Here is a 456,836-nt window from a genome sequence, read left to right as displayed (position 1 = left end):
GCAGCCCGTGTCCTTAGCATTCAGGCATGAATAACGTCCCGCTCGCGCCAGCTGGCCACATGCACGCGCACGACCATATAGCGCGTCCGGATGATGTGCGTAGCCGGCGGCTGGCGTGGGCGTTCGCGCTTACCAGCGTGACGCTGGTGGTGGAAGTGGTCGGGGGAATCTGGTCGGGTTCGCTAGCCTTGCTGGCCGATGCTGGCCACATGCTCGTCGATGCCATGGCGCTGCTGCTGGCCTCAGTCGGTGCCTGGGTTGCCTTGCGTCCGGCCGATACGCGGCGCAGCTATGGCTATGGGCGCATGGAGGTGCTGGTCGGGTTCGTCAATGCCCTGATCCAGCTGGCGCTGGTCGTGTGGATCATCTACGAGGCGGTGACCCGCCTGTGGCACCCGCACGCCATCCTGTCCGGGATCATGCTGGTGGTAGCCGTCGTCGGGCTGCTGGTGAACTTGTTCGTGTTGTGGATGCTGCACGGACACGCCGGGGATGACCTCAACATGGCTAGTGCCGTGTTGCATGTGGTGGGTGACCTGCTGGGTTCCCTCGCGGCTGTAGTGGCTGCACTGGCCATTGGGCTGTTTGGCTGGTTGTGGGCGGACCCGGCGCTTTCCATCGTCGTGGCGTTGCTGATCGCCAACAGCGCCTGGCGCTTGTTGCGCCGGTCCACCCATATCCTCCTGGAAGGCGTGCCCGACGGCATGGACAGTGCAGAGGTGGAGCGTGCGCTGCGCGGGGCGGACGCCTCCATTTGCGGGGTCCATCACCTGCATGTGTGGCAACTCGCGTCCGGCTCGCGCATGGCGACCTTGCACTTGCAACTGCAGCCCGCGGCTAACCCGGAACGGGCCATGCAGTTCGTACGGGAAATCCTGCGACAACGTTTCGACATACGGCATGTGACGGTGCAAATCGATGCCCGGGATTGTCCAGATGAGGACCATGCCTGTGGTGGGGGTGATGTTCCCTAGGCGCGCGGGGAGCGGGCATGGCGCTTTCGGTGGCCGCTGTTATGATCTGAAGCCATCACCTCAATACGTCAGGGAGTCTCCATGGGCAAGGGCGATCGCAAGACCTTCCGCGGCAAGACCTATCGCGGCAGTTATGGCAAAACGCGGCTCCATGCCGCCAAGCCGGCGACTGCCGGTGGCGGGCCCACGGTGACCAGGCCGGCCGTCCGCAAAAGCGCGGCGGTCAAGCCCGCGACCCCGAAGGTGGCAGCCAAGGCTGCGCCGGTAGCCGCAAGCGCCAAGAGCGCCGCCCCGAAGGTGGCGGCGGCCAAAGCCGCGAAGCCAAAGAGCACCACCGCCAAGGCGGCACCGCGCAGCACGACGAAGAAACCTGCTGCCAAGCCGGATGCGGAGTGAGCTCCGGATCACGCATATAAAGAAAGCCCCGCCATGCGGGGCTTTCTTTTATCGTCCGATGCCTGCGCTGCAGGAGGCAGCGAGTCGGCTTCAGTTGACGTGGTTGAACTCGGGCATGGCCTCGAACAATTGGCCGCTGCGCCAGCTGGCTGCCTGCGGATGCGTGTATTCGACCTTGCCACCGACGACGGTGTAGAGCACGCGGGTGCGCAGGATCTGGTCGTCAGGCATGGTGAGCAGGTTGCCGGAGAACACGGTGAGGTCGGCGAGCTTGCCCGGTGTCAACGATCCCAGCTGGTGGTCTTCGAAGATCGCGTAGGCGTTGTTCCAGGTGTATGAGCGCAGTTCCTGCTCACGCGTCTTGCCCTGGGCCGGGAAGAAGGTCTTGCCGTGGCCGTAGGCGCGGGTCACGCCGCAGTAGAAACTGGGTATCGGGTTGATGTCCTCGACGGGGGTGTCGGTGCCATCAAGGACCATCGCGCCGCTCTTGATCAGCGAGTGCCACATGTAGGCGCCGGTACGCGCGCGCTCCTCGCCCAGGCGCGGGATCACCATGGGCGCATCGGAGCAGGCATGGATCGATTGCATGGAGGCGATCACGCCAAGCTGCGCCAGCCGCGGCAGATCTCCGGGCAGCAGATGCTGGGCGTGCTCGATGCGCCAGCGCAGGGCCGGTGCCGCGGGATCTTCGTCAAAGATTTGCTGGAACAGATCCAGGGTTTCGTGGTCGGCGCGATCGCCGATCGCATGCACCGACACCTGGAAGCCGTCGCGGGCCGCGATTCGCGCCATCTGCGCAATATCGGCCATGGGCACGACGTTCTTGCCGGTGATCTCCGGCGCGTCGCTATAGGGCTTCGTGAACCAGGCACTGCGCGTGCCGAGCGCCCCGTCCGAGGTCACCTCGCCGATCCCGCGCACGGTGAAGTGGTTGTCGGCATAGCCGATGGTACGGTATTGCGCCAGATGTGCATCAAGTGAGGCTACCGATTCGCCATCGACATTGACGTACAGCCGCAACGGTATGCCCTGGCCGGCCTGCTGTTTGAGCCAGGCTATCGTCTGGAAGTTCTCGCCCATGTCGACGAATGTCGTGATGCCCTTGCTCAGCGCATCCTGCATGGCCCGGTCGAGTTGCTTGCGGTGCAGCGCGGCGTATTCGGCCGGTGGCAGCGCCTTGAGATAGTCGCTGTAGGCCTGATAGACAGGGTCGGCGGCGGTGTCGCGCAACATGCCGATCGGGTTGCCGTGCGTGTCATGCACGATGCTGCCACCGACCGGATCGGGCGTCTTTGCGGTGATGCCCGCCAGTTTCAGGGCCGCGGCATTGGCATACACGCCATGGTAGCTGGCGGTGATCAACAGCACGGGGTTGTTCGGCGATGCAGCATCGAGGCTGGTCGGCAGAGGCAGGCCGAGCACATTGGGCTGCGGTGCTCGGTCCCACTTGGTTTCCAGCCAGCCCTTGCCAACGATCCATTCGCCCGGCTTGGCCTTGGCCGCGGCCGCCTTGACCATGGCGACGATGTCGTCCCAGTTGGTGGCGGCGCCGACGTTGAGCTGGGTGAGGGATTCGCCGGTCTGCATCAGGTGCCCATGGCCCTCGATGAAACCTGGCGTGACGAAGGCGCCATGCAGGTCCAGTACCTTGGTGCCACTGCCGATGTAGTGCGCTATCGCCTCGTTGCTGCCCACGGCCTCGATCTTGCCGCCGCGCACGGCAATGGCCTGGGCCTGGGGCTGCAGCGGATCGAGGGTCGCCACCACGGCGTCGCGCAATACCAGGTCAGCCGTGGTGAGCTTGGGTGGGAATCCGGAAACGGATGCGGGGCCGGCCAGCGCTGCGCTTGCAGCAGCCAGCAAGGTGATTGGAAACAGCAGGCTGATGCGGCGCATGCGCCCTCCCGGTCGCGAGGCAATTGCGTACTCTACTACTCGACTGCGGCATTGTGACGTGCCATTCGCAAGGCTTGCATGGCCGCCACGGACGTCTAAAGTAGCCCGCGGTACTCGCTCGTCCAAACGCCGCGCGGCAGCACATCCCGGCCGCGCCGTCGCCACGCATGTGGCCGCCCCGCGTCTGACCAGCCCACTGTCCGTTCCGGCCGGTGTTGTCGAAGTTTCCTTCGATGGCGTGCTGCCGTGGCGGCTTGCGCGTGCCAACCGGAGTTTTCACCTGTCGCCACTTGGAGTCATCCATGCACTTGCACGCAACCGCCAACCGAACCCTGCTCGCCCTCGCCATCTCGCTGGCCTGTGCTGGCGTGTCGGCGCAACAGGCCTCGTCCACCAATCCGGATGGCGATGCCACGCCACCACCGACCAAGCAGAACGCCACCACCTTGTCGGCGGTGGTGGTGAGTACGGGCACGCGCTCGTTCAACCGCACGGAAGTCGATTCGCTGGCGCCGATCGACGTGCTCACCCCCAAGGACCTCAAGGCAACCGGCGCGCCAAACCTGAGCATGGCTTTGCGGACCTTGCTGCCTTCGATCAATTTTGCGCAGCCTTCGAACGTGGACGTGACCGAGGCCGTGCGCCCCGTACAGTTGCGCGGCCTGTCGCCGGATGAAGTCCTGGTGCTGGTCAACGGCAAGCGCATGCACAGCACGTCGGTCCTGGGCGTCGATACCGAGTCATACGCCAGTGGGTCTTCCGGCGTGGACATGAACGCGATACCTGTGAACGCGATCGACCATATCGAAGTCCTGCGCGACGGTGCGGCGGCGCAATACGGCTCGGACGCGATTGCCGGCGTGATCAACATCATCTTGAAGGGCGGCAGCGACCATGGCTCGGTCAGCCTGACCCACGGCATGTACAGCGCCGGCGACGGCAGCACCTGGCAGGGCAGTGCCGACGGGGGCTTCGACCTGGGACAAAAAGGCTGGATGCACGTGAGCGTCAATGCGCAGCACCAGGAGCCGACCAACCGTGCCGGCCCGGATTTCCGTTTTCCCGGCGATCCCACCTACGGCACGGTGACGTTCCACGATGGCCTGCCGTTGTCCCGGTCCAAGGCCGGCACGATCAATTTCCAGTACGACCTGACGCCGCAGGCACGGCTGTATGGGTACTTCATGTTCAGCAAGCGCAACGTCAGTGGCCATGGCTACTTCCGCTCGCTTTCGGCATACAAGGACGACAATCCCGCCGCCGTGGCCGTCTATCCAAAAGGCTACCTGCCGACCGAGAACAGCGCCTTGCGTGATGACTCCGGGGTTCTCGGCCTGCGCGGCACGACCATTGGCGACTGGCATTACGACATCAGCCTCAATAATGGGGGCAACCACTGGAAGCTGCATACCGCGGACACGTTCAACTACTCGCTGGGCGCCGCCTCGCCGACCGGTTTCTACATCGGCACCACGGCGACGCGCGACAAGATCCTGAATGCGGATTTCATCCGTGACTTCCGGCCCGGTTGGCTGCGGAACCCGCTGACCGTGGCCTGGGGCCTGGAATACCGGGACGAAACCTATGCGCTGAAGGAAGGCGATCCAGCCTCCTATTTCGGCGCGGGCGCGCAGGTGTTTCCCGGCTTCCAGCCCAGCGACGCGAGCGAGCATTCCCGGCAGAACAAGGCCGCCTATGTCGACTTGTCGACCGACCTGACCGACAAGCTGAGCGCCGACGTGGCCGCACGCTATGAGCACTACAGCGATTTCGGCAATGCCAAGCCGTTGAAGCTGTCCGGCCGCTACGCCTTCAGCGACACCGTGGCGTTGCGCGGTACCGTGGCCACTGGCTTCCGCGCGCCGTCCCTGGTCCAGTCCTGGTACTCCAGCACGTCACTGAACTCGTTCAACGATCCCATCACCGGTGCCCAGTACCTCGCCGCCGAGCACACCTTTCCGGTGAACAATCCTGCCGCGATTGCGCTTGGGGCCCAGCCACTGAAAGCCGAGAAATCCCGCAACTACAGCCTGGGCCTGGTGCTGACGCCGGTGAGCGGACTGTATGCCACGGTCGATGTCTACCAGATCAGTATTTCCGACCGCATCCGTCCCAGCAGCTTCCTCACCGGACCGGAAGTCCAGGATTATCTGACGTCGGTGGGGATCCCGTTCGTGGCCGGGGGCGCGTTCTTCACCAATGCGGTCAGTACCCGCACCCGTGGCGGCGACCTGGTGCTCAGCTATCCGTTTGACTTCGGCAACGATGGCACGGTCAAGCTCACGGGCGGCGTCAACTACAACAAGACCGAGGTCACGAAGATCAAGCCGAATCCACCGCAGCTCGGCCTGGCCGGCCTGGTCCTGCCCGTGGTGGACAACTCGACCCTGTTGCTGCTCACCGACAGCACGCCGAAGACCAAGGCGTTTCTTGGCGCAAACTGGCAGGTCGGCAATTGGACCGTGAATGGCACGCTCACCCGCTATGGCACCTTCGTCGTCGAGGGGACCACGGCAATCAGCAACCAGTCGTTTCCTGCGCGCTATGTACTGGACGCCAGCGCAAGCTATGCGTGGAACCAGTGGACGTTTACCTTGGGCGCGAACGACCTCAACAATGCGTATCCGGGGAAGAACGACGACAACCACAATTTCGCTGGCATCTTCGTCTACCCGCATCGCTCGCCGATGGGTGACGGCGGCGCCTACGTCTACGCCACTGCGGCATTCAGCTGGTAACCGCAGTATTTGCGCCAGCACGCGAGGCCACGTGCCTCCACGCTGCACAGTGCGAGCGTTACCCGTCCCGCGTCCCGCCCTGATCCTGGCCGCGTGAATTGCGTGGCCTGTCTCGGTTCGCCAAGGCGTTCCGCGGTGCAGCCTCGTCGTGCGGCAGGGAATGTGCCTAGACGTCGATGGCGTCGAAGTCGCGGCGGGCAGGATGGGCGGCTGTCTCCGGCAGCGGCAGCGGGGCGCGGACGATCTGGGCGGTTTGCCAGCCCGCGCTGCGGGCCGCGTCGAGTTCCTGTACGACGTCGGAGAGGAAAAGGATCCGGCCAGGCGCCACGCCGATCGCCTCGCCGATGCGTCGATAGGATTCGGAGTCGCGCTTGGCGCCGGTTTGCGTGTCGAAGTATCCGTCGAACAGCGGTGACAGGTCGCCGGCTTCGCTGTAGTGGAAAAACAGCCGCTGCGCAGCGACCGAACCCGAGGAGTAGACGTACAGCCTTAGCCCGCGCGCGTGCCAGCTGCGCAGCTTGGCTGCCACCTCGGGATAGACGTGGGCCCGATACGCGCCGGAGACATAGCCTGCCTCCCAGATCATCCCCTGCAGTGCCTTGAGCGCGGTGGACTTGCGGTCCTCGTCGATCCAGTGCAGCAGCAACTCGACCACTTGCAGGCGCCCGGGGTCAACCAAGCCGGCCTCGCGCGCTGCTTCGTGCAGCCAGTGCTTCACCTCGGGCTGGTTGCAGCTGGCCTCGATGAAGGCAGGCAGGTGCTTGCGCGCGTAGGGGAACAGCACGTCGTGCACGAAGCTGATCGAGCTGGTCGTGCCCTCGATGTCGGTAACGATGGCGCGCACGTCGTGCATGCTTGGGTCCTGGCTGCCGGGCGGTGATTTCAGTTGCCTTCGCGCCAGCGCACGGATCCCGCTATCCAGCCGTCCTGCGCACCGACGGCGAACTAGGCGGTTGGTGTCGACCGTGCTTGCGGCGTCATGCGCGGAAAACGTGCTGCGATGTCCTCGCCGGTGAACTGGGCCACCCAGCCGTCCTTGTTCGTAAACAGGCGGATCGCGACGAAGTAGGGCGACTCGCTCATGTCGAACCAGTGGCGCGTGCCGGCCGGGACGCCAATCAGGTCGCCCTGCTCGCACAACACGTCGTACACGCCGCTGTCCAGATGCAGGGTGAACTGGCCGGAACCGGCAACGAAGAAGCGCACCTCGTCCTCGCTGTGGCGATGTTCGCTCAGGAACTTCGCCCGCAACGCAGCCCGTTCGGGATGATCGGGGCCCAGGCTGATGACATCCACCGATTGATAACCCTCGGTGGCCATGAGGCGGTCGATGTCGGCACGGTAGGCCGCGATCACCTCGTCCTGGCTCGCTCCCGGCCTGATCGGCTGGCTGGCCGCCCAACGCTCGAAGCGCACGCCAGCCTTGGCCAGGGCGGCGGATATTGCGGCATGGTCGGTCAAGGTCTGGGTCGGGGTATCCGGCCTGGTTTCCTCGAAAATGCGCAATCGACTCATGGTGTCTCCAACCTCCGGAGGTCCATTTCGCAGCCTAGCAGGAACTCCAGGGCATCCAGGTGGCGGCGCGCCTGTTCGGCGTCACGTCCCCAGGTGTAGAGGCCGTGTCCAGCAATCAGGTAGGCCTGCAGTGGTTTGCCACTGTCCAGCCAGGCGTCGACCTGGGCGAGGAGTTCCGGCATGTGCTGCGTGTTCGGGAACACCGGTATTTCGACCACGTCGGCGTGTGTGGTGTGGCCGTCGAGTGCCTTTTGCAGTTCCCAGCCCTGCAGCCGCACCGTGCCACGCTCTAAATACAGGCGCGATGCCACGCTTTGCGTCCGGGAATGCGTATGCAGGACCATGGTGGCGAGCGGAAAGCGCCGGTAGATCTGCAGGTGCAACGCGGTCTCGGCGCTGGGGCGCGATGTTCCCGCCACCGCTTGCCCATCGCCGTCAACCAACATGATGTCGTCCACGCTGGTGTGACGCTTGTCGCGACCGGAAATCGTGATAGCCGCGGACGAAGGTCCTACCCGCATGGAAAAGTTGCCACTCGTCGCCGGCGTCCAGCCCAGCGCGCCGAGCTCGCGTGCGGTGCGCGCCAGCACCGCCGCGCAGGCGGCGAAGTCGTCTGCAGTGCGGCCGGCGGCGGATGCTTGGCTCATGGCTTCTGGACGTCCAAATCAATTGCAACTATAGCATGCGCGGCTCTGGTCAAGTGCGCAAATGAGAGCCATTCGCGAAAGTCAGGAAGCGTTTCATAGGCCGCGTTACGATGCGCATTGCCCAGCGGCTCAGCTGCGGATGGGCCAACCAGATGGAGATTGCAGCATGTCGAATGAAGCAGATACCGAATCTCGCCGGCGCTTCCTCAAGCTGGCCGCTGGTACGACCGTCGCCGCGGCGGTGGTTGGTGGCTTGCCGCGTTTTGCCCGGGCTGCCGATCTGCCGGCGTTGGCGGAAACCGATCCGATGGCGAAGGCCTTGCACTACGTCGAGGATGCGACCAAGTCGAAGGAGTCGAAGTACAAGGCCGGTCAGGACTGCGCCAATTGCCAGTTCTATTCCGGCGGCGCGACCGGCCGTGGTCCGTGCCAGTTGTTCCCGGGCAAGTCGGTCAATGCGAAAGGTTGGTGCGTTTCGCATACGCCAAAGGCTTGATGCCGGGTTTGCAGTGAAACGTGGGAAGGCCGGCATTGCCGGCCTTCTTTATGTGGGCGGGTGCCCGTTGGCGCACGCTCCACGGCGTGCCAGGCCGAAGCGATGGTGAGGGGATGCGTCCCTGGCCTGCAGACTGATCCGTGAGAACCGGTCGCGTCTGGACGATGGCGCCGGGCAACTGCTGCAGCACGAGACGCTCGACGAGGCCGACATCTGCGACGCCGCTGGCGTCGAGCGCGCTGCCGGCTAACTGGGGGACCATTTCCCCAAAGCGGCAGGAAGAGGAAACACCCCAAGGGGGATGAGTCTTCGCATGTCGACATGATCCGCGACGTGGCGCCCATCGCACGCCGTCGTGAGCATGTATGGGGCACGGGTCTTGTGCATGACTTCGATGCCGCGAATGCCCGAATGCCCGAATGCCGTCTTCGATGACTCAGGACAGCCCCATCAATCGAGCGCGTCTTGTGTTGCGCAAGGCGTCGACCGAGGGCCGGATCACGGCGAGGCGAGTTCGATGTCGTCAGCTCCGGGCGCCAGACAAGTTGCTGCCCGGAACACGTCAGGCTGAGGAGCTGATTCGCCTGACGTGCCGGGCAGCGATCCCGGGGTCCACTGCCAAGTGATAATCCCACGGTTCGTTGATAGTACTCCGATAGCTGCAAAATGGGCGCGCATGCGACCGATTTGTTGCGGAAAAATCCCGTTAAATTAATTGGGAACAATGAGTTACGAGATATTTATGTGGCCGCACCTTACTGGCTCGTGCGGGGCGGTCATTGGCCCGACTTCGTGCTAATTCAGCGATGTTTGCCGAGGTTAGACGCGTATCCCCGCGATTAGGCACAATCCGGTGAAATCAGCCGAGCTTGCGCACGGCGCTGTGCCGGTAGCCGTAGAGAAAGTAGATGGCCAGGCCGATGAGCGTCCACACGATCATCAACATCCAGTTGTACCAGGCCATGAACGACAGCAAGGCCACGCAACTCAGGATGCCCAAGGAGCAGATCAGCGGCGCCCACGGTACGCGGAACGTCCGGGGCAGTTCCGGGTGCGTATAACGCAGGATCCAGACGCCAGCGCAGACGGCGATGAACGCGATCAAGGTGCCCATGGAGACCAGCTCGCCAAGGACGTCCAGGGGGAAGATTGCGGCAAGCAACGCAATGCCGGCGCCGGTCACCAAGGTATTGAGGTGTGGCGTGCGGTGGATGGGATGGACGCGCGTGAACAGCTTCGGCAACATGCCGTCGCGGGCCATGATCATGAAGATGCGCGGCTGGGCGATGACCATCACCAGCACCACCGACGCCAGGCCGAGCATGGCCCCGATTTCCACCACCCAACGCAGCCAGGACAGTTGCGGGTGTCCCTGCAATGCGGTCACCACCGGCTCGTTGGTGCCGAGCATGGTATAGGAGTTGAGGCCGGTCATGACCGCGGCCATGGCGACGTAGAGCAGGGTGCAGATCGCGAGTGACCCGAGGATGGCGATTGGCAAATCGCGCTGCGGGTTGCGCGATTCCTGTGCCGCGACCGAGGTGGCCTCGAAACCGATGTAGGCGAAGAACACCATTGCCGCGCCGCGCATCACGCCGCCCCAGCCGTAGCGGTCGTGGCCTTCGGAAGCCGGTACGAACGGCACCCAGTTCGAGGGATCCACGTAGCGCCAGCCGACCACGATCACCAGTAGGACCAGGCCCACCTTGATCGCCACCATGATCGAATTGACGAAGCTCGACTCGCGGATGCCAACGTAGCAGACCCAGGTGAGCAGGGCGATCAGCGCCACCGCTGGCAAGTTGAACAGTGCCCCGGTGGCGATCAGCTGATGGTCTGCAGTAAATGCCAGCGGCGCCTTGGTGAGGGCTGCCGGCAAGCTCAAATCCATGTTGAATACCGTGCCCACGTGGTTGAGCAGGCTAAGGAAATACCCGGTCCAGCTCACCGCAACCGCGGAGGCGGAGACGCCGTACTCAAGCACCAGGTTCCAGCCGATGAACCAGGCCATGAGCTCGCCAAGCGTCGCATAGGCATAGGAATAGGCGCTGCCCGAGAGCGGGATCAGCGTGGCGAATTCCGCGTAGCACAAGGCCGTGAACGAACTGCAAATGGCCGCCAGCAGGAACGACAGGATCACCGCCGGACCGGCATGGTCCGCGGCGGCCACCCCGGTGATGACGAAGATGCCAGCGCCAATCACGGCGCCGATGCCGATCGCCGTCAGGCCCCACGGGCCGAGCGTGCGTCGCAGCGTAGGGCCATCGCCTTCCAGGTCTTCGTGGAAGTCGGTCTTGCGCGCGAGCAATTGCTTGAGCATGGGTTCGGGTCTTCGGGAGTGGGCGAGCGGCGAGGAGTGCAGGCCCAGTCGGCTTGCCGTCTGCTCGGACGATGCGGCCGGCATTGAAGTGCCGGCCGCGGCATGGGGTTATGCCGGATTGCGGCGCAACCGGCTGTGCCGATAGCCGTAGAAGCCATAGATGCAGAAGCCCAGGACGGTCCAGCCGATCAGGAGCGGCCACAGGGTCTTGAACGCCTGCCAGAACAGGAAAAGACAAACGGCGGCGCCGAGTGGACATACCAACCAGTACGCCGGTACCCGGAATGCGCGCGGAATCTCTGGACGCGTGCGGCGCAGCACGGCGACGCCGATGCACACCGTGCTGAAGGCCAGGAGCGTCCCCATGGATACCAGGTCGCCGAGCACGCCCACCGGAAACAGGCCGGCCAGGACCGCCGCTATGAGGCCGACGATGATCGTGCCGATGTACGGCGTGCGGTGTTTCGCATGCAGCTTGCCAAACGACTTGGGCATCAGGCCGTCGTTGGACATGGTGTAGAAGATGCGTGGCTGGCCCATGAGCATCACCAGCACCACCGAGCTCAAGCCGGCCAAGGCCGCGAACACCACGAGGATTTTCATCGTACCCAGCACGTAGCTGGCGGTACTGCCGGCGGCCACCGTGCCGAGCACGTAGTTGAGGGCGGTGGCGACCGGTTCCGGTGTATTCAGTTCGCGGAACGGGGCCAGGCCGGTGAGCGCAGCGGCCATGGCGATGTACAGGATGGTGCAGATCGCCAGCGAGCCGAGGATACCGATCGGCATGTCGCGTTGCGGGTTCTTCGCTTCGCCCGCGGCGGTCGATACCGCATCAAAGCCGATGTAGGCAAAGAACACCAGTGTGGCGCCGCGGACCACACCCGCCCAGCCGAACGCGTCACCCCCCTCGTTGGGTGGGATGTACGGATGCCAGAAATCCGTGTTGATGAACTTGAAGGTGACCACCAGGAACAGCAGGATCACGATCACCTTGATTGCCACGATGACGGCGTTGACCGTTGCCGATTGCGTGATGCCGCAATAGCACAGGTAGCTGATCGCGGCGACGATCGCGATGGCCGGGATGTTGAGGAAGGCACCCGTCGTGACGATGTGGTGGTCCACATAGGTGAATGGGGCGGCAGACAGGGCTGCCGGCAAGCTGAAGTTCCAGCCGGTGGCGGAAGTCAGCATGCTCAGCAGTTCATTGAAGTAGCCCGACCAGCCCACGGCCACCGTCGAGGCCGCGAACAGGTACTCGAGCACCAGGTTCCAGCCGACGAACCACGCCACCACCTCGCCCAGCGTGGCGTAGGAATAGGAATAGGCGCTGCCGGATACGGGCAGCATCGCCGCAAACTCGGCATAGCACAATCCGGCCAGGCCGCAGGCGACGCCAGCGAGGATGAAGCTGATCGTGAGCGCGGGGCCGGCAAACTGGGCGGCGGCGGTCCCGGTCAGCACGAAGATGCCGGCGCCGATGACGGCACCGATCCCGAGCATGATGAGGTGTTTGGCCGTCAGGACCCGCTTCAGTGTGACCTCGCCACCGATGTCGCCCTCGACCGGTTCGCCGGCGTCGACGTGCGGCATGGCCTTGATCGGATGGGTGGCAAACAGGTTTTCGATCATCGGGTTCCAGGCTCCCCTTCAAGTGATCCCGCTCGGGTCTGCGCAGAGGCGCAGAGGCGTTGGCTCAGTGACGCAATAGCACGCGAACATAGCGTAGCGGCAGCATCAGTACAAGTTTCATTCAGCATGGCGGCGGCGTTGTACGCATGCGCGGGTTGGCCTGGAGCGCGTTGGCCGCCGCATCACCTGCGTCCACGTGCCTAGGCAACGTGGCCCGGCACCGGGTCCACGCAGCCGCAGGCGGCGCAGGTGCGCGCCTGCAGTGAGTCGTAGTAGCGCCGGAACACGGGCGGGAAATCGCGTTCGATGCTTTGCAGCGTGAAATATTCTTCGTAGAGCTTGTGGTTGCATTGCTGGCAATACCAGATCAAGCCATCGCGCTCATGCGGCAGGCGCCGCCGCTCCACCACCAGACCGATGGAGCCCGCCGAGCGCACCGGTGAGTGCGGCACGCGTGGCGGCAGGTAGAACATTTCCCCAGCGCGCAGCGGAATCTCGCGGGCGACCTCCGCGTCCTGCACTTTCAGCGTGATGTCGCCCTCGAGCTGGTAGAAAAACTCCGGACCTTCGTCGTAGTGGTAGTCGCTGCGCGCGTTGGGGCCGCCGACGATCATGACGATGAAGTCATCATCGACGATGCACTTGTTGCCGACCGGCGGTCGCAGCAGCTCGCGATGCTCATCGATCCAGCGTTGCAGGTTGAGGGGCGGCATCAGGGCCACGGCGGTCGCTCCATGGAAATTGCCGGTCACCATAGCGCTCTGCCTGCGTGGGCAAAAGGGCCCGCCTGCGTTTGCCGGGATCTTGGGCGCCGGAGGACAGGCAGGGTGCCGGCGGCTCAGACCTCCAGCGTGGCCAGGTCGCCTTTTTCTTCCAGCCAGGTCTTGCGGTCGCCGGCGCGTTTCTTGGACAGCAGCATGTCCATCAACTTTGCCGTGCTGGTGTCGCTGCGGTCGCTCGGCACGGTGAGTTGGACCAGGCGCCGCGTGTCCGGATGGATCGTGGACTCGCGCAACTGCGGCGGGTTCATTTCGCCCAGACCCTTGAAGCGCGTGGTGCTGACCGCACCCTTGAGCTTGTCCTTCTCGATCTTCTGCAGCACCGCCTGCTTTTCACTTTCATCGAGGCAATAGAACACCTGCTTGCCGACGTCCACGCGGAACAGCGGCGGCATGGCGATGAACACGTGGCCCTCGGTCACCAGCCGGGGGAAGTGCTTGAGGAACAGCGCCGAGAGCAGGGTGGCGATATGCAAGCCGTCGGAGTCGGCATCGGCAAGCACGATGATCTTGCCGTAGCGCAGGCCCGAGAGATTGTCGGTGCCGGGGTCGCAGCCGATGGCCACGGCCAGGTTGTGCACTTCCTCGGACGCGAGCACCTGGGTGGATTCCACCTCCCAGGTGTTCAGGATCTTGCCGCGCAGCGGCAGGATTGCCTGGAACTCCCGGTCGCGCGCCTGCTTGGCGCTGCCGCCGGCCGAATCGCCTTCCACCAGGAACAGTTCGGTACGGCTGAGGTCGGTTGCCGTGCAGTCGGCGAGCTTGCCGGGCAGGGCGGGGCCCTGGGCAATCTTCTTGCGCACCACCTGCTTGGAGGCCTTCAGGCGCAACGCGGCGCGCTCGATCGCGAGCTGGGCGATGCGCTCGCCCACTTCCACGTGGTGGTTGAGCCAGATGCTGAAGGCGTCGTGGATGATGTTTTCCACCATGCCCGCGGCGCTCCGCGAGGACAATCGCTCCTTGATCTGGCCGGCAAACTGCGGGTCCTGCAGGCGCGTCGACAGCACAAAGGACAGGCGTTCCCACACGTCCTCTGGCGCCAGCTTGACCCCGCGCGGCAGCAAGTTGTGCAGGTCGCAAAACTCGCGGATCGTGCTGGTGAGGCCACTGCGCAAGCCGTTGACGTGGGTGCCGCCCTGCAGGGTGGGGATCAGGTTGACGTAGCTTTCCTGCACGGGCTCACCCTCGGGCAGCCAGGCCAGGGCGATTTCCAGGCCCTCGCTATCGCGGGCCGTCTGGTGCACGAAGGGCTCGTTCGGCAAGGCCTCGAGGCCGTCGAGTTCGCCGCGCAGGTAGTCGCGCAAGCCATCCTCGTAATACCACCGGCAGGATTCGCCGCTGGCCTCATCGTGCAGGTCGACGGTCAGGCCCGCGCACAACACCGCCTTGGCGCGCAGCAGGTGCTTGAGCTTGCCCAGCGAAATCTTCGGCGAGTCGAAATACTTGGCCTCGGGCCAGAACTTCAGGGTGGTGCCGCTGCGGCTCTTGGGCACGTTGCCCACGGTTTCCAGTTCGCTGGTCTTTTCGCCGTGGGCAAACGTCATGCGGTATTCGCTGCCGTGCCGGCGCACGGTGACCTCGACGCGCTCGGACAAGGCGTTGACCACGGACACGCCAACGCCGTGCAGGCCACCGGAGAAGTTGTAGTTCTTGCCGCTGAATTTCCCGCCGGCGTGCAGCCGGGTCATGATCAGCTCGACGCCGGAGACATGTTCCTCCGGATGGATGTCCACCGGCATGCCGCGCCCGTCGTCGCTCACTTCCACCGCGCCGTCGGCGTGCACGATGACGTCAATGTGCTTGGCGTAGCCGGACAGGGCCTCATCCACGGCGTTGTCGACCACTTCCTGCACCAGGTGGTTTGGGCGGGTAGTGTCGGTGTACATGCCGGGCCGGCGGCGGACCGGATCCAGGCCGGACAGGACTTCAATGTCGACGGCGTCGTAGTGGCTGCTCATGCGGGTATTTCGTGCGGACAAAGACGACGAAGCATGGAGCGCGCGGGCAACCGCGGTCAAGCCGGCGCCGATGCGTCAGCGGTAGCCCTGGGCCTGTAGCGCAAACAGGTGCGCGTAGTGGCCGCTGCGCGCCATCAGCTCGGCGTGGCTGCCGTGTTCGATGATGCGCCCGCCCTGGATCACCACGATCTGGTCGGCCATGCGCACGGTGGAGAAGCGGTGCGAGATCAGGATCACGATGCGCCTGCCGGCCAGTTCGCGGAAGTGCTCGAAGATCGTCGCCTCGGCCTCGGCGTCCATCGCCGCGGTAGGCTCATCGAGCACCAGGATATCCGCATCCGAGCGCATGAAGGCGCGGGCCAGCGCAATCTTCTGCCACTGGCCGCCGGAGAGCTCGCGCCCGGAGTTGAACCACTTGCCGAGGGGCGCGTCGAAGCCGCCGGGCAGGGCGTCGATGAACTCGCTGGCCATGCCCTTGTCGCTGGCCACGCGCCAGCGCTCGACGTCCGCGAAGTGTTTGACGTCGCCCGCGCCGATGTTTTCACCCACGCGCATCTGGTAGCGCGCGAAGTCCTGGAAGATCACCCCGATGCGCCCGCGCAGCACCCGGGGATCCCAGTCGCGCAAGTCCGTGCCGTCCAGCAGGATGCGGCCCTGGTCGGGCCGGTACAGCGCGGTCAGGAGCTTGATCAGCGTGGTCTTGCCCGAGCCGTTCTGCCCGACCAGGGCGAGCGATTCACCGGGCCGGATGTGCAGGTCGATGCCCCGCAGCGCGGGCTCCGTGGCCCCAGGGTAGGTGAAGCTCACGCCTTCGAAGCGCACCCCGTCGCCAGGCTGGGCGCCTTGCGTGGCCGTGCCGCTGTGCGCCGGCGTGGGCGTTTCCAGGTACTCGTACAAGGTGGACAGGTACAGGTTGTCCTCGTACATGCCGCCGATGGCCGAGAGGATCGCCGAGACCGCAGCCTGGCCCTGGCGAAACAACATCAGGTACATGGTCATCTGGCCCAGGGTGATGCGCGCGACCACGGTGCTCGCGGCAATCCATGCATATGCGCCATACAAGGTCAGCGTGCCGAGCAGGCCCAGTCCGAAACCCCAACTGTCGCGACGCAGGGTCAGGTTGCGGTCGTCGCGGTACAGGCGCTGGAAGATATCCCGGTAGCGCTGCAGCAGCAATGGGCCCAGCGCGAACAACTTCACTTCCTTGGCGTGGTCCTCGCGCGCCAGCACGGTTTCCAGGTACAGCTGCATGCGCGTTTCCGGCGAGCGCCAACGGAACAGGCGGAAGGCATCGCCGGAAAACTTCGTCTCGGCGGCGAAGGCCGGCACGCCGGCCAGCAGCAGCATGAGCACGGCCCAAGGCGAAAACTGGAACAGCAGCGTGCCATAGCTGACCAGGGAAATCGCGTTCTGGCCGAGCCCGAACGTGCGGGTCACCAGGGACAAGGGGCGGCTGGACGCCTCGCGGCGCGCCCGCGTCAGCTTGTCGTAGAACTCCGAATCCTCGAACTGGGCCAGGTCCAGGGTCAGGGCCTTTTCCAGGATCATCACGTTGACGCGCTGGCCAAGTTGCGCGCGCAGCAGCGACTGGCACAGCGACAGGCCACGCTGTGCGCCAGCCAAGGTGGCCACCAGCACACCCTCGGCCACCACCCACTCGAAGACGGGCGCCAGCGCGGCATGGCCATCGGCGGCCCACAGCCGGTTGGCTGCCACGACGGCATCTACGATCTGCGCGCCGACATAGGCGATCGCAGCGGGCAACAAGCCGGCAGCCAGCGTCAGCAAGGCCAAGGCGAACGTCAGTCGGCGACTCGTACTCCACACCAAGGCCAGGGCGCGGCCGCTGTAGCGGAATACGCCGAGGAAGCTGCGCTTCAGCTCCATGGTGTCAGCGTCGGGCAGGGAGGATCTCGGCGGCACGGGGTTCCTGCAGGCGATGGGCCGCACATGCGGCGACGATGGCCTGTGGTATGGGGATGGACTTGCATGGAGGCAAGTTGCCGGGACCACGGGCGCAAGCCTGGTGCCGACGGTAGCGAGCCGCGATGGCCGCTTGGAGGGTCGACGCCGCGGGCGGGGCGCTTGCGCTTTCCTGGTGCAGGCGCCTAGTGTTGCCGCGCATGTCCCCATCCATTGACCTGCGGGCCTATTTGCGGCGCATCGGCTATGCCACGCCAGTGGCAGCAGACCTGGCCACCCTGCGCAATCTGGCCGCGGCACACACGGCCACGATCCCATTTGAAAACCTCGACCCGCTGCTTGGCGTGCCGATCGAGCTGAGCGCTGAAGCGGTGCAGCGCAAACTGGTGCAGGCACACCGTGGCGGCTATTGCTTCGAGCAGAACCTGTTGTTTGCCGAGGCGCTGCGCGCCATTGGTTTCGAGGTGTCCGGCTTGCTGGCGCGCGTGCTGTGGGGGCGCCCCGAAGAGATGATCACCCCGCAAACGCACATGTTGTTGCGGGTGGAACTGGACGGCGAGAGCTGGCTGGCGGATGTCGGTTTCAGCGGCCAGGTCCTCACCGGCGCGCTGCGCCTGCGCGCGGGAGTGGAACAACCGACCAGCCACGAGCCGTTCCGGTTGATGATGGTGGATGGTGATTGGCGACTGCAGTCCCTGCTGGGCGGCGAATGGCGTTCGCTGTACCGCTTCGACCTGCGACGTGCTTGGCCGGTCGACTACGTCCAGGCCAATTACTACGTTTCCACCTGGCCGCAGTCGTCCTTCGTGCATGACCTGGTGGTGTCCCGGACTGACGCGGAGCGCCGCCTGGTCCTACGCAACCGGGACTTCACTGTACGCCGCATCGGCTCCGAACCGGAGCGACGGCACCTGGCCGCTACGGCCGACCTCCGCCGCGTGCTGGAAAAGGAGTTCCTGCTGCGCCTGCCGGAGCATCCGCGACTGGACGCCATGCTGGGCGGCTTGCCGGAATGAAACGCCGTGCGGCCCGTGGGGTGGGCGGCCCTGCCGGCGTGTGCCGGCGGGTCAGCCATGCCGCGATGGCATCGCCCCGGCCCGGCCCGGGGCAAGCCCCCGCCGCTGCGGGCCGGTCACTCGGGGGCTTGGCTCGTGGCGGTGCGCACCCGGATTTCCGTCGTGCCAAGCCGCACGACTTGGCCGGCGCGGACCTTGCGGGTCTTGCGTGATTCGATGACTCCGTCGACCTCCACTGCGCCGCTGGCCACCAGGTGCTTGCCGGCGCCACCGCTGTCGCACAGGCCGGCAAGCTTGAGCAGGAGGTTGAGCTCGACGTAGTCGCCGTGCAGTTCGAAAGTCGTGGAGGGCATGGGTCGGCGGTCGCGGGGGGGCGCCCTCATTATCAATCGGTAACGGATTTCCGGCGTGACTTTTGGCGCGTGCGGCATAAAAAACGCTCGTCAGTCTGATAACGTCGGTGCCTGGCTGGCATGCCGTATCGGTTGGAACGATGCCGCATGCCATGATGGCCTGGTGCTGCAGCCGCGCACCGGTCGTGGGGTGAACCTGGAGTACGTCGATGTATTTACGTTCCTGTATTGCCGCCCTGGTGTTTGCGGCGGCCGCTGCGGCCTGCACCTCGCAAGCTCCGACCGCGCATGTCGCCACGCATCAGTTTTTCCAGGTGCACCTCGGTCCGGCTTCCACCAAGCCCGCATCGGGACGGCTGTTGCTGTTCGCGATCAGCGCGAAGGACGCCGAGCCTGACAAGAATGGCGTGGTCGAGTCGGTCGATGCCAATCCCTTCCGCGCCACCGAATCGGCGGTGGCGGCGCAGGAAATCAATTACCTGCCGCCTGGCCGGGACATCGCCGTGGATGCCGACGAGCTCAGCTATCCCAAGCCCTTTGCGCAACTGCCGCCGGGCGACTACTACGTGCAGGCCGTGCTTGATGTCGACCACAGCTACAGTTATTCCGGGCGCGGCGCGGGCGACCTGGTGAGCGACGTGCTGAAGATGCACCTGCCAAGTGACAGCATGCCGGAACTCGCGCTGACCAGGACGCTTCCGGCCAAGGATCCATGGGAGTTGCCTGCCACCGCGTCGGCGCAAGAGCGCGCCGCGGTGCCTGCGGCGCGCCAGCATGCCAGCCTGATTGATTTCACCAGCCCATCGCTGACCGCGTTCTGGGGCCGGCCGATCGCCATGCGCGGCCGCGTACTGACGCCGCCCGATTATGCTGCCGATGTGGCCACGCGCTACCCGACCGTGTATTACACGCAGGGCTTTGGCGGCGACAACGATCGCGTGGTCTCTACGCTCGTCTACGTCTACGCCGCCATGGCGCGCGGGGAGATGCCGCCGATGATCTGGGTGTTCCTGGATGAGTCCAGCCCTACCGGCACGCATGAATTCGCCGACTCGGTGAACAATGGCCCTTGGGGCCAGGCGCTGACCACCGAGCTGATCCCCGAGCTCGAAGCGAAGTACCGCATGGACGGCCGCCCCGCTGGTCGCTTCCTCAACGGCCACTCCTCGGGCGGCTGGGCCACGCTGTGGCTGCAAACACGCTACCCCAAGATGTTTGGTGGCACCTGGTCGACCGCGCCGGATCCCAGCGACTTCCACGATTTCACTGGCGTCGACATCTACGCGCCCGACGCGAATGTGTATCGCAAGCCGGACGGCTCGGCTTATCCCCTGGTGCGCAACCATGGCAAGGTGCTGGCGAGCTTCGAGCAATTCGCCAAGCTCGAGCGCGTGCTCGGCAGCTACGGTGGGCAGATGTCCTCGTTCGACTGGGTGTTCTCACCACGTGGTAAGGACGGACGCCCCGAGCCGATGTTCAACCGCGACACTGGCGCGGTCGATCCAGACGTCGTGGCGTACTGGCGCGACCATTACGATATTGCCTATCGCCTGCAGCGGGACTGGCCGCAGCTCAGGGCTGACCTCGACGGCAAGATTCATCTGATCGTCGGCACGGCCGACACGTTCTACCTGGATGGCGCCGCGCACAAGTTGCAGGCCGTGCTCGACGGGTTGCACGCGAAGTCGGATTTCCGTTTCCTGCCGGATCGGACCCATGGCGACCTGTACACGATAGGCGACGACAAGCGCGGCCTGCTCAAGCAGATCAGTTGGGAAATGTATGCACAGGCGCGGCCGGATTCAAGGTTGAAGGCATCGGTGGGGGTCGCACCGGCCACGTCCACGACGCGGTAAAACCGGCCCCGCCCAGCTTGAACTTGCGCAGGCTGGCGCGCAGCGGGGCTCCAGGGAACGGGCTTGCCGCCATCTGGTCCGACTTTGGTCGCGAGGATTTGCAAGCACCAGCCTGGCTGCGCATCATGCGGGCGGAGCCTTGAGTAGTGTGCGAGGTCATGCAGACCCGATGCCGATACAGGCGAGCAACCAACCCAGGATTCCCCTGGCGCCCGAGGCGCCGCGTGGGCGCGTGGCCGTCCAGACACCCGGAAAAAGCGGGCCTACGCGGATCCTGGTTGCCGAGGATGAGGCCAAGGCCCGCCGCTATCTGGCCGAGGGCCTGCAAGAACACGGCTTTAGCGTCGTGCTTGCCGAAGACGGAGACGTGGCCATGGCCCTGCTGCAGGGCCAGATCTTCGACGCGGTGGTGCTCGACGTGATGCTGCCAGGACGCGATGGCTGGGCGATCGTCCAGGCCATGCGCGCCGATGCCATACGCACGCCCGTGCTATTCCTCACCGCACTCGACCGCGTCGAGGACCGGGTGCGTGGATTCGAATTGGGCGCGAACGATTATCTCGTCAAACCATTTGCCTTTGCGGAGTTGGTTGCCCGTTTGCGCAACCTCCTGCGCCAAGCCGATCTCGCGCAGGAATCGAGCATCCTGAAAGTGGGCGACCTGGTCATCGAACCGCTGCAGCAACGCGTGACGCGTGGTGGACGCTTGCTGCCACTTGCGCCAAAGGAATACGCGCTGTTGCTGTTGCTTGCACGCCACCGTGGGCGCGTCCTGTCGCGCCCGCTCATCGCCGATGGCGTATGGGGGATCCGCTTCGACACCCAGACGAACCTGGTGGACGTGGTGGTGCGCCGGCTGCGCAGCAAGCTCGACGAGCCATTCGCCGCGCCGCCGATGCTGCGCACGGTGCGCGGCGCCGGCTATGTGCTCGATGCCGATGCGGACTGAAATGCCACTCCGGTCGCACTCGATCAGCCGGCGCCTGATCGCCTTGAACGCCATGGTTGCCCTGGCGGCCATGCTCTTGCTCGCCGGCATCGTCTATTGGCGGGTGTCAGCCAACTTCAACGCCGAGCACCAGGATTTCCTGCAGGCCACGGTGGCGAGGTTGCAGACGGAACTGGACCAGGGTCAAGGCGATGCGCATGCCGTGGTCGATGAAATCATCCGCGAAACCGGAACCTCGCCTTTGCGTGGATACCAGGCCCGCGTGCTCACCGCCGCTGGCGACACGCTTGGCGAATCCCCGGGGATGGACCTCGATTTGCCGCGATCGACATTTCCCGCCGCGGCAGACGGGGCGCCGTCGCCGCAGTTGGTCCGGCAAGTGGGGAGCCGCCGTTTTGCCCTGGCCACCGTGGTGCTGCGTCGCGCCGACAGCGGCGGGGTACGCGTGCAGTATGCGCTGGATGTCACGCGCGATGCCTCGTTGCAAGCGGACTTCCGCCGCGTAATCGCGCTCACGCTGATCTTGCTGGTCCCGCTGCTGGTGCTGGCCGGACGCTGGGTGACCTCGCGCGGACTTGCTCCCCTGAAGCGCATCACCAGTGCGGCGCAATCGATTACGCCGGCCGACCTGTCGTCACGCCTGACCTCGACCGCGCCCTGGCCGGCGGAGCTGCGCGAACTGGTCGATGTCTTCAATGCCATGCTGGCGCGGCTCGAGGAGGCGTTTGCGCGGCTGTCGCGCTTCTCCGCCGACATTGCGCACGAACTGCGCACGCCCTTGGGACATCTGCGCGGTGAGCTTGAAGTCTGCTTGATGCGCCAGCGTTCGGTCGAGGATTATCGTGCCGCCATGGAGTCTGCACTGGATGAGTGCGCGCGCCTGACGATGTTGATTGAAAACCTGCTGTTCACGGCACGTGCCGAACGTCCTGGACAAGCCCTGCATCGCGAGCGCTTCGAAGCCGCCCAGGCCTGTGCGTGGATCATCGAACAGCAAACCGCCGCGGCTGCCAGACGCTCGCTTGCCGTCAGGCTGCAGGGCAATGCGGCCGTCGATGCGGACCCGATCCTGTTTCGTCAGGCCCTGATCAACGTGTTGAGCAACGCGATCCGGCATGCGGCAGTTGGCAGCGAGATCGGTATAGGCGTGACGACGGCGTCAGATCACGTCGAGATCCGGGTGCACAACGCCGGCAAAGCGATCCCCGCCCAGCACCTGCCGTATCTGTTCGACCGCTTCTACCAGGCAGATGCGGCGCGCCAGCACGGTGCGGGCCAGGGGACCGGACTCGGCTTGTCCATCGTCGCCGCGATCATGGAGATGCATGGCGGCACGGTGCAAATCGCCAGCACGCCGATCGCCGGCACGACCGTGACGATGCGTTTTCCACGGCTCGCCGGCGTGGATCAGGCGGCAACTTCGGCAGCGGCATTGCCCGCAGCCTGATTTCCAATCGCGCAGCTCGCGTGCTGACGGTGCGGACGCGGGGCGATGCCCATAGCGGGCGGCGCGCAGCCTCCAGCCAAGCTTGCGCAGATGACAGGATTGTCATCTGCGCGGACGGCTGTTGATGCTGGTGCTGGGATAACCTCATGGCATGAAGAAGCGCTACGGTGTATCCAAGCCCTACGATGCGTTGTTGGCACCTGGTGGCGCGGTCCCGCAGTCCAATGAATCGCCGGCCGCCCGAGCTCGAGGCCCGGCCAAGCATCACGACGATATTCAGCATCGCACGGGCATGTATGGGCAGGGGTTGCGCCGTGGCTGGTACAAGAAAGGCGGCCGCATGCCCTCGGCTTTTCATTGCCGCCGTTATGTCGTCACCGACTGGCCCGCGGCGCGCTTGCTCCCGCCGCCGTTTGGCTACCACTGGATACGCAGTGACAACGGCGATTTCCTCCTGGTCTCAGCCAATACCGGCATCATTGCCAAGATCCTGCAGCACTGATTGTTGCCAGTGCCGACCTGCTGCGAAGCAGGGTAACGCGATGCCCCGCGTCTCGCCGTGGCGTGAATGGCGGGCGGGCGTCGCGACATTACCGTTGATCCGCCCTTGCGTGCAGCAAGCTGTTGCGGCGCCGATGCGTCAAGCCGATCGGGCCAGACCGACAACTTCGACCTGGCCACCGCCGAGCGCATCGAGGTGTTGCGCGGCCCGTTTTCCGCGCTGTACGGCAATGCCGCCGGCGGCGTGATCCAGGTTTTCACCAAGGATGGGCCGCCACGGCCGACGTTCGGTGCGACCACGCTCGTGGGCAGCTACGGCAGCGTCACGCATCGGCTGGACGCCGGCGGCACGCTCGGCAACTTCAACTACATCGTGGACGGCACGCATTTCCGCACGGACGGCTACCGCGAGCACAGTGCGGCCGAGCGCAACAATCTGCGCGTGAAGTTCCGCTACGACCTGGACCAGGATTCCTCGCTGACCATGCTGTTCAACGCGGAAAACCAGCCGTATGCCGAGGACCCCTCAGGCCTCACCGCGGAACAGGCGCGGGACAGTCCGCGGTTTGCTGTGCCCGGCGTGTACAAGTTCGGCGCAGGCGAGAGCCATCGTGATCGTCAGCTCGCGCTGGTGTACCCACCAGCAGCTCGGCCAGGCCGATCAGCTGCACATCACCGGCTACGGCGGGACCCGGCGCGTGGTCCAGTTCCTGCCCTTTCCTGGCAGTTCCGCCAATGGCGGCGGGGCGGTCGTGGATCTCACCGACGACTCGCGCGGCGGCGGCGCGCGCTGGATCCACAGCTTCTCGGCCGTGACCCCGCTCGACCTGATCATGGGCATCGAGTACGACCGCCTGCATGAATTGCGCAAGGGTTGGGTCAACGCTGACGGCGCGCTGGGCAACCTGCGCCGCAACGAGGACGACATCTCCAGCCAGGCGGGCGAATACTACGGGCAGGGCTTCGAAACCCCGGCACTGTCCGAGTTTGCATATTGGCCCGACGGCCAGGCGGGCTTCAACGAACCCCTGCGGCCAAGCACCAGCCGCGATTACGAAGCTGGACTGAAGGGAGCCTGGACGCGGACAAAGTTCGACCTGGCCGCCTTTCGCATAACGACTGCCGACGACATCATCGTCGCCGCATCAAACGATGGCCGCGACAGCTACGCCAACGTTGCCAGCACGCGACGCCGCGGCCTCGAGTTGAGCGTCACGCAGACGCTGCGCGGGGACTTTGACGCGTACCTGGCCTATACCTGGTTGCAGGCCCGTTTCGGCGGCGGGCCGTCGGATGGCAAAAGCATGCCCGGCGTGCCGCGGCAAATGTTGTACGGCGCGCTCGATTGGCGCTATCGCCCGCTCGGGTTTTCCACCACGCTGAGCGCGACATGGCGGGATCGGGTCTACACCGACAACCAGAACACCGCCGCGGCGGACGGCGACGCCGTGCTCAACTATCGGCTTGGCTTCGAGCGGAACACCGTCCACTGGCGAGTGCGCGAATTTGCCAGCATCAGCAACCTGCTCGGTCGCCATTACATCGGCGCCGTCGTCGTCAATACCGGCAATGGCCGTGCGTTCCAGCCGGCTCCCGGGCGCAACTTCATGCTCGGCCTGAGCGCAAGCTATGCATTTTAACCGCCAGTTGCCCAAAGGCAGCCTTCGCTGACGTATTGCACAAGTCTTCGCCAGATGGCCAAACCGAATGGTGCCCGGGGCGGGGGTCGAACCCGCATGGCCGCAAGGCCGAGGGATTTTAAGTCCCTTGCGTCTACCGGTTTCGCCACCCGGGCGGATCCGCAGGCGATCCTAGCATGTGCCTCGGGTGCGGCTGCCGGCGGCGTGCGGACGGGGCTACAGGCCTCGGGTGGCTTCCACCGCCCAAGCTCCTAGAACACGCTGCGGAAAATGTGGATGCCGGCGCTGTATTCACCAATGATGGTGCCGGTGCTCACCAGGAAGAAGTTGAGCAGGGTGCGCGCCACGCGGTTTTTCCACCAGCCGCTCCAGTGCCCGACGTCCTCGCGCAGGCTGTCGAAGTCGGCGACCCGCGGATGCCGGACCCAGGCCTCGACCGCGGCGCTGAGGCCGCCGGAGGGGATGCCGGGGCGGAACGGCTTGATGGGCGCGGCGACGAAAGCGGTGGCGATGCTCAGCGGATGCGCACCGGCGAGTATGGCGCCGAGGACGGCAAAGCCGCCGGTGAACAGGATCCAGTCGCGCAACGCCTGCGCCCCGAGCGTCGGGTTCTGGTGGAAGGCATAGGCGATCGCGGCGAAGATCGCCAGCACCACGCCGATCGCCAGCCACTTTGGCCAGCGCGCCTTGGGCGGCGACCTGGAAAGTTCGGCGGTGACGCCGGTCGGGTCTTCGCGTTGCCCGCGCAGGCGCTCGGCCAGGCCCTTGAGGTGACCAGCGCCAATCACCACGAGCACGTGGCGCCCGGCTTCGCCCGGCGTGCCGGCGGCAGCCTGTGTGGATTCCTGGCGCAGGCGCGCGGCCATGAAGCTGTCACGCTCACTGATCAGGCTCGCGAACAGCGGCTTGGACTCGCTGGCGAATTCCTTGAACGCGCTTTCCAGCAGGTCGCCCTGTTTCAGTTTCTCGATCTCGTCCTGCGCGATCTCCTCGCGGGCGAATACGCTGGCCAGCAAGCCGCCGAACAGGGTGAAGCGCTGCCAGGCGCTTACGCTGCGCCAGGCGCGCTTGAGCGTGGTGCCAACCTCGCGGTCGATCAGCCAGAGCGGGACGGCGTGCCGTTCGGCGCCATCCATGGCCGCCTTCATCTCGGCGCCGGGCTGGATGCCGGATTGCTCGGCCAGGCGCTTCTGGAACGTGGACAGGATCAGGCTGGCGGTGACCATGCCGGCCTTGCCTTCGCGGATGACGCGGAACAGGTCCATCTGCTTGAACGCTTCCGGGTCGCGCATGCTTTGCGCACGGCTCGCGCACAGCTCGACCGCGACGGCGTCGAAGTGCTCGCTCTCCAGCAGCGCCTGGACGGCGTCCACGCTGCTGCGCGAGACGTGCGCCGTGCCCAGGATCACGTAGTCCACGCCATCGCGATGGACGCGCTCCACGGGTTGGCCCTGCAAGGCAGGTGGCGGGATGGCAGCGGCCGCTACGGCCGGGGCGCCTTGGTCAGCAAGATTCATGCGGCGGCTTACAGATGGTGGAAGTCCCAAGGTGGGGGCGTCGCGGCACACGCACAAGCCGCGCGCCGGCCGTGGCCCGTTCAGTCGCGGAAGCGCCGCAGCAGGTCGCCATAGGCATCGATGCGCCGGTCGCGCAGGAACGGCCAGATCCGGCGCACCTGCTCGCTGCGTGCCAGGTCGATGTCGGCCAGCAGCAATTCGCGCGCGCCGGAGCCGGCCTGGGCCAGGAATTCGCCTTGCGGGCCGACGACGAAACTGCTGCCCCAGAAGTCGACGCCGGCGCCGACCCCGCTCGGGTCCGCTTCGAAGCCAACCCGATTGCAGGCCAGCACCGGCAAGCCGTTGGCCACGGCATGACCGCGTTGCACGGTGATCCAGGCGTCCCGCTGGCGCGTCTTTTCCGCCTGGTCGTCGTTGGGATCCCAGCCAATGGCGGTGGGGTAGAGCAGCAGCTCGGCACCGGCAAGTGCCATCAGGCGTGCGGCTTCCGGATACCACTGATCCCAGCACACGAGCAGCCCGAGCCGGCCCACCGAGGTATCGATGGGTTCGAAGCCGAGGTCGCCCGGGGTGAAATAGAACTTCTCGTAGAAGCCTGGATCGTCCGGGATATGCATCTTGCGGTAGATACCGGCAATGTCCGAGGAGCGGTCAAACACCACCGCGGTGTTGTGATACAGCCCCGCGGCGCGGCGCTCGAACAACGAGGCGATGACGACCAGTCCGAGCTCGGCGGCCAGCGCGCCGACGCGTTCGGTGCCTGGGCCAGGGATGGACTCGGCCTCGTCGAATACATCCACCGCTTCGCACTGGCAAAAATACGTACCGTTGTGCAGCTCCTGCAACAGCACCAGTTGGGCACCCGCGGCCGCCGCCTCGCGCAGCCCGGCATCGATGGCTTCCAGATTTGCCTCGCGGCTGCCGCGGTGGGTTTCCTGCAGCAGCGCCACTTTCAACATGGGGCGGGCCATGGCGCAACCTCCCGGGCGCCATGAATCGGCGCCGCATCATGCGGCCAGTCTAGTGGATGGGCCGGCCCACCGCTGCGCGCCAGCGGGCTCAGGCGGTGGGTGGCAGCGTGCCGGCCGGCAGCTGCATGGTGATGCAGTGCAGGCTGCCGTTTTGCCAGATCAGGGACCGGCACGGGATCGTGATGACCTCACGCCCGGGATGGGCTTGGCCAATGCAGCGCGCCGCCTCGGCGTCGGCGGCGTCGCCGTAGGCCGGCACCAGCACCGCGCCATTGATGACCAGGTAATTCGCGTAGGAAGCGGCAAGGCGGCGGCCTTCGTCGATGATCGGATGGGGCCACGGCAGGGGCGTGAGCCGGTAGGGCCGGCCCTCTGGCGTGCGCAAGGCAGCCAACTCGGTGGCCATGGCCCGCAATTCGGCGTAGTGCGGGTCGCCGGCGTCGTCACAGGCCTGGTACACGATGCCGCCGTCGGGTGCGAAGCGGGCCAGGGTGTCGATATGTGCGTCGGTGTCGTCGCCCTGCAGGTAACCATGCTCCAACCAGAGCACCCGCGTGGCGTGCAGGCTCTCCATCAGCGTCGCGACGACTGCCTCGCGCGGCTGGTCCGCGTGCCGCTGGCCAAGGCAGCGCCAAGTGCTGAGCACGCTGCCGGCACCATCGCTTTCGATCGCGCCGCCTTCCAGGGCCCAGTCGACGCGCTGGCGCAAAGCGTCGGCGAACGCACCTTCGGCAACCAGGCCGGCAACCAGGGCATCGTCCTGGCGCGCATCGAACTTGCCGCCCCAGCCGGTGAAGCGGAAGTCCAGCAGCAGAGCTTGGCCATCGGGCGCGAGCAAGGTGATCGGACCCGAATCGCGCAGCCAGGTGTCGTCATACGGCAGACGCACGTAGCCGACCCGCGAGGCGTCGACTTGAGCGTCCGCGAGCACGGACTCGACATGTGTTTGCAACGCTTCGTCGGCAACGATGACCAGCAGGCGCTGGTAGCGCGTGATGGCCGCAGCCAAGGTCACATAGGTCGCCTCCACCGCGGGCAGGCGCGCGGCCCAGTCCGTGCCGGCATGCGGCCAGGCAATCAGGATGGCCGCCTGCGGTTCCCATTCCGCCGGCAGGCGCCAGTGGCTTGCAGTCATGGACGACCTCGAAGGCTGTTGGTCAGGCGCGCTCGCCCAGAGCGCGGCACGGCGCGCAGCGACGACCACCGTCGTCGCAGCGTGGCCTGACGTGGGCGGCTCAACCGGCGCTGGTTGGATGCAGGTTGTTGCCGGCCGGGGTGTTGAGCACCGAATGGATCACGTGCTGGTGCTCGAAATACACGATGAAGTTGGAATATTCCCAGCGGTTGATGACCGGGTGCGCCTTGCTGTCGCCGCCGCGCGCGTCCAGCTTGCGTACCGGCGCGCCGTAACGGCGCTCGACCTGGCCCATGCTCATGCCGCGTCCGGGCAGGTTCATGGCCTGCTCCTGCTGTACGCGATGCAGCAGCAGGTTGTCGCCGCTTGTCGCCTGGGCTGCCACCTGCGCGGAAAAGCCGAAAGCGCCGAGCGTGGCGGCGAACGCGGCCACGATCGGCAAAGTGTGCGTGAACTTGCCCATGATGTCCCCCTTGACGATGAGCCGCGGATACGTCCTGACGTTGTAGCAGAACCGCCGTGCGGGCGCCATGTGGCGCCGTCCGCTTCCGTGTGTCCTGTCCGGCGAATGTGACCGCGGGCCGCTTCTCCGGCCTGTACGGTGGGAAGGCCCGTTATCATATGTGGCTGCTTACTTCGTTGCGGGCCTGCGTCGTCCATGATTGCGTTTCGCCACTTTGCCTTGCGCCGCGGCAGCCGGCTGTTGCTCTCGGAGGTCGACCTGGTCATCCAGCGCGGCTGGCGGCTGGGCGTGGTGGGCCGCAATGGTTGCGGCAAATCCAGCTTGTTCGCGGCGCTGCAAGGCCAACTTGAGGGCGACGTGGGCGAGTTGGACATCCCGGGCAAGCTGCGCCTGGCCAGCGTGGCCCAGGAAACGCCGCCCTTGGCCGATTCCGCCATCGATTACGTGCTTGCCGGTGACCCGGAGTTGTACGCTGCGCTGCAGGCCGAAGCGGCGGCTGCCGATGCGGGCGACATGGATGCACTGGCCCGCGCGCACCAGCGTATCGAGGAGCTGCACGGCTACGACGGCCGGGCCCGGGCGGGCAAGCTGCTGCATGGCCTGGGCTTTGCGGCCGACAGCCACGAGCGCCCGGTGCGCGAGTTCTCCGGCGGCTGGCGCGGACGGCTGAACCTGGCCCAGGCCTTGATGTGTCCATCCGACCTGCTGCTGCTCGACGAGCCCACCAACCATCTCGACCTGGATGCCGTGCTGTGGCTGGAGGAATGGCTGCGCCGCTACCAGGGGACCTTGCTGATCATTTCCCACGACCGCGAATTCCTCGACGGCGTCATCTCGCACACCTTGCACCTGCACGAGGGCAAGGCCCGGTTGTACGTCGGCAACTACAGCGCGTTCGAACGCCTGCGCGCCGAGCAACTGCGCCAGCAGCAGCTCTCGCACGAGCGCGAGCAGGCCGAGCGTGCACACCTGCAGTCCTTCATCGACCGCTTCAAGGCCAAGGCCACCAAGGCCCGGCAGGCCCAGTCACGCATGAAGCGGCTGGAAAAGCTTGCCGGCACCGAGGCGGTGCGTGCCGAGCGGCCCTTCAGTTTCCAGTTCGGCGCGCCCGAGCGCCTGCCTGATTCCATGCTGCAACTGGAGGGCGTCACCGCCGGCTACGGCGCCGATTCATCGACCCGGCAGGCGCCTGTGGTGGTGTTGCGCGATGTGCGCTTCAGCATCGAGGCGGGTGAGCGCATTGGCCTGCTCGGCCCCAATGGCGCGGGCAAGTCGACCCTGGTGAAGACCCTGGTTGGCGAGCTGCCGCCCTTTGGCGGCGAGCGCAAGGCGCACAAGGATCTGCGTATCGGCTACTTCGCCCAGCACATGGTGGAAAGCCTGCGCGACGGCACGACGCCGCTCGAGCACCTGCAGGAAAAGGCACCTGGCGTGGCGACCCAGGTCATGCGCGATTTCCTCGGCACCTGGAATTTCGGCGGAGATCGTGCCTTCGACGTGGTCGACGGTTTTTCCGGCGGCGAGCGGGCGCGCCTGGCACTGGCCTTGATTGCCTGGGATCGCCCGAACCTGCTCCTGCTGGATGAGCCCACCAACCATCTCGACCTGGACATGCGCGAGGCGCTGGCCGATGCGCTGGCGGACTATGCCGGCGCGGTGGTGCTGGTCTCCCACGACCGGCACCTGCTGGGCCTGGTGTGCGACAGCTTCTGGCGCGTGGCCGATGCCGAGGTGACGCCCTTTGACGGCGACCTGGATGACTACGCGGCCTGGCTGCGTGCCCGCAGCGGCAAGCTGGCGGGCGTCCCGGCTCCGGAAGCCAAGGCCGCGCCCGGCGCGACTGTGTCGCCACAGGAACGGCGGCGCGCCGCGGCAGCCCAGCGCGAGGACGGGAAACAGTCGCGGCAGCGGCTGCGGCGTATCGAGACGCGCATGACGGTCATCGACAGCGAGCTGCTGGCCCTGGACGCCGTCCTTGCCGACCCGCAAACCTACGCCGGGCCGACCGCGGAAATGCTGCGCCTGAGCCGGCAACAGGCGAGGCTGCGCGATGAAAAGAACGGACTCGAGGCCGAGTGGCTGCAGCTTGCCGAACAGTTGGAGGCATAAGCAGCCATGACCCAGGGATCGGCGGGCACGCTTGAATTGTGGTTGCCGCCACGGGCGCAATTTGCCGCCGATGGTCCGTTGCGGGCGGCCCTGGCGCGTGCCGATCGGTTGCCAGATGGCGAGGGCCCCGGCGTGCCAGGCATCGAGCAGTATTTCCCGGGATTGGGTTCGCCACTGCCGGTTGCCGCACTCACCCGCGAGCTGCTCGCGCACGATGCTGGCGCTGCCTTGTGGCTGGCGGCCGATCCGGCCTGGGCACGCCCGGACATCAACGGTGTGCGCTTGATGGCCTGCGGCCACCTGCAACTGAAGCTGGGCGACGCCGAGGCCCTGGCCGCGCCGCTGCGTGAGGTCTTTGCCGAGGCCGGGATGTCCCTGGAGGTCACCAGTGCCGACCATTGGCACGTACGCCTGCCGGAGGACACCGTCTTGCCGGAGCTGCCGACGCCGCAGCAGGCCATGGGCGAGGATTTGACCGCCCACCTGCCTGCCGGAGCCGAAGGCAAGCCGTGGCGCGTGCTGTTCAACGACCTGCAGGTGATGCTGCACCAGAATCCGCTCAATCAGGCACGCCAGGCGCAGCGCCTGCCGCCGGTCAATACCTTGTGGCTGTGGGGCGGCGGGCGCCTGCCGACCGCGGTCCACAGCACGCTGCGCGGCGTGGTCAGCGACGACCTGACCTTGCGCGCGCTCGCGGCCCGCGCAGGCATCCCCTGCCTGTCGCGTGAGCTGGAGAGCGTGCTTGCCGCCGGCGCCGGCTGGCTGCTCGACGCACAGGATGCGCAGCCGGCCAGGCTCGAAGCGCAATGGTGGCCAGCCTTGGCGCCGCGGCTCGCGCAGACGCCGATTGCGTTCAACTTTGCCGACGGCGAGCGCTGGCTGCACCGTCCCTGGCACCGCTGGCGGCTGTGGCGCCGGCAGCACGGTTGAGGCGCCGTCAGCCAGAACCGGGGCGTGCATCGAACGGGCCGATGCGGCGTGGGACGACTTGCGTGCCATCGTTCTCCATATTGCGGAGGACAATCCGCAGGCGGCGCTAGCGTGACGGAGCATGTGGAGCTGCGTGCTTCGGCTTTGGCATCGTTGAGTACGCATGGCCGATTGGTGTCGGAGTTGCGCCACCTGGATGACGTGCGGTTTCGTGAGTCGATCGAAGGGCCCGTGGCGGACCATCTACCTGCTTGAAGATCGGCTCGTGCATTTCCTGGCTGTGGTGGGTGCCCGGCGCGACCTGGATGAGTGGGTGGGCGAGCAGGGCGTGCGGTCCCGGTTGGCGAAGCCATGAGGAACGATTCCGCCACCGTTGGCCAGATCCTCGCTAGCGCGTTTTTCACGCTGATGGCAGCACACTCCGGTCCATCGCCACCACGGAACAATGGCATGATCGAACTCATCGAGGGGCTGCCGCCGGGAACAGTGGGCTTTCGCGTCCACGGCCAGGTCAGCGCCGAGGACTACAAGCAGGTCATGGTTCCGGACGTCGAGGCGGCGTTCGCGCTGAACCGCAAGTTGCGGCTGCTCTATGTGACGGCTCCGGACTTTACCGGGTTCGACCCCGGCGCCATGTGGAATGACGCCAAGCTCGGGGCACGGCATATGAGCGGCTGGGCCCGTATCGCGCTGGTGACCGATGTGCCGTGGCTGCGCGCCACGGCGACCGCCTTGGGCTTCATGGTGCCAGGCGAGTTTCGCCTGTTCACGCTGGCCGAGCTGGCCGAAGCCACGCAGTGGGTCAGTGCACCCGACACGCCGTGACTTTCCCCTGCACGAAAAATCCTTGCGCCAGCAGACTGGTTCTGGTCTAGTAGCCGCATGTATCCGTCCACCACCGCATCGGTCGACTCCATGGCGCCTCACCCGGCGCGACGCATCGCGGGTGTAGACAACAATAATCGCGTGAATTCGAACGCCAACGTCTGGCGGGCCTTCGCGTAGCTTCAAACCCCAGCAACATACGCAATGAAGGCCCGCCCAGTGCGGGCCTTTTTGTTTTTGGTGTTTTATTTTTTGAGTAGTCAGGCACGGATGCCGGTTTTTGATCCTCGCGTTCATGGACGAACGCATATTTGAGTAGTCAGGCACGGATGCCTGTTCTTGACTTTCGCGTTAAGGGGCGTCTGAACAACAGGCTCTTGATCGTCATTCCCGCTTTCGCGGGGATGACGCCGATAGATCATATTTCCCTTAAGGGATGAACGCATAAATACTGGAGATAACCTCGATGTGCGCGATTTTTGGCATGTTCGACCTGCAGCCGGGCGACCACTTGCCTGCCTTGCGCCGGCTGGCGCTGGAGTTGTCGCAGCGGCAACGCCACCGTGGGCCGGACTGGAGCGGCGTTTACGCCGATGCCCAGGCAATCCTGGTGCATGAGCGCCTGGCCATCGTGGATCCCGCGAGTGGCGCGCAACCCCTGCGCTCGCGCGACGGCGCCCTGACGCTGGCGGTCAATGGCGAGATCTACAACCACGTGGCCTTGCGTGCACAAGCCGGCAATGCCGCCGGCTACGACTACACTACGGCGTCGGACTGCGAAGTCATCAACGCCTTGTACCGCGAACATGCCGGCAGCGGGCGCTTCGATGACATGCTCAACCGCTTGAACGGGATCTTCGCTTTTGCCCTGTGGGACGCCGCCGCGCGGCGTTACCTGGTTGCCCGCGATCCGATTGGCGTGTGCTCGCTGTATTGGGGCCATGACAGCCAAGGCCGCTTGTGCGTGGCTTCGGAGATGAAGGCACTGGTTGGCGTGTGTACCGATATCGCCGAGTTTCCGCCGGGACATTATTACGACAGCGCCACCGGCGAGCTCGCCCGCTACTACCGCAGGCCCTGGCACGATATGCGTCCGGTGCAGGCGCAGCGCATCGCGCTGCAGGAGCTGCGTGGAGCGTTCGAAGCGGCCGTGCACCGTCAGTTGATGACCGATGTGCCGTACGGGGTGCTGCTCTCCGGCGGCCTGGATTCATCCCTGGTCGCGGCCTGCGCCGCACGGTTTGCGCGGCAGCGCATCGAGGACGGCGACCGCGCCGAGGCCTGGTGGCCACGTCTGCATTCGTTTGCCATAGGCCTGGAGGGCTCGCCCGACCTGGCCGCCGCGCAAGTCGCTGCCGACGCCCTGGGCACCGTGCACCACGCCTGCGTGTACAGCTTTGCCGAAGGCCTGGATGCCTTGCCCGAGGTGATCCGGCACATCGAGACCTACGACGTCACCACCATCCGCGCCGCCACGCCGATGTTCCTGCTGGCGCGGCGCATCAAGGCGATGGGGGTCAAGATGGTGCTCTCGGGCGAGGGCTCCGACGAGATTTTCGGCGGTTACCTGTATTTCCATAAGGCACCCTCGCCGGAGGCATTCCACGCGGAGACAGTGCGCAAGCTCGATGCGCTGCACAGCTACGATTGCCTGCGCGCGAACAAGTCGATGCTGGCCTGGGGCGTGGAAGCGCGCGTGCCGTTCCTCGATACGGAATTTATCGACGTGGTCATGGGGCTCGATGCGCGCTACAAGATGGTCGACGAACGCCGCATCGAGAAAGCCGTGCTGCGCGAAGCTTTCGTCGGCGTGTTGCCGGATGCCGTCCTATGGCGGCAGAAGGAGCAGTTCAGTGACGGCGTCGGCTATGGCTGGATCGACGGACTGAAGGCACATGCCGAGAGCGCGGTGAGCGACCGCGAGTTTGCCGCGGCCGTCGCGCGCTATCCGCTGAATACCCCGGAAACCAAGGAGGCATTCCTGTATCGCCGGATCTTCGAGCGGCACTTTCCCGGCGTGGCATGCGCCGCGACCGTGCCGGGAGGGAAGTCCATTGCCTGTTCGAGTCCGGCCGCGCTGGCCTGGGATCCGGATTTCGCAAAGTCCGCCGACCCTTCCGGCCGGGCCGTAAAAGGCGTGCACCAGCGCGCCCTTGGTGCGGCGGAGGCCTGATGCCGGTACGGGGCGACGTTATCAGCTCTGCTAATATGCCGGGCTCGTTTCAACCGATAGCGCCACATGATCGAGACCAACCCGATTTTTGCCCAGATCGCCGACATCCGTGAGCGCGTCGAGTCGCTCCGGGGGTATCTTTGACTACCCTCTGAAGAAGGAGCGTCTGGAGGAAGTCAGCCGCGAGCTGGAAGCCCCCGATGTGTGGAACGATGCGGCCCACGCCCAGGAGCTTGGCCGCGAGCGTGCGCGCTTGCACACCATCGTCTCCGGTATCGACACGCTGACCCGTGGCCTGACCGACGCCGAAGAGCTGCTGCAGCTTGCGGTGGCCGATGCCGATGACGACACCGCCGACGCCGTGGCCAAGGACCTGGACAGGCTGGAGGCGCGCGTTGCCAAGCTCGAATTCCAGCGCATGTTTTCCGGCCCGAACGATGCGAGCAACGCCTTCGTCGACATCCAGGCCGGCGCGGGTGGCACCGAGGCGCAGGACTGGGCGGAAATGCTGTTGCGCATGTACCTGCGCTGGTGCGAGGACCGCGGCTGGAAGACCGAATTGATGGAAGTCTCGGGCGGCGAGGTGGCCGGCATCAAGTCGGCCACGTTCCGCGTCGAGGGCGACTACGCCTATGGTTGGCTGAAGACCGAGATTGGCGTGCACCGCCTGGTGCGCAAGTCGCCGTTCGATTCGGACAACCGCCGCCACACCAGCTTCACCTCGGTGTTCGTGTCTCCGGAAGTGGACAACGACATCCACATCGAGATCAATCCGGCTGACATCAAGATGGACGTCTATCGTTCTTCCGGCGCCGGTGGCCAGCACGTCAACAAGACCGAGTCCGCGGTGCGCCTTACCCACGTGCCGACCGGTACCGTGGTGGCATGCCAGGTGGAGCGCAGCCAGCACGCCAACCGTGATCGCGCCATGAAGATGCTGGCCGCCAAGCTGTACGAGCTCGAAGAGCGCAAGCGCAACGCCGAGCGCGATGCGGTGGAAGCCACCAAGTCCGACATTGGCTGGGGCAGCCAGATTCGCAACTATGTGCTGGACCAGAGCCGGATCAAGGATTTGCGCACCGGGCTCGAACGCACGGATACGCAGAAGGTGCTCGACGGCGACCTCGACGAGTTCATCGAGGCCAGCCTGAAGTCAGGCCTGGAGGCCGGCTCCAAGCGCGCCGATGCTTGAGTTCCGATCACTGACGAGGTGACCCGCATGAACGGCAAGAAGATATGTACGCTCCTCTTCACTGGCGCTGTACTGGCGGCATTTGGCGTGGCCGCGCAGCCGACGCCAGGTGGCGCCGACCAGAGTATCAAGCAGGACGCGAAGGACGTAGGTCATGGCGTCGCCAACGGTGCCCGCGACGTGGGTCATGCCACCAGGCACGTCGCCAAGAAGATCGGCCACGGCGCCAAGGAAGCCGGTACCGGCATCGGCCACGGCGCCAAGAAGGCGGGTATCGCCATCGGCCATGGCGCCAGGGAAGGCTGGGAAGCCACCAGGGATGCCGCCAAGAAAGTGTTCGACAAGGGCAATTGACCGCCTCGACACCCACTCCACCACGATATGTATGCCAGCCGGCGCCCATGCGTCGGCCACCACGGAAGTCCCATGAGCGAAGCCACCGATACCCCGCCTGCCGTCGATGAAAACAAGCTGATTGCCGAGCGGCGCGAAAAGCTCCAGGCGCTTCGGGCCCAGGGCGTCGCCTTCCCGAATGATTTCCAGGTGACCGATTTTGCCGGCGATCTGCAGGCCGCATTTGCCGACGCCACGGCCTATTCCTCCGAGGTGCTGGAATCCAGTGCACAGCGAGTGAAGGTGGCCGGGCGCATGGTGCTCAAGCGCGTGCAGGGCAAGGTCAGTTTCGCGCAGCTGCAGGATTTCACTGGCCGCATCCAGCTTTTCGTGCGCCAGGGCACGGTGGCCGAGGACGTCTATGCGGCGTTCAAGGGCTGGGACGTGGGCGACATTGTCGGCGCCGAGGGCACGCTGATGCGCACGCGCACTGGCGAGCTCACGGTGCGCGTCGACGCGCTGCGCCTGCTGACCAAGAGCCTGCGTCCGTTGCCTGACAAGTTCCACGGCCTGGCCGACGTGGAGCAGCGCTATCGCCAGCGCTACATCGACCTCATCGTGACCGAGACTTCGCGACGCACGTTTGCCTTGCGTTCGCGCATCATCGGCTTCATCCGCCAATGGCTGGAAGCGCCGGCGCGGCGTTTCATGGAAGTCGAGACGCCGATGATGCACGTGATTCCCGGCGGCGCGACGGCGCGGCCCTTCGTCACCCATCACAATGCGCTGGACCTCGATCTGTACCTGCGCGTGGCGCCGGAGCTGTACCTGAAGCGGCTGGTGGTCGGCGGCTTCGACCGCGTGTACGAGATCAACCGCAACTTCCGCAACGAGGGCGTGTCCACCCGGCACAATCCCGAGTTCACCATGCTGGAGCTGTACCAGGCCTACGCTACCTACCACGAGATCATGGACCTCACCGAGGGCATGATCCGCGAGACCGCGAGCACGGTGCTGCAGACCACGGGCTTTGGCACGTCCGAAGCGCCAATCGATCTCGGGCCGCCGTTCCGGCGCTGGCGCATGGAGGACGCGGTGCTCGAGCTCAACCCGGAAATATCCCGGGCCGAGCTGCGTGACCGCGAGGCGATGGCGGCACACGCGCGACGGCTCGGCGTGGCCCAGGTCAAGGCGGGCTACGGCTGGGGCAAGCTGCTGCTGGAAATCTTCGAGAAGACCGTGGAGCCCACCCTGGTGCAACCCACTTTCATCATCGACCACCCTGTTGAGATTTCGCCGCTGGCGCGCGAGAGCGACAGCAACAAGGGCTACACCGATCGTTTCGAGCTGTTCATTGGTGGCCAGGAAATCGCGAACGGCTTCTCCGAGTTGAACGACCCCGAAGACCAGGCAGCACGCTTCCGCGCCCAGGTCGAGGCGATGAACTCGGGTGACGACGAAGCCATGCATTTCGATGCCGACTACATTCGCGCCCTGGAAGTGGGCCTGCCGCCGACCGGCGGACTTGGCGTCGGCATCGACCGCCTGGTGATGCTGCTGACTGGTTCGAGTTCGATCCGCGACGTGCTGCTCTTCCCTTATATGCGGCCGGAGGCGTGAGGGCGATGGACCTTGAACCCGCGTTGGCGCTGCAGGATCTCGCCGCGCCGGATGGGGTGTGTTACGGCTGCGGCAGTGCCCATCCGCGCGGTCTGCACATCAAGAGCCATTGGGACGCCGATGGCATCCACGTCGTCAGCACGCATCTGCCAGGTCCGGATTTCCATGGCTGGCCGGGCCTGGTTTATGGTGGCCTGATTGCCATGTTGGTCGATTGCCACTCCAACTGGACGGCCATGGCCTACCACTACCGGGCCGAAGGCCGTGAGCCGGGCAGCAAGCCGCGCATCGACTGCGTCACCGGCAGCCTCGGCGTGAAGTACCTCAAGCCGACGCCGATGGATGTACCGCTGGAGCTGCGGGCCCGCGTCGAGGGCGAGGTGGGACGCAAGACCCGCGTGCTGTGCGAAGTCCGCGCCGGTGAGGTGCTGACGGCGGTGGGAGATTCGATTTTCGTGCGCGTCGATACCGGACGCCTGGCGGCAGCGGCGCACGCCAGCTGAAGCGGCCGTGCGCCAGCGACTAAACTGCACTTGGATTCATTGCCGGAGTCAGCCTGATGTGGTTTGCCATCCTTGCCACGGATGTTCCCGATTCGCTTGAGCGGCGCCGCCAGGCCCGCCCCGCGCATATGGCACGCCTGCAGGCGCTGCTCGATGCCGGGCGCCTGTTCGTGGCCGGGGCGTTTCCCGCGATCGAATCGCCGGATCCCGGCCCGGCCGGCTTCACCGGCAGCCTGATCCTGGCTGAATTCCACTCCCAGGCCGAGGCGCAGGCGTGGGCCGATACCGATCCCTACGTGGCGGCTGGCGTCTATGCCCAGGTGGCGATCAAGCCGTTCCGCAAGGCCTTGCCGGCATGACCGGGGGCACCCGCGAACTGATCCAGCAGCGCCTGCAGACGGCCTTTGCCCCCACCGAATTGGAGGTCGTCGACGAGGGCCACAAGCACATCGGCCATCCGGGCGAAGGCCAGGGGCACTTTCACGTGCACCTGGTCAGCGCGGCATTTGCCGGCTGCCTGCCAATCAAGCGCCAGCGCATGGTCTACGCCGAGCTGGCGGATTTGATGGGGCACGGCATCCACGCCTTGTCCATGGATGTTGCTGCAGATCATGATCAAGGGAAACAATAGATTGAATCACTTATTTAATGTTGCTTATCGGCACCCGGCGCCTGTCCGTGGTGGTGGCTGGATGGCACAATGTGCGCTTGCCCTCGATGCGGGCCCATGTCGTTGAGCCGATGACACCTCCATGCGCCTGACCACGATCAAACTTGCCGGCTTCAAATCCTTCGTCGACCCGACCACGCTGCAACTGACCAGCAACATGGTCGGGGTGGTGGGGCCGAATGGTTGCGGCAAGTCCAACATCATCGATGCGATCCGCTGGGTCATGGGCGAGAGTGCCGCCAGCCGCTTGCGCGGCGACCTCCTCACCGATGTGATTTTTTCCGGTTCCAGCGCGCGCCGGCCGGTCGGCCAGGCCACGGTGGAGCTGATCTTCGACAATAGCGACGGGGCCATCCAGGGCGAATACGGCCAGTACGGCGAAATCTCGGTCAAGCGCCTGGTCAGCCGCGATGGGCAATCGAGTTACTTCCTGAACGGGGCGCGTTGCCGCCGCCGCGATGTCACCGACCTGTTCCTGGGCACCGGCCTTGGTCCGCGCAGCTATTCGATCATCGAGCAGGGCATGATCAGCCAGATCATCGACGCCCATCCCGATGAGCTGCGCGGCTACCTGGAAGAGGCTGCCGGTATCTCCAAATACAAGGAACGCCGCAAGGAAACCGAGAGCCGGATCAAGGCCACGCGAGAGAACCTCGACCGCGTGCGCGACGTCCGTGACGAGGTGGACAAGCAGCTTGAGCACCTGCATCGCCAGGCCCGGGCAGCGGAGCGCTGGAAGGCCCTGAAGGCCGAGCAATCACATTGCGCGGCGGCTTTGCAGGCGCTGGAATATCGCGCCTTGCAGGCCGAACGCGCCGAGGCGCGGGCCAGCCTGGCGTCGATTGAAGTCGACGTCGAACGGCAGTTGGCCGCCCAACACGATGCCGACGCCCAACTGGAGGCCTTGCGCGAACGGCACGAGCGGGCGAACGGCCATTTCAACGAAAGCCAGGCCCAGGTTTATCGCGTCGGGGCGGACATTGCCCGCATCGAGCAGCAGGTGCAGCACGATCGGGAAATGGGCGAGCGCCTGCGCCATGCACTGAGCGGCGCCGATGCCGAGCATGCGCGACTGGGCGAACAGATCCAGGCCGACCGCGCGCAGCATGCCACGCTGGAGCAGTCCCTGGCGGTCGACCTGCCGCAACTTGCGACCTTGCAGTCAGCCCAGGGTGTGACTGCCGAATCGCAGCAGGCCGCCGAGGCCGCGCTGGCCGACTGGCAGGAACGCTGGAACAGCCATACACGCGAATCGGCGGAATCCAGCCGTGCCGCCGATGTGGAACGCACCCGGCTGGATTATCTCGACCGCCAGCAAGTCGACCTGACGCGTCGGCATGAGGCGCTCAGTGCCGAACAGCAAGCCGCGGATCTCGCTGGCCTGCGTGCGGACGAGGAAAAGCTGGCCAGCGCACGCGAGGCGCAGCGTGTGCTGGTGACGACACTCGCCGCCCGGCTGGAAGAGCAGAAGTCGCAGCTCGAAGCCATCCAGGCCCAGGGGCGCGAGCAGGAATCGGCGCTCAACGATGCGAACCAGCAACTGCAGACGGCACAGGGCCGGCAAGCGTCGCTTGAGGCCTTGCAGCACGCCGCGCTCGGCCTGGACGAAAACACGGCCAGCGACTGGATGGCCGCGCTCGGCCTGGGACAGGCGCACCGCCTGGGCTCGGTGCTGCAGGTCGACGAAGGTTGGGAGCGGGCGGTCGAGACTGTCCTGGCCGGGCTGCTCGACGCGGTCTTGGTCGACGAGGTTGAACGCTGCACCGCGACGCTGGACCAGTTGGGTTCAGCCGACCTTGCGCTGCTGGCTGCGGCGGAGGGCGAGCTCGCTGCTGCGGGAACCGTGGCCGCACACGTGCGCGGGCCGGTGGCGGCGCGGCAATGGCTGTCCAGCGTGCAGACGGCCGGTTCCTTGGCTGAGGCGCGCGCGCGGGTCGGAGCGCTGGGTGCTGGCCTGTCCATCATTACGCGCGATGGCGAATGGCTGGCGCCAGGTTGGGCCCGGGTTCGCCGCGCCCAAGACAACCATGTCGGCGTGCTGGCGCGTGAGCGCGAGCTGCGCGCGTTGGCCACGCAAATTTCCGAATTGCGCGGGCAGATTGACGCCCTCAGCGCCGAACTGACCGAGCTGCGCGCGCGTGCCGCGACTTGTGAAGCCGGCTGCAATGATGTGCAGAACCAGCTCTATGCCGCCCATCGCCTGCAATCGGAGCTGGCCGGGCAACTGGAAGGCCAGCGTGCCAAGCTCGAGACTGCGCAGGCGCGCATGCACAAGGTCGGCAGCGAGCTCGCCGGCCTTGTTGCGCAATTGGACGACCTGCGCGAGCAGGAGCGCCAGGCGCGGACACGCCTGGACGCCGCGGTCGGCGAAATGGGCGACATGGAGGATCGCCGTCGCGCCTTGGAAACCGGACGACGCAGCCTGCTCGAGGCGCGCGAGGAAGCGCGCATGAATGCGCGCGAGGCGGCCGAGCAGGCCCATGCGCTGGCTTTGTCGCTCGAATCCCGGCGTGCTTCGCTGGCCTCGCTCGACCAGGCCCTGCTGCGCACGACCACGCAACTGGAGCAGATTGCCGCCCGCCGCGAGGAATTGCGGCAGCAACTGGCGGCCGGCACCGATCCCTCGGCGGAGCTTGAGGCCGAGCGCCAGACCTATCTTGAGCAGCGCCTGCTGGTCGACAAGCAACTGGTGGAAGCCAGGCGGGCGCTGGAGGAATGTGCGCAGGCGGTGCGCGAACGGGAGCAAGCGCGGCAAGGTGCGGAGCAGACGCTGGCAGCTACCCGCGAAGCGCTGGCCGAACAACGCCTGCAGGCCCAGGCCTTGCAGCTGCGCGCCGAGCAACTGGCCGGGGCGATTGCCGCCACCGGGCTCGAACTGGAGCCGTTACTGGCGGAGCTGTCCGAAGCTGACGACACCGAATTGCGGCGCGCCGAGCTGGCCGAACTCGAGCAGAAGATCACGCGCCTCGAGCCGGTGAATCTCGCGGCGATCCAGGAACACGCCGAACAGGGCGAGCGCAAGGTCTACCTCGACAAGCAGCTCGATGACCTGGTGCATGCCTTGGCGACGCTCGAGGACGCGATCAAGAAGATCGATCGCGAGACCCGGCAGCGCTTCAAGGAAACCTTCGACCAGGTCAACGCCGGAGTGCAGACTTTGTTCCCGAAACTGTTTGGCGGTGGCCACGCCTATCTCGAGCTGACCGGCGACGACCTGCTGAACACCGGGGTATCGATCATGGCGCGCCCGCCCGGCAAGCGGGTTTCCAACATCAGCTTGCTGTCGGGTGGCGAGAAGGCCTTGACCGCGGTGACCCTGGTGTTTTCCATCTTCAACCTGAACCCGTCGCCGTTCTGCCTGCTCGACGAGGTGGATGCCCCACTGGATGAGGCCAACGTCGTGCGTTTCTCCAAGCTGGTCCAGGAACTGAGCGAAAAAGTCCAGTTCATTTTCATCAGCCACAACAAGGCCACGATGGAGGCCGCCGACCAGCTGTGTGGCGTCACCATGCGCGAACCCGGAGTGTCGCGCCTGGTGCAGGTGGACCTGGCCGAAGCCGCTAAACTGACCGAGGCTGCCTGAAGGAACCCATCATGCCGGCAACGTTCACGCTCGCTCTCGTCTGGAACCCCGTGGTGGGGGTGCCGATGCTCATCGTCGGGGTGATCGTGCTCGCCCTGATCTGGCTGTTCGGTCAGCCGAAACAGGAGCAGGGCAGGCGACGCAGCGAGCCAGGCGTGCCCAAGGGCAGCCGGCGGGAGCCGGTACTGGGTGACGGGCAGGTGGCCGAGCAGCACCATCATGTCGATCCGCGCATCGATCCTTCGCCGTTGAGCGATGTCGAGTCGACCCCGCAGCAAGGCCAGTTGGACATTGGCTTGCGCGCCGAGCTCGAGCGCCTTGGTGCCACGTTGTCGGGCGACCACGGCGCAGCTCCCGCGGCGCCGGCACGAGCTCCCGCGGCACCGCCGCCACCCAAGGGGGGGGCCAAGCTTGCCGAGCACGTGAGCTCGATCATCAACGCCCTGCGGGCCCCCCCGGAAGCCGGCGCGGCACCAGTGCCGGCGAGCGCCGCGGCAGTCCCGGCCGCAGCGGCCGAGCCAGCTGTGTCGCCCGTCGCGGCCCCGCCCAAATCCGAGCTTGGGCGGCGGTCCTCGCAGCTGCCGGTGGAGCGCATCGTCACCTTGTTCGTCGTGGCGCGGGAAGGCATGTTGTTCAACGGCGCCGACCTGGTCGTGGCGGCCGACAAGGCTGGCCTGGAATACGGCGACATGGGCATCTATCACCGCCTGGTCGACGGTAAGCGCGACCACGGACCCATCTTCAGTGTCGCCAACATGCTCAAGCCCGGCAGTTTCAACTTGAGCAACCTCGGGTCCCTGCGCACGCCGGGAGTCAGCTTTTTCATGACCCTGCCTGGGCCGTTGCAGGCCTTGGATGCCTGGGATGCCATGCTGCCGACGGCGCAGCGCCTGGCCGAATTGTTGGACGGCCTGGTGCTGGATGAGGAGCGCAATGCCGTCGGTCGGCAGTGCGTCGCGCATATTCGCGATCAATTGCGCGCCTGGGATCGCGAGCATGAAGGCCAGGTGTGACGGTACGCCCCGGCTTTGGGCTGTGCCGCGGGCCGTATGGATGGCTGGGTGCTTGGCCGCGGTGGGGTCGCCCGTAGTGCCGGCCCGGGTTGCCGGTGCGCCGTGGTGATCTGCGCCACGCCGTCGTCCGCAAGCAGTGGGGTGTGGCCATGAACCGTCGCGGCGTGCTCAAGGGCCTTGTGCTGGGCGGATGCGCGCTTGCGCTCCCCGGATCAATGGCGCGTGCCGAAGCGATGCGGGAGAGTGCGTCGCTGGCTGCGCTTGAGCGACGCTACGGCGGCCGGCTCGGCGTCTCCATCCTGGACACCGGGAGCGGGGCGCGCCTGCGCCTGCACGGTGACCAGCGTTTCCTGATGTGCAGCACGTTCAAGCTGGTGGCCGTGGCGGCCGTGCTGGCGCGGGTCGATGCCGGCCAGGAACGCCTGGATCGCCGCATCGTGATCGCCCCCAAGGACCTGCTTGCCTATGCGCCGGTCACCAGCCGCCGGGTGGGCGCGCCAGGGATGAGCGTGGCGGAGTTGTGCGCGGCGGCGATCACGGTCAGCGACAACACGGCAGCCAATCTGCTGCTGGCGAGTATGGGCGGCCCTGCTGCGGTCACCCGTTTCGTGCGCGGTGTAGGCGACTCCGTCACCAGGCTCGATCGTATCGAGCCGGCGCTCAATATCGGCAACCCCGGGGATGAGCGCGACACGACGACTCCGGATGCCATGCTGACGACGATGCAGGCGTTATTGCTCGGCCCGGCCCTGGTGGCATCGTCACGTGAGCACCTGCTGGCCTGGCTGCGCGCGTGCAGCACCGGCTTGGATCAACTGCGTGCCGGTCTGGGCGCCGGCTGGACGGCCGCCGACAAGACCGGAAGCGGCAGCCAGGGCGAGACCAATGACGTGGCCATATTCTTTCCACCGCAACGCCAGCCGATCCTGGTGACGGCGTATTACGCGCAGTCCGCACTGCCGCTGGCGAGGCGCCACGCACTGCTGGCCGACGTCGGACGGCTTGCCGCGGCGATGTAATCAGCCGTCCATACCGCGGTGCCGCCCCGCACATCGCGAAGGGCCGCGCAACGGGGTGCGCCGATTTGACGCATGCGGCAATACGGCACAGGAGCCTGACTTCGGTCATGGAGCACGTTTCGTGCCGTGATTAACATGGCGCCCGATCGACGCCCGGGCGGACGCCGCACCGAATCCGCAGCCAGGGCCAGATCCATGCAGGACGGCATTTCATTGCATCACGCTGCCAGTGATGACAGCGATGATCGCGCACTCGCGTCGATATTCGCCGCATATACGGTCAGCGCCACCTTCTGGTTGTTGTTTGCGACCGCCATTGGCGTGTTGTTGGCGTTCAAGTTCGGCGCGCCGGATTTCGCCGACAGCGCCTGGCTAACCTTCGGTCGCCTGCGGCCCATTCACACCAACGCGACGTTTTACGGCTGGGGAAGCCTGGGCCTGGTCGGCGTGTCCTACTACGTGGTCACGCGCAGCAGCGGCACGCATCTGTACAGCAAGACCTTGGCCTGGTGGGGGCTTGCATTGTTCAATATCGCGGCCGTGGCCGGGACGATCGCCCTGGACCTGGGCTACAACGCAGGCGACCTCGAATACCGCGAATGGCCGTGGCCGATCCGCGTTATCTTCCTCGCCGCCTTGGTGATCACCGGTTGGAACCTGGTTGCCACCGTGGCCCAGCGCAGCACCGAGGAAATCTACCTCTCCAACTGGTACATCCTGGGTGGCGTGCTGTGGACCTGCATCATCGCCATCGTGGCGGTGCTGCCCTGGTACCAGTACGGGCTGGGCCAGGTCGCGGTATCCGGCTACTACATGCACAACGCGGTGGGCCTGTGGTTCACGCCGCTGGCCTTGGGCATCTTCTACTACGCCTTGCCCAAGCTGCTGAACCGGCCGATCTATTCCTATGCGCTGGGCGTGTTCGCGTTCTGGACCAACCTGGTGTTCTACCCGATCATCGGTTCGCACCACTTCCTGTTCAGTCCGCTGCCATGGTGGCTGCAGACCACGGCGATCGTGTTCAGCGTGGCGATGCTGGTGCCGGTGTGGGGTGGGAGCGCCAATTACCTGCTGACCATGCGTGGCCGTGTCCGCGACATGATCCATTCGTACGCCCTGCTCTTCATCTTCGTCGCCGTCGTCAACTATCTGCTGAGTTCCAGCCAGGGCACGCTCGAGGCTTTCCGCTCCCTGCAGGAGGTCTGGCACCTGACCAACTTCACCGTGGGCCACTCGCACTGGACCATGTACGGCTTCATTACGTTTGCCGTCTGGGGTGGGGTATACGCGATGCTGCCGCTGGCCACCGGCAAGTCGGCGGGGCGGCTGGGGTTGGCGCTGCATTTCTGGATGGCTGTGGTCGGCGGCACGATCTACGTCCTGTCATTGTCCATCGGCGGCACGGTGCAGGGGCTGGACTGGGTCCATGGCTTGCCGTTCATCCAGTCGGTGGTGGACATGCAGACCTATTGGGTGTGGCGTGGCGTCGGCGGCACGCTGATGTTCCTCAGCCACATCGTGTTCGGCTGGAACGTGTGGCGCATGACGTATGGCCGGCAGGGCAATGCGGCTTCTCCGGTGCTCGCCCCGGCGACGGAGGAACTGGCATGAACAAGCTGCTCCTTATCGTCGGCGGTTCCACCCTTGTGTATTTCTGCCTGGCCATGCTGATGGGCGTGATCCCGGGTTACGAGCTGTCCAAGACGCCGCCCGGTCCCGGTGTCGCGCCGCTGACCGCGCTTCAGGCCGAAGGGCGCGACGTGTATGTGGCCGAAGGCTGCAGCTACTGTCACACGCAGCAGGTGCGCCCACTGGAGCAGGACAAGATTTTTGGGCGGCCATCGGCGGCTGGCGACTTTGCCTACCAGACCCCGGAGTTGCTAGGTTCCGAGCGCACTGGGCCAGACCTTACCAACATCGGCGTGCGCCAGCCCAGCGACGTCTGGCAGTACATCCACCTGTACAATCCGCGTGCGGTGGTGCCGCAGTCGATCATGCCCGCCTTCTCGTGGATGTTCGAGGTGGTCGATACGCTGCCGCAGGGTGAGGTTGCCGTCCCGCTACCGCCCACGTACGCGCCACCCGCGGGCAAGGTGGTGCCTACCCAGAAGGCCAAGGCACTGGTGGCCTATCTGATGTCGCTGAAGCAGGCGCCGTTGCCGCCAGGCGAGGGTGGCGCCATGGCCACCACTGGCGCGCCGGCCGTGCCGGCCGGTACCGCCGCTGAGGTGTCGTCAGCCACGGTCGCACCGGCTGCCGCCGGGTTCGATCCGGCCAAAGGTGCGGCCCTGTATACCGCCAATTGCGCGGCCTGCCACCAGGCCAACGGCGAGGGTCTGCCGGGCGCCTTTCCGCCGCTCAAGGGCAACAAGGCAGTTAACGACGACGATGCCACACTGCACATGCATACGGTCCTCTTCGGTGCGCACGATGTGGTCATCGATGGCGTCAGCTATAGCAGTCCGATGCCGCCGTGGAGCCAGCTGAGTGACGATGACATCGCCAACATCATCGATCACGAGCGCAGCTCGTGGGGTAACCACGGCAAGCCCGTGACCGCCGCACAGGTTGCAGCCGAGCGGGCCAAGGGCAACTAGGCACAGCCCGGCGACATGGACATACCGGGAACGAGGTAAGCAGCATGCATCATCATTTGGCCGGCCCGTTGTTGGGCAACATCATCATCGTCGGCGTGGCCGGTGCAATCACCGTGGCGTGCTTCGTGGCCATGTTCTGGATGCTTATCCGGCCCGGTGAGAAGGACCACAAGCACCCCAAATACGCGGTTTTGCGCAACGATCGGTAACGGAGCCGTAACCATGGACAAACCACACGTGCGTGTCTATCTGGACGGTAATCCGCAGCCGATCATCGACCGCGAGCTGCCGACACGGATTACCCTCGATACCCGCGAGCTGGCCGACGGCCCGCATCGACTGACCATACGCGCCGAAGGCCAGAACGGCCGGGAAGGCGTGGAGGAGATTCCGTTCCAGGTGCACAACGGTCCCGGCATCCTGGTTGCTGGCCTGCGGCCGAATTCCACCCGCCGCGGCGAAGTGCACTTCAGCGTGGATGCGTTCAGTGCAGACGACCCGTTCGATCCGCGCCGCGCGGAGGCCCGTTCGTCCGTCCCGCAGTGGGTGTGGGTGATGTGCCTGTTCATTGTTGCCTGGGCGGTATGGTATGCCGCCAGCATGTGGAAGGTGCCGGCGCCCTTTGCCAATACGCCAACCTACATGCACGAAGCGGCCCAGCAGGTGCCGGTGCCCGCACCCGCGCCAAAATAGCCGCGCGCCTGGAGTGAAGCTGTCATCACCCGCAAGCTTGCGGGTGATGCGCGCGTGCGTGCATTCGCTCACCGGCGGGAGCTGGCCGGCGCTTGGCGCGCCAGAATACCGACGCCTGTGCTTATTCCGGCGTGAAAGCCGCATTTTCCGGTCCGGAACAAAGCCGTGTTCCAGCCTTATCCTCGGATTGACGTCAATTTATTGACGGAATTTACGCCGCCGCCTGATTTTATGAGTACGATGTGCGGGGGCACCACGCTCATATGCCAATACCTTCGGGTGGCAAAACGGGATTGGAGCGCGACGGAATATGCGGCTTTCAAGAGGGCGGCAAGCCAACCCGCGAACCGGTCAGCGGCTGAATACAGCCACGCCCGATCGTGGATTTCGTGTTTCCAGTCTGCGCATCAGGAGCGTAGGCGGGCGCCGCTGCGTCGTTTCGACCAGGCATTCGGCGAGCGCGTCGATGTCGCTGCTGCGTGCGTGCGGCATTGACCGCAGCACTCGGCAATCCATTCTTTTTCGGCTTCGCCTGCGACGCCGAACATGGTCGGCAGCAGGGATCCCTAGCCTCACTGCCGATTTATCGCGTCTGTAGTCCTTACAGCGTATCTGCATCTCCAAGGAGAATCACCATGAGTACAAGCTTCGAACGTACCGGCCCATTGACCGAGTTGAGCAGTTATCCGCAATGGGCGCAGGACATGGTTGCCGATTGCGAGTCCAGTAGGGAGAAGCTGGCCCATCATGAATTCCGGGAGATGATGGCTGAGGGGACGGTCTCCCAGGCCGGCACCGTGACATTCATGAAGGGCATCTGGCCGGTCATCGAGCGTTTTCCTGGCTACATGGCGCTGAGCCTGCTCAAGACGCGATATGGCCGCAGTGTCGGGGACAACATGGCCCGGCGCTGGCTGGTGCGGAATATCCGGGTCGAACAAAATCACGCCGAGTATTGGCTGGACTGGGCCGAAGGCGAGGGCGTTGCGCGTGACGAGGTGCTGTTTGGCCTGCCGATCCGTGGTACCGAGGCGCTGGCCAACTGGTGCGAGGACGTGTGCACCAATGGCTCCCTGGCGGCCGGCATTGCCGCATCGAATTATGCGGTGGAAGGCGCGACTGGCGAGATCGCGCAATATATATATGCAAGCAATAAATATACCAACAAATTTACAGCCAAGACGCGAGCCCGCACGTTGCGTTGGCTACAGTTGCACGCTGAATATGACGATATCCATCCATGGGAAGCGCTCGAGATCGTGTGCGGCCTGCTGGGCACGGCGCCAGCAAAGGACGAAGTTGAGCACATTGCCGGCTGCATCAAGCGCAGTTACACGACCATGCACTTGTTGCTTGATCGCTGCGCCCAACCCGGCAGTACCGTGGAACTTCGGCGCGAGGTGGCAGCCTGACACGCTGAGGTCCGACCGGTGCTTCCACAGGCAACGCCTTTTGATGCACCGATGTCGAGACGACCAAGATCATGCGTAAGTTACTGTCCCACATGAACCAGCCTTTGTCGCGGCGGTTGTTGCCGCTGGTATATACACTGCTGGCCATGATGGGGCTGATCTTGGCCTTGACCTGGGGGGCGCTGCAGCTGCAGGTCGCTCTCGCTGGTTTCCTCAACAGCGAGAGCGTCTGGTCCAAGGCGCAGAAGCAGGCCGTGGTTGACCTTGACGCTTATGCGTCGGACGGACAAAGCCAGGATCTCGCGCGGTTCCGACGCAATTACGCCGTGCTGAGTGCCGCCCGCTTTGCCCGCGATTCCGCATCCGTCGATAGCTTCAATTACGACGCGGCCGCCAGCGCGCTGCGGCGCACGGACACCATCCCTTCAGCGATACCCGGCGTGATATTTCTGGCTCGCCATTTCTCGGCGGCGCCATACATGCGGGATGCGCTGGCCGATTTTCGATCCGTCGATACATCCATAGCCCAGCTGGACGCGATTTCGCGTGAGCTGGAGCTGGCCTATACAGGCGGCGGCATCTCCAGCCAGGAAATCGTGCGTCAACGGCAGCGTATCCGCGCCATCAACGATTTCATCGAACCCCGGAGCAAGTCTTTCTCGCTGCAGATCGCGGCGGGCTCGGCCTGGCTCGGGCGGGTCTTGTTCATTGGCGTGTTGGGCGCGGCCTTGATTGCGGCGGCATTATGGTTGGCGATGGCACGGCGCACGCTGGCCAGCATTCGCGGCACGGAGGAGCGCTACCGGCTGCTGTTCGACAGCGCGGCGGACGCGATCGTCATGGTCGACGAGGACACGGGCCGCATCCTCGATGCCAATCGATCGGCCCAGGCCTGGACCGGCCGGGGTGTCAACGAGCTGCTGGGCGACCGCTTCCTGCACCTGTTCCAGCATCCGGTGCCGCGCAGTGCCGGCGTGGCGGCGGTCAACGCGTTGCTCGATGCGCATGGATCCACCAGGCCGGTGGAGACGCAAAGCAGCGTCGCCACGTGGGGCAACCGTCCAGTGCGTCAGGCGATCATCCGCGACATTTCCGACCGCGTGGCCAGGGAGAGCGAGCGGCGCATTGCCGCCGAGGCCTTGGCCAGCATTGCCGAAGGCGTGCTCATTGCCGATGCGGACCGGCGCGTGATTTCAGCCAATGCCGCGCAGTTCCATATCACCGGCTTTTCCACTGCGGCGCTGTTGGGCACGCGCATCGACGCCTACCGTACCTTGACGGACGGCAGTACACTGCCGCTGTCGATCTGGGACGCGATTGCCGCCGGCAACAACTGGGCCGGCGAAGTGATCAGCCAGCGCCAGGATGGCAGCCACTATCCCGAACGCCTGAGCATCAGTGCCATCCGCGACGCCGACGGCCAGGTACAGCACTTCGTGGCGGTGTTCACCAATATCTACGCCAGCAAGGCGAACGAGCAATACCTCGAGCACCTGGCCCGGCATGACCCGCTGACCGGCCTGGTCAACCGTGCCGAGTTCGAGCGGCATTGCGCGGAGGCCATTGCCGTGGCCGCCACCAAGCGTTGCGCCACGGTCGTCTTGTTCATCGACTTGGATGCGTTCAAGATCGTCAACGACAGCTATAGCCACGCCGTTGGCGACCGCTTGCTGATCAAGGTGGCCGAACGCATCGGCCGGGAGCTTTCCACCCGCGACCTGGTCGGGCGCATTGGCGGTGACGAGTTCACCGTGCTTATCCGCGAGGTGGATATCCGCGAGGACGTGCGCTCGGTGGCGAACCGGTTGCTGGCCGCCCTGTCCGAACCGCTGCAGGTGGATGAGTGCGAGGTCGCGCTCAGCGCCAGCATTGGCGTCGCCGGCTATCCGCTGGATGGCGCCGATCCGGCGACCCTGATCGCCAATGCGGACGCGGCCATGTACACGGCCAAGACCGAGGAGCGCAACGCGGTGCGCTTCTACACCCCAATGATGCACACCAGCCAGCGCAAGCGTCTGCAATTGGCGGCCGAGTTGCGCCAGGCGCTGGCCAACGACGAATTCCATCTCGTCTACCAGCCGAGCGTGGAGTTGTGCACCGGCCGCATCGTGGCCGTGGAGGCGCTGCTGCGCTGGCAGCATCCGGAACGCGGGGAGATCATGCCCTCCGAGTTCATCCCGGTGGCCGAAAGCCTGGGCCTGATCCGGCGCATTGACGAATGGGTACTGCACACCGCCTGCCGGCAGATCCAGAAATGGAATCGCGCCGGCGTGCCACCGATCCGCGTGGCGGTGAATACCTCGGCCCGCTGGTTTGGCCATCCAGCATTCCTCGAACGCGTGACCCGCTCGCTGCAAAGCACCCACGTGGAGGCGACGCGCTTGGTGCTGGAAATCACCGAAGGCGCGATGCTCAGCCTGGGCGACGATGTGACGCGCACCATGGAGGTGTTGGCGGGGCTCGGTATCGGTGTGGCGATCGACGACTTCGGGACCGGCTACAGCTCCATGTCCTATCTCAAGCTCCCGGCCGTGGCCCATTTGAAAATTGACCGCTCGTTCGTCACCGGGTTGCCGGAAAATCAGAACGACGTGGCCATTGCCATGGCCATGCTGGCCATGGCGCAAAGCCTGGGCCTCAGCACTATTGCCGAGGGCATCGAGAACGAGGCGCAACATGAGTTTCTGGCACGCGCCGGCTGCGCCGAGGGCCAGGGCTACCTCTACGCCTATCCATTGGCGCCCGGGGAGATCGAGCGTATGCTTTGCCGCAGTTACGCCCATGCGCCAGTCAAGCTCAGGCTGGTTCCACCCAAGCGCGGTTGAGTTTGGCCGGGTTTGCGGTTGTTTTACTGGTTTGCGCTGCAGGCGTGCCTACCACGTGTAGAGAGATTGCGGGCAACTGACGTTGCCGGCGACCAGGAGATCGTGCGCAGATGGCAAGTGACGGTAGCAGTGCGAATGGACGGCCAGAACGAGTCGCGGACGGGACCAAGTTTGTCAGCCCGCAGGGTACCCGGGCGATCAAGGGCGGTATCAAGACCAATGCCCTGAGCGCGGTTCCCGATGTCGGCCACAAGCCACCGTGGCTGCGGGTCAAGCTGCCCAGTGGCGCGCAATACGAAGACGTCCGCAGCATCGTGCGCAGTCATCACCTGAGCACGGTATGCGCCGAGTCGAAGTGCCCCAACATCGCCGAATGTTGGGGCCGCGGAACGGCAACGCTGATGCTGATGGGTTCGGTGTGCACCCGAGCCTGCAGGTTCTGCTCGGTCAGCACCGGCAACCCCAATGGCTGGCTGGATCCGCTTGAGCCAATGCAGGTCGCCGACGCCGTGCGCCTGATGAACCTGCAGTATGTGGTGTTGACCTCGGTTGATCGCGACGACCTGGCGGACGGCGGTGCGGCACACTATGCCGCCTGCATCACGGCTATCCACGAGATGGTGCCGAGCGCTGCGGTGGAAGCCTTGACACCGGATTTCGCCGGCAACCTGGAGGCAGTGGCCAAGGTACTGGACGCGGGCTTGGTGACTTATGCGCAGAACCTGGAGACGGTCGAGCGCCTGACCCATCCAGTGCGTGATCCACGGGCCGGCTATGCGCGGACGCTGGGTGTCCTGCGCTTCGCCAAGCGCCATGCACCGAAGACGCTGACCAAGACCAGCCTGATGCTGGGCCTGGGCGAAACCGACGCGGAGATTGAGCGCACGCTGCACGACATCCGCGATGCGGACGTGGACGTGGTGACCATGGGCCAGTACATGCGCCCCAGTCCCAACCACTTGCCGGTGCAGCGCTTCGTCACTCCGCAGCAGTTCGACGCCTATCGGCAGCTGGCTTTGGACATGGGTTTCCTGGAGGCGGTGGCCGGCCCGCTGGTGCGTTCCAGCTATCGCGCAGAACGGGTGCTCGAGCGCAACAATCTCGGATTGTAACCGTGCGTGGCGCTGCGGCGGCGCTGTCCTGCCGGGTACCCGCGGCGGCTTGCGCGCGCGGCGGCTGCAGGAAGCTTCGGCGCCGACCGCTGCTCTGGGTCAACGCCTACCCAGTTGCGAAGTGGGACACTAGACACTCAGCCGGACAGCAGCGCGCGCGGCGCCTGCGGCGATGGCTGGGCAACCAAGGAGAACGTTATGGATGCACCCATGTACCCCCAAGCCACCGTCGACATTGCGCGCAAGCGCCGTGAGCTCGCGCCGGAGCCGCTGAAGGCGTTCAAGGCGTTCAGCGCCGCCGTGTTCGCCGATGGCGCTCTGCCGAATGTCACCAAACAACTCATCGCCGTGGCCGTGGCGCACACGACCCAGTGCCCGTATTGCATCAAGGGCCATACTGCCGAGGCCTTGAAGCACGGCGCAACCGAGCAGCAGATCATGGAAGCGATCTGGGTGGCATCGGAAATGCGCGCTGGCGCCGCCTATGCGCATTCGGCGCTGGCGATCGACGTCATGCAGCATGCGCACCCCGAAGCCGGCACGATCAAGAGCACCGGCTGACCGGAAACCATCCCGGCCAGTGCTGCATCGGTCGCCCCTGGATCGTCCACAGCGTGAACAACCGGGCTGCTCCGCGTAAACTGCCGGGCACCGGCGCGCATTCGCGGCGCCATCCCGCCACCACCCATCCCCGAGGGGAGTAACAGCGCATGGCCACACGCTACACCTCAGTCTCCGCCAACATCCTCGACGCCGTGGGCGATACGCCGCTGCTGCACCTCGAGGGGGTCTACGCGAAGCTCGAATTCCTGAATCCGTCCGGCTCGATCAAGGCGCGCATCGCCAAATACATGATCGAGAAGGCCGAACAGGAAGGGCTGTTGAAGCCTGGCGACACCATCGTCGAAGCGACCAGCGGCAACACCGGCAATGCCTTGTCCATGGTGGCTGCGGTCAAGGGCTATCGCATGCTGGTGGTGATGCCCGAGGGCATGTCGAGCGAGCGTGTCGCAATTTCCCGCGCGTTTGGTGCCGAGGTGCTGTTCTGCGGCAACTTCCACGTCAACGAGGCGCTCAACCGCGCCCGTGAGCTCGGGCAGCAGCCAGGGTATTTCGCACCCAGCCAGTTCGAATCGGAATGGAACGTGGAGGAGAACCGCGAGGTCTTCGGCCCGGAAATCCTCTCCCAGCTGCCGCCCGGCCAGCTGCCCGACGCCCTGGTGCTCGGCGTGGGCACCGGCGGTACCCTGATCGGCACCGGCCAGGCGTTTCGCGCCGTGAACCCGAACGTGCGGCTGTTTGCCATGGAGCCGTCCGAGTCCTGCACCATCCTGTGCGGGGAGATTGCCACCCACAACATCGAAGGTATTTCCGACGGCTTCGTGCCAGGCATCTTCCAGCGTCACGCTTCGCTCATCAACGAGATCCTGAGCGTGTCCAGCACCGACGCGGTCACCGAGATGAAGCGCCTGGCCCGCACCTACGGCCTGTTCTGCGGTCCGAGTTCGGGCGCTCACCTGATTGCGGCCAAGCGCATCCGGGAAAATTTCCCCGAGCTCAAGACCGTGGTCACCGCGTTTTGCGACGAGGGCGAGAAATACCTGCACGAGTATTTCATGCACCCCGAAACTGTCGAGGTGGGTGCCAAGCACTTCCGCTGAAGCCGGACGGGCAACCGCCTGGCGGCTGGTTGCCCGCTGCGGACAAGCGACGATGCAGCGTGTGGCCGGTCGCCTAGAGCGGTGCGCAATGCGCTTCCAGCCAGGCCAGCGGCTCGCCATCCAGCAGCGGTGCGAGGGCGGCGCGCACGCGCATGTGATAGTCGTTCAGCCAGGCGCGTTCCTCCACCCCAAGCAGGGCGGGCTCCAGCGCGCGGCGGTCGAAGGGACACAAGGTCAGGGTCTCAAACGCCAGGAAGACGCCGAACTCGGTGCGCTGGACAGGAACCACGACGGTCAGGTTTTCGTGCCGGATGCCGTGTCGCCCCGGCTTGTACACGCCGGGTTCGATGGACGTGAGCATGCCTGCCTGCAGCGGCACCAGGGCGACGCCAGGACGCGGTGGCCGGATGCCATGCGGGCCTTCGTGCACATTGAGAAAGTAGCCGACGCCGTGACCGGTGCCGTGGCCGTAGTCCAGGCCCCACTCCCATAGCGGGATGCGCGCCAGCGCATCCAGCTGCGGGCCGCTGGCGCCTTCCGGGAATTGCGTGCGCGAGAGCGCGATCATGCCCTTGAGCACCAAGGTGGCGTCGCGCCGCTGCTCCGGGGTGGTTTCGCCGAGGGCGAGGACGCGGGTGATGTCGGTGGTGCCGCCGAGATACTGGCCACCAGAATCGACGAGCAGCAGACCGCGGCACTCCAGCTGGCGATGCTTTTCGGGCGTCGCGCGGTAATGCGGCAAGGCGGCGTTCGCCTGGTAGGCGGCAATGGTGGGGAAACTCTCGCCGACCCAGGCGGGCTGCCGGGCGCGCTCCTCGTGCAACAGGCTGTCCACGTCCAGCTCGCTGGTCGCCGTGCCGGTGGCCAGGCGTTGCTCCAGGCGGCAGAACGCGCGCACCAGGGCGGCGCCGTCGCGGCGCATGACGTGGCGGATGTGGTCGATTTCCGCCGGGCTCTTGATGGCCTTGCGTGCAGTGCTGGGATTGGCCGCCTCGATGCATCGCATTTGTGGCGGAATGCACGCCGCCACCGCGCTGCAGACCCTCGCGGGGTCGAACAGGATGCTGGCGGGCGTGTCAAGTGCCCGCAGCGTCGGGCCGACCGCCGCGTAGTCGGCCAGCGCCACACCGTCGGCCGCCAAGGCCGCCTGCAGGTCGGCTTTGATCTTGCCCGCACCCACGAACAAGGTCGCCTGCGCAGCGTCGTCCACCAACAAGTGGGCGAGGAAGACTGGATTGCATTCCACGTCGCTGCCGCGCAGGTTGAGCAGCCAGGCAATGTCGTCCAGGCTGGACACGAGATGCCAGCGCACGCCTTGCTCGCGCAGCGCCTCGCGTAGTTGGTCCAGCTTGTCGGCGCGCGACTGGTCAACATACTTCGGGTCATGCGCCACGACAGGCGACGTGGGCAGGGGCGGGCGCCCGCTCCAGGCCTCGCCGGCGAGGTCGAGATCACTGCGCAGCGCCAGTCCATGTGTGCACAGGGCGTCCTGCAGGTCGTGCCGCGCGGAAAGCGCGATGCTGTCGCCGGCGACGGCGAGGACTTGCGCGGCGCGAAGCCGCGCCTGCAGCCACGCCACCTGCTCGATGCTGTCGGGTAGACCCTGCTTCACCAGGGCGATACCGCTGCCCGCCAGCTGCTGCTCGGCCTGCGCGAAGTAGCGCGAATCGGTCCAGAGCGCCGCCTCGCCAGCCGTCACCACGAGGCTGCCGGCGGAACCGTCGAAGCCCGAATACCACTGTCGTGCCTGCCAGTGCGCCGGCAGGTATTCGGAGAGGTGCGGATCGGCGGCGGGAATGAGCAGCGCATCGACGCCATGTTGTCGCATGGTGGCGCGCAAGGTGGCAAGCCGCTCGGGAACAGAAGTCTCCATGGAAAAAATGCTAGCAGAGCCGGCGTTTGTCACGCGTTCCGCGCAGGGAAAGGAAACTGCCGCTAAAATGCCAGTTTCGCGCATGGCAGATGTTCATGACTCCCCTGATCTTCGTCACTGGTGGCGTGGTTTCCTCGCTCGGCAAGGGCATTGCTTCGGCTTCACTGGCGGCCATCCTCGAGGCCCGCGGCCTCGCCGTCACCATGATGAAGCTCGACCCGTACATCAACGTTGATCCGGGCACCATGAGCCCGTTCCAGCACGGCGAGGTGTATGTCACCGACGATGGCGCCGAGACCGATCTCGACCTCGGCCACTACGAGCGTTTCGTGCGCACGCGGCTGAGCGGCAAGAACTCGATCACCACCGGCAAGATCTACGAGAACGTCATCCGCAAGGAGCGGCGCGGCGATTACCTGGGCGCCACCGTGCAGGTGATCCCGCACATCACCGACGAGATCAAGCGTTGCATCCATGAGGCCACGCGCGGTTTCGACGTGGCCCTGGTGGAGATTGGCGGCACGGTGGGCGACATTGAATCGCAGCCGTTCCTGGAGGCGATCCGCCAGTTGCGCATCGAGCATGGCGCGCAAAAGGTCCTGTTCATGCATCTGACCCTGGTGCCGTACATCAAGGCGGCGGGAGAGATCAAGACCAAGCCGACCCAGCACTCGGTGAAGGAGCTGCGTTCTATCGGTATCCAGCCCGACATCCTGCTGTGCCGCTGCGAAGAGCCGTTGCCCGAGGGCGAGCGGCGCAAGATCGCGTTGTTCACCAACGTGCCGGAAGAGGCGGTGATCAGCGCTGCCGATGTCGACATCATCTACAAGCAGCCATTGTGGCTGCACCAGCAGGGCCTGGATGACATCGTGGTGAGGCAGCTCGGCCTGGCCGCGCGCCCGGCGGATCTCTCCAGCTGGCAGCGTGCCGTCGACGCCATGGAACACCCGAAGGCCGCGGTCAGCGTCGCCATTGTCGGCAAGTACGTCGAACACAAGGATGCCTACAAGTCGCTGGGCGAGGCCTTGCGCCACGGTGGCATCGCGCGCTCGACCCGGGTCGACGTGCACTGGATCGACGCCGAGCAGATCGAGTCCGAAGGCGCAGCCAAGGTGCTGGCGGGCATCGACGCGATCCTGGTTCCCGGCGGCTTCGGCAAGCGTGGCTTCGAGGGCAAGGTGGCGGCAGCCGGCTACGCGCGCGAGCACGGCGTGCCGTATTTCGGCATCTGCTACGGCATGCATGCCGCGGTGGTGGAGTTCGCGCGCAATGTCGTCGGGCTGCGCGATGCCAATTCCACCGAGAACGACCGCAACGCCAAGGACCCGGTCATTGCCTTGATCACCGAATGGACCACGAGTGACGGGGCGGTCGAGCAGCGCCATGACGGCTCCGACCTGGGCGGAACCATGCGCCTCGGTTCACAGGAGTGCCGCTTGGCGCCAGGAACGCTGGCGCGCGAGCTTTACGGCCAGGATGTGATCCGCGAGCGCCACCGCCACCGCTATGAGTTCAACAACCGCTATCGGCAGCAATTCGAGGACCTGGGACTGGTGATTTCCGGGGTTTCCATGGATGGCTTGCTGGTGGAGATGATCGAGTTGCCACGCGCCAAGCACCCGTGGTTCCTGGCCTGCCAGGCGCATCCGGAATTCACCTCCACGCCGCGCGACGGCCATCCGCTGTTCAGCGGCTTCGTGCAGGCCGCGCGTGAGTACCAGGCGGTGCGCGAGGCGCCGGCGTTGGCAGCCGTCAGGGTGGTTTCGTGATGTCTTCCTGGCGGATGTCCGCAGTCCGCGAGCAGGAGCCGCGGTGCGGATTCCGTCTTGCGGTGCATCCATGAAGCTGTGCGGCTTTGAGGTCGGCCTTGAGCATCCGCTGTTCCTGATTGCTGGCCCGTGCGTGGTCGAGTCCGAGCAGTTGCAGCTCGACGTCGCCGGCCAGCTCAAGGAAATCACCAGCCGGCTCGGCATGCATTTCATCTTCAAGTCCAGCTTCGACAAGGCCAATCGCTCCTCGGGCGAAAGCTTTCGCGGCCTCGGGGTGGAGCAGGGCCTGCGCATCCTGGGCGAAGTGCGCCGGCAGATCGACGTGCCCGTGCTCACCGACGTGCACGAATACACGCCGATGGACGAGGTCGCCGCGGTGGTCGACGTGCTGCAGACACCGGCGTTCCTGTGCCGCCAGACCGACTTCATCCACAAGGTCGCGCGCGCCGGCCGACCGGTGAACATCAAGAAGGGGCAGTTCCTGGCGCCCTGGGACATGCAGCACGTGGTGGCCAAGGCCAAGGCGGTCGGCAACGACGCCATCATGGTGTGCGAGCGCGGCGCGAGCTTCGGCTACAACAACCTGGTCTCGGACATGCGCTCGCTGAGCGTCATGCGCCAGACCGGTTGCCCGGTGGTGTTCGACGCCACCCATTCCGTGCAATTGCCGGGCGGCCAGGGCGCGCGCTCCGGCGGCCAGCGCGAGTTCGTGCCGGTACTGGCGCGGGCGGCGGTGGCGGCCGGTGTGTCCGGCCTGTTTGCCGAGACGCACCCGGACCCCGAACATGCGCTGAGTGACGGACCGAACTCCTGGCCCCTGGGAAGGATGGAGGGCTTGCTGGAAACCTTGCTGGAGCTCGATGCGGTAACCAAGCGCCGCGGCTTCCTCGAGAATAGCCTGTCGACGTGAGGCGTGGGCTCCCACGTGCTCCACGTGCGCACAGACACCACTGAACTGACGGAAGGCCATGACCACCACAATCACCCGCATCCACGCCCGCGAGATCCTTGATTCACGCGGCAATCCCACCCTGGAAGCCGAGGTCGCGCTGGATGGCGGCGGCTTTGGCCGGGCCGCGGTGCCGAGCGGCGCTTCCACCGGTTCGCGCGAGGCCGTGGAACTGCGCGACGGCGATGCCGCGCGTTACGGTGGCAAGGGCGTGCGCAAGGCGGTGGCGAATGTCAACATCACCATTGCCGATGCGTTGCGTGGTTTCGACGCCGCCGACCAGCGGGGGCTCGACGCCAAGCTGATCGCACTGGACGGAACGCCGAACAAGGGCCGGCTGGGCGCCAATGCCTTGCTCGCGGTGTCGCTGGCCGCAGCCCACGCCGTGGCGGCCGCCCGCGACGAACCGTTGTGGTCGTACCTCTCTACCTTGGACGCGGTTGCCATCCCTGGCGCAACCGCGTCGGCTGGGGAAAGCCCTGCCCAGCCTTCCTTGGCTGGGCGCTCGCCGGCACAGCCGTCACCGATCGGGCGACGTCCAAGCGCGCCAACTCTCCCCCTGCCGATGATGAACATCATCAACGGCGGCGTACATGCCGACAACAACATCGACGTGCAGGAATTTCTCATCCTGCCCGTGGGCCTGCCCACCTTTTCCGAGGCATTGCGCGTCGGCGTGGAAGTATTTCATGCCTTGAAGGGCGTACTGCACGGGCGTGGTCTGGGCACTGCGGTCGGTGACGAGGGTGGCTTTGCACCGCACCTGCGCTCGAACGTCGAGGCCATCGACACCATCCTCGAGGCGGTGCATCAGGCCGGCTACAAGGCGGGGAGCGACGTGCTGATCGGTTTGGACGCGGCCAGCTCGGAGTTTCATGTCGACGGCAAGTACTCGCTGGCCGGCGAAGGGCGCAAATACAGCTCGGCCCAGTTTGCCGACCTGCTCGTCGGCTGGACCCAGCAGTATCCGATCGTGAGCATCGAGGATGGCATGGCCGAAGGCGACTGGGAGGGCTGGAAACTGCTCACCGACGCGCTGGGTGAGCGGGTGCAAATCGTCGGTGATGACTTGTTCGTCACGAACCCGGCGATTTTCCGCGAAGGCATCAGCAAGCACATCGCGAACGCCATCCTGGTCAAGCTGAACCAGATCGGCACGCTCTCGGAGACACTTGAGACCATCAGCATGGCCGATGCCGCGAGTTATGCGGCGGTCATCTCGCATCGTTCCGGCGAAACCGGTGACACCACCATCGCCGACCTGGCGGTAGCCACCACGGCCACCCAGATCAAGACCGGGTCGCTGTGCCGCACGGACCGGGTGGCGAAGTACAACCAGTTGTTGCGTATCGAGGAGCAGCTTGGCAGCAAGGCCAGCTTCGCTGGTCGCCAGGCGTTTCCAAACCTGCGGCGCCTGCCCGGTTGAGTGTGGAGAGCACCACGCGATGCTGCGCTGGATTGCCCTCATCTTGCTGGTCATGCTGGTGGCGTTGCAGGTCAAGATCTGGACCGGCAACGGCAGCATGCAGGTGGTCGACGGCCTGCGCGCCAGCGTGAACAAGCAGGCGCTGGAAAACCAGAGGCTGCAACAGCGCAATCAAGCCATGGCCGCCGACGTGTTCGACCTGAAGCATGGTGACCAGGCCATCGAAGCCCGCGCACGCACCGAGCTGGGGCTGATCAAGCCCGGAGAGTTGTTCTACCAGGTAGTCGAACGCCCAGCCGGCGCCGCCAGCGTGTTGCCGCCACCACCGCCCGCCACGCCTTCCAGCCGGCCGTGAACGTGCGGCCTCTTTGGTGCGTGGTACCAGCGGCGGGTCGCGGCAGCCGAGTGGGGAATGCGCGTCCCAAGCAGTATCTGCCGCTGGCCGGCCAGCCCCTGATCTGGCACACCTTGCGACGCCTGGCCAATCATCCCGGGATTACCGGCTTGCTGGTGGTGTTGGGCGAGGGCGACCGGCGCTGGCCCGGCTGGCACGAACTCTCGGGCAAGCCGATATTGACAGCGACCGGCGGCGCCACCCGCGCCGCTTCGGTACGGTCCGGACTGGCCGCCTTGCCGCCCGAGGTGGCCGGGAATGATTTTGTCCTCGTGCATGATGCGGCCCGGCCCTGTGTGCGTGCAGCGGACGTGACGCGCCTGCTGGAGCAGGCCAGCCGCGCCGACGGTGGCCTGCTGGCCACGCCCGTACGCGATACCCTCAAGGTAGCCGATTCGCGGCAGCGCAGCGCTCGCACCGAGCCGCGCGAGCATTACTGGCGGGCATTGACCCCGCAACTGTTCCGGCGCGCCGCGCTGGCCGCCGCGCTGGCTGCGGCAGCCGAAGCCGGAGTCGCGGTCAGTGACGAAGCCATGGCCATGGAACTGGCCGGTTATGCGCCCATGCTGGTCGAAGGTGCGCCGGACAATCTCAAGGTCACCACCCGCGAGGACTTTGCGCTGGCGGAGTTCCTGCTGACGAGGACGGCAGGATGCGCATAGGAACGGGTTTCGACGTCCACCGCTGCGGACCGGGCACGTTTGTGATGCTGGGTGGTGTGCGCATTGCGCATGGCTACGGGCTGGTCGCGCACTCGGATGGCGACGTGGTCATCCACGCCTTGTGTGATGCCATTTTCGGCGCCCTGGCGCTCGGTGACCTGGGCACGCATTTTCCGCCGGATGAGGAGCGCTGGCGACAGGCCGACAGCCGCATCTTCCTGCGCCAGGCTCGGGCCTTGATGCGCGAGCACGGCCACGTCCTTGGCAACGCCGATGTCACGGTCATGGCCCAGGCGCCGCGCATCGCCCCGCATGTGCTGCGCATGCGCGAAGGACTGGCACGCGATCTCGAGGTGACCATCGAGCGCATCAGCGTCAAGGCCACCACCACCGAGGGTCTCGGCTTCCTCGGTCGCGGCGAGGGCATTGCCGCCCAGGCGAGCGTGCTGCTGGAGGTGGCGTGAGCGAGCTGGCCGACGGCGAGTCCGTGAGCGGCGCCGAGGCGCCGTCCGAGTTGCCGCGTGCCTATGGCCCGCCGCCGCTGCAGGCCATCTTGCGCGCCCAGCCCGAGGATTTCATGGTCGAGGAGCTGCCGGGCGCCGTTGCGGACGGTAGCGGCGAGCACGCTTGGCTGTGGGTGGAGAAACGCGATGCCAATACCGAATGGGTCGCCCGGCAATTGGCCGCGTTTTGTGGCATCCCGGTGGCGGACGTTGGTTATGCTGGCTTGAAGGATCGCCACGCGATCACCCGTCAAGCCTTTTCGCTGCACCTGCCGGGCAAGGCCGATCCAGACTGGTCGCACTTTGTCGCCGAGGGCGTGAGCCTGCTTGAGGTCAGGCGGCATGGGCGCAAGCTCAAGCGCGGTGCCCTGCGCGGCAACCGCTTCGCGCTGCGGCTGCGCGAGGTGCAGGGCGACCGCCAGCGCGCGGACGAGGTCCTGGCGCGGATTGGCAGTGGCGGCGTGCCGAACTACTTCGGCGAGCAGCGCTTTGGCCTCACTGGCAGGAACCTCGAGCAGGCCAGGGCGATGTTTGCCGGCCGCCGCGTGAGGCGCGGGATGCGCTCCTTGCTGCTGTCGGCGGCGCGTTCGCAGATCTTCAACGAGGTGCTGGCTGCGCGGGTCGGATTGGGCAACTGGAACCAGGCCATGGACGGGGAGATCTGGGCCCTGGCGGGTTCGCATTCGTGGTTTGGGCCCGAAGCGTTCACCCCGGCCCTGGCGGCGCGCCTGGCCAGCACCGACATCGCACCCTCCGGGCCGCTGTGGGGCGAGGGCGAGCCACCCAGCGCGGATGCGGTTGGTGCGTTGGAGCGCGGCATCGCCGCGACGCATGCGGACCTGGTCGCTGGTCTGGCAGCCGCACGCATGCGTCACGATCGCCGCCCGCTGCGTCTGCTGCCGCGCGACTTGCACTGGCGCTGGCCGGATCCTGGTACGTTGGAGCTGGCCTTCGAACTGCCCGCTGGCAGTTACGCCACGGTGGTGGTGCGCGAGCTGCTGAAATGAAGGGAGTGGCCGGCTAAGGTGGGCTCTGCCGGCGGGTAATTGGGGTGGCCTGCTGGCCGTCTGCCCAGCCGCGGAGTGCTTCTGCGCACCGCGTCGAGTAGACTGCTGCTTGCAGCACACCCGGGTCGATGCAGCTCTTGCCTGGCGTGTGCGTGTTTCCCTCTGGCGGAGCAACATGCGAGTCCTGGTCAGCAATGACGACGGCGTGGACGCACCGGGCATCCACGTGCTCGCCGAGCGCCTGAGTGCGGTCGCGAACGTCACCGTGGTCGCCCCGGATCGCGACCGCTCCGGCGCCAGCAATTCGCTGACGCTGGATGTGCCCTTGCGCGTACTGCCGATGAGCAACGGCTATTTCTGCGTGGCCGGGACGCCGACCGATTGCGTGCACCTGGCATTGGCAGGCCTGCTGGAAAAGGAGCCCGACATGGTCGTGTCCGGCATCAACAACTCGGCCAATCTCGGCGATGACGTGATTTATTCGGGCACGGTGTCGGCGGCCATGGAGGGACGCTTCCTCGGCCTGCCGGCCATCGCCGTTTCACTGGTCACCGCCGACCATGTTGGCGAGCACTACGACTCGGCGGCCGAGGCGGTGCTGCTGCTGATGCAGCGTCTGCTGGTTGACCCGCTGCCTGCCGACACCATTCTCAACGTGAACGTGCCGGATCGGCCATGGAGCGAGATCCATGGCTTCGAGGTGACCCGCCTGGGACGGCGGCGGCGCTCGGAGCCCTCGATCCAGCAGACCGATCCGCGGGGCCGTCCCATCTGGTGGATCGGTCCGGCTGGCGAGGTGGACGATGCCAGTCCGGGTACCGATTTCAATGCCGTGCGCCGTGGTTTCGTTTCGGTCACCCCAATCCACGTCGACCTGACCCGGGTCCAGGCGTTGGAGAAGGTCAGCAGCTGGATGCAGGGTCTGCGCGACGACATGCTGACCAAGCGCACGACAGCTGGATCGAGGCAGCCATGAATGGCGCCTACCCCTTGCCTCCGGCGCAGCTGCGCGGAGCGGGTCTCACCTCGCAGCGGGCCCGCGACCAGTTGGCCGCCGTGCTGCGCGAGTCCGGCATTGCCGACCCGCGGGTCATCGACGTCATGCGCAACCTGCCGCGGCACCATTTCATCGACCAAGCGCTGCACGCGCGGGCTTACGAGAACACTGCCTTGCCGATTGGTCATGGCCAGACCATCTCCCAGCCTTGGGTCGTGGCCCGCATGACCGAAGCCTTGCTGGAATTTGGCGTGCCGCAGCGGGTGCTGGAGATCGGCACCGGGTCGGGCTACCAGGCGGCGGTATTGGCGGCGTTGATCCCGGAGGTGTTCACCGTCGAGCGCATCGAGGAGCTGTTGCGTCAGGCGCGGCGGCGCTTCCGTCAGCTCGGGCTGACCAACCTGCGCAGCCGGCACGATGATGGCAAGCTCGGCTGGCCCGACGAGGCTCCGTTCGATGGCATCATCCTGACCGCTGCCGGCGATACCGTGCCGAGTCGCGTCCTCGACCAGCTGACTCCCACCGGCGTACTGGTCGCGCCAGTCGGTTCGCCGAGCCGGCAGACCCTGATCCGTATGCGCGGTGACGGGCATGGCGATTTCGACCTGGAGGAGCTCGGTGCCGTGAGTTTCGTGCCGTTGCTTGGCGGGATCGGTTAATGCAGGTGTTTGCCAAAGGCTATGCCCGCGCGTTGGCGTGGGCGAGCGATCCCCGGGCGCTGTACTACCTGTGCGGCTTGAGTTTCGTCGAGGCGTTCATCTTTCCGGTCATGCCGGAGGTGATGCTGGCACCGATGATGCTGGCCCGGCGGGCGAAGGCGTTCTTCTACGCCAACATGTCCCTGTTGTTCTCGCTGCTTGGTGCGCTGGTTGGTTACGCGCTTGGGCATTGGGCGTACGAGGCGATCAGACCCCTGTTCAGCGCGCACGTGCAGGCCGTCATTGCCAGTTGGGTGGCCACCCTGCAACAGGACATGCAACAGCACTGGCTGACCATGCTGGTGGCCTTGACCCTGGCGGCGTTGCAACCGGTGATCCCGATGAAGCTGGTGACCTGGGCGGCCGGCATCGTCGGCGTGCCGATCGGTCCCTTCCTGGCTTGCATCGCCGTCGGGCGTGGCAAGCGGGTGTGGCTGCTGGCATTGTTGGTGCGGTGGTTGGGTGACCGCGCCGAACGCGTGCTGCGGCAGAACATTGAATGGATCGGCTGGATTGCCCTGGGCCTGCTGGCCATCCTGGCGCTGTGGCTGCTGTTGCGCTGAATGCGGCAGCGAGGCGTCATGAAATTTGTCCAACGCACCGGTATGCTGTCGACCATGCCCCGGTACGTCCCCCATGTGGTTGCGCTGTGCGCCGCGCTCCTGCTTGCCGCGTGCGGCACCATGCGCAGTTCAGTGCTGATCGAACCGGCTCCGGGGGTGGGTCAGACTGCTGCCGCGGCGCACGCGCCGGTTCGGGGTGGCGTCTACACGGTGCGCACGGGTGACACGCTGTATTCCATCGCTTTCCGCAATGCGGTGGATTTTCGCAGTCTCGCGCAGTGGAACCAGATTGCCGCGCCTTACACCATCTGGCCCGGGCAACGCCTGCGCTTGTCGCCGCCGGCAACATCGACCACGCCCGGGGCGCCCACGGTAGCTTCAGTCCCGGCGGCCGCAGCCGCGCGTCCGACAGCGCCGGCGCCCGCCACTGGCTTGTTCGAGACCGTGCCGGCGCCGTCAGCGCCTTCTACCGCCGGGGTGGCAACGACCGGCCCAGGCGCGGAGCACGCGCCGCCGACGCCACCCCTGGCAGCAGCAGCGGCGACCAGCAACCCGGCCGGGGCCGCCAGCAGCGTGCCGGTGGCTGGCATGGCACCCCCGTCGCCATCACCGGATGACGTCAAGGCTGCCGCCGCGCCGGTTCCCAAGGCCGTCGTACGTACGGCGGGCGGGTTGACGTGGCGCTGGCCGGCCGACGGCAACGTGGTGAAGCGCTTCCAGAGTGACGCAGCGATCCCCGGGATTGAAATTGCCGGCAGCTCCGGCTCGGCGGTACGTGCTGCTGCCGACGGGGTGGTGGTGTACAGCGGCAATGGCCTGGTCGGCTACGGCGAGCTAGTGATCATCAAGCACAGCGACAGCCTGCTCTCGGCCTACGCGCACAATGCCAGGCGCCTCGTGAAGGAAGGACAGCGGGTCAGCGCCGGGCAACAGATTGCCACCATGGGCTCGAGCGGCGCGGCAAATACCGGGCTTGGCTTCCAGATCCGCAAGGATGGCAATCCCGTGGATCCCCTGGATTATCTGCCGGCGCGGTGATACCAGGAGTCAGTGCGGCTCTTACCGTCCAAGCTCCTGGGCCACGGACGCCGACCGGCCGGGCAGGATGAACGCGGCCAACACTTTGCGCCCTTCGCCCGCAATCAGGTTGTAGGTGCGCGCGGCCGCCGAGTTGTCCATCACTTCGATACCGACGCCCTGGCGCAGGAATCCCGCCAGGAACTCCGCCGGCGGGAAGATCTGTCTGGTGCCGGTACCGAGCAAGACCACTTCCGGTTGCAGGTCCAGCAATGGGCCGACCTGGTCCGCATCGAGCTTGTCGGCCACGTCCACCGGCCAGTCCTCGATGGCGCGCTCCGGCACGAGCAGGAAGCTGCATGCCAGCTCGCGGTCGTCGAGCACGATGTGGTCGGCTGCCACATGGCGTACCAGCACAATGCCCTCGGGACGTTCGCGCGAGAGTTCCATCAGCGGGGCAGCGCGATCTTCGCGGCATCGGGATTGCGCCGGAACAGCAACACGGTATGCCCGAGCTGGTGCACCGCCTCGGCACCAGTGCCAGCCGTCAAGGCGGTCACCTGGGTGAGGCGCTCGGTCTTGTCGCCGCCGGAAAGCTTCACTTTCACCAGTTCATGATGTTCCAGCGCCAGGTCCAGCTCCTTGAGCACCGCAGCGGTCGCACCCTTGGCGCCGAGCAGGACCATGGCCTTGGTTTGTTGCGCAAGCCCCCGCAGGTAGCGGTTTTGTGAGGGAGTCAGAGTCATGCGATGATGTGATGCCGACGGTCGCCGGATAGACGCACATCATGCACCACTGCAGCGCAAGATGACACTGCGGCGCCATGCAGGCGGCGCGTTCCTGGCCGGCGATGCTCCCGTATCACTTACCTTGTCCGCCCATCGCACGACTGATCATCATGAGCCGCAGCAAGAGCAGTGCAGGGTGGCTGCGTGAACACTTCAACGACGAATATGTGAAGAAGGCGCAAGCCGAGGGCCTGCGTTCGCGCGCCGCATATAAGCTGGAGGAGGTGCTGACGCGGGATCGGGTATTGCGGCCTGGCGCCGTCGTCGTCGACCTGGGAGCCGCGCCCGGCGGTTGGTCGCAGATGGTGCGGCGCCAGCTCGGAACCACCGGTAGCGTATTTGCGTTGGACCTGTTGCCGATGCAGGACATTCCCGGGGTGGACTTCCTGCAGGGTGATTTCCGTGAACAGGCAGTATTAAGGGCGCTGGAAGAGCGGCTCGCCGGCCGACAGGTGGATCTTGTTCTCTCGGATATGGCCCCCAACATGAGTGGTATGGCGCTGCCAGATCAAATTCGCGCGATGGCCTTGGCGGAGCTGGCCTTGGATTTCAGCCGGCAGTGGCTCAGGCCTGGTGGGTCGTTCCTGGTCAAACTCTTCCAGGGAGTTGGTTTTGACGATTATCTGCGAGGGTTGCGCACTGGGTTCAGTAGCGTGACCATGCGTAAACCCAAGGCCTCGCGCGCGCGTTCGCGCGAGGTGTACGCATTGGCGACGGGTCGCAGGCCCGCTCCGATGTCATCCGGCGAGAACCGTGCATGAACGAGACTGCGAAAAACGTGTTGCTCTGGGTCATCATTGCGGTGGTGCTGTTCACCGTGTTCCAGAGCTTCAGCCCGCATAACGCGGCTTCGACCGAGCTGCCCTACAGCTCGTTCGTGCAGAACGTGGACAACGGCAGCGTGGCCACGGCGACCATCAGCGCCGATCAGCCGGCGACGATCACCGGCAAGTTGAAAGACGGCAGCCCGTTCCGCACCGTGGCGCCGATGCTTGGCTTCTCGACCAATGGCGTGGTCAAGCAGATGCAGGACAAGGGCGTCGAGGTACGGCAGACCCCGTCCGAGGGTTTCTCGCTCATGGGCCTGCTGATCAGCTGGCTCCCCGTGTTGCTCATCGTCGGCGTGTTCATCTGGTTCATGCGACAGATGCAGTCGGGCGGCGGCGGACGTGGGGCCATGAGCTTTGGCCGTTCGCGCGCCAAGCTGCAGGGCGAGGATCAGATCAAGGTCACGTTTGGCGACGTGGCGGGTTGCGAGGAGGCCAAGGAGGAAGTCGGCGAGCTGGTCGAGTTCCTGCGCGACCCGGGCCGGTTCCAGAAGCTTGGCGGCAAAATTCCGCACGGCGTGCTGATGGTGGGCCCGCCAGGGACCGGCAAGACCCTGCTGGCCAAGGCGATCGCCGGTGAAGCCAAAGTACCGTTCTTCTCGATTTCCGGCTCGGATTTCGTCGAGATGTTCGTCGGCGTCGGCGCCAGCCGTGTGCGTGACATGTTCGAGCAGGCCAAGAAGCACGCACCCTGCATCATCTTCATCGACGAAATCGACGCGGTGGGGCGCCATCGTGGTGCCGGCCTGGGTGGTGGGCACGACGAGCGCGAGCAGACCTTGAACGCGCTGCTGGTGGAAATGGACGGCTTTGAAGGCAGCGAGGGTGTCATCGTGATTGCCGCCACCAACCGCCCCGACGTGCTCGATCCCGCCCTGCTGCGGCCGGGTCGTTTCGATCGCCAGGTGGTCGTCGGCTTGCCGGATGTGCGCGGGCGCGACCAGATCCTCAAGGTGCACATGCGCAAGGTGCCGATTGCCAGCGACGTGGATGCAATGGTCATTGCCCGCGGTACCCCGGGTTTTTCCGGCGCGGATCTGGCCAACCTGGTCAACGAGGCAGCCTTGTTTGCCGCGCGCGACAACGCGCGCGAGGTGCGCATGATCCATATGGACAAGGCGCGGGACAAGATCCTGATGGGCGCCGAGCGCCGCTCGATGGCAATGAGCGAGGAAGAGAAGAAGCTCACCGCCTACCATGAGGCCGGGCATGCCATCGTCGGCCGCCTGGTGCCGGAGCACGACCCCGTCTACAAGGTCACGATCATCCCGCGTGGCCGCGCGCTTGGGGTGACCATGTACCTGCCGGAAAGCGACAAATACAGCATCAACCGGGTGGCGATCGAGTCGCAGCTATGCTCGCTCTATGGCGGGCGCGTGTCCGAGGAGCTGATCTTTGGCGCCGACCGGGTCACCACGGGTGCTGCCAACGACATCGAGCGTGCCACGAAGATGGCGCGCAACATGGCGACCAAGTGGGGTCTGTCCGACGAGCTGGGCCCGATCACATATGGCGAGGACGAGGACGAGGTCTTTCTTGGCCGCTCGGTGACCCAGCACAAGAGCATCTCCAACGAGACCGCGAGCAAGATTGACGAGGTGGTGCGTGGCATCCTCGACAACGCTTATGCCCGCGCCCGCGAGTTGCTCACCGCCAACCTCGACAAGCTGCACGTCATGGCCGAAGCGCTCTTGCAATACGAGACCATCGATGCACATCAGATCGACGACATCATGGCCGGGCGCGAGCCGGGCCCTCCGGCGGACTGGACGCGCGAGCAGGCCGGCCGCAGCGTGCCGCCGCCGCCTCCACCTCGCGGCGACTCGGGATCGCCGGTGGGCAAGGTCGGTGATCCAGCCACGCAAAGCCGTGGCCGGCTGGATGGTTGATTGACGAGTGGACGAGAGTTTGCGTTGCCCGACGAGCCGCGGTGCAGGTCGCGTTGGCCCAGTCTGGAGAGACACGAAAAGACGGTTTATGCGCATCAGGTGTTGACGTCGCGACGCGGAGTCTGAATAATTCCGCTTCTCGCCCGGCAAAGGTTGCCCCAACAACCACCCGTCCGGCAGAACATTTCACCAGTGCGCCCGTAGCTCAGTTGGATAGAGTACCTGGCTACGAACTAGGTGGTCGGGAGTTCGAATCTCTCCGGGCGCACCATTTTTTCATCGATGACGCAAGGTGGCTGCCGGCGCCTCGTTGTAGTATGGGTGTCGACGGCAACACGGACATCACGGCAATGGAGGCGTCCGGCGCAGCAGTGGCATTGGAACCGAAGCACAGCGGGGTATAGCTCAGTCTGGTAGAGCGTTGCGTTTGGGACGCAAAAGTCGGGGGTTCGAATCCCTCTACCCCGACCAGCTGCGTTCCGCCGGTAGAGTTGGCGCCTGTAGCTCAACCGGATAGAGCATCGGCCTTCTAAGCCGACGGTTACAGGTTCGAGTCCTGTCTGGCGCACCAGTTCAAAGGTTCGTGGTGGGTGTAGCTCAGTTGGTTAGAGTCCCGGATTGTGATTCCGGTTGTCGTGGGTTCGAATCCCTCCACCCACCCCAGTTTCAAGTGGTCCAGTGGCAAACCCGGTTCATCGGGCCGTTAGCTCAGTTGGTAGAGCAGTTGACTCTTAATCAATTGGTCGAAAGTTCGAATCTTTCACGGCCCACCAATCGAACAGACGTCCACCCACGTGGGCGTCTGTTTTTTTTGCCTTGCGGAACCACATTCCGGTCCATCCCCGCGATACGTCCTGAAGGCCCGCCGGCACTGCGCGGACGGCTTGCCGGCGACTGCGGATCACCGCGCGCCGGTCCGCGGGCCGCGTCGCGCCCGGGTATATTTACCAAAGGTGACGGACGACTCGCTGGCGCACGATGGCTCCGACTAAGCTATGTCAACCGTAGGGAAACAGGCGTCGGTCGAAGTGTTACTTTACGTGGACGCTTGCGTTTGCACCGATCAGTCGAGCGCTGACCGGCTGGACCGCCGGGTGCAGCAGGTGCGGCACCCGGCCTGGGCACCGTGGCGCCGCCACAGTGCGACGAGGTGGCGTGTGCGGTCGAGCCGGGAGGCCGCTTGCCGCTCGCCGCGTTTCAATGGCCGCTTGCGGTCATCGAGGTGACGGCATGGGCACGCTATACCACTCGGCCGGCGAGACCATCACCGGCAAGGTGCGCCAGCACAACGAGGACGCCATTTTGGTGCGCGACGACCTTGGCCTGTGGGTAGTGGCCGACGGCATGGGTGGCTATGCGGCGGGCGACTATGCCAGTCAGCTCATCGTGGAGCGCCTCGGTGCCCTGGCCCGGAGCGGCAGCGTATTCGACTTCATCGAGGCGATCGAGGATGCCTTGGTGCAGGTCAATCAGGAGCTGATCGATGCGGCTATCGAGCGCGGCGTCGACATCATCGGCTCCACCGTGGTACTGCTTGTACACGCACCGGACTACATGCTATGCGGCTGGGTCGGGGATAGCCGCGCCTATTGTTTCGAGGCCGACCGCCTGGAACAGATCACCACCGACCATGTGGTCGGCGTCAGGCGTGGGAACGTTGCCCAGTTCAACGGGAAGGGCTCATCCCGGCCCGAGCCCGGCGCCGGCGCGCTGACCCGCGCGGTGGGTGCCGAGGACCTGCTGTTCGTGGATTGGGCGGTCGCCGGCTGCCGCCGCGGCATGCAATTCGTGCTGTGCTCGGACGGCATCAACAAGGAAATGAGCGACGCTGAGATCGAAGCCGAGTGTCGTCGCCGGCGCTCTGCACAGGAGCTCACCGAGAGCCTCATGGGCATGGCGCAAAATCGCGCCGCGCGCGACAACGTCTCCGCGATCACCGTGCGGATTCAGGACTGATCAAAGCCGTATGGGCATGAAACCCATTGCCGAATTGATCGCCGAACGCCCGGCGGGCACGCTGGGTACGCTGGCGCTGCTGGCCGCGCTGGCTGATCTTGGCGCGATACCTGAAGTGCAACGCCGCACCCAGCTGGCGCTGCTCGACGACCCGCAGGCAAACGCCGACTGGAAGCAGGCGCAGGACGGCAAGTGCATTACGCCCGGGGCCAACGATGACGGCAGTGACGGGACGATCGCCGCACTCGGGCGCCGGGCGAACTCCTGGCGCCTGGTGAACCTGGCCGGCAACGTCCCGCGGTGGGTGGGCAGCGTCGGCAAGGCCATGTTGCACGGTGGCAGTTCCATCAGCTACCACTCGAACGGCACCGTAGTCAGCCATCGCGACGACAACGATACCGCGGAAAAGGACGTCGGCTCCCGTGTGCTGGGGGAACTGAAATGAATCGGCAGGAGAACGCTGTCAACGGGAACCTGTGCGTATTGGACGAGGCCTATCGACTGGGGCGCATCACCCGCGACGAATATCGCGCCCGGCGCCGCTATGTGATTGGCCGCCTGAGCGACAGCAACGCCGCGGCGGCGCGCAACGCGATCACGCAGCAAGGCAGCGTCGCCGATGCGCGCAGCCGCGGCGGCGATCAGCCGGTCACCGCCGCGGCCCCGCAACTAATGCTCCCTTCGCGCGGTCCCATGGTGTGGAAGAGGCTGGCCGGGTTGGTGGTGCTGATCGTCGTGGTGGCGCTGGTCTGGTACCTGTGGTCAACCAGGGGCTGACTGCAGGCCCCAAGCCACGGTTGCGTGGTGGCGGCGACGCGCGCTTCGGGCTATTTCGCAGACCGACTTGCCTGCCCGGCACGATGCGTGCGCCGGGTTCCCTATGGCGTGCGCTGGACACGAGGGCGTACGCTCGCACCGGTGGCGAGCGGCGCGCTTGTGCTATGCCGAGGGGCGATTCTAAAATAGCGGGTTGTTGCGCAGTGCGGTCCTGGCCGCGCACGGCTTGCGGCGGCGGCGATGGTTTCGAGGTGGACGGCGCGCCGAGGATGGCCTGACGGTTTGCCGGCGTGGGACACGGACGAGCGAGAGTGGCGGAATTGGTAGACGCACCAGATTTAGGTTCTGGCAGTTTCGGCTGTGCGGGTTCGAGTCCCGCCTCTCGCACCAAACACATAGTTGTATTCGATGATGCGGTCGTGGTCGCCATGGCGCTGGCCGAAGGCACATAACACCCGGTGGTACCAGGAGACGTCATGCAGGTTTCGGTAGAGAACATGGGCAAACTCGAGCGCCGGCTCACGGTGAAATTCCCAGCCGAGCGCTACGAGTCGCAGGTCAAGACGCGAATCACGGAAATGGGGCGTACGGTGCGCTTGAAGGGCTTTCGCCCCGGCAAGGTACCGGCGGCGATCATCCAGCAGCGGTTTGGGCCGCAGGTGCGCAACGAGGTGCTGTCGAGCCTGATCGACAGCACGTTCCGCGAGGCGGTGGCACAGGAAAACCTGCGGCCTATCGCCAATCCTGCCATCGATACCGACGGCAAGCCGCTGGACGGCGAGATTGCCTATACGGCAACGTTCGAGATCATGCCCGAGCTGCCCGATGTCGACGTCGGCGAACTGGAGATCCATCGCGTCACGGCATCAGTGACGGATGAGGACATCGACAGGATGTTGCAGACGCTGCAACTGCAGCGGCGCAGTTTCGATGAGGTCGCGCGGGCTTCGGTCACCGGCGACTTCGTGACCTTCGAATACTCCGCAAGTGCCGGTAACTACCGCTTCCCGGCACACGGACTCGAGCGTGCCGGCAGCGTGCTCGGCTCTGGCAACCTGTTCAAGGCCCTCGACGACGCGCTGACGAATCGCAGTGCAGGCGATGAGTTCGAGGCCAGCATCGATTTCCCTGCGGATTTTGGCAACCCGGAACTGGCCGGCAAACCGGCCACGACCAGCCTGCACATCATCAAGGTGCAGGAGCCGAAGCTGCCTGAGGTAGATGCCACGTTTGCCAAGGCTTTTGGCATCGAGGACGGCAACCTCGATACTTTTCGCAACGAAGTCCGAGCCAACCTGGAACGTGAGCTCAAGGGCACGCTCATGGCCCGGCTCAAGGGTGAAGTTGCCGAGAAGCTGGCGACCGCTTACGACAGCCTGGAAGTGCCCCGGCTGATGGTGCAATCGGAGGCGCAGAGCCTGGCGGTGGCAAACACACCGAAAGGCCAGCAGCCTTCCCGCGAGCTGATCGATGCGGCCATGCCGATTGCCCGCAAGCGGATCATCGCCGGGCTGCTCATGGGCGAGCTTGCCCGCCGGCATGAGATCAAGACCGACAGCAAGCGCGTGGCCGAGCAGCTGGCGGTGATCGCCTCGACTTATGAGGAACCGGAGAAGGTCGTTGAACTTTACAATGGCGACCCCCAGATGATGTCCGGGTTGCGCACGCGCGTCATGGAAGATCAGGTTGCCGAGTGGGTGGCGGATCATGCCCGCACGACGCAACAGGAGCTGAGCTTCGACGAGGTGATGCATCCCAACGTATCCTAAGCCATTCCATCCCTGCCACTGCGAGACGCAAACACATGGATCCCATCCGTAACCTCAATCTGGTGCCCATGGTCGTCGAGCAGACCGCCCGCGGCGAGCGCTCCTACGACATCTACTCGCGGCTGCTGAAGGAGCGCGTGGTGTTCCTGGTCGGCGAGGTCAACGACAGCGTGGCCAATCTGATCGTGGCCCAGCTGCTGTTCCTGGAATCCGAGAACCCGGACAAGGACATCCAGTTCTACATCAACAGTCCGGGCGGCGCGGTAACCGCGGGGCTGGCAGTTTACGACACCATGCAGTTCGTCAAGCCGGACGTCAGCACCATGTGCATCGGCCAGGCTTGCAGCATGGGCTCGCTGCTGTTGGCCGGCGGCGCCAAAGGCAAGCGCTACTCGCTGCCGAATTCGCGCGTCATGATCCACCAACCGTCCGGCGGCGCGCAGGGCCAGGCCACCGATATCGAGATCCAGGCGCGCGAAATCCTGTACATCCGCAAACGGCTGAACCAGATCTACGTCGACCACACCGGCCAACCGCTGGAGCGCATCGAGGCCGACTTGGAGCGCGACCGCTTCATGAACCCCGTGGAAGCCAAGGCCTATGGCCTGATTGACGAGGTGCTCGAGCGGCGGCCGGTCGATACCGTCAAATCGGCATGAGACGAAAAACGCCGTTGCGTACCGCCACTTGCGTGCACGGGCGGTGGCGCGTAGGGCCTGTGTTATTCTCCGAGCGCGTTCAAACTTACCGGTGGCAGGTTCAAGGCTATGAGTGACAACCGGCAGGGCCGTTCCAGCGACAGCGGCAAGATCCTCTACTGCTCGTTCTGCGGCAAGAGCCAGCACGAGGTTCGCAAGCTGATCGCGGGCCCCTCCGTATTCATCTGCGATGAATGCGTCGAGTTGTGCAACGATATCATCCGCGAGGAACTCGAGGAAAAGGCCGCCTCCGGACACACCCAACTGCCCAAGCCGCGCGAGATCTGCGATTCACTGGACCAATACGTGGTGGGACAGACGCGGGCCAAGAAGGCGCTGTCGGTCGCCGTCTACAACCACTACAAGCGCATCGAATCGCGGCAGAAGAGTGACGAGGTCGAGCTGGCCAAGTCCAACATCCTGTTGATTGGCCCGACCGGCTCGGGCAAGACCCTGCTGGCCGAGACGCTGGCGCGCCTGCTCAACGTCCCGTTCACCATCGCCGATGCGACCACGCTCACCGAGGCGGGCTACGTCGGTGAGGACGTCGAGAACATCATCCAGAAGCTGCTGCAAAAGTGCGACTACGATGTGGAAAAGGCCCAGTCCGGCATCGTCTACATCGACGAAATCGACAAGATTTCACGCAAGAGCGAGAACCCGTCGATCACCCGCGATGTCTCCGGCGAGGGCGTGCAGCAGGCGCTGCTGAAACTGATCGAGGGCACCTTGGCCTCGGTGCCACCGCAAGGTGGGCGCAAGCACCCGCAGCAGGAGTTCCTGCAGGTGGACACCAAGAACATCCTGTTCATCTGTGGCGGGGCGTTTTCCGGACTGGAAAAAATCATCCAGCAGCGCTCCGAGCACACTGGCATCGGCTTTTCCGCGGAGGTGCGCAGCAAGCAACGCACGCAGAACCTCGGCAAGGTTCTGGCTGACGTCGAGCCGGACGACCTGGTCCGTTTCGGTCTGATTCCAGAGTTCGTGGGTCGCCTGCCGGTGGTAGCCACCTTGGATGAGCTGGACGCGCCGGCGCTGGTGAAGATCCTCACCGAGCCGAAGAACGCGGTCACCAAGCAGTTCAAGAAGCTGTTCGAAATGGAAGAGGTGGAACTGGAGTTCCGCCCCGAGGCCTTGCAGGCCATTGCCAAGAAGGCGCTCAAGCGCAAGACCGGCGCACGCGGCCTGCGCACCATCCTGGAGCAGGTGCTGCTCGACACCATGTACGAGCTGCCCTCGCTCGAACATGTGAGCAAGGTGGTGGTGGACGACGCCGTCATCGACGGCAAGGCCGAGCCCTACCTGATCTACCGTGGCAACCTGCAGCAGCGCGTTGCCAACGAGGGCGGCGGCGCTGCCTGACTGCCGCCTGGCGCGGCGCTGACGACTGGACCAGCCAGGCCCAGCCACCTGGAATCCCGTGCGTTCCGCTGCATCCGCGTGCGGGCAATGTTGCCGCTTGAGTGCGTGCAGGTGCGCCTCCATGTGCTAGGCATGGCCGGTGGTACGCCGGCATGGCATCCTGACCCCCATTCCTGCGAGGAAACTTTCCCTCATGGCCAAGAGCCCAGCTTCACCCGCCTTGTCCGACGTGTTGCCGGTATTGCCGTTGCGCGATGTCGTGGTCTATCCACACATGGTCATACCGCTGTTTGTCGGACGGGATAAATCCATGCGTGCGCTGGAGCGGGCGATGGAAAGCGAGCGCCAAATTCTGCTCGTGGCGCAACAGGCGCCGGATACCGACGACCCGAAGGCTGCCGACCTGCATGCGGTGGGTACGCTTGCCAGCGTCCTGCAACTGCTCAAGCTGCCCGATGGCACGGTCAAGGTCCTGGTCGAGGGCCAGTCGCGGGTGACCCTGGAAAAGGTGCATGAAGCCGACGGCATGCTGATGGCCCAGTCGCGCGTCGTCGAGCCGGTTTACGCGGCCGAGGAGCGTGAGCTGGACGTGGTTTCGCGCACCCTGATTTCGCTGTTTGAGCAGTTGGTCAAGCAGAGCCGCAAATTGCCGCCGGAAGTGCTGGCGACCCTGGCCGGTATCGAGGATCCGTCGCGCGTGGCCGATTCGATCGCGGCACACCTGTCGGTGCGCATGGCCGACAAGCAGAAAGTGCTCGAGACTGCCGACGTGGGCAAGCGCCTCGAGCTGCTGATCGGCCTGGTCGACGGTGAGATGGATTTGCAGCAGGTGGAAAAGCGTATCCGCGGTCGGGTCAAGTCGCAGATGGAAAAGAGCCAGCGCGAGTACTACCTCAACGAGCAGCTGAAGGCGATCCAGAAAGAGCTGGGCGACGGCGAGGAAGCGCCGAACGAAGTCGAGGAGCTGCAGCGCAAGATTGATTCGGCAGGCATGCCCAAGGTGGTGCTGGCCAAGGCCCGCCAGGAGTTCACGAAGCTCAAGCAGATGGCGCCGATGTCGGCCGAGGCTACCGTGGTACGCAATTACCTGGATTGGCTGGTTGGCGTGCCGTGGAAGAAGCGCAGCAAGGTGCGCAAGGACCTGCGCGTGGCCCAGCAGGTACTGGACGCCGACCACTATGGCCTGGAAAAGGTCAAGGACCGCATCGTCGAGTACCTGGCCGTGCAGCAGCGGGTCAAGGTGATGAGGGGGCCGATCCTGTGCCTGGTCGGGCCACCTGGCGTCGGCAAGACTTCGCTGGGGCAGTCGATCGCGCGCGCCACCAACCGCAAGTTCGTGCGCATGAGCCTGGGCGGGGTGCGTGACGAGGCCGAGATTCGCGGCCACCGACGCACCTATATCGGCTCGATGCCGGGCCGCATCGTGCAAAACCTCAACCGGGTGGGCAGCCACAATCCGCTGTTCATGTTGGACGAGATCGACAAGATGTCGATGGACTTTCGCGGCGATCCCTCGTCGGCGCTGCTTGAAGTCCTGGATCCGGAGCAGAACCACGCGTTCAACGACCACTACCTGGAAGTGGACCTCGACTTGTCCGAGGTGATGTGGATCGCGACCGCAAACACCTTGAACATCCCCGGTCCCTTGCTCGACCGCATGGAGGTCATCCGCATCCCGGGGTACACCGAGGACGAGAAGCTCAGCATCGCCAAGAAATACCTGCTGCCCAAACAGCTCAAGGCCAACGGCCTGCGGCCGGACGAGGTGGCGATTGGCGAGGGCGCGCTGCGCAACATCGTGCGCTATTACACGCGCGAGTCGGGCGTGCGCAACCTCGAGCGCGAGATTTCCAAGATCTGCCGCAAGGTGGTCAAGGAGCTGACCCTTGGCGAAGTGCGCAAGGCGAAAGTGGGCAAGGGTGCCGCGAAGAAGGTAGCCAAGGTCAAGACCCCTGCCGTGGTCAAGGTCGACGCCGCCAAGCTGGAAAATTATCTCGGCGTGCGGCGTTTCGATTTCGGACGCAAGGAGCAGCAGAACGAGATTGGCCTGGTCACTGGACTGGCCTGGACCCAGGTGGGTGGCGAGCTGCTCAGCATCGAGTGCTCGGTGGTGTCTGGCAAGGGCCGGCTGCTGCACACAGGGCACCTGGGCGACGTCATGAAGGAATCGGTGCAGGCTGCGCTGTCGGTCGTGCGTGCACGGGTCGACCAACTGGGCATCGATCCGGAGTTCCACCAAAAGCTGGACGTGCACTTCCATGTTCCCGAGGGTGCCACGCCGAAGGACGGTCCGAGCGCAGGTGTGGCCATGTGCGTCGCGCTGGTGTCGGTGCTGACCAGGGTGCCGGTGCGCTCAGAGGTCGCCATGACTGGCGAGATCACGTTGCGCGGGCGCGTCCTGCCAATTGGTGGCCTCAAGGAAAAACTGCTTGCCGCGCATCGCGGCGGCATCACCACGGTGATCATTCCAGAAGGCAACAAGAAGGACCTGGCCGAGATGCCCGCCAACATCACTTCATCGATGGATATCCACCCCGTGCGCTGGATCGAGGAAGCCTTGGGTATTGCCCTGGAGCGGGCTTTGCAGCCTAATCCGCCGCACGGGAAGGATGTCGCCCCCGCCGTAGTCAACGAGGACGCAGTCGACCATTCGGTGACCCACTGACGCGGATTTTGCCGGCGCGGTCCGAGACAATCCGGACCGCGCCCGCAGATGCTTCGGCCATGCCGGCCGGAACAAACCGCGTAGTGGTTTCGGGTTCGCATTGCAAGCACTTTTTTCGTTTGCCATGATTGGCGCAAGCCTTGGCACAGCTTGTGTTGCGCATCGTAGTAACGCACTGGTATAAAGGTGCACCGCAGTCCCGGCGCGGATCGAAAGCGCAGCGACGCGGCGTCGCGTCAATCATCTGGCACGAGCCCATACTTCACCTTAGCAACGCCTCGTCGTGCGCGAGGCACTGGGTCGAAAATCAACAATGGAGTCTTTCAATGAATAAAACCGATCTGATCCAAGCCGTGGCCGAGGCAGCAGAGTTGACCAAGGCGGACGCGAGTCGCGCGCTTGAAGCCTTCTTCAACACGGTGCAGAAGTCCCTGAAGAAGGGAGATGATGTTTCGGTGGTGGGCTTTGGCACGTTCACCGTGCGCAAGCGCGCTGCCCGCGTCGGCCGCAATCCGCGCACCAACGAAGCCATCAAGATCAAGGCATCCAAGGTACCCGCGTTCAAGGCTGGCAAGACGCTGAAAGATGCCCTAAACTGAGCGGCTAATCGCCCATGTTTGGGTGCTTAGCTCAGAGGTAGAGCGTCGCCCTTACAAGGCGGTGGTCGTAGGTTCGATCCCTACAGCACCCACCAGTAGGAATATGGAGCGGTAGTTCAGCTGGTTAGAATGCTGGCCTGTCACGCCGGAGGTCGCGGGTTCGAGTCCCGTCCGCTCCGCCACAGTTCGCAAGGGCGCCCGTGTGGCGCCCTTGTTGTTTCCGCTCCGGTGAGCGGCACCGCAAAGCGCGAACGTCACCGGGGACAAGGCAAGAGAGAAGCCCATGCTCCAGGCAATGCGTAACAAGATGCACGGTTGGCCATCGATCATCCTGCTTGGGATCGCCGTGTTTGCGATGTCGTTTTTCGGCATGCAGGGTTACCTGACGACGCAGGACTCGACCTATGTTGCGAAGATCGGCAAGCAGGAGATCAGCCAGACTGATTTCCAGGATCGCATGAACCAACTGCGCCAGCAGGCCGCAGCCGAGCAGGGCGAGCAGTTTGATTCCAGCGTGCTGGAAAAACCCGAATTCAAGGAGCAGGTACTGGACGCGATGATCGACCAGCGCCTGCTGCTGGCTGCCACCAGTGACTGGGGCCTGCGTGTCACCGACAACGCCATTCGCCAATACATTGCCGCAATTCCCGAGTTCCAGTTGAACGGCAAGTTCGATCCCACGGCCTACAGCACGTTCCTGACCAGCCAGCGCAAGACTCCGGAAGCCTTTGAGAACGACGTGCGCAGCTCGCTCGCCGCGCAGCTTCTGCCGGAGGCGATCAAGAGCGGCGCCTTGATCACCAAGGACCAGGTCGACCAGTTCCTGGCCCTGGCCACGCAGCGTCGTGACTTGCGCTATATGGTGCTGCCCAAGCCGAAGTCGATCGACGAGACGGTGAGCGACGCCCAGGCTGAGGCGTACTACAAGGCCCATCTTGATGACTACATGAATCCCGAGCAGGTTTCGGTCAAGTACATCGAAGTCAACGGTGCCGACCTCAAACTGGACGAGACCCCCAGTGAGAGCGACCTGCGCAAGCGCTACGAGGATGAGAAGCAGCGCTTCGTGCAACCCGAGCAGCGGCTCGCCTCCCACATCCTGATCGACGTGCCGGCGAACGCCACGCCGGAGCAGCAAAAGGCTGCCTTGGAGAAGGCGGACAAGATTGCCGCGCAGGCCACGCCGGCGGATTTCGCCGCCTTGGCGCGGAAGGATTCGCAGGATGCCGGTTCGAGCCGCCAGGGCGGCGACCTGGGCTGGCTGGAGAAGGGCGTCACCACGCCGGCGTTCGACAAAACCTTGTTTGCCCTCCAGAAGGGCGAGATTTCAAAACCCGTGCTGTCCTCCGATGGCTACCACATCATCTGGTTGCGCGACGTCCGTGCCGGCGCCTCCAAGCCCTTTGCCGAGGTGCGCGACCAGTTGGCCAAGGAAGCCACCACGGCCGACCGCGACCGGAAGTACAACGAAGTGGCCGGCAAGATGACCGACGAGACCTACCAGAACCCGACCTCGCTGGATGCAGCGGCGGCGGCGCTGGACTTGCCTATCAAGAGTACCGACCTGTTCTCGCGCCAGGGCGGCTCCGGCATCGCCAGCAATCCCAAGCTGGTCGCAGCTGCGTTCAGTGACGACGTGATGGTGCAGGGAAACAATTCGGGCCTCATCAACCTGGGTGACGACCATTCGGCGGTGATCCATGTCGACAAGCACATCCCGGCTGCGGCGCGGCCGTTGACTGAGGTGCGCGTGGACGTGGACAAGCGGATTGTCGAAGAGCGTACGGTGGAGGCGAGCCGGAAGGCTGCCGACACCTTGCTGGCGCGGTTGCGCCAGGGCAACTCCATGCAGGACATCGCCACCGAAACAGGTGCGACCTTGCAGGTCACAACGGAAGCACAGCGCTCAATGCCCTCCGTGCCAGCGGCGTTGCTGACCCAGGCGTTCCTGATGCCACATCCGGTCGACGGCAAGCCGGTGTATACGGTAGTAGACATGCCTGACGGCAGCGCTGCGCTGCTCGCCTTGGACAAGGTGCAGCCCGGCGACGTGGCCGCAATTCCTGCCGAGCAGCACACGGCACTGCGCCAGCAGATGGCACAGGCCTACGCGGCCGAGGCTACCCACGAATTGATCGCGGTGTTGCGCTCCAAGGTCAAGATCAAATACAACAAGTCGCTGATGTAGGGCGGCCACGGCCGCTGGTTTTCGACCCCGTCAATTGCGGGCGCCAGCGGCAAGGGTAGCCTCGTGCGCCGCGTGGGCGCGGGCTGCGACGTAGTGCCCGACGTAGGCCGCCGGCAGGAGCAGGTCAACGTCGGTACTGCCGTCGATCACGCCATCCAGGAAGCCGGCATTGAAGCGCTTGAGCGTCGCGACCGGCATGCCGGCGTAGCGGGCCGCGGTCTCGAGTGCGAGTGTCCTCTCGACTGGGACCGCGGTGAGGTATTGGGCGCCGCGCAGGCCAGGCAGGATGACCCCGAAGCGTGCCGGCTCCCGCACCACGCAGGCGATGGCCAGCAACTGGCTCAGGTGCCTTTGCGTCACCGCGTGCCCTGGCCATGGAGGAATCGCCGTCTGGTTTGCCTGCGAGCCTTGCCGATCGACGAAGCGGGCGGTGGCAGATTCGCCGGCGTTGTACGCGTAGTTCACCATGCGCCAGTCGCCGAAACGCTGGTGATAACGACGCAGCAGCTGCATCACGGCGGTGGACGAAGCCTGCAGGTCCAGGCGCGCGTCGTAGCGCTCATTCATGCGCAAGCCCATGGCCGAGGCGGTTCCCGGCGTGATCTGCCAGGCACCGGTTGAGCCTTTGCGGTCGCCCGCTTCCGGCCGGTACCGGCTTTCCACCCATGGCAGCAGGGCGAACTCACCCGGTATCCCGTATTTGGCCGCGGTCTGCTGGATATAGGCAATCTTCGGCAAGGCCGTGCGCAGCCTGTTTTCGAAGCCACGGCGATTGCGCGTGTAGCGTCGGGCCCAACGCATGATCGACGGGTCGGCATGGCAGCCGTCCATGGCGAAGCTCTCGCGCAGTTCCTCCCACGGTTGGCCTGAGTCCACATGGGTGGACCAGGCATCGTCGATGCGGGCTTGGACCCGGTCAGGTGCGAAAGTTGCCGGCGGTGGCAGCGTGACACGGTGGGCGACGGCAACAGTCTTCGGCCGCGGCGTCGGCACGCTGGCGCAGGCCGCCAGCAACAGCAGCGGCGTGAGCCGCAGCGCGCGATGGAACGGCACCATCAGCCGAAGCCATCCTTGGCGGCGCGCAGGCGTGCAAAACGTTCATTCCGCCCATTGGTGGCAACATCCTGGCGTCGCTCCCACTCACGCACCCCCTCACTGTCCACGCGCAGAAACGGGTTGTTGCGCAATTCGTCGGCCAGCGTGGTGGGCAACGTGGGCAGCTGCCGTGCGCGCAGGCTGGCGACCCGCGCGCAGCGCTCGGCAAGGCTTTGGTTGCTGGGCTCGATCATGCGGGCAAAGCGTCCATTGGCTTGGGTGTATTCGTGGGCCGGGCAAATCCGTGTCGCGACAGGCAGCGCGGCAATGCGATCGAGCGAGTCGAGCATTTGCGCCGGCGTGCCTTCGAACAGGCGACCACAGCCGAGGCTGAACAAGGTGTCCCCGCACAATAACAGGCCTTCGCCAAAAAAAGCCACATGGGAGAGCGTATGGCCAGGCACGGCCATGACCGTGAAGCGCAGGCGGGGCGCCTCGAGCGCAATCACGTCGCCTTCGCCTATGACATGCGTGGTGCCGTGGATACGTGGATCATCGGGTGCAAACACGGTCACTGGCGATGCGGCCAACAGCTGCGCGACGCCGCCGATATGGTCGTGGTGGTGATGGGTCAGCAGGATCGCCTGCAGCTGCAATTGGCGTACTTCGAGTTCGCGCTGCACGACTTCCCCGTCGCCCGGGTCGACCACCACGGCATTGCCCGCTTGGTCATGCAGCAGCCAGATATAGTTGTCTGCCAGCGCGGGCAGGGGAACGATGTTCATGGCGTCTCCTGCAGGTGGTGCCACCAGCCGTACGTGTCGGCGCCTGGCGCCTGCGTATCGACATCAACCGGAGGGAGCCGTTCCTTCTCCGGCTGCTGCCCGTTCATCCTGGGCATTGTGCCTGATGCGGGACATGACACAGGGAGGGGCATGCCGATTGAACGGCACAATGGGTACACTGCGCCGAGCAGCGGATTACGGATTGCCAGGCATGCGCGAGGCTCGTGACAGCGGCATTTACACCGGCACGGCATTGAACGCCCTGCAGGCGGCGCAATCGCGGGCCGTGCTGCCGGCATTGCAGCGCTGTGCCGGGAGCCATGGCCTGCTGGTCTCGGCCGGGAACGGGCAACTGCCGCCGGCGTTGCCCTTGCTCTCGCACTGGACACAACTGCGGGTCAGCGGCCGACGCTATGCCGGGGACATCACGGCTGCAACCGACGAGCCATTGGCCTTCGTCGATGATGCTTTCGACCTGGTCTGGCTGGGCCATGTGCTGGACGTGGTCGGTGACTTCTCGGCCGTGTTGCGCGAAGCCGTGCGTGTGCTCGCCGCCGGCGGCACCTTGGTGATCACTGGCATCCACCCCATCAGTGGCTGGGCACCGTGGTACTACTGGCGGGAGCGAGGTGCGGGGCATGGTTTGCACACCCCATCGCGGCTTGCCCGGGAGCTACATCGCTCGGGGTTGCGGGTGACTGGCGTACAGCGCGTGGGCAGCACCTGGCCCCGGCGTGGCGCGCCGATGCCGATGCCGCCTTATCCGATCGGCGGGGGCTATGTGCTGGTGGCCCAGAAGCAGCGCAGCCTGGTGATGCCGCTGCGCTTGCGCACGGAGTCCCTGCATCTGCCGGCCAGCGGACGCTTGTCGCCCAGCGCCCAACGCAAACTCACCGCATGAAGGCGAGCAGCCCCGCTGGCACGCCGCCGCAAATTCGGCCATGCTTGCGCAATGAGTGAAATCGAAGCATTTACCGACGGTGCCTGCCTCGGCAATCCGGGACCGGGCGGCTGGGCGGCCTTGCTGCGCGCGCGAGGCCGCGAGCGCCTGCTGACCGGCGGCGCCGCCGCCACTACCAACAACCGCATGGAATTGATGGCGGCAATCAGCGCGTTGGAGGCTCTCACCCGCCCGTGCAGCGTGACCCTGACCACCGATTCCCAATACGTCATGCAAGGCATCGAGCAGTGGGTGTCGCGCTGGCAGGCTCGCGGCTGGCGTACCGCGGACAACAAGCCGGTGAAGAATCAGGATCTGTGGGAGCGCCTGGTCGCGGCTGCTGCGGCACACACTGTGCGTTGGCAATGGGTGCGAGGCCATTGTGGCCACGCGGAAAATGAGCGCGTCGATCAAGCCGCGCGCGCCCAGGCCGAGCAATGGCGGGATGCGGCATGAGACAGGTGGTGCTGGACACGGAGACGACGGGCCTCGAGGTAAGCCAGGGCCACCGGTTGATCGAGATAGCCTGCGTCGAGCTCGAGGAGCGCCGGGTCACCGGGCGCGAATACCACACCTATCTCAACCCGGACCGCGCGATCGACGAGGGCGCACGTGCGGTGACTGGCATCGCCGATGAGTTTTTGCTCGACAAGCCGCATTTTGGCGAGGTCGTGGACCAGTTCCTGACCTTCGTTGGGAACGCCGAGCTGATCATCCACAACGCCGCGTTCGACGTCGGCTTTCTCGACGCCGAGCTTGCCTTGTTGCCCGTGTCCCGCGGCCACATCGCTGACCACTGCCGTGTGCTCGATACGCTGGCCATGGCGCGCGAACAGTATCCTGGGCAGCGCAACAGTCTGGACGCGCTATGCCGCCGCTTCGGCATCGACAACTCCGGGCGTGGCCTGCATGGCGGCCTGATCGACGCCCAACTGCTGGCTGAGGTGTACCTGGCGATGACCTCGGGCCAGACCGCCTTCAACCTGGCCTTCGAGCCGCCGCAGGCTGGGCGCAAGGCAGCGTCTGGCGGCACCCGCGTGCTGGCCAGGCGACCCTTGCTCCGGCGTGCCACGGCAGCCGAACTGGATCTGCACGAAGCGCGGCTCGAGGCCATGGACAAGGCGCGAGGGACACCCAGCGTTTGGCGGTTGGCGGATGAGCCTGCGGAAGCGGAGGCTCAGCTCACACGCACCAGCACGGCGGTGACGTTGTCCTGACCGCCCGCGTCCAGCGCGCCCAGCAGCAATTGGTCTACGCATTCCTGGGGCGCGAGGGCGGCGCAGCTGATGACGCGCGCAATGGCTGCATCCAGCACCCCGTCGGTCAGGCCATCGGTACACAACAAGAAACCCATGCCGCGGACCAGCTCGCCTTGGGCAACGCCAATGCGCAGGCGATCGCCGGGCGTGATCCCCAGCGCCTGGGTCAGGACACCGCGCCGCGCATACTTCGCAACCGAGGTAGGGCCCGACGCCCTGCCAATGACGGGCAGCGCCTGCGGCGCCGAGTCGTCGTGACTGATCTGGCGCAGTGAGCCTTGCCAGCCGTAGATGCGGCTGTCGCCCACCCATGCCGCGTGGTAGCTCCCGGCCGACAGCTGCAGGGCGGCGATGGTCGAGCCCATGGGCAGGTCGTCGTCGACACGCCTGGGGTAGCCCAGCAGCCGTTCGGCGGCTGCTTGCACCGCTTCGCCCAAGCTGCGGCCCTGTGTCGCCAGGTCGACCATGGTGTCGCGCACCAGCGCCGCCGCCACCTCGCCGTGGCGATGGCCACCCATGCCATCGGCCACCAGGAACAAACCTAGTGTCGCATCGGCGTAGTAGGTGTCTTCGTTGCGCACGCGGCGCAGGCCGACGTGGGTGCCGTGTCCGAATTCAAGCATGGTGAGAGGGTAGGGCGGAAGGATAGAGCATGGCGGATGTTGGGGGTGGGGGCAAAAGCAGGGCACTGGGTAGTTGCGGTAGGGATGGCTCGCATGCTCCTGATGCTGGCCCCTCGCTGCGCTCGGGGCCAGCCTGCGGCTGTCCGCATGCGTTCCCGGCGCATGCGTCGAACCCGGTGGGTTCGTCCACGTCACTCTCTCCGCCAGAAACGCAAACGCCCCCGGTTGGGGGCGGTTGCGTTTCTGGCGGAGAGGGTGGGATTCGAACCCACGGTAGGCTTGCACCTACGCCTGATTTCGAGTCAGGTACATTCGACCACTCTGCCACCTCTCCGTAACCGTGGCCCTGCCGTGCCGAGCCGGCAAGTCTACGCGGCGCGCCATGACGAGACAAGCCTGAACGGCCTCGTGCCGGCGCGGCGGGTGCCGGTCATGCCGCTTTCTTCCGCGCCAGGCGCAGCCAAGTGTCGACCACGGTATCGGGGTTCAGCGACAGCGATTCAATGCCCTGCTCCATGAGCCATTCGGCCAGATCCGGGTGATCACTTGGACCCTGGCCGCAGATGCCGATGTACTTGTGCTTGGCCCGCGCGGCCTGGATCGCCATGGCGAGGAGCTTCTTGACCGCGGGGTTGCGCTCGTCAAATGCGCCGGCCACGATGCCCGAATCGCGGTCCAGGCCCAAGGTGAGCTGGGTGAGGTCGTTGGAGCCGATCGAGAACCCGTCGAACAGCTCGAGGAATTCATCGGCGAGCAGGGCGTTGGACGGGATCTCGCACATCATGATGACCTGCAGCCCGTGCTCGCCGCGCCTCAGTCCGTTCTTCTCCAGCGTGGCGAGCACCTTGCGTCCTTCCTCCACGGTGCGCACGAACGGAATCATCACCTTGACGTTGTCCAGGCCCATGGTTTCGCGCACGTGCTTGACGGCGCGGCACTCCAGCGCAAAGGCATCGGCAAATGACGGGTCCACATAGCGGCTGGCGCCACGGAAGCCAAGCATGGGGTTCTCCTCGTGCGGCTCATAGCGTGCGCCGCCAAGCAGATTGGCATATTCGTTGGACTTGAAATCGGACAGGCGGACGATGACCGGCTTGGGATAGACCGAGGCGGCAATGGTGGCGATGCCCTCGGCCAGCCGATCCACATAGAAACTTACTGGGTCCTTGTAGCCGGCGATGCGCTCGTCGATCTTCGCCTGCAGCTCGGCGTCCTGGGACTCGTATTGCAGCAGCGCATTGGGATGCACGCCGATGTGGCTGGCAATGATCATTTCCAGCCGCGCCAAGCCGATACCAGCATTGGGCAACATGCCGAAATCGAAGGCGCGATCCGGATTGCCCACGTTCATCATGATCTTCAGCGGCGCCTCGGGCATCGCGCCCAGGTCGGCCGTGATGCGCTCGAACTTCAGGATGCCATCGTAGATGGTCCCGGTATCGCCTTCGGCGCAGGACACGGTGACTTCCGCGCCGTCGGGGATGGTGCTCATGCCGTCGCCGGTGCCAACCACCGCTGGCACGCCCAGCTCGCGGGCAATGATTGCCGCGTGGCAGGTGCGGCCACCGCGGTTGGTCACGATGGCTGAGGCGCGCTTCATGACCGGCTCCCAGTCGGGATCAGTCATGTCGGCCACCAGCACATCGCCTGGCTGCACCTTGTTCATTTCCTTCAGCGAGCGGACGACACGCGCCTTGCCAGCGCCGATCTTCTGCCCGATGGACCGGCCCTGTGCCAACACCTTGCCCTTGGCGCCGAGCTGGAAACGCTCGAGCTGGGCGGCGCGGTCGCGGGACTTCACCGTCTCCGGGCGTGCCTGCACAATGTAGAGCTTGCCGGTGCGCCCATCCTTGGCCCATTCGATGTCCATTGGCCGGCCATAATGTTTTTCGATCACCAGTGCCTGCCGGGCCAGACTTTCCACTTCGGCGTCAGTCAGGCAGAAGCGATGGCGCAGGTCGGGCGGCGTGGGTTCGGTCTGGACCCGCTCGCCAGCCGCGCTCGAATACACCATGCGCAACTCCTTGGTGCCGAGGTTGCGCCGCAGGACCGCTGGTTTGCCGGCCTGAAGGGTAGGCTTGAACACGTAAAACTCATCCGGGTTGACAGCACCTTGCACGACCATCTCGCCCAGGCCATAGCTGCCGGTGACGAAGACCACGTCGCGGAAGCCGGACTCGGTGTCCAGGGTGAACAAGACCCCGGCAGCGCCGAGATCCGAGCGCACCATGAGCTGCACCCCGGCGGAGAGGAACACATCCTCGTGCTTGTAACCCTGGTGCACGCGATAGGCGATGGCGCGGTCGTTGTACAGCGAGGCAAATACTTCCTTGACCTTGAGCAGCACATCATCGATGCCGACCACGTTGAGGAAGGTTTCCTGTTGCCCGGCAAAGGAAGCATCCGGCAAATCCTCTGCCGTCGCCGACGAACGCACGGCAACGGCAATGTCCGTGCTGCCGGCATCGGCGCACAATTTGGCATAGGCCTCGCGTATGGCGGATTCGAGAGCCGGCGCCAAGGGCGTGTCGATGATCCAGTGGCGGATCTCGCTACCTGCAGTCCTCAGCCGGTCGACGTCGTCAACCTCCAGCGTTGCCAGGCGCTGCCGGATGCGCACGGCCAGGCCACTCTGCTCGAGGTATTGCTGGAAGGCGCCGGCCGTTGTGGCAAACCCTCCCGGCACCATGACGCCGAGGTTGGCCAGATTGCCGATCATTTCGCCCAGTGAAGCGTTCTTGCCGCCGACCCGACCCAGGTCGGACATGCGCAACTGATCGAGCCAAAGCACCAGATCGTTCAAGGGGATCTCCTGCAGGACCTTGCCAAAGAGGATGTGGCGCGCGCGCCGGGCAGCGGACCGCCGGATGGCGGGCGTGTTCGACTGTGCCGGCAGGCGCCACGGCCAGCGCCTATTGTCCGCTGTACCCGGCGCAGGGCACAAGGCGCGTCCGATCCGCATCCCGCCCAGCGCATGCGGCAGCACGACAATATTCGGGCATTGCACTATCGTGCACTGCAGCTCCGCAATTCGAGGTGAACGTCCCGCATGCGCCGCACTGTCTTCTATATTTCCGATTCGACCGGCATCACTGCGGAAACGATCGGCAACAGCATCCTCGCGCAGTTTGAGGGCGTGCAATTCGATACGCACCGCCTGCCGTTCACCGACAATCCGGCAAAGGCGGAAGCCGCCGCGCTGCGCATCAAGACCCGCTATGCGCAGACGGGCCAGCGTCCAATTGTGGTCAACACCCTGGCCGATCCCAGCTTGTGCGACGTTGTGGCGCAAAGTGGCGCCTTGATGATCGACGTCTTCGCACCGTTCATGGGTCGGCTGGAGGCCGAGCTGGGCACGCGCCGCTCCGGGGCGGTCAACCGCTCGCATGGCGTGGTCGACTATGCGAAATACGAAGCGCGCATCAACGCCACCAATTACGCGTTGTCGCACGATGACGGCATGGACCTGGACTACAGCGATGCCGATCTCGTCCTGGTCGGCGTCTCGCGCTCGGGGAAAACCCCCACCTGCCTGTATATGGCCTTGCATTACGGGGTCAGCGCCGCCAACTATCCGCTCACCGAGGAGGATCTGGACAAACTCGAACTGCCGGTGGGCTTGCGCCCCTACCGCGATCGCCTGTACGGCTTGATGATCGAACCCGAGCGCCTGGCCCAGATTCGCGAGCAGCGCCGTGCCGGCAGCCGCTATGCGACGCTCGAACAATGCCGCTGGGAACTACAGCAGGCCGATCGACTGTTGCGCAAGGCCGGCATTCCCAGCTTGAATACCACCCATGTCTCGATCGAGGAGATCGCCAGCAAGATCTTCGACCGGTTCGGCATCGAACGCACGATGTTCTAGGTGCGGGTTCGCACGCCGGCACCGCAGCTATACGGAGAATTGAAGTACCGATGAACGTGGTTGTCGCGAGTCCGTTGATGTCATCGCCGGGGCGCTTCGGCTTCCTCATGGGGCTCTACGCGGAAAATCACGAGCGCCTCGCCCGGCTGTTCGATCCGCAACGCCTGCCGGTCGGCGACTATGTGTCTTGCGCGGGCGATGGCCTGGATGTCCATTTGCGCATCCAGGAACGTCATCCGTATACGCTGGAGCTGGAATTGACCTACGGTTTCGTCGACGCCCACACCGGCCGGCGTGCGCCCTCCGCGCAGTTGCGGGTATACACGGACGCACGCCAGGCAGAGGTGCTGCATTGCCATCCTGGCCGCCATCTGTGGCAGGTATTGGGGCCGTTCCCGCCGGCGCGCAGCGTCTTGCAATACCGGCTGCGCATGAACAGTTTCCTGTCGCGCTGGCTCGAATACCTGCGTGAGCAGGGACACGGCACCGATACGCTTGCCGGGGCGGATGGCTTGCGCAGGTTGCGGCGGCGTTGAACGCCCCGGCGCCTGCTGGCGCCGGCTTGGCGTGGCGTCCCCACGGGGATTCGAACCCCGGTCGCCACCGTGAAAGGGTGGTGTCCTAGGCCTCTAGACGATGGGGACGGGTAATTGGTGGAGCCAGGCGGGATCGAACCGCCGACCTCCTGCATGCCATGCAGGCGCTCTCCCAGCTGAGCTATGGCCCCGCCGCCGGGAACGGCGAAGAATAGGGGTCTGGGCACAGGTGCGTCAAGTCTTTTTCTCTGCCGGCCGCCCATCCAGGCACGAGCGGCTCATGGCGTGGAGCGGGCGCGCTGGATCAAGCAAGCTATGCTTCGTTTAAGCTAAAAGGCCGTGTCCAAGCGGGAAAGCCGCCGTCAAGCGCGACGTGACCCTTGCGTATCGGTGCATGCTGCAGCCGACGCCGCGGCACGCCCGGTGCCCGCGGCCATATGGCAAGGACATGCGCCGTAGCCAATCGAACGGTGCCTGGGACTAGGCAAAAGTGGCATGAACGAAATCAGTTTCATCCGCGATCTGGCCATCGTCATGATCGTCGCCGGCGCCACCACGGTCGTGTTCCAGCGGCTGCGGCAACCGGTGTTGCTCGGCTATATCCTGGCCGGCGTACTCATCGGTCCGCACATGCCGACCATGCTGGTGGCCGACCCGCGCACGATCGAGGACATCTCCGACCTGGGTGTGGTGCTGCTGTTGTTCACCCTCGGCCTCGAGTTCAGCGTGCGCAAGTTGCGCGAAGTCGGCGTGGGGATGCTGGTGGTGGCGATGGCCGAAGTCACGGCGATGATGTGGCTGGGCATGAGCGTCGGCCGCATGTTTGGTTGGGACGGCATGGATGCGCTGTTCATCGGCGCGATCGTCTCGCTGTCCTCCACCATGGTTGCTACCCGCATGCTGGCCGAGCGCAACCAGCAACATCAGCGTTTCGCCTACCTCGTGGTCGGCCTGCTGGTGGCCGAGGACATCCTCGCTGTGGTGATCCTGACCTTGCTGACGGCGGTGGCCATCAGCGGAGCGGTGAAGCCGGGCGAGGCGCTGACCTTGGTCGGGCACCTTGGCCTGTTCATCCTGGTCGGGTTGATCCTGGGCTTGCTGCTGCTGCCCCGGCTGGTGGATTACGTGGCCGGATTCGGACGCGACGAGACCCTGCTCATCTGCGTGCTGGGCATTTGCTTCGGCGCGAGCCTGTTTGCCGCATGGATGGGTTTCAGCGTCGCACTGGGCGCCTTCCTGGCCGGTGCCGTGGTCGCCTCGTCGCATTGTGTCGGCCGCGTGCTGCACCTGGTCGAGCCGCTGCGGGACATGTTTGCCGCCTTGTTCTTCGTCGCCATCGGGCTGCAGATCGACCCACACCTGCTGTGGCAGTACGCGCTGCCGGCCGCGCTGGTGGCGCTGGTGGTGATCGTGGGCAAGACCACGATCTGCAGCCTGGGCGTCTATCTGGTGGGGCACGATACGCGCACCGCGCTGCGCTCCGGCCTGAGCATGGCGCAGATTGGCGAGTTTTCCTTTGTGATTGCCGCCCTGGGTGTATCGCTGCACGCCACCAGCGATTTCGTGTATCCGATTGCCGTGGCGGTATCGGTCATTTGCATGTTCGGCTCGCCGTATCTGGTGCGTTCGTCCGGGGCTTTGATCGGAGTCTTGCGCCGGGTGGTGCCGCAACCGGTAAGGATGCTGGCCGCCAATTACACCGGCTGGCTGCAAAATCTGCGGCCCGTCAGTGACAACGCGGCCATTGCCGCCATGTTCCGCCGCCTGTTGTGGCACATCTCGGTCAACGTCTTGCTGGTGGTGACCTTGTTCATGCTCGGCGCCTACGTCAACCGGCACAACTGGACGTGGTTTTCCATGCTTGGCATCAATCGGCAGTGGCGGCACACCCTGATCTGGGCCGGTGCGATGTTCCTGTCCCTGCCCATGCTGATAGCCGTCTACCGCAAGGCCGAGGCGCTCGGCATGCTGCTGGCCGAACTGGGCATCCGCGAACGCTTTGCTGGCGCCTACACGCGCCCGATCCGCCAGGTCCTGGCCCACTTCATCCCCCTGGCAGCCTTGTTGGCACTGGCCATGCTGGTGGGTGCGCTGGGGGCGACCATCCTGCCCCCGCGCGGGGTGGTGCTGTCGCTGCTGGTGGTCGGGGTGGTCTTTGCCATCGTGCTGTGGCGCACCCTGGTCCACGTCCACGCGCGTCTGCAGGCGGCGCTGCGGGAGACTCTGGCGGGCCTTCCCGAGACCAGCGGAACCACCACCGGCAAGCCCGATTGAGATGTGGGTAGGGGCGAGGGAACCTATACCGACCTTGACGGTCACATCCCCGCACCGTTGCTAAGTCGACGCCGGCAACGCACAATGCGTGGCCATGCCCATTACGGGCCGGCCGCAGTGCCGGGAATAATCCACACACGAGGAAGTTTCAGATGAGACATTTTTTGCGTCCCACGTTGCAGGCGGCAGCTCTGGCCGTGGCGTTGGGCATGACCGCAAGCGTTTGCGCCCAGACCACGGCGGCCAGTGGGACGGCCACGGTCGACAAGGCCAAGGTCAGCTACGTCGTCGGCTACCAGATGGCCTCGCAGATCCAGCCGATCATGCGTGAGGAGCTCGATCCCACCATCGTTGCCAATGCGGTCAAGGCGGCGCTGTCCGGGCAGAAGCCGACCATGAGCGACGATGAGGCCAAGCGGGTCATGGAACCGTTCATGGCCAAGATGCAGACCAAGTACAAGGCTGAAGTGGCCAAGCTGGCGGCCAAGAACAAGGCCGAGGGGGACGCATTCCTGGCCAAGAACAAGACCCAGCCGGGCGTGAAGACCACGGCTTCGGGCTTGCAGTACCAAGTCATCAAGGCGGGTACCGGCGCGCGTCCGGGTCCGAACGACACCGTGGAAATCGATTACACGGGCTCCTTCGTCGATGGCCAGGTGTTCGACGCCTCGTCGAAGCACAACCCGCCGGGCCCGGCTTCGATTCCCATTGCCAATGTGATCCCCGGTTTTCGCGAGGGCTTGCAGCTCATGCAGGTAGGTGGCCACTACAAGCTGTTCATCCCGGCGTCGCTGGCGTATGGCGCCGAGCCGCAGCCGCCGATGCCACCAAACGCAACCTTGATCTTCGATGTCCAGCTGATCAAGACCGGGCCGACGCCGGCTGGTGGCGCAGGCAACACCGGCAAGTAAGCGCGAGCAACATCTGCAGTGATGGCGAAGGGCGCGGCGCGAGTCGCGCCCTTCGTGTTTTGCAGCGTGCGTCTTTGGCGACTTGGCGGTGGGTTTGCGTCATGTGTGTCGCATGCGAGACCGTGGCGGGTAACGGATGAGGTCCTTGATCCGAGCTCGCTTGCAGTGGTCCACTAGGATGTATGGGCAGGTCAAGGAAGCGCTGGAGAGATGATGAAGGTCAGTATTTTTGGTGTCGGTTACGTCGGGCTGGTAACCGGCGCATGCCTGGCCGAGATGGGCAACCACGTGCTGTGCGCGGACGTCGACCAGCACAAGCTGGAACGGCTCGCACGGGGTGAAATGCCGATCTACGAGCCCGGACTGGAGTCCATCGTGCTGCGCAACCAGGCGGTCGGCCGGCTCGAGTTCACTGGCGAGGCGCAAGCTGCCGTACACCACGGCGAGGTGATCTTTATCGCCGTCGGTACCCCGCCGGACGAGGACGGCAGCGCCGACCTGGGTTATGTGCTCGCTGTGGCCAAGACCATCGGCCAGCATCTGCAGCAGCCGGCCGTGGTGGTCAACAAGTCCACGGTGCCGGTGGGGACCGCGGACCGGGTGCATGCGGCGATTGCTGCCGAGTTGAGTGCCCGCGGCTTGGCCATGGCGGTCGACGTGGTATCCAATCCCGAGTTCCTCAAGGAAGGCGCCGCCGTGGACGATTGCCTCCGCCCCGACCGCATCATCGTCGGCTCCTCCAGCGAGCGCGCGGTTGCGGTGTTGCGCCGGTTGTACGCGCCGTTCAACCGCAACCATGAACGCCTCGTCGTGATGGATGAACGTTCCGCCGAACTGACCAAGTACGCCGCCAATGCAATGCTGGCGACCAAGATCAGTTTCATGAACGAAATGGCGAACATCGCCGAACACGTCGGTGCCGACGTGGAACTGGTTCGCCGTGGAATTGGTGCCGATCCGCGCATCGGCTACGACTTCATTTACCCGGGCGCGGGCTATGGGGGCTCGTGTTTCCCCAAGGACGTCAAGGCGCTGGAATACACGGCACGCAGCCATGGCTATGCCGCGCAGCTGCTGCAAGCAGTGGAGGCAGTGAACCTGCGGCAGAAGGACCGCCTGTTCGAGCTCATTGCGCAGCACTTCAGGGGCGAGCTGCGCGGACGCACGATTGCCTTGTGGGGCCTGGCATTCAAGCCGAACACGGATGACATGCGCGAGGCACCCAGTCGGCGGTTGATGGAGGCGTTGTGGGCTGCGGGCGCGAAGGTGCGGGCATTTGACCCGCAGGCGTCGGGCGAAGCAAGGCGTATTTATGGCGAGCGAGATGACTTGGTGTTGTGCACGAACGCCGAAGATGCCCTGCACGGCGCCGATGCGCTAGCCGTGATCACCGAGTGGAAAGCGTTTCGCAGTCCGGATTTCGCCCGGGTGAGGGCGCTGTTGCAGGAGCCGGTGGTGTTCGACGGTCGCAACCTGTATGCGCCGGCCCTGGTGGAGCAGGCCGGCCTGGCCTATTACGGGATCGGTCGCGGCCGCAGTCTGCGGAGCCAGGCATGAACGATGTGCTCGAACAACGCCTGACCGAGCTCGAGATCAAGGTGACGTTCATGGACGAGACGGTGCGCGCCCTGGCCGACGCCGATGCCGACCAGTCGCAGCGTATCGTGGCGCTGGAAGGCTTGTTGCGCGCCGCGCGCACCGAATTGGCGGCCTTGCGCCAGTCACAGGCGGACGATCCACATCTCGAACCGCCGCCGCCACATTACTGATTCCAAGTCGTTGCCCATCTTTGCAGTCGGGATCTGGCATGGTTGATTCATTGCGTGACCAGCTATTGAAGAGCGGGCTCGTCAAGCCGGGCTTCCGCGAGCGTGTGTCGAAGCCACCGTCGACGCCCAAGCCGGCGGCCCCTGGCGTCCAGCGGGTACGCAGATCCCCTGCGCCGCAAGCGGCCGCGGGCAAGAACGAAATCGGGTTGGCCAAGGCCTATGCGCTGCGTTCGGCGGAGCAGGCGCGCGAGCGCCAGCAGCGCGAACAGGTCGCGGCTGAGGAGACGAGGCTGCGCCGCGAGCGCAAGGCGCGCATGCAGGCGTTGTTGGCAGGCAGCGCACTCAACAAGCCCGACGCGGAGCATCCTCGGCATTTCGAGTATGCCGGGAAGATCCGGCGCATCTACGTCGACGCCGAGCAATTGCGTGCCCTCAACCAAGGCGAGCTTGGCATCGTCCAGCAGGGCGGCCGCTACCTGTTGGTAACCGGCGCCATCGCACGACAGGTCCAGATCCTCGACGCGCGTCACCTGGCCTTGCTGGTCGACCCCGAGGCACCGACATCGGACGATGGGGTGCCCGATGACCTGACTTGGTGAGGTCGCGTTGATTCACGCGGGCAGGTCGCGGCCAGGCGTGGACAGCGCCGGGTCGTCCCAGCCGGGTTTTGGCTTGAAGCGCTCGCCGTACAGCTGCTCCAGGCGCTCCAACCGTTGCCGGGCCTGTGCCACGCCCATACTGCGCAGGTAGCTGATGGGGCCGCCGCGGAACGGGGCGAAACCAGTACCGAAGATCACCCCGGCATCGAGCAGGTCGGCGTCTGCCACGACCCCTTCGGCCAGGCAAGCCACGGCCTCGTTGAGCAGCGGCAGGATCAGCCGCTCCTGCAGATCCGGGGGCGCCACGTAGTCCTTGGGCACGGCCGGCTTCTGCGCCTTGCCCTCGGTCCAGGTGTACAGACCCTGGCCATCCTTCTTGCCGCGCTTGCCCGCTTCGAATGTCGTGCCCAGCCGGGGCGGCAGCGTCAGGCCAAGGAAGGGCGCCAGTTCACGCCCTACGGAGGCGCACACATCCAGCCCGATGGTGTCGGCCAATTCAATGGGCCCCATCGGCATGCCGAAGGCTTCGGCGGCGCGGTCGATGACGCTGCCTGGCACGCCCTCCATGTGCAATTGCAGCGCCTCGAGCAGATAGGGCATGAGGATGCGGTTGACCAGGAAGCCGGGGCTGCCCTTGACCACCACCGGCAGCTTGCCGAGCGCCACGCACAACCCCAGTGCGCGCGACTGCACTCGGCCATCGAGCCGGTCATGGCGCACCACTTCGACCAGCGGCATGCGCGCCACCGGGTTGAAGAAGTGCAGCCCCAGGAAATTCTGCGGTCGCTGCAAGCCCGTGCGCAGTTCATCCAGCGGTATGCTCGAGGTGTTGCTGGCGAGGATGCCGTCCGCGTGCAATTGTGGTTCGAGCAGTGCGTAGAGTTCGCGTTTCGTACTGTCGTCTTCGTAGATGGCCTCAATGGCCAGGTCGGCGTCCCGCGCGCCGGCGCCATCGGGGTCGGCGTGCAGCCGCTGCATCGCCGCTTCCACCAGGGCCGGGGCCTTCAGCGTCCTCTCATAAGTCTGGCGTGCGCGCTCCAGCGCCGGCTGGATGTACTGCATGTCCCGATCGTTCAAGGTGACTTCGAAGCCCCGTGCCGCGCACCAGGCGGCAATGTCACCACCCATCACGCCCGCGCCGACGACGTGGACGTGGGCAATGCCCGGGTCGGTCCCTTTGCCTTGGGTCTTCAGTCGCTCGCGCAGGAAAAACACCCGGATCAGGTTGTGCGCCGTCGGGGTTTCGGCAAGGCGGGCCACCGAGCGGGCTTCGAGTTCCAGCCGCCGGGTGACCTGGCTGCTACCGTCCTGCCACACATCGATCAGCGCAAACGGTGCCGGATAGTGCTCCTTGCGTACCTTGGCCGCGGTCTTGCGGCGTACCACCGGCCCCAGGACCTGGCGGGCCAGCCACGTGTTGCCAAGCCAGGTCCGGGCGCGGGTCGCAATGGGTCGCCGCCGTGGTTGGGCCAGCAGTTGCCGGGCCGCGTCGGACAAGCGGTCGGCAGGGGCGAGCCGGTCGACCAGGCCGATCGCCAGGGCTTGTTGCGCCGACAGCGTCTTGCCGGTCAGCAGCAGGGTCAGCGCGGCCTGGGCCCCGATCAACCGCGGCAAGCGCGCCGTGCCGCCCCAGCCGGGATGGATGCCAAGATTCACTTCCGGCAGGGCGATCCGCGTGGCCGGGTCGTCTGCCGCCACGCGCTGGTGGCAGGCCAACGCCAACTCCGTGCCGCCGCCCAGGCAGGCGCCGTGGATGGCGGCGACGGTCGGGCAAACAAGGTTGGCCAGGGACTGGTACACCCGCTGGCCGTAGCGCACGTGGTCCAACACGCTGCCGTCCCGCGCGTAACTGGCGAATTCCTTGATGTCCGCACCGACCGCAAAGCCTGAGGCCTTTGCCGAACGGAAGATCACCCCAGCTGGTTCCTCGATTGCCAAGCGCTCGACGATCTGCGCCAGCTCTTCGAGCACGGCGTGCGAGATGGCATTGACGCCGTGGTCGGCGCGATCCATGGCCACGGTGACGATGCGGCCCTCGTCCACCTCACACTTCCAGTGATTGAAACGCAATCCTTCAAACATGGCAGGCGCACGTCTTGAAAGGGGGAGCCCGAACGATACCGTCCCGTTGCGGCGATTGCGAGACGGAGCTTGCGGGCCTGATGGCTAATGCAGTCATTGGTGGTGAGGTGTCACAATCTTCCGCCCGCGGGCTGGTCAAGCGGCTGCCGCCAGGGCCCGTCGGCAAGCCGGCTGCCGGTCCAACTTGCGCTAGCGTGCACGGAGCCCCATGACGGTACTTCGCGATATGGAATGGGTAGATGAAAGCGGCGTTAAGCAACATGCAGCCAGACACCGGTAGCCTGAATCGTGAGTGGCATAGGGAGTCTGGACAATTCGAGCATCAAGCAGGATGGCAGCACTGACGATGGACACGGCCCGCGTGGGTGAAAACGAACTCGACCAGATCCTGGTCGAGCGCGTGCAACACGGTGACAGGCGCGCGTTTGATCTCCTGGTGCGCAAATACCAGCACAAGGTGATCGGGCTGGTTTCGCGCTATGTCAGGAACCGTGCCGAGTGCGAGGACATTGCGCAGGAGTCGTTCATGCGGGCCTGGCGTGCCATTGCCACGTTCCGCGGGGACAGCGCGTTCTATACGTGGCTGTACAAGATCGCGGTAAACACCGCCAAGAACCACCTGGTCGCGATGAAGCGTCGCCCGCCGGCCGACGACGTGGACGTCGACGACGCCAGTTTCATGCTGGGGTCCGAGCGTATGCAGGACAACGCCACGCCCGAGCACGAAATGATGCGCCAGGAAATTGAACAATCCGTTTTTTCCACTGTCCAAGAGCTGCCCGAAGAATTGCGTACCGCCATTACCCTGCGGGAAGTGGACGGACTCAGTTACGAGGAGATCGCCCAGGCAATGGATTGCCCGATTGGTACCGTGCGCTCGCGCATCTTTCGGGCACGCGAGGCAATTGACCAGAAATTGCGGCCCCTGCTGTCGAATCGTGAGGAACAAGCATGAAACCGGTGCATGCGAATCAGGAAGCACGTCAAGCCTTGTCGGCCGGGGTCGACGGCGAGCTTGCAGCGCACGAATGGCGCTTTCTGCTGCGGCGTATCGACCATGATGCGGAATTGCAGGGCGCCTGGTCGCGCTACCACCTGATGCGCGAAGGTCTGCGCGGGCGCATGCCGGCATTGGCCAGCGCCGGGTTTGCGGCGCGGGTGGAGGCGGCGATTGCGCGTGAGGTGGTCCCGGCAGGCGTACGTCGCCGGCACTGGCTGCGCTGGTCGGCAGGCGGCGCCATTGCGGCCAGCGTGGCCGTCGCCACCTTGATGGTTGGCCATCCCTCCAACGATACCGAACCGGTCATTGCCGCGCAGAGTGCGAGCCAGGATACCGGGGCGCCAGCCGACGAGACTTACGCCAGCCGCCGCATGACGACCATGCCGTCGGCGGTGCCGCCGTGGTTGAGCGGCGGCGCGGCAGGTGCGTTGAGCCAACCTGCATCGGCCACATTCGGCGCCCCGTTCACCGAGGTTTCCGCCCGACCGGCGATGTCTTCGTCTGGGTATGTGGTACCGCTGTTCCGCCAGCGCACGCTGGACAATGGCAACGGCTCCTACCTGTTGTTGATCGACACTGCGCGTAGTGCGGGTCCGCACGACGCGTCGGCTGCCCAATAATAAATTTGATCCCCGCTGCTGCCGACCCGTCGGACTTCGGCGGTTGCAGCTTGCTACTGCTCGCAGGTGCACGCTTGCACCGGGCAGTACGCTGAGCAGGCCTGCGCCTGGCCGCGGGCAGCGGACCATGGCTTTGCGTTGAATGGGCAACTGCCGGTGGCTGATTCACGGTATGTCGCCACAAACTGACAACCCAATGGAGGTCTTATGCACTCACTCATCTTGCGCTATGCAGCGTGCACGGCATTACTGGTATCGGCCGCCGCATGTGGCGTGCAGGCACCGCCGGCAAACACGGCCGCGGCTGTGACCACGACATTGCCTGATTTCACCGGCATCGTCGAGCACAATGCGCCAGCCGTGGTCCAGGTGGAGGCCAAATACGCCGGCGGCAAGCAAGCCGTCCAGCGCCCGATGAGTGGCCCAATGGGCCCGCGCCAAGGTATGCCCAGCGGCCCGCAGGCCGATATCCTCCGCCAGCTGTTTGGCTTGCCGATGATGCCTTCGCCTGAGGAGCAGAAGCACACCTCGCTGGGTTCGGGCTTCATCATTTCCAAGGATGGCTACATCCTTACCAACAATCACGTGGTGACCGGCGCGGACAAGGTGACCGTGCGGCTGCAGGATCGCCGTACGCTGACCGCAAGAGTGGTCGGCACCGATCCGACCTACGACATCGCGCTGCTCAAGATCGATGCTGGCAACGGCCTGCCTGCGGTGAGCATCGGTGACTCGGGCACCCTTAAACCCGGGCAGTGGGTACTGGCTATCGGCTCGCCGTTCGGCTTCGACTACACGGTCACGCAAGGCATCGTGAGTGCCGTGGGCCGCAGCCTGGGCGAGCGCAGCCAGGAATACACCTCGTTCATCCAGACCGACGTGCCGATCAACCGCGGCAATTCCGGCGGCCCTCTGTTCAACTTGCAGGGCAAGGTGGTCGGCATCAACTCGCAGATCTACTCGAACACCGGCGACTACCTTGGCGTGTCGTTCTCGATCCCGATCAACGTGGCGATGAACGCCGTCGAGCAGATCAAGACCAAGGGCTACGTGTCACGTGGCATGCTCGGCGTGCTGGTGCAGCCGGTCAGCGATGACATGGTGAAGGCGCTTGGCCTCGACAACGGTACCGGTGCGGCGGTGACCCAGGTCACTCCAAACAGCGGGGCCGCCAAGGCCGGCATCCAGGCCGGCGACATCATCCTGTCCTTTGACGGGCACGTGGTCGAGCAGACGGCCGACCTGCCGCCGATGGTGGGCATGACCAAGCCGGGCAGCAAGGTGCCGGTGGAGATCCTGCGCGCCGGCAAGAAGCAGACGCTGCAGGTCACCGTTGGCGAGTCCCCGCGCGACCAGGGCGCGGTAGCCAACAATGCCGCCAGCAGTACTGCCGGCAGTACCGGTGCGGCAGCGCTGGGCTTGACCGTGCAGGCGCTGGACAACGACACCCGCGAGCAACTTGGGCTGAAATCCGGCGAAGGCGTGGTGATCAGCGACATCACCGGCCCGGTGGCGGCCGAAGGTGGGCTGCAGGCCGGCGACGTCGTGCTGATGGTCAACCAGAAGAAGATTGGCAGCGTCGCCGAGTTCGAAGCGGCAACCAAGGACGTCAAGGCCGGCAGCACGGTATTGCTGCTGGTGCGGCGCGGCGACCAGAGCCGCTTCATCGGGCTGACGGTGCCGGATGTCAAGAAATAGGTGCCTGCAGCGGCGTGCTGGCCGCCCGCAGGCGGCCAGCACGGACCTGGCGTGGCAAGTGCGCGTTCCGTGCGACAATGGGCAGTTGGCGCCGCGTAAGGACGGCGCTTTGCCGGGGTCTGCGCGTCCCGACCGCAAATCCGCGTCCCAGCTTGCACGTGTTCCATGGAATCAATCCGCAACTTCTCCATCATTGCCCACATTGACCATGGCAAGTCCACGCTGGCGGACCGCATCATCCAGATCTGCGGGGGCTTGAGTTCGCGTGAGATGTCGGCCCAGGTGTTGGACGACAATCCGATCGAACGCGAGCGTGGCATCACCATCAAGGCCCGTTCGGTATCGCTGCCGTATCTGGCGCGCGACGGCAAGACCTACCAACTGAATTTCATCGACACGCCGGGGCACGTCGACTTCTCCTACGAGGTGAGCCGCTCGTTGGCCGCCTGCGAGGGCGCGCTGCTGGTGGTGGACGCCGCCCAAGGCGTTGAGGCGCAATCGGTGGCCAATTGCTACACAGCAGTGGAACAGGGGCTCGAAGTCGTGCCGGTCCTGAACAAGATTGACCTGCCCAATGCGGACGTGGACAAGGTCAAGGCCGAGATCGAGGCGGTCATCGGCGTCGATGCCAGTCAAGCGGTCGCGATCAGTGCCAAGACCGGACAGAACGTGGTCGAGGTCCTGGAGGCGATCGTCGCGCGCATCCCGCCACCCCACAAGGGCGACACCGACCGCTTGCAGGCGTTGATCATCGACTCCTGGTTCGACAACTATCTCGGCGTGGTTTCCCTGGTGCGCGTCATGCAGGGCGAAATCCGCCCCGGCGACAAGCTGCTGGTGATGTCCACCGGGCGCACCCACGAGGTCGCCGAGGTCGGCGTCTTCACCCCCCGGCGCAAGAAGCTCGATCGCCTCGGCCCAGGTGAGGTGGGCTGGATCAATGCGGCGATCAAGGACGTGCACGGTGCGCCGGTCGGCGACACTTTGACCCAGGCCGGCATGCCGGCCGAGCAGCCCTTGCCCGGTTTCCGCGAGGTGCAGCCGCGGGTGTTTTCCGGACTCTTCCCCGTCGCCTCGGACGACTTCCCAGCCTTGCGCGAGGCGCTGGACAAGCTGCACTTGAATGATGCGGCGTTGTTCTTCGAGCCGGAATCATCGGAGGCCATGGGCTTTGGTTTCCGCTGCGGCTTCCTTGGCATGCTGCACATGGAAATCGTGCAGGAGCGGCTCGAGCGCGAATACGACCTGGACCTGATCAGCACGGCGCCGACGGTCAGCTACGAACTGCTCAAGGCCGACGGCTCGATCGAACTGCTGGACAATCCGGCCAAGCTGCCCCCAGGCTCGCAGGTCCAGGAAATCCGCGAGCCGATGATCATTGCCAGTATCCTCACGCCGGCCGACTATATTGGCGGGATCATTACCCTGTGCGAGGAGAAGCGGGGCATCCAACGATCGATCCAATACCTGGCCACGCAAGTGCAGATCAGCTACGAGCTGCCGCTGGCCGAGGTGGTGATGGATTTTTTCGATCGCCTGAAGTCCGTCTCGCGCGGCTATGCGTCGATGGATTACCAGTTCGACCGTTTCGTCGCCGGGCCGTTCGTGCGCGTCGATGTACTGATCAACGGCGAGCGGGTGGATGCGCTCAGCCTCATCATGCACCGCAGCTACGCCGATCGCCGCGGTCGCGAGCTGGTGGAGCGGATGAAGGAGCTGATTCCACGCCAGCAGTTCGACGTGGCCATCCAGGCTGCGATCGGGGCGCAAATCATCGCCCGTTCGACGGTCAAGGCCTTGCGCAAGAACGTGCTGGCCAAATGCTATGGCGGTGACGTAAGCCGCAAGAAGAAGCTGTTGGAGAAACAAAAGGCCGGCAAGAAACGGATGAAACAGGTCGGTCGGGTGGAGATCCCGCAGGAGGCGTTCATGGCCGTCCTGCGTATGGATAAATAGCTGGGACAAGAAACGGGCATTGGGTATCGGGAATGGCAAGCCACCTTCCCCGTGCTGGCTCCCGGCCGTGGTTTGACAGGAGTGGTTCATGGAATTTGATTTTTCGGCGATCTTGCTGGCCCTCACCATCCTGTTCGGGGCGGTGTGGGCGTTCGACCGCCTCGTGCTGTACCGGCGGCGCAGGGCGCGGCTGCAGGCTGCCGGGGCGGATTACCGCGACCCGATTCCGGTGGACTGGGCTCGCTCGCTGTTCCCGGTGGTCCTGGTGGTGCTGCTGCTGCGTTCGTTCATAGCCGAGCCATTCCGCATTCCCTCGGGCTCGATGATGCCAACGCTGGACATCGGCGATTTCATCCTGGTCAACAAGTTCGCCTATGGCCTGCGCCTGCCGGCGTTCAACGACAAGTTCCTCAGTGTCGGTGAACCCAAGCGCGGAGATGTGGTGGTGTTCCGTTTCCCGGGCTACCTGTGCGCGGTGGATGGACATCTGGTGCGCAGTGGTGACCTGACCTGCAGCAATCCTGCCACTCCGGTGCCGCGGCAAAACTGGATCAAGCGCGTCATTGGCCTGCCTGGCGATGAGGTCGAAGTGCGTGGCGCGGACCTCGTGATCAACGGCGTACCCGTGCGTGCCCAGGAAGTCGGCCCGTTCACCGGTAACCCGCAGCGTCCGGTCGACCGAACGATGTTGGACATGGGGGCGACGCTGTGGACCGAACACCTGGGCCCCGTCGATCATGCGATTGCGCGCATGCCCGCCTATACCCAGCCGAAATCCATCCCCAACAGGTTTGTGCCATCCAAGGTGCCGCCAAACTGCTACCTGGTCATGGGCGACAATCGCAACGACAGCCTGGACAGCCGCTGGTGGGGCTGCGTGCCCGAGCAGGCGCTGGCAGGCAAGGCCTTCCTGATCTGGATGAGCTGGAAGGGTCTGCACACTGGAGGCGTCGATTTCTCACGCATCGGCAACGTCATCCACTAGACGTCGGGCTGGCTGGAAAGAGGCCCTGATCGGCGCGACGTGCGCGAAGCCGGTAAACAATGCGAGAATCCACAGCCAACAGGGGTTGACTGGCGCCGCGTCGCCGCGCGGGGCATCGATCCACGGCGAGAACGCCATGTTGGTGGCATAGCGAGGGGACTATGAAATCCAGGCAGAACGGCATCACCTTGATCGGCTTCCTCGTGATCCTGGCCGTCGTCGGCTTCTTCGGCTACATGGCCATGAAGCTGGTGCCCGCCTATGCGGAGTACATGGGTGTCGTCAAGAGCATGAAGGAAGTGGCCTCGGCGGGCACGAACGGCAAGACCTTGACCGAAATGCGCCGCGACCTCATGTTCAAAATGAACTTCCAGTACGTGGATGACGCCACGATCAAACCCGGTGACGTGCGCATCGTGCACATCGCTAGTGGCAATGCGCTGGAAGTGGCCTACGACAAGGTCGTCCCGTTCATGTACAACATCGACTTCCTGCTGCACTTCAAGAAGGACGTGGCCTTGGTCGGCAACGTCGCGCAGTAGGCTGAAGGCGGCTGGGCATTGCAATCCATTTATCGCTTTGGTGATTCCAGCCTGGCCGTCCTGGCCTTCACCCACCGCAGCGCCGGGCAGCCGAACAACGAGCGGCTCGAGTTCCTCGGCGATGCCCTGCTTGGTGCGCTGGTGGGGGAAATGCTGTTCGTGGCGCATCCCAAGGCCAACGAAGGCGAGCTTTCGCGCTTGCGCGCCCAACTGGTGAGCGGCAGCGCCTTGGCCACCCTGGCGCGGGAGTTGGAACTGGGCGACCAGTTGCAACTTGGTCCTGGTGAGCTCAAGAGCGGCGGCTTTCGGCGCGATTCGATCTTGGCCGACGCGCTGGAGGCGTTGATTGCCGCGATATACCTGGACGGCGGTTTCGACACCTGCCGCCGTGTCGTGCACAAGCTGTTTGCGCCGCGCGTGGCTGCGTTGCGGCGCTCATCGAAAGATGCGAAGACCCGCCTGCAGGAATGGCTGCAGGCTGCCGGTTTGCCGTTGCCGCGCTATGAGTTGACCGGCAGCCACGGCGAGGCCCATGCCAGGATTTTCGATGTGGCCTGCGCCATTGATGAGCCGATCGCGATCCGCGTCGAGGCCAGCGCCGGCAGCCGCCGGGCCGCGGAACAGGATGCCGCCGAGATCGTGCTGGAGCAACTGGCCACGGTCGGCGGGCCCTGAACCGCAGGCCAAGCCGCCCGTCGCGCGTACAAGCGGGTAAGGCCAGGATGGCTGTCGGCCAGACTGCACTACACTGGGCATCTCTTCCGCCCGCCCCAGACCATGACCCACGACCCAGTCGCCAACCCGCATGTCGAGCCACCTGCCGACACGGCGGGCATTGCCGGATTCCGTTGCGGGCTCGCAGCGCTCGTGGGTCGACCGAACGTAGGCAAATCCACCTTGCTCAATGCCTTGGTCGGGGCGCGTCTGTCGATCGTCAGCCCACGGCCGCAGACCACCCGGCACCGCATCCTCGGCATTGCCACCAGTGCCACCGGGCAGATCCTGTACGTGGACACGCCGGGCCTGCAGCAGGGCGCGCGCCGGGCCATGAACCGCAGTCTCAACCGCGCCGTGCGTGCGGCGGTGAGTGATGTCGACGTGCTGGTGCAGGTGGTCGAAGCGGGCCGTTGGACTACGGAAGACGAGGCGATCTACAACATCATCGCCGAGCGTGACGTGCCGCGCCTGCTGGTCGTCAACAAGATCGACCTGGACCCCGACAAATCCCGGATGTTGCCGTTCGTCGCCGACATTGTGGCCGAACACACCTACGCCGAAGTCATCTACGTCAGTGCGCTCAAGCGGCTTGCCCTGGAGCCTTTGGAGCAGGTCATCCTGCAGCGACTGCCCGTACGGCCGGCGGCGTTCGCCGACGACGAGATCACCGATCGCAGCGAGCGCTTCCTCGCCGCCGAGATGGTGCGTGAGCAGCTCATGCTACGCCTGGACCAGGAACTGCCGTATGCGACGACCGTGCAGATTGAGCAGTTCCAGGATCGCCCCGATGGCTTGGCCGAGATCCACGCGGTGATCTGGGTGGAGCGCGAAGGGCAGAAGGCCATCGTCATCGGCGCCGGCGGCAGGCAGCTCAAAGCCATTGGTACGGCGGCACGCCGGCACATCGAGCGTCTCCTCGGACGCAAGGTGTTTCTCAGGCTGTGGGTGAAAGCACGTGCAGGCTGGGTCGACGACGAGGCCAGCCTGAAGCAGTTTGGCTATACCGATTGAACCCGGGGTGCCAGTCGGGGGCTGGACAAATGCCCGCATCGACCCAGACCGTCCAGTTGCCGGCTCCGGGGCACGGCAATGTCACGCCGGTCAATCGCCCGGTAAGCACGCATGCGCATTGAGCAGCAGCCGGCGTTCGTCCTGCATTCGCGGCCCTACCGCGAAACTTCGTTGCTGCTTGAGTTGTTGACCCGCGATCATGGCCGGATTGGCGTGGTGGCACGCGGCGTGCGCGGCGAGCGGGCGCGCCTGCGCCGGGCGTTGCTGGAGCCGTTCGAAAGTATCGTGGTCGGTCTGTGGCGGCGGGGAGAACTGGCCACGCTGACCGCGATCGAGCGTGCCGCGACGCCTACGCCGCTGTCCGGCCAGGCGGCGCTGGGCGGGCTGTACCTCAATGAACTGGTGGTACGCCTGACCGCGCGCGATGATCCGCTGCCGCCGCTGTATGCCGCCTACGCTGTCACCTTGCGCCGCCTCGCGGCCGGGGAGCCGATGGCCTGGACGCTGCGGCGCTTCGAACGGGACTTGTTGCACACGATTGGTTATGCCTTGCCACTGCAGCACGAGGCGCAAAGCGGCGCAGAGCTCGATTCGGCTGGGTACTACCGTTTTGTGCTGGGCGAAGGCCTGCTGCCGTGCGCACCGTCCGAACCCGAGGCCCTGCGTGGCCGCGACCTGCTGGCGCTGGCCGCCGACCGCATGCCCGACGCCGGGGCAGTCTCCGCATTGCGCAAGCTGATGCGCCGGGTCATCCGTTTCCACCTGGGTGGTGCGGAGCTGCGTTCATGGCACGTGCTTGCCATGGCCGGTTCACGACGAGGCGCGTAGATGCGCTTCCATCGCATGGCGCGTGTCGGCCAGGGCAGCCAGGAATTCATCGATGGCGACCGCGTGGTCGGTACCCGGCTCGCATTCCAGCTTGAGCTTCAGCGTTTGTGCCGCGCCGGCCAGCCGTGTGGTTCCACAAAATCCGCATCCAGCGCGCAGCCGATGCAGCCGCGCGATCAGTGCCAGCGGGTCGTTGGCAAAGGTCTCGAACTGCCGCTGCAACAGCTCGAGTTCCTCGTCCAGCAGTTGACGCAAGGCCGCCAAGGTCACGTAGTCTCCACTGCCACGCAAACCAGCGACATCATCCAGGACGAGGGCGGCATCGCCGATGGTGGAGACCAAGCTCATCGTGTGGCGCAACTCGGCCAAGGTGCACGGCTTGTCGAGGATGCCGTTGCAGCCCGCGCTCAACAGGGCCTGCCGCTCCTCGGCCGCGAACTCGGCGCTCGTGGCCACCAGGGCGGCTGCGTGCGACGCGGCGCATGGATCGGACCGCAACGCACGCACGATGGCCAAAGCGCCAGCCCCCGGCATGCGGCAATCCACCAGCAACAGGTCGAAGCGTTCGGCGCGCGCCCACTGCAACGCACTGGCACCGTCGCCACAGGTGGCCACGTCCAGCGTCACCGCCTGCAGGCCGTCGGACAAAAAGCGGCAGCTCGTGGCATCGTCGTCGGCCACCAGCACGCGGACGGCCGACGCACCGACCCCCGTATCGCGGTGGCTCGCGGACTGGCTGCGCATGATCGAACCCGTCTGGTTCAGGTGGGTTTGGCAAAATGGCGTTGAATGAATAGCACACAACGCCATTATTTGCTGGGTTGCGGCGTCCTGCTGGCACTGCTCGGCGCATCCGTCGGGCACGCCAAGGTGCTGGTCAAGGCGGACGTGTTGCAGGCCCCGGGGGTCAGTCTGCGCAACGTTAGCGCCGAGCTGTCCGACCGGGCCGATGGCGGCATCCAACTGCGCATGCACGTCGCGCGTGGAGATGTGGCGACAGTGGGCTGGCGACGGGTGAGCATCGACCTGGATGGTGTCCTCGAACACAATCCTCGGCAGCAGTGGGTTTATACCGGCAAGGTCAAGCTCGGCTCGACCCCCGGAGGCGAGCTCAGCAATGCGAGTGCAAAGCTGGTTGCGGACCAGCCTGCCAACACGCTGCGGCTGGAGTTGCTCCAGGACCGCGCCCAGGCCAGCGCCTGGTTGCCATTGGACCAGCCATCGCACGCGCAGGTGGTGGTGAAAAACCTCCCTGCCACCTGGTTGCGCGGCCTGCTCGGCACGCTCGGCGCTGCGCAGACCAGCGCTGGCGAAGTGGACGCTGACCTCGCCCTGGACCTGCTCGAGCACGGCCTGCGCTCATCGGGCCAGTTTGTCCTGCGTGGCGTAGGCGTCGACACGCCAACCGGGACCCTGGCCACGCAAAACCTTGGCGCCAGTGGGCGTTTCGACGTGAGCAGCAATGCGACCTCCTCCCGGGTCGACCTGGATGCCAGCCTGAAGGGCGGGGAAATCCTGCTGAGCCCCTTGTACGCGCAATTGCCGGAACATCCCGTACGCCTTAGCCTGCGTGTGGTTACGCAGAGTGGGGCGATGCAAATCAGCAGGTTGCGGGTAAATGATGCCGATGCGCTGCAACTGGGGGGCGCCTTGGCCATCGACGCGAAAGGCAGCTTGACCTCGCTCAGGTTGACCGATTTCCACGCCAGTTTCCCGGCTGCCTATACACGTTACGGTCAAGCCTGGTTGGCCAGCCTGGGATTGCGCGATGCCAGCGTCAGCGGTGACCTGAATGGCAGCTTGGATTTGCGTGCGGACGGCCTGCACGGCTTTGCCTTCAGCACCCCAGGCCTGGATTTCCACGACGCCAGCGGGGCCCTGGGAATCAATGGCCTGCGCGGCGGAGTGGACTGGGCTGCGCAGGGCAATCGACCGGCTACCACGCTCGCCTGGAGCGGCATGCAATTCCGTCGCGTGCCGCTGGGCGGCGCCCAGGCACAATGGCACAGTCGGGGCGGCACGCTGGCACTGGCCCAACCCCTGCTGATCCCGGTACTGAACGGACAATTGCGCCTCGGCAGCCTGGATATCCAGCCGGCAGCGGCGCGGGGTCAGCGGCTGAGTACCTCGATCGCGGTACTCGGCGTGGATTTGAGCGCGCTGTGTCACGCCTTCGGCTGGCCTGCATTCCCGGGCACCCTGGCCGGGGCAATACCGTCGCTGCGCCTGGTGGACGACCACATCGAGCTGGACGGTGGCCTGTCGGCCAATCTGTTTGATGGCTTCGTCGACATCACCCAGCTGTCGCTGCAGGATCCGTTTGGCGCCAATCCGGTGCTGGCGGCGGATGTGGCCATGCGCAAGCTGGATCTGGCCGCAATCACCAGCGTGTTCGACTTTGGCAGCATTACGGGGCGGCTGGATGGCAGCATCGACGGTTTGCGCCTGGTCGATTGGAGCCCGGTGGCGTTCAAGGCGAGCCTGCTGGCCGACGGCGGCGGCCGCATCAGCCAGCGTGCGGTAAACAACCTCACCTCGGTCGGGGGCGGCGGCGTGGCCGGCGGCCTGCAAGGTGCCGTGCTGAAACTGTTCAAGACCTTCGCCTACAAGCGCATTGGGCTCAATTGCACACTGCACGGCAGCGTATGCCAGATGAGCGGCTTGCAGCCGACCGGCGATGGCTACACTATCGTCGAAGGCAGCGGGCTGCCGCACCTGGAGGTCATTGGCCATCAGACCAGGGTCGACTGGCCCACCCTGGTGCGCCGCCTGCGCGATGCCATCAATGGCGCACCACCAGAAGTGCGCTGAGTTGGCGCGTCTATCTCCCTCACCCACACTCGGAGTCCCTGATGCGCAAGCTGATATACGCGACCCTGACCACCTTGGCCGTGGCCTTGGTGGGGTGCGTCACCATCAACGTCTACTTCCCGGCGGCGGCGGCGCAAAAGGCGGCTGATCAGTTCATCGGCAACGTGCTGGGTGAGCCGGCGCCCGCCACGCCACCCAAGCCGAAACAGCCGCAGGGCGGCGAGGTGCAGCCGCAACCTTCGGCGATGTTGCTCGATCTCCTGATCCCCGCCGCCTATGCGGCCGACCAACCGGACCTGCGCTTGACCACGCCGGTGACCGAGGCCCTGCGCGCGCGCATGAGTGCGCGCTTCAAGGATGTACTACAACCCCTGCTGGACAGCGGAGCGATAGGCTTCACCCGCGACGGGCTCGTGGCCATGCATGATGCCGCCAAGGTGCCGCTTAGCCAGCGGGCCCAGGCCAACGCCGCGATTGCCGAGGAAAACCGCGATCGCACGGCGCTGTACCAGGAAATTGCCAAGGCCAACAACCACCCCGAATGGACCGCACAGATCCGTTCGACGTTTGCCGCCACCTGGATCGAGAAAGCCCACCCGGGCTGGTACTACCAGGATGCCAGCGGCGCCTGGAAGCAGCGCTAGGAGCTTGCGTGAAACGTTCGAGGCGTATGCGTGCTGATCACGCGGCCGGGCGGGCTGGCATAATGAGGCGTCTACCCGCCCGTTGATCCAGATGTCCCGAGCCCATGGTCTGCCGCCCGCCGCGATTGAAGCCCTGATCGACGAGCTCGGCACGGATGGGCGTGGCGTGGCGCGCATCGACGGCAAGACCGTGTTCGTCGAAGGTGCCTTGCCGGGGGAAAAGGTTTCCCTGCGCGTGCGCAAGCGCCACCGCAACTACGACGAGGCCGAGCTCGTCGAGGTACTCACCGCTTCGCCGCATCGGGTCGAGCCGCCCTGTGCGCATTACGCGGAGTGCAGCGGCTGTTCCCTGCAGCATCTTTCCACGGACATGCAGGTGGTCGGCAAGCAGCGTTGGCTGGCCGAGAATTTCACTCGTATCGGCAAGGTCGCGCCGGGTACCTGGCTGCCGCCTTTGCGCGGACAGTCCTGGGCTTACCGCCGCCGTGGCCGCCTGTCGGTCCGCCACGTGCAGAAAAAGGGCAGGGTGCTGGCCGGTTTCCGCGAACGCCAGAATCCGCGTTACGTGGCCGAGATCCGCAGCTGCCTGGTCATGCATCCTGCGCTCGGTCCCAAGGTCGGCCTGCTGGCCGACATGCTTGGCACGCTGCACGCGGTGGATTCCATCCCCCAGGTCGAATTTGCCGCTGGGGACGATGTCGTGGCCCTGGTGGTCCGGCATCTGCAGCCGCTGGACGCCCATGACCTCGACGCGCTGACTGCGTTCGGCCAGGAACATGGCTTGGCCATCTACCTGCAGCCAGGCGGCGTCACCAGCGTGTATCCCTTGTGGCCCGAAGCGCCGCGCCTGAGTTATCGCATCCACGTCGACGATGGCGTCGGCGTGGATGTGGATCTGGAATTCCAGCCGCTGGACTTCGTACAGGTCAACGGCGAACTCAATCAACAGATGGTGAGCCTGGCGCTGCGCCTGCTGGAGCTGCAGCCCGGTGACCGCGTACTCGACCTGTTTTGCGGCCTGGGCAACTTCAGCCTGCCGATCGCGCAGCGGGCGGCCTCGGTGACCGGAGTGGAAGGCGAGGCGGCGCTGGTCGGGCGGGCGCGCGCGAACGCGGCGCGCAACGGTCTGGACAATGCCCGCTTCGAGGTGGCCAACCTGTTCGATCCGCAGCAAGCTTCGGAATGGGCGCGCCAGCCCTGGGACAAATTGCTGCTCGACCCGCCACGGGCCGGCGCCGACCAGGTGCTGGCCTATCTTCCCGGCGCGCAGACCCGGCGCATCGTCTACGTCTCCTGCCATCCGGCCTCCCTGGCGCGTGATGCCGGCATCCTGGTGCATCAGCATGGTTTCACCTTGCAGGCGGCCGGGGTCATGGACATGTTTCCGCACACGGCGCACGTGGAGTCAATAGCCGTTTTTGACAGGTAATCATGGGCATCGAGATCGAACGCAAATTCCTGCTGCGCGATGAGGGCTGGCGCGCCGCGGTCGAGCGTAGCGAGCACCTGCGGCAGGGCTACCTGCGGAGCGGCGGGGTGGCCGGGGGTTCGGTTGCGCGTGACCAGAGTGCTGCCACGGTGCGCGTGCGCGTCGCTGACGCCAAGGCCTGGCTCAACATCAAGCAGGCCGTGGCTGGCGTGGCCCGGGCCGAGTTCGAGTACCCGCTACCCTTGGCCGATGCCGAGGTGATGCTGGCCACGTTGTGCGGCGGCATCGTCGAGAAGACGCGGCACCAGGTGCGCATCGGAGCCACGCTGTTCGAAGTGGATGAGTTTGCCGGCGACAACTCGGGACTGGTCGTGGCCGAGGTCGAGCTGCCCGCGGCCGACGCGCCATTCGCGCGGCCGCCCTGGCTCGGTGCCGAGATCAGCTCCTTGCATCGTTATTACAACGCCGCGCTCGCCATCCACCCCTACTCGCGGTGGTCGGCATTGGAGCGGACTGCGGGGGCCACTGCATGTTGATGATCGGCGTCGCCAGCACGGCCTTGACGCCGCGGGAAATCGAGTGGTTGGGCCAGTCCTGTGTGGCTGGCGTGCTGCTGTTTGCGCGCAACTTCGCCTCGCGCGACCAGCTTTCGGAGCTGTGCGCCGCCATTCACGCAGCAGGGGACGAGCAATTGTTGATTGCCGTGGATCAGGAGGGCGGCCCGGTGCAACGCTTCCGCACGGGCTTCACGCGCCTGCCCGCGCTGGCCGCGATTGGCGCGGTCTACGACCGCGATCCGGCCGGAGCGGTACGCCTGGCCGAGGACCACGCCTGGATCATGGCCAGCGAGCTGCGCGCCAGCGGAGTGGATTTCAGTTTTGCGCCAGTGGTGGACCTGGCGCGTGGCAATGCAGCGATCGGCATGCGGGCCTTTCATGCCGATCCCGCGGCAACCAGCGAGCTTGCCCAGGCCTATGTGCGAGGCATGCACCTGGCGGGCATGGGTGCCGTGCTCAAGCACTTTCCTGGCCACGGCTCGACCCCCGCTGACACGCATGCAGCGCAGGCCATCGATTCGCGGCCGCTACAGGCCATCCGCGACGCCGACCTGGTGCCGTTCCAGGACTGCATCACCGCACACGTCGAAGCGGTGATGATGGCGCATGTCATCTACTCCGCAGTCGACGCGTGCCCAGCCGGCTATTCGTCGACCTGGATCAAGCGCATCCTGCGCGATGAACTCGGCTTTGCCGGGGCCGTGGTCAGCGACGACATTGGCATGTCGGCAGCCGCGACGGCAGGCAGCATTGGCCAGCGCGTGCAGGCGCATCTGGCGGCAGGCTGTGACCTGGTCTTGGCTTGCGCGCCGGGCGTGGTGCCCGAGGCGATTGCCGCCATGCCCGCGGTGCCCGCGCGCAGCCCACCCGCCTTGCCGGTCGCCCTGGCTGCACTGCGCGGCGAGTTGGGCGCCACCTGGGGCGAACTCACTGACAACCCGCAACGCGACCGCCTCGTGGCGCGGGTTGGCGCGCTCAACGCGACGCCAGGACAAGCATGAACGCGAAGCCACCACTGCTGGCCGAGGCCCTGGCGCACGCCGAACTGCTGTTTTCACGCCGCGAACTCGAGGCGGTCATTGCCGTCATGGGCGAGCGCATCGACCAGGCGCTGGGCGGTGAGCGCACAGTATTCCTCCCCGTGATGAACGGGGCGCTGGTATTTGCCGGACACCTGGCTCTGGCGATCCGCACCGACCTCGAGTTCGATTACGTCCACGCCACCCGCTATCGCGGTGCGACGGCCGGCGGCGAGCTGCACTGGTTGCGCGAACCCGCGGCGCACCTTGCGGGACGGACGGTGCTGCTGGTCGATGACATCCTCGACGAGGGCGCTACGCTCAAGGCGATCCGCGAGGACTGCCTGCGTCGCGGTGCGCGCCGCGTGCTCACCGCCTGCCTGTGCTGCAAGACGCATGGTCGGGTTGTCGACGGCATCGAGGCTGACTTCAACGGTGTCATTCTGCCGGATCGCTACGTCTTCGGCTTCGGCATGGATTACCACGAGCAGGGTCGCAACCTGCCTGGCATCTATGCGCTGCGCGATGAACCTGCCACCAGTAAGCCTGTTAGCTGAGGTTCGCCCAGCATGCGTGGGAGGGGGCGCTGCGCGATCAGAGCGGCAGCGGTTCGGCGGGGTTGCGCCAGGATGGTTCGCCGAGGCCATAGGCGAGGGCTAGCCGATGCGCTGCGCGACGTTGCGTGTCGTCTGGAAGCGGCGTTGCCAGCAGCGGATAAGCAATGGGTTCGTCGATCCAGGGCTGCAGGGCTGCGCGCATCGCCATCTGTGCCGCCCACGACAGATCGGTCAGTGTATCGGGGTGCCTGCCGGTGCCATTGCCGTGCGCGCCCAGGACGTTCAGCGCATATCCGGACGAGCGCAGGCTGCGTTGTCCGTCCGCGGCGGCAATCACGTGCATGCAAGGCGTTTGGCGCAGCGGATCGGCGGCGTCGGCCACGTCGTTCGCCAGTAACGCAAGCCGTGGCTGGCTGGTGATTGCAGTCAGTTGCGTGTGCCGCAGGCGGCGGCGCACGGGGTGCAGCTGCGCACCGGCAGGCGACATGGCTTTCGCATCGGTGGGAGTCAGGCCGAGGTAGCCTGCGCCGCGCGTCATTGCCAGCGTGGCACTGCCGCGCAGGCATCCCTCAGCCAGCGCGCGCGCCATCGACGCGGCCTGCGCGCGGCCGGCATCGCTGTCATAGGCCAAGTCCAGCAGGGCCAACGCGTCCGCGATGCCGACAATGCCTATGCGCAGGCGCGGTACGACCGCGTCGGCGAGCAGTGCGGCGTTGTCCAGCATGCGCACGGCGAGCGCTGCACAATCAGCAACGGCGGCGAGATCGAGTCCACTACGCTCCGCTGGCACGAAGGACGCCGCATTCAACGCCGCATGCAGGACGTGGCCACGGTATACGCCTCGGCTCGTGCCGGCGTCCGCCAGCAGGCGCTCGTCGGGCAACAGTCGCCAGGATGCCAGGGCGCCCATGAACCGCCGTTGCCACGGGGTGATTTCATCGGCCGGTTCGACCGAAGCCAGCGCGGCGGACACGCGCCGCCAGGTGTCCTCGATGGAAACGTCGCGCAAGTCGGCCTGCTCGCGCCAACGGAACCATGCATCCCAGGCCTCGACTGCCGCAAGTTCGATGAAAGGGGATGGCCGGTGCAAGTCCATCGTTGAAACCGGATTCGGGGGCTGCATGCACTATCGGTGCCGGCCGTCTCGGAGAATTGACCTTTGTCAAACGACTTGCGGGAAACGCATCGTCGTTACAGACCGTTACACGACGTTGCGTGAGGGACATCAGGTTGCGAGGTCCAGGCCGCATGCTGGCAGCGAACGTAATCAAGCCTGGAGCTTCGCCATGGATACGCCTTATGCAGCATGGTCCACACCCGAAATGCCGACGCCACCGGCGCTTGCGAGCGAACCACCGTTCGAACTGGACATGGAAGAACTACAGCGGCACATGGTCGTCACGCGCAGGAAAATCCGAGCTGGCCAGTACCTGTATCGCAACGGCCAGCTGTTCCGCGCACTGCATTTCGTGCATGCGGGGTTCCTGAAGACCTGCGAGTTGGCCGAAGATGGCCGTGAGCAGGTCACCGGCTTCCGCATGCGCGGCGACCTGCTGGGCGTGGAGTCCATTGGCCTGGCGGTTCATACCTGCGATGCGGTCGCACTGGAGGACTCGCAGATATGGGAGCTGCCATATCCTCCGGTACTCGATGCATGCCTGCACATTCCCGCATTGCAAGTCCGCTTGTCTGCGGCTCTTGCGGAGGAAATCCGCCGCGATCGTTCCTGGATGCTGACCATTGGGACGCTGCCGGCGGAACAGCGCGTGGCGGCATTCCTGCTCGACTTCGCCACGCGGATTGGGCGCCTTGGCTTTAGTGCCCGGCATTTCATCTTGCGCATGGGGCGTGCCGACATCGCGAGTTTCCTGGCACTCAAGCACGAGACCGTGAGTCGGGCGCTGTCGCATCTCGAACAGCTCGAATACATCTCGGTGCAGCGGCGCGAAGTGGAGCTGCTGGACATTCCCCGGCTGAGCTCGTGCGCCGGCATGGCCTGCGCGATCCAGTGACTGGAACGGTCAAACGTCGCCGAGAACGCGCCTGATCGCGGCCAAGAGCTGTTCGCGCCGATAAGGCTTGCGCAGCAATTCGAACGTCGCGGCGGCCTCGCCGTGGTGCTGTTCGACGCTTGGCCCCTGGTAGCCGGAACTGAGCAGGATCGGCAGTTCCGGGCGAAGGCGGCGCGCCTCGCGCGCGAGTTCCATGCCGTCCATGCCGCTGCCGAGTACCACGTCGGAAAACAACAAGTCCACGTTCGGGTTGACGAGCAGCAGGTTCAGGGCTTCGCGCGCGCTGGCCGCGGCGACGACGCGATAACCGACGGCGCCCAGGAAGCGCGTGGCGATGATGCGGACATCGGCTTCATCCTCCACCACGAGGATCACTTCTTGCCCTTCTGCCTGTGGGGCAGGGGCGGCAGGCCGGTCGCTGGATGTGTCCTCGGCCCGGCGGCTGGCCGTCGGCAACAGCAGCTCCACGCGTGTGCCGTAGCCGAGGCGGCTGTTGATGGTGACGCTGCCGCTGGACTGGGTGGCGAATCCGTAGACCATGCTGAGACCCAGGCCGCTGCCTTTGCGGGGAGCCTTGGTGGTGAAGAACGGTTCAAAGGCATGCGTCTGCGCGTCAGGCGACATGCCGGTGCCAGTGTCGTCGACGGCAAAAGCGACGTAGCGGCCTGGCGGCAATTTCCATCGGCTGTCGCCGTTGTCCAGTATGGTCTCACGTGCAGCGAGCACCAGGCGCCCACCACGCGGCATGGCGTCGCGTGCGTTCAGCGCGAGGTTGACCAGCGCCGTGTCCAACTCGTTTGGATCGGCGTACACGTCAGGTACGTCGGCGGCACAGTCGACGCGCACCTGGATTGCCTCGCCCAGCGTGCGCCTGAGGATGGTCCCCAGTTCTTCCATCAGCGGCCGCGGCACCACCGCGCGGGGTTGGAGCGGCTGCCTGCGCGCAAAGGTCAACAGCCGGCGCGTGAGGCTTGACCCACGGTCCACCGCACGCAACGCGCTGTCGATGATCTCCTGCAGCTCCGGTTGGCCTGCCAGTTCGATCTCCAGCAGCTGCAAGTTCCCGGAGACCACGGTCAGGAGGTTGTTGAAATCATGCGCGACGCCACCGGTGAGTTGACCGATGGCGTCCAGTCGCTGGGCATGCGCCAATTGTTCCTCCGCCTGGCTGCGCGACATCGCTGACGCCAGGAGGTTGGCAATCGATTGCAGGAATTTCACCTTGTCCTGATCAAGGCTCCTCGGTTCGGCGGCCAGTGCGATCAGGAAGCCAAGCAATTCGCGGCGCCCTGCCAGCGGCGTAATGGCCACATCGTGGAAGCCCGCCAGGGCAAGCTCCGATTGCAGCGCGCCGAGCGGCGCGTCGCCCGGCGTGTCGAAGGTGATGACCTCGAGTTTGTCGGTATCGACCGCGTCACGAATGAAATCGGCGTTGCCGAGCGTGGATGAAAGCATCTGCGCGGATGCGCTCGAGAGTCCCGTAAACGCAGAAATGTGCACGCCGCCGCCACGCCATCCAGTTGACAGGATCGCTGCCGCGGAGAGCTCAAGGGCGGAAGTCGCCAGTTCCAGGATCCGGCGGATTGCGAGTTCGTAGTCGGGCGATTCGAGTGCCAACCGGCTGATCAAGGCCGCACAGTTGTCGCGCCGCTCACGCATCAGTTGCTGCCGTACGCGTCGGGTATCGGAGATGTCGCGTATGGAGGCGATCATGATGATGCCTTGCGGGGTGGCAACCGGGCTGAGGCCCACCTCGACAGGGAACGACTGGCCATCGTGTTTCCTGCCCAGCAATTCATAACCTGTGCCCATGGGGCGTGTGCGCAGCCGGGTAAAGTGATCGCGTCGATGGGCACGGTGCGCGCTGCGCAGGGATTCCGGCAGAAGGGCTTCCAATACCAGGCCGTGCAGCGCCGCCGGTGCGTAGCCGAATATCCGTTCGGCCTGGGTGTTGGCGAGCACGACCGTGCCGTTGTGGTCCACCGCGATCATGGCGTCGGGGGCGATGGCGAACCATTGGCCCAGCATCGTGAAGCTGGCCTCGGGAAGTTTCGCCGGATCCATCAATCGGTCCGCCGGGAGACTCGTGGCGAGAACAGATACCCGGCGCCGCGCACTGATTTGATCAATTCGGGGTTCGCGGGATCGGCTTCGATCTTGCGCCGCAGGCGCGCGATCTGCACGTCGATGGCCCGGTCGTAGGGACCGGCGCCGCGGCCGTGGATCTGGTCCATCAGCTGGTCGCGCGACAGCACCCGGTTGGGATATTCGACGAACACCCGCAGGAGCTCGTACTCTCCTGTGGTGAGTGCGATGGCATCGCCGAGGCGGGTATGGAGCGTTCGCGCCATTGGGTCGAGTCGGAGATCAGCGAAGTGGAACGCCGACTCGTTGGTTTGATTCGTGGCAGCGGCGATGGGCGCCGCACGCCGCAGCACGCTGCGCACGCGTGCCAGCAACTCGCGCAACTCGAAGGGCTTGGTGACGTAATCGTCGGCGCCGAGTTCAAGCCCGACCACGCGATCCACCGCCTCGCCACGACCAGTGATGATGATGAGCGCGCCATCCCAGCTCTTGCGCAACTCGCGCGTCAGCGCGAAACCATCTTCGTCCGGCAGACCCAGGTCGAGCAGCACCAGGTCGATGGCTGCCTGCCCGAATGCACGGCGCATCTCGGCGCCGTTCGCTGCCGTGCCAACTTCGAAACCCTGGGCGGTGAAGTAACGGCGGAGCAGGTTCAGCACCTCGACGTCATCGTCCACGACCAGCAGCTGCAAGGAGGAGGGCATGAGGCCGCGCCTGATAAAAGGCCTGCCGGGGATATTAACCCAATGCCGTGGCCCGCGTCGCGCTGGAGCCACAGGTGATTCAAGTCAATATCGCCATTGTCCACGACGCTACCGTAGATGTTGACTACGGGATGCAGGTATGGAACTGGCCACGCTGCCGGGTCGGCTGGTTCCGTGTCGTTCCAACCCATATGGAGTGAGCTTATGGCCACCTTGACGCAGGAACAGGTCGCGCACCTCGTCGCGCTGATGGACGAGCGCTACGAGCGTGAGAAGGAAGAGATCCTTGCCGTCTCGCAGCGGGCACGGGAACAGCGGAGTGAACGCGCAGCGCCCGATTGGAGTGACGCAGCACTGGCTCAAACTACGCTGGCGGCGGACGACGCCGTGGTCAACCAGGACGTCGAGGACATACGCGACATCGAGGCCGCGCGCATACGCCTCTCGGCGGACGTCTACGGCATCTGCACGGATTGCGACAAGGCGATTGCCTACGAACGCCTACTGGCCTATCCCACGGCCAAGCGTTGCATCCGTTGCCAGCGGCGGTACGAGCAGGAGAGGCGGTAGGCCGCAAGTCGCATTTTTGCCGACGTGGTCATCGGGGATCGTCAGCGGCAGGTGCAGCCATCGCCGATGACCAGCTCGCCGTCGGCCACGAACTTTGCCACGTCCGCCGCCAGGTGCACCACGTTTCATGGGCCAGGATGCAGTCGCATGCCTACAGCGCCCCATCGGTCTTGCTCATCGGGCATACGGCACCCTTGGCGCCATGACGGGGCGGCAAAAGCGATGTGTCTTCCTCAACGCAAGCGGAGACGGTCTTCGACGCGTCGCACACCTGGCGCAGACCAGACCGCGTGCTCCACCGCCTGCATTTCGCTCCAGTTGTCGACATGTCCGTCAATGCGCACCGTGCCGTCATCCAACACGTCCACCTGAACGGCGCCCGCTTCGATTTCGGCGAGCCGTTTCAATGCCTCCTGGATGCGATACCGCACGTCGCCGAGTTGTGCGCCGGCGGCGAGCGTGATGTCGTTGCTGACGCCCCTGACTCCGCCGAGCTTGCGAACCTCCTTCTCGGCGGCCAGTCGCTGATAGTTCCACTGCACCTTGCCGGACAACGTGACCCAGCCGTCGGCGACCCGTACGCGGATGCCGCCTTTTGGCACGACCGCGTTCCAGGCCAGGATGTTGAGCGCGCGCTGCGCGATTTCATCGTCGTTTTGCTGTTTGTCGCCGGGCAGCCGAACCTCGATCTTTTGTGCGATGCCCTTGACGCCCTTCACCCGCCAAGCCGCGCGCTCGGTGGTCATCTTCTGCGCGTAGTCGGTGACGTAGCCACTCAAGGTGACCACGCCGTTTTCGGCCGTGACGCCGATGTCGGCGGCGTCGATGCTGGGCTCGTATTCCAGTTCGTCAATGACGAGCTGGCGCAGTTCTTTGTCGTTCATCGGTGTGCCCTCTTCACAGTGGAAGTCTTGTTTCAGGAGTTGCGCCGGTGGCCCGTTTGATCCGTATCAATCTTGCGCGTAATGAACTGTCGCGGTGGACAGAGCGCCGGATCGGCGCGTGCGCCGCGCTTCCTGATCCGGCGGTGGCCTGGGCGCGGAGACCGCGCAAACAGCACATAGGCCAGCGCGATACCCACCAGGAGCGCGTAGGCGAATATCGGCAAGACGATCAGGATGGCTTGCATGCGCACGAATCTCCAGTTACCGCTTTGGCACGATCACGGTAAGGGACGTGCGAGCCGATGACTTGATCCCGGTCACCATCACGCGTCGTCGAGTGCCGGCATGGAAATGCCGGTATCGCTTCCACATCCTGCGTGGCGGCGCTTGTGGCGTTTCACTGTGCCGGCGAAATGCACCCAAGCGATCATGGGCGGGCGCAGCTTTGGTGACCGCTGGGCGGGGAGTGGGCGTCCTTCCAGTACTCGCCGGTCCGCAGGCAGGGGTGAGTTGATGTGCGTCAACATAGCTCTGTATGCCGGGCGTAGCGTCACCTATGTGCTCGACGCACATCTGCCAACAGAGGAGTACGCCATGACTGCATTGACCCGCTTCAATCCGTTCCGCAACCCCGCGCGATTTGACACGCCGGCGACGTTTGACGACTTGTTCCGCAACTTCGGTTTGGCCCCGGCGTGGAACCAACCCGAGTTTGTCGACATGCGCGTGGACATCACCGAGGATGACGATGCATTCCACGTCAAGGCGGAAATACCCGGCGTGAGCAAGGACGACATCGATGTCTCGGTGGATGGCAATCGTGTTTCGATCACCGCCGAGGCGAAGCGTGAGAAGGAAACGAAGGAGGCCAAGGAACTCGTCGTTGAAAGGTCGTGGGGCAAGGCCTACCGGGCCTTCGCCCTGCCGGCTGACCTCGATGGCAGCCGCACCGAAGCGCGCTATGACAAGGGCGTGCTCTCGCTGACCTTGCCCAAGAAGGCCAACGGCAACGCGCACCGGATCACCGTGAGCTGATCCAGGGACATGCGCCAGGCTACGTCGCATGAGTGCGGCGGCAGCTTGCCGGCCCGTGAGGCACGCGCCTCCCAGGCAGTCGACCGCAAGGGTCGAACGTGGAGGACGTCCACTCGGGCCGGCGTTTCTGCGCTTGTCCGAAGCCGGGTGGCTCCAGATGCAAGGATTGAATACATGCACGCAATGGTTCTCGAGGGGATTGGTGATCCGCTGGTCATGAAGGAATTGGCCAATCCGCCGGTGCTGGCGGACGAGGTGTTCGTGCGCATCGAGGCCTGTGGCGTATGTCGCACCGACTTGCATGTGGTCGACGGCGATCTGCCCTTCGTGAAGCCGCCGGTCGTACCGGGACACGAGATCGTCGGCATCGTCGAACGTGTGGGCCGCGACGTCGAAGAGCTCGTGGCCGGTGCGCGCGTCGGCGTGCCCTGGCTGGGCGGTACATGCGGAATGTGCGCCTATTGCCGAGACGGCCGTGAGAACCTCTGCGATCATCCGGAATTGACGGGCTATACGCGGCCGGGCGGGTTTGCCAGTCACGTGGTTGCCCGGGCTGCCTATTGTGTGCGCCTGCGCGACGACGCCGATGTCGTGGCCACCGCGCCGCTGCTCTGTGCCGGGTTGATTGGCTGGCGGTGCCTGAAGCGGGCCGGCGATGCGCGGCGAGTCGGGTTGTACGGGTTCGGCGCCGCAGCCCATATCATCACCCAGGTGGCAGGCTGGCAGGGCCGCGAGGTGTTTGCTTTCGTTCGTCCCGGGGATGAGGCGGCGTGCTCGTTCGCGTTGTCGCTCGGTGCCGTCTGGGCGGGCGACTCCGATGGTCTGCCCCCTGTGCCCTTGGACGCGGCAATCGTCTTCGCGCCGATAGGCTCACTGGTCCCAGCAGCGTTGCAGGCCGTGCGCAAGGGCGGCAGGGTGGTATGTGGTGGCATCCACATGACGGATATACCCGCCTTCCCGTACCGCCTGCTATGGGAAGAACGCGAACTCGTGTCCGTCGCCAACCTCTCGCGCGAAGACGCGAAGGAGTTCTTCTTGGATCCGACTGCCATGCGGGCAAGGACGATCACCAAACCCTATCCGCTGGAGCGGGCCAACCAGGCGTTGACCGATCTGCGCAAGGGCCGATTCAATGGCGCCGCCGTGCTCGTGCCGTAGACCTCGCCCGACTTGGTTTCATATAAATCATTGTGTATCAATAATATACAATGCACACGTTATCTGAATTCACCTGGTGATTCGAGTCGCGACATCCTGGCGTTTGCCAAAGTGTTTATCGAGTCGCTCGGTGCCCGAGTGTGAAACTGCAGCCGTATCCCCGCATCGCACGGTGCCGACCGGTCGATGGCGCGCTCAACCTGCGGAGGGTGGTGTTTCGTTTCTTCGGGCAACATCGGCAACGCAGGGTGGGTGCCCACATTGGCAAGTCGGCGCATCGCTCGAGGTCGGCGATTCGGCACGTTTGCGACAGTGCTCGCTGCAATAGGCCTGATCGCCCGCAACCGGGCAGCGGCAGCCGCGATGCGCGCAACGTTTGTCGGTGGTGGTGTTCACGCACAAACTCCAGGCAAAGTAAACGTGACGTAGCCTCTGCGGTGTCCGCTGCCGCCGCGTTGTCGCAGGAAGTCGCCATCCGTGGCCACCGTCGGCTGTTGTTGGTTTTGGCCTTGTCGCTGCTGCGCCAGCCGTTCGCGATTCCGGGCGTGCAATGACGAGGTGCCGACGTGGGCTTCCTGCGTGCGCCGGCCCAGGAGTGGACGATGCCCGAGATCACGGCCATCCAAGCCTAGACTATGGGACATCAACGCCCAGTCAATGAGACTCGGAGTCGGTGGAGCAGCCGTTGAGGCGCCGCCGTGCACGTACGTGGCTTGATTCGAGTGATTTCTTTGGACCCCGTACAACGTCTTGGCAAATCTACCGTTTGTATGGAAGGGTATAAACTCAGGATGGACTCCGGCGATGGCAAGGCGCAACGCAAGTCGTGCGATCTGCTGACTACCGCGGTTAGCCTGAATTTCGCATAATGTATATTATGTAAAATAATGATAGGTGCAGCTGGGCTTCGGAATCAGGCTTGCCGGTTCTAGGTCACTCGCAGAAGTGCACGCCACCCCCTGAATTGCTTGATGAAAACTTTGCGTGGGATGCGCTTGGAAGCATGGTGTCCGCGACATCGTGGCAGCGGAGCCACTTGTGGGCTCGGACAGCGTGAAGAGCAAGGCCTGGCTACATTCGACGAATTCGCAACTGGGCGGCCTGCCGGCAACGCTGATTGAGCTCCAGATCGCTGCATCGAACGGCATCCCGTCATGACCCTTCTCGAGGCAAGCCTGGCGCCTCGAGCGGCTCCAGTAGCCTATGAAAATTGTGAGGTACTACGCGAAAAAGCCTCGTCACAAGGACCTCCATTCATATGACCGCGGCAGAGTCGAGCCGGGCGCAGCATTGAAAGCTGTCTTTCTCTACCCCGATAACACAGGCTAATCGCTCTGCCCCGGCGCCCGGTTCGTTCAGTGGCATCAAACTGCCCCCAAAAGGGCGCCATCCCATGCGTGTCAATTTGACTTTGTGGCATCGGCGTGGGGTACTTCAAATGGCATTTGATTCAAGCACCGCAGACCTGCCTCCGCGCCGTGCAGCAGAGCGCGGCGTTCCCGGACACCGACGCCGGAAGGCGGCTTTCAATCCTTAGGCATTGATCTGCCAGCGCTGTCACGCCGGGCCGATGCGACACGACGATCAGGGTGGTTCGTGGCAAGCGACGCTTCAGCGTGACGAGGACAGCCAACTCCGCAGCGGTATCCAGCGCGCTGGTGGCCTCGTCGAGCACGGCCAGACGTGGTTGCCGCAGGATCACCTGGGCCAGCAGCAGCCGCTGCAGTTCACCGCCGGATAGGCTGCTGGATGCATCGTGCAGCGCGGTGTCGAGCCCAAGTGGTGAGTCGGCCAAGCGCCGGTTGAGGCCGACGTCGGCCAGCGCGCTGCGCAGCAGTGCATCGGTGGCGTCGGGCGCCGTCCAACGCAGGCACTCGCGCACCGAACGCTGCCACGGTCGCACGTTCTGGCTGACGTAGGCACCATGGCGCACCAGTTCGCGATAAGCGTCGAAACCGATGGGCTGGCGGTTGAGGCGCGCCAGGAAGACGTCGGGCATTGCCATGCCGGCCAGCACGTCGACCAGGCTGCTCTTGCCGATCCCGGAATCACCGGAAATCAGTATGAGCTCGCCGGGCGCCAGCACCAGTTCGCCGACCTCCAGGCCCGCCGGCGGCGGCGTTAGCCGCATCCGCTCGATGCGAAGGACTCCCTCGCCCGCCGTTGGCTGGGATGACGTCGCAGGCGCAGGTGGCCGGTCCGCATCCAGGCTCATATAACGATGCCATAGCTCGAAGGCTGGGGCAGTCGAGCGCAGTTGCTGGAAGCTTTGCCGCGTCGTCACCAGGTATGGAAGCAGGCGCCCGAGCAATAGGCACACGGCGATGAGCGAGGCCCGGTCCACGCCGTGCCAGCGATCGGCGAGCAGGAACAGCGAGGTGATGCCGAGCGTCGCCAGCAGCTCAAGCACCAGTCTCCCGGAGGCCACCAGCTCCAACTGACGGCGATAGCCGTGGCCGAGCCGGGCCGCAATCGCACCGCAGCTTGCCTTCTCCGCTGCTTCGCGTTCGAACGAGCGTACGTGGCGCAGGCGTCGCGGAAAATCCTCGCTGTGCCAGAACAGCTGTGTCATGTCAGCCACATAGCGGCGCGCGACCAGCGCCTGCTCGCGGCCGTAAGCGCGCGAGGCGGCCAGCCCGATGCCGACCAGCACCGGTACGGCCAGCAGCAGCGGCGGCGAAACCCAGAACGCGAAACCGAGACTGACCACAGCGGTGATACCGACCACCAGCAGCTGCTGCAGGGCGCTGAAGCCCTGCACGAGGATCTCGACGTTGTGGGTGAGCACGTTGGCAATTTCCGCGGACGTCGCATCGGCCAATGCCGCCAGCGGCGCATCGATCAGCCGCGCATGCACCTCACGGCGCAGATTCATGCCGTAGCGGCTGACCAATCGTGCACCCAGCCGCGCCGCCTGCCAACGCAGCAGCGCAAACGCACCGCTGGCGGCCGCAAAGGTCGCCGCCTGCACGCCGATACTGCGGCGTGCATCGAGCAGGCCTGCGCCGAACGGCAAGGTGTGACCTGGCTGCACCAGCGGCACCAGCAACAGCGCCGCCACGCTGCCGGCGATGGCGGCGCCCAGCGACAACACGACGTACACTGCGGTTTCCACTAGATCCTTGTGCGCGAGCGTGTGCATCAACGCGCGCAACAGGTCCAGCGACCGGACCTGCATCATCGAAGGTTCATCGCGCATCGCCGCCGGATCACGCGGTTGGGGGTCATGGTTTCGAAGCCTCTGTCCGACGGTTCGGTGCGACGTTGCTCCCTGGTCAGATTGCGCATGCGGGTGAGTGCGGGCCACCGGACAAGAAGTTGTAGGTGGCCAGTGCGTTCCGAATGACTAGTACGCTCCGACAAGCAGCTCGCCCAGCGCGGCGACCGCATCGCGCGGATGGCGCCCGCGGTGCAATTCGTGGACACCGCGCTGGATCAGCCGCTGCTCGAAGCGATCCCAGCCCGGTTGCGTCGCCGCATATGGCTGGTTGGTGCGCAGGCGGGCTGCCGCCTCACCGGCATGGACCGGGCTCAACAACGCATCCGCATCGCCCGTTGCTTCGGCACACACGAACACTGCCCCGACCAAGTCCAGCGGCGCTGCCGCAAGCCGGCCAGGGCCCTGCCGCAAGTCGGCCTCGAACTTCTCCACACCGCTGCGCCGGTGGATGCGTGGCGAACGGTCGAGCCAGCGCCGGGCGACGGGGTCGTCCATGTGGCGCAGCGTGTCGGCCTGCACATGCAGGTAGTTGGCGACGCCGGTGGCGAGCAGGGTTTCCGGTTGCACGAAGACGGCGTCCTCGGCGAGAAAGTCCAGGCCGTGCAGCAGGCTGTGCAGGGCCAGCGTCGACTTGCCCGAACCGCTCGCACCCAGCAGCAGCACTCCCCGCCCCTGCCGACCCACGCAGGCGCCATGCAGCGGAACCAGGCCCAGACCACGGGTCGCGAGGGTGAACACGGTGAATTCCACGAGTTCGTAGCGCAGGTGGTAGGGCTGGTCGAGCATGTCCTCCGAAGCCACGACCAAAGCCTGCCGCTGTGCGGGTGCCAGCACCACGTAGTTCGACGCGTCCATGACTCCGCACAGCAGGCCGGCACCGGATTGCATCCGCACCGGCAGCGGCTCAGTGCCCGGCGACGTGACGCGGCGCGGCATCAACCGCAGTTCGATCCGGAATTCCGCCGCTGCTGCCGGCAGGCGATGTGGTGGCAGGCCGGCATAGGCAATTTCGACCACCTGCAACAGGGCCGCGCTGGCACTGACGAACCGAAAGTCACCGCCAAGAATTTCCTTGCGCACGGAGAACGTCGGATCGCTGCGCTCACGGAAAGGGTTGGCATTCGCGTCCTGAACGCCGAGGGAAATCGTCGACGCCATCCTCGTCCCGCACGCCTCGTGGGAAGTATCCATTGAGTGCGACCGCAGCAAGAGAAGGTTGCGCGTGCAGCTGTGTCCAATGCGACCAGCGCCACATCCCGGTGCAGCGACCCGCCGTGGCACAGGCAACCGAAGCTCCGTGACGGAGCACTCACTCGGGAAACCAGCAAGGCTCGAACGCACCCATCGTGGCGTCGCCGCAGCCCGTCCCGGCCCGTGGAGGCCATAGTGATGCTGAAGATCCTGGTCGGTCACACCTACTACCTGAAATACGACCGGAAGCAGTGGGAGCGCGGCAAACCTTATCCTCCCCTCGCCACGATCCAGGTGGCCGCCCTGTTGCGGCAGCTGGGGCACGAGGTCGCGCTGTTCGACGCCATGCTCGCCGAAGGGGTCGAGAATTTCGCCGCATCCCTGCACGGCTTACGTCCGGACCTGGTCGTGCTCTACGAGGACAACTTCAACTTCCTGACCAAGATGTGTCTAGGCTGCATGCGCGAGGCGGCCTGCCGCATGATCGGCGAGGCGCGTGCCGCTGGCGCCCGCGTGGTCGTTGCCGGCTCGGACGCTTCCGATCATCCGGAGGCCTTCCTCGCGGCAGGCGCGGAGGTGGTGCTGATTGGCGAAGGCATCGCGGCGCTGACCGAATTGCTCGGCCGCCTGGAGCACGCCCCAGGCACCCCCGCCCCGGCTTGGGTGGGCGGCCTCGCCGGTATTGCCGTGCAGGTGGATGGCCAGGTGCAGCAGATGCGCATCGGCGCGCTGCCGCCCGATCCACATCTGGTTGGCCACCCGGCCTGGGATCTGGTCGACGTCGAACGCTATCGCGCTGTCTGGTACAAGCGGCACGGCTACTTCAGCCTCAACGTGGCCGCATCGCGAGGTTGCCCGTTCCACTGCAACTGGTGTGCCAAGCCGATCTGGGGCAACCATTACCTGCAGCGCACGCCGATGGACGTCGCGGCGGAGGTGAGCTACCTGAAGCACGCTTTTCAGCCCGACCACATCTGGATGGCGGATGACATCTTCGGTTTCCGTGCCGACTGGGTGACGAAGTTCGGTGAACACCTGCGTGCCACCGGAGGCGCGGTACCGTTCACCATCCAGACCCGTGCCGACCTGATCACCGAACGCATGGCCGAGGCGCTGGCGCAAGCCAGCTGCGTCGAGGCGTGGCTTGGCGCCGAGAGTGGCAGCCAGCCCGTACTCGACGCCATGAACAAAGGTACCCGGGTGGCCAAATTGATCATGGCGCGGGAACGGTTGGGCCGGTACGGCATCCGTGCGGGCTTCTTCATCCAGCTCGGCTACCTGGGCGAACAGCTGGCAGACCTGCTGGCAACCCGCGAATTAATCACGCAAGCGGCACCGGATGATATCGGCGTGAGCGTGTCCTATCCATTGCCCGGGACGCGGTTCTACGAACTGGTGAAAGCCCAGCTGGGCCGGAAGACGCATTGGCGGGACAGCGACGACCTGGCGATGATGTTTCGTGGCGCCTACGACTCGGAGTTCTACCGTAGTGTGCGCGATCTGCTGCACGAGCAGGTCGCGCTGCGGCGGACGAAAGCTGGCACGCCGCCGGAACGCTATCGTGCGGCCACTACCAAGCTCGACGCGCGCTGGGACGCGTTGATCGCGAGCGAAGACGCACATCGCAACCACGATGCGACGCCACCCCCCGCGCTGCAGCGCATCGCCATGCAGCAGCGCTGATCGCCGTGCTGCCGCCACTCGCCGTCGTCAGGAACGGCCTGCGCCGCACCACCGAAGCGCTCGCCACCGAGCTGGCGTTGGCACGGCCGGGTGGCGAGACGCCCGCATGGAGCGAACTGGAATGGGAGCTGGCCGCGGCCGCTGCCGTCGCGCACGGTGTGGCGCCGCTGCTCAACCAATACTCGACCTGGAACCACCCGGTGTGGCGACGTTTCCTCGCCGACCAGCGCGCGCACGTCGAACAGCGCCATCAACGCATCATCGAACTGCTCCTGCGCATCGATGCCGGCGCCCATGCCGCGGGCTTTCCCGTCGTCGCGTTGAAAGGTGCTGCGCTGCATGCCGAGGGCATCTACGCGCCGGGCGAACGGCCGATGGCCGACATCGACCTGTTGGTGGGCGAAGCCGATGCCGCAGCCGCGGGCGCGCTGCTGCAGGAACTCGGCTACGTGGACTCGTTCGCGCAATGGAAACACCGGGTGTTCAAACCCGCCCGCAGCCAGCCTTATGCCGGATTGGGCGAGCACCGTGATGCACCGGTGAACATCGAGCTGCACACACGGATCCAGGAGCGGTTGCCCATAGCCGCCGTTGACATCACCGGGCGGATCTACCCGAACGAGCCTATGCCGGGCCTGAATCCGTATCCGTCGACTGGCGCTTTGATGAGCCACCTGTTGCTGCACGCGGCGGGCAACATCTGCAGCCGCAGCCTGCGCCTGATGCACCTTAACGACATCTCGCTACTGGCTACGCGCATGGTCGCGCGCGACTGGAACGAACTATGGGACGCTGGCGGTGAGGATGCCCCCTGGTGGGCACTGCCGCCGCTGCGACTGGTCGCACGCTACTACCGGCATGCCATTCCCAAAGCCGTGCTCGTGCGGCTCGAACACGATTGCCCGCCCCTGCTGCGCACGGTCTCTCGCTGGCAGACCCTGACCCGGGTGTCATGCTCCGAGCTGTGGCTGCACGCGCTCGCCGGTATCGAGTGGTCGCAGTCTTTCGGCGAAGCCGCCCAGCATCTCACACGCCATGTCCTGCCCACAGATGAAGTCCGGAGGGAGCGCGCCGACATGGTGCGCACCCAGCTATGGCTGCAGGGGCAGAACTGGACCACCTTGCCCCGGCGCCGGCGTTTGCTGACCTGGCTCATCCGGCCGGTACCGCGCATGGACACCTTGTATGTGGTGCGCGCGGCGCTGGAGCCCCGCGCCCCTTCGACAAACGGATAGCGGATCTGCCCGCAGGGCACCGACGACATGCACACCGGCAACCAGTACCACGAATTTATGCTGGCCTCGCCGCAGGACCAGGCTGTGCGGGACAGGTTCCAGCGGCTGGCTTTGGACCTGCTGCCTGCCGGTGCGGCCTTGCTCGATTTCGGTGCCGGCACCGGCATCGATGCGAAGGCGTATGCCGCCAAAGGTCATCCAACCTTCGTGTTCGAACCTGCGGAGGCGATGCGCGATTGCCTGGTGCGGAACTGCCGCGTCGAGATCGCCCACGCGGCCGTCATCACAGTCGCTTCGCCGCTCGCCTGCAGGGTGCGGGCGGTCACGGCGAACTTCGCGGTCTTCAACCATTTCGCGGAGCACGCCGCGCTGTTCGAACAATTGTCGTGCGTGGTCCAACACGGCGGTTTCGTACTGGCCAGCCTGCTCAACCCCTATTGCCTTGCCGACGCGCGCTACCGCTGGTGGCGGTCGAACCTGGTGAATCTCGCGCGCCAAGGCCATTACGCCATCGCGAGCGAAAGTGGTATCCACCGGTTCTCGCCGCAGGCCATGGCACGGGCGGCGGCTCCGCATTTCCGACTGGAGCGCGTCGTCCCCCGCGGCTTCAGGCTGGCCTTCGAGCGCTACGTGCTCCTGTTGTTTCGGAGGATATGAGAATGTGGAAGGACCGGATCAGACCGTTCATTCGTCCCCTGCCGCAATGGTCGGTGGTCGCCGTCGCGTCCCCGCAGCAGGGGGTCATTGCCAACCTGCGCTGGGCCAACGCCACGGCAGATGTCACCACCGACCACACCGTGGCTTCGCTCCGGCCGCTCACCATCGCAACCAGCCTGGATGCCGGGCCGCGCGCGGTACTCGAGTACCGCGACCGCGCCAGCGGCCGGCTGCTTGGGATGCTGCGCCTGGCGCGCGCGGCAGCGGTCAGCGTTGAAGGTACGAGGCTCGTCCTCTACCGTGTCGTGGCCGGCGGACATCGCTGCCTGGTGTGGCCATTGCGCCCGTGGAACGCCTGGCTGCAGAACCGCCTCATGCGGCAGAACACCTCGTCGCCGCATTCCCTCATGGCGCCTGCCGCGACCCAGCAGTTGATGGTCGCCTACCTGTGCCCACGGCCGGTCATCCTCGTCTCCGTCGAGGCGCGGGGTCACCGCAACATCTTCCCGATGGATCTGATCGGTCCGCTGGGGCGCAGCGGACTGTTTGCGCTCGCGCTGCGGAGCACCAACATCTCCGTACCGGTCATGCGCGAATCGTGCCGGGTCGCCCTCTCCTGTATGCCGGCGACGATGAAGGACGCCGTTTACGCACTCAGCGTGCACCACAAGCAGCCGCTCCTGGACTGGGCGGCGCTGCCCTTCCTGGTGCGGCGCTCGCGTGCCTTCGGCATACCCGCGGTGGCGACTGCGCTGCGCATCCGCGAGCTGGAGATCGTGCACAGCGAGGAGGTCGGCTCGCATACGCTTTTCCTCGGCCGCATCGTGTCGGAGGAAGTGCTGACGCAGGGCGCCCAATTGCACCACACGGCGGGCTTCCACCAGGCCTACCGCCGCCGACGCGGCGAACCGTTCGCGGAGGTGCGGTCTGCCTGAACGTACGGCCGCAGTCTCAGGCCTTCGTCGCCACCGCCATGGTGAGGCCCTGCAGGAAATGAAAGTCTGGCCGCCGCAGGGCGTAGCGCGCGTCGTGCGGATCGCACAGCCGCGCCAGCGTGTCGAAATCCTCCGGGTGCAGATAGGGTCGCAGGCGCTCACCCCAGGTGTCCCGGAAGATCGCGTCGCGCAGATAGCGTTCGTCCGCTTCGGCGAGCGGCTGGATACGCTCGATCATCCGCGTGCGCACTGCCACCTGGGGCAATCCCGTTGCCTGCAGCCAGCCGACCAGCGCGCGGACTGCGGCGAATTCATGCTCGCTACGGCCATAGCGCTCGCGATAGTACGCACGCACCGCGTCGTTGACGCGTTGTTCGAGGCGGGCATCCCATGCAAAGTACATGTCCGGCACCAGCGAGCTCTGCCCCACTACCAGGCGGCCGCCCCGACGCAGCAGCTTCGCCAGTAGCTGCACTCCGGCGACCGGGTCGTGCAGGTGGTTGACCGCGTTGACGGACCAGATCAGGTCGAAGCTGCCTTCCACCAGCGGTGGCCGCAGCATGTCGGCCTGCAGGATGATCGCTTGCGCCGGCGCAGTGCAGCGGGCGATGCGGACGTGCGCGACCGCCAGGTCCATTCCCACCACCAGTGCGCGGTTCCCCGTCGATTCGCAGAACCAGCCAACCGTCTCCCCCGTGCCGCAGCCGGCGTCGAGCACACGCTCCCCCGTCCGCACCCCCACCCCCAGTGCAGCTATCCCCTCGCGCAGTTCCGGCCGCGCGAAGGCATTGAACAGCTGGAGCTTCTCCGTGTAGTCGCGTTGCGGAGTGTCGCCAAGCAGTCCGGCGGCCGGTGGCGCTGTGGCGCCATTCATGCGCATATGGCATGCAGCCGGCGGTAGAGCGCCTCGAATGCGCGAGCGGTGTGGTCGGCGTCCTCGCGCAGCGCGCGGACCTGGGCGCCGGCGGCCAGGCGCAGCCACAGTCCCTCGTCGCCGAGCACACGGCCGATCGCATTCGCCAGTGCCGGCGCGTCGCCAATCGGCACGGCCAGCGCCGCCGTCGGTGCCCATTCAGCGATGTGCCCGACCGCCGTGCCCACGGTGGGCACGCCCACGGCAGCGGCCTCGAGCACCACCAGCGGGCCGGCCTCGTGCAGCGACGACATCACCAACAGGTCGGCCGACTCCATCAGCGGGCGCAGTTCGTGTTGGGTCTTGAAGCCAAGAAAGCGTGCCCGACGATCCAGCTTGAGTCGGCAGGCGAGCCGCTGCATCTCGCCCTGCAAGGTGTCTACCCCGACAAGGTCCATTTCGAAGTCCAGTCCTGCTTCTGCCAGAAGCGCCAGCGCGTGCAGCAGGGTCGGCTGGTCCTTGACACGGTTGAGGCTGGCGACGTGGATCAGCCGGGCCGGCCCTCCGCCGCGCCCGTGCGGCGCCCGCGGCGGCCAGGCCAGCAGGTCAACACCCAGCGGCACGCGCCAGGCATCGAGCCCGAGCGCACGCAGCGAGTCGATGACCGGTGCGCTGGCGGCGGTGATCGCATCGGCGCCGCGCAGCACCATCGCCTCGCGCAGTCGCGCCTTCCACGTGCGCCGGCCGCCGTAGCCGATCCCGGGCAGCGCGATCAGCTCGCCGCCGGCGACATGCACCAGGCTTGGCCGTCGCAGCAGCTTCGCCGCGACGACGGCGACCAGGCTGCAGGAACCGGAGAAGATCGCGTGGATCGCGTCGAACGGCGCGCGGCGATGCTCGGCGCGGATCGCTGCGATCGCGCGTAGCCGCGTTCGGCCTTCGCCGATGTTGTGGATGTGCGCGCCGGCGAGTTCCCAGCGACCCGGCGCCACCTCCTGATGCAAGGCGAACACGTGCACCTCATGCCTGCGCGCCAGCCGCCCGATCAGTGCCAACAGGGCCGGGATCACGCGGAACTCGCCGCTGCGGTCCACTCCGCCGGGAACTACCAGCGCGAGCTTCATGGCGTGCTCCCGTGGCGATCGTCGAGAACCTGCGCATAGGCATCGGCCCACAGCCGACCCACCGCCTTGAACGAGAGCGTCTCATCAAAATGCGCGCGCACCTGCTGCGGCGAAGCCTGGTGCGCCACCGCACCAACCAGCGCCTCGGCCAGTGCCGACGCATCGCCGCACGGCCACAACCGGCCAATGCGGCCGTTGCCGGTCAGTGCGCGGAAGGCAGGGATGTCCGTGAGTATGGGCGTGAGGCCGCAGGCGATGGCCTCCATTGCCGCGTAGCCGCTGCCCTCGGCGCGGCTGCCGGAGACGAACAGGTCGGCGGCGCGCATCAGCGCTTCGACCTGCGCATGCGCCACCCTGCCCAGCAAGTGCACTCGCCCGGCCAGCCGCCGGTCGGCATCGATATGCGCCCGCACCTCGGCCAGCATCGGCTCCTCGCCAAAGGCGCACCACAGGCGCAAGCCGGGCATGCGCTCTGCCGCCAGCGCAACGCCGTCGAGTACCGTCAGCGGGTCCTTGCCGCGATTCAGGCGCCCTACCCACAGCGCGCAAGGCTCGCCATGCACGCCGGTCGCGGCACGCGCCAGTGCGCGATCGCCCGGCGTGAAGCGGCTGCTGGATTCGGGGATCGAGAGAAGTCGTGTCGCCGGACCGAACATGCCGGCGGCGACGAAGGGCTGTGCGAGATCGAGTGAAGTGAATGCGATGCCTGCCGCTGCCGCGAAACGGCGGCGCTGGCGCGGCCGCCACCAGCATGGCAACCGGTCGGCATGGTCCTGGAAGACCACCGGCAACCCCGGCGCGAGGTTGCCTGCTACGGCGAACGCATCGTCGGCGTAGGCCAGGCTGTGCGCATGCAGCACGTCGACGCCGCTGCCGTCCAGGGCCTCGGCGAAGTGGCGGCCACGACCCTGTGCCGTATGCGTTCCGCGCATGTCGACGAGGCGGTAGTCCACGCCGGCGTGCGTCAGGCGCCCGGCCCGCGCGGCTGCCTGCAGCACGGTGACCCGGACGCCGGCGCTGGCCACCAGTTCCGCGATGTCCGCCAGCGACGGCCAGCGTTCGAGCAGCGCCGCGAGGTCCAGACCGCCGGGTGCGGGCAGGAAATTGATCTGCACCACGTGCATGGTCCGCGCCTACAGGCCCGACACCTGCGGCATGCGCAGGCGTACCAGGCGGTTCGCCAGGGTCAATTCCCACGGCCGGTCGTACTTGCGGGAGCGGTAGCGCCAGCCAGCCATCGCGCTCAGCCTGCGCTTGGCCCATGGCGGCGCACGCAGGTCCTGCACGGTGGGGTAGCGGCAACGCAACACGGTGACGAAGTCGTTGATGCGGTGGCGCAGCCGGTCGCTGAGCCAGGGGGCATCCATGTGGCAGGCGTAAGCGACCCAGCGCGGCTCGGCCCACCCGTCCGGCGTGGTGGGGAATGCCACAGGCTCACCGTCGATGTCCAACAACGGCGGGCCAGGCCGCCTGGCGCGGTCCTTCTCGTGGCGGCTGTGCTCCGGCAGCGGCGTGTAGATGTAGATCACGATCTCGGTCTGCGGATTGATCCGCTTCATCTCGCGGATGAACTCGAACGTGCGCTCGGTCTCCTCTTCGGTGTTTTCCGGCGGTGCAACCATGAACGACAACTCCGGGATCACACCGTGGCGGCGGCACAGCTCGACCACCTCCCGGGTCTGCTCCGGCCGCGTACCCTTGCGGATGTCGTGCAGCATCTGGCCGCTGGGCGATTCCGCACCGATGTAGGCCATGCGCAGTCGGCTCCTGCGCACCAGTTCCCACGAGTGCTCCGAGAGCTTGAGCAACGCATCGGAGCGGGCGAAGCACCACCACGGCAGCTCGAACCTGGCCATCACCTCGAGCAGCGGCACCATGTCCGCCTCGCGATCGAAGAAGTTGTGGTCGAAGTACTGCACCGCATCGGCACCCAGCACGTGCTTGAAATAGCCCAGCTCGCGCTCCAGTCGAGCCGCCGCCGGCAGCCGGGTCGAACCGTTGAACATCGCCGCCACGCCGCAGAACGTGCAGTGGTAGCGGCAGCCGATTGCCGCCTGGTGGGCGACGGTGCGCTGACCGAGATAGGTACGCGCCAGGTAGCGGCGGGGATTACCGAGCTTGTCGTAGGGCAGCAGTCCCGTGGGGTCGTGGCGCGCGATGGGACGGGCCGGGTTGTGCACGACCGTGCCGGCGTGCTTCCAGGACAGGCCGGCGATACGGCCAAACCCGGGTCCGTCGCCGACAAGTGCGGCGACCAGCTCAGGCAGGGTTTCCTCACCTTGCGCGCGGATCGCGTAGTCCACGTATGGTGCAGCCAGCGTGGCGTCCGTGTGCAGGGTCGGGAAATAGCCGCCCCAGATGATTGGTACCAGCGGAAAACGCGCGCGTATCGCCTTGGACACGGCGATTGCCGTGGCTACCTGCGGTCCGCCCATTACGCCGACGCCAACGGCGTCGAAGCGTTCCTGCTCCATGGCACGCAGGCTGTCGTCAACGAAGTCGCGATCCACGTTGCCGTCGATGATGCGGCTGCTGCCGGCACGGTCCAGGGCTGCCGCCAGATGCAGCAGTCCGAGCGGAAACCTCGCGCTCGAGCGCGAGGTGACGGTCGGGTTGATCAGCAAGGTGCGCGGAGCGGTCATGGGCTGGCCTGCGTGCAAGCGTGATCGGCAGTGGCGAAATCGGGCGAGCGCCGCAAGCGGAGGACCAGCGCGACGGGCACCTCCAGCGCCCGGGGATCGAAGCACGCGCCAGCTGGGATGTCTGCCGGGTCGAGCATGGGTTCCAGCACATGCTCGATGTGCAGCGCAAGTGCGGTGCAGGCGGCGTGCCAATGGCTGTACAGGTGTGGGGTGTGGCGCACGGCGTAGCGGCAGCCTCCGGATTTGAAATCGCGCTGCCAGCCCAGGACGTGTCCGATCGGATGCACGTCGCTGCACAGCATGATGCCGCCAGGTCGGGTCACCCGGCGCAACTCGGCCAGCGCCTGCTCGAGGTGCTGCACGTGCCCGACGGTCAAGCCGCAGATCGTCAGCTCCGCCTGGGCATCCGGTATCGGCAACGCCACCAAGTTTCCCTGCAGCAAGGTGACCTGCACGCTGGTGTGCAAGCTGCCCAGCTCCACGCTGGCGCGTTCCAGCATCTGTGGCGACAAGTCCACGCCGATTGCACGCCCGGTGCCGCGCCGCAAAGCATGCAACAGGTAGCGCCCACTGCCGCAGCCGGCATCGACTACCACCTGTCCGCGCAGCGAGGCCGGCATCAGCCCGAGCATCGCGCGCTCCTCGGCACACATCACCGAGTTGTGGGCGTACGCCGGATATTCTGAGGCCCACAGCGCGTAGGCCTCGGCCGGCTCCAGCAGCGGCGCGTGCGCGATCACGGGCACCACGCTTCCGCGGCGCGCTCGCACCCGGACGCGTTGCGTGCGATGGCAAGCTCAAGCCCGGGCTCGAGGGCAAGCAGATCCGGCTCGGCCAGAGGCGCGGCCAGCAGTTTCGGACGACCATCCAGCAACGCAGGCACGGCGTCCACGCCGGCGACCGCGAACCACTCGGAGAAATCGGGATCGGCGATGCACGGTACACCGTCGCGCACGACCGCCCGGATCTCGCTGCGCGTAAGGCTGGTCAGGCTGCGTGCCGCGCCGCCGCGATCCTCGACGATCACCAGATCAGCCGGCGCGCCCGGTGCGATGATGCCACGTCCGGGCAGGCGCAGTATGCGCGCCGCCGCCGTCGTGGCCAGCGTCAGGATCTGCGCTGGTGCGAGCTCGCCGCATGTGGCGATGCCACGCATTTCTTCGAGCAGGTCGCGTGCGCCGCTGAGTCGCGAGTCGCTGCCCAGCGCGAGGCGGCCGGACGCACACAAGCGTCGCGGGTCGAGCGTGCGCCCGAGCAGGTTGCGGTTGCTGGTGGGACACCAGACTACTGAGGCGCCGCAGGCAATCACGTGATCGATGTCCGTCGGCCGCAGGCCTACCCCGTGCACCAGCACACTGTTCGCCGCAAGGCAGCCGAGCCGGTCCAGCTGCGCCAGCTCCGCCTGCGCGATCGCATCCGTACCCTCGGCCAGGTGGATCATCCAGGGACGCCCGACGGACGTGGCGGTAAAACTAGCCCGTACCGGTGGCCCATAACCGGGCCAGCCCAGTGCATAGCTCCAGCCATAGTCGCGCAACAGCGCCACCGGAAAATCCAACGCGTCGAGCGCCGGGTGCCAGGGATCGTGGTGCGCCACGCAGGTGGCGCCGGCGAGCAGGTTCTTCAGCGCGCCGTGACGCAGCCGCAGCGCTTTCGGCAGGCGCAGTGCGGCGGCCACGGCGGGCTCGGCGAAGTGCGCCTGGAACGCCCTGATCCACGCATAGCTGTTGGTGAACGGCACATCCGCATGCAGTGGCGGAACCGCGTTGACGTGCAGGTGTTCGTGCGCATTGATCAAGCCGGGGAAGATCAGATGGTCGCGCAGGTCGATGCGCCAGGCCCGAGCGGACGGTGTGGCACCGATCCGCGCAGTGCGGATCGGCAGTGGCGCGTGCGAGGCGCCGGATGGCGCGACCGTGATTGCACGGCATAGGCTGATGTCCAACGCGTGCAGGTAGCCCATGGGGTCAGCGCCGCCGCATCAGGATCAGGAAGTGGTCGCCCATGTCGCGCAGCAGCGGCAGCGCGCCGAGGCGATCATCGAGCCAGCCCAGGCATCTGCCGTAGCGGCCATGGCGACGGTAGTAGTCCACAAGGTAGGGCGGCGGCAGGAACAGGCCGAGCGCACGGTAGCCCGCCAGCACGAAGTGCCCGGCGAAGGCGCGGTAGAACTCGCGCGGTGTGTAATAACAGGTCCAGACCGTGTGCTGGTTCATGCCCACCGCAGTGGCGCCACGCGCAGCACGCACGCCTGCCCGCCGCAAGCGTCCGCGCAACACGTAGTGCACCAGCTCCCACGGGCAGATCCGGCCGATCACCGAAAACACCAGTTGGCCACCTGGCCGCAGCAGGCGCGCACATTCGGCCGCGACCACATGCAGGTCCGGGGCGCAATTCAGCGGACCAAAGTTCGAGTAGATGCCATCGAAGGCGTCGTCGAGCCGGTCGAGCTGCTGGATGCCTAGGTGTGCGGTGGCGACGTGGGCCTCCATGCCTGCGACGGCGGCACGCACCTGCGTGCGCGCGGTCATCTGCGGTGACCAATCGGTGGCGACGACCTGGTAGCCGCGCCGCGCGAATTCGAGTGCATCCAGGCCGGTGCCGCAACCCAGGTCGAGCAGGTGTCCGCCAACAGGAAGTACGCGGCACACGGTGTCCCAAAGAGTCGAGCGCATGCGCTGGATCAGCTCGTTGTTGCCGCGGGGGCCGTCGTAGTCGACCGCCACGCTGTCAAACGCACGCCGCGTGTCGAGCAGCCGCGCCTCGTCCAGGGAACCGCCTGCGCCCCGCTGGCCCGGTACGCCTGGCGCGGGAGCGGGAAGGATTGTGGTTGCCAGGGTGTGCTGCCCGAGTTCATGTTCCCCGTTCATCTTGATCTTCGCTCCGGTGGAACATCGCCTGAAATGCACCATGACATGCAGCATCGACCTCGCCAGCTTGCGCCGTGACCACACCTTCATGCGCTTGCTCAATAGGTGCCGCCATGCTTCGCTTTGGTTGAATGCCGTTGGCGGACAGGCGTGTCGCGGTGGCTATGCCGGCCGTCGCGCGACACTGCGTGCCAGCATTGCCGACGAGCCCAGGAAGATCCCCAGCAGCAGGCCGATGCCCCAGGTCAGCGCGGGGTTTGGGAATGCCTGGTGCTCGGGGACATAGACTGGCCAGATCATCGAGGTCTCGTAGGTGTAGGTAGGACCGAGTCGTTCGACGAGATCGTTCTTCGCCTGCCGCAGGCCACGGATCTCCTCTTCCTTGTTGGATAGCAACAGGCTCGCGAGCATCGGATTGGCGGGATCCTTGCCCTCCGGGCCGCGCGGGCTGCCCGGCTGGGCCGCTTTCCTGTACCGGGCCAGATCGGCCTGCGCGGTCTGCAGGTCGCCCTCGATCCTGGCGAGGCGTGCTCGCGCCGACGCCAGCTGTACCTCTTCGAGAGGCTGGTGGATTGCGTGCAACCTGGCCACGGTCGCGCTGGCGAGCTCGCCAGCCTGCCGCCGGGAATAAGACCGCACGCTCAATCTGATCAGCGGACCCGCGTAGGGCAGCGGGTCCAGCTTCAGACTCTTGCGGTAGAGGCCGGCCACGGGCGAATTCGACGCGTAGCCTGCACTCTGTAACACCTCATTCTCAAACGGCACCAGCTGCAGGCGCTCCAACACCCGCTGCAGCGGTTCGATCTTCGGATCCTGTCCTGACGGTGCCGCTCCAACCTGTCCGATCTGGATCCAGGCGGTCGCCTCCCACTGGCGATTCACCAGGTGCGCGAACGCATAGGTGCAGGCCAGGGTCAGCACCAGCACAAGCACGAACCACTTCCACTCGCGGGCAAAGATCCGCCACAGATCGACCAGATAGATCTCATCTTGTTCCATGGTTTTGTACTCGCTGGAGAGACAGTGAAGGCGTGGCTTGCGCGGTCACGGCAGTGCTCCCTGCCCTTCGGTTCGGCAGCCATGCCGCGAACAGCTGCAGGAAAAGACAGACGCCGACGAAACCGGCATTCGTCCACGTGAAAGCCTGTGGGGCGAACGGCGACATCACACACACATAGGACATGCGCAGGAAAATCAGCAGGGAAAACAGCGACACCCTCGGGTGTAGCCGCTGCACGCTCCACAGCAGCATGGCGTACAGCGCGAACACCGAAGCCATCGCACCGTAGGGCCCCAGCGCAAGCAGGAACGGAAAAAACTCCGTACCCACGTTGATGTTCGGCGCATCGAGCGGGATGCCCGTTCCAGCCGTCACGACGGAGCCGTGCAGGGGCACGAGCTGGTTGACCAGGAAATCCGCGTTGACGTAATGCTTGGCCAGCATTGCGCTGAAGTTGTAGGGGCCTGCGCTGCCGTACAGCAGCAACCACTTGATGCCCTGCGGCGCGGCGCGGTACATCGCGCTGAACGGCAGCGTGACGTAGTCCAGCGTGCCGGAGCGCACGATGCCGAGGATCGAGAACACGCTGACGCCCGCCAGCGCCAGCGCGCCTACGGCTTTCCACGGCAAGGGCTTCTCTTGGTCCCGCCGCAGCACGATCAGCAGCGCGAACGAGAACACCACGGCAAACAAGCGATTGCGATCGATCACCAGCACCGGAAACACGAAGCCGACGACGATCAGCAAATTGCGCAGCCAGCGCCGACGTGCACAGAGCAGACCGATCGGCGGCAGCACCCAACACATGTTGGAGACATGCCGGATGTGCTCGCGGCCGCCCGCCATCGAGGCATAGGCCGAGGGCTTGTTGAACAATGGAATCGGAAACAGCACAAGGTCGAGCACGCAGAACAGCAGGATCAAACCCGCGAGGCCCAGCGCCACGAAGGACTCGCGGGTGCCGTCGTAGTGGCGTGCACGGAACTGCACTGTTGTCGGGATGCGCAGACCCGCCTGCACGTCGAGGAGCACGATGGCCGACGCGGTCACCACCAACAGGAGCAGGCCCTCGAGGTAGTCGACCGGCAATTCGTAGGTGAACAAGGTCAAGCCGCAAGCCAGCAGGATGGGGAGTCCCAGCCAGGTAGAGGGCAGTCGCAACAGCCGGTTCATGTCCTCTCCGTGCGCGGTCCCGCTGACCGTAGCGTTGCCATGACGACCAGTACGAGATACGCCGTCAGGTGACACAACAGCGGCCAGGGCCTTCGTTCCAGGAACGAGACCTTGGCGTCGATGTAATGCGACTGTGCCCGCAGCAGAGTCCGGTACGGCTCCTCGAACAGGCCTAGCCGGAACATCGCCACCCGCCGCGACTCGGCCAGGTTGGCTATGCGGGCTCCCTTGTTCCGCGTCTTGCTCACGTTCGACTCGTGTATGCGATAGGCACACACGCGGACATCGATGAAACCGATCCCATCGCGGGCCGCCAGGCGCAGGAACAGGTCCCAGTCTTCTATGCGCAGGCCTTCGCTCCAACGATCGGCGATATCCAGCGCGCACTTGCGGAGCAGGACCACTGGACCGCCGATGGCCCACTGCCGGATCACCGCGCGGCGGATGCCATCATCAGTGAGATAAAGACTCTTGTCGGCGCCGTGCAGGTCGCACATGCCGCTGTCGTGCAGCTTGTGCCCGTCGCGGTCCACGACCAGCGAGTCGCCGATCACCGCTATCTTGTGCGGATGCTTGAGCAGGTAGGCGACCTGCGCACCGAGACCGCCGGGCAACAGGTAGTCGTCGCTTGCACCCGGTCGCAGGAACTCGCCGTTCGCCCGCGACGCCAACTCGTTCAGGGTCGCGGCGGTGCCGCGATGCTCCCGCTGCACGTACGCGACGGGGATGTCCGTGCGATGCCTGGCCACCCAGTCGTCGATGCGCGCACCGGTGCGGTCGGTCGAACCATCGTCGATGACGATGAGCTCCTTGGCCGGATAGGGGTCGTCCAGGACGCTGTCCAGGCAACGCCACACATAACGCTCGTGGTTGAACGCGGGAATCAGCACCGAGACCAGCGGTGATGTCACGTCCGGCGCTGCGTCATGGGCCGTCATCACACCCTCTCCAGGTAACGCCGCACGACCAGCACATTGAAGGCGAGGTAGCCGAGATAGTTGGCCACGAAGGCGTACATCGCGCCGACCAGGCCGAAGTGCGCGGTAAACATGTAGACCAGCGCCAGGTAGCTGCCCGCGAACGCGCACTCGGAAACCACGAACAGCCGCGTCATGGCCTTGGCCAGCATCACGTAGGAAAGGATGAAGGACGCGATCTTGACGACGTCGCCGGCCAACTGCGGCCCATACAGCGCATTGGCAGGCACGAAGTCCGCGCTGAACAGCAGGCGCGTGACCCAGTCGCGCAGCAGATACACCGCCGCCGCCAGGCCGACCACCACCGGCAGAATGTAGCGGTATGCGTTGCGCAGTTCGGTCACCAGCGCGTCGCGCCCCTGGATCGACGCCAGCTTGGGCAGGTAGTAGATGTTGATGGCCGCGGTGAGGAACAGCAGGTAGGCGTCCGACACCTTGCTCACCGCCTGCCAGTAGCCGACCTGCTGCCAGCCGAGTTGCAGCGCGAGGTGGTCGCGCACGGCGATGTTCACCAGCGGCGGGACCAGCGCGGCGGTGAGGGTCATCACCGAAAAAGCTGCGAGCCGCAAGGTCATTTCGCGGTCGAAGCGCAGCCGCAGCATGCTGCGCCGGAAGTACGGGCTGCGCCACCACGCCGGCAGGCCGACCACCAGCCACAGCAGCTGGCCCACCACGATTGCCAGCAAGGCACCGTACAGCTGTAGCCAGTGGGCCAGCCAGATCACCAGCACGCTGCTGAGCAGCGAGCCAAGCACCTGGATCAGCGCCAGCCGGCGTACGTCCATGAAGCCGTTGATCACGGCCAGGATGTAGTTGACCAGCGCAATGCCAAGCTGGGCCACGGCGAGCACGCGGATCAGGCTCGCGTAAGCGACATCGTCCAGCAGCCACTGCGCCAGCTGCCGGCTGAACTGCAGCGCCAGAAGGGCCATCAACACGGAGGCACACAGCGCATACCCCAGTGCAGCCGCCAGCAGGCGCGCCAGGCGCTGCGAGTCCTGCCGGTATTCGGCGACGTACTTCACGATGCCGGCGCTGATGCCGCCGCCGGCCAGCACGGCCAGCAGCGACATCAGACTCATGAACTGGCCGAGCTTGCCCACGCCTTCGGGCCCGGCCAGCCACGCCACCAGCTTGATCACCACCAACGCCGCCAGCAGTCGCGCCGCGGTGGCGATCGAGGAATAAAAACCGGCGTGCGCGATGTTCATGGCGGACATTCGAACGCGTTGCAGGCATCGATCACGCGTTCCACCGCGACCGCGCCGAGGCTTGGGCCCAGCGGCAGGCTCAACACCTCCTCGTGCAGACGTTCGGTGACCGGCAGTCGTATCCCGCGCAGCCCGGCGTATGCCGGCTGGCGATGCGGCGGCACCGGGTAATGCACCTGGCTTTGCACGCCCAGCGCCTGCAGGTGCCGCTTCAGCGCGTCGCGGCGGCGGCAACGCACCACGAACAGATGCCAGGCGTGCCGTTCCTTGGCCACCACCTTGGGCAAAATGATGTGCGGATGGTGGATGCCTTCGCAATAGCGCTGCGCCGCGCATCGGCGCCGCGCGAGATCCTCGTCGAGACGGCCCAGCTTCACCCGCAGCAGTGCGGCCTGGATCTCGTCCAGCCGGGAGTTGACGCCCCGGAAAAGGTGGCGGTATTTCACGTCGGAACCGTAGTTGCGAAGCGCCGCGACGCGCTCCGCCAGTCGCGCGTCGCCGGTGACGACCGCGCCGCCGTCGCCCAGGGCGCCGAGGTTCTTGGCTGGGAAGAAGCTGAAGGCCGCTGCATCCCCGAACGCGCCGGCCTTGTGCCCCCAGCCCGTCGCGCCATGCGCCTGCGCGGCATCCTCGATCAGCAGCAAACCATGCCGCCGCGCCAGTCCGGACAGCGCCGGCATGTTGGCCAGCTGGCCATACAGGTGCACGGCCATGATCGCGCGCGTGCGCGGCCCGATCGCCGCCGCTACGCAGGCCGGGTCGAGATTGAAAGTTGTCGGATCGGGTTCCACCGGCACCGGCACCAGCCGGCTCCCGCTGATGGCGAGAAAACTCGCAATGAAGGTGTTGCCGGGCACGATCACCTCATCACCCTCAGCCAGCGCACCCAATCCCATGTACCCGCGCAGAATCAGCGCCAGTGCATCGAGTCCGCTGCCTACGCCCACCGCATGGCGCACGCCGCAATAGGCCGCGAACTCGCGTTCGAAGGCAGCCAGCTCCTCGCCGAGCACATAACGCCCCGAATCGATCACCCGTGCGGCTGCCGCTTTCAGCTCGTCGACATAGTCCGCATGGACGTCCTTGAGGTCGAGGAACGGCACCTCCAACCGCCCGGTGTCCATCACAGCCTCCACTCGTAGAAGTCGTGCACGATGCCGCGCGCGCCGAAGTATTCTTTCTGCGTGATCAGGCCGCCGTTGAGCACCCTGCCCTCGTGCTCGGTGGAGATGCCGAAGCTGAAAAAGCTGCGGCTCGCGTAGATGCCGCCGATCAGTTCCGCCAGCAGCAGGCTGAGCGCGTTCAGGCGTCGTCCCTCCTCCGATGCGGCCAGGTACTGGGTGTGCACGGTGCGACCGAAGTCGTACACGAGGACGCCCGCCAGCAAGCTCTGCTCGCGGCGCGCCTCGTACAGCACGATGTGTTGCGGAAAGCGAGCCTGCAGCAGGCGCAGTTCGGCGAGACTGTGAGTTGGTAGGACGTCGTGCCGGTGCAGCACTTCCGTCAGCAGCGCGTGGAAGTCCGCCGGGTCCGTGCCGGTCTGCAGGCCGATGCCGGCCTTGCGCGCCTTGTTGACCGCATGCCGGCGGCCTTGCGCGAAATGAAATGCCTCGTGCAGCGCGATGACCGAGGAGAGGTCGCGGCGCCGCAGCTGCGCACCCAGACGGTGCAGGGCATACAGGTCTTCCTCGGCCGGATAGGCTTGGAAGATGTGCGGCGCCGCCTTGTAGATCACGCGCTCCACCCCCAGGGCGCGGTAGTGGTCGGCGATCTGCCCGAACACCGTCAGCGTCGATTCGGCACGCAAGGCGTGCGTGGCAATCAACCCGGCGTAGGTAAGGCCACCGTGGCTGGTCACCACCGTGCCGAGGATGTTCGCCGGGAACACCGCGACGGCTTCGCCGTGCCGTTCGACGATCAACGACTGGTCGACGAAGCGGTTGGCGTGGTAATCCATGTAGCTGCGCCGGTGCAGCAGGTTGCCGTTGCGTGACCGCTCCACCAGCGCATCCCAGGCACGCGCGTCGGCCGTGACGTAGGGCCTAACCGCGAACATGCGCGCCACCGTCGAACCACGTCGCGTCGGCTTCGGCTACGCCGAAACCGTCCACTCCCATGTCATTGCCGTTGTAGAACATCAGCAGCTTGCCGCGCTGGCGGATCAGCGCGGGATAGCAGAGCGTGCGCGAATCCCAGCCACTGGCGGACAGTGCAACGCCCAGCATCCCGTCGCGGCGTTCCCACGCGATGCCGTCGTCGCTCACGGCGACGCCGGGGAAGTATTCGCCGTTCACATTGCCGCGCGTGAAGTACATGACATAGCGGCCGCCGAAGCGGTACACGCGCGGCCGGCCGATGCGGTACTCGCTCCCTTGCGGCTGCAGGCAGACATGATCCGTACGCGGAATCGCGGCGAGGTCGGCCGTCTCCGCATAGCGGATGTGATAACGCGGAAACGGCTGGCCGCCGATGCTCTCCCAGTCGTCGCCCACCGCGTACCACAGGCGCCAGCGGCCGCCTTCGTACATGGCCGAATGCACCGCGCCGATGGTGCTGCGACCGGGTGCGCGATCCAGAATGGGGGTTTCCTGGGTGCGCCGGAAGCTGTTGCCGCCATCGCGGGAGACAGCCAGGCCGGTGAAGGCCAGGAACTTGGCCCTGGCCACGCGCTGGAAGCCGACATAGAACAGGTGCAGACCGTCCGTCGCGTCGACGAGGTCGCCCAGGATCGTGCCGTTGTCGTCGAAGCAGCCGGCCCGCCCGATGTCCAGCACCGGCTCGGCGCTGACCCGCACGATCGCCGCGGGATCGTCCGCCCGCACGTCAACGTAACCAATGCGGCTGACGCCGTCGGCATCGCGGAACCCCGCGTAGACGCGGATGAGCCCGCCGTCGATCCGGTACGGCGTCGGCGTGAGCGCCGAGTGCCGCATCCAGCCACCCACGCCCTGCCGCGCGGTATCGAAGACCAGTCCTTTCTTGGTCCATGTGACCATGCGCCCGTCAAAGCCTCACGTCGAGACTCGACCGGTCGGGTACTGCATGCGCCGGTGAGCCGACGTAGACCCGCCCCGGCTCCGTATCGCGGGTAACCAACGCTCCGGCACCAATCACGTTGTCGGGAGCGACTTTGACGTGGTCGTTGAAAGTGCTGTTCACGCCGACGAAGCTGCTCTCGCCGATCTCGCAGTAGCCTGAGATAACCGCATGCGAGGCAACGAACACGTGGTCGTGCACGACCGTGCGATGCCCGACGTGGTTGCCGCTCCACAGCACGCAGTTGTTGCCGATCCGCACGAACGGCTGCACCACGTTGCCCTCGAAGATGAAACTGTTCTCACCTATCTCGGCGTTGCGCCATACGAAGGCGTGCGAACTGACGTATGTGGCGAACCGGTAGCCGCGGCTCTTCGCATCGCGATAGAGGCGCGTGCGCAGGCGGTTGAGCTGGCTGGCCGGTATGGCGACGAAGACGTCAAACTCCGCCGGCGGGTAGCTCGTTTCCAAAGTCTCGTATGCCACCACCGGCCGGCCGGCCAGTCGCGCCTGCGCGATATAGTCGCGCTCGACACTGAAGGCGGCTACGTCATGTCCGCTGTCGTATTCGAAGTATTCACAGGCGATTTTCGCGAACTCGCCCGCACCGACGAGGACTAGAGGCCTTGGCATGCCACCATGCCCTCCCGGTGCACGGGGCTGCAGACTTCGCGCAGGAAAGCGGCGTAGTCGGTAATGTAGTCGGACGGGTCGTACAGATGATCGGCCAGCACCATCAGTACGCAGTCCTCGCTGAAGTCGTATAGCTCACGCCACACCATGCAGCCGAGGTGCAGACCGTACGAGGGATCATCGAGCACGACCTCCACCGGGCCGCTGCCATCGTCCAGCAGGAAGGAGACGGAGCCGCGCACGGCCACGGCCAGTTGATCGAGATGGCGGTGCGCGTGCCGCCCCCGGCGCACACCGTCATGGGTGGCGTATAGGTAATACACGCGCCGGATCACGAACGGCACGTTCCGACCCTGTTCCAAGGCGATGAGCATGCCGCGATCGTCGCCATGTTTCTGCAGCCGGATGCGTTCGATTTCCATATATTGAACCAGCCCCTAAGTTCAGGGATGCGGCCTACGACACCTATGTGTCGTCTGGTTGACGAAAGGTTGTGCCGCGACCACGAGAGGCCAGGCACGAACTTCGTTCCTCATGGCACTTTGGCCCGCGCGTGTGGCAGACGGCCGCAATCGGCAGCGGTGGCCTGGCGCCCTGCTCCGGACATGGCCGAGGCACACCAACGGGTCGTCGAGATTTCCGCCCTCGTCGGCTGCCGGATGCAACCTTTCATCGCTCAACCGGCACTCTGCATCGCAGGACTCCTTGAAGCCTCACGCGCATGAGCCTCGCTTCGGCATGAAGCATTCGTGCGGACATGCGAGAGATCAGCTGGATGACGACAGCGCGCAAAGATATCCGGGGTCTGGAGAGGGAGCAGCGAGCCGTGCGCCTGAAGCGGTTGCTGGCGGCATTGCTGGCCATGATCGCCGGCTTCGGCAACGTGCTGCTGTGGTCATCCAGCGCGCAGGCGCAGCAGCGTGCCGGCACGAACACTGACCAGGCCGCCACGCATCAGCCATCCCGCCGGCTGAGCGAGGCCGATATTGCACGCATGTTGCCGGCCACCGACATGGGGTCGGGCGTGGCGATGCACCAAGGTACGCATGCGCATGCGTTTGATGAAGGCCCGGCCACGCCGTTCGATGCGGCCTCGATCCCGAAGAATCCGTTGGCGCCGGACGCGGACGCGATCGGCGCGAAGAGTTGCGCGGCCTGCCATGCGCTGGAGAGCATGCAGGCTGCACACAGCCTGCACGTCGCCTCGTTCCGCGCCGGCGGCGCCGGCGCCGGACCGCAGGCTGCCTGCGAGGCATGCCACGGCGCGGGTTCGGAGCACGCGAAGAATCCCGCGGCACCCGGCCTGATCATTGCTTTCACGCACGACGCCGGGACGCCGGTCGACACCCAGACACGCACCTGCCTGAGCTGCCACGCCGGCGGCGCGCGCCAGCACTGGACTGGTTCGGTGCACCAGGAGCGCGGACTGTCGTGCACCGACTGCCATGACCCCATGACGCGGCTGTCGGCCGAAGGCGTGCTGGCGAATGATTCCATCAACCAGGTGTGCGCTACCTGCCACCAGGACATCCGCGCCCAATTCAACCGCCGCTCGCACATGCCGCTGCCAGAGGGGCAAATGTCCTGCGTCGACTGCCACAACCCACACGGCACCATCACCCAGCCGCTGCTGAAGACCGGCACCGTCAACGCGACTTGCGAAACCTGCCACGCCGAGAAGCGCGGCCCGTTCCTCTTCGAGCACGCACCAGTGGCGGAGAACTGCCTCAACTGCCACACGCCGCACGGCTCGAACCAGGAGAACCTGCTGGTCCTGCCGGTGCCGATGTTGTGCCAGCAATGCCACACGAACACCGATCACCCCAACGACCTGCTGACGCGCCAGAGCCTGCGCGGCGGGCTGGTCCCGGACGAGCGCGTGATGGGGCGTGGCTGCCTGAGCTGCCACAGCAATATCCACGGCTCGAACAATCCCAATGGTGCCAAGTTCCACCAGTGACCCGCCATCCGGCGAAAGGCGGAGAACGATGCTCAAGCACAGACCCATGGCCACACTGCTTGGATTGGCACTCGGCGTCGCCGGCCCCGCACTGGTGCTGGCGCAGAGCGATTCCAGCGATACCCAACGTGTAGGCAATACCCAGTTCGGCAACAGCCTCGATCCCACTGGCTGGGCGGTGTTTGACACGCCGGATCCGGCCGGCATGTCCTACCTGCATGCCGGCCAGCTGCGCACGCCGACCGGCGTGCTCTACCCCTGGCCCCGTCAGATACCCGACGAGGCCAAGCTCGGCAGCAGCGACTGGACGTATGCATGGCTGGCGGAATTCGGGTACCTCCACGCCAGCGGCGACCGCAACGACGAATTCTTCCGGATGTATTCGGGATGGAAGAACGGCGCCGCGCTGGGCATGCTCGCGTTCTCCGCGCTAAACCGGCGGACCGGCCAGTACGTCGAGTTCCGCGGCAGCCGGATCAGCAGCCAGGATCAATACTACCGCCTGCGCACCGGCCGCTACGGCGACTATCGCATCGAGGCGTTCTACCAGGACATCCCGCATACCCTGAGCACGACGGCCTATCCGCTGTGGAATGGTGTGGGTTCCACCACCCTGACCCTGCCCAACGGCCTCGTCACCGGCAGCACGCCGGCACAGGTGCAGGCCATCGAGGCGAACCGGCCGCGCCGGACCTTGTCGATGACGCGCCAGAACGAAGGCGTCAGCTGGGAGGGCGCACTGGCCCGCGAGTGGATCGGCTACGCCGGCGTGACCAACGAAAACCGTACCGGCACGCGCGACTGGGGCGGCCCGATGTACCTGACTTACTTCTTCGTCGCCCCGGGGCCGGGCGGCCCAGGCACACCGAGCCTGCCAGGCACGTTCGGCGGGCAGTACGAAACGGTGCGGCCGGTCGACTTCACCACCACCAACGTCGACCTGGGCCTGCGCAACAAGGGCGGTGCCTCGGGCTGGCTGATCAACTTCACCATGACCGGTTCGTTCTTCCGCGACCACAAGCGCGCCTTGGACTATGCCGTGCCTTTTGCCGTATCGCCGGGTTTTACCTCGGCGGTCACCGGCGGCTCCTGGTCGCTGGAGCCGGACAACAACTACTACCACGTGCGGCTCGAGGCTTCGCACCCGCTGAAGCTCTGGCACGGCGAGTTTTCCGTCTCGGCGGCCTACAGCAGCATGCGGCAGAACGATGCGCTGCAGGCGCCGCTGAATCCGATGTATTGCCCGAGCGGACAGTACCTCGGCACGACCGGCATTGCCTGCGCGGACTGGAATACCACGGCCGCGCTGTCGCGGCAGGATGGTGATGCGCGCATCGATGCCGGCCTGCTCAACCTGCGCCTGGATTTTCATCCCACCGCGAAGCTCAGCTCGCACCTCGACCTGCGCCAGCGCGATGAAAACAACATGACGCGCTACACCATGTACAACCCGTTGACCGGGCAGTACGGCTACGTTCCCGAGAACGGCGCGCAACCGATCGTCACCGGGCAGACCAGGCTGTTCCAGCCGGGCAGCCCGCTGTACCAGTCGAACTTCGCGCAGATCGCCAGCATCCCCTTCAGCTACAACGACCGCAAGACGGAACTGGGTGGCAGCTACCGGATAAACCAGGACAACACGCTGGGCGCGAATTATCTGCTCGACCAGCAGACACCCCGCCCGCGCGAACGTAGCTATATCAACGACCAGCACGTCAGGCTGAGTTGGGATGCCAAGGCCTTCGGCAATACGACCTTGCGTCTGAGCTACGAATACCAGAAGCGCACCGGCGGCCCCTACACCCCGAATCCGTACCTCGGCGCGTATTCGCCCTCCATGCCCGGGTACCTGCAACCCGCGGTGGGCTATACCGCGTTCACCGTTGCCCAGATGTACAAATACGACATGAGCAACCTCGAGGCGAGCAAGCTCAAGGCGATCCTGACCATACCGCTGGGCACCACGGCGACCTTCAGCGCCACGCTGTATGGCAACCGCAACCACTACGGGGCGGACATCGGGCGGCAATCCTTCGACACGACCGGCGCCGACCTCTCCTGGGACTGGGCGCCGGGCGCGGCGACCTCGGTGAGCGCCTATGCGGGTATCGACTCGAGCCGGCTCAAGCAGGGCAACGTCAACGACAATGAAGCGCTGACCTTTTCCTCGCCAGAACAGGCCAACCCGCAATTCGGCGGCCCGTTCTTCCCGTATGCCAATTTCTGGACGGCGACGCACAACGAGCGCAATGTCGACGCCGGTGCGCATTTCAGGCACAGCTTCTCGCCACGGGTCAGGCTCGAGCTCGACTACGACTACACCTGGTCGCGTGGCCTCGACAGCTACGACTATGCCAGCCTGGCGGCGATCTCCACAGTATATCGATCAATACTGACCGCGGCGGATGTCGGCAACGGTTTCCCTGCCCGGGTCTATCGCATGCAGGCCCTCACGACCCGTCTGAACCTGGCACTGACCCGGAAACTGGGCGTGGCCCTGTACGGGAAATACGAATTCGGCAATTACGCCGACTGGCACTACGCCGGCTTCGACGTGCCTGCCGACCTGATCATCGGCAATCGTGTCTTCACCGAGCTTGGGCCACAACCGCATTGGCACGCCCTGTTGCTGGGCGCCTTCGTGACCGTGAAGCTCTGAGGGGAACGCAGCGATGTCTACCATGCATCGTTTTCTTCACCTGTTGGCGGTCGCCGTGCTGTGCACGCCTGCATTTTCGACGACCGCAGCCGACGGAGCTGCGGCGCGCAAGCCGGCGGCGTGGGTCGATCTGCGCGGGCAGCCGCCGATTACCGGCGACGTCCGGGCCGGCCAGGGCAGATCGGTCGTCTGCGCGGCATGCCACGGGCCGCAAGGCCTGGCCGTGGCACCAAATTTCCCGCATCTGGCCGGACAGTCGGCAACCTATCTTTACGTGCAACTGAAAACCTTCAAGGGCGGCCAACGCAGCGACCCGGTCATGAGTGGCCAGGCCGCCACGCTGAGCGATGCGGACATGCGTAACCTGGCTGTCTACTATGCCTCGCTAGCGGCCAAACCGGATGGCCACGCCGATGCCGCTTCCCGTGGCGGGCAGCTCTTTCTCAACGGCGACCCAGCCCGGGGCATACCTCCCTGCCAGGCCTGCCACGGCCCAGCCGGGCACGGACCAAGGATGTATCCCGGCAATGCGCCACAGCCCCCCTGGTCAACCTTCCCGCGGCTGCACGGCCTGTCCGCCATCTACGTGACCAAGGCGCTGGGCGATTTCAGGGACGGGGCACGCAGCGGCACCAGCAACGCGCTGGTCATGCGCGGCGTGGCACAAACACTCGACGATGTGGACATTCAGGCGCTGTCGAGCTACATCGCAACGCAATGACCCGGCATGTCCCGACCAGCGCCCCACCAGGTGGGCACTTCCTTGCGTCTGACCAGGCTGGTCCTGCTCATGAACTCCACCACTTGGTGCGGACTGCCATCAGCGAAGCCACCGCTCAGGATTCGCGCTAGGCTCCACCAACGTGGAAACCGCCCAGGCGGCTTGGGTCAGAGCAACCAGCCCATGAATCGATTCGAATTCGGCTTGGTATTGCTGGCGTTGGGTACCTGCCTTCCGTGGGGATTGCATGCCCAGTCGATGGGTTTTCGCGGCGCCTTGGCGCTCAGTTCGCAACTTGTCGACCGCGGCCAGGCGATCACCGCCAATACACCGATCCTGCAGGGAACCGCCTCCTGGACCTCGCCGACCGGCTGGTCGCTGGGCCTGTCGGCAGGTACCGGGTTGCGCACGCCGGGCCATCTTGCCGAAGCTGCCGCCCAAGCCTCGCGCTACTGGCCACTGTCCAGTGCCTGGCAGATGCAAACGGACCTGCTCTATTACCGCTACTCCGGTGGGGCCCGCATGCGCAGCTTCGACCGGGCCGAGGTGGGCGTCCACTGGATGTACCGCGACGTGTTGACTTTCGGTTTGTCAGCCGTGCGCGTTCTGGGCACGGGGGATCACCGGTTGCATGGCGTGGCCGACCTTGATTTCCACTGGCCGTTGCCAAGGCATCTCTACCTTTCCGCCGGAGCGGGCATTGTCCAGACCCCCGCCTTGCCCTACCGCACTTACGAGTACGCAAGCCCTGGGTACGAACACGAGGCCGCGAACTCCTACCGCTATGGACATGTGGGCTTGATATGGGCCGTGGGGGACTGGCGTGCAGAACTCGAGCGCATCGCGACCGGTCCCCGTATGCGCCGGCAGCGGGGCGTTCCCGGCGCAGCGCCGTGGGTCGCGACGGTTTCGTGGTCTTTTTGATCCGGAGGCAACCTTTTCGCTCCCGCGGGGTACGCACGAGAGCACAGTCGATAGCCCATGAACGAAGCCGACACCGACGCTGATGTCATCGACCGCATGTTGCTCCAGCGCATGGCGATGGGCGACCGCGCCGCATTGGCGACGCTGTACCGCAGTTACCATGGCCGACTGTGCCGCTTCCTGTCCCGTCTCACCCGACGCAGTGACGTCATCGAAGAGGTCGTCAATGATTGCTTCTGGATCACCTGGCAGAAGGCGCGCGAGTTCCGCGGCGACTCACGCGTTTCCACCTGGATCATGGGCATCGCCTACCGCTGTGGCCTCAAGGCATTGCGGCAACACGGCGACGAGCCAGTCGAATACGAAATGCCAACCGACGAGCGCCTCGCGTCCAACAATCCAGACGAGGACCGCGAATTGCGCGACTGGTTGGGCAAAGGGCTCGAGCACCTGTCGGCAGATCAGCGTGTGGTGATCGAGCTGGTTTATGGCGTGGGGCATTCGCTGGACGACGTCGCGGCCATCATGCAGTGTCCCCTGGGCACGGTGAAAGCGCGACTGTTCTATGCCCGGGTCAAGCTTCGCAACGTGCTGCCCGCCCTGGCCGGCAACCCGGCCACCTACAAAGAAAGTGCGTCATCATGACGACCACCGGGAACTCCGCCACGGATTGTCCGCACGCCTGGGAACTGATGTACTGGGTGCTGCAGGACAGTGCCTCGAAGGAACAGGCTGCTGAGCTGGAGGACCACCTGGCTGGCTGCGCGTCGTGCCGTGCCGAGTTGGCGCAGCAGAGCCGCCTGCGGCTCGCGCTGTCCCTGCCGCCCGACCTGCCGCTCGACGCGGAGGCCGGGTTGCAACGCCTGATGGCCCGCCTCGATGTGTCCGACCCACAGAAAGTCCCCCGGCAGGCACAATCGAGGGCGTGGTTGGTGCGGGCACTGGCCGCTGCCGTGCTCGTCCAGGCGATCGGCCTCGGCGTGCTTGGCGTCAAGCTGGTCTCCGTCGAAAATCCGCCGTACCGCACGCTCAGCGAGGTGCTGCCGGCTACACCGCCCGGCGCGATCCGCGTGGTGCCCGATGCGGGCATGACACTGGCTGAATGGAATACCTTGCTGCAGACACTGCATCTGCAGGTGGTGCACGGCCCCAATAGCATTGGAGCCTACACGGTAGTGCCGACGGACGCCGCGGTGACGGCCGGGCAGGCCCTGTCAAAGCTCCGCGCCGCGCGTGGCATCCGTCTGGCCGAACCCGTCAGCACCACGCCATGAGCGGGCGTACGCTTGTGCTCGTCGCACTGTTCATCGCCATGGGGGTGGCCGTGCATAGAGCAATGGCCAGCGACGGACGCCCTGGCAGCGGAAACACACCGGTCATGACGGTGTCGTCGATGGATGCGCACCGCGACATCGTGCTGGCGATCGACAACCAGTTGGAGCCACCCTCGACGCGCGGTGGCTCCAGCCTGCTGGGGTATACCCCATCCGCACGTTATGGTGCCGGTCAGCGTGCGCTGTCCGTCATGGATGCGCTGAAACAGCGCTATGCCCTGCGCGAGATTGCCAGCTGGCCGATCAAGCCGCTCGGCCTGTACTGCGCCGTGTTCGAACCCCCGCCCGGCCGGACCCGGGACGATCTGCTCAGGGTGCTCACCGCGGACGCGCGGGTGCGGCTCGCGCAGCCGTTGCAGGATTTCGCAGTCTATGCACAGCAGGCCCCGCCTGCGCGCCAGTACAACGATCCTTATGTGGATCTCCAGCGCGGCTTCGTCGATACCGCCGCCGCCCGCGCCCATGCAATCAGCCAAGGCAATGGGGTGGATGTCGCGATCGTCGATACTGGCGTGGACGTACGCCATCCCGAACTGCTGGGGCGCGTTCATGACCAGCACGATCTGGTGGACGATGGCAACCGCGCGTTCGACGCCGACCCGCACGGCACCGAAGTGGCGGGCATTATCGCCGCCGACGGCAACAACCACCAAGGAATCGTAGGCATCGCCCCCGAGGCCACGCTCAGCGTCTACAAGGCCTGCTGGTACCCTCCGGTGCCAGGCGGCGGCGCGCGCTGCAACTCCTTCACCCTGGCCAAGGCGCTGGCGGCGATCGTCGATACCCGCGCCCGCATCGTCAATCTGAGCCTCGGCGGTCCGGTCGATCCACTGCTGCACATGTTGCTGACGCATCTGCTTGAGAATGGACGCATCGTGGTGGCCGCCATGCCTCCGGACGGGACACTCGATGGCTTCCCCAACGACGTGCCAGGCGTCATCGTCGTGCGCGTAGCCGAAGCAGCGGCAGCCCTGCCTGGGGTGTTGAGTGCCCCTGGAGAGGACATCCTCACCATCCAGCCCAGCAACGGGTACGACTTCGCCACCGGCTCGTCCATGGCTGCCGCCCACGTGAGCGGCATCATCGCCCTGCTGCTCGCGCTCGCTCCGAAACTCGACGCGCACAGTGTCCACGATCTGCTGCGGGACAGCAGCAGGGTATCCGACGGCATGCTGCAGGTGAATGCCGCTACAGCGGTGGAGCGATTGCGTGGTGAGCGGCGACGGCGAAACACACCTCAGGGCCAGCAGCCGGGCGGCTAGATGTGACGGTGCAAGCCCGCTGCCCAACGTCGCCGCCTACGCCTATTCTCACCCGGGTAGTGTGCTGGGCAGGATGGATAAGTAGCCCCATCCGAAGCCGAGGAAGGCTGTTGATGGCACCTAGGGTCCTTCGGCGATCGCCTCATCGTGAACGCCGAGACGGCAGCCTCGGGCGCCCTTCAAGCCAACGGGGATTACGCCGCTGGACAGCTACGCCCTGGTCGTCAATGACGCCGACGCGAACCAGAAGGCCGGCGATGCGTTCCGCCATCACTTCGCGGAAGGGCGTGTCGAGAAGATCTTGCCGACGTCAGCCAGCGAGGACTCCGGCTGCTTCGGCGCGGAGTGGAAGGTGCCCTCGGTGTTCTGGCTTGTCGGCGGCACCGACCCGGAAACATATGCGAAGGCGAAGACGGCAGGCGGGCTCAACGACATCCCCATCAACCGCAACCCTCGCTTCGCGCCAGTACTCCAGCCGACCTTGCGCACTCTGGCGTCGAGACGCTGGTGGTCGCGACGCGCGCATGGTTGGCGGGAAAGTAAACCTGCCGACGTCGGTACTGGTCCAGTCGCCGCCAGGCGCTGCCGGTTATGGATTGAAGTTATTCTGGTAGCCGAATGAGCCGCGACGACTCCTGTCGCAACCAGCATCACCGGTGAATCGGCAGGGCACGGCGCTGCTTCTGAAAGGCATGAATGGAGCGTATCGATGATTGAACTCATCATTGCCCAGCGCCGACGCGACCTGGGCGCCTTCGAGGTCGGCCGCGTGCTGCCGTTCGCGAAGCGTCGCATGGTTGGGCCGTACGTCTTCTTTGACCGCATGGGCCCGAAGAACCTTGCGCCCGGACTGCCGCGCGAGGCCGACGTGCGCCCGCATCCACACATTGGCCTGTCGACAATCACCTATTTGTTTGATGGCCAGATCATGCATCGCGACAGCGTCGGCTCCGAGCAGGCGATCCATCCCGGCGAGGTCAACTGGATGACCGCCGGTCGCGGTATCACCCACTCCGAACGCTTCGAACAATTGCGGGCCAAAGGCGGTCCGTTCGACGGTATCCAGGCCTGGGTTGCGTTGCCTGAGGAACGCGAGGAAATGGACCCGGGTTTCTGGCATTACGCCCGCGACGTGCTGCCCGTGTTTGACGGCAAGGGACTCACTGGACGACTGATTGCCGGGCGCCTGGCCGGCATGGAGTCGCCAGTGCGGGTCGATTCGCCGCAGTTCTATGTGCATTGGGAGCTTCGTGCGGGTGCTCGCGCCGCCCTGCCGGCGGAGTACAGCGAGCGCGCGATCTACGTCGTCAGCGGTGAAGTTGAAGTGGATGGCCAACGCGTGGAGGTTGGCAGCATGGCAGTACTGGCGCCTGGCAACGTGGTGACCGTGGCGGCGCTTGGCGACGCCGTCGTCATGGCGCTCGGCGGGGAGCCGGTGGGGCTGCGCTACATCGACTGGAACTTCGTATCGTCCTCGAAGGAGCGGATCGAGCAGGCGCGGGCCGACTGGGCGGCAGGGCGGATGAAGCTGCCCGACCTCGACCATGGCGAGTTCATTCCGCTGCCGCCCAAACTTGGGGCCCTGCCCGAGCCGATGTCCTGAGGCTGCACGCAACCAGCCGCCAGTCACCGATACGCGGTCTCGGTACCGCTGCCACGCCTGGTGACGGGCGATCGCTGCTCATCCAAGTGGCCGTCGGGTCGCCCCTGCCGGCTCAGGAAATCGCGGTGGGCGTATTGAACGGCAGCAAGCTCGCATCCAGCGGCTGCAACGCCGCAGCGGCCTGGGCGAGGGTCGCCTCATCGCCATCAACAATCACCAACACGTGGCCGCTGGCAATCTCGTCCTCGAACTTCTGGCGGACGGTATCGGGCACCGACGCGCCCGCAAGCATCCCAGCCCAACTACCCACCGCCGCGCCGCCGAGCGTCAAGGCGGCGACCCCGGCAAGGGTCAGTCCGAGCGGCGGTATCACCATGGCCGCGAGGCCGACCAGCAAACCACTGCCCGCGCCACCGACCACACCTTTGAGCGCACCTTGCGCAAAGTCGGAGCGATGCTCGATGTGCGCATTGTCGATCTGCGTCAACTCGATGTCCTGCCGTGCAATCAAGGAGATGTCCTCGTCACTCATGCCGATCCGGCGCAAGGTCGCGACGGCGCGCTCCGCCGTCGCGATGTCCGGTGTGCTGTAGACGTGCCGTCTCTTCATCTGTCCTCTCCAGGCGAACCTGGCAAGACGATCTTGGCGGCGTACCGGTGACTTGGGCGTGACGGAGGCTTTATGGCCCGCGGCCCGCGGCCCGCATCACGTCAGCCGCGCCGGCGCGCAGCTGAATCGCAGGAACGCCTCCGCACGTGACGTTCACGACGCCGCAGGAATGATAATTCGGCGAACGCGCATGACGGCGTTCGTCTGCCGATCCCGATCACGCGATCGGTCGCCAATCCTTTGAACACGGAGAAGACCATGCGCACCCATATCCTGCGAAACAGCCTCGTCGCCAGCGCACTGGCATGTGCGTTCACCGCCCTGCCCGCGACGGCGACGTCACCGCTGCCGGTCAGCGTCGCGCAGGCGGACCAGATGCATGAAGCGGACAATCAGACTGTGCCGGGCAAGGTTGATGACGGCTGGATCACCACGAAGGTGAAATCCAAGCTTGCTGTCGCCAAAAACGTGAAAGCCACTGACATCAGCGTGGAAACCAAGGACGGTGTAGTGACCTTGACGGGCACCGTGCCAAGCGCGAGCGTCAAGAGCCACGTCGTCCGGGAGGCGCATTCGGTCAAGGGCGTCAAGAGCGTAGACGCGACCGGACTCGTGGTGGGCGGCTGATCGAGCGGGATCCGATCGCGAGCCGGTCGCGTTCGGACGGATTCGCCAGCAAGACCCGGGGCAGTCACCCTGCCCCGGCTTTGGTGCTTGCGTCCTGATCAAAGCTGCCTCCGGCACGCACTACATTGACATCGCATGCACTGCGCGGCTGCGAGACTCCCCTTACCCCAGCCTCCACGCAGTGTGGATTGGGGAGGCCCGGATCGAACTGGTTGCGGACGCATTTATTGGTTGCATTGCCCACACAAGGAATAGGCCATGTCAATTTCACTGCTCGTGATCATCGTGCTCATCATTTTGCTGATTGGCGCCCTGCCCTCATGGGGCTACAGCCGCTCATGGGGTTACGGGCCAACCGGTGGGATCGGGCTCATCCTGATCATCGTGCTCATCCTGCTGTTGTTGGGCGTCATCTGACCGACACTTCCAGGCCGCTTGCCCACGGGCGGCCTGCGCTGCACGTACGGAACGCGAGGACCGTCATGCATTTGATCATGCGCAGCAGCCGCGCCAGCGCGATTCAAGCCGTGACGGCCGCCCACATCAGTCCACCCAGGCCGCCCGCGCCGCCATCGCCGCCAGGGCGGCCCCAACCGCCCGCACCTGAACACCTCCCGCCCAATGATCCGGCTCCTCCGCCGCGTCCGGATCCGACAGATCCGACACCTGGCCCGCAGCTCCCCGAAATTCCGGTGGTCGATCCACCGCATGGGCCGGTCGTGCCCGAGCCCAGGATGTGTCGCGACCAGCAGCCGATAGCGCGGTTGCCGGAACGCGACGGGTAGCCAAAAAAAACCGACTCCAAGGGCAAGAGTCGGTTTTTTACCCCGCGACTGGCGCGCAACAATCGCTGCAACCATTACCTGCCCGACAGGGACGCCGCTCGTTCCGCTCGCCGCTCAATACCGTTTCTTGGTATCTTCGCGCGCCTGGTCGGCGGCCTTGCCCACTGCTTTTTGCACCTTGCCGGCGTTTTTCTCGATGTTGCCGCTGACTTCCTTGGCCTTGTTGCCCGTCAGTTTGCCTGCGCCTTCCTTGATGGCGCCCTTGACTTCATGCTTCGTCCCTTCGGTTCGATTTTTGTCCACGCATGGTCTCCGCTTTGGGTCGCCGCGGCTGTGCGGCGTATCCATTTGTACCCATGCACCCGTGCGCGCGGCGTGAACCCGAAAGGCGGGACGCCGCGGCGTGGCCAGGCCCCTCAGTTGCGTGGCAACGTCGCGTCGGCCTGAACCGTTGCCAGACGCATGCGCAAACGCCGACGCAGGCCGGGATCGCTGTTGTCGCTGGCCAAGACCAGGGATCGAAAATCGCGGGCGGGCAATGTAAGCCGCAGCTGCACCCAGCCACCCAGCGTTCGAAACGACGCCAAGGTCGCCACGACTTCGTCCGCCATGGCGGTGTGCAACGTCCATTGGCCGTCTGCGCCCCAGCCTATGGTGAGTGTGGACGCGTGCTGCAACCGGTACTGCGTGCGCGCGGTTGCCACGAGCACCACTACCGCCAGCGCTACCCTCCCCCACCACGGCAACGCGCTCAAACCGATCGCGGTCAGCGCCAGTCCGGCGATGCCAAGACCTGCCCAGCGCAAGCACGCGGACGGCCGATACTCAAAGGCGATGGCGGGCGCGGATGTCATCGATGATTGCCCGCCAGTCGGCGCGTGGCACCCGCGCATAGCCCATGACCCAGTCCCACAAGTCGGGATCCTGTTGGTCCAGCAAGGTATCAAAGGCCGCCTGCTGTGCGGTATCGGCAGCGTCGTAGCGCTCAGCGAGCCACGTACCGAAGAGGATGTCCAGTTCCTTGGTGCCGCGTCGCACGCGCCAGTCCAGGCGCTTGCGGCGTGCGGCGCTGCTTGTATCTGGCGTCATGGCCCCAACTCCATCGACGTAGCGTGGGATGACTCCGAACTGGCGCTCGGGGTTCAACCGCGACGCGCGACCATCATCTTCTTGATCTCGGCAATCGCCTTGGCCGGGTTCAAGCCCTTGGGGCAGGTGCGCGTGCAATTGAGGATGGTATGGCAACGATACAGCTTGAACGGATCTTCCAGATCGTCCAGGCGCTCGTTGGTCGCCTCGTCGCGGCTGTCGATCAACCAACGATAGGCCTGCAGCAGCACGGCTGGTCCGAGGTAGCGATCGCCGTTCCACCAATGGCTGGGGCAGCCTGCCGTGCAGCACGCGCAAAGGATGCACTCGTAGAACCCGTTGAGCTTTTCGCGCTCGGCCGGCGACTGCAGGCGTTCAGTCGACGGCGCGGGGCTTTGCGTGCGCATCCATGGTTTGATCGAGGCGAACTGCGCGTAGAAGTGCGTGAGGTCCGGCACCAGGTCTTTGACCACAGGCATGCTCGGCAGGGGGAAGATCTTGATGTCGCCATCGAGATCATCGATCGCCTGGGTGCACGCAAGCCAGTTCACCCCATTGATGTTCATGGCGCAACTTCCACATACACCTTCGCGACACGAACGACGCAGCGTGAGCGTGGCATCGACCTCGTTCTTGATCTTCAGCAAGGCATCCAGGACCATCGGCCCGCATTGCGCGGTATCCACTTCAAACGTGTCGATGCGCGGGTTCTGCCCGTCGTCCGGCGACCAGCGATAGATATGGAACGTGCGCGGCTTGCTTGCGCCAGGTGCCGGGTAGGTCTTGCCGATCCGCCACTTCGAATTCTTCGGCAGGGTGAAATTGGCCATGCGAGATGCTCCTCAAGCCGCGCGTCGCAAAAGATCAGTTCCCGGTCATGGCGCGCGCAGCGCGAGAGCAACCATGACCTTCTAGCCACCTGCCGTCCCCGCGTGCGCAGAATCGACCGTGTGCACTCCGGAGTGGCTCGTCAGTAAACGCGTTTGCCCAACGGCACTGGCGCGACCTCGTCGGTCAACGTGTGCATGTGCACCGGGCGATAGTCGAATCGGGTCTTTCCTTCTGGATCCACCCATACCAGCGTGTGCTTCAACCAATGGACGTCATCGCGTTCCGGATAGTCCTCTCGCGCGTGCGCCCCGCGGGTTTCGGTACGCTGCTCGGCCGAATGCATCGTGGCCACGGCTTGTTCCAGCAGGTTGGCCAGCTCCAGGGTCTCGATCAGATCGGAATTCCAGATCAGCGATCGGTCGCTGACATGGATGTCCTTGAACTCGTTGAACACCTCGCTGATCTTGGCCTTGCCTTCCGCCAGCGTGTCACCAGCGCGGAATACCGCGGCGTATTTCTGCATCGTGCGCTGCATCTTCAAGCGCAATTGCGCTGTGGGCGTACCGCCGTTGGCGTGCCGCAGCGCATCGAAGCGCGCGAGCGCCTTGTCCAGCAGCGTCGCAGGCACGTCGCGGTGCGGGGTGTCCGGCTTGATCAACTCGGCGCAACGTTCCGCGACCGCGCGCCCGAACACCACCAGGTCGAGCAGCGAATTCGAACCGAGACGGTTGCCGCCATGCACCGAAACGCAGGCTGCTTCGCCGACCGCAAACAATCCGGGGACGACGACGTTGGGGTCATCGCCACGTTTTTGCACCACCTGGCCATGGATGTCGGTGGGGATGCCGCCCATGACGTAATGCGCTGTCGGCAAGACCGGGATCGGCTCCTTGGTCACATCGACGCCGGCAAAAATGCGCGCCGATTCGGCAATCCCGGGCAGGCGCAGGTGGATGACGTCGGCGCCGAGATGCATCAGGTTGAGCAGCAAGTGGTCCTTGTGCTCACCGACGCCGCGACCCTCATTAATCTCCACCGTCATCGCACGACTGACCACGTCGCGGGACGCCAGGTCCTTGGCATGCGGGGCATAGCGCTCCATGAAGCGTTCACCCGCTGCATTGGTGAGAAAGCCGCCCTCGCCGCGCACACCCTCGGTGATCAGGCAGCCTGCGCCATAGATCCCGGTGGGGTGGAACTGCACAAACTCCATATCCTGCAGCGCCAGGCCGGCACGCAGCGCCATGCCACCACCATCACCAGTACAGGTGTGCGCGGAGGTGCAGCTGAAGTACGTGCGGCCATAGCCGCCCGTCGCCAGGATGACCGCGTGGCCGCGGAAGAAATGCATGGTCCCTTCGTTCAGGTCCAGCGCCAGCACGCCTTGGCACACGCCTGCGCCGTCGAAGATCAGGTCGATCACGAAATACTCGACGAAGATCGATGCGCCATGCGCCAAAGCCTGCTGGTACAGCGTATGCAGCATCGCGTGACCGGTACGGTCAGCCGCCGCGCAAGTGCGCTGGGCCTGCTCCTTGCCGTAATTCGTCGACATCCCCCCGAACGGCCGCTGGTAGATCTTGCCTTCGTCGGTACGGGAGAACGGCAGACCCTGGTGTTCCAGTTCGTAGATCGCGCGTGGCGCGTCCTTGCACATGTACTCGATCGCGTCCTGGTCGCCCAGCCAGTCGCCGCCCTTGACCGTATCGTAGAAGTGGAAGCGCCAGTCATCCGGGTGCATGTTGCCGAGTGCCGCGGAAATCCCGCCCTGCGCCGCGACCGTATGCGAGCGGGTGGGAAACACCTTGCTGATGCATGCCGCCTTGAGGCCTTTCTCCGCCAGCCCGAACGTGGCGCGAAGACCGGAGCCGCCGGCGCCGACGACGATCACGTCGTACAAATGCTGTTGGATCTTGTAGCTTTCCATGGACCGGTATCCTTGCGTATCAGGGGGTCAGCACGATGCGCAACACGGCCAGCACGGCGGCGAACGCACCAAGGAAGGCGAGGAAGTACACCGCAACCAGCGTCACCACTTCCTTCCACCGCGTGTGCACATAGTCCTCGACGACGACCTGTAGGCCGAGCGCTGCATGCCAGAACATGGCGACCAGGAACGCAATCATCAGAAGTGCGTTCCACGGCTGCGCGACGCGCTCGCGCGCGGTTTCGAAATCGGCGCCCAGCAGGCTCAAAACGAGGATGACGAACCAGATCCCGAGGCCGACCAGCGCCGCGGCGGTCACTCGCTGCACCCACCAGTGGTGCGCTCCCGAGTGCGACGAGCCGAGCCCGCGCGCGATCTTGAGTGGATTGCGGCGATCCCTTACCACCGCGTCCTTTCCGTTCATGCGCCACCCCCAGCCGACAATATGTAAATCCATACGACAACGGTAAGCACCACGCTGCCAATTGCTGACAGCCAGCTCGAACGCACGATTTGCGGAATCTGGTATCCAGCGCCGCCATCCTGGATCAGATGCCGGATGCCATTGCACAAGTGATAGAACAAGGCCCAGCTCCAGCCCAGCATCAACACCATGCCAATGGGGCTGCCAATCAGGTCGCGGAACTCATTGAAGCCCTGCTCACCGCCGGCCAGCTTGACCAGGCCACAGACCACGACCACGGTGCCGACCGCCAATGCCACGCCGGTAGCTCGATGCAGGATCGAGGCCACCATGTTCGCGTACCAGTGATAAACCTGCAGGTTCGGAGAAATGGGTCGTGATGTCGATGCCATGGCGGCTGTCCTTGTATGCAAATCCCGGTACGGCGCGGTGCTTTCCCCGTGACGACGAGCAGGGCCAACTGTTGCGTCCTGCTACTCGAAAATCCGGCGCTCAAAAATCAATGCAGCGCCCGTTCTTCTCCCAGTCGCCATAGCGCGTCGGATCGACGTCCGCTGGCTCGCGCGCCAATGGCACCTTCTTGCGGGCACGGTCGCCGGTTGACTCCCCGACGCGTGCAGCTGGGCTGTCCCCCGGAGTCCGGGTGGCAGGCGTGTCATTGATGAGTGGTCGTTCGGACATGGCGTTTTTCAGCCCCCAAAGGGTAATACTTGCGCCATGAGCGTACAACACCAAGTGGGCGTGCAGATGGTGCAAGATTGCCAGCTTCAGCCACGATCATGCGCACCCTGCTCCGCCCCATGATTGCTCCGCGGCTTGCCCATACGATTGAAATCACCGGCCCCGACGCGGTGGCCTTTGCCCATGCCCAGTTCAGCAGTCCGGTCGCCGCGCTTGCTGTCGGGCAATGGCAACTCAGCGCGTGGCTGGATGCCCGTGGGCGCGTGCAGGCCTTGTTTCACCTGGCGCGACGCGGCGACCAGGACCTGACCATGTTGCTGCGCGGGGGTGATGGCGAGGCGATTGCCGCTGCGCTGCGACGCTTCGTGTTCCGCTCCCGGGTGTCGATCCTTGCTGTCACGCCGTGCCCACTTTACGGCGGTCCGCCGGCGCCGCTGCACACGCTGTGCAACCACGGCGGGATGCTCAGCCTGGGGTGCGGTGGACACCGTATGGACCTGGCCGCGCCGGGCGGCGACGAAGTTCCCGACTGGCGCGTGCAGCAATTGCGTGCAGGATGGCCCTGGCTGGCCGAGGCCGAACTTGGCCAGTGGCTGGCCCCGGCATTGTCGCTGCTGCGCCTGCGCGCGGTAGTGACCGACAAGGGTTGCTATCCCGGCCAAGAGATCGTCGCGCGCCTGCACTTTCGGGGCACGCACAAACAGCGCTTGTGCAGCCTGGCCTCGGCCGGGGCAATGCAAGTCGGCGAAGCACTACGAACCGACGACGGCGAAATTGGCCGCGTGCTTGACGCCGTGCGCGTCGACGCTGGCTCCGAGGCGTTGGCGGTGCTCGATGATCGCGCCATCGCAGGAATTGATGACGGACATCCAGCCGTCTTTGCTGCTGGATTGCCAGTCAGGCTCCGGCAGGCTTGGCCGGCCTGACGGATTGTTGCGGCGGAATTCGGGCCAGATTGGCGGGCCAAAAAAAATGACCGACTTGTGAACAGGTGGCCATTGCCACTTGCCAGCGCCGCTGCATGCCGTTAGCCTTCGATGGCTTTCGCTGTGGGATGTCTTGACGACATTCGATACACGCGACGAATCGGAAGAATCCGAATCGGCGCGACCCGGCCTTCAGCCGGATGGCTTGCCTCCTCCATACACCGGCGCGCGTGCCGGCAGTGTCTTGGCAGGTGCAGCAGACGCTGCACATAGGAGCTCAATCAAAACCTCATACACCGGTGCCGCATCACCGTTTTCGCCACGGCCCGTGGTCGAGCAGTTGTTGCACTGTTTTGCGCGGAATTGACCCATCCAGGCGGAACGGCCCGTTAGCCCGACCGCCGCCTGACACACCGGTACTCATCGCCCGTGCGTTCAGCCAACTGGAGGCAACGCAATGAACCTGTCCATCTTGTTGTGGCTTACGACGCTGATGCCCCAACCCATGGCCGAGCACGCATGCTTGGCTACCACGGTCTACTTGGAGGCCCGTGGCGAGAGCACGAACGGCCAGGCGGCCGTGGCTGAAGTCGCCTTGCGCCGTCGTGACCGCGGCAACTGGGGGCAAACCCTGTGCCAGGTGGTGACAGCACCGCACCAATTCGCCACCACGACCACTCCTGGTTCGTTTCCCATCAGCGACCTGGAGGCGTTCCAGCAGGCCTGGACGGTTTCCGGGCGATCGATCCGCAACTGGACTCTACCCGTTGCGCAGCGCCACATTCTGGTACCGCATGCCGACCACTTTGCCACGCTCGCCGTGGTGCCCGACTGGTCGTACAAACGCCCGAGCGTGACGATTGGTGATCACGCCTTCTACGTCGTGAACTGAGCCGTCATCCCTACGCCATCGCAGTAAATGCAACAGGCCGCCCAAGGGCGGCCTGTTGCATTTCCGGGCTGGGACTTGCGTCAGCCGTCATGGACGGCTGGCCGTCCACCGCAAACACGCACGATCAACGTACGTAGACGTGGTCGTTGCGGATCTCGACGTAGTCACCGCTGCGCACGCCGGGATTCTCGCGCTGCGTGACGGTCACGTATTGGCCGTCGTCACGCCGCACCACGATGCGCCAGGCGGTGCCGCCCGAATTGCGCTTGCCGACCTGGTTGCCAACCACGCCGCCAGCAACGGCACCGCCCACGGTTGCCGCCTTGCGTCCGTCACCCTTGCCGATCGTGTTGCCCAGCAGGCCACCGGCCACGGCGCCAACGATCGCACCCAAGGTGCCGCCGCTGCCACTGTCGCTGTCGAGGTACACCTGCTGGACTTCCTGCACCACGCCGCAGTTGGCGCAGCGTACCGTGCCGTACTGGCTGGACTGCCCGTAGTAGCCCTGGTCGTAGCGGCCACTGTTGCCATAGGGCTGGGTAGCACAACCGGCCAAGGCCAGGGCCCCTGAAAAAGCGGCGGCCATTGCGAATTTGCCTGTCGTCATGTGCATGCGTGATTCTCCTTCAGTGGGATGATCAGCGGAATCCGCTGTTCGCTCAGCGCGATACCGGAACCACGCTGACGTCTTGTTGCACCTGCACCCGATCGCCCGGGTCGTGGTCCATGCGCACGGTACGGGTGACGCCGTTGTAGACGTAGGCGACGTCGTAGCCGACGATCTTGTCCGGCCCGGCCACTTCGATCGTTTCGCAGTGCTGCTGGACGCTGGACGTCGTATTTGCCTGGCGGCGATGTTCCTCGATGCGGTTGCCGGCGTAACCGCCGCCCACCGCACCGGCCACCGTGGCCAGGGTCTTGCCCTTGCCGCCGCCGATCTGGTTGCCAAGCAAACCGCCGGCGACGGCGCCGATGGCCGTGCCGACGACGTTGTGTTGGTCGCGTGACGGTGCCTGTGTCACCGTCTCTTCACGACAGACCTGCTTGGGCACCTTCGTCGCCTGGCGGACCGGCGTCACACTGACCACCTTGGCATACTGGGCCGACGGTGCCGCCCCCGGTGCAGCCCCGGACAGGTCGGCGACCGTGCCCGAAGATGGTGGCGCGATGTTGCCGGAGATACCGGCGTCGGCATCGCGGTTGCAACCCGAGATCCCCACGGTGAGCGCCATGGCAATCCCCATGTTCAATGCACTGACCAGCATTCTGTTCATCAGCATCTCCCTTGTGTGTGCGACCGTGACGGGCTTGGCGGAACCCAAGCTGTCGTCGTGCCCCCATTGAACCCTCATGCGACTGAATCAAAGCTAGATCATCTGCCCGACTTCCGTCCACGCAGGCCGCCACCGTCCATGCACGCCATTGTCGACAGCCACGTCCACCTCGACCATAGGGACTTCAACGCCGACCGGGCGCAAGTGCTGGCGCTGGCGGAGGCGCAGGGCGTCGACACGCTCATCATTCCTGCGGTCGAGCGGAATGGTTGGGCCGGCATCCGCCACTTGTGCGCCGGAGACCGCCGCTTGCATGCGGCCTACGGGCTGCACCCGCTGTTCGTTGACCACCATGCGCCCAGCGATGTGCAGGCCTTGTCTGCATGGCTCGAAGCCGGCGACGCGGTCGCGATTGGCGAAATCGGCCTGGACTTCCACGACGAGGACACCGATCGCGACCGCCAGCGTCGTTTTTTTCAGGCCCAACTGCGACTTGCCCGCGAGCGCGGACTCCCGGTCATCGTGCATGCGCGTGCCGCTTTTGAGGAAGCCATCCTGACTTTGCGCGACATCGGCGGGCTACGGGGCGTGGTGCACAGCTTTTCCGGCAGCCAGCAGCAAGCCTCGCGCCTCTGGGAGCTGGGCTTTTGCCTTGGCATTGGTGGCCCGGTCACCTACCCGCGCGCGCGACGGTTGCGCCAGATCGTGGCCACCATGCCTGGCGAATTCCTGCTGCTGGAAAGCGACGCGCCCGACCAGCCGGACGCCGGGATCCGCGGCCAGCGCAACGAGCCAGCGCGGGTGGCAAGCATCGCCCACTGCATCGCCGAGTTGCGCGGAGAATCGCTGGCCATGCTTGCCACCACCACCACGGCCAACGCCCACCGCGTGTTTGGCCTGGGCGCAAAGCAGGGGTGAATGTGACCCCGCGTGCAGTGTCCGGCGCCGTGGACGCCAGCTCTGCCGGCATGCAGCATGCACGAGGCGCGACGATGCCTGCAAAGGCCGCTGGGTAAGGATTTGCTGCGCAGCAAAGGCCGCACCGCCTCTGGTGCAGCGCAATATGTTCTGCTAATTTAACGCGATGAGCGAACACATGCGCATCATCAAGAAATACCCGAATCGGCGCCTGTATGACACGGAGATTTCCAGCTACATCACCCTCGAGGAAATCCGCCAATTGGTGCTCGATGACGAGCCTTTCGAGGTGCGCGATGCCAAGAGCGGCGATGACCTGACCCGGTCGGTGCTGCTGCAGATCATTTCCGAGCATGAGAGTGAAGCTCAGCCCATGCTCTCGCCTCGGCTGCTGAGCCAGATCATCCGGTTTTACGGCAATTCATTGCAGGGGTTCATGGGACCTTATCTGGAGCGCAGCCTGCAGCTCTTCCTCGACCAGCAGAGCCAATTTCGCAACCAGTTGGAAAGCCTGATGGGCCAGACCCCCTGGACGACCCTGAACGAGCTCACCGCGCGCAACATGGACGCGTGGAACGCCATGCAGCGCAATGCGCTGGAGCAGGCGGCCAAGTTGGCGCCGACGTCGCCCGCCGGCAAAGGCCAGGGCGCCAAGAAGACGCGTTGAGCGGCCCTGCCGGGCCGCCGCGCCGTCGCGGCCGACCCCATCAGCACACTCCCCCATTGAACCGTGATCACATGAGCGATCTTTCGGCGACACCACGTCATGCCGTCGTGACCGGCGGCATCGGCGGACTCGGTACTGAAATCTGCCGCCAACTGGCCGGCGCCGGATGCCACGTCACTGCGGTCGACCTCGCCGCACGCGCCGGGCGCGTCGCCGCGTTCCGCACCGAGGTCGCCGATCTCGGTGGGGCCATTGGCTTCGAAGCCGCGGACGTCAGCGATTTCGACGCTTGTGCGCAACTCAGCCGGCGGCTGGAACAGCGCCACGGCAGCATCGATATCCTGGTCAACGCCGCTGGCATCACCCGTGACGCCAGCCTGCGCAAGATGACCCCGGAGCAATGGCACGAGCTGCTTCAGGTGAACCTGGACGGCGTGTTCAACATGTGCCGCAACGTGATCGAGGGCATGCTCTCGCGCGGCTTCGGGCGCATCGTCAACATCAGCTCGGTCAACGGCCAGACCGGCCAGTTTGGCCAGACCAACTATTCGGCGGCCAAGGCCGGCGTCCACGGTTTCACCATGGCACTGGCGAGGGAAACCGCCCGCAAAGGCGTCACCGTGAACACGGTGTCGCCGGGTTATTGCGACACGCCGATGGTCGCAGCGGTGCCCGCTGATATCCGCGCGCAGATCATCGCCGCCATCCCGGTCGGGCGCCTGGGGCGGCCGGCGGACATCGCCCGCGCCGTGACCTTCCTGGCTGCCGACAGTGCCGGCTACATCACCGGCGCAAACCTGCCCGTCAACGGCGGCTATTTCATGAGCTTTTGACGGATCCTTGCCACCATTTACCGGCTGCATGCGCTGGAACCGTGCATTGGACCCGCGCCGGCGGGCGTCTTACTGAACCAACTGGTTGATCTCCATGATCGGCAGCAGGATGGCAAGGACGATCACCAGCACGACGCCGCCCATGAGCAGGATCATCATGGGTTCGAGCAAGGTCAGCAGGACCGCCAGGCGGCGTTCCAGTGTCTGCGTCTCCAGTTGCGCAGCGCGTTCGAGCATATGCTGCAACTTTCCACTCGCTTCGCCGCTGCCGATCAGGTGCAGCATGAGCGGCGGAAAGATACGCATCGCGCCGAGCGCGCGGGCCAGGCTCTCGCCTTCGCGTACGCGCTCGATGGCAGCCTTGATGCCACCCTGCATGACCCGGTTGGACATCGCCTGCGCGCCGTAATCGAGGGCCGCCAGCAACGGCACGCCACCGCCGACCAGGATCGCCAGCGTGCTGGCGAAGCGCGACGTGTTTACCCCGCGGATGACCGGCCCCAGCCAAGGCAGGCGCAGCAACGCGGCGTGCCAGCGCCGCCTGTAGCGCTCGTGGCGCAGTGCCATACGTGCACCGGTCGCGGCGCAGATGCCGATACCGACCAGCCAGGGCCCGGCACTGCGCAGGGCAGCGGATACCGCAATCAGTCCGCGGGTGAGCAGCGGCAGGCTTTGTCGCGATTGCTGGAAGACCTGCACGATCTGCGGCACGACGTAGACCAGCAGGCCGGTCACCACGCAGACCGCCACGAACGTGACCAGCGCCGGGTACAGCAACGCCAGGCTGGTTTTTTGCCGCAACGCGCGGCGCGTGTCCAGGTAATCGGCGAGGTGTTGCAGCACGCTCGGTAGGGCACCGGATTCCTCGCCGCCGCGCACCAGTGCTCGGTAATAGTCGGGGAAGTCCCGGCCATAGACGCCGAGCGCGGCGGCGAGCGAGAGGCCGCCGGTGATTTCGGCCTTCACGCCGCCGAGCACTTCGCGCGTCTTCGGTGCCGAAACTGCCTCGCCCAACGCGGTCAATGCCTGCTCCATGGTCAGGCCAGAGGCAAGCAAGGTGGCCAGTTGCCGCGTCAGCAGGCTCAGCTCGCCGGCGGGGATGTCGCGCGACCATGGCCGTGCGACGCGTTCGCGGTTGCGCACGGGATCGACGCGTTCCGGATACAAGCCTTGCGTGCGCAGCTGGGCACGCGCATGGCGTGGGGAATCGGCCTGCACCAGTCCAGACCTGACGCGTCCGCCCATGTCGAGAGCCTGATAGCGGAATGCCTCCATAGATGCATTGCCTTCGTCAGTGCGGGCGCGTGACGCGCAGCACTTCTTCGAGGCTCACCGTGCCGGCGGCGGCAAGCCGCATGCCGTCCTCGCGCAGTGAACCCATGCCACACGCGGTGGCGTGCCGGCGCAGCATTTGTTCGTCGACGCGGTCGTGAATGAGCCGCCGCGATTCGTCGTTGACCGTGAGCAATTCGTAGATGCCAGTGCGGCCCTTGTAGCCGGTGCGGTTGCATGCGCCACAGCCGCGCGGTGCGTGGAAGTGGCCCGACACGGACGTCAGGCCGAGGCGGTGGCACTGTGCGGCATCGGGCGCCAATGGCGCCCGACATTCCAGACAGAGTTTGCGTACCAGCCGCTGGGCGCCGATGCCGATCAGGCTGGACGCCAACAGGAACGGTTCCACGCCCATGTCGACCAGGCGTGTAACCGCGCTGACCGCATCGTTGGTATGCAACGTGCTCAATACGAGGTGCCCGGTCAGGCTGGCCTGGATCGCAATCTCCGCACTTTCCAGGTCGCGGATTTCGCCAATCATGATCACGTCCGGGTCCTGGCGCAGGATGGTGCGCAATGCGCGCGCGAAACTCATGTCGAGGCGGTTGTTGGTCTGCGTCTGGTTGATGCCGTCGAGGTCGTACTCGATCGGGTCCTCGACGGTCATGATGTTCAGCGCCTTCGGATCCAGGCGCGACAGCGCAGCGTACAGCGTGGTGGTCTTGCCGGACCCGGTGGGACCTGTCATCAGGATGATGCCGTGCGGCTCGCGGATCAGCGCGTCCATCTGCGCGAGCGTGGCCTGGTCCATGCCCAGGTTCGACAGGTCGAGCCGTCCAGCCTGCTTGTCCAGCAGGCGCAGCACGACCCGCTCGCCGTGGCCGGTCGGAATCGTCGATACACGCACATCGATCGGCTTGCCCGCCGCGCGCAGCGCGATGCGCCCATCCTGTGGCAGGCGCTTCTCGGCAATGTCCAGTTGCGCCATGATTTTTATGCGCGAGACGATTGCCGTGTGCAGCGCCCGGGCCGGTTCGATCAGGTCGCGCAGCGTGCCGTCGATACGCAAGCGCACGACCGAGCGCGATTCGAACGGCTCGATGTGGATGTCCGAAGCGCCTTCACGCAGCGCCTGGGTCAGCAAGGCGTTGATCAGGCGGATCAGGGGCGCGTCGTTCTGGCTGTCCAGCAGATCCTCGACCCGGGGTATTTCCTGCAGCAGGCGGGACAGGTCCAGATCCTGCGCCAAGTCATCGGCCAGCGCCGCCGCACCTTCGCCCGCGCCGTTGTACAAGCCGGCGATGTGCTCATTGAACTCGCCGGCGCTGACGCGCCGCGCACGGATCGGCACGCCCAGCGCGCGCCGAAGTTCCGCCAGTGCGCCTGCCGCCGCGTCGTCGCACACGACGACCTCGGCGACGCCCTCGCCGAGGCCGGTGACGGCCACGCCGTTGGTCTTGGCGAACGCGTACGGCACGGGCGGCTTGCTCAGCACGGCGCCGTCACCGCGGCTGGTTCACGGCGGCCGGAGCGGCCGGCAACTTCGGCAACTGCGGCAGCGGATCGTCGCGGTGCGCCGCACCGCGCACCGGTTCGGCATGGATCTGCTGGCCACGGATGTAATCGTAGCGTTCGCCGGTCAACGTATCGGCGTGCTGCGCATCGCGCAGGATGGTTGGACGCAGGAACACCATCAAGTTGGTCTTCGTGCGCGAATGGCTGTTGTAGCGGAACAACCCTCCCAGCAACGGGATATGGCCCAACACCGGCACCTGGGACACGCCGCCGTTGACCGCATCCTGGATGAGGCCGCCGAGCACGATAATCTGCCCGTCGTCGACCAGGACCGTCGACTCGATCGAGCGCGTGTTGGTGATGACACCCGCCGGATTGTTCGCGTCGGCCACACTCGATACTTCCTGGAAAATCTGCAGGCGCACGGTGCCGCCTTCGGAGACTTGTGGCCGGATTTTCAGGGTCAGGCCGACGTCCTTGCGCTCGATCGTCTGGAACGGCGAGGGCGTGGTTGCCGCACCAGATACCGCGTACTGGCCGGTGATGAACGGGACGTTCTGGCCGACCACGATCTTCGCTTCTTCGTTGTCCAGCGTAAGCAGGGTCGGAGTGGACAGGATGTTGGCGTTGTTGTCGGTTTCCAGTGCGCGTGCGAGCACGCCCAGGTTCAGGATCTGCACGCCGCCAATCGACACGGTGCCGTGGATCGTGCCGATGTTCAGCCCGGATCCTACCCCGGCCGGATTCTGCGCAATGCTCAGGATATTCTGTCCGACGCCGCCGAAGTTCGTGCCGCCAAACACCTGGGTACCCGACTTGTCGAGGCCGCTCAGGTCCTGCCACTGGATGCCGAACTCGCCCGCCTTGGTGGCCGTGAGTTCGACGATCAGCGCTTCGACATAAACCTGCAGGCGCCGCGCATCGAGCTTTTCCACCACAGCACGCAGGTTGTTGTAGACCGCATCCGGCGCAGTGATGATGATCGAGTTGGTGGCAGGATCGGCCTGGATGATCCCTGGTCCGGTTGCGGCCATGGACGGTACGGTCGTGTCGCTGGATGCCTGCAGGCTGTTGTCCGCGCTTGGCACCTGCACACTGCCGGCGGCGCCGGCGTTCGTGGTCAATGCCCCGGCGTCTGCCGTCACGCGCGCGGCGGACGCCTGTGCGGGTGACATCGTGGTGCCCGAGTAGATGCCACGCAGGGTTCGCGCGAGATCGACCGCATCGGCGTTCTTCAGGTAGACGACGTGTACGTTGCCGGCGGCGCTGGTCGGCGAGTCGAGCATGGCCGCAAACTGCCGTATCTGCCCGAGTCGCGCCGGGTCGGCGACACGCACCAGCAGGCTGTTGGAACGTGCATCGGCAATGACCGCAATCTGCCGGGTCGGGTCCACGCCTTGCAACGCCTGCACTCCCGACGACCGGGACGCAAACAAGCTGTTGATGGTGCGCGCCGCGTCCAGCGCAGATGCGTGGTGCAGGACGATCATCGCCACGCCAGCTCCCTCCGGCTGGTCGACCGCGGAGATGATGCCCGCCAGCCGTTCGAGGTTGCTCGCGTAATCGGTGATCACCAGCGTGTTGCTGTCCGGCATCGCAGTGATCGTGTTGTTCGGTGCCACCAGGGGGCGCAGCGTCGGCAGCAGTTGCACCGCCGACTGGTGCGCCAGGGTGAATACCCGGGTCTGCAGGCCGTCACCCGCCGCAGATTGCCCAGACACGACATTGCGATGCAGTTTGGCGTCGGCTTCCGGCAGGATCTTCACCAGGTCGTGGTCCTCGACCGCGGTGAACCCCTGCAGGCGCAGCGCCGACAGGAACACGGGGTACACGGCGGCGCGCGCGACCGGCTGGGCCGAGATGATGTTGACCGTGCCCTTGACGCGTGGATCGATGACGAAGTTCTTGCCGGTGATTTCCGCCATCGCCTTCACCACGCCTTCTACGTCCGCGTTGACGAAATTGAGCGTGACCGTGCCGGCTTGCACCGGACTTTGCGGGGCCGCCGGCACAGTCGCGCGCACCGGCGGCAGGCAGGCGCCGAACAGCGCCATGGCGACGACGACCGCTTGGAGCCAGGGGTATTTCATGCGGATTGGCACGGCGAACACGGTCAATGGGATTTCATCGGGCGGGAACGCCTGGCGACGTGACGGAAGCCTTGGCCGGCTGCGGCCAGGCCAGCGTCTCGCGCACGCCGTGGCGCTGCAGGATCACTTCTTGTGGCAGCACCTGCTCGACCCGGATGCCCGGCGCGAGATTGTCGCCGGCACGCACCAGCCGGGTCTTCCCGGCGTCGAGCCGCAGCAGCGCATAACCGGAATCCGGAGGCCGGGCGGCCATGACCCCGAGCAAGGTGATCGCCAGCGCGCTCGGCGCGGCTGCATGGGCATTGCCCGGTGCCTGGCCAAACAGGTTGCGCGCAGCAGTCAACTGGGCGGTCGGCGTCGCCATGTCTACGATCGGCGGCACGACGGATGGCGCGCACCAGGCCCAGGTCCAATATGCCAGCACGCCGCCAAGCACGGCCAGCGCTGCGGTTTGCGACAAGGAGGCGACCGCCGTATGCGCGAGTTTGGATCGTCTGGACGGCATGTGGCTTCACCCCCTTGTGCACAGGTTGGATGGTCGCGGGAAGCGTTGGGTTCCCATGTCGGGGTTTGACCAAGGCCGTTCACCGCGTGGCGGCGGGCACGCCGCCAAGTGGCGAAGTGAATTGCAGCGCGAACTCGCCGTTGCCACGGTCGATGGCGACCAGGCGCAGCAACGGAGACAGTTGTGCACGGTGCGTGGCGTCGATCCGCGCGGTGGCGGAAAGCACCCAGGGGCCGTTGCCGCGCCGCGTACCGTGGCCGTCGAGTCGCAAGGGACCGCTGCGGCTACCCAAGGTCGCGCTCGCCGATCCATCCGCGGCATCGAGGCGTAGTACGTAGCTGCCGAGCGGTGCGACGGGAGTCAGCGCGGAACCGGCGTCTTGCCAGGTCACCGTGGCCGCGGCGGTCGCCACGCCGGCGGCACGCGCGAACTTCGCGATGTGGAACCTCAATTCGCCGCGCAGGTCGAGTGGCGCGATGCGCGGCACGGCAATGCCCAACGCCCTGGCTGGCAGTGAGAACTCGACGTTGGCGAACTCGACACGTCGCGCCGAAACGTGCAGTGGAAAGCGTGTGGCAGCCTGTCCGAGCGTCAGCATGTAGTCGAGCTGTCCACGCAGCAAGGCGCGTACTTGCAGCGTCCACGCGAGATCCATGCCCACGCCGCCCGGCCCGCGCGGGTCACGCAGCTCGAGCCGCCCGCTGCCGGACCACAGCGTGCCATGTGCCTGCGCCAGCCGGACGTGCCCGGTCGTCGCATGGCGCAGGCCGACATCGATGAACGTGGCCGGTACCAACACGATCAGGCACAACAGCCAGGCACCCAACACCACCCCGCCGTGCGTGAGCATGTTGCGCCACGTCAGTTGGCGCATCATCGGTGTGGCCGCTCGAGGGTGGCGGTCACACCCACCTCGCCGGGCGCGGACCGGGATTCGATCCGCACCGCGACAAAACGCAGGTGCTGCGCGCGCATGACGTCGACCCAGGCGAGCCAGTCGGCAAACGCGACGCTGCCGAAGACCAGTTTCACCTGTTGCGCGCCGACCGGCTCGATGCTGACCAGCGACTGGCCCAGCCCGCTGGCATCGACCAGGCCCTGCACCAACTGGCGCAACTCCGTCGTCGAGGACGACGGCACCGGCAGCGTGCGCAGGCGCAGGATTTCGTCGGCTTGCGCGCCCTGGCGTAGTGCGGTGGCCTGCAGCTCGGCGACTGCCGGCAGCAGCCGCTGGCGCGCGCGCAGCGTCGTCTGCAGCAGCCACCCGGACAGCACGAGCCCAAGACACAGTCCCGCCGCGGCGAGCACCCGGCGCTCCTGCGTGGAGCGCGACGACCACCAGGGGCGCCCTACCTGTCTCATCGTGGTCGCAGCGTAAGCGTGAGCGCGCCGCGCGCGGCGCGACGTGCACCCGACGCGACCTCCACGTCCAACCCGGCCCGGGTCAAACGAGCTTGAATTTGCCGTGCCAGCGCGTCGTCGGGGACGGTGAGTTCCAGCGTCATGCGGCCGTCGGCATAGGACGACGCATGCAGCGCCGCGGTCGGCACCCCAGCCAGTGCCGTACCCACCTGGCCGAGCATGACCGGGAAGTCGCCGGCGTCCGGCCGGTCGACGGCATGCCGGGCCTGCGTGGGGTCGTGCCCGGATACGGGTAAAATTGGGTCATAGCGTGCTGCAACTGTGTGACACTGCAACAAAATCGTGTTCGCGGTTGGTCTTGGTCACCATCGTTCGTTAAGCTCAAAGCCACCCTCTCTCTCGGATGGTGGCCATGGCGAATCTTGAGCGCACCGCGTACCCGCGGTTTCCTCGTGTGATCACGACACGCGACCTGCTCCGGTATTACACCCCCGATGCGGACGAAGTGGAATGGGCTTCGGGCTTTGCTCGTAGCGATGCGGGCCGCTTGGGCTTGATCGTGCTGCTCAAGACGTTTCAGCAGTTGCATTACTTTCTTGCCTTGGAGAGCGTGCCGGCTGAGATCATCGGCCACATTCGGACGGTGTTGAACCTGAAGCCAGCCACGGCGGCTGACTATCGGGGCTCCAAGACCCTCTATCGGCATTTCGCGGCCGTCCGTACCTATCTCGACATCCAACGCTACTACGGCAAGGAAGCACAACGCATTGCCGTGCGTGCAGCGTATGAAGCGTCCGAAGTCATGGACCAGCGTGTTGACGTCATCAATGCAACGATCGAAGAGCTGATCTATCGCCGGTACGAGCTGCCGGCGTTCTCCACGCTGGACAGGATCGCCGAAGCCGCGGCCGTGACTGCGCAAGAGCGCCTGTATGACAGCGTCAGCGCGGGTCTGACGACCGAACGTCGGGATTTTTTGGACAGTCTGTTGGCCACCGACTTCGCCCAGCGGCAGTCGGCTTTCCAGGCGATCAAGGCCATCCCCAAGCGGGCGACCAAAAAGCACCTCGAAGCCGTTCTCGATCAGTTGGCGTGGCTGAAGACACTGGGCGACGTGGATGATTCACTCCGCGATGCCCCCGTGAACAAGATCCGGCACCTCGCCCACCAAGCCGCTTTGCTCGATGCGGATGACCTCAAACGCACAGTACCTAGCCGGCGATACGCCCTGATGCTCGCACTGATTCACCGCATGCGGGTTCGCGCACGCGACGATCTCGCGGAAATGTTCATTCGCCGCGTGAGTACGCTGCACAAACGCGCCAAGGAAGAACTCACCGCGATTCAGATGCACCAACGTGCGATGGCCGAACAGCTCGTCGCGAAACTGGACGATGTCCTGGCGATCCTCGCGGAGGAAAAGGAAGACCCTGCTGCCGGACGTCGCATCCGCGCACTGCTGACGCCGGACGGCAATTTGGAGGGGTTACGCGAAGACTGTGCGGCGATTCGTCTATCGGGCGGTAGCAATCACCTGCCATTGCTCTGGCGTTTCTTCAGCAGTCATCGTGCAGTGTTGATGCGGCTTGCGCGCACGCTTGATTTCGTCTCGTCGACGCAGAACCAATCGCTCATGGAAGCGTTGGCCATCGTGCTGGCCAACGAAGGTCGCAAAGCCGAATGGGTTTCCGACGCGGTGAATCTGCAATTTTGCTCGGAACGGTGGCGCAAGCTCATCATGCGCTCTGACGATGGCCCGTCCGTCAATCGTCGCTACCTCGAAATGTGTGTTTTCTCGCACCTGGCCAGCGAGCTCAAATCCGGTGATACCTGTGTGGTGGGATCGGAGGCCTTCGCCGACGTCCGAGAGCACTTGCTGCCATGGGCGGAGTGCGAAGCGCGCCTCGCCGATTTTTGCGCCAAGGTCGATATTCCACCCTCAGCGGCGGCATGCGTCAGCGAGCTGAAACAACGGTTGACCGACACGGCGGCACGCATCGACGCCGCGTTTCCCGAACTCAAGGGAGATGTGGCGATCGGTGCCGATGGCGAGCCGGTGCTGCGTCGCGTCCAGGCGCGGGATATCCCGGCGTCGGTGATTGCCCTGCAGAGTGCACTCGGCCGTGAACTCCCCACGCGGAACCTCCTGGATATTCTGGCCAACATCGAGCACTGGACGCACTTCACGCGGCATTTTGGCCCGATATCGGGGCACGAGCCGAAGATCAAACAGGCCACCGAGCGTTATCTGCAAACGGTCTTCGCTATGGGGTGCAACCTGGGGCCCAACCAAGCCGCGCGCCATTTCGTCGGCGAGGTCAGCCCGCATATGATTTCGCGGGTCAACCGCCGGCACGTCACCGTCGAAAAGCTCGAAGCCGCCACTCGCGAACTGGCTGAGCTCTATCTGCGCCTCGATCTTCCGCGGCTCTGGGGTGACGGCAAGAGCGTCGCGGCCGATGGCACGCAATATGACTTCTACGATCAGAACTTGTTGGCGGGCTATCACTTTCGGTACCGCAAGATGGGTGCGGTGGCCTATCGTCATGTCGCGAATAACTACATCGCGACCTTTCGGCACTTTATCCCGCCGGGTATCTGGGAGGCCGTCTACGTCATCGAAGGCCTGATGCAAGCCAAGCTGTCGGTCGAACCCGACACCGTGTACTCGGACACGCAGGGCCAGTCGGCCACCGTGTTTGCGTTCACGTACCTGCTCGGTATCAATCTGTTGCCGCGGATACGCAACTGGAAGGATCTCGATTTCTTCCGTGCCGACAAGCAGACCCACTACAAGCACATCGACTCGCTCTTTCATGGCGCAATCGACTGGACGTTGATCGAGACCCACTGGAAGGATCTCCTGCAGATTGCTATCTCGATCCAGGCGGGCAGGATCGCCTCCCCGATGCTTCTGCGCCGGCTCGGTGCGAGCAGCCAACGCAACCGCCTTTTTCTGGCGGCGCAGGAGCTCGGGCGCGCCCACCGCACCGTCTTTTTGTTGAACTGGATCGGTAGTTTGCCCTTGCGCCAAGAGGTCACGGCCGAGACCAATAAGATCGAGTCGTACAACGGCTTCGCGAAGTTCTTTTCGTTCGGCGGCGACGTGATCGCCGAGAACGATCCAGACGAGCAACAGAAGCGTCTTCGGTATAACGATCTGATCGCCTCGGCCGTGATCTTGCAGAACACCGTGGACATGATGCGCGCCCTTCAAAAGCTTGCTGATGAAGGTCTCGCGGTGTCGGGACACGACGTGGCCTTTTTCTCACCCTATCTGACCGGCGGCGTCAAACGGTTTGGTGACTATCGCCTTGACTTGAAGCGACCGCCCGAACCGTGGATTCGTGACCGCCTGTTCAAGGATGCCGCCAAAGCCGCGCGGGCGACGACCCTAGCAACGGAGCAAGCGAATGACCCAGCGATCGAATAGCACGGGGCGGATCGACGCCGCGTCGCCCCGCGGGGGTGTCGACGTCATAGGACTTCAAAAATTGCGCGCGACCTTTGATACGACTCACCTGTTGCGTGCGGTCGATGATCTCGACACCGTTCGCGCGGTCCTGGTCGATCCGGACGAATTACGCGCCGATCTTCTCCGGTTGCATGGGATGGCGCACACCCTGATCAACGGGGGAGCCTTATCCGCGACGAGCGTCGATGAAACCATCACCGAGTTGGCGGCAGACATTGAGGCCGAGCTGGAGAGCATGAGCGCCTTGCTCCTGACCATCCGACAACGGATACGGCCACTTCTGACGCTGACCCCTGACGATGGCTAATGGAGGAATGCAGACCATCTACCCTGCCAGCGATTGCAAGATGGTGCAGGTTGCTCGCGTGTCGTGATGGCACGTTTCGATCATGCCCCGCAGCTCGGCGGCCAGCGCCGCCAATTCGCGCTGCTTGGCTTCCACCTGTGCCAGATGCGTTCGTGCCACGCCATCGACCTGCTTGCACGACAGTTCCGTGCGTGAGGCAAGCGTGAGTAGGCTACGGATTTCTTCGAGGCTAAAACCCAGCGCGCGGCTGCGCACAATGAACTGCAAACGCTCGACGTCGCTATCGCGATAGTTGCGGTATCCCGCAGTCGACCGCTCCGGCGGCGGCAGCAACCCGATGCGCTCGTAGTAGCGTACGGTTTCCAGATGACAGCCGGTGGCTTTCGCCAGATCGCTAATGCGCACGGTGGTTGACTCCGTAGTAGCTACGGACTTTAGTCTACGCCGCACACCGCATAAGAGTTCAAGTGATGGCATGTTGCGACTGTGAATCAACCGGTCAAGCGTTGGCTCGCTCTGCGGCCCAGCGTCGCGTGTTATGGACGGTCTTATTCATCAACGTGGCGATCTTCGTGGGCGAATTCGGCGCGGGGCTTTGGGCTGATTCGACCGCGCTGCAGGGAGACTCCCTGGACAGTCTCGGCGATGCGTTGGTGTATGCGCTCAGTCTCTGGGCCGTGGGACAGGCCCTGCGGTGGCGGGCGGGGTCCGCTCTGGTGAAAGGCGGCATCCAGCTGCTGTTCGCGGGGATCGTGATCGCCGAAGTCGGCCGCAAGCTGGTGACGGGTGCCGAGCCCTTGACGGGTGTGATGGCGATCGCCGCCGGTGTCGCGCTCATCGCCAATCTCACCTGCCTCGCGTTGCTGACCCGATTTCGTTCGCACGACATCAACATGCGCTCGGTCTGGCTGTGCTCGCGCAATGACGTCATCGGCAATGCCGGCGTTTTGCTGACCACGGCACTCATGGCCTGGAGCGGCTGGACATGGCTCGATCTGGCTTTTGGCGCCTTGCTGGCGTTGCTTTTCGCGCGAACCGGTGTCGAGGTCCTGAGATCCGCGTGGCCGCAGTTTCGTTTGCACCCCTCGCACGTCCAGTGAACGCCATGCTGCCACCGAATCCCTCTCTGGCTATACTTCAACAATGATAACGACACGCATTCGCAATATCTTGCACCACGTCGCCGTGGCCGCCCTTCTGGTGTGGGGCATAGGCGCGCTGCCGGCACAGGCCGAGGACATCCCTTCCGCCGTCCCGCAGACCTGGCAGATGCTCGACTACCTGGCGACCGATTACGCGGGCGCGGTGAAGGATGGCGCTGTGATCAGCACGTCCGAGTACGCCGAGATGCGGGAGTTCACGGCGACAGCGCGATCGCGTATCGCCGCGTTGCCACCGACCGTCGCCACACCGGCACTATTGCAACAAGCCGATACGTTGGTGGCCTCGGTCGAGGCCAAGGCGACACCCGCGCAGGTGGCGACGCAGGCGCATGCACTGGCCGATGCGTTGCTGCAGGCGTACCCGGTGCCGACCGCACCGGAACGCGCTCCCGATCTGGCGCGCGGGGCAACGCTCTATCAAAACCAGTGCGCCGCTTGTCATGGCGCCACCGGACACGGTGACGGGCCCGCTGGCCTGCTGCTATCGCCCCGACCGGTGAACTTCACCGATCAGACGCGGGCCGATCAACGCAGCGCGCTGTCGTTGTATGAGGTGATCAGCCAGGGCGTGGCAGGCACGCCGATGGCGAGCTACGCGCAGCAACTCTCTTCCGATGACCGCTGGGCGCTGGCGTACTACGTGGGTTCGCTGGCTTACGCCAAGGAAGCGGTCGCCGGTGCCGATACCTGGCAACACGACACTGCCGCGCGAGCGCAGATCGCGGATCTGAAGGAGCTGTCGCGTGCGCGTGTTGCGCAGCTGACACCTACTCTTGGTGCAGAGCGTGCTCGGACGATCGTGGGTTACTTGCGAGCTCACCCTGACGTCATCCAGCAGCAGGCCTTGGCCGGCATCCCCCTGGCACGGGCGCGACTGGCGGCGAGCCTGACGGCTTACCGTGCTGGTGCGAAGACGCAAGCCACCCAGCTGGCGCTATCCGCCTACCTCGATGGCGTGGAACCGGTCGAACCGCAACTCAATGCACGTGACAGCGCGCTGCGCGCCCAGCTCGAAACGTCGATGGGTGCCTATCGCAGCGCATTGTCGGGTAACACTCCCGTGGAGTCGGTGGTGAAACAGGCCGATGCCATTGATGGTCTGTTGGTACGCGCACAGGAAGTCACCGCCGATGCGGCGAGCGATGCGGCCGCCATCTTCTTGGGTGCCTTCACCATCCTGGTTCGCGAGGGTCTGGAAGCCCTGCTGGTCGTGGTCGCACTGCTCGCTTTTCTACGCAAGGCCGCGCGACCCGAAGCGCTGCGCTACGTGCATGCGGGCTGGATCCTTGCGCTCGTGGCCGGTGGCATCACCTGGGCGATCGCCAGCTATGCGATCTCCATCAGCGGTGCCGGTCGTGAATTGACCGAGGGACTGTCGTCGCTGTTTGCGGCGTTCGTGTTGCTCGGGGTCGGTCTGTGGATGCACCAGAAGAGCATCGGTGGTCGCTGGCAGGCGTATCTAAAGGAAAAGATGGCGGCCGCGCTCAACCGACGTTCGGCGTGGTTCCTGTTCGGACTGGCCTTCATCTCGGTGTACCGCGAGGTGTTCGAGAGCATCCTGTTCTACGCTGCGTTGTGGAACGACGGCCAGGAAGTGTGGCTGCTCAGCGGCATCGCCGCCGGTGCCGCGGTGCTGGGGCTAATCGCCTGGGTGCTGCTGCGCACCAGCCGGCGGCTGCCGATCGGCACATTCTTCTCCGCCAGTTCGGCGCTGATCGCCGTGCTCGCCATCGCGCTGACTGGCAAAGGTATCGCCGCCCTGCAGGAGGCCGGCTGGGTCGCGGTGAGCGTGGCGCCAGTGCCGCATATCGAATTGCTGGGCATCTATCCGACCTGGCAATCCTTGTTGGCCCAGTTGGCGATTTTGGTGCTGCTGGCTGTCGGATTCGTGTTCAATATCCGTCGTGGCCGTCAACGACTCCCGTCACCTCCAACGACTCGGGAAGTGCTCCCCGATGCAGACTGAAGGCGACAAGACATGAGCGACTGCGGCTGCCACGTGCAAGCGACCAATGAAGCGGAACGCCGAATTCTGCGCGTCGCCTTGGGGCTCAATGCCACGATGTTCGTGGTCGGCATCGTCGCGGGGCTGATCGCCCAGTCGATGGGATTGATCGCCGACTCGCTGGATATGCTGGCCGATGCGAGTGCCTACGGCATCGCCCTGCTGGCGTGGGCGCGCAGCGCGAGCTTCAAGGCCTCGGCGGCACAACTGAGCGGAACACTGCTTTTGGTGCTGGGGCTAGGCGTCTTGCTCGGTGTCGTGTGGCGCCTTGTGATGGGAAGCCACCCCGAGGGCTTATGGATGACGGGCATCGCCTTGGTGGCTCTCGTCGTCAACACCACGGTGCTGCGCTTGCTGGAACGCTTTCGTCATGGTGAGGTGCATTTGCGAGCGACTTGGCTATTTACCCGGGTCGATGTCCTCGCGAACTTGGCGGTCATCGTCTCCGGTGTGCTGGTGCTTCTATGGCACAGCGCGGTGCCTGATCTGGTGATCGGTACGGCCATCGCCTGCTATGTACTGAAGGAGGCGCTGGGCATTCTGCGCGAAGCGAAGGAAGCGCGGGTTGCCGCCAGCGAATCGATCGTCAAACCATGACCGCTCCGGCATTGGGGCTTGGCCCGGTGGTGTATGCCGTTGACCTTCGACTGTTCCACGCCATCCATCCGTCTACACCGCCGTCGCCCGCGATGCTGCATCTGGCGCGCGGTCTGGCCGATGGGCCGTTGATCCTGACCGCTGCTCTCCTTGGGACGATGCTGATGTTTCCTCGGTGGTCGATGCGCTCGATCGCCCTGAAAGCGGTGGGTGTCGCTGCCGTGGCACTACTCCTGAATCTGGTCATCGGCGCTGTCTGGGATCGAGCGCGCCCCTTCGTGGCCGGTGTCGGCCAAGCATGGGTCTCCCATGCGGCGACCGGCAGCTTTCCCAGCGACCACCTGACCGTGCAGTGGGTCGTCGCCGGCATACTGTTGCTGAATCAACGCAGCCGAGTTTGGGGCATCGGGATCGCACTGCTTGGTCTGCTCATGGCATGGGCACGCATCTACCTGGGCGTGCATTATCCCGGCGATATGCTGGGAGCCCTCGCGATAGGTGGGCTGGCCATGCTGAGTGGCTGGGCTGGGGTTGCGAGCCAGCCCCACGCCGTCCAACGGCGGTGACCACGTAGCCGCGCATACTGTCGGCCTTCCACCGTGGCCAGCGTCGCCAGCGGCGCACGCGATCGCCCAGGTTCATCGGCATCGCACGCACAATGACGTGCGCAGGCTTGAGACAGGACGACGGTTCCCGTCGCAGCCACGCCACGCCGACGGGGAGTCATCGCGTGGAAGCGGCACCGGGCTCGCGGTTTGGCAAAGCGACTGTGTGAGGTCAAACCTTTTGCGGCTCCTCGCACCCCAGCCCGCACGACGTTGTTTCGACCTGCAGCGTCACGTGATGGATGTCAAAGCGCGCCTCCAGCATCTGCGCCAGCCGGAGCCGCAGCGCTTCTGCGTCTGATGCGTCGCCATCCATGATCACATGCGCCGCCATCGCCGAACGCGTGCTGCTGAGCGCCCATACGTGCACATCGTGCAGCGCAGCCACGCCCGGAGTGGCCAGCATTTCGGCGCGGACCCGTTCAGTATCGACGCCACGAGGCGTCCCCTCCATCAGGACATTCCCGGCCTCTCGCAGCAATGTCCATGTCCGCGGCAGCACCCACAGACCAATCAACACGGCGATGATTGGATCGGCAATGTAAAAGCCGGTGAACTTGATGATCAACGCGCCGATGATTACGCCGACCGAACCGATCATGTCGGCCCAAACTTCCAGATAGGCGCCTTTCACGTTGAGGTTTTCACCGCTGCCGGCCTTGAGCAATCGCATCGAGATGAGGTTGATCACCAGCCCGAGCACCGCGATCACCAGCATGCCGGTGGAGGCCACCGACGGCGGTTCGCTGAAACGCCGCACCGCCTCCCACAAGATGTAGCCGGCGACGAGGAACAGCAAGCCACCATTGACGAGTGCGCCGATGGCTTCCATGCGCGCGTAACCATAGGTGCGTTTCGCATCGGGGGGACGTCGTGCCAGGCGCACGGCGGTCAGCGAGATCGTCAGCGCGATCACATCGGTCGCCATGTGTGCCGCGTCCGACAACAAGGCCAAGCTGTTGGTAAGCAGACCGCCGATGATCTCGGCGACAAGAAACATACTGGTCAGGCCGAGTGCCCACCACAGCGGCGTCTCGTGCCTGATCTCCGTACCCACATGATCGTGCCCGGCATTCATCAGTTGTCTCCACTCACGTAGCTTCGCCACGCCATGCGGAACACCCGCCATGCCGAGCGCAGAAACATCAACAACAACGCCGACGCAACCAGCAGATCGGGCCAGCCGGCGCCGAAGAAGCCGACGCCGGCGGCCGCTGCCAGCACGGCGACACCTTCGAACACGTCATTGCGCGAGCATTCCCAGGCCGAGGCCATGTTGACGTCGCCTTTGCGGTAAGGCAGCAGCAGGCGCAGGCATGCGGCATTGGCGACCAGGTTCAGCAAGGCGGCGATACCGATCGCCTCGAAGATCGGCACGCCAGGATGCAGGAGACGCCAGCCAATCTGGATGGCGACTGCAAGCGCCGCACCAAGAATCAGTGCGCCCTTGAACAGCGCCACCCGGGCCTTCGCGCGGTCACTGGCACCAACAACCGCAAGGCTCAAGAGGTAGGTGAGCGCATCCCCAAGATTGTCCAACCCGCCGGACAGCAGCGACGACGAACCGCTGTAGATCGCCGCGGCCAGCATCATCGTGAAAGTAGCGAGGTTGATCGCCAGAACGATCATCAACACCCGACGCTGCCGCGCCTGCAACGCGGCAATATCGATGGTGGTGGCACAACACGTATCAGACATGAGCCGGTAACCCGATGGATTGGATGCATGCTTCAGGTATTGGAATCCCTCATGGCGGCGACCACTCTACGCGGCCGCCGCCGTGTTATGAAATGACACCGATGCAGCGACGTGAGTACTCCCGCTGCCCCGATTAGTCGTTATCCACACGCCCGTCGATCGGCCACGCCCGATCCACCGTGCTCTGGTAGACCCAGCCCGCAACACTCTGGCCGGTGCGTCCGTGCAAACGGATCAGCTGCACGGCCCGTTCGGCTTGGTCGTCCTCGCAAAACACTTCGAGCTTGATCTGCTTGGTCACCCGTTCGCCCAGTTCCATCGAATAGATCTGTTCCTGGGCACTGAGCGCGGTCAACAACCCTTTGACGTCGCTCACCGAGAGATAGCGGAACCCACCGTCCTCCAGGGCATGGATGACGTCGACCACGCGGCCGCGATGGATGAATGCCTTTACTTCTTTCATGGGGTGTTCTCCTTGGCGAGGCGCCGGGCGGCGCGTTCTTCGATCCAGTCGTAGAGCACCGGCAGCAGCACCAGCGTCAGCAACGTCGAGGTGATCAGCCCGCCCACCACCACGGTGGCGAGCGGACGCTGGGTTTCGGCACCGACGCCGCTGGACAACAGCATCGGCACCAGGCCCAGGATCGCCACGCTGGCGGTCATCATCACCGGGCGCATGCGTAGCGCGGTGCCGCGGATCACCGCCTCGCGCACGGGCAAGCCTTTCTCACGTTGCTCGTTCAAGAAACTCACCAACACGATGCCGTTCAACATCGCCACGCCGAACACCGCGATGAAGCCGATCGCCGAGGGCACCGACAGGTACTGCCCGGTAATCGCCAGCCCGACGATGCCGCCAATAGTGGCGAACGGCACGTTGGCCAGGATCAGCGTGGCGTGCTTTACCGAGTTGAACGCGGTGTAGAGCAAGACGAAGATGAAGAAAATCGTCGCCGGCACGATCAGCGACAACCGCTTCAACGCCCGCTGCTGGTTCTCGAATGCGCCGCCCCATTCGCTGTAGTAGCCGGTCGGCAGCTTCACCTGCTGCGCGATGGCGGCATTGGCCTCCTTGACGAAGCCGTCGATGTCGCGACCACGCACGTCCATTTGGATCACCGCATAACGCTGCAGCTGTTCCCGACGGATGAACGAATAGCCTTCCGCATCACTGACCTCGGCCACTTGCGACAACTGCACCAGCGCGCCACTGGCCGTGCGGATCGGGATGCGCTGGATCGCCGGCAAGGACGCCTTGTCCGCATCGTCCAGCCGCACCGCGATGTCGAAGCGTTTCACGCCATCGAGCAGGGTCGTCACCGGTTCGCCACCGATGCCGTTCTTCACCACGGTCAACACGTCGTCGGCGTTCAAGCCATAGCGGGCCAGTGCATCGCGATCCACCTTGATGCGGATCTGTGGCTTGCCGATGTTTGCCTCCAGCGCGAGATCGGCCACGCCGGGCACCCCGGCCAGCGCGTTTTTGATGCGGCCGCTCAGGCGATCCAGCTCGCCCAGATCATCGCCGTAGATCTTCAGCGCCAACGTGGCGCGCACACCGGAGATCAGTTCCTCGATACGCATCTGGATCGGCTGGGTGTAACTCACCACCGCGGTGGGCAAGGCCGCCGACAGTTCTTTCTGCATGGCCTCCTCGATGCTCTCCAGCGTCTCGCCCTTGCGCCATTGATCCTTAGGCTTCAGCGGGGTGTACACCTCCATGTAATTCACGTCGGCTGTCTCGCCTTTCTCGGCGCGACCGATCATTGCCAGCGTGGTTTCCACTTCCGGAAACTTCTGTTTGATCAGCGTCGACACCTGTTTGGAGATGGCGATCGACTCGTCGAGCGATGCCGACGGGATCGAGGTGATCCGCCACATGATGGCGCCTTCCTTCAGGTTGGGCATGAACTCCTTGCCGAGGAACGGGAACAGCGCGAGGCTGCCGAGCAAGGCACCGGCGGCGATGCCCAACACCAGTTTGCGACGTGCCAACGCCCAGGCGAGCACCGTGGCGTAATGGCGTTTCAGGAACGCCACCAACCAGGTGTCCTTCTCTTCCTTCGGTTTCAGCACCAGCGCGGCGAGTACCGGGATCAACGTCAAGGCGAGAATCAGCGATCCCGCCATCGCGAAGCTGATGTTGAACGCCATCGGCTTGAACATCTTGCCTTCCAGTCCTTGCAAACTGAACAGCGGCAGGAACACCACGATGATGATCAGGATCGCAAACGCCATCGGATTGGCCACCTCGCGGGCAGCCGCCAGCACCGCGGCGGTGCGATCCACCGGGAGCCCATGCGCCTTGCGCTCGGCCATGATGCGGTAGGCGTTCTCCACCATCACCACCGCGCCGTCCACCATCATGCCGATGCCGATCGCCAGGCCCGCCAGCGACATCAGGTTGGCCGAGAGGCCGACCTGATTCATGCAGATGAAGGCGATCAGCATGGCCAGCGGGAGCGCCACCACCACCACGATGGCGCTGCGGAACTCGCCCAGGAACAGGAACAGGATGATCGCGACCAGGATCGAACCTTCGATCAAGGCACGCACGGCGGTTTCCACGGCCGCATTGACCAACTCGGTGCGTTCGTACACTGGCTTGACCACGACGCCGGGCGGCAGCGCCTGCTTCACCGTGTCGAGCTTGGCTTTCACCGCATCGACCACGCTCTTGGCGTTCTCGCCGATGCGGGCAAGCGCCTGGCCCATCACCACTTCCTTGCCATCGCGGGTCACCGCACCGGTGCGCGGTGCGCCCGCTTCGGTGATCGTGGCCACATCACGCACGTAGACCGGGGTACCGTCCTCGGTCTTGAGCACGATGTTGCCCAGATCCTTCGCGTTCTGGATCAGGCCCAGTCCACGCACCAGGTACTGCTCGCGGCCCACATCGACGAAGTTGCCGCCGACCTGGGCGTTGTTGGCCTGCAGCGCCTCGATCACGTCCTTGAAGCCGAGCTTGTGCGCGATCAGCTTCATCGGGTCGATGCGTACCTGGAACTGCTTTTCCTGGCCGCCCCAGGAGGTGACGTCGTCGACGCCGGGGGCGGTGCGCAGGATCAGGCGGATGGTCCAGTCCTGCAGGGTGCGCAGGTCCATGTCGTTCGGCGCGGTGCTGGCGGTAGCACCCTTGAGCTTGTTGTCGGCTCGCTCGACGGTGTACCAGAACACCTGGCCGAGGCCGGAGGTGTTCGGTCCCATCGCCGGTTTGCCGTAACCCGCCGGCAAGCGATCGCCGACCTGCTGCAGCCGTTCGTTGACCAGCTGACGGGCGAAGTAGATGTCCATGCTGTCGTCGAAGTACACCGACACGTAGGACAAGCCGAACAGGCTGACCGAGCGGATCTGTTCCACCTTGGGCAGGCCGGCCAGTGCCGACTCCACCGGCGTGGTCAGCAGTTGTTCCACGTCCTCTGCCGCAAGTCCCGAGGCTTCGGTGTACACATTGACCTGCACCGGTGTGACGTCCGGGAAGGCATCGATGGGCAGCTGACGCACCGCCTGAAAACCAAGGAAGCCGATCACCACGAAAACGATCAGCACCAGCACCTTGTAGCGCAGGGAGAATTCAACCAGACGTTCCAGCATCATTCTTCTCCCAACTGCGAGCGCAGCAAACGGGCCTTCAAGGCGAAGGCGCCCTTGCGCACGTAGGTGTCGCCGGCCTTGAGGCCCTGGGTGACCATCGTCCAGCCATCACGGGTGTCGCCGACCATCACCGGCGCCGGCTCGAACGTGCCGTTGCCTTTGGCCAGGAACACGGTCGGCTGGTTTTGCAGCAACACGATCGCTTCGGCCGGTACCGCCAGCTTCGGCACCGCCTCACCGACCGCGATGCGCGCTTCGACCAATTCGCCCGGGCGCAGGAGGTTGTTCGGGTTGGCAACTTCGATGCGCACCGGCACGGTGCGGGTGCGTTCGTTCGTCTGCGACGAACTCAGGATGACCTTCCCCGTCAGCGTCTGGTCGTGCGCCAGCACGCGCGCGTCCATGCCGGGTTGCGCGCGGGCCGCATCGCCCGGCGCGAGTTGCGCCTCGACCCAGACCGCGTCGTCGTTGACCAAGGTAAACAGGGTACGGCCGGGCTCGACGCGTTCGCCGATGAGGAACTCGTCACTGGCGATGCGCCCGGCGGTCGGCGCCAGCAATGCATAGCTGCCATCCGCCTTGGCGGAACCCGCGCGCAGCATGCCGCGGATCTGGCCGTCGGATAGCCCGTAGGCACGCAGCTTGGCACGCGCCTGATCGCGCTGCACCTTCGCTTCGTTGTAGCGTCGTGCCGACACCGCCTGCGGTCCCAGCGACGCGATCCGTTGCCAGTCCTGTTCGGCCACGATCAACGCGCCTTGCGTCTCGGCGACCTGCACGCTGGAGAGCACCACCAACGGCGCACCGGTTTTCACCACGTCGCCGAGCTTGGCCTTGCGGGCCAGCACCTGCGATTCGACGCGCGGCGACACCAGCACGGTGGAATACGCATCGGCTTTCACTTCGCCGGGGGCTTTCAGTTCATCGGTCAGGGCGCGCGTGGCGGCCTTGTCGAGCACGATGCCGGCGTCCTTGATCGCCTTGGCATCCAGCGCGAGCGGATTGGCGGGTGCGGGTTCCTGCGCCATGACAGGGCCGGCCAACGCGGCCAGCAGCGCCATGCCCAGCAGGCTGCGTTTCAAAAGAGAGAGATTCATCGGGGGATATCCTGATTAAGGCCGTCCTGAGTAGGACCGTCCTGAGTGCGGCCATCGAGCCAGTCGGTCAGACGGCCCGCAGCGGTGAGGTAGTCGAACCAGGTCTGCCAGGTTTGGCTTTCCAGTTCCTGGCCGGACAGCGCGGTGTCCAGGCTCTGTTTGAGCTGCACGAGGTAATCGGACGTGCTGATTTCGCCGGCACGCCAGAGCTTCTCCAGCAACGCGGTGCGATCCTCGAATGCAGCGGCCCGGCCGCTGCGAAAGGCTTCGGTCGCACTGCGCAAGGCGGCGTAACGGGCTTGCGCTTCCTGCAGTCCGGCGCGCAGCACAAACTGGCGTGAGCGCACACCGGCCGCCGCTGCATCGGCTTCCGCACGGGCGGCATCCACTTCGGCACGTCCGGTGTTGAGCACCGGCAACGGAATGGACACGCTCAGACCGATCACCTGATCGGTGCGCGGCCCGCTGCGTACCTGTCCGCCGGTCAAGCTCAGCGTGGGATCGGGGATACGTGCCCGGCGGGCGACTTGCACCCCGGCCTCGGCACTCGCTTGCTGGGCGCGGGCCTGGCGCAGTTCGGGCAGTTCATCGACGGGCAACGGCGTAACACTGCCCGCCGCCGGTGACATACCGTTGGGCAACGGTGGCAACGCGGTCAGTTGATCGCCACTGATGGCCAGCAACGCCGCACGAGCTGCCGCTTCATTGCCCGCGAGTGTGGCTTGTTGCACCTGCGCCTCACCGAGCGCCAAGCCGGCCAAGTCGCGTTCCGGACTGCTGATGTCGCCCACCTTCAACCGCTGTGCGGCCAAGTCATCGAAGCGCTTCATCAGCGCCAGGCGGCGTTGCCCCAGTTCGCTCTGTCGGGCTGCGAGTGCGGCCGTCGACCAGGCTTTCAGCCAGCGGGTGGCCACATCGCGACGCAGCAGGTTGTAGCCAGCTTCGGCCGCCAGCAGGTCGGCCTCGCCCTGGCTGGCGCGAGCGCGGCGTTTGCCGGACAGATCCAGCGGCAGGCTGATGCCGGCCGTGCGCCGATTGGCGTCGGCATTCTCCGCATCAAGCGACAGCGAGGGGTTGTACAGCGGCTGCGCAGCGGCACGCGCACGGGCCTGGGCAGCATCCAGATCCGCGCGCGCGGCCTGCACCTCGGGACTGGCTTGCCAGATACGGCGCACCGCATCCTGCAAGGGCGACGTCGACAACGATGTCGGCAGGGGAGCTACCGGTGGGGAGAAAGGGGATACGGGCGCGGCACTGAGCATCGCCGCGTACAACAGACACACGGCGCCGATGGGCACCGAACGAAAAACAGACATGAAGCGATCTCCTGAAAACGGTCACGAAGCGACGAACTGCACCGGCGGTGGCGTCGCGTAACGGAGCGGTTTCAGGCGATCGGAGGGCGCAGCAGCGAGCCGGTCGTGGCCGGCGTGAATCCCGAATGGAGGGTGAGCGGTGCGAAGCGTGCTTCCATCATGGCGATGGGAAGCGATGCGCTGACGGGGAACGTCACCGAATGGGCACAGGCACAGTGGCAACTGCGCCCTTCACCCAGAAGACAGGAGTTCGCATCGTCAGCCGATACCGAACTGACGGCGGTGTCCGCCAACAGGGTGGTCGGGGCAGCAGCGGTCGCCGACGCGAATCGCGCTCCCGGTCCATCGGCCACGCAGATCGATCCGCTGACCAGTTTGATCAGCAACACGGCCACGGCCAACACCCACAATCCGCGGTGGCGGCGCAGGCGAGTCAGCAGTGATGGCGCAGACCGATACATCCCATGATCCTATACGACAGCCACGCTGTTAGACAATTTCACTTGGGCGCCGGTCGTGATGAATTCAGACAACCCCCTACCGGCACCGTTTGACCCCTATGAAGGATGGTCTACCCGCAGCACGACTTCTGTTGCTGGATCGGCGGACACGGCACGCTGCCGTACGAGCAGAACACGCAGCAGTCGCCCGCCTTGGGCCGGAGCAATTCGCCGCAGCCCTCACAGTCGTAGAAGAACTGGCAGGCGTCGGTCGGCATGGTCTCGGTGGCCTGATGGTCGCAATGCGGGCACGTCAGCGTGCTCTGCAGGATGGGCTCAACCGCCATGGTTTTGCGCCGTAGCCGGAAAACCCGCCTCGGTAACCGTGCGCGCCAGTGTCGACTCCGTCGTGCGATCGGCATCGAACGTCACAGTGACAGTCTCGGCCTTGAGATCGACCTTCGAGCTCGTGACACCCGCTATGCGGCTCAAGGCTTTCTTGATCGTCACACTGCAGCTCGGGCACGTCATGTTCGCCGCATGCAGCACGGCCGTGGTGGGTGTTGCCGCATGAGCCATGCCCAGCCCCAAGATGGCGACCATTACGAATAGCCACTGACGCATCGTTCGTCTCCTACAAAAACCAGCCAATGAAATAGGGAAACAGCAACAACGGCACGGTCAGCACGGTGGCTGTCCACAGCCAAAACCGCCGCCGCCGCAAGACCGTCGGCTCGACGCAGGTGCCCTCGGTGCGGCAACGCGACCATGGCCCATACAGCGTCCAGAACGCGAGACCAAGGCTAAGCAAAGTGGCCGCGATGAACCATGGACGCCAGGGATCGAGCGCCGTGAGATAGGCGATCCACGCCCCGCTGATGCCCAGCAACACCAGCACCAGCGGTACCACGCAACACACGGATGCCCCGATCGCCGCGAGCAGCGCGACGATCACGGCGGGTAGCGACGATTTGGCTGGTAACGTATTCATGAGCGCATACTAACTTCCGTACCCAACTACGGAGTCAAGCATGACTTCCGCCCTCACCATCGGCCGGCTGGCCCTGGCCGCCGACGTCCACATCGAGACCGTGCGCTACTACCAGAGGTTCGGCCGGGATTCTGGAAATTTCCGCAAAAAGAACCATAAGCCGTTGAGCCTACAAAGCAAATTTGATGTCTTTGGCCATCGCGCTCTTGTACCGATCCAAGTCCAATGAGTAATGGCCTAGCCGGTTGATATGCTCGCGCCGGTATGGCGAAAGCCGATTGAGCAACTCTTCGCTGAGTGGCACGCCCTGCTCTTGAAGTCCTTTCAGCGTGCGCGACATCGTGTGGACGTTGTGCAGGATCACCATGTTGGCCACGAGGTGGTTGTACTTCACGACCTTTCGCTGCTCGTGGCGGATGTTTTCCGCAATGATTCCGTCATTTGCGAAATGCAGCCACTGGGCGAAGTCGTTGAACTGCTCGCTCTTGTTCGTCGACTGGTGGATCACGCGGCGCAGCTCGACGTCGTTGATGTAGTTCAGCAAGAATCGGGTTCGTATCGCGCGTCCGAGCTCGCGAAACGCGAAATACAGCTTGTTCTTCCGGCTCGCCACACCCAGGCGCCGGAGGATCATCGAAGGGGTAATCCGCCCCGCCTTGATCGAAATGGCCACGCGCAGCATGTCCGGGTAGTGGCGCTCGATAAGCTCCCAGTTGATCGATTCGGTGAACAAGCTATTGATGTGCCCGTACTTGGTTTTCCGATCGGGCTTGTAGAACACCAATTGCTTGATGCCACGGATGCGTGGCATGAGGCGAATACCCAGCAGGTGCGACAAGCCGAACACGGGCGCACTCTGAGCTTGGGTATCACCGTGGACCGTGTCCGGCTGCACGTTAGATTCGTTCTTGATCAGGCCGTCAAGGATGTAGACCGCCTCATGCACACCACACGGAATGAAATTGCTGAAGAGCGCGATGTACATGTCCGAGACGTGGTAGTAGCCGATGCCGCCGTAGCCACCGTAGCGAATGTGGTACTCCGACAGCAGGTTCTGCTCGTAGATGCTCCACTTCGTGCCATCGGCGGAGACGTGTTTCCCTGTCCCCCAGAATTTTGGCAAAGCGAAGGTGTTGAAGGCATTGATCACTCGCACGATCGCCTTGTCCAAGCGTTCCTCGGTGATGTGGCGAAGGTTGAGCCAGGCGACCTGTTTGCGGCTCAGCCCCTGCACGGAGCGAGCCGTCTGCGTGGGGCCCAGATTGCACCCGTAGCAGAACAAGGTCGTGATGAAGCGCTTGCGCGGGTCGTCGATCTTGGCTTCGAAGCCAGACAGTGGCCCGAACAGCCGGTGCAGATCGAGCCACTGCTCGGTCTCGGTCAGTAGATCCAGGATGTTGACGGACGGCAGCTCCTCCTTGAGTCGCGCTTCCAGCAGGGCCAGTTCCGGTGGATCCTGTTTACGATCAAGCCGCTGGATCACCAGACCGTTTTCACCGATCCGCACGAATTCGTTCTCGGGGAAGCTGTCGTCGACATGCTTGGCTAGCGTCGACATCTCCGCTTTGAGCTGCGCGACAAAGCCGGCACCGTCCTTGGGCAGTGAGGTGATGTCGCAGTAGCGGCTCAATTCACCACCGTACTCCTCCCAGGACACCAGGTGTTCGCGGTAGTCATCGAAGTCGTTGCTGTGTGCGGAATACAGGTCGCCGGACTGCAGGTCTTTCATGATCGACATGCAGATGAAGAGTTCAAGGTATTTTCGGTGGATCCGAGACTCGCCCTCGGGCGACGCCACCGCGATCAGGCGATACCAGGCATCGGGCAGCCAGCGCTTCAGGTCGATCCCGTTGGGAAGGTGCGCGGGCTCAAGATGTTCGCGGCGTGCCGTGCGCCATTCGCGGATCCAGGCGACGGCTCTTACCAGCGTATCGTCCTGTGAGCTGGACTGAAGTTCGAGTACGTCCAGGCACTGATACAGCAACGCCCGCTTGTCGCTGTAGGGTTTCAGCATGAAGGGCAGATAATTATTCCCCGCAAAGGCGGCATGCTCATCGCACTGGATGATCCATTGTTCCGGATCGTCGCCCAGCACCCGCTCCATGTTTTCCACACGCTTCTTCGCCGACTCGCCCTCCTGCATGGCAGCCAGCACCTCCCGAAACTGGCCAATCAGACGATCGGTCTGCTCGGCATGGTCCAATCGGTATTGGCGCAGCCGCTCCTCGGCCTGGTTGTCGATGCCATGCATGATCTTGATGAAGATGCTTGCGACGTCGTCAGTGGCTTTTTCCAGCTGCGACTGGATCAGCAGCACGGCCAATGTATGGCGCTTGAGCGGCTTGACGGTGCGGATGTCCTTGGCGTCCAACGCACGGGCTTCCAGCATCATCTGGTGGCGTTTGGTCACCGCCATCTCGCGGGTATCGGGCAGCCCGTGACCCAGGCTCTTGAGCCAGCGAATGTGCTCAAGGAATTTGGCTACCTCGCGAACCGTAGGCCTTTTCGGCTCGCGTTTGAGTTGATCCCAGAGGGTGATTCCCCGTCGCTGCAGGAGGAGATCGTCGAGCATCTGGCGCTGGTCGGCCGACAATTGCCCCGTGACCGATTTGAAGATCGCCGTGTTGACCGCGTTGCGCGCCGCCCGTGCTGCGCGCACCAGTTGGGTGAATCCGGGCAACTCGTACTTCTGCCGGACCAGTTCCTCGATGAGGACATTGATGATGTCCTCCAGTTCCTGTTTGGTCGCGGCCGCCTCGCGGGCGATCTGATCCAGCCAGGGCCAATCGGCATCCACCAACCGTCGCACACCAACGAAGTCACGAATCTTCCGCAGATGCAGCGAGCGGCTGCCTGATGCGTCGTACGCCTTCAATGCGCGCACGGTGGGGATGCGCATCTGAGCGCTGCCGCAGACATGATCAACAATCGCCCGCGGCAACGTTGACAACGGCTCGAAGTATCCCAAACGCTGAAGGACCTTGAGCTGGATCAGCAACAGTGCCTGAGTGGGCTTGCGTGCGGAGACGCCTATGGCAAACGCGCACTCGTCAGCGGTAGGTGTGTAGATGGCCGTCAAATCGCGGGCGCTGAGATCCTTTTTCAATTGAGGATAGGCAGTGTCCTGAATCGTGCTCATGCGGGTCCGCTAGGCGACGTGTCTGTCGCGGCCAAAAAGATGAAATTTAGAGCAACTTGATCCCGAAGGGCTTGACGGCCAGTGCGAAAGCACCAAAGCACACCACGGTGATGACAGCACTCAACGCCAACGCAGGCCAGAAGCCAAAACGCGCAAACAGGCGCGGAAAGACCGGGAACATCGGCAGCGTCGGCACGACATACCAAAACGTATACGGGCGAGCACTTCGACTATGAAGGCTGGCGTTTTGAGATCGTCGATATGGCGTCACGGCTATCGAACTCGGCGGACGCGGCTTCCATGGACGACGCCGACTGACAATACCGGCCGCCATGGACCGACGTCCCTCAGGGACGCGGCTGCATGACGCGCAGTGCGGTATGCCCCTGCAGGTCCTTGAGGGGAAAGTAGGCGCGATGGGTAGAAGGGTCGACGGCGACCACATGCGCGTGCGGCCCAAGCATGCCCTCGCCGAGCTTGGTCACGCCCGCCTGGGTCACGGAGAACAGCGAGACCACCCCGGATTCGCTGGCGATATACAGCCAGCCCTTGCCGGCATCGTAGGCCAGCACGTCCGGATCATCGCCGACCTCGAAGGAGGCCGTGACGCGGCGGCTCGTCAGGTCCAGCACCAGCAGTTTGTGGTTGTCCTCGCAGGCGATGAATGCGAGCCGCTGCGGCGGCACGATCTGCAGACCGTGATTCCCTTTCGCACCGGGCAGGTCGATGCGTGCGACCACCTTGTCGGTGGCCGGGTCGATCTCGACCAGCTGTCGCCGCGTCTGCACGTTGGCGAAGATGTGTCTGGAAACGGGGTCGTACTGGGTGTTGCCCACTTCGCCGCCAAGCGTAATCGTCGCGACGCGCTGATTCGTGCGCACGTCGATCACCGTATCGGTCGCGCCGTGCTCATCGGAGACGTAGAGCTTGTGCTGGTCCGGGACATAGGCCATGCCGTCCGGATACACTCCCGCCGGTGCCCGCGCCACGACCTTCAGACTGTTCGCGTCGATCGCGACCACTTCGTTGGTCCCGGTGGCTGAGGCATAGACGCGCCCGAGTTCCGGGATCGCCAGTACCCCGTGGACCTTGCTGATATCAGGAATTCGCGTTACCACCCGCTGCGTCTGGGTATCGAACACGATGACGGCACTGTCGCCCAAGTGTGCAATGAACAGCAGGTGCCGTCCCGGGTCGTAGCTTGCATAGTCCAGGCGCGTGGTCTCGCCGCCGAGAGGTATATCCGCCACCTTGGTGAGCGGCAGGGTGTTGGAACCCACTGGCCCGGCGCAAGCGGTAGCTGCCACCAGGACGGCCACCAGTGATCCGATACCGCGAAGCAAGGTCGGCGTGCTCATACGTACTCCATCGATCCGGATGATGATCAAGAGCCCGGTGGCCAGCGATGCGTTTCACCCTGACCATGCCGGCACCAGGCATACAACGCGTCGTAGATCACCAGCCCGTGCTGCAGCATGGTGTGGTCGTTCTCGAACACCCGCGACAAGCCCAGCGAGATGGCGTACAGCCCGGCGGATTGAGGGGTCAGATCGAGACGTGAGGTGTCCGCGCCACGCACGATGGCGGCGAGCTGCTGCAAAGCGGGGTCATCGAGCGCATAGCGTTTGAGAAAGGCATCAAAACTGCAGAGGTCTCCCACGTGAGACAGCTCGGCGCCTGGAATGTCGTAGGGTACGGCGCCGGTCGCTTGCGCGACAGTGAATACCTGGTCTGTCGGTACGTACAGAAATTCTGGCGTCGCGTCGATGAACCGGGCGATCAGCCAGGGACAGGCAATCCGGTCGATCTTGGGACGTTCTCGCGTCACCCATTGCATGGCCGCACCTCCGCTGGACGGATTTCACGTGGCGCCACAATTATTGTAGAAGATATAACTAAAGCGTAGTGTACGCTACATGATTAATCCCCAGAGATGGCTGATGTTGGTCAGCAGCTTGCCCGGAAAGACGCAGACGGCCCGCATGCGGGTCTGGCGGGCACTGAAGGCGGCGGGCGCCAGCGCCATGCGAGATGGCGTATACGTGCTGCCGCAGGCCGACAACGCCCGTGTTGGCTTCGATGAACAGGCCGCCGAGATCACCGCGTCCGACGGCACCGCGCAGGTCATCGCTTTCGACAGTCAGGACGAGACGCAACAGCGTGCACTCGTGGCGCTGTTTGATCGCGGCGACGAGTACCACGAGCTGTTCAATCAGCTCGATGCGTTTCAGGTCAGGTTGGCGAGCCTGGAGGAGGCTGAGGCGCGGCGCGAGCTGGCCATGCTGCGTCGCGATGTCGCCGCGGTGGTGGAGATCGACTTCTTTCCTGGATCGCCACGGCGCCAGGTGGAGAGTGCCTTGACCGATGCCGAAGCCGCGTTGAACGCGCGGTTTTCGCCGGACGAGCCCCATGCCGCGCATGGCGCGGTGCCGCGCTGCGATCCGGCGCTATACCGCGGGCGCCTGTGGGCTACCCGCGAGCACTTGTGGGTCGACCGGGTAGCGTCGGCCTGGCTGATCCGCCGGTTCATCGATCGCAAGGCGACCTTCGCCTGGATCAAAACCCCGGCAAGCTGCCCGAAGAAGGCGGTCGGCTTCGACTTTGACGGCGCCGAGTTCACCCACCGCGGTGCCCGGGTGAGCTTCGAGGTGCTGCTGATCAGTTTCGGGCTGGGCGATGACCGCGGTCTCGCCCGTCTCGGCGCGCTGGTGCATTACCTCGATGTCGGCGGCGTGCCGGTGCCGGAGGCGGCAGGCTTCGCCGCGATCATGGCCGGCGCTCGTGCGACCCAGCCGGACGATGACGCATTGCTTCGCAGCATCGGCCCCGTACTCGACAGTCTGTACGCCGCTTATTCGGAACCGTTGGCGGAATGAGCTACCGCTGTCGATTCCATTCAACCACCACCCGGAGGTGTCTATGAATACGTCTACCCATGACCACCCGCGAGCCCTTCATGGCCGTCGTTTTCACCGGATGGCCGCGGCCATGCTCCTTGGCTTGGCGCTGCCGGCGCTGGCAGCCGGCCAGCTGGATCCGAAAGCCATTGGCGCGGCCAGTGGCGCGACCGCGACCACGACGCCGGATGGCGTCGTGAAAATTGGCTGGTCGCGTACCGATGTCGCCGTCACCGTGGATGGCATGAAACTGCCGCCGGCGGCGGGCCTGGGCTCCTGGGCCGCGTTCTCACCCATGGCGGGCGGACGTGCCATGGTGATGGGCGACACCGTGGTGTTCCAGGACGAAGTGGACGCCGCGATGGACGCGGCGTTTGCCCACGGTCTCACCGTCACGGCGCTGCACAATCACTTTTTCTACGACACGCCGAAGGTCTACTTCATGCACATCGGCGGCGAAGGCAGTCCTGAAACGCTTGCCGCCGGCGTCAAGGCCGTCTGGACGGCCATTCGCGCGGTGCGCCGCGCGCATCCACGGCCGGCGGCGGGATTCGCGGGGATAACGCCAACCGTCGGGCATATCAACGCGGATGCGCTCAGCAAGATCGTGGGTCAGCCGGCGGTCGACCTTCAAGGGATCGCCAAGATCACGATCGGGCGTACCGGCAGCATGCAGGGCATGCCGGTCGGCGGCTCGATGGGGCTCACCACCTGGGCCGCATTCAGCGGCAGCGACAACGCGGCCGCGATGGACGGCGATTTCATCATGGCCGCCACGGAAGTACAGCCCGTGCTGCAGGCCTTGCGCAAGGCCGGTATCCATGTGGTGGCGTTGCACAATCACATGATGGACGTGCAACCCGACTTGTACTTCACCCACTTCTGGGGCAAGGGGCCAGCTGCGGAACTGGCTCGCGGATTCCGCGCTGCGCTTGATGCGCAAGCCGCGGTCCACAAGCCCTGAGGGGTCGGGTCAACCCATGACCTGGTATGCCAGCCAACGTGTAGGCGGATCGACACTGATGTTCCTTGCTTTGTTGTCGCCGAATGTACGTGCGGCGATCGGGGCAGATCACATCATCGTGCCGCCCGAGGTCAGCGTCTTACCGGTACGTAACACCCTCATGGATGCGCTGCCCGGCGATTCGGACTGGGCACAGTCGGCGGGGATCGAACTCACGCAACAAGATCCGCGTCCGGGCCTACCGACGCCCTACCGCACGACGGTGCGGGTGCTGAAGGATCGCACGCATCTGTATCTGTGGATCGACAGCGTCGATCCGGAGTTTGGCAAGCGTTCCGTGCACACGCTGGAGCGCGACAGCGACCAGACCAACGACGATCACGTCACGGTGGTGCTGGACACCTTCGGCAACCACCGGGTCGGCTACGTGTTTCAGGTCAATGCGGGTGGCGCGCGGACCGATGGATTGATCTCTCCCGCATCGCCGGACCCGAACTATGACTGGGATGGGATCTGGCGGGCGAAGGTTCGGCAAACGGCGGACGGCTGGCGCGCCGAGATCGCGATCGACACACGCAGTCTGCAATTTCGCAAGGGTCTGGATCGCTGGGGTCTCAATGTGCAGCGTTACGTGCCGCGTGCCCAGCTCAGCCTGCAATGGGCCAGCATCACTCTCAACAGTTTGATCTTCGATCTTTCCCGCATGGGCGTCCTGAACGGGACCCGCGGCCTTGAACAGGGTCATGGCCTGGAAGTATCGCCCTACGTGCTGATGAATCACGACAGCCTCGGTAACCGCCAATCGGCACAAATCGGCGGCGATGTGCGCTACAACCTGACCCCCGAACTGGCGGCCATCGTCACGGTCAATCCCGACTTCGCCGAGGCCGAGGCCGATGCCCAGCAAATCAACCTGACCCGTTTTTCCTTGTCGCTGCCGGAGAAGCGCCGCTTCTTCCTGGAAGGCTCGAACCAGTTCAACTTTGCCGCCGGACTCAGCCAGACTGGTGACCTCACCAGCACGTTCATTCCGTTTTACTCGCGTCGCGTCGGCCTGCTGAACGGCGAAACGGTGCGCCTGGACGAAGGCGTCAAGCTTATCGGCCAAACCGGCCCGTGGTCGATCGGTGCGCTGGATGTGCAAACCGGCCCGTCGGGCCTCGATGGCCGCCCGATCAACTTGTTCGTCGGGCGCCTGACCTACGACGTCGATGACCATTTGCGCGTCGGTACGCTGGTGACACGCGGCGATCCGACCGGACAGACCCATAATCTCTTTGCGGGCGTCGATGCGGTCTGGCATACGGCCACCTTTCGTGGCGACAAGAACCTGACGCTTTCGGGTTGGGCGGCGCGTACGCAAGACGATGGTCTGCAAGGACGGCATTCGGGTTGGGGCGTCTACGCGCAGTACCCCAATGACCTGTGGAACTGGAATGCCAGCGTCAATGTGTTCGGTGATGCTCTCAACCCGGCGTTGGGTTTCCTGCCACGCCCGGGCACGCACCAGTACGACGTGTATATCGACTACCGGCCGCGTCCCACCAGCGACGCACTCAACTGGGCGCGACAGTTTTTCTACCAATTCGAAGTGCAGCAGATCGACGACCTGCATGGCACCACGCAGACCCGGCGCATTTTCACCGCCCCGTTCAATGTCGACGCCGAATCCGGCGAGCACTACGAGTTCGACTGGATTCCGGATTACGAGGCGCTGACCGAACCGTTCGAGATCGTCGATGGCGTGACCTTGCCGGCGGGCCGCTACCACTTCAATCGCTATCGTGTCGAAACGCAATCGTCCGATGCGCGGCCGTGGCGCATCGGCAGCGTGGTGGAACTGGGCGACTTCTACGGCGGACGGCTGACGCAATACATGCCGTTCGTGGATTGGACGGCACGGGAAGGAAAACTACGCTTCGAGTTGCAGAATGAAACGGATGTCGGTCGCTTGCCGCAAGGCCGGTTCATCCAGCGGCTCTACCAACTCAAGCTGAGTTACTCCTTCAGCCCCGACCTCATCGTGTCCAGCTTTACCCAGTACGACTCGGGACAAGGCCATGTCGGCCTCAACGCGCGTCTGCACTGGATCGTCGCACCCGGGCGGGATTTCTATCTGGTCTTCAATCACGGGGTGGAAACCTCGCCGACCAATCCGATCGCACGCTACGCGCCCATCTCGAACGCCGTGATTGCCAAGTTGCGCTGGGACTTTCGTTCGTAATACACGCAAGAGGTATCGCCATGTCCGATTCCACGTCGCCCGCCTTTGCGGGCCAGCATGTACTGCAACCGCTGCCCTTCGATCCGCGCGCGCTTATCGGTCTCTCGGAGCGGTTGATCGTCTCGCATCACGAGAACAATTACGGTGGGGCGGTGCGCAACCTCAATACCCTGGAGAAGCAGCTGGCGCAGGTCAGCAAGGACACGCCTGCGTTTGTCGTCGGCGGCCTGCGCCAGCACGAGCTGATGTATCGCAACTCGATGACGTTGCACGAAGCGTATTTCGGCAACCTGGGGGGCGATGGTCGCGCTACCGGCGATATCGCTGCGGCCATCTCGGCCACGTACGGCGGCATGGATGCCTGGGAAACCCATTTCCGCCTTACCGGCGCGAGCCTTGGCGGCGGTAGTGGCTGGGTGATCCTGGCGTTCGAACTGATGACCGGTGAGCTGCGCACGGTCTGGTCGGGCCACCACACACAGATACTCGCGACCGCGTTGCCTCTGCTGGTCATGGACATGTACGAGCACTCCTACCAGATGGACTATGGTGCGGCGGCGCTGAAATACATCGACGCATTCCTTGCCAACGTCCAGTGGAACGAGGTCGATCGCCGCTTCGGGCAGGCTCAGGCGCTGCATCGCGCCCTTGCCGAAGTGGCACGCTCGTGAGAAGGCCATGACCGTCACCACACCGCCGCAGTATGTCAGCCTCGCACAGGCCACCCGGGTATGGGCGAAGATCGGCTGGCTGAGCTTCGGTGGCCCGGCCGGCCAGATCGCCGTGATGCACCGCGAACTGGTCGAACAGCGACGCTGGATCAGCGAGCCGAGGTTCCTGCATGCCCTCAACTACTGCATGTTGCTGCCGGGTCCCGAGGCGGCCCAACTGGCCATCTATATCGGCTGGCTATTGCATCGCACGGTCGGTGGTCTTATCGCCGGCTGCCTGTTCGTGCTCCCCGGCGTACTAGTGCTGTCCGGCCTGAGTGTGCTGTATGCCTTCGTGGGCCAGGTGGCGATGGTGGTGGCTGTCTTCTTCGGATTGAAGGCCGCGGTGTTGGCGGTAGTCGTTGAAGCAGTGCTTCGCATCGCGCGACGCGCCCTGAAAGGTCACTTCTTCGTCGGCATCGCGGCTGCGGCCTTCCTGGCCATTCACGTGTTCCGGCTGTCGTTCCCGTTGATCATCGCAGGAGCGGCGGTGTTGGGCATCGGGGCGCGGCGGTGGTTCCCACAGTGGTTCCCGGCCGAAGCCACGGCCGCGGAGCTGGCCGGTGATGGTTACCTGATCGACCAGTTGATGCTGCGCGGCGAATTGGTCCATACCAAGCCGTCACGAACACGAGCGTTGCGCACGGCCGGGATCGGCCTGGCGCTGTGGGCTGCGCCGGTGCTGGCCGTCGTGATCCTGTTTGGTCACACCAGCGTGCTCGCCCGCGAGGGTTTGCTCTTCAGCGAAACCGCCGTGGTGACCTTCGGCGGGGCCTATGCGGTGCTGGCCTACGTCGCCCAGCGTGTGGTGACCGACTACGGTTGGCTGTCGCCAGCGCAGATGCTCGACGGGCTGGCACTGGCGGAAACCACGCCGGGGCCACTGATCATGGTGGTGCAATTCGTGGCTTTCATGGCGGCGTTCCAGCACCAGAGCGGCATGTCTCCCTGGGTTGCCGGCATGCTCGGCTCGCTGCTGACCGTCTGGGTGATCTTCGTGCCGTGCTTCTTGTTTATCTTCCTCGGTGGTCCCTACATTGAGGCGCTGCGTGGGAACCGGGTACTGAATTCGGCGCTGAGTGCCGTGACGGCCGCCGTGGTGGGTGTGGTGCTGAACCTGTCGGTGTGGTTTGCGGAGCACACCATCTTCGGCACTGTGCGAACGCTGAATGCCGGGCCTATTCACCTCGATTTGCCTCAGCTGTCCACGCTAAACCCCGCCGCCTTGGTGCTTGCCGCCGGAGCCATGATCGCCATGCTTCGCTACCGCGTCGGCATGGCATGGACGCTCGGCGTCTGTGGCTGCCTTGGGGCGGCACTCCGGCTGATCCAAGGTTGATTATATGTGCGGATGAGGTAGGCCCTGGGGATCAGTCATAGGACGTCTCCTTGGGATGCCGTTGCCTCCTGGCGCGTTTTTGTGGTGCTGGCATGCCGTGCATCCTCTTCGGCGTGAATGTAGATCGACGTGGTGCCAATGGAACTGTGGCGCAGGTTCTGCTGGATGTGATGAATCGGGGTGCCGTCCTCGGCCTGATGCGTGGCGGCTGTGTGCCGTAACCAATGTGTTGATGCCCGCCGCACACGCGTGGCTTTGGCACCATCCTCCTTTTGCAGCGTCTCGGCCACGCGCCGAAAGGCGCCCTTGACGATCTGGTAAACCGAGGTGGACGTCAACGGGAAAGGCCTTCCGGCGATACCCAGAATGACGGGAGTTTTGCCGTCGCCGGCAGGTGCGGATGGCAGCCCATAAAAGCGCCGGTAACGTGCGAAATCCTCCATGAGCCCATCGCTGAGGGGAATCGTGCCCTCGACGCCGCCTTTGCCCACGATGCGCAGCCACCACCGTCCGCGGATATGTTGGAAGTCACTTTCGCTGGCGGCCGCCGCTTCGGCGGCTCGCAGTGCGGTTTCATAGAGGAAGCGAAGGATCCACCGAACGCGTTCGTAGCGCTGCCTTTCCCGTGCGGTTGTCTGTGGCCAGCCGTCGACGATGCGTAGGACTTCCTCCCAGAGGATACGATCGAGGTAGCGTTCGATCGTGCGACGGGTTCCGCGTCTTGCCCGTCGTCGCTGCAACACAAACGGACTGCCGGCGAGATAGCCGGCGCGCACGAGGTAGTTGAACAGTCCGGCAAGAATGCCGAGCGCCTGACGCCGGCTACGTTCGGCCAATGGACCGACAAACAATCGTCGATGCTCGCCGTGACGCGCCAGGCCGGCGTCGCACCAGGTAGTGGGTGGCTCGGCCAGGAAGGCTTCGTAGGCGATCACGTCCTCGCGAGTAAGGCTCGACACCGGCTTGTTACGTAACTGGGTGGCCCAGAGCACCAACCGCGTGGCCTCCTTGCGGTAGCTGCGGAAGGTATGCGGCGAGTCGTGATATTCCGCCAGCCACAGACCGATCGCGGCCACATCGTCATCGGCCGCGATTTGGCGCACCACGCTCGTCGGCGCGCGATTGGTGCCGACGCATCCAGACAGGGCGGGTGAAAGGGTATGGGGCAGCGCCACAAGGCTCAAGTCGGGCTCAGTCATGCTTTCCGATGTCCGGCATCGCGGGAAAAGCAGCGTACTGCCAAAAGACTTTCGATTATAGGAGTTATCGTAAATTTCTTGATTTAATCATTACGTATATAACGTAATACTATGATATACATTCTCTTATCCTTCGAAATTGACCCTCCGAGCGACTGGGAATTTGCCATGAGCCGTGTCAGCGATACCCGTCAGCGTACCCGTGAAGCCGCCGCCCAACTCGTTGCCGGTGCGAAGCGGCCGCACGAAATCACCGTCGACCAGATCTACGCCGTCATCCAGCAAGGCAGCCGTACGACGATCAATGACGAGCTGAAGCAGTGGAAGGACGAACGTACGAAGGCCGATGCGCTCGGTGCTGATCTCCCGGCTGCTGTGGCCGACGCCATGCGTGCCCTGTGGGTGGTGGCCGTCGAACAGGGCGAGGTGGTGTTCGCCGAACAGCGGAGCACTTTGGAAGCTGCCGTGGCAGATGCGGAGCAGCAGCACGCTACGGTTACGCAGGCGCGCGACGACGCATTGGCGACCTCAACGACACTGACCGAACAGTGCGAAACACTTCGACAGCAGATCACCACGCTGCAAACGCGAGTGGAGTTCGAGGCCACCGCGAAGAATCAAGCGCTTCAGGATGGCCAGGCACTGCAGCAGAAACTCATCGCACTCCAGACCGACACCGCCGAACAGATCGAACGCATCCGTCAAGCGCAAACTGACCAGGCCGAAGAATTCCAAGCCGTGATTGCGAGCCGGGATGCGGCTTTTCAGGTCGAACGTGATACAGCGAACGAGCGGCTGGAGGCCGCCCAAGCCCGCATGCTGCAGGAGATCGATACAGCTCGCGAAGGCCAGTGGCGCGCAGAACAGCAGATGGTCAAAACGCGAGAACGACTGGAGCGACAACAAGCCAGTTTGGCGGAGCTGCGCACCGAAGCAGGACATCACCGTCGTGAACTGGCCGAGCGTGATACCCGCTTGGGGGCATTGGCCGCGGCTGTCGCGGATCGCGATCGCATGGCCATCGAACTGGCCGCAGCTCGCGGGCAATTGGAAGGTTTGGGAACGGCGATGCAGTCGCTCGAAACTCGGGCTATCACCGCCGAGTCGCGTATCAGTACGCTGCTGGACGAACGGAAGTCGCCAGCAACGCCTCGGAAGAAACAGGGCAAGAAGTGAGACGCGTAAGCCTTGTTTGAGGCTTATGACCCAATTTTACCCTTATCCGGGCACGACCCCTGCGTGAGTTGCCGACGCGTCTGCAGCACCGGATCCGCCACCGCCACGGCAGTCGGGAACAAGGCGCGGAAGCGCGTCTCCATCTGCTGGCGCAACTGCTGTTGCTCGTTTGCCAGGCGCAGGCGATCGGCCAGCAGTGCCGTCGAGTGCAGCACCAGGGCCGCGAGGAAAATCCAGCCAACCGGCCGCCAGCGCGAGAGCGTCGCCGAAGACGGGCGCCAGTGCCAGCGTGGCGAATCAAGCTGGATCCCGGCTGGTGCCGGTGCCTTTCGCCAGTCCTGCTGCTGCACAAGCCGGATGCTGATGCCCAGACTCTGCTGCCATGCCGTGATATCCGGCTGCGCCGACGATGCCGTCACAAATAGGGCGAGCGCGGTGGGTGACGCGCCACGTGTCCGCGCCGCATCGAGCAGCAAGTGCAAGGCCAATGGCGGTGTCTGTGGATTGCCGCAGTCGGTCGCGCCGCCCTCGAACTCGCCGGTGCGCACGAAGCCTTCCTGCCCGTTCCAGGCGAGGCTCCACTCTCTACTGCGCAGGGGCAAGAGCAACGTGGCGCCATACACGGCGTCGACCTGGATGCCGGCGGTAGCCAACGCGTCGCGCCAGGCCTGCAGGTGCTGCCGGTTCACCACCGCCAGCACGTCATCGCCATCGACCTGACCGAGCTGACTCGCCCGGTTGACGTCCGGATCGGATGCCAACCGCTCCTCGGCGGCATAGGCCAGCAGTGCGGCGGAGCGGCGCCGGCCGGCTGGCGGCAGTCGCGTCCGCGTGAGCAGCACCTGGCTGGCGGCGAGCACCAATTCAACCCGGGCGGCACCGGGCGGCAGTCGCGCCGGCATGCCCTCGCCCACCTGGACGTCACCGGCATCCTCGAACAGCAGCCACTGGCACGCCGTGGGCGGCGCCGACAACGGACAGAAGATGCGCAGCGTGCTCATCGCAGCTGCCGCCACACGACATCCGGCCAGCGCGCCGGACCCATCCGCGCCAGCAGGAATGTGCCGCGTGCCTGCGCCTTGCCGTAAGTCACGCGCAGCGTCACCAGGAAATAGTCACTGCCGACGCGGACGTCCCGCTCCGGCACGTTGGCGCCCACGCCGAGCTGGCCCGAGAAATCGCCCGTGTTGCGATAGAACGTGCCAGCGCGATGGGCAACCAGGCTCCGCGCCGCATCCAGGTCCAGGCCATCGACAACGGCCGCGAGCACCTCCGCCGGCGCGGTGTTCACGTTGATGGCCGTGATGCCCGGCAGCGCCGTCACGAACGGTGCAAGACGCGCGCGCACGCCAGCATCGAATCCACGCACCAGGGCCAGCGTGCCGGTGTCAACCAAGGGTCGATCGGCAGCGAGATGGGGCCTGTCGAGCGCGCGGTAGTAGGCGTCCTCGGCACCACCGTCCGGTTGCACCACATCGTCGGCATCGATCCAGTCTCCGAGCGTCGCGGCCAACTGTGCCGGCAGGCCGAGGATCGCCAGCAGGCGCTGGAAACGCGCGTACTGCGTGACGTCGAGCTTGCCGTTGCGCACCAGGTTGTTGAGATTGAACAGGCCCTGCTGATCCTCAATACGGCCGACGAGCTCCCCGTTCTCGAAGGGTATCGGCGGCAAGCGCAGCGCCCACGGCTCCCCGGCGTGGTCGACCTCGCCACTGGCTTGGCGATCATCGAAGAGCAGCGCGCGTGCCCAGTCACCGCCGGCCATGACCAGTTCCTGCGCCTGGACATGCTCGGCAACCAGGCTGGCCTGGCGCGACCACGTGCTCAATGCGACGAGCATTGCCGTGGCCGCTACCGCGGCGAACGCCGTGATCGCCATCGCCAGCAGCAGCGCCGCGCCGTGCTCGCCGGGCCTCATGAGCGCAGCGCGAACACGCGCACCACGGTTTCGCCGGAGTTGAACTGCACCAGCAAGCGCACGGCCAACGGCAGCGGTGGATCACTCGGCACCACCGGCCAGGTCCGGTTCCAGGTCAGCGCCGGACCGAGGTATTGCAGATTGAACCGCAGCACGTCGCTGAGCACCACGTACCGGGTGGGCGGGGTGTCGGCCGGGAGGTCGAGTCCCGGCCAGATCCACAACTCGATCTGCCGCGTGGCATTGATGCCGTAGCCGATACGGTGTGGCGCGTCGACGCCGCCTGCCGCAGCGTACCGGCTGAATTCCACCAGCGGTAACTGCCTTGTAGCGGGGCGGCCCAGCCAAGCCGGCGCGGTAGCCGCACCGTCGCGCACCGGGCGCGGTGCGGCGAGCGCCACATCGCGCTCGAAACGCATGAAGAACGCCTCGGCCTGTCGCCACTGCGCCGATTCCGCCGCGATACGGTCGCGTGACGCCATGATCACGCCGAGCCCGCGATAGGCCATCAGCGTGAGCAGCGAAAGCACGAGCAGCGCCGACAGCAGCTCGATCAGCGTGAACCCGCGGGCATGCCAGGCACGGCTGAGCTTCATCCGCCACCCCCCGCCGGCTGCACGATGAAACCCGCGACATGCGCGAGGAAGTGGGCAGGCTGCGTCGGTTCGAAGACATAGACGTCGATGCGGCGGAATACCGGGCTCGGCGTCGCCGAGACGACTTCACGCCAGCCGAACGCGAGGTTGCCCTCGCGTTCGGCGCCGGTCAGCACACCCACGCCGAGCCAATCGCCGCGAGCGTGGTGTTCGGCGAGACGATCGGCCGCGATCCAGCCGGCCAGCAACCGCGCATGCAGTTCACCGACGTGGTTCGTGCCTTGCGTGGCCACGCGCAGCGCGGCCAGCAGGGACACCGCGACGATCGTCATGGCGACGAGCGCCTCGACCAGGGTGAACCCGGCCGCGCTACGGTGCCGGCATGTCGGCATAGGTCTTCCCCGCCCCCGGCGCCATGCGCAAGTCGCCGAGCGGAGAGGCGGCGATCGCATAGCGTTCATTGCCCAGTGACAGCTCGAGCGAGAATGCCGATGTTGCCTCATCCGCGCCGAGCTCCAGGCGCAACATGGGTTGGGCGCGCCCGGCTTCGTCGCGCAACCCGGCGATCACCATACCGCGCGGCAAGCTGCGTGCGCGCAGCACGTCGTCGTCGAGGATCTGTGACCACACGCCGGCATCGCGCTCGCGCCAGAATGCATAGCCGATGCCGTTGGATGTCCAGACGACGCTTCGGCCGGTCAGGCGCGCTTCCTGTGTGGCCAGTTCCAGAAGTTGCGCCAGTCGCGTGGCTTCGACGCGCAACTGGTCGCGCTCGCCCGGTTGCATCCTGGTGCTGATGGTCGCCACCAGGATGCCCATGATCAGCACCACGACCAGCATCTCCAGCAGCGTGAAACCCCACAGGTTCTGGCGGATGACGGTTTCATGCATTGGCGCGGACCTTCCTCACTGCATCCACGAGCCGACGTCGGCATCATTGCCCTCGCCACCGGGCGCGCCGTCGGCGCCGAAACCGTAGACGTCGATCTCTCCGTGCACGCCCGGGTTCAGGTACTGGTAGAGATGGCCCCAGGGATCCTTGGGCAGGTGGTTGATGTAGCCGCCCGGCTTCCAGTTCGGCGGGATCGGCTCGGTCTCAGGCTGGATCACCAGTGCCTGCAGCCCCTGTTCGGTGGTCGGATAGCGCTGGTTGTCCAGTCGGTACAACTGCAGCGCCTGCTGCAGGCTGGCGATATCCTGCCGCGCCGCCGTCACGCGCGCCTCGTCCGGACGGCTCATCACCTTCGGCACGACCAGGGCCGCGAGGATGCCGAGGATGACTACCACCACCATCAATTCCAGCAGGGTGAAACCATGTTGAGCTGACGCACGGACTGGCATGACGGGTCACCCTGACAGTTTTGACGGGATACGAAACAGCCGTCCAGCCGTCTCGTGCGTACTGGCGACCACGCGGCGCATTGCCCGGGCGCGGAGGCGATTCGTCGGCACCAACGGCGCAGCGCTGGGCGGGTTGTCACTGGTGCATCGACGTCAGAGGTGAGATGCAGTTGGTCGCCCGCAGGTTCCGCCGGAGTTGCGTACCCACGTCGGCGCGCCTGCCGATGCTCGATGGACCGCGATCCACGCGTGTCGACAAAGTCGATTGCCGGGAACCTTCTGTCGGTCGCTGCGTCGGTTGGTGGACGAGGGTGATGTCCCGCGCTTGGCTGGATACGTTGCAGGCGTCTCGTCTGGGCGACAACCCGCGGGTACATCGGTACGTCAAGAGAATTCCAGGGCGTCAGCGCAAATCGCTGGCATGGGGTACTGCGGCCGTCAAACACCGGTAGGCAGTGCAGCGGGGATGACTGATTGCATTCATCGAGGAGGCGTACCAATGAGCAGGTCCATGCGTAGGAAGTATTTGCCGACAGCCCTGTGCGTCGCGCTAGGCGTCGGCCTTGCCGGTTGTGGCGGTTCGGGTCATGGCGACAACACGTCGACGATGCCTCCACCGCCGCCGCCGGCGCCAGCTCCAACCGTGGTGTCCACCACTCCGGTCGACGCCGCCACCGGAGTGCTGAATACCGCAGAGGTCAGTGTCACATTCGACCAGGCGATCGATCCGGCGACGCTGAAGAACGCCAATTTCAGCGTGAACTGTCCGGCCGACGCGGAGCCGTTCGGCTCCGTCGTCTATGACGCGGCGACGAAGAAAGCCACGTTCGTACGCATCACCGAAACACCGACCAACCTGCCACAGTCCGAGGTCGCCGAGCCCATGGCGGCGAACGTCACCTGCACGGCGACGATCACCACTGGCGTCAAGAGCACCGCAGGCGTTGCGCTGGCCAAGGATTTCGTCTGGACGTTTTCCACCGTGACCGACACGGCGTTCCTCGATCAGGGCCAGCAGATCTTCCGTTTCGACACCTTTGGCGACGAAACGACCTGGACCGACGCGCTGCACATGAACGACGTCATCGCCGCCGCCGTCGATCCGACCACCGCGCTGGCCGTCGGCCTGAAGGTGGACATGGATGCGCTGCCGCCCGCCGTGGTGGCCGGTATCCAGGACGGCAGCATCAGCCTGACTGACCCACAAACCACGTTGGCGCTGATCGGCCTGAATGCGGTGGTCGGCATCAAGGGCACGGTGGAAACCGCCGGTGGCAAGAGCACCCTGACCCGGGTTGGAATTACCTGTGCACTGTGTCATTCCACGGTTGACAATGCGTTTGCCAAGGGTATTGGCCATCGCCTGGACGGCTGGCCCAACCGCGACCTGAATCCGGGCGCGATCATTGCCCTGTCGCCGGCACTGAGCGCGGAGAAGAAGGCCGTCTACAACTCCTGGGGCCCGGGCCTGTACGACCCACGCTTCAATGTCGACGGCCTGAACGGCCCAGCGGTGATACCGCCTGCGTTTGGCCTGCAGGACATCCACAAGATCATCTTCACCGGCGATGGTGACGACCTTGCTTACTGGAACCGCTATGTCAGCGTGATCCAGATGGGCGGGCACGGCAATTTCACCGATGCACGCCTTGGCGCGGATGGTGTCGACATCACCAACGGGACCGATGACCTGGTCACCGCGAAGTTGCCGGCGCTACAGGCCTACCAGTTGTCGATTGCGGCACCACCGCCGCCGGCTGGCAGTTTCGACACTGCCGCTGCTGCACGCGGCAAGGTGCTGTTCGACGGCAAGGCGGGATGCGCGTCGTGCCATAGCGGTCCGCAGTTCACCGACGCCAATGAGCGCCTGCACGACGTGGCCGAACTGCCGAGCGAGCCCGAGGCTGCGGGTGTGCCGAGCTACGTGTCGCGTAGCGCCACCAAGAAGTACCGCACCAGCCCACTGAAAGGCGTCTGGCAGCATCCGCCGTATTTCCACAACGGTTCGGCGGCCACACTCGTGGACGTGGTGATGAAGTACAACGCGAAGCAATCACTCGGGCTGAGCAGTACCGAGATCGCCGACATCGCGCAGTACTTGAAGTCGCTGTAGGTCGGATGCAATCAACCCAGGTGTGGGGAAGCGGCGCCGCGACGACCAGGGACAGGTCGTCGCGGCTTTCGCTCGCGCGCGGGTCAATCGAGGACCGTGAGTGAACCGCAGTACTTTGGATATTTGGGACATCTTGGCCGACAAGCCGGGTGGCAAATGGGTTTTCTCCCGCTTGCTTTGCTTCAAGGCGCCTTATACTTCGGCAGTATTGGTCCCCGCTTCGAGGCATTACGGCCCGGCTTCTGTCAGGTCGCCATCAGGAAGCGCCGCGCTGTCTTGAACCACCTCGGATCGGTGCATGCCATTGCCATGTGCAACATGGCGGAGCTGGCAGGCGGCACCATGATGGAAGTGACGGTCCCACCTACGCACCGGTGGATTCCAAAAGGCATGACGGTGCAATACCTGGAAATGGCGAAATCAGACCTGGTAGCGACCGCTACGCCCAGAACGCGGCTTGATGTGTCAGAGGCCAACGAGTTCCAGGTGGACGTGGCAGTGCGGGATGAACACGGCCAAACAGTCTTCGCTGCGGCGATTGCCATGTGGATAACGCCACGCAAGGATTACTTGCGTGCAACCAGATAAAGCGTCCAAGCGGACGTGATAGTTCCAGCGCTCCAAGAGGCGTGAGAAGTGTATCGAATGTCCCTATGCTTCATGACCGAGCGGCGTCTCGGCCGCAAGCCGAGCCATCAATGTGTCAGTCAGGCGCGCGCAACGCGCTCCCAGGAATGGGAAGGTACCGTTGAGCACGTTGCTGAGCGTCCGCCCCAGCGACTTGCGCAGCAGACGTCGCGCCCGATGCAGCCGTGTCTTGACGGTCTGTGGCTTGATTGCCAGGCGCGCCGCCGTGGCCTCTACGCTGAACTCTTCGACCTCGCGCAACAGGTACACGCTGCGGTAGACCGCCGGCAGCTCGTCGATCGCACGTTGTAGCAGTCGACGGATTTCCGCATGCGCCGCCAGCGCCGCAGGATCGCCGCCAGCAATCACCGCATGCGCATTCTCAACCCAGTATGGATCCAGCACCGCTGGATCGACCTGATCCAGGCCGACCATGGAGTGGCGCTGGCGCAACTGGCTGCGCGCAGCGTTGAGCAGGATGCTGGTCAACCACGTGCGCAATGGCGCCTCGCCGCGAAACGTGGCGATGTTGCGATACGCGCGCACGAAGGTTTCTTGGACCAGATCCTCGGCGTCGGCATCGTCGTTGAATACGCCGCGCGCGATGCGATACAGGTATCGCCCGTAGCGTTGCACGATATGGCGGAATGCTTCGCGCTCGCCGCGTTGGACCAGGTCGGTCAGTGCGGCATCGTCCAGTGCGGTGTAACCGACCGGTACGGTATCGGCAGGCGGAGGGTGCCCGTGCATGAGTACATGGATGCAACCGGCGCTCTGATGGTTCCGGAACCCCGCGGGAGGCGTGTACGGCAACGCCATCACGCGGCGCCCCTGCCACCGCCCATGCCCCCAGGATTGCAGTTGTGCGCGACTTGCGGAACAGTGGCAAGTTTTACGCCCCGGATCGCCGTATGCAGCAAGCTCCCATCACCATCATTGGCGCCGGCCTGGTCGGCGCGCTGCTCGCGCAGCAACTGGCTCGAAGCGGAGTTGCCGTCGACGTGTTCGAGAAGCTCGCGGACCCGCGCCGGGCCGGCTTCGATGGTGGCCGCTCGATCAACCTGGCACTGGCCGAACGTGGCCTGCAGCCATTGCGCCGCAGCGGCTTGGCCGAGGATGTATTGCGTCGCGCGATCATGATGCGCGGCCGCATGGTGCACGAGCTGGACGGCCGCAGCGCGCTGCAACGCTACGGCGTGGACGACAGCGAGGTCATCTGGTCGGTGTCGCGCGGCGCGTTGAACGTGCTGCTGCTGGACGCGGCGGAACAAGCTGGGGTGCGCTTCCACTTCGGGCAGGCATTGGCGGGTGCGGACTTCGCCGCCAAGCGCATCCGTCTGGTCGATGCCGGCGGCGTCGGGCGCGAGACGGATGCGGCCACGCTGATCGGTGCCGACGGCGCCGGTTCGGCGCTGCGGGCCGCAATGAACGCACACAGTGCGCTCGGCGAACGGGTCGAATCGCTCGGCCACGGTTACAAGGAACTGGAGATTCCGCCTGCGGCTGAGTTGCCGGCCGCTGTCGTGGCTGCGAGCGGCGGTCATGACGGGTTCGCGCTGGAACCGAACGCGCTGCACGTCTGGCCTCGCGGCGGCTACATGTGCATCGCCCTGCCGAATCCCGAGCGCAGTTTCACGGTCACCTTGTTCCTGCCGGCGCAAGGCAGCGCGCCCAGCTTCGCGACCGTGCCCGACGCCGCCACGGGCGCGGGATTCTTCGGCGCGCAATTCCCCGATCTGCTGCCATTGCTGCCACGATTCGGCACGGACTACACAGCGCACCCGGTGGGTACGCTGTCGACGCTGTATCTCGAGCGCTGGCACCTTGGCGCCAGCGCCCTGCTGATCGGTGACGCTGCACACGCGTTCGTGCCATTCCACGGCCAGGGCATGAATTGCGGCTTCGAAGACACCAGCGTGCTGTGCGACCTCCTTGCGGCCGAGCCGCGCGACCGCGCCGGCGTCTTCGCCGAATTCCAGCGCCAGCGTCAGCCCGATACCGACGCGATCACCGCCATGGCGCTGGAGAACTACGTCGAGATGCGCGACTCCGTCGTCGACCCGCACTACCTTGCGCGACGCAAGCTGGGTGCGCTGTTCACCGCGCGCGCACCGCAGCACTACATGGCGCGGTACCGCCTGGTCAGCTTCACCCGCCTGCCCTATGCCTACGCCATGGAGCGCGGGCGGCTGCAGGATGCGTTTGTACGCAAGCTGCTGGGCGATGCCACCGACATCGACGGTATCGATGCGGACGCTGCAGTCGCCGCCCTTCGCGCCACCCTGCCCCCGCTGCCACCGCTGCCCCATGAATGAGGCCCTGCTGGCTGCGTACGAGGCGAGCACCTACCTCGTGTGCTTGGACACGCTGCGCTGGTCGCCAGTTCGCATCGGCAGACTGCTGCCAGCCGCGCTGCAAGCCGTGGTGGGTGAGCACGACTGGGGCTTCATCACCGCGTGGAACCCCCACTCCGTCCCCCGACCCGATGAGGAAAACCTGGCTGCGCAGCGGCAGCTGCTGGAGGCACTGCGCGGCAACGACGCGGTACTGGCGATCCATCCTGGCGTCGGTTTCGGCGCCATGGACTGGTATGAACCCAGCCTTTTCGTCGTCGGTACCGATCTGGTCGGTGCCGACACCTGTGCCCTGGACCGGCTGTGCCGGGTGTACGCGCAGGACGCCTATATCTGCGGCTGCGGTCGCGCTCCGGCGCGCCTGCGCGTGCTGCCGACCAGGGAGCTGGGGTGACAGGAACGTTTGAGGCGGGAAGGCCCAAGTGCGAGGCCAGGTTTTCGCTGGTTCGTTGGCCCATGGCGGCTGTGCGGGCTGGGCAGCGGTTGAAAAGGGGGCCGCGTCGAGGGCTTCGCAGCCCGGGCGGCTGCTGCCGCCCAAGTCGCCATGCAGTGGCAGCGTGTCGCATGGACAAGCCCCACCCCGTTTGCGGACAATCACGGGGATGACCGTCCCTGCATCCATCGCGCCCTTGCTCGAAGCGCGGGCCGTGAGTTTCCTGCGCCAGGATGAACCGGTGTTCGCGCCGTTGAGCTTTCAAGTGCACGCCGGCGAAGTGGCATGGGTCGAAGGCGCGAACGGCAGCGGCAAGACCACGTTGCTCCGCATGGTCGCCGGCCTGCTGCACGTCGGCTGCGGCGAATTGCGCTGGCGCGGCGAGCCGCTGCAGCACGACCAGTGCGGTGGTGACATCCTGCTGCTCGGCCACCAACTCGGACTCAAGGCCGACCTGAGTCCGCGCGAAAACCTGCGCTTCGCCACCGGCCTGCACGGCCAGCGCGCGGGAGCCGACCCGGCCGCCACGCTGGCCGAGGTCGGCTTGCGCGGCTACGAAGACGAACCCGTGCGACGCCTGTCCGCCGGACAAAAGAAGCGCGCCGCGCTGGCCCGCATGCTGCTTCTGCCGGCCGCGTTGTGGCTGCTCGATGAACCTTACGCAAACCTGGATCACGCCGGCACGGCGCTGGTCGACCAGGTACTGCAATGGCATACCGGGGCTGGTGGGGCTGCCCTGGTCAGCAGCCACCATGCGGTGACTTCCGCGGGCGACGCGGTACAGCGGATCCGCCTGCATGGTTGACCTCCGGCCAAGCCCGGTTTGGTACGCACCGGCACGCGACGCCTCCTGCTGGTACGCCCGCGCGCTGCTGGCCGCTCCGTGCCGAACTGATCCAGATCACGCAAACCGCTCGCGGCGCGTCGGCGTTGGGGAACCGCGGTGAACCATTCGCGTCTCATCCAGGGGTGCGGTGCCGTGCTCCGGCGCGACCTGACGCTGGCATGGCGCCGGCGCGGCGACATCGCCATGCCGGTGCTGTACGCGCTGATCGTGACCGTGCTGTTCCCGTTCGCGCTGGGGCCGGAGGACACGCTGCTGCAGCGCATCGCTGGCGGCGTCGTGCTGGTGACGGTCCTGCTGGCGATGCTGCTGACGCTGGATGCGATGTTTTCCAGCGATATCGAGGATGGGTCATTGGAACAACTGGTGCTCGCACCACAACCGCTGGCGCTGCTGCTGGGCATGAAGATCCTCGCCCACTGGCTGACCGCGGCACTGCCGCTGATCGTGATTGCCCCGTTGCTGGCGGCGATGCTGCACCTGCCGAACGCGGTCATCCCGGTGCTGCTGCTGGCACTCATCCTGGCCACGCCGCTGCTCAGTCTGCTCGGCGCGGTGCTGGTTGCCTTGACGGCCGGCACCCGGCGCTCTGGTATGCTGCTCGCCCTGATGTTGCTGCCGCTCTGCATGCCGGCGGTGATCTTCGCCGCTGGCGCCGTCGCGGCTGCCCAACAGGGACTGCCGTGGCTCGCGCCGATCGTCTGGCTCGCCGCCATCCTGGTACTGGCCGTTGCCCTCGCGCCGTTGGCATGCGCCGCCGCGCTTCGTATCACCCTGGACGCCTGAGGACCATGAGCCGTTGGATTCCCCACTGGTTGCACCGGCTGAGTTCGCCACCGACGTTCTATCGCTTTGCCGGGGCGCTGTGGCCATGGGCGATGGGCCTGGCGCTGGTGGCCGGCGCAATCGGCCTCTACGGTGGCCTGGCGTTGGCGCCGCCCGATTACCAGCAAGGTGACGCGTACCGCATCATCTTCATCCACGTGCCCAGTGCATGGATGAGCATGTTCATCTATTTCGTGATGGGCGTAGCCTCGTTCGTCGCCGTGGTCTGGCGGCTCAAGCTGGCCGAAGTGGTGGCAATGCAGTCGGCGCCGATTGGCGCGGCCTTCACCTTCATCACCCTGGTCAGTGGCTCGCTCTGGGGCAAGCCCATGTGGGGCACCTGGTGGACCTGGGATGCGCGGCTCACCTCCGAGCTTGTGCTGTTGTTCCTGTATCTCGGCGTGATTGGCCTGTACCACGCGTTTGAGGATCGCCGGCAAGGGGCGCGGGCGGCCGGGTTCCTGGCCATCATCGGCGTCATCAACGTGCCGATCGTGCATTTCTCGGTGAACTGGTGGAACACCTTGCACCAGGGCAGCACGATCAACTTCCTGGGCACCTCGAAGATTGCCGCGGACATGCTCTGGCCGCTCCTGGTGCTGACGCTGGCGACCAAGTTGTACTACGTCGCCAGCCTATGCCGGCGGGCGCGCACCGACCTGTTGGCGCTGGAAGGCAACAAGGCCTGGGTGCACGAGCTGGTGGCAGCGGAGCCGGCGCCATGAGCGGCTCTTTCCAGGCGTTCCTGGCGATGGGCGGTTATGCCGCCTATGTCTGGCCGGCGTACGCGGTATTCTTGGTCGTGCTGCTTGGCGACACCCTGGTGCCGACGCTGCGCCGCCGACGCATCGTGCGGGAACTGCGCGCCCACCTGGCGCGCCAGGCGGTGCGCCAGGGTGCTGCTCGCGCGGCACCGGTCGATGAGTCGGGCGCCACGGCGGCGCCCTCGAGGTCAAGATGAACCGTACCCACAAGCGCCGCCTCACCATCGTCGCGGTCGTGACGGTGGCCGCTGCCCTGGCCATTGGCCTGGGGATCTACGCGCTGCAGCAAAACATGAATTACCTGCTGACGCCGAGCCAGGTGCAGTCTGGCCAGGCGTCCGGGTACAAGACCTTCCGCCTCGGCGGCATGGTCAAGCGCGGCTCGATCCACCGCAGCGATGATTCGCTCAAGACCACGTTCATCGTGATCGACGCCGATGGCGCCATGCCGGTCGAATACACCGGCATCCTGCCCGACCTGTTCCGCGACGACCAGTCGGTGATTGCCACCGGCCACATGGACAATGCCCACTTCGTCGCCACCGAGGTCCTGGCCAAGCACGACGAAACCTACATGCCCAAGGAGTTGAAGGACGCCATGGCCAAGGCGCACGCCGGCAAGGAGATCAAGCCCGAGGGCGGCGTGTCAGGCGGCGGCGGCCGTCCCGATCCGTGAGCTTGCACGACGCTGTCCCCGTTCGCCGTTTCCTCACCTCCGCCATCGACTTCCCGCCATGACCCCAGAACTTGGCCAACTTGCCCTGATCCTCGCCTTGCTGCTGGCGCTCGCGCAAAGCGTGCTGCCGCTGATTGGCGCCTGGCGCAACAACCACGCGTTGATGGCGGTGGCGCGACCGGCCGCCGCCGGCCAGGCGGTGTTCGTGGCGCTGGCGTTCGGCATCCTGGCCTGGGCGTTCATGACGTTTGATTTTTCCGTGCAGTACGTCGCGGACAACTCCAACCTGGCGCTACCCTGGTATTACCGCTTTGCCGCCGTGTGGGGCGCCCACGAGGGCTCCTTGCTGCTGTGGGTGCTGATCCTCAACGTGTGGACGCTGGCGCTGGCCATGTTCAGCCAGAACCTGCCCGAGGTTTTTGCCTCGCGCGTGCTGGCGGTGATGGGCCTGATCGCGGTGGGCTTCCTCGCGTTTACCATCTTCACCTCCGACCCATTCGGGCGCCTGCTGCCGATGCCCGCCGACGGCGCCGACCTCAACCCGATCCTGCAGGATCCGGGCATGACCACCCATCCGCCCATGTTGTACATGGGTTACGTGGGTTTCTCGGTGGCGTTCTCCTTTGCCATTGCCGGCCTGCTCGGTGGCGAGCTGGCGCAGGCCTGGGTGCGCTGGGCCAGGCCGTGGACCAATATCGCCTGGGGCTTCCTCACCCTCGGTATCGTCGCCGGCAGCTGGTGGGCCTATGGCGAGCTGGGTTGGGGCGGCTGGTGGTTCTGGGACCCGGTGGAAAACGCGAGTTTCATGCCCTGGCTGGCCGGCCTGGCGCTGATCCACGCCCAGGCCATCACCGAGAAGCGTGGCAGCCTGCGCGCCTGGACCATCCTGTTGTCGATCCTGGCCTTCTCGCTGAGCCTGCTCGGCACCTTCCTGGTGCGCTCTGGCGTGCTCACCTCGATCCATGCCTTTGCCTCCGATCCGCGCCGTGGCCTGTACATCCTGATCTTCCTCGGCATCGTCATCGGCTCCTCGCTGTTGCTGTATGCCTGGCGCGCGCCAAAGATTGCGCACGGCAAGCCGTTCAACGTGATCTCGCGTGAAACGGCGCTGCTGATCGGCAACCTGATGTTCGTCGTCGCCGCGGCGATGGTCCTGCTCGGCACCTTGTTCCCGCTGATCGGCGACGCCATGCACCTGGGCCGCATCTCGGTCGGCCAACCGTACTTCGGATTGCTCTTCCCGCTGCTGATGACTCCCGTCATCCTGCTGATGCCATTCGGCCCGTTCCTGCGTTGGGGTCATGGCGACCCCGTGGTGCTGAAGAGCGTGCTGCTGCGGATTGCCAGCGCGGCCATCGTGTGCGCCATCGTGGCCGCGTTCTTCGTCCATGGGCAGGTCAAGGCGATCCTGGGCACCGCGGCGGCAGTCTGGGTCGGCCTCGGCGTGGCGTTGTACGCCTACAAGCGCTGGCGCGAGTATCCGCGTGGCCGCCGCTATCCGGCCGAGATGGCCGGCATGCTGCTGGCGCACTTCGGCGTGGCGGTCTTCCTGGTCGGCGTGCTCTTGTCCGAAGCGCTGAGTGTGACCACGGACGTGCGCATGGCCCCCGGGGACACGCACGAGGTCGGTGGCTACAGCTTCCGCTTCGATGGTGCGCAGCAGACCACCGGGCCAAACTGGCATGCCGAGCAAGGCACGGTCACGGTGAGCCGCAGCGGCAAGCAAATCGCGGTCATGCACCCGCAAAAGCGCACCTACCCGCGCGGCCAGGTGCAGACCGAATCGGCGGTCAAGGCCGGCATCACCCGCGACCTGTATGTGGCCTTGGGCGAGCCGATGGATGCGAACAACGTGCGTGGCGCCTGGTCGCTGCGTCTTTACTACAAGCCCTTCATCCGCTGGATCTGGGGTGGCGGCGTGCTGATGATGCTGGGCGGGTTCACCTGCGCGCTGGACAAGCGCTTCCGCCTGAAGCGGCAGGCGGCCGTGGTCGCCACCCCGGGCAGCGAGCCCATACCGGCCTTGCGCCCGCAGGAAAACACGGCATGAGCCGATACCTGCCGCTCTTCGGCTTTGCCCTGCTGCTGGCCTTGTTTGGCTTCGGTATCTGGTGGAACAGCCAGCACGACCCCAGCGAGGTGCCTTCGCCGCTGATCAACAAACCGGCCCCGGCGTTCGACCTGCCGACGCTGGACGACCCGGCGCACCTGGTGAGCAAGGCCAGCTTGCTGGGCAAGCCCTACCTGCTCAACGTGTTTGCGAGCTGGTGCATCGCCTGCGGCGAGGAGCACCCGGTGCTGATGGCCGAGGGGCGCAGCCTCGGCATCCCGCTGGTCGGCTACAACTACAAGGACCAGCCGCAGGACGCCAAGGACTGGCTGCGTACCCATGGCAACCCTTATGACCTGGTGATCGCGGACTTCCCCGGCCAGACCGCGATCAACTTCGGCGTCTACGGGGCGCCGGAAAGTTTCCTGGTCGACGCGCAGGGCGTCATCCGCTACAAGCACATTGGTCCGTTCACGCCTCAGATCATCCGCCGGGAATTGAAGCCGGCCATTGCCGCCCTCGCCAAGGAGACGCGGTGATGCGTGGCGTGCATCGCGTCTTTGCCATGGCCTCCACTTGTCTGGTGGTGCTGGCGCTGTTCGTGGGTATGGGCGCGGCCCAGGCGCAGGCCATCGAGCCCTTGCCCTTCAAGGACCAGGCACAGGAGGTCCGTTTCCAGAACCTTACCCGCCAATTGCGCTGCCTGGTGTGCCAGAACGAAAACCTCGCCGACTCGAACGCCGAGTTGGCGCGCGACCTGCGCCTGGTGGTGTTCAAGCTGATGCAGGAAGGGAAGAGCGACGACCAGATCAAGCAGTACCTGGTCGCGCGCTACTCCAGTTACGTGCTGTATGACCCGCCGCTGCAGCCGGGTACGTGGCTGCTGTGGTTTGGTCCACCGGCCATCCTCCTGGCCGGTGCGGGCGTGGTGCTGGTAGCCGTCCGCAAGCGTCGGCAAGCCACGGCGACCGTAGCGCCGCCAATCGACAATGGGGATGACTGGTGACTGCCGTGTTTTACCTGATTGCCGCCGCCATGACGGTTGTGGCGCTGATTTTCGTGCTTGTGCCCTTGCTGCGTCGTGGCCGGCAGGCCGGTCCCTCGCGGGCGATGTTTGGGCTGGCGCTGGGCCTGGCCCTGGTGCTGCCACTCTCCGTGGCCGGCATCTACGCACTGGTCGGCACACCGGCGGCATTGCGCGGCGTCGACGCGCAAGCCGCGATGCCTCAGTCCATCGACGATGCCGTGGCCGCGCTCCGCGCCCACCTCGCGCAGGAACCGGGTGACCAGGCCGGCTGGATGCTGCTGGGCCAAACCGGCACGGCCTTGCGCAAGCCCGCCATGGCCCGCGACGCCTACGACCATGCGCTGCAGCTGGATGCCAACAATGCCGATGCCATGGTTGGCTGGGCCGAGGCCGATTCCATGCTGCGCGAGGATCACCTGATCGAGGGCCGGGCGCGCGATTTGCTGCTGCGCGCGGTGCAATTGCAGCCGGACAGCCAGCGCGGCCTGTGGCTGCTTGGCATCAGTGATTTCCAGCAGGGCCGCTATGCCGATGCGCAGGCCACCTGGCGCCTGCTGCAGCCGCAGCTCGAGCCGGGCTCCGCGGTGGCCCAGGCCGTAGCCAAGCAGATTGCCGTGGCGGCTGCGCGCGCCGCCAACGCGCCGGCGCCTGCCGCCTCCACCCCGGTCATGGATGCCCATCGCTGATGGCAGGGGACGCACGTCGCTATTGTCCCCTGCCCTCGCCCTTTGCCATGAAACGCGGCGGCGCGCTGCAAAGCGGCGTCGCGGCCTATGAAACCTGGGGCACGCTCAACGCGGCGCACGACAACGCGATCCTGGTCTTGACCGGCCTGTCACCCAGCGCGCATCTCACCGCCAGCGACGCCGACCCCAGCCCGGGCTGGTGGCAGGACATGGCCGGACCCGGCAAGGCCATCGACACCACCCGCTGGTTCCTCGTGTGCGTCAACTCGCTGGGCAGCGACAAGGGTTCATCCGGTCCGGCTTCCATCGACCCGGCCACCGGCGAACCGTATCGGCTCGCCTTCCCCGAACTCACGCTCGAGGACGTCGCCAATGCCGCCCATGCAGTGGTCCGCAGCCTGGGCATCGAGCGCCTGGCGTGCCTGATCGGTTGCTCGATGGGCGGCATGAGCGCACTGGCCTACATGCTGCTGCACCCCGGCAGCGTGCGCGCGCATATCAGCGTCGACACCGCGCCGCAGGCGCAACCGTTTGCGATTGCCATCCGCTCCCTGCAACGCGAGGCGATCCGCCTCGATCCGCGCTGGAACGAAGGCGCGTACGATGACGCCCATTATCCCGAGATCGGCATGAGTCTGGCACGCAAGCTTGGCGTCATCACCTATCGCTCGGCAATGGAATGGAACGGCCGTTTTGCCCGCATCCGGCTCGATCCGGAACAGCGCGAGGACGAACCGTTTGCCCGCGAATTCCAGGTGGAGTCGTACCTTGAAGGCCATGCGCGGCGCTTCGTGCGCCATTTCGACCCGAACTGCTACCTGTACCTGTCGCGCGCCAGCGACTGGTTCGACACCGCCGAATACGGCGGCGGCAGCGTGCGCGCCGGCCTGCTGCGCATCCATCTCGAGCGCGCCCTGGTGATTGGCGTCAGCACCGACATCCTGTTTCCGCTGCAGCAACAGGAGCAGATCGCGGACGGCCTGCGCGAGGCCGGTGCCCGCGTGGATTTCGTCGCGCTCGATTCGCCACAAGGGCACGACGCGTTCCTGGTCGATATCCCGAATTACAGCCGCGCAATCGGTGATTTCCTGCTGACCTTGCGTAACGCCTGAAGCCCGCGCTGCTACGATCAAGCAGCCTGTACGACTGGAGACTTCCGTGCTCAACCTGCCATTTCCCGGTAGCCGGCAACTCATCGATGCCATCGATGTCGCCGTCAGCCAGCCCGACACCGCGGCGCTCACCAGCAGCCTGCGCGCGAGCTTGTGCCACTTCATGAGCTCAGGCGAGGTCCAGTTGCCCGATTGCGTGTTCGTCCCCTGCGCCGAACATTACGCGCGCCGCGAGCTGTATCGCAGCGAGGCGCACGGCTATTGCGTCGTGGCGATGACCTGGGCGCCCGGCCAAGGCACGCCGATCCACGACCATGACGGCATGTGGTGCGTCGAGGGCGTGTGGCACGGTGCGCTCGACATTCAGCAATACGACTTGCAGGACCACAGCGGCGAGCGCTGGCAGTTCAGCGCAATCGGCTCCATCCACGCCGCGGCAGGCTCCGCCGGCAGCCTGATCCCGCCGCACGAATACCACAGCATCCGCAACCCGAGCGACGACACGGTCACCGTCAGCCTGCACGTCTATGCCGGCCCGATGCTGCGCTGCTCCGTGTTCCAGCCGCTGCCCGACGGCCAGGGTTACACGCGTGACATGCGCGTGCTCGGGCTCGACCGCGTGCAATGAACCCGGCATAATTCGCACCTCAATGCCGGTGTGGCGGAATGGTAGACGCGGCGGACTCAAAAATAGGTACTTCTACCTATGGTTAGCTTGGGTTCATCGTCCGCCAAGCCGCATCAGACAAGGGGTTGAACGAAGTATCGGCTCTTGATCGAAAAGTACACTTTTCGCATCAGGAACCAAACAGGAGCCAGGGCGATGCAGGCTGGTTCCAAGCGAGTAGTAGAAGGTAGTGCTGTAAGATTGCGTCACGCCCGAGTGGTGGAATTGGTAGACGCAGAGGACTCAGACCAAATTTGAGCCCTCTTGGAGAAATCCTTGAGGTGAAGCCCGTCAAACTCGGTGAAGGCCCTGGACGCAAGTCCGAGCTAATGCCGAGCCAAGCCCAGGCCGAAAGGTGTGGGAAGGTGTAGAGAGCAGACGGCGGGCACCTACGGCAAAGCGGTCACACGCAGTGCTATGGTGAAGGCGTGCTCCAGACCACGAACGCCCTGCCCCGTGCAGGACGGCGGCGAAAGCCGAAGTGGGAAGAAAATCCTCCGCCGCAAGGCTTGTCGGTTCGAGTCCGACCTCGGGCACCAATTCAAAAGCCGTTCCTGTTAGACAGGGGCGGCTTTTTCTTCTGCGAAGATATGGCTTCTGCACTGGTCGCACCGCTTCGGAATGGGATTCCATTTGCACCTCTCGACTTCATCTATGGACCACCGCGCTCCTTAGCTTCCGAGGTCCTCTCCCCCGTCATTGCCCTGCTGTCCATCATCTGGCCACCACGCAGGAGGCCACACCTTCCATGACGGGACCGTCAGGCAGCGCTCCAAGATCTCATCTACAGGACTGCGGCGGGACAATTCCTCGCGCACGACACGCACCCAAACAGCCGCCCGCTCGCCCAAGGGCTCGCGAAGATCCGGCGCCCGCTTCTCCAGTCGATCCAGGAAAGCCTGCAACCGGCTGACGCGGGCATCCGCATCCATCATCAGGAAGGCCTGCTTCAACTGCTCGGCCCCGGCCTCCCTCTGGCATTGCCTGCGTGCCTCTAATGCCGCTGCCTTCTCTGCTTCGATTTCCCTCGCCTTCCGGTCCCGGCGCAGTTGCGGCTGCAGGCATGCCAGCTGGAAAGCCGTACGTACGATCTCGTCGACCTGGCCCTGCAGCTTTTCGCTGGATCCCTTCCACTCCCTGCGTGCCTGGTACTCCGTACCGGAGATACTGAAGATGAAATTCCCCGAGGGCCGCATTTCGTATTCGCTTGCCCAGGACGTCTCCTTCTTCCGTGCAACAAACTCCTTGGGGGAAAGCCGGATGCGCCTATAGCCCTCGGAAAACCTGATGGTGAGTACCTCTCCCTTGAAGTGCATCTCGACAGCAGGAGCAGTAGCGGGTTGGCCAGCGTGTGCGGCAACCTCGCCCTCACGTCGCACGATCTTCATGGCTCCGGCAGCCAGCCCGCCCAGCACTGTGGCATGGAACCGCAGGATCCAGTCCATGGGTTCCAGGGACGCAGTGATATCAAGGCACCCCTTTCGAACCAGGCTGTATCGTCCGTGCTGCTTTCCTGGAAGCCAGTCGCCAGGATTGTCGGACCGCCATACGCCCGACCGCCCCTGCTTCCACTTCTCGATCAACCCGGGAAGCCGGTCGCAATATCGCTGCGTGACCTTCACCAACGAATGTGTCTGCTCGAGGTCCGTGGCAAACGTAAGCGGTGGCAGGTCTCGAGCGAACGGAGCCTGCACCTGCAGTGCCGCGCTGCGACGTTCTTCCGCTGCCTGTTGCCGCGCAACCTCTTCCGGATCGCGGGTCGCGAGCTGCACCGCCACATCCAGTTCCGGGGCCGGCAGGGGAAGCCTCGGCGGATGCCGTCCTGCCTTGAGCTTGGCCCAGTAGCCGCGTGGAGGAACCGGGACGGCGTGCCGGCGACAGGCCTTTGCAAGGCCGACATCCGATATCCCGAGCTCGGCCGCCAGCCGGGTCATCGGCACCGACCACACCTTCTGGTACAGATCACTACGCTTCATGACTCCCCCAGATACCCGCCCCAGCCGTACATATCTTGATCGTGCGATCCGTCAGACAATTGGAATCACTATCCAGCGCGCGAAGGAAGCCGCCAAGGGTAATATCGAGAGCTTGGCCGCGCCGGCGTGGCGTCAACACCATCCCCACGCGCTTGCCGGAGATGGTACGGACCCGCCTCCGTATCGAGTAGTGATCGACGATGCGTTCACTCCCACTGCCCCCGTTGCAGGGCCATCAGCTATAGGGATTCGGCGTGCAGATGAACGAATCAACGCTGGTCTTCAGATTCCCAAAGAGCGCGAATGCAAGAAATCATGCGCCGGTGAGGACGGAAAGATCGCCGCGCGCGTCGGCGCAGCGGTAATCCCCCCATTTTTAGCAGACGCCAAAAGTGGGGCTAAGCGGCAAGCGCCAACTTCTGCATCGGCGTGATACCACCGAGCGCCATGTTGGGGCGCTCGTGGTTGTACGTCCAGAGCCAGCGAGTGGCATGGTCCTGCACCTGTTCGATCGAGTCGAAGAGGATGCGGGCTAGCCAGGCGTAGCGCACAGTTCGGTTGTAGCGCTCCACGTATGCGTTCTGCTGCGGCTTGCCTGGTTGGATGTGGTCGATCCGGATGCCGTGGCGCTCAGCCCAGGCCAGCAGCTCACCACTGATGTACTCCGGGCCGTTGTCGCAGCGGATCGCTTGTGGCTTCCCTCGCCATTCGATGATCTGCTCCAGCGCCCGGATCACCCGACCTGCGGGGAGCGAAAGGTCAACCTCGATCCCCAGCCCCTCGCGATTGAAGTCATCCAGCACGTTGAACAAGCGGAAGCTGCGACCGTCACTGAGTTGATCGTGCATGAAGTCCATGGACCAGACCTGGTTGATTGCCGCCGGCACGGCCAGGGGCTCGGGACGCTCGCGCACCAGGCGCTTCCTCGGCTTGATCCGCAGGTTCAACTCCAGCTCCCGGTAGATACGGTAGACACGCTTGTGGTTCCAGCCAAAGCCTTTGACGTTGCGCAGGTGCAGGAAACACAGGCCAAACCCCCAGTCACGATAGGCCGTTGTGAGTCGGACCAGCCAATCGGCAATCCGTGCATTCTCTTCGCTCCCCTTGGCCTGGTACCGAAAACACGTCTCGCTGATATCGAACGTCCGGCAGGCATGCCGGATGCTTGTGCGATCGCCTGCTACCGCCTGCCTGGCCATCTCCCGGCGCTGAGATGGCCTCACCATTTTTTTGCGAGCGCCTCCTTCAATAGGTCGGCGCTGAGCTGGGCATCGGCGTACATCTTTTTCAACCGCCGATTCTCATCCTCCAGCTCCTTCATCCGCGCGACCATGGACACCTCCATGCCGCCGAACTTGCTGCGCCACTTGTAGAACGTCGCCGAGCTGATGCCGTGCTCGCGGCACAGTTCCGGCACGGGCGTGCCGGTCTCGGCCTGCTTGAGCACGGCGATGATCTGGCTGTCGGTGAAACGGGACTTCTTCATGGAACCTCCTCGGGTCAGACTACGAGAAAATTCCACTTCTGGCGTCAACTAGTCGGCGGGGGGATTACCCCGTCACATGAACTTGCGTGATGGTCTCTTGCAGATCCTGAGGCACCAGAAACGGTTGCAGTCCGTGGAAAGGGTTCTGAACCCGCAAGTCCCCGTGAACAAGGCGATAGTCAGGCAGTGACTGATGGGTGGCTCCTGCGTAGCCATTCAGTTCAGCGAGAATCCACCCACGGAACTCAGACAGATTTAGTTTTGTCGCAACCATCAGCGCCTTGCGGAGCAAGTCGCTGACATCGTGATCGCTACTCGACGCCAGCTCCTGGAGCTGGATAACAATGGGCTGAGCCATGAAAGCGCGTTATCTCCAAGGTCGATTAGCGGCGTTCACCAGCCAACTTTCCGCCAATCCACAAGAATAACAGCGCCGCACTCCAAACATCGTAGTTACGATAGGTAAATCTGCTTCCTTCCTCGCCCCTATGAGATGTTCGTGCGAGAAGAACTCCGGCTGCCATCTCCCCTGCCCCGCCGAAACCACCTATCTCCCGCCATGAACGTTTCCAGCATGTACGGGATCAACGTCACCGCATCGACCGCCTCGCCGTAGGTCTGTGCATGCAAGGCCGCGTAGCGGTCTAGGTCAGCCTTGAGGCCAACCGGACACACGAAGTTTAGTTTGAGGCTTTCTGTATTCGGTAATGGCCCAAGCCGTAGCTTCCTCGCGGACGTGCTCATGGCATAGGTCCTCTCTGAATAAAGAGCGGTTGGTACGCACGCAGCACCAGATCCTTGTTCACCATCACGTCCACCGGAAAGCCCGGCCGCACCGTCAGCGCCGGCTGAATGCTGAGGTTGCGCCGAGTGATTTCCTGGCCGACCTGATTGGCTGTGTTCTGCGCGCTGTCGCGCAAGGCAACGACCGTGTTGCCGTTGACGTTGCCCTCGTTCGAGACGGCCAGCTCCGAGCTGACGCCGAGCAGCGTGGACAGCGCTGCGCCGGCCAGGATGCGGCCCCAGTGCCAGTCCACACCATCCTCCAGGCCGGCGTAGCCGGCCGAGTCGATGCCAGGCAGTTTGTCCAGCGCGATGGACGAAGTATCCGGCAACACCAGGCGCAGCCAGACCAGCAGCACGCGCCGCTGCCCGAACGCCACCTGGCTGTCGTAGCGGCCGATCAGACGCGAGCCCTGCGGGATCAACAGGTAGCGGCCGGTCGCCGTGTCGTACACCGGCTGCGTGACCTCGGCGATGATCCGCCCTGGCAGGTCGGAATTGATGCCCGTCACCAGCGCTGCCGGAATGATGGTGCCCGCCATCACCGTGTACGGCGAAGCCGCTGCCTGCAAGGTGCCCGTGTTGCTGGTGGCGGCGTCGCCGCCTTTGGCTAGGAACGCCTCCTTCTGGTCCTGCCGGTTCTGGATCGCCGTCGGATCGTTGGGCCGCACCGCGGTGGACGCCGGGCCGGCCCCCATCGGATTGAACGGCCCGGCCGACGCATTCGGCACGGCCGGCACCTGGGCCATCGCCGCCGCGCTCGTTTTGTCCGTGGCGTTGCTGGTGCGGAAGAACACTGAAGAGCGGGCGACTTCCTCGGACTGGCGCTGCCGGTCGATGTTCTCGGCCGATGGCCCCGTATTGCCGCTGCCCGTCGGCAGCGGTGCGACGGACGCTGCGCCCCAATCGCCCGGCAGCGGCGGTCCGAGCTGCGGCACGCTAGCCGCCGACACCGGGGCGGGCTGCGCCGGCAGCTTCGAGTAGTCCACCGGCAACCGGTCCAGGTCGTCCGCCTTCGCCACGCGATCGACGTTGTACAGCTCGGTTCGATCGGTGGAACCGCGCCGGTCCTTCGATTGCAGTGCCCACATCGATGCTCCAGCGACGGCGACCGCCAACACCGTGGCGGAGACCGCCAGCGTGCGACGGTTCAACCGTGTCACCGGACGCGGCGGCGCCCGCAGTGCGACGCCCTCGGGTGTCACCTTCGGCGCGGACTGCGACTCGCGGTCAGTGGTGCCCATGACCGGCTCCCGCGGCCACGCCATCGGTGCGTTCAATGCGCACCACAGCCGCCTTGTCTCCGCCCAACCGCAGCTCGGCCGCGCCGAACAGTCGATCCACGATGTCGTAAGGCGCGTGGAAACGGTAGTTCACCAGCTCGCCCTTGCCGTCCGGCCCGACGACGAACAGCGGGGGCAGCTCACCTTGCGCAATGCCGGCCGGGAATTGGATATAGACGTGCTGCCCGTCGTCGAACGCACGCACGGGCTTCCACGGCGGATTGTCTCCCGTGATCGCGTAGCGGAAGTGCAACTGATCCAGCGAAAGGCCCGAGGCGGCCGGTGTCTGCGCGTCGGCCGCTTGCGCCTGGGCCTGCAACGCCAGTATCTGGTCCTTCGGGTACTCCCACGAAACCGAGGCCATCCACGCTTTCGGCGTAGATGTGAGTTCCAGTAAATAAGTGCGTCGGCTTGTCGTGATGACGAGGTTGGTCGTGATCCCCACACGCACCGGCTTGACCATTATGGCCACGCGTCGGCTCGCACCGACGCCGCTGGCCGTGTCGCCCACGATCCATTGCACCGTATCGCCGGCGGCGACCGTGACTAGCTCCTCACCCGGCTGCAACGAAATGACCGTCACGCGGCCTGGACTCGTATAGACCTGATAGAGCGCCCCGTCGGAGAACGGCCATACCTGGATCGCGTTGATGTATCCCTCGCGCGTGGGCGCCACGCTCGCCTCGGCGTTGGCCTGTTCGACGCGAGCCTTCGCGTCGGCCGGCCTGGGTGCCGGCGTGGCGTCGGCGGCCGTCGGCAGCGGCTTCATCTGGTCCGGCAGCGGCAAGGGCTTGGGCACCGTCACCACGGCGACCGGCTTGGGTGGTTCGGGCAGCGGCAGCGCCTTCACGGATTCATCCAGCGAGATCGTGGGTGGTGGCTTGCCCTGGGTGGCGCAACCAGCAAGTCCGCCCAGCAGGGCGAGGTAGGCAATGACAGTGATGGCGTGTTTCATGGCTTCTTCACTCCTTCCGGCGCGTCCAGATCGCGACTCCAGGACAGGCCGCTGATGTAGATACCAAGGGGGTTGCGGCGCACCTGCTGTTCGGTGCGCGGCGTCTGCATGACGAGGGTGAGCATCGCGGTCCAGTGTTCGATGCCCGTGGGCGTGCCCTGGTGGTAGTGCTGCTCCGTCCAGCGCACCTGGAACGAGGCATCGCTGACCCGCACCACGCTGGTCACGTCCACGGACACGGAATCCTGGCCGACGTGGGCGAACGGATCGTGGGCGCGCGCGTAGTCGTTCAAAGTCGCCGCACCGCGGTCGGTGGTGTAGCCGTAGGCTTCGAGCCAGTTCTTCCGCACCACCACCGGGTCGATCGACAGCGAGCGCACGTCGGTGATGAAGTGCGCCAGGTGATAGGCGATCTGCGCGTCGGTCGGCTGGTACGGCGTCACCGCCGCACCGACCGCACGCACCTGTCCTGCGTGATCGACCTCGACCACGTAGGGCGTGACGCGCGACTGGCCAGACTGCCAAACCAGTCCAGCCGCCATCAACAAGGCGAGCCCCAAGCAGCCGCAGGCCATCAGCCGCCAGTTCTTCGCCTGCACGCGGGCGCTGCCGAGCCGTTCATCCCAGACCTGCGCGGCGGCCTGGTAAGGCGTCGCAGGCGCGGGGGACTCGCTGTAGCGCACGCCAGATCGTTTGAAACGCATTGTTCGCCTCCCTTACTCGTTCGAGGAATCGCGCAGCTCGGGGGCTGCACCACCGCCGCCGTGATCGGCCGAGCGCACGACGTGCGCCGCGGTCGAAGCGCCGTGTGCCACGCGCTGGCGGCGTTGCAGCCGCTGCGCCCAGTCAGGCGCTTTGTCGTTGGGTGTGGGTGATGCGGCGGCTGCCACCGGTGTACCGGGTGCTCCGCCGGCGGGTGAACTTGAAGCAGGCTTAGCACCGACCGCCGAGGCGACATGACTCCGCACGGCACGAGCGCCCGCCGCCATGCGCTGCCCAGCGGCTTGTGCGCCGTTGCGCGCGACGTTGGCCATGCCGGCGCCGAAGGCTCGCGCTCCGGTCGCGCCCGACGACGCCGTACCGGCGCGATACGCCGCGGCGGCGCCGCTGGCCGCGCGCGCCGTGCCCACTGCCCCGCGCGCGGCCAGGCGTGTGCCAGCGGCGATGGCGGCACCGCCCGTCGCCACTGCGGCGCCGCCGGCGACGGCCAGGCCCGCAGCACCGAGTGCTGTGCCGGCCGCCGCCCCGGCACCGAGCTGCGGTGCACCGGACACCAGCCCCGTAGCAATACCTGGCCCGAAGATACCCAAGCCCAGCATCGTGAGCGAAGCCAGCATGATGGCGAGTACGTGGTTCAGCGACGGATCGGCGCCGGTCGGTGTCTGGAACTGTCCGAAGATCGTCGAGCCGATGCCGACGATCACGGCCAGCACCAACACCTTGACGCCCGAGGACACCACGTTGCCGAGCACCTTCTCGGCGAGGAACGCGGTCTTGTTCCAGAGCGCGAACGGCACCAGCACGAAGCCGGCCAGCGTGGTCAGCTTGAACTCGATCAGCGTCACGAAAAGCTGCACCGCCAGAATAAAGAAGCTGATGACCACGACGATCCACGCGAGCAGCAGCACCACGATCATGTCGAGGTTGCTGAAGACGGCCGTGAAGCCGTGGGACATCGTGCCGAGCTGTTGCAGGATCGGCTGGCCGGCCTGGACGCCGATCTGGGCGAGACGTCCGGGTTGCAGGAAGTCGCCGATGCTGACGGTCGAGCCGGCGGCGAGCAGCCCGAGACCCGCAAACGAACGGAACACGATGCCGGCCAGCGTGTTGAAATTGCCGATGATGTAGGCGAAGGCGCCGACATAGAGCGTCTTGCGGATGAGCTTGGCGAGCACTTCCTCGCCGCCCATCGCCCAAAACAGGCCCGCCAGCGTCATGTCGATGACGATCAGCGTGGCGCTCAGATATGCCACCTCGCCGTGCAGCAGGCCGAAGCCCGAGTCGATGTACTGCGAGAAGACGGCCAGGAACTGGTCGATGATGGAAATGTCGTTCATGGCCGTGTTCCATCGTCGGGCTGGTCGAAGCTCGCCGGAATCGGCGGCAGCGAGGCCAGCGTCTGGTATTCATCGGGGCCGCCGAGGCCGAGGAAGAAACGCCGCGCATAGGCCTCATCCACGAGGCCACACGTGACGTCGCCAACGCGCGTACGCGCCACGGCACAGCGATGACGCAGGGTGTAGAGCCGCTGCGGATCGTGGGCCAGCGCCTCCACCGTCAACGCGGGGGTGTGCCAGCCGCAGGCGGCTAGCATCACGACGATGGACAGGACGAGTGCGCGCGTCATGGCCTTAGTTGCCGTAGAAGTTCACGGGCTGCGGCGTGTACTGCGGGCCATTGCCGATGAAACGCGAACGCACCTGCTCGGCCTGCGCTTCGTCGGCCGCCGCACGTGCCTGGTTCAGCGCGGTTGCGCGGTCCTGCGACACGTTGAGCTGCTGGGCCTGGATCTCTTGGCGTGCGATCAGCGCAAGCAATTGGTTGGTGGCCTGGCTGGCCTGCAGGGCACCGACCGCACCCTGACTCTGCGTGACCAGCCCGCTCAAGACGCTCTGGTCCGACAGCAGATTCTGCGCGGCCTGCGACTGCATCTGTGTCGCGGTCTGCAACGCCTGCACCGAGGTTTGCCAGCGCGTTTGCGCGTCCTGCACCATCTGTGCGTTGGTCGTACCCGCACCGTAGGACGACGGATACAACCGGTTGAAGGTCGTCTGCGACTGCGTGACGTTGAAGGTCAATCCCTGCGCCTGTGCGATCAACTGGTTGGTGCTCGCCAGCGTGGCGAGCAACTGCGACAACGAGTTGTAGTTGAGGCTGGTGAGATTGCGGCCCTGATTGACCAGCATCGTTGCCTCGTTCTGCAACTGCTGGATCTGGTTGTCGATCTGTTGCAACTCGCGCGCGGCGGTGAGCAGGTTCTGCGAGTAGTTCGCGACGTCGAATACCGCCCACTGCGCGAAGCTGGCGGATGAACACGTGAACAACACGGCCGCAGCGGCGGCCAGCCAGGTTTTCTTCATGGCCGAATCTCCGATGACATGGGGAACGAGGGAATGAGGTCGGCGGCCCAATCGAGGCCGGCGTGGCGCAGCCAGGCACCGGCGAACCCCGGCGCACCGGCGTCGAGTAGCACGCGGTCGATGGCGTGCTGGTCCTGGGGCGTCGAGGTGCCGGCGAAGGCCAGTGCGATAGGCCCGAGGTCGAGGTCGAACAGGCGATTGCCCAGCCGCGACTGGTAGTAGTAGTCGCGCTTGGGCTCGGCGGTGGCGACGATTTCGATCTGCCGGCTGTTCAGGCCAAAGCCCTCGTAGATCGTGCGGATCTGCGGCTCGGTCGCCTGCGGGTTCGGCAGGAAGATGCGGCTCGCGCAGCTCTCGATGATCGCGGGCGCGATGCTTGAATCCTTGATGTCGGCCAGCGACTGCGTGGCGAAGACGACGCTGACGTTCTTCTTGCGCAACGTCTTGAGCCACTGGCGGATGCGCGCGGCGAACACCGGGTCATCCAGGAACAGCCAAGACTCGTCGAGGATCAGCAGCGTCGGCGCACCGTCGAACCGCTCCTCGAAGCGCGCAAAGAGGTAATGCAGCACGGCCAACACCGCGGCCTTGCTGTGCATCAGCTCATCCATCTCGAAGCCTTGCACGTCGGCGCAGCCCAAGCGGTCGTGGTCGGCATCGAGCAGCTTGCCGTGGGCGCCGCCGAGCACGTAGGGCGCGAGTGCCTGGCGCAATGCGTTCGATTGCAGCAGCACCGACAAGCCGGTCATCGTGCGCTGCTCCACCGGCGCACCGGCGAGACTCCCGAGCGCCGACCAGATAGTCGCTTTCTCGTCGGGACCGATGGCCACGCCTTCGTGCGACAAGCGGCCTTCGATCCATTCGCTGACCCAAGTGCGATAGCTCTCCTGGTCGATGCGTGCGAGCGGCTGAAAGGCAATGGCGCCGTCAGTACCGAGGTCGTAGTGCTCGCCGCCGAGCCCCAGGATCGTGGCGCGCATCGAGCGGCCCATGTCGAACGCGAAGATGCGCGCGCCGCGATAGCGCCGGAACTGCATCGCCAACACCGCCAGCAACACCGACTTGCCCATGCCGGTAGGGCCGACCACCAACGTATGGCCCACATCACCGATGTGCGTGACCAACCGAAACGGCGTGGCGCCCTCGGTGCGCGTGACGATCAGCGGCGGCCCATCGAGATGAGCGTTCTTCTCTTGTCCCGCCCACACCGCCGACACCGGCATCAGGTGCGCGAGGTTCAACGTCGAGATGATCGGCTGACGCACGTTGGCATAGGCATGGCCAGGCATCGAGGACAGCCACGCTTCCACCGCATTGAGCGTTTCGGGAATCGTCACGAAGCCGCGGCCCTGGATGACACGCTCGACCATGCGCAGCTTTTCGTCGGCGGCTGACGCGGCGGTGTCCGTCACGGTGACGGTCGTGGTCACGTAACCGAACGCCACCTGGTCGCTACCCAGTTCCTGCAGGGCGGCGTCGGCGTCACTCGCCTTGTTGCTGGCGTCGGTATCGACCAGCGGCGATTCCTGCTGGAAGATCGTTTCGCGCAAGAGCGCGACAACGTTCTTGCGCTTGGCGAACCACTGCCGGCGCAATCGGCCCAACTCTTTCTCGGCCTCGGCCTTGTCCAGGCACAGGAAGCGCGCGGACCAGCGGTACGCGAAACCGAGACGGTTGAGGTCATCGAGCATCCCCGGCCAGGTCGTCGTCGGGAAGCCTCGCACCGTCACCACACGCACATGCTGGTCACCCAGCATCGGCGCCAAGCCACCCACGAGTGCGGTGTCGGCCAGCAGCGCGTCCAGGTGGAACGGCACCTCGGGCACGCCGATGGCATAGCGGCGCGTCGAGATGCAGCCGTGCAGGTAGGTCAACGTCTCGCTGTCGTCCAGCCAGGCAATCTCCGGCATGACGCCATCGAGCAGATCGAACACGCGGTCGGTTTCGGCGACGAAGGCGGTTAGTCGTTCGTGCCAGTCCACGCCGCGGGTCGGCGTGTTCTCATAGAGCAGCTTGCCCGCGCGCGCCCGCGATTCCTCGGGCGGCAGGTACAGCAGTGTCAGGTAATAAGCGCTCTCGAAGTGGCTGCCGGTTTCCTCGAACGCCGCGCGACGTTCCTCGTCCACCAGCCAGGACAACGGTTCTGGAAAATTCGAGTGCGGGTAATCCGCGGCCGGCCGGCGTTCGGCCTCGATGAACAGCGCCCAGCCCGAGCCCAGCCGGCGCAGTGCATTGTTCAAGCGCGCGGTCGTGGCGACCAGTTCGCCCAGCGTCGCACTGTCCAGGTCTGGCCCGCGAAAACGCGCGGTGCGCTGGAACGCGCCGTCCTTGTCGAGCACCACGCCCGGTGCGACGAGCCCCGCCCACGGCAGCCAGTCCGCAAGCAGCGCGGGACGTTGGCGATATTCGGCGAGATGCAGCATGGCATCGGCCTCACACGTCCAGCAGCGGTCGATGCTTCAGGTGCCGCGCGAAGACGGGCATGAACTGCGGATCAACGCGCGCGCCCCACACGGCGAGCGAATGACCGATCAGCCACAGCGCGATACCAGGAATCCACAGTTGCAGGCCCAGCCCCACAGCGGCAGCCAGCGTGCCGTTGGCGATGGCCATGGTGCGCGGCGCACCGCCCATCAGGATCGGTTCGGTCAGCGACCGATGCAGCGGCACCTCGAAACCGGTGGCGGTGGACTCGTTCATGCCACCACCGCGCCGCCGGAGAACGAGAAGAACGACAGGAAGAAGCTCGACGCGGCGAACGCGATCGACAGTCCGAACACGATCTGGATCAGACGCCGGAAGCCACCGCTGGTGTCGCCGAAGGCGAGCGTGAGGCCGGTCACGATGATGACGATGACTGCGATGATCTTGGCGACCGGCCCCTGGATCGAATCGAGGATGGATTGCAGCGGGGCTTCCCACGGCATGTTCGAGCCGGCCGCGTGTGCGGCCGTCGCCGCCAGGCACATCAGCAGGAGCACCAGCCAAGGCCAGGCGTTACGGAAAAGCGGATCGCCGTAAAGACGGGTTCGTGTCATGACGCAACTCCTTGGATGGCGGATGAGGAAGCCGATGCACCGGGCGTCGCGTCGAGCCGATACCCTCGCTCGTCGAAACCGACGACACGGGCGATGTCCTGAATACGGCGGGCACGGCCGCGGCCGGCGATGAAGACGACGACGTTGACTGCCTCGGCGACCAGCGCGCGCGGCGGGGTCACGGCGACTTCGAGGATCAGTTGCTCCAGGCGCAGCAGCGCACCGTGCGCGGAACCGGCGTGGACCGTGGCGATGCCACCCGGATGGCCGGTGCCCCAGACCTTGACCAGATCGAGGGCTTCGCCGCCGCGTACCTCGCCGACGATCACGCGGTCGGGACGCAGCCGCATCGTGGCGCGCACGAGTTCGGTCATCGACACGACGCCCGGCAGCGTGCGCAGCGGCACGTGGTCGCGCGCTGCGCATTGCAGCTCGACGGTGTCTTCGAGCACCAGCACGCGATCGCCGGTAGCAGCGATCTCGGCGAGCAAGGCGTTGGCCAGCGTGGTTTTGCCGCTGCTGGTACCGCCGGCGATCAGGATGTTCTGGCGCTCGCGCACGGCGCACACAAGGAAACCCGCTTGCGCGGCCGTCATCATCCCGTCGGTGACGTAGCGTTCGAGCGGAATCACGCCGACCGCACGTTTGCGCAGCGCGAAGGCTGGCCCCGGTGCCGCCGGCGGCAGAATGCCCTCAAAGCGTTCGCCGGTCTCGGGCAGCTCTGCCGACAGCAGCGGCTTGCCGGCATGCACTTCGGCGCACACATGAGCAGCGACCAGCCGAATGATGCGTTCGCCATTGGCCGCGGAGAGCCGTACGTCCGTCGGTGAGCGCCCGCTAGACAGCCGGTCGATCCACAACGAACCGTCAGGATTGAGCAGGATCTCCACCACGTCCGGGTCTTCTAATGCGGCGGCGATCAGCGGCCCCATCGCTGTGCGCAGCATGCGCACACGTCGATCCAGCGATCGGGCGGCCGGTGTCAGCAGATCGTGTGGTTGCGCGCTCATGGCGCATCTCCCGGTGCCGGCGCATCCGCATTGGCGGCGATGTCACGCCGTACCGTGTCGGGCTGGATTTCCTCCACCAGCTCACGCACGAGGCTGTGTCCGCGCAGCAGATGGCGGCCCAGCTGTTCGATGAACTGGGCGAAGCGCGCCTTGCCTTGGGCGCGTGCCGCATCCTGATGCGCCTCCGGCACCGGGGTACTCACGGTCAGGAAGTAGCGGATGAACAGCGCCAGCGTTTCAATCTGGATGGACTGGTCGCGCTCCAGCCGCTCGAACTGGCGCGTGAGCCGGTCTAGCCGCTTAGCGATCGCGGCCTCGCGCTGATCGCCAGCATCAGGCGACAGCCAAGACGCCAGCGCCGCCGCGACGATGGACGACTTCGAGACGCCTTTCTTGGTGGCCAGCTCGTCGAGCCGCCGGGCGTGCTCGGGCGGGATGAAAAGATTGAGGCGGTATTGGCTCATAGCGGTATCCCGTCCGCCGGATCGAGCGTGGCCAGCCGCGCCGTACGTTGCAGGCGTGGATCGAGTTGGGCGGGAACCGGCAATGGCAGGTCATCGTCATCGAGCATCGCCAGGTCGTCGGCCACCCTCTCGGGCGCCGGGACATAGGCCACCTCGTCGGTCAACTCAGGCTGGCGCCGCAGGCCGCCGTCGTCGGTCGCGCCTTCAGGCAGCGTGATCGTTGCGGCAGGCGCACTCGGCATCACGGGAATGGGCAGTGCACTCCAGTCGTCAGCGCGCCGCGCCGGTGCATCGACATAAGCGCCGCTCGCCAACACCGGCGGCGCGAGCACGCGGCGCTTGAAGTTGGCATCGGCGTAGTAGCGCAGCTTCTTCGCACGGATCGGTGCATGGCCCGAGACCATCACCACGGCATCGTCGGGCGGGAGTTGCATCACTTCGCCGGGCGTCAGCAGCGGACGCGCCGTCTCCTGGCGCGACACCATCAAGTGGCCCAGCCACGGCGCCAGTCGGTGGCCAGCATAGTTGCGCTGCGCGCGCAGTTCGGTCGCGGTGCCCAGCGTCTCGGAAATGCGCTTGGCGGTGCGCTCGTCGTTGGTGGCGAACGTCACGCGCACATGGCAGTTGTCCAGGATCGAGTGGTTCTGCCCGTAGGCTTTGTCGATCTGGTTGAGCGACTGCGCGATCAAGAAGCTGCGGATGCCGTAGCCGGCCATGAAGGCCAGTGCGGACTCGAAGAAGTCGAGCCGGCCGAGTGCCGGAAACTCGTCGAGCATCAGCAGCAGACGATGTTTGCGCGCGATACCGTCGGAGCCGTCCAGCGATTCGGTGAGCCGTCGGCCAATCTGGTTGAGGATCAGCCGGATCAGCGGCTTCGTGCGGCTGATGTCGGATGGCGGCACGACCAGGTACAGCGACACCGGATGTTCGGCCGAAATCAGGTCAGCGATGCGCCAATCGCAACGCGCGGTGACTTCGGCCACCGTGGGATCGCGGTAGAGACCCAGGAATGACATCGCGGTGGACAGCACGCCCGAACGCTCGTTGTCGCTCTTGTTGAGCACTTCACGCGCGGCGGAGGCGACGACCGGATGCGGCGCCTCGCCCCGGTGCTTCGTCGTCATCATCCGGTGCAGCGTCAGCTCGAACGGACACGCCGGATCGGAGAGGAAGTTGGCGACGCCGCGCAGCGTCTTGTCGCTGCCGGCGTAGAGCACGTGCAGGATCGCGCCGACCAGCAGCGCGTGACTGGTCTTTTCCCAATGGTTGCGCCGCTCCAATGCGCCTTCGGGATCAACGAGGATGTCGGCGATGTTCTGCACGTCGCGCACTTCATGCACGCCGCGTCGTACTTCCAGCAGCGGGTTGTAGGCAGCGGAGCGCACATCGGTAGGGTTGAACAACAGGCAGTGCGAGAAGCGCGCACGCCAGCCGGCGGTGAGCTGCCAGTTCTCCCCCTTGATGTCGTGGACCACAACCGAGGCCGGCCAGGTGAGCAGCGTCGGCACCACCAGGCCCACGCCCTTGCCGGAGCGTGTCGGCGCGAAGGTCAGGACATGCTCGGGGCCGTCGTGCCGTAGGTAGCGATCACGATGGAGGCCGAGAAAGACGCCCGCGGTGCCGGTCAATCCGGCCTTGCGGATTTCCCTTGCGTCGGCCCAGCGCGCCGAGCCGTAAGTGGTGACGCGTCGCGACTGCCGCGCGCGCCACACCGACATGCCTATGGCGACGAACGCGGCAGTGAAGCCGCTCGCCGCGGCGATGGCGCCACCCTTGAGGAACAGGCGCGGCGCATAAGCGTCGTACCAGTACCACCACTCGAACAGCCGCCACGGGTGGTAGAAAGGCATGCCAAACAGGTCGAACCAGGGCACGCCGAGGCGTAGTTGATAGCCCAGGTGTACGGCGGTCCATTGGGTTGCAGCCCATGTTCCCGCGACCACGATACTGATCACCGCCAGTATCTGGCCGAACAGCACACTGGCTCCGTTCATGCCGGCCTCCGACTTGCCCCATCGTCATTGCGGCAGGACGTGCCGCGACCCGGAGCTTCGGTGCCTTGGTCAGTGCCGGTCAAAGACCGTTATCGCGATAGCGAAGATCGAAAACGCAAAATTTCTAGCGGGGAAAACGTACAGCGCGTCACAGGGTTTGTGCGCGCACGACGGCGTAGCCAGCAACACATCGACATCATGTGTCGCCTTGCCAACAATTCAGAACTTCGGCACTTTCTTGGATGGGGTGTATTGCGAGCCGTTGCCCATGAACAAGCGATGCCGCGCTTCAGAAGCGGCATTGCATTCGGCCGCGCCCATCTTCGCGTAGTTGTTCGCGCACTGCTGTTCGACTTCGCGCAATCGGTCGGGATACGCCACCAACGAATCCACAGTATCAGTGGGCGCGGCCCTGCTGCACGCCGCGAGCATGGCAGCCATCAACATCATGCCGATCTTGTTCATAAGGCATCCTCCTGCGACATGAGGCCAGGCCATTGAGGCGCATTACGGTTTGTCGCCTGGCAAAAGGGCTTGATCGGATCTAACTCGATCGATGAAATGGCGCAATGGCTCGGACGGCTCACCGTCTGGGTGCAACAGATACGTCGTCAACATGACGGCACGGCCGGCCAACGGTCGCGTGACGACCTCGGGATGGCGAAAGTCCTCGATGTGGGTCGCGTTGGTGAGACCGATGCCGTAGCCTGCCGCAACCAGTGCAATCAGCATGTCGTGCGTGCGCACATGATCGGCCACGATCGGCTCGGCATCCACGGTACGCAACACACGCTCGATCTGCCGCGCACAGCCCTCACAGGCTTCGGGATCGCAGAGCACCAGCGGGTAGCGCAGTACGTCCTCCAGCGGAATACGCTTGTGCACCAGCAAGGGATGACGCGCTGGCACGGCTGCCACCAGCGGATCGCGCCACACCGGCTCAACGAGGATGCCGTCGCCTACCTCGTCCGACTGAGCAAAGCCCGCATCGTAAAGATCGCTGCGCAATCCCTTGACCTGTTGCGCGAACGGCGTCTGGAACAAACGGGTCTCCACTTCCGGTTCCTCCGCCCGACATTGGGCCAGGAGTGCGGCCAGGCGCGATGGGACAATGCCGTCGGACACGGCGATGCGCAGCATGCCGTGGTAGCCGTTCGCGGCCGCCTTCACATTGTCCCGGGCTTGGTCGAGCGCGGCGAAGACGCGGCGCACGTCTTTGAGGAAAACCTGACCGGCCCAGGTCAGGCGGGTGCTGCGCGTGGTGCGCTCGAACAACTGCACGCCTAGGTCGAACTCGAGTTCCTTGATGGCGCGCGATAGCGGCGATTGCTCGATATGAAGTCGATCTGCCGCGCGAGCAAAGTGGAGTTCTTCGGCGACGGCTAGAAAGCGGCGCATATGACGAAGTTCCACCGAACGATCTCCTAATTGATAGTGCCGAATGGCCGTTTCGGTCCAATGCGAGCATCAGCAGCGGAGACGGCCTTTTTCGGTAGCAAGCGACGCACACGGCGTATCTCATTCGGTACGGAAGGCCCCCCCCTCTCAAATCCTTACCTAGCGAACTCCACTGGTGGATGACCGGCTTGTCGCCGCGTATGGGATCTCAGAACGAAACAACCAGAGCGACGCAGCAGCGAATATCAACTCAACAGCCGCAAACATGCCCAAAGCGGTTCCAAAACCGAAGCGAAGCACCGCGCCGAAAATGAGGCTACCTAGGCCGAATCCAACGAATAACGTAAATACGTTCAAACCCATAGCCTGTCCGGGGCGCTTGCTCCCGAGCGACGTGACAATGCCCGCGAAGAGTGGTTGGGTCGTGTCGTAGCCTAGGGACAGCACCATCGCCACGACCGGTGCGAGGATCAGCGGGAAATCCAGGAGCAGGGCCGCCGCGCCGAGCGTGCTGAGTCCCAGCCCAATTGGCAGCAACCTGGCGCGCCCCCACTTGTCCGCCGCCCGGCCGATCAGCGGTCCAAACAGAAAGCCAGGCACGCCGTAACCGAGCAACGCCAAACCAATTCCGACCGGCCCAAGGCCATAGCGCCGTTCGAGATACACACCGAGCCATGTGAAAACCCCCGAATGGAACATCGAGTTTACGAACACATAGCCGTAGGTGCGCTGCCCGCGTGAAGTGCCGAGCAGGGTTAGGTAACCCCGAAAGAGATCTCCGAGCGTACCGCCGACCGGCTGCATCGCGGTCGCAATGAGGTAGCGATGGGGCAGAAACAGCATTAGGGCAATTCCCCCCGCCGCCCCGACCAGCAAGAAAAGACCTCGCCAGCCGACGACGGGCATCAGCATCGCGCCCAACGGCGAGCCGAACGCCATACCTCCGGCCATGGCACCAAATAGCCAGCCGAGCGGGCGTCCGCGTTGTTCATAGGGGAAGAGCCGGCCAACCAGCACGAGCGCGAGTGGCACGACACCGCTGGTCCCCAGTCCCGTCAGAACGCGCCACAGCGCGATCTGCGCGATGGACGTCGATGTCGCCGTCAAAGCCGTGAGTACTGAGAATGCTGCCAGGGAGGCAAACATGACCCGCTGCACTCCGAGCCGATCTGCCAGCAGACCGTAAACCAAGGTCGCGATCCCGAAGGGAATCAGGTAGGCCGGCACCACCAAACCAACGGTCTGCACCGAGGCCCCGAAAACGTTCGAGAGTGCCGGAATGATCGGCGCAACCATGTACGCCTGGAAAAAAATCACGAAAGTGGCGACCGCAAGCATCCGCAGCAAGCGTTCCCTTTCACGATGCGTCTGGGCGCGCGCGACGGCCTCATGCAACATGTTGATGTCTCCGCCCAGTCAGGGAGTGAGTACGGCCTAGATGGCCAGTTGGGGAATGACAAAAAAATACGCGTTCAGCATGTACAACCCGGCCAGCACCAGCGTGATCGCACCAGCCACCTCGAATGCCTTCTGGTAACGCTGAAGTATCGCGAGATTCTCCAGCCAGCCCACCGCTGCGGCGCCCAAGATGACGGGGACTGCGCGCCCTATCGCAAACGCAAACAGGAGCGTCGCGCCGAACAGGGGCGATCCGATACCCGCCGCGATACCGAGCAGCACCACAAGCGCAGGCGTGCAAAACGGGCAGACCGCGACGGAAAAGGCGGCGCCCAGTGCGGCAGCCCCCCAGCCGCTGCTGGCCCGTTTTCCGCGAAGCGAAATCGATGGCAACGGCAGCCTGATCCATCCAGGCCACATCAGCCCCAGCAGAATCAGTGCGGGCCCCAGGACAAGGCCCCACTTCCGGTCAACCAAGTGCGCGATCCATAGTCCTCCAAAGCCGGCAATCAGCCCCAGTAACGTCTGGATGACCACCATCCCCAGAACGAACAGGCCGCCGTACAGGATTGCTGTTCTCGGTTCGCGCGATTTCGTCACGTACGCGAGGGACACCGGAATGGAGGCCAGTGCAACCGGGTTGAAGGTGAACACAAATCCCAGCAGAAATCCGACCCCAAGCGATGCGAGGCTTGCCTGCTCGAGCATGACGCGCAATGACTCAATGTTCATGTGGTGCTTCCAGGGGCTGTTCCAGGTTTAGCTTGCCGGTTGGCACACGCGTCTCGCGTGCTTTCGTTGCGGGGTCGGTGACTACGTCCGTTCGCGTTCAAGTCGCCGTACCAGCTCGTCGCGAAGTTGTGCGGCGCTGGGCAGTTTCGCGAACACCAGTTCGCCATCAATCGCCATCGACGGCGGGGTCAACACGCCGAGTTCCACGGCGTAATCCAGTTCATCGAGCAGGTTTACGTCGCGCCAGGTCACACGACGCGCGCCGAACGTCTGGGCGATGGCTTTGAGGCTATCGCGGCTGCGATCGCAGTGGCTGCAGCCTGGCGTCGAAAACACTTCGATCCTGATGCTCATGGCCCGCATCCCTAGCTAGTGTGACTCGCGCTGCTGGTTTGCCATGCTGGACTCCAGCGCGGCCAGAATGGGACAGTCATCCAACGGCCTGCCTTCGTCCGTGCAGATCTCGATCAGCTCGCTCAACGCGTGGGACATCGCTTTCATCATCTTGATCTTCTGTTGGAGCTGCAGCTTCTTGCTGATCGCGAGGCCACGTACGTCGCTGCAGCACGAGCGGTCGTCGGCCTTCATCTCAAGCAGCTGCCGGATTTCCGACAGCGTCATGCCGCAGTGCTGGGCTTGCCGGATGAAGCCCAGGCGACGCACCGCGTCCTCGTCATACATTCGATAGCCGGCTCCGGTCTTTTTTGCGGGTGTCAGCAGGCCTTCCTCCTCGTAGAAGCGGAGGGTATCGGTGCTGACGCCGGCAAGCTTCGCCAGCTTCCCGATGGTCATCCCGGCGCGCGTCTGAGGTGTCTCACTGCGTGGATCGGTCCGGTGCCGAGGCTCAGGTGCAGGACTTGCCGCGGGGGGCGCTTTCACGCCAGCGCGGTCTCGTTTGCTCACGTTGATAGGTGCACGCACGGCTGATTCTCCAATGGCGGCAATCCCAACCCGTATGCCAAACCCGCGCAAACGCGGCCTGGCTCAATGAAATGACGCGGCGTGGCCATTCAACCGACGATCAGGGTCTTGTAACCAGCCTCGCCCAGGCATGCAGCAAGCGCGACCGTGTCGACCGTCGTCGCGTCAAACAGCACGGAGATACGCTGGTCAAGGGCCTGTGCGTGCACCTGCCGTACGCCCCCCAGCGGTGTAAGCAGTCGCGTGACACGCTGCTCGCATTTCTCGCAATTGAGGCGCTGGTCGCCGACGACTTCGAATGTGACGGACTTGAACATTGCTGAAACCTCCGTTTAGTGGCGCGACATACGCCGCGCGCTGCTTTCCGCGTGACTTGTTTTTCGTCAGGATGTGGTTGCGCTGGATGGCGTCTGAGGCGGATGCCCGACCGCACGGATGGCCTCGAAGAAATAGTCACCTCGGCCCCACAACGAGTTGATAAAGATCGCGGTCACGCTTGCGGCCATCGCAACCATGCCCCATATCGGATGGATGAGTCCGGTGGCGGCCGCTGGAATCCCGATACCGTTGAACAGGAAGGCCAGCGAGACGTTCTGCACGATCTTGCGATAGCTGTTGCGACTGACCGCATAGGCCTCCAGTACCGCACCGAGCCGCTGGTTGAGGATGACTACGTCGGCTGACTCGATCGCAATGTCAGCGCCGCTGCCGAAGGCAATGCCGACATCGGCTTGCATCAGTGCCGGTGCGTCGTTGATGCCGTCGCCAACCATCGCCACCCGCGCATCCTTCTGCAGCTCCCGGATCAAGACGGCTTTCCCGGCCGGCAGCACACGTGCATGCACTTCCTGGATCCCGGCGGCACGAGCGAAATGGTGTGCCGCCTGTTCGTTGTCGCCCGTGATCAGGCTGGTGCGGATACCGAGTGCGTGCAGGCGACGCACAGTGTCGGCCGCGTCGGGCCGCAGTGCATCGCCTAGCGCCAGCAGACCGAGTAGAACGCCGTTGCGCGCCACGCCAATCACGGTCAATCCGGGTGCTTCCAGCTCATTGATGCGTTCGTGCTGGGCCGCGAGATCGACGGCTTCGGCCGCGAGAAACGACGGGCTGCCGACCAGCAGCGTTGTCGTGCTCAACTGCGCGCGGACGCCCTGGCCGGTGATGGCTCGGAATCCCTCGACTTCAGGCAGTGCAAGACCACGTTTAAACGCTTCCTCCACCACCGCCCGCGCGAGTGGGTGCTCAGAAAAAGCCTCTACCGCTGCGGCAAGCGCGAGCAGTTCGTCCTCGGTGCCAGTCGTAGCGGCGATATGCCGCAACGCGGGGCGGCCTTCGGTCAGCGTGCCGGTCTTGTCGAACACCACGCGGTTCACGCGTCGCAGCGCCTGAAACGCTTCGCCGGTGCGCATCAGCACGCCGCGTTCGGCCGCTTCGCCTGCCCCGCGAACGATCGACAGTGGGGCCGAAATCCCCACCGCGCACGGGTAGCCCATGACCAGCACGCTGAGGCCCGCAAACACAGCGCGCTGCAGATCTGGCGTGGCGCCGATCAGCAGAGGACCGACGAGCCAGAACAGGGCCGCGGCGGCGGCGATGAACAGCACGAGCGGTGTGTACACGCGCAGCACGCGGTCCACCAAATGCAGTAAGCCGGGTTTAAGGGCGCGGGCGTCCTCGACGCTGCGAATCACCTGCCTGAGAAAACTGTCTTCCCCGACTACACTGACACGCACGAGCAGCGTGCCGTGTCCGTTCAGCGCGCCACTCACGACCCGGTCTCCGCTGCGCTTCTCGACAGGTAGCGGCTCACCGGTGACGAGCGATTCGTCCACGTCCGATTCACCCGATTCGACCTGGCCGTCAACCGGCACGCGACCGCCTGGGCGGATACGTACCAGGTCGCCGACGCGCACCTGTTCGAGCGGCACCTCGCGTTCCTGACCATCTCGGACGAGACAGGCAACGTCAGGTTCGAGGTCCAACAGCTTCTTGACCGCCTGCGAACTGCGGGTTTTGACAATCAGGGACAGCCATTCGGAAAAGATGTGATAGCTGAGCACCATCACCACCACCGCGAAAAACGCTTCCGTCGGATAGCCTACGGGGTGTAATGCCAAGCCGATCAACCCACCCGCCAGCCCTGCGAAGGCCCCGAACTCCACCAGCACGTGCTGGTTGAGAATGCCACGCCGCAGCGCCATGAACGCCATTCTCACAATGTGTTGGCCCACCCCGAAGATGAGCACCAGCGCGAGCGCGCCGGTAAGCCAGGGGACAGACGCGCCGAACGTGCTACGCAGCTTGAAGTAATAGATCGTTGCGCCGAACGCCGCGAGCAGAGCCGTGCCAGCCAGCGCACGCTGCAGACCGTAGCCGCGCAACACGACGAAGGCGAATGCGACGAGGCTCACGAGAGAAAACATGCAAAGCACAAACCAGGCGCTGTCGACCGGGTAGCCGACCAGACCCATCGAGGCGATGCTGGCCGTCAGGGCGGTCAGGAAGCGGCCACGCTCGCGCACCAGCGCGTGTTCTTCTTCATCGTACGGACGCAGCTTGCGTGGATCGGAAACCGTATAGCCAATTTCCTTGAGCGTCCGCAGCAGATCCTCGGCGCGGGCCACGTTTGGGTCGTACTCGATCAGCGCCTGTTCGTGGGTCAGGCTTACCGCGACCTTGTCAACGCCGGGTCGCTTGCCCAGCGCCTTTTCGATCGTGCCAGTGCAGAGCGAACAATGCAGTCCACCGATGCGCGCGCGGATGCGCCGCCGGCCAGGCAGATTGGAGGGTTCTTCGCTCCAGAAAGGCGGAGCGGCTTCAACGGTCGTTGTAGCTGTCATGATGCCACCTCGGTATCGAACCCAAGCTCCTTGAGCCGCGCCTGTATTTGATCCGCAGTCAGCAATCCCGGATCAAGTGTGACCGCGACTCGCTGGGTCTCAGCATCCGCGGCCACATGCCGTACACCCGGCATGCGCTGCAGTGCAAAGTGAATGCGGGTTTCGCAACCGCCGCAGTGGATTCGCTCGTCGCCGATCACGGTAAAATCGATCCTGTTTCTCATGAATGACTCCTTTCGATTAGCCGCGATCGGCGCTTTGTCTTGTGTAGGCGCTCTGCCAAGCGGTGCCGCGTTATGTGCATGCTGCACCTTGGAGTGCACCCCAAAGTCAAGAGGAGATTGTCGGCTGACGAAGACATGCGCACGACATCGGCCGTCGACGATCAGCGAATCGCTCATCAGTCAACGCGACGCACCCACCCAAAGCACTCCGCAGATGGGCGCAGTGACGCATTGCGGCTGCATTGAAACTGCCAGTGGGCAGTCTCCTGTCCGGCGATGCGCTTCGATTCGGGTACGGGAACAACTGGTCAGCAAGTTCCTGCACCGTCATGCGTGCCCGGATGGCCAGTGCGGCGGTCTGAATGATCTCGCTTGCTTCTGGTGTGACTGCCTGCACACCGATGAGCCGGCCGCTGCCGGCCTCGGCGACCAGCTTGATAAACCCATAGGTGTCGAAGTTGACGAATGCCCGCGGCATGTTGTCGAGTGAAAGCGTGCGGCTATCGGTCTCGATACCTTTCAGGTGATCCGCTCCTCCATCTGTTGGACAAGCAACACACGATCGCGAAGCCCCTGCCGGGCTAGGCGCCATTTCTAAGGCGAATGCTCAGAGCATGTAACCAATGTCGAAGGCGCCGGTTGGGTAAGCGAATATCGTGCTCTTCAGGTCCGCAGCGGTGAGATCGTGGCGGATCGCGAGTGCGAAGAGATAGATGGCGTCTTCGGCATACGGACCCACGAGATGGGCGCCCAATATACGATCGCTGGCCTCGTCGACCAACACCTTGAATCCGTAGACGGGCTCTGCCGCTTGGCGTGCCGTGAACCAGTCCGAGGCCTTTTGCTATTTGATTTTGAACTTCAGTCCTCGTTCGCGAGCTGTGGCTTCGCTCAGCCCCACGGTCGCCATGGGCGGGATGGTGAAGACGACGCTCGGCAAGCCTCGATAATCCGGTTTCCGATGATTGCCTTTGAGGAGATTCGCGGCCACCACGTGAGCGTCGTGGCTCGATAGGCCCACGGTCGCGACCTGGGGCTCGGTGAACACCACCGCTGGCATAGTGGTCAAGTCCAGCACCGCTTCACCACCGGTCATGTTGATGGCCGCGCGCGTGCCGGCCGCCGCCGCCACGTAGACGAACTGTGGCTGGTCGGTGCAATCACCAGCGGCGTAGATGTCCACCGGTGCCAGCGCGGCGATTCCGTCCATCCGTGATCGCTTCACTGCAGACCGGCTGAATTGCCTACCATACCGATCGCATCTGCAGCAGCCGGCGGCACGCACCAATCGACACCTGGGGTGGCCATGATCACCCACACGCGGGTCTGGTTGCCGTCGACCCCAACACTCATGCTGACGCACCGCGGGCGTAACTACCCCGAACATCCACGCCGCACGCGCCACAACTGTGTACGAAGCGCCGATGTCACGGACCCGTGTGGGAGCGCCTGCCATGGCTAGGTCGCCGTGCAAGGCAGCCACTACAACGTGGGTTCCCGCGTGCTGCGGCGCAGGCCAAGGGTCTTACCGATACGCATGAACAATGCATCCAGCGACAACCGCCCCGGTCCCTGCGCGATCACGGCCAGCAGCATCAAGCCCCAGATCTTGTGGTCGGCGAAGTCCGAGGTGTTGAACAGCCCCGTCCAGAAACCGTGTGGCCACAGGGCCGGGAACGAGGCGAACGCGATGATGTTGTAGACGAACAGGAACAGCGCTGACAGCCGACCGAGCAGGCCGAAGGCGATGAACCACGGCACGATAAGTTCGATCCAGGTGCCCAGCATCGCCGCGAAATCTGACGGCAGCAGCGGCACCTGATACATCACGTTGAACAGAAACCGCGTGCCCATCGGGTCTTCGAACTTGACCACGCCGGCGTGCCAGAAAGCTAGTGCCACCCAGATGCGCAGGAACAAAAGCGTGAACGGGCCAACCCAGGCGGCGAGCCAGTCGGCGCCACGGGCGTAGTCATCGGTCAGGCGTTGTATCAGTGGCATGGCACGGGTTCCTCGTTCGGGGCGGTTGGGTACAGGGCAACGATTAATCGGTGCCCTGCCAGATTGTCGAGACACGCTGGTAAATCGAAGTTAGGGTCAATGGCAAGCGCCACGGCGCGCGCGAGCCCCACGGACTTGCCACGCGACAACGCGTCGACGCAGGCGAAGCTGGCAGCATCCGGCGTGGCCATCGCGACCTCACCGCCCTCGCGCCACAACACCACTTGTTCGCCAGCACCCGTCAATTGCAGGCCTGCGGGTGTCGGGGCTGTCGCGTAGCGCCAGATCGTTAGCACCGGATGCCGGCTGGCAAGCAAGTGGACACCCGGGTGCAGGTCAATCTTGAGCGATCCGTCGGTGTGCACCTGTTGCTGTGCGACGGCCTCCGGCGGGACCGGTTCGGCATCGGCCGCGAGCGCACTCAACTGGCGCTGCCATTCCAGCCGCGCGACATCAGGCACGTAAAGGAACCCGGAAAGCGATGAAAGCGATTCCAGATAGTCAGCAAAGTCAGCACCAAAGCCTTGCAGGTTGCCGTGCATCGACGGATGCGCGTGACGGTAGTCGCGTGCGGTTTGATTAAAGAACGCCGCACCGACCACGGCCAGTACCGCGGGGTAGGCGGCGCGCAGCGCACCGGTCTGAATCTCGTTGCAACTGTGGCGGTAGATGCGCAAGCGAGCGGACGGTTCCAGTCCATTGCCGGCTATCGTCTCGACCGGACCGGGCGTGGTGTCGTCGTAAAGCGCCGCGAGGAAACGCCGTTGAAGTTCAGACAGTACTGATACAGCTTGCATCCAGCACCTTCTGCGCGTGGGCCGCCTCGTCCAGCAATACCTCGAGCTCGGGGATGTCCTGATCCCATTCGATCAGAGTCGGCGTCGGGCCGAACAGCTCGATCGCCTCGGCGTACAAATCCCATACTGCCGCATCCACCGGGCGGCTATGCGAGTCGATCAACAGTGGCACCGGAAGGCCCTCTTTGCGGGTGAAACCGGCCAGATGAATTTCCTGGATTGCTTCGCGTGGCAGCGAGCGCAGATACACGTGCGGATCGAAACTGTGGTTGACGCTGTTGACGTAGATGTTGTTGACGTCGCACAGGAGGCCGCAGCCGCTGCGCCGTACCACTTCGGTCACAAATTCCCATTCGGTGTATTCGCCGCCACGAAAGCGCAGATACGTAGAGACGTTCTCGACCAGGATCTGGCGCTTCAGAGTGTCCTGCACCTGCCCGATCCGCAACACCATCAAGGTCACCGCTTCTTCGGTGAACGGCATGGGCAGCAGATCATTACTGTGGCGCCCGCCGATCGCACCCCAGCACAAGTGTTCCGACACCAGCTCCGGTTGGTAGTGGTTTACTAGCGATCTCAACCGTTGCAGGTGGGTGCTATCCAGCGCATCGGCGGAACCCAGCGACAATCCAACACCGTGCAGGCTCAAGGGGTAGTTGGCACGGATCTGTTCCATGGCGTGATGCAGGCCGCCACCGGCAGCGAACAGGTTCTCGCTGTGCGTCTCCAGCCATGCGATGCGTGGGCGCTCGATCAGCACACGCGTGACGTGGGGCGCGCGCAGACCGATGCCGACTGCGACCGGCATCGGTTGCACGCCCGTGGCGGCTCGATTCGTCACGGGGTGACGCTCAGGCCTTGGTCAGGCTGCCGCCGGCGATTTTCGTGCACAGCCCTGCGGGCATGGCGACGAAGGCCTGCGGATCGCTGGCCTTGGAATCCTGGCCGGCACAGGAATGGCCTGGTGACTGGCAGTCATTCTTGTAGGCAGCGTTGACTCCGTAGCAGGTCGCATATTTCATCTTCTTCATCATCGTCATGGTTTTTTGCTGCTGCATCTGCATCATTTGCGGCGTCATTTGCATCATCGGTTTCTGCGCGAGCGCAACCGAAGCTACTGACGCCATGCCGAGGGTGGCGGCACAGGTCAGGGCGGTCTTGAGAAGTTGGGTGCTGTTCATGAATTTGTCTCCATGGATAGGACCGGAATGGCCCCAGTACCCCATAGAGGCCGTCAGGCGGCAAAAGGATTCACGGGTAGCGCGAACCTTCTGCCCGGGAATCATGGAGGCTGTTTCGCGTGGGTTGCTGCGCTGACGCAGGACGGACTCATCGCCCTTCCACGACGCCAGCATAAGGCTTCAGCTGCAGGAAAGCGGACCGTCGTGTATGACCGCAACGGGTGGCGGATTCAACCGATCGACGCAACGGTTTGCCGATACAACTCCGCTAGTGCCACATAGCCTAGCGTTTTCCTGGGGCGTTCATTCAACTTTCGATCCATTGCTTCGCGTTTGGCTTGCGACACGTTCGAGAGATCCATCCCTTTGGGAAAGTACTGCCGCAGCAGTCCGCTAGTGTTCTCATTCGAACCACGTTGCCAGTGGCCGTTGGCGACGAGAGTTGGAGACCGACAAGACCAAGGCTTTCATTGGCCCAGGTGTCCCCCGGGATCAGGAGATGGCCACGCTCAAACGCGAGTCGGCCCGGGCGGAGAGAGAATCGCACGGGACCAAACACGTTAGAGCAGCAAGAAGCCGGCCGCGAGCAACAGCGAATGAGCCTGATGCCAGGCATCCAGACCCTGTTGCCGCGCCTTCAGGATCTTAAGGCTGAGCTGGTGCTGCAAACCCAGTGCAAAGAACGCCACTACCGCGCCCAACAGCACGATGCCGATCAGCCAGCGAATCGGTGTGTGTCTACCTGTCATGCGATGGGAGCGCCTGGGAAATCGTTGATGGTGGGCCAGCCAATAGATGCTGCGCGCGGACGATTTGTACTTGCGGTGAGCCGGCGCGTATACCCGAACTGGGGCAACCTGTGCCGCATGAATCACCCGTCACCAGACTATCCTCTCTGGTCTTCGCTGACTCGGCGGTTGTGGTTACGCGACGATCGATCACGCCCCGCCCCGTCCGACACGGCCCGACCAACCGATCCGCGGCACGGTCAGCCTGAGCGTACCCGCGCGAAGATCGCGCGCCGGGGTCGCTCGCTGCAGCGCTGGTCGCGTTGCCTGTCGTTGCGAATCGATACGCCATCAGCCTTTCAGGTACTCCTGCACCATTTGCCGGCCGCGGTGGATGCGGCTTTTTACGGCCGGCCGGGTCAACAGCAACTGGTCGGCAATCTCGCTGATCGAGAATTCCTCAAAATCACGCAGGATAATCGCCTCGCGGTATTTCTCCGGCAGCGACTGGATCGCTGCCGCCAGATCGCCGCGCAGTCCAAAGTGATCTGTGTATACCTGCGCTGGCAGCTTTTCGTTCTCCATGGCCAGTTCGCCATGCATGGCGCGCCAGAGGCGGTGGCATTCGCGACGCACGATTGAAAACGTCCACGCCGGAAACGCCGCCACCGTGCGCAACGCACCGATGCGCCGATAGATCAGCAGCAGCGATTCCTGCACGGCATCATCCGGGTCCACACTACTGGAACACTGGCTCTGTGCAATGCGCTGCAGGTCCGGCCGGCAATGGCCCAGCAACAGTTCCAACGAAGCCATGTCGCCTTGTCGGGCTGCTTCTACAAGCAGTGGATCGTGCCGCATGCTGTCCTCGTTCCTGCGACAGGGTCGCCGCGTGTTATGGGTGATTTCCGACTTATGGAGCATCCGCCGGGTGCAAAGGATTCAAAACCCATTGCTGCCATAGCATCGCAGCTCTGGTCGGGCTGAACACGCGTCTCGGCACCAGGCAAGGATCGCGCAGACAGCCAATCGGACGAGAACCGCCCCGGACCAACGCCGATGGCGCTCTGGTCCAACTCTCGCGATGGTGGAAATGACTTCCAGTCAGCCCAACCCCGGAAGCCGTTCGGCTACATCCTAGGGACAACGCCACGACCACGCGTGCAACTCACCCGACTGTTCGGCAAGCGAGTCGCGGCTACATTCCGAAGTGCTTGCTTCGCGGCAGTCGGCCGCGTCGCTGCCGCACCTGCTGGCCTGGATACCGCTGGAAATCGCGCTGGCGCCACGGCTGTCAGGCGTGATCGGCGCGCTGCCACCCACAGGGGCCGAAATTGCGCTTGCCACCCTGCTGCTGGCCGTCAACGGCGTGTCGCTGGTGTTCGACGCGCTCGATTCGTGGCGTTGGCTGCGAGGCGAACGCGACATGCCGGGACATCCTTGTCACCGGTCAGGCGCCATCACCTGAGTGGCACCGAATCCACTTCGGCTTTCGCATCGATGGCCGGGGCGGCTGTTTCCGCCGCATCGCTGCGCAGTTCACGCAAGAACCCCTGAAACTCCGGTGCCTGCATCAACAACCGGGCAGACAGGGCACGCAACGCATCGACTTGGTCGGGATGCAAATGAAACGTGGTCGGCATCGCGTTGAAGCGCTGCCGCGCGACGGGGTCCGTGATCTGGTTGAAGGTCAGTACGGCAAAGTTCACATTCACCTTGGGCGCGGTCGGCGCGCGCATCGCGTTGACGTGTTGCGCCCACATCAGAAAGCCACCCTTCGCCAACGCCGCAGTCTCATTGTTGAGAATGCCCAGCGCGACATCGAACGAGGCGGGCACGGTGTCAGTGAGGATTGGCCCGCGGCCGCTCTCCGACCATGAATAGGGCGCATAGACCTGCGCATTGGCGACGACGACCAGCACGTGCCGCACGCGACGCAGTTGTTCGAGCGTGAATGCGCCGGTCATGTCCGGCACGTTGCCGTACTGCGCCACCGGACTCATCATCGAGCCGCGCACGCCGAGATTGTCGGTCACGCCGCCGTGGACCAGGCGCAGTATCGGCATCTCTTTCGAATCGTCGTAGCGCGACAAGGCCAACGCCACGGCGTAGCGGCACGCCAGCAGGTCGTCGTGCGCCAGCGATTGCGCCACCCACGGTTTATGGCGTTGCGGACAATCGGAGTAGTTTCGCAGTGCGATCGGCGCGAACGGCCCGGGCACCGTCGCCGAGGCCATCACCGCGTTGGCCACCGGGTAGGTCGACAGATCTGAGCACCGGAAATCAAACTGCGGCTGGATGAAGGAAAAGGTAGTGGCGTTGTTCAGCTCGCTGGCATTGAGGATGATCATTGGCAGGCCGGCCGACGACATGTCGGCGAACGTCTTGCCAACGAGCAGCGTGCGACTGAGGTGGGCCGCGACCAGATCGCTGCGGTTGTAATAGGCATTGGCGATCGAGAGCAGATGATCGGGTCGCCGCAGCAGACCCACCAGCTCACCCTGCCAGTTGCGATACAGGAAGCGGGAGGGAAAGCCGTCAAATATGCGGTCGCCGAACAGGCCGTAATACGCGGCGGTGTAGCTACCGCCCGAGACCGAGGTGATGACGTCCACCAGATCCAGCAGCCGTGTCGGTTGCCCGTCCACCGCGATGACGGTCTCGCGCAGCTTTTCCAGCACGCCGTAGCTGAAGGCCGCCGCGCGCGTGCCACCACCGGAGAAGGCCAGCACGACAAAGGTGTCGCGGGAAGCGTGTGCGAAGCGCGTGCTGAACTCGTAGCGATCCTCCACCCCGACCGGCTTGATCCGCGTGTTCCACACACGGGTGGCGCATCCCGTCAACCCGCACAGGGCGACGCCGAGCAACAGCCATCCCGTACAGCGCCGACGCCAATGGCCGATTACCGAACTGCTGATGCGCCTTTGCGAGGGATTCGCGGTGCGCTCCGGGCTGTCGTCCCGCGTCAGGCTTGCACGGTCACGCCTTGCCAGAACGCAACATGACCCCGGATTTCCGCTGCCGCCGATTTGGGCTCCGGGTAATACCAAGCTGCTCCGGGATTGACCTCCTCGCCCACGACCACATCGAAATAGCTGGCCGTACCTTTCCAAGGACATACAGACTGCTGACTGCTGTCATGGAAATGCTCACGCTTGAGCGACTCCGGTGGGAAGTAGTGATTGCCCTCGACCAAAACGGTGTGGTCGCTTTCAGCGATGACGCTGTCTTTCCAGATGGCACGCATGATTTTCTCCAGGTTCAAGTTTTATCGATGATATCCGGCGGGCTTGCGTGACGCTCTTGCGAGAACGTGTCCAGCGCGTCGCCATTTCCTGCACGGGTGCGAATCTCGATCTCTCTGTTCAGCGCCCGGTGCACCGAGCAGCGATCGGCGATCTCCAGCAGCTGCTCGCGCACGACTGGATCGATTGAATCGGGCAAGTGAGGACGCGTACAGCGGGCTGAGCAAGCCAGGGATTCACGGCCCGTGTTCACGCGGGGGAGTGGCCGTGAACTGATGTGCCCGCTGTACAACGTTCTCACTGGTATAGAGCAGACCAACCACCGATCGGATTCAGCGCTGTATCACGACGTGCGCAGCGCGCCTGGCGAACGCCCGTGGAAGCGCTTGAAGGCACGGCTGAACGCCGCCTCGGTCGCATAGCCGGCAATCACCGCTGCCTCGGCCACACTGACGCCACGCTCCGCCAGCGCCGCGTGTGCCTGTTGCATGCGCAAGGCCGTGACATAGTCGATCGGGGATGTCCCCACCGATTGCGCGAAGCGACGCGCGAACGCGGCACGTGACAGATGCACCGTGTCGGCAAGTGTGGCGACCGTCCACGCTTGCTGCGGAGCGTGGTGCAAGGCCAGCAGCGCGGGGCCCAGATGAGGGTCGGAAATTGCAGTCAGAAGCCCCTGCTTGACGGTGCCTGCCGCGAGGCATTGCCGCAGTGCGTACATGAACAGCGCATCGGCAAGCTTGTCCATCAAGACCACGGCACCGGGACCGCCGGCTTCCGCTTCGGCAATGATCAGTTGCAGCAAGGCCGCCGGGGCGCCGGACGATCCACTATGCGGACTCGGCTCGCGGCGCAGCAACATCTGCGCCGGCAACGACGCCAGCAGTATCTCCGCCAGCGGCGATTCGAACTCGAAGTAGCCACACAACAACAACGTCGTCGCGTCGCTAGCGTCATCCAGCGAGGCGATCAGGCAGTGGTCCTGCGGGCGGTTGAACAACACCGCGTCACCAGCGTGCAAGATCACCTCGTTGGATGCCTCGCCGTAGTGCATTACGCAGCGACCGCTGGCCACCAGATGAAACATCGCCTTGCGCTCGTACTCGCCATCAACCACCCACTGTCCACAGTGGGTGGACTGATGGAATACGCGCGTTTGCAAGTGCAAATGGCGCATCAACGCACTCAATTCGTCCACAGCCGCTCCCGATCAATCAAGACGCCCAGACAAGCATGCGCGCGCTGCGGGCATGGTTACAGCGCTGTCTCACTGCCAAAGTATGTCCATGGCCTTAGCGACATGCGACCGGCCGCCTATCCAATGAGGGAGTACCACCCATGAGCGAATTTACCTTGCACACCCCCGACTCCGCTCCCGAGGCAGCGCGCGCGCTGCTACAGGGCGCCCAGAAGCAGATGGGGTTCGTGCCCAATCTGTACGCCAACCTTGCCAACGCGCCAGCGGCTCTGGAAGCCTATCTGAGCCTCGGCGCACTGTTGGACAAGACCTCGTTCAACCCGATTGAACGTCAGGTGGTGTTGTTGACGGTCAGCGTAGAAAACGGCTGTGAATTCTGCGTCGCTGCACACTCGATGATCGCGCGCAAGATGGCCAAGGCCCCCGATGCCGTCGTCGACGCGCTGCGCAACCGCACCGCGTTGCCGGACGCGCGGCTGCAGGCACTGTCTGTGTTCACCCGCACCATGGTGAAGGAGCGTGGCTGGGTCATCGGCGCGCCACTGGAAGCCTTTTTCAAAGCCGGCTTCACGCATCAGCAGGCGCTGGAAGTCGTACTCGGTGTGACGATGAAGACACTCAGCAACTACGCCAATCACCTGATGGGGACTCCCACCAACGTCGAGTTTTCCGGCGAGGCGTGGAAGCGCCAGGCCTAGTTCGACGGCAATTCGCAATCGCCACGCGCTTCCGCGCGGATTAAACCCTACGCCGTGGCTTTCACCAGTCGGGCAGCGGAAGGGCGTGGCCGTGCCGGCCGTGAATTCAGGTCCACTTAGAACGAATCGGAAAACTGGAGAGAAAACCATGTATTACCTGCAAAAAGCCATCGCCATCGTCGCGATTTCCGCGGGACTGGGAATGGCGGCCATCCCGGCCCATGCCCAACTACCCAAAACAACCATGCAGGTCGACCGGGCCAATACGGCACTGGTGATCATTGATCCGCAAGTCGATTTCCTCAGCCCCAAGGGGGTGACATGGGCTCTGGTGGGCAAGAGCATTCAGGCAAATCACACCGTCGAGAACCTTGACACCCTGTTCAAGGCCGCCAAAGACAGCAACATGCAGGTGCTGATCTCGCCGCACTACTACTACCCGTGGGACCACCACTGGAAATTTGGCGGGCCGCTGGAAGTGGCGATGCACAAAATGGGCATGTTTGACCGCAAAGGCCCGCTGAACCTGGAGGGGTTCGAGAATTCCGGCGCCGACTGGATGCCCCAGTACAAAAAGTACATCAATGACGGCAAGACCATCGTCACCAGCCCGCACAAGGTTTATGGGCCGGAAACCAACGACCTAGTGCTGCAGCTTCGCAAGCACGGTATCTCGAAAGTGATTCTTGCGGGCATGTCGGCCAACCTTTGCGTCGAAAGCCATTTGCGCTACCTGCTGGAGCAGGGCTTTGAAGTTGAAGTGGTGAAGGACGCCACCGCCGCCGCGCAATTGCCCGGACTGGACGGCTACGCCGCTGCGTTGACAAACTTCCAGATGATTGCGAATGACGTCGTAAGTACTAAGGAAGCGAAGGACGCCATCATCGCGTCCAAGTAAGCACCGTCCGCCTGGATAAGCCACCACCTCAAGGGCGGCTTATCCGAGTCGATTGCATCGAGTGCATGCAAAAGCATGCGTGTCCGCGCTTGCACCGACAGGCAATATGCAGACGCAGGTCACGACCGACCACGGAACGAGTCATGACCGGTGTGAGGCATTCCTCTCTCAACATGGCCAAGAAGAAAATGATTAAGATAAGTGTGATGTACCCCCATACTCCGGGCGCGCGATTCGACCATGCGTATTACTGCAACGCGCATATGCCGCTCGTAAAGAGGCGGATGGGCGAGAGTTGCCGGTTTTACACGGTGGACCAGGGCTTGGCTGGTGGATCGCCCGGCACGTCACCGACCTATATCGGTATCAGCCACATATTCTGTGACTCGGTCGAAGCCTTCCAGGAAGGTTTCGGCCCGCACACTGCCGAACTCATGCAGGACTTGACCAACTTCACCAATATCGCTCCGGTGATCCAGATCAGCGAGGTTCTGGTGGATCGCAACTGAGATGCCAGAACAGGTGACGCTTCGAAGCAAGCGCTGCTGGTTGCTCACTCACTACACCGCCACAACCAGATGACCTCATCTGCGCTACCGTCGCTCGCATTCCGCCTTCGGCGGAGTTAGCTCATGAACGCTGCAAAACGCCTGAGTCTGTCACTGCTTGGGATGCGACTGACCGTGTTCCTGGTGATGGTGATGTTGATGTGGACTGTGGACAAGTTCCCCCACCCCGAGCACGCCGCTGGCGTATTCGCCAACTTCTACGCCCTGGGTGGGTTCGGCGCGTCTGCATTCGTCATCCTTGGTGTACTCGAACTGTTGCTGCTGCTGGCTTTTGTCACCGGATTTGCGCGCCGCGTCTCGTATGGCGCCGTGCTGCTGTTGCATGCCGGCTCCACCTTGTCTGCATGGCAGCAATACCTGCACCCGCATGAGGGCGCGAACCTGCTGTTCTTTACCGCTTGGCCGATGTTGGCGGCGTGCCTCGCACTTTACTTGCTGCGTGATACCGACAGCCTGACGATCGACGGGCGACGGGCGCGCACACACGCCTGACGCACGACTAGCCCATCCGCGTCACAACCAGTTGAGGGAGATCCACTGACCATGTCCGCCGCCACCATTGCTGTGTTCGATGCCTACGGCACACTGTTCGATGTGCATTCGGCAGTGGCCAGACTGGCTGATCGAATGGGTCCCGATGCCGAACAGGTGTCCGAGCTGTGGCGACTGAAGCAGCTGGAATACAGCTGGACTCGCAGCCTGATGCAACGCTATGCCGACTTCTGGCAAATCACCGCAGAGGCACTCGATTACGCCATGGCGCGATTCAATTACCGTGATGCCACCCTGCGTTCCGCACTGTTGAACGCCTACCGTGAACTCGATGCCTATCCCGAGGTACGCGACGCGCTGGCTGCCTATCGATCGCTTGGCGTGCGGGTGGCAGTGTTTTCCAACGCGACCGAGTCGATGTTGGCGACAGCCCTCAGCGCTGCGCGTCTGGACGATCTGGTCGACGTTGTCTACTCGGCGCATGCGGTCGGTGTCTTCAAACCGGATGTGAAGGTCTATACCGCGGCAGCGAAGTCGTTTGGAGTTCCCCCAGCATCCATCGCGTTCCACTCATCCAACGGCTGGGATGCCGCCGGCGCAGCATCGTGCGGATGGGGCGCGATGTGGATCAACCGCGCTGGCCGACCGCCGGAATACTCTTGGTTGAACATCCCCGCACTGCCCGATCTCGGTGCCGCGCTGGCATACGCTGCGCGAGCAGCAGGCCGCGACCAAGGCAACACATCAAAGAGGAATGCATAGTGGGATGGATCGACGAAATTCGCGAGGACGAGGCGCAGGGCCCGCTGCGCCAGATCTACGAAGCCGTGAAGGCACAGCGCGGGCGGGTGGCACGCATTGAATTTTTCGCTGACCGAGATCGGCAACCTGCTGCATTTGCGCGAACGCCCGCAGCAGGCGCGAGCCGATGTGCGCCGTGTGGCCGGCGAAAAACTGGCCCAGGTGGAAACCCGGCTGAAGTCGTTGCGCCTGCTGCGCAACGAGCTGCGTTTGCTGTTGAACCTGTGCGCCGGCAGCAAAGACGGTTGTCCGATTCTCGAATCACTGGACGGCGACCGTCGCTGAAGACCCTGCGTCACGGCAACATGGATTCAATATCCGATGCTGCGGTGGGGTAGGCAAAGGTGGCGTGCCGGATCGCGTCGGCACCGAGCCCGCTGCGCATGGCGAAACCGAACAGGTTGATCACCTCGGCCGCGTCCGGACCGATCAGGTGGGCGCCGAGGATGCGCTCGCTGCCCTCCTCCACCAGCACCTTGTAGCCATAGCACGGCTCGTTGACGCGGCGGGCGGTGAACCAGCCGGGTACGCTGGCGTGGGCGACCTTGTAGCGCAGGCCTTGCGCCTTCGCTTCTGCCTCCAGCAGGCCGACGCGGGTCAGCGTCGGTAGGGTGAATACGGCGCTGGGGATGCCCGTGTAGTCGACCGTGGTGTGCTTGTCATGCAACAGGTTGTCGACCACTGTGCGGGCTTCGAGCGCGGCCACCGGGGTCAGCGGCAATGGCCCACCGGCTGCATCGCCGGCGGCATATATCGCTGCGTTGGTCGTGCTGTGCAAATGCTCATCCAGGCGCAACTTGCCGTGCTCATGCGCAATGCCGGCAGCGTCCAGGTCGAGCGCTTCCAGTGCGGGCGCGCGACCGCCGCTGTGAATCACCAGGTCGGCGGTCATCGTCACACGGCCATCCGCGTGCTGTGCGTCAACCTCGAAAACATCGCCGCGCTTGCGTACCGCTTTCACTTCGTGATCCAGGCGTACGTCCACGCCGAGTGCGCGGGTGCGCCCGAGCAGCAATCCCACCAGGTCCGGATCGAAGCCTGCCAATGGACGCGCGCTGCGGTTGAGTACGGTCACCTGGGCGCCGGCGCGCGCCGCGATGTGGGCGAATTCGAAGCCGATATAGCCGCCGCCGACCAGGATGATGCGCCGGGGCAGCGCTTCGAGCTCGAGGAAATCGTCGCTCAGTGCCAGGTGTCCTGCACCTTCGATCGGCAGCTGCTCAGGTTCCACGCCGGCCGCAATCACGATGTGCCGCGCGCTGAGTGTGGCGTCCCCCACCACGATCGTGTTCGGCCCGCTGAAACGGGCGCGCCCGTGGTAGGCGTCGATGCCATGTTCGGCGTAGGCGTGTTCGCGCTTTTCCGGCACCGGATCGGTGAACGAACGCTTGTGCCGTTGCAGCGCGGCCCAGTCGATGTGGATGTCGCCCCACACCGTGCCAATGGCGCCCATGCGCGCGAAGCCGTCGATCACCTCGGTGGCGGCGATCAGCATCTTCTTCGGGTCGCAGCCGCGCAATGCGCAGGTGCCGCCGAATGGACGATGGTCAATCACGGCTACCGACCAGCCGGCCTTGCGGCAGTTGAACGCGATGACATTTGCGGCGGTGCCGCTGCCGATCACGACGAGGTCATAACTTTGTTGGCTCACGGCAAACTCCTGCCGATCAGGTCGGCGCCCATCGGATGGGTGCTCAGCGTGTGCAGGTCCTTGCACGTCGGCCGTTGAAAAAATCCCAAACACTCGCGGCCACCGGCAAGATTAATCCCAGCGCTGCCGCCAGCGGGTCGATATACAAACCAACCACCGCCAGCACGCCGCCGACTACGCCCAGGCCAAACGGGTATCGATGCGCATGCCCACCGGTGGCGCGCCACAGCAGGCACAAATTCAGCGCGACAAGCGTTACCAGCAGCGAAATCAGGATCACGTCGGACCAGAAAGTCCAGGCCCGCCGCCGACAGCGCGCTCAGCAGCAGCGGCAGGCCCAGGCAGCAGGCTGCGGCGAACAGCGCGTCGAGCGGACCGCCCAGCTGTTTGCATGGATCTTTCATGCCATGGTCTCCTTCAACCTGCACAGCAGGAAAGTTGTTTGACATCTTTGCTGAACGTCTGGGCGGCCAGCTTGAGCCCCTCGACCATGGTCAGGTACGGGAACAGTTGATCGGCCAGTTCGGTCACCGTCATCCCGGCGCGCAGCGCGATGGCTGCGGTCTGGATCAGCTCGCCGGCGCCATCGGCCACCGCCTGCACGCCGAGCAGCTTGCCGCTGGTGGCCTCGACCACCAGCTTGATGAAGCCGCGGGTGTCAAAGTTGGCCAATGCACGTGGCACGTTGTCCAGGCTGAGCGTGCGACTGTCGATGTCGATGCCCTTCGAGCGCGCTTTGGCCTCACTCAATCCCACCGTTGCGATCTGCGGCTCGGTGAACACCACCGTCGGCATGGTCGACAGGTCCAGCGCGGCGGCGCCGCCGGTCATGTTGATTGCGGCGCGGGTACCGGCCGCCGCCGCGACGTAGACGAACTGTGGTTGGTCGGTGCAGTCGCCAGCGGCATAGATGCGCGTGGCCGAGGTGCGCAACTGCGCGTCGATTTCGATGGCGCCGTTTGTTGCCACGCGCACGCCGGCCTTGGCCAGATCCAGCGTGTCGCCATTGGACGTGCGACCGGTGGCCACCAGCAGGGCGTCGCCACGCAGCTCGCCGGCGGTGGTGTCAAGAATGAACTCGCCGTTTTCGTGGCGCACCGACCGGGTCTGGGTCTGACGCAGCACGTGGATACCCTCATCGGCAAATATCTGGCTGATGGCCTCACCGATGGCCGGATCCTCGTGGGAGAATAGCTCGCTGCGCGCGATCATCGTCACCTGGCTGCCCAGCCGCGCGTAGGTCTGACCCAGCTCGGCAGCGACCACCGCCGCACCGATCACCAGCAGTCGCGGCGGGATCGTGTTGGCCACCAGCGCGTCGGTGGAGGTCCAATACGGTGTGCCGGCCAAGCCCGGAATCGGCGGCAGCGCTGGCCGGGCACCCACCGCAATCAGACAACGGTCGAACGCCAGCGTGCGCTCGCCGCCTCCGGCGAGGCGCACGCGCAACGTGTGGTCGTCCATGAAACGCGCTTCACCGTGCAGCAGCGTGATTGCCGCATTCTCGTCGAGGATGCGCTCGTATTTGGCCTGCCGCAGTTCCACGACTCTTGCCTGCTGCTGGGCCAACAGAATGTCGCGCCGGATCACCGGAACCGACGCGGAGATACCGTCGTCAAACGGACTGTGGCGCCGCGTGTGGGCTACGTGGGCAGCGCGGATCATGATTTTGGACGGCACACAACCGGTGTTGACGCAGGTGCCGCCGACCGTGTCGCGCTCGATTACGGTGACTCGCGCGCCACGCTCAGCGGCCCGAATCGCGCCGGCCATGGCCGCGCCACCGGTCCCGATCACCGCGATGTGCAGATGCTGCTCCGAATCAGCGGGCTTGGTGCCGACACCGTCACGAGGTTTGAGGAAACTGTCCAACGTGTCCAATGTCTGATTGAGCATGGATGGCTTGGCCGCGGGCGTGTCGACCTGCGCTGATGGGGCTGCAGCGACGCGGTAGTTCTTTGGCAAGGTCGCGTTGAGCTGCTCCAGACTCAAGGGCTGGATGCTGCGGATGTGCGCCACGCCTTGCGGGTAGGCGACGTCGGCCACGACGATGTCAGGTAGCGTCTTGAGCGCCTTTTCGACATGCCGAGCACAATCCGCGCAAGTCATGCCGGTCACGGTGAGGGTTTGTTCGTTCATGGTGTTCCTGGCAAATGAGGGTGTGCCGTCGCTTGGGTTTCAGACAGAACGCACACCGTTAAGCCGGCAAGTCGGAGTGCAAACCGCCACGGTACCGACACTGCACCGTTCAACAGCAATAGGGCACGACGACGACCAGCAGCAGCACGATGCCCATGACGATCGCCGCTGTGATGAGATCGGTTTTCTTGGCAATCAGCCACGCCTTCATGTGTTTCATCTCCGGATGTAATGCCGAGGGGTCTGGTCGCTGGCTATTCGTGGGCTTGATCCAAGAACACCGCCAGTGGAAGGCCATGGCGGCCACTCAACAACAGGTCTGGCCTTGGTTCACTCCGCCGTGAATTTTCCCCGGCGGAGATACCAGATCCCAGATCGATACCGCGACCATCAACACCAGACCGGGATAGAGCAACCACGCCGTGGGCAACCCCATGGTGCTCATGAGCAAGGCGGCCGCCAGCGCCAGGATGGGACCGATCAGGCCAAGGACCATCCGTGGCCATTGCCGATGACGAAGTCCGCCGATCACATTGGCCAGCAAGGCGATAACAGCGAACAGCGGCAACAGGTAACGGATGAACACGCCCTCGTACTGGCTCAAAAAGCCCAGCCCGATGGCGGCACCCAGGCTGGCGAGGGCGGGAAAGCACGCCGCGCAGCCCATCGCCGTGACGATGGCACCGATCACGCCGGCTTTGTCGGCCGTGCGCGTAAGAGGATTAGAAAGAGACACAGGAATAGCCTCGAAAGCTTCAGTTCTTAACGGTGGAGGGGTAGCCCGCATCGGTCGTGGCACTGACGAGTGCCTGGGTGCTGGTCTTGGCGTCATCGAAGGTCACGACAGCTTCCTTCTTGTCGAACAGGATCTCGGTCTTCTCGACACCGGGGATCTTGGACAGCGCTTTCTTGACAGTAATGGGGCACGTGGCACACGTCATGCCGGATACCGACAGGGTGGCGGTCTTCGTGACCGCCCAGGCAGGTGCAGTGAAGGCGGTGGCAAGGGCGATGAGCGCGGCGAGTTTCTTCATGGATGGATCCTCGGGCAGGTCAATAAAACAACGGGGCGACGTAGGGGAAGGTCAGCGCCAGTAACACCAGGATCGCGACGATCCAGAACAACACTTTGTAGGCCGTCTTGACTTGCGGCACGGCGCAGACGTCACCGGGTGCGCAGGTCATGGCGGGCCGGTAGATGCGACGCCAGGCGAAGACCATGGCGATCAGCGCTGCGCCGATAAAGTACGGGCGGTACGGATCAAGCACGGTCAAGTTGCCGATCCAGGCGCCACTGAACCCGAGGGTGATCAGCACCAGTGGGCCGAGGCAGCAGGTCGACGCCAGGAGCGCGGCGAGGCCGCCGGCCAGCAGAGCGCCAGAACCGGTTTTTTTACTGCCTTGGGTGTTTTCCGCAACCACGGCAGCGAACACGGGTTTGGCGGGTATCGTCTTCATGCGCGCATACTAACCTCCGTACTCAACTACGGAGTCAAGCATGCCTGTCACCCTCACCATCGGCCGACTGGCCTTGGCCGCCGATGTGCACGTCGAGACCGTGCGCTATTACCAGCGTATCGGTTTGCTGCAGGAGCCCGCGCGCCCGCTGGGCAGCGTGCGCCGCTACGGGCCGCCGGACGTGGCGCGACTGCAATTCATCCGCCGCGCCAAGAGCATGGGCTTCACGCTCGATGAGATTGCCGGGCTGTTGCAACTTAAAGGTAAACGAGCCTGCGAGCAGACGCGCCGCTTGACCGAATACAAGCTCTTGGATGTGCGCCGCAAACTGGAAAACCTGAAGCAACTGGAAGTCGAGCTCGTGCAACTCGCTGACCACTGCGCATGTGCTCCGCGTGGCGGGCGCTGCCCAACACTGGATTTTCTAAGGCAAGAAGAGCGTGTGCCCAAACCGCACGCAACACCAACCGAAACCGCAAATCACACGACCTGATCAGAGACCCCGCTTGCCATTGGCATTGACCACCACTTCGCCGTCTTCCTCGGCGAATGGGCGCGTCACCGGCGGCAGAATGTCGAGCACCACCTCCGAGGGACGACATAGCCGTGTGCCCAGAGTCGTCACGACGAAGGGACGATTGATCAGAATCGGATGCTTCAACATGGCATCGATGATGGTGTCATCGGTGATTCCGGGGGCGCCCAGTCCTAGCTCGGCGAAGGGTGTTCCCTTTTCACGCAGGGCTTCGCGCGGCTTGAGCATGGCTTCGTCGATGAGCCCGACCAGCTCTTCGCGGCTCGGAGGCGTTTTGAGATATTCGATCACGGTCGGCTCGATACCGGCATGCCGGATCAAAGCCAGCGTACTGCGTGAGGTGCCGCAATCAGGGTTGTGGTAGATCGTGGCGGTCATCGGTGTGTTGGTGTTCATGGTCAGCAGGTTCCGCTGGCACAGCATTTGGCCTTGGCCGGTTGTATAACCGGAGCCGGCTGAGATTCAGCCACTTCTACTACGCCGGCGGCGACAGACAGGGCACGTGCTTCGGCCGCACCTTTGCGCTCGCTATAGCGGTCGACGAGGTAGTCGCTGCGGTCGCGCACCATCAGGGTGAACTTGAACAGCTCCTCCATCACATCCACGACACGATCATAGAACGGTGAAGGCTTCATTCTCCCGGCGTCATCGAACTCCTGCCAGGCTTTGGGGACCGACGACTGATTCGGGATGACCACCATGCGCATCCAGCGACCCAGCACGCGCAATGCGTTCACAACATTGAAGGATTGCGATCCGCCATTGACCTGCATCACGGCGAGGGTACGGCCTTGCGTTGGGCGTACGCTGCCCTCTTTCAGCGGCAGCCAGTCGATCTGGTTCTTGAAGACTCCCGTCACTGAGCCGTGGCGCTCCGGGCTGACCCACACTTGGCCTTCGGACCACAGCGACAGCGCACGCAACTCCTGCACCTTGGGGTGGCTCGCTGCCACGCTGTCCAGGATCGGCAATTCGTGCGGATCGAACAACCGCGTCTCAGCACCGAACTGACGCAGGATACGCTCGGCTTCCAGCGCCAGCTTGCGGCTGAACGACTGAGGCCGCAGGGAACCGTAGAGGATCAAGATGCGTGGTGGGTGGCTGGAATCCGCCGGTAACGCCAGTTTGGCCAAGGTCGGGGTGTACAGTACATCGGCAGCAATGTAGGGCAGATCCTGCAGCGTCATAGATAGGTTCCTATTGCGTTGATTTGATGATTCTATCATTATGGAATTATAGAAACCACTGCGAGATCGTCATGCATCCGTGCCGCGTTCTATTCATCTGCACAGGCAATTCCGCCCGCAGCATTCTGTTCGAAGCGACCCTCAACCATCTGGGCCAAGGTCGTTTCCAAGCCTTCAGCGCCGGTAGCCACCCAACCGGTCGCGTCAATCCCTATGCGATCGATGAGCTCAAGGCGGTCGGTATCCCCACCGAAGGCCTCAGCAGCAAGTCGTGGGATCACTTCACCGAAGAGGGTGCGCCGCCGCTGGATATCGTGATCACCGTCTGCGACAACGCCGCGAACGAGACGTGCCCGGTGCTGTTCGGCGATTTCGTGAAGGCCCATTGGGGTCAGCCCGATCCAGCCGCCGTCCAAGGTGCCGGCGCCGCGATCGAAGCATTCCGGCTTGCCCACACACTCGTGCTTTATCGCGTCACCGCGTTAGTGAACCTGCCGGTGGAGACGATGGGCCGGGATGAGTTGAAGCGGGCACTGGACCATATCGGCACCATCACCGACGACGAAGAGGAACACGAATGAGCCAGTTGCCTGCAGAAATGGATGCCTGCCCCGCTCCGGTCGGTAACGGCCGCATGGGCTTCTTCGAACGCTACCTTACGGCTTGGGTGTTGCTGTGCATCGTGGTGGGGACGGCCCTCGGCCACTGGCTACCCGGTGTCTTTGAAGCTCTGGGGAACATGCAGGTTGCCCAAGTCAATCTGCCCGTCGCCGTACTCATTTGGCTGATGATTATCCCGATGCTGCTGAAGATTGATTTCAGCGCGTTAGGTGGCGTGCGTCGCCAATGGAAAGGCATCGGCGTCACGCTCTTCATCAATTGGGCAGTGAAACCGTTTTCGATGGCACTGCTGGGTTGGATTTTCATCCGCCATGTCTTCGCCGGCTACCTTCCCGCCGAGCAGCTCGACTCCTACATTGCCGGCCTGATCCTGCTGGCCGCGGCACCGTGCACGGCGATGGTGTTCGTGTGGAGCAATCTTTGCCACGGCGAGCCGAACTTCACGCTGAGCCAGGTCGCCTTGAACGACACCATCATGGTGGTGGCGTTTGCGCCCATCGTGGCGCTGCTGCTGGGGATCTCCTCGATCACGGTGCCATGGAACACGCTGCTGTTATCAGTGTTGCTCTACATCGTGGTGCCCGTGGCCATCAGCGTGGCGCTTCGGCGTTGGGTGCTCTCGCGAGGCGGCGAAGCACAACTACAGAAACTGCTCCAGCGCTTGGGGCCGGCATCCCTGTTCGCGCTGCTGGCGACCCTTGTGCTGTTGTTCGGTTTCCAAGGTCGGCAAATCCTTGCCCAGCCGTTGGTCATCCTCATTCTGGCCGTGCCGATCCTGATTCAGGTGTATTTCAACTCCGGACTGGCCTACGTGCTCAACCGCCGGTTCGGTGTACCCCACTGCGTGGCCGGCCCCTCGGCGCTTATCGGTGCGAGCAACTTCTTCGAACTGGCCGTCGCCACCGCAGTGGGCTTGTTTGGGGTGCACTCCGGTGCCGCGCTGGCCACCGTGGTCGGTGTGCTGGTCGAAGTGCCGGTGATGCTGTCAGTGGTTCGCATCGTCAATGGCAGCAAGCGTTGGTACGAATCGCAACTGGCTTGAGCGGAGCCTCGTCATGCAAGGTCACTACAACGTGTTGTTCGTATGCACCGGCAACTCGGCACGCAGCATTCTGGCTGAAGCGGTCGTTCACCACTTTGGCTGCGATCGCTTTCATGGCTACAGCGCTGGAAGTCAGCCCAAAGGCTTTATCTACCCCCAGACGCTGCAGGTACTCAGGACAGTCGATCTTCCCGTCGACGGGCTGCGCAGCAAGAGCTGGGCGGAGTTCACGACGTTGGATGCCCCAGTGATGGACTTCGTGATCACCGTGTGTGATCAGGTGGCTGGCGAAGTCTGTCCGGCGTGGCCGGGTGCCCCCATCACCGCACATTGGAATATCCCTGATCCCGCTGAAGCACGAGGTGATGAGGCCACCGTTTACAAGGCCTTCGTACTGGCTAGTAATCTTCTGCAGCAACGGATCAGCTTGCTGCTCAATTTGAACATTACGGCCCTGGATCGGCTCGCGCTATCGAGTCGACTCGATGCGATCGGAAAGGCGCCCAGCAAAGGCACAGCCGGCTGATCCGATGAAGAGAACAAGCACTACACTGCCTACTAATACCACTTCGCACCGCTCCGAGACTGCTACCCACATCATGCAGACCAAACAAGCCATCACGATCCTTTCGGCGCTCGCTCAAGAGTCGCGGTTGGCGGTTTATCGGCTGCTGATCGAGCATGCGCCGGATGGCCTCGCGGCAAGCGTGATCGCAGAAAAATTAGGGCTTGCGAACGCAACTCTTTCGTTCCATCTGAAGGAGCTGTCGCATGCGGGCCTGGTGACCAGTCAGCAGAGTGGGCGCTTCATTTACTATGCTGCGGTGATCGAGGTCATGAACGATCTGATTGGCTATCTCACAGATCATTGTTGCAGTCAGACCGGTGACAATTGCGGAGTCGCCACGACTTTGTGCAAGCCGCAAACAACTGCCACTCAACCGAAGCGTAAAGTTCGGGCGTCATAAGGCGATACGACGTGAGTGAGTGTGGCTACCATGCGCAAGCGACCCATGAAGCGGAACGCCGCATCCTGCGCCTCGCCTTGGGACTCAATGCCACGATGTTCGTAGTCGGCATCGTCGCGGGTCTGATCGCCCAGTCGATGGGCTTGATCGCCGATTCCTTGGATATGCTGGCCGACGCAAGTGCCTACGGGATCGCCCTGATGGCTTGGGCGCGCAGTGCGAGTTTCAAGGCCTCCGCGGCACGACTGAGCGGAACGCTGCTATTGGTCCTGGGGCTGGGTGTCTTGCTCGGCGTCGTGTGGCACCTGCTGATAGGAAGCCACCCCGAGGGCACATGGATGATGGGCATCGCCTTTGTCGCTCTGGTCGTCAACGCCACGGTGCTGCGATTGCTGGAACGCTTTCGTCATGGCGAGGTGCATTTGCGAGCGACCTGGCTGTTCACCCGAGTCGATGTCATCGCGAATCTGGCGGTGATCGTCTCCGGCGTGCTGGTGCTTCTTTTGCACAGCGCCGTACCTGATCTGGTCATCGGTACGGCCATCGCGTGCTACGTGCTGAAGGAAGCACTGGGCATTCTGCGCGAAGCAAAGGAAGCGCGAGTTGCAGCCATCGAATCGATCGTCAAGCCATGACATCTCCGGTGTCGGGGCTTGGCCCGATGGTGTATGCCGTTGACCTTCGACTGTTCCATGCGATCCATTCGCCGATGCCACCGTCGACGGCGATGCTTCATCTGGCGCGCGGTCTGGCCGACGGGCCGTTGATCCTGACCGTCGTCCTTCTTGGGTGGATGCTGATGTTTCCCCGATGGTCGATGCGCTCGGTCGCCCTGAAAGCGGTGGGTGTCGCCGCAGCGGCACTACTCATAAACCTGGTCATCGGCGCCGTCTGGGATCGAGCACGCCCCTTCATGGCCGGTGTCGGCCAAGCCTGGGTTTCCCATGCGGCGACCGGCAGCTTTCCCAGCGACCACCTGACTGTGCAGTGGGTGGTCGCCGGTGTGTTTTTTCTGGACCGACGCACCCGAGCTTGGGGCATCGGAATCGCACTGCTCGGCCTGCCCATGGCATGGGCACGCATCTACCTGGGTGTGCATTATCCCGGCGATATGCTGGGGGCCCTCGCGATGGGTGGACTGGCCATGCTGAGTGGCTGGCTGTGGTGTCGCCGCTTCGCGACTTCGACCAACGTGCCCTCATCATCACAGGCATGAGGTTTCGCCCTTGTGCGAACTAGCATCCAGCGGCATGGCACGGGAATGGGCTATGAGTGCTTGACCTCCGTACCCACATGATCGTGACTGGTACTCATCAATTGCCTTCGTTCGTATAGCTGGCGTTCTCGCGGAACACGACCCATGCCAGCACCACGGTCAACACAGCTTCAAGATTCAGCAACAAGGAAGCCGGCGCTACGGAAGTGCGGGTCAGACCCACCAGCAGCGCCAGTGGTCCCAGGACACCGCCGAAGCCGATGGCGAGCGCCAGCCAAAGCCACTGGCACCCAGTCATGGTCGGCGTACGCCAGCCGCGATCACGTACCAGCCGGACGATCCCGAGACCGATTCCACTACCGAGATACAACAGGCCCGCCAATAGGTCTGGCGAAAGGTCATTGAGGAGCTGCTTGGCCAGCGGCGTGTTCGCGCCGAACAGCATGGCTGCGCCGAGGGCCGCTGCGGCGGCGGATGCGAAAGAGGTGCGTTTCATCGTTCGAATCCTCCGCTGGATTGACGAGCTGTGCGTTGCATGGTCATGCGCACTCAGGCAAGCCGCCGCACGATCACCCACGCCGCGAACGCCATATAGAACAGCGCCATGGACGCCAGCAGCTTGCGCGACGTGATGCCACGGCGGAAGGCGGTAAACATCACGACGATGGCTGCGATTGTGATTCCCGCCGCAACGATCAGGGATTCATCGAAGACCCATGGCGTGAAGAACAGGCCCAGCGCAGTGGGTACGGTGGCCTGGATCATCATTGCGCCGCTGATGTTGGCAAGCGCGAGGCGGTGCTTGCCTTGGCGTACCCAGATGATGGCGTTCATCGTTTCCGGCAATTCGGTTGCGATCGGGCTGAAGAGCAGTGCGACCAGCTGTGGCTGGAGACCGAGTTGCGGCCCCAGCACATCGAGCTGGCCGACGAAGAAATGAGACGCCGCGAAAATCACTACAAGTGCCGCGACGGTTTGGGCAATGGCTGCCCATGTGGAAGGCACGGGATGGCGCGGAGTCAGCTTCAACGGCTCGGGCGTGCCCTCTTCGGCACCGGCCTCGCCGGACATCTCTTTCCGGAAATAGGCGGCATACGCGAGCAAGAACAAAATACCCAGCCAGGGTTTCCAGGCAAAGACCACCAACCCGAGCGCGACCTTGCACACGAAAATGGCGAGGAACCATCCTTGATCGCGGCTCAGCCGGCGAAACTCATCGCGGATGGCCGCAACGTGCGGCAGCCTCTGGTGGCAGGCCAGCAGGGTGATGCCGACCGTGGCGTAGGCAATGGTGGAAAGCACCAAGGGGCCGCCCAATGCCGCGCCGACGCCAATTTCCTTCTGCGCAGCGCTGGCGCCAAACGTGACGGCAACGAAGGTCACCACGCTTTCCGGCAATGCCGTACCGAAAGCCGCGAGGATTGAGCCTGTCGCCTGCTGGCTGATCGCCAGCTTGCGGCCAACCCACTCGACGCCATTGACGAAATACTCGCAGGCGAGATAAATGACCACGGCCGCGCCCAGCAGCAGGCCGATGGTCAGGGCAAGGGATGTCACATGGATCCTTGGGAGTTGGGCGCAAGCCAAAGGCTTCGACACCCGCGCCCAACCCGCTGGCGGATACCGAAACCCGTGGTCTTGCCAAGCCCGTTACGGCTGGCCGCGCCATGGCCGAAGCCAAGTGTGTTGACGCGGCCCCTTCTGGACGCGAAGGCGGCTACTCCCCAAAGGGACGCGCATCATAGCGCACAATGCATCGGTTGTGGTCGCCATTTCACTTTGCCACGGCCATACCTTCGCGCGGCTTTCACGTCGTCGCGGCGTGATTCATACCACTGCTCACACCTTCGGCCCGCGTTTGTGACGCGAGATATTTCGCCTTGCGCGCCGGAATGAGGCGCGCGGAATTGAGGATGAACACCATTTCCGAGGTGACATGGATCAACGCTGCGAGCATCGGGTTGAGCAGGCCGGCTGCAGCCAGGCCCATGCCGAACAGATCGACGATAAGGGTGCCAGCGAAATTGGCCCAGATGATGCGGCTTGTGCGGCGTGCAATGCCGAGGGTTTCGGCCAATTTCACAAGATCGTTGCCGAGCAGTACCACATTGGCGCTTTCGCGCGCCACGTCGGTGCCCGAGCCCATGGCCACGCCGACTTGTGCGGCCATCAGGGCGGGCGCGTCGTTGATGCCGTCTCCCACCATCGCGACCACGTGCCCTGCACTGATCAGTCGCTCGACGTGCTGACGCTTGTCGTCAGGCAGCAAGTCGGCTTTGACTTCGGCAATGCCAAGCGATTTTGCCACGCTGTCGGCCACCGCCTCGCCATCCCCCGTCAGGAGCACCGTCTGAATGCCCATGGCGTGGATCGCAGCCATGGCGGCTGGTGCCTCCTGCCGTACACGATCGGCAATCGCGATAGCGCCCAGAAAGCGTCCGGCACGTGCGACGTACACCATGGAAGCCTCGGCCGCCGTCGGCCCCGCAGGCACAACAATTTCGTGCTCTTCTAGAAGTCTCCGATTGCCCGCCAAAATACTCTCGCCACCGCCGGTCGCGTCGATGCCGCGCCCCGGCGTGTAGGCAAAGCGCTCCGGCTCGACAATGGCACGCCCGTGCGTCAGGGCGTGCGCAACGATGGTCTTGCCGAGCGGATGCTCCGAGCGCGATTCGGCCGTGGCAGCCGCGTCGAGCAGCGCCATGGGATCAACGCCTGCCGCAGGCATCAGGCGACGCACTTCCGGCTTGCCGTAGGTGAGCGTGCCGGTCTTGTCCAGCACCACAGTATCGACGCATCCAAGCTGCTCCAGATACAACCCGCCTTTGACGATAGCGCCCGCACGCGCAGCGCGGCCAATCGCGCCGAGGATCGCGAGCGGCGTGCCGGCCGCAATACCGCAGGCGCCTGCGACAATGACGACCGAAATCGTCGAGCGGATATCGTGCGTGATCAGCCAGGTAAGTACCGCTGTCGCAATCGCGAAATACACGAGGTAGCCCGCCAGCCGATCGGCCAACCGCTGCACGGGCGCACGCGAGCGCTCGGCCTGCTCGACGGCCTCGATGATCTTGCCGAAACTGGTGTCGCGGCCAATGCGCCTGGTGTGGATCTCGAGCGCGCCCGACTGGTTGATCGAGCCGGCGAAAACCGTGCTGCCAGTGGCAATTTCCACTGGCATTGACTCGCCCGTAATGCGAGATTGGTCGACGAACGATTGCCCCGCGATCACCGTGCCGTCGACCGGAATGCGCCCACCCGGATTCACCAGCACGGCATCGCCCACCGCCAACCGGTCGGCATCAAGCTGGGTGATGCCGTCGGCGCGACGGACTACCACCGCGCGCGGCAGGAAGTCGAGCAAGTCGCGGATCGCGCGGCGCCCGCGCGAGACTGTCAGGTCTTCCAGCACTTCGGACACCAGCACGAACAGGGTAATGATGAGCGCGGTGAAAAACTCGCCGATTGCGGCCGCAGCGGCAATGGCAATCGCCATCGACAGCTCCATCGTCATGCGCCGTTCGCGTAATCCTTCGAACGCTTCCTTGGCCACCGGCCAACCACCAATCGTGAGGCCGACCACGCCGATCATGCTGAAAGCCGCAACCGGTTCCCACACTCGGAACCACACAAGCGCTGCCGCCAGCGCCACCTGCGCGATGCGCGCCATCTCGGGCCACTCGATGACGTGCGCGTGGCTGGGTGGCGTGGGGCACGAAACGCAGTCGACTTCTCTGTTCATGTTCGAACTCCGCTACCCTGGTTACTTCAGGTAAGCACGCAACACATCAACCAACTGCTCAGCCCCGTCGCTGCGGGCGTGACGGACCTCAGGTTCGGCTACGTGTTCGCGAATGTGGCCCTCCAGTACCTCTACCATCAGCCCGTTCATCGCGCCACGCACCGCGGCGATCTGGTGCAGAACTTCGGCGCAACCTTGTTCGGCTTCCAGCGAGCGCTCCAGTGCCTCGACTTGTCCACGGATGCGGCGTACACGGGTGAGAAGTTTTCTTTTTTGTTTGATTGTGTGGCTCACGGGAATGCTGGCTTATATAGAATACCTAGGTATGGTATATGGTTGTGCCGATGGGAACCAGTCGTTGTTCTGGCCGGTTGACACGGCCAGGAAGTTCACCCAGCTGCGTGGCTCGTGCGGGTTAGCCTTGGAACAACGTTCGCGTTGACTGAGGGCAGTCAGCACCGAGACGGGGTCCAGTGTCTGCGCGGTTAAAAAGGCAACCCAAGGTCGACACGGTGACGGTCGCGGCCGCAGGCGCCGTCAAGTGGAAGGTAGGAATGCGGCTGCGTTGGCACTCGGGTTCCGTGCAGCGCTGGATGTACAGGTAGCCATCGCCATGCGCTGAGCGACATGCCTTGTTGCGTCCGCCACAGCCAAGCCGAAATCGTGCACGTGCTGGTGATGCATATCGTGAACGTGGCGATAGGTGTGGATGATCGCATCATGGTGGAGGCAGCCTGCCGACTTGCTTCGGATTGGAACCGCTGCTCGGCAAATATACCGACAGACATTCTTTGGATTTGAATTAGATCCGTCAGAAGTACATGTTGCGCAAGCGCTGTGCATAACCGGACACCGATGCTGGCGATGGACTTATTGCCCTTGTTGATAAGCCGGCAACTACGGAAGATCGCATCCACCCGCCCCGGGTCAGCGTATGCGTGCGGTCGGAATGCCGAACGCGCTGTCACCGAGAGCGAAACAAGCGTTCTGGTGGATGTTGCGCACCGTTCGCACTGACAATCTGCGTGCGCGCAGGACGGCCACTCAGAAGAACTCGTATTCCAGCTGGAAGCGGATCGTCGTATCCGGCGTGCCGCGCGTGAGGCCACCCAGTAGTGCCACGTTGTACCTGAGCTTCCTGCCGTTGCCGAGGCGCGCGACGCCGAAGAACGCAGGACCTACGCTCAGTTTCTGCGAATGCAGGTGGCCGGGAGATCCCAGCGAACCGAACGCCTGCATGCCGGGCTGGAAACGCGGGCCCAGATTGTATTTCCACTGCACCTGGTATTGCAGCTGGTTGCGGCCGTCGGTCGCCCCATCTGGCAACGCGCTGAGCCGTCGCTCCCAATAGATGTTCAAATTCGTCTGGGTATGCGCGGTTTCCTTTTGGAACATCGGGCCCAGTACCAGTGTGTTCACGTTTTCGAGCCGGTTGTGCGCGAACTCGGCGAAAATGCCGGCGTCGAGCCAGTGTTCACCGTGTTCGGTCAACTGGAAGATGTTCTCGAATTCGTATTCCTCGATGCGTGCAGCGCCACCCGGCGTCTGCGAGTACTCTGCCACCACTTCGATACCCCAGCGCGGCGCCACTCCGTAACCCAATGCCAGCTTGAGCGCGCGTTCACCGTTGTCGCCGTGCCCCCAGTTGAACATGCCGCCTTTCAATTCCAACTCCCATTCCCGGTAATCGACGATCGGCGAGTAGACCACCGTGGCCGGTCCGGCGACCGCCGTTGCAGGTGCCATGAAACCCGCCGCCAGGCCGATCAATCCGGTCATCGGCCACGCAGCCAACCAACGTCGCTTGCCTTGTTTCATCGTCTGTCTCCTGTTGAAAGTGCCAACGTCTTACTTTTTCGCGAAGAACCGGACCGCGGCCACAAACCTCCCCCTTCACGCCCGCGTGGGCGGGCGTGTCGCAAGATGCATGTCCACTCGATCAGGTCGTGTCCACTGCCCGCGTTCGAGCGGATGTCGTCGCCTGCCGTGATTCCGAGCGTGCGCTCGCCGACACCATGCGTGCCGCCATCCAGCGCATGCCGGTGAACAGCGCCAGCGTGGTCACCAGCCAGAACACGAGTTGCATCCCTGCCGGACGCGCCTCGTAACCCACCAGCACGTGCAACGTCTGGCCGAGCAACGAGCCGTTGCCGAGCAACCACGACGTGTTCCAGAGCTGGCTGCCCCAAGCCGGCAGCCAGTCGGCCTGGATCAGGAAACCCGCGGCGCTAGAGGACAGGCCGGCCGCCAGCAGCACCAGCATCCAGTTGGTGGCGGTGAAGAAATGGCGGATCGGGATCCGCAGCAGGCCCAAATACAGCGCGAATCCCACCGCGATGCCGCCGGCGAGCCCCAGCGGCACACCGGCCAGCAGATCCACGCGCCCAGCGCCACTCGCCGCCATGCCGTACAGGAACAGCACGATCTCGGAACCCTCGCGCAACACCGCCAGCGCAACCACCGCCAGCAGCATCGCCAGCGAACTCGATCCGGCTTTCACCGAATCGGTGACCTGCTGCATGTGCCTGACCATTTCCCTGCCGTGGCTGGACATCCATGTCACGTGCCATCCGATCATCACGACCGCCGCCAGCAACACGCTGGCATTGAACAGTTCCTGGCCCGACCCGCCGACGGATTCCTCGATCGCACCCGCGAAGATCGCGACCACGATCGCGCCGATTACGCCGAGCCCGATGCCACCACCGATGAAGGTGCTGCGCCTTCCCACGCCTCGCGTAGCGGCAGCGACCACAGTTACGATCAGCGCCGCTTCCAGAACCTCACGAAACACCAGCAGTGCGACGCCAAACATGTGCGTTCACTCCACGATCAGGACGCCAGTGGCGGCACGGTTGAAATCGTCGTAGAACTTGTAGGTACCCTTGTCGAGCGGGCCGATGAATACGGTGACCGTGCTGTTCGGCGGCACGATCTTTTCGCGGTTGAATTCATTGCTTTCGAACTCCGAGGGCGTGGAGTCCTTGTTCGTCACCCGCACCTTGAACTTGGTACCCGCGGGCACCTTCAAGGTGGCCGGTTCGAAGCGGTGGTTCTGGATCGTCAGGGAAAATTCGGGCATCCCTGCGGCCGATGCGGCAAATGGCGCTGCGGCAACCATCAGAACGAGCAGCAAATGCCTGTACACGAAAGACGGACCGAATGTCATGGTTTATGAGTCCAACGGCGAAGAAAGGGAGTGCTCTTTTCACACCAGCCGTAGCGAAGATGTCAGCCGCCGTGGGCCATCGGGAAACGTGCCGCGCGCGGTGCACGGCATTTCGACCAGCCTCATGTGACGTTCGATCGAACGGCGCTGCTGCATGGAAGGCTCGAGATCGTGTCCGGTATCGATACGGGCAGTAATGCTAATCATTCTCATTTACAAATGCAACGAATGTGTCGACGGCCCTGCGCCAAGCGCGGTGAGTTCCGATTCATTCAACCGGACGGCACGTGATGGAACGGATACTCGGCCACGCAATCACCTGCCCCGAATCCGTATCCGGAGAACGCACATGCCAATCAAGCCCGCCCGTTTTGCTGGGACTGCCGGCCACGACACGCCGTTGAAGCGCGTTAAGGACTGCTGCGTGTCTGTTCCTTGGCGCGGGATGCGGACGGTTCGACCGGCGCGTTCACGAACGGTCTTTTCATCATCATCGCGAGCGCACAACCATCCGACCAGTCGGCGCCGCCGCATCTTCCGGAACGCGGCAGCGGCCCGGGCACGTACCGGCTGGGCAAGCGCCATTCGCGGCGCAGGTATTTGATCAGTGCCGCGACCGCCAGCACCAAGGCAACGGCGATCAGAATCCAGATGATCACCATGCCCCACATCATGCCCATGCCGCCAAACATCGTCGGGTGCATCATTCGTCCCTTCCTGTGTTCAAGGCGGCAGCGACTCACCCGCCACTGCCGCCGTTTCAACCGGTCTATTGCGCCGGCTTGATCGCGGTCACCGTGCTGCCCGTGCTGGCCTGACGGAAGGTGAATTGCACCTTATCGCCCACCTTCACGTGCGTCAGTAGCTCCGGCGAAGCCACCTTGAACGGCATCGTCATGGCCGGCCAGCCGATGGCGGCAATCGCCTCATGCTGCAGCGTGATCGTGCCTTGGGCTGCATCGATGGCCTTGACCACGCCCACGCCCTGCGCATCGGCGGGTGTGGCTTCGTGCATCCCAGCCATGCCCGGCATGTTGGGATCCATCTGCTGAGGGTTGGCAAACACCGGGGCAGTGATCAGCGCAGCGGTGATCGCGAGAGTGATGTATGGCTTTTTCATGGGTCAGTTTCCTTGCGGGTTGGGGTGAAGTGTGGCGTTTGCCTTGCTGGCTTTACGCAGCCGATGGCGAACCAGCAGGCGGTATGCCGCGGGTATAACGAGCATGGACAGCAAGGGTGCCGTGACCATGCCGCCGATCATCGGAGCGGCGATGCGCTGCATCACTTCCGAACCGGCGCCATGGCCGAGCAGGATCGGAAACAGGCCGGCGAGGATCACCGCGACGGTCATCGCCTTCGGGCGCACGCGCTGCACGGCACCTTCGCGGATCGCTTCGTCCAGCGCTTCTGGACCGGCGTGGGGATCGAGCGCAAGTTGGTGTTCCCAGGCATGGTGCAGATACAACAGCATCACCACGCCGAATTCGGCGGCGACGCCAGCCAGCGCGATGAAGCCGATGATCGTGGCCACCGACACCGCATGACCAAGCAACCAGATCAGCCACAGGCCGCCGACCAGTGCCAGCGGCACGCTGGCCATGATCAGCGCGGCTTCGCTCGCCCGACGGAAAACGGCATAGATCAATAGAAAAATGATCACCAGCGCAATCGGCACCACCACCTTGAGTCTTTCCATGGCACTGGCCAGATATTCGAACTGACCGGACCAAGCCACGGTCGTACCCGGCGGTAATTTGACTTGCTGCGCCACCGCGCGTTGTAGGTTGGCCACCACCGTGCCCAAATCGCTGCCGGCCGTATCGACGTAGACATAAGTGGCCAGCCGCCCGCCCTCGCTTTTCAGCATGGACGGTCCTGCTTCAACGGCAATGTCAGCGACCTGGCCAAGTGTGATCTGTGCGCCGTTGGCAGCGACGATCGGCAACTGCCGCAGCGCTCCAATGGAATCGCGCTCGGCACGCGGGTAGCGCACCACGATGGGATAACGTTCGCGCCCTTCAATGGTCTGACCGATCGGATCGCCACCGACCACGGTTGCGATCAGTTGCTGCACGCGCTCCTGGGTGAACCCGTAGCGCGCGGCGGCGTCGCGACGGATGTGCACGTCGACGTAGCGGCCGCTGGTCGGGCGCTCGGCAATCGCCGAGCTGACACCGGGCACGGTCTTCGCCACCGTTTCGATGCGATCGGCTACGGTCTGCAGCGTGGCCAGGTCGGTACCCAGCACCTTGATGCCGATCGGGCTCTTGATGCCGGTGGAGAGCATGTCGATGCGGTTACGGATCGGCGGCACGAACAGGTTGGTCAGCCCCGGCACGTGTACCGCCTTGTCCAGTTCCGCCTTGATCTTGTCCATCGTCATGCCGGGCCGCCACTGGTCCTTCGGCTTGAAGGTGATCGCGGTCTCGAACATTTCCAGCGGTGCCGGATCGGTGGCCGTTTCGGCGCGCCCCGCCTTGCCGAACACATGATCGACCTCGGGCACGGTCTTGATCATGCGATCGGTCAACTGCAGCAACTGCGAGGCCTTGCCAGCGGACAGCCCCGGCAGTGCGGTAGGCATGTACAACAACGTGCCCTCGTCCATCGCGGGCATGAACTCGCTGCCGAGCTTGGTCATCGGAATGACCGCGGTGAGCAGCAGCACACCGGCCAGCACCAAGGTCGCCTTCGGATAGCGCAGCACGGCTTCGAGGAGGGGCCGATAGCCATGGATCAAACCGCGGTTGAGCGGATTGTCGCGCTCCGCACGAACGCGTCCGCGGATCAAATAACCCATCAGCACCGGCACCAGCGTCACCGCCAGCCCGGCCGCTGCCGCCATCGCGTAGGTCTTGGTGAAGGCCAGCGGCTTGAACAGCTTGCCTTCCTGTCCCTGCAGCGCAAATACCGGCACGAACGACAGCGCGATGATCAACAGGCTCACAAACAGCGCGGGCCCCACCTCGGCGGCGGCATCGGCAATCAGCGACCAGCGTGCGGTCCCTTGTGGATCCTCGCCGTCGTGCGCTTCGCGCCAATGTTCCAGATGCTTGTGCGCGTTCTCAATCATCACGATCGCCGCATCCACCATCGCACCGATCGCGATCGCGATGCCGCTGAGCGACATCAGGTTCGCCGTGACGCCTTGCAGGTGCAGCGCAATGAAGGCAACCAATACGCCCAGCGGCAGCGTGATCACGGCCACCAGCGCCGAGCGCAGGTGCCCCAGAAACAACACGCAGACCAGCGTCACCACCAGGAATTCTTCGAACAACTTGCTCCACAGATTGCTCACCGCGGCGTCGATCAGTTGCGAGCGGTCGTAGGTGGGCACGATCTCGACGCCGGCCGGCAGGCTGCGCTGCAGTTGTGCCAGCCGGGCCTTCACCGCCGCGATGGTGGCCTTCGCGTTCTTGCCCGAGCGCATCACGACGATGCCGCCGACCACTTCACCCTGCCCGTCCAGCTCGGCAATGCCACGGCGGAACGTCGGGCCCCGCCGCACCGTCGCCACGTCACGCAGCAGTACCGGCACGCCGCCGGCGTTGGCGGTGATCGGCACGTTCTCAAAGTCCGCGCGGCTCTTCAGATAACCTTCGCTGCGCACCATCAGCTCCGCTTCGCCCTGTTCTATTACCGAACCGCCGTTGGCACCGTTCGCGCTACGCACCGCATCGACCAGCTGCGCCACGGTGACGCTGCGGGCGGCCAGCGCCAACGGGTCCGGCACGATCTGCCACGCGCGCTCCATGCCGCCCAAAGTCGCCACTTCGGCGACATTCGGCACGGTCTTGAGCTGATAGCGCAGGAACCAGTCCTGCAGCGCACGCAACTGGCCAAGGTCGTGCTGACCGGTGCGATCGACCAGCGCGTATTCGTAGATCCAGCCGAGTCCCGTGGCATCGGGGCCGAGGGACGGCGTGACGCCAGCCGGCAGGCGATCACGTGCCTGGCTCAGGTACTCCAGAACCCGTGAGCGTGCCCAGTACAAGTCGGTGCTGTCATCGAACAGCACATCGACGTAGGAATCACCGAAGAACGAAAAGGCGCGCACCGTCGTCGCACCAGGCACCGAGAGCATGGTGGTGGCCAGCGGATAGGTAACCTGATCCTCAACCACCTGTGGTGACTGCCCCGGGTAGCTGGTGCGGATGATCACCTGGGTGTCGGACAGGTCGGGCAGCGCATCGACCGGCGTGCGCGTCACCGAGTACGTGCCGATCAGGGCCAATGCCAGTGCAGCCAATAGCACGAACACCCGATGTGCGATCGCCGCGCGAATCAGGGCGGCGATCATTGCCGGTCTCCCATCGGCATACCCGGCATGGGGGTGCTCGCGGCCGGCGCTGGTTGGGCGGAGGCGTCATTCAGACGCTCCAGCGCGCCAGACAGACTCGCCTCCGAATCGATCAGGAACTGGCCGGAGACCACGACTTTCTCGCCACCCGCGAGGCCGTCGAGAATTTCCGTATAGCCGCCGGCCGCACGCCCGATGCGCACCGATACAGCACGGAAGTGGCCATCTCCCTCAGCGAGAATGACTCGCGTGTGGGTGCCCGTCGCGATCAGCGCGTCGTCTGGCACCACCGGTACGGCCGCGTCCGGAGTCGGGTTGAGTTGCACGGTAGCGAACATGCCCGGACTCAAGGCACCGTCGGGATTGTCGAGCACGATGCGGGCGCGCTGGGTGCGCGTCGCCGGGTCGATATCCGGCAGCAAGGTTTCCACGGTGCCGTGAAACGACCGACCCGGCAGGGCGTCGACCGTGACCACCACCGGCGTGCCGCTGCGCACCACGCCGGCTGCCGCCTGCGGCAAGGCGGCCTCGATCCACACGGTGGACAAGCCATTCACCGTCATCAGGGTCTGGCCCGCGTTGACGCGCTGGCCTTCACGCACATCCAGTGTCGTGACGACGCCCGCTTGCGGGGCGTGCAGCGTGATCGCCGCACCCGCGCCATGACGCGGCGACTGAATTTCTGCCGGCGTCAGGCCCAGCACTTGCAGGCGTTCCCGCGAAGCCGCGCGAAGGCCTTTCGCGTCGGCCGACTGCACGTGCTGAAGCGCATCGTATTCGGCCAGTGCACTGCTCCATTGCGGCGCCAACAGCTGGGCCAGCGGTTCACCCGCTTTGACCACGGTGTATGGCGCACGCACGTCCAGCATGCTCACCACCGCATCGGTGCGTGCGCTGATGATGACGGCTTGGCGCAGATTCCAGGTGATCGTGCCCGGTACCCGGATCGCGGACGCCAATACACGGCGCTCCACCGGAGCGGTGCGCACACCCAGATTCTGCACCGTCGCCGGATCGATCTGGACGACATCTTTGGCTGTCCCTTCATCGGCGTACTTGGGCACCATCTGCATGCCCATCGGCGACAGGCCCGGCTTGTCAAAATGCTGCTGCGGCACCATCGTGTCGTACCAGTACAAGACTTTTTTACCGCTGCCTTCCAGTGAGGATGCGGCGGTGTTGGCCGGCGATGGCGTCGCCGCCGAATGATCGCGGCCGCCGAGATAACCGATCAGGAGTAGCACGACCGCAAACGATGCCGCGACGACAATAATCAACACACGTTTCATGGTTTTGTCTCCGAAGTCGGCAACAGATAGGCCAGCGCCGCCCAGGCACGGCCGTACTCGGCCTGCATGCGGGCGAAATCGGTGTGGTGGGCGATCTCATCGCGACGGGCATCCAGCAAGGGCTGGATCTCACCGCCGCCGCGATACGCGGCGAGCGCCAGAGTCGCGCGGTCATTGGCCAGCGGGAGCAACTCATTGCGATGCCGGCGCACTTGCTGGCCGAGCGATTCCCATTGCGCCCAGGCGGACTGGATAGCCTCGGCCTGCTGGCGGCGTGCGTCATCGTGTTCGTCGCGAACGGCATCGAGGTCGGCCGCGCGGGCGGAAATGCCCCGGTCCTGCCGATTACGCGTGAACAGCGGTAGGCTTACCCCAACCTGCAGTGACACCATGTCGGACAAGCCCCGCACACGGGAACCGTAGCTCACGCCAACGTTCCATTCGGGATGCTTGTTAGCACGGGCGACGGCCAGCGCCGCCTCGGCAGCCTGTTCACGGGCCGGCCACCCCAGCAGGTTGCCCTGACGATCGAGGCTGGCCAGCAAGGACGCTTCGTCGTGCGGTAGCACGGCGAAGTCTGGTGCGTCCCCCAGAGGTTGTTCGGTGGAGGAGCCTAACCATCTCGCCAAGCTCACGCGCGCCTGAGCTTCGCGTGCGTTCGCCTCATCAATGCGGTTTTCCAGATCGAGAGCGGCCGTGCGAACGGCCAAGACTTCCACCGCGCTGCCGGTGCCCCCCCGCAGTCGCGCTTTTGCCGCGGCCACGTCCTGCGCCCATGCCTGACGCATGGACTGCAACATCATGACCTCGCGGTGCGCGCCCCAGGCTGAGATCCAGGCATCGGCCACCTGCTGCTGGATCGACAAGGTGGTCGCCACTTCCGAGGAGGCAGCCAAAGTCGCATTGGCGCTGCCCATGGTCCGTTCGGCCTGGCGTTTGCGGCGCGATGGCAGGGCCTGGCTGATCCCGACGGTGCGCATGGTCATGCTGTCACCACCAGCCGTAAATGCGCCCGGTCCCTGCACGGCCAGATTGTCGACCCCGACGGTGAGTTGGGGATCGGGCAGCGCACCCGCGCGGGCCGCTTCCTGCCGGGCCGATTCCGACTGGGCGCGGCGTGCCTCCAGCAGGGGTGCGCGCTCGATCGCCTGATGGATGGCGGCATCAAGCGTCAGCGACGGTTCGGTGGCATGCGTCGCCGCGGCCGCCGCTCCCCACAGGAGCGCGGCCAGACCCGCCGCCATCAGGCGCCGGGCGAATTGAGGGGATAACATGGATGAACACTCCGTCGATCTGAGATTCGCGCCGTGCCATGTGGGCACGACGCCACGTCGGTGGATACCGCGGCGTGTCAGATCAGATCAGGAGTGAGCAGAACAACAAGATGGGTGGAGGTGGCGGCGCACGCAGATGCCCGGCCCGTTGGAGCGCGCGATTCGATGGCAGCGCAACAACGGATAGTGTCATCAGCATCGATGGCAGTGCCGGCAACACGCTCAATGGCACCGCCGCCGTATGCGCTTCAGCCTGCGTCGCGTGCTCGGGCGTGCAATGCTTCTGGCACAACGGGCTGGTGGGGGCATCCGGATTCTGCGCACAGCCGCCGTCCATGCCCGGCATCGAAGCCATCAGCACAGCCGCCGGTGTCGCTTCGGAGACCGTCGGACAAACGTAGGCAGCCAGTGCCGTCTGCTGCCAAAGCATCAGCAGCGTCACCAGCCAGATAAGGCGGCGACGTGTGGTGCGATGCATGCGGAAAGGACGAACCATAGCTAACACTATATCTCGAAAGTACCAAGGATTTCATTGACATTAATCAACTACAGATTGTCGGCCCCGTCTCCTTCACTGGTCTCGCCGGCCAACCCCGAAGCCCTCCTGGAGAACACCGCGAAGGTGAGCCAAACCAAGCATAGATGGCCACATCCGAAATCGCGGGTCGGCGCCCGCCGGTTGCTAGTGAACGGTCGGAAGCTGACGCCGGAAGGCATCGAGTTGGGTTGAGTTGGCTTCGCTCCACTCGCCGGCATTGGTCGTCTCAACCATGCCGCTTCCTGCCCAGCCGCAGTGCATTGGCAACCACCGATACGGAGCTCAGGCTCATTGCCAGGGCGGCGATCATCGGGCTGAGCAACAGGCCCGTCAGGGGGTACAGCACGCCGGCCGCGACCGGTACGCCCAGTGCGTTGTAGAGGAATGCAAAGCCCAAGTTCTGCTTCATGTTCGCGACGGTGTCGTTGGAAATCGACCGTGCCCGCACGATGCCACGCAGGTCGCCTTTCACCAGCGTCACCTGCGCGCTCGACATCGCCACGTCGGTACCGGTGCCCATGGCGATGCCGACATCGGCGCCGGCAAGCGCGGGGGCGTCGTTGATCCCGTCGCCAGCCATCGCCACCCGATGCCCCTTGGCTTGCAGCTGGCGCACGAGGTCGATCTTGTCCTTCGGGCGGACCTCGCCATGGACTTCATCGATGCCCAAGGTGCGTGCGACCGCATGGGCCGTGGTGACGCCGTCGCCGGTGGCCATCACGATTTTCAGGCCTGCATCGTGCAGCGAAGCGATGGCGTCGACAGTGCTGGCCTTGATCGGGTCGGCCACCGCGAGCAGGCCGGCCAGGATGCCATCGACCGCCAGATACATCACGCTGGCGCCGGCCCGGCGCAGCTCCTCGGCCGGGATGGAAAGGACGGAGGCATCGATCCCGACCTCGTGCATCAGCGCGGTATTGCCGATCGCCAGGACGGAGCCACCCACCTTGCCGCGGACCCCGATGCCGGTGGACGACTCGAAACTCTCCGGCGTTTCCAGCGTCAGGTCACGACGACGGGCTTCCGCAACGATCGCGTCGGCCAGTGGGTGCTCGCTGCCCTGATCGAGGCTGGCCGCCAGGCGCAGTACCTCCTGCTCGGTGAACCCTTCGGCCGCGAGCGCGGTGTGGAACGCCGGACGTCCCTCGGTCAAGGTTCCCGTCTTGTCCACGATCAGGGTGTCGATCTTGCGCAGGTTCTCGATTGCCTCGGCATCGCGGAACAACACGCCTTCCCCGGCGGCACGGCCGGTCGCGACCATGATCGACATCGGCGTGGCTAGTCCCAGCGCGCAGGGGCAGGCGATGATCAGTACCGAGATCGCGTTGAGCACCGCGAACGTCCACGACGGTTCCGGGCCGAGCAACCCCCACACCAAGAAGGTCGCGACGGCAATCGCCAGAACCGCCAGCACGAACCAGTAAGCCACCTTATCGGCCATGCGCTGCATCGGTGCGCGCGAACGTTGCGCCTGCGCGACCAGTTGCACGATCTGCGACAGCACCGTCGCCGAACCGACTTTCTCCGCCCGAATCACCAGGCTGCCGGTGCCGTTGAGGGTCGCGCCGATCACGCTGGAGCCGATGATCTTTTCGACCGGAACCGGCTCCCCGGTCAACATCGACTCGTCGACATGGGAGCGGCCTTCGATCACTTCGCCATCCACCGGCACCTTTTCACCCGGGCGTACCCGCAGGCGGTCGCCGACATGGACGTGGCTGAGCTCGACATCCTCCTCGCCGCCATCGTCGCGCAGGCGGCGTGCGGTCTTGGGGGCAAGCCCCAGCAGTGCTTTCAGGGCAGTCGAGGTCTTCGAGCGGGCACGCAGTTCGAGCAGCTGGCCGAGCAGGGTCAGCGAGACGATCACCGCAGCGGCTTCGAAGTAAACCCCCACGCGGCCGTGTTCGTGGAACGACTCCGGGAACAGGTCCGGTGCAAGGGTGGCGACGATGCTGTAGCCGAACGCCGCGCCGACGCCAATGCCGATCAGGGTCCACATGTTGGGACTGAGGTGGCGGACCGATTGCACGCATCGAACGAAGAACGGCGCGCCTGCCCACAACACCACCGGGAGGGTCAGTACCAGCTCGATCCAGGTCCGGGTGTCCACCGGCAACCGGGGGAAGTAGTGGCCGAACATCGCCAATACGAGCACCACCAGCGTCGCCGGCAAGGTCCACCAGAAGCGACGGCTGAAATCACGCAGTTCGGGGTTATCTTCATCCTCCAGCCCTGGCATTTCCGGCTCCAGCGCCATGCCGCAGATCGGGCAGATGCCGGGGCCTTCCTGGCGCACCTGCGGATGCATCGGGCAGACATACATCGTTCCCACCGGTGGCTGCGCGGGGGCGTCATCGGGTTGCTGGGTCAGATATTTGGCCGGATCCGCCACGAAGCGTTCCAGGCAGCGCGCCGAGCAGAAATGGTGCGTTACCCCTCCATGCTCGGCGTGATGGGTGGTCTGACCTGGGTCGACCTGCATGCCACAAACCGGATCGACCGCGGTTGCCCCCGCGCCGGAGTGGGTGTGATGTCCGTGGTTGTCGGCGCCCGTGTGGTGATGGTGGGTGTTCATGCATCCTCCCATGACGATGGCAATGGCTTGACGTCGATCGACGTATCAATACGCATGGTGAGCGAAGACGGAAGTGGTGCCGTCGGGGGCGACAAGCTCGACGACATAGGGCTGGACGCGGCCGTCAGGCAGCTCCATGCCCGGTGATCCGGCCGGCATGTCCGGAACGACGAGCCCCCTGGCTTCGGGCTTCTCGGCCAGGAGCCGCTTGATGTCCGGCGCCGGCACATGACCTTCGACGAAATAGCCGCCCACTTCGGCGGTATGGCACGAGCCCTTGCCGGCCGGAATGCCGACGCGGGCCTTCACCGCATCGAGGTCGTCGACATCGCGCACATCGACCCTGAAGCCGGCGGCCCGCATATGATCGACCCATGCGCTGCAACAACCACACGTGGCGCTTTTGTGTACCAGCATGACCGGGAGCGTTGCGTCCGGTGGGATTGCTGTCGCGTCACCCATTGTCGCAGGGGTTCGCTGGCTGGACTGCGCATCGACGGGGCGGGTGCAGGCACCAAGCGCGCTGAAGGAAACAACGGAGATGGCTGCGAACAAAACGTTTCTTGCATTCATGGCTGAGATGCCCCTTCGCTTCACGGTCACTCTCCCGGTAGCGGTGCGGATTGCCACTGGATGGACACGATCTTCCAAGCCTTGCCGTCTTTCCCAAGGGTAAGCAACTCGCGGCTGCGCAGTGTGGTCGATTTACCCTTGACCGTGGCCTGGATATCGCTCTCGCTGCCGACCATGGCGGTATCGCCCATCGGCATCGAACCCAACGTGACCAACGCAATCTTGGCGTCCTTCAGAAACGCGATGTCCTCGCCAAGGTGGCCGTCCGCGTAATCGTCGCGCGACTGCACGCGGCCACCCTCGCTGATGGTGGCATCGGGCGCCAACAGGGCAAGCACCGCCGTTCGATCGCCATGCTGCAAGGCCGTATGGAGCGCTTTCGCCACGGCCTCGGCTTCTGGTACCGCCTTCGGCTTCATCCCATCCAGCGACAACGGGACTTCGGTCGCAGGGGCGGTAGCTGCTGCGTGATCGTGGCTGTCTTCTGCCGCCGCATCATGGCTGTGACCGGCATCACCGGACATCTCCATGCCCTTCATGTCAGCAGCACCGTGGGCGTCATCATCGGCCGCCCCGCCATGGCTGTGACCGCCCTCCTCATCCATGTCCATGTCGTGATCTGCCGGAGCCCTGGCCACCATGTCCTTGTATTGCGCCGGCGTCATGTCGGGCAGCTTCTGCAGAAACGCGACCATGCTCCACACCGTTGGGTCGTCATGGCTGCCACCCCATGCCGGCATCGCGCTCATCTTGATGCCGTGCTTGATGACCCAGAACGCCTCCTTCGGCTCGACCCGTACCCGCGACAGGTTCGGTGGCTGCGGGTACAGACCGGGGCGGATTTCCGAGTCTTTCATACCGGGCTTGAGATGGCATTGGGTGCACATGGCCGCGTACTGGCCGGCCCCCTTGAGTATCAACTGCGGGTCGGTGAGGTCAGGCACGACGATGTCCTTGGAGTGCGCATGAATGGAGTTTTCACGCAGGGCCTGCATTACCGCGAACACAGGCTTGGTGTGATGGTCGTCGGCGCCGATGTTGTAGATGCCGGAGTACACGAACGCACCAGCGCCGATGGCCAGCATGCCCAGAACAACGGCAACCGTGATGCTGTAATGCTTGATGTGTTGCTTCATGACGTTTCTCCTCAAAACCAGATGCGGACACCGGCAACGATCTGTCGGTCGAAAACGGGTTGATGATCCTGCCGCGTATAGTCGGCGCTGGTGCCGAGGCGGCGCACCCAGCTCACCCCGATGTACGGCGCGAACTGTCGACGGATTTCGTAGCGCAGGCGTAGTCCGAATTGCACGTCGGAGATGCCGCTGCCGATCCGGCGCTGCGGATCATTCTTGCCGTACAGGTTGATCTCGGCTTCCGGCTGCAGGATCAGCCGCTGGGTGAACAACAACTCGTACTCGGCCCGCAGGCGCGCCGCCGTGCGGCCGTTGGCACCCACGTATCCAGTCGCCTCCACTTCGAACCAGTACGGTGCCAAGCCCTGCACACCGAAGGCCGCCCAGCTGCGGTTCGGTCCCTCACCAAGCTCCTGACGCACGCCCAGCTGAGTACTCCAGAACGTGGCGATGTTGTGGTTCCAGAACGCTTCGAGGTCGCCATCTTCCAACTTGCCGCGGCTGCGCTCGCCCTCGGTACGTATCCACAACTTGTTCTCGTCGTTGCCGTACCAGCCTTCGGCTTCCCAGCTCTGGCCGTTGGCATTACGGCCGTGAAACGCTTCCAGTTGATCGATCAGCAGCATGCCAAACGGCGTGCTGCCGTGCATGTGCAACCCCTGTACGGGACTGCCTGCGACACCGTCGGAATAGTCGTCACTGCGTGCATCCGCTGGCGCGCTGCCACCCTGCATCGGCCCCATCGTCATGCCCGGCATGGCGCCTATGCCGGCCATGTCTCCTGGCTCTTTTTTTGGCATCGCACCGTGATCCATCCCGGCCATCCCACTGTGATCTATCCCTTGCATCGCTCCCGGGCTCATGCCGGGCATCGACGAGTGACCCATCCCCGACATGTCGCCGGTGGGTGTCGTCGATGCGGCAGACTTGGCAGGCATCGGCATGGCCGACATCGCAGCGTGGTCCATGCCTCGCATGGTGCTGTGATCCATGCCATTCATATCGTCCACGTCGTGGGAAGCGGGAGTCGACGGGGCCGGGATGGACTTCTTTCCGGCCTTCTTGGCGGGCGCTTTTGTCGCCGGTTTCGAGATGCTGCCCGCAGTGGCCGGCATGGTCATACCGGACATATTGCCGTGACCCATGCCTGGCATGGAGCTCGTGTCCATCGATGATGTGCTGCTGGACGCGGGCGCGCTCTGCGCCTTGGCCGCCAGCGGCAACGCCAGCAGCAGCGCGGCCAGCAATATCGAGCGGTGCGGAACAGTTGAGGTGTTGGGACGATGCATGTTCACGACACCACCACCTCGCGGAACATGCCCGCTTCCATGTGATACAGCAGATGGCAGTGGTAGGCCCAGTGGCCCGGATTGTCAGCGGATACGGCATAGGTGATGCGCTGCGCCGGCTGCACGTTGATGGTGTGCTTGCGCACCTGGAATTGGCCGTCCGGACTTTCCAGCTCGCTCCACATGCCATGCAGGTGGATCGGGTGGTTCATCATGGTGTCGTTGACCAGCACGATGCGCAGGCGCTCGCCACTGTTGAAGTGCACCGGCTTGGCGTCGGAGAACTTCACGCCATCGAACGACCAGATGAAGCGTTCCATGTTGCCGGTCAGATGCAGCTCGATTTCGCGGCCGGGTTCGCGCGCGTCGATCGGGCCGCCGATGGTGTGCAGGTCGGCGTAAGTCAGTACGCGCCGGCCGTTGTCGCGCAGGCCGGTGCCCGGATCGTCGAGGTTGGTGCGCGGCATGTTCACATGCATGTCGACGCCGGGGCTGTATTCAGTGCGTGCGTGGCGTACGACGGGTACCGCGCCTTCACTCATACCTGGCATACCTGGCATTCCCGCCATGTCGCCATGATCCATGCCAGGCATCGCGGCGTGTGCACTTCCGCCGGCACCGTGATCCATGTTGCCCATCGACATCGTGCCCATCATGTCCTGCATGTCGAGCCACACGCGCCGGTCCATGGCCGGCACCTCGGCGTGCATGCCGACGCGCGGCGCCAGCGTGCCGCGGGCGTAGCCGGTGCGATCGATGGATTGGGCAAATAACGTGTACGCGCGTTCGTCCTGCGGCTCGACGATAACGTCGTAGGTCTCTGCCACTGAGATGCGGAACTCGTCGACCGGCACCGGCTGCACGTCCTGGCCATCGGCCGCGATCACGGTCATCTTCAAGCCGGGAATGCGTACGTCGAAGATGGTGGACGACGAACCATTGATGAAGCGCAGCCGGATCTTTTCACCGGGCCGGAAAATGCCGGTCCAGTTGCCGGACGGCGCGGTGCCGTTCATCAGATAGGTATAGGTGTAGCCGGAAACGTCGCCGAGATCGGTCGGATTCATGCGCATCTCGTTCCACATCTTGCGCATCGCCAAGGCCTGGCTCAGCCCCTTGTCGCGCACGTCGCGAAAGAAGTCCGGCACGGTCGGCTGGGCGAAGTTGTAGTAGTCGCTCTGCTTCTTGAGCTTGGCGTAAATGCGCTCCGGATCTTCGTCGGTCCAGTCGTTGAGCATCACCACATAGTCGCGATCGGTCGGATAACGCTCCGGGCCGGTCGGTTCGATCACCATCGGCCCGTACAGCGCGTTCTGCTCCTGGAAACCCGAGTGCGAGTGATACCAGTAGGTGCCGCTTTGCCGCAGCTTGAACTGGTAGAGAAAGCTCTCGCCGGGGCCAATGCCGGCAAAACTGAGGCCGGGCACGCCGTCCATCTGAAACGGCAGGATGATGCCGTGCCAATGGATGGACGTCGGCACGCGCAGACGATTGGTCACGCGCAGGTTGACCGTGCTGCCTTCGCGCATGCGCAGCAACGGCCCCGGCACACTGCCGTTGACCGTGGTCGCCGGCCGCGGGATGCCGGTGAAATTCACCGCAGTCTCGGCAATGTCCAGAGCGAAGTCGGTACCACTCAGCACGGTGGGTTGACCCGGACTGGTCAATGCCCAGGCATTCGACGGACGCAGCAAGCCGAGGCCAGCTACAGCGCCGCCGATGGCAACGCCTTGCACAAAGCGGCGCCGCGACAGATCAGGCGGCGACGAAGAAAATGGATTCATGGGTCTCTCCCACATGCCCGCAGGCAACCTCAACAAGCCGGCTCGCAACCCCCACAGCGAAAACAATTTGCATCAGGGCAAAAAGCGTGGGTGTTCGACCATCCGCTACCGATCGCAGCCGGGGCATTGCGCGATCGGCAACGACCACGCGAGCACATCCGGCCAACAGCGAGGGGGAATCAGACGGCAGGTGGGCGCAACGGCGGCGCGGCCGCCAGCGCGGGTGCATCGAGCAAACGCGGCGTGGCGTAAATCGCAGCGAACGCCATTGGGCCAATCGCAACCGCCATGATCGGCGCCAGCGCGGCGGCACACATCGCCGCGCAAGTGCATTGATTGCCGGCCATGCCGCCACAGCAATCGGTCCGGTCAGCACAACCTGTGTCGTTTCCCGTCACCATCGGCATCGACGCTGCATCATGGCAGTGTATGTCGATGACAGCCGACGTGGCCCCCGTCGCATCGGTACCGGCCATGGCGTGCATACCCATTGGCGCGGCAGCGACGGCATTGACGACCAGCATCAGCCACGCCAGCACGCCCATCGCGCGAAGGCGACGTGAGCGGGCGAGCTGGCGCAGTGAGAGCGTCATCGGCGCAGCTTAACCGTGTGACCCGACACTCTCAACTCTGGATATGGATCCAGATGATTTACGGCTTGCTGAAGCCCATGTGCAAGGTGATCTTGTCACCAGCTTTCAGGTTGGCCATCGCGGCCGGCGGGAAATGCACCTTCAAAGCCATGCCTTCGGAAGTAACGTCGACCATGCCCGTCTTCGCATCTGCCGCCGTCACGGTCGCCGGCATCATGTGCATGCCCATCATGTTGCCGTGCATACCCTTCATGTCCGAGTGCATGGCACCCATCTTGTCCATGCCGCTTGTAGGCGTGCTGTCCTGGGCCACGACGACACCACTGAGGGCTAAAGCGAGCGCCAGAGAGCCCAACGCCGAAAGTATTGATTTGCGTGAAGTAGTCATATGGTTGTCCCAACAACGAGTTGCCAGACGCAACGGTGAAAGTGTGTGCCAATTCGTGTGTATGGGAGTTGAAATTCCTGCCGATTGGCCACTCTGATGCGGGCAACTTGACGGCCTTGAACGCATGTCTCATGCCAAAGCGACCGGCGGGGTTCAGTCATGGCACGTCTCCAGAAAGAAATGATGTCTCGATGCGAGTTTTCGTGGTGCTGGCATAGCGTGCATCTTCTTCCGCATGAATGTAGATCGACGTCGTGCCAATGGAGCTGTGACGCAGGTTTTGCTGGATGTGATGGATGGGTGTGCCATCCTCGGCCTGATATGTAGCGGCCTTATGCCGCAGCCAATGCGTCGATGCGCGGCGTACGCGTGTGGCTTTGGCATCACTCTGCCATAGGTGCCGGCGAATCCAGCGATACCAAAGCAGCGACAGCTGCGAGACGTCGCCCCCGGTCCGAGTTTCGAGGAATGGCCGCAGGTCACATCGAAGAAGGGCAATTGGTACGGGTGCTGGAAGACTGGGGTCCTCCTTGATCCCGGACTATCACTTGTATTACCCCAGCCGCCGGCAGCTGCCCCCAGCCTTCCCGTTGGTTGTCGATGCGTTGCGGATGCACCTGTAGGTATTGGTTGATGACCGGCGCAAAGTCGAACAACGGGCCCCTGACCAGCGCACTCGAAATACGGGTCTGGTTGGCCGTACGGTTGCCAAAACGCGCAACCTCAACCGTTGCTCGATCACCGGACTCCGAGGTACCGGGCTGAACTCGATGCCATCTATCGAGTACGGCATCGCGTCAACTGGCAAGCATGACGCTGCACCAACAGATGCCGGTCACATGCCGCCCATTGGCCACTGGCTGATGTGCCAAGTCGCCAATGATGAGGCTATCCAACCGAAGGGCCTCGCATTCGACCAATCTCCCAACTCACGTTCGAGCCGCGCACCGTTACTGCAATCTGCTGCCCTATCCGCTGTTCGATGACCGGCTTCCACGGAACCAAGCTGAATCCCACGCCGTCGTCCAGCATGGCGCAGCGCCCGCTGGCCAGCAGCACGCTGCGCCGGTAGACACCGGCCACGCGCTGTCCGTCGGTCACCGGCCGATGCTCCAGGCCGGTTTCGGCCGCAATGTCACGCGCGGCCTTCGCCAACTCACGGCTGCGCAGCGTCGCCAGTAGGTTGCGCGCCAGAATCACTCGCTGCCCGCGCCGTTCAGCTAGCCCCTGCTCCACCAGGAAGTCGGCGCGTTGGCGCAGCGTGTCCTTCACCTCTCCACCAAAGCCCATGTCACCCAACCCCCTGCCGCCACCAATCAACTGCTGGTCCAGCCAGGTGGCACCGATCACGCGGGTCTGTCGTTCAATGGGCAGATGTGACTTCAGTTCGACTGCGATGCCACCGCCCAGGCGCCGGCTGTCGTATTGGCGGCCCCGTTCGGGTAGATCGCCGGGCACGCGCCACAGCCCCTCGGCGATGCGCTCCACGATGCCGGCGCGGCGCAAGGCTTCGAGCCGGCGCACGTGCGCGGCAACCACTTCGTGCGGATCGCGGTGGGGCGCAATCGGGCCTTGGGCGACGGCCAGATGCTGGTCGGTGCGGTAGAGACCATCGACGGCCAGTGCAGCGATAGTCTTATCCGCGGCACGTGCACCGGCGCTCCCCTTGACCTCGACGATGCTGCCGGCCGGGTATCGCTGCAGTTCCGACCGCGGCGGCAGCGGCACGTAGTGCGCTTTGCCGTCCGTGCCATCCACGATCAGATAACCCTTGTCGTACAGCTCGTCGGCCAACCCTTTGGCGGCGACCCGTCCAACGATGACGCGGCCGTCCTCCCTCGGCTCGAATACGGCCAGCTCGCGCTGCCTGCCGCTCATCGCCCGCTGCATGGTGCGGATGATGTCGCCGCGCTCACCCATCGCCCGCAGGGTTGGCTCGGCCTCGACGTGAATCACCCATGCGCCGGTTTGCGGTTGGCTCGCCAGCCCCATGCGCTGCAAGTGTTGCAGGCGGCCGATCAACATCTCGCGCTGACGGTGCAACCGGGGCTCGTTGAGGCGTTCGACACGCACCTGGCCATCGACGGCTTCGCGCTGCAAGGTGCGGTCCAGGCCGGTCCAGCGTTCCTGCTCGACTTCCCGCGCGAGCGCACGCTGGATCTCCTGTCCGGTACGCGGCCCCAGCCATTCGGTGGCGAGTTCGGCAGCGCGCTCGCGCAGGCCGCGAGTCAGGTACGCCTGCGAGATGATGAGGTCGCGGGCGGTGTCGTCCCTGCCGCGCAGGACGATGTGGGTGTGCGGGTTGTCGGTGTTCCAGTGATCGACCGCCACCCAGTCCAACCGCGTGCCCAAGTCGGCTTCCATGCGGGTCATCAGGTGGCGCGTGTAGGTACGCAGGTCGCCCAGCTCGGCGCCGTCCTCGGGCGACACGATGAACCGGAACTGGTGCCGGTCGTCGTGTCCGCGTTCCTCGAATGCGGTCAGGTCGGCTTCGTCCGTCGCCGTGCTGTATGCACTGCCCGGCTCACCGTCGCGGCCCACGCCCTCGCGCTCGATGTAGCGCAGGTGCGTGACAGTCGAGCGCGCGCCGGCCTGCTTCAAATACACGAGCCGGACCTTGACGGTGGCACGCCGCGAGTTTGCGGACAGCGACTGCCCGGTGAACCGGGCCGCCACATGGCCGCGCCCCAGTCGCGAGCCGGGTGTCTTGCCGCGCCGGTCGCCGCTGGCGTTGGCAGCCCTACTCGTCTGGCGCAACACCTGGGCGACAAATGTATCGCCGCGTTGCTTCGGCGCGCCGGGACGGAGGCGGAAACGGTCGTCGCCGTCCGAGCGGCTGCGTCGGCTCATTGGCAAGCTCCATCCAAGACCATCGCGCCAGCGGGTATCAGGCACGCGAAATCTCCTGAGCCGGCCTGACCTTGCTCCAACTCGCGGCACGGTGCCGCGTACCGGCGCGTGCCGCGCCACCCCCATGTGCAGACACGCTTTGTGCGCACGGTGGTGCCGCACCCTTCAATCTTGCCCTGCATCTTTCCCCGGCCTGACGGCACGGGGACGCGATGCCCCGGCGACGCTGCGCGATGCGCAGCCTGCACGCCGGCGAGCGCCTGCCATGCCATCGGCATGGCGCGTTCGGGGCAAGCCGTCTGCACGGGGGAAAACACGTCGGCATGTCGCAGCGGATACCGGGCGGAGCGCGGCGCGGATGCGCTCGCGCTGCATGCACGGCGACGCTGCGGCGACACAGCATAACGCCGGTCCACATGCACGACGTCGAGCGGCGTCATGGCCGCTTCTCCAGCCAGACCGGATGCGCCACACCGAGCACGGTATCGGCGCGCACCGGTCCGAAATACCGGCTGTCGAACGACGCCGGATTGGTCGTACTGAGAAGGAACAGTTCGTCAGGGCGAAGACGCCGGCAGGCCGACCACGCGTGCAGCGATCGGCCCCTCCCATCAATGCGCAACACAGCGGCCACCGGCACGCCGTCGATGCGCACAATGCCCTCGGCGATGCATACCTGCTGCGGCGCGACGGCAGCAATCGGCTTGAGCAGCGGGATGCGCAATGGCAGGTAGCCGCGCCGCGCCGCCAGTGCGGCGGCGGTGGCCGGCAACGGAACCAGCACAATGCTGCCGACGTGCATCGCAGGTGACAGCGAGCCGGCATGGCGTGCGAGCGGATCGACACGATACCAGCCGACCGCCACGCTGTCGGACGGGTTGTACACCAGACGCGGCAGCGGCGACACGAAGGACGCCCAAGCCAGCGAAGCGAAGCCGGCGGCGGCCAGTGTCACCACGACGAGGCGAGCGCGCTGGCGCAAGCGGGGACGCGGCACCGCGTCGGTGGCGGGAATGACCGTCATAACAACGCCCTCCCCGCCAGCCAGGCGGCGTGCCGCTCGGCGGTGTAAATCGGTAACGGCCCACGCGCGACGAGCCGGTTGTTCAGCATGCGCCAGTAAGCAGGCGATACGTCGACCGGCGCGATGCCCAATGCCTCGATGGCGTCGATGAGCGGCAGCACGAGGCGAACCATGCGTTCACCTTCGGCGTGCAGCAGCAGACACGCGCCCGGCCACACACCGGGGATGCGCTGCGCGGCATCCATCGACGTACATGTCTGCATCACCATGAGCTGCCAGCGCACCGTGCCGTACTTGTTGGCCTCCCAGCGGATGCGGCAGAAGATCGACGCTGGCCAGAACGCCGCCACGCGCCGCCAACGGTCACGTTGCACGTGATACGCCGGTTCACCGAAGCGCAGATAGAGGTTGAGACGATGCGCGATGTAAGCGAGCGAGACCCTAGTCAATAGCTCGTGATCGACGAGCGCTGCGAATGGCGGCGGCGCGACCGCTGCCACTTGAGAAGATGCATTCATGGCGTGTGCTCCGGGAACTCGCGCTCCAGCAGTGCGCGCAGCAGCTCGGCCACCGTCACGCCCTGCGTGAACGCCGAGACCTTGATGCGCGCGCGCAGCGCAGGTGTGATATCGAGCGTCAGACGTGCCGTGTAAAGGTCGCCTTTCTGAAGGTCGGCGCCGTCGCCTTGGCGAATCCACGCCTCGGCGTGCGGATTCGTCGGCGGACGTGCGCCGATGGCGGTGCGCTTGCTACGTGCATGGCTCATGACAACCACCGCAGCAGCTCGTCGGTCAGCGCCGTGATCTCGCGTGCAGCGACGCTGTCGGGCGCCAGTTCGCGCGCGAGCTGACCGGCCGCCACGCTATCAGCGAAGACTATGCGCTGACGGATTTCCGATTGCAGCGATGGCAGCGGTTGTTCGGCAAGCGCACTGCGCGCCTCACGGCCGATGACGGTGGTGCTGACGCGCCGGTTGATGACGAAGGCGGCGGCGAGCTGTGGCCGGAACACTTGTGCCTCGTGGACCAGCGCCACCATCTCGGCACTCGCCCACAGGTCGTAGGGACTCGGTTGCACTGGTACCAAAACGCGGTTCGCTGCCAGCAGCGCCGAGCGCGCCAGCGCGGCGATGCGTGGCGGCCCGTCGATGACGACGTGATCGCTGCGGCGCGCCAGCTCCGGCGCCTCCTGGTGCAGCGTCTCGCGTGCGAGGCCCACGGCACTGAATAGCCGTGGCAGACCCTGCTGGCTGCGTCGCTGGGTCCAATCCAGCGCCGAGCCTTGCGGGTCGGCATCGAGCAGGATGACCTGCTGGCCGCGCAACGCCAGCTCACCAGCGATGTGCGTGGCGAGCGTGGTCTTGCCGACGCCACCTTTCTGGTTGAGCAGAGCGACGATCATGCGACGGTTCTCCATGACGGAAAACGACTCGTTGATCGACCTAGAAAATACGGCGGTTTGGGCTGTTGGTGTCGCCGTTGCTTTTGCGCTTCGGCAGTTGTCCACTGCAACGGCGCGGCGCTACTACCCGTTAGTGTTTTTAGGTTAGAAAAGTTAGAGACCGCGCAAACCCGCGTGATGACTGGGTTTGTGGCCGATTTTGTTGCCTGATAGCACGAGGATGGGTTGCCCGATAGCACGATAGTTCGGTTGCCTGATAGCACGAGGCTGTTCACCGCTTGTCCCCGAGTTATCCCCGTGCCGTGTACGGCACGGGCCGGAAGGTCAGCAGCTCCGCTTTGCGGTCGGGCATCCACTCGATGCCGAGCACGTAGCCGGGCAAGGATTGTTTCGCCACCAGCGCACGCAGGTCGGCGGCGAAATCGTAGAAGCGCGCCATGCTGCCGGACTTGCGATACAGGTACGCGAAGTCGAACTGCCAGCCGCCGGCCTGGCGTCCACCGTGTTTGCGCACGAGGCGATACAGCCAGCGTTCGATGCCGCCGGTAAGCCGGAAGTACGCCGGATCGATGGTCAACACCAGGGCGGCGTCGAGCACACCGGCGTAGAACCAGTCCGGCAGGATCAGTTCGAGACCGAGCGGCACGCCCTTGGCGTTCGCGCGCTCCTTCCATTCGTTGATCCACGAGAAGCGATGCAGGCGCCTCCCGGTCGCCTCGCGGATCGACGTGGCCACGGTCGTCGATTGCAGGCGATCCAGCGCGGCCTTGAGGCGCTGGTAATCGCGCAGCGATGTACCGCGCCCGATGAAGCGCAGGATCTCGTAGGGCGTGGCCTGCATCAGCCGCGAGGTCGGGATGCCGGCGTCGCGGGCTTCGACGATCTGGCTCGCGGCCCAGATCAAGATGTCGGCGTCCCAGATCGTGGCGATGCCGTGTTCCTGCGTGCCCTCCACGCGCACGGTCACGCCACCGGAGTGGAAGTCGATCGGCGCGGTGCGCCGCGACTTCGCCAGCGAGAAGAACGGAAACGCCATCAGGTCCTGACTGTCGCGCGGTGCCATGTCGCCCGGCAACGCGCGGAACAGCGTGAGCTGTTCGCGTGCCGATCGGGACATGGCGAGGGGCGCCCACGCACCGCCAGTCAGCGCGCACGGCTGTCGGCCGAGTGCCGCTCGGCGTACTCGGGATCGGACGTGGCCTCGAAGCTTCGCGCATCGGCCCAGGCATCGAGGTCGGTGACGGCGTACATGACGCGCCGGCCGAACTTGCGGAAACGTGGCCCCCCACCGATCACGCGCTGTTTTTCCAGCGTGCGCGGCGACAGTCTCAGGTAGTGGGCGGCTTCGTCGTTGGTCAGATAGCGCGCCGATTGGGCGGTCGCGGCGGGTTGTGGGGCAGCGGTGTGGGCGGCATAGGGCCGCACAAGAGCGGGTCGCATGGGGTGAGCCTCCATCGGTTGAGAGCACCGGCCGCCGTGGCGCGACCAGATGGAGGCAGTCTCGGGAAAGATCGGCAGCTTGCTCAGGGACGTTTTGCAGGGACGTGCAAACGTCCCTGTGCAGCGGGGGCGTGCTGGAGTAGGCGACGATAGCCGCCGCGCATCAGCACGGTGCCGCGCTGTGCCAGCCGACGCACGCGAGCGCGCAACGCGCTGTCGGCGTGCCAGTCGGCCGCGACAGCCGCCAGTCCGTACAGCACCTCGGCCATCTCACGCAGCGTGGCACCCGCCAGCACGCCATCCAACGCCTGCAAGGTGTGCGCCTCCAACAGTGTGGTGCGGCCAGGCCGGGCCACACACCAGGCCCACGGCGCATGCTCGTCCGCAGGAAATGATATTTCGGGATCATTGGAGTGAACGGCACGCACATAGGGCATGCCATGCGCCAGGGCAGGCGCGAGTGCAAAGTGCTGCCATCGACCCGGCACCCAGACGGTCAGTGCCAAGTGCTGACCATCATGGAACAGGTGCTTGTGGCCGACCATGCGCCAGAGATCAAATGGTGTCGCATCGGGCGTCGACGCGAGGTCGGGGTGGAGCTGCACAACACCGGCCGGCTCGGGACACCATGCTGGATGCGCGTCGCGCGCATCCAGGGCGGGATTCTCCAGCCCATGCAAGCCCCAGCGCCGTGCTACGGCATCGCCGCGGCGATGGTGGTGCCACCAGTCGCGACGATAGTCGGGATGGCGCCGCAGGTATTCCCAAGCGAGTGCCGGACCGTCCAGGTGCAGCACGTACAGGTAGGCGACGCTGGGATGCCAGGCTTCATGCGAATCGGTCATGGTGCGGGCTCCTGTCGATCGGCAGGACATCGCCACGGGCATCCGTAAACCAGTGCGCTATCGCCAAAGCATCATGTCGATAGGCGAGACTCTGAGAAAATCAAGACCATTTGGCTCCGGCGTGTTACGTGGCTCGTCCGGGTGCGACGGCGGCGCGTGCTGCTTTTCGGGCGCCGCACCGGACACGGTGCACAAGATCGAGCGTGCGATAGCGACTCTTTCGGTCTGGTCTACACCTCGATGGCGCAGCAATCGCGATTGATGCGGATCAGGTCTCAAGCTAGACGGAAATCGAGACAGTACGCTGGGCCTGGCTGACCTTCGGTGGCCCGCCACCGCAGGCAGTGCGTCCGATCAGTCAAGGATCGACCCGTTGAGTCGGGCCAGCCGCATATATTCCGACAGCGTGCGCATGGGCTGGAAATACTGATCGCGCAAGACCAGCCGATTCAACGGGCCAACGATGGCCGCGAGGTCCGACAGCCGGATCGTGCCTAGCTCGGGCATGCCGATACCCAAGTCGCACAGACCCCAAGCCGTATCGCCATCGGCGGGATCGAGCGCAACCAGCAGCCAGGTCGCGTGTGCGTCCGGAGTAAACAGCTTGACCACCGGCAGCGGATCGAAGTCCTGCGCGGTGGTGCGGGTCTGGCCGTTAGCCAGCAGCTGCGTACGTTCGTCGTCGGTGATGAAGGGATTCATCGTCACTATTCCAGCAAGGATCGCTCCACCGGAATACCGGTTTTCTTTGTGCCAACGCCGGTGCAAAACCGCACCCAACTACCAAGGCGTACATGCGCTTTTGAACGGATGCGGGTATCCACCGATCCGGTTCCGAGCATTCGTGCAGAAGCACGAATGCGCATGTCCGCACATCCGTCGAAGCACCCAAGTACCGATGCGGATTTGTGGAACTCAGCAAAGCCACCGATGCGCATTCGCGAAAATCCTCGAACCCACAAAAGCGTCGATCCGGCTGGCCACGCCGAGACCAAAGCGGCTGACATGGTAAGTCTAAAAGTCATTACTGAGTTATCTTTAACGTGGTTTTAATTGGCGTGTCAATCGACGCTTCTGCTCATGCAGAAGCGTTCCATCCAGCGCGGCCGCCCGGCCGGTGCCACGACATTCGAGGCGGAGCCGGCCAAGGCGTTCGGGGCGGTCGTGCGCGCGCGGCGCACGGAGCGCGGCATAGCTCAGGAAGATCTGGCTAATCAGGCAGGCATCGAGCGCTCGCATCTGGGCAAGATCGAGCGTGGTGAGCACATGCCGACACTGGTGCTCATCCTCAAGATTGCCCGTGCGCTCGGATGCAGCTCGGCTGACTTGATGACGGAGACGGAAGGCCGCCTGGCGGCTTCCGACTCCTAGAACAAAAGCGCCCCGCCGCAATGGGCGGGGCGCTGTGGGCGGCCGTCAGGCCGCCGGCTTGCTGCGCGACCAGATCAGGTTGTGCGTGCTGTCGTCTTCCTCGATCAGCCGGGCGTAGATCGTCGCCGGGAACGAAGGGTCGTCGAGGGTCACGGACAGGTACGGTCGCTCGGCCTGGCTGATTTTCTTCCACGCCGCGCCGATGTCGTAGCCGCCGGCCGCCTGGATGCGGAAGTCGGGGGCGTTCTCGCTGCCCTTGTCGTTGGGGACGAACTTGACCTTGACGTTAAGCGTCAGGGTGCGAACCGTGCCGGTGAAGCCGTCTTTCTCTGCGGTGAAGGTGCCGATGTTAGCCATGATGTTTCTCCTTTCGGGTTGAACAAGGTCGCCCCATGCGTCCTTGTTGTGATCCGACCGACGGGGGACGGGCTGGCCGCACCGCGCAGCGGCCGCAACGTACGTGGAGGACTGGGAGGCGCAAAGAATTTGCCGGGCGAGGAATGCGCGCAGCGCAGGAGAAATTGTTTGCGCCGAACGGTTGCGGCCATGAAGCCCGAGGCGCAGCCGTGCTCCCGCCAGGATGCACAACAGCTAAAGGACGCATGGGACGACCTCCCCCGAAAGGAGCCGTGGCCGACTCGGCATCGCCGCGGGACGGCTTCACCGGCTCGTTCCCTAACGCAGACAAGGTCAACACCCCAACGACGAGCGAGAACGCCCCAGCCACAGCTTGCGGCAACATGGTTGAGGCGTGGTGTGGAAGCTCCATGGCAAGGCCGAGCGGCGTGTCGGTGATCCGTCCTTCGTGACGTGCGGACAACGAACCGTCAGCGTCGAGGACGGCACGCTTTCGCACAACCTGCCGCAGCAAGTCGGAGCGTAGCCCCACCTGCCCCGCCCAACGCGGCGGGGTACGCCATCAAACCTTGCCGCCTCAGCGGGCAACCGATTGCCGTACCACGCACAAGGCATGTGCGTGCCGCCTCGTCGCCGCCTGGTCGAAGGCGGCGACGAGGCGATTTTTGCCTTGGATGTTGAAACCGGGCGCGGCAGACCTGCCGCGCCCGGTTTTGAGAAGAAACCCCGGCGCACTGCGCCGGGGCCATGCGGCTATCTCATGCGGCCAGCGCGTGGGTTGCCTCCTCCTCGGTGGCCTCTTCCAGCGCATCCGCTTCGTTCGCCGTTCCCTGCGCGCCTTCCTGCGGCTTCGTGTCGTGTCCGGTCTCGAACACGGCCGGCATCCAGCCAGTGCCCTCGGCCAGCCGTTCGGCTTCGCTGGCAATGTCGGCCTTCTTGAGCTTCGCCAGCCGGTTGACGTGTTCCGGCGCGAACTGTGCCACCACTTCCAAGAGCACGGCCTTGGAGACATGGCGGAAATAGCCGTCTGCGGTCGGCTTCCACCATGCGGCCATGTCCAGCCCGACGGCCTGCGCCAGTTCTGTGCCGGGTTGGTGTTGTGTGGCACGCGACGTCACCACGTCCACCGCAGCCGCCACGCACGCCGCCAGCAGTCGAACCAGCTCGTCCTGTGGTTTCGCCAGCAGCACGGCGAACAATTCGGCGCTGTCTTCCGGTAGCTGCTCGCCGTATGCCTGCTGCAACTCACGCAGCGCCACGGCGGCAGGCGATTCCGGCCAGTCCGGGGCCAAGCCTTCCAGTCTGTCCTGCACGGTCAGGCGCACGCCGAGCGGCAAGCAGTCGCCGTCCGTACCATTCTGCAGGACGGTCTGCGCCATGCCATGCACCAGCGCCGCCAATGCCGCCTGCGGGTGCCGTGCCACTTCGATTTGCAGTGCCGCCGTGCGGTGGGCGCTCAACCGCTGCGCCAGCCGGTCGGAGACGTTCACAGACTGGGGTACTTTGTCGTCGGCGTCGCCTTCGTCCTCGTTCGTGGCTCCACCCTCCGCGAAACCCTGCCGCAACCGATGCAGCGTGCGCAGTGCCTTCGCCTCGGCCTCGCGCAGCAACCCGCGATGAATGACGACCTCGCCCTCGCGGTCGAGGGTAACGATGGCGCCGGCCACGGCGCGCACGTCTGGGGCGTAATCCTGCAAGGCTTCTTCGATGGCTTGCAATTCGCTTCCCACCTGTTCGCGCCGCTGTTCCAGCGTTTCCACCTTGTCCCCGTCCTCGGCGTCGTAGGCTTCTTCCAGTTCGGCGTCGATCTTGTCGAGGCGGGTTTGCAACGAAGCGATGCGGCGGCCCTCGCGCGCGGTCGGTTCGCGGCGCTGGCGCGGCGCGTTCTGGAACGCCTGCCGGTCGGCGTGGCTCATGTGCGGGACGGCCTCCACCCACGCCCAGCCCTCGGCGCGTACTGCCTCAGCCAGTACGTCCAGATTGCCGCGCACCAGCGTTTCCAGCAGTGCGGCGTCGGTGAGGTAAGTTCCGGCATCGCCTTCCGCGAACAGGTCGCGGCGGATGCCGCCGCCTGCCATCGTATAGGCGTCCAGCCCGACGAAGCGCGCCAGCGGATGCATGGCGTCGATTTCGCGCTCGGTCAGGCGCTCGCGCAGCGCGGATGCGCCGCGCTGCCATTCCGGCGCACCGTAGAACGCAGCTTCCTGCGTGGCGTGATCGTCGGTGATGGTCAGGGCCATCAACTGTTCCAGCGTGACGGCTCCGGCGCGGTAGTCGGCCAGCAGGCGCGGCGAGACATTGGCGAGCTTGAGACGTCGCTGCACCACCAGCGGGGACACACCGAAGTCGGCGGCAATGTCCTCGATGGGGCGACCTTCCTTGACCAACGCGGCGAACGCCTCGAACTGGTCGGCGGGGTGCATCTGCTCGCGCAGCAGGTTTTCCGCGAGGCTGACGGTACGAGCCGACGCATCGGACACCAGCAGACATGGCACGTCTTGGTCGGCGGCGATGCGCTTCTTCTTCGCCAGCAGCTTCAACGCGGAGAGACGGCGATCCCCGGCGACCACTTCGTATTGCTCGCCATCGGCGGCGAGGATGACGACGAGATTTTGCAGCAGGCCGACGCAGGCAATGCTCGCGGCCAGTTCGGGGATGGACAGGCGCGGGGTCGTGCGCGCGTTGCGTCTGGAGCGGCGCGGCAGCAACTGCGAGAGCGGAACCAAGATCAGGTTCTTGGTCGGGTCGGCCACTTCCAGCGGCGTGGCGGTTTCGATGGCGATGGCTTCGGTTTAAGTGACGGCGTTCATGGTGGTGACTCCTGACGGTTGGGACGCAGCAGCGAGAGAAGCGGCAAGGGCTGCTGCCTGCCCCTGCTGCGTGGGGATTCAGGCTTTCAACTGGCGCATGCCTTCGGCGAGTAGCCACAGCGCGCGGTTGAGGCGCACGTTCTGGTCGATGCCCTGCACAGGTCGCGTGCGCTGGCGATGGCCGTTGGCGGCGCGGCCGAGCAAGCCGCCCTGCAAGAGGTTTTCCTGCGTGCGGTTGAACACGCCCCACAAGTCGGGCCGGTTGTCGTCGAAACGGCGCGGGGCCAGCACTTGGCTTTCGGTGATCGGTGCGGGCTTGGCGGGGTCGTCGTACTTGAGGGCCAGTGCGGCGCGAGCGAACACTTCGGCCTCGCCGTTATCCAGCGTGATGGCCTGCGTGGCATCGCGGGATTGCTGCGCGCGGTCGAAGCCGTGCAGCACCTCGTAAGCCCCTTCGATGACCTGTCCGGCCACGTCGCCCTGATGCCGCACGCGCAAGTCCGCCACGGTGTCGCCGCACACGAGGCCGTTCTTGCAGACGAAGCGGAACATGCCTGCCAGTAGCTGATAGCTGCTGGTGCCGTCGTGCGAGTTCAGCAGGATGATTTCGTTGGCTTCGCGGCCGTTGATTTGGCTGGCGTGGCGCAGCCGTAACATGTGCTTGGTGAAGTCGCGACGGTCGTCGGTTCGCACGCGGGTCTGCGTGACCATGAAGGGCTGGAACCCTTCCTTGCGCAGTTCGGTCAGCACGGCGGCGGTGGGGATGTAGGCGTACCGCTGCGAGCGGCTTTGGTGCGGGGCGTCCGCGTAGATGGACGGGGCCACGGCGCGGATTTGGTCATCCGACAAGGGATATTCCGAGCGCAGCACCGGGGAATGGGATGCGAAACGGGAAGCAAGCATGGTCGTTCTCCTGACAAGGGGTTGGTTGTTGAACCCCCACCGGATTCCTAGATTCGGAGCCCGCTTTGGACTTCCGGTGGGGGCGGCGCGGAGACCTGGGCCGGCCTCGTCGCCACCGTCTTTCCTGAGTTCATCGTCCGCGACGGTCAGGAGCGCGCGGCCGGGGGCCGTCAAGGAAACAAGCGCCGGGGTGGTGCGGCCCGCAGGCGTAGCCGAGGACTCGGCCCGGCGCGCCTTGACGGCACATGGCCGCGGGCTACAGTCGCGGACAAGGGGATGAAGTCAGGAAAGGCGGATCACACGGCAACGGCCGGAGTGGCACAGATCCCACGCAAGCGAAGCGCGTAGGCCCGGATCAGAGAGCCGGGCCGAAGGCGTCAGCAATGGATGCCGCATGGGCGAGACGCCAATGGCGGCTCGATGCGCAGCATGACAGCGCGGCCCGGCGTCGCCCGGGCGACGCCTTGTCCGCGTCGAAGAAAGAAAAACCGCCGACCGACAATGGACGCCGCAAAAAGGGGGCCGAAGCCCCCTTAGGTCACAGCAGCCCGAGTTCGGCGAACGACACTGTGTCGTTGCCGGCGACGATGATGTGATCCAGCGTGCGCACCTCGATCAGTGCCAGCGCCTCCCTGAGCTGGCGAGTGATCGCCTTGTCCGCCTGGCTGGGATTCGAGTTTCCGCTCGGGTGCGGGTGCGCGAAGATCACCGCCGCCGCATTGAACCGCAGCGCTTCCTTGACCACTTCGCGCGGATGCACCGACGCGCCGTCGAGCGTGCCGCGGAACATCTCCACGTACTCGATCAGCCGATGGCGATTGTCGAGGAACAGCACTGCGAATACCTCGTGGTCCAGGCCTCCGAGCTTGGCGCTCAAATACGCCTTCACGTCGATCGGCGAACCGAAGTTGGCACCGCGCTGCATCTTGTGGTCGACGACCTGGCGCGCGGCCGTCAGGATCTGGTCCGCCGTCGCCGGTAGATAGCGACCGCGTGTGTCGCGCACCAGCAGTGAGGACTCGGAAGGGGAAGAAAAGTGCGACATGATCGTGCTCCGGTTGCTCGGGCGGCATTGCCCGGAACCGGTGCCCTCACGGCGCAGCGCAAGCAGTCAGGGGTCGAAGACGGCTACGACCGCAAGCGTGCAGGCACGCGCAGCCCTTGACGGCGAGAACGCCGTGATACCGTGAAGGGAAACAGCAAGACCGCCCCCCACTACGCCACAACACCGGTAAGCGGAGCGCGCAGGCCCGCCAAGGGCCGGGGGCGTCAGGGATCAAAGCCGGACGGCCGCGACTCGGCACGAGGCGCGGGGCGCAGCCCGCGAGCCCGACGGCGGGACGGCGGGACGGCGGGACGGCGGGACGGCGGGACGGCGGGACGCTATCGCACTGATGGTTTTTGCAGCTGGATACAACGGTTATGGATACAGCGACCCTCCCTGACATCGCCTCCTTCACCAGCGACCGCAACGAAGCGCCTTTCGTCATGTCGTGGCCTCAACCGGGGAATCCGGCCGCCCTGCTCGTCTTCCACCACTTCCAGGAATGGCAGACGTTCATCGCAGACCGTGGACTGCACCCCGCCATACCGCGCATCGTCGGTGACAAGTTCCGCCGTGCCCAGCGACTCTACGTGTTGGCGTGGCTGGATGCGGATCTGGTGAAAGCCGGCGAACTGGTCGCACTGACCGCGCTCGAACTCGCGTTGACAGACCGGTATGGCGGGTTCTTCTGCCAACGACCGGCGCAGGCAGGTAACCAACAAAAGCGCAGGCGGACACCCAAGTTGCACGATCTGCTCAAATACCTGGTGGATAGCGACGGCCTCACGGATGCCCAGTTCCCTTTCACGCAACGCTACGGCGGTTCCATCATCCCCGTGCTACGCCACAGCCGGGCGACACAGGGCGAATCAAACAGCGGGAATGCCTCGCGACCAACTCTCGCCGAGGTTCGTAACTCGCTTGCGCACGGTGATCCATTCGACGGCCTGCCGTGGAGCGGCTTGCTCGAACTGGTACGCGACCTGATCGAGTACGCCTACCGATCCTATCTGCAAGAAGGTCGAACAGGATGCGGCGGTTGAAGGCCGACCGTATTTCAGCCAAACCCCTGTTGGGATGCTGTCGGGTTCCTGCCGTGTCGTTCATGCCTCTCGCTTTCCATACTTCGAAACAATGGGGCCAACGTTGCCGAAAATGCATATCCAAAGCCAACTTGGCTAGTTTGCTACCATGGCTGGCGACTGGCAGGCGTTGGGCACTTGGTTTGCGGCCGTAGTCACAGGGGAATCGAAGCAAAGTACGCCATGGCGCAACGAAGGCTGCGCCCTCCCATGCTATGCCGCCGAACCCGCCCACAAGAAGCGGACATAAGGACTTGGGCATGGCCGAGGCATCCACCGATAAGTTTTCAGCCGGCGAGCAGGGCCTGGGATACATCTACCAGGCACGTCTCGCCCTGCTGCATCTGCTGCAGTTGCCTGAGGACACCGCCGTCTTCCTGGAAAAGGACGACGACCTCGATTTCGTCGACAGTGTCGGCGGCAAGTCCCTGGCCTCTCTCAAGCACAAGGCGATCGGCGACAGGCTGACCGACTTATCGACTGACTTTTGGAAGTCCGTCAACATATGGTTGGTGCGATATAAACGCGATGGCCGTGCCGCATCGAACCTGCGGTTCTTCCTGTTCACCACCGGTACGGTATCGGCCGACTCGTTTCTTGCTCGCCTCCTTCCCGACCAGCCTGTCGCCTCCGGCGAAGCGGCCACGCTGACCGAGTTGGCCGATGCCGCACTCGCCAAGTCGACGTCGAAACTCATCGCTCCGATCGCCACGGCGTTCAACGAGCTGAGTGACACCGAGAAGCGGGATTTTCTCGAACGCATCTTGATCCTCGGCGGCAGTCCGCGTATCAGCGACATCCCTGCAAGTATCAGGGACAAACACATGCGAAGCATCCGGCGCGAGCACCGCGAGTTCGTCTTCGAACGGCTGGAAGGGTGGTGGACTGACGCAGTGATCAACCAGCTGACCGGCGCCAAGGCGGAAGGAATCTTCGGCTACGAAGTCTCGGACAAGCTGTCCAACTTCGCCGAGGAATACAAGGCAGGCAACCTCCCCATCACCTTCCGCGGGAAAATGCCCGCCGACGAGATCGACACTGATACCGATCCGCGCCTGTTCGTGGCGCAATTGCGGGAGATCGGCATTTCCTCCAACCGGATCAGGAGCGCGATTCTGGACTACTACCGGGCGTTCGAGCAGCGGTCGGCCTGGGCACGAGAAAACCTGCTGGTGTCGGGAGAAGTTGAGGAATACGAAGACCGCCTGGCCGACGAGTGGAACCGCTACAAGGATGTCGCCTTCGAGAAAGTGGGGGAAGACAGCGCCGAGGACGCGCTTCGCGAAGCTGGTGCAACCCTCTACAACTGGGCAGAGTTCGAGACTGGGAAGATCGAATCCCTGCGCATCCGCGCACGGGTCACAGAGCCCTACGTCCTTCGCGGCAGCTTCCACATCCTGGCGGATGCCGCGCCCGAACCTAGGGTCTACTGGCACCCCAGATTCCTCGACCATCTCAGTAAAGTGCTGGGGGTGGCCCCATGAAACGATGGGATCAGCGCCCCTTCGAGATTCGGAACCTGTTCAACCCTGCCTTCTGCGGCTTGATCCTGTTCCGCGCCCTGCATGGCTACGAGGAAGAAGACGCCCGCGGCATGCCTTTCTCGCTGTCGCTGCTGGTGCTGCCCCTGTGCCTGCACAAGGATTCGCGTGAGGTGATCGCCGGCAGTCCACGCAGTTACCTGCTCAAGACCACGGAGAAGAACCAGCAGGTCATGGTGGGCTTCGCCGACAGGGTCACGCAGATGCTGCCCTATGCCTTCGAGGGGTTCGGTCTGCTGATGGAAAGAGGCTGCATCGCCGTCGCGGAAAATGGCCGCATCCAGACCGTGCCCAAGAAGGTACGCAAGGCCATCGACGGAACCGACGAGACCGTCGCCTGCCAGAAAGTGGCACGCATCGTCGGAAAAGAATTCGCACGCATCGCCGACCGGGCGACCGTTTATACGACTTTCGGAATTCGTCCATGAAGATCAGATCCATCCACATCTACAGCCATGACGGCCAGCGCCGGGACCTCCGGTTCAAGGTGGACGGGCTCAACGTCATCACTGGTCGCTCCTCCACCGGCAAGTCCGCGCTCTCCGACATCATCGAATACTGCATGGGGCGCTCCACGTTCAACGTCCCCGAAGGCGTCATCCGCGACAAGGTGGCCTGGTTCGCTGTGATCTACCAGTTCGAGAAGGAGCAGGTGCTGGTCGCCAAGCCGACGCCACCTGGCGGCGGTGCCAGTTGCAGCACGGCAATGCTGCGAAGGGGTGCCCAATTGCAGGCTCTCGAGCTCAGGGATTTGGCGGTCAACACCGATGACGACAGCATCAGCGAACTGCTGTCACGCTTGCTTGGCATTCCCGAGAACCGTACCGATGTCCCGCTCGAACACAGTCGCGACAGCTATGATGCGAACGTCAAGCACACGTTCTATTACCTGTTCCAGAAGCAGGGGCTGGTTGCCAACAAGGACCAGCTTTTCTACCGCCAGAACGAGCAGTTCCAGCCACAGGCAATCCGCGACACGCTGCCGATTCTGCTCGGCGTGTCCTCCCACGACCGATACGAACTGGAATCCAGGCTACGTACGACGCAACGGGACCTGAGGATCAGCAACAAGAAGCTGGAACAGGCACGCGATACCGTCGATACGTCACACGAGCAGGCTATCAGCCTCTACTCGGAAGCCCGGACGGTCGGTGTCATCGGCCACACCGACGGGAACCCGGGTGCCGACGGCGTCATCGACGCGTTGAGGTCAACGCTGTCGTGGAAGCCCGAAACGGTGCCCGACGACGACGGTAGCCGGATTTCGCTTCTGGAAGAAGAACTGAGCCAGCTGCGCCAGGATCGCCGCGACACCCAGACCAGGATCGACGCGGCGCGACAGTTCGCCAAGCGGGCGGGCGGCTACGAAAGCGAGGCCGCCGAACAGATAGACCGACTGGCCTCGATCAAGGCGCTGCCGAAGAATCCTGACAGCGGCGAATGGCAGTGGCCATTCAGCGAACGGAACCTGGCGCTGGAATCCCCGGTCGCCGTCGTCCTGCTCAACGAGCTGGCATCGCTCGACAAGGAATTGCGCATCGCCACTGGCCAGCGCCCGAAACTCGAAGCCTATCTGACCGAACTGGCCGGCAAAGCGGACGAGATCGCGGGCAACATCAAGCAGAAGGAAGCAGAGCTATCCGCGGCGATCTCGGCCAACGAGGTCATCGCCCAGATGGGAACCCGCAACAACGCCGCCGCGCGCGTGATCGGCCGGATCAGCCTGTTCCTGGAAACCCTCCTCCCGAACGAGGACCTTGCCAAGCTGGAAGCGGAAAATCGCCGCCTCAGCAACAAGGTGAAGCAGCTTGAGGACCAGATCGGTGCCGACGACAGTAACGAACGCCTGACTTCGATCCTCAACAACATCTCCGCACAGGTGTCGCGGTACATCCAGAAGTTCAACGCCGAATTCGGTCCCTACCCTGCGCGGCTCAATCTGCCGCAGCTGACGATCATCTTCGATCGACCCGAGCGTCCAGTCCCGATGGGCCGAACCGGTGGCGGTGAAAATCACTTGGCCTATCACCTGTCGGCACTACTCGCCCTGCATCTGTTCGCAGCCCAGAACAATCGCCCGATTCCACGCTTCTTGCTGATCGATCAGCCGACCCAGGTCTACTTCCCGTCCGAGCAGCTCTATAAGGACGCCGATGGCTCGGTGCAGAACACTGAAGCCGACGCCGACCTTGATGCGGTGCGTCGGTTGTTCGAGCTGCTACTGAAGTTCACCCAGGAGGACGTCCCCGGCTTTCAGTTGATCGTCACCGAGCATGCAAACCTGCGCGAGCAGTGGTTCCAGGATGCGTTGGTGGAGCAGCCGTGGACCAAGCCACCCGCGCTGGTTCCCGAGGATTGGCCGTAGAGAGGGCACCCGCTCATTCAGGGACGTAGCCGCAAAGGAGACCGTCGGTGTACCTGGCACAATTGAAAATATCGAACTTCAGAAAGTTGCAGAAAGTTAATTTGAGCTTCCAGCCCGGATTGAACGTTCTGGTCGGATCCAACAACGTCGGCAAGACCGCCGTCATCGATGCGCTGCGCGCGCTGCTAGCAGGATACGACGAACCCTACCCTCGACTGGATGGCGAGGACATGTATCGACCAAAAGGTGGAGTGCCAACGGGTGACATCGAATTTCGGTACATCTTTCGCGACCTGGATGCAGACGATGAAGCCGATTTCCTCGCAGCACTGAAACCTGGCGACGCCGGCAAGCTCGAAGCCCACATCACCATCCGCTACTCGGAAGCCGACAAGACCGGCCGACTGCGCGCCAAGCGTTGGTGTGGCGATCACGAGGACCTGAGCCTGACTACCGACATAATGGAGAACCTGCGCGGCGTCTATCTACCACCATTGCGGGATGCCTCGCATGGACTCAAGCCCAGCCGCAGCAGTCAGTTGTCGCGCCTGTTCCAGCTTCTCGCCGACGACGCGGGACGAGAAGGTATCAACGACGCGCTGAAGAAGCTCGACGAGGAACTGAAAAAGCACGAGCCGGTCATCAACACCCACACGGCAATCAAGGGCCGCCATGACAGTATGCTCGGTCCGCAGCTTGCCCAAGTGCTCGACCTCGGCCTGAGCGGCAGCGACTTCCAACGGCTTGCTTCGCGCCTATCGCTGCTGGTGGATACGTTCGAGATCGAGCAGAACGGACTCGGCTTCAACAATCTGATCTTCATGGCCGTGGTGCTTAGCGAGTTGGCCAAGAACCCTGATGCGAGCTACCGCAGCCTGATCGTCGAGGAACCGGAAGCGCATCTGCACCCGCAGCTCCAAGCCGTGCTGCTCAGCTATCTGGAGATGATCAAGGCGGTCGAGGGCGAGAAGCCTGTCCAGTTGTTCGTCACCAGCCATTCCCCCAACTTCGCCAGCATCGCCGACCTCGACAGCCTGGCCTGCCTGGTCGACACGGGGAATTCCGTGGAGACATTCTTTCCACGTACGATCACCTTCGACAAGGGAAAGCGCGAGAAGCTGGAACGCTATCTCGACGTGACCCGTGCCGAACTGTTCTTCGCCCGGCGCGTCATCTTCGTCGAAGGTGCCGCCGAGTTGATGCTGGTAAGCGTGCTGGCGGAGAAGTGCGGCCACAAGCTGCGCGCGCATGGCGTCAGCCTGATCAGCGTCGAAGGACTGAACTTCGATTCATTCCTGCCGTTGTTCGGCGAAAAGGCATTGAAGATCCCAGTGGCAGTCATCACCGACGCGGATCCGATAGCTGAACCGGAAGGCGGCGGGGAAGCGCAAGCACTCTACCCAGCGCCTGGCGATGCGGTGAACGTATCGGACAACACCGCCAAGATGAAGGAGCGCGAGGACGCCTTCGTCAAGGTCTTCCACGGACTCAAGACGCTGGAATACGACTTGGCGCTACATGCCGACAACCGAACGGCGATGCTAGCCACTCTTACGGAGCTACACCCGAAGATCGGCAAGACGGTCTCGGCGGCAGTCGAGGCGGCCGAAGGTGACGCGGCCAAGGCGCGCGCCCTGTTCAGCGGCATGTTCGAGCGCCCGCAGAACAACGTGCAGAAAGGCCGCTTCGGCCAAACCCTGGCGCAGGTGTTTGTCGATGGCGCCGCCTGCGTGGTACCGGACTACATAAGCAAGGCGATCGCCCATGCCTGCCAGGTTCAGCAGGCCGATCCATGACCCAGGTATCCGACGAGCAGTTGCAGATCATCGGCGCGCCGCTCGCGCCGATGTCCGTAATCGCCTGCGCCGGCAGCGGCAAGACGTTCACCGCCGTGCGCCGGCTCGCGCAGATGCGCCGGCAGCTCGGCGAGCACCGGGGTCGCGTTGCCCTCCTCTCGTTCTCCAATGTTGCGGTGGACACGTTCAGGCAGGAGTACCGGAATCTGGCGCAAGTGGCGTCCGGCGGATTTACCCATGATCGCGTCGAGATCGATACGTTGGACGGATTCATCACTAGCAACGTCCTGCATCCGCACGCCTATCGAACGATGGGCGCGCAGCAGGCCGCATTTCTGGTGACAGGCGGAGAAGCGTTCCTCAACGGCTTCAAGTTCCAGACCGGCACGTATCCGCGCGAAATCACGAAGATGCAGGTCGGTATCGACGGCGGCACTGTCTACTTCTGCTATTCGGACAACGACAGGACGCAAAGACTGGACACCGCGTATGCGACAGGTCTCGTCCGCCGCCTCGGGCAGGTGGGTGCCTACACTCACAACCTCGGGCGTTACTGGTGTCTCCGCACGCTGGACGACCAGCCCAGCATCCTGCGCGCCCTGGTCCGCCGCTACCCCCATATCCTGATCGACGAGGCGCAGGATATCGGTACGGTGCATCAGGCCATCATCGAGCAGTTCATCAGCGCGGGCTGCCAGATCTCGCTGATCGGCGACCCGAATCAGGGCATCTACGAGTTCGCCGGCGCGAACGGGGCTTTCCTGACGCAGTACGGGAAACGACAAGGCGTCAGCACTCTCGGCCTGACCAAGAATTACCGCTCCGTGCCGGCGATACTGGACCTTGCCAACAGGCTCTCGACGCGCGCCGACACCGCTGACCGGGATGCGCCCGAGACGACGCACGGCACGTACTTCGTGCCCTACCGCAATGCCGAACGCGAAAACCTTATCTCCGCGTTCCAGGCTACGGTGTTGGCCGCCGGCCTGAATCTCAAATGCTCGGCGGTGCTCTGTCGGGGTCGCGACATGGCCAACCGGCTCGCCGGCAATGAAGGTGCGCCGGGTCAGGGGACCGTCAAGGCTCTAGCACAGGCCGCAATCCTGCGGGATCGGCATCATGACTATCTCGGCGCGTTCAAGCTGGTGGCCGCCTGCATCGTCGGCCTGCTGGCCAACCCGCCGCAGGGACTCGTCGCGCAGATCACGCAGCCTGCGCGCTACCCGGATGATCGGTTACTGCGTCGGCTCGTATGGACGTTCACCCGCGACCTGGATTTGGGACTGCCCGCCGCTACATTGACCGGGGACACGCAGTGGCACCCGCAGTTGCTGGAAAGGACAAGGGCACTGTTGGCGACGATCGAGCAGGAGCACGGACTGGCGAGCGCGAACAACCTGGGCAACAAGCTTGCACGCAGAGGCTTACCCAACACTCCACTGATCGCCGCAGTCGATCTGGCGGCTAACGACGACGTGCTGCGAATCCGCGTAGACACGGTTCATCAGGCGAAGGGCGAAAGCCTCGATGCGGTGCTGTACCTGGCGAGCCGGGAACATGCCAACGCGCTGTTGGCTGGCGTAGATACCGAGGTCGGGCGCATCGGCTATGTCGCGGTAACCCGCGCCCGCAACCTCCTGTGGCTCGGCGTACCGGCTAACGCACTGGAGGAATTGCGACCCGCGCTGCTCGCCCGGGGGTTTCAGGAAGCGGGCGCCGCAGCACCAGCGTAAGGGCTGGGGCAGTTGCCCTGCTGGTCAGAGGACGGCCTGCGCCCCTTATCAGCGATGACGACATCAAGCGCCTGCCCGGCCGGGCTTGGTGAACGTTTGGGTTGATTGACGACAACGAGACGCTATGACAACGATATTTCGCTTTGCCATCCAAACGACGGAAAGCCGCTGCTCTGAGGTCTGGTCCTTCTTCTGCAACAGGAATGACGGATGCCTCTATGCCACACGCACGTCAATGCAGAAAACCATGAAGGTCAGCTTTCATCAGTCCGGCGCGTGCCACATCAAACGATACGCGAACGGAGTCGACCTCGGCATCAAAGATCACATGTGGCGTTATGCGCCCTCGGGTGTCGGTGAGCCGATCCACATCATGAGAGTCGTTTACGATCTCAGAGCCCAGCGCGGCGATTTTGAGTTGAGTAAAAAGGTCGGATTTTTGTTCGAAGACCTGACCGCTCTGGCCAGCATTTACTTGGATGTGTTTTTCACACACTCTGACCGCGAGATTGAGCTGGGTGATGAAACGGGTATCTACGGGTCTCATTACATGGGTGGGCGCAAATGGGTCTATTTTTCGATCAGCATAGGACCACTCACGGACGGGCTTCCCGATGACATTTCGGAGATGGTCTTTCATATGGGCGATCGTGAAGCGGTCGAGAACAAATCGGCCAATGTGCTTAAGAACGTCACGGCCGTCTTCTATCAGGTGCCTAAACCATCCGGCGCATTCGTGGTCTTCGAGGCCTCCGCCGCCAAGTTCTCACTGGCGGTTCCTGCTTGATGGGATCCCCACATGAAGTGCAGAGCCCGGGCGATGGCCCTACGGCGCAGTGCTATAGCGTCGCCTTCCATGCCGACGCTCCGCGACGATTCAGACCGCAACGGTGATGCCCGGCGCATGGGCACGTCGCGCCGGCTGCACCACGATTTCGACCTGCTGATCCATTGACACCAGAGCCTGCATCAGCCGCTCCAGCGAAATGTTCTGGAGCTTGTAGCGGCGCACCTGCGACACCTTCGGTTGGGTCATGCCGGTAATCGTCGCAGCCGCCATCTGGCTCAAACCGCGCTGGTCGATCAGTTCGTTGAGCTTGAACGCGAGCGCAGCCTTCGCCGACAGCTCCTTGGCGTCATCGAAACCGAGGTCGAGCAGCACGTTGTCGGTGCCTTGGGGATGGTCGATACTGGTCATCACGTTCTCCCACTCGCCCCGTAGCGGGCAAGCACTGCTTTCAGCCGCTTCTCGATCAACGCCACGTCCGGCTGCGGCGTGGCGATGCCGGATTTGGATTTCTTCTGGAACACATGGAGCACATGCACCGCGTCGCCGACCCGCACGGTATAGACCGAGCGGAAGGTGTCGCCCCGGTGATCTTCCATCAGTTCGTACACGCCCGAACCCAACCCCTTCCAGGGCTTGGCCGAATCCGGCGTGCCGCCCAACTGGACGACGAACAGCGCCACACCCATGTTCTTCTGCACGTCGATGGGGAACTCCTTGAAGTCCTTTTTCGACGAGCCCTCCCAATACAGGAGCTTGCGTTTCTCGGTCATGATTATACCTGTTCGGATATAGAAGACAAGCCCCCGGATTGTCGTGACAGCGATACGACAATTCGGGGGCGTGATTTAGGGGATGGCCGTTTCCAGCGCTTCTGGCGCGGGCTTGGCCTTGGCCCGCTTCGTACCGGGCGGTACGGCGCGCGCCTGGTGCTTGCGGTGCCGATACGGGCGATAGTTGCCTTGGCTGGTAAAGGTCTTGTCGCCATCCTCGACGGCGGGGGCCGCCAGCGGCGCCGCAGCCGGCGCACAGCTCTCGATGGTCTCCCGCCGCAAGTTGGCTACCTTCTCCGCAGCCGCCCGAACCGGGTCGTCCTCCGTATGCACATACGTCATAAACATGGTGACGGTCTTGTGCGCGGTCAGTGTCATGCCGACCTTGATGGGAACGCCAGAATTGGCGATATCGGTGGCCGCACGATGGCGGATGCCATGCGTTCCGACGTGCGGCACTTTCGCGCGTCCCAGGATGCGCTTCCAGGCGTTGTAGTAGGTACCTTCGGGCAGTGGCTTCTTGCTGTCGAAGATGGCCGGGCACACGTAGGGCGAATCGCTGATATGAGGGGCGTTCGACAGCAGTTGGTACACCACTTCGCTCATCGGCTTGGAAATGTCCCCGGTCTTGCTGTCCGGCCAGACGACGCGGCGGTTCTTGAAATCGACCCAGACCCATTCAAGTGTGCGGATTTCCGACATGCGCGCGGAGAACTCGAATTGTAAGCGGACCGCCAGCGTCAAGGTCGGATGCTCCAGACCCTCGGCATCTGCACGGTCGAGATAGGCATAAAGGCGGCCCAGCTCCTCATCGGTGATGTACCGCGTTTCGCCGTCCTCTCGGTACTTGGGGACATGGCGGCATGGGTTGGAACCATCGGGTCGGTAGCCCCACACCTCGGCCATGTTGAACATCTTGCGCAGGCAGGCTAGAACCCGATTGGCAGTGACGGCGATATGCGCCTTGTTTCGCATCAGCATCGTGATGTCAGCGCGCGTCACGTCGGGCACCTTCATCCTGCCCATCGCGGGCACGATGTGGCGGTCGATGTAGCCTTGGTAGGTATCGACCGTCCGGGGCTTGTTACGTGGCTTGGAGTATTCGTCGATGAACTGCTCGCACAGTTCCTTGACCGCGGGAGCCATTCGGGCGGCCAGCTTGGCGGCACTGGGGTCATTGCCTTTGCGCACGTCGGCCAGCCAGTCCTGCGCGATCGAACGGGCCTGCTCGACGGTCAATTCGCCGAACTGGCCGATCTTCGGCTTGCGGCGCTCGCCCCAGTTCGTGCGGTACTGGAGCATGAAGACCTTGCGGCCGTGGCCGGTGACTTTGCAGAGAAAGCCGGGGACAATGGTGTCCCGCAGCTCGTAGTCTTTGCCGGTGATTTCAGCCGCATCGACAGCGGATTTGGTGAGCCTGATCTTAGCCATGACGCCTCCTAGTTCGGGATCGAACGCAGGAACCAGCCAGGAGCCACGGCATCGGAAAGTCTGCCGCAATCGGTCTGGTCAGGGCGTAAGGCTAAGCGGGACTAGCCTCTTGGAAAACCAAGCACAGCAAGGCTCTGCGGGTTCCAGCGTAGTCCCATCCTATTCTCGGGAATCAATCTCAAAATCCGCTTGTGGTGACACAGTGGAGGTTCGAGTCCTCTCACCGGTACCAAGTCAGGGTCTCAGGCGATGTCACCAAGACCCACGAGTCCCCAGAAGCCCGCATCACGGCGGGCTTTTTCGTGTCTGAAGGGTTCCAGGCCATCTCACGCTTGACAATTTGTTCACGCCCGATTTACTTCCTGAACCAAAGCGCCAGCAGGAACGCGAAGAGCGCAGCGAGGATTTTGCAAGCCATTGACACCGCTGCGAGCGCGGCGAGCATCGCCGCACTGCAATGGATCAGAATCGTCCCCGACTTGCCGATCGCCAACGACCCATCTATCCCGGCACCGACGATCGCTGTCGCGAGCGTGGCCAGCACGAGGTATCCCATTGGCGTCCGGAGTTGTGATCGGCGATAGGCCCACAAAGACGCGCGCGAGGCGCGGGCCGGGACGCATTGGTCGTAGTTCAGCTCGAGCTGGCCGGGTTGGAGGTACACCTGATTGCCACTTGCGCCCTCCCGCGGAACCCGAGCGACCGGGAATACATCCACAAGCTCCGGGAGATCATCCCGACGCAGGCGGAGATATTTGGCGCCGGCCAAGTCCTGCAGGCCATTCGCAGGCAAGGATACTGACTGCTCCGTGCCCAGCGCGTGCAAGAACACTTCGATCTCAGACATGGTCTTGCAGCACCGACGCGGTCAGCAGTTGGAGTGTCGGCATCAAGTCGTCAGCGTGCAGCTGCAACCGTACCGCGATGGCGATGGCGGCAGCCAGCAGTTCTTGTTCGCGCGAATCCATGGCCCCTACCAACGATTGCAAAGCCTTCGGTGCTGCACGGCTCAATTGCCTGGACAGGAACTCGATGTCGCTGCGTACAGCGGACCAGTCGTCGCCATCGAAATCCGGCACCACATCCTTGATCGTCTCGACATCACGGGCCCACGGATCCATGCCCGGCGGCGCATGACCAGGATCCACCCGACGTGTTGCCGCAGCCGCGAGCAGGTTGGGAACGCAGCATCCGCAGATATACGCAGGTCGATTGGGGTCCCGTCTCCCATGCGCGAGACAGGCGAAAACGCCACAAAGCTTGCAGGCGCCAACGGCATCGCCCGCGACTTGCCCGGGAATTTCAGAGTACCGCTTCTGACAGAGATAGCAGTCGGCAGCCATCGCGTACTCCTGTCGGATCGGCAAGGGAGGCCATGCCGCTTGGACACCCAACCTCGTCGCCACTTTACCACCCGCGGTGGCGCGCCCGTATGCCACAAACCGACAGGCGGGCCGGCGTCGTAGGGCGTATGGATAGCCGGCGCCATGCGACCCAAAGGAGCCCTTTGGGCCACGCGCATGACCGTCCGCTCTGTTGGTCGGTTCCCGGAATTGCATGGTGGGGTCGTCTTGTGGACGAGCCGTCAACCGACACCCGTTGCCAGCGTGCTGCCTGCGCCCGGCAGCGTGCGCATGCCACGCACGAGCAGCCAAAGTCCGGCGCCCAGATACGTCAGCGCCAGCGGAATCCCCCACAGCGCGGTTCCCGGGACGTGTATGCCAACGAACACCGGCAGCGGGATGCCGAGCATGTGCAGGACGCTGGAGGCGATGCCCACCTCCGCCATGCCGCGGGGCAACAGGTGCGCCTGCCGGAAGATGATGAACAGGACGAGTATCCAGCTGACCAGGGTCAGGATGTGGGTGTAGTGCACCCACTTGAACTGGGCTCCCACGGCCGCCACCAGCGCTGTGACCGCACTCGCGTCCTGACCGCTCCGGTGGTGCGCTGCGCTGACCGACGCCATGGTCAGCCACTGCACGTTCTCCAGCAGTTGCAACGCCACGTTGGCTGCGGCCAGCACGAGCAGCGTCAGTGCCAGTCTCGGCGCCGCGGCTCGCCATGTCGCCCAAGGCACCAGCGTGATCAACATCAGGGCTACCACGCCCGCCATCAGCGCCATCACGCTCGCTCTGGCTGACGTGTCCATTGCCGCCGCGTTCTCTAGGAAACCGCCCGGTGGCGCGGCCATCGGCACCAATACCATGTAGGGGCCGATGAGCCCGAGGATCAGATGCAGCAGCAGGAGCGCACCCAGCAGTCTGCCGCCATTGAAGCGCATGATCATGTTCCGGGTTTCTGGCGTCATGGCTGCAGGCTCAGGATATGCTGCGCTGGCGGTCTGTTGCTTGCGACGGAGCGAAATATGTCCGCCATGCATAGCCCCATGGCACCACGGCGATCAGCAGAGGCAGCGCGAAAAACGAAGCGGCAATCTCGCCGGCGGGTGTGCCCCACAACGTACCCGCCCGCCACAGCGGGAACGCGATGAAGATCAACCACAAGCTCTTGTAGCCTATCGCGAAGAGCATCAGCGGCAGCCAGCGCAGCGGATGCACAAGCCCGAACAAGGCCAGCGAGGGATAGGTGGCCCATACCACGGTCGCGACCGCGCGCACCGGGTCCCACGGACCTGAATGCGTCAGCAGCGCTTGCCACGCGACGGGTGCGACGAATACCAGCATCAGCAGGTAAAACGCGCGCAGACCCCAGATCTGCACCGGACGCACACCCTCGTGATGCCGGGGATCGGATGCGAAGAAGCGGGCAACGGCATGCATGGGTCAGTCCTCCGCAGGTTGCGTGGGATCAAAGGCGAGCAGGTCCCCAGGCTGGCAATCCAGCGCCGCGCAGACGGATTCAAGCGTGGAGAAGCGAATTGCCTTGGCTTTGCCGGTCTTCAGAATCGACAGGTTGGCAACGGTGATGTTGATGCGTATGGAAAGTTCGGTAAGTGTCATGCGGCGCGCGTGCAATAGTTCGTCGAGGTGGACGATGATGGCCATCAGACCGTTCCTTCGAGATCGCCGCGCATGCGTGTGCCTTCGGCGAACACGCGCGCGAGTACGAACAGCAAGAGGACTGCCAGCCACGGTGTCCACGAGAAGCCCAGATGGAGGTGAAGCGCTTGTACCCCGCGGATCGCGGTCCACGCAATCGCGCCGACCAGCAGCCGCAACCCTTCGCCTGCCAGCACCCACCAGGCGATGACTTCCAGCCGACGTGCATTGGCGGCGACGAAAGGATCGCTGGCGCGCACGGTATCGACGATTGCCAGCAGCTGGCGCAGGACCCGGTCGACCACGAAGGCGCCGGCAATGCCGATTACCATCACGGCGCGCAAGCCGAACACGATCCGGGTGCGGTGTTCGCCCGGGAACGGCAACATGCCCAACGCCTCCCACAGGATCGTGCCAGGAATCAGGCTGACTACCGCCATCCCTGCGATGAAGGCCGCGTAGATCAAGTTGAGGACGATCAGGAAGCGAATCGCCACATAGGACAGGGACAGTGCCTTGGGTGGGGCTTTCATGATGGCTCAAGCCTATGTGATATCGCTTAGCAATATGTATCATATCGATAAACGATATACAAGCGTTGGCTGTTCTGGGGCAGACACCGTCGCTTTCCGTATTCGTCCCGACTGTTTTCTCGCAGAGTTGGCCTTCCAGACAAAGTTGTACCTATGACGGGTGTCGACCGGTGTGCGGGTGCTGACCTCCACACGATTTCTTATTCAGCTTCCGAAGAAGAACAATCGGCGGCCGTTGCCACCCGTTACCCGGAGGGCGGATTTGGGCCTAATAGAGACGTTGATCGGTCGTTGACCGGTGCCGACCCAAAGCGGCCTTTAAAGTGCACCTTGACCCGCGCGGCAGGCGTTGGACCTGGGCGCGGGCGGGATTGCGGCGCTTCTTCCAGGCCGCAATCTCGTAGCGGCACAAATCCAGCACCGGTTTGATGATGGCGCTCAGCATGAAGACGATTGGGCTGCTGCGCTCACCAGCGCGTCGGCGAGACGGGACTGGGTGGCGCGGGCTTGTTGCAGTCGCTCGCGCAGATCGGTGCAGAGGGGCACCACGAAGCTTTCAAAGCCAGCCGCATATCCTGCCAGTTCAGGCCTGGGGCGCCGCCGGGCTGAGCAAGACGCCATGGTGGAATCCAAGCCGTTGGTCGCCAGAGGTGGCCCAGGGCAAGAACTCCTTCAAGGAAGGCATGGGTACCCGCAACCGGAGCTGGTTTGACGGGTAGTCATAGATCGTTATGTGATTCAGCCCGCGGTTTGCCGTGAACAGCAGGGTCTGATCGTTGGAGAGTTGACAAGCGTAAACCGAGTCCAGAACCGCGTAGCGGGAAATTCGCAGCGCGGCAAGGAAATGCCGGCTTTCGGGCACGATGTTGCCGCGGGTCAGTGCATCGGCGACCTGGACGCCCAACGCGCGACCATGTCCGGCGAGGGTGGCGATATCGGGCCGCTCGTCAATGAGGCGCCAGCGCGCCAGGCTCTCCCGGTCGATCATCATGATGGTCTGGCTGGCGCCGGTGCAGAAGATCAATTCGCCGTCCGAAAGCACCACGTCGGAATTGATGTGCGCCGGAACGTCACGTCCGGCGACCCAATGACGGATCACCTGCCCGCTCTCGACGTCGATCTCGAAGGCGTATTCCTTCAGGTAGGCCATGGCCCATTCGTACCAGTCTGAGCCACCTTGTGGCTTTACCCGGAAACTGAGGGCGTAAACCAGGTCGCGGTGCGCGTCGACCGCCACGTGCCAGCAGGTTGCAGGCAGCTCGATGCGGCGCGCGACACCCGTGTACAGGTCGAACAAGCCGATCTCCCGCGCCTCGCCGCGCGTGGGATGGTCCATCGAACCGTAAACGAGGTAGCGGCCGGATGCCGTGCGCTTGATTGCATGCGGCAGCTTGACCCCGTGGGCACCGATCTTCTCACCGGCGGCGAGGTGCCGTACGTCGAAGCGGTACAGGAAGTCGCCGACGGCGGCGATGAACTCGTGTTCCGACAGCCAAACGGCGTGTGTGCTGCCGCGCAACGAAGTGTCGTTGACCTCGAAACGCAGGGTGCTTTGGCGGGCGACCTCATGCGAGTCGGAACCGTCGTAGATCAGGAGATGCTGGCCCGTGTTGCCAAGGAAGCCAAGCGAACCGCCAGGACTGAGGCTCACCGAGTGGCCACCGGCAATACCGTCGAAATATTTGACCTTCCATGCATAACTGTTGTCAGTGGGGTCGAACAGGAACTGGCAAATCCCCGCCAGCCCCTCGAGACCGTTGAGGCCATTGCCATCGAGCGCAACGTGGAAGCGGTACGGATAGCTCTTCATGGAGGGTTGCCCCGGACGCCGCTGTTGCGGGAAACGCACTGGGATGAGGATATCGCTGTTTCGGCGGCAGGCGCGTATCGGCGTGACGCGGCAATCGCGGCATCCGGGGCTGCGCAGGCGGTGGATGCCGGCGCGGGGAAACGCAGCCCACACGGCTTGTGAAAGCCCCTGACGATCCTCTTGATCGACACGCCGCGGCCGAGCATGATCCACCCCGTGCCCTGCATGGATGAGCCCCTGCTATCGGCCATCCGGGGTGACACTGGCGCTGTCGCAGATCCTACCTGGCGGTCATTCCTGCTATGACTCGACGCCCTGCCAACGCAGAATCCGTGGTGTGGGTGCGGGAGCGCGCCGGGGCGGCCGGAGCCACGCTGCTCGAAGAGGTGCTCGCCGCGAGCGGGTTCTGGGAAGACGTAGGAGCCCGGCGCGGGCCGGTGGTCATCAAACCCGACCTTGACTGTTATGAGGCCGCGCCCCAGGCAGGCACCGATCCTGCACTCGTCGAACATCTGATCGACCTGCTGCACGACCACGGGTTTGACGACGTGGCGGTGGCCGACGCACGCACCGATGATGATTTCTGGCTGTACAACCGTGACCCGATGGCGGTGCCGGAACTCGTCGGCTACCGTTTCGAGACGCCTCGCGGCCGTCCCTACGAAGTGCTGGACGCGCGCGGCGGCGCCGCCTGGAAAGGCGCCGCGCTGCGCATCGGTTTCGCGAAATGCCGCACCCACGAGGATTGCCACTACGCCCTGGGCGTGCACAACCTGGCTGCCCTGGCGCCGGTACGCCGGGGTGTCGCCGAGGACGCGCTCACGGTATTGCGCGATGCGCCGCCGCACTGGTGCCTGATCGACGCCATCGTAAGCGCGCATGGCGGCGCCGGCCATCGGGCGCCGCGGCCGTTGGCCACGCACACGCTGATCGCTAGCCAGAACGCGCTGCTCGCAGACTGGGCTGCTGCCGCGCGCATGGGGCTCGACCCGTATGTGTCGCCCGTGAACGCGCTCGCATTGCATGCGCTCGGGTTGCCGCCGCACCGCATCGAGGGTGATTTGTCGCCCTGGCCGATGTGGCACAACGTGCACCCGGTGATGGCGCAAGCCGCACGCCGGCGCAACGCCAGCGACGGGCTGGGCGCCATGTCCGCAGCGTGGTTCCAGAAGGTCGACCGCGAACGTTTCGCGTTGCGCGACTTCTACAGCGACCGCCTCAACGCCATGGTGGCGCCGCTGGTGGCGCGGGTCGACGAGGACCCGCGCGCATTCTGGATGCTGGTTGCGTTGAACCTGTTGCTGGTGCGCATTGACGGCTTCGTGCGCGCGCAGCAGACCCTGTTTGCGAAGCAACGGCTGCGTCGTCGTGACTCACCACTGCGCATGGACCCGCATGCCTTTGGCGCGGCGACCTACGATGCAATCGAGGCCGAGTTTGCGCCGTACGAAGCGCTCCTCCAGCACATCCCCGCGGGCCGCAATGGATTGCGTTGGCGCCACGTCGACGGTGCCATTTTATTTGGCAATGAACATGTATTCCCGCTGCCATACGACGTCTTCGTGCGCCGTGTCGACATCGCGAAGGCGATCCAGTACATGAACGACTACATTGGTGGCGATACCGTCGTGGTCCGGCGCGACCGTCGCGGCAGGGTCGTGCACCAGGCCGAGCGCAACGTCTACCTGCAGCAGCCGAACTGGATGGTGTTGTTTGGCGGCGAGGTGATCGACGTGGAGAAGATCGAGTGCATCCGCCGCCGCGCAGGTCGCCAGACCATCCACTGGCGCACGGTAGCAAGCCCGAATGGCAGCGCCAGCGTCGACGACGGCGGAGCGACGTTCACGCGCACGGCGGAGGGACTGACCCGCGTGCGCGTGTTCGGCCGCCAAAAGTTCACGGTACCGCTCCCGTTCCGCTTGTTCGACATCGACCTTGCGCCGGCTTTGCGCGACCCCATCATAGAAAGTGCGTACGCCACCTACTTCGAGGGCACGCTGCGGAACCTGCAGAAGGCCTACGACGGAGAGGAATTCCGCATCGGGCGTGAGCCATCGGTCGAGAACCCGCAGCGCGCGCTGCCGCGTTTTCTTGCCACGGCCGCCGCTGCGCTGGCGGAATTGCTGCGCGACCGGCGCGGTCTCAGCGACATGGGGCACATGGCTGCCTGGCTCATGGGGACGGATGCACCACAGGCAGCGACGGGGGGCGGCCCGGAGCCGCTGGTCACCGACGGCGCCGGTTTCCGCCACTTTGCGCCGCCAGCACCCGCCCCTGGGATCAGGGACCGAGAAGACCAGTGGGTCGCCGGTTTCGCGGCGCTGGCTAGGGATGCGCCCGACTTTTTCCAAGGCTTGGCCGACGCCGTCTCCCACGACCTGGACGCGCTGGCCGATCCCGGCGAGGGAGGCTAGCCATGCGCGCTCTGGTGACCGGGGCGACGGGAATAGTCGGTGCGCACATCGTACGTGCCCTGCTCGATGGTGGCCATGACGTATGCGTACTGGTGCGGCTTGGCAGCGACCGGAGGGCACTCGCCGGGCTGGACGTGACAATCTGCGAAGGCGACGTACTTGATTCGGCAAGCGTCGAGCGCGCAGCGCGGCGATGCCAGTGGGTGTTCCACGCCGCCGCGGTGTTTGCCTACGACGGCATTTCGGCCCAGGCGCAGAATGATCTCGCCGTCCGTGGCACCCGCAAGGTGCTGCAGGCGGCGCATGCAGCCGGTGCGGCCCGCGTGATCGTCACTTCTTCGGCGGTCACGCTGGGCTCCGCCGCGAAACCGCAGGTGCTGGACGAAGACGCGGTGTTCGCCGAGCCCCAGCCATCCAATTATGTGCTGGCAAAGGTGCAGCAGGAGATCACGGCATTCGATGTCGGGCAGCGTCTCGGTCTGGATGTCGTTGCCGTGTGCCCGACGCTGGTGATCGGCGCCCACGATTACCGGCTCGGGCCAAGCAACGGGAATCTGGCAAATTACCTGAATGACCCGATGCGCTGCACCTTTCCCGGCGGCTGCAATGTCGTCGCGGCGCAGGACGTGGGCTTGGCGCACATGATCGCAGCTCAGCGCGGGGTGCCTGGGCAGCGCTACGTGGCGGGTGCCGAGAACCTGCGTTGGGAGGCGCTGCACGGCATGGTGTCCGACCTGGCCGGAACTTTTGGCCCTTCGCTCAGATTGAACCATACGGCAGCCTATCTGGCTGCGGCATCCATGGAGGCGGCGGCACGAATTGCGGGTCGACGGCCTGCCGTTACGCGTGACGAAGCGCGCATGGCCTGCCGCTTTTACTGGTACGACCACGCACGGCTCTCGGCGCTGGGCTGGGAGCCGTGTCCTGCGCGCGAGGCGTTGACGACGGCGCTTGCCTGGTTGCTGGACCAAGGTCGCATAGCCGAAAACGTTGCCGCGCGCTTGCGGCCCTTGTCTGCGGTACAGGCGGCACGGACATGAAGGCCATCCTCCTGCTCCAGGGTTCGCCGACCTCGCTGATGGAAGCGCTGGTGGAGCAAACCTGCGAGTTGGCAGCGGCGCTGCCGCACATGGAAAGCGCACGGGTGCTGGAGCGTCGAGTCACTCCCCAAGGCCACGTATTGATCCATCAGCAGTGGCGTATACGCGTCAGCTTACCGGCCCTACTGCGACCTCATTTGGAGGACGGCCTGCAGGACTGCGTAGTGACGTTCGCATACCGAATAGGCGAATCACTCGTGCAATGGCGAGCCGAATCGGCTGCGCTGCACGCGCCTGGCGACGTGGGAGGTTCGTTGGTGTTCGCGGCCGCCCTTGGCGGCCGTGGTTCCCGTGTCGAGTGGAGCTGTGACGTGCCAATCGCCAATGAAGCTCTTCGCACGATCATTGGTGCTCTATTGGAGCGCCACTGGCGTGCCTTGCTTGAAGCGGCGGCGGCGAGAGTTGCGGCCCGCTCCGCTGCGCCAGCAGGCTGACCACGGACCAGGCCAGCGCCGTCAGCGCGACGGCTTCGGAGCGCGCTTCATGCGTCATGTGCAGCGTGAGCGACAGCAGGTTGCCATGCGGGTCGAACGCATCGTGATGCAAACGGGCGCGGCCCGGCTCGACCACCAGATGCAGGCAGGAGCCGTCGCTCAGCGGACGCCGCCAGTGCGAAGCGCCGGTGGGCGAGCCGGTACTCGAGTGGTATAGACCCGTTGCAACCAGCGCTTCAACCTCGCGGCGGGCAACCGGGCGCTCACCGTTGGACGTGTGCTCATGCTCGAGCACGCGCCGCTCGCAAGCCCGAAAACTCATTGGCGCCGGCGCGCGGCGCGCTTGGCCGGTGCGGCACCCTTCGTGGATGCGGTGCGCTTCGCCGGCACGGCGCGCTTCCTGGATGCGGTGCGCTTCGTGGTTGCGGACCTGGGTGCGCTCGTCGTGTCGACGTCGCGCTTCTGCGTGCCGTCCGCGATGCGATCGAGCCCTTCGTAATAGCGTGTGCTGAGGCGCTGTGCCAAGTCCGCGTAGGTCCGCAGGCTTTGTTGACCAAACGATTTCACCTTGCGCGCGGTCTCCGCAAGTGAAGCCTTGTCGTCTTGCGCCGCCTTGAGTACTTCGGCCGCGAGCTCCGTGAAGCGCGAAGCTTCGTTGAGGTACACCTGCATGGTCTCTATGCCGGCGCTCAACAGGCTGATTTCCAGCTTTCCAGCACCAACCAGCAACTTTTGGACGTCCAACGGTTCCGAATTGGTTGCCATGACGCTTCCCCTCTGCAGTGGGAAACCGATGTCTCGCATGCTAGCACCCTGTTTGAAGGGTGCAAATGCGCGCCGAAGCCATCCACCGTCCGGTTCGTGGAAGCGGGTTCGACGAGCTCTTTGACACGCTCCGCCTGGGCCTGACACAGGCCATCCCGGTCCGTAGGGAATCTGGTGGTATCTGTTGGTACCTTTGATGGCATGTTCGGCTTTCGCTATCGGCCGCGAGCGGATTCGGGGCAGACAGTTGGGACGCAGCCGGGCTGACCAAGACTGATAGCATCCGCTCTGGAGTCGTAAATATCAGCATGGATGTCCATGAGCCTCCGATCGCTCGCCCTGGCTTTGCTTTTGTCGGCGTCCATGTCGCTCCCAACGAGCGCCCAGGTGGCCGAGGTTCCAGGCTCCCGTCTGCAGCACGTTTTGACGGTGCTCGCAAAGAGCGCAAAGCCCGGCGTGTTGGGAATTACGGCGGTGGATCTGCGCACAGGTACCCGGGCCCGGGTCAACGCAGATCACGCCTTTCCCATGATGAGCGTCATCAAGGCGCCCGTTGCTGCGGCGGTGCTGTCCCGGGTCGATGCCGGTCTCATCGGTCTGGACCAGATGGTCACCATTGATCGAAAAGATCTCGTGCCGGGGGCGGCAGTGCCATCCATCGGGGCTTTATTCAAGGGCGAGCGCATGCGCTTCACAGTCCGGCGCTTGCTGTCCGCCACGGTCAGCGAGAGTGACAATACGGCTGTCGACGCCCTGATCAAGCTGGTCGGTGGCCCGCATGTGGTCACCCAGTTCCTACGGGACCATGGCGTCGACAGCATGCGCGTGGATCTTTCCGAAGGCGACGTTGGCCGCATATTCCGGGATACGACCGGCGGGCGCACGATCCCGGATGGCGAGTCTGACCTTGCTGCGCTGTCACGCCAGCGGCGCGGCTACCGGGCTTATATGAAAGATCCGCGCAATCGCACGACGCCCGACGCAGCGGCCGATTTCCTTGAAAAGCTCTGGGCCGGGGAGCTGCTCTCCCGCGAGTCGACAAAGCGGCTGATCGAGCTCATGGAAGGTCAAACGCTACCCGTTCGCTTGCGGGCCGGGCTGCCAAAGGGTGTCCGCCTCGCGGACAAGTGCGGGACTTCGTACACACTGGAAGGCCAAACGGCGGCCTTCAACGATATAGGCGTGATAACGATGCCTGACGGCCGGACCATTGTCGTGGCGGCATTTCTTAGCGGCTCGCGCGCCGACAAAGCGGCACGTGCCAAGCTTTTCGCGCAGATCGGAACGTATCTAACAGACCCATCCCTGCTGCCGTAGCGGCAGCTGGACTTCAGCGTTTCAGCAGATGGTGAAACGATGTCTGCTTTCGACCCAAAGTGGCCTGTGGCGACCGTCCGCTTTCGGGAAGACTTGTTGCCGTCACGCATTTGGTGTGGAGACATACTGTAAAACGCATTCCAGAAAAGAACCCGTTCCACATATCTCCGTCGTGAAGTAGCTTTGCCACCAATCAGTGAGGAAGCGAGTCATGAAGAAGGCAATGTTCCGTTGCTTGCTGCTGCTGGTTTCGACGTTGCCGCTGATCGCGGCAGCGGCGCCGGGTTCCGGCCACTATCTTTTCGTGTGGGCAATGGAAGCCAGTCATCCTCAAGCTGCTGATACGGCAATGACGCCAGCCCATATTGCCACAAGGCGTGGTCGACTCGGACTGGGCAACGACTTCCTCGCCGTGTTCGATGTCGGCGGAGGACCGTCGTTCGGCAAGCTCGTGGCTATGCTGCCCGTTGGTGAGGCGGTGATGGCGCATCACACGAATTATGCGGAACCCCCGAATGATGTTTTGTACGCAAACGATTGGTTCGGGAACAGCACTTACGTTTTTGACCTTCGTGACCCCGCGCATCCGAGGCTGGCGCGGAAATTCGGCAGCATCGGCGCTTTCGGCTATCCACACTCGTTCGTCTATCTGTCAAACGGCAACACGTTGGCGACGTTCCAGTATTCCAGTGGGTTCAACCATGCCGCGGGCGGACTGGTGGAGTTCGATCTCGAAGGTCGGGTCGTGAGAACTGCGTCGGCGATCGCGCCAGGGCATCCCAATATTCGCCCATACAGTCTGACCGTCGTTCCGAAGCTCGACCGCGTTGTCACCAGCAGCGCAGACATGATGGGCGCACAAGTCAGCCACGTTACCCAAATATGGCGGCTCTCGGATCTGAAGCTGCTCAAAACCCTGCAACTGCCGCCGCAACCCGACTCGTTTTACGATACTGCTGCGGATTCGTCCGAGCCTCGTCTGCTGGCAGACGGCAAAACGGTCGTCGTACCGACGTTCAACTGCGGTCTTTTCCTGGTTCAAAACCTGGCGGGCGACAATCCGTCGCTGCAACATGTCTATGACTTCGGCTACCGCACTTGCGAGGTGCCGATAGTCGTGGGTAATTTTCTGGTGGAAACCATGCAAAGCGGGCACGCCATCGCGAGTCTCGACATGCATGATCCGGAACATCCCCACGAAGTCAGCCGCATTCTGCTGGCGCCGGATGAATACCCGCATTGGCTCGCCCTCGAACCGGGCGGAAACCGTCTGGTCATCACGGGTTATGGCGCGCTCGATACCAAGATCCGCTTCGCCACTATTGAGCGCCGCACCGGCAAACTGACACCCGAGCCGGATGTGATCAATTTTACGCGTGTGTGGCCGGATGGTTGGAAGGGGAGCGCTATGCCGCACGGCGCCGTTTTCAGCAACCCTTGAGGCGGCACTGCGAGGAAGCAATCTTCGCCATGTCGTGCGGGCGAACCGTCGAAGGCCGATATCGTGGTGCATCAGGGCACGATCGGTACGCAGTGTCTGATCAACGGCGATTTGGGAATGCACGACTTCCATATCCACCGGCTGAGATCTGAGTGGAAGTACGGAGATGGCGGCTGGTCGCTGCATCAACCCTCCAACGACCGCTATGGGGCGATGGAATACAGGTAGCGACTGTCGCGTTGTGGCCGGATAGCGACCAGGCCTTGCCTCGCTATCCGGCTCGCATTTCCTTCGATCAGACCTCGGTCTGTTCTGTGATCTCCAGGGCATCCTCTACTTCGATGCCGAGGTGGCGGACGGAGCTTTCAAGGAGATGCGATCTACGGAGCCAACATCGCGCACTCGCAACTTCACCAAATCACATGCCCTGAGCTTGCTGTCGATCGCGAGATCGAACAAGGCAAGGTCTCGAACCTTCCTGGCCAGTTGCAGGCGAATCCGGATGGCCCAGATGTCACGGAGCCTGAGAGGGGCCTTCTGGCCGGTGAGTTGCCCTTGTTCCATGGTTCGCGAGGCTGAGCAGACGTATCGTTCGTATTCATGGCCGACTCCTGCCGAAGTGGTGGAGCCTTCCAGGCTGCGCTCATGTCACGAACGAGCGGTGTTCGACCCGTCGCTGACGGTGACGAACGGCTGCTTTCGGCCAGGTGGGCTGCCTATTGCGGGCGGCTCCAGCGGATCTCGCGCATGCCAGCCTCGTCCGTCGACCGGGCCGGCCGTGCTGCGGCGGGCCGGCGCTATACTCGCCGAGGCTGGGGACCGGGGCCATGCGGTGGAAGAATTCTTCGCACGACTGAAAGAACACAAGCTGGTGCAATGGCTGCTGGGCTATGCGGCGGTGGCAGTAGCTTTGATACCCGTGCTGGATATCGTTGCGGCGCAGTTTGGTTGGCCGGAGAGTTTGCGTCGCGGTATTACGCTGTTACTGATCATGGGTTTCTTCGTGGTGCTGGTGCTGGCCTGGTATCACGGTGAGCGCGGTGCCCAAAACATGCCGCGCTCGGAGAAGTTGATTTTGGTGGGGTTGATTGTCGTGAGTGGTGTGCTGCTGTGGCGCTTGGCGCCGCCTGCGCAGCAAGCCATGGCGGTGGACAGCAGGGCGGCAAACACCGTTGATGCCAAGGCTATTGCCGCCGAGCCCCCGGCGAAAAATTCGATCGCCGTGATGCCGTTTGCCGATCTCAGCGCAGCGCAGGACCAGGCACTGTTCTCTGCAGGCATGGCCGAGGAAATCCTCAACGCGCTTACCCGGATCAAGAGCCTGCGCGTGCTCGGTCGTAGTTCGTCATTCCAGTTCCAGGGCAAGGACATGCCACCGCAAACAATTGGCCGGCAACTCGGCGTGGCCCATGTGTTGACTGGCTCGGTGCGCAAGCAGGGCAATGCACTGCGCATCACGGCGGAGTTGGTGCGCACCAGTGACGGCGTGCAGCAGTGGTCGAACCGGTACGACGGCAACCTGGCCGATGTGTTCAAGCTGCAGGACGCCTGCGCACGAGACGTGGCCAGCGAGCTGGATATCACCCTCAGCGATGCCGGTGCGCGACGTCTGGTCGACAAGGTGACCGACAATTCGCAGGCCTATGCGAAGTTCATCGAGGCGCAGGAACTGGTGACGAAACGGGTGGGTGACAGCCTGCCGCGAGCGATCGCCCTGCTGGATCAGGCGACCGGGCTGGACCCGCATTTCACACGTGCGTGGTCGACGCTGGCTGTGGCCTACGCCGTGCTTCCCCAATACGTCAATGCCGACTGGCAGACGAGCTGGCTGGCATCTGATCAAGCCGCACAGCGCGCGCTCGCGCTCAATCCGAATGATGCGGATGCTTACGCCGCCCTGAGTTACAACCAGTTCTCGCAGCGGCACTACAGTTCCATGGTGGAACCGATGCAGCGCGCGCTGGAACTGGCTCCAGAGAATTCCGCAGTGAGTTACTGGGCGGCGAACGAGCTGGCCGCAATGGGTCGCACCCGCGATGCCGAAACACGGCTTGATGCCGCGCTGGCCAACGACCCTGCCAACCCCCTTCTGTTGTTTTACAAGAGCATGCTCCGCTGGCGTGAAGGCGACCAAGCGGGCGCACTCGATTTCATCCACCGTAGCGGCACGGCCGACTCTCCGTTCGGCGAACTGATGCTCGGGTATTACGATGCGGCTCACGGTGACAAAGAGGGAGCCAAGCGGAACTTCGCAAGTTCCGCCGCCCGCATGGGCTCAAAAATCCCTGAGCAGGAATTGCAGGTGGTCTATCTCGGCACGTTTGGCACCGTCAGCCAAAAACAAATGGCGCTGAAGATCGTCGGTGCGCACACGGACGATGAGTGGGCACCCACCTTGCTGTTGCAACTAGGTGCAGCGGAGCGCTCGTTCGACCTGTACGAGGACGGCCACAGCGGCTTGTCCGATGCCTACCTCAACTGGCTCTGGCAGCCGGAGCCATGGTCGCGCAAGGCGCGTCAGGATATCGCCTTCCAGGGCTTCGCCAAACGGCTGGGCATGGTCGACTACTGGAAGCGCGACGGCTGGCCGGACCTGTGCACCCCTGCCCCAAGCGCAGGCCAGAACGCATTCACGTGCCGATAATACCGATCCTGCCTCCTTGCCGACCTCAAGCGTAGCCACCTGTGCTCAGGGCCCCCTTCATCACGCGGGCCGGCCAGCACGACCCCACTTCGCAACCTTGCGCACGCGGGCCGGTTTGCCACTCCCGGACCGACGATTCCCACGGCAGCCGGTTCGAGCCGGCAGTGAGCGACGCGGACTCGGCCAAACGAGTGCCTCGAACGCGGTGGCACATCACGAGCAGCGCTGCCTAAGCGAGAGTCCCATGCCGGAATCGGCGCCGTTACACGCACGGCGAACGTCAGCTCTGGAGCAACTTGATTGATGCGTCGACTGACGGGGTGTGGCCGGATAGCGACCAGGTCCTGTCCCGCTATCCGGCTCGCATTTCCTTCGATCAGACCTCGGTCTGCTCTGCGATCTCCAGGGCATCCTCTACTTCGATGCCGAGATAGCGGACGGTGCTTTCAAGTTTGGTATGTCCCAAAAGCAGTTGCACTGCGCGAAGATTTTTGGTGCGGCGATAGACCAAGGTAGCCTTTGTCCGACGCATCGTGTGCGTCCCGTACGCAGCAACGTCCAAACCGATTCCTGCGATCCACTGAGCCACGATTCGTGCGTATTGCCGTGTCGACAGATGGGTCAAATCATGGATGCGGCCCGGAAACAGGTAGGCGTCGGATCGAAGCTGCGCGCATTTGATCCAGGCGGAGATCGCCTCTCGGGTTGGCGCGGTGATCTCGAACTGGACCGGACGCTGAGTCTTTTGTCGAAGGATGATCGTGCGCGAAGAGATGCGATCTACGGAGCCAACATCGCGCACTCGCAACTTCACCAAATCACATGCCCTGAGCTTGCTGTCGATCGCGAGATCGAACAAGGCAAGGTCTCGAACCTTCCTGGCCAGTTGCAGGCGAATCCGGATGGCCCCGATGTCGCGGAGCCTGAGAGGGGCCTTCTGGCCGGTGAGTTGCCCTTATTCCATGGTTCGCGGGGCTGAGCAGACGTATCGTTCGTATTCATGGCCGACTCCTGCCGAAGTGGTGGAGCCTTCCAGGCTGCGCTCATGTCACGAACGAGCGGTGTTCGACCCGAAGCGGACATTTGATTCCTGTCCCGGATTGTGCAGCGACTCCCGGTGCCGAAGGCTTATTCCATCGGTCTCCGGACACGACCACCGTCGGCACGTCGCTACATGCGGGTAGTCGGCCCCAACCACTCAATAGCGATGCCCGCTAAGCCGCTGACCAGCAGCACCCATCCCATGCCCACTTTGAAGCGCAACATCGCCAACATGGCGGCGACCGCGATCAGTGCGGATGGCCATTGCAACGTGGCCCATACCGGCACTTCCAGATGGGCCCACCCCCACGGGCGCTCGTCTACGCGGGCGAAGACCGTGTGCAGGGTGAACCACACCGACAGGTTCAGCACCACGCCGACTACGGCGGCGGTCACCGCCGATAGCGCCGCATGCAGCGCGTGGTTGCTGCGCAGCGCCTCGATGTAGGGCGCACCGAGAAAGATCCACAGGAAGCACGGCGCGAAGGTGACCCAGGTCGTCAGCATGGAGCCGACGATGCCCGCACCCATCGGCGACATGCCGGCCTGGTGGTAGTAGGCACCGAGGAAGGCGACGAATTGCACCACCATGATCAACGGCCCCGGCGTAGTCTCGGCCAGCGCCAGCCCATCGAGCATTTGCCCCGGCGTGATCCAGTGGAATGTGGCGACCGCCGCTTGCGCGATGTAGGCCAGCACCGCATACGCGCCGCCAAAGGTGACCATCGCCGCCTGGCTGAAGAACAGTCCTTCCCTGGCCAGCACGCTGTGGCCGCCGTACATTGCCACGACCGCGAGCACCGGCGCCCACCAGATGGCCAACCAAATCAGCGTGACGCGGATCGACTGCGTGACGGACGGCCGCGTGTGCGTCAACTGCCCTTGTCCGAGCAGGCGATCGATCAGGAAACCGGACGCGGCGTCGGCCGCCGCCGAAGCCGGTGGCGGGAAGCTGCCCGGCACCCACGAACGCCCGAACAGACCCCACAGGCCGGCACCCAGCACGATCAGCGGGAATGGCACGCGGAACACAAAGATCGCAACGAAGGCCGCCGCGGCGATGAGAACCATCGTACGATTTTTCAGCGCCTTGCGGCCGATACGGATGACTGCTTCCACCACCACCGCCAGGATCGCGGCCTTCAACCCGACGAAGACGGCAAGCACCAGCGGAACCTGGCGGTAGAGCACATAGATGATGCTCATGACGAGGATGGTGACGAAACCGGGCAGCACGAACAGCACGCCGGCAATCAAGCCGCCGACCGTGCGATGCAGCAGCCAGGCGATGTAGATCGCCAGTTGGGTCGCTTCCGGCCCCGGCAGCAACATGCAGTAATTGAGCGCGTGCAGGAACCGCGCATCGCTGATCCAGTGGCGCGTATCCACCAGCTCGCGATGCATCAGCGCGATCTGCCCGGCCGGCCCGCCGAAACTCAGCAGGCCGATCTTGGCCCATACCCTGGTGGCTTGGCGCAGCGAAACCGGCGAGGGCTCGGGGGCCAAGGGTTCGGCCTGATCGCTCATCGGCAGCGCCCACAGCCGCGCCGGACAGTGGGTTCAGTGCGCCGCCACGCCGGCCTGCGCATCCAGCGCCGAGCGGAAGCCGCGAGCTAGCGTGGTCGCCGGACCCTTGCCCCAGAAGTGGGTGAAATAGAAGGCCGGCGCGTCGCCCATCATGTGGTTGTGCAGCGCCACCACGTGGATACCGGCCTGGCGCAGCGCGCGCAGCACCGGCTGCACTTCAGCCGCGGTCATGATGAAGTCGCCATCCATCGCGGCCGCCGCATCGCTGCCGCTGAAGGCCGCCCAGGTGGTGAGTCCCATCGAGGCGCCCATCTTCTGCCCGTGCATGCGCCCGTCGCGGCCGACGGTGATCTTGGCCACGCCGCCGCTGGCCTCGGCCTTGTGGCCGACGATCTGCGCCAGCGCAGCGGCATCGAGCTTGCCCGCCGTGGGCGCGGCGCCACCGAAGCCGTCGGCAGGTTGAGCCCGTGCTGCGCGCACCGCCTTGATTGCGTCCCATACCGCCTTGACGTCGGCGGCCAGTGCTTGCGGCTGGCCTTCGCCGACGATATGCATGAAGTACACCTTGGGCTGGTCGAAGAAGAAATGGTTGTGCAGCGCGGTAACCTTCAGGCCATGCGCGAAGGCCGCATCCATCGCGGCGTCCACCTCGTCCTGGAACACCACCGTGTCGCCCATCACCATCGCCTGGTCGCCCGTCGGCGCGAACGCGGCCCAGGAACCTAGCCCGGCAGCGGGCGCAAGGCGCATGCCATCGACAGTGACCGGCACATCGCTACGGCTCCAGCCGATCTTCACCACGCCGTCCTTCTGGGTCGTTGCCTTCACTCCCGCCGCTTGGCTGATCGCTGTGGCATCCAGCGAAGCGGCAGCCGCGGAATCGCATGCGATGGTCAGCCCCGCGATAACCAACAACATCCACGAGGAGCGTGCCGCAAGTTTTGAAATATGAGCATTCATGACGAGCCTCCGTCCGTTTCGGAATACGCCGCGTACAGGCAGTCGAGCACGGTTGACATGTCTGCCAGCAGCGCGTTGTCGTCCTCGCCGTGCCGGGCGCGTGCACCCGCCATGACGCTGGCGAAGCCGGCGGCATCGGCCACGGGTACGCCGCCGATGTCGAGGTAACCAATCAGGAGCCCCAGCCGTGCCAGGCGTGGATCGCGGTCCAGACCAAAGCTGGCCACCAGCACCTCGAAGGTCACGCGCGCACCGACGTGGCTGAACTCGGCACCGTCAAAATCGAACCCCACGATGTGCTTTGGGCAAGCGTCCGGCTTATTCAGCCAACGAAATTCCGCGCGGGGATCGATGAAGCGGCGGATCAGCCAAGCCGAGGCGACGCGATCGATCCATAAATGCCGGCGGGTGGCCCACACACGGCCTCGGTAATCCTGCATGCGGCGACGCAGAATCGCCGTTTTCTTTCTATGTGGTTCGTCGGGTGCGAACTGTGCATTGAGCGCGTGCTCAAGGTCGGTCAACGTGGTCTCCACCCGTGCCCGCGCCGCGCCCGGAAAGAAGTCGGTCGCGGCAACCGCTTCCAGCTCGCGCCGGGCGGCGGCGAGTCGCTTGCGCGCCTGCGCCTCGCCAAGTTGCCGCAAGCCACGGCGCAAGACCGCTAAACTTTCGAGTCCTCCCGCATAAGCCTGCGTACGATCGAAGGCAGCACGCAATTCGGCTTCCTGCCGGGCATCCGTCGAGGTGAACGGCACTACGTGCGCGCTGCCGCCGGCCTGGTTTGCCTCGCCAACCTGGGTCTTGAAAAGCAGCTGCGCTCCATCGCTTTCGGGCAGTACGTATACGCCGTCACGGAGCATCGCCGCGCCGGCGCCCTTGAGCGCTCGCCATAGCCGCATGCGGGGCGTGCGGCTGCGCCCTGGCAGCGACACCACCAGCATCAACCAAGTAGAGAGGTCTACGGGCACGTAGCGTATGCTACATCAACTACACCAGCGCTAGGGATCTATGGGTGCTTCGACGAACGAAGTGGTCAGGCCGCCCAGACGAATGCTCAGCTCACTGAACCGCCTGTTTGCTGCGCGTGCATTGCGTGACTTCGGCGACAGCTTTGTAGCCATTCTGCTTCCGGCATACCTGCTCGCACTGGGCTTCCCGCCGTTGGCGGTGGGCGTACTCGCCACAGTGTCGCTCTCGGGCTCGGCCTGTCTGACGATCGGCGCAGGCTTGCTGGGGGCCCGTTATGGCTACCGCCGGCTGCTGTTGATCGCAGCCGGCCTGATGGTGGTCTCCGGACTCGCGTTCGCCGCCTCCTGGGATTATGCGGTGCTGCTGGTAATCGCGTTTGCGGGCACCATCAACCCCTCTGCCGGCAACGTCAGCGTGTTCGTGCCCTTGGAGCACGCGGCGCTGGCGCACGAAGCAGGTGACCAGGACCGCACCCGGATGTTTGCGCGTTACAGCCTGGCGGGGGCATTGGCCGCGGCAGTGGGTGCGCTGGTTGCGGGGGCGCCGGAGCTGGTTGCGCCACTCGGGCTCGACCGGTTGAGTGCGATGCGCGGGATGTTCGTGCTGTACGCGCTGCTCGGCGTGGCGAAGAGCTTGCTCTACGCCCGCCTGCCGCAATGTCCGATCTCAGCCATCACCGCACCGTCCGCTGCACTCGGGCCTTCGCGTGCCATCGTGATCAAGCTGTCTGCATTGTTCAGTTTGGATGCGTTCGCGGGTGGCTTCGTGGTGCAATCCCTGCTGGCCCTGTGGTTGTTCCAACGCTTTCATCTTTCACTCGCCGCCGCCGGCGCGTTCTTCTTTTGCGCAAGTTTGCTGGCAGCGCTGTCGTACCCGGTTGCGGCACGCCTGTCGCGACGCTTCGGGCTGGTCAACACGATGGTGTTCACGCACATCCCTTCCAGCATCGCGCTGATCCTGGCTGCGCTGTCGCCCACGCTCGAACCGGCACTGGCGTTGCTGCTGGTGCGCGCCGCACTCTCGCAGATGGACGTGCCGACCCGCTCGTCCTACGTAATGGCGGTGGTGACCGAGGCCGAACGACCTGCTGCCGCAAGTTTCACCTCCGTGCCACGCAGCCTTGCTTCGGCCGCGAGTCCGGTGATGGCGGGCGCACTATTCACGGCTTCGGCGTTCGCGTGGCCCCTGTTGATCTGTGGCGCACTGAAGATCACCTACGACCTCCTGCTGCTGGCGCAGTTCCGGCGCCTCAAGCCGCCGGAAGAACGGGGAGCCTGATCGCGGGCGAATGATCACTTTCGGCAACGAGCGCAGGCCATGAAAATCGGCGCAAGCGACTTCCATCCAAGCTGGGTGTCGGCTGTCCTCCTGGCGTTTGCGACGTCAGTGCCTCTGTGCAGCCAAGCCGGCAATCCGACCAACCGATTGCCGCTGATTACAGTCGCGGACGTGCCGCTGCCCGGCAACGCGACGCGCAGCGCCATCACTTGTTTCTCGCGCACTTGGGCGATAGCGCGGTGCTGGTGTTCGATACCGTGCAACGGAAAGTGATCGCGACCATCCCGGATGTCAGCCGCGTGCACGGGGTGCTCTACGTGCCGCAACTGGATCGTGTGTATGCGTCGGCGACCGGACCCAATAAAGTGGTCGCGATCGATGCGAAGACTTTCAAGATAATCGCGCGCGCCCGGTGGCGATTACCCGGACGGAATGGCCTAATGCGTGAAAGGTGGGCGTACGTCGCCTTTCCAGGCGTACTCATGTGCCGCAGCCTTGTCCTTTGGAGTTTGCGGTCCCGTGAAGTACTTCCACGGTTGCCGTCTCTTGACCGCTTCTGCGCGGCGCGCTCGTCGTTCCGGTATCCAGCTGCGACGCATGATCCGATCAGTTGAGGGTATGCACCAGGACCACTCAGGGGGGCGAGCCGACGGTCCCGCCGGCGTGCCGGCTTGTCGCCTGGATGCTCAAGTGCGCTGCGGAGGCCGATTCGGTGGTCGAAGGTGCCGCCCCCGGCGTGCCTACGCTGTCCGCAAGCCCCTGTGACAACGCCGCTTCTTCTGCCTGCTTGGTCATCACCAGGATGCTGATGCGGCGGTTGATTGGGTTGCCGGGGTGGGCCTTGTCCAGCGGCACCGCCGCCGCCAGGCCAACCACCTCGGTGACCTTGTTGCTGTCCAGGCCGCCTTGCAGCAGGGCGCGTCGCGCGGCGTTGGCACGGTCGGCGGACAGCTCCCAGTTGCTGTAGTGATGATCGGTGGTGTACGGCGCGTCGTCGGTGTGTCCGGACAGCGTGATGCGGTTCGGCACGCGGTTGATGAACTTGGCCAGCTCGACCAGGATCTGGATGGTGTAGTCCTTGAGCGTTGCGCTGCCGGTGTCGAACATGGGCCGGTTGAGCTTGTCGACGATCTGGATGCGCAGGCCGTTTGGCGTGATGTCGATCAACAACTGGTCCTTGAACGGCGCCAGGGCCTGGCTTTTCTCGATCGCGGCCTGCAGCTCCTTCTTCAGCTCCTCCAGCCGCTCCCGCTCCTGCTCACGGGCCTGGGTTTCAGCATCCGCAGCACTGACGCGCCCGTTCTGGTGCTGGTCGGGGCTGTGCGGCCGATTCATGCCGCCACCCATGTCGATGACGGCGTCGCTTGCCCCGCCCGGTCCGACCTTGCCGGGCGGCGCCATGGTGGCGGTACCGGGCGTTGCGCTGGGGTTCTGGAAATACGCCGAAATGGCGGCGCGCTGCTCGCTGGTGCTGACGCCCAGGATCCACATCACCAGGAAGAACGCCATCATCGCGGTGACGAAATCCGCGTACGCGACCTTCCACGAGCCGCCGTGGTGCCCGCCGTGGCCGCGCTTCACCTTGCGGACGATGATGATTGGCTGGGTGGATTCGTCGCTCATGCACGTGCCTTTGCATGCATGTTCTGCAGATGCGTTTCCAGGTCCGCAAACGTGGGTCGCACCTGCACCGAGAGCGCCTTGCGCGCAAACTCGACGGCCACCTTGGGATTGTAGCCACGCAGGTTGGCGAGCAGCCCCACCTTGACGCACTCGAACGCCAGGCTGTCTTCCATGGCGCGGTTCTCCATCGCCTGCCCAAGCGGGCCGACGAAGCCATAACACAGCAAGATGCCGAGGAAGGTACCCACCAGGGCGCCGGCAATGTGCTCGCCAATCTTCGAGGTGTCACCGCCCAGCTGGGACATCGTGGTGACGATGCCGAGCACGGCGGCGACGATGCCGAAGCCCGGCAGCGCGTCAGCCACCTTGGTCACCGCCGACGAGGGTGCCGTTGCCTCCTGGTGATGGGTCTCCAGTTCGACTTCCAGCAGTTGCTCGAGCTCGTGTGCATTCATGCTGCCGGTGACGATCAGGCGCAGGCAGTCGGTGATGAACTCGATCATATGGTGGTCGGCAAGCAGCCGCGGATACGCGGAGAACACCGCACTCGACTGTGGGTCGTCGATGTGCGGTTCAAGCCCCAGCACGCCCTCCTTGCGCATGACGCCAAAGAGGTCGTACAGCAGCGACAGCAGGTCCATGTAATCCTGGCGCCGGTACACCGGCCCCTTCATCAGACTCAGTGCCTCCCGGAACGCCTGTTTGACCACCTTGCCCGGATTGCCGATGAAGAACGCGCCCAGCGCGCCGCCACCGATGATGATCAGCTCGTAGGGTTGCCACAGGGCGAGCAGATGGCCATGCGAGAGCAGGTAACCACCGAGCACGGAGACCAGCACTACCAGCGAACCGATCAAAACCAGCATACAAACTCCGTGCGGGATACCGCATCCCTCGACAACCCTTATCGACCGGGACGCGCAAAGATTGAATGCGCACAAGCGCGCCCGCGGATCTGCGGCCATCCGGCCGTCATCAGCCGACGAGGCACCGCCCCCACCGCGGCAGGCCAATGCGGAACAACCACGTTGTAGTGCAGGTTTCTTATCGGCCAGTGAGCACAAACCTGAAATCGCCCCGCCAAGTCGCGTGAGCTCCGCGAAAAGCCCAAGGCTGCGATGCCGCTTCGTCTGCGGTAGATTAAGTCAGTCTGCGTAGCGCCAATGAAAGGGGGAAGCCCATGTCCACCCCGTCATCGTCAAACCAGCCGCAGGGCGAAACCCCGTCCGCGCTGCCGCCGGTCAACCCCGCCGCCGAGCCGCTGTCGCCCTGGTGGATACGCACGATCTTCATCGTGATGGTCTTCGGCCTCGCGATACTGATCGCGATCACGGTCATGGGTTACCGCCTGGCGCCGCCCATCCCCGGCAAGATCGTGGATGCCAGTGGCCAAACGGTGTTTACCGGCGACGATATCCGTGCCGGGCAAGCCGTCTTCCTGAAGTACGGCTTGATGGACAACGGTTCAATCTGGGGCCACGGCGCCTATCTGGGCCCGGACTATTCGGCTGACGCCCTTCACCACATTGGCATGGACAGCGCAGCCGCCCTGGCACAGGAACAGTACGGCAAGCCGGTCGCGGAACTGGACGCCGAACAAAGTGCCGCCGTGCACGCGCAGGTCGCGGTGTTGCTGAAGGCCAACCGCTATGACGCGGCGTCCGACACCCTGCAACTGACGCCGGCCGAAACGCAGGCCTGGCGGCAGCAGATTCCGTATTGGACTGATTATTTCCTGCACCCGGACACCAATGGGGGCCTGAAGGTCGGCACCGTGTCCGATCCGCGTGAGTTGCGGGAGTTCACCGCCTTCGTCACCTGGGCCGCCTGGGCCTCGGTTGCCAATCGCCCCGGCTATGACTACTCGTACACCAACAATTTCCCGTATGACCCGCTGGTCGGCAACGTACCCATTCCCGGGGCATTCCTGTGGAGCGCATTGAGCCTGCTGGTGCTGCTGGCCGGCATCGCCGCCGTGTTGCTGATGTTCGGCAAGTTCGATTACATGGGCTGGATTTCCCGCGGCCACACCCTGCAGCCGCACATCGATCCCCACGGCCATCCCAGCCCAGGCCAGCGGGCGCTGGTGAAGTTCTTCGTGCTCGTCGCCCTGGTTTTCTTGTTCCAGACCTTGGTGGGTGCCGCCACGGCGCATTACCGCGCCGATCCCGGCAGTTTTTACGGCTTCCAACTGGAAGACATCTTCCCCAGCAACCTGATGCGCACCTGGCACCTGCAGAGCGCCGTCATGTGGATCGCCACCTCTTACGTGGCGGCCGCACTGTTCCTGGGCCGCTCCCTGCGCGCCAAGGATCCGCGCGGGCTGGCCAACTGGGCACATTTCCTGTTTGTCGCGTTCATCGCCGTCATTGGTGGCAGCCTGCTGGGTGAATGGGCCGGCATGTCGAACCTGCTCGGTGACTGGTGGTTCTGGCTCGGCAACCAGGGTTGGGAGTATCTCGAGCTGGGCCGCATCTGGCAGTACCTGCTTATCATCGGACTGCTGGTGTGGTTTGGCGTCTTGTTCTGGATGGCGCGCCCACGCAACGTCGAAGACGCCGATGCGCGACCGATCGTGCGCATGTTCATGCTGGCCGCCTTGGCCATCCCGGTGTTCTACCTGCCGGCCGTGTTTTTTGGCGCGCACACCAACTTTACCGTGGTGGAAACCTGGCGCTTCTGGATCATCCACCTGTGGGTCGAGGGCTACTTCGAGTTCTTCGCCACCACGGTGGTCGCGCTGACGTTCTACCAACTCGGCATTGCCCATCGCAACACCGCGCTGCGCGTCATCTACCTCGATGCGATCCTGTATTTCCTGGGCGGCCTGATCGGCACCGGCCACCACTGGTATTTCATCGGCCACACCCAGTTCAACATGTCCTTCTCCGCGCTGTTCTCGGTGCTCGAGGTCGTGCCGCTCACCCTCCTGACGCTGGACGCCTGGGACTTCGTGAAGACCACGAAGGAAGAGGTCGACATCAACGGCGTGCGTCGCCGCGTGCCGCACAAGTGGACGTTTTATTTCCTGATGGCGGTCGGCTTCTGGAATTTCGTCGGCGCCGGCATGTTCGGCTTCCTGATCAACCTGCCGATCGTCAGCTATTTCGAGGTGGGCACGCAGTTGACGCCGAACCACGGCCATGCCGCGCTCATGGGCGTGTTCGGCATGCTGGCCATTGCCCTGCTGGTGTTCGTGCTGCGCCAGACGGCCGATGACAAGACCTGGCCGGGGATCGAGAAATACGTCAAGTACGCGTTCTGGGGCACGAACATTGGCCTGGCGCTGATGATCGTGCTCAGCCTGTTCCCGAGCGGGGTGCTGCAGATGTGGGACGTCATCCAGCACGGCTACTGGCATGCCCGCAGCGTCGAATTCATCGCCACGCCGCGCGCGCTCCTGATCGAGTGGCTGCGCCTGCCCGGCGACCTGGTGTTCATCATCTTCGGCGCGATCCCGCTGGTGATCGCCACGGTCAAGGGCTGGCTGGGCGTGCGGGCCGCGGCGCGAACCACGGCGCGATGAGGCGGCACCTGGCCACGGCGTCCGGACAAGCCCGCCCACGTCGCCCCGTGCGGTGACGCCGCGCGGGGTGCCTCGCTAGCCCTGCTTGCCGCGGCCGGCGCGCGTTTCCGCCGGCTTGCGGGCCCGGCTCAGGTTGTGTGCAGTGTTGACCAGTGCAATATGCGAGAACGCCTGCGGGAAGTTGCCCAGTTGCCGGCGCGCCTTCGGATCGTATTCCTCAGCCAACAAGCCCACATCGTTGCGCAAGGCAAGCAGCCGTTCGAACAGCTCGCGGGCTTCCTCCATGCGGCCCTGGAGCACCATGCAGTCGGCCAGCCAGAAGCTGCAGGCGAGGAACACGCCCTCGTCGCCGCTTAGCCCATCCACGTCCGAGGCGGTGTTGTAACGGCGCACGAAGCCACCTCCCAGCAAGCGCTTCTCGATCTGGGCGATGGTGCCGCGCACACGTTCGTCGTCGGCGCGCAGGAAACCCACCAGGGGAATCTGCAGCAGGCTCGCGTCCATGGCCTTGCTGCCATAGGACTGCACGAACGAGCCGAGCTCGCGGTCGAACCCGTGTGCACAGACGTCGTCATGGATGGCCTGCCGCAGTCCGCGCCAATGCTCCAGCGGGCCCTTCTCGCCGAATTCCTCGATCGTGCGCACGGCACGGTCCAGGGCGACCCACACCATGACCTTGGAATGCGTGAACTGGCGCCGCGGGCCGCGTATCTCCCAGATACCCTCGTCGGGTTCTCGCCATATCGTTTCCAGGTGCCCGATCAAGAGGCGCTGCAGGTTCCAGCAGGCATCGAATTCATCGAGCCCGACCTGTCGCGCGTGATACAGCGAATCCATCAGCTCGCCATAGATGTCCAGTTGCAGCTGGCTGCTGGCGGCGTTGCCGATACGTACCGGTTTGCTGCCGGCGTAACCCGCCAGCCACGGCAGCTCAAGCTCGGTCAGGTGGCGTTCGCCACCCACGCCGTACATGATGCGCGGATGCTCAGGGTCACCGCCGATGGCACGCAGCAGCCACTGGCGCCAGGCCGCCGCCTCGTCGATGTATCCGGACTCGGTCAGCGCGTACAAGGTGAGCGTGGAGTCGCGCAGCCAGCAATAGCGGTAGTCCCAGTTGCGTTCGCCGCCAATCTCCTCGGGCAGCGACGTCGTCGCCGCCGCGACGATGCCTCCGGTCCCGCGATGGCTCAGTGCCTTGAGCGTGATCAGCGAGCGCAACACGGCCCCGTTCCAGGCGCCGGCATCCTGGTAGCGCGCGGACCAGTGTTGCCACTCGTCCGTTTCGGCAGCAATGCCCGCGGCCACGTCCGGAGCGTCGGCCAGCGGCCGCCACGATTGGCGCCAGGTCAGTGCAAACGGAATTTCCTCACCCGCGTTCACGGTGAAATCGGCCAGCGTGGTGAGGTCCTTCCCGCGCAGTGCCACGGGTGTGGACAGGATGACCCGGTCAGGTCCGGCGATGGCCTGCACCCGGCCGTCATCGGTACGCGTCACCCACGGCACGGACCGGCCGTAGCCGAAGCGCAGGCACAGGCGCATGCTCATCGACACCTGGCCGTGCACACCGCGCACCAGGCGCAGCACATCCACGTTGTCCTCGCCATCGTGCGCGCGCATGCAATCGATGACGACCACGCTGCCCTCCGTGGTCGTGAACTCGGTTTCCAGCACGAGCGTGTTGTCACGATACCGTCGCTTGCTCTGCGCGCCATCGTCGGTGGGCGCAAGGTGCCAGTAACCGTTGCCGCCATCGCCCAACAACGCGGCGAAGCACGCTTCAGAATCGAAGCGCGGCAGGCACAACCAGTCGATGCTGGCATTGCGACTGACCAAGGCCATGGTCTCGCAATTGCCGATGACGGCGTAATCCTCGATCCGGGGCGTGCTCATGCGGACTCCAAGGCGGCGGCCTCGGTCACTCCACAATGGCGAAACGCACGTTGATGTGCCGAAGCAAGGTCCATGGGGTAGGAGCTCTGAACCCGTTGAATATAGACACCGGGGCGTGACGAGTCAGTGTGCCGGGGTGCCCGTGCCAACCACCCGGCCTTGCGTCAGTTCTTCTGTCGTCGCCGGGCGCACGTGGGTAACCTCGACGTCGAGATGCAGGTTCTCGCCGGCCAGCGGATGGTTGCCGTCGATCGTCTTCTGGTCCCCCTTCACGGCAGCCATGGTCACCCGTAGGCAGCGCGAGGTGCCGTCTCCCTCCAAGGCTACGGATCCATGGCGGGGCATGCAAATGGCGTGATGCGCACACATTGTGGATGAGGCAGAGCGGATGCAACGCGCCCCCGCGGGCTTTGCGCACCTGTCACCTGTCACCTGTCACCTGCTGCCTGCCCGAGGGCGATGCGACCGGTGTACGATCCGGACCGTGGTTGCAGTGTCACGCAACCACACGCCGCTTCCAGGCCGGATGCGATTGCGCGTGACAGGCGGCGCCCGACGCGGACCTGGATCACCCGGTAGGCAATCCGCGGCCTGTCCTGGAGGTCGACCATGCGCATCCTGCTCACTGGCGCTACCGGTCTGGTCGGTCAAGGCGTTTTGCGCGAGTGCCTGCGTGCCGCGGACGTGGAACAGGTAGTGGCGCTTGGCCGCCACCCTGCCGGTGTACGGCACGCAAAACTCCGGGAGCTGACCTGCGGCGATTTCGCCGATCTTGATGCGGCCGACGACCGTCTGGCGCCATTCGACGCCTGTTTCTACTGCGCTGGTGCACCGCCGCTCGGCACGCCCGCGTCTGTGTATCGCCACGTTACCCTCACCCTTACCTTGCACGTGGCCGAAATCTTCGCGCAACGCAATCGCAACGCGAAATTCCTCTACATTTCCGGCGCGCGTTCGAATCCGCATAGCCGGATCATGGTGCTGAGGGTCAAGGGGGAAACCGAACAGGCCCTGGCAGCCTTGCCGATCACTACGGTCATGCTTCGTCCCGTGGGTGTCCAGCCGGTCGACGGCGTACGTTCGCCGCATCGGCAACTGCGCCTGGTGTACCGGCTTGCCGGTCCGGCGATGGGACTCGCGCGCCACCTGTTGCCAGGGTTGCTGACCAACACCGCGAACGTCGGCCTGGCGATGCTCGCGCTGGCGCGGGCCGGGCAGCCACCGCCGGTCGTCGAAAGTGCCGACATCAATCGATGGGCCGGATGAGCGTGGGCGCGCGCCTCCTCGCATCACTCACGCCGTGAGCGGCCAAACGGCGTGCCCGGCCACGCCAACCCTGCGGAGGTCCCATGAAAGGTTGTTCGCTTCGCTTCTACATGCACGAGAACCAGAAGCACCGCGGCATGCTCCTGTACGAGTGGCTGTTCGAACAGGCCAAGCAGCACGGTATCCCTGGCGGTTCAGCGTTCAAGGCCATGGCTGGCTATGGTCGCCATGGGGTGATGCGTGAGCAGACGTTCTTCGAGCTGGCTGGCGAAAACACCGTGCTGGTCGAATTCATCCTGGACGATGCCGAGGCCGCGACCATGCTGCGCATCGTGCAGGAGGACGGCGCGCCCCTGTTCTGGGTCAGGTTCCCGGCCGAGTTCGGCATCGTCGGCGGCGGCTGATCGCGGACTGGAACCGCACGATGCTGAGGCCCGTTTCGGGCATCAGCACGGAGGCCTCAATCGCTGCGAGCGGGCGCCGGGTTGATGATCCGTCCCCAGGTGCCCTTGTTGCCCCAGATGTTCTGGCGCATGCCTTCGAGCTGCAAGATCTGGCTGTGGTCGACGAACAGGTTGACCTCGTTGCCGTAGTTCTTGACGTACCACTCGAAGACGAGGCTGTCGGCCGCCTCGAACATCACATGCTCGATGCCAAGCCCGTTCATGATGGCGGCCGCGGCGCCGGTGTTCCATTGCTTGACGTTCTCGGTAATGCCTTCGGACTCGATCATGAGGATCGAGGCCCCGGCATCGAGGGCGCGCTTGCCGCGGTCGATCAGGTCGCCGATGTCCTTCTTGGTGTCGGCCGCGAGTTCGCTGATGGCCGAATCCCCACCCGACCCGAACTGGATGCCGAGTTCCGGCTTCGCTTTCAGGCCGGCGGCGACCACCTTCTTCACCAGCCGCTCGAGGCCGGTGGTCGGCATCATGATGAAGCCGGTCGAGATCTCGATGACGTCGAAGCCGATCTCCTTGGCTTCCTCCAGGTAGCGCCCGACCGCCTCGTCGCCGTAGCGCAGCACGGTTTCGATCCAGCCGCCCGAGGACACGTACGAGCCATGCTTGTGCGCGATGTCGTTGAGCGCGCGCACTTGCGCCGGTGGCAGCAGCGCAAACGAGCCGCCCGCCCATTTGATGCCGTCGATCCACGGACCGGCCACGTCAAACACGTCCTGCATGTGGCGGATGCCGTACGCCCAATAATGCGGCGCACGGATTTCGGTAATCCCGGAGGTGCGTGGCTTCGGCGGGCGATACGCCCGCGGCACGAAGTTGAACGACACGTCATAGGAAATGGCATTGCTCATCTGCGTCTTCCTCCATTCTGCTTGTTTCAATCGGCCGCCAGGTTCCTGCCGCCGCGAGGCATCCCGCGGCCGCTACCGGCACGCCGTGGATGGCGATTGCCCCGGCATGGTGTCTGCATCAAGGGTCATGGCGACGATATCGGCATCACGCCGGCACCGGCCATGTACGCTCAGGTGTCGCGCTGTCGCGCAGCGTGACCGGGCACTTGCGCCAACAGCCTGGTGAGGTCGCGCACGTCGTGGGTATCGAGGTGATGCGCGCACTCGACGATCCGGCCAGCCAGCGTTCCGTCAATGAAGGGCGCCACCAGCGGATGGAACTTCTCGCACGCGGCCACCCAGTCCAGCGGCTGCAAGGTGAAGCCATGGAACGACGCGGTCGCCACGCGGCGCGGGTTGCCCTCACCCAGGTCGACTTCGACCTCGGCGGGCATCTCGGCCGGGAAGCGCGCGGTGAATCCCGCATCGGGTGCCACTTCAACCTTGCGCAGCAGCGCCTGGACGTCGGCGCGCACGATGCGTTCCGATGCGTACTGTGCCGGCAGCACCTGCCCATCCAGCAGCGCCACGGCAATCATGTACGGCAGCGAGTGGTCCGCCTCTTCCTTGGTCTGGATGTGACGCTTGTCGCCTTCCTCGCCGCCGCCAATGATGTCGTAGGCAACCTGGAAGGTCTTGACCCGCACCCGGCGGATTGCCTCGGCGCGGAAGCCAGCTTGCCGGCGGAGGCTGACTGCGGCGTCGATCGCCGACTGCGAATGGACCTCGGCGTTGTACTGCTTGACCACGGTGCGCAAGACGCTTTCCAGGTCCTCGCGTGACCAGTCGATCGAAAACGCGCCAGCAATGCTCTCCTTGAAGCCCTTGTTGCCTTCAAACACCTGGGCGGGCCCGGTAATGCCGGCACGCGCCAGCAACGCCGCAAACACGCCCTCCTTGCCGACCTCCGGATAAGCCAGGCCCTTCCAGTTGGAAAGATCGCCGGTGCGCGTCACGCGCAGCGCATTCTGGGAGGTGCCGGCGATCGCAATCGCATTGGCGATCTGCGCGGCCGGGAGCCGCAGCGCCTTGGCCGCCGCACCGGCCACGGCATAGGCGCCTTGGACGGTATGGTCGAAACCACGTGCGCGCACCGGCGCGACATCGGAAAGCCGGGTCTGGACCTGGTAAGCCACGGCCAGCGCGGTCAGGAACTGCTGACCACTGGCGTCAACGCTTTCGGCCGCCGCCAGCACCGCGCCGAGGTTGTCGGAGGGATGGCAGGTCTCGCCAGGCGCGAGGTAACTGTCCATGAAATCGAGGTAGCGGCTGAGCGCGATGTTGTGGAACGCAGCGCGGTCGATCGCGCTGCGGCCACCACTGATCAGCGTGGCGTCGGCATGGCCGCCCAGGCTTTCGGTGAGCTCGTGCAGGGCGAGCATGGGCGGTGCATCGAGTGCGGCGATAGCCACGCCCAAGGTGTCGAGCACGCGAATCTTGAGCTGCTCGACCGCGGCCGCGCTGATGTCGTGGAACGCCGCGGCGTGGACAAACGCGGCCAGCTTCTGCACTTCGGTCGCAGGAATAAACGAGTCCGGCTGGATGCTTCCAGCAGGCTGCGAAAAGGATTGATCGGGGGGCATGGGAAACGCTCGTGGCGTGCGGCAGCACGTGTAGTGCAGTACGTCCGGTGCACGGCGAGATGCGGTTCGGCAATGCAACGGGACACCCGGCCCGGATGCTGCGCCAATGTCGGCGCGACTGCATCCGAGCTGACAACGTCATCATGCTGCCATGCATGAAGCATCGCACTGACCCACGTCAGGCGGATGTACATGTGTGTGTTGCGCGCCGCATTTCGGACACCTTGGCGGTATCGATGGGCGCGCGAGCTGCTGCCCGGCGCAGCCCCTTCAGCGTGGCACTTGTGGCGTCAGCTCCAGAGTCAGCACCTCGAAGGGAGCGAGCCGGATCGTGGCAATGCGGTCGGCATCGAGCTTGGCAGGTACGTCGACGCTGCCACTGCGCCAGACATCACGTACCGCGAATACTCGTGTCGCGCCGGCCGGCAGCTCAAGCTGGCGCTGCAGGTCGACGACGGCCAGCTGCGGCTTGGCGTCGGGATTGCGCAGGGTGACAATCGCCCTGGCCGGTGTCCACGCCGCCCAGCCGTAGACGTCCAGACGTCCAGGATCACCGCCAATCCAGTGCACGTCCTCCAGCACCTTCGCGTTCTCGCGCGACCAGCGCGCGGCGGCGGCAAGCACGCCCCAGTCGGCGTCCGACAGCAGGGACGGGGTGATGTACAGTTCCTGCAACTGCGTGCCGGTGCCGAAGAAGCTGTGCACCTCGTTGGCGAAGTCGTGGCCGGGGTCGGTGCGCAGGCCCGGGAAACCCGGCAGGCGGGCGCCGGAGGCCGCATGCTGCGCGTAGATGATCCCGTGCAGCATCAGCGAGTTGATCGGGAACAGCGGCCCAGGCACGACGATGTTCTGGTAGGTCATCTGGTCGCGGAACGTGATCCAGCGCTCGCGCGGCGTGCCGACGCCGGCGAAGTTGTGGTCGAAGACGCTGCCGCGCCACACCGTGTCGGTCCAGCGCAGCCAGAACGGCGAGGCCCAGGTGCCGGTGGAAAGATTGATGAAGATGTCCGGCTTGGCCGCGCGGATATCGTCGATGAGCTGGATCATCGCCGCGAAATCGCTGTCGAAGCGGCTGCCCGGCACCACGCTGTTGACGTTGCCGGTGCCGTCGAATTTGAACTGGTTGACGCAACCGCCCGCGAGCAGGTCCATCACCACCTGGTGGAAGCGTTGCCAGTATTTCGGGCCGGACAGCGCCAGCCCGCCGTCCACGACTTCATAGCCCTCCTGGCGCGCCTTGGCGATGCGCGCGAGCTTGCTCTTGCCGTAGCCGCCCCATGGCGACATCCAGATGCCAGGCGTGGCGTCGTATTGCCGGGCAGCCTGGCACAAGGGCGCGAGTCCCTGCAGAAAGCACTGGTTGAAGTTCCAGTTCGGCCCGCCGTCGTCCCAGCCGCCGTCAAGCAGGAACGAGTCCAGCTTCACGTGGCGCCTCTCGACCAGCTCGCGGCCGAATGCGGTGATGCGGTCGAGCACCTGCGCCGCGGTGTAGTTCTCCAGGTCGTAATAGGTGTTGTAGTGCAGGAAGGGCCGATAGGGATGGGCCCGCTCGCGCTCGATATAGCCCGCGAAACCCCGCCGCAACTGCCCCGCCGCGGCCGCCCCAATGACGGCCGAATAGGTCACGGCGTTGCCCTTGCGCAGCGGCAGCTCGCGGTCTACCCACATGCGCACGCGGCCGCCGCGCACTTCGGCATGCGACATTGGATATTCGAAGCCGAGCCAGTCGCTGTGCCAGACCACCGGCGAGCCGTCCACCGTGCCCTCGACGCTTGCGCCATCGGCAGCCACGCCCAGCAAGGCCACCTGCTTGATTGCTTCGTCGCGCGCCAGCGCCGTGATGGTGACCTCTTCGCGCAGGTACTGCGAGCCGGAGCGCTGCACCAGCCGCCAGTCCACGCGGAAACGCCCTGCCCCGTCGCCGAAACTGGCCTGCACGCTCTCGCCCTCCAGGCGCGCAGCCAGTCGCGACGCGCCCGGCTCGGCCTGCTCCGCGAGGGCATGCGGCGCCGACAGCAAGGTCATGTTGCCGATACCGAACGTCACGCCATCGGTCACCAGCTCGAACGGCACCGGCACCGGGATGTCACGCTGGTTGATGCCGTCGTGGACCGAAAGGCCGGACAGGTGATTGCCTGCGACTTCCCAGTTTGCCGTCACCGCCTCATTGCCAAACCGGTAGTGGCTGCCCTCGTGTGCAAAACCCGTCTCCCCGCCGATAGCGCTCGACGGCAGCGCCGCACCCACGGTGGCCACGCACATGAGCACAATGCCGGCAAAGGGCCACAGTGACTTCGTGCTCGATTGCATCGATGACATGTCTCTCCCCATGACGTCAAAGGCGGGTCAGAGTGCACGTTCCCGGCGTTTCCGCGGACGCTCGACCGTTGCCATGCCAGCAGGGCGCCTCGGCTGCGGAAAGGTGCACTCTGGTTCGGGTTTCCTCAGGCATCGAACAACACGCTGCAGCAGGTCACGCCGCCTTCGGCCTTTTCGGTTTCCGTCATGTCCACCGTGCGCGCGTCGATGCCGGCCTGCCGCAGGCGCGCGGCGGTATGCGGGAACGACGCCGAATACAGCACCCGGTCGCCGGCCCACACCGCGTTCGCGGCAAACGGTTCGCCAGGATCCACCGCGATCGTGCGATAGCCCGGGAAATGGTCCGCATCGACCCAGGCGGGATTGAGCAGCAGCATGTCGGATGCCACCTGCGTGACGGCGCTCTTGAGATGCAGGCAGCCATGCAGGGGCACGGCCTGCACCCGGTAGCCGTACGGCGCAAGCAGCCGCGTCAACTGCGCCACCGCATCGGCGTTGCTCCGCGCCGACGCGCCGACATGCAGCATGCGCCCCAGACGCAACACGTCACCGCCATCCAGCGTCGCCGGGGCGACGATGCGCAGCAGCTTGCGGAACGGCGCCAGCGCCACGGCCATCGACTCGACCTCGCCACGCCGCGACCCGGCGCCCGGCCGCGTCAGCACCGCGACTTCGTCGAGCACGATCGCGGTGTCTTCGACGAACACCGAATCGGGGAAATCCGGCTCCTCCAGCAACGCGTGGACGTCGCAGCCAGCATCGCGCAGCGCTTGTTCGTATGCGGCGTGCTGCGCACGTGCAAGGTCGAGATCGATCGCCCGGCGCTCGAGGTGGGTGAGTTCACACCGATCCAGGGCACGGCTCACGGCACGGGTGATGGCGATGCGGTTCACGGCGCTACCTTACCGAAACGCGGGTCAGGGTGCACTTTACCCGCGCTTCCCGGGGCGGCCGATTTTCCCCGGGACGGCAGCCCGAGCGCCTGCATGAGCGCGACCTGCCCCGCCTCCGTCGGCGTCGGGGCAATATCGCCATCGAGCACCAGGCGCCGGGCGACGCCTGGCCTGCACCGGCAATTTCGCCGCCGAGCCGTTGCGCTAGGGAACGCCTGATTTATCGGTGGCGCTGCGCCCGATCCAGCGGTTCACCTTCCGGTCGAGGATGGCCAGCGGCATGCTCCCGCCGAGCAGGATCTGATCGTGGAACTGGCGGATGTCGAAGCGTGGCCCGAGCGCCTGCGAGGCCTTTGCCCGCAAGGCCTCGATGTCGAGCTGGCCGACCTTGTAGGACAGGGCCTGCGCAGGATAAGCCACGTAACGCTCGACCTCGACTGCGGCCTGCTCATGGGTCATCGACGAGTGCGCCATCATCCAATCGATGCCCTGTTCGGTGGTCCAGCCCATGGCATGGATGCCGGTGTCTATCACCAGGCGGTTGGCACGCAAGATCATGTCCTGCAGATAACCGTAGTATTGCCAGGGGTCGTCGTACAGCCCGAGCTCCTCGCCCAGTGATTCGCAATACAGCGCCCAGCCCTCGCCGTAGGCGTTGAAGAAGCCGAGTCGGCGGAACGCCGGCAAGCCTTGAATTTCCTGGGCCAGCGACGTCTGCAAGTGATGGCCGGGATAGGTCTCGTGCAACGTCGTCGGCATGACGATGAACTTGTCCGTGATGCCCGGGGCATACGGGTTGATCCAAAGCACGCCGGGCCGCGAGCCGTCCGCGGCCGCTGCCTGGTATTCGCCGTTGCCGCGAAAAACCTTGGCGGAGGCCTCGGGAATCGGCCGGATTTCCAGTTTCGCCTTCGGCTGCTTGTCGAAGAGCCGCGGCAGGGTCGGCAGGATGCGCGCCAACGCTGCCTGGTAGGCCGGTACCACCTCTTTGGGATCCTGGAAATGCAGCGCCTTGTCCGTGCGGACATGCGCCAGGAATTGGGCCAACGTGCCGTGGAAGCCGACGATCTCGAGGACCCCTTCCATCTGGTCAGTGATCTTGCGGACCTCCGCGAGACCCAGCGCGTGGATCTGCGCGGGCGTCATCTCCGTCGTGGTGTGCACCCTGATGTCGTACGCATAGAGCGCAGCGCCCCCCGGCAACGCGCCCAGCCCGGGCTTCGCGCTGGCGTGCGGAAGGTAGTCGTCATGCAGATAGGTGTAGAGCCGGTGGTAGGCAGGTTCAATCACATCGGCGATTTTTGCCGCGTAGGCCTTGCCCAGGCGCTGCCGCTCCGCCGCCGGGATGGCGGCCGGGAATTTGGCAATCGGTTGCCAGAACACGGTTTCTTCTGGCGGCGCGCCGAAGTACCGCTGGAGCTGGGGCAGGACGCGCTCGACCACGATGCGCGGAAGCACCACGCCCTTGATCACGCCTTCGCGCATGCGTGCGATGGCGTCGTCCGTCCAGCGCGCGTAATCGTCCGCGAGCTGCAGTGCGTGGTCGTAATCCGCCACCGTCTTGAAGTTGTAAGTACCCGACCCCGACTGGTCGAGCGCAAAACTCATGTGCCGCCCGGTGAACTGGTTGATCGGCAGCATGCGGGCGGTCGCGTGAACGTCCGTACCGTAATAGGACAGTTTCTGCGCCAGTTCGTAGCGCAGCATCTCGTAGCTGATGCCCTCCTGCTCGGGCAGCGGGGCCGGATCGAATTTCAGCAGCGCGGACTGGTAGCGCTTGAGCATCGCGGCAGCGTCATGGTCCCAGGCGTCCTCCAGCGAATCGCCGAAGCGCGCCTGCAACGCCGACCAATCGCGCCAATAATCCGCGTAGAGCCGGTCCAGTTGTCCCTGTTCGGCCGAAGCCACCGAAGCCGGCGCGGCCAGGGCCGGTGCGCTCGCGGCCACGAGCGCGAGCCCCAGGAACGCGGGCAGCAGAAGTGCGCGAAACAAGCTCGTCATGGAATCCCCCGTTGCTGCGTAGCCCGGGATGGCGACCGCCTGTGCCACTCGTCCCAACGGCCGCCGGCGGTACCCGGAACCTGGCGGGTCATCATCCACGACACCGCCCTCGCCCACAACTGCCGACGTTCAGTCGGCCGGCCCCACGAGAATTGCGGGCCTTTCGTCTTGCGCACCGGACAATGCGGCGTGGCGCAGCAAGGCCTGTCTTGCCTGCTGCCATTCGCTCGACGGCAGTTCGACGAGCGGCGTGGCCTTGCCGCCAACCAGGGCGGCAATTGCCGCGCCGTCGCGATACAGCAGCCGTGAGCCGGCCAGCGCTGGCACCTTGTCGCCAGCGAGTACGGTGCCAACCAGGTTCAGCGGATCGCTGCCGCTGATGCAGACCAGTTCGCCGTCGTCCGCGCGGGAGCGCGCAGCGCGCAGCGGTGCGATGGCTTCGGGCAGGGCAAACTGCTCGCCGACCAGGCCCTCGACAAAGCGGCCACCACGAATCTCGCCACGCGCCTCCAACCGATGGTAGACGCGCAGCAGGTCACGCCAGGGCGGCAGCCAAGAAGCCTCGCGCTCCAGCAATTTCCAGAACACCACGCCATAACGGCGCAGCAGGGTACGGGCGATGTGTTCGAGCGCCTCGGGCGCGGGTTTGCCGTCGGTTGCGGCCACGCCGCGCACCAGGGCCCAGCGCCCCGCGTCCTCGATGCCGGCGAACTGGTGGCGGCGCATGCGCCGATGCCGGCTGCCGTCGCGCTTCGCCGCCGGCAGCAGCAGGGCGCGCAGACCGGCAAAGCTGTCCGCGTTGATCTGGCCGCCGGCCACCAGCTCGCCCAGGGCACCTTCCAACTCGGTGCGCAGCAGGCGGGTAGCGGACATCAACTCGTCGAAGAACAGCGCGCCCTGCTCGCGCAAGACATCGGCGACGGCCTGGGCCCGCGAGGACAGCAGTGCCTCCTGCGGGTCGCCGGCAGCAATGGACGTCCAGGTGCCGATGTCGCGTCGTGGCAGCAGGACAATGGGCGTACTGCGCACCGGACCGCCACCTCCACCAGCGCGCAGGCGGCTCCAGCCGGTGCGTCCGGCGCGGCAGAGCTCGTCCAGCCAATGGCTCGCGTAGTCGTCGATGCGCGCCGTTAGCAGCTCGCCCTCCCAGGCGCCGGCCGCCGCCTCGTATCCCTCCAGTTGCGCGAGCGTAGTCACCAGCGCATCTGGCCCACTCAGCCGCGCTGCTGCGGACACGTGTTGCCAGTCGAACAGGAAGCGCATCAACGTGCGCCTGCTGACCGGTTCAATCTCGCGGCGCAGCCGGCCGATGGTGTAGCGATGGATGCGTGCCAGCAGGTGGCGCTCGCACCATTCGGTGTCGCCGGCGGCGGGGCTGAAGCGGCCTTGCATCACATAGCCTTCGGATTGCAGGCGCAGCAGCGCCAGCCCCACTTCACCGACGTTGACGCCGATGGAGCGCGCCAGTTCGTCCGCGGTGACAGGGCCGAGTCCGCCGAGGCGGCGGCGCACCAGCTCCAGCAGCGCGTCGCCACGCGCCCAGCCCTGGGCGGCGTATTCGGCCGGCGCGGCAATCCGTGGCTGCATTGGCGAGTCGGGAAACAATGCTCGCCACAGCGGCAACGTCTCCGCCGTCGTCCACACCTGCGGACCGCAAGTCTCTCCGTCACTCCCTGGCCAGGGGAGAGGGAGTAGGCGTGTCGCCCTCTGGGCTTTCGCCAGCGCCTGCAGTTGCCCGTTCCAGCCGGTGTTGGCAGCAGCTTCGGTCGCGGTGACGAAACCCAGCAAGGTCAGCGCCTCGTGCATTTCGTCGGCGTCGCGCACCCGTGGCCAGGCTTCGTCGCGCACGGCGGCAATGGCTTCGGGATCGAGGCGGCCGAGCTCGTCCGCGTTGTCGGCGCCGTTCCATTGGCGGGCCTGCACGGCGTGGGTGCGGCGCTCTTCCAGCGGCGCGTCGTCGAGGAAGGCGTACGGCGCCGCGCCCAGTACTTCGGCGGCGAGCGGACTGGGCGCGGGGAGGTCGCGTGCGACGACTTCAATCTCGCCGGCTTCCAGCCTGCGCAGGATCGCCAGCAGCCCGTCCACGTCCATCGCCTCGTGCAGGCAGTCATACATGGTCTGCTTGACCAGCGGGTGATCAGGCACCTCACGCTCGCCCACGATGTTTTCCAGGCAGGCAACCTGGTCGGGGAACACCGCGGCAAGCAGGTCCTCGCTCTTCATGCGCTGCAGCGGTGGCGGGGTCTTCTTGCCGGAGGTGAACCGCGGCAGCGCCAGCGCAGTGACCGCATTCCAGCGCCAGCGCGCGGGAAACAATGGAGCATCGAGCAGCGCCTGCACCAGCACCTGCTCGGCGGTATTGGAGTGCAGGTAGTGGGCGACGTCCTCGAGCGGGAAGCTGTGGCTGGTGGACAGCGAAAGCACGATCGCATCCTCGGTCGCCGCCGCCTGCAGCTCGAAGTTGAACTGGCGGCAGAAGCGCTTGCGCAGCGCGAGGCCCCAGGCGCGGTTGACGCGGCTGCCCCAGGGCGTGTGGAGCACCAGCTGGGTGCCGCCGGATTCGTCGAAGAAGCGCTCCAGCACGAGCGTGCGTTGGCTGGGCAATACGCCGAGCGCAGCCTTGGCGCGGGCCAGGTAGTCCATGAGTTGCTGGGCGGCGGATTCGCCGAGGCCGAGTTCCTCGCGCAGCCATGCAAGTGCGCGCGCCTTGCTCCCCTCTCCCGTTGGGAGAGGGGCCGGGGGAGCGGGTGCGGGCGGAGCGTGGATGTTCATGGCGTCGCCCGTACCCTCACCCCAACCCCTCTCCCGAGGGGAGAGGGGTTCAAGAAGAGCGGACAGTTCCTCGCGCAGGCGCGACACGCCGTACGACAGCTCGTCGCTGCGGCCCGGCGCCTCACCCAGCCAGAACGGGATGTTGGGTGGCGCGCCGCGCGCGTCCTCCACGCGCAGGCGGTCTCGCTCGACGCGCTGGATGCGGTAGCTGGCGTTGCCGAGCTGGAAGATGTCGCCGGCCATGCTCTCGACCGCGAAGTCTTCGTTGACCGTGCCGACGATGATCGCCTGCGGTTCCAGCACCACCTTATAGTCCGCGGTGTCGGGAATGGTGCCGCCGGAGGTGAGTGCGGTGAGCCGGGCGTTGCGCCGCGGTCGCAGTTGCCGGTTCACCGCGTCGCGATGGATGTAGGCGGCACGGGGTCCCTGGCGGGTAGTGAAGCCCTCGGTCAGCATGTGCACCACCGCGTCGAATTCGCCGCGCGACAACTCACGATACGGCCAGGCGCGCCGCACCAGCGCGTACAGCGCATCCTCGTCCCACGTCGCGCAGGCGACCTCGGCCACGATCTGCTGGGCCAGCACGTCGAGCGGCTGCGGCGGCACGACCAGGGCATCCAGCTCGCCCCGGCGCACGCAGTCGAGCAGCGCGGTGCATTCGAGGAGGTCATCTCGCGTGGCCGGGAACAGCCTCGCCTTTGCCATGCCACCGATATGGTGGCCGGACCGGCCCGCCCGTTGCAGGAAGGCGGCGATCGAGCGCGGCGAGCCGAGCTGGCAGACCAGATCGACCTCGCCGATGTCGATGCCGAGCTCCAGCGAGGCAGTCGCCACCAGCACCTTCAGCTCGCCGCGCTTCAGCCGCTGTTCGGCGTCCAGCCGCAACTCCTTGGCCAGGCTGCCGTGGTGCGCCGCCACCACGTCCTTGCCCAGGCGCTCGGACAGATGCCGAGCCGCGCGCTCGGCCATGCGCCGCGTGTTGACGAAGATCAGGGTCGTGCGATGTGCCTGGACCAGCTCGACGAGGCGGTGGTAGACCAGCTCCCAACTGTCGTTCGACATCACCGCTTCCAGCGGCACCGGCGGCACCTCGATGGCGAGGTCGCGCGGGCGCGCGTGGCCGACATCGATGACGGTGCAGTTGCCCTCCCCCAAGCCCCTCCGCAAGCCGGCGGCTTCGTCGTCCGACGGAAATGCCAAGGCTGGGGTGCCGACCAGGAAGGCGGCGACTGTCTCGATGGGTTTTTGCGTCGCCGACAGCCCGATCCGCAGCAGGCGCCGCCGGCACAAGGATTCCAGCCGTTCCAGCGACAGCGCCAGGTGCGAGCCGCGCTTGCTGCCCGCGATGGCGTGGATCTCGTCGACGATGACCGTGCGCGCGCCACCCAGCATCCCGCGGCCCGAGGCCGAGCCCAGCAGCACGTACAGCGATTCGGGTGTGGTCACCAGGATGTGGGGCGGCCGCTTGCGCAGCGCGCTGCGTTCGGCCTGCGGGGTGTCACCGGTACGCACGGCGGTGCGGATCGCCACGTCGGGCAAGCCGAGCCTCACCAGTTCCGCACGGATGCCCTGGAGCGGCTCCTCCAGGTTGACGTGGATGTCGTTGGACAGCGCCTTGAGCGGCGAGACATAGACCACGCTGGTGGCATCCGCGAGCGTCCCGCCGTGGGCCACGCCCTCGCGTACCAGCGCGTCGATCGCGGCGAGGAACGCGGTGAGTGTCTTGCCCGAGCCGGTGGGTGCCGCCACCAGCGTGTGTTGGCCGGAGCGGATGGCCGGCCACGCCGCGGCCTGCGCCGCGGTGGGTGCGGCAAAGCGCTGCCGGAACCAGCTGGCCACGGCTGGATGGAAGGCGTCGATCGGGCTGGGATTCACGGCCATCGGCACAAGCCAGCGATGGAGGAACGGTTCATTGCAGCATAGATGGGGGCGACGCATCCGTGCTCAATCAGTACGCACCAGCCGTTCACGTTGGCGCAGGCCGGCCGATGCCACGGCCTGGTCGATCGAGCGCGGCGGTGGCCACCAGGCGTCGATCACGCCGCCAGCACTGCACGTGACATCGAGGCCAGACGGTGAACTCGGCGCGCTCTTCCCTTACTCTTGTGCACCTTGGTGACCACAGGGGAGCACTTCATGTTCAATCGCGCGTTCGCACGTTGCTGCCTGCTGCTTGCAGGCATGCTGTTGGCCACGACTCCCGTACTGGCGCAAACGCGGGCTCCCGAGATGGCCGCTGCCGGCAACGCCGCCGCGATCACGACGCCACAGGAGTTCTTCGGCTTCAACATCGGCGATGACTACCAGCAGGTCAACTACACCAAGGCGGTCGAATACTGGAAGAAACTGGCCACCGAAACGGATCGCATGAAGCTGGTGGACATCGGCAAGACCGAGATGGGCAAGACCGAGTGGATGGTGATCATCTCCGCACCCGAGAACATCCAGCAGCTCGACCACTATCGCGAGATCAGCGCGCGGCTCGCGCGGGCCAAGGACCTCGATGACGCCGAAGCGCACAAGCTGGCGGCCGCAGGCAAGGCTGTGGTGTGGATCGATGGCGGCCTGCATTCGGAGGAAACCGTGGGCTTCCACCAACTGGTGCAGAGCATCTACGAGATGGTCAGCCGCAACGACCCGGAGACCCTGCGCCTGTTGCACGACGTCATTGGCCTGTACGTGCCGGTCAATCCCGACGGCGTCGAACTGGTGTCCGATTGGTACAACCGCATCGCCACGCCCGACAAACGCACCATGGCGCCCGGCCTGCCCACGGTCTACAACAAGTACGTCGGACATGACGACAACCGCGACTCCTACATGTCCAACATGCAGGAGACCATCAACATGAACAAGGTCCTGTACCAGGAGTGGTTCCCGCAGATCCTCTACAACCACCACCAGACTGGCCCAGCCGGCGCGGTCATCTTCATGCCGCCGTTCCGTGATCCGTTCAACTACAACTACGATCCGCTGGTGCCGCTCAACATCGAGGCGGTGGGCACGGCCATGCACATGCGCCTGGTGTCGCGCGGCATGGGTGGTTCGGCGCAGCGCACCGGTGCGAACTACTCCACCTGGTGGGACGGCGGCGTGCGGACCACCGCCTATTTCCACAACATCACCGGCCTGCTGACCGAGATCATCGGCAGCCCGAATCCAATCCAGATCGCGCTGATCCCGGCCAAACAGTTGCCGAACGGTGACTGGCCACTACCGATCGCCCCGCAGACCTGGCACTACAGCCAGTCCATCGCCTACGAGCTGCAAAACAACCGCGCGGTACTCGACTACGCCTCGCGCAACCGCGAAGACCTGCTGTACAACATCTATTCGATGGGTCGCAACCAGATCCGCCAAGGCAGCGAGGATTCATGGGTCATCACGCCCGACCGCATTGCCGCCCTGGAAGCCGCCGACGCCAAGCAGAAGGCCGCCAAAGGCGCGAAGGCTGACGCGGACGAAAACCCGTTCCGTCCGCGTGGCGCCGATCCCTCGCTCTACGCCACCGTGCTGCACGATCCCGCCTACCGCGCGCCGCGTGGCTACATCATCCCGAGCGACCAGTCGGACTTCGCCACCGCCACCAAGTTCGTCAACGTGCTGATCAAGAATGGCATCGAGATCCAGCGCGCCACCACTGCGTTCACCGTCGCCGGCAAACGCTACCCGGCTGGCAGCTACGTGGTGATGTCGGCGCAGGCCGCCCGGCCTTTCATCCTGGACATGTTCGAGCCGCAGAACTACCCGAACGACCTGGCCTATCCGGGCGGCCCGCCGGTGCCGCCCTATGACATCGCGGGCTGGACCGTGGCCCTGCAGATGGGCGTGGATTTCGTGCGCGAGCTGGATGGTTTCACCGGCCCGTTCGAGTCGCTGCCGTTTGGCCAGTTGCAGCCTATGCCTGTCTATGGTGTGACCGGTACGGCCAAACCCGCCGGCTACGTCATCAGCCACGAGCTCAACAACGCCTTCCTCGTCACCAACCGCCTGCTCAAGGCTGGCGCCTCCGTGTACTGGATGCAGGCGCCGCAGTCGGCTGACGGCAAGGATCTGGGCACCGGCGCGATCTATGTCCCCTCCGGCCCGCAGGTGCTGCCCATCCTCACCGCGGCTGCCAAGGACCTGGGCGTGGCGTCGCACGGAGTGGCCAGCGCTCCGGCCGGCGCGGCGATGAAGCTCAAGCCGATCCGTATTGGGCTGTACGACGAATACGGTGGCAGCATGCCCAGCGGCTGGACGCGCTGGCTGCTGGAGCAATACGAATTCCCGTTCCAACTGGTGTTCACGCCAGAGCTCGACGCCGGCAAACTGCGCAACAAGTTCGACGTGCTGCTGTTCGTGGACAGCGGCATCGGTGACAGCGGTCGCCGCCGTCGCCCCCGCCCCACGCCTACGGCTGCGGAACTTGCGACCGTGCCTGCCCAGTGGCGCGCGCGCATGGGCTCGATGAGCGCCGAAAAAACCGTACCCGCGCTCAAGGCGTTCGTACAGGCAGGTGGCACGCTCTACACCATCGGCGCCGGCACTTCCCTGGCCGAAGCCGTGGGACTCCCGATCACCAGCGCGCTCACCGAGATTGGCGCGAATGGCAAGTCACAGCCCCTGCCACAGACGAAGTTCTACATCCCTGGCTCGCTGCTGCGCGTCACGTTGAACAACCGCGACCCTATTGCCTACGGCATGGGTGACAGTGTCGTGGTGGACTTCGATCACGACCCGGTCTTCCGCATCCTGCCCAATCGCACACTCGCCCCGACTGTGTCTGGCTGGTTCCAGGGCGATCAGACCCTGGTCAGCGGCTGGGCCAACGGCGAGGCCTATCTCGCCGGCAACGCCGCGATCGTCAGCGGCCGCATCGGCCAGGGCATGGTCTACGCAGTGGGTCCGGAGATCACGTTCCGCGGCCAGCCGCACGGCAGCTTCAAGTTACTGTTCAATGGCCTCTACGCCGGCACCGCCACGCCCGCCTCACCGAAGTAACCGGCGGCTTTCGGTGGAGCCTACCGCTGTATACGGGCGACACAGCGACGGCCTTGATCCCCTCTCCCCACGCTCCGCCGGGGGAGAGGGCTAGGGTGAGGGGCACTCTGGCTTCGGCCGTTACCCCGGAACACCGAGACCCCTCACCGCCACCGGGGCGAAGCGGTGGACCGTCCCATCTTTTGGCACGTGTGAGGGGAGCGTCCTTCCGTTAGCGTGGCATTACACAGCTTGCCGCGCGCATCGCATGGGGTTTGGCATACGGCCAGGATCCTCGCGGGGCAAGGCCCAGGAGGATACGAATGGACGGCATGCATGGCAATCCGATGTCCCGGATGATCCGACGCGCGGCAACCGCGTTCGCGCTGACAGCAGCGTTCGCGGTGGCTCCGGTATGGGCACAGATGCAAACGACGCCACCGCGCGGCGCAAACGACGGCGGTGGCCCGTACAACCGGCTGCTCATCTGGGGCGCAACGGTGATCGACGGTGCGGGTTCCCCGCCCTTTGGGCCAATGAACATCCTGGTCGAAGGCAACAACATCGTTTCCATCACGCCGGCCGATTTGAACAAGCGTCCGGAAAGTGTCGACCGCGTGATTGACGCCCGTGGCGAATACGTCACGCCCGGCTTCATCGACGTGCACGATCACTTGGGCGACACCAAGATCGACGGCAACGCGTCCTATGTATACAAGCTCTGGCTGGGTCACGGCATCACCACGGTGAAGGGCGTGCCGTTCGGCCCCGACCTCGCCTGGGACTTGAACCAGAGCAAGTTGAGCGAGGAAAACAAGATCGTCGCGCCGCGGCTCGTGGTCTGCTCCGGCTGGCTCGGCAACGGGGAAAAGGGTCAGTTCGAGACTCCGGACCAGGCCCGTGCCTGGGTGGAACACATCAACAAGCTCGGCATCAACTGCATGGGCGAGCTGTTCTCAATGTATCCGGATGTCGAGGCCGCGGTGCTGCAGACGGCGGACAAGTTGCACATGTGGACCCAATCGCACCTGAGCCAGAACCACGTGGGTCGCATGACCGCGGCCGACGCGGTCAAGCTCGGCCTCGATGAGGTAACGCATTTCTATGGCATCTTCGAGTCCATGCTCACCGGGCATTCCATCCAGGATTTCCCGCAGGAGTACAACTACAACAATGAGTACGACCGCTTCAGCAAGGTGGCACCGCTCTGGCGCCAGAGCGCCGAGCCGGGCAGCCAACCGTGGCAGGACCTGATCAAGCTGTTCCTCAAGCACGACACCGTCTTGAGTCCGACGATGAGCATCTACCTGGCGAGCCGCAATCCCATGGCCGCGCGCAATGCCGACTGGATGTCGCAGTACGTATTGCCCTCGCTATGGCAGTTCTTCGAGCCCAACCCGAAATCCCACGGCTCGTATTTTTATCACTGGACCAGTGCCGACGAAGCCGACTGGCACCATTTCTATGCGAAGTGGATGGCCTTCATCAAGGACTACAACGATGCTGGCGGCCGCATCACGGTCGGCGAGGACACCGCTTTCATTTACCAGGTGGATGGCTTTGGCTACATCCAGGAACTGGCGCTGCTGCAGGAGGCCGGGCTGACGCCGCTGGAGATCATCCGCGCGGCGACGTTGAATGGGGCCGAGACCATCTTCATGCCGCGCAAGCCCTGGGGCAAGCCGATTGAGTACGGCCTGGTGCGCCCGGGGATGAAGGCGGACCTGCTGGTCTTCAAGCAGAACCCGCTGAGCGATTTCAACATGCTCTACGGCACCGGCGCACTGCGGCTGGACGAGAAGACCGGCAAGGCCGAACGCGTGCACGCGCTGCAGTACACGATCAGCAAGGGCGTCGTCTATGACAGCCAAAAGCTGCTCGCCGACGTACGCGCCATGGTGGCTGAGGCCAAGCGCAAGGCCGGCCCGAACCTGGACATGCCGCACGTGCCGCTCGCGGGGGCCGCGGGTTCCAACTAGCCTTCCATACCCAGGTCCCCGTCGCTCATCTCCGCTTCCCAAACATCAGGGCTTGACACGATGCGCAAGTGATTGATGCGTAAGACGAAAGGCGGAATTCTCGGGATGCTTAAAACCAGTCCAAGGCCGTTTCTTCAAGGGTTCCTGACGCTGGATGCACCGTTCTTGAGCGCCCTGGTTGGGCGTGCTGAAGTCTGCGTAATTACGCGCCAATCTCGCTCGGGGTCGCCGACGGCAACGATCTCGCGGTGGCGCAATCGCTGCTGCTGGGCAAGACTTTCACGAACATGTGGACGAGGTATGGTTGGCGTCCGTGGCGCTGAACTGTGCCGCCTGTTCCAGCTGGTTTCGACTTCGCTTGCATACCTCCGCTTCTTGCTGGAGACTTTTGGGTACAGAGGCGGTTATGCCGCCGGGGAAGCGTCCGGGGGCACCATGTGACCGATCCCGACGAACCATCCGAACCGTCCTCCGAGCCGGCCGAGGAGCACGGCTTCATCGCCGAGTTGCAGCGTCGTAATGTGCTGCGCGCGGCGCTGTTGTATGGCGGCGCAATATGGGCGACCGCGCAGGGCATCACGGTACTGGGGCCCGCGGTCGGCCTGCCCGATTGGGTCACGCGCTGGTTCCTGGTTGCCGGAGTCATCGGTTTCCCATTCTTCATGACCTTTGCCTGGCTCTTCGAGTTCACGCCGGGCGGCCTGAAACTCGAGAGCGAGACCGAGGTCGGGCGCCGGCGCGGCGGGTTCGGCCACATCACGGAACGGAAACTCGACTACTGGATCATCGGCGTGCTTGTCGTCGCGGTCGTGTTGCTCCTGACCAACCAGTTCGTCCTGCGCCGCGACGCGAACAGCATGGCGGCCGCGGCCGATGCCCGAACCTTGACGGCCGAGTTGGCCAAGCTTCCCAGCAAGTCCGTCGCCGTGCTACCGCTGGCCAACGAAAGCGATGACCCCAAGCAGCAGTACTTTTCCGACGGCCTGTCCGAAGAGCTGATCTCCGATCTCACCCAGATTGACGGGCTGAAGGTGATCGGCAAGTACTCGAGTTTCAAGTTTCGCGACAGCACGGCCACGCCGGGCGAGATCGGTCTGGCACTGGGTGCGGCCCATCTCATCCTGGGCTCCGTACGGCAACAGGGCGACCGGATCCGCGTCACGGTCAGCATGATCCGCGCCACCGACGGCAGCAGTGTCTGGTCGCACAGCTACGAAGAGCAACTGAAGGACGTGTTCGCGATCCAGTCGCAGATCGGCCGTGCTGTAGCCGACGCGCTCAAGATCAAGCTGCTGGGGAAGTCGATCGTGTCCGACGACAAGCCGCCGAGCGGCAACGTCGAGGCCTATCAGTTCATGCTGCAGGGACGCACCATCATGCGTCGCGGCACTGAAGGCAGCATTCGCCAGGGCATTGCCCTGTTCCATCAGGCGCTGAAGCTCGATCCGGCCTACGCCTACGCATGGGGGTTGCTGTCCAATGCATCGGTCAATCTGGGCGTGCTGTTCCTGACCGGCGAGGCACGCCAGCAAGCCTACGCACAGGCGCGCGCGGCAGGGAACAGGGAACAACTGCTGGCACCGGATGCGGCGCATACCCACACTGACCGCGGTTACCTGCTTGCGACCATCGACAACGACCCCGTTGGAGCGCTGGCTGAGTATCAGCGGGCCTATGCGCTGGCGCCGAACGGAACGAACAGCATGAATTTCGTGGCAGGTGGCCTCGAGAACCTCGGACACCTGCAGGCCGCGGTGGAGATGTACCACAAGATCCTCGCCACCGACCCGCTGCGCGTCGATATCTATTCCAACCTGGCGCTCGGCTTGCTGGGGCAACGCGAACTCGATGCCGCCGAACAGGTCACGCGCAAGGCGCTGGCCCTGCAGCCGGATTTCCCCGGGTTGTATGCAACCCTGACGGAGATCGACGTCTTGCGTGGTGATGCGGGTGCTGCGCACAACGACGCCGCAAAGGAGGCCGATCCGACCTGGGGCCCGTGGGCACGACTACTGGCACAACAGATCGGGCACGATCGCCACCAGGCCGATGAGGCGCTGCGGGATTACATCGCCAAACAAGGCAAGGATCAGCCTTATTTTGTTGCCGATATCTATGCCTTGCGCAAGCAACCGGACGCGATGTTCGATTGGCTGCAACGCGCCTGGAGTCAGAACGATCCGGTTTTCTCCGGTCTGCTCACCGATCCCTTTGTACTGGCCTACCAGCACGACCCGCGTTTTGCCTCCCTGTGCAAACAGGCCGGCCTGCCGCTTCCGGGTACGGCGTTGCCGGGGGTGGGCAGCTCCGGCGAGCGCTAATTGTCGGCGGACTGCGTGAAGTGGGCATGGTGCAACGATGGCCGGGTGGAGGTGAAGCAACCCGGTGACGGACGCGACTGGATCGCCGGGTTGACGCTGGCGGCCGGTGCGACAAGCTCGAGGAGCCGTATCCAGGCGTATGAGCCGTCTGCCGCTCCATCGGCGTCAGGAAACGTGACACTTTGCCCAAAGCGATCGGCATCCCGATAAGAACCTGTCGGCACACGCCTCCCTGGAGAAGCCCGTGCCAGGCGGAAGCTGAATTGTCGTCGAGAAAACTTACATAACCTGCCTAGGGCGCGGACGTTATCACAGCAGGATCAATCTGTTGCACGCTGGCACGAGCAATGCAACGCGTAGACGAATTGTTCACGACAAAGGAGCTTTGTGCCATGAAACGTTTCCTTGTCCTTGCTTTTATGATGTTGGCGGCGATCATCGTCGCGCCGAGCGCACTGGCGACACGGGTGATTTTCGATCCACCGTCCGGCGTCGCGCCACCCGCCGGCACCGACTGTACCTTGGGCATCCCGCCTCTCGACGACTACACGCCGTGCAACATCAGCAAACTCAACACCCCGTATGCGGTGCAGTTTGTGGATTGCAGCACGCTTACGGGCTTGTCGCCTGCGGCTTCGGGTTGGTGCCTGTTCATGACCAACGTCACCGGCGGTCCGCTGCGCACATTCACGTTCAATTTTACCGCCCCCAGTGGAGGCTCCGCGGATCATACCGATGAGCTCACCTGCGGCAGCCAGCCGCCCGGCTTTGCGACGGACAACTGCGTGGACGGTCTGCGTGTAAGCGCTGGCGACGTGCTGGACCTGTCATTTTTTGCGCCGCTTCCAGCCAACCAAAACTTTTATTTGATAACCGATTTCTTCAATTCGCCGGGTACCGCGACCGTGACCGTACAGGTATCCGAACCGGGTGAATTAGGCTTGTTTGGATTCGGCCTGCTCGCGCTTGGCGTGGCCCTCGGTTGGAAGCGGCGCGGGGCAGCTCGCTACCATCGCAATGAAGAGGCTGCGTAATCATCCTGTTGTTGTGGTCAACCCTCCCCGTTTGCAGATCTGTCCATAACCAACCCCAACCATCGGGTCGGCTTTTTTGTTCCGGAAAAGTCGCAACGAACAGGTTGTCGTATGAATGCGAAGTCCCATCCGCAAACAACCAGCTGAAGCTCTTTGGAAGCGTTTCACCCGAGGCGCGATTCCTTGGGCGTCGACACTCCACATTGGGGCAGCAGGAGATCGGCGACGCGTGTCGCGGGCGATATATCGGTGTACGGCGCACAGTGGGGAAGCGCACGTTCCGGCGAAATGGTGACCCGCTTTGGTTGCGTCCTAGAGCGGATGCTGCCGGTAGAACAGCTCGAGCTGGCGGTAGACGTCTGGCAGGTGTTCGCGCAAGTTGGCCGGCGCTTCGAAGAACTGCTCGCTGACGACGGAGAAGAACTCGGCCGGGCTTTCCAAGGCGTAGGGATCAATCGGCAACTCAGCGCCACTGCGCTGCTCCTTGCGTAGGCTCTCCCAGGCCTCCGAAAACACCCGCGACCACGTGCGGCGATCCATGCGCCGGTGCAGCGGTGGGAAACCGTTGGCGTCGCCGTTCTGCATGTCGAGCTTGTGTGCCATCTCGTGGATGATGACGTTATGCCCCGGCACCTTGCGGTCTTCCAGTATATCGGCCCAGGACAGGATCACCGGCCCGCGCTCCCAGGCCTCGCCGGACAGTACGGAATCGCCCTGGTGCAGCACCCCTGCTTCGTCGAGGTGCTCGCGGCGCGGGATGAAGGCCGTCGGGTAAACGATGACGCTGTGCCAGCCGTCGTACCAGTCGAGGCCGAGTTTCAGGATCGGCATGCAGGCATGGGCCCCCAGCAGGACGCGGTCGGCATCGTCCAGCTGCAAGCCCTGGACGGGTTCCAGCGCCTTGCGCTGCAGGAACAGCGTGACCAGCACACGCAATGCAGCCTGGTCGGAAGCGCCCAGCCGCCGCGCCGGCGCGCAATGGCGCAGCGCATGCCGCCAGTGCGTCTCGGCAATCGGACGCCTGGCGACGATGCGTCGTACCCGCCAGTTGCGGAGCTTGTCGAACATGGCCACCTGCCGAGGACGTTGCCACCAAGGATCGGGGCCGCCATGCGCTTTCTCAAGCCGGGTCACCGGACCCTCACCGGATGGATGGCCGGCCGAACTGACGGCAGGGGCACCCTGCCCATCGCGGCGACGGCTGGTATCCTGCGTGGCGGGCGTGCCCTCGCCCAGGTTCCCCTTCCGCCTGCCGTTTCTACGCGCGACGGTCTCTTCGTCACCCTGCAGGATGCCAAGCCGTGTCCCGAATCATCGCTTTGCTCGCCGTCATTGCGCTCTCTGTCCCGTGTGCCACCTGGGCCCAGGCCAGCAAGGGAGTCGCCACCAGTGCCGCGTTGCGCGCCAGCACGCAGCAGTACGTGGCTACGCACGAACCGGCGATCCTGCGCGAGTTCACCGACCTGCTCGCGTTGCCGAACGTCGCCGCGGACCATACCAACATCCGGCGCAATGCCGACCTGCTGGTTGCCTCGCTGAAAAAGCGCGGGGTCGACGCACGGCTGCTGGAATTCGAAGGCGCACCGCCAACCGTCTACGGTGAACTCAAGGTGCCTGGTGCCAAGCGCACGGTCATCTTCTACGCGCACTACGATGGCCAGCCGGTGATTGCCGCGCAATGGACAACCCCGCCCTGGACGCCGACCCTGCGCGACGCGCCGCTGGAAGATGGCGGCAAGCCGATCGCGCTGCCGACCGCAGGCGCCGCTGCACTTGGCCCGAACACCCGTATCTATGCGCGCTCGGCCGGCGACGACAAGGGCACGATCATGGCCATGCTGGCCGCGCTGGATGCGCTGCATGCGGCCAGGCGCGAGCCGTCGGTCAATCTCAAGTTCTTCTTCGAGGGCGAGGAGGAAGCCGGCTCGCCGCACATCCTCGGCATCCTGCAGAAATACAAGGGCCTGCTCGCCGCCGACATGCTGCTGCTGGGCGATGGTCCGGTCTACCAGAACGGCGAGCAGCAGCTCCTGTTTGGCGTGCGCGGCGACGCCGACATGGAGCTCACCGTGTTTGGCGCCACGCGCGCACTGCACAGCGGGCACTACGGCAACTGGGCGCCAAACGCAGGCGTGTTGCTGGCCAACCTGATCGCCAGCATGCGCGACGATAACGGGCACATCAAGATCGATGGCTATTACGCCGACGTGGCGCCGGTCACCGCCGCCGAGCAGGCGGCAATCAAGGCGATGCCGCCGATCGACGCGGAACTGCGCACGGCACTCGGGCTCGCGCGTACCGAGGCGAATGACGCGCCGCTCGAGGAGCGCCTGATGCTGCCTGCCCTCAACCTGCGCGGCTTCGATTTTGGCGCCGTGGGCGAACATGCGCGCAACGTCATCCCCACCGAGGCCAAGGCCTCGTTTGATTTCCGCCTGGTGCCAAACCAGACGCCAGCGCATCTGCGCGAGCTGGTCACCAGGCACATCGAAAGCCAGGGCTATTTCGTCACCCCCGGCCCGGTGACCAGGGAGATGCGCCTGGCGCATGCGCGCGTCGCCCAGGTCGTCTGGGGCGATGGCGCCTACCCCGCGGACCGCGTCAGCATGACCTCACCGGCTGCGCGCGCCTTGATCGCGGCAACCAGCGACGATGCCGGCAAGCCGCCCATCCTGGTGCCGACCTCGGGCGGCAGCTCGCCAAACTATGCGTTCACGCAGACGCTGCGCGTGCCGGTGATCAATGTGCCGATCGCGAACTACGACGACAACCAGCACGCCGCGGACGAAAATCTGCGCCTGCAGAACCTGCGCAACGGCATCGAGCTCTACACGCAGATCTTCGCGCACCTCGGCACCACCGGTTGGTAGCCCACGTCAGCCGCCGTATTGCCTGGGAATTGGCAGCTCGGCGCTGGCTGCCTGCCAGTAGATGTTCACCACCCACCAGCGCTGCCCGTCGAACAGCAGCTGGAAGCTGTTGATGCCGCGCTGGAACGGCTTGGCGTCAGTGGCGGCGTGGCGCGATTCGTAGGTGCTGAACACCTGGGCAATGGCGCCGAAGCGCTCCACCGTGCGGTGTGTTTCGCGCTCGAAGAAGCCCTCGCCTTCGAGCGCGGGGGTGGCGCGCTGGATGTAATCGTCCACGCTCAGCATCGAGGTCTTGGTGATACCGCTGGTGTCAGCACGCGTGGGGATCAGCCGCGCGCCCGGCACGAACAACGAGCGCATCCGATCCCAATCCCGCTTCTGGCCTTTCGGGCCGGAGATCACGTCGTAGACGGCAGCCATGATTGCGTCCATCGAGTCGACGTCCGCCGGACGCGCCGCCGGAGTGGCGGATTGCGCCGCACCGGCCGCGCCCGGTGCCGCAGCGGCCTGGGCGGCAGCCGGCTGAAACGCAGCGCAGCCCAGGGCGAGTGTCCCGGCCAGCACCAGGGTGTGCAAGGCAGTGTGGTTCATGGATGGCTCCCCGTTGGCAAGTGAGGCAGGGTGGGAATGGCGTCGCCGTTGTACCGAAAAGCCAATGCGCTGTCCACGCTCAGTGCCGGGGTGGCGCCCGGCTTCAGCAAGGCCTGGATGCGCGCGTCCCCTGCCATCGGTCATTGTGACCGCCTGCCGGGGACGTGGTAGCGTGTGACCAAGTCGCGCATGGGGTGCGCGGCCATCGTTCCGCCGCCAAGGCACCGGGAGCACCGATGAATCACGCTGGTTTGTGCACGCTCGTTTTCGTTTCCGTTACGCTCGCGGCGTGTTCGGCGCCCCAGGCGCCAACCGCCACCTCCACGGCTGCTCCGGCGAAGGCCACCTCGTCACACTTCAACGCCCTGGCCTTGTTCGCGCCGTTCGCGCACCAGTACCCGGTCAACCGCTACCGCTCTGGCGATGGCCGTCCGGGCCCCGACTATTGGCAGAACCGCGCCGACTACAGCATCCAGGCCACGCTCGATCCCGAGTCGAAGGTGCTGACCGGCAGCGAAGTCATCACCTACACCAACAACAGTCCGCAAGCGCTGGGCTACGTCTGGCTGCAGCTCGACCAGAACATCTACCGGGCCGGTTCGCGCGGCAGCTTCGCCTTCCCGGGTACACCGGACGCCAGCCGCCAGACCGACGGCGACGTCATCACCGCGGTGCAGGTCGAGGCTGGCGGCAGCACGGCCACGGCCAGGCACACGATCAGCGATACGCGCATGCGCGTGGACCTGCCCAAGCCCGTGGCTGGCAACGGCGGCACGGTCAAACTGCACATCGACTGGCATTACACCATGCCCGAATCCGGTGGCCGCACCAACTGGTACACGACCAAGGACGGTGACGTGTTCGAGATTGCGCAGTGGTATCCGCGCATGGCCGTCTACGACGATTTGCGCGGCTGGGATACCCTGCCCTACGTCGGCAGCGAGTTCTACCTGGAATACGGCGATTTCGATTACGCGATCACCGTGCCGGCCAACATGATCGTGGCCGGCTCGGGCGAGCTGGTGAATCCAGCCGACGTGCTCACCCCGACCGAGCAGCAGCGCTTGGCGCAGGCACGCACAAGCGATGCGACCGTGGTGATCCGCACCCCGGAGGATGTCGCCAATCCGGCCAGCCGTCCGAGTCAAGGCACGCGGACCTGGCGCTTCAGGATGCATGACAGCCGCGACGTGGCATTCGGTGCCTCGGCCGCCTACGTCTGGGATGCCGCACGCATCAATCTTCCCGATGGCAATCACGCGATGGCGCAGTCGGTGTACCCGACCAAGAGCATCGTGGATGGTGGCTGGCAGCATTCCACGCAGCACATCAAGTACACGGTGGAGTTCTTCTCCAAGTACACCGGCCTCGTCTATCCATGGCCAAACGCAATTGCCGAGGCCGGTAATGCCGGTGGCATGGAATATCCGGGCATCGTATTCGATTCGTGGAAATCGACCGGCAAGGACCTGTTCATGCTGACCGTGCACGAGATTGGGCACGACTGGTACCCGATGATCGTCGGCTCGAACGAGCGCCGAGCCGCATGGATGGACGAGGGCTTCAATACCTTTGTCGACGCGCTCGCCCAGGCGGACTGGGGCAAGGCGCACAACGGCGAGTTTGCGCCCAAGCAGGACGGTGAATACGCGCCGCTGACGGGCGATCCGGCCAAAGACATCGTCACCCAGGTGTTCGACGACCCGAATGCACCGACGATCCTTGCCGCACCGGATGTGGCACCCGGCAAATACCGGCACCCGATCAGCTACTTCAAGGCCGCCTACGGCCTGACGCTGCTGCGCGAGGCGATCCTCGGGCCCGAGCGCTTCGATGCCGCATTCTCCCAGTACACGCACGACTGGGCGTTCAAGCATCCCTCGCCGTCCGATTTCTTCCGCGCCATGGACAGCGCCGCGGGCGAGGATCTCTCCTGGTTCTGGCGCGGCTGGTTTGCGCACAACTGGAAGCTCGACCTGGCGGTCACCGGCGTGAAGTATGTCGACAACGACCCGGCCAAGGGCGCACAGGTCATGGTGGCCAATCTCGAGCGCATGGCGATGCCGTCCATGCTAAAGGTGGCGTTTGATGACGGCAGCACCACCGACGTGCGGGTGCCGGTCGAGGCCTGGATGCGCAACATCGAGCTTGCGGTGCCCGTGCCCGGCGGCAAACGCATCAAGCGCGCGACGATTGATCCGGACGGCTTGCTGCCCGACGTCAATCGGGCCAACAACGCCTACCCGGCTGCGAGCAAGCAATAACGGGCTCAACGGGTTGCACTTGGCCGGAGATCCAAGTGCACCCGGCACGCCAGGTATAAAGGAACGCTCAGGCGCCCGCCGCTGCCTCGCGGCCTTGCTGGCGGATAATGGCCTCTTCGCGCGCATCGATGATCGACTGCATTACGCTGTCGATGTCCACCTCGCCTTCGTCGAAGGCGAAGTGGCCGGTCAGTTCGCTGTCCGGCCGCAAGTCGCCCTGCTCGAACAATGCCCACATCTCCTCGGCGTAATGCGTGTCGAGCAGTTCCGGCGCGAAGCGCGACAGGCAGATCGTGATGTTGCCCACGTCCCGCCGCAACATGGTGCGCGCCGCATTGTTGCCCGCGGCGCTGACCACCTGCGGCAGATCGATGATGACCGGACCGTCGGCCGCCACCAGCACGTTGTATGCGGACAGGTCACCGTGGATCAACCCCACGCACAACATGCGCGCGACCTGGCCGACCAGGAAGCGATGGTATTCGCGCGCCGTCTGCGCCGACAGCACCACCTCGCCCAGCCGTGGTGCCGCGCAGCCGTCGGCATCGGTGACCAGCTCCATCACCAGCACGCCACCGAAATAGCCAAACGGTCGTGGCACCCGCACACCGGCGCCCGCCAGCTGATACAGCGCATCCACCTCGGCACTTTTCCAGGCGGCCTCGGCTTCCTTGCGCCCGAACTTGCTGGCCTTGCCCATGGCGCGCGCCTGCCGGCTGCCGCGTACCTTGCGCCCTTCCTGGTATTGGACGCGCTGCTGGAAGCTGCGCTGCGCCATGTTCTTGTAGACCTTGGCACAACGCACCTCGGTGCCCGAGCGCACAACGTAAACCGACGCCTCCTTGCCACTTTTCAGCGGGCGCAGGACCTCGTTGATCACACCATCGTCAATCAACGCCTGCAGGCCGGCGGGAGGATTCATGCGTGGCAAAGCTCGCTAACGGATAGGACAGTCACGCATTATGACTTACCGGCTACCGCCAGCCGAAGGCGTGTACCCCCGCTGGGGTACCCCAGCTCGCCGGCATCCGAGGGATCCGGGCCGGCGCCCACTGGCGCGGCGCTCAACCGCGGCTTTGCCCGAGCGATGGCCGGGTCCGCTTTTGCCTCAGCGCATCCAGGCTCCAGGGGCCGCCGCCTGCCGCGGCCAGATACAGGAACGCAAAGCAATACACCACGGCCAATTCCCCGCGGTTGACGAGCGGGAAAAAGCCGCCGGGGGCATGGGCGATGAAATAGGCAAACGCCATCATGCCGGAAAGGATGAATGCGATCGGACGGGTAAACAGTCCCAACAAGAGCAAGCCGCCGCCAAACGCTTCAAGCACGGCCGCCAGGCCATGCAGCGAAAACAATTCAACCGGGCCCATGGCAGTCGGGTATTGGAACAACTTTGCCGTGCCGTGCGCCATGAACAGGAACGCGATGACGATGCGCAACAGGCTCAATAAATGTGGTCTGGATGAATCAGGCAGTTGCTTGAGGCTCATGCGGGTCTCCGGTCTGCGTGGTCGAACAGGTGGCCGAGGTGGGTGCGACAGTGGAGCAGCGCACGCGCAAGCGGGCAGCCTCTGGCCACACATTAAGCGTAGCTTACCAACCGCCGCCGCCACCGCCTCCCCCGCCACCGCCCGACGACCCACCGCGACCCGAGCTGGAACCTGGTGCGGTCGAGGACGCGGCAATCGCATTGGACATGCCCGAGCCGAGGCTGCTGGCAAAGCTCTTGAAGCCCGCGGCATTGAACGAGTCGACAGGACCACCGTGGTACCAGCTCGGGGCGGCAGCCTGCATTTGCGCCGGGCTCAGCGCCTGGGCAAAACGGTCGGCCCACGCGTTGCCGACATCCAACGCCAGCGCGTATGGCAAGTAGGCGGCAAACAACTCTGGTTTGGACTCGGGCCGGTAGCGGGAATCCAGCTCCTGCTTTTCGGCCACGCCGAGGTACCAGCGAAAGCCTTGGATGCCGTCAAGCAGGCGCGCGCCATCCCGGGTCGGCGCCTTCATCCAGTGGTAGAACGCGATGTTGGTGCCGATCAGCACGACGAACACCGGCAGCATCGCGTACCCCACGATGCGGCCGAACATCACCAGGCCAGCGATTTCGCCGGCTACGAACGGCAGTGCGAACAGCCAAATGCCAAGGCTTTTGAGGATGCCGCGCCAGCCGCTGCCGCGGCTCACTGTGACCGCGATACCGAGCAGGACAAACACCGCCAGACTCCAGAACGACAGCCACACCAGCATGCCCCAAGCTTCCGGCGAGCCACCGCGCACGGCCACAAACAAGGTCACCAGGCTGATCGCAAGCCCCGGCAACAACTTGCCGCGGTTGGTCAGGAAATACTTTTTCTCGTAGTCGAGCGCCAGCGCCGCCTTGTGCGCGCTGCGTGCCGCGCCCATCACGGTGTGGCTGGTGTCCTTGAGCACGACGCGGCCACCGGCGGCAAACAGCGTCGCTAGCAGGCGACTGGCGTCCCGCGGCAATGGCACGTTCGCGACTTCCGTGGAACGCACCAGCGTATACGTGCCTTCCACGTCCTGCTCTATGGACAGTCGCCCGCGTGCCGCCAGGTCCAAGACGCCCGCGGTAAAGCAGAGGTTGTCGTAGCCCATGTCGCGCACGTAGCGCAAGGCGGCGGCCGAGTCCCCGTCCGGTGGATCATAGCGTGCCACCAGGGGCTGGCTCGCCGGGTCGCGGCCAAACCGGGTCCAGGCCCAGCCGTAATACAGCCACAAGACCAGCAGTCCAAGCAGTCCCACGAGCGCGCTGCGGTTGTCGTGCAGCAGCCAGGCAAACCTCTGGGCACGGCCCGGCTCGGCAATGATGCGTTTGGGGAATTCCAATACCACGCTCAGGTTTTCATGCGGACCCAGCGGATGGGTCGTGGTGTAGCGCGCCCCGTCAGTGAGCAGCTGGACGGCCAAATCCTGCGCCCGCGAACCTGCCGCGCCGGTATAGCCATACGCGCGCAATGCTGCGGCTGGCACATTCGCCGGCAAGTGCAGCGTCGCGCTGGCCTCGCCAATCGGGAAGTCCCAGCCCGCGCCGGTGACATTCCAGTACAGCTCGTCGTGGTCGGCAAAGAAGCCGAGCTGGCGCGTGGTGCGGTAGCGGATCACGTAATGATGCTGGCCGGGGCTCACGTCCTGGCTGCCATCGCCAAGATAGATGCGCACGCCGTTGTCGCGGCGTTCGCTGCGCCACGCCACGGGCGCAGCATCGAGGCTGGCGTCCAGCACCGTGAAGTCGACGCGGTAGCGGTTGTGCTGGGCGTCACGGTAATCCGTGGGGAAATCGCGGTAGATGCCGTGCCGGATTGCGTCCCCCTCGGCCACCACCACGATGTTCTCGGCGACCGTCATGCTGCCGTCGGCGGCAACCTGAACGTCGCTGTGGTAATCGAGGATGCGCTCGGCGGCACGGAGCGATGGCGCGGGCAGCGCAAGGCCGGCCAGCAGAAACCAGGCCAGTACGGACCGGGCGCGTGTCATGTGTCCGGTCCGCGGTCGAGCTGCACCGAAGCGGCGGCGCGTGCGTCATCTTCAGCGGCAAAAAAGTCCGCATCCCGAAATCCCGTGGCGTGTGCTGCAAGCAGGTCGGGAAAGCGCTGGATGTCGGTGTTGTATTCGCGCACCGAGCCGTTGTAGAAGCGCCGCGCGTGGGCCAGCGCACCCTCCACTTCCACCAATTGGCTCGACAGTTGGCTGAAATTGGCACTGGCCTTGAGCTCGGGATAGGCCTCGGCCAGCGCGATCAGGCAGGCGAGATCGGCCGCCAAGGCGGTTTCCTGGTCGCCACGGGCGGCAATCGATTGCGCACTCCGCGCCTGGCTGCGCTCGCTCGCCACGCGTTCGAGCAGCCCCGACTCGTGTTGCGCGTAGCCGCGCACCGCTTCGACCAGCAGGGGTACCAGGTCATGCCGTCGTTGCAGCTGTACGTCGACGTCGCTCCACGCCACACGCACCTGGTTGCGTGCCCGCACCAGGCGGTTGAAGACCCAGATGACATAGCCGGCCAAAACCAGCAGCCCCAGTATTGGGATCATGCCCGCCCCCCGTCATGGCTGTCCACCCCTGACGCACCGCCAGCACGCTCGTCCCGGCATCGTCGCACAAAACCATCCACACGATAGCGTGGGAATCCGCTGGCGACCGTAGGGAGTCCCTTGTGGGCGGGCCATACGTTTTGGCGCCGCTGGATAGTAGGTCCTGTAACGGCGCAGCGCGTGCATCCTGGCGGGGCATCGATGGTACCGTAAGGCGCTTACCCAGGGCTTCCCGAGTGGGGTGTGGCCATGAGTTCCACAGACATGGGGCGGCGCACGTTCCTCAAGTCGGTTCCGGCGGTCGCCGCGGGCCTGGCGACCTTGTCGACATCGGCAAGAAGCGCGCTGGCCGTGTCCAGCCCACCCATTGCCGACGCGAGCTTTCCCTTCGGGCATGACTACCCGATGCGCCCCTTGCCGTTCTGGAAGGTGACGCTGAAAGACAACTTCTGGGCGCCCAAAGTGACGCGCAACGCCGAAGTCACGGTGCCGTTCGAGATCGGCAAGCTCGGTGTCGTCGGCGATGGGCTCGAAGGCGGCGTGCTGGAGGCGGCCATCTATATCGCCAAATCACGGCCCGATCTGCATATGCGCGATTACATCGAGCGCTGCCTGCAGCCAATGCTGGCCGCGCCGACCGCCGGCAGCGAAAATCGGCAATTCGAGCTTGGCGCGGCGCTCTGGTTCACCCATGGCGATCGCCGGCTGATCGACAAGTGCCTGCCCCAGGCCGCCGCGCTGAAACGCGAATTCCGCGAGCAGGATCCACCCTACCCTGGCGGCGAGCGACCGTCGATGAGCTGCGCGTTCCTCTATCGCGTGACGCGCGACCCGCGCCACCTTGCGCTCGCCAAGCATTACCTCGATATCCGCGGGCGCGCCGATGCGCCGGGGCGCAGCCGGCACACGCAGAGCTGGCTGCCCGTCCTCGAGCAGCGCGAGGCAGCCGGCCATGCCGTGAACGATGCCACGCTGATGCTGTCGCTGCTCGACGTCGGCGTCTACACCGGCGACCGGCGCTATTTCGACGCCGCCCATGCAATCTGGACCGACGCGGTCGCCAACAAGGTCTATGTCACCGGCGGCATAGGGCAGACCGGCAACGAGGGCTTTGGCCGCCCGCATGTGCTGCCTAACCTCTCGGCCTATGCCGAAACCTGCGCCACGGCGATGTTCCAGAACCTCAACCAGCGCTGGTTCATGGCGACGGGCGACGCGCGCTACATCGACCTGCTCGAGCGCGGCATGTACAACAACCTGCTGAGCGGCGTGTCCCATTCGGGCGACCACTTCTTCTACGTCAACCGCCTGGCCAGCGCCGGCGACGGGCGCGACGAACGTTGGCAACACGCGTCGCTGGAATGCTGCCCGCCGAACCTGGTGCGCTTTCTCGCCTCGATGCCGGGGATGATCTACGCGCAGGACCAGGCCGGCGCGATCCACGTCAATCTTTATGTATCGAGCGAAGCCAGCTTCGCCGTGAGCGGGGGCACGCTCCGGTTGGCGGTGGACAGCCAGATGCCGTGGCGTGGCCGGACACGGATCAAGATTGGCGCGGCCGCGCCGCTGCAGGCGGCGCTGCGTTTGCGTATCCCCGGCTGGGCGCGCGACGAACCGGCGCCGGGCAGCCTGTATCGCTATAGGGACCGCGCGGCCCCGGTGACCATCAACGTGAACGGGGCGCCGCTGGCGGCGCAGCCAGATCGGCTGGGCTATGTGGCCATCGAGCGTATCTGGCACGACGGTGACGCCGTGGTCATCGACCTGCCGGTGGCGCCGCGCCGCCTCGTCGCCGACGCGCGCGTGCACGAGACGGCGCGGCGCGCGGCCATCTCGCTCGGCCCCATCGTCTATGCCGCGGAATGGCCCGAGGCGCCGGGCCGCAAGGCGCTGGATCTGGTGGTGGCGCCTGACGCGCCGCTGACCCCGCGCTTCGATGCTGGCTTCATGGGTGGCGCGATGCTGATCGACACCGTGGCGCACCACGCCGCCGATCCAGCCGGCAAGACCGCCAAGCTCACGTTGATTCCCTACCATCTCTGGGCAAACCGCGGTGCAGGCGAGATGAGTACCTGGCTGCTGATGACGGATTACGAAGTCGGCGACGTGGGGCCGGCCGGCGGTCTGATCTTCCACAAGAACCCCAACGCCGCACGCGACGGCTGGCGCTACCTGGAGGCCATGCCCTTCGACCAGAGCCAGAGCGCGAAGTGGGGCTGCTTTCGCCACGACGTCGCGGGCGCCAGGGGCACGGCCATCGGCACCGGCAAGCACAATACCAGCGAGATGCTGGCAAGCTGCGACGAGCCGGGCAGCGCCGCCCGCCTGTGCGCCACGCTCAGCTTCAACGGCGTGAGCGACTGGTTCCTGCCTTCGCGCGATGAACTGACGGCGATGTATCGGGCGCTGAAGGCCACCGGCGTCGGCGACTTCCGTGACGGCGGCATGGTCGACAACTGCGAATACTGGACGTCCTCGCAGATGGACACGGACATGGCCACCCACATCGACTTCGCCGACGCCGGCCGCGTCCACGGCGACGACAAGGACTTCCCGCGCCGCGTCCGCGCCATCCGTGCGTTCTGACAGGGAGAGCGGAGCTTGGCCGTGTCCGCGCCATGGGCTTTCCTCCAGCCGCCGTCCTATGGACCAGCCACCGCGTGCGCCGACGGCTCCCGGCACATGAACCAGTTCGCTACGCCGAGCACTGGTTCGCGGCGGGCGACGACGAAGCCAAGGGTTTCGTAGAACGCCACGTTGGTGGCGAGATCGGTCTCCAGCCACGCGACCGTCCCCAGCGCATCAGGGTGTCGTAAACACTGCGACATCAACGCACGGGCGATGCCTTGTCGGCGCCACGGCGGCAATACGCCAAGCGGGCCGATATGCACATGCGGTGCGACCGGGTCGTTGCGCCTCCAGGCCATGAGCCAGCGCAGGATGCGCCACACGCTTGCCGGCGAATTGGCGCGCATGATCGACGCGAGCAAAGGCACCGTTGCCATCCTTGAAGGTCGGCAGCGGTGCGGCGACAGCCTACCCAACACGCCGACCAGCCCACCTTGCGTCCATGCCCCCAGCACTTCGCCGTTATCACTCACATGGGCCAGCAACGGCACAAGGAATCGTTGCAGGCGTTGTTGGCGCCGCAACGGCTCCGTGCCAAACGCCCTTGCATGCAATGGGTTGTCGCGCATGGCAACCGCCAGCAGGCTCGACGCCGAACCAAGCTCTCGCGGCAAGAGCGGCCTGATCGCGACATCGTGCCTCGCGTCGGAGGTCGAAGGCTGCGTGCGCTGCACCGCCATCAGTAGCGGTAGATCGCCGCCAAGCCAGTATGCGTCGGCATGCGCTCGGCGGGCACGACGACCACTTCACCGCCACTGGCCAGTACCCGCTCGCCGAGGTCGTCCAACACGTCGTCCATATCCGGAGCGTCCAGATCGCCAAATGTGATGGCGCCGCTATCGGCATCCATGCGCCCGGCGACATGGCGCTCCGCCTCCAGCAGCAAGGTGTCGACGCGGCCGGCAACCGCAGCCTTGGCCGCTTCGGCAAGCTCGTCGGTCGCCTGGTCGCGAGGGACCGCGACGTGGAAGCGATCGACCAGGCCGGCAAGGCGCTGCAGGTAGTGCGGCAACAATTGCTCCCAGGCCCTGACGCGCAGCGCGTCAGGGGTCAGATCGTCCGGATGGACGTCGAGAGCTGTGTCCAGCAGATGCGGATTGCGGCTGACCTCGCGGAACAGGTGGTGATGTTCCGGGACGGCCGCCAGCAACAGCGGCAACCCGGTGGGCCGGGAGTGATGTTCGAGCACGGCGCGGTCGACGGCGCGGAAGAAGTGTTCGGTATCCGCGCGGATGGCATCCTGCTTGACATCGCTGGCGCCGTGGCGACCCATCGTCTGCGGCTTGACTGGTCCATGCGTGCGTGTGGCGCGCTCGCGCTCGGCGTCACGATCCAGAACGTCGGTGAGCGTGCGCGGCACCTCGGGCGCCAGTTCAATCTCGTCGATGAGATCGCGATTGCCCTCGAACAGGCGCGCCTCATGACGATTGATGCCCAGCACCTGGTAGCGGTCCGCGGACTGCATCATGCGCAGCAACGGCTTGGTGTGGAAACTGTCCGCCACCACCGCCAGCTCAGTCACCGGCCGCTGCAGTCGATATGCGCGAAAAAAATCCGCTGCCACCAGTACCGCCAGGCCGTCCAGGGTGTGGTTCCAGAACTTGCTGTCGCCGGCCAGCGCATGGAGGGGCGCCAGCAGCGCATCAATGACGCGTTGCGGATACTTTTTCTGCAGTGACTGGTTCAGTTGCTTGACCAGGTTACCGAAGCGGATCGGATCCTGGAGGTTCTCGGGGTGCTGACGATGCGTTGGCTGGTACAGCGTCAGGCACGGTGCCGCGCGGGCGGCCAGGATCACATCCGGATAGTCATTGGCGAGCAGGTCCATCGGCAAGGCTCCTCAGTGGCGGGATCCCTGACTCCATACATCTTGGCGGTTCATGCCGGTTTCAAGCGGGGGTTGGGCTTTTTGAACCGCTACGCGAGGCGGTGCACTCGTCGTTCGCTTCCTGATCGATCGCGTCGTCGTCTGCGACGAACCGCCGCAATTTTTTTCATCGACACTAGCGTCTGCTTTCCAAGGGAGAGCCGCTGCCACTCAAACACCAACGGCCGAGGTCCCGACGGGCGTGACCCCAGGGGGCCGTGAGTGCCTGTCAGGTTCCCAGAAATTGCGTGAAAAACGTGCATCGGCCCCCGCCAGCGCATTGATCCGCGTGCTGCCTACCTGCTCCGTTGACGTTGCGTCCGGGCAATCGCCTGCGGAGGCGGCCTGCGGATCGAACCGGATCGGGTCGAGCCGCAACCCAATCCCCGTAGCAGCGAAGGTCACCGCCGAAACAACAGGCCGGGGTTCATCCTTTCGTGCGGGATCTGGCAGAGCGCGGTGCGGCCCAATTGGGGGTAACCGCGGCACGTGGCGCTTTTCAAGGGCGGGCATTAACCTGCACGCCTTGTCGCTACGCTGCCGGGGCCAGACATGTCGCTATCCTGCTCGCGCCTTTCGACGCTGGCCTCGTGCCATGCGCTGGCCGGCTTGCTTGCCATCGCCGCGCTGGCGTTCGGCTCCGGCAGCGCGCTGGCAGACGCTGCCGACGCGCATATCCCGCCGCCGCAGGACCTGCCCTACCCCGGCACGATCCAGCTCCACGTGGATGCGACCAATACCGCGCAGGGCATCTTCAAGGTGCACGAGGTCATCCCCGTCAAGCCCGGGAAGCTCACCTTGTTCTACCCGAAATGGATCCCGGGCACGCATGCGACCACCGACTCCATCGACATGCTGGCCGGGCTGACCATCAGCGCCAACGACACGCGCCTGCCTTGGACGCGCAACCAGTTCGACGTGTATGCGTTCCAGATGAATGTGCCGGCCGGCGTGTCGGCCATCGACGTGGACTTCCAGTCACTGTCCGGTCCGGGCGGCTCCCCGTTCGTCACCATGACGGACAAGATGCTGCAGCTCGAGTGGAGCATGCTGTCGCTGTATCCGGCCGGGTATGGCACGCGCGGCATCGACGTGGCGGCGAGCGCCACGCTGCCCGCCGGCTGGCAGTTCGGCACCGCGCTCGACACGCAAGCGCAATCGGGCGGCGCGGTGACGTTCAAGCCGACCACGTACAACACGCTGGTGGACTCGCCCGTCTATGCCGGGAGGTACTTCAAGCGGATCGACCTCGATCCCGGTGCCAAGGTGCCGGTCCACATGGACCTGGTCGCCGACACGCCGGAATACCTCGCGGTCACGCCCGACGTGGTGCAGCTCCAACGCAACATCGTCACCCAGGCCTACCGCTTGTTCGGGGCGCACCACTACGCGCACTACGACTGGCTGATGGCGTTGTCCACCGAGCTGGAGCCCGAGGCGCACGAGGACCACCAGTCGGTCGGCGGCAATTGGCCCGCGGATTACTTCAGCCACTGGGACGCCAATGTCCCGAACCGCGACATCGTCGCGCACGAGTACATCCATTCCTGGGACGGCAAGTTCCGCCGACCCGCGGATTTGTGGCAGCCCAACTTCAACCTGCCCGAGGGTGGCTCCCTGCTATGGCTGTACGAGGGCCAGACCCAGTACTGGGGCTTTGTCGTCACCGCGCGCGCCGGCGTCTGGACGCCCGAACAATTCCGCGGCGCCCTTGCCATGGTCGTGGCCAACTACGACCGCAACCGGCCGGGCATGGCATGGCGCACGCTCGAAGACACTACCAAGGATGCCGTCATCGCGCGCCGCCGGCTGCTGCCCTACCGCAGCTGGCAGATGAGCGAAGACTATTACAGCGGCGGGCAACTCATATGGCTCGCGGCCGATGCCAAGATCCGCGAACTCACGCACGACAAGAAATCGCTGGATACCTTCGCCAAGGCGTTCTACGGGATGGACAACGGCAGCTATGTCACCAGGACCTACACCCTGGACGACATCGTCGACACGCTAAACCACGTCGTGAAGTACGACTGGCGCGCGTTCCTGGACCGCAACGTGTACGCAACCGCGCCGCCGCTGGCGACCGAAATCGAGGCGGCGGGCTGGAAACTCGTCTACACGGGTACCGAAAACGAATACGAACGGGCCTACGACGCCAGTCCGCAGTCGCCGCGACACATCTACAACTTCGCGTGGTCGATCGGTCTCACCATGAACCGGGACGGCACGATCAACGACGTGCGCTGGAACGGCCCGGCGTTCAAGGCCGGCATCGGCAGCGGCGGGCAGCTCATGGCGGTGAATGGCCACGCGTACACCGAGCAGGCACTCAAGGACGCGATCACCGCGGCCAAAGGCGGCACCGCGCCGATCGAACTGCGGATACGCCGATTCGGTACCGACCATGATTTTGTCGTCGACTATCACGGCGGCCTGCAATATCCGCACCTCGTACGGATTCCGGGCACGCCGGACTATCTGGGCGAAATCATCGCCGCGCGGAAATAGCTGCGGGAACCACGGGCCAGGTTCGAAATAGTGCTCAGGGGAAACGTCATGGGCGTGACGCCGAAAAGTGCACTCTGGCCCCCTGGTTCAGACCCAGCGGTCAATCGCGCGCAGCCTTTCACTTCGCCAAGACCTTCACGCGCGCAGCATTTCCTCCCCCTATTACCGGAGACGGCCCGTGGCCAAGCCCAGGCAGCCGAATGAGATAGAGAAGCTGGAGCGTGCGTTTTGGCAGTCGATGGTCGACCGCAAGCCCGATGTCGCCACCGGCATGCTCACCGAGCCGTCATTGATGGTCAGCGCACATGGCGTCATGACTTTCGACCATGCGGCGTACACCCGAATGGCGAACGATACAAAGCACAAGGTGGTTGGCTACGACATTTCCGGGCTGGAAGTTCTGTTTCCGAGCGACGAGGTCGCCATCGCCACCTACCGCGTGCACCAGAAGACAGAGATGGACGGCAAGCCGATGGAGATGGATGTCGTCGACTCGTCCACCTGGGTCAAGCTTGGTGGCGCCTGGAAGTGCGCCGCGCACACCGAGTGCCAGGAAGCCGCCAAGGCGTAATCGAATGACGGTCTTGCGGCTGTCTGGTACACCATCCTCCGGACCGCGTTCAGGAGGTCGCTGACGAGTTTCAAGACCGGTTACGCCGGCAATGCCATGCCGGTGCGCATGGCGATCGAGACCCGCGACTGGGCGCAAGCCGCGGAGCTCAGTCCCCTACCCGACTCCACGCCGCAAGTGGCCGCGCTAGTGTGGGGGGCGCGCGCCCTGGGCAAGCTGCGTGCCCCGACGCCGGTCTCCGCGGACGCGGACATCCGTCAGCTTGCGGCCTGTCGTGAGGCGCTGGACGCGGCGCACGACGCCTACTGGGCGGCGCAAGTAGATGCGCTGCTCAAGTCCGCCCAAGCCTGGCGCCTTGCCGCTGCAGGCGAAAATGCCGCCGCAGTCGTGGCGATGACGGCCGCCGCCGGCGAGAAAGACGCGCTCGAGAAGCTGCCACTGACGCCGGGCCCCATCGTGCCCGCACGCGAGCAATTGGGCGAGATCCTGCTAATGACCGGCAAGGCAAGCGAAGCACTGGTTGCCTTCAACGCGGCCCTGGCGCTGGCGCCGGGGCGGTTGGGAGCGCTCAGAGGCAAGGCCGATGCCGAACGGCGCCTCTGAATGAGCCCGGATAAAGAGCGAAGCAAGCCAGTGTTAGGTTCAGGCACCGCCGGCCCCAAGAAATTGTCCCGGGCGCCTTTCCCCAACACTGACTGGCACTTGAGTGGCTCTGGCCCGATTAGCCTTTCACTTCGGCCCTTTCATCTCGCAGTTGACCATCCAGCTCACGCCGAAGCGGTCCACGCACATGCCGAAGCGTTCCGCCCAGAAGGTCTTCTCCAGCGACATGGTGACCTTGCCGCCTTCGGATAGGGCGGCAAAGGTACGCTCCGCCCCCGCCACGTCCCCAGCGTTGACCGACAGTGAGAACCCGCCGAAAGGCGAGCCGTACTGCGGCGGGCAGTCCGCACCCATCAGGAGCGATCCGTCCGGGAACTGCAAGGTGGCGTGCATGATCTTGCTGCCATCGCCGCCAGGCGCCTGGTCGGCCATCGGCGACTCCGCCCAGGTCGTGGAGTACAGGCATTTCGCGCCAAGCACCCGCTGGTAGAAATCGAAGGCAGTCTTGCACTCGCCAGTGGGGAAATTGAGGTAAGGGTTCATGGTCAGCTCCGTGGTTGGGGAGGACACGGGAGGATTGTGCGCGTCTGGCGGTCAAAGGTGCGTGGCGAACGCCGGAAACCGGAACCAGAGTCGACTTTCCCTATCCGAAATGGATACCGGGCACGCATTCGACGACCGACTCCATCGACGTGCTGGCCGGGCTGACGATTACCGCAATCGGTCCCCGTTTTGGAGCAAAACCTCGCGACCGCCGACGTCAGTCGGGCTCATGACCTTGAGTCCGCAGGTAAGCCCAGCCGGCCACGCCGGCCCCAAAAAAAACCGGCGCCGTATTCCCAAAGCTCCACAGGTCCACGAGATTACCGTTGTTGAGCGTGAACATTACGCCCATGAGATCCAGGAAGCCGCCGAAAAATGGGTAAACCGGGGTACCGTCTATCAGGCAAAGCAGCGGCGAGCCGTACGGGTAAAAAGGTCGTCGTACTGGCGGCTTTTGTAAGGAATATCGACATCACTCTGATGCGATGGTAGCGCTCGAAAAGTCGCAAATGTCTCCACCAGCGGCCTGAAACACGGGTTCGCTGCCAGGATGGTAAACAAACCCCAACTGTGATGTGGGTTCCCGGCGAAGACGGCTCTGATCGTGACTCTCCAGATTCACTTCCGAACGAGGGATAGGTGAACCTGCTCCCGTTTTTGGTAGCACTTGTTCCGGTGCCGTTGGAGGCACAGACTCACGCCGGGAATCCAGGGTCGGCCACCATCCGTCACTGCGAGGAGACTGCCATGTCTACATCCCGTTTGATGAATCGATTCACGGTTGCCGCGACGCTGCTCGTTGCCATGGGCAGTGTGCAAGCGGCGAACAAGGCGATGCCGAGCGACGCGCAAATGATTGCGAGTGCGATGCGCGCCGCACCAGCCCACGTCGCGAAAGACGCCACGATCGTGGCCGTGGACGCGACCGGAAAGATGCGCACGCTGCGCAAGGGCAGCAATGCGTTCACCTGCATGCCAGATAGCCCGGCGACACCCGGGCCGGACCCGATGTGCATGGACAAGAACGCGATGGCCTGGGCACAGGCGTGGATGGCGCACCAGCCGCCACCACCCGGAAAGCTTGGCCTGATGTACATGCTGGAGGGTGGTACGGACGCCAGCAATACCGATCCGTTCGCGGCAAAACCGGCAGCCGGCAATCACTGGATCAAGACCGGCCCGCATCTCATGATTGTCGGTGCGGACGACGCGTTCTACGCCGGCTATCCGAAGAATGCAGACCCGGACACGAGCGCGCCGTACGTCATGTGGGCGGGAACGCCGTATCAACACTTGATGGCGCCGATCAAGTAAATCACGCACGTCGGAAACCGGGGTCAGAGTCGACTTTCCAAAGCGCTCCCGTAGAAGAAAAGAAAGCGCACTCTGACCCCCTGTCTCACACCATCGGCAGCTTCAGCCCCTGCTCCTTGGCGCAGGCGATGGCGTCTTCGTAACCGGCGTCCGCGTGGCGCATGACGCCGGTGCCCGGGTCGTTCCACAACACGCGGGCGATGCGCTTGTCGGCCTCGGGCGTGCCGTCGCAGACGATGACCAGGCCGGCGTGCTGGGAATAGCCCATGCCGACGCCGCCGCCGTGATGGAACGACACCCAGGTCGCGCCGCTCGCGGTGTTGAGCAACGCGTTCAGGATCGGCCAGTCGCTGACGGCGTCGCTGCCATCACGCATGGATTCGGTTTCGCGGTTGGGCGAAGCGACCGAGCCGGAATCAAGGTGATCGCGGCCGATCGCAATCGGTCCCTTCAGTTCGCCGCTGCGCACCATGGCGTTGAACGCGAGGCCAAGCTTGTCCCGCTGGCCGAGACCGACCCAGCAGATACGCGAGGGCAGGCCTTGCCAATGGATGCGCTGTTCGGCCATGTCCAGCCAGTTGTGCAGGTGCTGGTCGTCCGGGATCAGCTCCTTGACCTTGGCGTCGGTCTTCAGGATGTCCTCGGGATCGCCGGAGAGCGCGACCCAGCGGAACGGACCGATGCCGCGGCAGAACAGCGGCCGCACATACGCCGGCACGAAGCCGGGGAACGCAAACGCGTCCTTGCAGCCGACGTCGAATGCCATCTGCCGGATGTTGTTGCCGTAGTCGAATGTCGGGATGCCCTGCGCGTGGAACGCGAGCATGGCTTCGACGTGGACCTTCATCGATTGCTTGGCGGCGTCGCGCGTACCCTCCGGGTCGCGCTGGCGCCGCTCGAACCACTCCTCCACCGTCCAGCCTTGCGGCAGGTAACCGTTGACCGGGTCGTGCGCGGAAGTCTGGTCGGTGACCGCGTCGGGTTTCACGCCGCGCCGGACCAGCTCAGGCAGCACGTCGGCAGCGTTGCCGAGCAAGGCCACCGATTTCGCCTCGCCCGCCTTGGTGTACTTGGTGATGCGCGCCAGCGCGTCGTCGAGGTCGGTCGCCTGCTCATCCACGTAGCCGGTCTTCAGGCGGAAGTCGATGCGCGACTGCTGGCATTCAATCGCCAGCATGCAGGCGCCGGCCATCACCGTGGCCAGGGGCTGTGCTCCACCCATGCCGCCGAGGCCTGCGGTGAGAACCCACTTGCCCTTGAGATTGCCGCCGTAACTCTGCCGGCCCATCTCGGCAATCGTTTCGTAGGTGCCCTGGATGATGCCTTGCGAGCCAATGTAGATCCATGAGCCGGCAGTCATCTGGCCGTACATCATGAGGCCCTTGCGGTCGAGCTCGTTGAAGTGCTCCCAGGTCGCCCAATGCGGCACCAGGTTGGAATTGGCAATCAAGACGCGTGGCGCGTCGGTCGTGGTCTTGAAGACGCCGACCGGCTTGCCGGACTGCACCAGCAGCGTCTCGTCCGGGTTCAACTCGCGCAGGCTTTTCAGGATCGCGTCGAAGCATTCCCAGTTGCGCGCCGCGCGGCCGATACCGCCGTACACGACGAGCTCGGCCGGATTTTCGGCGACCTCGGGATCGAGGTTGTGCTGGATCATGCGGTAGGGCGCCTCGATCAGCCAGTTCTTGCAGCTGAGCTGGCTGCCACGCGGCGGATGGACGACCCGGGTCGGGTCGTTGCGGGTTGGTGTGTCCATGGGAATCTCCAATCACAAAGTCTCGGTATCGTATTGCCGGATTTCCGGTGAGCAGCCGTCGATCGGGCCAGGCGGCGCGCCCTCAGGCCCGGAAGGCATCATCGGCAACCAACGCACAGGCGGCGCGGACATCGCCATCGAGCGCGCGATCGCGATGCAGGTAGGCAATCTTGTCACGCACCACCGCATGCGCATGGCGCACCCCGGCGCCAGCGTGGAATTCGCCTGCGTCGACCAGGGCCTTGGCCAGTTGCTGCACGTCACCCACGAACTGCGCGTAATCGGCGTCGCCTTCGCGCGGAGCGTTCGCCACCTTCGCCGCGAGCGCCTGCCAACCACCGCGCCGGGCCAGCCGCTGTGCCGCATCCAGCATGGCCTTGCGGCAATCCAGTGCCTGCGCAGCGGTGAAGAGCTCGAGCGCGAGCACTCGGCCCAAGTCAGCCGTCATGTCCAGCACTTGGCGCGCCTCGTTCGCGCCCATGGAGACATGGTCCTCGGCATTTGCGCTGGTCGGGATGGAATACACGCAAGCCGGATGCGCGCGCGTCGCCAGGTCGTTGACCAGCGCCGCGGCAGTGTATTGGATGATCATGAAGCCCGAATCGGTGGCGTCCTCGTTGCCGGTGAGGAACGCGGGCAAGCCATCGTTGGTTGCCGGATCCACCAGCTTGTTCAAGCGCCGCTCGGAAATCGACGCCAGGACGGGAATGGACGCCTTGAGGTAAGCCAGCACCAAGGCCAGCGGCATGCCGTGGAAGTGCCCGGCGGAGATCACCTGCTCCTCGATGTTTGGCGCGCCGGCGTTCTCCGGGAACACCAGCGGGTTGTCGGTGACCGCGTTCAACTCGACGTCGATGACGCGGCAAGCCTGGGCCCACGCATCGCGCACCGCACCATGCACCTGCGGCATGCAGCGCAAGCTGTAGGCGTCCTGCGGCTGCACCTTCTTGCCACCCTTGAACGGCAGGAAGCGACGATAAAACGCCTCCCTGCCCTGGCGCTCGCCCGCCGGCACCCAGTCCCAGCGGATGTCGAAGCCGAGCGCCTGGTCGTCGGTCTCGCGCCAGGCCCGCGCGCTCCATTTCTGGAACCGCGGTACCAGGTGATAGGGAATGTCCATCAAGGTGGAACCGGCCAGGAGTTCACGGACGTGGGCTGCCGCAGCCACCTGCCCCGGATGCGGACGCAAGGCGTGGACGTCGGCACGCAGCGCGCCGCTGCGGCCGGCAAACGCGTCCAGCGTCATCGCCGCCGCCTGGTCCGCCGTATCCAACAGGCGTTCCACCGCATCCAGCGCCAGCACCGCCATGGCGAGCATCTGCGCCGTGCCGTTGTTGAGCGCGAGGCCTTCCTTGAAGGACAGATGCACTGGCGCCAGGCCTGCGCGGCGCAGCGCTTCGGCGCCCGGCAGCCGCTCGCCGGCATAGAACGCCTCGCCTTGGCCCAGCAGCACGATCGCCAGATGCGACAGGGGCGCGAGATCCCCGCTGGCACCCACGGAACCCTTTTCCGGCACCACGGGCACGACGCCGGCGTTGAGCATGGCAGCCAAGGCCTGCAGCGTGCCCACGCGGATACCCGAGTGCCCGCGCATCAGGGTGTTGATGCGGATCGTGAGCATCGCGCGCACGACGTCGGCGTGCATGGGTTCGCCCACGCACACGGCATGGGTGATGATGAGGTTGTGCTGCAGCTCTTCCATCAGGCTGCCCTGGAACGCGTCCGGCGCACGGCTGCCGCCCAGGTCGTCGCGCACGCGATGGTTGCCGAGGAGCTTGTCCGCGTTGCTGCCAAAACCGGTGGTTACGCCGTAGGTGGGTTCACCGCAATCGACCTTCGTCGCGAGGAAGTCCGCGGCGCGCTGTACTTGCTGCAAGCCACCGGCATCGAGCATCACCTTGGCGCCGCCACGTGCGACCGCTACCAACTGCGCGCGAGTCAGGCTGCTGCCATCCAGAACAATTGCGTCACTCATTGCACCTTGGCTCCTTCGGCTGGATCATCCGACCCGTGCACCCATCATGAACCGTTGCTTCCTTGATGGCTGGTCGTGCGCCATCACGGGCGTCTGCCGCGGCCCGCCAGCGACCTCGTCACCGCGACCTGCATCACACTGTGGGCCGCGTCGGCGCGGCGGGTTGGCGCACTGCGGAAGATAATCCAACGGGGCTCTTTTGTCTATACAATAAATGTCGTCGGCAAGCCGGCAGGGCGGCTATGGTGCGGCAGTGACACACTCCCCAAGGCTTGCTGCTGCGCGGCCGGGCATCGCTCGCCGGCCTGCCACGACCGCGGCAGCTCGCGGGCAAACCGGAGTACCATGCCGCGACCACAAACCATCACACGCGACGGCCCGGCATAATGGCGTCCGTCCGGCATCGGCGACGCGCAAGCCAGCAACCGGCGGCAGGTCGTCGGGCGGCTGCCTCGCCCGCGTCGTCCACCCGAACAGGGGCGTCCCGAGCTTGAACGCAGGAAGCAAATCATGGTGAAGGCCCGGCATCCGCAAAGTCTGGGACAGACGATACGCAGCGACCTGGAGCGCAACATTGCCAGCGGCAAATGGCCGCCCGGCTACCGCATCCCGTTCGAGCACGAGTTGATGGCGCAATACCAGTGTTCGCGCATGACCGTGAACCGGGTGCTGTCCCTGCTGGCCGAGAAAGGCCTCATCGAGCGGCGGCGGCGCGTAGGCTCGTTCGTGCGCAAGCCGAGCAGCACGATCGAGTCGGTCGCGCTGGACATTCCGCACATTCCCGTCGATGTTGCCTTGCGTGGGCACGTCTACAGCTACCGCTTGCTCGGGCGCCACGTACGCAAGCCGGCCAAGGCGATCCCGCACGAGCTCGAACTTGCCCCCAAGGGCAGCTTGATTGCCGTCGAATGCCTGCACCTGGCGGACGACAAGCCGTTTGCGCTGGAGAACCGCGTCATCAACCCCGTGGCCGTGCCGGTGGCGCTCGAGGAGCCCTTCACGGACCAGGCGCCCGGTACGTGGCTGCTGCAGAACATCCCCTGGAGCCGCGCCGAACACCACATCCGGGCGATCAACTTGGGCCGCGCCGCGGCGGCGCGCCTTGGAGTGCGCGTCGGCACGGCCAGCCTGCTGATCGCGCGGCGCACCTGGCTCGGCAAGACACCCATTACCTATGTGGAACAGATGTTCCTGGGCAATTCGTACGACCTGGTGGCCCATTTCCGTCCCATCGCCCGCTGAAACCATGATGACGCGGCCGGAGTCGGGCTCCGGCCGCGATCCCGGCAATGCTCCTCAATGCAGGTACAGGGCATTGAACAACAGCTTGAACGTGCCCTGTGACTGACCGCGGAACTGCGGTGCAAACCCGTACAGGATCACCCTGCCCTTGCCATAGGAAACTTCCAGCGCGGCCGCCAGGCCTTGCAGGCGTTCCGGATGCAAGGCAAAGCCGCTTTGCAGCGCGCTGCCAGTCTTGGGATAGGACGCCAGCACCTTGCCCTGGAAGCCAGGCTTGACGGTGAACGCCGGGCTGTTGAAGAACATGACCGACGGTCGCGCCTTGACGCCCGCGGTGAGCGGCGAGGCCTGGCCGAGGTCGACGGCAAACAGCGCGCCGGCGCAGTAGAACTCGGTGTCGGCCAGGCCGGCCAGGGCATTGCCCACGGGCAAGCCGAACAAGTCGATGATCGCGTTTGCCGAGTGGTCCATCGCGACCAGGGTGCCGCCGTCGTTGACGAAGGCTTTCAAGGCCGCGACGCCCTCGGCATCGATGCCGCCGGAATATTTCTCCGGCATCGAGCCTGGCTTGTACGGGCCATCCACCAGGCGCTGCGTGGGTTGCTGCCCACGCCCGGCCATGTCCGGCAGCACGATCACATCGAGCTTGCTGTGCAGGTCGCCGGCGCGGATGTCGGCGTTGTACAGCTCCTGCGGCTGGAAGCCATACTGCTCCAGCAGCCATTGGGTCCAGCCGGCGTCCATGGCGGCCTCGTCCTGGCCCCACGGCCGGTAGTTGCCGACGCGGGCCATGCGCACCTGGCCGCCCGGGGCCTGGTCGCCAGCCACCGGGGTGGCGTTGACGCCCTCGCGGGCAAGGATGTCGCCGAGCGTCTTGTCATCGACGCCGCGCAGGACCATCGATGCCTGCTGTCCGGCCGCGCCATCGACGAACGCCACCTGGCCCTTGGCCTGCAACACCGCGTTTGCCACCTTGTAGCTGGCATTGCTGGCGTGGCTGATCGCGTAGGCCGCGCCAGTTCCATGCAGGCCGCCTTCAATCTTCGCCTCGGCGACCCGGGTCAGGGCGGTGCCGATGTCGGCAGGCAGCGGCGCCTTGATCGCGACGGTGTCGACCCCGAACTGCAGCGGCAGCGTCCAGCCGGTCACGTCATACGGCAGCTTCTTCGGCAAGCCGTCCTTGTCCAGGAACGCGTGCGGGTACTGCTGCAAGCCGAAGAGCTCCTCGACCAGGCCGGCAAACGGCTGGTCCATGCGCACCACCCAGGAGCCTGCCGGAACCTGCGTGTCGCCCAGGGTCAGCGCGGACTTGTTCTGGTAGACCTCGACGCCTTGCAGGATCAGCTTCTGCGCAAGCAGCGCCGCGCTTTGCGGATCGCGCTGGCCCGCCGGGATCACGTAGGCGTACAGGCCTTGCCCGACGTAGCGCTTGGCCGTGTTGGTTGCCGCCAGGTAACGGTCATACAGGATGGACTCGCGCTTGTTCACCGCGGTCATCAGCGTCGACATGGATGCCGTCAACATGTAGTTCTCGGTATCGCGGAAGCGCCAGACCCCACCCTGCCAGGGCATGGAGTAGAAGATCAGCGGCTTCAGGTCGCTCCATTCGCGTGGAAACGTATCGGCACGATAGTCGATGGGCGTTGGCGTGTTGTGCGTGGTCTCGGTGAAGTAGGCCGGCGTGTGGCGGAACTCGGCGATGTAGTCGAGGTAGCCGGGATACCAGTTGTCATAGTCATTCTGGGCCAACGCACCCGTCTTCCCCTCCTCACCGAAGCGGGTGAGCATGTCGATGCCGAGATTGGTGGTCCACATGCGCACCAGCGGATCGATATTGGCGGAGATCGGGTCGGAGAATGGCGGCACCCAGATACGCGGCGGGTACTGCTGGGCTCCGGGCTGGTGATGGGTGTACCAGATGGCCGGGGAATTCTTCTGTTGTTCGGCGATGACGACCTGGCTCTCGATCATGTTGAGCATGTAGCCATCGCGGTTGTTGTCGTGGCTGACGTACTTCTGATACACGTACGGCATCGGCTCATCGATGATGGTGGTGGGAATGGCCTCGTCCTTGCCACGCCGCTGCAGTTGGTCGCGGTACCAATGCACTTGCATGTCCATGCCATCCGGGTTGAGCGTGGGCCACAGGATCAGGATCACGTTGTCCATGATCTTGGCAACTTCCGGATCATTCGGCTCCGACAACAGCTTGTACGCCAGCAGTGGCGGCAGCTGATGGTCGGCGAGTTCGGCCGCGTGCAGGCCGCCGTCGATGTGCACGATGATCTTCGAGGTCCGCGCCAGATGCCGAGCCTGCGCTTCGGTCAGTTGACGTCCATCGGCGAGCTTCTTGGAGGCATCGACGTACTGGTCGAATTTGGCCAGGTTCCCGGGGCTGGAAATGATCGCGTACTCGAAGGTCCGTCCCTCGCTCGACTTGCCTGCCGTAACCATCTTGATGCGGTTGGAGGCCTTGGCCAGGGCATGGAAATACTTGACCGATTCTTCGTAGTCGGCCAGGTAGTAGTCGTCGCCCGGGGTATGCCCCAGTATCGATGCCGGGGTCGGCACCGGTCCCGTCTCCTGCTCGGCCTGTTGCCGGGAACAGGCCGCCAGCATCAGCGTGCCAACGCCGATGGCCAAGGCCGCCACTGCCGCGCGGATCCCCGTTCTAAAGCTCTGCATGCCTATTCTCCCCAACGTCTTGCCAGGAAACCGCGCTCAAGCCGAGCGCGGCCGGTCAAGGAAATCCACGCCGCCGGGCGACGGCATGGACGCTCCCTCATGATGGTGACCGAGCTCCATCGTTGCCCGGCACTGTCGCCCACGACAACCCCGCTCCGCCGCCATTACGAAACCCGGCCATAGAACAGCTCGGAGGTCAGTGGGCTGAGCTTCATGCCCGGACGTTCCCCATAGGTCAGGACCGAATTGATGCGCGGCCGCGTGCCCTTCACCAGCTTGACCCGGTGCATGGCGTTGTGTCCGTGGAACAGGGCGAACGTCCCCGGTGCCGAGGCTTGCTCCTTCACCACTCCGCGCGCGCGCCCCTGAAGTACCTCGGTGATGCCCGCGTAGTTCGGGTCCGCATCGGAGCGCAGCGCGGGAACGTATTCAAACTCGCCGCCGGCCTCGGGCAACTGGTACATCACGGTGACGGAGAACTCGCTGTTGTCGAAGTGCCAGCCGAGTTCCTCGCCAGGATAGAAGCGGGTGATCTGGAACGCGTCCAGCGGATCGGCGCTGCGATAGAGCACGTCCTTGCCCAGCGCCGCCGCCACGAACCGGGTGAGCTCGGGCGACTCATACAGGCGCCGCATCGGCGCGTCGGCCGGAATGTAGTCGTAGGCAATGCCGTGTTTTGCCGAACGCTCGAGATGTGCCCGCGGGTCGGTTGCCGGCAGGTCCTTGGCCGGTGGCGTGAAGTAGATGTTGTGCGGCCGGTCGGTCACCCAGGCCTTGGCGGCCACCTCGCCGGAGATGCGCACCATGTCGGCAATCGCCTCCGGCAGGAGGAAGCCGGCCAGTGTGCAGCAGCCGTCCAGGGCAAGCTGGGCGCGGCACCAGGCCACGAGCTCGCGGCCGCGTGCGCCGTCCAGGTCATGGACAGGATATTTGTCGATGTCCACCACGCCTTCATAGGCCGCCACCATGTCGTTCTCCTGCCCCCAAGGGGTCTCCAACCAATCAAAATTGCTGCCAGGGCGCAGGCGTGGCTGGCCTCTGGCAGCGGGATACCTAGCGTGCGGTTGAGCCAATCACCTGGTTGACCGCGTCGATGTCCTTTTGCAGCTTCGCCTTGCCGGTTTCCGCTGCCGCGGCCAGGGTCGCAAAGCCCTCCTGGTTCACCGGCCGCAGCGGCGTAAAGCTGCGGTCGACTTCCAGGCCAAGCATGGCCAGGCGCTCGGTCACTCGCGTTTCCACCACCAGATCGCCCTCGCTGGACTGGATGTCCAGGTTGACCATCTCGGCGATATCGCGATCGAGTGCGGTCGCAGTCGACTTGGCCCGGCTGGCGGAGAGATGTCCCGCAGTCACGGCCCGTTGCAGGCGGGTGCGCGCGGCCAAGGCTTCATTGAGCCGGGCGTTGAGGCTATCGATAGCCTGGTTGATCTGCATCGCCAGGTCGAGCCGGGCCTGCATCTGCGCCTGCGTGGTATCGAGACGCGGATCGAGCTTGACCTCGAACGGTTGCCTGGATATGACGGTGTCGCCATAGGTCAACGTCACCGCATAGGTTCCCGGCGCGATCGTTGGCCCCACGATCTTGTCGACGCCATGTTCGGTGACGAAGAAGCCGTCCACGTAACGCGCAGGCGCATGGCGGAAATCCCAGGCAAAATGATTCATCCCCGCGTGCAGTGGGGTTGGCGGCTCGTTTTTGCCGTCACTCAAGCCACGTGGCAACACTTCCTTGTATGGCAGGTCATAACTGCGCACGACCGTGCCGTCCGCCGCAGTGAAGGTGAGTTTGGCCGGGGTACCTGCCTGGTAGGACTGCGGCAGGTAATAGAACACGTCGGCCACGGCCGGCCGATTCTCGCCACCCACACTGCCGCCGCCAAACCCAAAACCTGCGCTGCGCTTGACCAGCCACGACTGTTGGGGTGCAAACAGATAGGCCTGGTCGGATGCCACCTTGGCACTGTCCAGTTGTTCCACGAACGCCAGGTTGTCCAGGACCCACGCGCCGCGGCCGTGGGTGGCGATCACCACTGCATTCTGCGGGCCCTGGATGGCAATGCTGCGGACCACGACGGGCGGCAGGTTGAGCGCAAATGACTGCCAATGCGCGCCAGCATCCAGGCTCAGGTAAACCGTCTTGCTGCTGCCGAGGAACAACAGGCTTGGGTGGTTCGGATCCTCGCGGATAGTTTCCAGGTACTGATCGCCTGGCACGCCTTCGGTGATCGGCTGCCAGTGCTTGCCGTAATCCGTGGTCCTGTACGCGTACGGCTTGAAATCGTCCCACATGTAGCGACTGGCGACCACGTAGGCGGTGCCGGCATCGGCATGCGATGCATCGATGTCGGTGATCGTGATCCAGGTCGGCAGGCCCTGCGGGGTCACGTTGTCCCAATGCGCACCCCCGTCACGGGTGACATGCACCAGACCATCGTCGGATCCGGCCCAGATCACCTCATCGGTCTTGGGCGACACACTCAATGCCGAGACGGTATCGAAGAGCTCGGCCCCGGATATATCGTGGCTGATGGGGCCGCCGGGGAGCGTCTGCTTGCTCTTGTCGTTGCGCGTCAGGTCTGGGCTGATGCGCGTCCAGGTATGCCCGGAATCCGTGCTCTTGAGTACGTATTGGGTGCCGGTCAACAAGGTGTTCGGCGCATCGTGCAGGAACACGTTCGGATGCCGGATCCAGCCGCCGCGATATTCCATCTCGGAGGCAGGCGCGCCGTTGTAATAGATCGGTGACGGATCGATGCTGCGGTCGATCCCGCGCCGACTATCCAGACTGTCCATGAGCGTGAAATAGCCATTGCCGAACGTGATCCAGTGCTTGTCGGGTTGCGGTACCACCCAACTGTTCTCGCCGCCGGCCGCGCGATCCCACACCGGAGGGATCTTGCCGCTGGCGACCGCACTCGGACCGACCCAAGCCCGGTTGTCCTGCTGCGCGACATAGATGTTGAACGGGAACTGGTCGTCCACATTCACGTGGTAGAGCTGCGACGTGGGTTGGTTGGTCTGCGAACTCCAGGTCGCGCCGCCATCGCGGGACACCGTGGCTCCCTGGTCATTGGATTCAATGAACAGTCGGGTGTCGTTCGGATTGATCCACAAACCATGGTTGTCGCCGTGCGGCGGGTGCAGTTGCTTGAGCGACTTGCCACCGTCGTGGGACACGTACAGGTTCACGTTCGGCAGGTAGATCGTGTTGGCGTCCTTGGGGTCGACGTAGACGCGCATGTAGTAGAACGCGCGCTGGGTGAGTTCGTCGTCGCCGTTGACGAACGCCCAGGTCTTGCCGGCATCGTTGGAGCGGAACAAGGCGCCAAAGTGACCCTGGTAGTTCGCCTGGATCAGGGTGTAGACGACGTTGGGATCACTGGGTGCCACCGCGATCCCGGCTTTGCCGATGATGCCGGCGGGCAAGCCCGGGTTGTGCGTGATGTTGGTCCAGTGCGCGCCGCCATCAGTGCTCTTGTAGATGCCGCTGCCTGGTCCGCCGCTGGAGAACGTCCAGGCCGCACGGGATGCCTGCCACGCTGTCGCATACAGCGTGTTGGGGTCAGACGGGTCCATGGCCATGGTGACCACGCCCGTCTGGTCGTTGATGTAGAGCACCTTGTTCCAGGTCTTGCCGCCGTCGGTGGTCTTGAACACCCCACGCTCGGGATTTGGCCCCCACACGTGGCCGAGCGAAGCGGCATAGACCACATCGGGGTCCTTTGGGTCGATGAGGATCCAACTGATGGTGTGGGTGGCATCCAGCCCGACGTGCTGCCAGCTCTTGCCGCCATCCACCGACTTGTACATGCCCTCCCCGGTCAGGAAGGTATTGCGGATGTCCGATTCACCGGTGCCGACATAGATGATCTTTGGATCCGATGGCGCCACCGCGATCGCGCCGATCACATTGTTGGTGAAATGGCCGTCCGAAATGTTCTTCCAGCCCTGGCCGTAATCGTGGGTTTCCCAGACCCCTCCGTCAGTGGTGCCCATGTAGAAGTGGTTCGGTTCGTTGGCTATTCCCGCCACCGCAATCGAGCGCCCGCCCACGTAGGGCCCAACGCTGCGCCACTGCAATGCCTGTACAAGCTCGCTGGTGGGTACGGGAGCCGCCAAGGCAAATGTCGTGACGAGGGCCGCACAAACCAGAAGGGCGAATCTCAGGGAATAACGATTGCGTCGTTTCATGACGGATCCTCATTGCCTTCTGTTGTGACATGGATGGGACTGGAAAAGCAGGGTCGACTCCGGCTCCTATTGCTGCGTAGTGATTTTTTTCAACAACCCGTACCAGAAATCCAATGCAGGTTGAAACTCGCCGGCCAGCACGCGCTCGTCGATGCCGTGTGCCCGGCTGTCGTTTGGCTTGCTGAAGAACGGACTCACCCCGTACGCCGGCAGGCCTTCATTGCGGAAAAACTGGTTGTCGGAGGCGCCCGCACCTTGGGACGGCACGACGTCGACGCCCGGAAAGCGCTCGTGGATCGTGGCGGTGATGGCCGCAAACAGCTCGGGCATGATGGGCGAGGCCTGGCTGACCACCGGCTGCGGATCCTGGATGGTGATCGTGACCGCGGGGTCGTTGATGACCTTGGTCAACTCGGCCTTGATGGCCTCGGGGCTGACGCCAGGCCAGACGCGGCAGTTGATGTTGGCGTTCGCCTGCTTCGGTACGGCATTCAGGGCGTGGCCGCTCTCCATGGTGGTGCCGACGCAGGTCGTGCGCAGTTGCCCGACATAGGCCGGGTCGGCCGAAAGCGTCGCTGCGGCCTTGGCATCCTTGGGGTTGGCGGCAAACGCCTTCATGGCCTCGCCAAGCGACCCGGTCACGTGCTCGCCCAGGCCCTTGAATGCCGCCAGGGTGATTTCGTTGTAGGTCACGGGGAACTCGTACTGCTGGACACGCCCCAGGGCATTGGCCAGCGTGTACAGGGGATTGTTGTGCAGGGGTGTACTTGAATGGCCGCCAGGCCCGGTGGCGGTCAGCAGGTAATCCACGTTGAGCTTTTCGGCGGCACCGATGCGGTACAGCTCCGGCTTCAAGTCATCGCTGTAGGTCCCGGCGCCACCCTCGGCGTCGATCACGTATTCGACGTCCTTGTACTTCGGCGCCAAGGTCCGTGCCGACGCGAAATCCGTCTCTTCGTCGCCGGTCAGCACCACGATCAGCCCACGCTCGGGCGTGAAGCCTTCCTGCTTCAATCGCATGAGGGTCTGCACGAGTACGACGATTTCGTTCTTCATGTCCGCGACGCCGCGGCCGTACAGATATTCGCCCTCCTTGGCCAACTCGAACGGCGGATGCGTCCAGCGGTCGGCATCGGCAGCCACCACATCCATGTGGCCATTGATCAGGATGGGTTTGGCATTGGTGCTGCCCTTCCAGTTCAATACCAGGGCTGCGCTTTTGTCGATGCCATTGATGGGCACGACCTCGAGGTCCGACTTGGCAAATCCGGCGGACTCGAGTTGCTCGGCCAGGTAATGGGCCAAGGCGATCGTCTGGTCTCCATGCCCGGTTGCGCTCTGGAACGCGATGGCCCGCGCAAGCATGTCCATGGTCGCGGGCAGCGTGCCCGGCTTTTTCGTGCTCGCCGTGGTGCTTGGTGCGCTGGCCGTTCCCGCGGGCGTACCAGATGACTCCGGCACGTCGGGTGCGTTGGAGCTGCAGGCCGCAACCGCTACCAACCCGGCGCCCATGCACAAGTACGCAATCCGCCTCATCTTCATACTCCACTCCTAGCGTGATAGATGCGATGCCAATCCTGGTTCCGCGCAACGCCCGAAACCCGACCTTTCGCGACAAATCCACAAATCCCGTCACCCCACGTTGTCACCAGGCGTCAGCCATCCGAGGGATGCAGCATCGCTGGGATGTTGACTTCAATACCGGTGTCCTTCTTGGACTTCGTGACCATGTCGCGAATCTGCGACAGCAGCTTGTCGCTGTCGTAAACCACGCCGCCCTTCACCGTGTACTTTATGCCCTTGACCCGACTGATCTTGCCCGTCTCCCGGTCGAGCCGGACCGTGCCGGTTCCATACAGGGTCTTGAAGTCTTCCAGCGGATTTTCAGTCATCAGCACCAGGTCTGCCTTCAGCCCAGGCCGGATCACGCCGTATTCAATCGGGCGCCCGTTCGCCTTGTATGGTTGGAAAATGCCCTCGGCACCATAGAGCGTGGCTGACCGTATGACCTCCAGCGGCGTCAACCCTGCCTGTTGAAGCAGGATCATTTCCTCGATATAGGAAAAGCCTTCAAGCTGATAGACGCTATTGGCATCGGTCCCCACCGTGACGCGCCCGCCAGCCAAGGTATAATCGTAGACAAAACGCATCCATTTATTGAGATACCGCTGCCAGCGGGCCTCATCGACGCTGGTCAATTTCGCCATGACACCGCTGTGCTTCAACGGATTCGGTTCAAAGCTCTTCCACAATTCCGGCATGGCGTATTCGGCCATCCAGTCCGCATTGCTGGCCTTCATCAAATCGTAGACGAACTGATAGATGATGAACGTCGGATTGAGGATGAAGTTCTTCTCCTTGAACAACGTGATCAATTCCTTCCACTGCTGGCTTTCCGGTCCGTAGCTCTGGTCCACGAGCTCGCCGACCTTTGGATAACGGTCATCCTCGGAGTTCTCGTTGTAGTCAGAAGAGTAGTCGCGGAGCGAGTGTGTCGTGAGCAGAGACTCGAACAACGCGTAGAAATGTTCCATCTCGTCCAAGCCCATCTCCGCGGCATCCCGTGCGGTAATGGCGTTGTCGAACCCGATGTGGATCATGCTTGGCATGCCAATCGCATTGCCCTCGGCAAGGTATGCCGCCATGACGTCGCGGTACTTTGGCCCACCCTCGCCAATGCAGTCCACCCCCCGCTTCCTCGCGTTACGCACCCATTGCCGGGCTTCGTCGGGTGTATTGACCGGTGCCACGCTTTGGCAAACGCGGATACGTGGCGCAACAATCTGGTTCTTGTTGCTGAGCTCCCGCTGCTTCATTACCTCATCAGTGGTTTTGTCATCAAAGGTCAAGATCCGTACGGTCGTGACCCCATGCGCGAGATGAAGCAAATAGGCGTACGGATCGCGCTCATGGGTATGCATGTCGATAAACCCAGGGGTCACATACATGCCGCGGGCGTCGATCACCCGGTCTGCACCCTTGAGCAGATCCTCGTCGTGCAGCTCCTGATTCTTCTTCGCGTATCCAAAGCGCTTGACTTCAGTGATCTTGTCGCCCTCGACCACGATATCGACCGGGCCCATCGGCGGCGCGCCAGTGCCGTCGATCATGGTCACGCCACGAACCACCAGCCGCTGGAATGGCCCATCCTTGCCAGCATCCTGCGCCAGAGCTGATGGCAGGGCCAGGCTCAATACAAGTGCCAGTACACCCGCCGGACGAATCATGTTGTTTCGGAATACGATCATATGTGACTCCAGGCTTGTGCCGCCACGCCAACAGTCATCGGACCGCAAAATACGGCCGACACGCATCATCAACCCATCCAAGAACATCCCACGAAGGCACCCCAGGGAAACTCCGATCAACCCCAAACCGTCATTCCCGCGGAAGCGGGAGGCGCCTCACAACAGCGAAGCTGGTCATCCAGTGCCTTTGCTCCCAAAACAGCTAAAAAATAAAGGCACTGGATCCCAGATATCGCTACGCAATTGCGGGATGACGAGCAGAATCAGGGCTCCTCTAGGGAAGCTCTGAACAATTCGCTCTTGATCGTCATTCCCGCGAAAGCGGGAATCCAGTGTCTTTGATTTCAACAACGTAACCTCACTGGATCCCCGCTTTCGCGGGGATGACGGCAATTATTCAGACCTTCCCTAGGTACCTGGTGCATACGTCGCACCGGCCATGGTGCTTCGCGTGAATCAGCTCCCCATTTACTCTGATGAGGTCTTAGAACTTGATCGTGGCGCGCGCCCAGTAATAGCGCCCAAGCAAGTCGTACGTGGCGCCGTCGGTGTTGTTCGTGTTGAGGTTGCTGTTCTGGTAGATCAGCGGTGGCTGACGGTCGTTCAAATTGTCCACGCCAATGTCGAAGCGCGTGCGGATCTTCGGTATCGCGTAACCCAGCTGGATCGAGTTGTACAAGACTGAGGCCATCGGGATATCCACGCCCGGGATAGCCGCGTCACCGTTGTGCAGCGTCAGACGATGGATGTAGCGCGTCTGCCATTGGGCGTTCCAGTTGCCCTTTTCCCAGTTGATCGTGGCCGTGCCACGCCAGCGTGGGATATTGCCGAATTGCTGGCTGAAGGTACCGGCATAATCGATGGATTGCGCACCCGGCTGGCCCGGTGTCGCACTGTTCTTGTAGGTTGCGACATAACTGCTGGCCAGGCCGAAGCGGAAATCGCCTGGGTCCATGCTGCCCACGTTGAAATGTGGCAGGCGGTAACGCAGCGTGTAGTCGATGCCGCTCGTGCTCAGGCTGCCCAGGTTCACCGCCGGCGTGCTGACGTAATAAATCTCACCTGGCTGCCGCGTGGTGTTGTCATAGCGCACGATGAAGCCACAGTACGGGCTTGCGTTGTTGTTGTAGCAGGCGTTGACCACGGTGTCGGTCTGGATCGTGGTGAGCGTGTCGAACAGATAGATGTGCCAGAAGTCGACGCTGGTCGACAGGCCGGGAATGAACTCGGGGTCGTAGACCAGGCCGAAATTGACGGATTTGCCGTGTTCGGGTTTCAGCTTCGACCCTGCGGCAATGGCACCGGAGTAACGCCCGGTCACCTGCAGCACCGAGTTGCCCGCCCAATTTGGTGGCACGAATCGGCAGGCATTGGCGTGCTGCGCCAGCTCGGCTGCCGTGCGATGGGCGCAAGGGTCGTTCAGTGCCGCCCCGCCGCCGCCGGTGGAAAGGCCGTCGTACAACATGTTCAAGTTTGGTGCGCGGAAGACCTCGGAGATCGTGCCGCGGACCAGCAGGTCCGCGACGGGACGCCATTCGATTGCGATCTTCTTGTTCGTGGTCACCCCGGTCGTGCTGTAGTCGGACGTGCGGACCCCCAGGTCGAGGTTCAGCGTGTGCGCAAACGGCTGGTTCGACAGGAGCGGGATCAAGGCCTCGCTGAAAAGCTCCTTGACGTTGTAGCTGCCGCGCCCGGGCGACTGGCAGCCGCCCGAATTGCAGGTCATGGTTGCCGGATCCAGGATCGAGTCCGGACTGACCGTGTAGTTCATGGATTGCTTGCGGAACAGGGTGCCTACCGACAGCTGGACTGCCCCGGCCGGCATGGTCCACAACTCGCCGCTGGCATCCAATTGGGCCTGTTTGGTGGCGCGGGTCAGGACGTATTGCGATGGTTGCCTGGCGGCTTCAAACAGCTTGCTGACCGCCGGGTCGCCCTGGTTGAAGATGTTTGCGCCGGCATTGACTGCCGCCTGCATCTTCGAGGCGACCATGACGACCGGCTCCACCATGTTGCGCTTGGTATGGCTGTAGTTGACTGAGGCATCCCAGATCCAACTGCTGTCCTGGCCAAAGTTGCCACGCAAGCCGGTATTGACCTGTCCCGTGTCGGTGGTGAAGAAATGCGTGCGTGGACCAATGCCGGTCAGGCGCGTCTGGAAGCGGTAGCCGCTGTTCGGGTCACCTGGGATCGGCCGCTGGCTGAATGTGACGCCGAACGGGTTGATTGGGTTGCTCGAGAGGATGCTGAACAGCGCGCTGCTGCCATAAGGCGTCGATGCATCCTGCCCGCTGGACACCGTGTGGTTGTAGAACGCGTCGACGAACGCGGTCGTGTTGTCCGTGATGTTGTAGCTGCCGAGCACAAAGCCATTCGTGCGCTTCTGCGCGGTCTGCAGGTAGTTCGACACTGCGTAGTTGTAGTTGTCGCTCGCGCCGCGGTAGCAGCGGTAGTCATCGAGACTCTGGCCGTTGCCCTTGTCACGCGTGACAAAGATGGAGCCCGACGAGTTGACCGTGCAGCCATAGCGGCTGGCGAACGAGCCAGGCAGTTGGATGCGGCCGTTCGGGATACTGCTGGACCCCGATGGCGTGATGACGCCGCCCGAGAGGTAGAGCACCTGGGCGGCGAACTTGCGCGCCGGGTTCAGCACCGGGTCGTACTTGTTGTAGTCGACGCCACCGACAATGCTGTACTTGTCGCCCGAGGTTCCGGCAGTCAGCGTCATGCCGCGCCGCTCGGCGTCGCCATGGCCGGAAATACCGCCGTTCACGCTGACCTGGGCACCCTGGAAGTCCTTGCGCAGGATGAAGTTGACCACGCCGCCAATCGCATCCGAGCCATACACGGTCGAAGCGCCTTCAGCCAGTACGTCCGTGCGCTCGATCATGTCGGTCGGGATCAGGTTGACATCCGGGTTCGCCATGCGCTGGCCGTTGACGAGCACGAGCGTGCGCTCCACGCCCAGGCCGCGCAGCGATACGCGGGAGGCACCATCGCCAGCCTCACCCGAAGGCGTCGCCCCGCCGCCACCGTTGCTGTTGTTCTGCGGGTTCGTGGCATTGCCTGAAATGGAGGGCAAGGCCTGCAAGACGTCGCCCAGCACGGGCTTGCCGCTGGCACTGATGCTTGCGCGGTCCAAGGTGACCACCGGGCTCGCGGTCTCGATGTCGACGCGGCGGATCAAGGAACCCGTGACGACCACACCTTTCAAGGTCTGTGCCTGCGAGGCGTTGGCCTGGGTCGCCTGCGCCGCGTCCGGTGTGTCCTGCTCGTCCGTCGCGAACGCCGGCCCGGCCATGGCCATGGCTCCGGCAGCCAGCGCCATACCTACTGCGACCGCGAGGCGATTCATGCTTGGTTTCATGGACTTACCCTCGATTGAGCTGAAGTTTCAAAAAGGTTGTAACGCCGGTTGCAGTGGCTCGCGATGCCGGCGGCTGCGTCACCGCAGATACATCGTGTTGAACAGGAACTTGAACGTGCCCTGCGGCTGGCCCCGCCACTGCGGTGCGAAGCCGTAGAGCAGAACCCGGCCTTTGCCGTATTCGACCTCGAGCGCGGCCGCCAGGCCCTGCAGGCGTTCGGGGTTGACCGCAAAGCCGCTCTGCAGCGAGCTGCCGGTGGCTGCATAGGAAGCCAACACGCGACCTTTGAATCCAGGCTTGGTCTTGAACGCCGGGCTGTTGAGGAACATCACCGATGGGCTCTGCCGCATGCCCTGTGTCACGCTCGATGACTCGCCCAGGTTGACCCCGAACAAGGCTCCGGCACAGAAGAACTCACTTTGGCTCAGGCCGGCCAGCGCGTTCTCCACGGGCAGGTCCAGCAGCTCGGTGACCGCGACCGAGGAGTGGTTCATTGCCACCAGGGTGCCGCCCTCGTTGACGAACGCCTTGAGCGCGTCCACGCCAGCCTGGTCGATGCCGCCGACGAACTCCGCGGGCATCGTGCCCGGTTTGAACATGCCGTCGACGAGGCGCGCCACCGGCTGCTGGCCTCCCCGTCCAATCGTGTCGGGCAACACGATCACGTCCACCTTCGAGCGCAGCTTGCCGCGGCGCATGTCGGCATTGCGCAAAGTCACCGGCGCAAAGCCGTACTGCTCCAGCAGCCATTGCGTCCAACCCGCATCCATCCCCGCCTGGTCCTGACCCCAGGGCCGATAGTTGCCGACGCGCGCCTTCCGCACCGGCGTCGCCTCGTGCCCAGACGCCGCCGGCGTGGCGGTCACGCCATATTGGGCAAGGATGCCGTCCAGGGTCTTGCTGTCCACCCCGGAAAGCACCATGGCGCCTGCATCGTCGCCGCTGAACGCCACCCGCCCCTTCTTCGCCAGCACCGCGTTGGCGACCTTGAAGCTCGCGTTGCTCGCATGGCTGATGGCGAAGGCCGAGCCGCTGCCCTGCAGTCCGCCCTCGGTCCTGGCTTCGTCGACCCGCTTCAGGGAAGCCATGGCGTCAGCCGGCAGCGGAATGCCGATGGCCACCGTGTCGACCCCGAACTGCAGCGGCAGCGTCCAGCCGGTCGCGTCATACGGCAGCTTTGGCGGCAAGCCCTTGTCGTCCAGGAACACCGTCGGGTATTTCTGCCGCTCGAACAACTCCTGCACCAGGCCGGCAAACGGCTGGTTCATCGGGATCACCCATGAACCCGTCGGATATGAGGTGCCGCCCAGGGTCAGCGCCGACGGATTCTGGTACACCTCCACGCCCTGTTGGACCAGCTTCTGTGCCAGCAGCGCGGCGGTCTGGGGGTCGGCCTGGCCACTGGGAATGACATAGGCATGCAGGCCGGCGTCGACATAGCGCCGCATGGTGCGGCTACCGGCCAGGTAGCGGTTGAACAGCAGCTCCTCGCGATACTTGACCGCGGTGTCCAGCGTCGACATCGACGCGGTCATCATGTAGTCCTCGGAATCACGCAGTCGCCAGATCCCTCCCTTCCACGGCGAGGGATAGAACACCTGCGGCTTCAGCTCCTGCCAGGCCTTGGGGAACTCGCTCAGGCTGTAGTTGCGTGGCGTGGCCGAGTCGTGGGAGGTCTCGGTGAAATACGCCATGGTGTGCCGGAATTCGGCGATATAGTCGATGTAACCGGGATACCAGTTGTCGAATGTGGCCTGCACGATCGCGCCCGGTTTTCCCTCCTGCTCGAAGCGCGACATCATGTTGATGCCGATGTTGCTGGTCCATACGCGGGTCAGCGAATCGATGTTCGCCGACACGGGGTCATAGAACGGCGGCATCCAGATCCGTGCCGGGAACGGTGCACTCTGGTGCTGGGTGTACCAGATGGCCGGCGCGTTCTTCATGCCCTCGAACGTCACGACCTGGCTCTCGATCATGTTCAGCATGTAGCCGTCGCGGTTGTTGTCGTGGCCCACGTACTCCTGGTACAGGCGCGGGCTGCGCTGGTCCATCGCCTTGGTCGGCACCGGGCCGGTAAGGTCGCGACCAGCGAGCTGCTGGCGGTACCAGTGCACTTCCATGTCCATGCCGTCCGGGTTGAGCGTCGGCCACAAGAGCAGGACGACGTTGTCCAGGATCGCCGCCACTTCCGGATTGTCCGGCTCGGACAGCAGCTTGTAGGCAAGCAGCATGGGGTGCTGGTGGTCGGCAACTTCACTCGAGTGCAGGCCGCCGTCGATGTGCACGATGATCTTCGAGGTGCGTGCCAGTTCGCGCGCCTGCTCCGGGGTCAGCTGCCGTGAGTCGGCCAGCTTCTTCGAGGCGTCGACATACTGGTCGAACTTCGCCAGGTTCTCCGGGTTCGAGATGATCGCGTACTCGAACGTCCGCCCCTGCGTGGTCTTGCCGATCGAGACCATCTTGATCTTGTCGGACGCCTTGGCAAGCGCGTGGAAGTAGCGCACCGAATCTTCGTAGTCGGCGAGGTAATAATCATCGCCAGGCGTATGTCCGAGCACCGACGCGGGGGTGGGAACCTGGGCCAATACCGCCGGTGCCGCGCCAAGCAGCAGCGCCAGCCCGAGCGCGGAGACGATGGCCGACCACCACTTGCCTCTCGTGTCTGATTCCAGCATGTGACCTCCCCATGATGTCATGTCGATACACGGTGAAAACGATAAGCTGCTACCCCTCAGCGCTTCCCCGGCGTCGCGATCGACGCAAACGCCGCGACACCGCCCCGAGGCATGACCTTGCCACGCCGCGCCAATACCACACGCGCGGAGCCTGCATTGCACCTGTGATGTGCGCAAGTGATGCACTGCAGCATACCGGCATGCCCGGTGTCCTGGAACCCCCGATTGCATCCGTTGCGTGCCGCGAGTGATGTCCGGGCGTACGGCCGGTTACACGCGCGGATCCGAAGCGGGGCTGCTCCACGTACTGCCGGTAAGTCGCCAGGCATCGCATTGGTTCGCACCTCGCTGCAACGTTGCCGCGGCCGCTTCTTCATCGTCGCCGAACCCCCTGGCGAGGACGGGTCTGGTCGCCTTGTCACCAGACTCGTCATTTGTATACACGAAAATTTATATCTATACAAATGCAGTGCAGCAATTCCCATGTCGGCCAGATTCCGTCCACCGATCCAGTCGACACCGCAGGCTCGCCTGCAGGCGCCGCCGGTCCCACGTAGTGGTGTCCGAAAACGGCGAGTTCCGCGCCGCTTGCGGTGCTAGCCTGCGTCCATGGATCAGCAAGCCGACATCGCCCTGCCCGACCCGCGCATCTGCGACCTTGCCCGCAAGAGCCGCGATGCCCGTTTCGATGGCCTGTTTTTCACCGCGGCCAGCAGCACCGGAATCTATTGCCGGCCAGTTTGCCCGGCGCCTGCCGCGCGGCGCACCAACGTGCGCTATTACGCGAATGCGGCAGCCGCGGAAGCCGACGGCTTCCGACCCTGCCTGCGCTGCCGGCCCGAACTCGCGCCGGGTAACGACGTCTGGCGACACGGCGATGACGTCGTCGCGAACGTGCTGAAGCTCATCGCCGATGGTGCGCTCGCGGAGCAGTCGCTGGAACAACTCGCCGCGCGCGTCGGCATCAGCGGCAGGCAGCTGCGCCGCCTGTTCGTGCAGCGTGTCGGCGTGCCGCCGCACAACGTGTATACGACGCAGCGATTGTTGTTCGCGAAGCAACTGCTGACCGAGACCGCGCTGCCGGTGACCGAGGTCGCGCTTGCATCCGGCTTCCGCAGCCTGCGCCGCTTCAATGCGGCGTTTGCCCAGGCGAACCGTATCGAGCCGCGGCAATTGCGCCGGACGCCGCGCGCCGCGAAGGATGCGCCACTCGTGCTTCGGCTCGCCTACCGGCCACCGTACGCGTTTGGCGCCGTGCTCGAGTTCCTGCGCACGCGCGCGTTGCCCGGGGTCGAATGTGTCGACGCGCACGGCTACGCGCGCGTGTTTGGCCCGGCCACGGCACCGGGTTGGCTGATCCTGGACCCCTGGCCGGGGCGCGCCCACAACTTGCGCCTGAGGGTGCATTGCCCGAATGCCACCGAGCTGCTCGGTGTGGTCACCCGTGTACGCCGCATGTTCGACCTGGACGCGAATCCGGCCTTGATCAACGGGGCATTCGCCGCCGATCCCCTGCTCGGTCCGCTGTGCGCGCGGCACCCGGGCTTGCGCGTACCCGGCAGTTGGGACGGTTTCGAGACCGCGGTGCGCGCGGTGCTTGGCCAGCAGGTCAGCGTTGCCGCTGCGCGCACACTCGCCGCACGCATCGTGCAACGTTACGGCACGCCGCTTGCGACGCCCCCGCAGCCCGGCCTGGAACGCCTGTTCCCGGCGCCGGACGCGCTGGCCACGGCAGATCTCCGCGGCCTGGGCGTGACGACGAGCCGGGCGCGGACGATCCAGGGTATCGCGCAGGCGCTGCAGGATCGCCGCGTGACGTTCGATCCGGCGCAACCGCTGGACGAGTTCGTGCGGCGCTGGACTGCGCTGCCGGGCATCGGCCCGTGGACTGCGCACTACATCGCGATGCGCGTACAGAACGAGCCGGACGCGTTCCCTGCCGCGGACCTGGTCCTGCGCCGTGCCGCTGCCGGCGGCGGTACGCCATTGAGCGAGCGGGGGCTGCTGGCACGCGCGACAGCGTGGCGACCTTGGCGCGCCTATGCCGTGATGCAGCTGTGGCGCGCCTCCGGCGAGCGGGCCGCGATTGAAGCACGCACCACCCTCCCACGGAGTGACTGACATGAGAGCCAGCGACACCACGACGTATTACGACGAAATCGACAGCCCGGTCGGCCGCCTGCGCCTGGTTGCTGACGTCGGCGGCTTGTGCGGCATGTTTTTCGAAGAGGAGAGCCATCCCACCGCGATCGAGCCCCATTGGGTACGCGCAGCCAGACCGCTGGCGCGCGCGCACCGGCAACTCGACGAGTACTTTGCCGGCAAGCGGCAGGCGTTCGACCTGGCGCTGAATCCGCATGGCACGCCGTTCCAACTCGCGGTTTGGATGCAGCTGCGCCGCATCCCGTACGCCACGACGATCAGTTATGGCGATTTGGCCCGGCGCGTTGGCAATCCGGCCGCGTCGCGGGCGGTCGGCGCGGCAAACGGGCGCAATCCGCTGTCGATCATCGTGCCTTGCCATCGCGTGATCGGCGCCAGCGGCTCCCTCACCGGCTACGGCGGCGGCTTGCCGATCAAGGAATTCCTGCTGGCGCTGGAGCGGCGCACCGTGCACGGCGACCTGTTCGCCGCCTAGGAGCCTGGGCGGCAGAAGCCGCCCGGGCTTCCGGCCAGGCTATTGGCCGCTGCGTGCCTTGGCTGGTGCGACAGAAGCCGGCGGCGGCAGGCGGTTCGTGCCCCAGTACTGGTCGACCAAGGCTTGCTGGGCCGCCTGGTCACGTGCCTGCTGGGCCTGCGCCGCCTGGTCGAGCTGGGTGCGGTTACGCGACGCCGGGTCCAACGCCTGTCGCGCCCGCTCGCTCACGCCGCGGCGCAAGTCGCTCTCCAGCTGGCGTTGCTGCAATTGGTCGCGCACTTGCTGCAGCTGCACGCTTTGCTGGAACTCGACCGCAGCCGGTGGCGGCACCAGTAGCAAGGTCTGCGCCGGCGGCGGATTTGCCGGCGGCGGCACGGGAACCTGTTGCGACAGCGCCGTGCGGAACCACGCCAGCCCCAGCGCGCACAATGCGATGGCCACGACCCGGCAGGCTTGCCGGTCGCGAACCAGCAAGCCCACGGTGGCAGGCTTGAGCATCGTGGACATGCACCAATGATGCACGCCGCGACGTGAACGCCAGGCCATCTCCACGCCTTGCCGCAACGGGCTTGGACTCGAGGTCAGTCCGTACCCTGGCCGCGCTGGGCACGGGCTTGCGCCACCATGGCCTTGACTTCGCGCATCAGCGTCGGGCCGTGGTACGGGATGCCGTCCTTGATCGTCCACTCCACCCCGCCGGTGTGCACTGGCTTGCCGTCGACCATGTCATCCACGCCGGTCGGATAGAACACCTTGAGGTTCTCCAGCGGATTGCCATTCACCACCGCCAAGTCGGCCTTGAAGCCGGGTCGGATGCGGCCAAGCTCGGTTTCCTTGCCGAGGATGCGCGCGTTGTTGAACGTCGCGTGCTGGATCACCTGGATCGGGCTGAAGCCGGCTTCCTGGTGCAACTCAAGCTCGCGAATCAGCCCAAAGCCATACAGCTCATAGATGAAGCCTGCGTCGTCCCCGGCGCCAACGATGCCGCCCTTGCGCGCGAAGTCACGCACGGCGGCCATCCAGATACGGTAGTTCTCCTTCCAGTAGGTCTCGTCGGTGGAACTCCAGCCGAAGAAGTAGGAGCCGTGGTTTGCCGGATCGGGACGGAAATACTCTTCCAGCGTCGGGTGCAGGTAATCGGCAAACCAGGGCTGGGTACGCGCCCGCTGCAGGTCGCGCGAGGCCTCGTAGATGTCGAGCGTCGGCACCCAGGCCACATTGTGCTCGACCATCCCGTCCAGCACCTTGTCCAGCAATTGCGGATCGGCCTCGCGCCAGAGATGGCCGGCCCAGCGGAAGCGATCGGTCTCGTTGTTGTAGTTGTAGTAGGACGGGAACGCCTGCACGCCATCGGCCAGCGCCGCATCCGGCACGCCGTACCAATGCTCGATGCTCGTGGTGCCAAACTTCATGTCGTCCCAGGCGTTCGTTTCCTCGACGCCGGCATGGTGCGCGATGCGCAGGCCTTGCTTGTGCGCCTCGTCCGCCAGCGCCGCCATCACGTCACGATCGATGCCGGTGATCTTGACACCGTCGGCGCCCTGGGCCTTGATCGAACGGATGAACGTGCGCGCCGCCTCCGGCGTGGAACGCACGCCATACATCGGATAGACCAGGATGCGCGGCGCGACCAGGTCGCCGCGCGCACTCGCTGCCCGCCAGGCCAGCGCCTTCTTGGTGTCGCTGCCGACGTCGCGTATCGTCGTAATGCCGCAGGCCAGCCAGATCTTGGTCTCGTATTCGATCGGCTGTGGCTTGCCGCCGCGCTCATCCTGCAGGTGCGCATGCGCGTTGATCAAACCGGGGGTGACGTACTTGCCGGTGGCGTCGATTTCCACCGTGCCGGCGCCCGCCTGCGGCCGGGCACGGCCACGGCCCATGGCGACCGGATCGATTGCCACGACCTGCTTGATCGTGTCGCCTTCCACCACGATGTCGAACGGCCCTTTGGCCGGCGTGCCGTTGCCGTCGACGACGGTGGCATTGCGGATGATCAAGCGGGCGGGACGCTCGCCCGAGCTTGGCGTGGCCTGCGCGAAGGTGATCCCTGGCAGCAGGATGCCGGCCGCAATGGCCAGTCCCGCAGTCAAGGCAAGGCGGATGGATGCTCGCATGGATATCGACTCCCCAGGATGGTCATGAGCGCCAGCCGACCCCCTGCCGACCGGCGGAAATTGGGGTCAGAGTGCACTTTCGACAGATGGTTGGATGGATTCTTCAGCCGTCGTATCGAAAGTGCACTCTGATCCCAATTTCACTTCCCGAAACTTATCACACGACGTCGCATCTGCGGTTGGTCGAAATCAGCCGATGGCTGCACGGCCGCCTGTCATGGCAGCGCGGGTTCGGTGCCGGGGGATGGCGGCCCGGCCAGGGGCGGCAGGTGATGCAGTCGCCGGGCCACCAACAGCGCGAGCAGCGCCAATACACCGACGAAGCTGCCGACGCCATTCCAGCCGTGCCAGGCATAGAACAGCCCACCAGCCCAGCCGGCGACGCTGGAACCGACGTAGTAGCAGCACAGGTACAGCGCCGAGGCCTGGGCCTTGGCGGCGCCCGCGCGGCGGCCGACCCAACTGCTGACGATGGAATGCCCGCCGAAAAAGCCGAACGTCAGCACAACGATGCCAAGCAGGATCAGCGCGAGCGGCCGCGCCAAGGTCAGCGCGACACCGGCCAGCAGGAGTGCCGCGGCCGTCCACAGCACCTTGCGTCGCCCAAGCTTGCCGGCCAGGTGGCCCATCCACGGCGAGCTGAATGTACCGACCAGGTAGATGCCGAAGATCAAGCCCACGGTGGCCTGGCTAAGGTTGTAAGGCGGCGCCAGCAGGCGGTAGCCCAGGTAGTTGTAGACCGTGACGAACACGCCCAGCAGCAGGAAACCTTCGAAGAACATCCACGGCAAGCCCGGATCATGCAGTACGCCTGCGAAGCGGCGGCGCAGAGCGCGTAAACCGGGCGGTTGGCGCGTGAAATGGCGGGACGGCGGCAGGCTGCGGGCAAACACCCAGCCGGAGAGCAGGCCAACCACGCCCACCACGGCCACTCCGATGCGCCAATCGACGAAATCGGCCAACACGCCGGTAATCAGTCGTCCACTCATGCCGCCGACCGCGCTGCCGCTGATGAACAGGCCCATGCCCAGGCCAATCGACTCGGCGTCCATCTCCTCGCTGAGATAGGTCATCGCGACCGCCGGCAGCCCGCTCAGGGTGAAGCCCAGCAGCGTGCGCAGCACCAGGAGCAGGGACCAGGTCGGTGCCAGCGCGGTCAGCAGCACGAGCAGCGCGGACACGAAGAGCGAAGCCGTCATCACCCGCTTGCGGCCCCAGGCATCGGACAGCGCACCGGCCAGCAGCAGGGCAAACGCCAGCACGCCCGTGGTCACCGACAACGAAAGCGCACTGGTCGCGGCGCTCACGCCATAGTCCGCGCTGAACTGCGGCATCAGCGGCTGCACGCAATACAGCAGGCCAAAGGTGGCAAAGCCGGCGGCAAACAGCGCCAGGTTCGTCCGGGTGAACGCCGCCGTGCCGCGATGGATGTACGGTACCGCGTGATCCGCCGGCACCGCGCTCATGGCCGCCGGATGGGCGCCGCCACGGCAGGGGTCCGGGCCAGGCGCTCGACCACCGCGCGGTAACGCGCGCCAATGCGCTCCTCGTCGTGGTGGTGGAAGTCATGCACCTGCCAGCGCCCGCCGACCATCACGTCACGCACCAGCGGCGTGTTGCCGGCAAACAGGAAGCTGTCCAGCATGGAGCGTGCATCGCGCGCAGCCAGCAGCGGCGAAGCCTCGTCGAGCACGATCAAGTCCGCGCGGCTGCCTTCGCGCAATGCACCAATCGGCAGGCCGGATGCCTGCGCGCCACCGCGCAATGCTTCCCGCCACAGGGTTTCGCCGACGCTGTCGCCGGGACGGCGCGCCGCCACGTTGCGATGGTGGGTGAGCAGGCGTTGGCCGTATTCCAGCCAGCGCAACTCTTCCACCGGCGAGATCGAGATGTGCGAGTCGGAGCCGATGCCGAGTACGCCGCCCGCATCGAGATAGGCCGCCAACGGGAACAAGCCATCACCGAGGTTGCCCTCGGTGGTGGGGCACAGGCCAACCACTGCGCCACTGCGTGCGATCTGCTGCATTTCCGCGGGTGTCAGGTGGGTCGCGTGCACCAGGCACCAGCGGGAGTCCACGTCGGCATGCGCATACAGCCATTCCACCGGGCGGGCGCCGCGGATGGCGAGGCAGTCCTGTACTTCGCCAAGCTGCTCGGCGATGTGGATGTGGATCGGGCAGGCGCGCACCAGGCCGCTGGCCAGCACTTCCCGCAGTGCCGCCTCGGGCACGGCACGCAGCGAATGCAGGGCGATGCCGACGCGTAAATCCGCGCCCGCCAGCGCCTGCAGGTTCTCCAGGAAGCGCAGGTAACGCGCCACGTCGTGGCCGAAGCGCCGCTGTCGTTCGCCCAGCGCACGCCCGTCGAAGCCGCCGCTCATGTAGAGGACCGGCAACAAGGTCAGCGCAATGCCCGCCTCGCGCGCCGCCTCGATCAGTGCCAGCGACATGGCCTCGGCCGGTGCATATGGCTTCGCGTCGGGCTGGTGATGCAGGTAATGGAACTCGCAAACCTGGGTATAGCCGGCCTTGAGCATCTCGACGTAAAGCTGCGCGGCAATGGCTTGCAGCTCCTCGGGCCCGATCGTGGCGGCAAAGCCGTACATGGTCTCGCGCCAGCTCCAGAAGCTGTCCTCGCCCCTGCCCCGCCGCTCTGCCAGGCCGGCCATGGCGCGCTGGAACGCATGCGAATGCAGGTTCGGCATGCCCGGCAAGACCCAGGCCCCCAACGTGCCATCCGCAGCAGTCGCCGTATCGTCGGTCACCGCCGCCAAACGGCCGGTGGTATCCACGGTGAGGCTGGCGTCGAGCTGCCAGCCCCCGGTCCGCCACAGCTGTTTGGCGCGCAACCGTCCTGAAACCTGCCTGCTGCTCATGCTCTGCTCCGACCGGGGACGCACAGTGTACTCATTGCATTATGCCCGGCCCCGGCCGGACCCTCGCCGCACCCGACTGGCGCTACAACTGGGCCGCGGCCTGTGCGGCGCACCAGTCGAGCAGGCGTTGCCACCACGGCCGCGTGCGCCAGGCCTGCAAGCTCAGCTCCCGCGAGCGCTGGATGTCGGCCTCGATCACCTGCGTCATGTGCGCGGCAAAGGCCGCGTCGTAGACATCGATGTTGGCCTCGTCATTGAGCGTGAACGAGCGGTTGTCGAAGTTCGCCGAACCGGCAATGGTCAAGTAGCCGTCCACCACCATGAGCTCGTTGTGGAACAGTGCCGACTCGTAGCGATAGACGTGCGCACCGGCACGCAGCATGGCGCCCCAGCCCGCGCGCGAAGCCGCGAGCACGATAAGACTGTCCGTATGTGGGCCGGGGACCACCAGGCGCACACGTACGCCGTGTCCCATCGCCTCAAGCAAGGCCCGGCCGATCAGCTCATCGGGTCCGAAATAAGCCGCTTCCAGGTCGATGCTGCGCCGCGCACCCTCGATCGCAAGCAGATACAGCCGCTGCATGTTTCCGGCGTCCCGGTTTGGTCCGCTGGCAACCACTTGCATCGGGAGGACGACGGCGCTGACTTGCCCGAGGCGCGGTGGCACGGGCTCCCGGGGCCACAGGTTGAGCAGCACGATCCCGGCCAGCAGGGCGCTGAACGCACCAATGGCCGACCACGTCGGGTGCCGCCGCCGGCGCGTTGCGCTCGTCGGCATGCGGGGCGCCTCCGTCACGATCGATGAGGCGCTTGCACAACCGCGTGGTCAGCGCGGCAGCCCCGCCGCAACGACGAGCGTGAGATGCCTGACGAGCACACGCCGCACGAGCACCAGAACAACCCGCGGCAAAAGCCCAGGCCTTCGCACCGCTAGGCCCTACAGGTCATCGGGAATCTTCGGCGGACCGACGATCCGGTGGCGCTTCACTTGCCGCAGCAGGGCGCCAGGCATAATGGCGCCATGGTGAAGAAGGCAACCGAGCTGTCCCCGAAACTGCGCCTGCGCCAGGCGATTCCCGATGACGTGCCGGCCCTGGTCGCCCTTACCGCCGGCATCTACACCCCGGAATGGGGGCATTCGGCGGAAATGTTGCGCTCGCAACAGACGCACTTTCCCGAAGGCCAGTTTGTCGTCGAATACGAGGACGTCATCGTCGGCTATTGCGCCACGTTCCGCATCGACGAGGCCGCGGCGCTGGCGCCGCATACCTGGATGCAGATCACCGGCGGCGGCATGGCCTCGCGGCACAAGCCCGACGGAGAGTGGCTGTACGGCATGGAAGTGGTGGTGCATCCGGATTACCGTGGCATGCGCATCGGCCAGCGCCTGTACCAGGCCCGCAAGCGCCTGTGCATGGACCTCAAGCTGCGCGGCATCGTGTTTGGCGGGCGCCTGCCTGGATTGGCAAAGAACATCGGCCGCTACGGCAGCGTGCAAGCCTATGTGCAGGCCGTGCTGGACGGCAAGCGCCGCGACCTGACGCTGAGCTTCCAGTTGTCCAACCATTTTCGGATGATCGGGCTGCTGCGCGGCTACGTGCCGTCGGACCACGAATCGCTCGGCTACGCCGTGCACCTGGTATGGCGCAACCCGCGCCTGCTCGAGCAGCCGGACATGCCGCCGGTCACCTCGCCGCAGCGCCTGCCCGATTCGGTGCGCGTGGCCTCGGTGCAGTACCAGCAGCGGCGCATCGCCTCGTTCGAGGAATTCGCCACCCAGGTCGAATATTTCACCGACATCGCGGCCGACTACAACGCCGACTTCGTGACGTTCCCGGAGCTCATGACGCTGCAGCTGCTGTCGATCGAGAACACTGAGTTGTCGCCGGTGGAATCGATCCGCAAGCTGAGCCAGTACACGCCCCAGGTCAAAGAATTGTTCAGCCGCCTGGCCGTCGGCTACAACATCAACATCATCGGCGGCACGCACCCCACCGAACAGCCGAACGGTGACATCCACAACGTGTGCTACGTGTGCTTGCGCGACGGCTCCGTGCATGAGCGCGAGAAGCTGCACCCCACGCCCAGCGAGCGCAACGTGTGGAACATCACCGGCGGTGAGAGCGCCGCCACCGTGCAGACCGACTGCGGGCCGATCGGGGTGATGATCTGCTACGACGCCGAGTTTCCGGAGGTGGCGCGACACCTGGTGGACCAGGGTGCCTTGATCCTGTTCGTGCCGTTCTGCACCGACGTGCGCGAGGGCTACCTGCGCGTGCGCTATTGCGCGCAGGCGCGGGCCATCGAGAACCAATGCTACGTGGCGATGTCCGGCAACGTCGGCAACCTGCCCGGGGTCAACAATTTCGACATCCAGTACGGCCAGAGCTGCATCCTGACGCCGAGCGATTTCCCGTTTGCCCGCGACGGCATCGCCGCCGATTCCACGCCGAACATCGAGACCGTGTTGTTTGCCGACCTGCGCCTGGAGAGCCTGGCCCGCGCCCGCAACGCCGGCGCCGTGCAAAATCTCAAGGACCGCCGCTTCGACCTGTACGAGACGCGCTGGCGTACCACGCCGGTGAGCGAGCTGCCAGCCATCGCCAAGGAGAACCAATGAACAACCCGCGCTGGGACCGCCTGCTGCTGAACGCCACCGTGGCCAGCATGGCCGACGATGCGCCCTACGGCCTGCTCGAACAGGGCGCGGTCGCCTTGCACCGCGGTCAGGTCGCCTGGATCGGGGCGATGAACGCCCTGCCGGACGCGCCAAAGGCCCTGGCGGCCAGGGTCGACTCCGTCGATGGCGCCCTGGTTACCCCTGGGCTGGTCGATTGCCACACCCACCTGGTGTTTGGCGGCAATCGCGCGCACGAGTTCGAGCTGCGCTTGAATGGGGCCAGCTACGAGGACATCGCCCGTGCCGGCGGCGGCATCGTCTCCAGCGTCAATGCCACGCGGGCCGCCAGCGAGGAGGCCTTGTTCGCCCAGGCGTTGCCGCGCGCCCGTGCGCTGCGCGCCGACGGTGTAACCACGCTGGAAATCAAATCCGGCTACGGCCTGGAGCTCGACGCGGAACGTCGCATGTTGCGCGTTGCACGACGCCTCGGGCGCGAGTTGGGCATCTGCGTGCGCACCAGCTTCCTCGGCCTGCACGCCTTGCCTGCTGAATACAAGGACGATCGCGGCGCCTACGTGGCCCTGGTGTGCGACGAGCTGCTGCCGACACTCGCCGGCGAGGGCCTGGTCGATGCCGTCGATGCATTCTGCGAGACCATCGGCTTCACCCGCGCAGAGACCCAGTGCGTGTTCACCAGGGCGAGCGAACTCGGCTTGCCGGTGAAGTTGCACGCCGAACAGTTGTCCGACCAGGGCGGCGCCGCTCTGGTGGCCGAGTTCAAGGGCCTGAGCGCCGACCACCTGGAACATCTTGGCAGTGCCGGCATTGCCGCGATGGCGGCGGCCGGCACGGTTGCCGTGCTGCTGCCCGGCGCGTTCTACGCATTGCGCGAGACCCAACTGCCGCCGATCGCTGCGCTGCTCGGGCACGCGGTGCCGATCGCCATTGCCACCGATTGCAACCCCGGCACCTCGCCCCTACTCTCCCTGCGCCTGGCCGCCAACATGGCTTGCACCTTGTTCCGCCTGACACCGGAGCAGGCGCTGCGCGGGATCACGGCGCATGCGGCCCGTGCGCTCGGCTTGCCCGACCGCGGCACCCTGGCGGTCGGCCAGCGCGCTGATTTGGTGGTGTGGCACGCGCGCCGACCAGCCGAGCTCTGCTACTGGATCGCCGGCCAGCTGGTGCGCGAGGTCATCGTTGGCGGCGAATCCGTGGCGCTATGAGCGCCGCGCCCTGGCCGTTTCCTGCGCTGCTTCGACACGTGTCGCCAACGCATCAAAAAATGCCGTCGGCAATTCGGCCTGCACTGGCACCCGCCACCAGTGTGGCTGGGCAAACGCGCGGCACTTGACCGCATCCTTGTCGGTCATCAGCACCGGCACTCCGTCGGCGAACTCGAGATCGGCTGGCAGGTAGCAATAGTGGTCGGCAAAAGCGTGCTCCACCACGTCGATGCCCATGGCCCGCAGGCCGGCAAAAAAGCGCTGCGGGTTGCCAATGGCCGCCACCGCGTGTACGCGCTGGCCGGAGAAATCCCGCAGCGGCTGGCTGCGACCATCGACCAGGGCCACCGCATCGTCGCCCGACAGATGCATGGCATATTCGCCCGGCTCTGCCCGGCCGCCATTGCACACGCGGAAATCGACGCGCGAGAGCCGCGACAGCGGCTCGCGCAACGGCCCCGCCGGCAACATTCGGCGATTGCCGAAACGCCGTACACCGTCGATCACGCAGACCTCGACGTCGCGCGCCAGGGCGTAATGTTGCAAACCGTCGTCGGCAACGACCAGGTCGCAGCCGGCGTCGACCAGCATTTGCGCCGCCACCGGCCGTTCGCGGCCGACCGCCACCGGAATCGCCTCACCGTGGATCAGGCAAGGTTCGTCACCCACCACGGCCGGATCCGGGGCATCGCCAAGCAACACCGGCGCGCGCTGGGTGCCGCCGTAGCCACGGCTGACCACGCCTGGACGCCAGCCGCGCGCGCGCAAGGCCCGCACCACCGCAATGGTAAGCGGCGTCTTGCCGGTACCACCTGCCGTGAGGTTGCCGATGACGACCACCGGCACGGCCAGCCGCGCACTGCGCAGCCAGCCGCGGCGGTACAGGGCAAGACGCACCACCACCACCGCCCGGTACAGGCACGCCAGCGGCCAGGTCCACCATGGCGCACGACGGGGCCCATACCAGGCGGCTTGCAGGGCGTCGAAACCGGCCATGCGACGGCCGCTCAGGCCGTGCCGAGCGCAGTGGCGTGGTCGTTGAACTGCAGGCGGTACAGGCTCGCGTATTGCCCGTCCAGGGCCAGCAATTCGGCGTGCGTGCCACGCTCGACGATGTGGCCGCGATCCATCACCGCAATCTGGTCGGCGCCCTCGATGGTGGACAGCCGATGCGCGATGACCAGGGTGGTGCGGGCGTGCATCAGCCGCTGCAACGCCTGCTGGATCAGGCGCTCGGATTCGGTGTCCAGCGCGCTGGTGGCCTCGTCCAGGATCAGGATCGGCGCATTCTTGAGGATCGCGCGGGCAATCGCGATGCGCTGGCGCTGGCCACCAGACAGCGTATTGCCGCTCTCACCGACCTGGGTATGAATGCCTTGCGGCAGGGCCCGGATGAAGTCCAGCGCATTGGCAGCGCCCGCGGCCTCGATGATCTCCAGTTCGCTGGCGCCGGCCAGTTCGCCATAGGCGATGTTGTTGGCCACGGTGTCGTCGAAGAGCATCACGTCCTGCCCGACCCAGGCGATTTGCCGGCGCAGGGACGCCAGCGTGTAGTTCTTGTAGTCCTGGCCGTCCAGCACGATGCGCCCGGCATTGGGCGTGATGAAACGCGGCAGCAGGCTGACCAGCGAGGTCTTGCCGCTACCCGAGCGGCCGACCAGCGCCGTCACGGTGCCGGGGGCGCAGTGCAGGTCCACCCCGCGCAAAGCTTCCACCTTGTGCCGCGGATAGACCAGGCGCACGCCCTCGAAGCGCAGGTCGCCGTGGGCGCGCGCCAGCGCTTCCTTGCCGGTATCGACTTCCGGCGGCAGGTCGACCACTTCGAACAGGTCCTCCGCCGCGGACAACCCGCGCTGGATGTTGGCCTGTACGTTGGCCAGGCGCTTCAGTGAGGGCAGCATCGCGCCCATCGCGGTGAGCACCGCGAAGAACACGCCGGGCGACATGTGGTCCAGCACCTGCGGTCGCGTGCCCAGGAACACGAGCGCCGCGAGCGCCAGCGCGGCGGAAAACTGGATCGTGGAGCTCGCCGCGGCATTGGTGGCGGCAATCTTCAGGTTCAGCCGGCGCGTGTGCCGCACCACCTGGTCGAAGCGCTGTGCCTCGTGCTCCTGGCCGCCGAAGATGCGGATCTCGCGATGCGCGCCGACCGATTCCTCGACCGTACCAGCCACCGAGCCCATGCTCCCCTGGATGCGCCGGCTGATCTGCCGGTAGCGGCGGCTGACCACCGTGGCAATCAGCGCGATCGCCGGCACCAGTACCAGCAGGGCCAGGGTGAGGTAAGGGCTGAAATACAGCATCACGCCAAACATGGCAATCACCGTGCAGCCATCGGTGATGGCAATCTTCACCGCGTCGGTGGACGCCGAGGCCACCTGCTCGCTGGTATAGGTCACGCGCGAAATCTGTTGCCCCGAAGGCTCGATGCCGAAGTAGGCCGCCGGCAAGCGCAGGTAGGCGGCAAACACGTCCTGCTGCATGGCCTGCACCACGTGGCGGCCAATGTAAGCCATGCCGTAGGTACTGACGAACGTGGCGAGCGAACGCAGGAAAAAGATGCCGATGATCCAGACGGGCATCCAGAAGATCAGGAACGCGTCCTTGTGCATGAACAGCTTGTCGATCATCGGCTGCAGCAGGCCGGTGAACAGCGCCAGGCCGCCCGCGTCGACGGCCATGCCGAGGATGGCCACCAGACCAATCGCCCAGTAGCGCCGCGTGTAGCCCAGCAGCCGCTTGTACACGGCCCAGCTCTGTGCGCCCCAAACCGGTGGCTTGGTGCGGGTCATTGCCCGTTGCCGGCTGCCGTCGGCGTGGTCGCCATGGACAAGTGGGTGAAACCAAGCTGCCCCAGCGCGTCCATGGCGGTGACCACACTCTGATGCGTGCTGGCGGCGTCCGCGCGGATCATCACCGTGCGGCTGAAGTCGTCGCCAGCCACGCGGGCCACACTTTGCTTGAGCACGTCGATGTTCGTGCCCGGCACCGAATCGCTGCCCACGAAATAGCGACCATCCTTGTCCACCGTGATGATCAGGGCCGGCTGCCCGCCTTCGGCCTCGCTGCTGGCATTCGGCAAGGTCACCCGCATGCGGGCGTGCTGCACGAACGTGCTGGTCAAGGCAAAGAACATGAACAAGGTCAGCAGGACGTCGATCAACGGCACCACGTTGATTTCGAATTCGTCGCCGCGGCGGTCGTTGCCAATGCGCATACTGTTTAGACGACCCTCGCCCGACTCGCAGTCTGGCTGCGCCGGACCGGCGCGCCCGCGCCTGCTGGAGGTGGGAAGGTCAGGTCATCCAGCAGGGCCGTCGCCTGCTTTTCCATGTCGACGCAATAGCCCGCCACGCGCGAGCGGAAATAGCGATGCAGCACGTAGGCCGGAATAGCGACGATCAAGCCCGACGCCGTGCAGATGAGCGCGTCGCCAATGCCGCCGGCCATCTTCGCCGGGTCGCCCAGGCCGCCGGCCATCACCGCCATGAACATGCGGATCAAGCCGATCACGGTGCCGAACAGGCCGAGAAGTGGGCCAATCAGCGCAATTGTGCCCAGCGAATTCAGGTAGCGCTCCATGCGGTGCACGACGTGCCGGCCGGTGTCCTCGATGCGCTCCTTGATCAGTTCGCGGGGACGATCACGCACGGCCAGTGCCGCCGCCAGCAATTCGCCCAGCGGCGAACCGCCGGCCAGCTCCTGCAGTTGCTGTTGGTCGGGTTGCTCCTGTCTCGCCCAGCGGCGCACATCCTCGCCCAGGCCCGGTGGCATGACCGCTCGCCGGCGCAAGGTCCAGAAGCGTTCCAGCACGATGGCCAGCGCTGCCGCCGAACAAAGCAGGATCGGCAGCATGGCCCAGCCGCCAGCAATAACGAGTTCCAGCACGTGCGACCCCGCGCGTTGCGCACTTGGTAAGCCCGCATGATAGCAGTCCCCTGCGAGCGTTCGCGCAGCCGGGAGCCCCGCAAGCATGCGCGCGGTCGCACTTTGGGCGGCCTATTCGCGCCAGTAGCGGGCTTGTCGCAGGCGCCATCCGAGTCCCGCCCTGGGCGCGGCGTCCGAGGGAAACTCCAGCGGGACGGCACCGAGTTCGGCCGTATTCAACATTGGCGCGCCGGCGTGCGCATAGCGGGCCACGACCTCGGGACGCGGATGCCCGAAGCGGTTGCGCCAGCCGGCCGAGACCACGGCCAGCGCGGGCTGCCAGGCGGTGATGAAGCCGTCGCTGGAGGCGCCATTGCTGCCATGGTGCGGGACCAGCAGCACCAGTGGCTTGCCGCGCGCGGACGGAACGTCGAGCTGTGGCTCGAGCTTGCGGCTGATGTCGCCGGTGAGCAGCAGGCGTCCGGCACGCCCCTCGACCAGCAGCACGCAGGAGCGGTCATTGCCGTTGACCGGGGAGAAAGCGGGCGCCGGGCTGAGCACGTGAAAATCAACCCCATCCCAGCGCCACCGCTGCCCGGCCACGCATGCCCGCATCGGCACCGACATGCGCGCGGGTTCGCCGGAATAGCGCCGCGCACGGGGAAATGCCGCCGCCAGCGCGTGCGCTCCACCGGCATGATCATTATCGGCGTGGCTCACCATCAGCAAGTCGACGCGGCCCAGGCCCAGCGCATGCAGGCTGGGCACCACCACCGCATCGCCGAGGTCGAAGCCGGAGCGGTAACGCGCGCCGGCGTCGTAGACCAGGACATGCTCCCGCGTGCGCACCACGACCGACAGGCCCTGCCCGACGTCCAACACCCAGGCCTGGAAGCCGCCAGCTGCCGGCGACGGCAGGCGTGGCAGCAACAGCGGCAGGAACAGCAGCGCGCCAAGCCAGCGCTGCGGGACACCGCGCGGCAGGAACAACCAGAGCGCACCCAGCATGGCCAGGCCCAGCGCGCCTGCTTGCACGCTGGGCAGGTACCAATGCGCCCCCGGCCAGCCGGCCAGCACCTCAAGCAGCCACCATTGCCCATGGATCAGTTGCGCGGCCAACCACCACACCGGTCCGGCCAGCGGCGGGCACGCGCCCAGCAGCAAGGTGCCAAGCAAGGCACACGGCACGATCACGAAGCTCACCAGCGGCACTGCAATCAGGTTGGACAGCGCGCCCACCAATGAGGCCTGGCCAAAAAACCACAAGGTCAGGGGCAACAGCGACACCGTCATCAGCAACTGGCCGGCCGACAACTCGTGCACGAAGCCACGCCAACCGCGGCCGCGCGCCTGCAGGCACAGCATGAGCAACGCCACGCCGACAAACGACAGCCAGAACCCGGCCGAAAGCACCGCCAACGGATCCACCACGAGGATCAGCAGCAAGGCCAGGGCCAGTGCATGCGGGCCACGGTGACCGCGGCGGCTGCCGCGAGCCAGCGCCACCACCGCGATCATGAGCAAGGTGCGCACGGTGGGCAGGCCGAAGCCGGCAAGCGCGCTGTACGCCGTCGCCACGACCAGGGCCGCAGCCGCCTGCGCCTGTGGCCTGGGCAGGCTTAGCGCCAAGCGCGGCCACAGCTGGTAGAGCGCCCAGACCACGCCCACGCCGAATACCGCGGCCATGCCGACATGGAAACCGGAGATGGCAATCAGGTGCGACACACCATTGCCGCGGGCCACCGCCCAGTCGGCCGGTTGCAGACCGCGCGTGTCGCCTACCGCGAGCGCGCGCAGCAGGGCCGCATCGCGCGCATCGCGCACCTGTGCGGCGATGCGCCGGGCAATGGCATCGCGTACCCGGTCGACACACCAGGACTGCCCAAGCTGCCGGTTGCCCGAGGCTACCCGCACATAGCCGACGGCGTGGACTCCGCGCTCCAGTGCCGATCGTTCGCCATCGGCGGTGCCGGGATCGAGCAGGCCGCGCGGGCGCCGCAGCCGCAGCAGCAACCGCCAGCGACTGCATGGCGCGGGCGCCGTTCGTGCGTCGTACCAGGCAAGCGTGACCTTACCGTGCAAGGCCAGCGCCCGGCCAGCCTGGCTGGCCTGCTCCACGTCAAAGGAAAAATGCGCTGCGTCCGGACGCAAGTCCGGCAAATCCACCACGCTGCCGATGGCCTGGAAATCGCCGCCTTCGAGCGCCCGCGGCAAGCGCGCTTCCATCGCCGAGGTGCCCTGGTACACGGCCCACCCAAAGCCCAGCAAGACAAACAACAACCAGTGCCAGCGCCGCAACGCGACGATACCGGCCGCGAGCACAGCCAGGCACGCCAAAGTCCCGGTTGTCGCCGGCAAGCGGGGCAACCATTGCACCACCAGGATGCCAGCGAGCAACGCCAGCGCCGCTGTGCTTGCCGTGACCGGGGGCGCGCCAGGTCGCATGGCGGCTCATCAATGAGGGACTCCACCGAGCCTAGCCTGCGCGGTGCGCGTCCGCGGATGAATGATGCGTAGGCACTCAGCCCGCCCGCCACCGGACCCCACCCTTTGTGGGCGCTCACTTGAGGCCGGAGAGTTCCTTGTGCGTCGCTCTTGCCGTCCGTGGGTTGCCACGCCGGTAGATCAAGAGAAGACCGGCGCAAGCAGGAAAGAGAGCATCGTCCACGAGTGGGCTCCCACACATCCTCGCCAGTCAGTGAGCCGTCAACTGGCGAACTGGCCAAGCGGCCCGAGCGGCTAGGGAGCGGGGGCTTCGCGGAGCACGCCGTTGTGGAGGACCAGGGTGCGGTCCATGCGTGAGGCCAGATGCTTGTCATGGGTGACGATGACGAAGCTCGTGCCGATTTCCTGCTGCAGTTCCAGCATCAGCGCATAGACCTGGGCGGAATTCGCCTCGTCGAGGTTGCCGGTCGGCTCGTCGCCGAGGACGCAGGCCGGCCGCGTCACCAGGGCGCGGGCGACGGCGCAGCGCTGCCGCTCGCCGCCGGACAGCTCCGAGGGTTTGTGGCCCAGGCGCGCACCCAGGCCCACGCGCTCGAGCAGCGCCGTCGCCTGCTCGCGCGCGGCGCCAATGCGCGTGCCGCGGATCAAAAGCGGCATACACACGTTCTCCAGTGCAGTGAATTCGGGCAACAGGTGATGGAACTGGTAGATGAACCCCAGCGAGCGGTTGCGCACGCGGCCGCGCTCGGCATCGGACAGGCTGGACAGCTCGCGCCCGTCGACCTCGACCTTGCCCGCACTCAACGTATCGAGTCCGCCGAGGATGTGCAGCAATGTGCTCTTGCCCGAGCCCGAGGCGCCGACGATGGCCAGCGACTGCCGGCGCTGCAGGCTGAACGTGGCATCGGTCAGCACCTCGGTGCGCAAGCCCCCCTCGGCATAGGTCTTGGCCACCTGGGTGGCGCGCAGCACCACCGCACCGGCCGTGTCGTCGATCCGCCGCTCATTCATAGCGCAGCGCCTGTGCCGGTTGCGTGCGCGAAGCGCGCCATGCGGGATACAGCGTCGCCAGCAGCGAGAACACGAACGTCAACAAGGCCACCCAGCCGACGTCGTGCCACTCCAGCCGGCTTGGCACCTCGCTGATGTAGTAGACGTCCGGGGACAGGAAGGTCACGTGGAACACGCGCTCGATCCACTTGATGATGCCCGGCAGGCGCCACGACAGCAGCGAGCCCAGGCCGACACCAAAGCCGATGCCGACGAAGCCCACGAGCAGGCCCTGCACCATGAACGTGCCCATGATGCTGCGCGGCGTCGCCCCCAGTGTGCGCAGGATGGCAATGTCGGACTGCTTGTCGGTGACCAGCATCATCAGCATGGAGATCAGGTTGATCACCGCCACCAGGATGATCAGCGACAGGATGATGAACATCACCATCTTCTCCATCGACAACGCGGCAAACAGGTTGGCGTTGGTGTCCATCCAGGTCTGGACCTGGTAGACCTGCCCGAGTTGGTGCTCCAGTTCCACGGCCACCGGTCGCGCGTTGAACAGGTCGTCCAGGCGCAGGCGGATGCCGGTCGGGCCGGTGAGGCTGTTGAGTTTTTCCGCATCGCTCATGTTGACCAGGGCGAGGCCCGAATCGAACTGCTCCATGCCCAGCACGAACAGGCCCACGACATGGAACGCGCGCATGCGCGGGATACTGCCGAACGGCGAACTGCGGATGTCCTGCACCGCCACGGTCACCCGGTCGCCGACGTTCACGCCCAGGCTCAGGGCCAGGTCGCGGCCGAGCACGATGTTCCAGCTGCCCGGTGTCAGCTCGTCGAGCTTGCCAGCCACCATGTGCTGGGCAATGTCCACCACCTTGGGCTCCAGCGCCGGCTCGATGCCGCGCAGCATGGCCGCGCCGGAGCGCTGCGCCAGCAGCATGGCCTCGCTTTCCACGTACGGCGCCGCGCCGAGCACGTGCGGGTTGGCCTCGGCCACCTTCAGCGCACGCCGCCAGTCGTGCAGGCCATCGCCCAGCCCGGAGACCGTGGCATGGGAAACGGCGCCCAGGATGCGCGTGCGCATCTGGTAGTCGAAACCGTTCATCACCGACATCACCGTGATCAGCGCGATCACGCTGATGGAAATGCACACGATGGAAACCGTGGAAATGAACGAAATGAACTGGTTGCGCCGCTTTGCGCGCGCGTAGCGCAGGCCGATGAAGAGTTCGAGCGGTCGGAACATGGGAACCTGACGCTTGCGGCCGGCAAAGTCCAGCATTTTGACACCAGCCGGGCCGCGGCGCGAATCCCGTGTGCGGCCGGAGCATCTTCACGACGCCGCTCCGTCCCGACGTGGCCTTCACCCAGATGAGCGGCGTCTTGACCATAAGCCCCCTCGGCCATCACGTCCGTCGTGGAAACATGGCCTCTGCTGCGCAGCCGTGCAGGCCTTCAGCAATCCATCGATTACCGGCAGGCGCAAGCTCGCCAGGAGAATTCCGCATGACCAACGTCAATCCCGCAACCCGCTCGGTGCCGCGCCATGCCAACCAGCGCACCGGCAGCCTGGTGCTCTCGGCCAGCACCATCAGCGGCGACAGCGTGCGCAATGCCGCGGACGAGGACCTGGGTGACATCAAGGACTTGATGATCGACATCGACACCGGCAACGTGGCCTACGCAGTCCTGTCTTTCGGTGGCTGGCTGGGAATGGGCGACAAGTTGTTCGCGGTCCCTTGGAGCGCGTTCACCGTGGATACCGCAAACCACTACCTGATCCTGAATGTGCCCAAGGAGCGTTTCGAGGACGCGCCGGGTTTCGACAAGGACAACTGGCCGAACTTTGCCGACAGGGAATTCGCCACGCGGATCAGTGATTACTATCGCTGAGCCTCCGAGCCAAGTCAGCGGCGCCGGGCGATGCTGCCCTGTCAGCGGCGTCATGTCCTCGCCCGTCATTCCCGCTCAAGCGGGGATCCAGTGCTTCCCGGCGGCTCGTGAAGGCCAAAGAACTGGATGACCAGACATTCGTCTGTTGAAAAGCGCCTCCCGCTTGCGCGGGAATGACGACGAGGCGGCTTTTCGCGTGCTGGCGCGATGCTGCGGATGAGCCCAAGGCGGCTCCCAAAACGTTCCGGACAGCAGTGCGCTTTCGCGGCGATGACGGGGGAAGGCACAATGGGCGCATGCAGCATGAACGCCTGACCGCCAACCTTCGCCGCGCGCCTCAAACCCGGTACGTAGCGGCAAGCAGCCAGCCTGCTGGCGGATTTACGCACGGCGGCCGACGGCGGTGAGTGGTGCCGACGGGGGTCTCGTGGCCTGTTTCCATGCCGGCATCGACGAGATCGATGCCGTGGCCTGGGACCGGCTGCGCCCCGACGACAATCCCTTCATCGCGCATGCGTTCCTGCTGGCTCTGGAGCGCGACGGTTGCATCCGCCCGCAATGGGGGTGGCAGGCGCACCATCTCGGCCTGTACCAGGGCCAGCGGTTGGTGGCCGCGGCACCCCTGTACCTGAAGACGAACTCGCATGGCGAGTACGTGTTCGACTTCAGCTGGGCCGACGCCTGGGAGCGCGCCGGCGGCAGCTACTACCCCAAGCTGCTGAACGCCGTCCCCTACTCGCCCGTGACCGGTCCGCGCCTGCTGGCCGGATGTGCGGCATCCGGGCCAGGTCTGCAACGGCAACTGGTGACTGCGATGCGCCTTGAAGCCGAACGCCTGGGCCTGTCCTCGCTGCACGCCGACTTCCTGCCAGATGCCGAACTCGAGGCGTTTGCGGTCGACCCGGCACCGCATCCCTGGCTGGCACGCAGCGACGTGCAGTTCCATTGGCACAACCATGGCTATCCCCACTTCCCGGCCTTCCTGGCCACGCTGGCGCACAAGAAGCGCAAGAACATCCTGCGCGAGCGGGAGCAGGTTGCCGCCAGCGGCCTGGACATCGAGTGGCGCGACGGCAGCGACCTCGGCGAGCGCGACTGGCGCCAGGTGCACGGTTTGTATCTGCACACCTTCGCCACCAAGGGCAACCGCGCCACCCTGAGCGAGGCGTTCTTCCGTGAGCTGGGCGCGCTCGGCCTCGGCGTCCAGCTGTCGCTGGCGAGGCTCGATGGCGACATCGTCGCCATGGCCCTCTTCCTGCGCAGCAGGCACATCTTGTATGGCCGCTATTGGGGCAGCCTGGTCATGCAGCCGGGGCTGCACTTCGAGTTGTGCTATTACCGTGGCATCGAGTACGCCATTGCCGAGCAGCTCGACCGCTTCGAGCCTGGGGCCCAAGGCGAACACAAGCTGGCGCGCGGCTTCCTGCCGGCGCGCACCGCGTCACGCCATTACCTGTTGAATCCAGACTTCCATACGGCCGTGGCCCAGGCGCTCGACCGCGAGCGCGTCATGCTGGACCATTACTCTGCCGAGCTGCGCCTACACAGCCCCTACGCCGAACGCGAACCAAGCCGACCATGATCCGCCTGCCGCTGCTGGATGCCGACACGCCTGAGGCGTTCCCGCCGCCGGCGCTCGCGCTTGCCGATCCCAACGGGCTGCTGGCCTTTGGCGGCGACCTGTCGCCGGCACGCCTGTTGGCCGCGTACCGCCAGGGCATCTTCCCGTGGTTCGGCGCCGGCGAGCCCATCCTCTGGTGGTCGCCGGATCCGCGCTGCATCCTGCGCACGGAGCGGCCGCGTATCAATCGCAGCCTGCGCCGGCAATTGCGCGGCAAGCACTGGCGGCTCACCGTCGACCACGCGTTTGCGCGCGTGATCCGCGCCTGCGCCGCGCCGCGCAACGACGACAGCGATACCTGGATCACCGCGGACATGCGCGACGCCTACGTGCGCCTGCACACCCTGGGCCACGCGCACAGCGTGGAAGTCTGGGATGGCGAGGAACTGGCCGGCGGTGTCTACGGGCTGGCCATCGGCCGCCTGTTCTGCGGCGAATCCATGTTCAGCGCACAAAGCGGCGGATCGAAACTGGCACTGGTGGCCTTGGCGCAGTTGCTGCGCGACATGGGCTTCCCCCTGATCGACACCCAGGTCGCCAACCCGCACACCTTGAGCCTCGGCGCCACCGAGATACCACGCGCCGAGTTCCTGCGCGAGGTGGCCCGCCTGGGCCAGTTGCCGGGGCGCGTAGGCAGCTGGGCCGACCTTACGCCACGGTTGCTGCAGCCGTGTATCCAGCGCGACCCCGGCATGCTGCGCTGACGCGGCGTTTCAGGCTGCCGGAGTCTGCCCCAAGGCCTTCAACTCGCCATAGTTGGCCAGGAACAACGCCACCAGCGCCGGATCGAACTGGCCGCCGGCCTCCCTGCGCAGATACTCCAGCACCTCCACTTCCGGCCACGCGCGCTTGTATACGCGTGGCGAAATCAACGCATCCCACACGTCAACCACGCTGAAAATCCGCGCCGCCAGCGGGATGGCTTCTCCGCGCAGCCCCTGGGGATAGCCGCTGCCGTCCCAACGTTCATGGTGGCCATGCGGGATGTCGCCGGCATCACGCAGGAAGTCCACGCGCTGCAGCAGGTCATAGCCAATCTGCGGATGCGTACGCATCACCGTCATCTCGGCGTCGTCGAGTTTGCCTGGCTTGATCAGGATGGCATCCGGCAGCGCCAGTTTGCCGATGTCGTGCAGCAACGCGCCAAAGCTCAGGTTGCGCAGCGCGACACCGCGCAAGCCAGCCAGTTTGGCCAGCCCAACCGCCACGCGCCGTACCCGATCGGAATGGTCACCGGTTTCCCGGTGGCGTATATCCATCGCCGACACCAGCACCTGCAGCGCCTGCTGGTGGCCTTCGACAAGAGTCCGGTTGATCGCCCGCAGTCGCCGCAAGTCGCGGCCAATCATCCAGTACAGCGCCGCGCCAGTGACCAGTACGAACAGCCAGCCCTTGACATTCTGCAGCGTCGTGAGTTCGGTCCGGCCCACGACCAGGGTTTCCACGACGCGATCGGAAAGCCATATCCACAGCGCGGACACCAGAACGTAGACGGACGCGGTGCGGAATTGCGGGCTTATCGTCATGGCAGACTCCCGCGGAAACCCTCGTATCCGCCATCCGTGCCACGAGTGGCTCCGCCTGTCGATGCGGGACTGCAAGCCCTCTGCTGCCGGGTTGCAGTCGTCGGGGGCACTCAGCCGGCCCGCGCGGCGTACTTGCGGGCCACATAGTCGTCGAGGATGCCGACGAACTCCTCGGCAATGTGCTCGCCGCGCAGGGTCATGGCCTTCTTGCCGTCGATGAACACCGGCGCCACCGGAGTCTCGCCGTTGCCCGGCAGCGAAATGCCGATGTTCGCGTGCTTGGATTCACCCGGGCCGTTCACCACGCAGCCCATCACCGCCAGGGTGAGGTTTTCCACGCCGTCGTATTGTACGCGCCACAGCGGCATCTGCTCGCGCACGTGCTCCTGCACGGTCTTCGCCAGCACCTGGAAGAATTCGCTGGTGGTGCGGCCACAGCCCGGGCAGGCGGTGACCAGCGGCGAGAACGCGCGCAGGCCCATGGTCTGCAGCAGCTCCTGGGCAACGACCACCTCGCCGGTGCGCGATGCCCCGGGTTCGGGCGTGAGCGAGATGCGGATCGTGTCGCCAATGCCTTCCTGCAGCAGCACGGCCAGCGCGGCGGTGGAGGCGACGATGCCCTTCGAGCCCATGCCGGCCTCGGTCAGGCCCAGGTGCAGGGCGTAGTCGCAGCGCGCGGCGAGGTCGCGGTAGACCGCGATCAGCTCCTGCACCCCGGAGACCTTGCACGACAGGATGATGTGGTCACGCGCCATGCCCAGGGCCTCGGCATAGGCCGCCGAATCCAGCGCCGAGCGCAGCAGCGCCTCGCGCGCCACGGCCCCGGCATCCCACGGCTCGGCGCGCCTGGCGTTCTCGTCCATCAGGGTGGTCAGCAGCGCCTGGTCGAGCGACCCCCAGTTGGCTCCGATACGCACCGGCTTGTCCTCGCGCAGCGCGATCTCGATGATCTGCGCGAACTGGCTGTCATGCTTCGCCCCGAAGCCGACGTTGCCCGGGTTGATCCGGTACTTGGCCAGCAGCCGCGCGCACGCCGGCTCCTGCGCCAGCAACTGGTGGCCGTTGTAGTGGAAGTCGCCGACCACCGGCACGGCCACGCCCATCATGTCCAGGCGCTCGAAGATATGCGGCACGGCCGCAGCCGCGGCCGGCGTATTCACCGTGATGCGCACCAGCTCGGAACCGGCGCGGGCCAGCTCCGCGACCTGCTTCGCGGTGGCGGCGGCATCCTCCGTATCGGTGTTGGTCATCGACTGCACCACCACCGGCGCCCCGCCGCCCACCAGTACCTTGCCGATCCGTACGCCCACGCTGGCGCGCCGCGGACAAGGGACGGCCGCACGCGGTACACAAGGCGCAACAGGAGTCTCAGCGTCACTCATCTGGGCAGTTCGCTAGCGAACGCTACGGCGCAATGGCGCCAGGTAACCACAAGAATACCCGATCGGCCCCTTACGCCTGCAGTCTCCCCGCGTAGTCGGCGCCCACTCGCGACCGGCGGGGTTCCTTGCGGGAGGACGACGCTTTCGGGGGTCACGACAGTTGCCGCAAAAGGTATCGCACGCGCCGCGGCTCCCGCCTGCTGGGCCCCGCGCTCAAGCGGGGCTGGAGATGCTGCAGGCCTGCAGCGGCGCCATGTGCCGCAGCGGCCGATTGACGCACCTGGCTTCCTCGGCCTCGGCGGCTCGTTCACAATTTACGGGCTAACCGTTGCGACGACCCGGACTCCGCATGCCGACAACCGAGTATTACGACGACAAGGTGGTGCGCCTGTTCCTGCTGGCGGCCGCTGTCTGGGGTGTGATCGGCATGGGGGTCGGCATGTACGCGGCCGCCCTGCTGGCGTGGCCTGGACTGAGCCTGGACTTGCCGTTCCTGACGTTCAGCCGCCTGCGTCCCGACCACACGTTCGGCGTGATCTTCGCGTTCGGCGGCTCGGCGCTGATGGGCACCTGCTACTACGTGGTGCAGCGTACCGGGCACGCGCGGCTGGCGTTCAACCGCTTGGCGGAGTTCACGTTCTGGGGCTGGCAACTGGTGTGCGTGCTCTCGATGCTGTCGATGCCCTTTGGCATCACCCAGAGCAAGGAATACGCCGAGCCGGAGTGGCCGATCGACATCCTGATCGCCGTGGTCTGGGTGAGCTTTGGCGTGGTGTTCTTCGGCAGCCTGACCCGGCGCCGGATCAAGCACATCTATGTGGCGAACTGGTATTACGGCGCGTTCATCATCGCCGTCGGCCTGCTGCACATCGTCAACAACCTCGCGTTGCCGGTGTCCTGGATCAAGAGCTACCCGATCTATTCGGGCGTGGTCGATGCCATGGTGCAGTGGTGGTACGGCCACAACGCGGTGGCATTTTTCCTCACCGCCGGCTTCCTCGGCATGATGTATTACTTCGTGCCACGCCAGGCCCAGCAGCCGCTGTGGAGCTACCGCTTCTCCATCGTCAACTTCTGGGCCCTGATCTCGGTGTACATGTGGGCCGGTGCGCACCACCTGATGTACACCGCTCTCCCCGATTGGGTGCAGTCGGTCGGCATGGCGTTCTCCCTGGTCCTGCTGATGCCGAGCCTGGGCTCGGCCGCGAACGGGCTCATGACGTTCAACGGCTCGTGGCATCGGTTGAAGACCGACCCGGCGGCCCAGTTCATGGTCATCTCCCTCATCTTTTATGCCGCCTCGACGTTCGAGGGCTCGATGATGGCAATCAAGACCGTGAATGCGCTCTCGCACTACACGGATTGGACGGTCGCCCACGTGCACTCGGGCTCACTCGGCTGGGTGGCAATGATCACGATCGGTTCGCTGTACGCCATGGCGCCGCGCGCGCTTGGCCGCGCCGTGCACTCGCACCGCGCCATGCAACTGCATTTCTGGCTGCACCTGGTCGGCACCTTGTTGTACGTCGCCTCGATGTGGACGGCCGGCATCACCGAGGGCCTGATGTGGCGGGCGACGGAAGCCGACGGCGCGCTCACCTACGCGTTCATCGACAGCCTGCTGGCGATCAAGCCTATGTACTGGATCCGCTGGTTCGGCGGCGTGTGCATCTTCACCGGCATGGTGGTCATGGCCTGGAACCTGTGGCACACGGCGGCGGACGCCCGCGCGCACCTGATCAAGCCAATCCCCGTGCCAATCCCGCAGCCCGACGCCCACCAGGTGCCCGCCCCGCTGCCGGCTGTGGGTTGAGGACGCGGCCATGGCATACAGACACTTTGAAGTCATCGAGAAGAACGCCGGCCTGCTTGGCGTGTTGATCGCGATCATGGTCTCGCTGGGTGGCCTGGCCGAAATCACGCCGCTGTTCATGCAGGCGCATGCGGTGAAGGCGCCGCCCGGGGTCCAGCCCTACGATCCATTGCGGTTGATCGGCAAGGACATTTACGTGCGTGAAGGCTGCTACCTGTGCCACTCGCAGATGATCCGCACCCTGCGCGCCGAGACCCAGCGCTACGGCCACTTCTCGACCGCCGAGGAATCGGTGTACGACCGGCCGTTCCAATGGGGCTCCAAGCGCACCGGGCCGGACCTGGCACGGGTCGGCGGCAAGTATTCGGACGAGTGGCAGCGCATGCACCTGCTCGCGCCGCGCGACCTGGTGCCCGATTCGAACATGCCGAATTATCCGTGGCTGGAACACGCCAGCCTGGATGTTGCCGACGTACAGGCCCGCATGCGCACGCTACGCCGACTGGGTGATCCCTACACCGACGCCGACATCGCGGCGGCGCCCGAGGCGCTGGCAGGCAAGACCGAGCTGGACGCCTTGGTGGCGTATCTGCAAGGCCTCGGCATCCGCAACGAACCGGCCGCCACGGTACCGGCGCCCGTCGCTCATGGCGGTACCCCATGAGCGGGCTGCCGTGGGGTGACATCATCGGCGTGTTCACTGTGTTCAGCATGGTGACGTTCATCGGCATCTGGATCTGGGCCTGGCAAAAACGCCATCGCAAGGTGTTCAAGCGCCTGTCGGAAATTCCCATGGAAGATGACCCGGAAGGGCCGGCCCGTTCCGTCCCCACCACGGAAACGATCGATCCTCGCCAGTCGCAGCCACGCAAGGGAGGGAAGCCATGAGCTGGGGCTGGTCACTGTGGGTCATGGGCCTGGTGACGCTCAACATGGGCATCACCTTCCTGTTGTTCCTGTGGGCACCGCGCGCAAGGATCCCGACGTTGCCCGACCAGACCAGTGGCCATGTCTGGGCGCATGGCGCGATTCGCGAAGGCGTGCGCCGCCTGCCGACGTGGTGGGTGTGGTTTTCGGCCAGCATGTTCGTGGCCGCCTGGATCTACCTGATGTTGTATCCAGGCTATGGTCATCACGCCGGCCTGCTGAAATGGACATCGCACGGCGAGCTGGCGCGGGACGTCGCGCGCAACGAACGTGTACTCGGCGCGCTGCAGCAACGCCTTACGCGCTACACGCCCGAACGCCTGGCGCAGGATCCCGCGGCGCTGCAGATGGGCGGCCGCCTGTTCGTGGACAACTGCGCGGCCTGCCACGGCCGCGGCGGCTACGGCAACGTCAAGCTGGGGGCGCCCAGCCTGACCGACGGCGATTGGCTCTACGGCGGCAACGGCGCGGACATCCTCGCCAGCATCCGTGACGGCCGCAGCGGAGTCATGCCGCCTTGGGCCAGCCTTGGCGAGGACAATGTGAAGAACCTCGCCCAGTACGTGCTCAGCCTTTCCGACTCCCCGCACGATGCAGCGCGGGCAGCTGCCGGAAAGCCGCTGTTCACGACCTGCGCCGCGTGTCACGGCGCCGAAGGCAAGGGCAATCCCGCGCTGGGCGCGCCCAACCTCACCGACAGGATCTGGCTGCACGGCGGCACCGTCGCCAACATCGAGCGCAGCATCGGTGGCGGACGCCAGGGCAATATGCCAGCCTGGAGCCACCGCCTGAGCAGCGAGGACACCTTGGTGCTTGCCGCGTATGTCTATCGTCTCTCCCATCAGGGCGATGCAACCGCCCGCTGACCGCGCCGCGCTGCAGGGCGCCTGGTACCGGCAACCGATTGCCTGGCTGGGTGTGCTCGTCTTTGCCGCTTCCATTGCCGGTTGCATCTGGATCATCGCGGTCGGCCAGCGGCACGCCGACGTGCCGGTGGCAACGCCCGCGCACGGCACGGTATTTGGCGTACCCACGAGCACGCTGCGCGAGACGGCGCCGGCACCTCCCTCCAGCACGCCATGAACGCCTATGCGATCTGGGCCCAGCCGCAACTCACCACCCAGGTGTTGCGCGCGCGTGCCGGTGGCTGCAGTGAAATCGCCCTGCGCCTCGCACCGCTGACCAGCGCGCGCCACGTCCTCGAGCTTGAACAGCGTATCCGCGCCCTGCCCGGCGTACAGCGCTTGGCGATCGATGCCACCGCCCGGCGCGCCCGGGTGGTGTGGGATACCCGACGGACCCCGTTGCCGGAGTTGCTCGCTGCGTTCGCTGCCGGCGGGTGCGGGGCCCAACCGCTGCACCGCGACAGCATCGAGGATCCGCGCGGCAGTGAGATGCAGGTCGCCTTGAAGCGCCTGCTGGTCGCCGGCATGTGCGCCATGCAGGTGATGTCCTACGCGCTGGTGATGTACCTCGGTGCCGTGGATTTCATCGACTTCAGCACGCGCGGACTTTTCCGCTGGCTGAGCCTGCTGACCACGCTGCCCGTCGTCCTTTACTCTGCCCAGCCGTTTTTCCGCGGCGCCGCCGCCGAGCTGCGTCGCCGACAGATCGGTATCAACCTGCCGGTCGCGCTGGCCGTGGCCCTGGTTTTCAGCGCAAGCACGTGGACTACGTTGGTGGGCGCAGGCGAGATTTATTTCGACTCGGTAAGCATGTTCGTGTTCCTGCTCCTTGGCGGACGCTACATCGAGCTGCGCGCCCGCCACCACAGCGATGCCCGTGGCGATGCGGTGATGGACGCCACGCCGTGGCTGGCGCAGCGCCGCCAGGCCGACGGCAATCTGGAAACGGTGGCGGCGATCGAGTTGCTGGCTGGGGATCACGTGCACGTGGCCGAGGGCGCCACGATCCCGGCCGATGGCATCTTGGAGAGCGAGTCGGTGCGCGTAGACGAGGCCATGCTTTCCGGTGAATCAAGGCCGGTATGGCGCGCGCGTGGCGCCGCCCTGCTGGCCGGCAGCGTGCTGCTGCAGGGCCCGGCCGAGATGCTGGTCGAGCATGCCGGCAGCGCCACGGCCAGCGCGCGCCTGGGTGCGATGGCTACCCGCATCCGCAACGCCCGCGTGCCGGTCGGCGATGCCAGCCAGCGGGAGGTTTCGCGCTTCGTCGGCCGCATCCTGCTGCTGACTACGCTCGCCGCCATCGGCTGGCTACTGGTCGATCCGCCACGCGCTTTTGCCGCCGCCGTGGCCGTGCTCGTGGTCGCCTGCCCCTGCGCATTCGCGCTGACCATGCCGGCGACGCTCACCCGTGCGCTTGGCGCCCTGGCCCGGCGCGGCGTCCTGGTGGCCAACCCCGCGGCATTGGCCGCACTGGCCCGGGTCGACCAAGTCTGGTTCGACAAAACCGGCACCCTGACCACGCCGCAATTTGTGCCCGCCGCCGGCGTGCCGCTGCGCGGCGACGCCCCGCGGCTGGCGCTGCATTGGGCGGCTGCCCTGGCCCGCGCGAGCTCACACCCGCTGGCCCAGGCGCTGGCCGCGAGTGCCGGCGCCCAGGTACCTTCCGTCGCCACCCAGTCGGTCCAGGTGACGGCCGGTGGCGGCATTGCCGGCCTGGTCGACGGCCGTGCGCTGCGGCTGGGCCAGGCGGCATTCGCCTTGCCAGCAAGCGCCGGCCAGCTGCCGCCCACGCTGGAGGACGGGCTGGTGCTGGCCGATGAGGACGGCGCCATCGCGGTGTTCCCGATAGCCGAACGGCCGCGCACTGGCGCTGCCGATACACTCGATACACTGCGCGCTGCGGGTATCTCGTGCGCCATCGCGAGCGGCGACGCCGCGCCCCGCGTCGCCGCGCTGGCGGCGCAGTTGCGCGTCGACGACTGGCATGCGCGGCAAACGCCCGCCGGCAAGCTCGCCCTGTTGCAGGCTGCGCGCAATCGCGGGGCGATGACGCTTGCAGTCGGCGACGGCAGCAACGACGCAGCCTTGCTTGCGGCCGCGGATGTCTCCGCGGCACTCGGTACCGGTACCGCGCTGGCCCAGGCGCACGCCGACCTGCTGCTGGTGGATGGCCACCTGGACGGCTTGCCGTACGCGCGTGCCGTGGCCCTGCAGGTGGAGCACATCGGCCGGCAAAGCCGTCGCTGGGCCCTGGTCTACAACCTGTGCGCGGTACCGTTTGCCGCGTTCGGGCTGGTACCGCCTTGGCTGGCTGCCATCGGCATGTCGCTGAGCTCGTTGGGTGTGGTGCTGAATGCCATGCGCGTGGGCCGGGTGGATGCGACGCAGGGAAAAGCGGGCCCTGGAACCCGGCTTGCCATGGGCACGGCGGACGCACCGGCACTCCCCACATGAACATCCTGCTGGTATTGATTCCGGTGACCCTGGTGGTGATCGGCATTGCCGTGGCGCTGTTTTTCTGGGCCGTGAACCATCAGCAATTCGACGACCTGGACAGCCCAGGCGCGCTGCCGCTCATGGACGATCCGCCAGACGCCGAGCCGGACGAGCCAGCATCGGGTGGGCCAGACGACACCGCAGTAGGCGAGCCGAATGACACGCGAGCGCCACCACACTCCTAAGGAAGCTCTGAGCAATTCGCTCTTGATCGTCATTCCCTAAGCGCGTGGGGCTCCATGCTTTCCTGCAGCCCTACGCCCCGGGAATCAGCCGCGTGGCGACCCGCGCAACGCGTCAGGGGCGGACAGCCATACCGCGGCACCAGGCCAAATGCGTGGTCTGGGAGCGTATGGCGAACCAGGTATGCACGACGGGTGTCGGCAATCATGGTGCCCTGCTCATGGCTTGGTCCTGGTCGCTGCGCGCAATGGAAATTCGGCCGCCGCGCGGCGGGAAGACGGGCCTTGGCCTACACTGCCGCCATGCCGAGCGTGTTGCTTCCCTCCGCCGCCCCCGCCCGTACGCTGGCCGAGCGTGCGCTGAGCCGCGCCGCCGGAGCGCCGCTGCTCAGCAACAACGCGGTGGAATTGCTTATCGATGCCGAAGCGCATTACTCGGCCTGGCTCGCCGCGATACGCGGCGCCCAGCATCGGGTCTTGCTGGAAAACTATATCGTCCGCAACGACGCGGTAGGCCGCTCTTTCCTCGAGGCCCTGACCGAACGCGCGCGGGCCGGCGTCTTCGTGGCCGTACTGGTGGACTGGGTCGGCTGCCTCGGCCAATCGCGCAAAGCGTTCTGGGCGCCACTGCGTGCTGCGGGCGGCCAGGTCCGCGTGTTCAATCCGCTGCGGCTTGGGCAATCGCTTGGCTGGATCAGCCGCGACCATCGCAAGGTCCTGGTGGTCGACGGTGTGCATGGCTTCCTGTCCGGCGTGTGCATCAGCGACAAATGGCTTGGTGATCCCAGCCACCAGATCCCGCCCTGGCGCGATACCGGGGTGGCCGTGCGCGGCCCGGCCGTGGCGGAAATCGAGGCCGCGTTCGCCGACAGCTGGAGTACGGCCGGCGACCCGCTACCACACTTCCCGCGCCTGCTCAGCGCCGCCGAACCGGCCGGCTCGATCGCGCTGCGGGTCATCGCCACCCAGCCCAGCACGGCCGGCATGTACCGGCTCGACCAGCTCATAGCCGCCATGGCGCGCAAGACGCTGTGGCTCACCGACGCGTATTTCGTCGGCCTCGCGCCCTACGTGCAGGCCTTGCTTGCGGCGGCTCGCGACGGCGTCGACGTGCGCTTGCTGGTGCCGGGCAACAGCGACCTGGCGGTGGTCGCCGGGATGTCCCGCGCGGGCTACCGCCCGCTGCTGCAGGAGGGGATCCGGGTCTTCGAGTGGAACGGCTCGATGCTGCATGCCAAAACTGCGGTGGCAGATGCGCAGTGGGCACGCGTCGGCTCATCCAACCTCAACATCGCGAGCTGGCTTGGCAATTTCGAAATCGACGTCGCGGTGGAGGATGCCGGTTTCGCCGGCCAGCTTGCCCGGCAATACGAACGCGACCTGGAAAACGCCACGGAGATCGTGCTGGCACCACACCGCCACCGCGCGCTGCATACCACGGATGCCGCCGTGCGCAGCAGCCAACGCCGGCCAGCCCGGCTCCGTGGCGGCGGCAGCTCGAGTCGCGCGGCAGTTGGCGCGTTGCGCGTGGCGAACCGGATGGGCTCGGTACTGCGCAACCAACGCGTGCTCGACAGCGTCTCCGGCGGACCCATGCTGGCGACGGCCACGGTGCTCGCCGTGTTTGCCGCTACTGCCATCTTGTGGCCCGCGTGGATTGGTTGGCCGCTAGGTGTGATCGCGGCATGGTTTGCCTTGAACCTGGCGATCGCCAGCTGGCGCAAGTATCGCCGCCACCAGCGTGCGCACCCGCCAGAAAGCGATACGCGCTGAGGTCCGATCCTTTATTTCGTGGGAGCCCGCACATGGCGTGCTAGGCTCCCCTGGCCATGTCCAGCATCGAAGCCGCGCCACCGCGCCACATCCTCACTCCCACGGCGCTGAACCGGCTGGTCCGCGACTTGCTGGGCGATGCCCTGCCCCAGGTGTGGATCGAGGGTGAGCTCTCCAACGTCTCCCGGCCTGCCTCGGGACATCTCTACTTCACCCTGAAGGACAAGGCGGCGCAGGTGCGCTGCGCCATGTTCCGGCAACAGTGCATGAGCCTGCGCTTCAAGCCGGCCGACGGCCTGCAGGTGCTGCTGCGCGCGCGCGTCGGTCTGTATGAGCCACGGGGCGAATTCCAGTTGGTGGCCGAATACATGGAACCGGCCGGCGCCGGCGCCCTGCAACGCGCCTTCGAGGAGCTCAAGGCCAAGCTGGCTGCCGAAGGCTTGTTCATCGCCGAACGCAAACGTCACCTGCCGCGCTTCGCCCACCGCATCGGCGTGATTACCTCCGCGACCGGGGCGGCCGTGCGCGATGTCATCAGCGTGTTGTCGCGGCGCTGGCCGCTGGCCGAGGTGGACGTGCTTGCGGTGCCAGTGCAGGGTCGCGAGGCACCGCCAGCCATCGTCAGCATGCTGCGCAAGGCTTCGCTCTGCGGGCGCTACGACGTCTTGCTGCTGACCCGCGGTGGCGGTTCGTTGGAGGATCTCTGGGCTTTCAACGAGGAGGCGGTGGCGCGGGCCATCTATGCGAGTCCGGTACCCGTCGTCTCGGCAGTCGGACATGAGATTGATTTCAGCATTTCGGATTTCGTCGCCGACCTGCGCGCGCCCACGCCGTCGGCGGCAGCGGAGCTGCTGGTGCCGGACGTGCTCGCCATCGGGCGCCAACTGCGCGACTGGCAGCGGCGGCTGCTGGACCGGCAACGCAATCGGCACCAGGAACGCCAGCAGCGCCTGGACCTCTTGCTGGCCCGGCTGCGCAACCAGCGCCCGCAAGCACGCCTGGCGCGCGACCGGGAGCGCCTGGCCCACCTGCACCACCGACTGGCCAGCAGCATGCGCGCGCGCACCGAGCGCGACCACCGCCGGCTCGACCAGCTGCACAGCGGCCTGCTGGCCCGGCACCCGCGGCATCTGCTGCCGCTGCTGGCGCAGCGCCTGCACGAACAGCGGCGGCGCCTGCAGCGGGCGATGCAGCAGCGCGACGAACGCGCGCAGGCGCGGTTGCAAGGCGCGGCGCGCGCGCTGCATGCAGTGAGCCCACTGGCCACGCTGGAGCGCGGCTACGCCATCGTGTTCGATGGCGGCGGCCAGATCCTGCGCTCGGCGCGGGGCGTGGCGGTCGGCGCGACGCTGCGGGCCCGCCTGGTCGATGGCGAGCTGGCAGTACAGGTGCTGGACGAGGCGCCAGCTTCGTAGGGGCTCGCTGGCGTCACGCGCCACGGGAATGGTGAGGAAGGAGTTGTTGAACTGGGTTCCCGCGTTCGCGGGAACGACGAGGACAGGCGTTCGCGGGAACGACGAGGACAGGCTTTCGCGGGAATGGCGGGCGCATTGCCCGGGCCGGCGCGCGGCTGAGCCTCAACGCCTTGGCAACGCGCGTGGGCGCAAGATCATGACTCGCCACAGCCGCGTCAGGAACCGCCATGCTCGCCAAGACCTATCCGTATTACCTCGCCAATCGTCCACAAAGTTCGAAGACCATGTTCGAGGTGCGCGACAAGTACTCCGGCAAAGTGGCGACGCGCGTGGCGGTGCCCGATGAGCGCGCGGTGGAGAAGGCCATTGCCGCGGCCGTCAAGGCCGCCACGCCGATGCGCCGCTTCAAGCCTTGGGCACGCCAGGCGGTGCTGCAGCACTGCGCGCAGCGCTTCGCCGCGCGCCGCGACGAGCTGGCCGAGGCGTTGTGCATCGAGGCTGGCAAGCCAATCAAGGATGCCGCCGGCGAGGTGACCCGCCTGATCGAGACGTTCCGCATCGCGGCCGAGGAAGCCGTGCGCATCGACGGCGAGACGATCACGCTGGAGCTTGCCAGCCGCCTGGACGGCTATCATGGCTACACTCGACGCGTGCCGATCGGCCCGGTCTCATGCATCACGCCGTTCAATTTCCCGCTGAACCTGGTCGCACATAAGGTGGCGCCGGCCATTGCCGCCGGCTGCCCATTCGTGCTCAAGCCCGCCGAGAGGACGCCGGTCGGCGCGCTGATCATCGGCGAGGTCCTGGCCGAGACCGACCTGCCCGCCGGCGCGTTCTCGATCCTGACCCTGGACGGCGAGCACGCTGCACCGCTGGTCGAGGATGAGCGTTTCAAATTGCTGTCCTTCACCGGCGGCCAGATTGGCTGGCAGCTCAAGGCGCGCGCCGGGCGCAAGAAGGTCGTGCTGGAACTTGGCGGGAACGCGGCCTGCATTGTCGACGCGGACCAGGGCCCGCACCTGAAGCGCGTGGTCGAGCGCCTGCTGTTTGGCGCGTTCTACCAATCCGGGCAAAGCTGCATCGGCGTGCAACGCATCTATGCCCACGACGGGATCTACGACGCGCTGAAGCGACGCCTGGTCGCCGCGACGCGCAAGCTCGTCGCTGGCGATCCGAAGAAAAAAGAAACCTTCATCGGGCCGATGATCGACGAGGCGGCCGCGACGCGCCTGGAGGGCTGGATCGGGGAAGCGCGCGCGGCCGGCGGGAAGCTGCTGTGCGGCGGCAAGCGCAAGGGCAATATGCTGGAGGCAACGCTGATGGAGGACGTGCCCGGCGACGCCAGACTGAGTTGCCAGGAAGCGTTCGGCCCGGTCGCCCTGCTCTCGCGCTACAACGCGTTCGACGACGCCCTGGCGCGCGTCAACGACTCCGACTACGGCCTGCAGGCCGGCATCTTCACCGACAGCCTGGACCACGCCATGCGCGCCTGGAGCGAGCTGGAACAAGGCGGCGTGATCGTCAACGACATCCCCAGTTTTCGCGTCGACAACATGCCCTACGGCGGTGTCAAGCTCTCCGGCTTCGGCCGCGAAGGCATCCGCAGCGCCATTGCCGACATGACCGAGCCACGCCTCATGGTCATGTACGAGGGCTGAGCCACACCAACAACCGCCCGCGATTCAGTCCGTGCCGCGCACGCGCAACGTCAATCCGCGCAGGAAGTGGCGCAGCAATTGGTCGCCGCAGGGACGGAAGTTCTTGTGCCCGGGCTGGCGGAACAGCGCGCTCATCTCGGGCTTGGAGACCGGCATGCCGGCGGCGGCCAGAATCTCGTGCATGTCCGCGTCCTGCAGCTTGAACGCCACGCGCAGCTTCTTCAGCACCATGTTGTTGTCGATGCGCTTCTCCGGCGGGCGCGGCGCTCGGCTGGGATCGGGTCCGCGCAGGCTGGTAACCAGGCCATCCAGGAACGCCGCCAGCACGCGGTCGCTGCAAGCCTTGGCGCCAAGTTCATCGTCCTTCTTGAGCAACACCTGCACGTCCTCGCGACCAAGCACCAGCGAGGGGTCGGCCAGCGCAATGATCCGGGTGAGCTTGGTATCGCTCAGGCCGAGCATATAGCGCACGGCGCGCAAGACATCATTGTTGGACATGGACACTCGGCGGTCGACGGTCAAGCCGCCATGCTACCAAGCCGGCCGCAGCGTTGAGGTTCGATTCGCGTCCACGCCAGGCTGACAGGCCATTGAACCGCGCCGCACGTACCCCACGTGAAAATGAGCCCGCACTGGCATCGCCAACCAAAGCCACAGGATGATCGGCATCCGACATTGCGATGTGCCTCTCGCCCCCGCGAAGATGACGTTGGGCTGGCGAGAGGCAGCGCGGCAGTGCCATTCGGTCGCGAACCCAATACCATTCCTCCGCGACGGCCCGTTCCCGCCGCACCCTGCGAGTACGCATGACTGATACCGACGGCCCCGCACGCCCCACCCGCCGCCTGGGCGCGCTGCGTCTGCTGTGGCCGTTCGTCAAGCCACACTGGCTGCTGGCCATCGGCTGGCTGGTGTTCCTGGTCACTTCGTCCGGCGCAACCCTGGTGTTGCCGCTGGCCGTGCGCCACGTGATCGACGAGGGCTTCAGCGATTCCAACGCGGCAGCACTCAACGAGATTTTCCTGGGCCTGTTTGGCGTTGCCCTGGTACTCGCCTTTGCGACTGCGGCCCGCTATTTTTGCATCACCCTGCTCGGGGAGCGGGCGCTGGCGTCGTTGCGCGGGCAACTGTACGCGCATGTGGTGAAGTTGGACGTCGGCTTTTTTGAGCGCAGCCGGGTCGGCGAGCTGATCTCGCGGCTGGGCACGGACACTGAAGTGGTGCAGGCGCTGGTCGGTTCGGGCATCTCCGTGGCCCTGCGCAGCCTGGTCATGCTGCTTGGGGCCAGCGCCATGATGGTGTGGACCAGCCCGCGCCTCGCCGGCCTGACCGGACTGGTGATTCCGTTGGTGATGGTGCCGATCCTGCTCTTCGGACGGCGCGTACAGAAACTCTCGCGCGCCAGCCAGGATCGCCTGGCCGACGCGGCGGCGCTGGCCAACGAAACGCTGAACGCCGCCCCGGCCGTCAAGGCCTACGCGCGCGAGGACATCGAGAGTCGGCGCTACGGCTTGGCGATTCTTCGTGCGCTGGACAGCGCGCGCCAGCGCATCGGCATGCGCGCCTGGCTCACCGCGGTGGTGATCGTCCTGTTTTTCGGTGCCATCACCCTCGTACTGTGGGCCGGCGCGCGCGACGTGTTGGCGCACACCCTGGATGCCGGCGTGCTCGGGCAATTCGTGCTCTATGCGGTGTTTGCTGCCGGGTCGATCGCGGGATTGTCCGAAGTGTGGGGCGATGTCATGCGCGCGGCCGGCGCCATGGAACGCATCGGCGAGCTGTTTGCCGAACGCGCGGAGATCACCAGCCCGGACCGGCCCTTGGCCTTGCCGCGACCGGTGCGCGGTGCGCTGCATTTCGAACACGTCGGCTTCCATTATCCGACGCGCCCGGACACAGCCGCGCTCGAGGATTTCGAGCTCGCCATCGCGCCCGGCGAGACGGTGGCCCTGGTCGGTCCCTCGGGCGCCGGCAAAAGCACAGTGCTGTCCCTGCTGCTGCGCTTTTACGACCCGCAATCCGGCCGCATCACGCTCGATGGCATCGACCTGCGCAAGTTGGCCCTGCCCGAGCTGCGCGGCGCCATCGCCCTGGTGCCGCAGGAAACGGCCATCTTTGCCGGTACCGCCGCCGACAACATCCGCTTCGGGCGGCAGGATGCGAGCGATGCGGAAGTGCGCGCTGCCGCGCACGCCGCCGAAGCCCACGAGTTCATCAGCGACATGCAAGGCGGCTATGCCGCCGAGCTTGGCGAACGTGGGGTGCGCCTGTCCGGTGGCCAGCGCCAGCGCATCGCGATTGCCCGCGCGATCCTGCGCGATGCGCCGCTGCTCTTGCTGGACGAAGCCACCTCCGCGCTCGACGCACAGTCCGAAGCGGCCATCCAGCAGGCGCTGCAGCGCCTCGAGCAGGGCCGCTCGACCCTGGTGATCGCCCACCGACTGGCGACCGTGCAGCGCGCCGACCGCATCGTGGTCATGGATGCTGGCCGCATCGTGGCCCAGGGCACGCACGAAAGCCTGCTTGCCGAAGGCGGCCTGTACGCCGAGTTGGCGCGTCTCCAGTTCGTCAAATAAAGTGAAACAAAGGGGACGGGCGCTGGTGCGCACCAGCGCCCGGTCGGCGCTGCGGTAAAGTTCGGCGACGTCGGGGAGGTCCGCGCGCGAACAGACGTCGACGTAGCCGAGCACGCAGTGATCCTGCAAGTGAGGCCAAACCACCATCCCTTGTCGGGAAAATTTACATATTTACGAGCGTCCTGACTGATGCGTCATCACGGTATCCATGCAAATCAATAACATCTCGTTTTGGCATGAAGGGTGCTTGACTGAGCGGGCTGTCAAATGATGTTGAAAGCGTCAAGTACGCGCGGACCGGTATCGCGCCTAATCACCTTACAAGGGAAGTGACATGAACAAGCACGTGCAGAGCGGACGGCGAACCACGGGTTTCAAGTCGCTGTTGGCCGCGGTGGCGCTTTTGGCGGGTATGGGCGTGGCGGCTACGGCAAGCGCGACCGCCATCCTTTCCGCCTCGGTCGGCGGCGCTCCCGCCGGCGCCGACTACTATGAAACCTTCGACTCGCTCGCCTTGGGCAGCGCAGGCGGCACGACGCCTAGCGGGATCGTGGCCTCGTTCTCACCCGATGCCCAGGCAGTACAGGGTTCGGCAAGCGGCGTGTACGCGGCGCCGTTCCTGTCTGGCAACAACGGTCTCAACTTTGGTGGCGAACCGGACGGCGCAGATGCCACGACCTACCTGACCAGCGGCTCCACTGGAACTTCTTCCGGCGCTGGTGTGACGCTGGCGTTCCCAGGGTTGGAGAGGTACATGGGCCTGTTGTGGGGGTCCGTGGACAGCTACAACACGCTGACGTTTTTCAATGGTGCCACGGCGATTGCCACGTTCACCGGCAATGACGTCACCACGCTGGCGAACGGAAACCAGGGCGCGTCAGGCACGTTCTATGTGAACATCAATTTCAGCTCACCATTCGACCGCGTCGTCGCAACCAGCTCGTCGTATGCCTTCGAGTTCGACAACGTCGCGTTCAGTGCCAACCCGATCGGCGTGCCTGAACCGGGTGTCGCAGGCATGTTTGCGCTGGGGCTCCTTCTCTTCGGGTCGGGCTGCTGGCTCAAGAGGCGTGAACAGCGCTTGAGCTAGACGTTCGCCAACGTCATAAAAAGCGTCCCGCGTTGCACGGGACGCTTTTTTTTGCCTGGGTCCGTGCGGATGGCGTAGCAGCCCAGCACCAGGTCGAGGCGGGGGCATGGCCCCAGGAGCCCAGGATCCGTGCTGCGGATCGGCAGCCTACGCGCAGGCCTTCCAGTCCACCCAGGCGAGGTCGCAGCGGTTTGCATTTCTACGATCCGAATCCTAGCCTCGTGCGCTGATTCCGCGCGGCCACCACCATGTCCATCGTTCTCACTCCCTTTGCGCGCACCCGACTGTTTCCGCGGGACCATCGCCGCAGTGCCATCCAGGATTGCAGCGCGGAGGAATTCGCGCTGCGCCTCAATACCGAAACCCCGCAAGCGGTGCTGGAAGGCTACGCGCCATTCTGTCGCTTGCATGTGCACCGCAACTGGACGTCCACGCGCTGCACCGCCGTACCGATCACCGATGCCAACCGTCACCTGCTGCGCTCAGCCTACGAGGCTCGCACGCGCGAAGAACTGCCGGTGCTGGTGCGCTGGTTCGAGGGCATTGAGCCGCCGGTCGCAAATTACCTGTTGCCGATCCTCTACAGCCGCGAGCAACTTGCCAAGGAAGGGTCGCCCATCAACGCAGACTGGGGCGTGGTTGGTTGCCTGTATACCACGCGGCCTGAAGAGCTTCCGATGGTACCGATCACCATGCTGCGCAATGCACTGGGCGTCACCGAAGGCGGCTCAGGCATGCCGCTGGACCGCGACGCATACTGGCGTGCGGTGGCATTCTGGGAGGTGCACGCCAACTGGCGGTAAAAATAAAGGGCGCGGCCAAATCGAAATAAAGAGGACGTGGCAAATTTAGCTGCAACTTAATTTGCCACGCCCTTTACTTGCCGACTTGGGCGGCCAGTTGCGGCGGATAGCGGTCGCCTTCCACCGGCAGTGCCGCGAACGCCGCACCCAGCCGTGCGACCTCATCATCACCCAGTTCGATCTCTGCCGCGGCAAGATTTTCCTTGAGACGGGACAGTCGCGTGGTGCCGGGAATGGGCACGATCCACGGCTTCTGCGCCAGCAGCCAGGCCAGGGCGACCTGGGCCGGCGTCGCGCCTCGGTCGGCGGCAAAGCGGCCGAGCGTATCGAGCAGTACCTGGTTCGCCTTGCGCGCAGCCAGTGTAAACCGCGGCAGGCCATTGCGAAAATCATCGGCGGTGAACGTCGTGTCCGCATCGATCTTGCCGGTGAGGAAGCCCCGGCCCAACGGACTGAACGGCACAAAGCCAATGCCCAGTTCCTCGCAAACCGCCAAGGTGCCGTGTTCGGGTTCCCGCCACCACAGCGAGTATTCGCTTTCCAGCGCCGTGACCGGCTGTACCGCATGCGCGCGGCGGATTGACACTTCTCCCGCCTCGGAAAGCCCGAAATGTCCCACCTTCCCTTCGGCGATCAGGTCCCTGACCGCTCCCGCCACGTCCTCCATGGGCACGGCCGGGTCCACGCGATGTTGGTAGAAGAGATCGATGCGGTCCGTGCGCAGGCGCCGCAGCGACGCTTCGGCGACGGCGCGGATGTGTTCGGGGCGGCTGTCCACGCCGGCGGCCAAATCGTCGCTGCGAAACCCAAACTTCGTCGCAACCACCACTTGGTCGCGGATCGGTGCCAGCGCCTCGCCCACCAGTTCCTCGTTGGTATACGGACCGTAGACCTCGGCCGTATCAAACAATGTGACCCCGCAATCCGCCGCGGCGCGGATCAGGGCAATGGCGTCGTGCTTGGCGAGGCCCACGCCGTAATCGGAGTTCAGTCCCATGCAGCCAAAGCCGAGGGCGGAGACGGTAAGGCCGCTGCGGCCAAGGGTGCGTGTACGCATGGCGTGTTCCTGGAGGGCGTGGCTGGATGATAGCGGCGGGCCCGGCAAAGACGAGCCCCCTTCGTCACCCCTTGTCAACCCGCGCGTAGTGCCGGCTGACGCGTGCGCGGTTGCCGCACGTCGCGCTCGAGCACCATTGCCTCCTGGGATTGGTCGCGACGAACAGCATCCGACAATCCGGGTGCCTACACGCGCGCAGCTTCGCCGCGGCAGGGCCGGTCAAGAGTTCCAAGGCGTCCAGCGCCAGGGTGCACAACAACCGATCGCGCACAGCGCCGGCGGCCGCGCCGGCCTTGCGTGGCCCGGACCGCGTCCATTCCAGTCGGACGCTTCCGCGCGTACCAGCCAACGCACGGTTGAGCGCGTGCAGCGCACCGTCCGGCGGACCCACACCCGCCAGGTAAGCCAGCAACAGATGATCGAGCGTATCACGCAGCGCACGCAGCGCCGCCAGGTCAGACTGCGTTGCCCGTCCGCGCCATTCCACGCGATTGCGCTCGACACGCAACCAGGCGGAGAGCGCTGCAGGCCGGTCGAGGAAATCCACCACCACACCACGTCGCAGCGCGCGCGTGTTGACCAGGTCGAGCGCCAGCGGTTCGCCAAGCAGCGGGAAGCGGGCGGGGTCGGTCATGCGGAAGCTCCGGGGAGAC

422 protein-coding genes, 12 tRNA genes, 6 pseudogenes and 1 riboswitch are annotated in these 456,836 nt (G+C 64.9%); of the genes and pseudogenes, 204 read left to right on the top strand and 236 right to left on the bottom strand.

All coding sequences use genetic code 11. The annotated features are described in order from the left end of the window. The first annotated feature begins 26 nt into the window (after positions 1-26). A complete protein-coding gene (locus AC3WJB_RS12320; RefSeq protein ID WP_492681924.1) occupies positions 27-974 on the top strand; it encodes a cation diffusion facilitator family transporter in 948 nt (315 codons plus the stop codon). Between the two features lie 81 nt (positions 975-1,055). Next, a complete protein-coding gene (locus tag AC3WJB_RS12315) occupies positions 1,056-1,370 on the top strand; it encodes a 30S ribosomal protein THX (RefSeq protein ID WP_492681922.1) in 315 nt (104 codons plus the stop codon). A gap of 90 nt (positions 1,371-1,460) precedes the next feature. Here the strand turns inward: AC3WJB_RS12315 and AC3WJB_RS12310 are convergent, their stop codons facing one another. Continuing rightward, positions 1,461-3,266, bottom strand: a complete 1,806-nt coding sequence (locus tag AC3WJB_RS12310) for an amidohydrolase (RefSeq protein WP_492681920.1) — start codon at positions 3,264-3,266, stop codon at positions 1,461-1,463. A gap of 302 nt (positions 3,267-3,568) precedes the next feature. On the opposite strand from AC3WJB_RS12310, the gene AC3WJB_RS12305 reads away from it, so the two are divergent. Then, on the top strand, positions 3,569-6,004 hold the full coding sequence (locus tag AC3WJB_RS12305; RefSeq protein ID WP_492681918.1) for a TonB-dependent receptor plug domain-containing protein: 2,436 nt from the start codon (positions 3,569-3,571) through the stop codon (positions 6,002-6,004). 166 nt (positions 6,005-6,170) lie between these two features. On the opposite strand, the gene mtnC is transcribed toward AC3WJB_RS12305, so the two are convergent. From mtnC to AC3WJB_RS12290, 3 genes are all read right to left on the bottom strand, one after another. Beyond that, a complete protein-coding gene (gene mtnC / locus AC3WJB_RS12300; protein WP_492681916.1) occupies positions 6,171-6,857 on the bottom strand; it encodes an acireductone synthase in 687 nt (228 codons plus the stop codon). A gap of 92 nt (positions 6,858-6,949) precedes the next feature. Continuing rightward, complete coding sequence (locus AC3WJB_RS12295) at positions 6,950-7,519, bottom strand: 1,2-dihydroxy-3-keto-5-methylthiopentene dioxygenase (RefSeq protein WP_492681914.1); 570 nt, start codon at positions 7,517-7,519, stop codon at positions 6,950-6,952. Further along, on the bottom strand, positions 7,516-8,166 hold the full coding sequence (locus AC3WJB_RS12290) for a methylthioribulose 1-phosphate dehydratase (RefSeq protein ID WP_492681912.1): 651 nt from the start codon (positions 8,164-8,166) through the stop codon (positions 7,516-7,518). Before AC3WJB_RS12290 ends, AC3WJB_RS12295 begins: the two co-directional genes overlap by 4 nt. 166 nt (positions 8,167-8,332) lie before the next feature. Between AC3WJB_RS12290 and AC3WJB_RS12285 the strand changes: the two genes are divergently transcribed. Then, a complete protein-coding gene (locus tag AC3WJB_RS12285) occupies positions 8,333-8,662 on the top strand; it encodes a high-potential iron-sulfur protein (RefSeq protein ID WP_492681910.1) in 330 nt (109 codons plus the stop codon). 859 nt (positions 8,663-9,521) lie between these two features. On the opposite strand, the gene AC3WJB_RS12280 is transcribed toward AC3WJB_RS12285, so the two are convergent. The 5 genes from AC3WJB_RS12280 to AC3WJB_RS12260 all read right to left on the bottom strand — a co-directional run bounded on the left by AC3WJB_RS12280 (position 9,522) and on the right by AC3WJB_RS12260 (position 17,274). Then, positions 9,522-10,982, bottom strand: a complete 1,461-nt coding sequence (locus tag AC3WJB_RS12280) for an amino acid permease (RefSeq protein ID WP_492681908.1) — start codon at positions 10,980-10,982, stop codon at positions 9,522-9,524. A gap of 108 nt (positions 10,983-11,090) precedes the next feature. Then, positions 11,091-12,614, bottom strand: coding sequence for an APC family permease (locus AC3WJB_RS12275; protein WP_492681906.1), 1,524 nt, complete (start codon positions 12,612-12,614; stop codon positions 11,091-11,093). A 200-nt stretch (positions 12,615-12,814) separates the two neighbouring features. After that, a complete protein-coding gene (locus tag AC3WJB_RS12270; RefSeq protein WP_492681904.1) occupies positions 12,815-13,369 on the bottom strand; it encodes a 3-hydroxyanthranilate 3,4-dioxygenase in 555 nt (184 codons plus the stop codon). Between the two features lie 83 nt (positions 13,370-13,452). Then, positions 13,453-15,351 carry a DNA topoisomerase IV subunit B gene (parE, locus tag AC3WJB_RS12265; RefSeq protein WP_492681902.1) on the bottom strand — a complete coding sequence of 633 codons (1,899 nt, stop codon included), beginning with the start codon at positions 15,349-15,351 and terminating at the stop codon, positions 13,453-13,455. Positions 15,352-15,426: 75 nt separating this feature from the next. Next, positions 15,427-17,274, bottom strand: a complete 1,848-nt coding sequence (locus AC3WJB_RS12260) for an ABC transporter ATP-binding protein (RefSeq protein ID WP_492681900.1) — start codon at positions 17,272-17,274, stop codon at positions 15,427-15,429. Positions 17,275-17,474: 200 nt separating this feature from the next. Here AC3WJB_RS12260 and AC3WJB_RS12255 point away from each other — a divergent pair, with 200 nt between their 5' ends. Then, positions 17,475-18,290 carry an arylamine N-acetyltransferase family protein gene (locus tag AC3WJB_RS12255; RefSeq protein WP_492681898.1) on the top strand — a complete coding sequence of 272 codons (816 nt, stop codon included), beginning with the start codon at positions 17,475-17,477 and terminating at the stop codon, positions 18,288-18,290. Positions 18,291-18,406: 116 nt separating this feature from the next. On the opposite strand, the gene AC3WJB_RS12250 is transcribed toward AC3WJB_RS12255, so the two are convergent. Further along, positions 18,407-18,643, bottom strand: a complete 237-nt coding sequence (locus tag AC3WJB_RS12250; RefSeq protein WP_492681896.1) for an RNA-binding S4 domain-containing protein — start codon at positions 18,641-18,643, stop codon at positions 18,407-18,409. Positions 18,644-18,852: 209 nt separating this feature from the next. On the opposite strand from AC3WJB_RS12250, the gene AC3WJB_RS12245 reads away from it, so the two are divergent. The 6 genes from AC3WJB_RS12245 to AC3WJB_RS12220 all read left to right on the top strand — a co-directional run bounded on the left by AC3WJB_RS12245 (position 18,853) and on the right by AC3WJB_RS12220 (position 25,036). Continuing rightward, positions 18,853-20,499 carry an alpha/beta hydrolase gene (locus tag AC3WJB_RS12245; RefSeq protein WP_492681895.1) on the top strand — a complete coding sequence of 549 codons (1,647 nt, stop codon included), beginning with the start codon at positions 18,853-18,855 and terminating at the stop codon, positions 20,497-20,499. Between the two features lie 169 nt (positions 20,500-20,668). Then, complete coding sequence (locus AC3WJB_RS12240; protein ID WP_492681894.1) at positions 20,669-21,448, top strand: response regulator; 780 nt, start codon at positions 20,669-20,671, stop codon at positions 21,446-21,448. A 1-nt stretch (position 21,449) separates the two neighbouring features. Continuing rightward, positions 21,450-22,895 (top strand): heavy metal sensor histidine kinase, encoded by a 1,446-nt coding sequence (locus AC3WJB_RS12235; protein WP_492681893.1) that lies wholly within the window; start codon positions 21,450-21,452, stop codon positions 22,893-22,895. A 151-nt stretch (positions 22,896-23,046) separates the two neighbouring features. Continuing rightward, positions 23,047-23,397 carry an RcnB family protein gene (locus AC3WJB_RS12230; RefSeq protein WP_492681892.1) on the top strand — a complete coding sequence of 117 codons (351 nt, stop codon included), beginning with the start codon at positions 23,047-23,049 and terminating at the stop codon, positions 23,395-23,397. A 105-nt stretch (positions 23,398-23,502) separates the two neighbouring features. Then, entirely contained in the window at positions 23,503-24,258 is a 756-nt protein-coding gene (locus tag AC3WJB_RS12225; protein WP_492681891.1) for a TonB-dependent receptor plug domain-containing protein, read from the top strand. Then, positions 24,149-25,036 (top strand): TonB-dependent receptor domain-containing protein, encoded by an 888-nt coding sequence (locus AC3WJB_RS12220; protein WP_492681889.1) that lies wholly within the window; start codon positions 24,149-24,151, stop codon positions 25,034-25,036. The genes AC3WJB_RS12225 and AC3WJB_RS12220 overlap by 110 nt, the downstream gene beginning before the upstream one ends. A 68-nt stretch (positions 25,037-25,104) precedes the next feature. Here AC3WJB_RS12220 and AC3WJB_RS12215 read toward each other — a convergent pair. The 5 genes from AC3WJB_RS12215 to AC3WJB_RS12195 all read right to left on the bottom strand — a co-directional run bounded on the left by AC3WJB_RS12215 (position 25,105) and on the right by AC3WJB_RS12195 (position 29,122). Next, positions 25,105-25,191, bottom strand: a tRNA-Leu gene (locus AC3WJB_RS12215). A gap of 96 nt (positions 25,192-25,287) precedes the next feature. Then, a complete protein-coding gene (locus tag AC3WJB_RS12210) occupies positions 25,288-26,553 on the bottom strand; it encodes a TraB/GumN family protein (RefSeq protein ID WP_492681887.1) in 1,266 nt (421 codons plus the stop codon). A gap of 80 nt (positions 26,554-26,633) precedes the next feature. Further along, positions 26,634-27,524, bottom strand: coding sequence for a carbon-nitrogen hydrolase (locus AC3WJB_RS12205; protein WP_492681885.1), 891 nt, complete (start codon positions 27,522-27,524; stop codon positions 26,634-26,636). A gap of 88 nt (positions 27,525-27,612) precedes the next feature. Further along, a complete protein-coding gene (locus AC3WJB_RS12200; RefSeq protein WP_492681883.1) occupies positions 27,613-28,659 on the bottom strand; it encodes an agmatine deiminase family protein in 1,047 nt (348 codons plus the stop codon). Positions 28,660-28,759: 100 nt separating this feature from the next. Further along, complete coding sequence (locus AC3WJB_RS12195) at positions 28,760-29,122, bottom strand: hypothetical protein (protein ID WP_492683196.1); 363 nt, start codon at positions 29,120-29,122, stop codon at positions 28,760-28,762. A 195-nt stretch (positions 29,123-29,317) separates the two neighbouring features. Between AC3WJB_RS12195 and AC3WJB_RS12190 the strand changes: the two genes are divergently transcribed. From AC3WJB_RS12190 to AC3WJB_RS12080, 23 genes are all read left to right on the top strand, one after another. Then, complete coding sequence (locus tag AC3WJB_RS12190) at positions 29,318-31,231, top strand: ABC-F family ATP-binding cassette domain-containing protein (protein WP_492681881.1); 1,914 nt, start codon at positions 29,318-29,320, stop codon at positions 31,229-31,231. Between the two features lie 6 nt (positions 31,232-31,237). Continuing rightward, positions 31,238-32,161 carry a phosphoglycerate mutase gene (locus tag AC3WJB_RS12185; protein ID WP_492681879.1) on the top strand — a complete coding sequence of 308 codons (924 nt, stop codon included), beginning with the start codon at positions 31,238-31,240 and terminating at the stop codon, positions 32,159-32,161. Positions 32,162-32,372: 211 nt separating this feature from the next. Continuing rightward, on the top strand, positions 32,373-32,516 hold the full coding sequence (locus tag AC3WJB_RS12180) for a hypothetical protein (RefSeq protein WP_492681877.1): 144 nt from the start codon (positions 32,373-32,375) through the stop codon (positions 32,514-32,516). Between the two features lie 95 nt (positions 32,517-32,611). Further along, positions 32,612-32,986: a SpoIIAA family protein gene (locus AC3WJB_RS12175; RefSeq protein WP_492681875.1), complete on the top strand. Its 375-nt coding sequence runs from the start codon at positions 32,612-32,614 to the stop codon at positions 32,984-32,986. A gap of 466 nt (positions 32,987-33,452) precedes the next feature. Further along, on the top strand, positions 33,453-35,159 hold the full coding sequence (asnB, locus tag AC3WJB_RS12170) for an asparagine synthase B (RefSeq protein ID WP_492681873.1): 1,707 nt from the start codon (positions 33,453-33,455) through the stop codon (positions 35,157-35,159). A gap of 66 nt (positions 35,160-35,225) precedes the next feature. Continuing rightward, a protein-coding gene (gene prfB / locus AC3WJB_RS12165; RefSeq protein WP_492681871.1) for a peptide chain release factor 2 occupies positions 35,226-36,351 on the top strand; the annotation gives its coding sequence in 2 pieces (ribosomal slippage) (positions 35,226-35,300 and positions 35,302-36,351; 1,125 coding nt in all). A gap of 27 nt (positions 36,352-36,378) precedes the next feature. Then, a complete protein-coding gene (locus tag AC3WJB_RS12160) occupies positions 36,379-36,705 on the top strand; it encodes a hypothetical protein (RefSeq protein WP_492681869.1) in 327 nt (108 codons plus the stop codon). Positions 36,706-36,777: 72 nt separating this feature from the next. Next, positions 36,778-38,304: a lysine--tRNA ligase gene (lysS, locus tag AC3WJB_RS12155; RefSeq protein WP_492681867.1), complete on the top strand. Its 1,527-nt coding sequence runs from the start codon at positions 36,778-36,780 to the stop codon at positions 38,302-38,304. Between the two features lie 5 nt (positions 38,305-38,309). Beyond that, positions 38,310-38,807, top strand: a complete 498-nt coding sequence (locus tag AC3WJB_RS12150; RefSeq protein ID WP_492681865.1) for a PaaI family thioesterase — start codon at positions 38,310-38,312, stop codon at positions 38,805-38,807. A gap of 56 nt (positions 38,808-38,863) precedes the next feature. Continuing rightward, positions 38,864-39,166, top strand: a complete 303-nt coding sequence (locus AC3WJB_RS12145; RefSeq protein WP_492681863.1) for a YciI family protein — start codon at positions 38,864-38,866, stop codon at positions 39,164-39,166. Next, positions 39,163-39,438, top strand: coding sequence for a BolA family protein (locus AC3WJB_RS12140; protein ID WP_492681861.1), 276 nt, complete (start codon positions 39,163-39,165; stop codon positions 39,436-39,438). Before AC3WJB_RS12145 ends, AC3WJB_RS12140 begins: the two co-directional genes overlap by 4 nt. 121 nt (positions 39,439-39,559) lie before the next feature. Beyond that, positions 39,560-43,060 carry a chromosome segregation protein SMC gene (smc, locus tag AC3WJB_RS12135; protein WP_492681859.1) on the top strand — a complete coding sequence of 1,167 codons (3,501 nt, stop codon included), beginning with the start codon at positions 39,560-39,562 and terminating at the stop codon, positions 43,058-43,060. A gap of 11 nt (positions 43,061-43,071) precedes the next feature. Next, complete coding sequence (gene zipA, locus AC3WJB_RS12130) at positions 43,072-44,073, top strand: cell division protein ZipA (protein ID WP_492681857.1); 1,002 nt, start codon at positions 43,072-43,074, stop codon at positions 44,071-44,073. 149 nt (positions 44,074-44,222) lie between these two features. Beyond that, entirely contained in the window at positions 44,223-45,092 is an 870-nt protein-coding gene (bla, locus tag AC3WJB_RS12125) for a class A beta-lactamase (RefSeq protein WP_492681855.1), read from the top strand. A gap of 195 nt (positions 45,093-45,287) precedes the next feature. Next, on the top strand, positions 45,288-46,703 hold the full coding sequence (locus tag AC3WJB_RS12120) for a cbb3-type cytochrome c oxidase subunit I (RefSeq protein WP_492681853.1): 1,416 nt from the start codon (positions 45,288-45,290) through the stop codon (positions 46,701-46,703). Then, a complete protein-coding gene (locus tag AC3WJB_RS12115) occupies positions 46,700-47,689 on the top strand; it encodes a cbb3-type cytochrome c oxidase subunit II (protein WP_492681851.1) in 990 nt (329 codons plus the stop codon). Before AC3WJB_RS12120 ends, AC3WJB_RS12115 begins: the two co-directional genes overlap by 4 nt. A gap of 44 nt (positions 47,690-47,733) precedes the next feature. Further along, on the top strand, positions 47,734-47,898 hold the full coding sequence (locus AC3WJB_RS12110; protein WP_492681849.1) for a hypothetical protein: 165 nt from the start codon (positions 47,734-47,736) through the stop codon (positions 47,896-47,898). A 13-nt stretch (positions 47,899-47,911) separates the two neighbouring features. Beyond that, positions 47,912-48,382 carry a cytochrome C gene (locus AC3WJB_RS12105; RefSeq protein ID WP_492681847.1) on the top strand — a complete coding sequence of 157 codons (471 nt, stop codon included), beginning with the start codon at positions 47,912-47,914 and terminating at the stop codon, positions 48,380-48,382. Positions 48,383-48,861: 479 nt separating this feature from the next. Beyond that, positions 48,862-49,794 (top strand): iron-containing redox enzyme family protein, encoded by a 933-nt coding sequence (locus AC3WJB_RS12100; RefSeq protein ID WP_492681845.1) that lies wholly within the window; start codon positions 48,862-48,864, stop codon positions 49,792-49,794. 92 nt (positions 49,795-49,886) lie between these two features. Next, complete coding sequence (locus AC3WJB_RS12095; RefSeq protein ID WP_492681843.1) at positions 49,887-52,619, top strand: putative bifunctional diguanylate cyclase/phosphodiesterase; 2,733 nt, start codon at positions 49,887-49,889, stop codon at positions 52,617-52,619. 110 nt (positions 52,620-52,729) lie between these two features. Beyond that, a complete protein-coding gene (gene lipA, locus AC3WJB_RS12090) occupies positions 52,730-53,731 on the top strand; it encodes a lipoyl synthase (RefSeq protein WP_492681841.1) in 1,002 nt (333 codons plus the stop codon). A gap of 210 nt (positions 53,732-53,941) precedes the next feature. Beyond that, complete coding sequence (locus tag AC3WJB_RS12085; RefSeq protein WP_492681839.1) at positions 53,942-54,292, top strand: carboxymuconolactone decarboxylase family protein; 351 nt, start codon at positions 53,942-53,944, stop codon at positions 54,290-54,292. 149 nt (positions 54,293-54,441) lie between these two features. Then, complete coding sequence (locus tag AC3WJB_RS12080) at positions 54,442-55,392, top strand: PLP-dependent cysteine synthase family protein (protein WP_492681837.1); 951 nt, start codon at positions 54,442-54,444, stop codon at positions 55,390-55,392. Positions 55,393-55,465: 73 nt separating this feature from the next. On the opposite strand, the gene AC3WJB_RS12075 is transcribed toward AC3WJB_RS12080, so the two are convergent. Beyond that, entirely contained in the window at positions 55,466-57,265 is a 1,800-nt protein-coding gene (locus tag AC3WJB_RS12075; protein ID WP_492681835.1) for an aminopeptidase P family N-terminal domain-containing protein, read from the bottom strand. A gap of 95 nt (positions 57,266-57,360) precedes the next feature. Between AC3WJB_RS12075 and pyrG the strand changes: the two genes are divergently transcribed. The 11 genes from pyrG to AC3WJB_RS12020 all read left to right on the top strand — a co-directional run bounded on the left by pyrG (position 57,361) and on the right by AC3WJB_RS12020 (position 67,271). After that, a complete protein-coding gene (gene pyrG / locus AC3WJB_RS12070; RefSeq protein WP_492681833.1) occupies positions 57,361-59,034 on the top strand; it encodes a CTP synthase in 1,674 nt (557 codons plus the stop codon). 70 nt (positions 59,035-59,104) lie between these two features. Continuing rightward, complete coding sequence (gene kdsA, locus AC3WJB_RS12065; RefSeq protein WP_492681831.1) at positions 59,105-59,944, top strand: 3-deoxy-8-phosphooctulonate synthase; 840 nt, start codon at positions 59,105-59,107, stop codon at positions 59,942-59,944. Between the two features lie 58 nt (positions 59,945-60,002). After that, positions 60,003-61,409 carry a phosphopyruvate hydratase gene (eno, locus tag AC3WJB_RS12060; RefSeq protein ID WP_492681829.1) on the top strand — a complete coding sequence of 469 codons (1,407 nt, stop codon included), beginning with the start codon at positions 60,003-60,005 and terminating at the stop codon, positions 61,407-61,409. Between the two features lie 19 nt (positions 61,410-61,428). Then, the gene (gene ftsB / locus AC3WJB_RS12055) at positions 61,429-61,764 is read left to right on the top strand and encodes a cell division protein FtsB (RefSeq protein WP_492681827.1); all 336 of its coding nucleotides are present in this window, start codon (positions 61,429-61,431) and stop codon (positions 61,762-61,764) included. Next, positions 61,761-62,465 (top strand): 2-C-methyl-D-erythritol 4-phosphate cytidylyltransferase, encoded by a 705-nt coding sequence (gene ispD / locus AC3WJB_RS12050; RefSeq protein ID WP_492681825.1) that lies wholly within the window; start codon positions 61,761-61,763, stop codon positions 62,463-62,465. Before ftsB ends, ispD begins: the two co-directional genes overlap by 4 nt. Continuing rightward, entirely contained in the window at positions 62,456-62,929 is a 474-nt protein-coding gene (gene ispF / locus AC3WJB_RS12045; RefSeq protein WP_492681823.1) for a 2-C-methyl-D-erythritol 2,4-cyclodiphosphate synthase, read from the top strand. Before ispD ends, ispF begins: the two co-directional genes overlap by 10 nt. Next, positions 62,926-63,975, top strand: coding sequence for a tRNA pseudouridine(13) synthase TruD (gene truD, locus AC3WJB_RS12040; protein WP_492681821.1), 1,050 nt, complete (start codon positions 62,926-62,928; stop codon positions 63,973-63,975). Before ispF ends, truD begins: the two co-directional genes overlap by 4 nt. A gap of 175 nt (positions 63,976-64,150) precedes the next feature. Next, positions 64,151-64,951, top strand: a complete 801-nt coding sequence (gene surE / locus AC3WJB_RS12035) for a 5'/3'-nucleotidase SurE (protein ID WP_492681819.1) — start codon at positions 64,151-64,153, stop codon at positions 64,949-64,951. After that, positions 64,948-65,631, top strand: coding sequence for a protein-L-isoaspartate(D-aspartate) O-methyltransferase (locus AC3WJB_RS12030; RefSeq protein ID WP_492681817.1), 684 nt, complete (start codon positions 64,948-64,950; stop codon positions 65,629-65,631). The genes surE and AC3WJB_RS12030 overlap by 4 nt, the downstream gene beginning before the upstream one ends. After that, positions 65,631-66,233, top strand: coding sequence for a YqaA family protein (locus AC3WJB_RS12025; RefSeq protein WP_492681815.1), 603 nt, complete (start codon positions 65,631-65,633; stop codon positions 66,231-66,233). The genes AC3WJB_RS12030 and AC3WJB_RS12025 overlap by 1 nt, the downstream gene beginning before the upstream one ends. An 18-nt stretch (positions 66,234-66,251) precedes the next feature. Next, the gene (locus AC3WJB_RS12020; protein WP_492681813.1) at positions 66,252-67,271 is read left to right on the top strand and encodes a peptidoglycan DD-metalloendopeptidase family protein; all 1,020 of its coding nucleotides are present in this window, start codon (positions 66,252-66,254) and stop codon (positions 67,269-67,271) included. Positions 67,272-67,292: 21 nt separating this feature from the next. Here the strand turns inward: AC3WJB_RS12020 and AC3WJB_RS12015 are convergent, their stop codons facing one another. Together AC3WJB_RS12015 and AC3WJB_RS12010 are read right to left on the bottom strand one after the other, a co-directional pair. Next, complete coding sequence (locus AC3WJB_RS12015; protein ID WP_492681811.1) at positions 67,293-67,700, bottom strand: Mth938-like domain-containing protein; 408 nt, start codon at positions 67,698-67,700, stop codon at positions 67,293-67,295. Then, entirely contained in the window at positions 67,700-67,996 is a 297-nt protein-coding gene (locus AC3WJB_RS12010) for a YhbY family RNA-binding protein (RefSeq protein WP_492681809.1), read from the bottom strand. Before AC3WJB_RS12010 ends, AC3WJB_RS12015 begins: the two co-directional genes overlap by 1 nt. Positions 67,997-68,148: 152 nt before the next feature. Here AC3WJB_RS12010 and rlmE point away from each other — a divergent pair, with 152 nt between their 5' ends. The 19 genes from rlmE (at position 68,149) to AC3WJB_RS11915 (ending at position 82,768) form a co-directional block, all read left to right on the top strand. After that, entirely contained in the window at positions 68,149-68,799 is a 651-nt protein-coding gene (gene rlmE, locus AC3WJB_RS12005; RefSeq protein WP_492681807.1) for a 23S rRNA (uridine(2552)-2'-O)-methyltransferase RlmE, read from the top strand. Then, positions 68,796-70,754: an ATP-dependent zinc metalloprotease FtsH gene (ftsH, locus tag AC3WJB_RS12000; protein ID WP_492681805.1), complete on the top strand. Its 1,959-nt coding sequence runs from the start codon at positions 68,796-68,798 to the stop codon at positions 70,752-70,754. The genes rlmE and ftsH overlap by 4 nt, the downstream gene beginning before the upstream one ends. Positions 70,755-70,948: 194 nt before the next feature. Further along, positions 70,949-71,025: transfer RNA gene (locus AC3WJB_RS11995), tRNA-Arg, on the top strand. Positions 71,026-71,148: 123 nt separating this feature from the next. Next, a tRNA-Pro gene (locus AC3WJB_RS11990) sits at positions 71,149-71,225 on the top strand. Between the two features lie 23 nt (positions 71,226-71,248). Then, positions 71,249-71,325: transfer RNA gene (locus tag AC3WJB_RS11985), tRNA-Arg, on the top strand. Positions 71,326-71,340: 15 nt separating this feature from the next. Further along, positions 71,341-71,417, top strand: a tRNA-His gene (locus AC3WJB_RS11980). A gap of 34 nt (positions 71,418-71,451) precedes the next feature. After that, positions 71,452-71,527: transfer RNA gene (locus tag AC3WJB_RS11975), tRNA-Lys, on the top strand. A 457-nt stretch (positions 71,528-71,984) separates the two neighbouring features. Beyond that, positions 71,985-72,710 (top strand): PP2C family protein-serine/threonine phosphatase, encoded by a 726-nt coding sequence (locus tag AC3WJB_RS11970; protein ID WP_492681803.1) that lies wholly within the window; start codon positions 71,985-71,987, stop codon positions 72,708-72,710. Between the two features lie 16 nt (positions 72,711-72,726). Next, complete coding sequence (locus tag AC3WJB_RS11965) at positions 72,727-73,155, top strand: hypothetical protein (RefSeq protein ID WP_492681801.1); 429 nt, start codon at positions 72,727-72,729, stop codon at positions 73,153-73,155. Next, on the top strand, positions 73,152-73,487 hold the full coding sequence (locus tag AC3WJB_RS11960) for a hypothetical protein (protein ID WP_492681799.1): 336 nt from the start codon (positions 73,152-73,154) through the stop codon (positions 73,485-73,487). The genes AC3WJB_RS11965 and AC3WJB_RS11960 overlap by 4 nt, the downstream gene beginning before the upstream one ends. 305 nt (positions 73,488-73,792) lie before the next feature. Continuing rightward, positions 73,793-73,877 (top strand) — tRNA-Leu (locus tag AC3WJB_RS11955). A gap of 86 nt (positions 73,878-73,963) precedes the next feature. Then, the gene (gene tig, locus AC3WJB_RS11950) at positions 73,964-75,256 is read left to right on the top strand and encodes a trigger factor (protein WP_492681797.1); all 1,293 of its coding nucleotides are present in this window, start codon (positions 73,964-73,966) and stop codon (positions 75,254-75,256) included. A gap of 35 nt (positions 75,257-75,291) precedes the next feature. Then, positions 75,292-75,915, top strand: a complete 624-nt coding sequence (gene clpP / locus AC3WJB_RS11945) for an ATP-dependent Clp endopeptidase proteolytic subunit ClpP (RefSeq protein ID WP_492681795.1) — start codon at positions 75,292-75,294, stop codon at positions 75,913-75,915. A gap of 108 nt (positions 75,916-76,023) precedes the next feature. Next, positions 76,024-77,316 carry an ATP-dependent Clp protease ATP-binding subunit ClpX gene (gene clpX / locus AC3WJB_RS11940; RefSeq protein WP_492681793.1) on the top strand — a complete coding sequence of 431 codons (1,293 nt, stop codon included), beginning with the start codon at positions 76,024-76,026 and terminating at the stop codon, positions 77,314-77,316. A gap of 193 nt (positions 77,317-77,509) precedes the next feature. Continuing rightward, positions 77,510-79,981 (top strand): endopeptidase La, encoded by a 2,472-nt coding sequence (gene lon, locus AC3WJB_RS11935; RefSeq protein WP_492681791.1) that lies wholly within the window; start codon positions 77,510-77,512, stop codon positions 79,979-79,981. Between the two features lie 326 nt (positions 79,982-80,307). Further along, the gene (locus AC3WJB_RS11930) at positions 80,308-80,580 is read left to right on the top strand and encodes an HU family DNA-binding protein (RefSeq protein WP_492683194.1); all 273 of its coding nucleotides are present in this window, start codon (positions 80,308-80,310) and stop codon (positions 80,578-80,580) included. Positions 80,581-80,600: 20 nt separating this feature from the next. Further along, a tRNA-Val gene (locus AC3WJB_RS11925) sits at positions 80,601-80,675 on the top strand. Between the two features lie 10 nt (positions 80,676-80,685). Continuing rightward, a tRNA-Asp gene (locus AC3WJB_RS11920) sits at positions 80,686-80,762 on the top strand. A 101-nt stretch (positions 80,763-80,863) separates the two neighbouring features. Next, on the top strand, positions 80,864-82,768 hold the full coding sequence (locus AC3WJB_RS11915; protein WP_492681789.1) for a SurA N-terminal domain-containing protein: 1,905 nt from the start codon (positions 80,864-80,866) through the stop codon (positions 82,766-82,768). 30 nt (positions 82,769-82,798) lie between these two features. Here the strand turns inward: AC3WJB_RS11915 and AC3WJB_RS11910 are convergent, their stop codons facing one another. Beyond that, positions 82,799-83,824, bottom strand: a complete 1,026-nt coding sequence (locus AC3WJB_RS11910; RefSeq protein WP_492681787.1) for a lytic transglycosylase domain-containing protein — start codon at positions 83,822-83,824, stop codon at positions 82,799-82,801. Then, positions 83,824-84,588: a hydroxyacylglutathione hydrolase gene (gene gloB, locus AC3WJB_RS11905; RefSeq protein ID WP_492681785.1), complete on the bottom strand. Its 765-nt coding sequence runs from the start codon at positions 84,586-84,588 to the stop codon at positions 83,824-83,826. The genes AC3WJB_RS11910 and gloB overlap by 1 nt, the downstream gene beginning before the upstream one ends. 211 nt (positions 84,589-84,799) lie before the next feature. Between gloB and AC3WJB_RS11900 the strand changes: the two genes are divergently transcribed. Genes AC3WJB_RS11900 through dnaQ form a run of 3 tightly spaced genes read left to right on the top strand, consistent with a single transcriptional unit; the run spans position 84,800 to position 86,745 of the window. Next, positions 84,800-85,489 (top strand): class I SAM-dependent methyltransferase, encoded by a 690-nt coding sequence (locus AC3WJB_RS11900; protein ID WP_492681783.1) that lies wholly within the window; start codon positions 84,800-84,802, stop codon positions 85,487-85,489. A 51-nt stretch (positions 85,490-85,540) separates the two neighbouring features. Continuing rightward, positions 85,541-85,984: a ribonuclease HI gene (gene rnhA / locus AC3WJB_RS11895; RefSeq protein ID WP_492681781.1), complete on the top strand. Its 444-nt coding sequence runs from the start codon at positions 85,541-85,543 to the stop codon at positions 85,982-85,984. Next, a complete protein-coding gene (dnaQ, locus tag AC3WJB_RS11890; protein WP_492681779.1) occupies positions 85,981-86,745 on the top strand; it encodes a DNA polymerase III subunit epsilon in 765 nt (254 codons plus the stop codon). Before rnhA ends, dnaQ begins: the two co-directional genes overlap by 4 nt. Here dnaQ and AC3WJB_RS11885 read toward each other — a convergent pair. The 3 genes from AC3WJB_RS11885 to ppsA form a co-directional block, all read right to left on the bottom strand. After that, entirely contained in the window at positions 86,706-87,410 is a 705-nt protein-coding gene (locus AC3WJB_RS11885) for a PP2C family protein-serine/threonine phosphatase (RefSeq protein ID WP_492681777.1), read from the bottom strand. The two genes, dnaQ and AC3WJB_RS11885, sit on opposite strands and share 40 nt — an antisense overlap. Positions 87,411-87,654: 244 nt before the next feature. Continuing rightward, a tRNA-Ser gene (locus AC3WJB_RS11880) sits at positions 87,655-87,744 on the bottom strand. A 96-nt stretch (positions 87,745-87,840) separates the two neighbouring features. After that, complete coding sequence (ppsA, locus tag AC3WJB_RS11875) at positions 87,841-90,213, bottom strand: phosphoenolpyruvate synthase (RefSeq protein WP_492681775.1); 2,373 nt, start codon at positions 90,211-90,213, stop codon at positions 87,841-87,843. Between the two features lie 246 nt (positions 90,214-90,459). Here ppsA and ppsR point away from each other — a divergent pair, with 246 nt between their 5' ends. Next, on the top strand, positions 90,460-91,275 hold the full coding sequence (gene ppsR / locus AC3WJB_RS11870) for a posphoenolpyruvate synthetase regulatory kinase/phosphorylase PpsR (RefSeq protein ID WP_492681773.1): 816 nt from the start codon (positions 90,460-90,462) through the stop codon (positions 91,273-91,275). Positions 91,276-91,325: 50 nt separating this feature from the next. Then, entirely contained in the window at positions 91,326-91,811 is a 486-nt protein-coding gene (locus tag AC3WJB_RS11865; RefSeq protein WP_492681771.1) for a DUF1249 domain-containing protein, read from the top strand. A gap of 32 nt (positions 91,812-91,843) precedes the next feature. On the opposite strand, the gene AC3WJB_RS11860 is transcribed toward AC3WJB_RS11865, so the two are convergent. Together AC3WJB_RS11860 and AC3WJB_RS11855 are read right to left on the bottom strand one after the other, a co-directional pair. Further along, a tRNA-Glu gene (locus tag AC3WJB_RS11860) sits at positions 91,844-91,919 on the bottom strand. A 7-nt stretch (positions 91,920-91,926) separates the two neighbouring features. Next, positions 91,927-92,002, bottom strand: a tRNA-Ala gene (locus tag AC3WJB_RS11855). A 304-nt stretch (positions 92,003-92,306) separates the two neighbouring features. Here AC3WJB_RS11855 and AC3WJB_RS11850 point away from each other — a divergent pair. From AC3WJB_RS11850 to AC3WJB_RS11830, 5 genes are all read left to right on the top strand, one after another. Continuing rightward, on the top strand, positions 92,307-94,085 hold the full coding sequence (locus tag AC3WJB_RS11850) for a cation:proton antiporter (protein WP_492681769.1): 1,779 nt from the start codon (positions 92,307-92,309) through the stop codon (positions 94,083-94,085). Between the two features lie 152 nt (positions 94,086-94,237). Further along, on the top strand, positions 94,238-94,996 hold the full coding sequence (locus AC3WJB_RS11845; RefSeq protein ID WP_492681767.1) for an FKBP-type peptidyl-prolyl cis-trans isomerase: 759 nt from the start codon (positions 94,238-94,240) through the stop codon (positions 94,994-94,996). A 213-nt stretch (positions 94,997-95,209) separates the two neighbouring features. Beyond that, positions 95,210-96,553 carry a UDP-glucose dehydrogenase family protein gene (locus AC3WJB_RS11840; RefSeq protein WP_492681765.1) on the top strand — a complete coding sequence of 448 codons (1,344 nt, stop codon included), beginning with the start codon at positions 95,210-95,212 and terminating at the stop codon, positions 96,551-96,553. Then, complete coding sequence (locus AC3WJB_RS11835; protein WP_492681763.1) at positions 96,550-96,765, top strand: SlyX family protein; 216 nt, start codon at positions 96,550-96,552, stop codon at positions 96,763-96,765. The genes AC3WJB_RS11840 and AC3WJB_RS11835 overlap by 4 nt, the downstream gene beginning before the upstream one ends. A 38-nt stretch (positions 96,766-96,803) precedes the next feature. Beyond that, positions 96,804-97,364 carry a DUF2058 family protein gene (locus tag AC3WJB_RS11830; RefSeq protein WP_492681761.1) on the top strand — a complete coding sequence of 187 codons (561 nt, stop codon included), beginning with the start codon at positions 96,804-96,806 and terminating at the stop codon, positions 97,362-97,364. A gap of 12 nt (positions 97,365-97,376) precedes the next feature. Here AC3WJB_RS11830 and AC3WJB_RS11825 read toward each other — a convergent pair whose 3' ends face one another. Then, positions 97,377-99,446 (bottom strand): 3-hydroxyacyl-CoA dehydrogenase NAD-binding domain-containing protein, encoded by a 2,070-nt coding sequence (locus AC3WJB_RS11825; protein WP_492681759.1) that lies wholly within the window; start codon positions 99,444-99,446, stop codon positions 97,377-97,379. Between the two features lie 331 nt (positions 99,447-99,777). Between AC3WJB_RS11825 and rpoE the strand changes: the two genes are divergently transcribed. From rpoE to recO, 9 genes are all read left to right on the top strand, one after another. After that, positions 99,778-100,401, top strand: a complete 624-nt coding sequence (gene rpoE / locus AC3WJB_RS11820) for an RNA polymerase sigma factor RpoE (protein WP_492681757.1) — start codon at positions 99,778-99,780, stop codon at positions 100,399-100,401. Next, complete coding sequence (locus AC3WJB_RS11815; RefSeq protein WP_492681755.1) at positions 100,398-101,066, top strand: sigma-E factor negative regulatory protein; 669 nt, start codon at positions 100,398-100,400, stop codon at positions 101,064-101,066. Before rpoE ends, AC3WJB_RS11815 begins: the two co-directional genes overlap by 4 nt. A 207-nt stretch (positions 101,067-101,273) precedes the next feature. After that, positions 101,274-102,764, top strand: coding sequence for a Do family serine endopeptidase (locus AC3WJB_RS11810; RefSeq protein ID WP_492681753.1), 1,491 nt, complete (start codon positions 101,274-101,276; stop codon positions 102,762-102,764). A gap of 165 nt (positions 102,765-102,929) precedes the next feature. Beyond that, positions 102,930-104,720, top strand: a complete 1,791-nt coding sequence (gene lepA, locus AC3WJB_RS11805; RefSeq protein ID WP_492681751.1) for a translation elongation factor 4 — start codon at positions 102,930-102,932, stop codon at positions 104,718-104,720. Between the two features lie 88 nt (positions 104,721-104,808). After that, entirely contained in the window at positions 104,809-105,705 is an 897-nt protein-coding gene (gene lepB / locus AC3WJB_RS11800; RefSeq protein ID WP_492681749.1) for a signal peptidase I, read from the top strand. Between the two features lie 161 nt (positions 105,706-105,866). Next, a complete protein-coding gene (locus AC3WJB_RS11795; RefSeq protein WP_492681747.1) occupies positions 105,867-106,247 on the top strand; it encodes a DUF4845 domain-containing protein in 381 nt (126 codons plus the stop codon). An 18-nt stretch (positions 106,248-106,265) separates the two neighbouring features. After that, entirely contained in the window at positions 106,266-106,922 is a 657-nt protein-coding gene (gene rnc / locus AC3WJB_RS11790) for a ribonuclease III (protein ID WP_492681745.1), read from the top strand. Between the two features lie 102 nt (positions 106,923-107,024). Next, positions 107,025-107,975 (top strand): GTPase Era, encoded by a 951-nt coding sequence (era, locus tag AC3WJB_RS11785; RefSeq protein ID WP_492681743.1) that lies wholly within the window; start codon positions 107,025-107,027, stop codon positions 107,973-107,975. A 111-nt stretch (positions 107,976-108,086) separates the two neighbouring features. Further along, on the top strand, positions 108,087-108,803 hold the full coding sequence (recO, locus tag AC3WJB_RS11780; protein ID WP_492681741.1) for a DNA repair protein RecO: 717 nt from the start codon (positions 108,087-108,089) through the stop codon (positions 108,801-108,803). Here the strand turns inward: recO and AC3WJB_RS11775 are convergent. Beyond that, entirely contained in the window at positions 108,786-109,547 is a 762-nt protein-coding gene (locus AC3WJB_RS11775; protein ID WP_492681739.1) for a response regulator, read from the bottom strand. The genes recO and AC3WJB_RS11775 overlap by 18 nt on opposite strands. A gap of 45 nt (positions 109,548-109,592) precedes the next feature. On the opposite strand from AC3WJB_RS11775, the gene AC3WJB_RS11770 reads away from it, so the two are divergent. The 6 genes from AC3WJB_RS11770 to AC3WJB_RS11745 all read left to right on the top strand — a co-directional run bounded on the left by AC3WJB_RS11770 (position 109,593) and on the right by AC3WJB_RS11745 (position 115,820). Then, entirely contained in the window at positions 109,593-111,614 is a 2,022-nt protein-coding gene (locus AC3WJB_RS11770; RefSeq protein ID WP_492681737.1) for an AsmA family protein, read from the top strand. Positions 111,615-111,655: 41 nt separating this feature from the next. Continuing rightward, a complete protein-coding gene (locus AC3WJB_RS11765; RefSeq protein ID WP_492681735.1) occupies positions 111,656-112,258 on the top strand; it encodes a YdbL family probable chaperone protein in 603 nt (200 codons plus the stop codon). A gap of 91 nt (positions 112,259-112,349) precedes the next feature. Continuing rightward, entirely contained in the window at positions 112,350-113,687 is a 1,338-nt protein-coding gene (rlmD, locus tag AC3WJB_RS11760) for a 23S rRNA (uracil(1939)-C(5))-methyltransferase RlmD (RefSeq protein WP_492681733.1), read from the top strand. A gap of 2 nt (positions 113,688-113,689) precedes the next feature. Next, a complete protein-coding gene (locus AC3WJB_RS11755; RefSeq protein ID WP_492681731.1) occupies positions 113,690-114,223 on the top strand; it encodes a CYTH domain-containing protein in 534 nt (177 codons plus the stop codon). Further along, on the top strand, positions 114,217-115,245 hold the full coding sequence (gene nagZ / locus AC3WJB_RS11750; protein ID WP_492681729.1) for a beta-N-acetylhexosaminidase: 1,029 nt from the start codon (positions 114,217-114,219) through the stop codon (positions 115,243-115,245). The genes AC3WJB_RS11755 and nagZ overlap by 7 nt, the downstream gene beginning before the upstream one ends. Then, on the top strand, positions 115,242-115,820 hold the full coding sequence (locus AC3WJB_RS11745) for a hypoxanthine-guanine phosphoribosyltransferase (RefSeq protein ID WP_492681727.1): 579 nt from the start codon (positions 115,242-115,244) through the stop codon (positions 115,818-115,820). Before nagZ ends, AC3WJB_RS11745 begins: the two co-directional genes overlap by 4 nt. A gap of 37 nt (positions 115,821-115,857) precedes the next feature. Here the strand turns inward: AC3WJB_RS11745 and AC3WJB_RS11740 are convergent, their stop codons facing one another. Further along, positions 115,858-116,916: a ribonucleotide reductase barrel domain-containing protein gene (locus tag AC3WJB_RS11740; RefSeq protein WP_492681725.1), complete on the bottom strand. Its 1,059-nt coding sequence runs from the start codon at positions 116,914-116,916 to the stop codon at positions 115,858-115,860. A gap of 190 nt (positions 116,917-117,106) precedes the next feature. Between AC3WJB_RS11740 and AC3WJB_RS11735 the strand changes: the two genes are divergently transcribed. Then, positions 117,107-117,832: a Crp/Fnr family transcriptional regulator gene (locus AC3WJB_RS11735; protein ID WP_492681723.1), complete on the top strand. Its 726-nt coding sequence runs from the start codon at positions 117,107-117,109 to the stop codon at positions 117,830-117,832. Between the two features lie 9 nt (positions 117,833-117,841). Here the strand turns inward: AC3WJB_RS11735 and AC3WJB_RS11730 are convergent, their stop codons facing one another. Both AC3WJB_RS11730 and AC3WJB_RS11725 read right to left on the bottom strand, forming a co-directional pair. After that, entirely contained in the window at positions 117,842-119,896 is a 2,055-nt protein-coding gene (locus AC3WJB_RS11730; RefSeq protein ID WP_492681721.1) for a PAS domain S-box protein, read from the bottom strand. Further along, positions 119,896-120,621 carry a response regulator gene (locus AC3WJB_RS11725; protein ID WP_492681719.1) on the bottom strand — a complete coding sequence of 242 codons (726 nt, stop codon included), beginning with the start codon at positions 120,619-120,621 and terminating at the stop codon, positions 119,896-119,898. Before AC3WJB_RS11725 ends, AC3WJB_RS11730 begins: the two co-directional genes overlap by 1 nt. A 204-nt stretch (positions 120,622-120,825) precedes the next feature. On the opposite strand from AC3WJB_RS11725, the gene AC3WJB_RS11720 reads away from it, so the two are divergent. Next, entirely contained in the window at positions 120,826-121,191 is a 366-nt protein-coding gene (locus tag AC3WJB_RS11720) for a TraR/DksA family transcriptional regulator (RefSeq protein ID WP_492681717.1), read from the top strand. 233 nt (positions 121,192-121,424) lie between these two features. On the opposite strand, the gene AC3WJB_RS11715 is transcribed toward AC3WJB_RS11720, so the two are convergent. Further along, the gene (locus tag AC3WJB_RS11715) at positions 121,425-122,075 is read right to left on the bottom strand and encodes a BON domain-containing protein (RefSeq protein ID WP_492681715.1); all 651 of its coding nucleotides are present in this window, start codon (positions 122,073-122,075) and stop codon (positions 121,425-121,427) included. Between the two features lie 32 nt (positions 122,076-122,107). Next, on the bottom strand, positions 122,108-122,320 hold the full coding sequence (locus AC3WJB_RS11710; protein ID WP_492681713.1) for a hypothetical protein: 213 nt from the start codon (positions 122,318-122,320) through the stop codon (positions 122,108-122,110). A 100-nt stretch (positions 122,321-122,420) separates the two neighbouring features. Between AC3WJB_RS11710 and AC3WJB_RS11705 the strand changes: the two genes are divergently transcribed. Next, the gene (locus tag AC3WJB_RS11705) at positions 122,421-123,110 is read left to right on the top strand and encodes an Hsp20/alpha crystallin family protein (RefSeq protein WP_492681711.1); all 690 of its coding nucleotides are present in this window, start codon (positions 122,421-122,423) and stop codon (positions 123,108-123,110) included. 216 nt (positions 123,111-123,326) lie between these two features. Continuing rightward, positions 123,327-124,268, top strand: coding sequence for a zinc-dependent alcohol dehydrogenase family protein (locus tag AC3WJB_RS11700; RefSeq protein WP_492681709.1), 942 nt, complete (start codon positions 123,327-123,329; stop codon positions 124,266-124,268). 1,450 nt (positions 124,269-125,718) lie between these two features. Here the strand turns inward: AC3WJB_RS11700 and AC3WJB_RS11695 are convergent. After that, positions 125,719-127,449 (bottom strand): ATP-binding cassette domain-containing protein, encoded by a 1,731-nt coding sequence (locus AC3WJB_RS11695; RefSeq protein WP_492681707.1) that lies wholly within the window; start codon positions 127,447-127,449, stop codon positions 125,719-125,721. A gap of 165 nt (positions 127,450-127,614) precedes the next feature. After that, positions 127,615-128,646: a phosphoenolpyruvate carboxykinase (ATP) gene (locus tag AC3WJB_RS11690; RefSeq protein WP_492681705.1), complete on the bottom strand. Its 1,032-nt coding sequence runs from the start codon at positions 128,644-128,646 to the stop codon at positions 127,615-127,617. Positions 128,647-128,877: 231 nt separating this feature from the next. Here AC3WJB_RS11690 and AC3WJB_RS11685 point away from each other — a divergent pair, with 231 nt between their 5' ends. From AC3WJB_RS11685 to AC3WJB_RS11670, 4 genes are read left to right on the top strand one after another with little or no spacing between them, the layout of a single operon-like run. After that, positions 128,878-130,362 (top strand): B12-binding domain-containing radical SAM protein, encoded by a 1,485-nt coding sequence (locus tag AC3WJB_RS11685; RefSeq protein WP_492681703.1) that lies wholly within the window; start codon positions 128,878-128,880, stop codon positions 130,360-130,362. Between the two features lie 5 nt (positions 130,363-130,367). Continuing rightward, positions 130,368-131,597 (top strand): nucleotidyltransferase family protein, encoded by a 1,230-nt coding sequence (locus tag AC3WJB_RS11680; protein ID WP_492681701.1) that lies wholly within the window; start codon positions 130,368-130,370, stop codon positions 131,595-131,597. Positions 131,598-131,624: 27 nt separating this feature from the next. Next, the gene (locus tag AC3WJB_RS11675) at positions 131,625-132,254 is read left to right on the top strand and encodes a class I SAM-dependent methyltransferase (RefSeq protein WP_492681699.1); all 630 of its coding nucleotides are present in this window, start codon (positions 131,625-131,627) and stop codon (positions 132,252-132,254) included. A gap of 2 nt (positions 132,255-132,256) precedes the next feature. Then, the gene (locus tag AC3WJB_RS11670; RefSeq protein WP_492681697.1) at positions 132,257-133,189 is read left to right on the top strand and encodes a flavin reductase; all 933 of its coding nucleotides are present in this window, start codon (positions 132,257-132,259) and stop codon (positions 133,187-133,189) included. A gap of 16 nt (positions 133,190-133,205) precedes the next feature. Here AC3WJB_RS11670 and AC3WJB_RS11665 read toward each other — a convergent pair whose 3' ends face one another. From AC3WJB_RS11665 to AC3WJB_RS11590, 16 genes are all read right to left on the bottom strand, one after another. Next, positions 133,206-134,063 (bottom strand): class I SAM-dependent methyltransferase, encoded by an 858-nt coding sequence (locus AC3WJB_RS11665; protein WP_492681695.1) that lies wholly within the window; start codon positions 134,061-134,063, stop codon positions 133,206-133,208. Then, positions 134,060-135,166 (bottom strand): glycosyltransferase family 4 protein, encoded by a 1,107-nt coding sequence (locus tag AC3WJB_RS11660; RefSeq protein WP_492681693.1) that lies wholly within the window; start codon positions 135,164-135,166, stop codon positions 134,060-134,062. Before AC3WJB_RS11660 ends, AC3WJB_RS11665 begins: the two co-directional genes overlap by 4 nt. Next, positions 135,163-136,290, bottom strand: coding sequence for a glycosyltransferase family 4 protein (locus AC3WJB_RS11655; RefSeq protein ID WP_492681691.1), 1,128 nt, complete (start codon positions 136,288-136,290; stop codon positions 135,163-135,165). The genes AC3WJB_RS11660 and AC3WJB_RS11655 overlap by 4 nt, the downstream gene beginning before the upstream one ends. Positions 136,291-136,299: 9 nt before the next feature. Beyond that, positions 136,300-137,808 (bottom strand): B12-binding domain-containing radical SAM protein, encoded by a 1,509-nt coding sequence (locus tag AC3WJB_RS11650; RefSeq protein WP_492681689.1) that lies wholly within the window; start codon positions 137,806-137,808, stop codon positions 136,300-136,302. Then, entirely contained in the window at positions 137,805-138,545 is a 741-nt protein-coding gene (locus AC3WJB_RS11645) for a class I SAM-dependent methyltransferase (protein WP_492683192.1), read from the bottom strand. The genes AC3WJB_RS11650 and AC3WJB_RS11645 overlap by 4 nt, the downstream gene beginning before the upstream one ends. Next, positions 138,545-139,771 carry an amidohydrolase family protein gene (locus AC3WJB_RS11640; protein ID WP_492681687.1) on the bottom strand — a complete coding sequence of 409 codons (1,227 nt, stop codon included), beginning with the start codon at positions 139,769-139,771 and terminating at the stop codon, positions 138,545-138,547. Before AC3WJB_RS11640 ends, AC3WJB_RS11645 begins: the two co-directional genes overlap by 1 nt. A gap of 4 nt (positions 139,772-139,775) precedes the next feature. Further along, entirely contained in the window at positions 139,776-140,678 is a 903-nt protein-coding gene (locus AC3WJB_RS11635) for a class I SAM-dependent methyltransferase (RefSeq protein ID WP_492683190.1), read from the bottom strand. Positions 140,679-140,840: 162 nt separating this feature from the next. Continuing rightward, positions 140,841-141,677 (bottom strand): Wzz/FepE/Etk N-terminal domain-containing protein, encoded by an 837-nt coding sequence (locus AC3WJB_RS11630; RefSeq protein WP_492681685.1) that lies wholly within the window; start codon positions 141,675-141,677, stop codon positions 140,841-140,843. Next, positions 141,664-142,851, bottom strand: coding sequence for a hypothetical protein (locus tag AC3WJB_RS11625; RefSeq protein WP_492681683.1), 1,188 nt, complete (start codon positions 142,849-142,851; stop codon positions 141,664-141,666). Before AC3WJB_RS11625 ends, AC3WJB_RS11630 begins: the two co-directional genes overlap by 14 nt. Continuing rightward, positions 142,848-143,789: a glycosyltransferase family 2 protein gene (locus tag AC3WJB_RS11620; protein WP_492681681.1), complete on the bottom strand. Its 942-nt coding sequence runs from the start codon at positions 143,787-143,789 to the stop codon at positions 142,848-142,850. Before AC3WJB_RS11620 ends, AC3WJB_RS11625 begins: the two co-directional genes overlap by 4 nt. Next, positions 143,789-145,039, bottom strand: a complete 1,251-nt coding sequence (locus AC3WJB_RS11615) for an O-antigen translocase (RefSeq protein WP_492681679.1) — start codon at positions 145,037-145,039, stop codon at positions 143,789-143,791. The genes AC3WJB_RS11620 and AC3WJB_RS11615 overlap by 1 nt, the downstream gene beginning before the upstream one ends. Beyond that, on the bottom strand, positions 145,036-146,148 hold the full coding sequence (locus AC3WJB_RS11610) for a DegT/DnrJ/EryC1/StrS family aminotransferase (RefSeq protein WP_492683188.1): 1,113 nt from the start codon (positions 146,146-146,148) through the stop codon (positions 145,036-145,038). Before AC3WJB_RS11610 ends, AC3WJB_RS11615 begins: the two co-directional genes overlap by 4 nt. Before the next feature lie 14 nt (positions 146,149-146,162). Further along, a complete protein-coding gene (locus tag AC3WJB_RS11605; protein ID WP_492681677.1) occupies positions 146,163-147,095 on the bottom strand; it encodes a GNAT family N-acetyltransferase in 933 nt (310 codons plus the stop codon). Beyond that, entirely contained in the window at positions 147,082-148,035 is a 954-nt protein-coding gene (locus tag AC3WJB_RS11600) for a hypothetical protein (protein ID WP_492681675.1), read from the bottom strand. The genes AC3WJB_RS11605 and AC3WJB_RS11600 overlap by 14 nt, the downstream gene beginning before the upstream one ends. Positions 148,036-148,042: 7 nt before the next feature. Continuing rightward, positions 148,043-148,708 carry an acetyltransferase gene (locus AC3WJB_RS11595; RefSeq protein ID WP_492681673.1) on the bottom strand — a complete coding sequence of 222 codons (666 nt, stop codon included), beginning with the start codon at positions 148,706-148,708 and terminating at the stop codon, positions 148,043-148,045. Beyond that, the gene (locus tag AC3WJB_RS11590) at positions 148,693-149,130 is read right to left on the bottom strand and encodes a sugar 3,4-ketoisomerase (RefSeq protein ID WP_492681671.1); all 438 of its coding nucleotides are present in this window, start codon (positions 149,128-149,130) and stop codon (positions 148,693-148,695) included. The genes AC3WJB_RS11595 and AC3WJB_RS11590 overlap by 16 nt, the downstream gene beginning before the upstream one ends. Positions 149,131-149,534: 404 nt before the next feature. Here AC3WJB_RS11590 and AC3WJB_RS11585 point away from each other — a divergent pair, with 404 nt between their 5' ends. From AC3WJB_RS11585 to AC3WJB_RS11550, 8 genes are all read left to right on the top strand, one after another. Then, positions 149,535-150,668: a DmsE family decaheme c-type cytochrome gene (locus tag AC3WJB_RS11585; protein WP_492681669.1), complete on the top strand. Its 1,134-nt coding sequence runs from the start codon at positions 149,535-149,537 to the stop codon at positions 150,666-150,668. A 46-nt stretch (positions 150,669-150,714) separates the two neighbouring features. Then, on the top strand, positions 150,715-153,327 hold the full coding sequence (locus tag AC3WJB_RS11580; RefSeq protein ID WP_492681667.1) for an MtrB/PioB family outer membrane beta-barrel protein: 2,613 nt from the start codon (positions 150,715-150,717) through the stop codon (positions 153,325-153,327). Between the two features lie 22 nt (positions 153,328-153,349). Next, positions 153,350-154,048 carry a c-type cytochrome gene (locus AC3WJB_RS11575; RefSeq protein ID WP_492681665.1) on the top strand — a complete coding sequence of 233 codons (699 nt, stop codon included), beginning with the start codon at positions 153,350-153,352 and terminating at the stop codon, positions 154,046-154,048. A 183-nt stretch (positions 154,049-154,231) separates the two neighbouring features. After that, complete coding sequence (locus AC3WJB_RS11570; RefSeq protein WP_492681663.1) at positions 154,232-154,972, top strand: TorF family putative porin; 741 nt, start codon at positions 154,232-154,234, stop codon at positions 154,970-154,972. A gap of 57 nt (positions 154,973-155,029) precedes the next feature. Then, positions 155,030-155,617 (top strand): RNA polymerase sigma factor, encoded by a 588-nt coding sequence (locus AC3WJB_RS11565; RefSeq protein WP_492681661.1) that lies wholly within the window; start codon positions 155,030-155,032, stop codon positions 155,615-155,617. Further along, positions 155,614-156,246, top strand: a complete 633-nt coding sequence (locus AC3WJB_RS11560; RefSeq protein ID WP_492681659.1) for an anti-sigma factor family protein — start codon at positions 155,614-155,616, stop codon at positions 156,244-156,246. The genes AC3WJB_RS11565 and AC3WJB_RS11560 overlap by 4 nt, the downstream gene beginning before the upstream one ends. Continuing rightward, positions 156,243-157,568 carry a S8 family serine peptidase gene (locus tag AC3WJB_RS11555; RefSeq protein WP_492681657.1) on the top strand — a complete coding sequence of 442 codons (1,326 nt, stop codon included), beginning with the start codon at positions 156,243-156,245 and terminating at the stop codon, positions 157,566-157,568. The genes AC3WJB_RS11560 and AC3WJB_RS11555 overlap by 4 nt, the downstream gene beginning before the upstream one ends. A 709-nt stretch (positions 157,569-158,277) precedes the next feature. Next, positions 158,278-159,171 carry a pirin family protein gene (locus AC3WJB_RS11550; RefSeq protein ID WP_492681655.1) on the top strand — a complete coding sequence of 298 codons (894 nt, stop codon included), beginning with the start codon at positions 158,278-158,280 and terminating at the stop codon, positions 159,169-159,171. Between the two features lie 112 nt (positions 159,172-159,283). Here AC3WJB_RS11550 and AC3WJB_RS11545 read toward each other — a convergent pair whose 3' ends face one another. Then, positions 159,284-159,781 (bottom strand): hypothetical protein, encoded by a 498-nt coding sequence (locus AC3WJB_RS11545; protein WP_492681653.1) that lies wholly within the window; start codon positions 159,779-159,781, stop codon positions 159,284-159,286. A gap of 258 nt (positions 159,782-160,039) precedes the next feature. Between AC3WJB_RS11545 and AC3WJB_RS11540 the strand changes: the two genes are divergently transcribed. Both AC3WJB_RS11540 and AC3WJB_RS11535 read left to right on the top strand, forming a co-directional pair. Then, positions 160,040-160,408, top strand: a complete 369-nt coding sequence (locus AC3WJB_RS11540) for a BON domain-containing protein (protein ID WP_492681651.1) — start codon at positions 160,040-160,042, stop codon at positions 160,406-160,408. A gap of 258 nt (positions 160,409-160,666) precedes the next feature. After that, positions 160,667-160,825 carry a DUF3309 family protein gene (locus AC3WJB_RS11535; RefSeq protein WP_492681649.1) on the top strand — a complete coding sequence of 53 codons (159 nt, stop codon included), beginning with the start codon at positions 160,667-160,669 and terminating at the stop codon, positions 160,823-160,825. A 482-nt stretch (positions 160,826-161,307) separates the two neighbouring features. Here the strand turns inward: AC3WJB_RS11535 and AC3WJB_RS11530 are convergent, their stop codons facing one another. From AC3WJB_RS11530 to AC3WJB_RS11495, 8 genes are all read right to left on the bottom strand, one after another. Then, positions 161,308-161,496, bottom strand: coding sequence for a CsbD family protein (locus AC3WJB_RS11530; protein WP_492681647.1), 189 nt, complete (start codon positions 161,494-161,496; stop codon positions 161,308-161,310). A gap of 113 nt (positions 161,497-161,609) precedes the next feature. Further along, entirely contained in the window at positions 161,610-162,047 is a 438-nt protein-coding gene (locus tag AC3WJB_RS11525) for a protein YgfX (protein WP_492681645.1), read from the bottom strand. Then, entirely contained in the window at positions 162,019-162,282 is a 264-nt protein-coding gene (locus AC3WJB_RS11520) for an FAD assembly factor SdhE (RefSeq protein WP_492681643.1), read from the bottom strand. Before AC3WJB_RS11520 ends, AC3WJB_RS11525 begins: the two co-directional genes overlap by 29 nt. A gap of 53 nt (positions 162,283-162,335) precedes the next feature. Continuing rightward, positions 162,336-163,112: a succinate dehydrogenase iron-sulfur subunit gene (locus tag AC3WJB_RS11515; protein WP_492681641.1), complete on the bottom strand. Its 777-nt coding sequence runs from the start codon at positions 163,110-163,112 to the stop codon at positions 162,336-162,338. A 140-nt stretch (positions 163,113-163,252) separates the two neighbouring features. Continuing rightward, positions 163,253-165,040 (bottom strand): succinate dehydrogenase flavoprotein subunit, encoded by a 1,788-nt coding sequence (gene sdhA, locus AC3WJB_RS11510; RefSeq protein ID WP_492681639.1) that lies wholly within the window; start codon positions 165,038-165,040, stop codon positions 163,253-163,255. Positions 165,041-165,059: 19 nt separating this feature from the next. Next, positions 165,060-165,464, bottom strand: a complete 405-nt coding sequence (sdhD, locus tag AC3WJB_RS11505; protein ID WP_492681637.1) for a succinate dehydrogenase, hydrophobic membrane anchor protein — start codon at positions 165,462-165,464, stop codon at positions 165,060-165,062. Further along, on the bottom strand, positions 165,461-165,856 hold the full coding sequence (gene sdhC / locus AC3WJB_RS11500) for a succinate dehydrogenase, cytochrome b556 subunit (RefSeq protein ID WP_492681635.1): 396 nt from the start codon (positions 165,854-165,856) through the stop codon (positions 165,461-165,463). Before sdhC ends, sdhD begins: the two co-directional genes overlap by 4 nt. A gap of 100 nt (positions 165,857-165,956) precedes the next feature. Continuing rightward, entirely contained in the window at positions 165,957-166,145 is a 189-nt protein-coding gene (locus AC3WJB_RS11495) for a DUF1674 domain-containing protein (RefSeq protein ID WP_492681633.1), read from the bottom strand. A 98-nt stretch (positions 166,146-166,243) separates the two neighbouring features. Between AC3WJB_RS11495 and ygfZ the strand changes: the two genes are divergently transcribed. Together ygfZ and AC3WJB_RS11485 are read left to right on the top strand one after the other, a co-directional pair. Next, positions 166,244-167,071 carry a CAF17-like 4Fe-4S cluster assembly/insertion protein YgfZ gene (gene ygfZ / locus AC3WJB_RS11490; RefSeq protein ID WP_492681631.1) on the top strand — a complete coding sequence of 276 codons (828 nt, stop codon included), beginning with the start codon at positions 166,244-166,246 and terminating at the stop codon, positions 167,069-167,071. 457 nt (positions 167,072-167,528) lie between these two features. After that, entirely contained in the window at positions 167,529-167,963 is a 435-nt protein-coding gene (locus AC3WJB_RS11485; RefSeq protein ID WP_492681629.1) for a cell wall hydrolase, read from the top strand. A gap of 124 nt (positions 167,964-168,087) precedes the next feature. On the opposite strand, the gene AC3WJB_RS11480 is transcribed toward AC3WJB_RS11485, so the two are convergent. Both AC3WJB_RS11480 and AC3WJB_RS11475 read right to left on the bottom strand, forming a co-directional pair. Beyond that, positions 168,088-168,576, bottom strand: a complete 489-nt coding sequence (locus tag AC3WJB_RS11480) for an outer membrane lipoprotein (protein ID WP_492681627.1) — start codon at positions 168,574-168,576, stop codon at positions 168,088-168,090. Positions 168,577-168,622: 46 nt separating this feature from the next. Beyond that, a complete protein-coding gene (locus AC3WJB_RS11475; RefSeq protein WP_492681625.1) occupies positions 168,623-169,237 on the bottom strand; it encodes a glycine zipper 2TM domain-containing protein in 615 nt (204 codons plus the stop codon). Positions 169,238-169,375: 138 nt separating this feature from the next. On the opposite strand from AC3WJB_RS11475, the gene AC3WJB_RS11470 reads away from it, so the two are divergent. The 3 genes from AC3WJB_RS11470 to phbB all read left to right on the top strand — a co-directional run bounded on the left by AC3WJB_RS11470 (position 169,376) and on the right by phbB (position 171,655). After that, positions 169,376-170,155: a TatD family hydrolase gene (locus AC3WJB_RS11470; protein ID WP_492681623.1), complete on the top strand. Its 780-nt coding sequence runs from the start codon at positions 169,376-169,378 to the stop codon at positions 170,153-170,155. Positions 170,156-170,321: 166 nt separating this feature from the next. Next, positions 170,322-170,822: a polyhydroxyalkanoate synthesis repressor PhaR gene (phaR, locus tag AC3WJB_RS11465; RefSeq protein WP_492681621.1), complete on the top strand. Its 501-nt coding sequence runs from the start codon at positions 170,322-170,324 to the stop codon at positions 170,820-170,822. Positions 170,823-170,893: 71 nt separating this feature from the next. After that, a complete protein-coding gene (gene phbB / locus AC3WJB_RS11460) occupies positions 170,894-171,655 on the top strand; it encodes an acetoacetyl-CoA reductase (protein ID WP_492681619.1) in 762 nt (253 codons plus the stop codon). A gap of 69 nt (positions 171,656-171,724) precedes the next feature. Here the strand turns inward: phbB and gspF are convergent, their stop codons facing one another. The 7 genes from gspF to AC3WJB_RS11425 form a co-directional block, all read right to left on the bottom strand. After that, positions 171,725-172,930, bottom strand: coding sequence for a type II secretion system inner membrane protein GspF (gene gspF, locus AC3WJB_RS11455; RefSeq protein ID WP_492681617.1), 1,206 nt, complete (start codon positions 172,928-172,930; stop codon positions 171,725-171,727). A gap of 16 nt (positions 172,931-172,946) precedes the next feature. Next, entirely contained in the window at positions 172,947-174,422 is a 1,476-nt protein-coding gene (gene gspE / locus AC3WJB_RS11450) for a type II secretion system ATPase GspE (RefSeq protein WP_492681615.1), read from the bottom strand. Between the two features lie 7 nt (positions 174,423-174,429). After that, entirely contained in the window at positions 174,430-176,532 is a 2,103-nt protein-coding gene (gspD, locus tag AC3WJB_RS11445; RefSeq protein ID WP_492681613.1) for a type II secretion system secretin GspD, read from the bottom strand. 34 nt (positions 176,533-176,566) lie between these two features. Then, entirely contained in the window at positions 176,567-177,037 is a 471-nt protein-coding gene (locus AC3WJB_RS11440; protein WP_492681611.1) for a type II secretion system protein N, read from the bottom strand. Between the two features lie 79 nt (positions 177,038-177,116). Continuing rightward, positions 177,117-177,914 carry a type II secretion system protein N gene (gene gspN / locus AC3WJB_RS11435; protein ID WP_492681609.1) on the bottom strand — a complete coding sequence of 266 codons (798 nt, stop codon included), beginning with the start codon at positions 177,912-177,914 and terminating at the stop codon, positions 177,117-177,119. After that, the gene (gene gspM, locus AC3WJB_RS11430) at positions 177,911-178,399 is read right to left on the bottom strand and encodes a type II secretion system protein GspM (protein ID WP_492681607.1); all 489 of its coding nucleotides are present in this window, start codon (positions 178,397-178,399) and stop codon (positions 177,911-177,913) included. The genes gspN and gspM overlap by 4 nt, the downstream gene beginning before the upstream one ends. After that, the gene (locus AC3WJB_RS11425; RefSeq protein WP_492681605.1) at positions 178,396-178,620 is read right to left on the bottom strand and encodes a hypothetical protein; all 225 of its coding nucleotides are present in this window, start codon (positions 178,618-178,620) and stop codon (positions 178,396-178,398) included. The genes gspM and AC3WJB_RS11425 overlap by 4 nt, the downstream gene beginning before the upstream one ends. 191 nt (positions 178,621-178,811) lie before the next feature. On the opposite strand from AC3WJB_RS11425, the gene AC3WJB_RS11420 reads away from it, so the two are divergent. Both AC3WJB_RS11420 and tnpC read left to right on the top strand, forming a co-directional pair. Next, positions 178,812-181,832: a Tn3 family transposase gene (locus tag AC3WJB_RS11420; RefSeq protein ID WP_063107840.1), complete on the top strand. Its 3,021-nt coding sequence runs from the start codon at positions 178,812-178,814 to the stop codon at positions 181,830-181,832. Beyond that, entirely contained in the window at positions 181,813-182,181 is a 369-nt protein-coding gene (gene tnpC, locus AC3WJB_RS11415) for a Tn3 family transposase post-transcriptional regulator TnpC (protein ID WP_068205447.1), read from the top strand. Before AC3WJB_RS11420 ends, tnpC begins: the two co-directional genes overlap by 20 nt. Before the next feature lie 18 nt (positions 182,182-182,199). Here tnpC and AC3WJB_RS11410 read toward each other — a convergent pair whose 3' ends face one another. Continuing rightward, positions 182,200-182,586 carry a MerR family transcriptional regulator gene (locus tag AC3WJB_RS11410; protein WP_027485211.1) on the bottom strand — a complete coding sequence of 129 codons (387 nt, stop codon included), beginning with the start codon at positions 182,584-182,586 and terminating at the stop codon, positions 182,200-182,202. Between the two features lie 128 nt (positions 182,587-182,714). Here AC3WJB_RS11410 and AC3WJB_RS11405 point away from each other — a divergent pair, with 128 nt between their 5' ends. The 4 genes from AC3WJB_RS11405 to AC3WJB_RS11390 all read left to right on the top strand — a co-directional run bounded on the left by AC3WJB_RS11405 (position 182,715) and on the right by AC3WJB_RS11390 (position 186,512). Next, positions 182,715-183,281, top strand: coding sequence for a cation efflux transmembrane domain-containing protein (locus AC3WJB_RS11405; RefSeq protein WP_206370854.1), 567 nt, complete (start codon positions 182,715-182,717; stop codon positions 183,279-183,281). Between the two features lie 85 nt (positions 183,282-183,366). Next, positions 183,367-185,310, top strand: a complete 1,944-nt coding sequence (locus AC3WJB_RS11400; RefSeq protein WP_492681603.1) for an FTR1 family protein — start codon at positions 183,367-183,369, stop codon at positions 185,308-185,310. 12 nt (positions 185,311-185,322) lie between these two features. Then, complete coding sequence (locus AC3WJB_RS11395) at positions 185,323-185,946, top strand: cation efflux transmembrane domain-containing protein (protein WP_027485208.1); 624 nt, start codon at positions 185,323-185,325, stop codon at positions 185,944-185,946. After that, the gene (locus tag AC3WJB_RS11390; protein ID WP_027485207.1) at positions 185,943-186,512 is read left to right on the top strand and encodes a phosphatase PAP2 family protein; all 570 of its coding nucleotides are present in this window, start codon (positions 185,943-185,945) and stop codon (positions 186,510-186,512) included. Before AC3WJB_RS11395 ends, AC3WJB_RS11390 begins: the two co-directional genes overlap by 4 nt. Before the next feature lie 211 nt (positions 186,513-186,723). On the opposite strand, the gene AC3WJB_RS11385 is transcribed toward AC3WJB_RS11390, so the two are convergent. The 14 genes and pseudogenes from AC3WJB_RS11385 to AC3WJB_RS11320 form a co-directional block, all read right to left on the bottom strand. Further along, positions 186,724-187,629 (bottom strand): cation diffusion facilitator family transporter, encoded by a 906-nt coding sequence (locus AC3WJB_RS11385; protein ID WP_043795557.1) that lies wholly within the window; start codon positions 187,627-187,629, stop codon positions 186,724-186,726. Continuing rightward, positions 187,629-188,249, bottom strand: a complete 621-nt coding sequence (locus AC3WJB_RS11380) for a cation efflux transmembrane domain-containing protein (protein ID WP_027485206.1) — start codon at positions 188,247-188,249, stop codon at positions 187,629-187,631. Before AC3WJB_RS11380 ends, AC3WJB_RS11385 begins: the two co-directional genes overlap by 1 nt. Positions 188,250-188,382: 133 nt before the next feature. Beyond that, positions 188,383-188,712 (bottom strand): P-II family nitrogen regulator, encoded by a 330-nt coding sequence (locus AC3WJB_RS11375; RefSeq protein WP_027485205.1) that lies wholly within the window; start codon positions 188,710-188,712, stop codon positions 188,383-188,385. Then, positions 188,709-191,843 carry an efflux RND transporter permease subunit gene (locus tag AC3WJB_RS11370; RefSeq protein WP_063107839.1) on the bottom strand — a complete coding sequence of 1,045 codons (3,135 nt, stop codon included), beginning with the start codon at positions 191,841-191,843 and terminating at the stop codon, positions 188,709-188,711. The genes AC3WJB_RS11375 and AC3WJB_RS11370 overlap by 4 nt, the downstream gene beginning before the upstream one ends. Further along, the gene (locus tag AC3WJB_RS11365; protein ID WP_027485203.1) at positions 191,843-192,940 is read right to left on the bottom strand and encodes an efflux RND transporter periplasmic adaptor subunit; all 1,098 of its coding nucleotides are present in this window, start codon (positions 192,938-192,940) and stop codon (positions 191,843-191,845) included. The genes AC3WJB_RS11370 and AC3WJB_RS11365 overlap by 1 nt, the downstream gene beginning before the upstream one ends. Beyond that, positions 192,937-194,115, bottom strand: coding sequence for a TolC family protein (locus tag AC3WJB_RS11360; protein WP_043795569.1), 1,179 nt, complete (start codon positions 194,113-194,115; stop codon positions 192,937-192,939). The genes AC3WJB_RS11365 and AC3WJB_RS11360 overlap by 4 nt, the downstream gene beginning before the upstream one ends. Before the next feature lie 212 nt (positions 194,116-194,327). Next, complete coding sequence (locus AC3WJB_RS11355; RefSeq protein ID WP_223250752.1) at positions 194,328-194,651, bottom strand: hypothetical protein; 324 nt, start codon at positions 194,649-194,651, stop codon at positions 194,328-194,330. A gap of 176 nt (positions 194,652-194,827) precedes the next feature. Continuing rightward, positions 194,828-195,043 carry a GDCCVxC domain-containing (seleno)protein gene (locus tag AC3WJB_RS11350; RefSeq protein ID WP_027485201.1) on the bottom strand — a complete coding sequence of 72 codons (216 nt, stop codon included), beginning with the start codon at positions 195,041-195,043 and terminating at the stop codon, positions 194,828-194,830. Beyond that, on the bottom strand, positions 195,033-195,320 hold the full coding sequence (locus AC3WJB_RS11345; protein ID WP_027485200.1) for a heavy-metal-associated domain-containing protein: 288 nt from the start codon (positions 195,318-195,320) through the stop codon (positions 195,033-195,035). The genes AC3WJB_RS11350 and AC3WJB_RS11345 overlap by 11 nt, the downstream gene beginning before the upstream one ends. A gap of 10 nt (positions 195,321-195,330) precedes the next feature. Beyond that, positions 195,331-195,687 (bottom strand): mercuric transporter MerT family protein, encoded by a 357-nt coding sequence (locus AC3WJB_RS11340; protein ID WP_027485199.1) that lies wholly within the window; start codon positions 195,685-195,687, stop codon positions 195,331-195,333. A 169-nt stretch (positions 195,688-195,856) separates the two neighbouring features. Next, positions 195,857-198,826: a Tn3 family transposase gene (locus tag AC3WJB_RS11335; protein WP_068098909.1), complete on the bottom strand. Its 2,970-nt coding sequence runs from the start codon at positions 198,824-198,826 to the stop codon at positions 195,857-195,859. A 46-nt stretch (positions 198,827-198,872) separates the two neighbouring features. After that, a pseudogene (locus tag AC3WJB_RS11330) lies at positions 198,873-199,040 on the bottom strand (hypothetical protein); the annotation flags it as partial. Between the two features lie 133 nt (positions 199,041-199,173). Then, a complete protein-coding gene (locus tag AC3WJB_RS11325; protein ID WP_068098907.1) occupies positions 199,174-200,184 on the bottom strand; it encodes a YncE family protein in 1,011 nt (336 codons plus the stop codon). Between the two features lie 26 nt (positions 200,185-200,210). Further along, a complete protein-coding gene (locus tag AC3WJB_RS11320) occupies positions 200,211-200,663 on the bottom strand; it encodes a chromate resistance protein ChrB domain-containing protein (protein ID WP_068098905.1) in 453 nt (150 codons plus the stop codon). 103 nt (positions 200,664-200,766) lie between these two features. On the opposite strand from AC3WJB_RS11320, the gene AC3WJB_RS11315 reads away from it, so the two are divergent. The 5 genes from AC3WJB_RS11315 (at position 200,767) to chrA (AC3WJB_RS11295) (ending at position 206,960) form a co-directional block, all read left to right on the top strand. Beyond that, a complete protein-coding gene (locus tag AC3WJB_RS11315; RefSeq protein WP_235604421.1) occupies positions 200,767-201,702 on the top strand; it encodes a chromate resistance protein ChrB domain-containing protein in 936 nt (311 codons plus the stop codon). 112 nt (positions 201,703-201,814) lie between these two features. Then, positions 201,815-202,687 carry a DUF1259 domain-containing protein gene (locus AC3WJB_RS11310; RefSeq protein WP_492681599.1) on the top strand — a complete coding sequence of 291 codons (873 nt, stop codon included), beginning with the start codon at positions 201,815-201,817 and terminating at the stop codon, positions 202,685-202,687. Between the two features lie 58 nt (positions 202,688-202,745). Further along, entirely contained in the window at positions 202,746-204,911 is a 2,166-nt protein-coding gene (locus tag AC3WJB_RS11305) for a carbohydrate binding family 9 domain-containing protein (RefSeq protein WP_492681597.1), read from the top strand. 20 nt (positions 204,912-204,931) lie between these two features. After that, positions 204,932-205,582, top strand: a complete 651-nt coding sequence (locus AC3WJB_RS11300; RefSeq protein ID WP_068098893.1) for a superoxide dismutase — start codon at positions 204,932-204,934, stop codon at positions 205,580-205,582. A gap of 7 nt (positions 205,583-205,589) precedes the next feature. Further along, positions 205,590-206,960: a chromate efflux transporter gene (gene chrA, locus AC3WJB_RS11295; RefSeq protein ID WP_068098891.1), complete on the top strand. Its 1,371-nt coding sequence runs from the start codon at positions 205,590-205,592 to the stop codon at positions 206,958-206,960. 35 nt (positions 206,961-206,995) lie between these two features. Here chrA (AC3WJB_RS11295) and AC3WJB_RS11290 read toward each other — a convergent pair whose 3' ends face one another. Next, a complete protein-coding gene (locus AC3WJB_RS11290) occupies positions 206,996-208,159 on the bottom strand; it encodes a tyrosine-type recombinase/integrase (RefSeq protein ID WP_068098889.1) in 1,164 nt (387 codons plus the stop codon). Between the two features lie 168 nt (positions 208,160-208,327). Between AC3WJB_RS11290 and AC3WJB_RS11285 the strand changes: the two genes are divergently transcribed. Beyond that, positions 208,328-209,335 (top strand): DNA-binding protein, encoded by a 1,008-nt coding sequence (locus AC3WJB_RS11285; RefSeq protein ID WP_492681594.1) that lies wholly within the window; start codon positions 208,328-208,330, stop codon positions 209,333-209,335. 23 nt (positions 209,336-209,358) lie between these two features. On the opposite strand, the gene gspL is transcribed toward AC3WJB_RS11285, so the two are convergent. Genes gspL through gspG form a run of 6 tightly spaced genes read right to left on the bottom strand, consistent with a single transcriptional unit; the run spans position 209,359 to position 213,190 of the window. Then, complete coding sequence (gene gspL, locus AC3WJB_RS11280; protein WP_492681592.1) at positions 209,359-210,336, bottom strand: type II secretion system protein GspL; 978 nt, start codon at positions 210,334-210,336, stop codon at positions 209,359-209,361. Next, positions 210,333-211,253 carry a type II secretion system minor pseudopilin GspK gene (gspK, locus tag AC3WJB_RS11275; protein ID WP_492681590.1) on the bottom strand — a complete coding sequence of 307 codons (921 nt, stop codon included), beginning with the start codon at positions 211,251-211,253 and terminating at the stop codon, positions 210,333-210,335. Before gspK ends, gspL begins: the two co-directional genes overlap by 4 nt. Next, complete coding sequence (locus AC3WJB_RS11270) at positions 211,250-211,849, bottom strand: type II secretion system protein GspJ (protein WP_492681588.1); 600 nt, start codon at positions 211,847-211,849, stop codon at positions 211,250-211,252. Before AC3WJB_RS11270 ends, gspK begins: the two co-directional genes overlap by 4 nt. Next, positions 211,846-212,241: a type II secretion system minor pseudopilin GspI gene (gene gspI, locus AC3WJB_RS11265; protein WP_492681586.1), complete on the bottom strand. Its 396-nt coding sequence runs from the start codon at positions 212,239-212,241 to the stop codon at positions 211,846-211,848. The genes AC3WJB_RS11270 and gspI overlap by 4 nt, the downstream gene beginning before the upstream one ends. Beyond that, the gene (locus AC3WJB_RS11260) at positions 212,219-212,740 is read right to left on the bottom strand and encodes a GspH/FimT family pseudopilin (RefSeq protein WP_492681584.1); all 522 of its coding nucleotides are present in this window, start codon (positions 212,738-212,740) and stop codon (positions 212,219-212,221) included. The genes gspI and AC3WJB_RS11260 overlap by 23 nt, the downstream gene beginning before the upstream one ends. 15 nt (positions 212,741-212,755) lie before the next feature. Continuing rightward, on the bottom strand, positions 212,756-213,190 hold the full coding sequence (gspG, locus tag AC3WJB_RS11255; protein WP_492681582.1) for a type II secretion system major pseudopilin GspG: 435 nt from the start codon (positions 213,188-213,190) through the stop codon (positions 212,756-212,758). Between the two features lie 511 nt (positions 213,191-213,701). Here gspG and AC3WJB_RS11250 point away from each other — a divergent pair. After that, on the top strand, positions 213,702-215,303 hold the full coding sequence (locus tag AC3WJB_RS11250) for an Ig-like domain-containing protein (protein WP_492681580.1): 1,602 nt from the start codon (positions 213,702-213,704) through the stop codon (positions 215,301-215,303). A gap of 96 nt (positions 215,304-215,399) precedes the next feature. Beyond that, positions 215,400-215,891, top strand: coding sequence for a hotdog fold domain-containing protein (locus AC3WJB_RS11245; protein ID WP_492681578.1), 492 nt, complete (start codon positions 215,400-215,402; stop codon positions 215,889-215,891). Between the two features lie 63 nt (positions 215,892-215,954). On the opposite strand, the gene AC3WJB_RS11240 is transcribed toward AC3WJB_RS11245, so the two are convergent. After that, on the bottom strand, positions 215,955-216,680 hold the full coding sequence (locus AC3WJB_RS11240; RefSeq protein ID WP_492681576.1) for an RNA polymerase sigma factor: 726 nt from the start codon (positions 216,678-216,680) through the stop codon (positions 215,955-215,957). A 161-nt stretch (positions 216,681-216,841) separates the two neighbouring features. Here AC3WJB_RS11240 and AC3WJB_RS11235 point away from each other — a divergent pair, with 161 nt between their 5' ends. The 13 genes from AC3WJB_RS11235 to AC3WJB_RS11175 all read left to right on the top strand — a co-directional run bounded on the left by AC3WJB_RS11235 (position 216,842) and on the right by AC3WJB_RS11175 (position 227,329). After that, entirely contained in the window at positions 216,842-218,245 is a 1,404-nt protein-coding gene (locus AC3WJB_RS11235; protein ID WP_492681574.1) for an FAD-dependent oxidoreductase, read from the top strand. After that, positions 218,238-218,678 (top strand): DUF3293 domain-containing protein, encoded by a 441-nt coding sequence (locus AC3WJB_RS11230; protein WP_492681572.1) that lies wholly within the window; start codon positions 218,238-218,240, stop codon positions 218,676-218,678. Before AC3WJB_RS11235 ends, AC3WJB_RS11230 begins: the two co-directional genes overlap by 8 nt. A 208-nt stretch (positions 218,679-218,886) precedes the next feature. Beyond that, positions 218,887-219,522: a cytochrome c biogenesis heme-transporting ATPase CcmA gene (gene ccmA, locus AC3WJB_RS11225; RefSeq protein ID WP_492681570.1), complete on the top strand. Its 636-nt coding sequence runs from the start codon at positions 218,887-218,889 to the stop codon at positions 219,520-219,522. 138 nt (positions 219,523-219,660) lie between these two features. Beyond that, the gene (gene ccmB / locus AC3WJB_RS11220) at positions 219,661-220,347 is read left to right on the top strand and encodes a heme exporter protein CcmB (protein ID WP_492681568.1); all 687 of its coding nucleotides are present in this window, start codon (positions 219,661-219,663) and stop codon (positions 220,345-220,347) included. A 5-nt stretch (positions 220,348-220,352) separates the two neighbouring features. After that, positions 220,353-221,111 (top strand): heme ABC transporter permease, encoded by a 759-nt coding sequence (locus tag AC3WJB_RS11215; RefSeq protein ID WP_492681566.1) that lies wholly within the window; start codon positions 220,353-220,355, stop codon positions 221,109-221,111. Then, a complete protein-coding gene (gene ccmD, locus AC3WJB_RS11210; protein ID WP_492681564.1) occupies positions 221,108-221,347 on the top strand; it encodes a heme exporter protein CcmD in 240 nt (79 codons plus the stop codon). The genes AC3WJB_RS11215 and ccmD overlap by 4 nt, the downstream gene beginning before the upstream one ends. Beyond that, the gene (ccmE, locus tag AC3WJB_RS11205; RefSeq protein WP_492681562.1) at positions 221,344-221,826 is read left to right on the top strand and encodes a cytochrome c maturation protein CcmE; all 483 of its coding nucleotides are present in this window, start codon (positions 221,344-221,346) and stop codon (positions 221,824-221,826) included. Before ccmD ends, ccmE begins: the two co-directional genes overlap by 4 nt. A gap of 58 nt (positions 221,827-221,884) precedes the next feature. Continuing rightward, a complete protein-coding gene (locus AC3WJB_RS11200) occupies positions 221,885-223,876 on the top strand; it encodes a heme lyase CcmF/NrfE family subunit (protein WP_492681559.1) in 1,992 nt (663 codons plus the stop codon). After that, positions 223,873-224,415 (top strand): DsbE family thiol:disulfide interchange protein, encoded by a 543-nt coding sequence (locus AC3WJB_RS11195; RefSeq protein WP_492681557.1) that lies wholly within the window; start codon positions 223,873-223,875, stop codon positions 224,413-224,415. Before AC3WJB_RS11200 ends, AC3WJB_RS11195 begins: the two co-directional genes overlap by 4 nt. Further along, positions 224,415-224,882, top strand: a complete 468-nt coding sequence (locus AC3WJB_RS11190; RefSeq protein WP_492681555.1) for a cytochrome c-type biogenesis protein — start codon at positions 224,415-224,417, stop codon at positions 224,880-224,882. The genes AC3WJB_RS11195 and AC3WJB_RS11190 overlap by 1 nt, the downstream gene beginning before the upstream one ends. Continuing rightward, the gene (locus tag AC3WJB_RS11185) at positions 224,879-225,589 is read left to right on the top strand and encodes a tetratricopeptide repeat protein (RefSeq protein WP_492681553.1); all 711 of its coding nucleotides are present in this window, start codon (positions 224,879-224,881) and stop codon (positions 225,587-225,589) included. The genes AC3WJB_RS11190 and AC3WJB_RS11185 overlap by 4 nt, the downstream gene beginning before the upstream one ends. Then, on the top strand, positions 225,589-226,701 hold the full coding sequence (gene metX, locus AC3WJB_RS11180; protein WP_492681551.1) for a homoserine O-acetyltransferase MetX: 1,113 nt from the start codon (positions 225,589-225,591) through the stop codon (positions 226,699-226,701). The genes AC3WJB_RS11185 and metX overlap by 1 nt, the downstream gene beginning before the upstream one ends. A gap of 46 nt (positions 226,702-226,747) precedes the next feature. Next, a complete protein-coding gene (locus AC3WJB_RS11175) occupies positions 226,748-227,329 on the top strand; it encodes a cysteine dioxygenase family protein (protein ID WP_492681549.1) in 582 nt (193 codons plus the stop codon). Positions 227,330-228,039: 710 nt separating this feature from the next. Here the strand turns inward: AC3WJB_RS11175 and AC3WJB_RS11170 are convergent. From AC3WJB_RS11170 to AC3WJB_RS11005, 34 genes and pseudogenes are all read right to left on the bottom strand, one after another. Next, on the bottom strand, positions 228,040-229,344 hold the full coding sequence (locus AC3WJB_RS11170) for a hypothetical protein (RefSeq protein ID WP_492681547.1): 1,305 nt from the start codon (positions 229,342-229,344) through the stop codon (positions 228,040-228,042). Positions 229,345-229,742: 398 nt separating this feature from the next. Beyond that, positions 229,743-230,830 (bottom strand): IS3 family transposase gene (locus AC3WJB_RS11165; RefSeq protein ID WP_492679314.1). Its coding sequence is split into 2 segments (ribosomal slippage): positions 229,743-230,578 and positions 230,578-230,830, totalling 1,089 coding nucleotides; the frame shifts between segments, so codons are not numbered across the junction. A gap of 64 nt (positions 230,831-230,894) precedes the next feature. After that, the gene (locus tag AC3WJB_RS11160) at positions 230,895-231,188 is read right to left on the bottom strand and encodes an AbiTii domain-containing protein (RefSeq protein ID WP_492681545.1); all 294 of its coding nucleotides are present in this window, start codon (positions 231,186-231,188) and stop codon (positions 230,895-230,897) included. Positions 231,189-231,316: 128 nt separating this feature from the next. After that, positions 231,317-231,574 (bottom strand): DUF2274 domain-containing protein, encoded by a 258-nt coding sequence (locus AC3WJB_RS11155; RefSeq protein ID WP_492681543.1) that lies wholly within the window; start codon positions 231,572-231,574, stop codon positions 231,317-231,319. Next, positions 231,571-232,857 (bottom strand): TraB/TrbI/VirB10 family type IV secretion system protein, encoded by a 1,287-nt coding sequence (locus AC3WJB_RS11150; RefSeq protein WP_492681541.1) that lies wholly within the window; start codon positions 232,855-232,857, stop codon positions 231,571-231,573. The genes AC3WJB_RS11155 and AC3WJB_RS11150 overlap by 4 nt, the downstream gene beginning before the upstream one ends. Continuing rightward, positions 232,844-233,851: a P-type conjugative transfer protein TrbG gene (gene trbG, locus AC3WJB_RS11145; protein WP_492681539.1), complete on the bottom strand. Its 1,008-nt coding sequence runs from the start codon at positions 233,849-233,851 to the stop codon at positions 232,844-232,846. The genes AC3WJB_RS11150 and trbG overlap by 14 nt, the downstream gene beginning before the upstream one ends. Then, the gene (gene trbF / locus AC3WJB_RS11140; RefSeq protein WP_492681537.1) at positions 233,848-234,555 is read right to left on the bottom strand and encodes a conjugal transfer protein TrbF; all 708 of its coding nucleotides are present in this window, start codon (positions 234,553-234,555) and stop codon (positions 233,848-233,850) included. Before trbF ends, trbG begins: the two co-directional genes overlap by 4 nt. A gap of 12 nt (positions 234,556-234,567) precedes the next feature. After that, on the bottom strand, positions 234,568-235,908 hold the full coding sequence (gene trbL / locus AC3WJB_RS11135; protein WP_492681535.1) for a P-type conjugative transfer protein TrbL: 1,341 nt from the start codon (positions 235,906-235,908) through the stop codon (positions 234,568-234,570). After that, positions 235,905-236,198 carry a hypothetical protein gene (locus AC3WJB_RS11130; protein ID WP_492681533.1) on the bottom strand — a complete coding sequence of 98 codons (294 nt, stop codon included), beginning with the start codon at positions 236,196-236,198 and terminating at the stop codon, positions 235,905-235,907. The genes trbL and AC3WJB_RS11130 overlap by 4 nt, the downstream gene beginning before the upstream one ends. A gap of 4 nt (positions 236,199-236,202) precedes the next feature. Beyond that, positions 236,203-236,931 carry a P-type conjugative transfer protein TrbJ gene (trbJ, locus tag AC3WJB_RS11125; protein ID WP_492681531.1) on the bottom strand — a complete coding sequence of 243 codons (729 nt, stop codon included), beginning with the start codon at positions 236,929-236,931 and terminating at the stop codon, positions 236,203-236,205. Next, the gene (trbE, locus tag AC3WJB_RS11120) at positions 236,928-239,354 is read right to left on the bottom strand and encodes a conjugal transfer protein TrbE (RefSeq protein WP_492681529.1); all 2,427 of its coding nucleotides are present in this window, start codon (positions 239,352-239,354) and stop codon (positions 236,928-236,930) included. The genes trbJ and trbE overlap by 4 nt, the downstream gene beginning before the upstream one ends. A gap of 10 nt (positions 239,355-239,364) precedes the next feature. After that, positions 239,365-239,631 (bottom strand): VirB3 family type IV secretion system protein, encoded by a 267-nt coding sequence (locus tag AC3WJB_RS11115; protein ID WP_492681527.1) that lies wholly within the window; start codon positions 239,629-239,631, stop codon positions 239,365-239,367. Then, entirely contained in the window at positions 239,628-239,969 is a 342-nt protein-coding gene (locus AC3WJB_RS11110; protein WP_492681525.1) for a TrbC/VirB2 family type IV secretion system protein, read from the bottom strand. Before AC3WJB_RS11110 ends, AC3WJB_RS11115 begins: the two co-directional genes overlap by 4 nt. Further along, on the bottom strand, positions 239,966-240,916 hold the full coding sequence (gene trbB, locus AC3WJB_RS11105; RefSeq protein WP_492683186.1) for a P-type conjugative transfer ATPase TrbB: 951 nt from the start codon (positions 240,914-240,916) through the stop codon (positions 239,966-239,968). The genes AC3WJB_RS11110 and trbB overlap by 4 nt, the downstream gene beginning before the upstream one ends. 59 nt (positions 240,917-240,975) lie before the next feature. Continuing rightward, positions 240,976-241,443 carry a CopG family transcriptional regulator gene (locus tag AC3WJB_RS11100; protein ID WP_492681523.1) on the bottom strand — a complete coding sequence of 156 codons (468 nt, stop codon included), beginning with the start codon at positions 241,441-241,443 and terminating at the stop codon, positions 240,976-240,978. After that, the gene (locus tag AC3WJB_RS11095) at positions 241,440-243,437 is read right to left on the bottom strand and encodes a conjugal transfer protein TraG (RefSeq protein ID WP_492681521.1); all 1,998 of its coding nucleotides are present in this window, start codon (positions 243,435-243,437) and stop codon (positions 241,440-241,442) included. Before AC3WJB_RS11095 ends, AC3WJB_RS11100 begins: the two co-directional genes overlap by 4 nt. A gap of 219 nt (positions 243,438-243,656) precedes the next feature. After that, the gene (locus tag AC3WJB_RS11090) at positions 243,657-243,902 is read right to left on the bottom strand and encodes an EexN family lipoprotein (RefSeq protein WP_492681519.1); all 246 of its coding nucleotides are present in this window, start codon (positions 243,900-243,902) and stop codon (positions 243,657-243,659) included. A 42-nt stretch (positions 243,903-243,944) separates the two neighbouring features. Beyond that, positions 243,945-244,850 carry a LysR family transcriptional regulator gene (locus AC3WJB_RS11085; RefSeq protein ID WP_492681517.1) on the bottom strand — a complete coding sequence of 302 codons (906 nt, stop codon included), beginning with the start codon at positions 244,848-244,850 and terminating at the stop codon, positions 243,945-243,947. Between the two features lie 144 nt (positions 244,851-244,994). Next, the gene (locus AC3WJB_RS11080) at positions 244,995-246,233 is read right to left on the bottom strand and encodes an MFS transporter (RefSeq protein WP_492681515.1); all 1,239 of its coding nucleotides are present in this window, start codon (positions 246,231-246,233) and stop codon (positions 244,995-244,997) included. Positions 246,234-246,269: 36 nt separating this feature from the next. Continuing rightward, entirely contained in the window at positions 246,270-246,965 is a 696-nt protein-coding gene (locus AC3WJB_RS11075; RefSeq protein WP_492681513.1) for a cytochrome c biogenesis CcdA family protein, read from the bottom strand. Between the two features lie 81 nt (positions 246,966-247,046). Continuing rightward, positions 247,047-247,319 carry a thioredoxin family protein gene (locus AC3WJB_RS11070; RefSeq protein WP_492681511.1) on the bottom strand — a complete coding sequence of 91 codons (273 nt, stop codon included), beginning with the start codon at positions 247,317-247,319 and terminating at the stop codon, positions 247,047-247,049. 15 nt (positions 247,320-247,334) lie between these two features. Further along, positions 247,335-247,757: a heavy metal-responsive transcriptional regulator gene (locus AC3WJB_RS11065; protein WP_492681509.1), complete on the bottom strand. Its 423-nt coding sequence runs from the start codon at positions 247,755-247,757 to the stop codon at positions 247,335-247,337. Positions 247,758-247,975: 218 nt separating this feature from the next. After that, positions 247,976-248,203: a heavy-metal-associated domain-containing protein gene (locus AC3WJB_RS11060; protein WP_492681507.1), complete on the bottom strand. Its 228-nt coding sequence runs from the start codon at positions 248,201-248,203 to the stop codon at positions 247,976-247,978. A 66-nt stretch (positions 248,204-248,269) separates the two neighbouring features. Continuing rightward, a complete protein-coding gene (locus AC3WJB_RS11055) occupies positions 248,270-250,726 on the bottom strand; it encodes a heavy metal translocating P-type ATPase (RefSeq protein WP_492681505.1) in 2,457 nt (818 codons plus the stop codon). Further along, positions 250,723-251,127 carry a heavy-metal-associated domain-containing protein gene (locus tag AC3WJB_RS11050; RefSeq protein ID WP_492681503.1) on the bottom strand — a complete coding sequence of 135 codons (405 nt, stop codon included), beginning with the start codon at positions 251,125-251,127 and terminating at the stop codon, positions 250,723-250,725. Before AC3WJB_RS11050 ends, AC3WJB_RS11055 begins: the two co-directional genes overlap by 4 nt. Before the next feature lie 115 nt (positions 251,128-251,242). Beyond that, positions 251,243-251,476, bottom strand: a pseudogene (locus AC3WJB_RS11045) (oxidoreductase dimerization domain-containing protein); the annotation flags it as partial. 81 nt (positions 251,477-251,557) lie between these two features. Beyond that, the gene (locus tag AC3WJB_RS11040) at positions 251,558-251,734 is read right to left on the bottom strand and encodes an oxidoreductase dimerization domain-containing protein (protein WP_492681501.1); all 177 of its coding nucleotides are present in this window, start codon (positions 251,732-251,734) and stop codon (positions 251,558-251,560) included. Between the two features lie 210 nt (positions 251,735-251,944). Next, positions 251,945-252,130 (bottom strand): annotated as a pseudogene (locus AC3WJB_RS11035) (mercury(II) reductase); the annotation flags it as partial. Between the two features lie 41 nt (positions 252,131-252,171). Next, complete coding sequence (locus AC3WJB_RS11030; RefSeq protein WP_492681499.1) at positions 252,172-252,303, bottom strand: hypothetical protein; 132 nt, start codon at positions 252,301-252,303, stop codon at positions 252,172-252,174. A gap of 129 nt (positions 252,304-252,432) precedes the next feature. Next, positions 252,433-252,951, bottom strand: a complete 519-nt coding sequence (locus tag AC3WJB_RS11025) for a DoxX family protein (protein ID WP_492681497.1) — start codon at positions 252,949-252,951, stop codon at positions 252,433-252,435. Then, entirely contained in the window at positions 252,942-253,748 is an 807-nt protein-coding gene (locus AC3WJB_RS11020) for an HvfC/BufC family peptide modification chaperone (protein ID WP_492681495.1), read from the bottom strand. Before AC3WJB_RS11020 ends, AC3WJB_RS11025 begins: the two co-directional genes overlap by 10 nt. Continuing rightward, a complete protein-coding gene (gene bufB / locus AC3WJB_RS11015; protein WP_492681493.1) occupies positions 253,723-254,556 on the bottom strand; it encodes an MNIO family bufferin maturase in 834 nt (277 codons plus the stop codon). Before bufB ends, AC3WJB_RS11020 begins: the two co-directional genes overlap by 26 nt. Before the next feature lie 43 nt (positions 254,557-254,599). Further along, positions 254,600-254,929: a BufA1 family periplasmic bufferin-type metallophore gene (gene bufA1, locus AC3WJB_RS11010; protein ID WP_492681491.1), complete on the bottom strand. Its 330-nt coding sequence runs from the start codon at positions 254,927-254,929 to the stop codon at positions 254,600-254,602. A gap of 230 nt (positions 254,930-255,159) precedes the next feature. Further along, positions 255,160-255,351, bottom strand: a pseudogene (locus tag AC3WJB_RS11005) (IS30 family transposase); the annotation flags it as partial. A gap of 5 nt (positions 255,352-255,356) precedes the next feature. Between AC3WJB_RS11005 and AC3WJB_RS11000 the strand changes: the two are divergent. Further along, positions 255,357-255,470 (top strand): annotated as a pseudogene (locus AC3WJB_RS11000) (IS3 family transposase); the annotation flags it as partial. 19 nt (positions 255,471-255,489) lie between these two features. On the opposite strand, the gene AC3WJB_RS10995 reads toward AC3WJB_RS11000, so the two are convergent. Next, the gene (locus AC3WJB_RS10995) at positions 255,490-255,678 is read right to left on the bottom strand and encodes a hypothetical protein (RefSeq protein WP_492681489.1); all 189 of its coding nucleotides are present in this window, start codon (positions 255,676-255,678) and stop codon (positions 255,490-255,492) included. A gap of 330 nt (positions 255,679-256,008) precedes the next feature. Next, complete coding sequence (locus AC3WJB_RS10990; protein WP_492681487.1) at positions 256,009-256,473, bottom strand: RNA polymerase sigma factor; 465 nt, start codon at positions 256,471-256,473, stop codon at positions 256,009-256,011. A gap of 394 nt (positions 256,474-256,867) precedes the next feature. On the opposite strand from AC3WJB_RS10990, the gene AC3WJB_RS10985 reads away from it, so the two are divergent. Further along, entirely contained in the window at positions 256,868-257,125 is a 258-nt protein-coding gene (locus tag AC3WJB_RS10985; protein WP_492681485.1) for a hypothetical protein, read from the top strand. On the opposite strand, the gene AC3WJB_RS10980 is transcribed toward AC3WJB_RS10985, so the two are convergent. From AC3WJB_RS10980 to AC3WJB_RS10965, 4 genes are all read right to left on the bottom strand, one after another. Next, on the bottom strand, positions 257,118-258,524 hold the full coding sequence (locus AC3WJB_RS10980) for a patatin-like phospholipase family protein (RefSeq protein WP_492683184.1): 1,407 nt from the start codon (positions 258,522-258,524) through the stop codon (positions 257,118-257,120). The two genes, AC3WJB_RS10985 and AC3WJB_RS10980, sit on opposite strands and share 8 nt — an antisense overlap. Before the next feature lie 98 nt (positions 258,525-258,622). After that, complete coding sequence (locus tag AC3WJB_RS10975) at positions 258,623-258,904, bottom strand: DUF427 domain-containing protein (protein ID WP_492681483.1); 282 nt, start codon at positions 258,902-258,904, stop codon at positions 258,623-258,625. 14 nt (positions 258,905-258,918) lie between these two features. Continuing rightward, the gene (locus AC3WJB_RS10970; protein WP_492681481.1) at positions 258,919-259,077 is read right to left on the bottom strand and encodes a hypothetical protein; all 159 of its coding nucleotides are present in this window, start codon (positions 259,075-259,077) and stop codon (positions 258,919-258,921) included. Between the two features lie 168 nt (positions 259,078-259,245). Next, the gene (locus AC3WJB_RS10965) at positions 259,246-260,100 is read right to left on the bottom strand and encodes an AraC family transcriptional regulator (RefSeq protein ID WP_492681479.1); all 855 of its coding nucleotides are present in this window, start codon (positions 260,098-260,100) and stop codon (positions 259,246-259,248) included. Positions 260,101-260,255: 155 nt separating this feature from the next. On the opposite strand from AC3WJB_RS10965, the gene AC3WJB_RS10960 reads away from it, so the two are divergent. The 6 genes from AC3WJB_RS10960 (at position 260,256) to AC3WJB_RS10935 (ending at position 263,843) form a co-directional block, all read left to right on the top strand. Then, complete coding sequence (locus AC3WJB_RS10960; RefSeq protein ID WP_492681477.1) at positions 260,256-260,798, top strand: carboxymuconolactone decarboxylase family protein; 543 nt, start codon at positions 260,256-260,258, stop codon at positions 260,796-260,798. Positions 260,799-260,946: 148 nt separating this feature from the next. After that, complete coding sequence (locus tag AC3WJB_RS10955; protein ID WP_492681475.1) at positions 260,947-261,696, top strand: cysteine hydrolase family protein; 750 nt, start codon at positions 260,947-260,949, stop codon at positions 261,694-261,696. 188 nt (positions 261,697-261,884) lie between these two features. Continuing rightward, the gene (locus tag AC3WJB_RS10950) at positions 261,885-262,205 is read left to right on the top strand and encodes an EthD family reductase (RefSeq protein WP_492683182.1); all 321 of its coding nucleotides are present in this window, start codon (positions 261,885-261,887) and stop codon (positions 262,203-262,205) included. A 123-nt stretch (positions 262,206-262,328) separates the two neighbouring features. Further along, the gene (locus tag AC3WJB_RS10945; RefSeq protein WP_492681473.1) at positions 262,329-262,757 is read left to right on the top strand and encodes a hypothetical protein; all 429 of its coding nucleotides are present in this window, start codon (positions 262,329-262,331) and stop codon (positions 262,755-262,757) included. A gap of 51 nt (positions 262,758-262,808) precedes the next feature. Continuing rightward, positions 262,809-263,519 (top strand): haloacid dehalogenase type II, encoded by a 711-nt coding sequence (locus AC3WJB_RS10940; protein ID WP_492681471.1) that lies wholly within the window; start codon positions 262,809-262,811, stop codon positions 263,517-263,519. 96 nt (positions 263,520-263,615) lie between these two features. Continuing rightward, complete coding sequence (locus AC3WJB_RS10935) at positions 263,616-263,843, top strand: MerR family DNA-binding protein (protein WP_492681469.1); 228 nt, start codon at positions 263,616-263,618, stop codon at positions 263,841-263,843. A 10-nt stretch (positions 263,844-263,853) separates the two neighbouring features. Here the strand turns inward: AC3WJB_RS10935 and AC3WJB_RS10930 are convergent, their stop codons facing one another. From AC3WJB_RS10930 to merT, 6 genes are all read right to left on the bottom strand, one after another. Continuing rightward, on the bottom strand, positions 263,854-265,209 hold the full coding sequence (locus AC3WJB_RS10930) for a dihydrolipoyl dehydrogenase family protein (protein WP_492681467.1): 1,356 nt from the start codon (positions 265,207-265,209) through the stop codon (positions 263,854-263,856). Then, entirely contained in the window at positions 265,206-265,613 is a 408-nt protein-coding gene (locus AC3WJB_RS10925) for a hypothetical protein (RefSeq protein WP_492681465.1), read from the bottom strand. The genes AC3WJB_RS10930 and AC3WJB_RS10925 overlap by 4 nt, the downstream gene beginning before the upstream one ends. Before the next feature lie 13 nt (positions 265,614-265,626). Further along, a complete protein-coding gene (gene merA, locus AC3WJB_RS10920) occupies positions 265,627-267,348 on the bottom strand; it encodes a mercury(II) reductase (RefSeq protein WP_492681463.1) in 1,722 nt (573 codons plus the stop codon). A 307-nt stretch (positions 267,349-267,655) separates the two neighbouring features. Next, positions 267,656-268,084: an organomercurial transporter MerC gene (gene merC, locus AC3WJB_RS10915; RefSeq protein WP_492681461.1), complete on the bottom strand. Its 429-nt coding sequence runs from the start codon at positions 268,082-268,084 to the stop codon at positions 267,656-267,658. Between the two features lie 19 nt (positions 268,085-268,103). Beyond that, entirely contained in the window at positions 268,104-268,382 is a 279-nt protein-coding gene (gene merP, locus AC3WJB_RS10910; RefSeq protein WP_492681459.1) for a mercury resistance system periplasmic binding protein MerP, read from the bottom strand. Positions 268,383-268,401: 19 nt separating this feature from the next. Beyond that, a complete protein-coding gene (merT, locus tag AC3WJB_RS10905; RefSeq protein ID WP_492681457.1) occupies positions 268,402-268,806 on the bottom strand; it encodes a mercuric ion transporter MerT in 405 nt (134 codons plus the stop codon). 40 nt (positions 268,807-268,846) lie between these two features. Here merT and AC3WJB_RS10900 point away from each other — a divergent pair, with 40 nt between their 5' ends. Further along, positions 268,847-269,299 carry a MerR family transcriptional regulator gene (locus AC3WJB_RS10900; protein ID WP_492681455.1) on the top strand — a complete coding sequence of 151 codons (453 nt, stop codon included), beginning with the start codon at positions 268,847-268,849 and terminating at the stop codon, positions 269,297-269,299. On the opposite strand, the gene arsC is transcribed toward AC3WJB_RS10900, so the two are convergent. Continuing rightward, positions 269,300-269,719 carry an arsenate reductase (glutaredoxin) gene (gene arsC / locus AC3WJB_RS10895; RefSeq protein WP_492683180.1) on the bottom strand — a complete coding sequence of 140 codons (420 nt, stop codon included), beginning with the start codon at positions 269,717-269,719 and terminating at the stop codon, positions 269,300-269,302. 20 nt (positions 269,720-269,739) lie between these two features. Next, positions 269,740-270,528, bottom strand: coding sequence for an arsenical resistance protein ArsH (gene arsH / locus AC3WJB_RS10890; RefSeq protein ID WP_492681453.1), 789 nt, complete (start codon positions 270,526-270,528; stop codon positions 269,740-269,742). A gap of 71 nt (positions 270,529-270,599) precedes the next feature. Between arsH and AC3WJB_RS10885 the strand changes: the two genes are divergently transcribed. From AC3WJB_RS10885 to AC3WJB_RS10860, 6 genes are all read left to right on the top strand, one after another. After that, positions 270,600-271,109 (top strand): arsenate reductase ArsC, encoded by a 510-nt coding sequence (locus AC3WJB_RS10885; protein WP_492681451.1) that lies wholly within the window; start codon positions 270,600-270,602, stop codon positions 271,107-271,109. Next, entirely contained in the window at positions 271,106-272,191 is a 1,086-nt protein-coding gene (gene arsB / locus AC3WJB_RS10880; RefSeq protein WP_492681449.1) for an ACR3 family arsenite efflux transporter, read from the top strand. The genes AC3WJB_RS10885 and arsB overlap by 4 nt, the downstream gene beginning before the upstream one ends. A 13-nt stretch (positions 272,192-272,204) precedes the next feature. Then, entirely contained in the window at positions 272,205-272,717 is a 513-nt protein-coding gene (locus AC3WJB_RS10875) for an arsenate reductase ArsC (RefSeq protein ID WP_492681447.1), read from the top strand. 73 nt (positions 272,718-272,790) lie between these two features. Next, the gene (locus AC3WJB_RS10870; RefSeq protein ID WP_492681446.1) at positions 272,791-273,159 is read left to right on the top strand and encodes an ArsR/SmtB family transcription factor; all 369 of its coding nucleotides are present in this window, start codon (positions 272,791-272,793) and stop codon (positions 273,157-273,159) included. A gap of 11 nt (positions 273,160-273,170) precedes the next feature. Further along, entirely contained in the window at positions 273,171-273,794 is a 624-nt protein-coding gene (locus AC3WJB_RS10865; protein WP_492681445.1) for a cation efflux transmembrane domain-containing protein, read from the top strand. After that, the gene (locus tag AC3WJB_RS10860) at positions 273,791-274,375 is read left to right on the top strand and encodes a phosphatase PAP2 family protein (RefSeq protein WP_492681444.1); all 585 of its coding nucleotides are present in this window, start codon (positions 273,791-273,793) and stop codon (positions 274,373-274,375) included. Before AC3WJB_RS10865 ends, AC3WJB_RS10860 begins: the two co-directional genes overlap by 4 nt. Positions 274,376-274,472: 97 nt before the next feature. Here the strand turns inward: AC3WJB_RS10860 and AC3WJB_RS10855 are convergent, their stop codons facing one another. The 32 genes from AC3WJB_RS10855 to AC3WJB_RS10700 form a co-directional block, all read right to left on the bottom strand. Next, positions 274,473-274,871: a DMT family transporter gene (locus AC3WJB_RS10855; protein ID WP_492681443.1), complete on the bottom strand. Its 399-nt coding sequence runs from the start codon at positions 274,869-274,871 to the stop codon at positions 274,473-274,475. Between the two features lie 53 nt (positions 274,872-274,924). Next, positions 274,925-275,932 (bottom strand): sodium:calcium antiporter, encoded by a 1,008-nt coding sequence (locus AC3WJB_RS10850; protein ID WP_492681441.1) that lies wholly within the window; start codon positions 275,930-275,932, stop codon positions 274,925-274,927. 12 nt (positions 275,933-275,944) lie between these two features. Next, positions 275,945-276,107: riboswitch (yybP-ykoY riboswitch) on the bottom strand. Positions 276,108-276,182: 75 nt separating this feature from the next. Further along, entirely contained in the window at positions 276,183-278,117 is a 1,935-nt protein-coding gene (locus tag AC3WJB_RS10845; RefSeq protein ID WP_492681439.1) for a heavy metal translocating P-type ATPase, read from the bottom strand. A gap of 21 nt (positions 278,118-278,138) precedes the next feature. Then, positions 278,139-278,411: a metal/formaldehyde-sensitive transcriptional repressor gene (locus AC3WJB_RS10840; RefSeq protein WP_492681437.1), complete on the bottom strand. Its 273-nt coding sequence runs from the start codon at positions 278,409-278,411 to the stop codon at positions 278,139-278,141. A 750-nt stretch (positions 278,412-279,161) separates the two neighbouring features. Continuing rightward, positions 279,162-279,935, bottom strand: a complete 774-nt coding sequence (locus AC3WJB_RS10835; RefSeq protein WP_492681435.1) for a hypothetical protein — start codon at positions 279,933-279,935, stop codon at positions 279,162-279,164. Positions 279,936-280,056: 121 nt separating this feature from the next. After that, positions 280,057-280,932 carry an FTR1 family iron permease gene (locus AC3WJB_RS10830; RefSeq protein WP_492681433.1) on the bottom strand — a complete coding sequence of 292 codons (876 nt, stop codon included), beginning with the start codon at positions 280,930-280,932 and terminating at the stop codon, positions 280,057-280,059. A gap of 6 nt (positions 280,933-280,938) precedes the next feature. Continuing rightward, complete coding sequence (locus tag AC3WJB_RS10825; protein ID WP_492683178.1) at positions 280,939-281,238, bottom strand: cupredoxin domain-containing protein; 300 nt, start codon at positions 281,236-281,238, stop codon at positions 280,939-280,941. A 458-nt stretch (positions 281,239-281,696) separates the two neighbouring features. Then, complete coding sequence (locus tag AC3WJB_RS10820; RefSeq protein ID WP_492681431.1) at positions 281,697-281,993, bottom strand: hypothetical protein; 297 nt, start codon at positions 281,991-281,993, stop codon at positions 281,697-281,699. Between the two features lie 62 nt (positions 281,994-282,055). Further along, positions 282,056-282,406: a copper-binding protein gene (locus AC3WJB_RS10815; protein ID WP_492681429.1), complete on the bottom strand. Its 351-nt coding sequence runs from the start codon at positions 282,404-282,406 to the stop codon at positions 282,056-282,058. A 3-nt stretch (positions 282,407-282,409) separates the two neighbouring features. Continuing rightward, the gene (locus AC3WJB_RS10810; protein WP_492681427.1) at positions 282,410-285,586 is read right to left on the bottom strand and encodes an efflux RND transporter permease subunit; all 3,177 of its coding nucleotides are present in this window, start codon (positions 285,584-285,586) and stop codon (positions 282,410-282,412) included. Continuing rightward, entirely contained in the window at positions 285,583-286,875 is a 1,293-nt protein-coding gene (locus AC3WJB_RS10805; RefSeq protein ID WP_492681425.1) for an efflux RND transporter periplasmic adaptor subunit, read from the bottom strand. The genes AC3WJB_RS10810 and AC3WJB_RS10805 overlap by 4 nt, the downstream gene beginning before the upstream one ends. Further along, the gene (locus tag AC3WJB_RS10800; RefSeq protein ID WP_492681423.1) at positions 286,872-288,119 is read right to left on the bottom strand and encodes a TolC family protein; all 1,248 of its coding nucleotides are present in this window, start codon (positions 288,117-288,119) and stop codon (positions 286,872-286,874) included. The genes AC3WJB_RS10805 and AC3WJB_RS10800 overlap by 4 nt, the downstream gene beginning before the upstream one ends. A 112-nt stretch (positions 288,120-288,231) precedes the next feature. After that, complete coding sequence (locus tag AC3WJB_RS10795) at positions 288,232-288,627, bottom strand: hypothetical protein (protein ID WP_492681421.1); 396 nt, start codon at positions 288,625-288,627, stop codon at positions 288,232-288,234. A gap of 286 nt (positions 288,628-288,913) precedes the next feature. Next, positions 288,914-291,169, bottom strand: coding sequence for a heavy metal translocating P-type ATPase (locus AC3WJB_RS10790; RefSeq protein ID WP_492683176.1), 2,256 nt, complete (start codon positions 291,167-291,169; stop codon positions 288,914-288,916). A 138-nt stretch (positions 291,170-291,307) separates the two neighbouring features. Continuing rightward, positions 291,308-291,724, bottom strand: a complete 417-nt coding sequence (locus AC3WJB_RS10785) for a DUF411 domain-containing protein (protein ID WP_492683174.1) — start codon at positions 291,722-291,724, stop codon at positions 291,308-291,310. Between the two features lie 137 nt (positions 291,725-291,861). Next, positions 291,862-292,971, bottom strand: coding sequence for a c-type cytochrome (locus AC3WJB_RS10780; protein WP_492681419.1), 1,110 nt, complete (start codon positions 292,969-292,971; stop codon positions 291,862-291,864). A gap of 11 nt (positions 292,972-292,982) precedes the next feature. Next, positions 292,983-294,260, bottom strand: coding sequence for a copper resistance protein B (locus AC3WJB_RS10775; protein ID WP_492683172.1), 1,278 nt, complete (start codon positions 294,258-294,260; stop codon positions 292,983-292,985). A gap of 2 nt (positions 294,261-294,262) precedes the next feature. Then, entirely contained in the window at positions 294,263-296,044 is a 1,782-nt protein-coding gene (locus tag AC3WJB_RS10770) for a copper resistance system multicopper oxidase (protein ID WP_492681417.1), read from the bottom strand. A 179-nt stretch (positions 296,045-296,223) separates the two neighbouring features. Continuing rightward, positions 296,224-296,589: a hypothetical protein gene (locus AC3WJB_RS10765; protein WP_492681415.1), complete on the bottom strand. Its 366-nt coding sequence runs from the start codon at positions 296,587-296,589 to the stop codon at positions 296,224-296,226. A gap of 106 nt (positions 296,590-296,695) precedes the next feature. Continuing rightward, complete coding sequence (locus AC3WJB_RS10760) at positions 296,696-297,025, bottom strand: hypothetical protein (RefSeq protein ID WP_492681413.1); 330 nt, start codon at positions 297,023-297,025, stop codon at positions 296,696-296,698. Between the two features lie 157 nt (positions 297,026-297,182). Then, positions 297,183-297,434, bottom strand: a complete 252-nt coding sequence (locus AC3WJB_RS10755; RefSeq protein WP_492683170.1) for a tyrosine-type recombinase/integrase — start codon at positions 297,432-297,434, stop codon at positions 297,183-297,185. Positions 297,435-297,913: 479 nt separating this feature from the next. After that, positions 297,914-299,875: a DUF3363 domain-containing protein gene (locus AC3WJB_RS10750; RefSeq protein ID WP_492681411.1), complete on the bottom strand. Its 1,962-nt coding sequence runs from the start codon at positions 299,873-299,875 to the stop codon at positions 297,914-297,916. Next, positions 299,872-300,315: a hypothetical protein gene (locus AC3WJB_RS10745; protein WP_492681409.1), complete on the bottom strand. Its 444-nt coding sequence runs from the start codon at positions 300,313-300,315 to the stop codon at positions 299,872-299,874. Before AC3WJB_RS10745 ends, AC3WJB_RS10750 begins: the two co-directional genes overlap by 4 nt. Beyond that, positions 300,312-300,899: a S26 family signal peptidase gene (locus AC3WJB_RS10740; protein WP_492681407.1), complete on the bottom strand. Its 588-nt coding sequence runs from the start codon at positions 300,897-300,899 to the stop codon at positions 300,312-300,314. Before AC3WJB_RS10740 ends, AC3WJB_RS10745 begins: the two co-directional genes overlap by 4 nt. After that, entirely contained in the window at positions 300,896-301,417 is a 522-nt protein-coding gene (locus tag AC3WJB_RS10735) for a DUF2840 domain-containing protein (protein WP_492681405.1), read from the bottom strand. The genes AC3WJB_RS10740 and AC3WJB_RS10735 overlap by 4 nt, the downstream gene beginning before the upstream one ends. After that, complete coding sequence (locus AC3WJB_RS10730; RefSeq protein WP_492681403.1) at positions 301,414-301,665, bottom strand: chromosome partitioning protein ParB; 252 nt, start codon at positions 301,663-301,665, stop codon at positions 301,414-301,416. The genes AC3WJB_RS10735 and AC3WJB_RS10730 overlap by 4 nt, the downstream gene beginning before the upstream one ends. Further along, on the bottom strand, positions 301,662-302,300 hold the full coding sequence (gene parA, locus AC3WJB_RS10725; RefSeq protein ID WP_492681401.1) for a ParA family partition ATPase: 639 nt from the start codon (positions 302,298-302,300) through the stop codon (positions 301,662-301,664). The genes AC3WJB_RS10730 and parA overlap by 4 nt, the downstream gene beginning before the upstream one ends. Before the next feature lie 289 nt (positions 302,301-302,589). Continuing rightward, a complete protein-coding gene (locus tag AC3WJB_RS10720) occupies positions 302,590-303,417 on the bottom strand; it encodes a replication initiator protein A (RefSeq protein ID WP_492681399.1) in 828 nt (275 codons plus the stop codon). A 26-nt stretch (positions 303,418-303,443) separates the two neighbouring features. After that, positions 303,444-303,740: a helix-turn-helix domain-containing protein gene (locus AC3WJB_RS10715; protein ID WP_492681397.1), complete on the bottom strand. Its 297-nt coding sequence runs from the start codon at positions 303,738-303,740 to the stop codon at positions 303,444-303,446. Between the two features lie 83 nt (positions 303,741-303,823). Next, positions 303,824-304,585: a DUF2285 domain-containing protein gene (locus AC3WJB_RS10710; RefSeq protein ID WP_492681395.1), complete on the bottom strand. Its 762-nt coding sequence runs from the start codon at positions 304,583-304,585 to the stop codon at positions 303,824-303,826. A 354-nt stretch (positions 304,586-304,939) separates the two neighbouring features. Beyond that, positions 304,940-305,287 (bottom strand): DUF2958 domain-containing protein, encoded by a 348-nt coding sequence (locus tag AC3WJB_RS10705; protein WP_492681393.1) that lies wholly within the window; start codon positions 305,285-305,287, stop codon positions 304,940-304,942. Positions 305,288-305,292: 5 nt separating this feature from the next. Next, positions 305,293-305,523, bottom strand: a complete 231-nt coding sequence (locus AC3WJB_RS10700; RefSeq protein ID WP_492681391.1) for a hypothetical protein — start codon at positions 305,521-305,523, stop codon at positions 305,293-305,295. A gap of 142 nt (positions 305,524-305,665) precedes the next feature. Here AC3WJB_RS10700 and AC3WJB_RS10695 point away from each other — a divergent pair, with 142 nt between their 5' ends. Next, positions 305,666-305,956: a helix-turn-helix domain-containing protein gene (locus tag AC3WJB_RS10695; RefSeq protein ID WP_395117799.1), complete on the top strand. Its 291-nt coding sequence runs from the start codon at positions 305,666-305,668 to the stop codon at positions 305,954-305,956. A gap of 45 nt (positions 305,957-306,001) precedes the next feature. On the opposite strand, the gene AC3WJB_RS10690 is transcribed toward AC3WJB_RS10695, so the two are convergent. From AC3WJB_RS10690 to radC, 4 genes are all read right to left on the bottom strand, one after another. Further along, a complete protein-coding gene (locus AC3WJB_RS10690) occupies positions 306,002-306,313 on the bottom strand; it encodes a DUF736 domain-containing protein (protein ID WP_492681389.1) in 312 nt (103 codons plus the stop codon). Positions 306,314-307,071: 758 nt separating this feature from the next. Beyond that, entirely contained in the window at positions 307,072-309,066 is a 1,995-nt protein-coding gene (locus AC3WJB_RS10685; protein ID WP_492681387.1) for a ParB/RepB/Spo0J family partition protein, read from the bottom strand. A 135-nt stretch (positions 309,067-309,201) separates the two neighbouring features. Next, on the bottom strand, positions 309,202-310,026 hold the full coding sequence (locus AC3WJB_RS10680; RefSeq protein ID WP_492683168.1) for a DUF932 domain-containing protein: 825 nt from the start codon (positions 310,024-310,026) through the stop codon (positions 309,202-309,204). 538 nt (positions 310,027-310,564) lie between these two features. After that, on the bottom strand, positions 310,565-311,071 hold the full coding sequence (gene radC, locus AC3WJB_RS10675; RefSeq protein ID WP_492681385.1) for a RadC family protein: 507 nt from the start codon (positions 311,069-311,071) through the stop codon (positions 310,565-310,567). Positions 311,072-311,448: 377 nt separating this feature from the next. Here radC and AC3WJB_RS10670 point away from each other — a divergent pair, with 377 nt between their 5' ends. The 7 genes from AC3WJB_RS10670 to AC3WJB_RS10640 all read left to right on the top strand — a co-directional run bounded on the left by AC3WJB_RS10670 (position 311,449) and on the right by AC3WJB_RS10640 (position 320,375). Continuing rightward, a complete protein-coding gene (locus AC3WJB_RS10670; RefSeq protein WP_492681383.1) occupies positions 311,449-312,114 on the top strand; it encodes a hypothetical protein in 666 nt (221 codons plus the stop codon). A gap of 299 nt (positions 312,115-312,413) precedes the next feature. Beyond that, positions 312,414-313,637 (top strand): ABC-three component system protein, encoded by a 1,224-nt coding sequence (locus AC3WJB_RS10665; RefSeq protein WP_492681381.1) that lies wholly within the window; start codon positions 312,414-312,416, stop codon positions 313,635-313,637. After that, the gene (locus tag AC3WJB_RS10660) at positions 313,634-314,122 is read left to right on the top strand and encodes a three component ABC system middle component (protein ID WP_492681379.1); all 489 of its coding nucleotides are present in this window, start codon (positions 313,634-313,636) and stop codon (positions 314,120-314,122) included. The genes AC3WJB_RS10665 and AC3WJB_RS10660 overlap by 4 nt, the downstream gene beginning before the upstream one ends. After that, the gene (locus tag AC3WJB_RS10655; protein WP_492681377.1) at positions 314,119-316,059 is read left to right on the top strand and encodes a DUF3732 domain-containing protein; all 1,941 of its coding nucleotides are present in this window, start codon (positions 314,119-314,121) and stop codon (positions 316,057-316,059) included. The genes AC3WJB_RS10660 and AC3WJB_RS10655 overlap by 4 nt, the downstream gene beginning before the upstream one ends. Before the next feature lie 47 nt (positions 316,060-316,106). Beyond that, complete coding sequence (locus tag AC3WJB_RS10650; RefSeq protein WP_492681375.1) at positions 316,107-317,855, top strand: ATP-dependent nuclease; 1,749 nt, start codon at positions 316,107-316,109, stop codon at positions 317,853-317,855. Continuing rightward, positions 317,852-319,588: a UvrD-helicase domain-containing protein gene (locus tag AC3WJB_RS10645; RefSeq protein WP_492681373.1), complete on the top strand. Its 1,737-nt coding sequence runs from the start codon at positions 317,852-317,854 to the stop codon at positions 319,586-319,588. The genes AC3WJB_RS10650 and AC3WJB_RS10645 overlap by 4 nt, the downstream gene beginning before the upstream one ends. A 247-nt stretch (positions 319,589-319,835) precedes the next feature. Beyond that, on the top strand, positions 319,836-320,375 hold the full coding sequence (locus AC3WJB_RS10640; protein ID WP_492681371.1) for a hypothetical protein: 540 nt from the start codon (positions 319,836-319,838) through the stop codon (positions 320,373-320,375). A gap of 90 nt (positions 320,376-320,465) precedes the next feature. Here the strand turns inward: AC3WJB_RS10640 and AC3WJB_RS10635 are convergent, their stop codons facing one another. The 10 genes from AC3WJB_RS10635 to AC3WJB_RS10590 all read right to left on the bottom strand — a co-directional run bounded on the left by AC3WJB_RS10635 (position 320,466) and on the right by AC3WJB_RS10590 (position 327,924). Next, entirely contained in the window at positions 320,466-320,786 is a 321-nt protein-coding gene (locus tag AC3WJB_RS10635) for a helix-turn-helix domain-containing protein (protein ID WP_492681369.1), read from the bottom strand. Further along, entirely contained in the window at positions 320,786-321,148 is a 363-nt protein-coding gene (locus tag AC3WJB_RS10630; RefSeq protein WP_492681367.1) for a type II toxin-antitoxin system RelE/ParE family toxin, read from the bottom strand. Before AC3WJB_RS10630 ends, AC3WJB_RS10635 begins: the two co-directional genes overlap by 1 nt. A 75-nt stretch (positions 321,149-321,223) precedes the next feature. Continuing rightward, positions 321,224-322,579: a tyrosine-type recombinase/integrase gene (locus AC3WJB_RS10625; RefSeq protein WP_492681365.1), complete on the bottom strand. Its 1,356-nt coding sequence runs from the start codon at positions 322,577-322,579 to the stop codon at positions 321,224-321,226. Between the two features lie 355 nt (positions 322,580-322,934). Further along, positions 322,935-323,426: a hypothetical protein gene (locus AC3WJB_RS10620; RefSeq protein WP_492681363.1), complete on the bottom strand. Its 492-nt coding sequence runs from the start codon at positions 323,424-323,426 to the stop codon at positions 322,935-322,937. Next, positions 323,419-323,922 (bottom strand): hypothetical protein, encoded by a 504-nt coding sequence (locus tag AC3WJB_RS10615; protein ID WP_492681361.1) that lies wholly within the window; start codon positions 323,920-323,922, stop codon positions 323,419-323,421. The genes AC3WJB_RS10620 and AC3WJB_RS10615 overlap by 8 nt, the downstream gene beginning before the upstream one ends. A gap of 242 nt (positions 323,923-324,164) precedes the next feature. After that, the gene (locus AC3WJB_RS10610; protein WP_492681359.1) at positions 324,165-324,890 is read right to left on the bottom strand and encodes a DUF4386 family protein; all 726 of its coding nucleotides are present in this window, start codon (positions 324,888-324,890) and stop codon (positions 324,165-324,167) included. Between the two features lie 10 nt (positions 324,891-324,900). Then, positions 324,901-325,362, bottom strand: coding sequence for a hypothetical protein (locus AC3WJB_RS10605; RefSeq protein ID WP_492681357.1), 462 nt, complete (start codon positions 325,360-325,362; stop codon positions 324,901-324,903). A 3-nt stretch (positions 325,363-325,365) separates the two neighbouring features. Then, positions 325,366-325,587 carry a helix-turn-helix domain-containing protein gene (locus tag AC3WJB_RS10600; protein WP_492681355.1) on the bottom strand — a complete coding sequence of 74 codons (222 nt, stop codon included), beginning with the start codon at positions 325,585-325,587 and terminating at the stop codon, positions 325,366-325,368. After that, positions 325,587-326,114, bottom strand: coding sequence for a DUF2975 domain-containing protein (locus AC3WJB_RS10595; RefSeq protein WP_492681353.1), 528 nt, complete (start codon positions 326,112-326,114; stop codon positions 325,587-325,589). The genes AC3WJB_RS10600 and AC3WJB_RS10595 overlap by 1 nt, the downstream gene beginning before the upstream one ends. Before the next feature lie 583 nt (positions 326,115-326,697). Next, on the bottom strand, positions 326,698-327,924 hold the full coding sequence (locus tag AC3WJB_RS10590; protein WP_492681351.1) for a hypothetical protein: 1,227 nt from the start codon (positions 327,922-327,924) through the stop codon (positions 326,698-326,700). Between the two features lie 332 nt (positions 327,925-328,256). On the opposite strand from AC3WJB_RS10590, the gene AC3WJB_RS10585 reads away from it, so the two are divergent. Both AC3WJB_RS10585 and AC3WJB_RS10580 read left to right on the top strand, forming a co-directional pair. Further along, positions 328,257-330,338 carry a DUF362 domain-containing protein gene (locus AC3WJB_RS10585; RefSeq protein WP_492681349.1) on the top strand — a complete coding sequence of 694 codons (2,082 nt, stop codon included), beginning with the start codon at positions 328,257-328,259 and terminating at the stop codon, positions 330,336-330,338. A 2-nt stretch (positions 330,339-330,340) separates the two neighbouring features. Further along, positions 330,341-331,378: an NAD-dependent epimerase/dehydratase family protein gene (locus AC3WJB_RS10580; protein ID WP_492681347.1), complete on the top strand. Its 1,038-nt coding sequence runs from the start codon at positions 330,341-330,343 to the stop codon at positions 331,376-331,378. 402 nt (positions 331,379-331,780) lie between these two features. On the opposite strand, the gene AC3WJB_RS10575 is transcribed toward AC3WJB_RS10580, so the two are convergent. After that, the gene (locus AC3WJB_RS10575; protein WP_492681345.1) at positions 331,781-332,167 is read right to left on the bottom strand and encodes a hypothetical protein; all 387 of its coding nucleotides are present in this window, start codon (positions 332,165-332,167) and stop codon (positions 331,781-331,783) included. Between the two features lie 23 nt (positions 332,168-332,190). Beyond that, entirely contained in the window at positions 332,191-332,637 is a 447-nt protein-coding gene (locus AC3WJB_RS10570; RefSeq protein ID WP_492681343.1) for a hypothetical protein, read from the bottom strand. 318 nt (positions 332,638-332,955) lie between these two features. Between AC3WJB_RS10570 and bla (AC3WJB_RS10565) the strand changes: the two genes are divergently transcribed. The 3 genes from bla (AC3WJB_RS10565) (at position 332,956) to AC3WJB_RS10555 (ending at position 338,039) form a co-directional block, all read left to right on the top strand. After that, complete coding sequence (gene bla, locus AC3WJB_RS10565; protein ID WP_492681341.1) at positions 332,956-333,954, top strand: class A beta-lactamase; 999 nt, start codon at positions 332,956-332,958, stop codon at positions 333,952-333,954. A 211-nt stretch (positions 333,955-334,165) separates the two neighbouring features. Continuing rightward, on the top strand, positions 334,166-335,395 hold the full coding sequence (locus tag AC3WJB_RS10560; protein WP_492681339.1) for a YncE family protein: 1,230 nt from the start codon (positions 334,166-334,168) through the stop codon (positions 335,393-335,395). 832 nt (positions 335,396-336,227) lie between these two features. After that, on the top strand, positions 336,228-338,039 hold the full coding sequence (locus tag AC3WJB_RS10555; RefSeq protein ID WP_492681337.1) for a hypothetical protein: 1,812 nt from the start codon (positions 336,228-336,230) through the stop codon (positions 338,037-338,039). Between the two features lie 376 nt (positions 338,040-338,415). Here AC3WJB_RS10555 and AC3WJB_RS10550 read toward each other — a convergent pair whose 3' ends face one another. The 4 genes from AC3WJB_RS10550 to AC3WJB_RS10535 form a co-directional block, all read right to left on the bottom strand. Next, entirely contained in the window at positions 338,416-338,898 is a 483-nt protein-coding gene (locus tag AC3WJB_RS10550; RefSeq protein WP_492681335.1) for a tyrosine-type recombinase/integrase, read from the bottom strand. A gap of 311 nt (positions 338,899-339,209) precedes the next feature. After that, positions 339,210-340,607, bottom strand: a complete 1,398-nt coding sequence (gene chrA, locus AC3WJB_RS10545; protein WP_492681333.1) for a chromate efflux transporter — start codon at positions 340,605-340,607, stop codon at positions 339,210-339,212. A gap of 33 nt (positions 340,608-340,640) precedes the next feature. After that, a complete protein-coding gene (locus AC3WJB_RS10540; RefSeq protein WP_492681331.1) occupies positions 340,641-341,567 on the bottom strand; it encodes a DUF1259 domain-containing protein in 927 nt (308 codons plus the stop codon). Continuing rightward, positions 341,564-342,535, bottom strand: coding sequence for a chromate resistance protein ChrB domain-containing protein (locus tag AC3WJB_RS10535; RefSeq protein ID WP_492681329.1), 972 nt, complete (start codon positions 342,533-342,535; stop codon positions 341,564-341,566). Before AC3WJB_RS10535 ends, AC3WJB_RS10540 begins: the two co-directional genes overlap by 4 nt. 82 nt (positions 342,536-342,617) lie before the next feature. Between AC3WJB_RS10535 and AC3WJB_RS10530 the strand changes: the two genes are divergently transcribed. Beyond that, entirely contained in the window at positions 342,618-343,814 is a 1,197-nt protein-coding gene (locus AC3WJB_RS10530; protein WP_492681327.1) for an MFS transporter, read from the top strand. A gap of 209 nt (positions 343,815-344,023) precedes the next feature. Continuing rightward, positions 344,024-344,428, top strand: coding sequence for a YncE family protein (locus AC3WJB_RS10525; RefSeq protein WP_492681325.1), 405 nt, complete (start codon positions 344,024-344,026; stop codon positions 344,426-344,428). A 19-nt stretch (positions 344,429-344,447) separates the two neighbouring features. Here the strand turns inward: AC3WJB_RS10525 and motB are convergent, their stop codons facing one another. Beyond that, positions 344,448-345,437 carry a flagellar motor protein MotB gene (gene motB, locus AC3WJB_RS10520; protein ID WP_492681323.1) on the bottom strand — a complete coding sequence of 330 codons (990 nt, stop codon included), beginning with the start codon at positions 345,435-345,437 and terminating at the stop codon, positions 344,448-344,450. Further along, entirely contained in the window at positions 345,434-346,303 is an 870-nt protein-coding gene (gene motA, locus AC3WJB_RS10515; RefSeq protein ID WP_492681321.1) for a flagellar motor stator protein MotA, read from the bottom strand. Before motA ends, motB begins: the two co-directional genes overlap by 4 nt. Before the next feature lie 314 nt (positions 346,304-346,617). On the opposite strand from motA, the gene AC3WJB_RS10510 reads away from it, so the two are divergent. Then, positions 346,618-348,963 carry a nitric-oxide reductase large subunit gene (locus AC3WJB_RS10510; RefSeq protein ID WP_492681319.1) on the top strand — a complete coding sequence of 782 codons (2,346 nt, stop codon included), beginning with the start codon at positions 346,618-346,620 and terminating at the stop codon, positions 348,961-348,963. A 75-nt stretch (positions 348,964-349,038) separates the two neighbouring features. Here AC3WJB_RS10510 and AC3WJB_RS10505 read toward each other — a convergent pair whose 3' ends face one another. Together AC3WJB_RS10505 and AC3WJB_RS10500 are read right to left on the bottom strand one after the other, a co-directional pair. Next, positions 349,039-350,853, bottom strand: coding sequence for a glycoside hydrolase family 15 protein (locus AC3WJB_RS10505; protein ID WP_492681317.1), 1,815 nt, complete (start codon positions 350,851-350,853; stop codon positions 349,039-349,041). A gap of 123 nt (positions 350,854-350,976) precedes the next feature. Further along, a pseudogene (locus AC3WJB_RS10500) lies at positions 350,977-351,141 on the bottom strand (peptidylprolyl isomerase); the annotation flags it as partial. Between the two features lie 321 nt (positions 351,142-351,462). On the opposite strand from AC3WJB_RS10500, the gene AC3WJB_RS10495 reads away from it, so the two are divergent. After that, positions 351,463-352,119 (top strand): NAD-dependent epimerase/dehydratase family protein, encoded by a 657-nt coding sequence (locus AC3WJB_RS10495; RefSeq protein WP_492681315.1) that lies wholly within the window; start codon positions 351,463-351,465, stop codon positions 352,117-352,119. An 83-nt stretch (positions 352,120-352,202) separates the two neighbouring features. Continuing rightward, positions 352,203-352,523, top strand: coding sequence for a DUF190 domain-containing protein (locus AC3WJB_RS10490; RefSeq protein WP_492681313.1), 321 nt, complete (start codon positions 352,203-352,205; stop codon positions 352,521-352,523). Between the two features lie 56 nt (positions 352,524-352,579). On the opposite strand, the gene AC3WJB_RS10485 is transcribed toward AC3WJB_RS10490, so the two are convergent. The 6 genes from AC3WJB_RS10485 to AC3WJB_RS10460 all read right to left on the bottom strand — a co-directional run bounded on the left by AC3WJB_RS10485 (position 352,580) and on the right by AC3WJB_RS10460 (position 364,916). Then, complete coding sequence (locus tag AC3WJB_RS10485) at positions 352,580-353,428, bottom strand: phosphosulfolactate synthase (RefSeq protein WP_492681311.1); 849 nt, start codon at positions 353,426-353,428, stop codon at positions 352,580-352,582. A 170-nt stretch (positions 353,429-353,598) separates the two neighbouring features. Beyond that, positions 353,599-355,050, bottom strand: a complete 1,452-nt coding sequence (locus AC3WJB_RS10480; RefSeq protein ID WP_492681309.1) for an MmgE/PrpD family protein — start codon at positions 355,048-355,050, stop codon at positions 353,599-353,601. A gap of 270 nt (positions 355,051-355,320) precedes the next feature. Next, a complete protein-coding gene (locus AC3WJB_RS10475; RefSeq protein ID WP_492681307.1) occupies positions 355,321-357,369 on the bottom strand; it encodes an alpha-amylase family protein in 2,049 nt (682 codons plus the stop codon). A 125-nt stretch (positions 357,370-357,494) separates the two neighbouring features. Continuing rightward, positions 357,495-358,262, bottom strand: coding sequence for a dimethylarginine dimethylaminohydrolase family protein (locus tag AC3WJB_RS10470; RefSeq protein WP_492681305.1), 768 nt, complete (start codon positions 358,260-358,262; stop codon positions 357,495-357,497). Positions 358,263-358,466: 204 nt separating this feature from the next. Then, positions 358,467-360,263, bottom strand: coding sequence for a DUF885 domain-containing protein (locus AC3WJB_RS10465; RefSeq protein ID WP_492681303.1), 1,797 nt, complete (start codon positions 360,261-360,263; stop codon positions 358,467-358,469). Positions 360,264-360,392: 129 nt separating this feature from the next. Continuing rightward, positions 360,393-364,916, bottom strand: a complete 4,524-nt coding sequence (locus tag AC3WJB_RS10460) for a DEAD/DEAH box helicase (RefSeq protein ID WP_492681301.1) — start codon at positions 364,914-364,916, stop codon at positions 360,393-360,395. A gap of 255 nt (positions 364,917-365,171) precedes the next feature. Between AC3WJB_RS10460 and AC3WJB_RS10455 the strand changes: the two genes are divergently transcribed. The 4 genes from AC3WJB_RS10455 (at position 365,172) to AC3WJB_RS10440 (ending at position 373,331) form a co-directional block, all read left to right on the top strand. Further along, positions 365,172-368,018: a M14 family metallopeptidase gene (locus AC3WJB_RS10455; protein ID WP_492681299.1), complete on the top strand. Its 2,847-nt coding sequence runs from the start codon at positions 365,172-365,174 to the stop codon at positions 368,016-368,018. A 302-nt stretch (positions 368,019-368,320) separates the two neighbouring features. Beyond that, positions 368,321-369,976, top strand: a complete 1,656-nt coding sequence (locus tag AC3WJB_RS10450) for an amidohydrolase family protein (protein ID WP_492681297.1) — start codon at positions 368,321-368,323, stop codon at positions 369,974-369,976. A 437-nt stretch (positions 369,977-370,413) separates the two neighbouring features. Continuing rightward, positions 370,414-372,297: a hypothetical protein gene (locus AC3WJB_RS10445; RefSeq protein ID WP_492681295.1), complete on the top strand. Its 1,884-nt coding sequence runs from the start codon at positions 370,414-370,416 to the stop codon at positions 372,295-372,297. Positions 372,298-372,689: 392 nt separating this feature from the next. Next, positions 372,690-373,331, top strand: coding sequence for a hypothetical protein (locus AC3WJB_RS10440; RefSeq protein ID WP_492681293.1), 642 nt, complete (start codon positions 372,690-372,692; stop codon positions 373,329-373,331). A 312-nt stretch (positions 373,332-373,643) separates the two neighbouring features. Here AC3WJB_RS10440 and AC3WJB_RS10435 read toward each other — a convergent pair whose 3' ends face one another. Next, on the bottom strand, positions 373,644-374,399 hold the full coding sequence (locus tag AC3WJB_RS10435) for a M90 family metallopeptidase (RefSeq protein WP_492681291.1): 756 nt from the start codon (positions 374,397-374,399) through the stop codon (positions 373,644-373,646). A gap of 233 nt (positions 374,400-374,632) precedes the next feature. Between AC3WJB_RS10435 and AC3WJB_RS10430 the strand changes: the two genes are divergently transcribed. After that, positions 374,633-376,201 (top strand): M20/M25/M40 family metallo-hydrolase, encoded by a 1,569-nt coding sequence (locus AC3WJB_RS10430; RefSeq protein ID WP_492681289.1) that lies wholly within the window; start codon positions 374,633-374,635, stop codon positions 376,199-376,201. 6 nt (positions 376,202-376,207) lie between these two features. Here the strand turns inward: AC3WJB_RS10430 and AC3WJB_RS10425 are convergent, their stop codons facing one another. Further along, the gene (locus AC3WJB_RS10425; RefSeq protein ID WP_492681287.1) at positions 376,208-376,792 is read right to left on the bottom strand and encodes a hypothetical protein; all 585 of its coding nucleotides are present in this window, start codon (positions 376,790-376,792) and stop codon (positions 376,208-376,210) included. A gap of 236 nt (positions 376,793-377,028) precedes the next feature. On the opposite strand from AC3WJB_RS10425, the gene AC3WJB_RS10420 reads away from it, so the two are divergent. Next, positions 377,029-379,056, top strand: a complete 2,028-nt coding sequence (locus AC3WJB_RS10420; RefSeq protein WP_492681285.1) for a M1 family metallopeptidase — start codon at positions 377,029-377,031, stop codon at positions 379,054-379,056. A gap of 67 nt (positions 379,057-379,123) precedes the next feature. On the opposite strand, the gene AC3WJB_RS10415 is transcribed toward AC3WJB_RS10420, so the two are convergent. The 4 genes from AC3WJB_RS10415 to AC3WJB_RS10400 all read right to left on the bottom strand — a co-directional run bounded on the left by AC3WJB_RS10415 (position 379,124) and on the right by AC3WJB_RS10400 (position 383,105). After that, positions 379,124-379,978, bottom strand: a complete 855-nt coding sequence (locus AC3WJB_RS10415; protein ID WP_492681283.1) for a PA4780 family RIO1-like protein kinase — start codon at positions 379,976-379,978, stop codon at positions 379,124-379,126. Positions 379,979-380,120: 142 nt separating this feature from the next. Then, on the bottom strand, positions 380,121-380,546 hold the full coding sequence (locus AC3WJB_RS10410; RefSeq protein WP_492681281.1) for a DoxX family protein: 426 nt from the start codon (positions 380,544-380,546) through the stop codon (positions 380,121-380,123). Positions 380,547-380,649: 103 nt separating this feature from the next. Further along, positions 380,650-382,551, bottom strand: coding sequence for a DUF2207 domain-containing protein (locus tag AC3WJB_RS10405; protein ID WP_492681279.1), 1,902 nt, complete (start codon positions 382,549-382,551; stop codon positions 380,650-380,652). Continuing rightward, positions 382,548-383,105, bottom strand: coding sequence for a LemA family protein (locus tag AC3WJB_RS10400; RefSeq protein WP_492681277.1), 558 nt, complete (start codon positions 383,103-383,105; stop codon positions 382,548-382,550). Before AC3WJB_RS10400 ends, AC3WJB_RS10405 begins: the two co-directional genes overlap by 4 nt. A gap of 249 nt (positions 383,106-383,354) precedes the next feature. Here AC3WJB_RS10400 and AC3WJB_RS10395 point away from each other — a divergent pair, with 249 nt between their 5' ends. Beyond that, entirely contained in the window at positions 383,355-385,691 is a 2,337-nt protein-coding gene (locus AC3WJB_RS10395) for a beta-L-arabinofuranosidase domain-containing protein (RefSeq protein ID WP_492681275.1), read from the top strand. Positions 385,692-385,747: 56 nt separating this feature from the next. Here AC3WJB_RS10395 and AC3WJB_RS10390 read toward each other — a convergent pair whose 3' ends face one another. Both AC3WJB_RS10390 and AC3WJB_RS10385 read right to left on the bottom strand, forming a co-directional pair. Then, positions 385,748-386,224 (bottom strand): GNAT family N-acetyltransferase, encoded by a 477-nt coding sequence (locus tag AC3WJB_RS10390; RefSeq protein ID WP_492681273.1) that lies wholly within the window; start codon positions 386,222-386,224, stop codon positions 385,748-385,750. Positions 386,225-386,412: 188 nt separating this feature from the next. Continuing rightward, positions 386,413-387,561: a baeRF3 domain-containing protein gene (locus AC3WJB_RS10385; protein ID WP_492681271.1), complete on the bottom strand. Its 1,149-nt coding sequence runs from the start codon at positions 387,559-387,561 to the stop codon at positions 386,413-386,415. A 591-nt stretch (positions 387,562-388,152) separates the two neighbouring features. On the opposite strand from AC3WJB_RS10385, the gene AC3WJB_RS10380 reads away from it, so the two are divergent. The 3 genes from AC3WJB_RS10380 to AC3WJB_RS10370 all read left to right on the top strand — a co-directional run bounded on the left by AC3WJB_RS10380 (position 388,153) and on the right by AC3WJB_RS10370 (position 391,282). Then, on the top strand, positions 388,153-390,108 hold the full coding sequence (locus AC3WJB_RS10380) for a M61 family metallopeptidase (protein ID WP_492681269.1): 1,956 nt from the start codon (positions 388,153-388,155) through the stop codon (positions 390,106-390,108). A gap of 178 nt (positions 390,109-390,286) precedes the next feature. Next, on the top strand, positions 390,287-390,679 hold the full coding sequence (locus AC3WJB_RS10375) for a nuclear transport factor 2 family protein (RefSeq protein WP_492681267.1): 393 nt from the start codon (positions 390,287-390,289) through the stop codon (positions 390,677-390,679). Positions 390,680-390,787: 108 nt separating this feature from the next. Further along, entirely contained in the window at positions 390,788-391,282 is a 495-nt protein-coding gene (locus AC3WJB_RS10370; protein WP_492681265.1) for a hypothetical protein, read from the top strand. 126 nt (positions 391,283-391,408) lie between these two features. On the opposite strand, the gene AC3WJB_RS10365 is transcribed toward AC3WJB_RS10370, so the two are convergent. Then, on the bottom strand, positions 391,409-391,825 hold the full coding sequence (locus AC3WJB_RS10365) for a VOC family protein (protein ID WP_492681263.1): 417 nt from the start codon (positions 391,823-391,825) through the stop codon (positions 391,409-391,411). A gap of 747 nt (positions 391,826-392,572) precedes the next feature. Here AC3WJB_RS10365 and AC3WJB_RS10360 point away from each other — a divergent pair. Beyond that, complete coding sequence (locus AC3WJB_RS10360; RefSeq protein ID WP_492681261.1) at positions 392,573-393,139, top strand: hypothetical protein; 567 nt, start codon at positions 392,573-392,575, stop codon at positions 393,137-393,139. Positions 393,140-393,224: 85 nt separating this feature from the next. On the opposite strand, the gene hutU is transcribed toward AC3WJB_RS10360, so the two are convergent. Both hutU and AC3WJB_RS10350 read right to left on the bottom strand, forming a co-directional pair. Then, positions 393,225-394,895 (bottom strand): urocanate hydratase, encoded by a 1,671-nt coding sequence (gene hutU, locus AC3WJB_RS10355; RefSeq protein WP_492681259.1) that lies wholly within the window; start codon positions 394,893-394,895, stop codon positions 393,225-393,227. Between the two features lie 82 nt (positions 394,896-394,977). Further along, entirely contained in the window at positions 394,978-396,870 is a 1,893-nt protein-coding gene (locus tag AC3WJB_RS10350) for an HAL/PAL/TAL family ammonia-lyase (protein ID WP_492681257.1), read from the bottom strand. Between the two features lie 510 nt (positions 396,871-397,380). Between AC3WJB_RS10350 and hutC the strand changes: the two genes are divergently transcribed. Continuing rightward, the gene (gene hutC / locus AC3WJB_RS10345; RefSeq protein WP_492681255.1) at positions 397,381-398,112 is read left to right on the top strand and encodes a histidine utilization transcriptional repressor HutC; all 732 of its coding nucleotides are present in this window, start codon (positions 397,381-397,383) and stop codon (positions 398,110-398,112) included. A gap of 54 nt (positions 398,113-398,166) precedes the next feature. Here the strand turns inward: hutC and AC3WJB_RS10340 are convergent, their stop codons facing one another. From AC3WJB_RS10340 to AC3WJB_RS10310, 7 genes are all read right to left on the bottom strand, one after another. Next, a complete protein-coding gene (locus AC3WJB_RS10340) occupies positions 398,167-400,797 on the bottom strand; it encodes a M14 family zinc carboxypeptidase (protein WP_492681253.1) in 2,631 nt (876 codons plus the stop codon). 164 nt (positions 400,798-400,961) lie between these two features. Beyond that, positions 400,962-401,765 (bottom strand): HalD/BesD family halogenase, encoded by an 804-nt coding sequence (locus AC3WJB_RS10335; protein ID WP_492681251.1) that lies wholly within the window; start codon positions 401,763-401,765, stop codon positions 400,962-400,964. Between the two features lie 85 nt (positions 401,766-401,850). Then, on the bottom strand, positions 401,851-404,988 hold the full coding sequence (locus tag AC3WJB_RS10330) for a WD40/YVTN/BNR-like repeat-containing protein (RefSeq protein ID WP_492681249.1): 3,138 nt from the start codon (positions 404,986-404,988) through the stop codon (positions 401,851-401,853). 66 nt (positions 404,989-405,054) lie between these two features. Continuing rightward, complete coding sequence (locus AC3WJB_RS10325) at positions 405,055-406,530, bottom strand: M20/M25/M40 family metallo-hydrolase (protein ID WP_492681247.1); 1,476 nt, start codon at positions 406,528-406,530, stop codon at positions 405,055-405,057. A 113-nt stretch (positions 406,531-406,643) separates the two neighbouring features. Next, positions 406,644-408,236: an amidohydrolase family protein gene (locus AC3WJB_RS10320; RefSeq protein ID WP_492681245.1), complete on the bottom strand. Its 1,593-nt coding sequence runs from the start codon at positions 408,234-408,236 to the stop codon at positions 406,644-406,646. A gap of 484 nt (positions 408,237-408,720) precedes the next feature. Continuing rightward, complete coding sequence (locus AC3WJB_RS10315) at positions 408,721-411,591, bottom strand: TonB-dependent receptor plug domain-containing protein (protein ID WP_492681243.1); 2,871 nt, start codon at positions 411,589-411,591, stop codon at positions 408,721-408,723. 90 nt (positions 411,592-411,681) lie between these two features. Next, positions 411,682-414,282 (bottom strand): M14 family zinc carboxypeptidase, encoded by a 2,601-nt coding sequence (locus AC3WJB_RS10310; RefSeq protein WP_492681241.1) that lies wholly within the window; start codon positions 414,280-414,282, stop codon positions 411,682-411,684. A gap of 609 nt (positions 414,283-414,891) precedes the next feature. Between AC3WJB_RS10310 and AC3WJB_RS10305 the strand changes: the two genes are divergently transcribed. Continuing rightward, complete coding sequence (locus AC3WJB_RS10305) at positions 414,892-416,403, top strand: DNA-3-methyladenine glycosylase 2 family protein (protein WP_492681239.1); 1,512 nt, start codon at positions 414,892-414,894, stop codon at positions 416,401-416,403. A gap of 1 nt (position 416,404) precedes the next feature. Further along, positions 416,405-416,920 (top strand): methylated-DNA--[protein]-cysteine S-methyltransferase, encoded by a 516-nt coding sequence (locus tag AC3WJB_RS10300; protein WP_492681237.1) that lies wholly within the window; start codon positions 416,405-416,407, stop codon positions 416,918-416,920. A gap of 39 nt (positions 416,921-416,959) precedes the next feature. On the opposite strand, the gene AC3WJB_RS10295 is transcribed toward AC3WJB_RS10300, so the two are convergent. The 5 genes from AC3WJB_RS10295 to AC3WJB_RS10275 all read right to left on the bottom strand — a co-directional run bounded on the left by AC3WJB_RS10295 (position 416,960) and on the right by AC3WJB_RS10275 (position 422,687). Beyond that, entirely contained in the window at positions 416,960-417,427 is a 468-nt protein-coding gene (locus AC3WJB_RS10295) for a hypothetical protein (protein WP_492681235.1), read from the bottom strand. Between the two features lie 74 nt (positions 417,428-417,501). Then, positions 417,502-419,034, bottom strand: coding sequence for an amidohydrolase family protein (locus tag AC3WJB_RS10290; RefSeq protein ID WP_492681233.1), 1,533 nt, complete (start codon positions 419,032-419,034; stop codon positions 417,502-417,504). A 215-nt stretch (positions 419,035-419,249) separates the two neighbouring features. After that, positions 419,250-420,500, bottom strand: coding sequence for an MFS transporter (locus AC3WJB_RS10285; protein ID WP_492681231.1), 1,251 nt, complete (start codon positions 420,498-420,500; stop codon positions 419,250-419,252). Continuing rightward, complete coding sequence (locus tag AC3WJB_RS10280) at positions 420,497-421,909, bottom strand: formimidoylglutamate deiminase (RefSeq protein ID WP_492681229.1); 1,413 nt, start codon at positions 421,907-421,909, stop codon at positions 420,497-420,499. Before AC3WJB_RS10280 ends, AC3WJB_RS10285 begins: the two co-directional genes overlap by 4 nt. A gap of 82 nt (positions 421,910-421,991) precedes the next feature. Continuing rightward, positions 421,992-422,687: a phospholipase D-like domain-containing protein gene (locus AC3WJB_RS10275; RefSeq protein ID WP_492681227.1), complete on the bottom strand. Its 696-nt coding sequence runs from the start codon at positions 422,685-422,687 to the stop codon at positions 421,992-421,994. 243 nt (positions 422,688-422,930) lie between these two features. Here AC3WJB_RS10275 and AC3WJB_RS10270 point away from each other — a divergent pair, with 243 nt between their 5' ends. Then, positions 422,931-424,529 (top strand): GNAT family N-acetyltransferase, encoded by a 1,599-nt coding sequence (locus AC3WJB_RS10270; RefSeq protein ID WP_492681225.1) that lies wholly within the window; start codon positions 422,931-422,933, stop codon positions 424,527-424,529. Beyond that, positions 424,526-425,755 carry an imidazolonepropionase gene (gene hutI / locus AC3WJB_RS10265; RefSeq protein WP_492681223.1) on the top strand — a complete coding sequence of 410 codons (1,230 nt, stop codon included), beginning with the start codon at positions 424,526-424,528 and terminating at the stop codon, positions 425,753-425,755. The genes AC3WJB_RS10270 and hutI overlap by 4 nt, the downstream gene beginning before the upstream one ends. On the opposite strand, the gene lpxK is transcribed toward hutI, so the two are convergent. The 7 genes from lpxK to AC3WJB_RS10230 all read right to left on the bottom strand — a co-directional run bounded on the left by lpxK (position 425,750) and on the right by AC3WJB_RS10230 (position 434,312). Next, positions 425,750-426,751: a tetraacyldisaccharide 4'-kinase gene (gene lpxK, locus AC3WJB_RS10260; RefSeq protein WP_492681221.1), complete on the bottom strand. Its 1,002-nt coding sequence runs from the start codon at positions 426,749-426,751 to the stop codon at positions 425,750-425,752. The two genes, hutI and lpxK, sit on opposite strands and share 6 nt — an antisense overlap. 11 nt (positions 426,752-426,762) lie before the next feature. After that, on the bottom strand, positions 426,763-428,547 hold the full coding sequence (gene msbA / locus AC3WJB_RS10255) for a lipid A export permease/ATP-binding protein MsbA (protein ID WP_492681219.1): 1,785 nt from the start codon (positions 428,545-428,547) through the stop codon (positions 426,763-426,765). Then, the gene (locus AC3WJB_RS10250; protein ID WP_492681217.1) at positions 428,544-428,972 is read right to left on the bottom strand and encodes an ExbD/TolR family protein; all 429 of its coding nucleotides are present in this window, start codon (positions 428,970-428,972) and stop codon (positions 428,544-428,546) included. Before AC3WJB_RS10250 ends, msbA begins: the two co-directional genes overlap by 4 nt. A 5-nt stretch (positions 428,973-428,977) precedes the next feature. Beyond that, positions 428,978-429,628 carry a MotA/TolQ/ExbB proton channel family protein gene (locus AC3WJB_RS10245; protein WP_492683166.1) on the bottom strand — a complete coding sequence of 217 codons (651 nt, stop codon included), beginning with the start codon at positions 429,626-429,628 and terminating at the stop codon, positions 428,978-428,980. Between the two features lie 126 nt (positions 429,629-429,754). Continuing rightward, on the bottom strand, positions 429,755-432,067 hold the full coding sequence (locus tag AC3WJB_RS10240) for a DNA internalization-related competence protein ComEC/Rec2 (protein ID WP_492681215.1): 2,313 nt from the start codon (positions 432,065-432,067) through the stop codon (positions 429,755-429,757). Between the two features lie 294 nt (positions 432,068-432,361). After that, the gene (lolD, locus tag AC3WJB_RS10235) at positions 432,362-433,078 is read right to left on the bottom strand and encodes a lipoprotein-releasing ABC transporter ATP-binding protein LolD (protein WP_492681213.1); all 717 of its coding nucleotides are present in this window, start codon (positions 433,076-433,078) and stop codon (positions 432,362-432,364) included. Next, positions 433,071-434,312: a lipoprotein-releasing ABC transporter permease subunit gene (locus AC3WJB_RS10230; protein WP_492681211.1), complete on the bottom strand. Its 1,242-nt coding sequence runs from the start codon at positions 434,310-434,312 to the stop codon at positions 433,071-433,073. Before AC3WJB_RS10230 ends, lolD begins: the two co-directional genes overlap by 8 nt. A 260-nt stretch (positions 434,313-434,572) precedes the next feature. Here AC3WJB_RS10230 and AC3WJB_RS10225 point away from each other — a divergent pair, with 260 nt between their 5' ends. The 3 genes from AC3WJB_RS10225 (at position 434,573) to aat (ending at position 437,284) form a co-directional block, all read left to right on the top strand. Continuing rightward, entirely contained in the window at positions 434,573-434,959 is a 387-nt protein-coding gene (locus AC3WJB_RS10225; protein WP_492681209.1) for a PRC-barrel domain-containing protein, read from the top strand. A gap of 403 nt (positions 434,960-435,362) precedes the next feature. Continuing rightward, the gene (locus AC3WJB_RS10220; protein WP_492681207.1) at positions 435,363-436,541 is read left to right on the top strand and encodes a GNAT family N-acetyltransferase; all 1,179 of its coding nucleotides are present in this window, start codon (positions 435,363-435,365) and stop codon (positions 436,539-436,541) included. Beyond that, on the top strand, positions 436,538-437,284 hold the full coding sequence (gene aat, locus AC3WJB_RS10215) for a leucyl/phenylalanyl-tRNA--protein transferase (RefSeq protein ID WP_492681205.1): 747 nt from the start codon (positions 436,538-436,540) through the stop codon (positions 437,282-437,284). Before AC3WJB_RS10220 ends, aat begins: the two co-directional genes overlap by 4 nt. A 9-nt stretch (positions 437,285-437,293) precedes the next feature. On the opposite strand, the gene AC3WJB_RS10210 is transcribed toward aat, so the two are convergent. Together AC3WJB_RS10210 and ispG are read right to left on the bottom strand one after the other, a co-directional pair. Beyond that, positions 437,294-438,106, bottom strand: coding sequence for an HD-GYP domain-containing protein (locus AC3WJB_RS10210; RefSeq protein WP_492681203.1), 813 nt, complete (start codon positions 438,104-438,106; stop codon positions 437,294-437,296). A gap of 110 nt (positions 438,107-438,216) precedes the next feature. Continuing rightward, positions 438,217-439,488 (bottom strand): flavodoxin-dependent (E)-4-hydroxy-3-methylbut-2-enyl-diphosphate synthase, encoded by a 1,272-nt coding sequence (gene ispG / locus AC3WJB_RS10205; RefSeq protein ID WP_492681201.1) that lies wholly within the window; start codon positions 439,486-439,488, stop codon positions 438,217-438,219. A 349-nt stretch (positions 439,489-439,837) separates the two neighbouring features. On the opposite strand from ispG, the gene ccoN reads away from it, so the two are divergent. From ccoN to AC3WJB_RS10155, 10 genes are all read left to right on the top strand, one after another. Continuing rightward, entirely contained in the window at positions 439,838-441,301 is a 1,464-nt protein-coding gene (ccoN, locus tag AC3WJB_RS10200; RefSeq protein WP_492681199.1) for a cytochrome-c oxidase, cbb3-type subunit I, read from the top strand. Between the two features lie 10 nt (positions 441,302-441,311). Continuing rightward, on the top strand, positions 441,312-441,965 hold the full coding sequence (ccoO, locus tag AC3WJB_RS10195) for a cytochrome-c oxidase, cbb3-type subunit II (protein ID WP_492681197.1): 654 nt from the start codon (positions 441,312-441,314) through the stop codon (positions 441,963-441,965). Beyond that, complete coding sequence (locus AC3WJB_RS10190; RefSeq protein WP_492681195.1) at positions 441,962-442,189, top strand: cbb3-type cytochrome oxidase subunit 3; 228 nt, start codon at positions 441,962-441,964, stop codon at positions 442,187-442,189. The genes ccoO and AC3WJB_RS10190 overlap by 4 nt, the downstream gene beginning before the upstream one ends. Then, positions 442,186-443,094, top strand: coding sequence for a cytochrome-c oxidase, cbb3-type subunit III (gene ccoP, locus AC3WJB_RS10185; protein ID WP_492681193.1), 909 nt, complete (start codon positions 442,186-442,188; stop codon positions 443,092-443,094). The genes AC3WJB_RS10190 and ccoP overlap by 4 nt, the downstream gene beginning before the upstream one ends. Beyond that, positions 443,078-443,311, top strand: coding sequence for a hypothetical protein (locus tag AC3WJB_RS10180; protein WP_492681191.1), 234 nt, complete (start codon positions 443,078-443,080; stop codon positions 443,309-443,311). The genes ccoP and AC3WJB_RS10180 overlap by 17 nt, the downstream gene beginning before the upstream one ends. Beyond that, the gene (locus AC3WJB_RS10175; protein WP_492681189.1) at positions 443,308-445,587 is read left to right on the top strand and encodes a heavy metal translocating P-type ATPase; all 2,280 of its coding nucleotides are present in this window, start codon (positions 443,308-443,310) and stop codon (positions 445,585-445,587) included. The genes AC3WJB_RS10180 and AC3WJB_RS10175 overlap by 4 nt, the downstream gene beginning before the upstream one ends. Continuing rightward, entirely contained in the window at positions 445,584-445,814 is a 231-nt protein-coding gene (gene ccoS, locus AC3WJB_RS10170) for a cbb3-type cytochrome oxidase assembly protein CcoS (protein ID WP_492681187.1), read from the top strand. The genes AC3WJB_RS10175 and ccoS overlap by 4 nt, the downstream gene beginning before the upstream one ends. Positions 445,815-446,114: 300 nt before the next feature. Continuing rightward, on the top strand, positions 446,115-447,584 hold the full coding sequence (locus tag AC3WJB_RS10165; protein ID WP_492683164.1) for a phospholipase D-like domain-containing protein: 1,470 nt from the start codon (positions 446,115-446,117) through the stop codon (positions 447,582-447,584). A gap of 56 nt (positions 447,585-447,640) precedes the next feature. Then, positions 447,641-448,999 (top strand): exodeoxyribonuclease VII large subunit, encoded by a 1,359-nt coding sequence (xseA, locus tag AC3WJB_RS10160; RefSeq protein ID WP_492681185.1) that lies wholly within the window; start codon positions 447,641-447,643, stop codon positions 448,997-448,999. A gap of 227 nt (positions 449,000-449,226) precedes the next feature. Next, positions 449,227-450,657 (top strand): aldehyde dehydrogenase family protein, encoded by a 1,431-nt coding sequence (locus AC3WJB_RS10155; protein WP_492681183.1) that lies wholly within the window; start codon positions 449,227-449,229, stop codon positions 450,655-450,657. Positions 450,658-450,681: 24 nt separating this feature from the next. On the opposite strand, the gene AC3WJB_RS10150 is transcribed toward AC3WJB_RS10155, so the two are convergent. Next, positions 450,682-451,155, bottom strand: a complete 474-nt coding sequence (locus AC3WJB_RS10150; RefSeq protein ID WP_492681181.1) for a YehS family protein — start codon at positions 451,153-451,155, stop codon at positions 450,682-450,684. Between the two features lie 308 nt (positions 451,156-451,463). Here AC3WJB_RS10150 and AC3WJB_RS10145 point away from each other — a divergent pair, with 308 nt between their 5' ends. The 3 genes from AC3WJB_RS10145 (at position 451,464) to AC3WJB_RS10135 (ending at position 455,126) form a co-directional block, all read left to right on the top strand. After that, on the top strand, positions 451,464-453,233 hold the full coding sequence (locus AC3WJB_RS10145) for an ABC transporter transmembrane domain-containing protein (protein WP_492681179.1): 1,770 nt from the start codon (positions 451,464-451,466) through the stop codon (positions 453,231-453,233). Between the two features lie 334 nt (positions 453,234-453,567). Continuing rightward, entirely contained in the window at positions 453,568-454,323 is a 756-nt protein-coding gene (locus tag AC3WJB_RS10140; RefSeq protein WP_492681177.1) for an Npun_F0296 family exosortase-dependent surface protein, read from the top strand. Positions 454,324-454,571: 248 nt separating this feature from the next. After that, positions 454,572-455,126 carry a DUF3228 family protein gene (locus tag AC3WJB_RS10135; protein ID WP_492681175.1) on the top strand — a complete coding sequence of 185 codons (555 nt, stop codon included), beginning with the start codon at positions 454,572-454,574 and terminating at the stop codon, positions 455,124-455,126. A gap of 73 nt (positions 455,127-455,199) precedes the next feature. Here the strand turns inward: AC3WJB_RS10135 and AC3WJB_RS10130 are convergent, their stop codons facing one another. Together AC3WJB_RS10130 and AC3WJB_RS10125 are read right to left on the bottom strand one after the other, a co-directional pair. Beyond that, positions 455,200-456,183: an aldo/keto reductase gene (locus tag AC3WJB_RS10130; protein ID WP_492681173.1), complete on the bottom strand. Its 984-nt coding sequence runs from the start codon at positions 456,181-456,183 to the stop codon at positions 455,200-455,202. A gap of 64 nt (positions 456,184-456,247) precedes the next feature. Beyond that, complete coding sequence (locus AC3WJB_RS10125) at positions 456,248-456,817, bottom strand: CGNR zinc finger domain-containing protein (protein WP_492681171.1); 570 nt, start codon at positions 456,815-456,817, stop codon at positions 456,248-456,250. Between the last annotated feature and the right edge of the window lie 19 nt (positions 456,818-456,836).

This window comes from Rhodanobacter sp. FW510-R10 (assembly GCF_058781105.1).
This window is presented reverse-complemented; position numbering and strand designations above follow the sequence as displayed.

Coding starts and splice junctions, on each gene's coding strand:
- AC3WJB_RS11390 (WP_027485207.1), top strand. CDS start 185,943: ATGACCGCTCCGGCATTGGGGCTTGGCCCGGTGGTGTATGCCGTTGAC.
- AC3WJB_RS11515 (WP_492681641.1), bottom strand. CDS start 163,112: ATGGCCAATTTCACCCTGCCGAAGAATTCGAAGTGGCGGATCGGCAAG.
- AC3WJB_RS10400 (WP_492681277.1), bottom strand. CDS start 383,105: ATGATCCCAATACTGGGGCTGCTGGTTTTGGCCGGCTATGTCATCTGG.
- AC3WJB_RS11150 (WP_492681541.1), bottom strand. CDS start 232,857: ATGGGCACCACTGACCGCGAGTCGCAGTCCGCGCCGAAGGTGACACCC.
- AC3WJB_RS12190 (WP_492681881.1), top strand. CDS start 29,318: ATGATTGCGTTTCGCCACTTTGCCTTGCGCCGCGGCAGCCGGCTGTTG.
- AC3WJB_RS11825 (WP_492681759.1), bottom strand. CDS start 99,446: ATGTTTGAAGGATTGCGTTTCAATCACTGGAAGTGTGAGGTGGACGAG.
- AC3WJB_RS10625 (WP_492681365.1), bottom strand. CDS start 322,579: ATGGCTAAGATCAGGCTCACCAAATCCGCTGTCGATGCGGCTGAAATC.
- AC3WJB_RS11030 (WP_492681499.1), bottom strand. CDS start 252,303: ATGAGTGTTGGGGTCGACGGCAACCAGACCCGCGTGTGGGTGATCATG.
- AC3WJB_RS10280 (WP_492681229.1), bottom strand. CDS start 421,909: ATGAGCAGCAGGCAGGTTTCAGGACGGTTGCGCGCCAAACAGCTGTGG.
- AC3WJB_RS10630 (WP_492681367.1), bottom strand. CDS start 321,148: ATGACCGAGAAACGCAAGCTCCTGTATTGGGAGGGCTCGTCGAAAAAG.
- mtnC (WP_492681916.1), bottom strand. CDS start 6,857: ATGCACGACGTGCGCGCCATCGTTACCGACATCGAGGGCACGACCAGC.
- AC3WJB_RS11560 (WP_492681659.1), top strand. CDS start 155,614: ATGACGACCACCGGGAACTCCGCCACGGATTGTCCGCACGCCTGGGAA.
- AC3WJB_RS11675 (WP_492681699.1), top strand. CDS start 131,625: ATGCACACCGGCAACCAGTACCACGAATTTATGCTGGCCTCGCCGCAG.
- AC3WJB_RS10150 (WP_492681181.1), bottom strand. CDS start 451,155: ATGTCCAACAATGATGTCTTGCGCGCCGTGCGCTATATGCTCGGCCTG.
- AC3WJB_RS11485 (WP_492681629.1), top strand. CDS start 167,529: ATGAACCTGTCCATCTTGTTGTGGCTTACGACGCTGATGCCCCAACCC.
- arsH (WP_492681453.1), bottom strand. CDS start 270,528: ATGACGCTGCAGGATCTGCCCTACATTGCTGCCGATGTACTGTACACC.
- AC3WJB_RS10505 (WP_492681317.1), bottom strand. CDS start 350,853: ATGAGCACGCCCCGGATCGAGGATTACGCCGTCATCGGCAATTGCGAG.
- AC3WJB_RS10310 (WP_492681241.1), bottom strand. CDS start 414,282: ATGCTGGAATCAGACACGAGAGGCAAGTGGTGGTCGGCCATCGTCTCC.
- AC3WJB_RS11075 (WP_492681513.1), bottom strand. CDS start 246,965: ATGAACATTGAGTCATTGCGCGTCATGCTCGAGCAGGCAAGCCTCGCA.
- bufB (WP_492681493.1), bottom strand. CDS start 254,556: ATGCCGGTCGCAGTCGGCATCGGTCTGCGCGCGCCCCACGTCACGCGT.
- AC3WJB_RS11615 (WP_492681679.1), bottom strand. CDS start 145,039: ATGAACATCGCGCACGCCGGTTTTTATTCCTCGATCGCCACCGCGGCG.
- AC3WJB_RS11285 (WP_492681594.1), top strand. CDS start 208,328: ATGAGCCGTGTCAGCGATACCCGTCAGCGTACCCGTGAAGCCGCCGCC.
- bufA1 (WP_492681491.1), bottom strand. CDS start 254,929: ATGAACAGCACCCAACTTCTCAAGACCGCCCTGACCTGTGCCGCCACC.
- AC3WJB_RS11720 (WP_492681717.1), top strand. CDS start 120,826: ATGGCCACCTTGACGCAGGAACAGGTCGCGCACCTCGTCGCGCTGATG.
- ccmE (WP_492681562.1), top strand. CDS start 221,344: ATGAACCGTACCCACAAGCGCCGCCTCACCATCGTCGCGGTCGTGACG.
- AC3WJB_RS11170 (WP_492681547.1), bottom strand. CDS start 229,344: ATGAAGCGTAGTGATCTGTACCAGAAGGTGTGGTCGGTGCCGATGACC.
- AC3WJB_RS12275 (WP_492681906.1), bottom strand. CDS start 12,614: ATGATCGAAAACCTGTTTGCCACCCATCCGATCAAGGCCATGCCGCAC.
- AC3WJB_RS10955 (WP_492681475.1), top strand. CDS start 260,947: ATGTATTACCTGCAAAAAGCCATCGCCATCGTCGCGATTTCCGCGGGA.
- AC3WJB_RS10380 (WP_492681269.1), top strand. CDS start 388,153: ATGTCGCTATCCTGCTCGCGCCTTTCGACGCTGGCCTCGTGCCATGCG.
- AC3WJB_RS11020 (WP_492681495.1), bottom strand. CDS start 253,748: ATGCAAGCTGTATCAGTACTGTCTGAACTTCAACGGCGTTTCCTCGCG.
- AC3WJB_RS12010 (WP_492681809.1), bottom strand. CDS start 67,996: ATGACTCTGACTCCCTCACAAAACCGCTACCTGCGGGGGCTTGCGCAA.
- AC3WJB_RS12235 (WP_492681893.1), top strand. CDS start 21,450: ATGCCACTCCGGTCGCACTCGATCAGCCGGCGCCTGATCGCCTTGAAC.
- AC3WJB_RS10785 (WP_492683174.1), bottom strand. CDS start 291,724: ATGGGTGACGCGACAGCAATCCCACCGGACGCAACGCTCCCGGTCATG.
- AC3WJB_RS10180 (WP_492681191.1), top strand. CDS start 443,078: ATGCAACCGCCCGCTGACCGCGCCGCGCTGCAGGGCGCCTGGTACCGG.
- AC3WJB_RS10835 (WP_492681435.1), bottom strand. CDS start 279,935: ATGAAACAAGGCAAGCGACGTTGGTTGGCTGCGTGGCCGATGACCGGA.
- ispG (WP_492681201.1), bottom strand. CDS start 439,488: ATGAGTGACGCTGAGACTCCTGTTGCGCCTTGTGTACCGCGTGCGGCC.
- AC3WJB_RS11080 (WP_492681515.1), bottom strand. CDS start 246,233: ATGTTGCATGAGGCCGTCGCGCGCGCCCAGACGCATCGTGAAAGGGAA.
- recO (WP_492681741.1), top strand. CDS start 108,087: ATGCGCATTGAGCAGCAGCCGGCGTTCGTCCTGCATTCGCGGCCCTAC.
- AC3WJB_RS10885 (WP_492681451.1), top strand. CDS start 270,600: ATGCATCCGTGCCGCGTTCTATTCATCTGCACAGGCAATTCCGCCCGC.
- AC3WJB_RS11960 (WP_492681799.1), top strand. CDS start 73,152: ATGAATCGGCAGGAGAACGCTGTCAACGGGAACCTGTGCGTATTGGAC.
- AC3WJB_RS12280 (WP_492681908.1), bottom strand. CDS start 10,982: ATGCTCAAGCAATTGCTCGCGCGCAAGACCGACTTCCACGAAGACCTG.
- AC3WJB_RS10605 (WP_492681357.1), bottom strand. CDS start 325,362: ATGCATGCCGTTGCCCGCTTCTTCGCATCCGATCCCCGGCATCACGAG.
- AC3WJB_RS10745 (WP_492681409.1), bottom strand. CDS start 300,315: ATGACGCCGCTCGACGTCGTGCATGTGGACCGGCGTTATGCTGTGTCG.
- AC3WJB_RS11190 (WP_492681555.1), top strand. CDS start 224,415: ATGCGTGGCGTGCATCGCGTCTTTGCCATGGCCTCCACTTGTCTGGTG.
- AC3WJB_RS10145 (WP_492681179.1), top strand. CDS start 451,464: ATGACTGATACCGACGGCCCCGCACGCCCCACCCGCCGCCTGGGCGCG.
- gspK (WP_492681590.1), bottom strand. CDS start 211,253: ATGAGGCCCGGCGAGCACGGCGCGGCGCTGCTGCTGGCGATGGCGATC.
- AC3WJB_RS10975 (WP_492681483.1), bottom strand. CDS start 258,904: ATGCGTGCCATCTGGAAAGACAGCGTCATCGCTGAAAGCGACCACACC.
- AC3WJB_RS11650 (WP_492681689.1), bottom strand. CDS start 137,808: ATGACCGCTCCGCGCACCTTGCTGATCAACCCGACCGTCACCTCGCGC.
- AC3WJB_RS12310 (WP_492681920.1), bottom strand. CDS start 3,266: ATGCGCCGCATCAGCCTGCTGTTTCCAATCACCTTGCTGGCTGCTGCA.
- tnpC (WP_068205447.1), top strand. CDS start 181,813: ATGACCCAGCGATCGAATAGCACGGGGCGGATCGACGCCGCGTCGCCC.
- AC3WJB_RS10810 (WP_492681427.1), bottom strand. CDS start 285,586: ATGATCGCCGCCCTGATTCGCGCGGCGATCGCACATCGGGTGTTCGTG.
- ispF (WP_492681823.1), top strand. CDS start 62,456: ATGCGCATAGGAACGGGTTTCGACGTCCACCGCTGCGGACCGGGCACG.
- gspL (WP_492681592.1), bottom strand. CDS start 210,336: ATGAGCACGCTGCGCATCTTCTGTCCGTTGTCGGCGCCGCCCACGGCG.
- AC3WJB_RS10660 (WP_492681379.1), top strand. CDS start 313,634: ATGAAACGATGGGATCAGCGCCCCTTCGAGATTCGGAACCTGTTCAAC.
- clpX (WP_492681793.1), top strand. CDS start 76,024: ATGAGTGACAACCGGCAGGGCCGTTCCAGCGACAGCGGCAAGATCCTC.
- AC3WJB_RS11115 (WP_492681527.1), bottom strand. CDS start 239,631: ATGAACGAGTCCACCGCCACCGGTTTCGAGGTGCCGCTGCATCGGTCG.
- AC3WJB_RS10570 (WP_492681343.1), bottom strand. CDS start 332,637: ATGGCAACCAATTCGGAACCGTTGGACGTCCAAAAGTTGCTGGTTGGT.
- AC3WJB_RS12240 (WP_492681894.1), top strand. CDS start 20,669: ATGCCGATACAGGCGAGCAACCAACCCAGGATTCCCCTGGCGCCCGAG.
- sdhC (WP_492681635.1), bottom strand. CDS start 165,856: ATGGCATCGACATCACGACCCATTTCTCCGAACCTGCAGGTTTATCAC.
- AC3WJB_RS12285 (WP_492681910.1), top strand. CDS start 8,333: ATGTCGAATGAAGCAGATACCGAATCTCGCCGGCGCTTCCTCAAGCTG.
- kdsA (WP_492681831.1), top strand. CDS start 59,105: ATGAAGCTGTGCGGCTTTGAGGTCGGCCTTGAGCATCCGCTGTTCCTG.
- AC3WJB_RS12115 (WP_492681851.1), top strand. CDS start 46,700: ATGAACAAGCTGCTCCTTATCGTCGGCGGTTCCACCCTTGTGTATTTC.
- nagZ (WP_492681729.1), top strand. CDS start 114,217: ATGTTGATGATCGGCGTCGCCAGCACGGCCTTGACGCCGCGGGAAATC.
- AC3WJB_RS11385 (WP_043795557.1), bottom strand. CDS start 187,629: ATGAATGCCGGGCACGATCATGTGGGTACGGAGATCAGGCACGAGACG.
- AC3WJB_RS12200 (WP_492681883.1), bottom strand. CDS start 28,659: ATGACTGCAAGCCACTGGCGCCTGCCGGCGGAATGGGAACCGCAGGCG.
- AC3WJB_RS11340 (WP_027485199.1), bottom strand. CDS start 195,687: ATGAATACGTTACCAGCCAAATCGTCGCTACCCGCCGTGATCGTCGCG.
- AC3WJB_RS11765 (WP_492681735.1), top strand. CDS start 111,656: ATGCGCAAGCTGATATACGCGACCCTGACCACCTTGGCCGTGGCCTTG.
- gspG (WP_492681582.1), bottom strand. CDS start 213,190: ATGCCAGTCCGTGCGTCAGCTCAACATGGTTTCACCCTGCTGGAATTG.
- era (WP_492681743.1), top strand. CDS start 107,025: ATGACCCACGACCCAGTCGCCAACCCGCATGTCGAGCCACCTGCCGAC.
- AC3WJB_RS10600 (WP_492681355.1), bottom strand. CDS start 325,587: ATGGCCATCATCGTCCACCTCGACGAACTATTGCACGCGCGCCGCATG.
- AC3WJB_RS10695 (WP_395117799.1), top strand. CDS start 305,666: ATGCAGAAGCGTTCCATCCAGCGCGGCCGCCCGGCCGGTGCCACGACA.
- ftsB (WP_492681827.1), top strand. CDS start 61,429: ATGCTGCGCTGGATTGCCCTCATCTTGCTGGTCATGCTGGTGGCGTTG.
- rpoE (WP_492681757.1), top strand. CDS start 99,778: ATGGCAGCACTGACGATGGACACGGCCCGCGTGGGTGAAAACGAACTC.
- motA (WP_492681321.1), bottom strand. CDS start 346,303: ATGCTGGTTTTGATCGGTTCGCTGGTAGTGCTGGTCTCCGTGCTCGGT.
- AC3WJB_RS10805 (WP_492681425.1), bottom strand. CDS start 286,875: ATGAAACGTGTGTTGATTATTGTCGTCGCGGCATCGTTTGCGGTCGTG.
- AC3WJB_RS11970 (WP_492681803.1), top strand. CDS start 71,985: ATGGGCACGCTATACCACTCGGCCGGCGAGACCATCACCGGCAAGGTG.
- AC3WJB_RS11160 (WP_492681545.1), bottom strand. CDS start 231,188: ATGGCTCAGCCCATTGTTATCCAGCTCCAGGAGCTGGCGTCGAGTAGC.
- AC3WJB_RS11195 (WP_492681557.1), top strand. CDS start 223,873: ATGAGCCGATACCTGCCGCTCTTCGGCTTTGCCCTGCTGCTGGCCTTG.
- aat (WP_492681205.1), top strand. CDS start 436,538: ATGATCCGCCTGCCGCTGCTGGATGCCGACACGCCTGAGGCGTTCCCG.
- AC3WJB_RS11350 (WP_027485201.1), bottom strand. CDS start 195,043: ATGGCGGTTGAGCCCATCCTGCAGAGCACGCTGACGTGCCCGCATTGC.
- arsB (WP_492681449.1), top strand. CDS start 271,106: ATGAGCCAGTTGCCTGCAGAAATGGATGCCTGCCCCGCTCCGGTCGGT.
- AC3WJB_RS12015 (WP_492681811.1), bottom strand. CDS start 67,700: ATGGAACTCTCGCGCGAACGTCCCGAGGGCATTGTGCTGGTACGCCAT.
- AC3WJB_RS10465 (WP_492681303.1), bottom strand. CDS start 360,263: ATGACGAGCTTGTTTCGCGCACTTCTGCTGCCCGCGTTCCTGGGGCTC.
- AC3WJB_RS10820 (WP_492681431.1), bottom strand. CDS start 281,993: ATGATGCACCCGACGATGTTTGGCGGCATGGGCATGATGTGGGGCATG.
- ccoO (WP_492681197.1), top strand. CDS start 441,312: ATGGCATACAGACACTTTGAAGTCATCGAGAAGAACGCCGGCCTGCTT.
- AC3WJB_RS10365 (WP_492681263.1), bottom strand. CDS start 391,825: ATGAACCCTTACCTCAATTTCCCCACTGGCGAGTGCAAGACTGCCTTC.
- AC3WJB_RS11155 (WP_492681543.1), bottom strand. CDS start 231,574: ATGAGCACGTCCGCGAGGAAGCTACGGCTTGGGCCATTACCGAATACA.
- AC3WJB_RS10340 (WP_492681253.1), bottom strand. CDS start 400,797: ATGCAGAGCTTTAGAACGGGGATCCGCGCGGCAGTGGCGGCCTTGGCC.
- AC3WJB_RS11520 (WP_492681643.1), bottom strand. CDS start 162,282: ATGACGCCAGATACAAGCAGCGCCGCACGCCGCAAGCGCCTGGACTGG.
- AC3WJB_RS11370 (WP_063107839.1), bottom strand. CDS start 191,843: ATGCTGGAACGTCTGGTTGAATTCTCCCTGCGCTACAAGGTGCTGGTG.
- AC3WJB_RS10510 (WP_492681319.1), top strand. CDS start 346,618: ATGTCCACCCCGTCATCGTCAAACCAGCCGCAGGGCGAAACCCCGTCC.
- AC3WJB_RS10175 (WP_492681189.1), top strand. CDS start 443,308: ATGAACGCCTATGCGATCTGGGCCCAGCCGCAACTCACCACCCAGGTG.
- AC3WJB_RS10385 (WP_492681271.1), bottom strand. CDS start 387,561: ATGGACCTGCTCGCCAATGACTATCCGGATGTGATCCTGGCCGCCCGC.
- AC3WJB_RS11930 (WP_492683194.1), top strand. CDS start 80,308: ATGAATAAAACCGATCTGATCCAAGCCGTGGCCGAGGCAGCAGAGTTG.
- eno (WP_492681829.1), top strand. CDS start 60,003: ATGACCACCACAATCACCCGCATCCACGCCCGCGAGATCCTTGATTCA.
- AC3WJB_RS10750 (WP_492681411.1), bottom strand. CDS start 299,875: ATGAGCCGACGCAGCCGCTCGGACGGCGACGACCGTTTCCGCCTCCGT.
- AC3WJB_RS10495 (WP_492681315.1), top strand. CDS start 351,463: ATGCGCATCCTGCTCACTGGCGCTACCGGTCTGGTCGGTCAAGGCGTT.
- AC3WJB_RS12305 (WP_492681918.1), top strand. CDS start 3,569: ATGCACTTGCACGCAACCGCCAACCGAACCCTGCTCGCCCTCGCCATC.
- AC3WJB_RS10540 (WP_492681331.1), bottom strand. CDS start 341,567: ATGAATGCTCATATTTCAAAACTTGCGGCACGCTCCTCGTGGATGTTG.
- AC3WJB_RS10670 (WP_492681383.1), top strand. CDS start 311,449: ATGGATACAGCGACCCTCCCTGACATCGCCTCCTTCACCAGCGACCGC.
- AC3WJB_RS11730 (WP_492681721.1), bottom strand. CDS start 119,896: ATGGATCCGGCGAAACTTCCCGAGGCCAGCTTCACGATGCTGGGCCAA.
- AC3WJB_RS11835 (WP_492681763.1), top strand. CDS start 96,550: ATGAACGATGTGCTCGAACAACGCCTGACCGAGCTCGAGATCAAGGTG.
- AC3WJB_RS11090 (WP_492681519.1), bottom strand. CDS start 243,902: ATGAACAAGATCGGCATGATGTTGATGGCTGCCATGCTCGCGGCGTGC.
- AC3WJB_RS10715 (WP_492681397.1), bottom strand. CDS start 303,740: ATGCGACCCGCTCTTGTGCGGCCCTATGCCGCCCACACCGCTGCCCCA.
- AC3WJB_RS10990 (WP_492681487.1), bottom strand. CDS start 256,473: ATGGCTTCGTTGGAACTGTTGCTGGGCCATTGCCGGCCGGACCTGCAG.
- AC3WJB_RS10350 (WP_492681257.1), bottom strand. CDS start 396,870: ATGAGTGACGCAATTGTTCTGGATGGCAGCAGCCTGACTCGCGCGCAG.
- AC3WJB_RS10635 (WP_492681369.1), bottom strand. CDS start 320,786: ATGACCAGTATCGACCATCCCCAAGGCACCGACAACGTGCTGCTCGAC.
- trbF (WP_492681537.1), bottom strand. CDS start 234,555: ATGCGTTTCAAACGATCTGGCGTGCGCTACAGCGAGTCCCCCGCGCCT.
- AC3WJB_RS10770 (WP_492681417.1), bottom strand. CDS start 296,044: ATGAATCCATTTTCTTCGTCGCCGCCTGATCTGTCGCGGCGCCGCTTT.
- AC3WJB_RS11545 (WP_492681653.1), bottom strand. CDS start 159,781: ATGAAGAGACGGCACGTCTACAGCACACCGGACATCGCGACGGCGGAG.
- AC3WJB_RS10765 (WP_492681415.1), bottom strand. CDS start 296,589: ATGGGCGTGCTGGCGTGGCTGATGCTGGTCGTCAATGCCGTCGCTGCC.
- AC3WJB_RS12025 (WP_492681815.1), top strand. CDS start 65,631: ATGCAGGTGTTTGCCAAAGGCTATGCCCGCGCGTTGGCGTGGGCGAGC.
- AC3WJB_RS10275 (WP_492681227.1), bottom strand. CDS start 422,687: ATGCCGACGAGCGCAACGCGCCGGCGGCGGCACCCGACGTGGTCGGCC.
- AC3WJB_RS10230 (WP_492681211.1), bottom strand. CDS start 434,312: ATGTTCCGACCGCTCGAACTCTTCATCGGCCTGCGCTACGCGCGCGCA.
- AC3WJB_RS10395 (WP_492681275.1), top strand. CDS start 383,355: ATGAGTTCCACAGACATGGGGCGGCGCACGTTCCTCAAGTCGGTTCCG.
- sdhA (WP_492681639.1), bottom strand. CDS start 165,040: ATGGAAAGCTACAAGATCCAACAGCATTTGTACGACGTGATCGTCGTC.
- AC3WJB_RS11690 (WP_492681705.1), bottom strand. CDS start 128,646: ATGGCGTCGACGATTTCCCTCGGCGTTCAGGACGCGAATGCCAACCCT.
- smc (WP_492681859.1), top strand. CDS start 39,560: ATGCGCCTGACCACGATCAAACTTGCCGGCTTCAAATCCTTCGTCGAC.
- AC3WJB_RS10490 (WP_492681313.1), top strand. CDS start 352,203: ATGAAAGGTTGTTCGCTTCGCTTCTACATGCACGAGAACCAGAAGCAC.
- metX (WP_492681551.1), top strand. CDS start 225,589: ATGGCAGGGGACGCACGTCGCTATTGTCCCCTGCCCTCGCCCTTTGCC.
- AC3WJB_RS11200 (WP_492681559.1), top strand. CDS start 221,885: ATGACCCCAGAACTTGGCCAACTTGCCCTGATCCTCGCCTTGCTGCTG.
- AC3WJB_RS10790 (WP_492683176.1), bottom strand. CDS start 291,169: ATGCAGGTCGACCCAGGTCAGACCACCCATCACGCCGAGCATGGAGGG.
- arsC (WP_492683180.1), bottom strand. CDS start 269,719: ATGACCGCCACGATCTACCACAACCCTGATTGCGGCACCTCACGCAGT.
- AC3WJB_RS10830 (WP_492681433.1), bottom strand. CDS start 280,932: ATGTTTGGCGTCGCACTGCTGGTGTTTCGTGAGGTTCTGGAAGCGGCG.
- lipA (WP_492681841.1), top strand. CDS start 52,730: ATGGCAAGTGACGGTAGCAGTGCGAATGGACGGCCAGAACGAGTCGCG.
- parE (WP_492681902.1), bottom strand. CDS start 15,351: ATGAGCAGCCACTACGACGCCGTCGACATTGAAGTCCTGTCCGGCCTG.
- AC3WJB_RS11965 (WP_492681801.1), top strand. CDS start 72,727: ATGAAACCCATTGCCGAATTGATCGCCGAACGCCCGGCGGGCACGCTG.
- AC3WJB_RS11705 (WP_492681711.1), top strand. CDS start 122,421: ATGGAAATGCCGGTATCGCTTCCACATCCTGCGTGGCGGCGCTTGTGG.
- AC3WJB_RS10210 (WP_492681203.1), bottom strand. CDS start 438,106: ATGACGATAAGCCCGCAATTCCGCACCGCGTCCGTCTACGTTCTGGTG.
- AC3WJB_RS10320 (WP_492681245.1), bottom strand. CDS start 408,236: ATGATCGTATTCCGAAACAACATGATTCGTCCGGCGGGTGTACTGGCA.
- AC3WJB_RS10405 (WP_492681279.1), bottom strand. CDS start 382,551: ATGACACGCGCCCGGTCCGTACTGGCCTGGTTTCTGCTGGCCGGCCTT.
- AC3WJB_RS11635 (WP_492683190.1), bottom strand. CDS start 140,678: ATGAACGGGGAACATGAACTCGGGCAGCACACCCTGGCAACCACAATC.
- AC3WJB_RS12250 (WP_492681896.1), bottom strand. CDS start 18,643: ATGCCCTCCACGACTTTCGAACTGCACGGCGACTACGTCGAGCTCAAC.
- AC3WJB_RS11570 (WP_492681663.1), top strand. CDS start 154,232: ATGAATCGATTCGAATTCGGCTTGGTATTGCTGGCGTTGGGTACCTGC.
- trbE (WP_492681529.1), bottom strand. CDS start 239,354: ATGCTGCATCTCGCCGAATATCGCCAACGTCCCGCGCTGCTTGCGGAC.
- AC3WJB_RS11480 (WP_492681627.1), bottom strand. CDS start 168,576: ATGCACATGACGACAGGCAAATTCGCAATGGCCGCCGCTTTTTCAGGG.
- AC3WJB_RS12230 (WP_492681892.1), top strand. CDS start 23,047: ATGAAGAAGCGCTACGGTGTATCCAAGCCCTACGATGCGTTGTTGGCA.
- AC3WJB_RS11425 (WP_492681605.1), bottom strand. CDS start 178,620: ATGCTCGGCCAGGTGGGTACGGCACTGGCTGGGGTGCCGACCGCGGCG.
- AC3WJB_RS11230 (WP_492681572.1), top strand. CDS start 218,238: ATGAATGAGGCCCTGCTGGCTGCGTACGAGGCGAGCACCTACCTCGTG.
- AC3WJB_RS11620 (WP_492681681.1), bottom strand. CDS start 143,789: ATGACGGCCCATGACGCAGCGCCGGACGTGACATCACCGCTGGTCTCG.
- AC3WJB_RS10655 (WP_492681377.1), top strand. CDS start 314,119: ATGAAGATCAGATCCATCCACATCTACAGCCATGACGGCCAGCGCCGG.
- AC3WJB_RS12150 (WP_492681865.1), top strand. CDS start 38,310: ATGGACCTTGAACCCGCGTTGGCGCTGCAGGATCTCGCCGCGCCGGAT.
- AC3WJB_RS11395 (WP_027485208.1), top strand. CDS start 185,323: ATGAGCGACTGCGGCTGCCACGTGCAAGCGACCAATGAAGCGGAACGC.
- ppsR (WP_492681773.1), top strand. CDS start 90,460: ATGCGCCGCACTGTCTTCTATATTTCCGATTCGACCGGCATCACTGCG.
- AC3WJB_RS12185 (WP_492681879.1), top strand. CDS start 31,238: ATGACCCAGGGATCGGCGGGCACGCTTGAATTGTGGTTGCCGCCACGG.
- clpP (WP_492681795.1), top strand. CDS start 75,292: ATGGATCCCATCCGTAACCTCAATCTGGTGCCCATGGTCGTCGAGCAG.
- AC3WJB_RS10620 (WP_492681363.1), bottom strand. CDS start 323,426: ATGTCTGAGATCGAAGTGTTCTTGCACGCGCTGGGCACGGAGCAGTCA.
- surE (WP_492681819.1), top strand. CDS start 64,151: ATGCGAGTCCTGGTCAGCAATGACGACGGCGTGGACGCACCGGGCATC.
- AC3WJB_RS11685 (WP_492681703.1), top strand. CDS start 128,878: ATGCTGAAGATCCTGGTCGGTCACACCTACTACCTGAAATACGACCGG.
- AC3WJB_RS11365 (WP_027485203.1), bottom strand. CDS start 192,940: ATGAATCTCTCTCTTTTGAAACGCAGCCTGCTGGGCATGGCGCTGCTG.
- AC3WJB_RS11840 (WP_492681765.1), top strand. CDS start 95,210: ATGAAGGTCAGTATTTTTGGTGTCGGTTACGTCGGGCTGGTAACCGGC.
- dnaQ (WP_492681779.1), top strand. CDS start 85,981: ATGAGACAGGTGGTGCTGGACACGGAGACGACGGGCCTCGAGGTAAGC.
- merP (WP_492681459.1), bottom strand. CDS start 268,382: ATGAAGAAACTCGCCGCGCTCATCGCCCTTGCCACCGCCTTCACTGCA.
- AC3WJB_RS11325 (WP_068098907.1), bottom strand. CDS start 200,184: ATGAGCACGCCGACCTTGCTTCGCGGTATCGGATCACTGGTGGCCGTC.
- AC3WJB_RS10420 (WP_492681285.1), top strand. CDS start 377,029: ATGAATCACGCTGGTTTGTGCACGCTCGTTTTCGTTTCCGTTACGCTC.
- AC3WJB_RS12245 (WP_492681895.1), top strand. CDS start 18,853: ATGTATTTACGTTCCTGTATTGCCGCCCTGGTGTTTGCGGCGGCCGCT.
- AC3WJB_RS10610 (WP_492681359.1), bottom strand. CDS start 324,890: ATGACGCCAGAAACCCGGAACATGATCATGCGCTTCAATGGCGGCAGA.
- AC3WJB_RS12030 (WP_492681817.1), top strand. CDS start 64,948: ATGAATGGCGCCTACCCCTTGCCTCCGGCGCAGCTGCGCGGAGCGGGT.
- AC3WJB_RS11830 (WP_492681761.1), top strand. CDS start 96,804: ATGGTTGATTCATTGCGTGACCAGCTATTGAAGAGCGGGCTCGTCAAG.
- AC3WJB_RS12270 (WP_492681904.1), bottom strand. CDS start 13,369: ATGGTGACCGGCAATTTCCATGGAGCGACCGCCGTGGCCCTGATGCCG.
- AC3WJB_RS10665 (WP_492681381.1), top strand. CDS start 312,414: ATGGCCGAGGCATCCACCGATAAGTTTTCAGCCGGCGAGCAGGGCCTG.
- AC3WJB_RS11305 (WP_492681597.1), top strand. CDS start 202,746: ATGTTCCTTGCTTTGTTGTCGCCGAATGTACGTGCGGCGATCGGGGCA.
- AC3WJB_RS11640 (WP_492681687.1), bottom strand. CDS start 139,771: ATGGGCTACCTGCACGCGTTGGACATCAGCCTATGCCGTGCAATCACG.
- AC3WJB_RS10410 (WP_492681281.1), bottom strand. CDS start 380,546: ATGAGCCTCAAGCAACTGCCTGATTCATCCAGACCACATTTATTGAGC.
- AC3WJB_RS11795 (WP_492681747.1), top strand. CDS start 105,867: ATGAAATCCAGGCAGAACGGCATCACCTTGATCGGCTTCCTCGTGATC.
- AC3WJB_RS12195 (WP_492683196.1), bottom strand. CDS start 29,122: ATGGGCAAGTTCACGCACACTTTGCCGATCGTGGCCGCGTTCGCCGCC.
- AC3WJB_RS10300 (WP_492681237.1), top strand. CDS start 416,405: ATGAGAGCCAGCGACACCACGACGTATTACGACGAAATCGACAGCCCG.
- AC3WJB_RS10305 (WP_492681239.1), top strand. CDS start 414,892: ATGGATCAGCAAGCCGACATCGCCCTGCCCGACCCGCGCATCTGCGAC.
- AC3WJB_RS10295 (WP_492681235.1), bottom strand. CDS start 417,427: ATGTCCACGATGCTCAAGCCTGCCACCGTGGGCTTGCTGGTTCGCGAC.
- AC3WJB_RS12290 (WP_492681912.1), bottom strand. CDS start 8,166: ATGAGCCAAGCATCCGCCGCCGGCCGCACTGCAGACGACTTCGCCGCC.
- AC3WJB_RS11885 (WP_492681777.1), bottom strand. CDS start 87,410: ATGCTTGAATTCGGACACGGCACCCACGTCGGCCTGCGCCGCGTGCGC.
- AC3WJB_RS11605 (WP_492681677.1), bottom strand. CDS start 147,095: ATGTTCGCGGTTAGGCCCTACGTCACGGCCGACGCGCGTGCCTGGGAT.
- AC3WJB_RS10855 (WP_492681443.1), bottom strand. CDS start 274,871: ATGAAACGCACCTCTTTCGCATCCGCCGCCGCAGCGGCCCTCGGCGCA.
- AC3WJB_RS10615 (WP_492681361.1), bottom strand. CDS start 323,922: ATGGCTGCCGACTGCTATCTCTGTCAGAAGCGGTACTCTGAAATTCCC.
- AC3WJB_RS11700 (WP_492681709.1), top strand. CDS start 123,327: ATGAAGGAATTGGCCAATCCGCCGGTGCTGGCGGACGAGGTGTTCGTG.
- pyrG (WP_492681833.1), top strand. CDS start 57,361: ATGACTCCCCTGATCTTCGTCACTGGTGGCGTGGTTTCCTCGCTCGGC.
- AC3WJB_RS10875 (WP_492681447.1), top strand. CDS start 272,205: ATGCAAGGTCACTACAACGTGTTGTTCGTATGCACCGGCAACTCGGCA.
- AC3WJB_RS11865 (WP_492681771.1), top strand. CDS start 91,326: ATGAACGTGGTTGTCGCGAGTCCGTTGATGTCATCGCCGGGGCGCTTC.
- AC3WJB_RS11770 (WP_492681737.1), top strand. CDS start 109,593: ATGAATAGCACACAACGCCATTATTTGCTGGGTTGCGGCGTCCTGCTG.
- chrA (WP_492681333.1), bottom strand. CDS start 340,607: ATGAGCGATCAGGCCGAACCCTTGGCCCCCGAGCCCTCGCCGGTTTCG.
- AC3WJB_RS12020 (WP_492681813.1), top strand. CDS start 66,252: ATGAAATTTGTCCAACGCACCGGTATGCTGTCGACCATGCCCCGGTAC.
- AC3WJB_RS10250 (WP_492681217.1), bottom strand. CDS start 428,972: ATGCGCATTGGCAACGACCGCCGCGGCGACGAATTCGAAATCAACGTG.
- AC3WJB_RS11025 (WP_492681497.1), bottom strand. CDS start 252,951: ATGCCACTGATACAACGCCTGACCGATGACTACGCCCGTGGCGCCGAC.
- AC3WJB_RS11655 (WP_492681691.1), bottom strand. CDS start 136,290: ATGCACGTGGTGCAGATCAATTTCCTGCCCGCACCCGGCGGTCTGGAC.
- lysS (WP_492681867.1), top strand. CDS start 36,778: ATGAGCGAAGCCACCGATACCCCGCCTGCCGTCGATGAAAACAAGCTG.
- gspN (WP_492681609.1), bottom strand. CDS start 177,914: ATGATGCGCCAACTGACGTGGCGCAACATGCTCACGCACGGCGGGGTG.
- AC3WJB_RS10645 (WP_492681373.1), top strand. CDS start 317,852: ATGACCCAGGTATCCGACGAGCAGTTGCAGATCATCGGCGCGCCGCTC.
- AC3WJB_RS11495 (WP_492681633.1), bottom strand. CDS start 166,145: ATGTCCGAACGACCACTCATCAATGACACGCCTGCCACCCGGACTCCG.
- parA (WP_492681401.1), bottom strand. CDS start 302,300: ATGATCGTCGCTCTGCTCAACCAGAAAGGTGGCGTCGGCAAGACCACG.
- AC3WJB_RS11670 (WP_492681697.1), top strand. CDS start 132,257: ATGTGGAAGGACCGGATCAGACCGTTCATTCGTCCCCTGCCGCAATGG.
- AC3WJB_RS10165 (WP_492683164.1), top strand. CDS start 446,115: ATGCCGAGCGTGTTGCTTCCCTCCGCCGCCCCCGCCCGTACGCTGGCC.
- AC3WJB_RS10740 (WP_492681407.1), bottom strand. CDS start 300,899: ATGACGGTCATTCCCGCCACCGACGCGGTGCCGCGTCCCCGCTTGCGC.
- AC3WJB_RS10710 (WP_492681395.1), bottom strand. CDS start 304,585: ATGACCGATTCGCATGAAGCCTGGCATCCCAGCGTCGCCTACCTGTAC.
- trbL (WP_492681535.1), bottom strand. CDS start 235,908: ATGAACGACATTTCCATCATCGACCAGTTCCTGGCCGTCTTCTCGCAG.
- lon (WP_492681791.1), top strand. CDS start 77,510: ATGGCCAAGAGCCCAGCTTCACCCGCCTTGTCCGACGTGTTGCCGGTA.
- chrA (WP_068098891.1), top strand. CDS start 205,590: ATGACCGTCACCACACCGCCGCAGTATGTCAGCCTCGCACAGGCCACC.
- ftsH (WP_492681805.1), top strand. CDS start 68,796: ATGAACGAGACTGCGAAAAACGTGTTGCTCTGGGTCATCATTGCGGTG.
- AC3WJB_RS11540 (WP_492681651.1), top strand. CDS start 160,040: ATGCGCACCCATATCCTGCGAAACAGCCTCGTCGCCAGCGCACTGGCA.
- tig (WP_492681797.1), top strand. CDS start 73,964: ATGCAGGTTTCGGTAGAGAACATGGGCAAACTCGAGCGCCGGCTCACG.
- AC3WJB_RS11725 (WP_492681719.1), bottom strand. CDS start 120,621: ATGCCCTCCTCCTTGCAGCTGCTGGTCGTGGACGATGACGTCGAGGTG.
- AC3WJB_RS12105 (WP_492681847.1), top strand. CDS start 47,912: ATGGACAAACCACACGTGCGTGTCTATCTGGACGGTAATCCGCAGCCG.
- AC3WJB_RS10845 (WP_492681439.1), bottom strand. CDS start 278,117: ATGAACAGAGAAGTCGACTGCGTTTCGTGCCCCACGCCACCCAGCCAC.
- AC3WJB_RS10900 (WP_492681455.1), top strand. CDS start 268,847: ATGCCTGTCACCCTCACCATCGGCCGACTGGCCTTGGCCGCCGATGTG.
- sdhD (WP_492681637.1), bottom strand. CDS start 165,464: ATGAACGGAAAGGACGCGGTGGTAAGGGATCGCCGCAATCCACTCAAG.
- AC3WJB_RS11575 (WP_492681665.1), top strand. CDS start 153,350: ATGCATCGTTTTCTTCACCTGTTGGCGGTCGCCGTGCTGTGCACGCCT.
- motB (WP_492681323.1), bottom strand. CDS start 345,437: ATGAGCGACGAATCCACCCAGCCAATCATCATCGTCCGCAAGGTGAAG.
- AC3WJB_RS12210 (WP_492681887.1), bottom strand. CDS start 26,553: ATGAATCTTGCTGACCAAGGCGCCCCGGCCGTAGCGGCCGCTGCCATC.
- rlmE (WP_492681807.1), top strand. CDS start 68,149: ATGAGCCGCAGCAAGAGCAGTGCAGGGTGGCTGCGTGAACACTTCAAC.
- hutC (WP_492681255.1), top strand. CDS start 397,381: ATGGTGAAGGCCCGGCATCCGCAAAGTCTGGGACAGACGATACGCAGC.
- AC3WJB_RS10560 (WP_492681339.1), top strand. CDS start 334,166: ATGAAGAAGGCAATGTTCCGTTGCTTGCTGCTGCTGGTTTCGACGTTG.
- AC3WJB_RS11250 (WP_492681580.1), top strand. CDS start 213,702: ATGCGTAGGAAGTATTTGCCGACAGCCCTGTGCGTCGCGCTAGGCGTC.
- AC3WJB_RS11130 (WP_492681533.1), bottom strand. CDS start 236,198: ATGACGCGCGCACTCGTCCTGTCCATCGTCGTGATGCTAGCCGCCTGC.
- AC3WJB_RS10315 (WP_492681243.1), bottom strand. CDS start 411,591: ATGAATCGCCTCGCGGTCGCAGTAGGTATGGCGCTGGCTGCCGGAGCC.
- AC3WJB_RS11095 (WP_492681521.1), bottom strand. CDS start 243,437: ATGAACGGAGCCAGTGTGCTGTTCGGCCAGATACTGGCGGTGATCAGT.
- AC3WJB_RS12295 (WP_492681914.1), bottom strand. CDS start 7,519: ATGAGTCGATTGCGCATTTTCGAGGAAACCAGGCCGGATACCCCGACC.
- AC3WJB_RS10945 (WP_492681473.1), top strand. CDS start 262,329: ATGAACGCTGCAAAACGCCTGAGTCTGTCACTGCTTGGGATGCGACTG.
- AC3WJB_RS10485 (WP_492681311.1), bottom strand. CDS start 353,428: ATGAGCAATGCCATTTCCTATGACGTGTCGTTCAACTTCGTGCCGCGG.
- AC3WJB_RS11240 (WP_492681576.1), bottom strand. CDS start 216,680: ATGCACGGGCACCCTCCGCCTGCCGATACCGTACCGGTCGGTTACACC.
- asnB (WP_492681873.1), top strand. CDS start 33,453: ATGTGCGCGATTTTTGGCATGTTCGACCTGCAGCCGGGCGACCACTTG.
- AC3WJB_RS10460 (WP_492681301.1), bottom strand. CDS start 364,916: ATGGCCGTGAATCCCAGCCCGATCGACGCCTTCCATCCAGCCGTGGCC.
- AC3WJB_RS10440 (WP_492681293.1), top strand. CDS start 372,690: ATGAAACGTTTCCTTGTCCTTGCTTTTATGATGTTGGCGGCGATCATC.
- AC3WJB_RS10690 (WP_492681389.1), bottom strand. CDS start 306,313: ATGGCTAACATCGGCACCTTCACCGCAGAGAAAGACGGCTTCACCGGC.
- radC (WP_492681385.1), bottom strand. CDS start 311,071: ATGTCGCACTTTTCTTCCCCTTCCGAGTCCTCACTGCTGGTGCGCGAC.
- AC3WJB_RS10225 (WP_492681209.1), top strand. CDS start 434,573: ATGACCAACGTCAATCCCGCAACCCGCTCGGTGCCGCGCCATGCCAAC.
- AC3WJB_RS11665 (WP_492681695.1), bottom strand. CDS start 134,063: ATGAATGGCGCCACAGCGCCACCGGCCGCCGGACTGCTTGGCGACACT.
- AC3WJB_RS10415 (WP_492681283.1), bottom strand. CDS start 379,978: ATGAATCCTCCCGCCGGCCTGCAGGCGTTGATTGACGATGGTGTGATC.
- AC3WJB_RS11695 (WP_492681707.1), bottom strand. CDS start 127,449: ATGATGCAGGTCCGGTCGCTGGACCTGTTGCGCGCGTTGATGCACACG.
- AC3WJB_RS10580 (WP_492681347.1), top strand. CDS start 330,341: ATGCGCGCTCTGGTGACCGGGGCGACGGGAATAGTCGGTGCGCACATC.
- AC3WJB_RS10290 (WP_492681233.1), bottom strand. CDS start 419,034: ATGCGAGCATCCATCCGCCTTGCCTTGACTGCGGGACTGGCCATTGCG.
- AC3WJB_RS12255 (WP_492681898.1), top strand. CDS start 17,475: ATGTCCCCATCCATTGACCTGCGGGCCTATTTGCGGCGCATCGGCTAT.
- AC3WJB_RS11555 (WP_492681657.1), top strand. CDS start 156,243: ATGAGCGGGCGTACGCTTGTGCTCGTCGCACTGTTCATCGCCATGGGG.
- AC3WJB_RS10780 (WP_492681419.1), bottom strand. CDS start 292,971: ATGAAGCAACACATCAAGCATTACAGCATCACGGTTGCCGTTGTTCTG.
- AC3WJB_RS10130 (WP_492681173.1), bottom strand. CDS start 456,183: ATGCGTACACGCACCCTTGGCCGCAGCGGCCTTACCGTCTCCGCCCTC.
- ccoP (WP_492681193.1), top strand. CDS start 442,186: ATGAGCTGGGGCTGGTCACTGTGGGTCATGGGCCTGGTGACGCTCAAC.
- gloB (WP_492681785.1), bottom strand. CDS start 84,588: ATGAACATCGTTCCCCTGCCCGCGCTGGCAGACAACTATATCTGGCTG.
- gspI (WP_492681586.1), bottom strand. CDS start 212,241: ATGCCGACATGCCGGCACCGTAGCGCGGCCGGGTTCACCCTGGTCGAG.
- AC3WJB_RS11595 (WP_492681673.1), bottom strand. CDS start 148,708: ATGCCAAGGCCTCTAGTCCTCGTCGGTGCGGGCGAGTTCGCGAAAATC.
- AC3WJB_RS11470 (WP_492681623.1), top strand. CDS start 169,376: ATGCACGCCATTGTCGACAGCCACGTCCACCTCGACCATAGGGACTTC.
- AC3WJB_RS10705 (WP_492681393.1), bottom strand. CDS start 305,287: ATGAATCCCTTCATCACCGACGACGAACGTACGCAGCTGCTGGCTAAC.
- phbB (WP_492681619.1), top strand. CDS start 170,894: ATGAGCGATCTTTCGGCGACACCACGTCATGCCGTCGTGACCGGCGGC.
- AC3WJB_RS10435 (WP_492681291.1), bottom strand. CDS start 374,399: ATGTTCGACAAGCTCCGCAACTGGCGGGTACGACGCATCGTCGCCAGG.
- merT (WP_492681457.1), bottom strand. CDS start 268,806: ATGAAGACGATACCCGCCAAACCCGTGTTCGCTGCCGTGGTTGCGGAA.
- AC3WJB_RS10325 (WP_492681247.1), bottom strand. CDS start 406,530: ATGAAGATGAGGCGGATTGCGTACTTGTGCATGGGCGCCGGGTTGGTA.
- AC3WJB_RS11055 (WP_492681505.1), bottom strand. CDS start 250,726: ATGACAGCTACAACGACCGTTGAAGCCGCTCCGCCTTTCTGGAGCGAA.
- AC3WJB_RS12120 (WP_492681853.1), top strand. CDS start 45,288: ATGCAGGACGGCATTTCATTGCATCACGCTGCCAGTGATGACAGCGAT.
- AC3WJB_RS11735 (WP_492681723.1), top strand. CDS start 117,107: ATGGATACGCCTTATGCAGCATGGTCCACACCCGAAATGCCGACGCCA.
- AC3WJB_RS12075 (WP_492681835.1), bottom strand. CDS start 57,265: ATGGAGACTTCTGTTCCCGAGCGGCTTGCCACCTTGCGCGCCACCATG.
- AC3WJB_RS10590 (WP_492681351.1), bottom strand. CDS start 327,924: ATGAAGAGCTATCCGTACCGCTTCCACGTTGCGCTCGATGGCAATGGC.
- AC3WJB_RS10370 (WP_492681265.1), top strand. CDS start 390,788: ATGGCGATCGAGACCCGCGACTGGGCGCAAGCCGCGGAGCTCAGTCCC.
- gspF (WP_492681617.1), bottom strand. CDS start 172,930: ATGGAGGCATTCCGCTATCAGGCTCTCGACATGGGCGGACGCGTCAGG.
- AC3WJB_RS10800 (WP_492681423.1), bottom strand. CDS start 288,119: ATGGCGGCGGGTCTGGCCGCGCTCCTGTGGGGAGCGGCGGCCGCGGCG.
- AC3WJB_RS12160 (WP_492681869.1), top strand. CDS start 36,379: ATGAACGGCAAGAAGATATGTACGCTCCTCTTCACTGGCGCTGTACTG.
- AC3WJB_RS11775 (WP_492681739.1), bottom strand. CDS start 109,547: ATGCGCAGCCAGTCCGCGAGCCACCGCGATACGGGGGTCGGTGCGTCG.
- hutU (WP_492681259.1), bottom strand. CDS start 394,895: ATGGACACACCAACCCGCAACGACCCGACCCGGGTCGTCCATCCGCCG.
- AC3WJB_RS11600 (WP_492681675.1), bottom strand. CDS start 148,035: ATGGTCACATGGACCAAGAAAGGACTGGTCTTCGATACCGCGCGGCAG.
- AC3WJB_RS10775 (WP_492683172.1), bottom strand. CDS start 294,260: ATGCATCGTCCCAACACCTCAACTGTTCCGCACCGCTCGATATTGCTG.
- AC3WJB_RS11565 (WP_492681661.1), top strand. CDS start 155,030: ATGAACGAAGCCGACACCGACGCTGATGTCATCGACCGCATGTTGCTC.
- AC3WJB_RS11660 (WP_492681693.1), bottom strand. CDS start 135,166: ATGAAGCTCGCGCTGGTAGTTCCCGGCGGAGTGGACCGCAGCGGCGAG.
- AC3WJB_RS12080 (WP_492681837.1), top strand. CDS start 54,442: ATGGCCACACGCTACACCTCAGTCTCCGCCAACATCCTCGACGCCGTG.
- AC3WJB_RS10335 (WP_492681251.1), bottom strand. CDS start 401,765: ATGGTGGCGGCCTATGAAGGCGTGGTGGACATCGACAAATATCCTGTC.
- AC3WJB_RS11375 (WP_027485205.1), bottom strand. CDS start 188,712: ATGAAAGAAGTAAAGGCATTCATCCATCGCGGCCGCGTGGTCGACGTC.
- lepB (WP_492681749.1), top strand. CDS start 104,809: ATGGAATTTGATTTTTCGGCGATCTTGCTGGCCCTCACCATCCTGTTC.
- AC3WJB_RS10425 (WP_492681287.1), bottom strand. CDS start 376,792: ATGAACCACACTGCCTTGCACACCCTGGTGCTGGCCGGGACACTCGCC.
- rlmD (WP_492681733.1), top strand. CDS start 112,350: ATGTCCCGAGCCCATGGTCTGCCGCCCGCCGCGATTGAAGCCCTGATC.
- phaR (WP_492681621.1), top strand. CDS start 170,322: ATGAGCGAACACATGCGCATCATCAAGAAATACCCGAATCGGCGCCTG.
- gspD (WP_492681613.1), bottom strand. CDS start 176,532: ATGAAATACCCCTGGCTCCAAGCGGTCGTCGTCGCCATGGCGCTGTTC.
- ygfZ (WP_492681631.1), top strand. CDS start 166,244: ATGCGCACCCTGCTCCGCCCCATGATTGCTCCGCGGCTTGCCCATACG.
- AC3WJB_RS11320 (WP_068098905.1), bottom strand. CDS start 200,663: ATGCAATGGGTGACGCGAGAACGTCCCAAGATCGACCGGATTGCCTGT.
- AC3WJB_RS10360 (WP_492681261.1), top strand. CDS start 392,573: ATGTCTACATCCCGTTTGATGAATCGATTCACGGTTGCCGCGACGCTG.
- AC3WJB_RS12140 (WP_492681861.1), top strand. CDS start 39,163: ATGACCGGGGGCACCCGCGAACTGATCCAGCAGCGCCTGCAGACGGCC.
- AC3WJB_RS11535 (WP_492681649.1), top strand. CDS start 160,667: ATGTCAATTTCACTGCTCGTGATCATCGTGCTCATCATTTTGCTGATT.
- AC3WJB_RS10995 (WP_492681489.1), bottom strand. CDS start 255,678: ATGACAGGTAGACACACACCGATTCGCTGGCTGATCGGCATCGTGCTG.
- AC3WJB_RS11850 (WP_492681769.1), top strand. CDS start 92,307: ATGAACGAAATCAGTTTCATCCGCGATCTGGCCATCGTCATGATCGTC.
- AC3WJB_RS10950 (WP_492683182.1), top strand. CDS start 261,885: ATGATTAAGATAAGTGTGATGTACCCCCATACTCCGGGCGCGCGATTC.
- AC3WJB_RS11815 (WP_492681755.1), top strand. CDS start 100,398: ATGAAACCGGTGCATGCGAATCAGGAAGCACGTCAAGCCTTGTCGGCC.
- AC3WJB_RS10450 (WP_492681297.1), top strand. CDS start 368,321: ATGGACGGCATGCATGGCAATCCGATGTCCCGGATGATCCGACGCGCG.
- AC3WJB_RS11900 (WP_492681783.1), top strand. CDS start 84,800: ATGCGCGAGGCTCGTGACAGCGGCATTTACACCGGCACGGCATTGAAC.
- AC3WJB_RS11440 (WP_492681611.1), bottom strand. CDS start 177,037: ATGCCGTCCAGACGATCCAAACTCGCGCATACGGCGGTCGCCTCCTTG.
- AC3WJB_RS10720 (WP_492681399.1), bottom strand. CDS start 303,417: ATGTCCCGATCGGCACGCGAACAGCTCACGCTGTTCCGCGCGTTGCCG.
- AC3WJB_RS11810 (WP_492681753.1), top strand. CDS start 101,274: ATGCACTCACTCATCTTGCGCTATGCAGCGTGCACGGCATTACTGGTA.
- gspM (WP_492681607.1), bottom strand. CDS start 178,399: ATGAGACAGGTAGGGCGCCCCTGGTGGTCGTCGCGCTCCACGCAGGAG.
- AC3WJB_RS11915 (WP_492681789.1), top strand. CDS start 80,864: ATGCTCCAGGCAATGCGTAACAAGATGCACGGTTGGCCATCGATCATC.
- ccmD (WP_492681564.1), top strand. CDS start 221,108: ATGAGCGGCTCTTTCCAGGCGTTCCTGGCGATGGGCGGTTATGCCGCC.
- ccoS (WP_492681187.1), top strand. CDS start 445,584: ATGAACATCCTGCTGGTATTGATTCCGGTGACCCTGGTGGTGATCGGC.
- AC3WJB_RS10925 (WP_492681465.1), bottom strand. CDS start 265,613: ATGAAAGATCCATGCAAACAGCTGGGCGGTCCGCTCGACGCGCTGTTC.
- ccmA (WP_492681570.1), top strand. CDS start 218,887: ATGACCGTCCCTGCATCCATCGCGCCCTTGCTCGAAGCGCGGGCCGTG.
- AC3WJB_RS10455 (WP_492681299.1), top strand. CDS start 365,172: ATGTTCAATCGCGCGTTCGCACGTTGCTGCCTGCTGCTTGCAGGCATG.
- AC3WJB_RS11060 (WP_492681507.1), bottom strand. CDS start 248,203: ATGTTCAAGTCCGTCACATTCGAAGTCGTCGGCGACCAGCGCCTCAAT.
- AC3WJB_RS10760 (WP_492681413.1), bottom strand. CDS start 297,025: ATGACTACTTCACGCAAATCAATACTTTCGGCGTTGGGCTCTCTGGCG.
- AC3WJB_RS10480 (WP_492681309.1), bottom strand. CDS start 355,050: ATGCCCCCCGATCAATCCTTTTCGCAGCCTGCTGGAAGCATCCAGCCG.
- AC3WJB_RS11845 (WP_492681767.1), top strand. CDS start 94,238: ATGAGACATTTTTTGCGTCCCACGTTGCAGGCGGCAGCTCTGGCCGTG.
- AC3WJB_RS11625 (WP_492681683.1), bottom strand. CDS start 142,851: ATGAACCGGCTGTTGCGACTGCCCTCTACCTGGCTGGGACTCCCCATC.
- AC3WJB_RS12095 (WP_492681843.1), top strand. CDS start 49,887: ATGAACCAGCCTTTGTCGCGGCGGTTGTTGCCGCTGGTATATACACTG.
- zipA (WP_492681857.1), top strand. CDS start 43,072: ATGCCGGCAACGTTCACGCTCGCTCTCGTCTGGAACCCCGTGGTGGGG.
- ccoN (WP_492681199.1), top strand. CDS start 439,838: ATGCCGACAACCGAGTATTACGACGACAAGGTGGTGCGCCTGTTCCTG.
- AC3WJB_RS10595 (WP_492681353.1), bottom strand. CDS start 326,114: ATGAAAGCCCCACCCAAGGCACTGTCCCTGTCCTATGTGGCGATTCGC.
- AC3WJB_RS10155 (WP_492681183.1), top strand. CDS start 449,227: ATGCTCGCCAAGACCTATCCGTATTACCTCGCCAATCGTCCACAAAGT.
- AC3WJB_RS11710 (WP_492681713.1), bottom strand. CDS start 122,320: ATGCAAGCCATCCTGATCGTCTTGCCGATATTCGCCTACGCGCTCCTG.
- AC3WJB_RS11215 (WP_492681566.1), top strand. CDS start 220,353: ATGAGCCGTTGGATTCCCCACTGGTTGCACCGGCTGAGTTCGCCACCG.
- AC3WJB_RS10825 (WP_492683178.1), bottom strand. CDS start 281,238: ATGGTTGCCGCAGCGCCATTTGCCGCATCGGCCGCAGGGATGCCCGAA.
- AC3WJB_RS11260 (WP_492681584.1), bottom strand. CDS start 212,740: ATGCATGAAACCGTCATCCGCCAGAACCTGTGGGGTTTCACGCTGCTG.
- AC3WJB_RS10190 (WP_492681195.1), top strand. CDS start 441,962: ATGAGCGGGCTGCCGTGGGGTGACATCATCGGCGTGTTCACTGTGTTC.
- AC3WJB_RS11050 (WP_492681503.1), bottom strand. CDS start 251,127: ATGAGCGATTCGCTGATCGTCGACGGCCGATGTCGTGCGCATGTCTTC.
- AC3WJB_RS12315 (WP_492681922.1), top strand. CDS start 1,056: ATGGGCAAGGGCGATCGCAAGACCTTCCGCGGCAAGACCTATCGCGGC.
- AC3WJB_RS11630 (WP_492681685.1), bottom strand. CDS start 141,677: ATGGAACAAGATGAGATCTATCTGGTCGATCTGTGGCGGATCTTTGCC.
- AC3WJB_RS12205 (WP_492681885.1), bottom strand. CDS start 27,524: ATGGCCCGCCCCATGTTGAAAGTGGCGCTGCTGCAGGAAACCCACCGC.
- rnhA (WP_492681781.1), top strand. CDS start 85,541: ATGAGTGAAATCGAAGCATTTACCGACGGTGCCTGCCTCGGCAATCCG.
- AC3WJB_RS11335 (WP_068098909.1), bottom strand. CDS start 198,826: ATGAGCACGATTCAGGACACTGCCTATCCTCAATTGAAAAAGGATCTC.
- bla (WP_492681855.1), top strand. CDS start 44,223: ATGAACCGTCGCGGCGTGCTCAAGGGCCTTGTGCTGGGCGGATGCGCG.
- AC3WJB_RS11290 (WP_068098889.1), bottom strand. CDS start 208,159: ATGACTGAGCCCGACTTGAGCCTTGTGGCGCTGCCCCATACCCTTTCA.
- AC3WJB_RS10940 (WP_492681471.1), top strand. CDS start 262,809: ATGTCCGCCGCCACCATTGCTGTGTTCGATGCCTACGGCACACTGTTC.
- AC3WJB_RS10240 (WP_492681215.1), bottom strand. CDS start 432,067: ATGCGACCTGGCGCGCCCCCGGTCACGGCAAGCACAGCGGCGCTGGCG.
- AC3WJB_RS10860 (WP_492681444.1), top strand. CDS start 273,791: ATGACATCTCCGGTGTCGGGGCTTGGCCCGATGGTGTATGCCGTTGAC.
- trbG (WP_492681539.1), bottom strand. CDS start 233,851: ATGAAACACGCCATCACTGTCATTGCCTACCTCGCCCTGCTGGGCGGA.
- AC3WJB_RS10640 (WP_492681371.1), top strand. CDS start 319,836: ATGAAGGTCAGCTTTCATCAGTCCGGCGCGTGCCACATCAAACGATAC.
- AC3WJB_RS11110 (WP_492681525.1), bottom strand. CDS start 239,969: ATGACACGAACCCGTCTTTACGGCGATCCGCTTTTCCGTAACGCCTGG.
- AC3WJB_RS10735 (WP_492681405.1), bottom strand. CDS start 301,417: ATGAATGCATCTTCTCAAGTGGCAGCGGTCGCGCCGCCGCCATTCGCA.
- AC3WJB_RS10125 (WP_492681171.1), bottom strand. CDS start 456,817: ATGACCGACCCCGCCCGCTTCCCGCTGCTTGGCGAACCGCTGGCGCTC.
- AC3WJB_RS11315 (WP_235604421.1), top strand. CDS start 200,767: ATGTTGGTCAGCAGCTTGCCCGGAAAGACGCAGACGGCCCGCATGCGG.
- AC3WJB_RS11070 (WP_492681511.1), bottom strand. CDS start 247,319: ATGAGCATCAGGATCGAAGTGTTTTCGACGCCAGGCTGCAGCCACTGC.
- AC3WJB_RS10270 (WP_492681225.1), top strand. CDS start 422,931: ATGGTGAAGAAGGCAACCGAGCTGTCCCCGAAACTGCGCCTGCGCCAG.
- AC3WJB_RS10730 (WP_492681403.1), bottom strand. CDS start 301,665: ATGAGCCATGCACGTAGCAAGCGCACCGCCATCGGCGCACGTCCGCCG.
- xseA (WP_492681185.1), top strand. CDS start 447,641: ATGTCCAGCATCGAAGCCGCGCCACCGCGCCACATCCTCACTCCCACG.
- AC3WJB_RS11580 (WP_492681667.1), top strand. CDS start 150,715: ATGGCCACACTGCTTGGATTGGCACTCGGCGTCGCCGGCCCCGCACTG.
- lepA (WP_492681751.1), top strand. CDS start 102,930: ATGGAATCAATCCGCAACTTCTCCATCATTGCCCACATTGACCATGGC.
- AC3WJB_RS12320 (WP_492681924.1), top strand. CDS start 27: ATGAATAACGTCCCGCTCGCGCCAGCTGGCCACATGCACGCGCACGAC.
- AC3WJB_RS11745 (WP_492681727.1), top strand. CDS start 115,242: ATGAACGCGAAGCCACCACTGCTGGCCGAGGCCCTGGCGCACGCCGAA.
- AC3WJB_RS11100 (WP_492681523.1), bottom strand. CDS start 241,443: ATGAGCCAATACCGCCTCAATCTTTTCATCCCGCCCGAGCACGCCCGG.
- AC3WJB_RS12110 (WP_492681849.1), top strand. CDS start 47,734: ATGCATCATCATTTGGCCGGCCCGTTGTTGGGCAACATCATCATCGTC.
- AC3WJB_RS11065 (WP_492681509.1), bottom strand. CDS start 247,757: ATGACCATCGGGAAGCTGGCGAAGCTTGCCGGCGTCAGCACCGATACC.
- AC3WJB_RS10285 (WP_492681231.1), bottom strand. CDS start 420,500: ATGAGCGCGGTGCCGGCGGATCACGCGGTACCGTACATCCATCGCGGC.
- AC3WJB_RS10700 (WP_492681391.1), bottom strand. CDS start 305,523: ATGCGCATCGGTGGCTTTGCTGAGTTCCACAAATCCGCATCGGTACTT.
- AC3WJB_RS11270 (WP_492681588.1), bottom strand. CDS start 211,849: ATGAAGCTCAGCCGTGCCTGGCATGCCCGCGGGTTCACGCTGATCGAG.
- AC3WJB_RS11755 (WP_492681731.1), top strand. CDS start 113,690: ATGGGCATCGAGATCGAACGCAAATTCCTGCTGCGCGATGAGGGCTGG.
- AC3WJB_RS12175 (WP_492681875.1), top strand. CDS start 32,612: ATGATCGAACTCATCGAGGGGCTGCCGCCGGGAACAGTGGGCTTTCGC.
- AC3WJB_RS11550 (WP_492681655.1), top strand. CDS start 158,278: ATGATTGAACTCATCATTGCCCAGCGCCGACGCGACCTGGGCGCCTTC.
- AC3WJB_RS11525 (WP_492681645.1), bottom strand. CDS start 162,047: ATGACATCCGCGCCCGCCATCGCCTTTGAGTATCGGCCGTCCGCGTGC.
- merA (WP_492681463.1), bottom strand. CDS start 267,348: ATGAACGAACAAACCCTCACCGTGACCGGCATGACTTGCGCGGATTGT.
- AC3WJB_RS11345 (WP_027485200.1), bottom strand. CDS start 195,320: ATGCGTCAGTGGCTATTCGTAATGGTCGCCATCTTGGGGCTGGGCATG.
- AC3WJB_RS11910 (WP_492681787.1), bottom strand. CDS start 83,824: ATGGTGCCGTTCCATCGCGCGCTGCGGCTCACGCCGCTGCTGTTGCTG.
- lolD (WP_492681213.1), bottom strand. CDS start 433,078: ATGAATGAGCGGCGGATCGACGACACGGCCGGTGCGGTGGTGCTGCGC.
- AC3WJB_RS10475 (WP_492681307.1), bottom strand. CDS start 357,369: ATGTCATCGATGCAATCGAGCACGAAGTCACTGTGGCCCTTTGCCGGC.
- hutI (WP_492681223.1), top strand. CDS start 424,526: ATGAACAACCCGCGCTGGGACCGCCTGCTGCTGAACGCCACCGTGGCC.
- AC3WJB_RS11235 (WP_492681574.1), top strand. CDS start 216,842: ATGCAGCAAGCTCCCATCACCATCATTGGCGCCGGCCTGGTCGGCGCG.
- lpxK (WP_492681221.1), bottom strand. CDS start 426,751: ATGGCCGGTTTCGACGCCCTGCAAGCCGCCTGGTATGGGCCCCGTCGT.
- AC3WJB_RS11300 (WP_068098893.1), top strand. CDS start 204,932: ATGTCCGATTCCACGTCGCCCGCCTTTGCGGGCCAGCATGTACTGCAA.
- AC3WJB_RS11740 (WP_492681725.1), bottom strand. CDS start 116,916: ATGGACTTGCACCGGCCATCCCCTTTCATCGAACTTGCGGCAGTCGAG.
- AC3WJB_RS10815 (WP_492681429.1), bottom strand. CDS start 282,406: ATGAAAAAGCCATACATCACTCTCGCGATCACCGCTGCGCTGATCACT.
- AC3WJB_RS11715 (WP_492681715.1), bottom strand. CDS start 122,075: ATGAACGACAAAGAACTGCGCCAGCTCGTCATTGACGAACTGGAATAC.
- AC3WJB_RS11380 (WP_027485206.1), bottom strand. CDS start 188,249: ATGTCTGATACGTGTTGTGCCACCACCATCGATATTGCCGCGTTGCAG.
- AC3WJB_RS10135 (WP_492681175.1), top strand. CDS start 454,572: ATGTCCATCGTTCTCACTCCCTTTGCGCGCACCCGACTGTTTCCGCGG.
- msbA (WP_492681219.1), bottom strand. CDS start 428,547: ATGACCCGCACCAAGCCACCGGTTTGGGGCGCACAGAGCTGGGCCGTG.
- AC3WJB_RS10330 (WP_492681249.1), bottom strand. CDS start 404,988: ATGAAACGACGCAATCGTTATTCCCTGAGATTCGCCCTTCTGGTTTGT.
- AC3WJB_RS12145 (WP_492681863.1), top strand. CDS start 38,864: ATGTGGTTTGCCATCCTTGCCACGGATGTTCCCGATTCGCTTGAGCGG.
- AC3WJB_RS10140 (WP_492681177.1), top strand. CDS start 453,568: ATGAACAAGCACGTGCAGAGCGGACGGCGAACCACGGGTTTCAAGTCG.
- AC3WJB_RS10870 (WP_492681446.1), top strand. CDS start 272,791: ATGCAGACCAAACAAGCCATCACGATCCTTTCGGCGCTCGCTCAAGAG.
- AC3WJB_RS11420 (WP_063107840.1), top strand. CDS start 178,812: ATGGCGAATCTTGAGCGCACCGCGTACCCGCGGTTTCCTCGTGTGATC.
- AC3WJB_RS10680 (WP_492683168.1), bottom strand. CDS start 310,026: ATGCTTGCTTCCCGTTTCGCATCCCATTCCCCGGTGCTGCGCTCGGAA.
- bla (WP_492681341.1), top strand. CDS start 332,956: ATGAGCCTCCGATCGCTCGCCCTGGCTTTGCTTTTGTCGGCGTCCATG.
- AC3WJB_RS11475 (WP_492681625.1), bottom strand. CDS start 169,237: ATGAACAGAATGCTGGTCAGTGCATTGAACATGGGGATTGCCATGGCG.
- AC3WJB_RS11590 (WP_492681671.1), bottom strand. CDS start 149,130: ATGGAAATCGAACGCATCCGGCTGCAGAAACATGGCGACGATCGCGGC.
- AC3WJB_RS10795 (WP_492681421.1), bottom strand. CDS start 288,627: ATGCATCGCACCACACGTCGCCGCCTTATCTGGCTGGTGACGCTGCTG.
- trbB (WP_492683186.1), bottom strand. CDS start 240,916: ATGCTGCGCACAGCGATGGGGCCGCTGATCGCCGCCGCATTAGAAGAC.
- AC3WJB_RS12085 (WP_492681839.1), top strand. CDS start 53,942: ATGTACCCCCAAGCCACCGTCGACATTGCGCGCAAGCGCCGTGAGCTC.
- AC3WJB_RS11310 (WP_492681599.1), top strand. CDS start 201,815: ATGCTCCTTGGCTTGGCGCTGCCGGCGCTGGCAGCCGGCCAGCTGGAT.
- AC3WJB_RS10530 (WP_492681327.1), top strand. CDS start 342,618: ATGCTCAGCTCACTGAACCGCCTGTTTGCTGCGCGTGCATTGCGTGAC.
- trbJ (WP_492681531.1), bottom strand. CDS start 236,931: ATGAAGAAAACCTGGCTGGCCGCCGCTGCGGCCGTGTTGTTCACGTGT.